382 protein-coding genes, 6 tRNA genes, 1 pseudogene and 2 riboswitches are annotated in these 443,077 nt (G+C 71.8%); of the genes and pseudogenes, 133 read left to right on the forward strand and 256 right to left on the reverse strand.

The window, feature by feature from the left end; genetic code table 11:
• Positions 1–64: 64 nt before the first annotated feature.
• From truB to rimP, 7 genes are all read right to left on the reverse strand, one after another.
• Positions 65–961, reverse strand: a complete 897-nt coding sequence (truB, locus tag M5362_RS13160) for a tRNA pseudouridine(55) synthase TruB (protein ID WP_260227680.1) — start codon at positions 959–961, stop codon at positions 65–67.
• Entirely contained in the window at positions 961–1,410 is a 450-nt protein-coding gene (gene rbfA / locus M5362_RS13165) for a 30S ribosome-binding factor RbfA (protein ID WP_260227681.1), read from the reverse strand. Before rbfA ends, truB begins: the two co-directional genes overlap by 1 nt.
• A 29-nt stretch (positions 1,411–1,439) precedes the next feature.
• Positions 1,440–1,733: a DUF503 domain-containing protein gene (locus M5362_RS13170; protein WP_125746257.1), complete on the reverse strand. Its 294-nt coding sequence runs from the start codon at positions 1,731–1,733 to the stop codon at positions 1,440–1,442.
• Between the two features lie 140 nt (positions 1,734–1,873).
• Complete coding sequence (gene infB / locus M5362_RS33135; protein ID WP_260227682.1) at positions 1,874–4,978, reverse strand: translation initiation factor IF-2; 3,105 nt, start codon at positions 4,976–4,978, stop codon at positions 1,874–1,876.
• Between the two features lie 147 nt (positions 4,979–5,125).
• A complete protein-coding gene (locus tag M5362_RS13180; RefSeq protein ID WP_260228041.1) occupies positions 5,126–5,395 on the reverse strand; it encodes a YlxR family protein in 270 nt (89 codons plus the stop codon).
• A gap of 129 nt (positions 5,396–5,524) precedes the next feature.
• Positions 5,525–6,532, reverse strand: coding sequence for a transcription termination factor NusA (nusA, locus tag M5362_RS13185; protein WP_260227683.1), 1,008 nt, complete (start codon positions 6,530–6,532; stop codon positions 5,525–5,527).
• A gap of 2 nt (positions 6,533–6,534) precedes the next feature.
• Entirely contained in the window at positions 6,535–7,032 is a 498-nt protein-coding gene (gene rimP, locus M5362_RS13190; protein ID WP_260227684.1) for a ribosome maturation factor RimP, read from the reverse strand.
• A 152-nt stretch (positions 7,033–7,184) separates the two neighbouring features.
• Here rimP and M5362_RS13195 point away from each other — a divergent pair, with 152 nt between their 5' ends.
• The 4 genes from M5362_RS13195 to M5362_RS13210 are packed head-to-tail and all read left to right on the forward strand — an operon-like array spanning position 7,185 to position 10,198.
• Positions 7,185–7,787: a hypothetical protein gene (locus M5362_RS13195; RefSeq protein ID WP_260227685.1), complete on the forward strand. Its 603-nt coding sequence runs from the start codon at positions 7,185–7,187 to the stop codon at positions 7,785–7,787.
• A complete protein-coding gene (locus tag M5362_RS13200; RefSeq protein WP_260227686.1) occupies positions 7,784–8,200 on the forward strand; it encodes a ferritin-like domain-containing protein in 417 nt (138 codons plus the stop codon). The genes M5362_RS13195 and M5362_RS13200 overlap by 4 nt, the downstream gene beginning before the upstream one ends.
• A 55-nt stretch (positions 8,201–8,255) precedes the next feature.
• Complete coding sequence (locus M5362_RS13205; protein WP_260227687.1) at positions 8,256–9,155, forward strand: aminoglycoside phosphotransferase family protein; 900 nt, start codon at positions 8,256–8,258, stop codon at positions 9,153–9,155.
• A gap of 47 nt (positions 9,156–9,202) precedes the next feature.
• Positions 9,203–10,198 (forward strand): slipin family protein, encoded by a 996-nt coding sequence (locus M5362_RS13210; protein ID WP_260227688.1) that lies wholly within the window; start codon positions 9,203–9,205, stop codon positions 10,196–10,198.
• A 228-nt stretch (positions 10,199–10,426) separates the two neighbouring features.
• On the opposite strand, the gene M5362_RS13215 is transcribed toward M5362_RS13210, so the two are convergent.
• From M5362_RS13215 to M5362_RS13270, 12 genes are all read right to left on the reverse strand, one after another.
• Positions 10,427–12,127 (reverse strand): proline--tRNA ligase, encoded by a 1,701-nt coding sequence (locus M5362_RS13215; RefSeq protein WP_260227689.1) that lies wholly within the window; start codon positions 12,125–12,127, stop codon positions 10,427–10,429.
• Positions 12,128–12,361: 234 nt separating this feature from the next.
• Positions 12,362–12,907 (reverse strand): GNAT family N-acetyltransferase, encoded by a 546-nt coding sequence (locus tag M5362_RS13220; protein WP_260227690.1) that lies wholly within the window; start codon positions 12,905–12,907, stop codon positions 12,362–12,364.
• 21 nt (positions 12,908–12,928) lie between these two features.
• On the reverse strand, positions 12,929–13,774 hold the full coding sequence (locus M5362_RS13225) for a GNAT family N-acetyltransferase (RefSeq protein ID WP_260227691.1): 846 nt from the start codon (positions 13,772–13,774) through the stop codon (positions 12,929–12,931).
• 314 nt (positions 13,775–14,088) lie between these two features.
• Positions 14,089–15,246, reverse strand: coding sequence for a flavodoxin-dependent (E)-4-hydroxy-3-methylbut-2-enyl-diphosphate synthase (gene ispG, locus M5362_RS13230; RefSeq protein WP_260227692.1), 1,158 nt, complete (start codon positions 15,244–15,246; stop codon positions 14,089–14,091).
• Positions 15,247–15,348: 102 nt separating this feature from the next.
• On the reverse strand, positions 15,349–16,653 hold the full coding sequence (locus M5362_RS13235; RefSeq protein ID WP_260227693.1) for an RIP metalloprotease: 1,305 nt from the start codon (positions 16,651–16,653) through the stop codon (positions 15,349–15,351).
• Positions 16,650–17,912, reverse strand: a complete 1,263-nt coding sequence (dxr, locus tag M5362_RS13240; RefSeq protein WP_260227694.1) for a 1-deoxy-D-xylulose-5-phosphate reductoisomerase — start codon at positions 17,910–17,912, stop codon at positions 16,650–16,652. Before dxr ends, M5362_RS13235 begins: the two co-directional genes overlap by 4 nt.
• A 33-nt stretch (positions 17,913–17,945) precedes the next feature.
• Positions 17,946–19,181: a 3-phosphoshikimate 1-carboxyvinyltransferase gene (aroA, locus tag M5362_RS13245; protein ID WP_260227695.1), complete on the reverse strand. Its 1,236-nt coding sequence runs from the start codon at positions 19,179–19,181 to the stop codon at positions 17,946–17,948.
• Between the two features lie 214 nt (positions 19,182–19,395).
• Complete coding sequence (locus tag M5362_RS13250; RefSeq protein WP_260227696.1) at positions 19,396–21,321, reverse strand: acyl-CoA dehydrogenase family protein; 1,926 nt, start codon at positions 21,319–21,321, stop codon at positions 19,396–19,398.
• Between the two features lie 176 nt (positions 21,322–21,497).
• Positions 21,498–22,943: an aldehyde dehydrogenase family protein gene (locus M5362_RS13255; RefSeq protein ID WP_260227697.1), complete on the reverse strand. Its 1,446-nt coding sequence runs from the start codon at positions 22,941–22,943 to the stop codon at positions 21,498–21,500.
• Between the two features lie 137 nt (positions 22,944–23,080).
• Positions 23,081–24,040 (reverse strand): EamA family transporter, encoded by a 960-nt coding sequence (locus tag M5362_RS13260; RefSeq protein WP_260227698.1) that lies wholly within the window; start codon positions 24,038–24,040, stop codon positions 23,081–23,083.
• A gap of 235 nt (positions 24,041–24,275) precedes the next feature.
• Positions 24,276–25,835 (reverse strand): PucR family transcriptional regulator, encoded by a 1,560-nt coding sequence (locus tag M5362_RS13265; protein WP_260227699.1) that lies wholly within the window; start codon positions 25,833–25,835, stop codon positions 24,276–24,278.
• Between the two features lie 295 nt (positions 25,836–26,130).
• The gene (locus tag M5362_RS13270) at positions 26,131–28,515 is read right to left on the reverse strand and encodes an ATP/GTP-binding protein (RefSeq protein WP_260227700.1); all 2,385 of its coding nucleotides are present in this window, start codon (positions 28,513–28,515) and stop codon (positions 26,131–26,133) included.
• 216 nt (positions 28,516–28,731) lie between these two features.
• On the opposite strand from M5362_RS13270, the gene gabT reads away from it, so the two are divergent.
• From gabT to M5362_RS13285, 3 genes are all read left to right on the forward strand, one after another.
• Positions 28,732–30,066, forward strand: coding sequence for a 4-aminobutyrate--2-oxoglutarate transaminase (gene gabT / locus M5362_RS13275; RefSeq protein WP_260227701.1), 1,335 nt, complete (start codon positions 28,732–28,734; stop codon positions 30,064–30,066).
• Between the two features lie 97 nt (positions 30,067–30,163).
• Positions 30,164–31,000 (forward strand): phosphatase PAP2 family protein, encoded by an 837-nt coding sequence (locus tag M5362_RS13280; RefSeq protein ID WP_260227702.1) that lies wholly within the window; start codon positions 30,164–30,166, stop codon positions 30,998–31,000.
• A complete protein-coding gene (locus M5362_RS13285) occupies positions 30,954–31,607 on the forward strand; it encodes a hypothetical protein (protein WP_260227703.1) in 654 nt (217 codons plus the stop codon). Before M5362_RS13280 ends, M5362_RS13285 begins: the two co-directional genes overlap by 47 nt.
• A 73-nt stretch (positions 31,608–31,680) precedes the next feature.
• Here the strand turns inward: M5362_RS13285 and M5362_RS13290 are convergent, their stop codons facing one another.
• Positions 31,681–33,486 carry a chitinase gene (locus M5362_RS13290; RefSeq protein WP_260227704.1) on the reverse strand — a complete coding sequence of 602 codons (1,806 nt, stop codon included), beginning with the start codon at positions 33,484–33,486 and terminating at the stop codon, positions 31,681–31,683.
• Positions 33,487–33,553: 67 nt separating this feature from the next.
• Positions 33,554–34,024, reverse strand: coding sequence for a bifunctional DNA primase/polymerase (locus M5362_RS13295; RefSeq protein WP_260227705.1), 471 nt, complete (start codon positions 34,022–34,024; stop codon positions 33,554–33,556).
• Positions 34,025–34,306: 282 nt separating this feature from the next.
• Between M5362_RS13295 and M5362_RS13300 the strand changes: the two genes are divergently transcribed.
• Complete coding sequence (locus M5362_RS13300; RefSeq protein WP_260227706.1) at positions 34,307–36,580, forward strand: MMPL family transporter; 2,274 nt, start codon at positions 34,307–34,309, stop codon at positions 36,578–36,580.
• A gap of 71 nt (positions 36,581–36,651) precedes the next feature.
• Here M5362_RS13300 and M5362_RS13305 read toward each other — a convergent pair whose 3' ends face one another.
• From M5362_RS13305 to M5362_RS13330, 6 genes are read right to left on the reverse strand one after another with little or no spacing between them, the layout of a single operon-like run.
• The gene (locus M5362_RS13305) at positions 36,652–38,070 is read right to left on the reverse strand and encodes an FAD-binding oxidoreductase (protein WP_260227707.1); all 1,419 of its coding nucleotides are present in this window, start codon (positions 38,068–38,070) and stop codon (positions 36,652–36,654) included.
• A 36-nt stretch (positions 38,071–38,106) separates the two neighbouring features.
• On the reverse strand, positions 38,107–38,901 hold the full coding sequence (locus M5362_RS13310) for an ABC transporter permease (RefSeq protein WP_260227708.1): 795 nt from the start codon (positions 38,899–38,901) through the stop codon (positions 38,107–38,109).
• Positions 38,901–39,833 (reverse strand): ABC transporter permease, encoded by a 933-nt coding sequence (locus tag M5362_RS13315; protein ID WP_260227709.1) that lies wholly within the window; start codon positions 39,831–39,833, stop codon positions 38,901–38,903. The genes M5362_RS13310 and M5362_RS13315 overlap by 1 nt, the downstream gene beginning before the upstream one ends.
• The gene (locus M5362_RS13320; protein ID WP_260227710.1) at positions 39,830–40,981 is read right to left on the reverse strand and encodes an ABC transporter ATP-binding protein; all 1,152 of its coding nucleotides are present in this window, start codon (positions 40,979–40,981) and stop codon (positions 39,830–39,832) included. Before M5362_RS13320 ends, M5362_RS13315 begins: the two co-directional genes overlap by 4 nt.
• A 43-nt stretch (positions 40,982–41,024) precedes the next feature.
• The gene (locus tag M5362_RS13325) at positions 41,025–42,275 is read right to left on the reverse strand and encodes a spermidine/putrescine ABC transporter substrate-binding protein (RefSeq protein WP_260227711.1); all 1,251 of its coding nucleotides are present in this window, start codon (positions 42,273–42,275) and stop codon (positions 41,025–41,027) included.
• A 29-nt stretch (positions 42,276–42,304) separates the two neighbouring features.
• Complete coding sequence (locus M5362_RS13330) at positions 42,305–43,819, reverse strand: gamma-aminobutyraldehyde dehydrogenase (RefSeq protein WP_260227712.1); 1,515 nt, start codon at positions 43,817–43,819, stop codon at positions 42,305–42,307.
• Positions 43,820–43,994: 175 nt separating this feature from the next.
• On the opposite strand from M5362_RS13330, the gene M5362_RS13335 reads away from it, so the two are divergent.
• The gene (locus M5362_RS13335) at positions 43,995–44,546 is read left to right on the forward strand and encodes an NADAR family protein (protein WP_260227713.1); all 552 of its coding nucleotides are present in this window, start codon (positions 43,995–43,997) and stop codon (positions 44,544–44,546) included.
• A gap of 50 nt (positions 44,547–44,596) precedes the next feature.
• Here M5362_RS13335 and M5362_RS13340 read toward each other — a convergent pair whose 3' ends face one another.
• Positions 44,597–45,247: a DUF4190 domain-containing protein gene (locus tag M5362_RS13340; RefSeq protein ID WP_260227714.1), complete on the reverse strand. Its 651-nt coding sequence runs from the start codon at positions 45,245–45,247 to the stop codon at positions 44,597–44,599.
• A gap of 75 nt (positions 45,248–45,322) precedes the next feature.
• On the opposite strand from M5362_RS13340, the gene M5362_RS13345 reads away from it, so the two are divergent.
• From M5362_RS13345 to M5362_RS13370, 6 genes are all read left to right on the forward strand, one after another.
• Positions 45,323–46,348: an adenosine deaminase gene (locus M5362_RS13345; protein ID WP_260227715.1), complete on the forward strand. Its 1,026-nt coding sequence runs from the start codon at positions 45,323–45,325 to the stop codon at positions 46,346–46,348.
• A 21-nt stretch (positions 46,349–46,369) separates the two neighbouring features.
• A complete protein-coding gene (locus M5362_RS13350; protein WP_260227716.1) occupies positions 46,370–47,062 on the forward strand; it encodes a glycerophosphodiester phosphodiesterase in 693 nt (230 codons plus the stop codon).
• Positions 47,059–47,844: an SAM-dependent methyltransferase gene (locus M5362_RS13355; RefSeq protein ID WP_260227717.1), complete on the forward strand. Its 786-nt coding sequence runs from the start codon at positions 47,059–47,061 to the stop codon at positions 47,842–47,844. Before M5362_RS13350 ends, M5362_RS13355 begins: the two co-directional genes overlap by 4 nt.
• The gene (locus M5362_RS13360) at positions 47,844–49,088 is read left to right on the forward strand and encodes a sensor histidine kinase (RefSeq protein ID WP_260227718.1); all 1,245 of its coding nucleotides are present in this window, start codon (positions 47,844–47,846) and stop codon (positions 49,086–49,088) included. The genes M5362_RS13355 and M5362_RS13360 overlap by 1 nt, the downstream gene beginning before the upstream one ends.
• Entirely contained in the window at positions 49,085–49,756 is a 672-nt protein-coding gene (locus tag M5362_RS13365) for a response regulator transcription factor (RefSeq protein WP_260227719.1), read from the forward strand. The genes M5362_RS13360 and M5362_RS13365 overlap by 4 nt, the downstream gene beginning before the upstream one ends.
• Before the next feature lie 102 nt (positions 49,757–49,858).
• On the forward strand, positions 49,859–51,025 hold the full coding sequence (locus M5362_RS13370) for a serine hydrolase (RefSeq protein ID WP_260227720.1): 1,167 nt from the start codon (positions 49,859–49,861) through the stop codon (positions 51,023–51,025).
• Here M5362_RS13370 and M5362_RS13375 read toward each other — a convergent pair.
• From M5362_RS13375 to M5362_RS13385, 3 genes are all read right to left on the reverse strand, one after another.
• The gene (locus M5362_RS13375; protein ID WP_260227721.1) at positions 51,004–51,549 is read right to left on the reverse strand and encodes a hypothetical protein; all 546 of its coding nucleotides are present in this window, start codon (positions 51,547–51,549) and stop codon (positions 51,004–51,006) included. The two genes, M5362_RS13370 and M5362_RS13375, sit on opposite strands and share 22 nt — an antisense overlap.
• A 76-nt stretch (positions 51,550–51,625) precedes the next feature.
• Positions 51,626–52,789, reverse strand: coding sequence for a PotD/PotF family extracellular solute-binding protein (locus M5362_RS13380; protein ID WP_260228042.1), 1,164 nt, complete (start codon positions 52,787–52,789; stop codon positions 51,626–51,628).
• Positions 52,790–52,929: 140 nt separating this feature from the next.
• Positions 52,930–54,366, reverse strand: a complete 1,437-nt coding sequence (locus tag M5362_RS13385) for a gamma-aminobutyraldehyde dehydrogenase (protein WP_260227722.1) — start codon at positions 54,364–54,366, stop codon at positions 52,930–52,932.
• Positions 54,367–54,572: 206 nt separating this feature from the next.
• On the opposite strand from M5362_RS13385, the gene M5362_RS13390 reads away from it, so the two are divergent.
• From M5362_RS13390 to M5362_RS13410, 5 genes are all read left to right on the forward strand, one after another.
• Positions 54,573–55,064, forward strand: coding sequence for an Lrp/AsnC family transcriptional regulator (locus tag M5362_RS13390; RefSeq protein WP_260227723.1), 492 nt, complete (start codon positions 54,573–54,575; stop codon positions 55,062–55,064).
• Complete coding sequence (locus tag M5362_RS13395) at positions 55,049–56,428, forward strand: aspartate aminotransferase family protein (protein WP_260227724.1); 1,380 nt, start codon at positions 55,049–55,051, stop codon at positions 56,426–56,428. The genes M5362_RS13390 and M5362_RS13395 overlap by 16 nt, the downstream gene beginning before the upstream one ends.
• A gap of 229 nt (positions 56,429–56,657) precedes the next feature.
• Positions 56,658–57,386: an ABC transporter ATP-binding protein gene (locus M5362_RS13400; RefSeq protein ID WP_260227725.1), complete on the forward strand. Its 729-nt coding sequence runs from the start codon at positions 56,658–56,660 to the stop codon at positions 57,384–57,386.
• The gene (locus M5362_RS13405; RefSeq protein ID WP_260227726.1) at positions 57,368–58,513 is read left to right on the forward strand and encodes a hypothetical protein; all 1,146 of its coding nucleotides are present in this window, start codon (positions 57,368–57,370) and stop codon (positions 58,511–58,513) included. Before M5362_RS13400 ends, M5362_RS13405 begins: the two co-directional genes overlap by 19 nt.
• 46 nt (positions 58,514–58,559) lie before the next feature.
• Entirely contained in the window at positions 58,560–59,669 is a 1,110-nt protein-coding gene (locus M5362_RS13410) for an LOG family protein (RefSeq protein ID WP_260227727.1), read from the forward strand.
• 34 nt (positions 59,670–59,703) lie between these two features.
• Here the strand turns inward: M5362_RS13410 and M5362_RS13415 are convergent, their stop codons facing one another.
• The 12 genes from M5362_RS13415 to rpsB form a co-directional block, all read right to left on the reverse strand.
• Positions 59,704–60,747: an ABC transporter ATP-binding protein gene (locus tag M5362_RS13415; protein ID WP_260227728.1), complete on the reverse strand. Its 1,044-nt coding sequence runs from the start codon at positions 60,745–60,747 to the stop codon at positions 59,704–59,706.
• The gene (locus M5362_RS13420; RefSeq protein ID WP_260228043.1) at positions 60,747–62,363 is read right to left on the reverse strand and encodes an iron ABC transporter permease; all 1,617 of its coding nucleotides are present in this window, start codon (positions 62,361–62,363) and stop codon (positions 60,747–60,749) included. The genes M5362_RS13415 and M5362_RS13420 overlap by 1 nt, the downstream gene beginning before the upstream one ends.
• 98 nt (positions 62,364–62,461) lie before the next feature.
• Entirely contained in the window at positions 62,462–63,541 is a 1,080-nt protein-coding gene (locus M5362_RS13425; protein ID WP_260228044.1) for a thiamine ABC transporter substrate binding subunit, read from the reverse strand.
• Between the two features lie 87 nt (positions 63,542–63,628).
• Positions 63,629–63,736, reverse strand: a riboswitch (TPP riboswitch).
• A gap of 29 nt (positions 63,737–63,765) precedes the next feature.
• Positions 63,766–64,872, reverse strand: coding sequence for a 23S rRNA (adenine(2503)-C(2))-methyltransferase RlmN (rlmN, locus tag M5362_RS13430; protein WP_260227729.1), 1,107 nt, complete (start codon positions 64,870–64,872; stop codon positions 63,766–63,768).
• A gap of 127 nt (positions 64,873–64,999) precedes the next feature.
• Positions 65,000–65,662, reverse strand: a complete 663-nt coding sequence (locus M5362_RS13435; protein WP_260227730.1) for a hypothetical protein — start codon at positions 65,660–65,662, stop codon at positions 65,000–65,002.
• On the reverse strand, positions 65,655–66,428 hold the full coding sequence (locus tag M5362_RS13440) for a TetR/AcrR family transcriptional regulator (protein ID WP_260227731.1): 774 nt from the start codon (positions 66,426–66,428) through the stop codon (positions 65,655–65,657). Before M5362_RS13440 ends, M5362_RS13435 begins: the two co-directional genes overlap by 8 nt.
• Positions 66,429–66,528: 100 nt before the next feature.
• Positions 66,529–68,145, reverse strand: coding sequence for an MFS transporter (locus tag M5362_RS13445; protein ID WP_260227732.1), 1,617 nt, complete (start codon positions 68,143–68,145; stop codon positions 66,529–66,531).
• A gap of 144 nt (positions 68,146–68,289) precedes the next feature.
• Complete coding sequence (locus M5362_RS13450; RefSeq protein ID WP_260227733.1) at positions 68,290–69,375, reverse strand: phosphatidate cytidylyltransferase; 1,086 nt, start codon at positions 69,373–69,375, stop codon at positions 68,290–68,292.
• On the reverse strand, positions 69,375–69,932 hold the full coding sequence (gene frr / locus M5362_RS13455) for a ribosome recycling factor (RefSeq protein ID WP_158990977.1): 558 nt from the start codon (positions 69,930–69,932) through the stop codon (positions 69,375–69,377). The genes M5362_RS13450 and frr overlap by 1 nt, the downstream gene beginning before the upstream one ends.
• 101 nt (positions 69,933–70,033) lie before the next feature.
• Positions 70,034–70,798 carry a UMP kinase gene (pyrH, locus tag M5362_RS13460; RefSeq protein ID WP_260227734.1) on the reverse strand — a complete coding sequence of 255 codons (765 nt, stop codon included), beginning with the start codon at positions 70,796–70,798 and terminating at the stop codon, positions 70,034–70,036.
• Positions 70,799–70,956: 158 nt separating this feature from the next.
• Positions 70,957–71,793, reverse strand: a complete 837-nt coding sequence (gene tsf, locus M5362_RS13465) for a translation elongation factor Ts (protein WP_260227735.1) — start codon at positions 71,791–71,793, stop codon at positions 70,957–70,959.
• A 123-nt stretch (positions 71,794–71,916) separates the two neighbouring features.
• On the reverse strand, positions 71,917–72,846 hold the full coding sequence (gene rpsB, locus M5362_RS13470; RefSeq protein WP_260227736.1) for a 30S ribosomal protein S2: 930 nt from the start codon (positions 72,844–72,846) through the stop codon (positions 71,917–71,919).
• A 255-nt stretch (positions 72,847–73,101) separates the two neighbouring features.
• Between rpsB and M5362_RS13475 the strand changes: the two genes are divergently transcribed.
• Positions 73,102–73,572 (forward strand): M23 family metallopeptidase, encoded by a 471-nt coding sequence (locus tag M5362_RS13475; protein ID WP_260227737.1) that lies wholly within the window; start codon positions 73,102–73,104, stop codon positions 73,570–73,572.
• Positions 73,573–73,635: 63 nt separating this feature from the next.
• Here M5362_RS13475 and M5362_RS13480 read toward each other — a convergent pair whose 3' ends face one another.
• The 17 genes from M5362_RS13480 to M5362_RS13560 form a co-directional block, all read right to left on the reverse strand.
• The gene (locus M5362_RS13480; protein WP_260228045.1) at positions 73,636–74,193 is read right to left on the reverse strand and encodes a TetR/AcrR family transcriptional regulator; all 558 of its coding nucleotides are present in this window, start codon (positions 74,191–74,193) and stop codon (positions 73,636–73,638) included.
• A 53-nt stretch (positions 74,194–74,246) separates the two neighbouring features.
• The gene (gene whiG / locus M5362_RS13485; protein ID WP_260227738.1) at positions 74,247–75,083 is read right to left on the reverse strand and encodes an RNA polymerase sigma factor WhiG; all 837 of its coding nucleotides are present in this window, start codon (positions 75,081–75,083) and stop codon (positions 74,247–74,249) included.
• A 239-nt stretch (positions 75,084–75,322) separates the two neighbouring features.
• Positions 75,323–76,489, reverse strand: coding sequence for a DNA-processing protein DprA (dprA, locus tag M5362_RS13490; RefSeq protein WP_260227739.1), 1,167 nt, complete (start codon positions 76,487–76,489; stop codon positions 75,323–75,325).
• Positions 76,486–78,099, reverse strand: coding sequence for a YifB family Mg chelatase-like AAA ATPase (locus M5362_RS13495; RefSeq protein WP_260227740.1), 1,614 nt, complete (start codon positions 78,097–78,099; stop codon positions 76,486–76,488). Before M5362_RS13495 ends, dprA begins: the two co-directional genes overlap by 4 nt.
• Entirely contained in the window at positions 78,099–78,554 is a 456-nt protein-coding gene (locus M5362_RS13500; protein WP_260227741.1) for a YraN family protein, read from the reverse strand. Before M5362_RS13500 ends, M5362_RS13495 begins: the two co-directional genes overlap by 1 nt.
• Before the next feature lie 122 nt (positions 78,555–78,676).
• Positions 78,677–78,985 carry a DUF2469 domain-containing protein gene (locus M5362_RS13505; RefSeq protein WP_005311352.1) on the reverse strand — a complete coding sequence of 103 codons (309 nt, stop codon included), beginning with the start codon at positions 78,983–78,985 and terminating at the stop codon, positions 78,677–78,679.
• 55 nt (positions 78,986–79,040) lie between these two features.
• Positions 79,041–79,571, reverse strand: a complete 531-nt coding sequence (locus M5362_RS13510; protein WP_260227742.1) for an NUDIX hydrolase — start codon at positions 79,569–79,571, stop codon at positions 79,041–79,043.
• Positions 79,572–79,585: 14 nt separating this feature from the next.
• Complete coding sequence (gene lepB, locus M5362_RS13515) at positions 79,586–80,371, reverse strand: signal peptidase I (protein ID WP_260227743.1); 786 nt, start codon at positions 80,369–80,371, stop codon at positions 79,586–79,588.
• A gap of 63 nt (positions 80,372–80,434) precedes the next feature.
• Complete coding sequence (gene lepB, locus M5362_RS13520) at positions 80,435–81,370, reverse strand: signal peptidase I (protein WP_260228046.1); 936 nt, start codon at positions 81,368–81,370, stop codon at positions 80,435–80,437.
• Positions 81,285–82,343, reverse strand: coding sequence for a signal peptidase I (lepB, locus tag M5362_RS13525; RefSeq protein WP_260227744.1), 1,059 nt, complete (start codon positions 82,341–82,343; stop codon positions 81,285–81,287). The genes lepB (M5362_RS13520) and lepB (M5362_RS13525) overlap by 86 nt, the downstream gene beginning before the upstream one ends.
• Positions 82,336–83,208, reverse strand: coding sequence for a signal peptidase I (gene lepB, locus M5362_RS13530; RefSeq protein ID WP_260227745.1), 873 nt, complete (start codon positions 83,206–83,208; stop codon positions 82,336–82,338). The genes lepB (M5362_RS13525) and lepB (M5362_RS13530) overlap by 8 nt, the downstream gene beginning before the upstream one ends.
• Before the next feature lie 71 nt (positions 83,209–83,279).
• Complete coding sequence (gene rplS / locus M5362_RS13535) at positions 83,280–83,630, reverse strand: 50S ribosomal protein L19 (RefSeq protein WP_260227746.1); 351 nt, start codon at positions 83,628–83,630, stop codon at positions 83,280–83,282.
• A gap of 129 nt (positions 83,631–83,759) precedes the next feature.
• Positions 83,760–84,581 carry a tRNA (guanosine(37)-N1)-methyltransferase TrmD gene (gene trmD, locus M5362_RS13540; protein WP_260227747.1) on the reverse strand — a complete coding sequence of 274 codons (822 nt, stop codon included), beginning with the start codon at positions 84,579–84,581 and terminating at the stop codon, positions 83,760–83,762.
• On the reverse strand, positions 84,578–85,147 hold the full coding sequence (gene rimM, locus M5362_RS13545; protein ID WP_260227748.1) for a ribosome maturation factor RimM: 570 nt from the start codon (positions 85,145–85,147) through the stop codon (positions 84,578–84,580). The genes trmD and rimM overlap by 4 nt, the downstream gene beginning before the upstream one ends.
• 85 nt (positions 85,148–85,232) lie before the next feature.
• Entirely contained in the window at positions 85,233–85,472 is a 240-nt protein-coding gene (locus M5362_RS13550; RefSeq protein ID WP_005311361.1) for an RNA-binding protein, read from the reverse strand.
• A 2-nt stretch (positions 85,473–85,474) separates the two neighbouring features.
• Positions 85,475–85,915 carry a 30S ribosomal protein S16 gene (rpsP, locus tag M5362_RS13555; protein WP_260227749.1) on the reverse strand — a complete coding sequence of 147 codons (441 nt, stop codon included), beginning with the start codon at positions 85,913–85,915 and terminating at the stop codon, positions 85,475–85,477.
• A 179-nt stretch (positions 85,916–86,094) separates the two neighbouring features.
• Positions 86,095–86,688: a hypothetical protein gene (locus tag M5362_RS13560; RefSeq protein WP_260227750.1), complete on the reverse strand. Its 594-nt coding sequence runs from the start codon at positions 86,686–86,688 to the stop codon at positions 86,095–86,097.
• A 381-nt stretch (positions 86,689–87,069) separates the two neighbouring features.
• Between M5362_RS13560 and M5362_RS13565 the strand changes: the two genes are divergently transcribed.
• The gene (locus M5362_RS13565) at positions 87,070–87,831 is read left to right on the forward strand and encodes a class I SAM-dependent methyltransferase (RefSeq protein ID WP_260227751.1); all 762 of its coding nucleotides are present in this window, start codon (positions 87,070–87,072) and stop codon (positions 87,829–87,831) included.
• A gap of 134 nt (positions 87,832–87,965) precedes the next feature.
• On the opposite strand, the gene ftsH is transcribed toward M5362_RS13565, so the two are convergent.
• The 6 genes from ftsH to M5362_RS13595 form a co-directional block, all read right to left on the reverse strand.
• Positions 87,966–89,891: an ATP-dependent zinc metalloprotease FtsH gene (gene ftsH, locus M5362_RS13570; protein WP_260227752.1), complete on the reverse strand. Its 1,926-nt coding sequence runs from the start codon at positions 89,889–89,891 to the stop codon at positions 87,966–87,968.
• Positions 89,892–90,037: 146 nt separating this feature from the next.
• Positions 90,038–91,591: a signal recognition particle protein gene (ffh, locus tag M5362_RS13575; RefSeq protein ID WP_260227753.1), complete on the reverse strand. Its 1,554-nt coding sequence runs from the start codon at positions 91,589–91,591 to the stop codon at positions 90,038–90,040.
• Between the two features lie 109 nt (positions 91,592–91,700).
• A complete protein-coding gene (locus M5362_RS13580; protein WP_260227754.1) occupies positions 91,701–94,157 on the reverse strand; it encodes a [protein-PII] uridylyltransferase in 2,457 nt (818 codons plus the stop codon).
• Positions 94,158–94,184: 27 nt separating this feature from the next.
• A complete protein-coding gene (locus M5362_RS13585) occupies positions 94,185–94,523 on the reverse strand; it encodes a P-II family nitrogen regulator (RefSeq protein WP_101390346.1) in 339 nt (112 codons plus the stop codon).
• Entirely contained in the window at positions 94,520–95,866 is a 1,347-nt protein-coding gene (locus M5362_RS13590; protein WP_260227755.1) for an ammonium transporter, read from the reverse strand. Before M5362_RS13590 ends, M5362_RS13585 begins: the two co-directional genes overlap by 4 nt.
• Positions 95,867–96,216: 350 nt before the next feature.
• Positions 96,217–97,692, reverse strand: coding sequence for a hypothetical protein (locus M5362_RS13595; RefSeq protein ID WP_260228047.1), 1,476 nt, complete (start codon positions 97,690–97,692; stop codon positions 96,217–96,219).
• Positions 97,693–98,111: 419 nt separating this feature from the next.
• On the opposite strand from M5362_RS13595, the gene M5362_RS13600 reads away from it, so the two are divergent.
• A complete protein-coding gene (locus M5362_RS13600; RefSeq protein ID WP_260227756.1) occupies positions 98,112–98,765 on the forward strand; it encodes a bifunctional DNA primase/polymerase in 654 nt (217 codons plus the stop codon).
• Positions 98,766–98,819: 54 nt separating this feature from the next.
• On the opposite strand, the gene ftsY is transcribed toward M5362_RS13600, so the two are convergent.
• Positions 98,820–100,046, reverse strand: coding sequence for a signal recognition particle-docking protein FtsY (gene ftsY, locus M5362_RS13605; RefSeq protein WP_260227757.1), 1,227 nt, complete (start codon positions 100,044–100,046; stop codon positions 98,820–98,822).
• An 85-nt stretch (positions 100,047–100,131) separates the two neighbouring features.
• On the opposite strand from ftsY, the gene M5362_RS13610 reads away from it, so the two are divergent.
• Both M5362_RS13610 and M5362_RS13615 read left to right on the forward strand, forming a co-directional pair.
• Positions 100,132–101,616 (forward strand): cytosine permease, encoded by a 1,485-nt coding sequence (locus tag M5362_RS13610; protein ID WP_260227758.1) that lies wholly within the window; start codon positions 100,132–100,134, stop codon positions 101,614–101,616.
• 59 nt (positions 101,617–101,675) lie between these two features.
• Positions 101,676–102,653, forward strand: a complete 978-nt coding sequence (locus M5362_RS13615) for an LLM class flavin-dependent oxidoreductase (RefSeq protein WP_260227759.1) — start codon at positions 101,676–101,678, stop codon at positions 102,651–102,653.
• Between the two features lie 48 nt (positions 102,654–102,701).
• Here M5362_RS13615 and M5362_RS13620 read toward each other — a convergent pair whose 3' ends face one another.
• From M5362_RS13620 to M5362_RS13635, 4 genes are all read right to left on the reverse strand, one after another.
• Positions 102,702–104,135 (reverse strand): sugar porter family MFS transporter, encoded by a 1,434-nt coding sequence (locus M5362_RS13620; RefSeq protein WP_260227760.1) that lies wholly within the window; start codon positions 104,133–104,135, stop codon positions 102,702–102,704.
• 216 nt (positions 104,136–104,351) lie between these two features.
• A complete protein-coding gene (smc, locus tag M5362_RS13625) occupies positions 104,352–107,912 on the reverse strand; it encodes a chromosome segregation protein SMC (protein WP_260227761.1) in 3,561 nt (1,186 codons plus the stop codon).
• A gap of 195 nt (positions 107,913–108,107) precedes the next feature.
• Entirely contained in the window at positions 108,108–108,323 is a 216-nt protein-coding gene (locus M5362_RS13630) for a hypothetical protein (protein WP_260227762.1), read from the reverse strand.
• 395 nt (positions 108,324–108,718) lie between these two features.
• Positions 108,719–109,000: an acylphosphatase gene (locus tag M5362_RS13635; protein WP_260227763.1), complete on the reverse strand. Its 282-nt coding sequence runs from the start codon at positions 108,998–109,000 to the stop codon at positions 108,719–108,721.
• Between the two features lie 203 nt (positions 109,001–109,203).
• Between M5362_RS13635 and M5362_RS13640 the strand changes: the two genes are divergently transcribed.
• The gene (locus M5362_RS13640) at positions 109,204–110,130 is read left to right on the forward strand and encodes a CAP domain-containing protein (protein ID WP_260227764.1); all 927 of its coding nucleotides are present in this window, start codon (positions 109,204–109,206) and stop codon (positions 110,128–110,130) included.
• A gap of 80 nt (positions 110,131–110,210) precedes the next feature.
• Positions 110,211–110,594, forward strand: coding sequence for a helix-turn-helix domain-containing protein (locus M5362_RS13645; RefSeq protein WP_260227765.1), 384 nt, complete (start codon positions 110,211–110,213; stop codon positions 110,592–110,594).
• Here the strand turns inward: M5362_RS13645 and mutM are convergent.
• From mutM to recG, 8 genes are all read right to left on the reverse strand, one after another.
• Positions 110,584–111,444 (reverse strand): bifunctional DNA-formamidopyrimidine glycosylase/DNA-(apurinic or apyrimidinic site) lyase, encoded by an 861-nt coding sequence (gene mutM, locus M5362_RS13650; RefSeq protein WP_260227766.1) that lies wholly within the window; start codon positions 111,442–111,444, stop codon positions 110,584–110,586. The two genes, M5362_RS13645 and mutM, sit on opposite strands and share 11 nt — an antisense overlap.
• 178 nt (positions 111,445–111,622) lie before the next feature.
• Positions 111,623–112,450: a ribonuclease III gene (gene rnc, locus M5362_RS13655; protein ID WP_260227767.1), complete on the reverse strand. Its 828-nt coding sequence runs from the start codon at positions 112,448–112,450 to the stop codon at positions 111,623–111,625.
• 19 nt (positions 112,451–112,469) lie between these two features.
• Positions 112,470–112,643 carry a 50S ribosomal protein L32 gene (gene rpmF / locus M5362_RS13660; protein WP_030496967.1) on the reverse strand — a complete coding sequence of 58 codons (174 nt, stop codon included), beginning with the start codon at positions 112,641–112,643 and terminating at the stop codon, positions 112,470–112,472.
• 2 nt (positions 112,644–112,645) lie between these two features.
• A complete protein-coding gene (locus tag M5362_RS13665; protein ID WP_260227768.1) occupies positions 112,646–113,251 on the reverse strand; it encodes a DUF177 domain-containing protein in 606 nt (201 codons plus the stop codon).
• A 184-nt stretch (positions 113,252–113,435) separates the two neighbouring features.
• Positions 113,436–114,518 (reverse strand): ATP synthase F0 subunit B, encoded by a 1,083-nt coding sequence (locus M5362_RS13670; protein WP_260227769.1) that lies wholly within the window; start codon positions 114,516–114,518, stop codon positions 113,436–113,438.
• A gap of 110 nt (positions 114,519–114,628) precedes the next feature.
• Positions 114,629–115,120 carry a pantetheine-phosphate adenylyltransferase gene (coaD, locus tag M5362_RS13675; protein ID WP_260228048.1) on the reverse strand — a complete coding sequence of 164 codons (492 nt, stop codon included), beginning with the start codon at positions 115,118–115,120 and terminating at the stop codon, positions 114,629–114,631.
• Positions 115,121–115,146: 26 nt separating this feature from the next.
• Positions 115,147–115,731 carry a 16S rRNA (guanine(966)-N(2))-methyltransferase RsmD gene (rsmD, locus tag M5362_RS13680; protein ID WP_260227770.1) on the reverse strand — a complete coding sequence of 195 codons (585 nt, stop codon included), beginning with the start codon at positions 115,729–115,731 and terminating at the stop codon, positions 115,147–115,149.
• A 72-nt stretch (positions 115,732–115,803) separates the two neighbouring features.
• Positions 115,804–118,017, reverse strand: coding sequence for an ATP-dependent DNA helicase RecG (gene recG / locus M5362_RS13685; RefSeq protein ID WP_260227771.1), 2,214 nt, complete (start codon positions 118,015–118,017; stop codon positions 115,804–115,806).
• A 168-nt stretch (positions 118,018–118,185) separates the two neighbouring features.
• Between recG and M5362_RS13690 the strand changes: the two genes are divergently transcribed.
• Complete coding sequence (locus M5362_RS13690) at positions 118,186–119,997, forward strand: HSP90 family protein (RefSeq protein WP_260227772.1); 1,812 nt, start codon at positions 118,186–118,188, stop codon at positions 119,995–119,997.
• Positions 119,994–122,819, forward strand: a complete 2,826-nt coding sequence (locus M5362_RS13695; protein WP_260227773.1) for a tetratricopeptide repeat protein — start codon at positions 119,994–119,996, stop codon at positions 122,817–122,819. The genes M5362_RS13690 and M5362_RS13695 overlap by 4 nt, the downstream gene beginning before the upstream one ends.
• Positions 122,820–123,129: 310 nt before the next feature.
• Here the strand turns inward: M5362_RS13695 and M5362_RS13700 are convergent, their stop codons facing one another.
• Positions 123,130–124,710: a DAK2 domain-containing protein gene (locus M5362_RS13700; RefSeq protein ID WP_260227774.1), complete on the reverse strand. Its 1,581-nt coding sequence runs from the start codon at positions 124,708–124,710 to the stop codon at positions 123,130–123,132.
• A 238-nt stretch (positions 124,711–124,948) separates the two neighbouring features.
• On the opposite strand from M5362_RS13700, the gene rpmB reads away from it, so the two are divergent.
• Positions 124,949–125,134 carry a 50S ribosomal protein L28 gene (rpmB, locus tag M5362_RS13705; RefSeq protein WP_003957616.1) on the forward strand — a complete coding sequence of 62 codons (186 nt, stop codon included), beginning with the start codon at positions 124,949–124,951 and terminating at the stop codon, positions 125,132–125,134.
• 151 nt (positions 125,135–125,285) lie between these two features.
• Here rpmB and thiD read toward each other — a convergent pair whose 3' ends face one another.
• Positions 125,286–126,089: a bifunctional hydroxymethylpyrimidine kinase/phosphomethylpyrimidine kinase gene (thiD, locus tag M5362_RS13710; RefSeq protein WP_260227775.1), complete on the reverse strand. Its 804-nt coding sequence runs from the start codon at positions 126,087–126,089 to the stop codon at positions 125,286–125,288.
• Positions 126,086–127,048 (reverse strand): thiamine-phosphate kinase, encoded by a 963-nt coding sequence (locus M5362_RS13715; protein WP_260227776.1) that lies wholly within the window; start codon positions 127,046–127,048, stop codon positions 126,086–126,088. The genes thiD and M5362_RS13715 overlap by 4 nt, the downstream gene beginning before the upstream one ends.
• Before the next feature lie 176 nt (positions 127,049–127,224).
• Here M5362_RS13715 and M5362_RS13720 point away from each other — a divergent pair, with 176 nt between their 5' ends.
• Positions 127,225–127,458 (forward strand): Lrp/AsnC family transcriptional regulator, encoded by a 234-nt coding sequence (locus M5362_RS13720; RefSeq protein ID WP_028802415.1) that lies wholly within the window; start codon positions 127,225–127,227, stop codon positions 127,456–127,458.
• Between the two features lie 20 nt (positions 127,459–127,478).
• Positions 127,479–127,976 (forward strand): DUF3515 domain-containing protein, encoded by a 498-nt coding sequence (locus tag M5362_RS13725; protein ID WP_260227777.1) that lies wholly within the window; start codon positions 127,479–127,481, stop codon positions 127,974–127,976.
• A gap of 24 nt (positions 127,977–128,000) precedes the next feature.
• On the opposite strand, the gene M5362_RS13730 is transcribed toward M5362_RS13725, so the two are convergent.
• The 3 genes from M5362_RS13730 to M5362_RS13740 form a co-directional block, all read right to left on the reverse strand.
• Positions 128,001–129,140: a D-alanine--D-alanine ligase family protein gene (locus M5362_RS13730; RefSeq protein ID WP_260227778.1), complete on the reverse strand. Its 1,140-nt coding sequence runs from the start codon at positions 129,138–129,140 to the stop codon at positions 128,001–128,003.
• Positions 129,141–129,230: 90 nt separating this feature from the next.
• On the reverse strand, positions 129,231–130,232 hold the full coding sequence (locus tag M5362_RS13735; RefSeq protein WP_374214460.1) for an NAD(P)H-dependent glycerol-3-phosphate dehydrogenase: 1,002 nt from the start codon (positions 130,230–130,232) through the stop codon (positions 129,231–129,233).
• Entirely contained in the window at positions 130,229–130,981 is a 753-nt protein-coding gene (locus tag M5362_RS13740; RefSeq protein ID WP_260227779.1) for a 1-acyl-sn-glycerol-3-phosphate acyltransferase, read from the reverse strand. Before M5362_RS13740 ends, M5362_RS13735 begins: the two co-directional genes overlap by 4 nt.
• A gap of 161 nt (positions 130,982–131,142) precedes the next feature.
• On the opposite strand from M5362_RS13740, the gene cofC reads away from it, so the two are divergent.
• Together cofC and M5362_RS13750 are read left to right on the forward strand one after the other, a co-directional pair.
• Complete coding sequence (gene cofC / locus M5362_RS13745) at positions 131,143–131,805, forward strand: 2-phospho-L-lactate guanylyltransferase (protein WP_260227780.1); 663 nt, start codon at positions 131,143–131,145, stop codon at positions 131,803–131,805.
• Positions 131,806–131,815: 10 nt separating this feature from the next.
• Positions 131,816–132,025: a hypothetical protein gene (locus M5362_RS13750; protein WP_260227781.1), complete on the forward strand. Its 210-nt coding sequence runs from the start codon at positions 131,816–131,818 to the stop codon at positions 132,023–132,025.
• Positions 132,026–132,209: 184 nt separating this feature from the next.
• Here M5362_RS13750 and M5362_RS13755 read toward each other — a convergent pair whose 3' ends face one another.
• The 4 genes from M5362_RS13755 to leuC all read right to left on the reverse strand — a co-directional run bounded on the left by M5362_RS13755 (position 132,210) and on the right by leuC (position 135,372).
• On the reverse strand, positions 132,210–132,872 hold the full coding sequence (locus M5362_RS13755; protein WP_260227782.1) for an HU family DNA-binding protein: 663 nt from the start codon (positions 132,870–132,872) through the stop codon (positions 132,210–132,212).
• Positions 132,873–133,015: 143 nt separating this feature from the next.
• The gene (locus M5362_RS13760; protein WP_260227783.1) at positions 133,016–133,243 is read right to left on the reverse strand and encodes a hypothetical protein; all 228 of its coding nucleotides are present in this window, start codon (positions 133,241–133,243) and stop codon (positions 133,016–133,018) included.
• A 104-nt stretch (positions 133,244–133,347) separates the two neighbouring features.
• Complete coding sequence (gene leuD, locus M5362_RS13765; protein WP_260227784.1) at positions 133,348–133,941, reverse strand: 3-isopropylmalate dehydratase small subunit; 594 nt, start codon at positions 133,939–133,941, stop codon at positions 133,348–133,350.
• Positions 133,942–133,947: 6 nt separating this feature from the next.
• Entirely contained in the window at positions 133,948–135,372 is a 1,425-nt protein-coding gene (gene leuC / locus M5362_RS13770) for a 3-isopropylmalate dehydratase large subunit (protein ID WP_260227785.1), read from the reverse strand.
• A gap of 140 nt (positions 135,373–135,512) precedes the next feature.
• Here leuC and ndgR point away from each other — a divergent pair, with 140 nt between their 5' ends.
• Entirely contained in the window at positions 135,513–136,229 is a 717-nt protein-coding gene (ndgR, locus tag M5362_RS13775; protein ID WP_005311436.1) for an IclR family transcriptional regulator NdgR, read from the forward strand.
• A 129-nt stretch (positions 136,230–136,358) separates the two neighbouring features.
• Here the strand turns inward: ndgR and M5362_RS13780 are convergent.
• The 9 genes from M5362_RS13780 to M5362_RS13820 all read right to left on the reverse strand — a co-directional run bounded on the left by M5362_RS13780 (position 136,359) and on the right by M5362_RS13820 (position 140,371).
• A tRNA-Glu gene (locus tag M5362_RS13780) sits at positions 136,359–136,431 on the reverse strand.
• 43 nt (positions 136,432–136,474) lie between these two features.
• Positions 136,475–136,546 (reverse strand) — tRNA-Gln (locus tag M5362_RS13785).
• A 29-nt stretch (positions 136,547–136,575) separates the two neighbouring features.
• A tRNA-Glu gene (locus tag M5362_RS13790) sits at positions 136,576–136,648 on the reverse strand.
• A gap of 61 nt (positions 136,649–136,709) precedes the next feature.
• Positions 136,710–136,782, reverse strand: a tRNA-Glu gene (locus M5362_RS13795).
• Positions 136,783–136,824: 42 nt separating this feature from the next.
• A tRNA-Gln gene (locus M5362_RS13800) sits at positions 136,825–136,896 on the reverse strand.
• A 94-nt stretch (positions 136,897–136,990) separates the two neighbouring features.
• Positions 136,991–137,713, reverse strand: a complete 723-nt coding sequence (locus tag M5362_RS13805; protein WP_260227786.1) for an HAD family hydrolase — start codon at positions 137,711–137,713, stop codon at positions 136,991–136,993.
• A 133-nt stretch (positions 137,714–137,846) separates the two neighbouring features.
• Entirely contained in the window at positions 137,847–139,319 is a 1,473-nt protein-coding gene (gene gltX / locus M5362_RS13810) for a glutamate--tRNA ligase (RefSeq protein WP_260227787.1), read from the reverse strand.
• The gene (locus M5362_RS13815) at positions 139,312–140,097 is read right to left on the reverse strand and encodes a fumarylacetoacetate hydrolase family protein (RefSeq protein WP_260227788.1); all 786 of its coding nucleotides are present in this window, start codon (positions 140,095–140,097) and stop codon (positions 139,312–139,314) included. The genes gltX and M5362_RS13815 overlap by 8 nt, the downstream gene beginning before the upstream one ends.
• A gap of 79 nt (positions 140,098–140,176) precedes the next feature.
• Complete coding sequence (locus M5362_RS13820; RefSeq protein ID WP_260227789.1) at positions 140,177–140,371, reverse strand: hypothetical protein; 195 nt, start codon at positions 140,369–140,371, stop codon at positions 140,177–140,179.
• A gap of 545 nt (positions 140,372–140,916) precedes the next feature.
• Here M5362_RS13820 and M5362_RS13825 point away from each other — a divergent pair.
• The 8 genes from M5362_RS13825 to M5362_RS13860 all read left to right on the forward strand — a co-directional run bounded on the left by M5362_RS13825 (position 140,917) and on the right by M5362_RS13860 (position 151,330).
• Positions 140,917–144,597, forward strand: a complete 3,681-nt coding sequence (locus M5362_RS13825) for a nitrate- and nitrite sensing domain-containing protein (protein ID WP_260227790.1) — start codon at positions 140,917–140,919, stop codon at positions 144,595–144,597.
• Between the two features lie 9 nt (positions 144,598–144,606).
• Positions 144,607–145,020: a roadblock/LC7 domain-containing protein gene (locus M5362_RS13830; protein WP_260228050.1), complete on the forward strand. Its 414-nt coding sequence runs from the start codon at positions 144,607–144,609 to the stop codon at positions 145,018–145,020.
• 132 nt (positions 145,021–145,152) lie between these two features.
• The gene (locus M5362_RS13835) at positions 145,153–145,560 is read left to right on the forward strand and encodes a DUF742 domain-containing protein (protein WP_260227791.1); all 408 of its coding nucleotides are present in this window, start codon (positions 145,153–145,155) and stop codon (positions 145,558–145,560) included.
• Entirely contained in the window at positions 145,541–146,134 is a 594-nt protein-coding gene (locus M5362_RS13840) for an ATP/GTP-binding protein (protein WP_260227792.1), read from the forward strand. The genes M5362_RS13835 and M5362_RS13840 overlap by 20 nt, the downstream gene beginning before the upstream one ends.
• 340 nt (positions 146,135–146,474) lie before the next feature.
• The gene (locus M5362_RS13845; protein ID WP_260227793.1) at positions 146,475–149,699 is read left to right on the forward strand and encodes a nitrate- and nitrite sensing domain-containing protein; all 3,225 of its coding nucleotides are present in this window, start codon (positions 146,475–146,477) and stop codon (positions 149,697–149,699) included.
• Between the two features lie 7 nt (positions 149,700–149,706).
• Entirely contained in the window at positions 149,707–150,120 is a 414-nt protein-coding gene (locus M5362_RS13850; protein ID WP_147980024.1) for a roadblock/LC7 domain-containing protein, read from the forward strand.
• Between the two features lie 93 nt (positions 150,121–150,213).
• Complete coding sequence (locus tag M5362_RS13855; protein WP_260227794.1) at positions 150,214–150,768, forward strand: DUF742 domain-containing protein; 555 nt, start codon at positions 150,214–150,216, stop codon at positions 150,766–150,768.
• Positions 150,749–151,330 carry an ATP/GTP-binding protein gene (locus tag M5362_RS13860; protein WP_050791473.1) on the forward strand — a complete coding sequence of 194 codons (582 nt, stop codon included), beginning with the start codon at positions 150,749–150,751 and terminating at the stop codon, positions 151,328–151,330. The genes M5362_RS13855 and M5362_RS13860 overlap by 20 nt, the downstream gene beginning before the upstream one ends.
• Before the next feature lie 312 nt (positions 151,331–151,642).
• Here M5362_RS13860 and M5362_RS13865 read toward each other — a convergent pair whose 3' ends face one another.
• The 3 genes from M5362_RS13865 to M5362_RS13875 all read right to left on the reverse strand — a co-directional run bounded on the left by M5362_RS13865 (position 151,643) and on the right by M5362_RS13875 (position 157,534).
• Positions 151,643–151,855 carry an acyl-CoA carboxylase subunit epsilon gene (locus tag M5362_RS13865; RefSeq protein ID WP_260227795.1) on the reverse strand — a complete coding sequence of 71 codons (213 nt, stop codon included), beginning with the start codon at positions 151,853–151,855 and terminating at the stop codon, positions 151,643–151,645.
• Between the two features lie 15 nt (positions 151,856–151,870).
• Positions 151,871–153,472 (reverse strand): acyl-CoA carboxylase subunit beta, encoded by a 1,602-nt coding sequence (locus M5362_RS13870; RefSeq protein ID WP_260227796.1) that lies wholly within the window; start codon positions 153,470–153,472, stop codon positions 151,871–151,873.
• A 219-nt stretch (positions 153,473–153,691) separates the two neighbouring features.
• Positions 153,692–157,534: an endo-alpha-N-acetylgalactosaminidase family protein gene (locus tag M5362_RS13875; protein WP_260227797.1), complete on the reverse strand. Its 3,843-nt coding sequence runs from the start codon at positions 157,532–157,534 to the stop codon at positions 153,692–153,694.
• 221 nt (positions 157,535–157,755) lie between these two features.
• On the opposite strand from M5362_RS13875, the gene M5362_RS13880 reads away from it, so the two are divergent.
• The gene (locus M5362_RS13880) at positions 157,756–158,367 is read left to right on the forward strand and encodes a YceI family protein (protein WP_260227798.1); all 612 of its coding nucleotides are present in this window, start codon (positions 157,756–157,758) and stop codon (positions 158,365–158,367) included.
• 161 nt (positions 158,368–158,528) lie between these two features.
• The gene (gene dnaN / locus M5362_RS13885; RefSeq protein ID WP_260227799.1) at positions 158,529–159,647 is read left to right on the forward strand and encodes a DNA polymerase III subunit beta; all 1,119 of its coding nucleotides are present in this window, start codon (positions 158,529–158,531) and stop codon (positions 159,645–159,647) included.
• On the opposite strand, the gene M5362_RS13890 is transcribed toward dnaN, so the two are convergent.
• The 7 genes from M5362_RS13890 to ureA all read right to left on the reverse strand — a co-directional run bounded on the left by M5362_RS13890 (position 159,644) and on the right by ureA (position 167,528).
• Entirely contained in the window at positions 159,644–160,993 is a 1,350-nt protein-coding gene (locus tag M5362_RS13890) for a hypothetical protein (protein WP_260227800.1), read from the reverse strand. The two genes, dnaN and M5362_RS13890, sit on opposite strands and share 4 nt — an antisense overlap.
• A gap of 68 nt (positions 160,994–161,061) precedes the next feature.
• Positions 161,062–162,678, reverse strand: a complete 1,617-nt coding sequence (cimA, locus tag M5362_RS13895; protein ID WP_260227801.1) for a citramalate synthase — start codon at positions 162,676–162,678, stop codon at positions 161,062–161,064.
• Positions 162,679–163,010: 332 nt separating this feature from the next.
• Positions 163,011–163,556, reverse strand: coding sequence for a TetR/AcrR family transcriptional regulator (locus tag M5362_RS13900; protein WP_374214469.1), 546 nt, complete (start codon positions 163,554–163,556; stop codon positions 163,011–163,013).
• A gap of 87 nt (positions 163,557–163,643) precedes the next feature.
• Positions 163,644–164,084, reverse strand: coding sequence for a hypothetical protein (locus tag M5362_RS13905; RefSeq protein ID WP_260227802.1), 441 nt, complete (start codon positions 164,082–164,084; stop codon positions 163,644–163,646).
• A 43-nt stretch (positions 164,085–164,127) separates the two neighbouring features.
• The gene (locus M5362_RS13910; RefSeq protein WP_260228052.1) at positions 164,128–165,144 is read right to left on the reverse strand and encodes an agmatine/peptidylarginine deiminase; all 1,017 of its coding nucleotides are present in this window, start codon (positions 165,142–165,144) and stop codon (positions 164,128–164,130) included.
• Positions 165,145–165,162: 18 nt separating this feature from the next.
• The gene (locus M5362_RS13915) at positions 165,163–166,845 is read right to left on the reverse strand and encodes an urease subunit alpha (protein ID WP_260228053.1); all 1,683 of its coding nucleotides are present in this window, start codon (positions 166,843–166,845) and stop codon (positions 165,163–165,165) included.
• Positions 166,845–167,528, reverse strand: a complete 684-nt coding sequence (gene ureA, locus M5362_RS13920) for an urease subunit gamma (protein ID WP_260227803.1) — start codon at positions 167,526–167,528, stop codon at positions 166,845–166,847. Before ureA ends, M5362_RS13915 begins: the two co-directional genes overlap by 1 nt.
• Positions 167,529–167,665: 137 nt before the next feature.
• Here ureA and M5362_RS13925 point away from each other — a divergent pair, with 137 nt between their 5' ends.
• A complete protein-coding gene (locus M5362_RS13925) occupies positions 167,666–169,087 on the forward strand; it encodes a cytosine permease (RefSeq protein ID WP_260227804.1) in 1,422 nt (473 codons plus the stop codon).
• A 215-nt stretch (positions 169,088–169,302) separates the two neighbouring features.
• Here M5362_RS13925 and M5362_RS13930 read toward each other — a convergent pair whose 3' ends face one another.
• From M5362_RS13930 to M5362_RS13940, 3 genes are all read right to left on the reverse strand, one after another.
• Positions 169,303–170,409, reverse strand: coding sequence for a branched-chain amino acid aminotransferase (locus M5362_RS13930; protein WP_260227805.1), 1,107 nt, complete (start codon positions 170,407–170,409; stop codon positions 169,303–169,305).
• A 242-nt stretch (positions 170,410–170,651) separates the two neighbouring features.
• Positions 170,652–171,692: a 3-isopropylmalate dehydrogenase gene (locus tag M5362_RS13935; protein ID WP_260227806.1), complete on the reverse strand. Its 1,041-nt coding sequence runs from the start codon at positions 171,690–171,692 to the stop codon at positions 170,652–170,654.
• A 100-nt stretch (positions 171,693–171,792) separates the two neighbouring features.
• Positions 171,793–171,927 (reverse strand): hypothetical protein, encoded by a 135-nt coding sequence (locus M5362_RS13940; RefSeq protein WP_260227807.1) that lies wholly within the window; start codon positions 171,925–171,927, stop codon positions 171,793–171,795.
• 326 nt (positions 171,928–172,253) lie between these two features.
• Between M5362_RS13940 and M5362_RS13945 the strand changes: the two genes are divergently transcribed.
• The gene (locus tag M5362_RS13945; protein ID WP_260227808.1) at positions 172,254–172,595 is read left to right on the forward strand and encodes a PadR family transcriptional regulator; all 342 of its coding nucleotides are present in this window, start codon (positions 172,254–172,256) and stop codon (positions 172,593–172,595) included.
• On the forward strand, positions 172,592–173,305 hold the full coding sequence (locus M5362_RS13950) for a hypothetical protein (protein ID WP_260227809.1): 714 nt from the start codon (positions 172,592–172,594) through the stop codon (positions 173,303–173,305). The genes M5362_RS13945 and M5362_RS13950 overlap by 4 nt, the downstream gene beginning before the upstream one ends.
• A gap of 31 nt (positions 173,306–173,336) precedes the next feature.
• On the opposite strand, the gene M5362_RS13955 is transcribed toward M5362_RS13950, so the two are convergent.
• The 4 genes from M5362_RS13955 to M5362_RS13970 form a co-directional block, all read right to left on the reverse strand.
• Positions 173,337–173,879, reverse strand: coding sequence for a GNAT family N-acetyltransferase (locus tag M5362_RS13955; RefSeq protein WP_260227810.1), 543 nt, complete (start codon positions 173,877–173,879; stop codon positions 173,337–173,339).
• Between the two features lie 33 nt (positions 173,880–173,912).
• Entirely contained in the window at positions 173,913–174,149 is a 237-nt protein-coding gene (locus M5362_RS13960; protein ID WP_260227811.1) for a hypothetical protein, read from the reverse strand.
• Positions 174,150–174,264: 115 nt separating this feature from the next.
• Positions 174,265–175,896, reverse strand: coding sequence for an L-glutamate gamma-semialdehyde dehydrogenase (gene pruA / locus M5362_RS13965; RefSeq protein ID WP_260227812.1), 1,632 nt, complete (start codon positions 175,894–175,896; stop codon positions 174,265–174,267).
• A 30-nt stretch (positions 175,897–175,926) separates the two neighbouring features.
• A complete protein-coding gene (locus tag M5362_RS13970) occupies positions 175,927–176,853 on the reverse strand; it encodes a proline dehydrogenase family protein (RefSeq protein WP_260227813.1) in 927 nt (308 codons plus the stop codon).
• Between the two features lie 183 nt (positions 176,854–177,036).
• Between M5362_RS13970 and M5362_RS13975 the strand changes: the two genes are divergently transcribed.
• The 3 genes from M5362_RS13975 to M5362_RS13985 are packed head-to-tail and all read left to right on the forward strand — an operon-like array spanning position 177,037 to position 180,505.
• Positions 177,037–178,149 (forward strand): CdaR family transcriptional regulator, encoded by a 1,113-nt coding sequence (locus M5362_RS13975; RefSeq protein ID WP_260227814.1) that lies wholly within the window; start codon positions 177,037–177,039, stop codon positions 178,147–178,149.
• Between the two features lie 35 nt (positions 178,150–178,184).
• Positions 178,185–179,336, forward strand: a complete 1,152-nt coding sequence (locus M5362_RS13980) for a DUF1266 domain-containing protein (RefSeq protein ID WP_260227815.1) — start codon at positions 178,185–178,187, stop codon at positions 179,334–179,336.
• Positions 179,333–180,505, forward strand: coding sequence for a DUF1266 domain-containing protein (locus M5362_RS13985; protein WP_260227816.1), 1,173 nt, complete (start codon positions 179,333–179,335; stop codon positions 180,503–180,505). Before M5362_RS13980 ends, M5362_RS13985 begins: the two co-directional genes overlap by 4 nt.
• A gap of 22 nt (positions 180,506–180,527) precedes the next feature.
• Here the strand turns inward: M5362_RS13985 and M5362_RS13990 are convergent, their stop codons facing one another.
• The 7 genes from M5362_RS13990 to M5362_RS14020 form a co-directional block, all read right to left on the reverse strand.
• Complete coding sequence (locus M5362_RS13990; RefSeq protein ID WP_260227817.1) at positions 180,528–181,106, reverse strand: TetR/AcrR family transcriptional regulator; 579 nt, start codon at positions 181,104–181,106, stop codon at positions 180,528–180,530.
• A gap of 88 nt (positions 181,107–181,194) precedes the next feature.
• A complete protein-coding gene (serA, locus tag M5362_RS13995; protein WP_260227818.1) occupies positions 181,195–182,784 on the reverse strand; it encodes a phosphoglycerate dehydrogenase in 1,590 nt (529 codons plus the stop codon).
• Between the two features lie 238 nt (positions 182,785–183,022).
• Positions 183,023–184,024, reverse strand: a complete 1,002-nt coding sequence (ilvC, locus tag M5362_RS14000) for a ketol-acid reductoisomerase (RefSeq protein ID WP_260227819.1) — start codon at positions 184,022–184,024, stop codon at positions 183,023–183,025.
• Between the two features lie 99 nt (positions 184,025–184,123).
• Complete coding sequence (gene ilvN / locus M5362_RS14005) at positions 184,124–184,648, reverse strand: acetolactate synthase small subunit (RefSeq protein ID WP_215065241.1); 525 nt, start codon at positions 184,646–184,648, stop codon at positions 184,124–184,126.
• A 32-nt stretch (positions 184,649–184,680) separates the two neighbouring features.
• Positions 184,681–186,558 carry an acetolactate synthase large subunit gene (locus M5362_RS14010; RefSeq protein ID WP_260227820.1) on the reverse strand — a complete coding sequence of 626 codons (1,878 nt, stop codon included), beginning with the start codon at positions 186,556–186,558 and terminating at the stop codon, positions 184,681–184,683.
• A gap of 211 nt (positions 186,559–186,769) precedes the next feature.
• Positions 186,770–189,625 (reverse strand): bifunctional diguanylate cyclase/phosphodiesterase, encoded by a 2,856-nt coding sequence (locus M5362_RS14015; RefSeq protein ID WP_260227821.1) that lies wholly within the window; start codon positions 189,623–189,625, stop codon positions 186,770–186,772.
• 698 nt (positions 189,626–190,323) lie between these two features.
• Positions 190,324–191,286, reverse strand: coding sequence for a 2-hydroxyacid dehydrogenase (locus tag M5362_RS14020; RefSeq protein ID WP_260227822.1), 963 nt, complete (start codon positions 191,284–191,286; stop codon positions 190,324–190,326).
• A 75-nt stretch (positions 191,287–191,361) separates the two neighbouring features.
• Here M5362_RS14020 and M5362_RS14025 point away from each other — a divergent pair, with 75 nt between their 5' ends.
• From M5362_RS14025 to M5362_RS14035, 3 genes are all read left to right on the forward strand, one after another.
• Entirely contained in the window at positions 191,362–192,360 is a 999-nt protein-coding gene (locus tag M5362_RS14025) for an aldo/keto reductase (protein WP_260227823.1), read from the forward strand.
• 68 nt (positions 192,361–192,428) lie between these two features.
• On the forward strand, positions 192,429–193,553 hold the full coding sequence (locus tag M5362_RS14030) for a sorbosone dehydrogenase family protein (protein WP_374214461.1): 1,125 nt from the start codon (positions 192,429–192,431) through the stop codon (positions 193,551–193,553).
• A 7-nt stretch (positions 193,554–193,560) separates the two neighbouring features.
• A complete protein-coding gene (locus M5362_RS14035; protein ID WP_260227824.1) occupies positions 193,561–193,791 on the forward strand; it encodes a DUF6191 domain-containing protein in 231 nt (76 codons plus the stop codon).
• On the opposite strand, the gene M5362_RS14040 is transcribed toward M5362_RS14035, so the two are convergent.
• The 6 genes from M5362_RS14040 to M5362_RS14065 form a co-directional block, all read right to left on the reverse strand.
• A complete protein-coding gene (locus M5362_RS14040; RefSeq protein WP_374214470.1) occupies positions 193,788–196,820 on the reverse strand; it encodes an AAA family ATPase in 3,033 nt (1,010 codons plus the stop codon). The two genes, M5362_RS14035 and M5362_RS14040, sit on opposite strands and share 4 nt — an antisense overlap.
• A 34-nt stretch (positions 196,821–196,854) precedes the next feature.
• The gene (locus tag M5362_RS14045) at positions 196,855–197,031 is read right to left on the reverse strand and encodes a hypothetical protein (RefSeq protein WP_260227826.1); all 177 of its coding nucleotides are present in this window, start codon (positions 197,029–197,031) and stop codon (positions 196,855–196,857) included.
• 128 nt (positions 197,032–197,159) lie between these two features.
• A complete protein-coding gene (locus tag M5362_RS14050; RefSeq protein WP_260227827.1) occupies positions 197,160–197,744 on the reverse strand; it encodes a hypothetical protein in 585 nt (194 codons plus the stop codon).
• A 35-nt stretch (positions 197,745–197,779) separates the two neighbouring features.
• Positions 197,780–198,346: a GNAT family N-acetyltransferase gene (locus M5362_RS14055; RefSeq protein WP_260227828.1), complete on the reverse strand. Its 567-nt coding sequence runs from the start codon at positions 198,344–198,346 to the stop codon at positions 197,780–197,782.
• Entirely contained in the window at positions 198,324–200,570 is a 2,247-nt protein-coding gene (locus tag M5362_RS14060; RefSeq protein WP_260227829.1) for an MMPL family transporter, read from the reverse strand. Before M5362_RS14060 ends, M5362_RS14055 begins: the two co-directional genes overlap by 23 nt.
• Before the next feature lie 220 nt (positions 200,571–200,790).
• The gene (locus M5362_RS14065) at positions 200,791–202,869 is read right to left on the reverse strand and encodes a phosphocholine-specific phospholipase C (RefSeq protein ID WP_260227830.1); all 2,079 of its coding nucleotides are present in this window, start codon (positions 202,867–202,869) and stop codon (positions 200,791–200,793) included.
• Between the two features lie 214 nt (positions 202,870–203,083).
• On the opposite strand from M5362_RS14065, the gene M5362_RS14070 reads away from it, so the two are divergent.
• Positions 203,084–203,701, forward strand: coding sequence for a TOPRIM nucleotidyl transferase/hydrolase domain-containing protein (locus M5362_RS14070; protein WP_260227831.1), 618 nt, complete (start codon positions 203,084–203,086; stop codon positions 203,699–203,701).
• Here M5362_RS14070 and M5362_RS14075 read toward each other — a convergent pair.
• Entirely contained in the window at positions 203,688–204,107 is a 420-nt protein-coding gene (locus M5362_RS14075; RefSeq protein WP_260227832.1) for an ATP-binding protein, read from the reverse strand. The genes M5362_RS14070 and M5362_RS14075 overlap by 14 nt on opposite strands.
• Before the next feature lie 114 nt (positions 204,108–204,221).
• Here M5362_RS14075 and M5362_RS14080 point away from each other — a divergent pair, with 114 nt between their 5' ends.
• The 4 genes from M5362_RS14080 to M5362_RS33140 are packed head-to-tail and all read left to right on the forward strand — an operon-like array spanning position 204,222 to position 208,460.
• A complete protein-coding gene (locus tag M5362_RS14080; protein WP_260227833.1) occupies positions 204,222–205,049 on the forward strand; it encodes a helix-turn-helix transcriptional regulator in 828 nt (275 codons plus the stop codon).
• Entirely contained in the window at positions 205,046–205,291 is a 246-nt protein-coding gene (locus tag M5362_RS14085; protein WP_260227834.1) for a DUF397 domain-containing protein, read from the forward strand. The genes M5362_RS14080 and M5362_RS14085 overlap by 4 nt, the downstream gene beginning before the upstream one ends.
• Entirely contained in the window at positions 205,285–205,689 is a 405-nt protein-coding gene (locus tag M5362_RS14090) for a hypothetical protein (protein ID WP_260227835.1), read from the forward strand. The genes M5362_RS14085 and M5362_RS14090 overlap by 7 nt, the downstream gene beginning before the upstream one ends.
• The gene (locus tag M5362_RS33140) at positions 205,686–208,460 is read left to right on the forward strand and encodes a tetratricopeptide repeat protein (protein WP_260227836.1); all 2,775 of its coding nucleotides are present in this window, start codon (positions 205,686–205,688) and stop codon (positions 208,458–208,460) included. The genes M5362_RS14090 and M5362_RS33140 overlap by 4 nt, the downstream gene beginning before the upstream one ends.
• A gap of 39 nt (positions 208,461–208,499) precedes the next feature.
• On the opposite strand, the gene gatB is transcribed toward M5362_RS33140, so the two are convergent.
• The 9 genes from gatB to M5362_RS14140 form a co-directional block, all read right to left on the reverse strand.
• Positions 208,500–210,011, reverse strand: coding sequence for an Asp-tRNA(Asn)/Glu-tRNA(Gln) amidotransferase subunit GatB (gatB, locus tag M5362_RS14100; protein WP_260227837.1), 1,512 nt, complete (start codon positions 210,009–210,011; stop codon positions 208,500–208,502).
• A gap of 16 nt (positions 210,012–210,027) precedes the next feature.
• Positions 210,028–210,261, reverse strand: a complete 234-nt coding sequence (locus M5362_RS14105) for a hypothetical protein (protein ID WP_189513203.1) — start codon at positions 210,259–210,261, stop codon at positions 210,028–210,030.
• A gap of 5 nt (positions 210,262–210,266) precedes the next feature.
• Positions 210,267–211,766, reverse strand: a complete 1,500-nt coding sequence (gene gatA / locus M5362_RS14110) for an Asp-tRNA(Asn)/Glu-tRNA(Gln) amidotransferase subunit GatA (protein WP_260227838.1) — start codon at positions 211,764–211,766, stop codon at positions 210,267–210,269.
• A gap of 4 nt (positions 211,767–211,770) precedes the next feature.
• Positions 211,771–212,067 carry an Asp-tRNA(Asn)/Glu-tRNA(Gln) amidotransferase subunit GatC gene (gatC, locus tag M5362_RS14115; protein WP_015036350.1) on the reverse strand — a complete coding sequence of 99 codons (297 nt, stop codon included), beginning with the start codon at positions 212,065–212,067 and terminating at the stop codon, positions 211,771–211,773.
• A 117-nt stretch (positions 212,068–212,184) separates the two neighbouring features.
• Complete coding sequence (locus M5362_RS14120) at positions 212,185–214,326, reverse strand: bifunctional diguanylate cyclase/phosphodiesterase (RefSeq protein ID WP_260227839.1); 2,142 nt, start codon at positions 214,324–214,326, stop codon at positions 212,185–212,187.
• A 250-nt stretch (positions 214,327–214,576) separates the two neighbouring features.
• Positions 214,577–216,757: an NAD-dependent DNA ligase LigA gene (ligA, locus tag M5362_RS14125; protein WP_260227840.1), complete on the reverse strand. Its 2,181-nt coding sequence runs from the start codon at positions 216,755–216,757 to the stop codon at positions 214,577–214,579.
• 33 nt (positions 216,758–216,790) lie between these two features.
• Complete coding sequence (locus M5362_RS14130; protein ID WP_260227841.1) at positions 216,791–217,804, reverse strand: methionine synthase; 1,014 nt, start codon at positions 217,802–217,804, stop codon at positions 216,791–216,793.
• A gap of 5 nt (positions 217,805–217,809) precedes the next feature.
• Positions 217,810–218,508 carry an SDR family oxidoreductase gene (locus M5362_RS14135; protein ID WP_260227842.1) on the reverse strand — a complete coding sequence of 233 codons (699 nt, stop codon included), beginning with the start codon at positions 218,506–218,508 and terminating at the stop codon, positions 217,810–217,812.
• Between the two features lie 7 nt (positions 218,509–218,515).
• Positions 218,516–219,079: a TIGR00730 family Rossman fold protein gene (locus M5362_RS14140; RefSeq protein WP_260227843.1), complete on the reverse strand. Its 564-nt coding sequence runs from the start codon at positions 219,077–219,079 to the stop codon at positions 218,516–218,518.
• Between the two features lie 106 nt (positions 219,080–219,185).
• Here M5362_RS14140 and M5362_RS14145 point away from each other — a divergent pair, with 106 nt between their 5' ends.
• Positions 219,186–219,971: an alpha/beta fold hydrolase gene (locus M5362_RS14145; RefSeq protein ID WP_260227844.1), complete on the forward strand. Its 786-nt coding sequence runs from the start codon at positions 219,186–219,188 to the stop codon at positions 219,969–219,971.
• A gap of 100 nt (positions 219,972–220,071) precedes the next feature.
• On the opposite strand, the gene mnmA is transcribed toward M5362_RS14145, so the two are convergent.
• On the reverse strand, positions 220,072–221,202 hold the full coding sequence (mnmA, locus tag M5362_RS14150) for a tRNA 2-thiouridine(34) synthase MnmA (protein WP_260227845.1): 1,131 nt from the start codon (positions 221,200–221,202) through the stop codon (positions 220,072–220,074).
• A gap of 61 nt (positions 221,203–221,263) precedes the next feature.
• Here mnmA and M5362_RS14155 point away from each other — a divergent pair, with 61 nt between their 5' ends.
• Positions 221,264–221,914, forward strand: coding sequence for an N-acetylmuramoyl-L-alanine amidase (locus tag M5362_RS14155; protein WP_260227846.1), 651 nt, complete (start codon positions 221,264–221,266; stop codon positions 221,912–221,914).
• A gap of 19 nt (positions 221,915–221,933) precedes the next feature.
• On the opposite strand, the gene M5362_RS14160 is transcribed toward M5362_RS14155, so the two are convergent.
• From M5362_RS14160 to M5362_RS14215, 12 genes are all read right to left on the reverse strand, one after another.
• Positions 221,934–223,097 carry a cysteine desulfurase family protein gene (locus M5362_RS14160; RefSeq protein ID WP_260227847.1) on the reverse strand — a complete coding sequence of 388 codons (1,164 nt, stop codon included), beginning with the start codon at positions 223,095–223,097 and terminating at the stop codon, positions 221,934–221,936.
• A gap of 217 nt (positions 223,098–223,314) precedes the next feature.
• Positions 223,315–224,289: a YafY family protein gene (locus M5362_RS14165; RefSeq protein WP_260227848.1), complete on the reverse strand. Its 975-nt coding sequence runs from the start codon at positions 224,287–224,289 to the stop codon at positions 223,315–223,317.
• Between the two features lie 83 nt (positions 224,290–224,372).
• Positions 224,373–225,221, reverse strand: a complete 849-nt coding sequence (locus tag M5362_RS14170) for a thioesterase family protein (RefSeq protein WP_260227849.1) — start codon at positions 225,219–225,221, stop codon at positions 224,373–224,375.
• Between the two features lie 23 nt (positions 225,222–225,244).
• The gene (locus M5362_RS14175) at positions 225,245–225,922 is read right to left on the reverse strand and encodes a trimeric intracellular cation channel family protein (protein WP_260227850.1); all 678 of its coding nucleotides are present in this window, start codon (positions 225,920–225,922) and stop codon (positions 225,245–225,247) included.
• A 192-nt stretch (positions 225,923–226,114) separates the two neighbouring features.
• On the reverse strand, positions 226,115–227,290 hold the full coding sequence (locus M5362_RS14180) for an ABC transporter ATP-binding protein (RefSeq protein ID WP_261365981.1): 1,176 nt from the start codon (positions 227,288–227,290) through the stop codon (positions 226,115–226,117).
• On the reverse strand, positions 227,260–228,381 hold the full coding sequence (locus tag M5362_RS14185; protein WP_260227852.1) for an ABC transporter ATP-binding protein: 1,122 nt from the start codon (positions 228,379–228,381) through the stop codon (positions 227,260–227,262). The genes M5362_RS14180 and M5362_RS14185 overlap by 31 nt, the downstream gene beginning before the upstream one ends.
• Positions 228,378–229,376 (reverse strand): ABC transporter permease, encoded by a 999-nt coding sequence (locus M5362_RS14190; RefSeq protein ID WP_260227853.1) that lies wholly within the window; start codon positions 229,374–229,376, stop codon positions 228,378–228,380. The genes M5362_RS14185 and M5362_RS14190 overlap by 4 nt, the downstream gene beginning before the upstream one ends.
• A 125-nt stretch (positions 229,377–229,501) precedes the next feature.
• Entirely contained in the window at positions 229,502–231,271 is a 1,770-nt protein-coding gene (locus tag M5362_RS14195) for an ABC transporter substrate-binding protein (RefSeq protein ID WP_260227854.1), read from the reverse strand.
• Positions 231,272–231,387: 116 nt separating this feature from the next.
• Positions 231,388–232,392 (reverse strand): ABC transporter permease, encoded by a 1,005-nt coding sequence (locus M5362_RS14200; RefSeq protein ID WP_260227855.1) that lies wholly within the window; start codon positions 232,390–232,392, stop codon positions 231,388–231,390.
• Between the two features lie 310 nt (positions 232,393–232,702).
• The gene (locus M5362_RS14205) at positions 232,703–233,491 is read right to left on the reverse strand and encodes an enhanced serine sensitivity protein SseB C-terminal domain-containing protein (RefSeq protein ID WP_260227856.1); all 789 of its coding nucleotides are present in this window, start codon (positions 233,489–233,491) and stop codon (positions 232,703–232,705) included.
• 40 nt (positions 233,492–233,531) lie between these two features.
• Complete coding sequence (locus tag M5362_RS14210) at positions 233,532–234,272, reverse strand: enhanced serine sensitivity protein SseB (protein ID WP_260227857.1); 741 nt, start codon at positions 234,270–234,272, stop codon at positions 233,532–233,534.
• A gap of 133 nt (positions 234,273–234,405) precedes the next feature.
• Complete coding sequence (locus M5362_RS14215; RefSeq protein WP_260227858.1) at positions 234,406–235,074, reverse strand: ATP-binding protein; 669 nt, start codon at positions 235,072–235,074, stop codon at positions 234,406–234,408.
• Positions 235,075–235,214: 140 nt separating this feature from the next.
• A riboswitch (glycine riboswitch) is annotated at positions 235,215–235,317 on the forward strand.
• A 162-nt stretch (positions 235,318–235,479) separates the two neighbouring features.
• Here M5362_RS14215 and gcvT point away from each other — a divergent pair.
• The 5 genes from gcvT (at position 235,480) to M5362_RS14240 (ending at position 240,121) form a co-directional block, all read left to right on the forward strand.
• Positions 235,480–236,607 (forward strand): glycine cleavage system aminomethyltransferase GcvT, encoded by a 1,128-nt coding sequence (gene gcvT, locus M5362_RS14220; protein WP_260227859.1) that lies wholly within the window; start codon positions 235,480–235,482, stop codon positions 236,605–236,607.
• Positions 236,608–236,684: 77 nt separating this feature from the next.
• Positions 236,685–237,065, forward strand: coding sequence for a glycine cleavage system protein GcvH (gene gcvH / locus M5362_RS14225; protein WP_260227860.1), 381 nt, complete (start codon positions 236,685–236,687; stop codon positions 237,063–237,065).
• A 20-nt stretch (positions 237,066–237,085) separates the two neighbouring features.
• Positions 237,086–238,345: a serine hydroxymethyltransferase gene (gene glyA / locus M5362_RS14230; RefSeq protein WP_260227861.1), complete on the forward strand. Its 1,260-nt coding sequence runs from the start codon at positions 237,086–237,088 to the stop codon at positions 238,343–238,345.
• A 153-nt stretch (positions 238,346–238,498) separates the two neighbouring features.
• The gene (locus M5362_RS14235; protein ID WP_260227862.1) at positions 238,499–239,869 is read left to right on the forward strand and encodes an L-serine ammonia-lyase; all 1,371 of its coding nucleotides are present in this window, start codon (positions 238,499–238,501) and stop codon (positions 239,867–239,869) included.
• Between the two features lie 93 nt (positions 239,870–239,962).
• Positions 239,963–240,121: a hydrophobic protein gene (locus M5362_RS14240; protein ID WP_260227863.1), complete on the forward strand. Its 159-nt coding sequence runs from the start codon at positions 239,963–239,965 to the stop codon at positions 240,119–240,121.
• A gap of 57 nt (positions 240,122–240,178) precedes the next feature.
• On the opposite strand, the gene M5362_RS14245 is transcribed toward M5362_RS14240, so the two are convergent.
• Positions 240,179–240,394, reverse strand: a complete 216-nt coding sequence (locus tag M5362_RS14245; RefSeq protein WP_260227864.1) for an EF-hand domain-containing protein — start codon at positions 240,392–240,394, stop codon at positions 240,179–240,181.
• Between the two features lie 120 nt (positions 240,395–240,514).
• Here M5362_RS14245 and M5362_RS14250 point away from each other — a divergent pair, with 120 nt between their 5' ends.
• Complete coding sequence (locus M5362_RS14250) at positions 240,515–241,153, forward strand: GNAT family N-acetyltransferase (protein WP_260227865.1); 639 nt, start codon at positions 240,515–240,517, stop codon at positions 241,151–241,153.
• Between the two features lie 83 nt (positions 241,154–241,236).
• On the opposite strand, the gene M5362_RS14255 is transcribed toward M5362_RS14250, so the two are convergent.
• The 6 genes from M5362_RS14255 to M5362_RS14280 all read right to left on the reverse strand — a co-directional run bounded on the left by M5362_RS14255 (position 241,237) and on the right by M5362_RS14280 (position 247,760).
• Complete coding sequence (locus M5362_RS14255) at positions 241,237–242,424, reverse strand: YncE family protein (protein ID WP_260227866.1); 1,188 nt, start codon at positions 242,422–242,424, stop codon at positions 241,237–241,239.
• Positions 242,424–243,182 (reverse strand): polysaccharide deacetylase family protein, encoded by a 759-nt coding sequence (locus M5362_RS14260; protein ID WP_260227868.1) that lies wholly within the window; start codon positions 243,180–243,182, stop codon positions 242,424–242,426. The genes M5362_RS14255 and M5362_RS14260 overlap by 1 nt, the downstream gene beginning before the upstream one ends.
• Positions 243,183–243,572: 390 nt before the next feature.
• Positions 243,573–244,088 (reverse strand): ATP-binding protein, encoded by a 516-nt coding sequence (locus M5362_RS14265; RefSeq protein WP_260227869.1) that lies wholly within the window; start codon positions 244,086–244,088, stop codon positions 243,573–243,575.
• 168 nt (positions 244,089–244,256) lie between these two features.
• Positions 244,257–245,024: an enoyl-CoA hydratase/isomerase family protein gene (locus M5362_RS14270; protein ID WP_260227870.1), complete on the reverse strand. Its 768-nt coding sequence runs from the start codon at positions 245,022–245,024 to the stop codon at positions 244,257–244,259.
• A gap of 86 nt (positions 245,025–245,110) precedes the next feature.
• Positions 245,111–246,349, reverse strand: a complete 1,239-nt coding sequence (locus tag M5362_RS14275) for an Ig-like domain-containing protein (protein ID WP_260227871.1) — start codon at positions 246,347–246,349, stop codon at positions 245,111–245,113.
• Between the two features lie 184 nt (positions 246,350–246,533).
• Positions 246,534–247,760 (reverse strand): Ig-like domain-containing protein, encoded by a 1,227-nt coding sequence (locus M5362_RS14280; protein WP_374214462.1) that lies wholly within the window; start codon positions 247,758–247,760, stop codon positions 246,534–246,536.
• A 166-nt stretch (positions 247,761–247,926) separates the two neighbouring features.
• Between M5362_RS14280 and glgX the strand changes: the two genes are divergently transcribed.
• Positions 247,927–250,143, forward strand: coding sequence for a glycogen debranching protein GlgX (gene glgX / locus M5362_RS14285; protein WP_374214463.1), 2,217 nt, complete (start codon positions 247,927–247,929; stop codon positions 250,141–250,143).
• 44 nt (positions 250,144–250,187) lie between these two features.
• Here glgX and M5362_RS14290 read toward each other — a convergent pair whose 3' ends face one another.
• Genes M5362_RS14290 through M5362_RS14310 form a run of 5 tightly spaced genes read right to left on the reverse strand, consistent with a single transcriptional unit; the run spans position 250,188 to position 254,807 of the window.
• On the reverse strand, positions 250,188–250,856 hold the full coding sequence (locus M5362_RS14290) for a response regulator transcription factor (protein WP_260227872.1): 669 nt from the start codon (positions 250,854–250,856) through the stop codon (positions 250,188–250,190).
• Entirely contained in the window at positions 250,849–252,198 is a 1,350-nt protein-coding gene (locus M5362_RS14295; protein ID WP_260227873.1) for a sensor histidine kinase, read from the reverse strand. The genes M5362_RS14290 and M5362_RS14295 overlap by 8 nt, the downstream gene beginning before the upstream one ends.
• Before the next feature lie 19 nt (positions 252,199–252,217).
• Positions 252,218–252,973, reverse strand: a complete 756-nt coding sequence (locus M5362_RS14300) for an ABC transporter permease (protein ID WP_260227874.1) — start codon at positions 252,971–252,973, stop codon at positions 252,218–252,220.
• Positions 252,970–253,875 carry an ABC transporter ATP-binding protein gene (locus M5362_RS14305; protein WP_260227875.1) on the reverse strand — a complete coding sequence of 302 codons (906 nt, stop codon included), beginning with the start codon at positions 253,873–253,875 and terminating at the stop codon, positions 252,970–252,972. The genes M5362_RS14300 and M5362_RS14305 overlap by 4 nt, the downstream gene beginning before the upstream one ends.
• A gap of 59 nt (positions 253,876–253,934) precedes the next feature.
• Positions 253,935–254,807 carry a hypothetical protein gene (locus M5362_RS14310; RefSeq protein ID WP_260227876.1) on the reverse strand — a complete coding sequence of 291 codons (873 nt, stop codon included), beginning with the start codon at positions 254,805–254,807 and terminating at the stop codon, positions 253,935–253,937.
• 154 nt (positions 254,808–254,961) lie between these two features.
• Between M5362_RS14310 and M5362_RS14315 the strand changes: the two genes are divergently transcribed.
• Complete coding sequence (locus M5362_RS14315; RefSeq protein WP_260227877.1) at positions 254,962–256,809, forward strand: ABC transporter ATP-binding protein; 1,848 nt, start codon at positions 254,962–254,964, stop codon at positions 256,807–256,809.
• Complete coding sequence (locus M5362_RS14320) at positions 256,806–258,740, forward strand: ABC transporter ATP-binding protein (RefSeq protein ID WP_260227878.1); 1,935 nt, start codon at positions 256,806–256,808, stop codon at positions 258,738–258,740. The genes M5362_RS14315 and M5362_RS14320 overlap by 4 nt, the downstream gene beginning before the upstream one ends.
• A 102-nt stretch (positions 258,741–258,842) precedes the next feature.
• Here M5362_RS14320 and M5362_RS14325 read toward each other — a convergent pair whose 3' ends face one another.
• Complete coding sequence (locus tag M5362_RS14325; protein ID WP_260227879.1) at positions 258,843–260,321, reverse strand: MFS transporter; 1,479 nt, start codon at positions 260,319–260,321, stop codon at positions 258,843–258,845.
• Positions 260,322–260,444: 123 nt separating this feature from the next.
• Here M5362_RS14325 and M5362_RS14330 point away from each other — a divergent pair, with 123 nt between their 5' ends.
• The 4 genes from M5362_RS14330 (at position 260,445) to M5362_RS14345 (ending at position 266,111) form a co-directional block, all read left to right on the forward strand.
• A complete protein-coding gene (locus tag M5362_RS14330; protein ID WP_260227880.1) occupies positions 260,445–261,344 on the forward strand; it encodes a TetR/AcrR family transcriptional regulator C-terminal domain-containing protein in 900 nt (299 codons plus the stop codon).
• A gap of 183 nt (positions 261,345–261,527) precedes the next feature.
• On the forward strand, positions 261,528–263,558 hold the full coding sequence (locus tag M5362_RS14335) for a M4 family metallopeptidase (protein ID WP_260227881.1): 2,031 nt from the start codon (positions 261,528–261,530) through the stop codon (positions 263,556–263,558).
• 105 nt (positions 263,559–263,663) lie between these two features.
• Positions 263,664–264,317: a response regulator transcription factor gene (locus tag M5362_RS14340; protein ID WP_260227882.1), complete on the forward strand. Its 654-nt coding sequence runs from the start codon at positions 263,664–263,666 to the stop codon at positions 264,315–264,317.
• A gap of 123 nt (positions 264,318–264,440) precedes the next feature.
• Positions 264,441–266,111: a sensor histidine kinase gene (locus M5362_RS14345; protein ID WP_260227883.1), complete on the forward strand. Its 1,671-nt coding sequence runs from the start codon at positions 264,441–264,443 to the stop codon at positions 266,109–266,111.
• A 7-nt stretch (positions 266,112–266,118) separates the two neighbouring features.
• On the opposite strand, the gene M5362_RS14350 is transcribed toward M5362_RS14345, so the two are convergent.
• The 7 genes from M5362_RS14350 to M5362_RS14380 form a co-directional block, all read right to left on the reverse strand.
• Positions 266,119–267,345: an alginate lyase family protein gene (locus tag M5362_RS14350; RefSeq protein WP_260227884.1), complete on the reverse strand. Its 1,227-nt coding sequence runs from the start codon at positions 267,343–267,345 to the stop codon at positions 266,119–266,121.
• Between the two features lie 113 nt (positions 267,346–267,458).
• On the reverse strand, positions 267,459–270,044 hold the full coding sequence (gene glgP / locus M5362_RS14355) for an alpha-glucan family phosphorylase (protein WP_260227885.1): 2,586 nt from the start codon (positions 270,042–270,044) through the stop codon (positions 267,459–267,461).
• 140 nt (positions 270,045–270,184) lie between these two features.
• A complete protein-coding gene (locus M5362_RS14360) occupies positions 270,185–271,552 on the reverse strand; it encodes an FAD-dependent monooxygenase (protein ID WP_308354872.1) in 1,368 nt (455 codons plus the stop codon).
• Positions 271,549–272,703: a monodechloroaminopyrrolnitrin synthase PrnB family protein gene (locus M5362_RS14365; RefSeq protein WP_260227886.1), complete on the reverse strand. Its 1,155-nt coding sequence runs from the start codon at positions 272,701–272,703 to the stop codon at positions 271,549–271,551. The genes M5362_RS14360 and M5362_RS14365 overlap by 4 nt, the downstream gene beginning before the upstream one ends.
• A 176-nt stretch (positions 272,704–272,879) precedes the next feature.
• Complete coding sequence (locus tag M5362_RS14370) at positions 272,880–274,307, reverse strand: MFS transporter (RefSeq protein WP_260227887.1); 1,428 nt, start codon at positions 274,305–274,307, stop codon at positions 272,880–272,882.
• A 331-nt stretch (positions 274,308–274,638) separates the two neighbouring features.
• Complete coding sequence (locus M5362_RS14375; protein WP_260227888.1) at positions 274,639–276,051, reverse strand: 4-hydroxyphenylacetate 3-hydroxylase family protein; 1,413 nt, start codon at positions 276,049–276,051, stop codon at positions 274,639–274,641.
• A 143-nt stretch (positions 276,052–276,194) separates the two neighbouring features.
• Positions 276,195–277,175, reverse strand: coding sequence for an AraC family transcriptional regulator (locus tag M5362_RS14380; protein WP_260227889.1), 981 nt, complete (start codon positions 277,173–277,175; stop codon positions 276,195–276,197).
• 115 nt (positions 277,176–277,290) lie between these two features.
• On the opposite strand from M5362_RS14380, the gene M5362_RS14385 reads away from it, so the two are divergent.
• The 5 genes from M5362_RS14385 to glgB all read left to right on the forward strand — a co-directional run bounded on the left by M5362_RS14385 (position 277,291) and on the right by glgB (position 286,274).
• Positions 277,291–278,232: an SDR family oxidoreductase gene (locus M5362_RS14385; protein WP_260227890.1), complete on the forward strand. Its 942-nt coding sequence runs from the start codon at positions 277,291–277,293 to the stop codon at positions 278,230–278,232.
• Positions 278,233–278,584: 352 nt separating this feature from the next.
• A complete protein-coding gene (locus tag M5362_RS14390; RefSeq protein WP_260227891.1) occupies positions 278,585–280,570 on the forward strand; it encodes an alpha-1,4-glucan--maltose-1-phosphate maltosyltransferase in 1,986 nt (661 codons plus the stop codon).
• Complete coding sequence (treS, locus tag M5362_RS14395) at positions 280,567–282,276, forward strand: maltose alpha-D-glucosyltransferase (protein ID WP_260227892.1); 1,710 nt, start codon at positions 280,567–280,569, stop codon at positions 282,274–282,276. The genes M5362_RS14390 and treS overlap by 4 nt, the downstream gene beginning before the upstream one ends.
• 241 nt (positions 282,277–282,517) lie before the next feature.
• Complete coding sequence (locus M5362_RS14400; protein ID WP_260227893.1) at positions 282,518–283,867, forward strand: maltokinase; 1,350 nt, start codon at positions 282,518–282,520, stop codon at positions 283,865–283,867.
• Between the two features lie 136 nt (positions 283,868–284,003).
• Positions 284,004–286,274: a 1,4-alpha-glucan branching enzyme gene (glgB, locus tag M5362_RS14405; protein ID WP_260227894.1), complete on the forward strand. Its 2,271-nt coding sequence runs from the start codon at positions 284,004–284,006 to the stop codon at positions 286,272–286,274.
• 31 nt (positions 286,275–286,305) lie between these two features.
• Here the strand turns inward: glgB and M5362_RS14410 are convergent, their stop codons facing one another.
• Positions 286,306–288,537 carry a UvrD-helicase domain-containing protein gene (locus tag M5362_RS14410; RefSeq protein WP_260227895.1) on the reverse strand — a complete coding sequence of 744 codons (2,232 nt, stop codon included), beginning with the start codon at positions 288,535–288,537 and terminating at the stop codon, positions 286,306–286,308.
• Between the two features lie 132 nt (positions 288,538–288,669).
• Between M5362_RS14410 and M5362_RS33145 the strand changes: the two genes are divergently transcribed.
• On the forward strand, positions 288,670–289,701 hold the full coding sequence (locus M5362_RS33145; RefSeq protein ID WP_308354873.1) for a DUF6817 domain-containing protein: 1,032 nt from the start codon (positions 288,670–288,672) through the stop codon (positions 289,699–289,701).
• Between the two features lie 188 nt (positions 289,702–289,889).
• Positions 289,890–291,110, forward strand: a complete 1,221-nt coding sequence (thrS, locus tag M5362_RS14425) for a threonine--tRNA ligase (RefSeq protein ID WP_260227896.1) — start codon at positions 289,890–289,892, stop codon at positions 291,108–291,110.
• Positions 291,111–291,129: 19 nt separating this feature from the next.
• Here the strand turns inward: thrS and M5362_RS14430 are convergent, their stop codons facing one another.
• The 4 genes from M5362_RS14430 to M5362_RS14445 form a co-directional block, all read right to left on the reverse strand.
• On the reverse strand, positions 291,130–291,483 hold the full coding sequence (locus M5362_RS14430; protein WP_261365935.1) for a co-chaperone YbbN: 354 nt from the start codon (positions 291,481–291,483) through the stop codon (positions 291,130–291,132).
• A 4-nt stretch (positions 291,484–291,487) separates the two neighbouring features.
• The gene (locus tag M5362_RS14435) at positions 291,488–291,880 is read right to left on the reverse strand and encodes a MerR family transcriptional regulator (protein ID WP_260227897.1); all 393 of its coding nucleotides are present in this window, start codon (positions 291,878–291,880) and stop codon (positions 291,488–291,490) included.
• Positions 291,881–291,923: 43 nt separating this feature from the next.
• Positions 291,924–292,784, reverse strand: coding sequence for a nitroreductase/quinone reductase family protein (locus M5362_RS14440; protein WP_260227898.1), 861 nt, complete (start codon positions 292,782–292,784; stop codon positions 291,924–291,926).
• 100 nt (positions 292,785–292,884) lie between these two features.
• Positions 292,885–293,418: an Lrp/AsnC family transcriptional regulator gene (locus tag M5362_RS14445; protein ID WP_260227899.1), complete on the reverse strand. Its 534-nt coding sequence runs from the start codon at positions 293,416–293,418 to the stop codon at positions 292,885–292,887.
• A 44-nt stretch (positions 293,419–293,462) separates the two neighbouring features.
• Between M5362_RS14445 and M5362_RS14450 the strand changes: the two genes are divergently transcribed.
• The 3 genes from M5362_RS14450 to M5362_RS14460 are packed head-to-tail and all read left to right on the forward strand — an operon-like array spanning position 293,463 to position 296,802.
• Positions 293,463–294,356, forward strand: a complete 894-nt coding sequence (locus M5362_RS14450) for an NAD-dependent epimerase/dehydratase family protein (protein ID WP_260227900.1) — start codon at positions 293,463–293,465, stop codon at positions 294,354–294,356.
• On the forward strand, positions 294,356–295,315 hold the full coding sequence (locus M5362_RS14455; RefSeq protein WP_260227901.1) for an aldo/keto reductase: 960 nt from the start codon (positions 294,356–294,358) through the stop codon (positions 295,313–295,315). Before M5362_RS14450 ends, M5362_RS14455 begins: the two co-directional genes overlap by 1 nt.
• A 41-nt stretch (positions 295,316–295,356) precedes the next feature.
• On the forward strand, positions 295,357–296,802 hold the full coding sequence (locus M5362_RS14460; RefSeq protein ID WP_260227902.1) for a glycoside hydrolase family 16 protein: 1,446 nt from the start codon (positions 295,357–295,359) through the stop codon (positions 296,800–296,802).
• A gap of 255 nt (positions 296,803–297,057) precedes the next feature.
• Here M5362_RS14460 and M5362_RS14465 read toward each other — a convergent pair whose 3' ends face one another.
• Entirely contained in the window at positions 297,058–298,446 is a 1,389-nt protein-coding gene (locus tag M5362_RS14465) for a cation:dicarboxylate symporter family transporter (RefSeq protein WP_260227903.1), read from the reverse strand.
• Between the two features lie 123 nt (positions 298,447–298,569).
• Here M5362_RS14465 and M5362_RS14470 point away from each other — a divergent pair, with 123 nt between their 5' ends.
• From M5362_RS14470 to M5362_RS14485, 4 genes are all read left to right on the forward strand, one after another.
• On the forward strand, positions 298,570–300,234 hold the full coding sequence (locus M5362_RS14470) for a sensor histidine kinase (RefSeq protein WP_260227904.1): 1,665 nt from the start codon (positions 298,570–298,572) through the stop codon (positions 300,232–300,234).
• A complete protein-coding gene (locus M5362_RS14475) occupies positions 300,231–300,917 on the forward strand; it encodes a response regulator (protein WP_260227905.1) in 687 nt (228 codons plus the stop codon). Before M5362_RS14470 ends, M5362_RS14475 begins: the two co-directional genes overlap by 4 nt.
• A 109-nt stretch (positions 300,918–301,026) precedes the next feature.
• On the forward strand, positions 301,027–301,734 hold the full coding sequence (locus tag M5362_RS14480) for a helix-turn-helix transcriptional regulator (protein ID WP_374214464.1): 708 nt from the start codon (positions 301,027–301,029) through the stop codon (positions 301,732–301,734).
• A gap of 31 nt (positions 301,735–301,765) precedes the next feature.
• Positions 301,766–302,515 (forward strand): tyrosine-protein phosphatase, encoded by a 750-nt coding sequence (locus M5362_RS14485; RefSeq protein WP_260227906.1) that lies wholly within the window; start codon positions 301,766–301,768, stop codon positions 302,513–302,515.
• A 9-nt stretch (positions 302,516–302,524) separates the two neighbouring features.
• On the opposite strand, the gene M5362_RS14490 is transcribed toward M5362_RS14485, so the two are convergent.
• Both M5362_RS14490 and M5362_RS14495 read right to left on the reverse strand, forming a co-directional pair.
• The gene (locus M5362_RS14490; protein ID WP_260227907.1) at positions 302,525–303,298 is read right to left on the reverse strand and encodes an RICIN domain-containing protein; all 774 of its coding nucleotides are present in this window, start codon (positions 303,296–303,298) and stop codon (positions 302,525–302,527) included.
• A gap of 301 nt (positions 303,299–303,599) precedes the next feature.
• On the reverse strand, positions 303,600–304,625 hold the full coding sequence (locus M5362_RS14495) for an ATP-dependent 6-phosphofructokinase (protein WP_260227908.1): 1,026 nt from the start codon (positions 304,623–304,625) through the stop codon (positions 303,600–303,602).
• Between the two features lie 259 nt (positions 304,626–304,884).
• On the opposite strand from M5362_RS14495, the gene pta reads away from it, so the two are divergent.
• The 3 genes from pta to pyk all read left to right on the forward strand — a co-directional run bounded on the left by pta (position 304,885) and on the right by pyk (position 309,718).
• Positions 304,885–306,984 carry a phosphate acetyltransferase gene (gene pta / locus M5362_RS14500; protein ID WP_260227909.1) on the forward strand — a complete coding sequence of 700 codons (2,100 nt, stop codon included), beginning with the start codon at positions 304,885–304,887 and terminating at the stop codon, positions 306,982–306,984.
• Positions 306,981–308,213 carry an acetate kinase gene (locus tag M5362_RS14505; RefSeq protein ID WP_260227910.1) on the forward strand — a complete coding sequence of 411 codons (1,233 nt, stop codon included), beginning with the start codon at positions 306,981–306,983 and terminating at the stop codon, positions 308,211–308,213. The genes pta and M5362_RS14505 overlap by 4 nt, the downstream gene beginning before the upstream one ends.
• Positions 308,214–308,287: 74 nt before the next feature.
• Positions 308,288–309,718, forward strand: a complete 1,431-nt coding sequence (gene pyk / locus M5362_RS14510) for a pyruvate kinase (protein ID WP_260227911.1) — start codon at positions 308,288–308,290, stop codon at positions 309,716–309,718.
• A gap of 81 nt (positions 309,719–309,799) precedes the next feature.
• Here pyk and M5362_RS14515 read toward each other — a convergent pair whose 3' ends face one another.
• The 4 genes from M5362_RS14515 to M5362_RS33015 form a co-directional block, all read right to left on the reverse strand.
• Positions 309,800–311,083 (reverse strand): hypothetical protein, encoded by a 1,284-nt coding sequence (locus M5362_RS14515; RefSeq protein WP_260227912.1) that lies wholly within the window; start codon positions 311,081–311,083, stop codon positions 309,800–309,802.
• Entirely contained in the window at positions 311,073–311,705 is a 633-nt protein-coding gene (locus M5362_RS14520) for a DUF6114 domain-containing protein (RefSeq protein ID WP_260227913.1), read from the reverse strand. The genes M5362_RS14515 and M5362_RS14520 overlap by 11 nt, the downstream gene beginning before the upstream one ends.
• Before the next feature lie 135 nt (positions 311,706–311,840).
• Positions 311,841–312,491, reverse strand: a complete 651-nt coding sequence (locus tag M5362_RS14525) for a DUF6230 family protein (RefSeq protein ID WP_260227914.1) — start codon at positions 312,489–312,491, stop codon at positions 311,841–311,843.
• 583 nt (positions 312,492–313,074) lie between these two features.
• Complete coding sequence (locus tag M5362_RS33015) at positions 313,075–314,049, reverse strand: tetratricopeptide repeat protein (protein ID WP_261365936.1); 975 nt, start codon at positions 314,047–314,049, stop codon at positions 313,075–313,077.
• A 251-nt stretch (positions 314,050–314,300) separates the two neighbouring features.
• On the opposite strand from M5362_RS33015, the gene M5362_RS14540 reads away from it, so the two are divergent.
• Both M5362_RS14540 and M5362_RS14545 read left to right on the forward strand, forming a co-directional pair.
• The gene (locus M5362_RS14540) at positions 314,301–314,930 is read left to right on the forward strand and encodes a TetR/AcrR family transcriptional regulator (RefSeq protein WP_260227915.1); all 630 of its coding nucleotides are present in this window, start codon (positions 314,301–314,303) and stop codon (positions 314,928–314,930) included.
• Between the two features lie 44 nt (positions 314,931–314,974).
• The gene (locus M5362_RS14545; protein WP_260227916.1) at positions 314,975–315,385 is read left to right on the forward strand and encodes a PPOX class F420-dependent oxidoreductase; all 411 of its coding nucleotides are present in this window, start codon (positions 314,975–314,977) and stop codon (positions 315,383–315,385) included.
• A gap of 66 nt (positions 315,386–315,451) precedes the next feature.
• Here the strand turns inward: M5362_RS14545 and M5362_RS14550 are convergent, their stop codons facing one another.
• The 4 genes from M5362_RS14550 to M5362_RS14565 form a co-directional block, all read right to left on the reverse strand.
• Positions 315,452–317,152 (reverse strand): methylmalonyl-CoA mutase, encoded by a 1,701-nt coding sequence (locus M5362_RS14550; RefSeq protein ID WP_260227917.1) that lies wholly within the window; start codon positions 317,150–317,152, stop codon positions 315,452–315,454.
• 71 nt (positions 317,153–317,223) lie between these two features.
• Positions 317,224–317,556 carry a DUF3817 domain-containing protein gene (locus M5362_RS14555; RefSeq protein WP_260227918.1) on the reverse strand — a complete coding sequence of 111 codons (333 nt, stop codon included), beginning with the start codon at positions 317,554–317,556 and terminating at the stop codon, positions 317,224–317,226.
• A 65-nt stretch (positions 317,557–317,621) separates the two neighbouring features.
• Complete coding sequence (locus M5362_RS14560; RefSeq protein ID WP_260227919.1) at positions 317,622–318,131, reverse strand: MarR family winged helix-turn-helix transcriptional regulator; 510 nt, start codon at positions 318,129–318,131, stop codon at positions 317,622–317,624.
• Positions 318,132–318,151: 20 nt separating this feature from the next.
• A complete protein-coding gene (locus tag M5362_RS14565) occupies positions 318,152–319,552 on the reverse strand; it encodes an MFS transporter (protein WP_260227920.1) in 1,401 nt (466 codons plus the stop codon).
• Between the two features lie 71 nt (positions 319,553–319,623).
• Here M5362_RS14565 and M5362_RS14570 point away from each other — a divergent pair, with 71 nt between their 5' ends.
• Positions 319,624–320,616 carry a winged helix-turn-helix domain-containing protein gene (locus M5362_RS14570; protein ID WP_260227921.1) on the forward strand — a complete coding sequence of 331 codons (993 nt, stop codon included), beginning with the start codon at positions 319,624–319,626 and terminating at the stop codon, positions 320,614–320,616.
• 51 nt (positions 320,617–320,667) lie between these two features.
• Here the strand turns inward: M5362_RS14570 and M5362_RS14575 are convergent, their stop codons facing one another.
• On the reverse strand, positions 320,668–320,961 hold the full coding sequence (locus M5362_RS14575; RefSeq protein ID WP_260227922.1) for an MTH1187 family thiamine-binding protein: 294 nt from the start codon (positions 320,959–320,961) through the stop codon (positions 320,668–320,670).
• Positions 320,958–321,302 (reverse strand): DUF3817 domain-containing protein, encoded by a 345-nt coding sequence (locus tag M5362_RS14580; protein ID WP_260227923.1) that lies wholly within the window; start codon positions 321,300–321,302, stop codon positions 320,958–320,960. Before M5362_RS14580 ends, M5362_RS14575 begins: the two co-directional genes overlap by 4 nt.
• A gap of 112 nt (positions 321,303–321,414) precedes the next feature.
• Between M5362_RS14580 and M5362_RS14585 the strand changes: the two genes are divergently transcribed.
• From M5362_RS14585 to M5362_RS14600, 4 genes are all read left to right on the forward strand, one after another.
• A complete protein-coding gene (locus tag M5362_RS14585) occupies positions 321,415–322,053 on the forward strand; it encodes an AIM24 family protein (RefSeq protein ID WP_260227924.1) in 639 nt (212 codons plus the stop codon).
• Positions 322,053–322,703: an AIM24 family protein gene (locus tag M5362_RS14590; RefSeq protein WP_260227925.1), complete on the forward strand. Its 651-nt coding sequence runs from the start codon at positions 322,053–322,055 to the stop codon at positions 322,701–322,703. The genes M5362_RS14585 and M5362_RS14590 overlap by 1 nt, the downstream gene beginning before the upstream one ends.
• Complete coding sequence (locus tag M5362_RS14595; RefSeq protein ID WP_260227926.1) at positions 322,700–323,488, forward strand: AIM24 family protein; 789 nt, start codon at positions 322,700–322,702, stop codon at positions 323,486–323,488. Before M5362_RS14590 ends, M5362_RS14595 begins: the two co-directional genes overlap by 4 nt.
• Positions 323,489–323,604: 116 nt before the next feature.
• Positions 323,605–324,081, forward strand: a complete 477-nt coding sequence (locus M5362_RS14600; RefSeq protein WP_260227927.1) for a MarR family winged helix-turn-helix transcriptional regulator — start codon at positions 323,605–323,607, stop codon at positions 324,079–324,081.
• Between the two features lie 12 nt (positions 324,082–324,093).
• On the opposite strand, the gene M5362_RS14605 is transcribed toward M5362_RS14600, so the two are convergent.
• Both M5362_RS14605 and M5362_RS14610 read right to left on the reverse strand, forming a co-directional pair.
• A complete protein-coding gene (locus M5362_RS14605; protein WP_260227928.1) occupies positions 324,094–325,536 on the reverse strand; it encodes a cell wall metabolism sensor histidine kinase WalK in 1,443 nt (480 codons plus the stop codon).
• Positions 325,533–326,225 carry a response regulator transcription factor gene (locus M5362_RS14610; protein WP_260227929.1) on the reverse strand — a complete coding sequence of 231 codons (693 nt, stop codon included), beginning with the start codon at positions 326,223–326,225 and terminating at the stop codon, positions 325,533–325,535. The genes M5362_RS14605 and M5362_RS14610 overlap by 4 nt, the downstream gene beginning before the upstream one ends.
• A 116-nt stretch (positions 326,226–326,341) precedes the next feature.
• On the opposite strand from M5362_RS14610, the gene M5362_RS14615 reads away from it, so the two are divergent.
• Positions 326,342–326,971, forward strand: coding sequence for a PepSY domain-containing protein (locus M5362_RS14615; RefSeq protein WP_260227930.1), 630 nt, complete (start codon positions 326,342–326,344; stop codon positions 326,969–326,971).
• A 79-nt stretch (positions 326,972–327,050) separates the two neighbouring features.
• On the opposite strand, the gene meaB is transcribed toward M5362_RS14615, so the two are convergent.
• Complete coding sequence (gene meaB / locus M5362_RS14620) at positions 327,051–328,007, reverse strand: methylmalonyl Co-A mutase-associated GTPase MeaB (RefSeq protein ID WP_260227931.1); 957 nt, start codon at positions 328,005–328,007, stop codon at positions 327,051–327,053.
• A gap of 25 nt (positions 328,008–328,032) precedes the next feature.
• Positions 328,033–329,235, reverse strand: coding sequence for an acetyl-CoA C-acetyltransferase (locus M5362_RS14625; protein WP_260227932.1), 1,203 nt, complete (start codon positions 329,233–329,235; stop codon positions 328,033–328,035).
• Between the two features lie 137 nt (positions 329,236–329,372).
• Between M5362_RS14625 and mce the strand changes: the two genes are divergently transcribed.
• The 7 genes from mce to M5362_RS14660 all read left to right on the forward strand — a co-directional run bounded on the left by mce (position 329,373) and on the right by M5362_RS14660 (position 339,215).
• A complete protein-coding gene (mce, locus tag M5362_RS14630; RefSeq protein ID WP_260227933.1) occupies positions 329,373–329,813 on the forward strand; it encodes a methylmalonyl-CoA epimerase in 441 nt (146 codons plus the stop codon).
• A 174-nt stretch (positions 329,814–329,987) separates the two neighbouring features.
• Positions 329,988–334,268 (forward strand): polarized growth protein Scy, encoded by a 4,281-nt coding sequence (gene scy, locus M5362_RS14635; protein WP_260227934.1) that lies wholly within the window; start codon positions 329,988–329,990, stop codon positions 334,266–334,268.
• A gap of 114 nt (positions 334,269–334,382) precedes the next feature.
• Positions 334,383–335,321 carry a cellulose-binding protein gene (locus M5362_RS14640; RefSeq protein ID WP_260227935.1) on the forward strand — a complete coding sequence of 313 codons (939 nt, stop codon included), beginning with the start codon at positions 334,383–334,385 and terminating at the stop codon, positions 335,319–335,321.
• Positions 335,322–335,421: 100 nt separating this feature from the next.
• Positions 335,422–336,387, forward strand: a complete 966-nt coding sequence (locus M5362_RS14645; RefSeq protein WP_260227936.1) for an ABC transporter ATP-binding protein — start codon at positions 335,422–335,424, stop codon at positions 336,385–336,387.
• 3 nt (positions 336,388–336,390) lie between these two features.
• Positions 336,391–337,170 (forward strand): ABC transporter permease, encoded by a 780-nt coding sequence (locus tag M5362_RS14650; RefSeq protein WP_260227937.1) that lies wholly within the window; start codon positions 336,391–336,393, stop codon positions 337,168–337,170.
• Between the two features lie 123 nt (positions 337,171–337,293).
• Positions 337,294–338,382: an ABC transporter ATP-binding protein gene (locus M5362_RS14655; protein ID WP_260227938.1), complete on the forward strand. Its 1,089-nt coding sequence runs from the start codon at positions 337,294–337,296 to the stop codon at positions 338,380–338,382.
• Positions 338,379–339,215 carry an ABC transporter permease subunit gene (locus tag M5362_RS14660; RefSeq protein ID WP_260227939.1) on the forward strand — a complete coding sequence of 279 codons (837 nt, stop codon included), beginning with the start codon at positions 338,379–338,381 and terminating at the stop codon, positions 339,213–339,215. The genes M5362_RS14655 and M5362_RS14660 overlap by 4 nt, the downstream gene beginning before the upstream one ends.
• Positions 339,216–339,240: 25 nt before the next feature.
• Here the strand turns inward: M5362_RS14660 and M5362_RS14665 are convergent, their stop codons facing one another.
• The gene (locus M5362_RS14665) at positions 339,241–339,567 is read right to left on the reverse strand and encodes an ATP/GTP-binding protein (RefSeq protein WP_260227940.1); all 327 of its coding nucleotides are present in this window, start codon (positions 339,565–339,567) and stop codon (positions 339,241–339,243) included.
• A gap of 198 nt (positions 339,568–339,765) precedes the next feature.
• On the opposite strand from M5362_RS14665, the gene M5362_RS14670 reads away from it, so the two are divergent.
• The gene (locus M5362_RS14670) at positions 339,766–340,800 is read left to right on the forward strand and encodes an LLM class flavin-dependent oxidoreductase (protein ID WP_260227941.1); all 1,035 of its coding nucleotides are present in this window, start codon (positions 339,766–339,768) and stop codon (positions 340,798–340,800) included.
• 100 nt (positions 340,801–340,900) lie between these two features.
• Here M5362_RS14670 and M5362_RS14675 read toward each other — a convergent pair whose 3' ends face one another.
• Positions 340,901–341,293, reverse strand: a complete 393-nt coding sequence (locus tag M5362_RS14675) for an SCO5389 family protein (RefSeq protein ID WP_017236120.1) — start codon at positions 341,291–341,293, stop codon at positions 340,901–340,903.
• Positions 341,294–341,521: 228 nt separating this feature from the next.
• On the opposite strand from M5362_RS14675, the gene nucS reads away from it, so the two are divergent.
• Positions 341,522–342,193: an endonuclease NucS gene (gene nucS / locus M5362_RS14680; RefSeq protein WP_260227942.1), complete on the forward strand. Its 672-nt coding sequence runs from the start codon at positions 341,522–341,524 to the stop codon at positions 342,191–342,193.
• 61 nt (positions 342,194–342,254) lie between these two features.
• Here nucS and M5362_RS14685 read toward each other — a convergent pair whose 3' ends face one another.
• The 3 genes from M5362_RS14685 to M5362_RS14695 all read right to left on the reverse strand — a co-directional run bounded on the left by M5362_RS14685 (position 342,255) and on the right by M5362_RS14695 (position 346,387).
• Positions 342,255–344,807: an ATP-binding protein gene (locus M5362_RS14685; protein WP_260227943.1), complete on the reverse strand. Its 2,553-nt coding sequence runs from the start codon at positions 344,805–344,807 to the stop codon at positions 342,255–342,257.
• 281 nt (positions 344,808–345,088) lie between these two features.
• Entirely contained in the window at positions 345,089–345,412 is a 324-nt protein-coding gene (locus M5362_RS14690; protein ID WP_024761898.1) for an STAS domain-containing protein, read from the reverse strand.
• Positions 345,413–345,538: 126 nt separating this feature from the next.
• Complete coding sequence (locus tag M5362_RS14695) at positions 345,539–346,387, reverse strand: 3-hydroxyacyl-CoA dehydrogenase family protein (RefSeq protein WP_260227944.1); 849 nt, start codon at positions 346,385–346,387, stop codon at positions 345,539–345,541.
• 260 nt (positions 346,388–346,647) lie between these two features.
• On the opposite strand from M5362_RS14695, the gene M5362_RS14700 reads away from it, so the two are divergent.
• Entirely contained in the window at positions 346,648–347,220 is a 573-nt protein-coding gene (locus tag M5362_RS14700; protein ID WP_260227945.1) for a cob(I)yrinic acid a,c-diamide adenosyltransferase, read from the forward strand.
• Here M5362_RS14700 and M5362_RS14705 read toward each other — a convergent pair.
• Positions 347,140–347,793, reverse strand: a complete 654-nt coding sequence (locus tag M5362_RS14705) for a hypothetical protein (protein ID WP_260227946.1) — start codon at positions 347,791–347,793, stop codon at positions 347,140–347,142. The two genes, M5362_RS14700 and M5362_RS14705, sit on opposite strands and share 81 nt — an antisense overlap.
• Positions 347,794–347,947: 154 nt before the next feature.
• On the opposite strand from M5362_RS14705, the gene M5362_RS14710 reads away from it, so the two are divergent.
• From M5362_RS14710 to M5362_RS14720, 3 genes are all read left to right on the forward strand, one after another.
• Positions 347,948–349,165 carry a sensor histidine kinase gene (locus M5362_RS14710; protein ID WP_260227947.1) on the forward strand — a complete coding sequence of 406 codons (1,218 nt, stop codon included), beginning with the start codon at positions 347,948–347,950 and terminating at the stop codon, positions 349,163–349,165.
• Complete coding sequence (locus tag M5362_RS14715; protein WP_260227948.1) at positions 349,153–349,803, forward strand: response regulator transcription factor; 651 nt, start codon at positions 349,153–349,155, stop codon at positions 349,801–349,803. The genes M5362_RS14710 and M5362_RS14715 overlap by 13 nt, the downstream gene beginning before the upstream one ends.
• Positions 349,804–349,933: 130 nt before the next feature.
• Complete coding sequence (locus tag M5362_RS14720) at positions 349,934–351,781, forward strand: glycosyl hydrolase family 18 protein (protein WP_374214465.1); 1,848 nt, start codon at positions 349,934–349,936, stop codon at positions 351,779–351,781.
• 130 nt (positions 351,782–351,911) lie between these two features.
• Here M5362_RS14720 and M5362_RS14725 read toward each other — a convergent pair whose 3' ends face one another.
• The 25 genes from M5362_RS14725 to M5362_RS14845 form a co-directional block, all read right to left on the reverse strand.
• A complete protein-coding gene (locus M5362_RS14725; protein ID WP_260227949.1) occupies positions 351,912–352,358 on the reverse strand; it encodes a DUF2550 domain-containing protein in 447 nt (148 codons plus the stop codon).
• 144 nt (positions 352,359–352,502) lie between these two features.
• Positions 352,503–352,877, reverse strand: coding sequence for a F0F1 ATP synthase subunit epsilon (locus M5362_RS14730; protein WP_260227950.1), 375 nt, complete (start codon positions 352,875–352,877; stop codon positions 352,503–352,505).
• A 111-nt stretch (positions 352,878–352,988) separates the two neighbouring features.
• Positions 352,989–354,431, reverse strand: a complete 1,443-nt coding sequence (atpD, locus tag M5362_RS14735; protein WP_260227951.1) for a F0F1 ATP synthase subunit beta — start codon at positions 354,429–354,431, stop codon at positions 352,989–352,991.
• On the reverse strand, positions 354,431–355,348 hold the full coding sequence (locus tag M5362_RS14740) for a F0F1 ATP synthase subunit gamma (RefSeq protein WP_260227952.1): 918 nt from the start codon (positions 355,346–355,348) through the stop codon (positions 354,431–354,433). The genes atpD and M5362_RS14740 overlap by 1 nt, the downstream gene beginning before the upstream one ends.
• 20 nt (positions 355,349–355,368) lie before the next feature.
• A complete protein-coding gene (gene atpA, locus M5362_RS14745) occupies positions 355,369–356,967 on the reverse strand; it encodes a F0F1 ATP synthase subunit alpha (RefSeq protein ID WP_260227953.1) in 1,599 nt (532 codons plus the stop codon).
• A 133-nt stretch (positions 356,968–357,100) separates the two neighbouring features.
• Complete coding sequence (locus M5362_RS14750; RefSeq protein ID WP_260227954.1) at positions 357,101–357,916, reverse strand: F0F1 ATP synthase subunit delta; 816 nt, start codon at positions 357,914–357,916, stop codon at positions 357,101–357,103.
• Positions 357,913–358,455: a F0F1 ATP synthase subunit B gene (locus tag M5362_RS14755; RefSeq protein ID WP_260227955.1), complete on the reverse strand. Its 543-nt coding sequence runs from the start codon at positions 358,453–358,455 to the stop codon at positions 357,913–357,915. The genes M5362_RS14750 and M5362_RS14755 overlap by 4 nt, the downstream gene beginning before the upstream one ends.
• Before the next feature lie 41 nt (positions 358,456–358,496).
• Entirely contained in the window at positions 358,497–358,754 is a 258-nt protein-coding gene (gene atpE / locus M5362_RS14760; protein WP_158990502.1) for an ATP synthase F0 subunit C, read from the reverse strand.
• A 93-nt stretch (positions 358,755–358,847) separates the two neighbouring features.
• The gene (gene atpB, locus M5362_RS14765) at positions 358,848–359,657 is read right to left on the reverse strand and encodes a F0F1 ATP synthase subunit A (protein WP_260227956.1); all 810 of its coding nucleotides are present in this window, start codon (positions 359,655–359,657) and stop codon (positions 358,848–358,850) included.
• Between the two features lie 225 nt (positions 359,658–359,882).
• Positions 359,883–360,299 (reverse strand): hypothetical protein, encoded by a 417-nt coding sequence (locus M5362_RS14770; RefSeq protein WP_260227957.1) that lies wholly within the window; start codon positions 360,297–360,299, stop codon positions 359,883–359,885.
• 264 nt (positions 360,300–360,563) lie between these two features.
• A complete protein-coding gene (locus M5362_RS14775) occupies positions 360,564–361,907 on the reverse strand; it encodes an MraY family glycosyltransferase (RefSeq protein WP_260227958.1) in 1,344 nt (447 codons plus the stop codon).
• 107 nt (positions 361,908–362,014) lie between these two features.
• The gene (gene glyA / locus M5362_RS14780) at positions 362,015–363,262 is read right to left on the reverse strand and encodes a serine hydroxymethyltransferase (protein ID WP_260227959.1); all 1,248 of its coding nucleotides are present in this window, start codon (positions 363,260–363,262) and stop codon (positions 362,015–362,017) included.
• A gap of 370 nt (positions 363,263–363,632) precedes the next feature.
• Complete coding sequence (locus M5362_RS14785; RefSeq protein WP_260227960.1) at positions 363,633–364,277, reverse strand: protein-tyrosine-phosphatase; 645 nt, start codon at positions 364,275–364,277, stop codon at positions 363,633–363,635.
• Complete coding sequence (locus M5362_RS14790; protein ID WP_260227961.1) at positions 364,274–364,921, reverse strand: L-threonylcarbamoyladenylate synthase; 648 nt, start codon at positions 364,919–364,921, stop codon at positions 364,274–364,276. The genes M5362_RS14785 and M5362_RS14790 overlap by 4 nt, the downstream gene beginning before the upstream one ends.
• A 44-nt stretch (positions 364,922–364,965) precedes the next feature.
• Positions 364,966–365,811 (reverse strand): peptide chain release factor N(5)-glutamine methyltransferase, encoded by an 846-nt coding sequence (gene prmC / locus M5362_RS14795; protein WP_260227962.1) that lies wholly within the window; start codon positions 365,809–365,811, stop codon positions 364,966–364,968.
• Positions 365,812–365,849: 38 nt separating this feature from the next.
• On the reverse strand, positions 365,850–366,926 hold the full coding sequence (prfA, locus tag M5362_RS14800; protein WP_260227963.1) for a peptide chain release factor 1: 1,077 nt from the start codon (positions 366,924–366,926) through the stop codon (positions 365,850–365,852).
• A 98-nt stretch (positions 366,927–367,024) separates the two neighbouring features.
• Positions 367,025–367,243 carry a 50S ribosomal protein L31 gene (gene rpmE, locus M5362_RS14805; RefSeq protein ID WP_260227964.1) on the reverse strand — a complete coding sequence of 73 codons (219 nt, stop codon included), beginning with the start codon at positions 367,241–367,243 and terminating at the stop codon, positions 367,025–367,027.
• 143 nt (positions 367,244–367,386) lie between these two features.
• A complete protein-coding gene (locus M5362_RS14810; RefSeq protein ID WP_260227965.1) occupies positions 367,387–368,478 on the reverse strand; it encodes an LCP family protein in 1,092 nt (363 codons plus the stop codon).
• 235 nt (positions 368,479–368,713) lie between these two features.
• Entirely contained in the window at positions 368,714–370,780 is a 2,067-nt protein-coding gene (rho, locus tag M5362_RS14815; protein WP_308354874.1) for a transcription termination factor Rho, read from the reverse strand.
• 383 nt (positions 370,781–371,163) lie between these two features.
• A complete protein-coding gene (gene thrB / locus M5362_RS14820) occupies positions 371,164–372,081 on the reverse strand; it encodes a homoserine kinase (protein WP_260227967.1) in 918 nt (305 codons plus the stop codon).
• A gap of 294 nt (positions 372,082–372,375) precedes the next feature.
• Positions 372,376–373,446 carry a threonine synthase gene (gene thrC / locus M5362_RS14825; protein ID WP_260227968.1) on the reverse strand — a complete coding sequence of 357 codons (1,071 nt, stop codon included), beginning with the start codon at positions 373,444–373,446 and terminating at the stop codon, positions 372,376–372,378.
• Positions 373,447–373,452: 6 nt separating this feature from the next.
• Positions 373,453–374,751 (reverse strand): homoserine dehydrogenase, encoded by a 1,299-nt coding sequence (locus M5362_RS14830; RefSeq protein WP_260228063.1) that lies wholly within the window; start codon positions 374,749–374,751, stop codon positions 373,453–373,455.
• 107 nt (positions 374,752–374,858) lie between these two features.
• Complete coding sequence (gene lysA / locus M5362_RS14835) at positions 374,859–376,250, reverse strand: diaminopimelate decarboxylase (protein WP_260227969.1); 1,392 nt, start codon at positions 376,248–376,250, stop codon at positions 374,859–374,861.
• A gap of 11 nt (positions 376,251–376,261) precedes the next feature.
• Positions 376,262–377,515, reverse strand: coding sequence for an ArgS-related anticodon-binding protein NrtL (gene nrtL, locus M5362_RS14840; protein ID WP_260227970.1), 1,254 nt, complete (start codon positions 377,513–377,515; stop codon positions 376,262–376,264).
• A gap of 95 nt (positions 377,516–377,610) precedes the next feature.
• Positions 377,611–378,318, reverse strand: coding sequence for a response regulator (locus tag M5362_RS14845; protein WP_374214466.1), 708 nt, complete (start codon positions 378,316–378,318; stop codon positions 377,611–377,613).
• 49 nt (positions 378,319–378,367) lie between these two features.
• Here M5362_RS14845 and M5362_RS14850 point away from each other — a divergent pair.
• Positions 378,368–378,439: transfer RNA gene (locus tag M5362_RS14850), tRNA-Arg, on the forward strand.
• Positions 378,440–378,745: 306 nt separating this feature from the next.
• Here M5362_RS14850 and M5362_RS14855 read toward each other — a convergent pair.
• The 19 genes and pseudogenes from M5362_RS14855 to M5362_RS14945 form a co-directional block, all read right to left on the reverse strand.
• Positions 378,746–380,920 carry a hypothetical protein gene (locus M5362_RS14855; RefSeq protein ID WP_260227971.1) on the reverse strand — a complete coding sequence of 725 codons (2,175 nt, stop codon included), beginning with the start codon at positions 380,918–380,920 and terminating at the stop codon, positions 378,746–378,748.
• 179 nt (positions 380,921–381,099) lie between these two features.
• Positions 381,100–382,452, reverse strand: a complete 1,353-nt coding sequence (locus M5362_RS14860; RefSeq protein ID WP_260227972.1) for a DUF4157 domain-containing protein — start codon at positions 382,450–382,452, stop codon at positions 381,100–381,102.
• A gap of 135 nt (positions 382,453–382,587) precedes the next feature.
• Positions 382,588–383,355: a zinc ribbon domain-containing protein gene (locus M5362_RS14865; protein WP_308354875.1), complete on the reverse strand. Its 768-nt coding sequence runs from the start codon at positions 383,353–383,355 to the stop codon at positions 382,588–382,590.
• Between the two features lie 268 nt (positions 383,356–383,623).
• On the reverse strand, positions 383,624–384,196 hold the full coding sequence (locus M5362_RS14870; protein WP_260227974.1) for a phage tail protein: 573 nt from the start codon (positions 384,194–384,196) through the stop codon (positions 383,624–383,626).
• The gene (locus M5362_RS14875) at positions 384,193–386,157 is read right to left on the reverse strand and encodes a putative baseplate assembly protein (protein ID WP_260227975.1); all 1,965 of its coding nucleotides are present in this window, start codon (positions 386,155–386,157) and stop codon (positions 384,193–384,195) included. The genes M5362_RS14870 and M5362_RS14875 overlap by 4 nt, the downstream gene beginning before the upstream one ends.
• Positions 386,157–386,579, reverse strand: a complete 423-nt coding sequence (locus M5362_RS14880) for a GPW/gp25 family protein (RefSeq protein ID WP_260227976.1) — start codon at positions 386,577–386,579, stop codon at positions 386,157–386,159. Before M5362_RS14880 ends, M5362_RS14875 begins: the two co-directional genes overlap by 1 nt.
• Positions 386,576–386,887 carry a PAAR domain-containing protein gene (locus M5362_RS14885; RefSeq protein WP_260227977.1) on the reverse strand — a complete coding sequence of 104 codons (312 nt, stop codon included), beginning with the start codon at positions 386,885–386,887 and terminating at the stop codon, positions 386,576–386,578. The genes M5362_RS14880 and M5362_RS14885 overlap by 4 nt, the downstream gene beginning before the upstream one ends.
• Before the next feature lie 128 nt (positions 386,888–387,015).
• On the reverse strand, positions 387,016–388,794 hold the full coding sequence (locus tag M5362_RS14890; RefSeq protein ID WP_260227978.1) for a VgrG-related protein: 1,779 nt from the start codon (positions 388,792–388,794) through the stop codon (positions 387,016–387,018).
• Positions 388,791–389,510 (reverse strand): LysM peptidoglycan-binding domain-containing protein, encoded by a 720-nt coding sequence (locus M5362_RS14895; RefSeq protein WP_260227979.1) that lies wholly within the window; start codon positions 389,508–389,510, stop codon positions 388,791–388,793. Before M5362_RS14895 ends, M5362_RS14890 begins: the two co-directional genes overlap by 4 nt.
• Before the next feature lie 58 nt (positions 389,511–389,568).
• Positions 389,569–389,994 (reverse strand): phage tail protein, encoded by a 426-nt coding sequence (locus tag M5362_RS14900; protein ID WP_260227980.1) that lies wholly within the window; start codon positions 389,992–389,994, stop codon positions 389,569–389,571.
• A gap of 73 nt (positions 389,995–390,067) precedes the next feature.
• Positions 390,068–391,513 (reverse strand): hypothetical protein, encoded by a 1,446-nt coding sequence (locus tag M5362_RS14905; protein ID WP_260227981.1) that lies wholly within the window; start codon positions 391,511–391,513, stop codon positions 390,068–390,070.
• 1,609 nt (positions 391,514–393,122) lie between these two features.
• A complete protein-coding gene (locus M5362_RS14910) occupies positions 393,123–393,281 on the reverse strand; it encodes a DUF6760 family protein (RefSeq protein WP_260227982.1) in 159 nt (52 codons plus the stop codon).
• On the reverse strand, positions 393,278–393,775 hold the full coding sequence (locus tag M5362_RS14915; protein WP_260227983.1) for a hypothetical protein: 498 nt from the start codon (positions 393,773–393,775) through the stop codon (positions 393,278–393,280). Before M5362_RS14915 ends, M5362_RS14910 begins: the two co-directional genes overlap by 4 nt.
• Positions 393,772–394,212: a phage tail protein gene (locus M5362_RS14920; RefSeq protein ID WP_260227984.1), complete on the reverse strand. Its 441-nt coding sequence runs from the start codon at positions 394,210–394,212 to the stop codon at positions 393,772–393,774. Before M5362_RS14920 ends, M5362_RS14915 begins: the two co-directional genes overlap by 4 nt.
• Before the next feature lie 39 nt (positions 394,213–394,251).
• Complete coding sequence (locus tag M5362_RS14925; RefSeq protein ID WP_260227985.1) at positions 394,252–395,814, reverse strand: phage tail sheath family protein; 1,563 nt, start codon at positions 395,812–395,814, stop codon at positions 394,252–394,254.
• A 191-nt stretch (positions 395,815–396,005) separates the two neighbouring features.
• The gene (locus M5362_RS14930; protein WP_374214471.1) at positions 396,006–398,186 is read right to left on the reverse strand and encodes an ATP-binding protein; all 2,181 of its coding nucleotides are present in this window, start codon (positions 398,184–398,186) and stop codon (positions 396,006–396,008) included.
• 248 nt (positions 398,187–398,434) lie between these two features.
• Positions 398,435–399,073: pseudogene (locus M5362_RS14935) on the reverse strand (DUF4255 domain-containing protein); the annotation flags it as partial.
• On the reverse strand, positions 399,070–402,240 hold the full coding sequence (locus tag M5362_RS14940) for a hypothetical protein (RefSeq protein WP_260227987.1): 3,171 nt from the start codon (positions 402,238–402,240) through the stop codon (positions 399,070–399,072). The pseudogene M5362_RS14935 and the gene M5362_RS14940, both read right to left, overlap by 4 nt.
• 115 nt (positions 402,241–402,355) lie before the next feature.
• On the reverse strand, positions 402,356–403,027 hold the full coding sequence (locus M5362_RS14945; RefSeq protein ID WP_374214472.1) for a response regulator transcription factor: 672 nt from the start codon (positions 403,025–403,027) through the stop codon (positions 402,356–402,358).
• Between the two features lie 167 nt (positions 403,028–403,194).
• Here M5362_RS14945 and M5362_RS14950 point away from each other — a divergent pair, with 167 nt between their 5' ends.
• Positions 403,195–404,481: a hydrolytic protein gene (locus M5362_RS14950; protein WP_260228065.1), complete on the forward strand. Its 1,287-nt coding sequence runs from the start codon at positions 403,195–403,197 to the stop codon at positions 404,479–404,481.
• Between the two features lie 240 nt (positions 404,482–404,721).
• Here the strand turns inward: M5362_RS14950 and M5362_RS14955 are convergent, their stop codons facing one another.
• Positions 404,722–407,709 carry a tetratricopeptide repeat protein gene (locus tag M5362_RS14955; protein ID WP_260227989.1) on the reverse strand — a complete coding sequence of 996 codons (2,988 nt, stop codon included), beginning with the start codon at positions 407,707–407,709 and terminating at the stop codon, positions 404,722–404,724.
• Positions 407,710–407,992: 283 nt separating this feature from the next.
• On the opposite strand from M5362_RS14955, the gene M5362_RS14960 reads away from it, so the two are divergent.
• Positions 407,993–408,808, forward strand: coding sequence for a hypothetical protein (locus M5362_RS14960; protein WP_260227990.1), 816 nt, complete (start codon positions 407,993–407,995; stop codon positions 408,806–408,808).
• A 124-nt stretch (positions 408,809–408,932) separates the two neighbouring features.
• On the opposite strand, the gene M5362_RS14965 is transcribed toward M5362_RS14960, so the two are convergent.
• Complete coding sequence (locus M5362_RS14965; RefSeq protein ID WP_260227991.1) at positions 408,933–410,018, reverse strand: Ku protein; 1,086 nt, start codon at positions 410,016–410,018, stop codon at positions 408,933–408,935.
• 49 nt (positions 410,019–410,067) lie between these two features.
• Here M5362_RS14965 and ligD point away from each other — a divergent pair, with 49 nt between their 5' ends.
• From ligD to M5362_RS15000, 7 genes are all read left to right on the forward strand, one after another.
• Complete coding sequence (gene ligD, locus M5362_RS14970; RefSeq protein ID WP_260227992.1) at positions 410,068–410,952, forward strand: non-homologous end-joining DNA ligase; 885 nt, start codon at positions 410,068–410,070, stop codon at positions 410,950–410,952.
• Complete coding sequence (locus tag M5362_RS14975; RefSeq protein ID WP_260227993.1) at positions 410,949–411,854, forward strand: DNA ligase; 906 nt, start codon at positions 410,949–410,951, stop codon at positions 411,852–411,854. The genes ligD and M5362_RS14975 overlap by 4 nt, the downstream gene beginning before the upstream one ends.
• 276 nt (positions 411,855–412,130) lie before the next feature.
• On the forward strand, positions 412,131–414,236 hold the full coding sequence (locus tag M5362_RS14980; RefSeq protein WP_260227994.1) for a HEAT repeat domain-containing protein: 2,106 nt from the start codon (positions 412,131–412,133) through the stop codon (positions 414,234–414,236).
• A 137-nt stretch (positions 414,237–414,373) separates the two neighbouring features.
• Positions 414,374–415,159: a hypothetical protein gene (locus tag M5362_RS14985; RefSeq protein ID WP_260227995.1), complete on the forward strand. Its 786-nt coding sequence runs from the start codon at positions 414,374–414,376 to the stop codon at positions 415,157–415,159.
• The gene (locus M5362_RS14990; protein ID WP_260227996.1) at positions 415,156–416,439 is read left to right on the forward strand and encodes a HAMP domain-containing sensor histidine kinase; all 1,284 of its coding nucleotides are present in this window, start codon (positions 415,156–415,158) and stop codon (positions 416,437–416,439) included. The genes M5362_RS14985 and M5362_RS14990 overlap by 4 nt, the downstream gene beginning before the upstream one ends.
• Before the next feature lie 62 nt (positions 416,440–416,501).
• Positions 416,502–417,881 (forward strand): FtsW/RodA/SpoVE family cell cycle protein, encoded by a 1,380-nt coding sequence (locus tag M5362_RS14995; protein ID WP_260227997.1) that lies wholly within the window; start codon positions 416,502–416,504, stop codon positions 417,879–417,881.
• Positions 417,878–419,347 carry a penicillin-binding transpeptidase domain-containing protein gene (locus M5362_RS15000; protein WP_260227998.1) on the forward strand — a complete coding sequence of 490 codons (1,470 nt, stop codon included), beginning with the start codon at positions 417,878–417,880 and terminating at the stop codon, positions 419,345–419,347. The genes M5362_RS14995 and M5362_RS15000 overlap by 4 nt, the downstream gene beginning before the upstream one ends.
• 42 nt (positions 419,348–419,389) lie before the next feature.
• Here the strand turns inward: M5362_RS15000 and M5362_RS15005 are convergent, their stop codons facing one another.
• Positions 419,390–420,259, reverse strand: a complete 870-nt coding sequence (locus M5362_RS15005; protein ID WP_260227999.1) for a proline-rich domain-containing protein — start codon at positions 420,257–420,259, stop codon at positions 419,390–419,392.
• A 56-nt stretch (positions 420,260–420,315) separates the two neighbouring features.
• Positions 420,316–421,425: a ferritin-like domain-containing protein gene (locus M5362_RS15010; protein ID WP_260228000.1), complete on the reverse strand. Its 1,110-nt coding sequence runs from the start codon at positions 421,423–421,425 to the stop codon at positions 420,316–420,318.
• A gap of 176 nt (positions 421,426–421,601) precedes the next feature.
• Between M5362_RS15010 and M5362_RS15015 the strand changes: the two genes are divergently transcribed.
• The 5 genes from M5362_RS15015 to M5362_RS15035 all read left to right on the forward strand — a co-directional run bounded on the left by M5362_RS15015 (position 421,602) and on the right by M5362_RS15035 (position 425,684).
• Positions 421,602–422,537: a diiron oxygenase gene (locus M5362_RS15015; RefSeq protein ID WP_260228001.1), complete on the forward strand. Its 936-nt coding sequence runs from the start codon at positions 421,602–421,604 to the stop codon at positions 422,535–422,537.
• 30 nt (positions 422,538–422,567) lie between these two features.
• The gene (locus tag M5362_RS15020) at positions 422,568–423,290 is read left to right on the forward strand and encodes a TetR/AcrR family transcriptional regulator (RefSeq protein ID WP_260228002.1); all 723 of its coding nucleotides are present in this window, start codon (positions 422,568–422,570) and stop codon (positions 423,288–423,290) included.
• A gap of 10 nt (positions 423,291–423,300) precedes the next feature.
• Positions 423,301–423,570, forward strand: a complete 270-nt coding sequence (locus tag M5362_RS15025) for a hypothetical protein (RefSeq protein ID WP_260228003.1) — start codon at positions 423,301–423,303, stop codon at positions 423,568–423,570.
• 77 nt (positions 423,571–423,647) lie between these two features.
• Positions 423,648–424,928 carry a C40 family peptidase gene (locus tag M5362_RS15030; RefSeq protein ID WP_260228004.1) on the forward strand — a complete coding sequence of 427 codons (1,281 nt, stop codon included), beginning with the start codon at positions 423,648–423,650 and terminating at the stop codon, positions 424,926–424,928.
• A gap of 87 nt (positions 424,929–425,015) precedes the next feature.
• Positions 425,016–425,684, forward strand: coding sequence for a histone deacetylase (locus M5362_RS15035; RefSeq protein ID WP_374214467.1), 669 nt, complete (start codon positions 425,016–425,018; stop codon positions 425,682–425,684).
• 33 nt (positions 425,685–425,717) lie between these two features.
• On the opposite strand, the gene M5362_RS15040 is transcribed toward M5362_RS15035, so the two are convergent.
• From M5362_RS15040 to M5362_RS15060, 5 genes are read right to left on the reverse strand one after another with little or no spacing between them, the layout of a single operon-like run.
• Entirely contained in the window at positions 425,718–426,953 is a 1,236-nt protein-coding gene (locus M5362_RS15040; RefSeq protein ID WP_260228005.1) for a styrene monooxygenase/indole monooxygenase family protein, read from the reverse strand.
• A 19-nt stretch (positions 426,954–426,972) separates the two neighbouring features.
• Complete coding sequence (locus M5362_RS15045; RefSeq protein WP_374214468.1) at positions 426,973–427,647, reverse strand: ATP/GTP-binding protein; 675 nt, start codon at positions 427,645–427,647, stop codon at positions 426,973–426,975.
• Positions 427,628–428,047 carry a DUF742 domain-containing protein gene (locus M5362_RS15050; RefSeq protein ID WP_260228006.1) on the reverse strand — a complete coding sequence of 140 codons (420 nt, stop codon included), beginning with the start codon at positions 428,045–428,047 and terminating at the stop codon, positions 427,628–427,630. The genes M5362_RS15045 and M5362_RS15050 overlap by 20 nt, the downstream gene beginning before the upstream one ends.
• Positions 428,044–428,526, reverse strand: coding sequence for a roadblock/LC7 domain-containing protein (locus tag M5362_RS15055; protein ID WP_260228007.1), 483 nt, complete (start codon positions 428,524–428,526; stop codon positions 428,044–428,046). Before M5362_RS15055 ends, M5362_RS15050 begins: the two co-directional genes overlap by 4 nt.
• The gene (locus M5362_RS15060; protein WP_260228008.1) at positions 428,523–431,474 is read right to left on the reverse strand and encodes a nitrate- and nitrite sensing domain-containing protein; all 2,952 of its coding nucleotides are present in this window, start codon (positions 431,472–431,474) and stop codon (positions 428,523–428,525) included. The genes M5362_RS15055 and M5362_RS15060 overlap by 4 nt, the downstream gene beginning before the upstream one ends.
• Before the next feature lie 375 nt (positions 431,475–431,849).
• Between M5362_RS15060 and M5362_RS15065 the strand changes: the two genes are divergently transcribed.
• The gene (locus M5362_RS15065) at positions 431,850–432,725 is read left to right on the forward strand and encodes a hypothetical protein (protein ID WP_260228009.1); all 876 of its coding nucleotides are present in this window, start codon (positions 431,850–431,852) and stop codon (positions 432,723–432,725) included.
• 118 nt (positions 432,726–432,843) lie between these two features.
• Here the strand turns inward: M5362_RS15065 and M5362_RS15070 are convergent, their stop codons facing one another.
• Positions 432,844–433,326 (reverse strand): MarR family transcriptional regulator, encoded by a 483-nt coding sequence (locus tag M5362_RS15070; RefSeq protein WP_260228010.1) that lies wholly within the window; start codon positions 433,324–433,326, stop codon positions 432,844–432,846.
• A gap of 210 nt (positions 433,327–433,536) precedes the next feature.
• Between M5362_RS15070 and M5362_RS15075 the strand changes: the two genes are divergently transcribed.
• Together M5362_RS15075 and M5362_RS15080 are read left to right on the forward strand one after the other, a co-directional pair.
• Complete coding sequence (locus tag M5362_RS15075; RefSeq protein ID WP_260228011.1) at positions 433,537–434,358, forward strand: lysozyme; 822 nt, start codon at positions 433,537–433,539, stop codon at positions 434,356–434,358.
• 201 nt (positions 434,359–434,559) lie between these two features.
• On the forward strand, positions 434,560–435,417 hold the full coding sequence (locus M5362_RS15080) for a lytic polysaccharide monooxygenase (protein ID WP_260228012.1): 858 nt from the start codon (positions 434,560–434,562) through the stop codon (positions 435,415–435,417).
• A 139-nt stretch (positions 435,418–435,556) separates the two neighbouring features.
• Here the strand turns inward: M5362_RS15080 and M5362_RS15085 are convergent, their stop codons facing one another.
• Both M5362_RS15085 and lon read right to left on the reverse strand, forming a co-directional pair.
• On the reverse strand, positions 435,557–436,225 hold the full coding sequence (locus M5362_RS15085) for a DUF5701 family protein (RefSeq protein WP_260228013.1): 669 nt from the start codon (positions 436,223–436,225) through the stop codon (positions 435,557–435,559).
• Between the two features lie 232 nt (positions 436,226–436,457).
• Entirely contained in the window at positions 436,458–438,860 is a 2,403-nt protein-coding gene (lon, locus tag M5362_RS15090; RefSeq protein WP_260228014.1) for an endopeptidase La, read from the reverse strand.
• Positions 438,861–438,991: 131 nt separating this feature from the next.
• On the opposite strand from lon, the gene M5362_RS15095 reads away from it, so the two are divergent.
• Positions 438,992–439,627, forward strand: a complete 636-nt coding sequence (locus M5362_RS15095; RefSeq protein ID WP_260228015.1) for a GNAT family N-acetyltransferase — start codon at positions 438,992–438,994, stop codon at positions 439,625–439,627.
• 112 nt (positions 439,628–439,739) lie between these two features.
• Complete coding sequence (locus M5362_RS15100; RefSeq protein WP_260228016.1) at positions 439,740–440,324, forward strand: hypothetical protein; 585 nt, start codon at positions 439,740–439,742, stop codon at positions 440,322–440,324.
• Between the two features lie 117 nt (positions 440,325–440,441).
• On the opposite strand, the gene M5362_RS15105 is transcribed toward M5362_RS15100, so the two are convergent.
• Complete coding sequence (locus M5362_RS15105) at positions 440,442–441,101, reverse strand: TetR/AcrR family transcriptional regulator (protein WP_260228017.1); 660 nt, start codon at positions 441,099–441,101, stop codon at positions 440,442–440,444.
• A 159-nt stretch (positions 441,102–441,260) separates the two neighbouring features.
• On the opposite strand from M5362_RS15105, the gene M5362_RS15110 reads away from it, so the two are divergent.
• A complete protein-coding gene (locus tag M5362_RS15110; protein ID WP_260228018.1) occupies positions 441,261–443,006 on the forward strand; it encodes a glycoside hydrolase family 3 protein in 1,746 nt (581 codons plus the stop codon).
• Positions 443,007–443,077 lie beyond the last annotated feature (71 nt).

Below are 443,077 nucleotides of genomic sequence, written 5' to 3' on the forward strand. Positions count from 1 at the left end.
CCCCCGGGGGGTGTCGGTGGAGCGCGCGGGGGCGCCCCCCCCCCACGACGAATCGCCCGGCGGGTCAGCCGAAGACGGCGAGGCTCTTGGCCTTGCCCTTCTGCTCCTCCACGAGGGCAAGCAGCCGGTCCCCGGGTCCGAAGACGGCGACCGGCCCGGTCGGGTGGGACGGCATCTCCAGACGGACGCCGTTCAGCAGCAGCCGGCCCCGCTTCTCGTCGACGTCCCAGCGGGGGAACGCCGCCGCGGCCGCCTCGGCGACCGGCATCACGGTCAGCTCCTCCTGGAGCTGGTCGAGCGTCCGGGCCGAGTCGAGCCTGTACGGGCCGACCCGGGTCCGCCGCAGCGCGGTCAGATGACCGCCCACGCCGAGCCCGGCGCCCAGGTCACGGGCGAGCGCCCGGATGTACGTACCGGAGGAGCAGACCACCGAGACGACGAGGTCCACCACGGGCGTGCCGTCCTCGGCGACGGCCTCCCGGACGTCGTACACCTGGAAGGACGAGACGGTGACCGGACGCGCCGGGATCTCGAACTCCTCGCCGCCGCGCACCCGCGCGTACGACCGCTTGCCGTCGATCTTGATGGCCGAGACCTTCGACGGCACCTGCATGATGGCGCCGGTCAGCTCCGCCACGCCCGCGTCGATCCCCTCGCGGGTCACCTTGGACGCGTCCACGGAGGCCGTGATCTCACCCTCGGCGTCGTCGGTGATCGTCGTCTGGCCGAGGCGGATGGTGCCGAGGTACTCCTTCTCGGTCAGCGCCAGATGACCGAGCAGCTTGGTCGCCCGCTCCACGCCGAGGACGAGGACGCCCGTCGCCATGGGGTCGAGCGTTCCCGCGTGGCCGACCCGGCGGGTCCTGGCGATCCCGCGCATCTTGGCCACGACGTCGTGCGAAGTGAAGCCCGACGGCTTGTCGACAATGACAAGCCCGTCGGGCGTCTTTGCGGTGCTCATCAGGCGGTGGTGCCCTCTTCGTCCTCGTCCTCGGGCTTCTTGTACGGGTCGGCCTCGCCGGCGTACTTCGCGCCCGAGGACGCCTCGCGCACGGCCGCGTCGGAGGCCCGCGCCTTGTCGAGGAGGTCCTCGATCGTCTTGGCGGTCTCCGGGAGGGCGTCCGCCACGAAGGTCAGCGTCGGGGTGAACTTCGTCCCCGCCGCGGCACCCACGGCGGACCGCAGGATGCCCTTGGCGCTCTCCAGGCCGGCCGCCGCGCTGGCCCGCTCCTCGTCGTCGCCGTAGACCGTGTAGAAGACCGTGGCCTCCCGCAGGTCGCCGGTGACGCGGGTGTCCGTGATGGTCACGTGCGTACCCAGGCGCGGGTCCTTGATGCCGCGCTGCAGCTTCTCGGCGACCACCTCCCGGATGAGGTCCGCCAGCTTCTTCGCCCGCGCGTTGTCGGCCACTGGTCCTTCTCCTTCTTTGCCTTGCTCATTCAGTCTTCATCAGTGTGGAGCCTGCGTCGCACCGACAGCAGCTCCACCTCGGGCCTGGCCGCGACCAGCCGCTCGCAGCGGTCCAGTACGTCCGACACGAACCCCGGGTCCCCGGACACCAGCGCGACGCCCAGGAGGGCCCTGCGATGGAGGTCCTGGTCGCCCACCTCGGCCGCGCTCACGGAGAACTTGCGCTGGAGCTCGGCGACGATGGGCCGGACGACGGAGCGTTTCTCCTTCAACGAATGAACATCGCCGAGGAGCAGATCGAAGGACAGAGTCCCCACGTACATGTGGTGCCGGATGTCCCGCCGGTTCGGGTTCGGTGGCCTGCCACGCCGTCGCTTGGCAGGAACACCAGAACCGTACACGCAACGGCCGGGGCCGATCGACGGAATAACTCCCGCCGACCGGCCCCGTCCTACCGCTGCGCTCAGGCGCGCGGCTTCTCGCGCATCTCGTACGTCGCGATGACGTCGTCGATCTTGATGTCGTTGAAGTTTCCGAGGTTGATACCGCCCTCGAAGCCTTCGCGGATCTCGGTGACGTCGTCCTTGAAGCGGCGCAGACCGTGGATCGTGAGGTCCTCGGCGATGACCTTGCCGTCGCGGACGAGGCGCGCCTTGGTGTTGCGCCTGACCTCGCCGGAGCGGATGAGGACACCGGCGATGTTGCCCAGCTTGGACGAGCGGAAGACCTCGCGGATCTCCGCCGTACCGAGCTCGACCTCTTCGTACTCCGGCTTGAGGAGGCCCTTCAGAGCCGCCTCGATCTCCTCGATGGCCTGGTAGATCACCGAGTAGTACCGGACGTCGACGCCTTCGCGCTCCGCCATCTGGGCCGCACGGCCGGCAGCCCGGACGTTGTAGCCGATGACGATGGCGTCGGAGCCCATGGCCAGGTCGATGTCGGACTCGGTGACCGCACCCACACCGCGGTGCAGGACACGGATGTCGACCTCTTCACCGACGTCGAGCTGGAGCAGCGAGGACTCGAGAGCCTCGACCGCACCGGACGCGTCGCCCTTGATGATGAGGTTGAGTTCCTGGACCAGACCGGCCTTGAGCACCTTGTCGAGGTCCTCGAGGGACACCCGGCGGACGCGCTTGGCGAAGGCGGCGTTGCGCTCACGCGCAGCACGCTTCTCGGCGATCTGACGGGCCGTACGGTCCTCGTCGACGACCAGGAGGTTGTCGCCGGCACCCGGCACGTTGGTGAGACCGAGCACCAGGACGGGAGTCGACGGGGTCGCCTCCTCGACGTTGTTGCCCTTGTCGTCGAGCATCGCCCGGACGCGGCCGTACGCGTCGCCGACCACCACGGTGTCGCCGATGCGCAGCGTTCCGCGCTGGACCAGGACGGTCGAGACGGCACCACGACCACGGTCGAGGTGGGACTCGATCGCAATACCCTGCGCGTCCTGGTTCGGGTTGGCCCGCAGGTCGAGCGAGGCGTCGGCGGTGAGGACGACGGCCTCCAGCAGGGAGTCGATGTGCAGACCCTGCTTGGCGGAGATGTCGACGAACATCGTGTCGCCGCCGTACTCCTCGGCCACCAGACCGAACTCGGTCAGCTGACCACGGACCTTGGTCGGGTCCGCGCCCTCGACGTCGATCTTGTTGACCGCGACGACGATCGGGACGCCGGCGGCCTTGGCGTGGTTGAGCGCCTCGATCGTCTGCGGCATGACGCCGTCGTTGGCCGCGACCACGAGGATCGCGATGTCGGTCGACTTCGCACCACGGGCACGCATGGCGGTGAACGCCTCGTGACCCGGGGTGTCGATGAAGGTGATGCGGCGCTCTTCGCCGTTGACCTCGGTACCCACCTGGTAGGCACCGATGTGCTGGGTGATGCCACCGGCCTCGCCCGCGATGACGTTCGTCTTGCGGATCGCGTCGAGAAGTCGGGTCTTACCGTGGTCGACGTGACCCATGACGGTGACGACCGGCGGACGGGAGACCAGAGCCTCTTCGCCGCCCTCGTCCTCGCCGAACTCGATGTCGAAGGACTCGAGGAGCTCGCGGTCCTCCTCCTCCGGCGAGACGATCTGAACCGTGTAGTTCATCTCCTCGCCGAGCATCGTCAGCGTGTCGTCGGAGACGGACTGCGTGGCCGTCACCATCTCACCGAGGTTCATCATCACCGCGACGAGCGACGCCGGGTTGGCGCCGATCTTCTCGGCGAAGTCGGTGAGGGAGGCACCGCGCGACAGGCGAATGGTCTCGCCGCCGCCGCGGGGCAGCATCACGCCGCCGACCGACGGGGCCTGCATGGCCTCGTACTCCTGGCGCCTCTGACGCTTCGACTTGCGACCACGACGCGCGGGACCGCCGGGGCGACCGAAGGCGCCCTGCGTGCCACCACGGCCACCGGGGCCACCGGGACGGCCACCGAAGCCGCCGGGACGACCGCCGAAGCCGCCGCCACCGCCGCCGGGACCACCCGGACGACCGCCGCCGCCACCGGGACCACCGGGACGACCGGCGAAGCCGCCGCCGCCACCGCCGGGACCGGCCGGACGGCCGGCGAAGCCGCCGCCACCACCGGGACGACCGCCGCCGCCACCCGGACGGCCACCGGGGCCACCGGGACCGCGACCGCCGCCGCCGGGGCCACCACCGGGACGCGGGCCGGCAGCGGGACGCTGCGGCATCATGCCCGGGTTCGGACGGTTACCGCCGGGCGCGCCGCCCGGACGGGGAGCCTGCGGACGAGGCATGCCACCGGGGGTCGGACGGGCGCCGCCCTGACCCTGGGGACGCGGGGCGCCACCGGGGCCGCCCTGCGGACGCGGGGCACCCGGAACGGCACCGCCGCCGGGACGGGGGGCACCGCCACCCGGACGGGGCGCCTGCGGGCGCGCCATTCCGGTGGAGCCACCCGAGGTGAAGGGGTTGTTGCCCGGACGCGGACCGGCCGGACGGGCACCGCCCGGACGCGGAGCGCCCTGGCCCTGCGGACGCGGGGCACCCTGGCCCTGCGGACGCGGCGCGCCCTGACCCGGACGGGCGGGACGCTCGCCGGTGGGACGGGATCCCTGGGCCGCGCCACCGGGACGCTGACCGGCGGCGGGAGCCGACGGAGGCGCGGTGAACTCGGGCGCGGCCGGAGCCGGCGTGACCGGCTTGGGCGCGGGCTTCGGGCCCGGGCGGGGGCCCGAGGCGGCCGGAGCCGGAGAGGGGGTGCTGCTCGCCGGAGCCGCCGGGGTGACCGGGGCCGGGGCCGCAGGCGCGGCGGGGGCCGGCTTGGGGGCCGGGGCGCCGGGCTTCGGGGCAGCGGGACGTGCCGCGGCGGCCGGAGACGGCGCCGCGGGCTTCGAGGGGGCGGCCTTGCGAGGCGCGCCAGGCTTCGCAGCGGTCTTGCCGGCGCCACCGCCGGGACCCTGCAACGCATCAGTCAACTTGCGCACGACCGGCGCCTCGATCGTCGAGGACGCCGAACGGACGAATTCACCGAGTTCTTGGAGCTTGGCCATGACGACCTTGCTCTCTACGCCGAACTCCTTGGCGAGTTCGTATACCCGGACCTTAGCCACTTCGCTCCTTTTAGGTCCGGTTACCGCCGGACCGTCGCTACTTCATGGGCGTACTCATCGCGTACTCATCGAGTGCTCATCGCAATCTCGACCTACTTCCAACTCGCGAGGTACCTGACCGCACGGTTCTCCGTGCCGTACTTCTTCTTACAGGGTGAGCTGCTCTGCCAGCACCGCCGTTTCGAGCGGGCCCTGGACCTTGAAGGCCCTCGGGAACGCCCGGCGGCGGACCGCCAGGTCGAGACAGACCGAGGCGGGGTGCAGATACGCACCCCGGCCGGGCAGCGTACCGCGATGATCGGGGACACATTCGCCCTCGACCGCCACGATGCGCAGCAGATCGCTCTTGGCCGCTCGCTCCCGGCACCCCACACAGGTTCGCTCAGGGCACGCTCGGGCATGCGTCCGGCCAGACACGCTCAAGTCTACCTCCCCGTAACGACCCCACCCGTTTGGGGCAGAGATCGAACGGTCGTCTGTCGTGATCTCGCCGTCGCACAACGTGACGATGGCGGGATTCATTCCTCGGGTGGGACGGGGATCCGCTCAGTCCCGGTCGCGCTCGTCCTCGGACGGGTGCTCGGTGTCCGGGCGGATGTCGATGCGCCAGCCGGTGAGACGGGCGGCGAGGCGGGCGTTCTGGCCCTCCTTGCCGATCGCCAGCGAGAGCTGGTAGTCCGGCACGGTCACCCGGGCGGAACGGGCGGCCAGGTCGACGATCTCGACCTTGGAGACCCGGGCCGGGGAGAGCGCGCTGGCGACCATCTCGGCCGGGTCGTCGGACCAGTCGACGATGTCGATCTTCTCGCCGAGCAGCTCCGCCATGACGTTGCGCACCCGGCTGCCCATGGGGCCGATGCAGGCACCCTTGGCGTTCAGGCCCGAACGGGTGGACCGTACGGCGATCTTGGTGCGGTGGCCGGCCTCACGGGCGATCGCCGCGATCTCGACGGAGCCGTCGGCGATCTCGGGGACCTCCAGCGCGAACAACTTCTTCACCAGATTGGGATGCGTACGCGAAAGGGTGACGGACGGACCCCGGACACCCTTGGCGACCCGCACCACGTACGTCCGCAGCCGCAGACCGTGGGTGTAGTCCTCGCCCGGCACCTGCTCCTGTACCGGAAGGATGGCCTCCAGCTTGTCGTCCAGTTTGACGAGGACGTTCTTCGGGTCCTTGCCCTGCTGCACCATTCCGGCGACGATGTCGCCCTCGCGGCGGGCGTACTCGCCGAAGGTGACGTCGTTCTCGGCGTCACGCAGCCGCTGCTGGATGACCTGGCGGGCGGTGCTCGCCGCGATCCGGCCGAAGTCCGACGGGGTGTCGTCGAAGTCCTTGGGCTCCTGGCCCTCCTCCAGCTCGGAGGGGTCCTCCTTGGCCCACACCGTCACGTGACCGGTCTGCCGGTTCAGCTCCACGCGCGCGTGGCGACGGGCGTCGGGGGTGCGGTGGTAGGCGATGAGGAGGGCCGACTCGATCGCCTCGACCAACAGTTCGAAGGAGATCTCCTTCTCTTGTGCCAAGCCCTTCAGGAGCTTCACGTCGATGTCCACGGCTACGCCTCCTCTTCCTTCTTGTCCTTGCGGTTGAACTCGATCTCGACACGCGCCTTGGCGACGTCCGCGAACTCGACCCGGCGGGCGGTCGGCTTACGCCCCTTCACGCCCGGCACCTCGAGGTCGAGGCCGTCGTCGTCCACGGCGAGGATCCGCGCGACGACCTCCGCGTCGTCGTTCAGCTGGAGCTTGACCAGGCGGCCGGTGGCGCGCACGTAGTGGCGGTGCTCGGTGAGCGGGCGCTCCGCGCCCGGGGTGCCGACCTCGAGGGTGTACTCCCCCTCGCCCATCGCGTCGGTCTCGTCCAGCGTCGCCGAGAGCGCGCGGCTCACATCGGCGACCTGGTCCAGGTCGGCGCCTTCGTCGGAGTCGACGACCACACGCAGCACCCGCTTGCGTCCCACGGAAGCCACCTCGATCTCCTCGAGGTCGAGTCCCTGCGCGGCGATGAGCGGCTCAAGGAGTGCTCGCAGCCTGTCGCTCTGGGTGGTGCTCATCCGGGTGACTCCTCGGCCGCGTGTGCTGTTGTGGGTTCGTCGCGTGTCAGACCAAAGGGTATCCGGTCGCGGGGGGTGTTGCCGTCCATGGGCCCGGGGGCCGCGGGTACGCTCGCCTGCGGTGATCTTCGATCCGGGCCGAGGGAGTGAATGTGGGGCGCACGGAGACCGTAGGCAGGCGCGCGCTCCTGGTGGCCGGGGCGGTGACGCTGGCGGGCTGCACCACCGACGGCGGCGGCGCGCGGCCTCGGAAGCCGAGCGCGGCCGAACGGGCGGCCTTGGCCGAGGCGGCGCTGCGCCGCAGGTCGGCGTCGACGAGCCGGACCCTGCTGGAACGTTACGACGCGGTGCTCGCCGCGCATCCCTCGCTGACGGCGCGGCTCTCCCCGCTGCGGACGGCGGTGGCCGCGCACACCGCGGCGCTGGCGGAGGGCGCGGAGGCGAAGGCCGCCCCTTCGGCGGACACCGCCCCTTCGGCGGGCACCCGGACGGCGGACACCGTCGAAGGGCGGGCCGCCGGCCCTTCGGCCCAGGCCCCTTCGGCGGGCGCCTCGGCCTCCTCGCCCCCGGCCCCTGCCGTGCCGGCCGATCCGGCCGCCGCGCTGAAGGAGCTGGCGGCCGCGGTCCGGTCGACCGCCGACACGCACACGGCGACGCTGCTCGACGCGCCGCCCGAGTACGCCCGGCTGCTCGCCTCCGTGGCGGCGGCCGGCGCGGTCCACGCGTATCTCTTGACCGAGGGAGGCCGGGGATGAGCGCCCTGGAGGCGGCGCGGGCCGCGCTCGCCGCCGAGCACGCGGCCGTGTACGGGTACGGGGTCGTCGGCGGCCGGATCGGGGCCGAGCGGCGCGGGGAGGCCACCGCGGCGTACGAGGCGCACCGCGCCCGGCGCGACGGGCTGCGCAGGACCGTGCGGGACCTGGGCGGCGAGCCGGTCGCCGCGGCGGCCGGCTACGAGCTGCCGTTCCCGGTGCCGGACACGGCCGCCGCGGTGCGTCTCGCCGCCGTCCTGGAGGACCGGGTGGCCGGGGTGTACTCCGATCTCGTACGGGCCGCCGAGGGGCCGCTGCGGCGGGACGCGGCCGCCGCGTTGCGCGAGGCGGCGGTACGGGCCGTTCGCTGGCGCGGCACCGACGTAACCTTTCCTGGGCTCGCCGAGCGGGTGTGAGCCCGTCCCCGACGGCCCCGTCCAGGCTCCGTACTGCAGAAGGAACAACGCGCGCATGGGTTTCGAACCGCCACAGCGACTGGTGCGGACGCTCGGCGAGACGTACGGGGACGCTGTCGCGGCCGAGTGGCTCGGGAAGCTGCCCGAGCTCGCGCGGAGCACCGTGGAGCATGCCTCCCTGGACGTCGAACGGGTGATGGCGCCCGGCGGGCGCAGCAGCCTGGTGGTGCTCGTACGCCGGGCCGACGGCTCCTCCGCCGCGCTGAAGATCGCCCCGGCGGCCGCCCGGCCGGATCTGGAGCGGGACGCGCTGGCGCACTGGAACGGCTGGGGAGCGGCGCGGCTCCTCGACGCGCCCGGGGACGGTTCGCTGGTCCTGGAGCGGCTGCACCCGGAGGTGTCGCTGCGGTCCCTGCCGGAGGCGAAGGCGCTGCTGGAGGCGGCGGGCACGGTACGGAAGCTGTGGGTCGAGCCGCCCGCGGCGCACGGCTTCGCGTCGGTCGCCGAGCGCACGGCGCGGCAGGCGACGGCGATGGAGCCCTACCGCGGTGACGCCGAGGTTGGGGCGCTGACCGCGGCCGCCCTCGAGGTACGCGAGGAGCTCGCCTCCGGCTCCCCCGAGACGCTGCTGCTGCACGGCAACTTCCGCCAGGGCAAGGTGCTCGCAGGCGACCGCGCCCCGTGGCTGGCCGTCGGTCCCGAGCCGCTGGTCGGCGAGCGCGCGTACGACCTGGCGCGGCTGGTACGGGACCGGGTCGAGGACCTGGTGGCGGCCTCGGCCGGGGCGTCGGCGGCCCGTCGGCGGGTCAACAGGCTGGCGGACTCGCTGGAGCTGGACCGGGACCGGCTGCGCGGCTGGACGCTGTTCCGGGCGGTCGAGTCGGGCACGCGGGCGCTGACGGCGGGCCGGCGGCAGGACGCGGAGCTGCTGATCGAGTTCGCGGGCTGGCTGTAGGGGAATAACCTTGCTGTAACGCTCGGCTCGGAGCTCAGGGGGCCGTCATGGTCGAGGAGCTGTTGGCAGCGGCGGCGGCGACCGGTGCAGCCGTCGTGGTCTACGTGGGTGCCGCCGCACGCGTGGTGAAGCAGTACGAACGGGGCGTGGTGTTCCGCTTCGGCCGGCTGGTGAACGATGTCCGGCAGCCGGGCTTCACGATGATCGTTCCGGTCGTCGACCGGCTCCACAAGGTGAACCTCCAGATCGTGACGCTGCCCGTGCCGGCGCAGGAGGGCATCACCCGGGACAACGTGACGGTGCGGGTGGACGCGGTCGTCTACTTCAAGGTGGTCGACGCCGCGGACGCGCTGGTGCGCGTGGAGGACTACAGGTTCGCGGTCTCGCAGATGGCGCAGACGTCACTGCGGTCGATCATCGGCAAGAGCGATCTGGACGACCTGCTGTCGAACCGGGAGAAGCTCAACCAGGGGCTGGAGCTGATGCTCGACAGTCCGGCGATGGGCTGGGGCGTCGCGATCGACCGGGTCGAGATCAAGGACGTCTCGCTGCCGGAGACGATGAAGCGCTCGATGGCACGGCAGGCGGAGGCGGACCGGGAGCGGCGGGCGCGGCTGATCAACGCGGACGCGGAGCTGCAGGCGTCTAAGAAGCTGGCGCAGGCGGCCGGGGTGATGTCGGAGCAGCCGGCGGCGCTGCAGCTGAGGCTGTTGCAGACGGTGATGGCGGTGTCGGCGGAGAAGAACTCGACGCTGGTGCTGCCGATCCCGGTGGAGCTGCTGCGGTTCCTGGAGCGTGCGGCGACGCCGCAGGGCACGTCCGAGCGCCCCGCCGAGGTGGTCACGTCCCAGGCGCCTGAGGCGCCCGCGGTGCCGGTGGCGCCGCCGGAGACCTTCCAGGACCCCTTGCCGAGCCTGCCGCTCGAAACGCCTCGGCCGACGACGGACCTGCCGGACCTGGCGGATCTCCCGCCCCTGCCGGACGACACGGTGGCGGGCCCCCCGGCGGACCCGGCCCCGGGCGCCCACGACGAGGCGGCCTGAGCCGGCATCCCGTCGTGGGCCTCCGGTCCGCCTCGGCGGAACGAAGGCCCACGACGGAGCGGAGCCGCTAGGCGCTGTCGTCACAATGGCCCCCGGCTCCCGGCGTCTGGCGCGGTGCATCGCAAGGCGGAGGATCGCCCTCGTACTGGACGTACTCGGGCGACTCCGACAACGCAGCGAGGTGCCGTGCCAGGCGTCGGGAGCAGGGGGCCATGGTGACGACAGGGCCTAGGCGCTCAGGCGGGCGATCGCCTCGTCGACCGTCAGCTCCTCGCGCTCGCCCGTGCGGCGGTCCTTCAGCTCCAGGACGCCCTCCGCCGAGCGGCGGCCGGCGACCAGGATCTTCGGGACGCCGATCAGCTCCGCGTCGGTGAACTTCACGCCCGGAGAGACGCCCGCGCGGTCGTCCACGAGGACGCGCAGGCCGGCCGCGCGCAGCTTCTCGGAGACCTCCAGGGCCAGCTCGGTCTGGAGCGCCTTGCCGGCGGCGACCACGTGGACGTCGGCCGGGGCGATCTCGGCCGGCCAGCACAGGCCCCTGTCGTCGGCGCTCTGCTCGGCGAGGGCGGCCACGGCACGCGAGACGCCGATACCGTACGAGCCCATGGTGACGCGGACCGGCTTGCCGTTCTGGCCGAGGACGTCGAGCTTGAGCGCGTCGGCGTACTTGCGGCCGAGCTGGAAGATGTGGCCGATCTCGATGGCGCGGTCCAGCGTCAGGCCGGTGCCGCACTTCGGGCACGGGTCGCCCTCCTGGACGACGACGACGTCGACGTACTCGGAGACCTCGAAGTCACGCCCCGCGACGACGTTCTTCGCGTGCATGCCCTCCTTGTTGGCGCCCGTGATCCACGCGGTGCCGGGGGCCACGCGCGGGTCGGCGATGTACGTGACCTTCTCCAGGCCCTGCGGGCCGACGTAGCCGCGGACGAGGTCCGCGCGCTCGGCGAAGTCGGCCTCGGTGACCATCTCGACGGTCGCGGGGGCGAAGTGCTCCTCGACCTTGCCCATGTCGACCTCGCGGTCGCCGGGTACGCCCACGGCGACGATCTCGCCGTCGACCTTCACGAGGAGGTTCTTGAGCGTGGCGGAGGCCGGGACGCCGAGGGAGGCGGCGAGGGTCTCGATGGTCGGGGTGTCGGGGGTGGGGATCTCCTCGGCGGCCGGGACGTCGGAGCCGTCCACCGTCTTGAGCTCGTAGGAGATCGCCTCGGTGTTGGCCGCGAAGTCGCAGTTCGGGCAGTCGGCAAAGGTGTCCTCGCCGGCCTCGGCCGGGGCGAGGAACTCCTCGGACTTCGAGCCGCCCATGGCGCCGGCGGTGGCGGCCACGATGCGGTAGTCGAGGCCGAGGCGCTCGAAGACGCGCCGGTAGGCCTCGCGGTGCAGGGCGTAGGACCGGGCGAGGCCCTCGTCCTCCGTGTCGAAGGAGTACGAGTCCTTCATCAGGAACTCGCGGCCGCGCAGGATGCCGGCCCGCGGACGGGCCTCGTCGCGGAACTTCGTCTGGATCTGGTACAGGATGACCGGCAGGTCCTTGTAGGACGAGCACTGGTCCTTGACCAGGAGGGTGAAGATCTCCTCGTGGGTCGGGCCGAGCAGATAGTCACCGCCCTTGCGGTCCTGGAGGCGGAAGAGCTCGGCGCCGTACTCGTCCCAGCGGCCGGTCGCCTCGTAGGGCTCACGGGGCAGCAGGGCGGGGAGGGAGACCTCCTGCGCGCCGATGGCGTCCATCTCCTCGCGGACGACGCGCTCGACGTTGGCGAGGACCTTCTTGCCGAGGGGCAGCCAGCTCCAGATGCCGGCGGCGGTACGGCGGACGTAGCCGGCCCGGACGAGGAGCTTGTGGCTGAGGACCTCGGCGTCCGCCGGGTCGTCGCGCAGCGTCTTCGCCATCAACTGGGACATGCGCTGGACCGGTGCGTTGGCCATGGTTCTCGTACTCCTGGCGGGTAAGGGTGGTGGCTAGGGGGTGTCCGGCGGACCGGGGCCGGATGGGCCGCGGCCTCCGGTGCGGTGCGTCGCAAGGCGCCGGAGCGCCTCAACAGCGGAGCTGTTCAGGCGTTTCGGCAACGCGGCGAGGTGCCGTGCCGGGCGTCGTGGCCCCGGCCATGGTCCGCCGGACACCCCCTAGGAGGTTAGCCGGGTCGCCTGTGCGGGCGGAAATCAGTTCCGGCGCGGGAGCGGCAGCGGGGCGCCCATCACGGCGTACGGGCGGGGCGCGCTGGGGAAGTGGACCTGCCGGGCCAGGTCGACGTAGCCGAGCGACCGGTACAGTCCGCGGGCCGGGCTCTCGGTGTCGATCGCGGAGAGGATCGAGCGCGGCAGGTCCGACCGGTCGGTGATGGTGGTGATCAGCTCCCGGCCCACGCCACGCCCCTGATGGTCCGGGTGCACGTGGAGTTCGGTGATCACGAAGGACTCGTCCAGCCACTCCACGGTGCCGTTGGAGCGGAGGTACGGCTCCACGACGCCGGACCACCAGTGGGTGCGGTCGTTGGGCATGCCGTACACGAAGCCGACGAGCGCGCCGGACGCGGTGGTCGCGCCGTACGCGCGGGCGCCGGGGTTGAGCAGATGGCGCAGCACGATGTGGCGGCGCACGACGATCTCGTCCTCGCTCAGCCCGAAGGCGATCGCCTGTACGGCGAGGGCGTCGTCGACGCGCGCGGCGAGGTCGACCGGTCCGATCGTGACGTCAGCGTCATCCATGCGCCGCACCTTACAAGTGCCTCAGAAGAGCACGCTCATGAAGGCGCCGACCTCGCGGAAGCCGACGCGGCGGTACGCGGCCCTGGCCGGGGTGTTGTAGTCGTTGACGTACAGGCTGACGACGGGGGCGATGTCGGCCAGCGCGAAGTTCAGGACGGCGGCCATGCCGGTCTCGGAGAGGCCGCGGCCGCGGTACTCGGGGGCGACCCAGACGCCCTGGATCTGGCAGGCCTGGCGGGTGGCGGCGCCGATCTCCGCCTTGAAGACGACCTTGCCGTCCTCGATCCGTGCGAAGGAGCGACCCGTTCCGACGAGTTCGGCGACGCGGGCCTGGTAGAGCAGTCCGCCGTCGCCGGCCATCGGCGAGACCCCGACCTCCTCGGTGAACATGGCCACGCACGCAGGCATGATCACCTCCATCTCGTCCTTGCGGATGCGGCGGACGAGCGGGTCGGGCAGGACGGTGGCGGAGGGCGCTTCCGTGATCATCAGCGGCTGGTGGGCGCGGACGTCGCGGGCGGGGCCCCAGCTGGGCTCCAGGAGGCTCCAGAGCAGGGAGGTGGGCTCGGAGGGGCCGACGATGGAGGAGCAGCGGCGGCCGGTCCTGCGGGCGCGGTCGGCGAAGGCCCGGACGGCGTCGGGGGTGGCGCAGATGGGGACGAGGTTGGCGCCGGAGTAGCACAGGGAGCGCAGTCGTCCGTCGGTGTACCAGCCCCACATCTCGCCGCCGAGGCGCCAGGGGTCGAGACCGGCTGCCTGGACCCGTGCGGCCACGAAGGCGTTCTCCACGGGAGCGCTCTCGAGGACGGCGAGCGCGGCGCCGAGGTCGGCGGGTTCGAGGACCCGGGTGGTGGTCTGCGTCAACACGAGGGGGCCTCACCATGCGGTCTGCTTGATTCTCCGCACTGTACCTGGCGCGTCGCGGAGGTGGCGGATGAGCGTGCGGAAGCCCCGTCGCACCGGGTGCGACGGGGCTTCTGACGTGCGCGGGGGCCGTTTCCGGCCACCTTCAGGCGCGGGCCGGCGGCGTCGGCCGGGGGCCGTACCCGGGGCTGCCCGGCGCGTGCGGGCCTGCGTCGCCCGGCTCCGTACCGGGGGCTGCCGTGGCGCGTGCGGGGTGGCCTCGGCCGGGTGCGTACCGGGGCCTGCCCGGCGCACCGGCCGGCCCTCCGTACGAGCCGTCAGACGCCGATGGCGACCGTCGGCTCGCCCGACATCACGCCGTCCTTCTCCATCTGCTCGGCGATCTTCATCGCCTCTTCGATGAGGGTCTCGACGATCTTCGACTCGGGGACGGTCTTGATGACCTCGCCCTTGACGAAGATCTGGCCCTTGCCGTTGCCGGAGGCGACGCCCAGGTCGGCCTCGCGGGCCTCGCCGGGGCCGTTGACGACGCAGCCCATGACGGCGACGCGCAGCGGGACCTCCATGCCCTCCAGGCCGGCGGTGACCTCCTCGGCCAGCTTGTAGACGTCCACCTGGGCCCGCCCGCAGGACGGGCAGGAGACGATCTCCAGGCGGCGCGGCTTGAGGTTCAGCGACTCCAGGATCTGGTTGCCGACCTTGACCTCCTCGACCGGCGGCGCGGAGAGCGAGACGCGGATGGTGTCGCCGATGCCCTCGGAGAGCAGCGCGCCGAAGGCCACGGCGGACTTGATGGTGCCCTGGAAGGCGGGGCCGGCCTCGGTGACGCCGAGGTGCAGCGGGTAGTCGCACTGGGCGGCCAGCTGGCGGTAGGCGTTGACCATCACGACCGGGTCGTTGTGCTTGACCGAGATCTTGATGTCGCCGAAGCCGTGCTCCTCGAAGAGGGAGGCCTCCCACAGCGCGGACTCGACCAGCGCCTCGGGGGTGGCCTTGCCGTACTTCTTCAGCAGCCGGGCGTCGAGCGAGCCCGCGTTGACGCCGATCCGGATCGGGGTGCCCGCCGCCTTGGCGGCGTGCGCGATCTCCTTGACCTTGTCGTCGAACTGCTTGATGTTGCCGGGGTTGACGCGGACGGCGGCGCAGCCGGCGTCGATGGCGGCGAAGACGTACTTCGGCTGGAAGTGGATGTCGGCGATCACGGGGATCTGCGACTTCTTCGCGATCGTCGCGAGCGCGTCGGCGTCGTCCTGCGTGGGGCAGGCGACGCGGACGATCTGGCAGCCGGAGGCGGTCAGCTCGGCGATCTGCTGGAGCGTGGCGCCGATGTCGGACGTACGGGTCGTCGTCATCGACTGCACCGAGACGGGCGCGTCCCCGCCCACCGCGACCGACCCGACCTGGATCTGGCGGCTCTTGCGCCGCTCGGCGAGCCGGGTCGGAACGGACGGGATACCGAGAGAAATCGCGGTCATCAGCTGTACAACCCCAAGGTGTGGTTCATCGGGCTCAGGTCTTCGAGATTACCGCCCCGGGCGCGGGCGGCCGGACACCACGGGGGTCCGGCCACCCTCCGGTCACGTGAGCTTCACCGGGTTGACGATGTCCGCGGCGAGGACGAGCAGGGTGAAGCAGACGAACACGCCCGCCACCACATAGGCGGCCGGCATCAGCTTGGCCACGTCGAACGGGCCGGGGTCGGGACGCCGGAAGATCCGCGCGGTGTGACGGCGTACGGACTCCCACAGGGCGCCCGCGATGTGGCCGCCGTCGAGCGGGAGCAGCGGCAGCATGTTGAAGAGGAACAGCGACACGTTGAACATGACGAGCAGCTGGAGGAAGAAGACCAGCCTGGTCTCCGCCGGGGCTTCGATGCTCATCAGCTCGCCGCTGATCCGTGCCGCGCCGACGACGCCTACGGGTGAGTCCTGCTTGCGCTCGCCGTCGCCGAAGGTGGCGTCCCAGAGGTCCGGGATCTTGCCGGGCAGGGCGAGGACGGACTCGAAGCCGGCCTGGAGCTGGTCGGTCATCCGGGAGGCGGACTCGCCGAAGGTGAGCGGGACGACCTCGCGGCCGGACTCGAAGCCCAGGTAGCCGGCGGAGACGTACTGCAGGGGCTGGACGACGTTGCCGTCCGCGTCCTTCTTCAGGACCTTGTTCTCCAGGAGCGTCGCCCGGAGGTCCATCTCCTTGCCGTCGCGCTCGACGGTGACGGTGGCGGCGCCGGTGGTGGCGCGGATGCGGTCGGAGAGGGTGTTCCAGTCCGTGACGCGTTCGCCGTTGAAGGCGACGATCCGGTCGCCCTTGAGCAGGCCGGCGGCCTTGGCGGGCGACGGGCGGTCGCCGGCCTGGCAGGTGTCGCGCTTCTCGCTCTGGTCGATGACGCAGTTGGTGACGCCGGCGACCTTGGTGGTCTGGGCCTCGAAGCCGACGGCCATGGCGCTGCCGAAGAAGAGCAGGACGGCGAGGATCAGGTTCATGAACGGGCCGGCGAACATGACGATGACGCGCTTCCACGGCTTGCGCGTGTAGAAGAGCCGCTTGTCGTCGCCGGGCTGGAGCTCCTCGAAGGAGGCCTCGCGGGCGTCCTCGATCATGGCGCGCCAGGGGGAGGTGGAGCGGGCCTCGATCCGGCCGTCGTTGCCGGGCGGGAACATGCCGATCATCCGGATGTAGCCGCCGGCCGGGATGGCCTTGATGCCGTACTCCGTCTCGCCCTTCTTCCGCGACCAGATGGTGGGGCCGAAGCCGACCATGTACTGGGGCACGCGGATGCCGAAGAGCTTGGCGGTGGAGAGGTGCCCCAGCTCGTGCCAGGCGATGGAGACGAGCAGGCCCAGCGCGAACAGCGCGATGCCGAGGAGCGTGAGTAGTACGGTCATGCGCGCGCCTCCGCGGTTGCCTTCGCTGCGAGTTCTGCCAGTTCGCGGGCCCGGGCGCGGGCCCAGGTCTCTGCTTCCAGGACGTCAGGCACCGTCAGTCGGGTTCCCCGCTCGGGGGTGCCGTGCTCGGTGACGACTGCCGTGACGGTATCCATGATTCCGTTGAACGGCAGCCTTCCGGCGAGAAACGCCTCGACGCACTCCTCGTTCGCCGCGTTGAAGACGGCGGGCGCGGTGCCGCCCAGCTCGCCGACGTGGCGGGCGAGGCCGACGGACGGGAACGCCTCCGTGTCGAGGGGGAAGAACTCCCAGCTGGAGGCCTTGGTCCAGTCGAAGGCGGGGGCGGCGTCCGGGATCCGCTCGGGCCAGCCGATGCCGATGGCGATCGGGCCGCGCATGTCCGGCGGGGTGGCCTGGGCGAGCGTGGAGCCGTCGGTGAACTCGACCATCGAGTGGACGTACGACTGGGGGTGGACGACGACCTCGATCCGGTCGAAGGGGATGTCGTAGAGGAGGTGCGCCTCGATCACCTCCAGGCCCTTGTTCACGAGCGTGGCGCTGTTGACCGTGATGACGGGGCCCATGGCCCAGGTCGGGTGGGCGAGTGCGTCCTCACGGGTGACGTGCGCCAGCTCCGCCCTCGTACGGCCGCGGAAGGGGCCTCCGGAGGCGGTGACGACCAGCTTGCGGACGTCGGCGCGGGTGCCGGCGGCCAGCGCCTGGAAGAGGGCGGCGTGCTCGGAGTCGACCGGGATGATCTGGCCGGGTTCGGCCAGCGCCTTGACCAGGGGGCCGCCGACGATCAGCGACTCCTTGTTGGCGAGGGCGAGGGTGCGGTCGGCTTCGAGGGCGGCGAGCGTGGGCGCCAGGCCGATGGAGCCGGTGATGCCGTTGAGGACCGTGTGGCAGGGCGAGGCGGCGAGCGCGGTGGCGGCGTCGGGCCCGGCGAGGATCTCGGGGAGCGCGGCACCGGGGCCGTACAGCCGGGTCAGCGCCTCCCGCAGCTCGGGGGCCTTGTCCTCGCGGGCGACGGCGACGGCCCCGACCCTGAGCCGGTGCGCCTGCTCGGCGAGCAGCTCCACCCGGCCTCCGGAGGCGGCGAGGGCGGTGACGCGGAAGCGGTCGGGGTTGCGCAGGACCAGGTCGATGGCCTGGGTGCCGATGGACCCGGTGGAGCCCAGGACGACGATGTCCCGGCGGCCTTCGGTGGGATCGAAGGCGATGTGCGGGTCGGCGAGAGGAGAGGGGCGGTCGCTCATGCCCCCATTCTTGCCGCAAAGACCGCGCGCCCTTCACGGGGTGCGGCTGAACGCTCCGAAGACGTGGTGGAAGTCGGGGAACGTCTTCCGTACGCAGCCGGGGTCGTCGAAGGTGATGCCGGGGGTGCGCAGGGCGGTGACGGCGAACGACATGACGATCCGGTGGTCGCCGTGGGTGGCGATCTCGACGGGGCCGGCCGGGGTGCCGGGCCGGATCTCGATCCAGTCGGGGCCGGTGGCGACGGTGATGCCGAGGCGGAGCAGGTTCTCGGCGCAGGCGTCGAGGCGGTCGCACTCCTTGACGCGGGTGTTGGCGACGTCCTCGATGCGGACGGGTCCGTCGGCGAAGGGTGCGAGGGCGGCGAGGGTCGGCATGGTGTCGGAGATGTCACGCATGTTGACGGTGAGGCCGCGCAGGGTTCCCGTGCCGCGGACGGTGGTGGCGGTGTCGGTGATCTCGACGTCCGCGCCCATCCTCCGCAGGACGTCGACGAAGCCGAGGTCGCCCTGGAGGGCGCCGCTGCCGAGGCCGGGGACGGTGACGGAGCGGCCGGGTTCGAGCGCGGCGGCGGCGAAGAAGTACGAGGAGGTGGAGGCGTCGGGCTCGACGGCGTAGCGCGTGGGCCTGTACCCGGTGGGGGCGACGGTGTACGTGCGGCCCTCCTGGGTGACCTGGGCCCCGAAGGCCCGCATCATCGCGAGGGTGATCTCGACGTACGGCTCCGAGACCAGGTCGGTGACGGTGATGGTGAGGCCCTCGGCGGTGAGCGGGCCGAGCATGAGGAGCGCGGTCAGGTACTGGGAGGACTGGCCCGCGTCGAGGGTGAGAGCGCCGCCCTTGATGCCGGCGGCGTGGACGGTGAGGGGGTGGTGGCCCTCGTTCTCCTCGTGGCGGAGGTCGACGCCGAGGGTGCGCAGGGCGGTGGTGAGGGGGCCGAGGGGGCGGCGGCGCATCTGCGGGGAGGCGTCGAAGCGGAAGGTGCCGTGGCCGGCGGCGGCGAGGGTGGGGAGGAAGCGTGCGGTGGTGGCGCCGTCGCGGCAGTAGACGTCGGCGGTGTCGACGGCGGGCCCGGCGGGCCGCCCCTCGATGTGCCAGGCGCCCGGCTCCTGCCGTACCTGGTGGCCGAGGGCCCCCAGCCCTGCGGCGAAGCCCTCGGTGTCGTCGGAGAGGAGGGGCCGCAGGAGGGTGCTGGTCCCGTCCGCGGCGGCGGCGAGGAAGAGCGCGCGGGCGGTGACGGACTTGGAGCCGGGAATGTCGATGACGGTCACGGGGCCATGGTGCCGTGGGCTCGGGGCGCCCGGCGGTGGGCGTCCGCACCGTGGACGGGTACGGGGCCTCCGCCGAGGTCGTGGGCATCTGATCCGTCGGGCGGTGGGCCCCGGAAGGAGCGCGGGCCCCCGCCGCCCCGGCGGGACGGTTGCCCACGCCGGGAGCGGTCGGGGCGGGCACCGCCCGGCGGGACGGGTGGGCCCACGACAGTCGTCAGGGGATCGTGCGGTGGACGTTCTCCTGGGCCGACGGGCCCGGTGTCGCGTCGGCGATCCAGGGGCCGTCGTCGCTCGGGTCGACGACGCCCGCCTCCAGCCAGTCGAAGCGGCCCGCCAGGACCCCGTCGACCACCCGCCGGTCCACGTCGTCCGTGTTGGCCCAGAGGCGGCCGAAGAGCTCCTCCACCCGCAGCCGGGACTGCCGGCAGAACGCGTCCGCCAGCGCGTGCGCCTCCCGCCCGTGGTCTCCCGTGGACCGCATCAGTTCGGCCCGCACGCACGCCGCGCTCATCGCGAAGAGCTCCGCGCCGATGTCCACGATCCGCCCGAGGAACGCCTGCTTGAGCTCCATCCGGCCCTGCCACCGCGACATCGCGTAGAACGTCGAGCGGGCCAGCTTCCTGGACGTCCGCTCCACGTACCGCAGATGGGTCGCGAGCGCGCCGAACTCCGCGTACGCGTTCGGGAGTTGCCCCGGGCCCGCGACCAGCTTCGGCAGCCAGCGGGCGTAGAAGCCGCCGGCCCGCGCCCCCGCCTTCGCCTTGTCGCCCAGGGACTTCTCCGGATCGATGATGTCGCCGGCCACGGCGAGGTGGGCGTCGACCGCCTCGCGGGCGATCAGCAGGTGCATGATCTCGGTCGAGCCCTCGAAGATCCGGTTGATCCGCAGGTCGCGCAGGAGCTGTTCGGCCGGGACGGCCCGCTCCCCGCGTGCCGCCAGCGAGTCGGCCGTCTCGTAGCCGCGTCCGCCGCGGATCTGGACCAGTTCGTCGGCGATGAGGCAGCCCATCTCGGAGCCGTAGAGCTTGGCGAGGGCCGCCTCGATCCGGATGTCGTTGCGGTCCTCGTCGGCCATCTGGGAGGAGAGGTCGACGACCGCCTCCAGGGCGAACGTGGTCGCCGCGATGAAGGAGATCTTCGTGCCGACGGCCTCGTGCAGGGCGACCGGCTTGCCCCACTGCTCCCGTACGGCCGACCACTCGCGGGCGATCTTCAGCGCCCACTTCCCCGCGCCGACGCACATCGCGGGGAGGGAGAGCCGTCCGGTGTTCAGGGTGGTGAGGGCGATCTTGAGGCCGGCGCCCTCGGGGCCGATGCGGTTGGCCGCGGGCACCCGGACGCCGTGGAAGCGGGTGAGGCCGTTCTCGAGTCCGCGCAGGCCCATGAAGGCGTTGCGGTGCTCGACGGTGATGCCGGGCGAGTCGGCCTCGACGACGAACGCGGTGATGCCGCCGCGATGGCCCTCGGACTTCGGTACCCGCGCCATGACGACGAGCAGGTCGGCGACGACGCCGTTGGTCGTCCAGAGCTTGACGCCGTCGATGACGTAGGTGTCGTCGCCGTCCGGTACGGCGGTGGTGGCGAGCCGCGCCGGGTCGGAGCCCACGTCCGGCTCGGTGAGGAGGAAGGCGGAGATGTCGGTGCGGGCGAGGCGCGGCAGATAGGTGTCGCGCTGTTCCTGCGTGCCGAAGATCTTCAGGGGCTGCGGTACGCCGATGGACTGGTGCGCCGAGAGCAGCGCGCCGATCGCGGGGCTCGCGGAGCCGACGAGGGCGAGGGCCCGGTTGTAGTACACCTGGGTGAGGCCGAGGCCCCCGTACTTGGTGTCGATCTTCATCCCGAAGGCGCCGAGCTCCTTGAGGCCGGTGACGACCTCGTCGGGGATCCGGGCCTCGCGTTCGATCAGCCGGCCGTCGATCCGCGTCTCGCAGAAGGCGCGGAGCTTGGCGAGGAAGGCCTCGCCGCGCCGCACGTCCTCCTCGGACGGGAGCGGATGGGGATGGATGAGGTCCAGCCGGAAACGGCCGAGGAACAGCTCCTTGGCGAAGCTGGGTCTGCGCCAGTCCTGCTCGCGCGCTGCCTCGGCGACCTGCCGGGCCTCGCGTTCGGTGACCTTGGGCCGCTGGGTGGGTGCGGACATGAGGAGCTCACCTCGCCGCTCGTCGGGGTGCCTTGTGGCTACTCGTCCGTAGTACCCGATTTCACGGCGCCCCGAAAGACGAGGGAACACGAGAAGACGGCCGGAGCCCCCGCACAGTGGGCTCCGGCCGCCGGTCTCCGGGTCCGTACGCGTTCGTACGGATGGCTGACCGCGCCTTACAGGGCGAGGCCCGTGAGGACCAGGACGCGCTCGTAGGTGTAGTCGTCCATCGCGTACTTGACGCCTTCGCGGCCGACGCCGGACTTCTTGGCGCCGCCGTACGGCATCTGGTCGGCGCGGTAGGACGGGACGTCGCCGATGATCACGCCGCCGACCTCCAGCGCGCGGTGGGCGCGGAAGGCGGTCTGCAGGTCGTGGGTGAAGACGCCGGCCTGGAGGCCGAAGTCCGAGTCGTTGACGGCGGCGAAGGCCTCGGCCTCGCCGTCGACCTTGGCGATGGTCAGGACCGGGCCGAAGACCTCGGCACGGGCCAGGGTGACGTCCGCCGGGAGGTCGGTCAGGACGGTCGGGGCGTAGGTCGCGCCCTCGCGCTTGCCGCCCGCGAGCAGCTTCGCGCCGGCCGCGACGGCCTCGTCCACCCAGGTCTCGACGCGCTTGGCGGCCTTCTCGTCGACGAGCGGGCCGACGTCGGTGGCGTCGTCCGCCGGGTCACCGGTGACCTGTGCCTCGACGGCGGCGACGACCTTCGGGACGAGCCGGTCGTAGACGGAGGCGTCGGCGATCACCCGCTGCACGGAGATGCAGGACTGGCCGCCCTGGTAGTTGGAGAAGGTGGCGATACGGCTCGCCGCCCAGTCCAGGTCCTGCTCGGACGCCCAGTCGCCGAGGACGACGGCGGCGGCGTTGCCGCCGAGCTCCAGGGTGCAGTGCTTGTGCGGCACGGACTCCTGGATCGCGAAGCCCACCGTGTCGGAGCCGGTGAAGGAGATGACCGGGAGGCGCTCGTCCTGGACGAGGGCCGGCATCCGGTCGTTCGGCACGGTCAGGACGGACCAGGAGCCGGCCGGCAGGTCGGTCTCGGCCAGCAGCTCGCCCAGGATCAGGGAGGAGATGGGGGTGGACGGGGCCGGCTTGAGGATGATCGGGGCGCCGACGGCGATGGCCGGGGCGACCTTGTGGGCGCTGAGGTTCAGCGGGAAGTTGAACGGCGCGATGCCGAGGACGACGCCCTTGGGGATCCGGCGGGTGATCGCCAGGCGGCCGACGCCCCCGGCCTCGGTGTCGAGACGCTGGGCCTCGCCGCCGTTGAAGCGGCGGGCTTCCTCGGCGGCGAAGCGGAACACGGAGACGGCGCGGCCGACCTCGCCGCGGGCCCACTTGACGGGCTTGCCGTTCTCGGCGGAGATCACCTGGGCGATCTCCTCGGTGCGCTCGGCGAGACGCTTCGATACGTGGTCGAGGGCGGCGGCGCGGACGTGCGCCGGGGTCGCGGCGAACTCGTCGACGACGGCGTGCGCGGCGGCGACGGCCTCCTCGACCTGGGCCTCGGTGGGAACGCTCACCTTGCCGACGAGACGTCCGTCGAAGGAGTTCGTGACGTCGAAGGTGGCCTCGCCGGTGGCCTCGCGGCCGGCGAGCCAGAAGGCGTGGGTGGTCGTCATTGCGTCCCGGCCCTTTCCGTATCGGGGTGCGAGCGATCGCTCTCCTGACACGGTAGGGCCGAGAAGACCCTCGGTCGTTTGTCCGGTGTGGAGTGGTGGGGGTGGGACGCTGTCCGCTTTGGCGGAACGAGACCCGGTCAGCCTCTGCGCTCGGTGGAGACGATGAGCCACACCCCGCCGACGACGATCGCGCCGCCGACCGCGATGGGCCAGGTCAGGGCCTCGCCGAGGACGAGCGCGCCGAGCAGGACCGCGACGACCGGGTTGACGTACGCGTAGGTGGCGACGAGCGAGAGCGGGGCCGTCTGGAGGAGCCAGGCGTACGCGGTGAAGGCGATCAGCGAGCCGAAGACGACGAGGTAGACGAGGGCGATCCACGAGCGGGTGGACACCTCGGCGAACGTGAAGCCCTGGTGCTCGCCGCGGACCAGCGCGACGCCGAGGCCCCCGAGGCCGCCGGCGAGCATCTCGTACGCACTGGCGGTGAAGGGGTTGGCGGGCATCGGGAGCCGGCCGGAGGAGAACGAGCCGATCGACCACAGGAGCGCGGCGACGACGACGAGGACGACGCCGCCGATCCTGACCTCGCCGCTGAGGCCGGGGAGGGTGAGGACGCCGAGCCCGACGAGACCGAGGGCCACTCCCGCGAAGGCGCCGCGGCCGGGGCGCTCTCCGGCGCAGGCGCGCAGGAGGACGACCCAGGCGGGCACGCTCGCGACGAGCAGCGCGGCGAGGCCGGAGGGGATGGCGGTCTCGGCCAGGACGACGAGCGCGTTCCCGCCGACGAGGAGCAGCAGGCCGACCACGACGGCGGAGCCGAGCCGGCGCGGGGACACCTTCAGCGCGGCGGGGCCCTGGCGCCAGGCGATGACCGCGGCGAGCAGCAGTCCGGCGACGACGTACCGCATACCCGCGGAGAGGAACGGCGGCATCGTCTCGACGACGATCCGGATCCCGAGGTAGGTGGACCCCCAGACGACGTACACGATCCCGAGCGCGAGCCAGACGGCGCCGGAGATACGGCGGGACGCCCGCCCGGGGACGCCGGGACGGGAGGTGCGTTGCTCGGAGGCGGGATCGGCCGCAGGGCTTGTCATGCCCAGGAGAGTAAGGAGTGCGGGGCCGGATGATCAATGATTCTGCCCGCGATCGGGCAGAAATGACGCCTTGGGGCGACGGATCGGGCTGGATGGGGTGAGGGCCAGGGATCGTGCGAGACGGCCGGGCGCGGGGGGCGCGCGGGACGGGCGGGCGCCCGGGGGCGCGCGGGCGCCCCGGGGGGCGTGCCGGACGGGTCGGGCGCGAGGGGCGTGCGGGACGGGTCGGCGAGGGCTACCGCTCGTTCGTGTCTGCGCCCGTCGCCTTGAGGGCCAGCCACAGCTCCATACGGACGTCCGGGTCGTCCAGGGAGCGGCCCAGGATCTCCTCCACGCGCCGCATCCGGTACCGCAGGGTGTGGCGGTGGACCCCCAGGTCCGCCGCCGCCGCGTCCCACTGGCCGTGCCGGGAGAGCCAGGCCCGCAGCGAGGCGACCAGGTCGCCCCGGCCCGTGGCGTCGTGCTCGTACAGCGCCCGGAGCATGCCGTCGGCGAAGGCGCGGACCGCGTCGTCGGCCAGCAGCGGCAGTACGGAGCCGGCCGCCAGGTCCTCGTGCTCGACCAGCGCCCGGCCGCGCCGCCGCGCCACCGACAGGGCCTGCTCGGCCTGCTTGTACGCGGCCGCCGCCGCGATCGGCCCCGCCGGGGCGGAGAGCCCCACGACGACACCGGCCTCCTCCGCGTCCCGTTCGGTGTACGCCTCGCAGGCCGTGACGACCGCGCCGCCGTCCCCCGCCAGGACCAGGAGCCGTTCCTCGCCCTCGGGGACGGTCAGGACCGTCTCGCCCGCGCGGGCGGCGGCCGAGTCCAGCTCCTCGGCCAGCGCCGGCAGCGGCTGCTCGCCCTCCCGCTCCCCCGCCACCGTCTCGGCGATCAGCAGCCGGAACGGCGCGTCGAGGAGCCCGCCGTACAGGTCACCCGCCACCGCCCGGGCGTGGTCGGGCTGGCCGGACAGCATCATCCGCAGCACCGCCGCGCCGAGCCGGTCCTCGGCCGCCTGGAGCGAGCGCGAGCGCTCGGTGGTCAGCGTGAGCAGGGCGATCGCGGAGTGCACGGCGTACCGCTCCGCCGTCCCGAGCGGCGCGCCCGTGCCGACGGCGAGGGCTCCCCTGACCCGCCGGCCGGTGCCCAGGGACTGGAGCTCGACCCGGTCCTCCGTACCGCCGACGACCGCACTCGCGGGCGCGGGCCGCTCCCGGAGCCGTTCGACGTCGGGTGTCAGCCGGGCGGCCCGGCGCGCCGCCCACTCGGGGGAGGCGGCGAGGACGCTGCCGGAGGTGTCGTACAGCGCCGCCCAGCCGTCCACATGGGCGGCGAGCCGCGCCACCACCGCGTCCGGCCCCTCGGCGAGGGCGGCCCGGGTCATCTCCCGCTGGGCCTCGAAGCCGGCCGTGACCGCGCGGTACTGGTCGGCCGAGATGGCCGCGGACACCGCCTTGCTGATGGCCAGGAACGGTGTGCGCCGGGGTACTTCGAGGAGCGGCAGCCCCTCGGCCCCCGCGGCTTCGAGGAGGGCCGGCGGGATGCTCTCGTAGTTGACGCCGACGGCGAAGCCGAGACCGACCACGCCCGCGCCGAGCAGCCGCCGCACGTAGCGGCGCATCGCCTCGGGGTCCTCGGCGTCCAGGGTGAGCGCGGTGGTGAGCAGCAGCTCGCCACCCTCCATGTAGGGGACGGGGTCGGCGAGCTCGCTGACGTGGGCCCAGCGGACGGGGGTGTCGAGGCGGTCCTCACCCGCGCGGACGGTGAGCTTGAGCGCCGAGTGCTGGACGAGTGAGGCGAGGGTGGGCGGCATTGGAGACCGTCGGACCTTTGGGGAGGGGGCGCCGCTCAGCCGAGCGGCGCCCTCGATTGTGCCAGGGCGTGCCGGTGCCCGCTCCGGCTCGGCCGCGGCGTGGCCGGAGCGGGTCGCACGGGGCGCGGCGGCCGGCCCGGCCCCGGCCCCGTCCCGGCGGGGCCGCCCCAGATCGGCCCGAGCCCGGCCAAGGCACGGCCCCGGCGCGGCCCTCGGCTCGACCCCGGCTCCGGCTCCGGCTCCGTCCCGGCCCCAGCCCGCCCGAGCTCGGCCCGGCTCCGGCCCTGGCCCCGCCTCAGCTCCGCAGATCCACCAGCAGGGGCGGTGTGTGCTCGCCCCGCACATGGGTCAGGGACAGCACGGCGTGTCCGGCGGGGACGGCGTGGGCGAGGTCGGAGGCCGACCAGCGCTCGCGCTCCACCTCCCGTACGGTCACGGCCTCAGCCGTCGTCGCCTTGCCGGTCACGAGGCGGCGCATGAAGTGCAGGGCCTTGGTGAGGGGCTCGTCGGAGATGATCTGCCGGTTGGTGACGTCCCGGGTCTGCACCCATTCGGTGCCCCAGGTCTCGGCGAACCGTCCGCCGTCCCATGGCGCGATCCCGGCGAACGCCATCCGGCACCCGACCGCCCCGAGCAGCGGACCGCGCAGCGCGTCGGGCACGTCCTCCAGGCTGCGCAGGGCGAGGACGACGCCCGCGTTGGCGGAGCGCAGACGCTGGACGGCCCGTACGGATTCGCCGGTGACGGTGTACGTGGCGTCGTCGAGGACCAGGCAGGCGAAGAGGGAGCGGTCGCGACGGGCGAGGGCGGCCTCGGCGAACTGGGCGAGCAGCAGCCGGGAGACGATCCGGGAGGCTTCGGCGTGGCCGCGTTCGGGCAGGTCGACGCGGACGCGGAGCGGGTGCTCGACGGCGCGGAGGGAGAACTGCGGCTTCGTGCCGTCGGATCCCCCGGTGCGGAAGAAGCGGGCGAAGGCGGGCCTGTCGAGGAAGGCGATGCGCTCGGCGAGGAGGACGCCGACCTCGTCGCCGCGCTCGGCCTGGCGCTGCCGGGCGTCGAGCTCGCGCAGCTGGGCGGCGTCGCCCGCGACGGCCTCGCGCAGCGCGGCGAGCGCCTCGGGCGCCCCGCCGAGCAGCTCGCGCAGCTCGGGCACGCCCGGGAAGCGGCCGTACGCGGCGAGGAACGGACCGATCAGCTGGGCGAGCGCGGTGGCGGCCCGGCGGCTGTCGGCGACGAGGTCCCCGACGAGGGCCTCGGCGAGGATGCGGGCGGCTTCGTCGGGGTCGTCGGCGCCGCCGTACAGGTCGAGGTCGTGGGTGGACTCGGCCCGCCCGACGGAGACGACGACGTCGAAGCCCTCGTCGGGGCCGAGGGCGGCGCCGTGGGAGGTGACGGCGACGACGGCGGCGCGATTGGCGAGCGCCTGCAGACAGAGCGCCTCGACGACGGGCCGCACGAGCCGCACGGTCTTCCCGGCCCCGGCGGGCCCGACGGCGAGCAGGGATGTCCCGAGCACACCGGGCTCCAGGGCGACGCCGGTGGTGCGGCGGGCGTAGGGGTTGCGCGGGTGGTCGGCTGCGGTGCCGATGAGGACCTGGTCGGTGGCGAGGTCGTGGGTGGCGACGCGGACGGGCAGGTCGCGCAGGCCGGAGGGGTGGCCACAGGCGGCGGCGCCACGGGTGCGCACGGCGTCGGTGAAGGCGGCGAGCCGCTCGGGCCGGGTCCGTACGCCCTGCCAGGCACGGCGGATCCGGGCGTAGTCGACATCCCCGAGCACGCCTTGCCGGGTGGCCTCGGCGAGCTGGGCGGCGGCCTCGGGCAGCCCGGCGTCCCGCAGCTCGGGCCACGCGGCGGGGTCGGCGGCCGGGTCGGCCGGGGGCGGCGGCGCGGCGGCGGTGGGGCCGCCGGTTCCCAGGCGCCGCCGTACGGGGGGCCAGGCGCCGGCCCGCCCGACGGCCGCCACGAGGGCGGCGATCAGGAGGACGTAGTAGAGGTTGGAGACCCAGGTGAGCCAGGTGACCGTGCGGGGCATCTCGCGCCAGACGCCCGGCAGGAGCACGAAGAGGGGCCAGACGGGCACGCCGTAGCGATGCCAGACGTCCCGCCAGTTGCCGACGCGGCCGAAACCGACGGCGAAGAGGCTCAGGAGGACGGCGTACCAGAGGTACGTCGCTCCGACGTACATCTCGAAGTCGGGGCTCGCGGGGGTCCGCCACTCGGCGGGGACGAGCCACAGCATCGGCAGCAGCCACCAGTCGTCGACGAAGATCCACCACCCCTCCAGATAGCCGTTCCAGAGCAGCGACCAGAGGAGCCAGCCGCAGAGGTACGCGACGAAGGCTCCGGTGATCAGCTGGCGGCCGGGCACGAGGTCCGGCTCCTGCTCGGGCCGCTCGCGGTGGCCGAGCCGCCAGACGCCCGGCGCGGCGGCGGGCCTGGGGATGCGGAGCCATTCGGCGACCCCGATGCGGGTGGGCGCGTGGGACGGGGGCGGCGGTACGGAGGGGGCGGCGGGCGGACGGCCCTGGGGCGCGGCCTGCTCGATGTGCGGCACGGCCGGCACGCCCGGCTGCGTCTCAGGTCCCCTGTCCGGTCCCCCCGCCGGCATGGGCGGCCCCGCTGGGCGGGGGACCGCGCCGCCTCGGGTGTCGCGTGACTCGTACGTGCCTTCGGTCTCCATGAACCCCTGCCCCCTGACCAGCCAGGTCGCCGCATCTGTGCCACCGTCAATCTAGTGGGCACGGCCCGGCACGGAGCGGTTTCCCCACCGCCATGTCCACACCGGACAACGAGATACCCCCCAACACTCCCGATCGGCGCATGCCCGCGCCCCTCCCCCGCGCCTAGCCTGCGGAAGAAACCCACAAGAGCGTCCAGAACACCCCAGGAGCCTCGCATGAACGCTGTCCCGCAGGAGCGGCGCGTCGTCACCGCCATCCCCGGTCCGAAGTCGCAGGAGCTGCAGGCCCGCCGCCTCGACGCCGTGGCCGGCGGCGTGGGCTCCGTGCTGCCCGTCTTCACCGCGAAGGCCGGCGGCGGCATCATCGAGGACGTCGACGGCAACCGCCTGATCGACTTCGGCTCCGGCATCGCCGTGACCTCCGTCGGCGCCTCCGCCGAGGCCGTCGTCCGCCGCGCCGCCGCGCAGCTGGCCGACTTCACGCACACCTGTTTCATGGTCACGCCGTACGAGGGCTACGTCGAGGTCTGCGAGGCGCTGTCCGAGCTGACCCCGGGCGACCACGCCAAGAAGTCCGCGCTCTTCAACTCGGGCGCCGAGGCGGTCGAGAACGCGGTCAAGATCGCCCGTTCGTACACCAAGCGCCAGGCCGTCGTCGTCTTCGACCACGGCTACCACGGCCGCACCAACCTCACGATGGCGCTGACGGCGAAGAACATGCCGTACAAGCAGGGCTTCGGCCCGTTCGCGCCCGAGGTCTACCGCGTGCCGGTCGCCTACGGCTACCGCTGGCCCACCGGTGCCGAGAACTGCGGCCCCGAGGCCGCCGCCCAGGCGATCGACCAGATCTCCAAGCAGATCGGCGCCGAGAACGTCGCCGCGATCATCATCGAGCCGGTCCTCGGCGAGGGCGGCTTCATCGAGCCGGCCAAGGGCTTCCTGCCGGCGCTCGTGAAGTTCGCCAACGACAACGGCATCGTCTTCGTCGCCGACGAGATCCAGTCCGGCTTCTGCCGCACCGGCCAGTGGTTCGCCTGCGAGGACGAGGGCATCGTCCCCGACCTGATCACGACCGCCAAGGGCATCGCGGGCGGCCTGCCGCTCGCCGCCGTCACCGGCCGCGCCGAGATCATGGACTCCGTGCACGGCGGCGGCCTGGGCGGCACCTACGGCGGCAACCCGGTGGCCTGCGCCGGCGCGCTCGGCTCCATCGAGACCATGAAGGAGCTCGACCTCAACGCCAGGGCGAAGCACATCGAGTCCGTCATGAAGACCCGCCTGTCGGCGATGGCCGAGAAGCACGACGCCATCGGCGACATCCGCGGCCGCGGCGCCATGATCGCCATCGAGCTGGTCAAGGACCGCGCGACCAAGGAGCCGAACCCGGAGGCCGCGGGCGCGCTCGCGAAGGCCTGCCACGCCGAGGGCCTGCTGGTCCTGACCTGTGGCACCTACGGAAACGTGCTCCGCTTCCTCCCGCCGCTGGTCATCGGTGACGATCTCCTGAACGAAGGACTCGACATCATCGAGAACGCGTTCGGGCAGATCTGACCCCTGGGACGCGGCGTGTGAAGAGAGTGTGGGGGGCCGATGGCGGGATGGGAATCCGGCTGTCGGTCCCCTTCTCTCTGCCGTACGGTTTCTGCAGATGAGAGAAACACCCCGCTCGCAGAGCACCGCGAGCGACAACAGGGCGGAGCCTCCCCAGCCTCGCCCTGCCCGCGCCCTGGCGCACACCACTGGAGCCTCGCGCTCCGGAACTCCTCACCGATCGGATGGCCGCCCGCCCCACACCCCCCGGGGCGCGCGGCAGCCCGGTCACCTCGGACGCCCCGGAACCACCCCCCCTGTTCCGGGGCGTCCGGCTGTCTTCTCGGCGGTCGTGCTGTTCGCTGTCATCACCTGGCAGGTCGTCGTGGCGGGCCCGCTCGCCCGCCTCGACGAGCGCCTCTCGCGCTCCCTCGTCGACAGCGTCCCCCGCGGGCTCTCCGAACTCGGCGCCGACCTCGGCAACATGCCGGTCGCCCTCCCGGTCCTCGGCTGCGCGATGGCGTACGCGGTGTGGCGCGGCCGGCGTTCCCAGGCCCTCGCCGCGGGCCTCGCCATGGCTCTCGTACCGCTGCTGGTCGTCCCTCTGAAGGAGTGGACGGCCCGCCCGGGCCCGCTGGAGCCGTGGGCGGCGGGCTACTACCCCTCGGGACACACGGCGACGGCGATGGTGGCGTACTTCGGGGCGGCCTTCCTGGTCTCCCGTCGACTGATCCCCCTGGCCGCCGTCCTGACGGCGGCGACGGCAGCGGGCCTGATCCTGCGCGGCTTCCACTGGCCCCTGGACGTCCTGGCCTCGGTGGCCCTCTGTGTCCCCCTGCTCCGCTGGCCCGTCCTCGCCGAACGGTACGGTCGCCGGACGTCCGTGACCGACGATCCGGAGAGCAGAGATGACGATGCAAAGGCCGGGACTGCCGGGGGACCTGCCGGCCCCTGAGGTGCTGTGGGCGCGCTGGGCCCTGGTCGCCGTGGTGGAGGCGACCACCGCGGCGGAGAGCGCGCGCTACCGCACCGGCACCTGGATCGACGAGGAGGGGCTCCACCTCGACGACTGCGGCTGCACCTGGTGGACGTTCTCGCGCGTTGCCGACGGCCGGTACGTGCTCTTCGGCGAGGACGAGTCGAGCGGCGTCAAGTGGCACCGGCCGCCGGTCGACATGCTGGCGGGGGCCCCGGACTGGCTGCCCCACGAGGAGCTGCGCGACCGCCTCGAAGGCGACGAACTGGGCTGCGTGTACTGGTATGAGAACGGCGCCTGGGCCCGCGCCCCGTACCCCGACGACCTGGGTGACGACGGGCTCGACTGCGGGATGAGCCGCTTCGTGGTCCGCGCCGAGGCCCTGCGCCTGCTGGACGAGCATGTCCGCCGCGACGGCGGGAGCTCCGCCGCGGCCCTGCTGGAGCACGCCGAGGACCGGCGTCTGACGCAGGAGCTGCTGGAGTCCCTCGTCGCCCCCGCCGACGGGTCGGCCCCGGACCTCCCTGCCATGACCCGGGCCCTGCACCGCGCGGGTCTGGCGCCCCGTACGGCTGCGGCGGGCTGATCGTCCGTCCCACGGACGGCCGGGCCGGAGCGCATGGCGGCTCCGGACCGGCCGTCCGGCGTGGGGCGGGGCATCAGCTCCAGGTGTACGCGTCGAAGTTCCGGCTGAACTCCCAGGCGTTGAAGCGGTCCCAGTTGATCGACCACGTCATCAGGCCGCGCAGCGTGGGCCAGGTGCCGTGGGTCTGGTACGAGCCGCAGTTCGCCTTCCTCGTCAGGCAGTCCAGGGCCTTGTTCACCTCGGACGGCGTCGTGTGGCCGTTGCCCGCCTGGGTGGAGGCGGGGAGGCCGATGGCGACCTGCTCCGGGCGGAGCGCCGGGAAGACGCGGTCGGTGCTGCCCGCGACCGGGAAGCCGGTGAGGAGCATGTCGGTCATGGCGATGTGGAAGTCCGCGCCGCCCATGGAGTGGTACTGGTTGTCGAGCCCCATGATCGGGCCGGAGTTGTAGTCCTGGACGTGGAGCAGGGTGAGGTCGTCGCGCAGGGCGTGGATGACCGGGAGGTAGGCACCGGCGCGCGGGTCCTGGCCGCCCCACTGACCGGAGCCGTAGAACTGGTAGCCGAGCTGGACGAAGAAGGTCTCCGGGGCCATCGTCAGGACGAAGTCGGAACCGTACCTGGCCTTCAGGGACTTGACCGCCGAGATCAGGTTGACGATGACGGGGCTGGTGGGGTTGCGGAAGTCGGTGTCGCCGGTCTGGAGCGACAGGGAGTGGCCCTCGAAGTCGATGTCGAGGCCGTCGAGGCCGTACTCGTCGATGATCTTCGAGACGGAGGAGACGAAGGTGTCGCGTGCGGCCGTGGTGGAGAGCTGGACCTGGCCGTTCTGGCCGCCGATGGAGATCAGGACCTTCTTGCCGGCGGCCTGCTTGGCCTTGATCGCCGCCTTGAACTCGGCGACGGACTCCACGTTCGGGCACTCGGTGGCCGGGCAGAGGGAGAAGCGGATGTCGCCGGAGGTCACCGAGGTCGGCTCGCCGAAGGCGAGGTTGACGACGTCCCAGGAGTCGGGGACGTCGGCCATCCGGGTGTAGCCGGAGCCGTTGGCGAAGCTGGCGTGGAGGTAGCCGACGAGGGCGTGGGCGGGGAGGTCCCCGCCCGGGTTTCCGCCGCCGCCGGACGTCGTGGTCGCCGTGACCGCCGTGGACTTCGCCGACTCGCCCGCGCTGTTCACGGCCGCGACCTGGAACGTGTACGAGGTGGAGGGCGCGAGGCCGGTCGCGGTGTACGAGGTGCCGGTGACCGTCCCCGACAGGGTTCCGCCGCGGTAGACCTTGTAGGAGGTGGCTCCGGAGACCGCGGGCCAGGTCAGCGGTATGGACGTGGAGGTCGGGGAGCCCGCGGTGAGACCGGTGGGGACGGCCGGTATCTGAACGGGGTCACCGCCCGGGCCGACGAGGGAGAGGTCGTCGGCCAGGTAGGCGCCGGTGCCGTACCAGCCGTGGGTGTAGAGGGTCACGGAGGTCGTCGAGGCGCCGGTCGTGAAGCCGGTGGTGAGCTTCTGCCAGTCGGGGGCGGACTGGGTCCAGGTCGAGACGTCACTGGTGCCGGTGCCGGACGCGCCGAGGTAGACGTAGCTGCCGCGCACCCAACCGCTGAGCGTGTAGGCCGAGTTCGGCTTCACGGTGACGGTCTGGGAGCACCTGGCCTGGTCGTTGCCGACCGGGGTCGCCCGCAGCGCCTTCGTACCGCCGTGCACGGGTGAGGAGACGACGGCTCCGCTGCCCGCCGTACAACTCCAGCCGTCGAGGCCGGATTCGAAGCCGCCGTTGCGCGCCAGTTCGGAGTCGGCGGCCTGGGCCGTGGGTGTGAGGGAGACGAGTCCGCCGGTGGCGAGCACGCCCGCCAGCAGAAGCGTGAGAGGTCTGGTGCGGTCCACAACTGCCTCCGGGGGTGGGGGAATCGAGGTGGAGCGCGCCACAGCATGGTCCAGACCAATCAAGTGGTCAAGACCTCTGCTCCCCTTCGCCGCGCGCCAGCTGCCCCGCCGCCTCGTGCATCGCCAGTTCGAGCAGCGAGGCGTCGTTGAGGGTGCCGCTGCCGTCGGGGGTCACCAGCCAGCGCACTACCCCGGCCGCCCGGCCCGGGTAGGGGACGACGATCCAGGTGCCGCGCCCCGCGCTGCGCACCCCCGTGCCGAGCCAGCGCGAGGCGGTGCCCGGCGGCACGAAGAAGCCCATGCGCGCCTCCCCGAAGTCGGCGAGGACCGGACCCGGCCGGTCCACCAGCCGGCTCAGTACATCGAGCGTCGGATACCCGAGCTCCCCCGGGAGGATCAGCACGTCCCACCGCTTCCCGGCGGGCAGCAGCGCGACGCCGAGCGGATTGCGCTCCCACTCCCACCGGCAGGCGTCGGGATCCGGTGCCACCGACGTCAGCCACTCCACCGCGGTCCTGGCCGCCCCCGAACCCGTCATGACCAACGGCCTCCCTTCCGTGTGCGGACACGTTGTCCACAGGCAGAGAGCCGAGTGGGTGACGATCATTACGCGGGTTCGGCCCACGAGTCGGCAGTGAACTGGGTCACATCGCGAGCAAGTGGGGTGCGTCAGGGGCGTGCACCCGGCGCAGTGACACCCGTCCGGCGCGCCCGATCGGGTGGACGGCGGCCGACCGGGTCGGCGGCCTCCCTTGCCCGCCCGCCGCCGCGTGTTCGTATGACCCTTCGTACGCGCGCCGCACTCGCCCCGGGAGCTCCCATGCCGAACCCCACGTCGCCGGGCAAGAAGGGGCTGCTGCGGCGGATGGGCGAGTGGTCGGCCCGCCACTTCGTCGTCGTGCTGGTCGCCTGGGTCGTGGCCCTGGGCGCCCTGGTGGCGCTGAACCACGCGTACGGCGGCGAGTACTCCGACAACTACTCGCTGCCCGGCACCCAGTCCCAGGAGGGGCTCGACGTACTGCGTGCGCACGAGCCCGCCGCCGGCGGCTACAGCGCCCAGGTGGTGCTGTACGACGGCGCGAAGCCGCTCACCGACGTCGGCGACCAGATCTCGTCCGCCGTGGACGCGCTGGAGAAGCTTCCGCACGTCCTGAACGCCACGAGCCCGCTGCCCGCGCCCGGCACGCAGCCGCCCTCCCCTCCACCGGGCACCCCCAACGTCGGCCCGCTGTCCAGCGACGGGAAGACCGGGTACATCACCGTCCGCTTCGGCGTCCAGCCCAGCACCCTCGGCGACGCCTACCTGACCGGAGTCGACAGCGCCGTGGCACCCCTGCGCTCCGCCGGGGTCCAGGTCGAGTACGGCGGTTCCCTGGGCGAACTGGCCCGGCCCGAGGCGAACGACCGGACGAGCGAGGCGATCGGGTTCGGCGTCGCGATCGTCGTGCTGATCATCGGCTTCGGCAGCCTGATCGCCGCCGTCCTGCCTCTGGTCACCGCCCTGGTGGCAGCCCTCTGCGGCCTCTCGATCCTCGGCCTCCTCGCCGCGGTGTGGACGTTCGCGACCGTCTCCCCCACCCTTGCCACGATGATCGGCATCGGCGTCGGCATCGACTACGCGCTCTTCCTGATCACCCGGCACCGGCAGCTGCTGATGAACGGCCAGGACCCGGTCACGGCGGCCGGGATCGCCACCGCGACCAGCGGACGGGCCGTCCTCGTCTCGGGCTGCACCGTCATCATCGCCCTCGGCGGGCTGTGGGTCTCCGGACTGAGCTTCATCGGACTGCTCGGCCTGGCCGCGACCTCCACCGTGGTCACGGCCGTCGCCGGAGCCCTCACGCTCGTCCCGGCGATGCTGGGGCTCGTCGGCCGCCACATCGACCGGCTGCATCTGCGCACCCCGGTCGCCGAGACCGACGAGGCGACCGGCGAGGCGCACGGCACCTGGCACCGCTACGCCCTGCGGGTGGAGCGCCGCCCCTGGTGGTTCCTGACCTCGGGCGTCGTCGTCCTGGTCGTGCTCGCGATCCCCCTGTTCTCCATCCAGCTCGGGCACATCGGCGACGGCGCGGACCCGAAGTCCTTCACCGACCGGCGCGCGTTCGACCTGATGTCCTCGGCCTTCGGGCCCGGTTCCAACGGGCCGCTGACGCTGGTCGTCGACCAGACCTCGGTCCCGGCGTCCGACCGCTCCGCCCTGGCGAGCCAGGCCCAGAAGGCCCTCACAGGCGTCCCCGACGCCCTCCTGATCACCCCGCTCACGCCGACCTCGGACGGCGACGTCCTGCTCGCCACGGCCTACTCGGTCGCCGCCCCGCAGGACGAGAGGACGACCACCCTGACCAACCACCTGTCCGACGACGTCCTGCCGCAGGCGGTCAGCGGCACCACAGCCAGTACGTACGTCACCGGAACCACCGCCGCCCAGGTGGACTTCCTCGACATCGTCTCCAGCCGGCTGCTGCTGATCATCGCCGTGGTCGTCGCGCTGGCGTTCCTCGTCATCCTGGTCGTCTTCCGCGGCCCGCTCGTCGCCCTCAAGGCGGCGGTGCTCAACCTGCTCTCCATCGCCGCCTCGTACGGCGTCGTCGTCGCCGTCTTCCAGTGGGGCTGGGGCGGCCCGTCGCTCGGTGTCTCCGGCGACGTGCCCATCGAGAGCTACGTGCCGATGATGATGTTCGCCATCGTCTTCGGCCTGTCCATGGACTACGAGATCTTCCTGCTGTCCCGGGTCCACGAGGCGTGGCTGCGCACCGGCGACGCGAAGGCGAGCGTGGCGCACGCCCTGGAGATCACGGCCCGTGTCATCACCTGCGCGGCGCTCATCATGGTGAGCGTCTTCGCGGCCTTCATCCTCAACGACAGCATCGTGGTGAAGATGATGGGGCTCGGCCTGGCCGCGAGCGTCCTCATCGACGCGACGGTCGCGCGGCTGCTGCTGGTGCCCGCGGTGATGACCCTGCTCGGGAAGTGGGCCTGGTGGACCCCGCGCTGGCTGGACAGGATCCTGCCGCACGTCGACACGGAGGGCGAGGGCGAACTGGCGCAGGCCGGCGGGAACGGCGCGGCGGGGCCACGGAAGGCTCCGTGACCCCGCCGCCGGACGCGCCGCCGGCCCGGGCCCCGCCCTTCGGGCGGACGACGCTACTTTCGAAACACGCCCTAGCTGTCGAAGCCCAGGCCCAGCCGGTCCATGGCCTTCAGCCACAGGTTGCGGCGGCCGCCGTGCTCGTCGGCGCGCGCCAGCGACCACTTGGTGATGCCGATGCCGGCCCAGGCGATCGGCTCGGGCGGGAAGGGCAGCGGCTTGGAGCGCACCATCTCCAGCTCCGTCCGCTCGGTGCGCTCCCCCGCCAGCAGGTCGAGCATCACGTCGCCGCCGAAGCGGGTGGCGCCGACACCGAGGCCGGTGAAGCCCGCCGCGTACGCGACCTTGCCCTGGTACGCCGTACCGAAGAAGGCGGAGAAGCGCGAGCAGGTGTCGATGGCGCCGCCCCAGGCGTGGCTGAAGCGGAGCCCCTCCAGCTGCGGGAAGCAGCGGAAGAAGTGCTCGGCGAGCTTCAGATACGTCTCCGGACGGTGGTCCATCTCGGCGCTGACCTTGCCGCCGAAGCGGTAGATCGCGTCGTAGCCGCCCCACAGGATCCGGTTGTCGGCCGTGATCCGGAAGTAGTGGAACTGGTTGGCGCTGTCGCCCAGCCCCTGGCGGTTCTTCCAGCCGACGGCGGCGAGCTGCTCGGGCGAGAGCGGCTCGGTCATCAGCGCGTAGTCGTAGACCGGGACGGTGTAGGCCCGGACCCGCTTGACCAGCGAGGGGAAGACGTTGGTGCCGAGGGCGACCCGGCGGGCGAGGACCCTGCCGTACGGGGTGCGTACGCCCATGCCCGCGCCGACGGAGACGAGATCGAGGCCGGGGGTGTTCTCGTAGATCCGTACGCCCAGGTCCTGGCAGGCGCGCTTGAGGCCCCAGGCCAGCTTGGCGGGGTTGAGCATGGCGACCCCGCGGCGGTCCCACAGGCCGCCGAGGAAGGTCGGGGAGTCGACCTCCGCGCGGACCGCGTCGCCGTCGAGGAGTTCGAGCCCGTCGGCGAGACCGAGCCGCTCGATCTCCGCGTACACCTCGTGCAGTTCCTCGACCTGGTGCGGCTCGGTGGCGACGTCGATCTCGCCGGTCCGCTCGAAGTCGCAGTCGAGGGAGTAGCGGGCGACGGCCGCCTCGATGGAGTCGAGGTTGCGCTCGCCGAGCTCCTCCAGCTTCGGCAGCTCGCCCGGCCAGCGGGCGAGTCCGTTGCCGAAGCCGTGCGTGAGGGAGGCGGCACAGAAGCCTCCGTTGCGGCCCGAGGCGGCCCAGCCCACCTCGCGGCCTTCGATCAGTACGACGTCCCTGGAGGGGTCGCGCTCCTTGGCGAGGAGCGCGGTCCACAGTCCGCTGTAGCCGCCGCCGACGACGAGGAGATCGCACTTCTCGGTCCGGGTGAGGGCGGGCAGGGCTCCGGGCTTGCCGGGATCTTCCAGCCAGAAGGGGACGGGCTGGGCGTCGGAGAGAGATTGTGCAGCGAGACGCATGGCGACTGGGGCCATGGGTTCCAACTCCTTCAGGTGTTGCTCAGGATGTACTCAGCTTGTCGCTGATTTCTTGCGCCGGTTGGTGATGATCTGTCCGGCTACCACCACCAGTACGGCAATGATGAACATGGCCGTGCCGATGACGTTGATCTGGACGGGCGTGCCGCGCTGCGCCGAGCCCCAGACGAACATGGGGAAGGTGACGGTCGAGCCGGCGTTGAAGTTGGTGATGATGAAGTCGTCGAACGAGAGCGCGAAGGCGAGCAGCGCTCCGGCGGCGATTCCGGGGGCGGCGATCGGCAGCGTGACCCGTACGAAGGTCTGCACCGGTCCGGCGTAGAGGTCGCGTGCGGCCTCCTCCAGACGCGGGTCCATGGACATGACGCGCGCCTTCACCGCCGTCACCACGAACGACAGACAGAACATGATGTGGGCGATCAGGACCGTCCAGAAGCCCAGCTCGATCCCCATGTTGAGGAAGAGCGTGAGCAGCGAGGCGGCCATGACGACCTCGGGCATCGCCATCGGCAGGAAGATGAGCGAGTTGATCGCGCCGCGCGCCCGGAAGCGGTAGCGGACGAGCGCGAAGGCGATCATCGTGCCGAGGGCGACGGCGCCCAGGGTGGCCCAGGTGGCGAGCTGGAGCGAGAGCGAGAGCGACTCGCACATGTCGGCGACGCCGCAGGGGTCCTTCCAGGCGTCCAGGGAGAAGCGCTGCCAGGCGTAGTTGAACCGCCCGTTCGGCTTGTTGAACGAGAACACCATGACGACGATGTTCGGCAGGATCATGTACGCGAGCGTCAGCAGGCCCGCGACGACGACGAGGTTCCGGCGGATCCAACGCATCAGACCAGGTCCTCCGTTCCCGCTCGGCGGATGTAGACGGTGACCATGAGGAGCACGATCGCCATGAGGATGAAGGACAGCGCGGCGGCCGTCGGGTAGTCGAGCACGCGCAGGAACTGCGACTGGATGACGTTGCCGACCATCTTGGTGTCGGTCGAGCCGAGCAGCTCCGCGTTGACGTAGTCGCCGCTCGCCGGGATGAAGGTGAGCAGCGTGCCCGAGACCACGCCCGGCATCGAGAGCGGGAACGTCACCTTGCGGAAGGTGGTGGCCGGGGAGGCGTACAGGTCCTTCGCCGCCTCGTGCAGCCGGCCGTCGATCCGCTCCAGCGAGGTGTAGAGCGGCAGGATCATGAACGGCAGGAAGTTGTACGTCAGACCGCAGACGACCGCCATCGGGGTGGCGAGGACGCGGTCGCCCTCGGTCCACCCGAGCCAGCTGGTCACGTCCAGGACGTGCAGGGCGTTCAGCGCGTCGACCACGACGCTGTCGTCCGCGAGGATCGTCTTCCACGCCAGCGTCCGGATGAGGAAGCTGGTGAAGAAGGGCGCGATGACGAGGACGAGGACGAGGTTGCGCCAGCGGCCGGCCTTGAAGGCGATCATGTACGCCAGCGGGTAGCCGAGGAGCAGGCACAGGAGCGTGGCGGTCCCGGCGTACAGCAGGGAGCGGACGAACTGCGGCCAGTACTCCTGGAAGGCGTCCCAGTAGGTCCGGAAGTGCCAGGTGACCTCGAAGCCCTGCTCCAGGGAGCCGGTCTGCACGGAGGTCGAGGCCTGGTAGACCATCGGCAGCGCGAAGAAGACGAGCAGCCAGACGATGCCGGGCAGCAGCAGCCAGTAGGGGACGAGCCGCTTGCGGGTGGAGGGCTTGCGCGTCACCGGTTCCTCGACCGGCGCCGCTTCCTCCTTCGTCAGGGTGGAAGTGCTCATCCGGCGTCCTCCACCGTCTCCACGCCCGCGTCGATGTCCTGGTCCGCGTCGAGCCCGAACGTGTGCGCCGGGTTCCAGTGCAGGACGACCTCGGCGCCGGGGAGGAGGCGCGCGTCCCGCTCGATGTTCTGCTCGTACACCTGGAGCTCCGCGCCCGCCGGGCTGTTCACCACGTACTGCGTGGAGACGCCGATGAAGGAGGAGTCGACGATCCGTCCGGTGACCTTGTTGCGGCCCTCGGCGATCTTCCCGGCGTCGTCGGCGTGGGCCAGGGATATCTTCTCGGGGCGCACGCCCACGAGGACCTTGCCGCCGGTGCGTACGGTCGCCGTACAGCGGTCCGCGGGCACCCGGAGCTTGCCGCCGCCGGCCGTGACGACCAGGTCGGAGCCGCCGGTCTCGGCGACCTCGGCCTCGATGAGGTTCGAGGTGCCGAGGAAGTTCGCGACGAACGTGGTCCGCGGGTTCTCGTACAGGTCGGCGGGGGCGCCGAGCTGCTCGACCCGGCCGCCGTTCATCACCGCGACCTGGTCGGCCATGGTCATGGCCTCCTCCTGGTCGTGGGTGACGTGGACGAAGGTGATGCCGACCTCGGTCTGGATCCGCTTGAGCTCCAGCTGCATCTGGCGGCGCAGCTTGAGGTCGAGGGCGCCGAGCGGCTCGTCGAGGAGCAGCACCCGCGGGTGGTTGATGAGCGCGCGGGCCACGGCGACGCGCTGCTGCTGGCCGCCGGAGAGCTGGTGCGGCTTGTGGCGGGCCTTGTCGCCGAGCTGGACCAGCTCCAGCATGTCGTCGACCTGCTTCTTCACCGACTTGATGCCGCGCCGGCGCAGACCGAAGGCGATGTTCTCGGTGATGTCCATGTGCGGGAAGAGCGCGTAGGACTGGAAGACGGTGTTGACCGGCCGCTTGTACGGCGGGAGGGCGGTGACGTCGGTGTCGCCGAGGAAGACCGAGCCGGTGGTGGGGTCCTCCAGGCCGGCGATCATCCGCAGCGTGGTCGTCTTGCCGCAGCCGGAGGCGCCGAGGAGGGCGAAGAACGAGCCCTGCGGGACGGTCAGGTCGAGCGGGTGGACGGCGGTGAAGGAGCCGTACGTCTTGCTGATGCCGGTGAGACGGACGTCGCCGCCGGTGTTCTTGTCAGTCATGGGTTGCGATCCCAGGGGTTCGTAAGAGGTGGACGGCGATTACTCAGGCACCGATGAGCTTGGCGAACTTCTCCTCGTACGCCGTCTCTTCCTCGCCGGTCAGGGAGCGGAAGGCGCGCGACTTCGCGGCCATGGCCTTGTCCGGCAGGATCAGCGTGTTGCTCGCCAGCTCGGGGTCGATCCTGGCGAGTTCGTCCTTCACCCCGTCGACCGGGCAGACGTAGTTGATGTACGCGGCCAGCTGGGCGGCGACAGGGAGCTCGTAGTAGTAGTCGATGAGCTTCTCGGCGTTGGCCTTGTGGCGCGCCTGGGCCGGGACCAGCAGGTTGTCGCTGGAGGTGATGTAACCGGCGGACGGTATCGCGAACTTGATGTCCGGGTTGTCGGCCTGGAGCTGGATGATGTCACCGGCCCAGGCGAGGCAGGCCGCCAGGTCGCCCTTGTCGAGGTCGCTGGTGTAGTCGTTGCCCGTGAAGCGCCGGATCTGCTTCTTGTCGACGCCCTTCTGGAGCCGGCCGATCGCCGCGTCGTACTCGGCGTCGGTGAACTTCCCCGGGTCCTTGCCCATGTCGAGCAGGGTCATGCCGACCGAGTCGCGCATCTCGGTGAGGAAGCCGACCCGGCCCTTGAGGGACGGGTCGTCCAGGAGCTGGGTGACCGAGTCGACCTTCTTGCCGCCGGTCGCCTTGGAGTTGTAGGCGATCACGGTGGAGATGCCGGTCCACGGGTACGAGTAGGCACGGCCCGGGTCCCAGTCGGGGCGGCGAAACTGCGCGGAGAGGTTCGCGTAGGCGTTGGGGAGGTTCGTCGGGTCGAGCTTCTGCGCCCAGCCGAGCCGGATGATGCGGGCGGCGAGCCAGTCGGTGACGCAGATCAGGTCGCGGCCGGTGTCCTGGCCGGCCGCGAGCTGCGGCTTGATCTTGCCGAAGAACTCGACGTTGTCGTTGATGTCCTCGGTGTACTTGACCTTGATCCCGGTGCGCCTGGTGAACGCCTCCAGGGTCGGGCGGGACTTCTCGTCCTCGCTGACGTCCATGTACTCGGTCCAGTTGGAGAAGCCGAGTTGCTTCTCCTTGGCCGAGAAGTCCGAGGACGCGGGGCCGCCCTGCCCCTCCCGCTTGGCCGGCGGGATCCCACAGGCGCTCAGGGTCGCGAGGCCGCCGACCGTGAGCGCGCCGACGCCACCGGCGCGCAGCATCGAACGGCGGGTGAGGGCGCCCCGGCCGCTCGTCAGACTGCGTCGCATCGCCGCGAGTTGTGCGGCGGACAGGCTGTCGGGCTCGTACTGCTCCATGCGCTGTGCCTCTCGGGGGTTGGGGAGGACTACCGGTCTCCGAAGATCGTGCGGTGCCAGTCCTTCGTGGCCACCGCGGTGTTTTCGTACATCACATGCTTGACCTGCGTGTACTCCTCGAAGGAATACGCCGACATGTCCTTGCCGAACCCGGACGCCTTGTAGCCGCCGTGCGGCATCTCGCTGATGATCGGGATGTGGTCGTTGACCCAGACGCACCCCGCCTTGATCTCGCGGGTGGAGCGGTTGGCGCGGAACACGTCGTGGGTCCAGGCGGAGGCGGCCAGGCCGTAGGGGGTGTCGTTGGCGAGCCGGATGCCGTCGTCGTCGCTGTCGAAGGGCAGGGCCACCAGGACCGGTCCGAAGATCTCCGACTGCACGACCTCGCTGTCCTGCGCGGCGCCGGTGATCAGGGTCGGACGGTAGTACGCGCCGTTCTTCAGCTCCCCGCCCGGGGCCTCGCCGCCGGTGACGACGGTGGCGTAGCCGCGGGCGCGGTCGACGAAGGCGGCGACACGGTCGCGCTGGGCGTGGCTGATGAGCGGACCGAGGTCGGTGGAGGGGTCGAACGGGTCGCCGAGGCGGACGGTCTCCATGAGCTCGGCGACGCGGGCCACGAAGGCGTCGAAGAGCGGGCGCTGGACGTACGCGCGGGTGGCGGCTGTGCAGTCCTGGCCGGAGTTGATGAGGGAGGCGGCGACGGCGCCGTGGGCGGCGGCCTCCAGGTCGGCGTCGTCGAAGACGACGAACGGGGCCTTGCCGCCGAGTTCGAGGTGGAGCCGCTTCACGGTGGCGGTGGCGATCTCGGCGACGCGCTTGCCGACCGGGGTGGAGCCGGTGAAGGAGGTCATGACGACGTCGGGGTGGCCGACGAGGTGCTCGCCGACGGTCCGGCCGGCGCCGTTGACGATGTTGACGACCCCGTCCGGGATGCCGGCCTCCGTGGCGGCCTGCGCGAACATCAGCGAGGTGAGCGGGGTGAGTTCGGCCGGCTTCAGGACGATCGTGTTGCCGGCGGCGATCGCCGGGAGGATCTTCCAGGCGGCCATCTGGAGCGGGTAGTTCCAGGGGGCGATGGAGCCGACGACACCGATGGGCTCGCGCCGTACGTACGAGGTGTGGTCGCCGCTGTACTCGCCGGCCGACTGGCCCTGGAGGTGCCGGGCGGCCCCGGCGAAGAAGGCCGCGTTGTCGACCGTGCCCGGGACGTCGAACTCGGTGGACAGCTTGATCGGCTTGCCGCACTGGAGGGACTCGACGTGGGCGATGTCCTCGGCCCACTCGGCGAGGACGCCCGCGAACCGGTGGAGGGCGTCGGAGCGCTCGCCCGGGGTCGCGCCCGCCCACGCGGGGAAGGCCTCCTTCGCGGCGGCGACGGCGTCGTCGACGTCGGCGATGGAGGCGAGGGTGTAGCTGTACACGCTCTCGCCCGTGGCCGGATCGACGACGCTGTGCTCCTCGCCCGAGGTTCCGGGGCGCAGCCGCCCGCCGATGTACTGTGCGCCGTCCGCGAAGCGGTCCGTCAGCTGGAAGCGGTTGCCCATGACGCTCTCCGTTGTTCCAGTTCGAATTGAGTGCCGATCCTGACAGAGGCCGATCGGTCCAACAAGTGATTCCGTCGTTGCCTTTTGGTTACGCGACGGAATCGGTCGACCATGTGTCGAGGCCTCCTCTTAATGACCGTACGGAATGTCCGTGGCGGCTGCCAGAATCCCGTGCATGGGGACGATCGAGGAGTTGACAGAGCAGGTCAGCCGGGGTGAGCGGGTTCGCTGGCTGCATTTCTGGGGGCACCGTCCGCGACCGGACGGGCAGCTCTCGGCGAGCTGTCTGAGCCAGTGGTGGGAGTCACCGTTCGAGGTCGACGGGGTGCGGTACGCGACCGCCGAGCACTGGATGATGGCGGCCAAGGCGCGGCTCTTCGGGGATGCCGAGGCGGAGCGGGCGGCGCTGTCGTCCCGTACGCCCGCGGAGGCGAAGAAGGCGGGGCGGCTGGTGCGGGGCTTCGACGACACGGTGTGGGAGCGGGAGCGCTTCGGGATCGTCGTCGAGGGCAGCGTCCACAAGTTCACGTCGGACCACGCGCTGCGGGCGTTCCTGCTCGGCACCGGGGGGCGCGTCCTGGTGGAGGCGAGCCCGCTGGACCGCGTGTGGGGCATCGGTCTGGCCGCCGACGACCAGCGGGCGAAGGACCCCTCCCGGTGGCGGGGCCTGAACCTGCTGGGGTTCGCCCTGATGGAGGCACGGGAACGGCTCCGCTCGGGCGCATGAGGAGGGGCCCCGGCGCGCGGCGCGGGGCCCCTGCTCCGTGACGGCTCGCGTCAGCGGTTCTCGACGACCAGGCTCGTCGCGAACGGGTCGTCCGAGCTGTCCTCGTACTTCTCGCCCTGGACGACGGCCCAGACGACGAAGGCCAGGAAGACGGCGCTGACCAGGATGCCGATGGAGCCGAGCACGATGCCCGCCGTCGCCATGCCGCCGTTGTTCGCCTCGCCCCGCTGGACCTTCTTGCGGCCGATGATGCCGAAGACCAGGGCCAGGATGCCGAGGACGACACCGAGCCCGTACATGCAGAAGCCGACCACGGCGATGATGCCGAGCACCATCGCCGCCGTCCCCATCCCGTTGGACGGGGGCTGCTGCCAGCCCGGCTGGCCGTAGCCGCCGCCTCCCGGATAGCCCGGGTACCCGGGGTATCCGTATCCCGACGTCACCGGCGCGCTGACCGGCGGGGGCGTCGGGTAGCCGTACGAGCCGGTCGCGGCGGGGCCGCCGGGGGCGACCGGCGGCGGCGGAACGTCCCCGGCCGAGGGCATGGCGGTCATCGTCGGCTGGTCGTGCACCGGCGGGCGGTCCTGCGGCGTGGGCGCGGGCGTCGCCGGCTTGCTCAGTTCCACCCCGTCGCGGTTCGGCGGAGCCCACGGGTCCGCCGGGTCGTACCCGCCCCGCGGCTGGTCGCTGTTGTCAGACATGGGCCTCCCCCATCGTGGTCACGCCATGCTACGACCTCGCTCCGACACGGGCCCTGCCCGGCCTACGATGATCCGATGACCGATCTGCACGCCTTCATCGCGGGGCTCCCCAAGGCCGAGTTGCACGTCCACCACGTCGGCTCGGCATCCCCCCGGATCGTCGCCGAGCTGGCCGCCCGGCACCCGGACTCCAAGGTCCCCACCGACCCGGAGGCGCTCGTCGACTACTTCGTCTTCACCGACTTCGCCCACTTCATCGAGGTCTACCTCTCCGTCGTGGACCTCATCCGCACCCCCGAGGACGTCCGGCTGCTGACCTACGAGGTCGCCCGCGACATGGCCCGGCAGAACATCCGGTACGCCGAGCTGACCGTCACCCCGTACAGCTCGACCCGCCGCGGCATCGACGAGCAGGCCTTCATGGCCGCGATCGAGGACGCCCGGGTGGCGGCCGAGGCCGAGCTCGGCGTCGTGCTGCGCTGGTGCTTCGACATCCCCGGCGAGGCCGGCCTGGAGGCCGCCGAGGAGACCGCCCGGCTCGCGGTCGACCTGCGCCCCGAGGGCCTGGTGGCGTTCGGGCTCGGCGGCCCGGAGATCGGTGTGCCGCGCCCGCAGTTCAAGCCGTACTTCGACCGGGCGATCGCGGCCGGCCTGCACTCCGTCCCGCACGCGGGTGAGACGACGGGTCCGGAGACGATCTGGGACGCCCTGAACGACCTGGGCGCCGAGCGCATCGGCCACGGCACCAGCGCCGTGAAGGACCCGGCGCTCCTGGCCCACCTGGCGGAGCACCGGATCGCCCTGGAGGTCTGCCCGACCTCGAACATCGCGACCCGGGCCGTCGTCGACCTGGACCAGCACCCCCTCAAGGAGATGGTGGCGGCGGGTGTCCTGGTGACGATCAACAGCGACGACCCGCCGATGTTCGGCACCGACCTCAACAACGAGTACGCGGTCGCCGCCCGCCTCCTCGACCTCGACGAGCGCGGTCTCGCCGCCCTGGCCAGGAACGCGGTCGAGGCATCCTTCCTCGACGAGGCCGGGAAGGCCCGCATCGCCGCGGAGATCGACAGCTACACGGAGAAGTGGCTGGCGCGCTGACACACTCGCGACAATGGCCCCATGGACCACGTCACTGTCGTAGGCCACCGCGGCGACCCGTACCGCGTCCGAGAGAACACCCTCCCCTCGATCGTCTCGGCGATCGAGGGAGGCGCGGACGCCGTCGAGGTCGATGTGCGGCTCACCGCGGACGGCGTTCCCGTCCTGCTCCACGACGACACCCTCAAGCGGCTGTGGGGCCATGACCGGCCCCTGTCCGCGCTCACGCACGCTCAGCTCCGCGAGCTGACCCACGACGGCGTCCCCACCCTGCGCGAGGCGCTGATCGCGGCCGGGCCGTACCGGCTGATGCTCGATCTGCCCGGCGGGAACGAGGCGTCGGTCCGCCGCATCGTCGGCACGGTCCGCGAGTGCGGCGCCGCCGAGCGCGTCTACTACTGCGCGGGGGGCGTCGCCATGCTCCAGGTGCGGGCCGCCGACCCGTCCGCCGAGATCGCGCTGACCTGGACGTCGCTCGCCCCGCCCCGCCCGACGCTGCTGGACGCGGTGCGGCCGCGCTGGCTCAACTACCGTTTCGGGCTGGTGAGTCGGGCGCTCGTGGAGCGGGTGCACCAGGACGGCTTCCTCCTCTCCGCCTGGACCGCGGACACCCGGCGGACCATGCGTAAGCTCCTGTCCCACGGGGTGGATTCGATCACCACCAACCGTGTGGACGCGCTCGCCGCCGAACTGCGAAGGGGTACTCCGAGGTGACCGGGACCGAGAGGATCCGTACCGACATCGCGCACAACGCGCGGGTGTGGAACTACTGGCTGGGCGGCAAGGACAACTACCCGGTGGACCGGGAGGTCGGCGACACGGTCACCGGCTTCTACCCGAGCATCGGGGAAGTGGCGCGCGCGGACCGGGCCTTCCTCGGCCGCGTGGTGACGCATCTGGCGGCCGAGTCGGGGGTGCGCCAGTTCCTCGACATCGGTACGGGCCTGCCGACCGCCGACAACACGCACGAGGTCGCACAGCGCCTGGCCCCCGAGGCCCGGATCGTCTACGTCGACAACGACCCGATCGTGCTGACCCACGCCCGCGCGCTGCTGACCAGCGCGCCGGAGGGCCGCACCGAGTACGTCGACGCGGACGCGCGGGAGCCGCAGCGGATCCTGGAGGCGGCGGCGCGGACGCTGGACCTGTCCCGGCCCGTCGCGGTGATGATGCTCGGCATCCTCAACTTCGTCCTGGACACCGACGAGGCCCGGTCCGTCGTCCGTACGCTGATGGACGCGGTGCCCTCCGGCTCGTATCTCGTGCTGACCCATCCGACGCTGGAGCCGGAGCTCGGCGGCGAGGGGAACGTGGCGGCGATGGCGTTCTGGAACGAGAACGCGACCCCGCCGATCACGGCCCGCACCCGCGCCGAGTTCACCTCCTTCCTGGACGGTCTCGACGTCCTGGAGCCGGGGATCGTGTCCTGTGCGAGCTGGCGGTTCTCCCCCGCGGGCGAGGTGGCGCAGTTCGGCGCGGTGGGCCGGAAGCCGTAGTGGGCATACGGGGGGACGTACGGGGGTGGTGGGAGCGGGCGCGGGAGTTCGGGGCCTCCCGTCCGCAGGCCGTCGACGTCGGGATCGCCCTGCTCGTCCAGGCGGCCATGACGATGCCGTTCGTGGTGCCCCGCCCGCCCGAGCTGGAGCCGGCGACCTGGCCGGCGTACGGGCTGACCACGCTCACCGTGCTGCCGCTGGTCTGGCGGCGGCGCGCGCCCTTCGCCGTGCTGCTCGCGGTGGTGGCGGCCAGTGCGCTGTACCGGCTGGCCGTGGAGGGGCCGGGCCAGCCCCTGCCGTACACCGGGCTCGTCGTGGTCTACACGATCGCCGCGATCGCGCCGCCGTGGCAGCGGATCGCGACGCTGCCGCTGCTCGTGGTGGCGGTGCCGGTGTCGGTGTGGCTCAACACCCGCTCGCTCCGTGAACTGACCTTCTCCCTCTTCGTGTTCGCGGCGGCGTACGTCTTCGGGCGGCTGACCGACGCCCGGCAGCGGGCCCACCGCGTCGAGGCCGAGCAGGCCGCGGCGCGTGAGCGGGCCCGGATCGCCCGGGAGATGCACGACATCCTCTCCCATGCGGTGAGCCTGATGATCGTGCAGGCGGAGGCCGGTCCGGTGGCGGTGCGGGCGGCTCCGGAGCGGGCGGAGGCCGCGTTCGACGCGATCTCCGCGACCGGCCGGGACGCCATGGCGCAGCTGCGCCGGATGCTGGGGGTGCTGCGCGACGGGACGGAGGGCGACGGGACGGGGGGCGACGCGCCCCGGGAGCCGCAGCCCGATCTCGGCGGGCTGCCGGAGCTGGTGGAGCGGGTCCGGGCCAGTGGCCTCGACGTCTCGTACGCGACGACGGGCGGGGTGCGGGCCCTGCCCGCGGCCACCGGGGCGACGGTCTTCCGGATCGTCCAGGAGGCGCTGACGAACGTGGTGAAGCACGCGGGGGCGCGTACGGCCTCCGTGCGACTGGCGTACGGGGACGGGGTGCTGGAGGTGGTGGTGACGGACGACGGGCGAGGGCCACGGCGCGGCACGCGACCGGGGAGCGGCGGGCACGGGCTCCTCGGGATCCGGGAGCGGGCGGCCGCGCACGGCGGGACGGCGGCGACGGGCCCGGGCCCCGGCGGCCGCGGCTTCGAGGTGCGGGTGGCCCTCCCGGTGCCCTTACCGGCGGCTTCTCCCGTGCCTTCTCCGGCGTCTTCTCCGGCGTCCTCCCCGGTGTCTTCTCCGGCGGAGGTGGCGCGTTGACGATCCGAGTGGTGGTGGCCGACGACCAGGAGCTGGTCCGCAGCGGTTTCGCGATGATTCTCGACGTCCAGCCGGACATCGAGGTCGTGGCGGAGGCCGGTGACGGCGCGGCGGCGGTGGAGGCGGTGCGCCGCCACTCCCCCGAGGTGGCCCTGCTGGACATCCGGATGCCGCGGATGGACGGCATCGAGGCCTGCCGGGCGATCAGCGCGGAGAGCGGCTGCCGGAGCGTGATGCTGACGACCTTCGACTCCGACGCGTACGTCTACGAGGCGCTGCACGCGGGGGCGAGCGGCTTCCTGCTGAAGGACGTGCGCCGGGACGATCTGGTGCACGCGGTACGGGTGGTGGCGCGGGGCGACTCGCTGCTCGCCCCGTCGGTGGCGCGGCGGCTGGTCGAGGAGTACACCCGGCCGACCCCCCGCGCGCCCCTGCCCGACGCGCGGCTCGACGCGCTGACGGCCCGCGAGCGGGAGACGCTGCTGCTCCTCGCGCGAGGCATGTCGAACGCGGAGATCGCGGCGGAGCTGGTCGTCAGCGACCACACGGTGAAGACGCACGTGGGGAACGTGCTCGCGAAGCTGGGGCTGCGCGACCGGATCCAGGCGGTGATCTGCGCGTACGAGACCGGTCTGGTCACGGCCGGTTCTCCCCCGCCCGGGGGATGAACGGGGCGGGGGAAGATCCCCCGCTCCGGCGATCCGGTGATCGCCGCAGGTCAGCAGGATGGGAACCGTCGAGAACAACGGCTCACACCCACGGAGTTGACCATGAAGAGCACCACGCGCACGCTGTTGGCCGCCGCCCTCGTCCTGGGGGTCGCGGCGGGCCCGGCGGTTCTCCCGGCCGCCGCCACGGGCGCGCCGGCCGCCGTCTCCGTACGGACCGCGGACCCGCTCGAAGCGGCGATCGCCGGACTCCCCTCGAAGGACGCGACGGCCGCGCTGGTACGGGTCGGGGGCAGCGAGGGCGTCTGGCGCGGCACCTCGGGCGTGCACGACCTGGAGACGATGCGGCCCGCGGATCCGGACGCCCGGTTCCGCACGGGTTCGGTGACCAAGGTCTTCACGGCGGCGGTCGTCCTCCAGCTGGCCGCCGAGGGGCGGGTCGACCTGGACCGGCCGGCCCGCTCGTACCTGCCCGAGCTGATCCCGGGCCGGTACGGGAAGGTGACGGTCCGGCAGCTGCTGAACCACACCCACGGGATCCCGGCGCCCGACTTCGCCGGTTCGACGGTCGAGGAGTGGTACGCGAACCGCTTCGAGATCCACGACCCGCGCGCGATGGTCCGCTCGGCGACGGCGAAGCGGCCCGAGTTCGCCCCGGGCGAGCAGCAGCACTACCTCAACATCGGATACACGATCGCCGGACTGCTCGTCGAGAGGGTCACCGGCGACACGTACGAGCGCCAGGTCGCCGCGCGGATCATCCGGCCGCTCGGGCTGAGCGGCACGTACCTTCCCGGGACCGACCCGCGCATCAGGGGCCCGCACAACCACGGCTACCAGACGATGCGGCTGGCGGACGGGACGACCGGGCTGCGTGACGTGTCGGTGTGGGGCACGACGGACGGCTGGGCGGCGGGCGACCTCGTCTCGACCACGGCGGATCTGGAGCGCTTCACGAAGGCGCTGTTCCGGGGGCGGGTCGTGCGCGGCCCGCTCCTGGAGGAGATGTTCACGCTGCCGGAGGTGCCGGACTTCAGGAGCGGTGAGCCCGCCGCGTACTCCGTCGGGCTCTCGATGAAGAAGCTCGGCGGGCGGGAGGTGTGGGGCAAGACGGGAGGCCGGTGGGGCTACAACGCGGCGATCGCCTCGACCCGCCGCGGCGAGCGCACCCTGGTCTACAGCGTCAACGCGACGGAGGCGAAGGGCCAGGACATGAACAGGGTCGCCCTGGCCCTGATGGTGGCGGCCTACGGCGCGCCGACGGCCTGAGGCGCCTCGGCCACCGCCCGCACCGCTTCGAGGCGCTTGATCATCCGCCGTACGACGAGCAGCGGGATCACGCCGAAGACGCCGAACGACATGTCGATGACCGACCACCAGAAGGGGATGCCCCGGACGGGGCCGCAGATCAGGGCGAGCGGGATGATCCCGGCGCAGGCGATCATCCCGAACTCGATCACCCAGATGTTCCGTACCGGGTCGCGGTAGGGCCCGTAGAACGCGACGGCGATGACGAGGTGGGCGAAGGCCAGCCAGTCGGTGCCGTACAGCAGGAAGGGGTACTGGGAGTCGGCGGCGTCGAGCCCCTCCCGTACCCGGTGGACCCACTCCAGGAGCCCGGGGAAGAGCTCTGCGACCGGGGCCGCCCAGGACGTCAACGCGTCCTCGGTCAGCCGGAGTTCGGTGACGAGTGGGAAGGCGGTGAGCCCGCTCAGCACCAGACAGACGATGAAGACGACCAGCCACACACGGATACGCCTGAGAAGGGCTCTCGGCCCCTTCGTCTCGCTCATGACAGCACCCTACGCCCGTCATGAACGCGTTCAAAAACGGGGGTGGCCCGCGAACCGCGAGGTCACCCCCGGGGTCTCAGAGGCCGACGATCGAGTTCCACCTCTTCGCGAACTCCGTCCGCTCGCGCGAGGTGATGTCCCGGGCGATCGCGAGCCGCCCCCGCATCTCGTCGTCGGGGAAGATCAGCGGGTCCTCGGCGAGGGCCGCCAGCTCCTCGTCGCCGGAGTCGGCGAGCACGTCACGGGCGGCGGGGACCGGGCAGACGTAGTTGACCCAGGCGGCGAGCTCGGCGGCGACCTCGGGCTGGTAGTAGTGGTCGATCAGCCTCTCGGCGTTTGTCTTGTGCTGCGCGAGGTTGGGGATCATCAGCGACTCGGCCCACAACTCGGCGCCCTCCTCGGGGACGACGAACTCGATGTCGGGGTTGTCGGACTGGAGCTGGATGACGTCGCCGGAGTACGCCTGGCAGGCCAGTACGTCGCCGGTCGACAGGTCCTTGATGTAGTCGTTGCCGGTGAAGCGCCGGATGTGCCGCTGGGCGACGAGCTCCTCGATGTGCTCGCACACGGCGTGGAAGTCGTCGGCGGTCCACCGCGTCACGTCGACCCCGTTGCCCTGCATGAGCAGCGCGAAGGACTCGTCGAGCCCGGACAGCAGGGTGACCTTTCCGCGCAGGTCGGCGTCCCACAGCTCCTTGACCGACCGGATCTCCCGGCCGAGCTTCCTGCGGTTGTACGCGATGCCGGTGATCCCCGACTGCCAGGGGACCGTGTGCAGCCGGCCCTCGTCGAAGCCGGGCGAGCGCAGCTGCGGGTCCAGGTACCGGGTGACGTTCGGCTGGGCGGCCCGGTCCATCTCCTGCACCCAGCCGAGCCGTACGAACCGGGCGGCCATCCAGTCGCTGACGACGATGAGGTCCCGGCCGGTCTCCTGGTGGTTCATCAGCGACGGGCTGATCTTGCCGAAGAACTCGTCGTTGTCGTTGATCTCCTCGGTGTAGCGGACGGAGATCCCGGTGCGCGCGGAGAAGGCGTCCAGCGTGGGCCGCTTCGTGGTGTCGTCGTCATCGGTGTCGATGTAGAGCGGCCAGTTGGCGAAGTCGAGCGTACGGTCCCGTGCGGACAGGTCCCGGCCGGCCCGCTCCCCCGGCTCGACGTAGGCGGCCGGCACCCCGCACCCGGCGAGCACCGCCCCGGCCCCGACGCCCCCCATGCCGCGCAGCAGGGACCGGCGGGACATGTTCTTCCTCGCTGTCGCTCTCATCCGAGCAGCATCGCGGGCGCCTCCCGGCGGGGCAATGGACGGTCCGTCGACGGAACGACCGCGGCCCCGACACCCTGTCGATCAGGGTGCCGGGGCCGCGTGCCGGAAACCGGCGACTAGCCCAGGGACGTCATCACGTGCTTGATGCGCGTGTAGTCCTCGAAGCCGTACGCCGAAAGGTCCTTGCCGTAGCCGGACTTCTTGTAGCCGCCGTGCGGCATCTCCGCGACGAGCGGGATGTGGGTGTTGATCCACACGCAGCCGAAGTCCAGCGCGCGCGACATCCGCATCGCGCGGGCGTGGTCCTTGGTCCAGACCGAGGACGCCAGGGCGAACTCGACGCCGTTGGCGTACGCCAGGGCCTGCTCCTCGTCACGGAACGACTGCACCGTGATGACCGGGCCGAAGACCTCGTTCTGGACGATCTCGTCGTCCTGCTTGAGGCCGGAGACGACGGTCGGGGCGTAGAAGTAGCCCTTCTCGCCGACCTGGTGGCCACCGGCCTCGACCTTGGCGTGGGCCGGGAGACGGTCGATGAAGCCGGAGACCTGCTTCAGCTGGTTGGCGTTGTTCAGCGGGCCGTAGAGCACGTCCTCGTCGTCCGGCTGACCGGTCTTCGTGTCGGCGGCGGCCTTGGCCAGCTGCGTCACGAACTCGTCGTGGATGGACTCGTGCACGAGGACACGGGTCGCGGCCGTACAGTCCTGGCCGGCGTTGAAGAAGCCCGCCACCGAGATGTCCTCGACGGCCTTGGCGATGTCGGTGTCCTCGAAGACCACGACCGGGGCCTTGCCGCCCAGCTCCAGGTGGACGCGCTTGACGTCCTTGGAGGCCGACTCGGCGACCTGCATGCCGGCGCGTACCGAACCGGTGATGGAGGCCATCGCCGGGGTCGGGTGCTCGACCATCGCCCGGCCGGTCTCGCGGTCGCCGCAGATGACGTTGAAGACGCCCTTGGGCACGATCTGGCCGATGATCTCGGCGATCAGGACCGTCGACGCGGGGGTCGTGTCGGACGGCTTGAGGACGACCGTGTTGCCCGCGGCGAGCGCCGGGGCGAACTTCCACACGGCCATCATCATCGGGTAGTTCCACGGCGCGACCTGGGCGCAGACGCCGATGGGCTCGCGGCGGACGATGGAGGTCAGGCCCTCCATGTACTCGCCGGCCGAGCGGCCCTCGAGCATCCGGGCGGCACCCGCGAAGAAGCGGATCTGGTCCACCATGGGGGGAATCTCTTCGCTCGCCGTGAGGGCGAACGGCTTGCCGGTGTTCTCGACCTCGGCGGCGATCAGGTCCTCGGCGCGCTCCTCGAAGGCGTCCGCGATCTTCAGCAGGACCTTCTGGCGCTCGGCGGGCGTGGTGTCACGCCAGGCCGGGAACGCGGCCGCGGCCGCGTCCATGGCGGCGTCGACGTCCGCCTGCCCGGAGAGCGGAGACGTGGCGAAGACCTCGCCCGTGGCCGGGTTGACCACATCGATGGTCCGTCCGTCGGCGGCGTCCCGGAACTCCCCGTTGATGTAGTTACGCAGCCGGCGCAGCTCGGTGGTCACTTTGCCACCCCTCCTGTCACGTTCTTGGTCGCACTTCGTCGTGCGGCGTCCCGTTTGCTGAGACACCTCAGCCTAATCGCTTCCCTGACGCTTTCGACAGGCCCGACATCCGCCAACTTCGGATTCAGTGCGTTCTGGAACCTCAAACAACGAATTTCATCGCTCCGGGCTTGCCAGACCGACGAGTCTCGGTGCAGAGTGAATCCGTGGTCAGTCAAAGCGCGAACTCCAGAACCGGTTCCGGTTCGTCCCCGACGATCGATGCCGTCTCCCTGGCGATCATCGAGCAGCTCCAGGAGGACGGTCGCCGTCCGTACGCCGCCATCGGCAAGGCCGTGGGCCTGTCCGAGGCCGCCGTCCGCCAGCGCGTCCAGAAGCTGCTCGACCAGGGCGTCATGCAGATCGTCGCCGTCACCGACCCGCTCACCGTGGGGCTCCGGCGACAGGCGATGGTCGGCATCAACGTCGAGGGTGACCTCGATCCGGTCGCGGAGGCGCTGACTGCCATGTCCGAATGCGAGTACGTGGTGATGACCGCGGGCTCGTTCGACCTGATGGTGGAGGTCGTCTGCGAGGATGACGACCATCTGCTGGATGTGATCAACAAGCGCATCCGAACCCTCCCCGGCGTGCGCTCCACGGAGAGCTTCGTCTACCTCAAGCTCAAGAAGCAGACCTATATGTGGGGAACTCGATAATCGTGACCCAGGACCTGTCCAAGACCGCGTACGACCACCTGTGGATGCACTTCACCCGCATGTCCTCGTACGAGAACTCCCCCGTCCCCACCATCGTGCGTGGTGAGGGCACCTACATCTTCGACGACAAGGGCAAGCGCTACCTCGACGGTCTCGCGGGTCTCTTCGTGGTCAACGCCGGACACGGCCGCAAGGAACTGGCCGAGGTCGCGTACAAGCAGGCCCAGGAGCTCGCGTTCTTCCCCGTGTGGTCGTACGCGCACCCCAAGGCCGTCGAGCTGGCCGAGCGTCTGGCGCACTACGCCCCGGGCGACCTGAACAAGGTCTTCTTCACCACCGGCGGCGGCGAGGCCGTCGAGACCGCCTGGAAGCTCGCCAAGCAGTACTTCAAGCTGCAGGGCAAGCACACCAAGTACAAGGTCATCTCGCGTGCGGTCGCCTACCACGGCACCCCGCAGGGCGCCCTGTCGATCACCGGCCTGCCGGCCCTGAAGGCCCCCTTCGAGCCGCTGGTCCCCGGCGCGCACAAGGTGCCGAACACCAACATCTACCGCGCGCCGATCCACGGCGACGACCCCGAGGCCTTCGGCCGCTGGGCCGCCGACCAGATCGAGCAGCAGATCCTCTTCGAGGGCCCCGAGACCGTCGCGGCCGTCTTCCTGGAGCCGGTGCAGAACGCCGGCGGCTGCTTCCCGCCGCCGCCCGGGTACTTCCAGCGGGTCCGCGAGATCTGCGACCAGTACGACGTGCTGCTCGTCTCCGACGAGACGATCTGCGCCTTCGGCCGCCTCGGCACGATGTTCGCCTGTGACAAGTTCGGCTACGTGCCGGACATGATCACCTGCGCCAAGGGCATGACCTCGGGCTACTCCCCGATCGGCGCCTGCATCGTCTCGGACCGTCTCGCGGAGCCGTTCTACAAGGGCGACAACACCTTCCTGCACGGCTACACCTTCGGCGGCCACCCGGTGTCGTCGGCGGTCGCCATCGCCAACCTCGACATCTTCGACAAGGAAGGCCTGAACCAGCACGTGCTGGACCAGGAGGGCAACTTCTTCGACACCCTGAAGAAGCTGCACGACCTCCCGATCGTCGGCGACGTCCGCGGCAACGGCTTCTTCTACGGCATCGAGCTCGTGAAGGACAAGGTCACCAAGGAGTCCTTCACGGACGAGGAGACCGAGCGCGTGCTCTACGGCTTCCTCTCGAAGGCGCTCTTCGAGAACGGCCTGTACTGCCGTGCCGACGACCGTGGCGACCCGGTCATCCAGCTGGCCCCGCCGCTCATCGCCGACCAGGGCACCTTCGACGAGATCGAAGGCATCCTGCGCTCGGTGCTCACCGAGGCGTGGACCAAGCTCTGACCCTCCCCGCCGTCCCCGCCCCCCGCGAGGACGCAGGACCTCACGCCGCCCTCACGGCGTGACCCCGGCCCGGGTTGCCGCCATCCGAGTGGATGGCGGCGACCCGGGCCGTGTGCTGTCCGTACAAACGGATCGGAATCCTTACGGTGCCCAGTGACCGACAGGCCCGTCCCTTCGTTCCCCCGGACGGGGGAACGCAAGAATCGGATCCGACATCGAGGTGTACGCGATGGCCCCACCGGACAACGACGTGCTCTGGGCGCGTTCCCTGCACTGCACCCTGGAGGGCTCCGACGTCCTGACCGGCGTCTCCCTGGGGGTGCGCGAGGCCGAGATCCTCGCCCTGGTCGGCCCGCGAGGCAGCGGCAAGACCACCCTGATGCGCTGTCTGTCGGGACAGACGCTCGCCCAGCAGGGCGAGGTCTGGTTCAACAGCAGCCCCGTGCACACCATGAGCCCGGTCCAGCGCGAGCGGCTGCGCCGTGACCGGTTCGGCTGGATCGACCCCGAGCCCGGACTCGTACCGGAGCTGACCGCCTGGGAGAACACGGCCCTGCCGCTCCTGCTGCGCGGGGTCTCGCACCGGACCGCGAAGGCCTCCGCCATCGAGTGGCTGGAACGGCTCGACATCGGCGTCTGCGCCCGCAGACGCCCGCACGCGCTGAACCAGTCGCAGCGGCAGCGGGTCGCCATCGCCCGGGCCCTGGTCACCACCCCGGCCGTGCTCTTCGCCGACGAACCGACCGCCTCCCTGCACCGCGCCGACGGCGCGCAGGTGCTGCGCACGCTCACGGCGGCGGCCCGCTCGCACCGGATCACCGTCCTCCTCGCGACCCATGACACGGAGGTCGCCGCCCTCGCCGACCGCTCGGTCGCCCTGCTCGACGGCCGCCGGGTGGGCACCGCCGCACCGACCACCGGGGCGGAGGGCGTCGCCGCGTGCTCGCTCTCCGTCTAGTCCGCGGGTCCCACCCCCTCGTCCAGCTGCGGCGCCTCCTGGTCGCCACGGCGGCCGCGGGGGTCGGCTTCCTGCTGCTGTGCACGCTGGGCTACGCCGTGGGCCACCCGGACCGGTCGGCCGCCGCGACCCTGCGCCTGCTGTGGTGCCTCATCCCGCTGGCCGCGACCGTGCACTTCGCGGTCGCCGTGGCCCGTACGGATCCCAGCACCCGGCCGCGGCCCGGACTCTCGGCGATCGGGCTCGGCCCGGCCCGGCTCACGGCGATCGCCGCGGCCTCGACGGCCGTCTCCTGCACGCTCGGCTCGATGGTCGCGCTGCTGTTCTATCTGCACCTGCGCGGCGACATCACCGGCCTGCCGTTCGACGGGGCGGCCGCCGAGCTGCTCGCCGCGGGCCGGCCGATCCCGCTGGCCGGCGCGCTCACCCTGCTCGCGATCCTGCCCGTGGCCGCCTCCACGGCCGCCGGGCTCGCCCTGCGGCCCCGGAAGACTGCCCCGGCCCCCGAGGGCATCGAGAAGGCGGCGCCCTCGGGCCTGCCGTGGGGCGTGGCCCTGCTCGCGGTCGGCCTCGCCGTCGAGACGTACGCCGGGCAGGGCGGCCAGGACGGCGGGCTGCCGCTCCCGGGCCGCTTCGACGGCAGCCCGGGGGGAGTCCTCGCGGGCTGGATCCTCACCGCGATCGGCCTGGCGATGGCGGGGCCGGGCCTCACCCACGGGTGCGGCCGGCTGCTCCAGGCGGTCCGCCCCGGCGCGGTCCGGCTCCTCGCCGGCCGCGTCCTGATGGACGAGTCCCGCCGCATCGGGCGCCCGCTGGGCATCGTCTGCGCGGTGGCCTCGGGCGGGGTCGCGGCGGTGACGCTGTACAGCTCGGGCACGGGCGACTTCGGGCCGCTGACCGGCCTCGGGGCGGCGCTGGTGACGGCCTGCACGACGGCGACGCTGCTGACGGCGGCCCTGGAGTCCAAGCAGTGCCGCGCCCACACGTCCGCGGCCCTCGTCCGGCTCGGCGCCCCGCCCACGGTCCTGCGCACGGCGGCGCTGATGCGCGCGGGGGCGCTGCTGGCGGTCTTCCTGCCGCTGACCTGGCTGGTGGGATCCCTGGCAGCGGTCCCGCTGTCGGGCTGACGCCGGGGCACGGCCCCCCGCTCCGCGGGGGCCCTACCCTGTCCCCATGACCCGCCGCCCGCACGAACGCGAGATCCACGACACCGCCGAGTTCGACGCGGTGATCGCCCGCGGGTCGCTCATCGGACACCGGATCCAGTCCGTCGACCTGACCGACCGCACCTTCGCGCTGCTCTCCACCTCCACCGAGGGCGCCGTCTTCCTCGGCTGCGTCCTGCAGCCCGAGGCCGCCGCGAAGGTCCGCGCCGACGGGGCGCTCGTCTTCCCGCCCGTACCGGAGCTGGCGTTCGACCCGTACCGCGCGCGGCTCTACTCCCCCGGTGAACTGTTCGACCGTGTCGAGGACCAGGGGTACGAGGCGACGCCCGACTTCCTCGCGTACGACTGGTTCCGGCGGACGAAGGCCGACGGCGACATCTTCGCGTCGATGCTCCGCTCCATCCACGACGACGCGATCTCCGACGCCCTGGACGAACTGCTCGACGGCGCCCGGGTCGTGGGCGTCATGGGCGGGCACGCGATGGGCCGCGGCGGCGACGCGTACGCGGGAGCGGCCCGGCTCGGCCGGTCGCTGGCCCGCGCCGGGCTCACCGTGGCGACCGGCGGCGGCCCGGGCGCGATGGAGGCGGCGAACCTCGGCGCGTACACCGCGCCGCTCGCCGACGACGTCCTCGACGAGGCGCTCGAACTCCTCGCCAAGGCTCCCTCGTTCACCCCGTCCGTCACCGACTGGGCGCGCGCCGCCTTCGACGTCCGCGCCCGCTGGCCCCAGGGCGGCGACTCGGTCGGTGTCCCCACCTGGTTCTACGGCCACGAGCCGCCGAACGCCTTCGCCGGTCACATCGCCAAGTACTTCGCCAACGCCACCCGGGAGGACGGGCTGCTCGCTCGGTGCAACGCCGGTGTGGTCTTCCTGCCGGGCGCGGCCGGCACGGTGCAGGAGATCTTCGACAACGCGACCCCGAACTTCTACGAGTCGCGTGGCGAGCCCACCCCGATGGTGCTGGTGGACCGCGCCCACTGGACGGACCGGCTGCCCGCCTGGCCCCTGCTCCGGTCCCTCGCCGCGGACCGCCCGATGGCCTCCCGGATCGCCCTGGTCGACTCCGTGGACGAGGCCCCGGAAGCCCTCCGCCGGCTGAGGCTCCCGGGCTGAACCCGCCGCGCCCGTGACGGCGGTTGACGAGCCGTCACTTGACGTCGTCGGCGAGGACCTGGTCGGCGAGGACCACGACGTCCTCGGCGGCGAAGGACACGCCCACCTCCGTGCCTGCCTCCGGGGCGTCGCGGAGGGGGCACTCCGCCTCCAGGGGCGGCCCTTGGGCCGGGCGGAGCAGGACGGCGACGTGGGTGCCGCGGAACGTGCGGGCCTCGACCGTGCAGACCAGGCCGTCCGCCGGGGCCGCGAGACGGACACCTCCCGGGCGTACGAGGATCTCCCTCGCTCCCTGGGGCGATCCGTGCGGCACCGGGATCCTGCCCCACACGGTGTCGGCGGCCGCGCCGCTCACCGTCCCCGGCACGACGTTGTCGAAGCCGAGGAAGCGGGCGACGAACGCGGAGACCGGCCGCTGCCAGACCTCCAGCGGTGTCCCGGACTGAGCGATCCGGCCGTCCCGCATCACCACGACCCGGTCGGCGAGCGCGAACGCCTCCCCCTGGTCGTGGGTGACGGCGAGCACCGTCGTACCCAACCTCGCGAAGAGGCCACGCAGTTCGACCACGAGCCGTTCCCGCAGGCCGCGGTCGAGCTGCCCGAGCGGCTCGTCGAGCATCAGCAGCCGGGGCCGCGGGGCGAGCGCCCGGGCCAGCGCCACGCGCTGCTGCTCGCCGCCGGAGAGCGAGGCGACGGCCCGTCCGGTGGCCCCGGGCAGCCCGACGAGCTCCAGCAGCTCCCGTACGCGCTCGTCCCGTTCGGCCCGCTCCACACCGTGCATCCGCAGCCCGAAGGCGACGTTGCCGCCCACGTCCCGCTGGGGGAAGAGCTGGTGGTCCTGGAACATCAGCCCGACGCCGCGCCGGTGCACCGGCACCCCGGTCTGGTCCGCGCCGCCGAGCAGAACCCGCCCGCCGTCGAGCGCCTGGAGTCCGGCGACGGCCCGCAGCAGCGTCGACTTGCCGCTACCGCTCGGCCCGAGCACGCACACGATCTCGTGGTCGGCCACGCGAAGGCCGACGGAGTCGAGCGCGGGCCGCTGCCCGAACCGTACGGTCGCGTCCTCGATGTGCAGCATCAGAACTCCCCGGAGGCGGTCCGGCCCGCACGAAGCCGTTCGAGCAGCAGCAGGGACACCGCGCACACCACCATCAGAATCGTCGAAAGGGCCATGGCCTGGCCGTAGTTGAGCGCCCCGGGCCGGCCGAGCAGCCGGGCGACGGCGACGGGCAGGGTGGGGCTGTCGGGCCGGGCGATGAAGACGGTCGCACCGAACTCGCCCAGGGACACGGCGAAGGCGAACCCGGCCGCGATGAGCACCGCCCGCCGCACGAGCGGCAGATCGACCTCGCGCCAGGCCCGCAGCGGCGACGCGCCGAGCACGGCCGCCGCCTCCCGCAGCCGCTCGTCGACCGCGCGCAGCACGGGCAGCATCGTCCGTACGACGAAGGGGACGCCGACCAGCGCCTGCGCGAGCGGGACGAGGATCCAGCTCCCCCGCAGGTCGAACGGCGGCTCGTCGAGCGTGATGAGGAACCCGAAGCCGACGGTGACGGCGGAGACGCCGAGCGGCAGCATCAGCAGCGCGTCGAAGCCCCGCACGAGCCGCCCGGCCCGCCGGGTGAGGGCGGCCGCCGCGAGCCCGCCGATGACGAGGGCGAGGGCGGTGGCGACGAGGGCGTACCGGAGCGAGTTGCCGATCGTGTCGACCAGGGGCACGAGGAAGGTGCCGGAGGGGTCGACGGACTGCAGGGCCCGGTAGTAGTCGAGCCCGTAACCGTCCGGGGTGTCGAAGGACCGCTCGACGAGCACGGCGAGCGGCAGCACGAGCAGCAGGGCGATGGAGATCAGGACACCGCCGAAGAGCGCCCGCTGCCCGAGCCCCTTCGGCCGCCGTGCGGTCTGCTCGGGTGCGACGAGCTTCAGGGCCGTCTCCCGTCGCCGTACGGTCCGGGCGTGCACGGCGAGCACGACGCCGACGGCGACGAACTGGACGAGGGTGAGGACGGCGGCCGTCGTCAGGTCGAAGCGGTCGACCGTCTGCCGGTAGATCTCCGTCTCCAGGGTGGAGTACGTCGGCCCGCCGAGGATCTGGACGACGGCGAAGGAGGCGGCGGTGAAGAGGAACACCATCAGCGCGGCCGCGGCGACGGCCGGGGCGAGCGCCGGCAGGGTGACCGTCCGCCAGGCCGTGAACCGGGAGGCGCCGAGGACGCGGGCGGCCTCCTCCTGGCGCGGGTCGAGCTGTGACCAGAGGCCGCCTACGGTCCGGACGACGACGGCGTAGTTGAAGAAGACGTGGGCGAGGAGGATGGCCCAGACGGTGGTGTCCAGACGGACGCCCCACAGTTCGTCGAGGAGCCCGCCGCGCCCGACGAGCGCCAGGAAGGCGGTGCCGACCATGACGGTCGGCATCACGAACGGCACGGTCACGACCGCGCGCAGCAGCCCCTTGCCGGGGAACTCGAAGCGCGCGAAGACGTAGGCGCCGGGCAGGGCGATCAGCAGGGTCAGCGCGGTGGAGGCGAGCGCCTGCCACAGCGTGAACCAGAGGACGTCGAGGATCTCCGGCCGGGTCAGCGTCTCGCCGAGGCGGCCGAACCGCCACACCCCGTCGGGCCGCAGCCCGCGTTCGACGATCGAGGCGACGGGCCAGGCGAAGAAGAGCGCGAAGAAGGCGAGGGGCACGACCATCAGGCCGAGCCGCACCACGCTTCCCCGCACGTCTCCGCGGCGGCGTCCGGGATCCGCGCTCCGCACGCCGCCTTCACCGCCGTCGCGGCTTTCGCGCTCTACTTCAGGACGGTCGAGGACCACGACTGGATCCACTGCTCACGCTTCTCGGCGATCTTCTCGGGGGCCATGGTCTGCGGCTTGTCGATCACCACGCCGTGCTTGGTGAACAGCTCGGGCAGCTGGGCGCCCTCGGTCACCGGGTTGACGAACATCTGCAGCGGCATGTCGTCCTGGAACTTCTTGGAGATCAGGAAGTCGATCAGCGCCTTGCCGCCCTCGGGGTTCTTCGCCCCGTCGAGCAGTCCGGCGAACTCGATCTGCCGGAAGCAGGTGCCGGTGGAGACGCCGGTGGGGGCCTCCTTCGGCTGCGGCTCGGCGTAGAGGACCTCGACCGGCGGGCTGGAGGCGTACGAGACGACCAGCGGGCGGTCGCCCTTGGCCTGCTTACCGCCGGCGGACCCGGAGAACTCCTGGTTGTAGGCGAGCTCCCAGCTGTCGACGGTCTTGACGCCGTTGGCCTTGAGCTTCTTCCAGTAGTCCTGCCAGCCCTCGTCGCCGTACTGCGCGGCCGTGCCGAGGAGGAAACCGAGGCCCGGGGAGGACTTCTCGGGGTTCTCGACGACGAGCAGGTTCTTGTACTCCGGCTTGGCCAGGTCGTCGAAGGTCTGCGGGGGCGCGAGCTTCTTGTCGGCGAAGTACTTCTTGTCGTAGTTGACGCAGATGTCGCCGGTGTCGACCGGGGTGACCCGGTGCTCCTTGTCGACCTTCGTCTCGGGCAGGACGAGGTCCAGGCCCTTCGCCTCGTACGGGACGAAGATCCCGTTGTCGAGGGCGCGGGAGAGCAGGGTGTTGTCGACGCCGAAGAAGACGTCGCCCTGCGGGGAGCCCTTGGTCAGGATCTCCTTGTTGACGGCGACGCCGGCGTCACCGCTCTTGAGGACCTTGACGGTGAAGCCGGTCTGCTTGGTGAACTCCGCCAGCACCTCCTTGGAGGCGTTGAAGGAGTCGTGGCTCACGAGGGTCACGGTCTTCGGCGCGCGCTCGTCGTTCTTGCCCGCCGCGTCTCTGATGTCGTCGGTGCCGCAGGCGGCGAGGGTGGTGACGCCCAGCGCTGCGGCGATCGCCGCAGCGGCCATCTTCTTGGTGCTCACTGAAAATTCCTCCTGGGTGTGACCAGGAAGAGACGCGGCCCTGCCCACCGGAGGGTGGGCAGGGCGCAACAGCTCGAGTTGCGACCGAACTTCCTACCCAGAATGACCTGGGCAAGGTTCAGAGGGTCTGCGGTCCGATGACCGCACTCTCAGCGCTGTGGCGCTCCCCTGTCGGAATATGGAGATGTGTTCGAGCACAGACTACAAGGTCAGCGCTCCGAGGCCGCCAGCTGTCCACAGGCGCCGTCGATCTCCTGACCGCGGGTGTCACGGACGGTGACCGGGACCCCGTGGGCGGCGATGGCCTCGACGAAGGCCTTCTCGTCCTCCGGCCGCGACGCGGTCCACTTCGAGCCGGGCGTCGGGTTCAGCGGAATCAGGTTGACGTGCACCCGCTTCCCCTTGAGCAGTCGCCCGAGGAGGTCTCCGCGCCAGGCCTGGTCGTTGATGTCGCGGATCAGGGCGTACTCGATGGAGATCCGGCGGCCGGACTTCTCGGCGTACTCCCATGCCGCGTCGAGGACCTCGCGGACCTTCCAGCGGGTGTTGACGGGCACGAGGGTGTCGCGCAGCTCGTCGTCGGGGGCGTGCAGCGAGACGGCGAGGCGGCACTTGAAGCCCTCGTCGGCGAAGCGCAGCATCGCGGGCACCAGGCCGACGGTGGAGACGGTGATGCCGCGCTGCGACAGCCCGAGCCCGTCCGGCTCGGGGTCGGTCAGCCGCCGGACGGCGCCCACGACCCGCTTGTAGTTGGCCAGCGGCTCGCCCATGCCCATGAAGACGATGTTGGACAGCCGCGCCGGCCCTCCGGGCACCTCACCGTCGCGCAGGGCTCGCATCCCGTCGACGATCTGGTGCACGATCTCGGCGGTCGACAGGTTCCGGTCGAGCCCGGCCTGTCCGGTGGCGCAGAACGGGCAGTTCATCCCGCACCCGGCCTGGGAGGAGATGCACATGGTGACCCGGTCCGGGTAGCGCATGAGCACGGACTCGACGAGCGTGCCGTCGTGCAGCTTCCACAGGGTCTTACGGGTGGTGTCGTCGTCGCACGAGATGTGCCGGACCACGGACATCAGGTCGGGCAGCAGCTCCCCCTGCAGCTTCTCGCGCGAGGAGGCGGGGATGTCGGTCCACTCGGCGGGGTCGTGGGCGTACCGCGCGAAGTAGTGCGTGGACAGCTGCTTGGCGCGGAACGGCTTCTCGCCGATCGCGGCGACGGCCTCCTTGCGCTCGGCGGGCGTGAGGTCGGCCAGGTGCCGCGGCGGCTTCTTGGCTCCGCGGGGGGCGACGAAAGTGAGTTCTCCGGGCTTGGGCATGGTGGTACCAGTGTCGCAGACGCTCGTGAGTGACCCGGGGCCTCGCGCGACCGGGCGGTGACCGGCGTGGCCGTCGGGGGGCCGCGGCGGCCTCCGACGGCCCGGAGCCCGCCCCGTACCCCTGCCGTCAGGCGAACCGTGCGGGGCGCCGGGAGGAACGCGGCCTGACCACGATGCCGACGGCCAGGGCCCAGTAGACGACGAGGGCGGCGGTCAGGGCGGTGTTGCCCCAGCCGACGGCGCTGTAGAAGTCGGCGGCGTCCGTCCCGAAGAAGAGCGAGGGCACGAAGGCGACGTTGACGATCGCGACGGCGTAGGCGAAGCGTCCGGTCCAGCGGGGCAGGACACCGCTGCGCAGGATCGCGTATCCGGCGGCCGTCAGGAGGATCGCCGTCAGGAGTCTCGCGACCGATCCGTGCAGCAGCATGTTCGCGTGGGCCAGCGTGCCGTCGACGGTGGGGTCCAGGGTCCCTTCGGGGTGTTCGAGCACGGTCCCCGCCTCGATCGACGTGGCGACCAGGGTGACGATGACGTAGGCAAGCCCGGAGCCGAACACCAGGCTCGCCGGCCACTCGTACCCGGCGCCCGCGGTGCGGATCAGATGGCGCAGCCCCGTCAGGAAGACCAGCAGGGCTCCACACGTGAGGATGTTCAGCAGGATCCTGGCGAGCACGTTCGAAGCCGGCGGCGCTCCGGAGTACACGAAGTAGAGCGGAACGCCGACCGCGGCGAACAAGCCGGCGGCGATGCCGCAGACGCTCATCAGCCGTCGTATCACGATCTCATCCACGTGGTTCTTCCTTCCGTCGTACGGGAGTGGACTCCACTCGGGCCTCGATGCCGTCGAGCAGGTAGCGCATCCCGTGGCGGACGATCGGCGTGACGTCGCCGTCCTCCGCCTCGTCGAGACCTTCCTCGCCCGCGAGCGAGCACAGGGTGGGAAAGCGCGCCGGGTCCAGGCGCCGGGCCAGGACCTCGCCGTAGGCGGCGGCACCCGCCGGATCGAGCTCCGTGGCCACCCGCGCCAGATCGCGCACCGCGCTGGAGACGAAGGTGGCGATCGGAATCAGCTCTCCACGGTCGAGACCGCCGCGGTGGAGCGGGCTGAGGAGCGCCTCGAACCAGGCGAGCTCGTTCGGCCCGACCGGTGCGCTCGACGTGGGCGCCCGCAGCATCCACGGGTGGCCGAGATAGAGACCCCACAGCGCCTCCACCCACGCCTCGACCTCGGCGCGCCACGTCGTGGGCGAGGAGGGCGGCGCGGGCGGGCGGCCCGTGGCGGTGTCGACCATGGCCGCGACGAGCTGGTCCTTGCTCGGAACGTGCCGGTAGAGCGCCATCGCGCTGCACCCCAGCTCGGAACCGACCCGCTGCATGGAGAGCGCGTCCAGCCCCTCGGCGTCGGCGAGAGCGACCGCGGTGTCCACGATCAGCCTGACGCCGAGCCGGGGCCGGGGCTCTGCGACGCGCTCGGGATCGGTGCGCCACAGCAGGTCCGCGACCGCGCCGAGGTCGGTCGAGTTGCCGGGGCGGGCGGAACGATCGGCGCGGGACATGGCCCTCTCCCCTTCAGTAGGTTTACGCGATAAACGTAGCGTACGTCATAAACAAGCGCCAGGCCGTGCGGCACCGCCACGCACCCCTGGACGACCCCCGTCAGGGCCGGGGCGAGCCCGGTTGGGTGGAGGGGATGCGTGAGGTGAAGAACAGCGCGACGAGCGAGGAGAGGGCGAGGATCGCCAGGGCCGCCCGCAGGCCGTCCAGGCGGGCGGCGGCGTTCGCGTCCAGCGCGGCCTGGGTCACGTCCGGTGAGGTGCCCGCCTCGTCGAGGGCCGTTCTGAGCTGGGTGTCCGAGAGGAACGGCACGCCACTCTGAAGTTCGACCGCGGCCCGGTTCTTCACGTCGGCCGGGATCGCCGGGCTCTGCTCGACGCTCGCCAGGAAGGACGACGTGAGCGCGCCGATCAGGAGCGACCCGGCCAGCGCCGTACCGATCGACGCTCCGAGGTTGGTGACGGCGTTCTGCACACCGCCGACCTCGGCGCTCCTGCTGTCGGGGACGGCGGACACCGTCACCGAACCGAGCTGCGAGGCCAGCGCACCCATGCCGAGACCGATCAGCAGGAGCGGAACGGTGACGATCTCCGCACCGGCATCGGCGTCGAGCGCCGCCATCAGAGCGACCGCGCCCGCGAGCAGCGCGAGCACCCCGAGCCGTACGACTCGCCGGGGCGAGACGTCCGGGAGGAACCGGGGGATCAGGATCGCCGCCGCCAGCAGTGTCAGGGACAGCGGCAGAATGCGCGCCCCGGTCATGAGCGCGGACAGCCCCAGGGCGATGGACAGATAGAGCGGGACGACGAAGAACACGCCCATCTGAACGAGGTACTGGAAGAAGAACATCGTCAGACCACCGGTGAGCTGCCTGTTCCGCAGCATGGCCGGGTCGAGGAGCGGCTCCCTGCCGCGGGCCGCGAGCCGGGCCTCCCAGCGGAGGAAGAGCCACACCAGGAACAGACCCGCGAGGACCAGCCACACGACCAGCGAGACGCCCAGCCACGAGGGGGCGTCGGGCTTCGGCCGGAACCAGCCCCACTCGCCCGAGCGCAGCACACCGTAGACGAAGATCCCCAGCCCGAGCGCGGACAGCGCGGCGCCCAGGAGGTCGATCCGGGAGCGCTCCTCGCTCTCGGCGTCGGCGATGCGACGGGCGAACACCAGGATGGCGAGCACCACCAGAACCTCACCGGCGAAGACCCAGCGCCAGGAGAAGTACGTCGTGGCGACACCACCGATGAGCGGCCCCAGGGCGATGGCCACCGCCCCGGCCGCCGCCACGATCCCATAGGCCGCGGGGCGGCGCTCCGTGGCGAAGTTGCCCGCCACCAGAGCCACGATCGCGGGCATGATCAGCGCGGCCCCGATCCCCTCCAGGAACGACCAGCCCAACATCAGCACGGGAAGGTTCGGCGCCAGCGCCGTGGTCAGGGAACCGCAGCCGTAGACACCGCAGCCGATCATGAACGCGCGCTTACGGCCGATCAGCGCCCCGACCTTGCCCCCGGGGATCATGAACATCGCCATCACGAGCGTGTACGCCGTGATCGCGCCCTGGATCCCGGTGACCGTCGTCCCCACGTCCTCGGCCACGGTCGCGATCGAGACGTTCATGACGGAGCTGTCGAGCGCCATCAGGAACTGACCGGCCGCGAGCGTCAGCAGAACGAGACGCGCCCCCGCCGGACCTTCCGGACTGCCTCCCCTGGGTGCCATGGCCGCATCGTGCCAACGACGGCGGCCGGCGAACCGCGACCCACCGCGGGCGTCCCCCGCATGGCGGCACGAGATGGCACGGGAAAACACACAGGGCCCGCCGTCCCCGGAAGGACGACGGGCCCCGCGTGACGAACGCTCCCGTCAGGTCGTACCGACGAACAGCACCAGCAGCAGCCACACCACCGGCGCCGTCGGCAACAGGGAGTCAAGACGGTCCATGATGCCGCCGTGGCCCGGCAGCAGGGTGCCCATGTCCTTGATGCCGAGATCGCGCTTGATCATCGACTCGCCGAGGTCACCGAGCGTCGCGCTCGCCGCCACCGCCAGGCCGAGCAGCAGGCCCTGCCACCACGCGCCGCCGTCGATCAGGAACTCCATGCACAGCGCGCCCGCCGCCATCGCGAACGTCACCGCACCGACCAGCCCTTCGCGGGTCTTGCCGGGGCTGATCCGCGGAGCCAGCTTGTGCTTGCCGAAACGCCAGCCGATCGCGTACGCGCCGGTGTCGCTGACGACCGTGAGCAGCAGGAACGTGAGCACCCGCTCCGCGCCGTCGTCGGCCGTGAGCATCAGCGCCACGAACGTCGCCAGGAACGGCACGTAGAACGCCGCGAAGACACCCGCCGTGACATCCTTCAGATAGCCCTCGGGCCGCTCCGTCATACGCCACACCAGCACCGCGAGCGCCGTCAGGGCCATGGCGACCCAGGCGCCCTCCGCGCCGCGGACATAGCCGGCCACGACCATCGCCGCACCGCCGACCGCCAGCGGGACGAGCGGGGCCCTGATGTCCTTGCGTTCCTGGAGGCGGGAGGTGAGCTCCCACAGACCGACCACGACGGCGACCGCTATGACACCGACGAACGCGGCCTTCCAGATGAACAGGGAGGCGACGATGACGGCGCCCAGACCGACACCGACCCCTATGGCCGCACCCAGATCGCGCCCCGCGCTCTTCTTCTGCGGGGCGGCGGGCTGGGACGGGCTGGACATGGGCTCCTGCGGGTGCTCGTTCGGCGTCTCGTCACGGAACAGGGGACCGCTCGGCTGAGCGGCCCCCCGGTCGTGGTCGTCCTGGTGGTCGCCGGCGGGGACGTCGGGCACGATGGGCATGGGCCGAGTCTGCGCCGCCTGCAGCCCATCGTATGCGGGACCCGCCGGGGCAGGCCCCTGGTCGGGCCCCCAGTAGCCGGAACCGGCCGGGGCCCCCCAGGAAGAGTCGTTCATCAGACCTCGAGCAGCTCGGCTTCCTTGTGCTTGAGCAGCTCGTCCACCTGCGCGACGTACTTCGCGGTGGTGTCGTCGAGCTCCTTCTCGCCGCGGCGGCCCTCGTCCTCGCCGACCTCGCCGTCCTTGACCAGCTTGTCGATGGTCTCCTTGGCCTTGCGGCGGACGGAACGGATGGAGATCTTGGAGTCCTCGGCCTTGCCCTTGGCGACCTTGATGTACTCCCGGCGGCGCTCCTCGGTCAGCTCGGGGAACACCACACGGATGATGTTGCCGTCGTTGCTGGGGTTGACGCCCAGGTCCGAGTCACGGATCGCCTGCTCGATGTTGCGCAGCGCGCTCTTGTCGAACGGGGTCACGACCGCCATGCGCGGCTCGGGAACCGAGAACGACGCCAGCTGATTGATCGGCGTGATCGCACCGTAGTAGTCGGCCACGATCTTGTTGAACATCGCCGGGTGCGCACGGCCGGTGCGGATCGCGGCGAAGTCCTCCTTGGCGACCACGACGGCCTTCTCCATCTTCTCCTCGGCCTCGAGGAGGGTCTCTTCGATCACCACTTGCTCCTGCGTGTCGTCGCGTCTTGTCCTGCACGGTGTACGACCGGCAGGGCTCTGTCCGTCCCCTCGCGGGGAGGTACCCGGTTTCGAGCCGAGGCTCAGGCCCGGGTGCCCTGGTCGTTCACGAGAGTGCCGATCTTCTCACCCTTCACCGCGCGCGCGATATTGCCCTCGGCGAGCAGTTCGAAGACGAGGATCGGCAGCTTGTTGTCACGGCACAGGGTGATGGCGGTGGCGTCGGCGACCTTGAGGTCGCGGGAGATGACCTCTCCGTACTCCAGCGCGTCGTACTTCACCGCGTCCGGGTTCTTCTTCGGGTCGGAGTCGTAGACCCCGTCGACGCCGTTCTTGCCCATGAGCAGGGCCTCGGCGTCGATCTCCAGGGCACGCTGGGCGGCCGTGGTGTCGGTGGAGAAGTACGGCATGCCCATACCGGCGCCGAAGATGACCACGCGGCCCTTCTCCAGGTGCCGCACGGCGCGCAGCGGGATGTACGGCTCCGCGACCTGGCCCATGGTGATGGCGGTCTGGACGCGGGAGTCGATGCCCTCCTTCTCCAGGAAGTCCTGGAGGGCGAGGCAGTTCATGACGGTGCCGAGCATGCCCATGTAGTCGGAGCGGGCCCGGTCCATGCCGCGCACCTGCAGCTCGGCTCCGCGGAAGAAGTTGCCGCCGCCGATCACGATCGCGATCTCCGCCCCGTCGCGGACGACTGCGGCGATCTCGCGTGCGATCTTGTGCACGACGTCGGGGTCGACGCCGAGGCCGCCGCCTCCGGCGAATGCCTCGCCGGACAGCTTCAGCATGAAGCGGCCGGCCTTTTTGCCGTGGGTGTCGTCGCCCTGTACGGCGCTCTGGTTCATGGAGATCTCCTCGTGCACATACGACGAAGGCCATTGCCGGTGGGTCCTTGCGGTTTCCCGTACGGCAATGGCCTCCTCGTCAGAACTGCGGTCGTCCTACGCGAGCGCGGACGACTGCTTCAGACCCTACCCGGGCCCGGTGTCCGTTGCGTACGGACTCAGATGCCGACCTTGATGCGCGTGAAGCGCTTCAGGGTGACACCGGCCTCGTCCAGGATCTGCTGGACGGACTTCTTGTTGTCCAGCGCGTACGGCTGGCCGAGCAGCGTGGCGTCCTTGAAGAAGCCGTTGACGCGACCCTCGACGATCTTCGGGAGCGCGGCCTCGGGCTTGCCCTCGGCGCGGGTGGTCTCCTCGGCGACGCGACGCTCGGTCTCGACGACCTCGGCCGGAACGTCCTCACGGGTGAGGTACTTCGGCGCGAAGGCGGCGATGTGCTGCGCGACACCCTTGGCGATCTCGGCGTTCTCCTTGTCGAGCTCGACAAGGACACCGATCTGCGGGGGCAGGTCGGGCATGGTGCGGTGCATGTAGGCCGAGACGAAGCCGTCGGCGTACCGCGCGAAGCGGTCGAGGACGATCTTCTCGCCGAGGTTGGCGTTGGCCTCGTCGACGTACGCCTGGACCGTCTTGCCGGGCTCGATCTCGGAGGCGAGCAGCGCCTCGAGGTCGGCCGGGGCGGTGGCGGCGACGTGGGCGGCGAGCGCGTTGGCGGCGGCCTGGAACTTGTCGCCCTTGGCGACGAAGTCCGTCTCGCACTTCAGCTCGACGAGGACACCGGAGGTGTTGTCGTCGGCGATGACGGAGACGACGGCGCCGTTCTCGGCAGAGCGGCCCTCGCGCTTGGCGACGCCCTTCTGGCCCTTGATGCGCAGGGCCTCGACGGCCTTGTCGACGTTGCCGTCGGCCTCGTCCAGAGCCTTCTTGCAGTCCATCATGCCGGCGCCGGTGAGCTCACGGAGCTTCTTGACGTCAGCGGCGGTGTAGTTCGCCATGAGTCTGAGTTTCTCTCTCGAAGTCTGAAAGATCTACGGGTGGACGGCGGGGGCAACGCGTGCCCCCGCCGTCGACATCCGATACAACCAACCGGACCTGACCTGTGAAGGTCGGGCCGTGGGTCAGGCCTGCTCGGCCTCGGCGGCCGGAGCCTCGGCGGCCGGAGCCTCGACGACCTCGGCGGCGACGGCGTCGGCAGCCTCGGTGGCGGCCTCGGCGTCGGCGACCGGCTCGGTCTCGGCAGAGGTCTGGACCTCGGCCTCGTCAGCCTTCTTCTCGCCCTCGAGGAGGTCGCGCTCCCACTCGGCGAGCGGCTCGCCCGCGGCCTTCTCGCCCGGCTTCGAGTCACCGGTCGCAGCGCCGGAGCGGGCGATGAGGCCCTCGGCGACGGCGTCGGCGATCACGCGGGTGAGCAGGGTGACGGAGCGGATCGCGTCGTCGTTGCCCGGGATCTTGTAGTCGACCTCGTCGGGGTCGCAGTTGGTGTCGAGGATCGCGACGACCGGGATGTGGAGCTTGCGCGCCTCACCGACGGCGATGTGCTCCTTCTTGGTGTCGACGATCCAGACGGCGCTGGGCACCTTCTGCATCTCGCGGATACCACCGAGGGTCTTCTCCAGCTTGGCCTTCTCGCGGGAGAGGACCAGGAGCTCCTTCTTGGTGAGACCCGAGGCGGCGACGTCCTCGAAGTCGATCTGCTCGAGCTCCTTGAGGCGCTGCAGACGCTTGTAGACGGTGGAGAAGTTGGTGAGCATGCCACCGAGCCAACGCTGGTTGACGTACGGCATGCCGACACGCGTCGCCTGCTCGGCGATGGCCTCCTGGGCCTGCTTCTTCGTACCGACGAACATGATGGAGCCGCCGTGGGCGACGGTCTCCTTGACGAACTCGTAGGCGCGGTCGATGTACGACAGCGACTGGAGCAGGTCGATGATGTAGATGCCGTTGCGCTCCGTGAAGATGAAGCGCTTCATCTTCGGGTTCCAACGACGGGTCTGGTGACCGAAGTGGACGCCGCTCTCCAGCAGCTCCCGCATCGTGACGACGGCCATGGCCGTATCTCCTTGTGTTTCTCGGTTATGTCCTGACACCCCGACGCGCCGTGCCGCAAGGGACCGAAAGGCGCTGCCACGGCCGGTGAAGGCTGTGTGGCGGGGCGTGCGAAGTCGACCCGGTGACCCGGATCGCCATAGGAAGTGTACGGGACCCGGGGCGTGCCGGGTGACGGCGCTGTCCACAACCGGCCGGTATTCCACAGATACCGACCATGATCGTCGCGAAACGGACGCCTGCGGGACGGTATCCCCATGCACCTCACGACACACCTGCTGATCGTCCTCACGCTGATGTGGCCCCTCGGCCCACCACGCCCGGAGATCATCCGCGGCTGGGAACCCCCGGCCGGCCCCTACGCCGCCGGCCACCGCGGACTCGACCTGGCGGCCCCCGCGGGCACCCCGGTCCGCGCGGCCGCCTCCGGCGTGGTCACCTTCGCCGGCCGGGTGGCCGGCCGCGGCGTCCTCACGATCACCCTGCCCGGCACCGGACAGCCACCCCTGCGCACCACCTACGAACCGGTGAACCCCCAGGTCACAGCTGGCACCACCGTCACCCGCGGCGACCCCGTGGCCACCCTCGCGCCCCCACCGGCCGATGACCCCCACTGCCCGCGGGCCTGCCTGCACTGGGGACTCCTACGAGGCGACACCTACCTGAACCCCCTGCTCCTCCTGCGCCAGGGACCGTCACGCCTCCTACCGGTAACGGGCGTGCCCTGATCCGGGGGCGGGGAGGGGGTGGGAGGGGGTGGGGGGAGGGGGCGGGGGCGGGGTCACCTGCGTTCAGCCGGAGACGCCTCGGAGGGCCATCGCGACCGCGGCCTCGGCGATGGAGTCCGGGTCCTCGGCGGCTCCCAGCTCGATGCGCCGTACCGCCGCGTCCACGACGCCCTGGAGGAGCATCGCGCCGAGGCGGGGCTGGGCCTGGCCCAGGTCGGCGAGGGCCTCGACGATCATGGCGACGAGACCGCCGTGGGCGGCGCGGATCTTCTCGCGGGCGCCGTCGTCGAGCTCGCTCGCGGAGATCGCGACGACCGCGCGGTGGCGCCGGTCCCCCACGAGCTCCAGCTGCGTGCGGACGTAGGCCTCGACCTTGCCCTCGGCCGTGCCGGCCCGTGCCATCGCCGTCTCGACCTCGGCGGCCCAGACGGGGAAGTCGACGGCGCACAGCTCCTCGACCACGGCCGCGCGGGAGCGGAAGTACTCGTACACCGAGGAGCGGGCAAGGCCCGTGCGCTCGGCGAGGGCGGGGAAGGTCAGCGCCTCCGTACCGCCCTCGGACAGCAGGGATCGCGCGGCGTCCAGCAGGGCGCCGCGCTGCATCGTCCGGTGCTCGGCCACGGAGGCCGCTCGAATCCTGGGCACGGCTCCACCATACGACCGGCCGCGGTGCGTCAGCGCCCTACATCGGCGAGCTTGGCTCGGAGCTGGAGGACGGACTTGGTGTGGATCTGGCTGACGCGGCTCTCGGTGACACCGAGGACCTGGCCGATCTCGGCGAGGGTGAGGCCCTCGTAGTAGTAGAGCGTGACGACGGTCTTCTCCCGCTCGGGGAGGGTGTTGATGGCGCGGGCGAGCAGCCTGCGCAGCTCTCGGTCCTCGGCGACCTCGACCGGGTTGTCGGCGGCGGTGTCCTCCAGCGTGTCCATGAGCGACAGCCGGTCGCCGCCCTCGCCGCCGACGTGCAGCAGTTCCTCGAGCGCGACGACGTTCGCCAGGGACAACTGGCTGAAAACGGCGTGCAGTTCCTCGAGGGTGATGTCCATTTCGGCCGCGACCTCGCCCTCGCTCGGGGTGCGGCGGAGCTTGGCCTCGAGGGTGGCGTAGGCGCGCTCGACGTTGCGCGCCTTCTGCCGTACGGAGCGGGGGATCCAGTCCAGGGCGCGGAGTTCGTCGATCATCGCGCCGCGGATGCGGGTGATCGCGTAGGTCTCGAACTTGATCGAGCGTTCGACGTCGAACTTCTCGATGGCGTCGATCAGCCCGAAGACTCCGGAGGAGACGAAGTCGGCCTGTTCCACGTTGGAGGGCAGCCCCACGCTGACGCGGCCGGCGACGTACTTGACCAGCGGCGAGTAGTGCAGGATCAGCTGTTCCCGCAGCCGCTCGTCGCCCGTGTCCTTGTACGACCGCCACAGCTCGTCGAGCGATGTCGGTGCGGGTGGACGCACGGTGCCCCGGGCTGCTGGGGGCACCGCAGCGCGGTCAGACCCGGAGGTGTGCTGGGGCATGCGTTGCCTTGAGCCGTTCTGCTGGCGGGTTTGTCGGTCTGGGTGTCCGGCTGGGAATCCTGGTGAGCGTAGCGTGACTGGACCGTCGCGGTGTGCGAACCTCTGCGGATCGCGCCGCTGCGGGTGGACGTCCTCGGCCAGGCTTTCGAACCCGGGCCACGGCGCGTTTCGGCCTCTGGGGTGCGGCCGGGAGAACTGGCTGGTTCATCACCATCACCTTTTCACCCGAATGCTCCAGGTCAAGTACCGCCTCGCCGCGCGTTCGCCCCTTCCGTGGCGCTGTTCGTCAACTGCCAGTCATCTCCTTGCCGTTCGACGAACCCCAGGGAGTGCAGTTCGTACAGTCGGGCGAGGGTGTCGTCGGTGGTGGAGCCGGCCCGGTCGGCGATGGCTGTCAGGGGGGTGGGGTGGCCGGCGGGAAGCGCTTCGAGGACGCGGGCGGTGTCCGGGCCGAGGAGGTCTCTGGGCAGGACGGGTCCGCGGCGGGCGGGGGCGAGTTGGCCCATGTCGCCGACGAGCTCGATCACCTCGGCGGCGTCGGTGACGAGGGTGGCCTCGCCGCGCAGGAGTTCGTGGACGCCGGCGGAGAGGCCGCTGGTGACGGGGCCGGGGACGCCCATGGTGTGGCGGCCGAGCCGTGCGGCGCCGCGGGCGGTGACGAGGGAGCCGCTGCGGTACTCGGCCTCGACGACGACGGTGCCGCGGGTGAGGGCGGCGATGACGCGGTTGCGGAGGATGAATCTGCTGGGGGTGGGGTGGCTGCCGGGCGGTAACTCGCCGATGACGAGCCCTTGTTCGGCGATGCGTCCGATGAGTCCGGCGTGGCCGCGGGGGTAGGGGATGTCGACGCCGCAGGCGAGGACGGCGACGGTGGCGCCTTGGGCGGCGAGGGCTCCTCGGTGGGCGGCGCCGTCGATGCCGAAGGCTGCGCCGGAGACGACGACCCAGCCCTGTTCGGCGAGCCCGGTGGCGAGGGTGGTGGCCATGTGGGCGCCGTAGGGGGTGCAGGCGCGGGCGCCGACGACGGCGACTGAGCGGAGTGCCCAGGTCCGGAGGTCGGCGGGGCCGCGGACCCAGAGCCCGAGGGGGCGGGCGTCGCCGAGGTCGTCGAGTTGCCGGGGCCATTCGGGGTCGCCGGGGATGACCAGGCGGCCGCCGTGCCGGTGGGCGGCGTCGAGGTCGCGCCGTGGTTCCACGGTGGCGGCCCGTCGCCGCCATCCGGCGACCCGTTTCTCCCCGGTGCCGGGGAAGGGGCTCGTCTCCGGCCTTGCGGCGGGGTCGGTTCTGAGGTGTCGGAGGAATCCGGTGGCTCCGTACTGCCGGAGCCAGCGGCCCGCGTGGGTGTCGCCGGGTTCGACGATGCGGGTGAGGGCGGCGCGGGCGAGGCGTTCGTCGTCCGGGGTCATGCGCGGTCCCCCGCTCCCACCGGTACGCCGCGGGCGATGCCGGTACGCAGTTCGAGGGCGAGGTCGACGTCCTGGGCGTCGGGCCGGTCGTGTCCGGCGAGGTCGGCGACGGTCCATGCGACGCGGAGGACGCGGTCGAGGCCGCGGGCGGTGAGCAGTCCGCGTTCGATGTCGCGTTCGGCGGCGGCGAGTGCTCCGGGGCCGACGAGGAAGCGGGTGCGCAGTTCGTGGCCGGGGACTTCGCTGTTGACGGTCCAGGGGGTGCCGGCGAGTCGGGTGGCGGCGCGGGCGCGTGCCTCGCGGACGCGGTCGGCGACGGTGGCGCTGGATTCGCCGCGTCCGCCCTGGCCGAGCAGGTCGGAGCGGGTGACGGGTTCGGCTGCGACGCGGAGGTCGATGCGGTCGAGGAGCGGGCCGGAGAGCCGTGCCTGGTAGCGGCGGATGAGGGAGGCGGGGCATTCGCAGCCTGCGCCGTGGAGGGTGTGGCGTCCGCAGGGGCAGGGGTTGGCGGCGAGGGCGAGGAGGAAGCGGGCGGGGAGTCGGACGACTCCGGCGGCGCGGGCGACGACGACGTGTCCGGATTCGAGGGGCTGGCGGAGGGCGTCGAGTGCTTTTCCGGAGAACTCGGGTGCTTCGTCGAGGAAGAGGACTCCTCGGTGGGCGAGGGAGACGGCGCCGGGGCGTGGGAGTCCGTTGCCGCCGCCGACGAGGGACTGCATGGTCGCGGAGTGGTGGGGCGCGCAGTAGGGGGCGCGGCGGACCAGGGGTTCGCCGGGCGGGAGGATGCCGGCGACGGAGTGGACGGCGGTGACTTCGAGTGACTCCTGGCGGGTGAGTGGGGGGAGGATGCCCGGGAGTCGTTCGGCGAGCATGGTTTTTCCGGCTCCGGGAGGTCCGGAGAGCAGCAGGTGGTGGCTTCCGGCGGCGGCGACTTCGAGGGCGCGGCGGGCCCCGTGCTGTCCGGCGACGTCGGCGAGGTCGGGTCCGTCGGCGGGGTCGGCGGCGAGGCCGGTGCCGACGCCCGCGCCGGGGACGAGGAGTCCGGCGAGCATGGCGTCGGGGCGGCCTGCCTCGGCGGGTTCCTCTTCGGGGACGGGTTCGTCGGAGAGTACGGCGATGAGCTGGCGCAGGCTGCGGACGCCGAGGACGGAGACTCCGGGGACGAGGGCGGCTTCGCCGGCTGTCTGTTCGGGGACGACGACCTGCCGGTAGCCGGCTTCGGCGGCGGCGAGGACGGCGGGCAGGACGCCGCGGACGGGCCGGACGCGGCCGTCGAGTCCGAGTTCGCCGATGAGGACGAGGTCGGCGATGCCCCGGGGGTCGATCCGCTCGGCGGCGCCGAGCACGGCGGCGGCGACGGCGAGGTCGAAGCCGGAGCCTCCTTTGGGTACGGAGGCGGGGCTGAGGCCGACGGTGAGTTTCTTCTGGGGCCATTCGGCGTCGGAGTTGACGATGGCGGCCCTGACGCGGTCGCGGCTTTCGGTGAGGCTCTTGTCGGGGAGTCCGACGAGGGTGAAGGCGGCGACTCCGGCTTCGAGGTCGGCCTGGACCTCGACGACGACGCCTTCGACGCCGACGAGGGCGACGGAGCAGGTGCGGGCGAATCCCATCAGGCCACCCCCTGGGCGTGGGTGACGACGGGGGCGCCGCGGCGGGGCAGGACGACTCCGACGAGGTCGATGCGGACGCCTCCGTGGGGTGGCGGTCCGCCGTGGCGGTCGAGCCAGCAGGCGGCGAGGCGTTTGAGCCGGTCGGCCTTGGCGGGGGTGACGGCGGCCATGGGGTGTTCGTAGGCGCCGTCGCGTCGGGTCTTCACCTCGCAGACGACGACGGTGTCCCCGTCGCGGGCGACGATGTCGATCTCTCCGGTCCGTCCGCAGCGCCAGTTCCTGGCGAGGATGTTCATCCCGGCTTCGGTGAGCCGGCGGACGGCCAGCTGTTCTCCGTACCGCCCGAGGGCGTTCTTCGCGTTCGACGTGCCTGCGGTCGCGGGGCGTGTGCTCGGCGTGTGCGCAGTGCTCGGCGTGTGCGCAGTGGTTGGCGTGTGCGCGTTCGATGCGTTCATTCGGTACCACCTCCGGCACCGACTGTGACGCTTCGCCACGTTCCGTGTGCGGGCCGGTGGACAACTCCGCGCCTGTGGAGAACTCCGTCATCCGTTCGGGTGGTTCGCGCCGAGCTGCGGCGTCAGCTGCCGGGGAGCTCCAGGTCGCTCTTGTTGAGCTCCTCGATGTTCACGTCCTTGAACGTGAGGACCCGGACCTGCTTGACGAACCTGGCCGGCCGGTACATGTCCCAGACCCAGGCGTCCGCCATGGACACCTCGAAGAACACCTCGCCCTGGACCGAGTGCACCTGCATCTCGTAGTCGTTGGTGAGGTAGAAACGACGCTCGGTCTCGATCACGTATTTGAACAGCCCGACGACATCGCGGTACTCCCGGTAGAGCTTCAGCTCCATCTCGGTCTCGTACTTCTCGAGGTCCTCGGCGCTCATGGCATGTTCCCCTTCAGCCGTGCGTCCACCTATTGTGCGCCAGCCGCTCGCACCGCTAAGCGATTTCCGTGGCGAGTACCACCGGTGAACTCGGCGGTCCCTCGTCGAGCAGCGTGTGCAGCAGCTCGGCGAGTCTGGTCGGGTACACCGTCTCACGGGCCGCCGACAGTTCGGCGGAGGTCCACCACCTCAGCCCCGCGACACTGCGTTCCTCGAGCTCGGTGAGGCCGCTCGGCGCCGTGGCGGTCTGCGTGGTTCGCGCCAGGTAGTACCACTCGTCCTGGTCCCAGCGCCGCCCGTCGAACGGGAAGGAGCAGGTCCGCCGCCAGAGGACGGGTCCGAGTTCCACGTCGGTGATCCCGGTCTCCTCGGCCAGCTCGCGCAGCGCCGCCTCCTCGCGGGTCTCGTCGCCCTCCAGGCCGCCGCCGGGGGTGAACCACCAGGTCTGGGCCGGGTCGTCGGGCTCGTAGCCGTGCAGGAGAAGGATGCGGTCGTCGGGGTCGAGCAGCACGACCCGCGCCACCCGCCGCAGTTCCCGTGCAGCGACCCCCTCGGCCTCCCCCGGACCCTGAGCCGCACCCGTCATATCCGCCGTACCCGTCACGCGTCCACCGTCTCCCTGCCCGGCGGCCGGCCTCCCGGTCCGCCTCCGGAGCTGCCTGCCGGCCGGTCTCCCGACCGTCGGCCGACGAGCCGCGCCACCGGTCCGTACGCGGCTCCGCCAAGGATCAGTACACACCCGCCGACGATCGCGTAGAAGAGCGGCTCCACGGGTCCGCGGCCGGAGATCCCGCCGGGCAGGGCCGCGAAGCCCGTCGGCCGCTCCACGAGCTCGGCGTCGGGCCAGGCGACGGCGTCGACCCGGGCGGTGACGGCCGAGTTCGGCACGGAGCCCTGGCCGGCCTCTTCGAGGTGGCTGCGGGAGTCCAAAGAGTTGTGGCGCTCATCGCCGAGGAGGAAGAGCTTGCCCTCCGGGACGGTCACGGAGAACTTCTCCCCGGAGGCCGGGGCGCCGGCCAGGGTGTACGGCTCCTCGATCGGCTTGCCGTCGATGGTGAGCCGTCCGTCCTTGTCGCAGCAGGCGACGGTGTCGCCGCCGACGCCGACGACCCGCTTGACCATGGGCATGTCGCCCCACAGCGGGTCGTTGAAGATCACGATGTCACCGCGCCGGACCTCGTCGCCGTCGATCCGCTGGGCGAGGACCTTGGACCCGACGGCCAGGGCAGGCGTCATCGAGTCGCTGGGCACGGTGTACGGCTGGTAGGCCACGGCTCCCCAGGCGAAGCCGCCCAGGAAGAGCACACAGCCGACGGCCACGACCAGCCCCGACAGGACACTGCCGAGGCGGCCGCGGCCGCCTTCCGTACGTATGGTTCCGCTCATCCCAGCGCTCCCCACCTCGAAGGTCGGTTCGACGATCTGGGACGGCACCCTACCCGCGCGTCACTACTCGGCGGTATGCCGAGATGTGAGCCTCTTCCTGCGCCAGAGAACCAGGGGCAGCGCGCCGGCCAGTCCGGCCGCGCCCGGGGCCACGGCCAGCGCCTGGCTCAGGCCCGGCTGGTCGAAGGTCTCCGGCACGGGCAGCGTGGACCAGCGGGTGACCGGCCAGGCGACGAAGACCGCGCGGCCCACGACCTGATCGTTCGGCACGGTGCCGCCGCCCGCGAGGTTCTGGTGGTAGCGGGAGTCCAGCGAGTTCTGCCGGTTGTCACCCATGACCCAGATGCTGCCGTCGGGGATCGTGATCGGCCCGAAGGGCTTGTCACCGCAGGGCGAGGAGCCGGGGGCGATGTACGAGGTCTCGTCCAGCGCCTTGCCGTTGAGGACGACCTTGCCGCCCTCCTTGCAGGAGACCGTGTCGCCGCCCACCGCGATGACGCGCTTGATCAGGTCCTTCTCCTCGGCCGAGGGCATCAGGCCGATGAAGGACAGGAACTCCTGGAGCACGTTCGGGTCCGGGGTGGGCTCGCCCTCCAGCCAGCCGCCCGGGTCGTGGAAGACGACGACCTCGCCGCGCTCCGGCTCGGAGCCGAACCACGGGGTCAGCTTGTCCACCAGCACCCGGTCGCCCCGCTGCAGCGTGTTCATCATCGAGTCCGAGGGGATCGAGAACGCCTGCACCAGGAAGGTCTTGATCAGCAGCGCGAGCAGCAGGGCGATACCGATCAGCAGCGGCAGTTCCTTCCAGAAGGAACGCGGCTTCTTCGGAGCGCCGTCGGCCTCCCCGTTCTCGCCGTCCCGACCGTCTCGGCCGGCGCCGTCCGCGGGGTCGGCGTCCGGCCCGTCGCCGGAGTCATCCCTCATGGCCACCGACGACTCGGCGGGCCGCTCGGGCCTCTCCTCGGGCTCGTCGTGTCCGGATCGTGCGCCGACGGCCACATCCCCCACATCCACTCCTCAGTCCGTGCACATGCCCGCCCCAGAACAGGGACAGGCCCACCACTCCCATAACGAGCGGGAGTTCCGCAGGGGTCGGGAGCCAGGGCAATCCGTTCAGATTCCGCGAAGACACACTATGCGACGCGCCGCCCGCGGACACAGATCCCGAACGACCGTCCGGTACGGCCGCAAACGTGTCCGGCTCCTCCAGGCGTCGCCAGTGGCTGACCGGCCAGACGATGCCGACCGCCCGGCCGACGACGTCGTCCACGGAGATCGTTCCCTGGTCCTTCTCCTCGAGGTGGAAGCGGGAGTCGGCGGAGTCCGAGCGGTGGTCGCCCAGTACGAAGATCCGGCCCTGAGGCACCGTCACCTTGAACTTGATCTTCGAGGGTTCGTTCCCGGGGTGCAGGTACGGCTCGTCCAGCGGTACGCCGTTGACCGTGATCCGCCCGTCCTTGTCGCAGCAGGCGACGGTGTCGCCGCCGACCGCCACGACACGCTTGATGAGGTCCTGTTCGTCGGCCGAGGGCAGCAGCCCGATGAAGGTCAGGGCCTGTTTGACCTGCTTGAGGCCGATCGGGTCGTCGGCCGGCGGCGCGGCGTCCTGGAGCCAGTTGCCGGGATCCTTGAAGACGACGACGTCGCCGCGCTGGGGCGTGGAGCCGAACCAGGGCGTGAGTTTGTCGACCACGACCCGGTCGTCGATCCGGATCGTCTGCTCCATCGAGCCGGACGGGATGACGAACGCCTGGACCAGGAAGGTCTTCAGGACGAGCGCGATCAGTACGGCGACTCCGACGAGGAGCGGGATCTCCTTGACCGCCGAGCGCTGCCGTCGGCGCTTGACCTTGCGGGCGAGCTTGCGGCGCTCAGCCCGGCCGGGCATCGGACGGGCGCCGTCCGTGGGGCGTGTGCCGGTGGGGAGCCGCGTGTCGCCGCCGTGCGCGGACGCCCTGCCCCGGTTACCCATGGCCACCCGCCGCGGGTGCGGGTACGGCGTCGAAGGCACCGGTCTCCGGCACCGTGGCCCAGCGGGCGAAGGGCCAGCCGATCCAGTCCGCGCGGCCGATCACCTGCTCGACGGGCACCATGCCGCCGCCCGGCTGCCCCAGGTGGTCGCGGGAATCGCTCGACTGACTTCTGTGGTCGCCCATGACGAACAGGGTGCCCTGCGGTACGACGATGTCGAAGGGCGCCTTCGAGGGTGCGTCACCCAGCTGGACGTACCACTCCTCGACGGGCACGCCGTTGACGGTGAGTCGGCCGTTCCCGTCGCAGCAGACGACGCGGTCGCCGCCGACGCCCACGACCCGTTTCACGAAGTCGGTCTCGGCGGGCTCGGCGAGGCCGAGGGCCGCGGCGGCGCCGCGCAGCACTCCGGTGACCGGGTTCTCCTCGGGGGCTTCCTGGAGGAAGGAGCCGGTGCCGTCGAAGACGACGACGTCGCCACGGCGCGGCTGTTCGCCGAAGCGGTACGCCAGCTTGTTCACCAGGATCCGGTCCCCGACCTGGAGCGTCGGCTCCATCGAGCGGCTGGGGATCAGGAACGGCTGCAGGACGAAGTGGCTGGGGAGCATCAGGAAGACGACGCAGACGGCGCCGAAGATCCCCGTGCGCCGCCAGGACCACCCGGCCCGCCCGCTGGACGCCGCCGGGCGTCCGGTGGACTCCGCGGGTCTCCCGGTGGACTCCGCGAGTCTCCCGGTGGACTCCGCGAGTCTCTCGGTGACGGCCGGCTCCGTGGTCCGCTCGGACCCGGAAAGACGCGCGGAGCGCGACCGCTCCTCCGTCGTGGAGGAGCGGTCGCGCTCCGTGTGCTGTGCTTCGGTGTCCATCGGGGGCAGAGCCTATCCGGCCGCCCTGTGCGTCAGTGCTCCGAAGCCCCGCGCGATCGGTGAGCCGGAGCTCACCTGTCGCGCTTCTCCTTGATCTTGGCAGCCTTGCCGCGCAGCTCACGCAGGTAGTAGAGCTTGGCGCGACGGACGTCACCGCGGCTGACGAGCTCGATCTTCTCGAAGATCGGGCTGTTGACCGGGAAGGTGCGCTCGACACCGACGGAGAACGAGACCTTGCGGACCGTGAAGGTCTCGCTGACGCCCGAGCCCTGGCGGCGGATGACGACACCCTTGAACTGCTGGATACGCGAGCGATTGCCTTCGATGACGCGCACGTGGACGTTCACGGTGTCACCGGGGCGGAAGGTGGGGAGGTCGGAGCGGAGCGAAGCCGCGTTGACCGAGTCGAGCAGGGAGGCCATGGTGGTCTCTTTCCTCGCTGATGCCACAGGTCATCAGCGGAACGTTCGAAGCAGAGGATGAAGCGCCGTGGCACCGGGCGGGCGTCGTCCCCCTGTGGCAGGGGCGCTCGTCGGACACACAGCAGCGGCCTATTCTTCCACGGCGTCCGGCCTGCGCCAAAATCGGCCGCCGGGCTCGGGGGCCCAGCCGAGGATGGAGAGGGTCTCGCGGTCCTTCTTGTCGAAGGCGGAGGGGTCGCAGCGCTCGATCAGGTCCGGCCGGTTCGCCGCCGTACGCCGGAAGGCCTCGTCGCGGCGCCAGCGTGCGATCTTCCCGTGGTGCCCGCTGAGGAGTACGTCGGGGATGGCGCGGCCCCGCCACTCGGGGGGCTTGGTGTAGACGGGCCCTTCGAGGAGGTTCTCCATGGCCCCGGGCGCGAAGGAGTCGTCGCGGTGGGACTCGGCGTTGCCGAGGACGCCCGGCAGCAGTCGCGCCACGGCCTCGGTGACGACCAGGACGGCGGCCTCGCCGCCGGCCAGGACGTAGTCGCCGATGGAGACCTCGTAGACCGGCATCCGGGTCGCGTACTCGTCCATGACGCGCCGGTCGATGCCTTCGTAGCGGGCCGGCGTGAAGATCAGCCAGGGTCGCTCGGAGAGCTCGACGGCGAGCTCCTGGGTGAAGGGGCGCCCGCTGGGCGTGGGGACGACCAGCGCGGGTCCGTGCGCGCCGGCCTCGAAGCCGTCGGCGAGGGTCTGGTCGAGGGCGTCGCCCCAGGGCTCGGTCTTCATGACCATGCCGGGGCCGCCGCCGTAGGGGGTGTCGTCGACCGTGTTGTGCCGGTCGTAGGTCCACTCCCGCAGGTCGTGGACGTGGACGTCGAGCTGTCCACGCGCGCGTGCCTTGCCGACCAGGGAGACGTTCAGCGGCTCCAGGTACTCGGGGAAGATCGTGACGACGTCGAGCCTCATGCGTCTGAGCCCTCGTCCTCGTCCCCGGCCGCGTCCCGCGAGGAGGCGATCTCGGCGCGGTCGTCGATCAGCCCGGGCGGCGGGGTGATGACGGCGCGCTGCTCCTCCAGGTCGATCTCGGTGACGATCTCCTCGACGAACGGGATCATCAGCTCGGTGCCGTCGGGGCGCTCGACGATGAAGAGGTCCTGGGACGGCAGGTGCGAGATCTCGGTGATCCGGCCGATCTCGGTGCCGTCGGCGAGTACGACGTCCAGGTCCATGAGCTGGTGGTCGTAGTACTCGTCCTCCTCCGCCGGCATCTCGTCGGGGTCGACGTCGGCGATGAGGAGGGTGTTGCGCAGGGCCTCGGCCCCGTTGCGGTCGCGTACGCCCTCGAAGCGGAGCAGCAGGCGACCGCTGTGCACACGGCCGGTCTCGATGGTCAGGGGGCCTGTGGAGGCCGGATCGGTCAGCAGGACCGCTCCGGGGCTGAGCCTCAGTTCGGGCTCGTCCGTCCGTACCTCGACGGTGACCTCGCCCTTGATGCCGTGGGCGCGGCCGACCCGCGCGACTACCAGCTGCACGTCTTCATTCTCTCCTGATCCGACGACGACGGGCCGGGGCGGACCCGAAGGCCCTCCCCGGCCCGTGCCGGTGTGTCCAACTTGCTCAGCGGACCTGGTCCACGTCGACGAGGTCGACGCGGATGCCACGGCCGCCGATGGCGCCCACGACGGTACGCAGCGCACGCGCGGTGCGGCCGTTGCGGCCGATCACCTTGCCGAGGTCGTCGGGGTGGACCCGGACCTCAAGCACGCGGCCACGGCGCAGGTTGCGCGAGGCGACCTGCACATCGTCAGGGTTGTCGACGATGCCCTTCACGAGGTGCTCGAGAGCCTCCTCGAGCATGCTCAGGCCTCGGTCGACTCGGTGGACGCGGCCTCGGCCTCGTCCGCCTTCTTGTCGGCCTTCTTCGCCTTCGGGGTGATGGCCTCACCCTTGGCGTCGTCACCCTCGAGGGTCTTGGCGAACGCGTCGAAGGAGGCGCGCTTGTCCTCCTTCGTCGCCGGCTGCAGCAGCGGCGCGGGGGCCGGCAGGCCCTTGTGCTTCTGCCAGTCGCCGGTGAGCTTCAGGATGGCGAGGACGGGCTCGGTCGGCTGGGCGCCGACGGACAGCCAGTACTGAGCGCGGTCCGAGTCGACCTCGATCTTCGACGGGTTGTACGTCGGGTGGTACAGACCGATCTCCTCGATCGCACGACCGTCCCGGCGGGTGCGGGAGTCGGCGACGACGATGCGGTAGTGCGGCTGGCGAATCTTGCCGAGGCGCTTGAGCTTGATCTTGACTGCCACTGGAGTGGTGTCTCCTGGTCTTGACGTGGTTGGGCACATGAGATGCCACGTGGGGTTGCGGTACTCGGGTGCCCGATGGACGCGTCAGCCGGAGGAGAGAGGGGTCCTGTGCGACTGTCGAGTACAGCTAGCCATTGTGCCACACGCCCGTGGCGCCCCGGACCCGGCAGGGTCCGGGGTCAGCCGGCCGCTCCCACCGATTCCGGGATGCGGAAGGGCTTGCCGCAGCCGCCGCAGACGATGGGGGCCTGGGCGAGCACCGACGGGACGACGCGGACGTTGCGGCCGCAGTCGCAGACGGCCTTCACGCGCACGCCGCCGCCGGAGGAGCCGTGGCGGGCGGCGGGGCCGCGGAAGGAGCGCTTGGTGTCCGCGGCCGTCGCGACGGTATGGGCCTTCAGGGCGCGCTGGAGTCGCTCGATCGTGGGCCTGTACCGGCGCTTCGCCTCGGGGTTGAGCGTGACCAGGGAGAAGCCGCTGCTGGCGTGCGGCTCCTCGGGGTGGTCCAGGCCCATCTCCTCGGCGATCGCCAGGAATCTGCGGTTGTGGTAGCGGCCGGCGCGTGAGGTGTCGCGGACACCTCGGGCGGCGGCGATGCCGTGGACTGCCTCGTGGAGCAGTCGTTCGAAGGAGAGTTCGGCGCCACAGGCGGACGACGACTCTCCGATCAGGGACTCGGGCGCGGCAAGATCCGGCAGTTCGGGGTGGTGCCGCTGAATGTCGGCCCACGCCTGTGCCAGCTCTGCGGCGAGAACAGGTGGTGTCGTGCTCACGTCGCGTACAACGAGCCGACGCGCCCCCGGGTTCCATTCCGGGGCATCCCAAATATTTTGCACGTACCCGTCAGTTGCCGTTGATGTGTCCGGACGAGGGTCAGTGCGCCGATCTGGGGAGAAGTCGCACAGCTCGCGGCAAGGTGGTGCGTAGCGGCGCATACGCCCCGGCGCGTAGAGGTGGTGTACGCGCCCCGGGGGTCGATGCAGGGACAGTACCGGCTGCCGGGTCCCGTCGGCGCATCGGGCCCTCCCCGGAGGGGAAGTGGTCCGGTGCGAGCACTGGACGCGGGCACGGATCGGCAGTTCCCTGACATACGGGGGGATGCGGGCACCTGTTCCACGGGGGCTGTCGACCAGGCACTGATTGGGGCGCTTTCCATGACACCTACGCTCGTCCCGCACCACCCCGCGCGCGACTGGGCCGAGATCCAGGAGCGCATGCTCGTTCCGCTCTACGAGGCGGTGTACGACCGTCTTGAGGTGGGCCCGGGTTCCCGGGTCCTCGGGCTCGGCTGCGGGTCCGGCCTCGCGCTCCTGATGGCGGCTTCGCGGGGCGCGCGGGTCACCGGCGTGGACCGGGACCACGCGCGCGTGGAGCTGGCCCGGGAGCGTGTGCCGGAGGGTGCGGGGCACGTGGTCGTCGAGGGCGGCCCGGAGGATGTGACGGCGGGCGCGGGGGTCGCGCACCGCCCTCCGTACGACGTGATCACGGCCTTCCACGCGTCGACGGGACTCGGCCGGGACCTGGCGGCTGTCACCCGTCTGGCGCAACCGGGCGCGGCGGTCGTCCTGGCGGGCTGGGGGCCGCCCGAGCGGTGCGCGACGGCGTCGGTGCTGAAGGTCGCGGCGCGGCTGGCGGGATGGCGGCCGGCCTTCCGTGACGACCTGGAGGACGTGGTGGCCAGGGCCGGTCTGAAGCCGGACGGCTCGGGGCGGGTGTCCTGCCCGTTCGGGTACGCGGATCCGGACAGCGCGGTACGGGGGCTCGTCTCGACGGGCGACTTCGACGCGGCGATCCGCGCGACGGACCCGGACCAGGTGGAGAAGGAGATCACGGAGGCGCTGCAGCCGTACGTCCGCCATGACGGCACGGTCTGGATGCCGAACGTCTTCCGCTACCTGGTCGCCCGCGTGCCGTAGCAGCCACCGGTCCGGGGCCCGGGGGGCGAGCCGGACCCCCGGGCCCGGGACCGGTGAGCCGAACCCCCAAGCCCGGGACCGAGAGCCGGGCCCGAGGGCTCCGGCACGGGTCCCCGGATCCCGCGCGCGTGGCGTCATGTCTCCTTCGCGAGGCGGGTGATGCCGGCGGCGCGGTAGGCCGCGTCCTCCTCCAGGGTCTCGTCGGCGAGGAGGGCGGTGGCCAGGGCGTCCAGCTTGTCGCGGTTCTCGCGGAGCTGGCGGACCGCGCTCTCGTAGCACTCGTCGACGATCCGGCGCATCTCCTCGGCGACCGTGTCGAGGGTCGCGGGGGCCGCCGAGAGGCCGTACGCCTGCTGGGCGTCGCCGGGGATGGCGGTGAGGCGGCCGACGCGTTCGCTCATGCCCCAGCGGCCGGCCATGCCGCGGGCGATGGTGGTGACCTGCTCCAGGTCGCTCTCGGAGCCCGTGGTGACGACGCCGAAGACGACCTGTTCGGCGGCCATCCCACCGAGCGCGCCGATGATCCGGCCGCGCAGGTACTCCTCGGTGTACGCGTACTTGTCGGCGTCCGGGGTGGAGAGCGTGACGCCGAGGGCCCGGCCGCGGGGCACGATCGTGATCTTGCGGACCGGGTCGGCGCCCGGCTGGAGCATGCCGAGGAGGGCGTGGCCGCTCTCGTGGTAGGCCGTGCGGCGGCGCTCCTCCTCGGGCATGACCAGGGGTCGCTCCGCGCCGAGCTGGACCTTCTCCAGGGCGTCGGAGAGGTCGGACCGGGTGACGGCCTTCTGTTGTCGCTTGACGGCGAGGAGGGCGGCCTCGTTGGCGAGGTTGGCCAGCTCGGCGCCGGTCATTCCGGGGGTGGTGCGGGCGACCTGGACCAGGTCGACGTCCTGGGCGAGGGGGATGTCCCGGGTGTGGATCCTGAGGATGGCCTCGCGGCCGCCTCGGTCGGGCGGGTTCACGTGCACGATCCGGTCGAAGCGGCCGGGGCGGGTCAGCGCGGGGTCGAGGACGTCGGCCCGGTTGGTGGCGGCGAGGACGATGACGCCCTCGGAACCGGTGAAGCCGTCCATCTCGGTCAGGATCTGGTTGAGCGTCTGCTCGCGCTCGTCGTGGCCGCCCATGCCCGAGCCGCCGCCGCGGGCCCGGCCGATGGTGTCGATCTCGTCGATGAAGATGATCGCGGGGGCCACCTTGCGGGCCTCGGCGAAGAGTTCCCGTACGCGTGAGGCGCCGACGCCGACGATCATCTCGATGAACTCGGAGGCCGAGGCGGAGAAGAACGGCACCCCCGCCTCGCCGGCGACCGCCCGCGCGAGGAGGGTCTTGCCGGTGCCGGGCGGTCCGGCGAGCAGGACGCCGCGCGGCATCCTGGCGCCCATCTCGCGGTAGGCGGTCGGGTTCTTCAGGAAGTCGACGACGTCGTTGAGTTCGCCCTCGACCTCGTCGATGCCGGCGACGTCCTGGAAGGTGGTGCGCCGGGTGCCGGGTTCGAGCTCGACGGGTTTGGGCGGGGCCTTGCGGCCGAGCATGCCGCCCGCGCCGCCCATCCCGGAGCTCATCCGGCGGGAGATGAAGATCCACAGCGCGACGAGCAGCAGCATCGGCGCCAGGGAGATCAGCAGGTTGGCGAGGAAGCTGCGCTCCTGGACGACGGGTTCGGCGGTGACCGTGACGCCCTTCGAGGTCAGTTCGTCCCAGAGGTTGTCGTCGGCGAACGCGGGCCGCTGGGTGACGAACTTGGTGTAGTCGCCCTTGTCGCCGTTGGGCAGGGGCTGTTTGTTCTTCAGCTCGCCCTGGATGGCGTCGCCCTTGGAGTAGATCTTGGTGACGTTGCCCGCGGTCACCTGTTTGCTGAACTCGGTGTACGAGATCGTCGGCTCGTCGCCCCGGTTGAAGAACGACAGCACGAGGTTGGCGAGGAGAAAGACGACCAGGGCGGCGAGGATGAGGCCTCCCCAGCCGCCGGGCATCTTCCTCTTCGGTGGCTGGGGTGGCGGTGCCCCTTCCGAGCGCCAGGGCTGGTCGGTCCGGTCGCGCGGGGGTACGGAGTTGGGCACGCTGCTCTCCTCACACCGACGTCGGGCCGGGCCCTCAGTATCGAAAGCACGGGCAGTTCCGGCATGTCAGGCAGGGTGAAGGAGTGAAAAGGGGCCCGGGGCGGTTTCGCACCGCCCCGGGCCCCTTCACGTACGACGTGCGGGTGTCAGCCCATGAACTTCTTGAACTCGTCCGGCAGCTCGAAGTCGCCCTGGCCCTGGCCGGCCGCCGGGAGGCCGAACGCGCCGCCCTGCGTGGCCTGCTCGCGGCGGGCCGCGGCGGCCTCCTCCTCGGCCTTGCGCTTCATCGGGTTACCGCTCTTGCGCTTGCCCTTGGCCTGCTTGATCTGCTTCTTCTGCCGGCCCGGGCCGCCGCCCATGCCCGGCATCCCTGGCATGCCCGGCATGCCGCCGCCCTGGGCCATGCGGGACATCATCTTGCGGGCCTCGAAGAACCGCTCGACGAGCCCCTTGACCGCGCTGACCTCGACGCCGGAACCCTTGGCGATACGGGCGCGGCGCGAGCCGTTGATGATCGTCGGGTCGTGGCGCTCGCCCGGGGTCATCGACTTGATGATCGCGGCCGTGCGGTCGACGTCCCGCTCGTCGATGTTGTTGATCTGCTCCTTCATCTGCGCCATGCCCGGCAGCATGCCGAGCAGCTTGGAGATGGAGCCCATCTTGCGGACCTGTTCCATCTGGGCGAGGAAGTCGTCGAGCGTGAACTCCTGGCCCTTCTTGGACGCCAGCTTGGAGGCCATCTTGGCGGCCTCTTCCTGGCTGAAGGTCTGCTCGGCCTTCTCGATCAGGGAGAGCATGTCGCCCATGCCGAGGATGCGGGACGCCATGCGGTCCGGGTGGAACGCGTCGAACTCGTCCAGCTTCTCGCCGTTGGAGGCGAACATGATCTGGCGGCCGGTGACGTGCGCGATGGAGAGCGCGGCACCGCCTCGGGCGTCGCCGTCGAGCTTGGAGAGCACGACGCCGTCGAAGCCGACGCCGTCGCGGAAGGCCTCGGCGGTGTTGACCGCGTCCTGACCGATCATGGCGTCGACGACGAAGAGGACCTCGTCGGGGCTGACGGCGTCGCGGATGTCCGCGGCCTGCTGCATCAGCTCCTGGTCGATGCCGAGGCGGCCGGCGGTGTCGACGATGACGACGTCGTACATCTTGGTCCGCGCGTACTCGATCGAGTCCTTCGCGACCTGGACCGGGTCACCGACGCCGTTGCCCGGCTGCGGGCCGTAGAACGCCACGCCCGCGCGCTCGGCGACCACGCCGAGCTGGGTGACGGCGTTGGGGCGCTGGAGGTCGCAGGCGACGAGCAGCGGGGAGTGGCCCTGGCCCTTGAGCCAGAGACCGAGCTTTCCGGCGAGGGTGGTCTTACCGGCACCCTGGAGACCGGCGAGCATGATCACGGTGGGCGCGGTCTTGGCGAACCGCAGGCGCCGGGTCTCGCCGCCGAGGATGCCGATGAGCTCCTCGTTGACGATCTTGATGACCTGCTGGGCGGGGTTCAGCGCCTGGGAGACCTCGGCGCCGGCGGCCCGCTCCTTGACCTGCTTGATGAACGCCCGGACGACGGGCAGGGCGACGTCCGCCTCGAGGAGGGCGATACGGATCTCGCGCGCGGTGGCGTCGATGTCCGCCTCGGACAGGCGGCCCTTGCCCCGGAGGTTCTTGAATGTCGCTGCAAGGCGGTCGGAGAGGGTATCGAACACGGCGGTCGCGGATCCTCGGTGTCGGGGGCAGGCGGACGGATTGCCCTCAAGGGTATCTGCCTCGTCGAAGTACGTGCCCCCGCCCGTCGAAACGGGCGGGGCGCGTACGTCACCGGAGCGCTCCCTCCAGGGCCTTCGCCAGGTCGGCGGCCTCCTCGTCGGGGAGGAGGGAGCCGTCGGGCCGGGTCACGTACAGCGTGTCCACCGCGTTCGCGCCCAGGGTCGAGACATGGGCGCTCCTGACCCGGACGTCGGCGCCCTCCAGCGCCCGGCCGATGCGGTGCAGCAGGCCGGGGGCGTCCTGGGCGCGGACCTCGATGACGGTGGCGAGACGGGAGTCGGCGGCGGCGACGGTGACGCGGGGTGGCGGGGCGGTGATGCCGCGTCGCCGCGGGTAGGCGGCGTCGCGTTCGGCGAGGCGGGCGGGGATGTCGAGGCTGCCGTCCAGGGCGCGTACGAGGTCGGCGCGGAGCCGGGCGGCCTGGGGCAGGGAGCCGTATTCGGCGGCGACGCGCCAGTTCAGGACGAGGACGGCCGCGGCGCCGTCGCCGAGGGCGGTGGGGAGCTCGACGGCGCGCAGGTCCGCGGCCCGTACGGTCAGGCGGTGCAGGGCGAGGACGCCGGCGGCGGCGGGCAGGACGCCGGGCTGGTCGGGCAGGGCGATGAGAAGTTCGACACCGACGGGTTCCGGTTCACCGTCCTCGGGGGCGGCTTCCGGCTGCGTGTGCAGGGTGAGGACGGGCTCTCCTGTCCGCAGCGCCTCGATGGCGAGGCGTTCCTGTTCCGCGCTGGGGGCGGTCGGCTCGGGTTCTGCCACGGGCTCCCCGGCGAGGACGGCTCCGGCCCGTTTGACGAGGTCGGCGACGAGGGAGGCGCGCCAGGTGGACCAGGCGGCGGGGCCGGTGGCGAGCGCGTCGGCTTCGGTGAGGGCGTGCAGGAGTTCCAGGGCGCCGACGGTGCCGACGGCCGTGGCGACGGCCTCGACGGTCGCGGGGTCGTCCAGGTCGCGCCGGGTCGCGGTCTCGACGAGCAGCAGGTGGTGGCGGACGACGGTGGCGATGACGGCCACGTCGGCGCGGTCGAAGCCGATGCGGGTGGCGACGTCGCGGGCGATGGTCTCGCCGGCCACGGAGTGGTCGCCGGGCCAGCCCTTGCCGATGTCGTGGAGGAGCGCGGCGACGAGCAGGAGGTCGGGCCGGCCGACGCGGCGGGTCAGCGAGGCGGCGCGGACGGCGGTCTCGACGAGGTGGCGGTCGACGGTCCAGGTGTGGACGGGGTTGCGCTGCGGCCGGCAGCGGACGCGCTCCCAGTCGGGCAGGAGCCGGGTGACGAGGCCTTCGGCCTCCAGGGCCTCCCAGACGGGCACGGTGGACTCCCCCGCGCCGAGCAGGGTGACGAGCTCCTCGCGCGCCTCGGCGGGCCACGGCACCGGCAGCGGTCTGGCGGCGGCCGCGAGGCGGCGTACGGCGTGCAGGGAGAGCGGGAGCCCGGACTGGGCGGCCGCGGCGGCGGCGCGCAGCGGCAGCACGGGGTCGCGTTCGGGTTTGGCGCTGAGGGCGAGGACGACCTCACCGTCCATCTCGACGACGCCTTCGGCGAGCGGGGTGCGTTCGACGGGGGGCCTCGCGCCGCCCGGGCGGCCGCCGAAGAGGCCGCGGAGGCGGGGGCGGCCGGCGCGGGCCTTCAGGACGCGGTTGACCTCGCGCCAGGTGACGTCGGTGGCGTACGAGATGATCCGGGCCGCTTCGTAGACCTCGCGGAGCAGGGTGTCGGCGTCGAGGAGGCCCAGCTCGTCGGCGACGGCGTCCTGTTCCTGGAGGGCGAGCCGGTCGGTGGCGCGTCCGGTGGCGAGGTGCAGGGCGTCGCGGGCGTCGAGGAGGCGGCGGCGGGCGTCGTCGAGGCCTTCCCGGGGGGCGTCGGCGAGCCAGGAGGCGGCGACGGCGCGCAGTACCTGGGCGTCGCGGAGCCCTCCCCTGGCCTCCTTCAGGTCGGGTTCGAGGAGGAACTGCAGCTCCCCCATCCGCTCGGCGCGCTCGCGGCAGAGCGCGTCCAGCTCCGGGAGCCGCTTGGGCGCCTGGTTGCGCCAGTCGGCGAGGACGGCGCTGCGCAGTGCGGAGACGAGTCCGAGGTCGCCGGCGACGGGCCGGGCGTCGAGGAGGCCGAGCTGGACCTTGAGGTCGTCACCGGCGGTCTTGCGGGCCTCGGCGGGGGTGCGTACGGAGTGGTCCAGGGCGAGGCCCAGGTCCCAGACCGGGTACCAGATCCGGTCGGCGAGGGTGGCGACGGTGGAGGCGTCGGCGGTGCCGTCGTGCAGCAGCAGCAGGTCGAGGTCGCTGCGGGGGGAGAGTTCGCCGCGTCCGTATCCGCCGACGGCGACGAGCGCCACCCCTCGTGGCGGCGTCGCGGCGGTGAACAGTCCGGTCAGCCAGTCGTCGGTGAGCCGGGCCAGGGCGGCACGGCGCGGCGGCCCGGACTGCTCCTTCTCGGTGAGAAGGCGCAGCCGGGCCGCCGCGTAGCCGCTGGGTCCCGAGTCTTCCGCTCGTGCACTCGTGTCGACGCTCGTCACCCAGCAGCTCCTTAACGTGCTCCGTGCTTACAGTGCGTCCGGGCCGCGTTCGCCGGTGCGGACCCGTACGGCGGTCTCGACCGGAACGCTCCACACCTTGCCGTCACCGATCTTGCCTGTCCGGGCGGCCTTGACCACGACATCGATGAGCTGTTCGGCGTCGTCGTCCTCGACGAGGACCTCGATGCGGATCTTGGGGACGAGGTCGACGGTGTACTCGGCACCGCGGTAGACCTCGGTGTGGCCGCGCTGGCGGCCGTATCCGCTGGCCTCGGTGACCGTGAGGCCCTGGACTCCGAAGGCCTGGAGGGCCTCCTTGATCTCGTCCAGCCGGTGCGGCTTCACGACTGCGGTGATGAGCTTCATGCGTCCACCTTCTTGGTCTCCGTAGCTGCCGGGGCGGGCGCGGCGGTGGAGCGCGAGGAGGCGCCGCCGCCGGCTCCGCTGAAGTCGTACGCGGTCTCGGCGTGCTCGACCTGGTCGATGCCGGAGACCTCGTCGTCCTCGCTGACCCGCATGCCCATCGTCTTGTCGATGATCAGCGCGAGGATCGCGGAGGCGATCAGAGAGTAGGCGAGAACCGCGAAGACGCCGATGGCCTGCTTGCCGAGCTGCTCCAGGCCGCCGCCGTAGAAGAGGCCCTTGGCGTCGGACTGGACGCCGCCGGTGGCGAAGAAGCCGACGAGCAGGGAGCCGATGACACCGCCGACGAGGTGGACGCCGATGACGTCGAGGGAGTCGTCGTAGCCGAACTTGTACTTCAGGCCGACGGCCATGGCGCAGAGCAGACCGGCGATGGCGCCGATGGCGATCGCGCCGAGCGGGGAGCAGGAGCCGCCGGAGGGGGTGATGGCGACGAGGCCCGCGACCGCGCCGGAGGCGGCGCCGAGGGTGGTGAAGGAGCCGTGGCGGATCTTCTCGTAGAGCAGCCAGGCGAGCATGGCGGCGGCGGTGGCGACCTGGGTGTTGACGAACATGACGGCGCCGACGCCGTCGTCGTTGCCGAGCCAGGAGCCGGCGTTGAAGCCGAACCAGCCGAACCAGAGGAGACCGGCGCCGAGCATGACCAGCGGGAGGCTGTGGGGGCGCATCGGGTCCTTCTTGAAGCCGACGCGCTTGCCGATGACGAGGATCACGCCGAGGGCCGCGGCACCGGCGTTGATGTGGACCGCCGTACCGCCGGCGAAGTCGATGACGCCCATCTCGAAGAGCCAGCCGCCCGCGCCCCAGACCCAGTGGGCGACGGGGAAGTAGACGACGGTGACCCACAGGGCGATGAAGAGGGCCCAGGCGGTGAACTTCACGCGGTCGGCGAGGGCGCCGCTGATCAGGGCCGGGGTGAGGATGGCGAACATCAGCTGGAAGACGGCGAAGACGTACACCGGGATGGTGTAGCCGTCCCAGAGTTCGGTGACGCCGATGCCGCTGAGGCCGACGTACTCGGAGGACCAGCCGATGAGCGATCCGGAGTCGGTGCCGAAGGCCATGCTGAAGCCGTAGAGCACCCAGAGGATCGTGACGATCCCGAGGCTGATGAAGCTCATCATCAGCATGTTCAGGGTGGACTTGACGCGGACCATGCCTCCGTAGAAGAAGGCGAGTGCCGGGGTCATCAGCATGACCAGGGCGGAGCAGATGAGCATGAACCCGGTGTTGGCGGCAGACAGCTCGGGGGCGTCTGCGGCCAGGGTCGTGATGGCTGGTGCCATCGGCGTCTCCTCGTCGTCGGTACGGCCTGTGCGGGGGCGGGGCCGGTATGCGGCTTGGCCGTGAGGGGTGGCCGGTTATGAGCCAGAGATTCGCGCAGCGCGGTTTCCGTCGATGCCGCACGATGTTTCGCCGCAGTGACGAAGGGGTGGGGCGTGTTACGCCGCCGTGAACGGGAAGGTCACGGGCAGGTAACGCGCGTACCCTGCGCGCAGTGGTGGGGGAGGTCCCGGGGGGCGCCCGTCGGACGCGGACCGGCCGCGACAGGTGTCCCGGTTGTCCTGGCGGCGGGGGAGCCGAGTCGGTCAGTACGGGAACGCGGTCGCGGCCGGAGTGTGAAGGGGCCGGGTGCTCAGACCGCCTCGGCGGTCTCGGGCAGCAGGGCGGTGAGCCGGTCGGTGAGCTGGACGACCTCGGCGACGTCGCGGAAGTCGCGGGCGGCGGTGTCGACAGTCTTGCGGAGCCGGGTGTTGACCCGCTCGGAGCGGACGCTCTTGGCGACGCCGAGCGCCTTCTCGACCAGTGAGGCGGACTGCTCGGGCTCGCGCTTGAGGAGGTGCACGGTGGCCATGCCGATGAGGTTGAGTGCGTACGAACGCTGGTGCTCGGGGTCCTTCTCGAAGAGGGAGACGGCGCGCTCCATGACGGGCTCGGCGAGCGAGGCGTACGTCGGGGAGCGTCCGGCGACATAGGCGAGGTCCCGGTAGGAGTGGGAGTTCTCGCCGTTGAGCTCGGCCTCGGAGAAGAAGCGGATCCAGTCGGGCTCGGGCTCGCCGTCGAGGCCGACGTCGGCGAAGGTGTCCTCGGCCATCCGTACGGCCCGCTTGCACTTGGAGGGGTGGCCCATGTTGGCGTAGGCGCGGGCCTCCATCGCATACAGCATGGCCTGGGTGCGCGCGGTGGCGCAGTCCCGGCTGCCGTACTGGGCGAGGTGGATGAGTTCGAGCGCGTCGTCGGGCCGGCCGAGGTGGATCATCTGGCGGCTCATGGAGGAGAGGATGTACGAGCCCAGCGGCTTGTCCCCGGCCTCCTTCGCGGCGTGCAGGGCGAGGACGAAGTACTTCTGGGCGGTGGGCTGGAGGCCCACGTCGTAGCTCATCCAGCCGGCGAGCTCGGCCAGTTCGGCGGCGCAGGTGAACAGGCGCTGGGCGGTGGCGGCGGGCTGGGGCTCCTGGAGGAGGTCGGTGACCTCGTGGAGCTGGCCGACGACGGCCTTGCGGCGCAGTCCGCCGCCGCACTGGGCGTCCCACTGGCGGAACATCGCCGTGGTGGATTCCAGGAGGTCGAGTTCGATCGCGGAGAGCTTGACCGGGCGGTGGCCGTCGGTGACGGGCGCGGGCGGGGCGGGCTCGCCGGCCGGAGTGGGGACGAGCCAGCGCTGCATGGGCTCGATGAGGGAGGGTCCCGCGGCGAGCGCGAGGGAGGTGCCGAGGAAGCCGCGTCGGGCGAGCATGAGGTCGCTGCGGGAGAACTCGCTGAGCAGGGAGACGGTCTGGGGGCCGGCCCAGGGCAGGTCGACGCCGGAGACGGAGGGCGCCTGGTGGGCCGTGCGCAGCCCGAGGTCCTCGACGGCCACGACCGAGCCGAAGCGCTCGGAGAACAGCTCGGACAGGATCCGCGGGATGGGCTCGCGCGGCTGCTCGCCGTCCAGCCAGCGGCGGACGCGCGAGGTGTCCGTGGAGATGTGGTGCGCGCCCATCTGGCGCGCTCTGCGGTTGACCTGGCGCGCCAGTTCGCCCTTCGACCAGCCGCTCCGCACGAACCACGAGCCCAGCTGCTCGTTCGGGCGCTTGCCGGCAGTCGTACCGTCTGCGCCGTTGCCGCCCACAGGAACGCCCCCATCCACGTCGAGACTCTGTTGCGCGAACCCCTATCAGAATGCCGTGTCTTACGGCTCCCGTCCGGAGCTTCCACTCCTTCGAACAGGAAACCGGGTTGCCTCCGGCATACCCACGCGCGCAAGGAATTCCAGGTTCGAGCACCGAAAGTAATCCTACGATCACCCATCCGGGGAGGCGGATTCAAGAAACGCCACCATTCGCCACCCCTTCGAATGAACTCGCCTGCCACTGAACACGATTCACTTGACATGCGACGAACCCAGGGTCGGCGGACTGTTGCGCCAGGAGGCGCGCGCCAACGGTTCGCACCACCCTCGCCCGCGACGGCACACCATCCGTGGCGACGGAGCGTGACAGTGGAGCTCCGGGTCGTAACCACCGGCGCGCTCGACCCGTTGGAGGGGGCATGGGCTTCACGATCGGCGGCATTCGTGAGATGCGGACCGGCTCGCGCCGCCGCGTACGCACCACTGAGTGCACTGCGGTGGCCGAGTACACCGGGCTGTGGGGCTGGGACGTGGTTCCCGGCGCACGGGCCGTCTCCGGCCGGTGCTCCTGCGGCAACGCGTCCTGTACGGCTCCGGGGGCGCATCCGCTCTCGTTCGCCGAGCCCGTTCCGGCGGGGGCGGGCCTCGACGACGCGACGAAGGCGTGGTCCGAGTACCCGGGCGCGGCGCTGCTGCTGCCCGTGGGGCGGTCCTTCGACGTGATCGAGGTCGCCGAGGCGGCGGGGCGGCGGGCGCTGGTGCGCCTGGAGCGCATGGGTCTGCCGCTGGGGCCGGTGGGCGCGACGCCGACGGGACGGGCGTGGTTCTTCGTGGCGCCGGGGGCGGCGGCGGAGCTGCCGCAGCTGCTGTACCGGATGGGCTGGGACGACGCGGACCTGGACCTCCGGGGTCTCGGTCCCGGCGCCCATGTGACGGCGCCCCCGTCGGACCTGGCGGGTCTGGGCCCGGTCCGCTGGCTGCGGCCCCCGACGCTGGACACCGCGGGCGCGCCGCCGCAGGCGAGGCTGCTGCTGGGCACGCTGGCGTACATCTGCCACCGCACTCACTTCTGACACGCGGAGGGCCCCGCCGGTACCGGCGGGGCCCTCCGATGTCGTGCGCGGGTCTCAGTCCCCGATCAGGGCGTCGACGAAGGCGCCCGGCTCGAACGGCGCCAGGTCGTCCGGCCCCTCGCCGAGGCCGATCAGCTTGACCGGGACGCCCAGCTCGCGCTGGACGGCGACGACGATGCCGCCCTTGGCCGTGCCGTCGAGCTTGGTGAGCACGATGCCCGTGATGTCGACGACCTCGGCGAAGACGCGCGCCTGGACCAGCCCGTTCTGGCCGGTCGTGGCGTCGAGGACCAGCAGGACCTCGTCGAGCGGGCCGTGCTTCTCGACGACCCGCTTGACCTTGCCGAGCTCGTCCATGAGGCCGGTCTTGGTGTGCAGGCGGCCGGCGGTGTCGATGAGGACGACGTCGGCGCCCTCCGCGATGCCCTCCTTGACGGCGTCGAAGGCGATCGACGCCGGGTCGCCGCCCTCGGGGCCGCGGACGGTCCGCGCGCCGACCCGCTCGCCCCAGGTCTGGAGCTGGTCCGCGGCGGCGGCGCGGAAGGTGTCGGCGGCGCCGAGGACGACCGAGCGGCCGTCGGCGACCAGGACGCGGGCGAGCTTGCCCGTGGTCGTGGTCTTTCCGGTGCCGTTGACGCCGACGACCATGACGACGCCCGGGGTGCCCGGGGCGCTCTCGGTCTTCACGGCGCGGTCGAAGTCGGGGCCGAGGAGGGTGATGAGCTCCTCGCGCAGCAGGCCGCGCAGCTCCTCCGGGGTGCGCGTGCCGAGGACGCGGACGCGCTCGCGCAGCCGCTCGACCAGCTCCTGGGTCGGGGCGACGCCGACGTCGGCGGTGAGCAGGGTCTCCTCGATCTCCTCCCAGGTGTCCTCGTCGAGGTTGTCACGCGACAGCAGCGTGAGGAGGCCCTTGCCGAGGGAGTTCTGCGAGCGGGCGAGGCGGGCACGGAGCCGTACGAGACGGCCCGCGGTCGGCTCCGGCACCTCGATGGCGGGCGCGGGCGCCTCGGCGACCACCGGGTCCTCGACGGCGGCCGGGGTCTCGACGGCCTCCTCCGCGGTCGGGAGGTCGACCTCCTCGATGGCGCGGCGTGGTTCTTCCCGCGGTGTCTCCGCCTCTTCGCCGACGTGCGGCTCGGCGGGCGGAGCGGTGATGGTCGGCGTGGTGGGCGGCGCCTCGGGCGGCGGCAGCTGCTTCTTCTTGCGGCCGCTGATCACGAGCCCGCTGGTCACGGCGACGGCGACGACCAGGGCGATGACTACAGCAAGAATGAGTTCCATAACGCGTCCAGTATCGGCCACGACGGGACCGGAGGAGGAGCACGTACGCTGTGCGGGTCCCCCACACCCCGCACGGAGTACCCCCATGCCCCCTGCCGCCGAATCCGCCCCGGAGACCGAAGGCGCGTCGGCCGCGACAGCCGCGGAATCCGAGGGCGCGGTCGAGACGCGAGGTCTCGAACCCGTCCCCGACGCGGAGCGCACCGGCCATGTCCGCGAGCTCTTCCCGACCTGGGTCGCCGCCAACATCAGTGTGCTGTTGCTCACGATGGGCGCGGGCCTGATCGTCTTCAACGGCCTGAACTTCTGGCAGGTGCTCGTCGTCGCGACGGCGGCGCCGGTCCTCTCGTACGGGATCGTCGGGCTGATCTCGATCGCCGGGAAGCGGGGCGGCTCCCCCGGGATGGCCCTGTCGCGGGCCGTCTTCGGTCAGCGCGGCAATCTCTTCCCCGGTTCGCTGATCTGGGTGGCCCGCTGGGGCTGGGAGACCATCAACGCGGTGACCGGCGCCTACGCCGTCCTGACCGTGCTCGATCTGCTCTTCGGCATCGGGTCGAACACCGCGCTGATCGTCGTCACCCTGCTGCTCTTCGTCGCCTGCACCTTCCTCGTGTCCGGGCTCGGCATCAACGCCCTGCGGGTGTGCAGCAAGTGGTCGACCTATCTCTTCGGCGCCTTCTCGGTGCTCGTGCTCGTCTATCTGGTCGCGAACACCGAGTGGTCCGCGGTCTTCGACAAGCCGGCCGGTTCGACGGCGATGATGGTCGCGGGGATCGGCACGATCGCGGCGGGCGGCATCAGCTGGGTCCCCTCCGGTCCGGACTTCACCCGCTATCTGCCGCGTACGGCCTCCTCGAAGGCGATGGTCGGCTCGACGGTCGGGGGCGCCGGGATCGTCGTGCTGCCGATGGTCCTGATGGGCGCGGTCATGGCGGTGGCCACCCCGGGCCTCGCCTCGGCACAGGACCCGGTGTCGTTCATCGGTGAGCTGCTGCCGGCCTGGATCGCCGTGCCGTACCTGCTGATCGCGCTGATCGGGATGCTGCTGATCAACTCGATGTCGATGTACTCGGCCGGGTTCACCGCGCAGACGCTCGGCATCAAGGTCTCGCGCGCCGCGGCGGTGAGCGTGAACGCCGTGATCAGCCTGGTCTTCGGCTTCCTGCTCATGGTGGTGGCGACCAGCTTCATCGGCTCGTTCATCTCGTTCCTGACGCTGCTCGCGGTGGCGTTCTCGGCCTGGATCGGCGTCTTCGGCGTCGACATGCTGCGCCGGCGGTCGTACGACGGCCGGGCTCTGATGGACACCACCCGAACGAGCGCGTACTGGTACCGGGGCGGTTTCGCCTGGCAGGCCATGACGGCGTGGGCGGTGGCGCTCGTGGCGGGGCTGCTGTTCACCAGGGTCGACTGGTTCTCCGGTCCGCTCGCCTCGTCCTGGATCGGCGAGAACGGGCTCGGCTGGGCGGCGACGATCGTGGTCGCGGGCGTGCTGTACGCCGTGCTGCCGCGCTCGTCCGGGCGGGCTCCGGCGGAGTCCGCCGAGGTGCGCGAGACCGTTTCCATCTGACGCTGCGTCAGCTAACGTCCCCCTTCGCCGGTATCCCACTCGCGGAGGGGGACTTCGCCATGCCCTTCACAGTCGTACGGTTCAACCTCGTCGATCCGAACGCCACCCCCGAGTCCCTCTCGGAGCGCTATCGCGCCGCCCTCGCCATGGCCGCCTACGCCGACGAGCACGGCGTCGACACCGTCCAGACCGAGGAGCACCACGGCGCCGCCAACAACTGGCTGCCCTCTCCGTTCGCCTTCGCGGGCGCGGTGTTCGGCGCCACGGAGAGGATCGCGGTCACGGTCTCCGCGATCATCGGCCCGCTGCACGACCCGCTGCGGCTCGCGGAGGAGATCGCCGTTCTCGACCTGCTGAGCGGGGGCCGTCTGGCGACGGTCGCGGGCATCGGCTACCGGCCGGAGGAGTACGAGGAGCGCGGCGTCGACTGGGGCCGCCGCGGCAAGCTCCAGGACCTGCTTCTGGAGACCCTGCTGCAGGCGTGGTCCGGCGAGCCCTTCACGTATCAGGGCCGTACGGTACGGGTCACCCCGCGGCCGCTGAGCCGGCCGCACCCGCTGCTGCTCGTGGGCGGGTCCTCGAAGGCGGCGGCGCGGCGTGCGGCCCGGCTCGGGCTGCCGCTCTTCCCGAGCGCGCATCTGCCGGAGCTGGAGGCGTACTACCGGGAGCGGTGCGAGGAGTACGGCACGGAGGGCTGGACGATGATGCCGGCCGAGCGGACCCCGCTGCTGCACGTCTCGGAGGACCCGGACCGGTCCTGGGAGCTGTACGGGGAGCACTTCCTGCACGAGGCGCGCACCTACGCCTCCTGGCAGTCCAAGGACATCCGCTCGGCGGTGCGCTCGACGGCGACGACGGTGGCCGAGCTACGCGCCGAGGAGGTCTACCGGATCGTCACTCCGGACGCGTGCGTGGCCCTGGGGCGGGAGCTGGAGAGTCTGGTGCTGCACCCGCTCTGCGGCGGGATGCCGGTCGAGGAGGCGTGGCGGAGCCTGCGGCTGCTCGGGGAGACGGTGCTGCCCCGGCTCAGGGCATAGGACCCTGGGCCGGGGCAGTTCCGGGTTCGAGGAGAGGGGCAGCGGGGTTTAGCCCATCTCCTCCAACGCCTTGCCCTTGGTCTCCTTCACGTACCTGAGCACGAAGGGGATGGAGAGCACGGCGAAGACCGTGTAGATGATGTACGTGCCGGAGAGGTTCCAGTCCGCCAGGGACGGGAAGCTGGCGGTGATGGCCCAGTTGGCGATCCACTGCGCGGAGGCGGCGACGCCGAGGGCGGCGGCGCGGATCCTGTTGGGGAACATCTCGCCGAGGAAGACCCAGACCACCACGCCCCACGAGAGGGCGAAGAAGAGCACGAAGACGTGGGCGGCGACGAGCGCCACGACGCCCTGGGTCTCGGGCAGCTTGCCGTCGACGAGGTCGGCGGAGAAGGCCCAGGCCTCGACGGCGAGGGCGATCGCCATGCCGACGGAGCCGACGAGGGCGAGGGGCTTGCGGCCCACCCGGTCGACCAGGACCATCGCGATCACGGTGCCGATGATGTTGATGATCGACGTGGTGAACGAGTAGAAGAACGAGCTCGACGGGTCGATGCCGACCGACTGCCAGAGCGTCGAGGAGTAGTAGAACGCGACGTTGATGCCGACGAGCTGCTGGAAGACCGAGAGCCCGATACCGACCCAGACGATCGGGAGCAGCTTGAAGCGGCTGCCGATGACGAGCAGGTCCCTGAAGGTGGACTTGTGCTCGCGGCGCATGGCCTGCTCGATCTCGGCGACGCGGTGGTCCAGGTTCACCCCGTGGCCCTCGACCTCGGAGAGGACCTCCTTGGCCTTGTCGATCTTGCCGACGGAGATGAGGAAGCGCGGGGACTCCGGGATGGCGAAGGAGAGCAGGCCGTAGAGCATGGCGGGGACGACCATGACGCCGAGCATCCACTGCCAGGCCTCGAGGCCGCCGATCTCACCGCGCTGGTCTCCGTCGGCGATCTGCAGGATGCCGTAGTTGACGAGCTGGGAGATGGCGATGCCGATGACGATCGCGGCCTGCTGGAAGGAGCCGAGCCGGCCGCGGTAGGCGGCGGGGGCGACCTCTGCGATGTACGCCGGGCCGATCACCGAGGCCATGCCGATGGCGAAGCCGCCGACGATCCGCCAGAAGGCGAGGTCCCACAGGGCGAAGGGGAGGGCCGATCCGACGGCGCTGATGGTGAACAGCACGGCGGCGATCTGCATGCAGCGGATGCGGCCGATCTTGTCGGCCATGCGGCCGGCGGTCGCGGCGCCGATGGCGCAGCCGATCAGGGCGATGGCGATGACTTGGGCCAGCGTGCCGGACCCGATGTCGTAGCGGTCCCGGATGGCCTCGACGGCGCCGTTGATGACGGAGCTGTCGTATCCGAAGAGGAAGCCTCCCATCGCGGCTGACGCCGTGATGAAGATGACGTGGCCGAGGTGGTCCGGGTGGGCGGCACGGCCTTCGGACGGCGGTGGCGTGGGCGCCTGCGCGGGGCTGGTCACATGGACTCCTGGGGGCTCCGGCAGCATCGCCGGGGCGTGGGGGGCGAGCCCTTCCAGTGGCGCACAACATCACGCCGCCCACCACGTGAAGGTAAAAGCAACGTTGCAGAGACTATGCCTTCAAGTTTCGAAGTCAAGAGGGGATGTCGTATGACTTGAAACTGGCTTAGAGGCCTGAATCGTTCAAGACTTGAAGTTGATCACTGCGGCTGTCGGCTAGCGCAGGCGTTGGCTGATGACCTTGGATACCCCGTCGCCCTGCATGGAAACGCCGTACAGCGCGTCCGCGACCTCCATCGTCCGCTTCTGGTGCGTGATGACGATCAGCTGCGAGGACTCCTGGAGCTCCTGCATGATCCGGATCAGCCGCTGGAGGTTGGTGTCGTCCAGCGCCGCCTCCACCTCGTCCATCACGTAGAACGGGCTGGGCCTGGCCTTGAAGATGGAGACCAGCATCGCCACGGCGGTCAGCGAGCGCTCGCCGCCGGAGAGCAGCGAGAGCCGCTTGACCTTCTTGCCCGGCGGACGGGCCTCCACGTCGACGCCCGTGGTGAGCATGTTGTCGGGGTCGGTCAGGATCAGCCGCCCCTCGCCACCCGGGAAGAGCCGGGAGAAGACGCCCTCGAACTCGCGGGCGGTGTCCCGGTACGCCTCGCTGAACACCTGCTCCACCCGGATGTCCACCTCCTTCACGACCTGAAGGAGGTCGGCCCGGGTCTTCTTCAGGTCCTCCAGCTGCTCCGAAAGGAACTTGTGGCGTTCCTCCAGCGCCGCGAACTCCTCGAGTGCCAGCGGATTCACCTTGCCGAGCTGCTGGTACGCCCGCTCGGCGGCCCTGAGCCGTTTCTCCTGCTCCGAACGGACGAACGGGCGGGGCTGGTTGCGGGGATGCTCCGGGTCCTCGGGCAGCTCCTCGCCCTCGGCGGGCGGCGAAGGCGCTACGAGCTGGTGGGGTCCGTACTCGGAGACCAGGCCGGCCGGCTCGACGCCCAGCTCCTCCAGGGCCTTGGTCTCCAGCTGCTCGATCCGCATCCGCTTCTCGGCGCCGAGGACCTCGCCGCGGTGGACGGAGTCGGTGAGCTTGTCCAGCTCCGCCTTCAGGTCGCGGCCACGGGCGCGGGCGGCGGACAGGCCCTGCTCACGCGCGCCCTTGGCCGCCTCGGCGAGCGCGCGCTCCTGCTCGGCCCGGACCAGGGAGACCTCGACATGGGCCAGGAGCTGCCGTGCGCCGGCGGCGACGGCGCTGGCGACCTCGGCCTCGTTGCGCAGCCGGGCGCGCCGCTGTTCCGCACGCGCGCGTGCCTCGCGTTCGGCGCGGGCGCCCCGGTCCAGGGAGTCGGCGCGCCCGGCGAGGCCCTTGACCCGTTCCTCGTGCGTACGGAGCTGGAGCCGGGCCTCCATCTCGGTCTGGCGGGCGTTGGCGCCGTCGGCGGCGAGCCGGTCGCGGACGGAGGTGTCGGGCTCCTCCTCGCCCGGCGCCTCCTCGGCGACGAGCAGCCGTTCGGCGAGTTCCTCGGCCTCGTGGAGCGCCTTCTCCAGGGCCTCTTCGGCGCGGGCCGCGGCGGCCGCGGTCCGCTCGGCCTCGCCCGCGGCGCCCCTGGCCTGTCCTGCGAGCCGGCCGAGCTGCTGCGCGACCTGGGACTTCTCGCGGTCGGCGGCGCGGCGGCGTTCGGCCAGCTCCTCGACGAGCACGGCGGTGTCCCGCCGCGCCTCGGTCGCCGTCCGCTGGGCCTGGGCCAGCTCCTCGCAGCGCGTCTCCAGCCGCTCCAGCTCGGCGGCCGCCTCGTCGACGGAGGCCTGTACTTCGAGGAGGCTCGGCGCCCCGGCGGAGCCGCCGTGGGCGAAGTGCGCCCCGAGCAGGTCTCCCTCGGCGGTGACGGCGGTGAGCCCGGGGTGCGCGTGGACGAGCGCCTCGGCCTCGTCCAGCGAGCCGACCACCACGATCCCGTCGAGCAACCGTCGCACCGCGCCCATGAGTTCTTCGGGGCCCCGGACGAGGTCGGCGGCGCGGGGGTGGCCGGCGGCGCCGGTCCCACGCCCGGTGTCCGCCGGCTCCTGGGCGCCGCTCATCAGCAGCGCCGCGCGGCCCGCGTCCTGCTTGCGCAGGAGGCGCAGGGCCTCGACCGCGGCGGTGGGGCCCGAGACGGCGACGGCGTCCGCCGCCGCGCCCAGGGCGGCCGCGAGCGCGACCTCGTGGCCGGGGGTGACGGTGAGCAGTTCGGCGGCGGGGCCCAGCAGACCGGTCAGGCTGTCGCGGGCGCCGAGCAGCGCTCCGGTCCCGTCCTTGCGGCGCAGCCCGAGGGAGAGCGCCTCGTGGCGGGCCCGGGTCGCGGCGCGGCGGCGGTCGGCGGCGGTGGCGGCCTCGCGGGCGGCCGTCAGGGCGGACTCCGCCTCGGCGAGGTCGCGGCGCGCGGTGTCGTACCGCTCCCCCAGCTCGCTGTCGTCCGCGTCGAGCCCGTCGACCTCGGCCTTGAGCTGCTCGTACTCCTCCTGGGCCGCGACGGCCCGCTCCTGGGCCTCGTCCCGGGCGGCGGCGAGCCGGTCGATCTCGGCCTGGGCGGACGCGGCGCGCGAGCGGGCGGCGTTGACCTGGCCGTGCAGCCGGGCGAGGCCCTCGCGCCGGTCGGCGATCGCGCGCGCCACGTCCTTGAGCCGGCGCTCCTCGGCCGCGAGTTCGCGCTCCAGGTCGGCGCGGTGGGCGACGGTGTCCTCCAGCGCCCGTTCGGCCGCCTCCCGGGCGGCCTCCAGTTCGGCCTCCTGTTCGCGGATGCGGGCGGCCTCGCGTTCCATGTCCTCCGGGTCGCGGCCCCTGCGCTCCTCCGGCGGCTGGGCGGTGGCGCTCTTCACGCGCGCGTCGGCGAGCGAGACGGTGCCCCTGACCCGCTCGGCGAGCTGGGAGAGTTCGTACCAGGTCTGCTGGGCGCGCTGGAGCCGCGGGGCGAGCCGGCGGACCTCGTCCTCGAGGTCCGCCTCCTTCGCGAGCGCCGCCCGCAGCTCGCTCTCGGCGCTGTCCTTGCGCTCCTTGAGCTCGGCCTCGTCGGCGACTTCGGCCTTCAGCGCCTCCTGGAGGCGTACGAGGTCGTCGGAGAGGAGCCGCAGCCGGGCGTCGCGCAGATCGGCCTGGATGACGGCGGCCCGGCGGGCGACCGCCGCCTGCCGGCCGAGCGGCTTGAGCTGGCGCCGCAGTTCGTCGGTCAGATCCTGCACGCGCGCGAGGTTGGCCTGCATCGCGTCGAGCTTCCGCAGCGCCTTCTCCTTGCGCTTGCGGTGCTTGAGGACGCCGGCGGCCTCCTCGATGAAGGCGCGGCGGCCCATCGGGTCGGCGTGCAGGACGGAGTCGAGCTGGCCCTGGCCCACGATGACGTGCATCTCGCGGCCGATGCCGGAGTCGGAGAGCAGGTCCTGGATGTCGAGCAGCCGGCAGGTGTCGCCGTTGATCTGGTACTCGCTGCTGCCGCCCCGGAACATGATCCGGGTGATCGTGACCTCGGCGTAGTCGATGGGCAGCGCGCCGTCGGAGTTGTCGATGGTCAGCGAGACCTCGGCGCGGCCGAGCGGGGGCCGCCCGGTCGTGCCGGCGAAGATGACGTCCTCCATCTTGCCGCCGCGCAACGACTTGGCGCCCTGCTCGCCCATGACCCAGGACAGCGCGTCCACGACATTGGACTTCCCGGATCCGTTCGGCCCGACGACACACGTGATTCCGGGTTCGAACCGCAGCGTGGTGGCGGATGCGAACGACTTGAAACCGCGGAGTGTCAGGGCCTTGAGATGCACGCCCCCGGACTCTACCTGGGGTTGCGCGTTTCACCCATGAAGGTGCAGGGCACACCCTCGGGTGAGGAGGGGTGTGACGTGGGGGGCTCAAGAAAGAAGGGACGCCGGAGCGTCCCTTGCATGTCTAGCTGAGCTAGCGAGAGTGTTTCTCACCCTGCCCCGGCACGGGGCTGACCGTCGCGCGAGGGCGGCGGGTCAGGTGAGCGCAGGCTCCGCCTTGGGAACGTCGAGGTCGATGCTGTCGAGCAGCGACTCGCCATGATGTGCGGCGGCAGCGTTGAGCGCGTCGTTCTCGGACTGAATCCGTACAAGCTCGGACTCGAGGTCCTGGACGCGCTGCTGAAGCCGTCGCATCTCGGCGAGGAGTCGCGGGTCGGAGCCGCCGACGTAACCGAGAAGCGCCTTTGCCATGATGGATGGTCCTCCACACTGAGTGACCGACCGAAGTGGTGTGGGTCGTGAGGGATTTCGCACCCGCGGTGCTCGGCAGTGCTTGATGTCGTGCCGGTTCTTTACTGCCAAACAGCTAAGGTGCGCGGGGATTCCAGCGTCTCACCAAAAAGTTTGACGGTCAACACGATCACGCCCCGTATCAAGGGGCATCCGGGGGGTCTGCGGCCGCACAACAGGCGACGGCGCCTCGCAACTCGGTGCCTCAGGGGCGTAGCGATCATCCTTCCGCGCGCAGCCTGCCATCGCAAGCCCTTCTCGGCAACCATCAGGCCATTTCCTCTTCGGCGGCCCGTCGCCGAACGTCCGCCCGAGGGCCGAGCGGGCCATCGGACGGAGCACAGCCGAGGTGATCGTCAGCGGATCGCGAAGCTGTCGTAGCCGCCGCGCGGGGTGGCCCAGATCTCAGTGACTCCGTCCACACGCCCGGGTGTGTCGCCGGAGCGCAGCCACTCCAGCAGACGGTGGCAATTCTCACTCGGCCCCTCGGCCACGACCTGCACCCGTCCGTCGTCGAGGTTGAGGGCGAAGCCGACGAGCCCGCCGATCTCCAGTGCGTTTGCCCTGGTGAACCAGCGGAAGCCCACTCCCTGTACTCGGCCGCGCACCCAGGCGGTGAGCCGTACGTCTTCGTTCATGGCTGAACGCTAGCGGGCCAATTGTTGAAGGGGCACGTCACCCCCACGCCTCATGGCGTACAGTCCCGACCGAATGAGGCTCACCCGTTCGGGCGTCTCTGTTCGACGGGCCTTTCGCAGGTCCGCGGAAGCAAAGATCAGCAAAGACCGATCAGCGAAGATCCAGAGCACAGTCAGCACAGGACGTCAGGAAGGCAGAGCAGATGGGACGCCATCGTCGCTCCGGCGCCGCGCCCGCCGCAGAAGATTACGCGGCCGGTACGGACCGCCGGCACCGGGGTATCCGCCGCAAGAAGCGGGGAGCGCCCGTGCGCACCGGACTGCTCGGTGCCTCCGCAGCCGTGGCGGTCGGCGCGGTCGTCGTCGCCTCGGGCCTGCTGCCCGGCGGTGACACGGACATCGTCGGCAGTGCCGGCTCCGGCAAGGAGCAGAGCCAGTCCCGGCAGGCCCCGAAGCTGACGACGCAGGGCGGCTCGTCCGCGACGCCGTCGTCCACTCCCTCCCGCTCCGCCGCGGCGACGGGCACGGGCAAGAGCTCTCCTTCCGCGACGCCCTCGGTCAAGGCGAAGCCGACGAAGACGACCGCTTCCGCGAAGCCCTCGGTCAAGCCGAAGCCGACGAAGACGGCCGCCAAGCCGGCGCAGACGGCGACACCGGCGAAGACCGCCAAGCCGCAGCCGAAGCCGGCTCCGGCGACCAAGAAGCCCGCGGCCCCCACCACCCGGCCGCCGGCGGCGCCGACCCTGAGCCGCGCCGCCGCCGCCGAGGCGGAGGTCGTGCGGCTGGTCAACCAGGAGCGGGCGAAGGTGGGCTGCAGCGCGGTGCGCTCGGACGCCGCCCTCGCCGCGCTGGCGGGCGACTTCAGCGCGGACATGGCGGCCCGCGGCTTCTTCGACCACACGGACCCGGACGGCGACACCCCCTGGGACCGCGCGGCCCAGGCGGGCGTGAACGGCATGGGCGGCGAGAACATCGCCCGCGGCCAGGCGGACGCGGCGGCGGTGATGGAGTCCTGGATGAACAGCGACGGCCACCGCGCGAACATCCTGAACTGCGACTACACGACGCTCGGCGTCGGCGTCCACTTCGCGGACGGCGGCCCGTGGTGGACGCAGGACTTCGGCTTCTGACCCCTCCCCGCACCCCCGGGTCGCGCTCCCCTGGTGAGCGCGACCCGGGGGTGAGCGCTGTGGCGGAGTACCGTGAGGGCATGAGTGACGATCTCGCCTTCGACGTGTTCGCCCGGGCCTGTCAGTCGCGCGTCACGCTGGAGCATGTGACCGGGCGGTGGGGCAGTCTGACCCTCGGCGCTCTCCACGACGGGACGTTCCGCTTCAACGAGCTGCGGCGACGGGTCGACGGCGTCAGCGAGAAGATGCTGTCGCAGACCCTGCACGCCCTGGAGCGCGACGGGCTCGTGCACCGGGAGGCGCAGCCGACCAATCCGCCGCGTGTGGACTACACACTCACCCCGCTGGGGCGCGAGATCGCGGAGCGGCTCGTCGGGCTCATCGAGCTGGTGGAGGGCCGGATGCCGCAGGTCATCACAGCGCGCGAGCGGTACGACGCGGCCCGCGAGGCCGTCACGCCGTAGCGCGGGGCGGGCGCTGGCAGCGGGGGCAGAAGTAGCTCGACCGGTTCATCCACGGACGGCGGCGCATCGGTGTGCCGCAGCGGCGGCACGGTTGGCCCTCGCGTCCGTACGCGTCGAGCGACCGGTCGAAGTAGCCCGACTCGCCGTTCACGTTGACGTACAGGCTGTCGAAGCTGGTCCCGCCCGCGGCCAGGGCCGCGTTCATCACGTCCCGTACATGGCCGAGGAGTTCGGCCGAGCGGGGGCGGGTGAGCGTGGCGGTCGGGCGCTCGTAGTGCAGCCTGGCGCGCCAGAGCGCCTCGTCCGCGTAGATGTTGCCGACCCCGCTGAGCAGCGTCTGGTCGAGCAGCGCGCGCTTGACCGTCGTACGGCGCAGGCGCAGCGCCGTCTGGAAGGCGAGGTCGTCGAACTCCGGGTCCAGCGGATCGCGGGCGATGTGCGCGATGACGTCGGGCAGCCCCTCGGGGGTGTTGTCGTGGAGCGAGAGCCCGCCGAAGGTGCGCTGGTCGACGAAGCGCAGCTCGGTGCCGAGCCCGTCCTCGAACCGGACGCGGATGCGCAGGTGCTTCTCGTCCGGGGCGTCCTCGGGCTGGACCAGCAGCTGCCCGCTCATGCCGAGGTGGCCGAGGACCGAGGCGTCGGAGTCCGCCAGCGGGATCCAGAGGTACTTGCCGCGGCGGCGCGCGATCCCGAACCGGTGGCCCTTGAGGCGGGCGGCGAAGTCCGTGCCGCCGGCCAGGTGCCTGCGTACGGCCCTCGGATGCAGGACCTCGACCTCGCCCACGGTCCGCCCGCCGACCCAGCGCTCAAGACCGCGCCGTACGACCTCGACCTCGGGCAACTCGGGCACGGACTCCTCCGGAAGGGATTGACGGGCGATGGCCGCAGCCTACCGCCGGGGGCTCCGTCGTCCCCGGGGCGGGTGCCGCACCGGCGTCCGTGCGCGGAACGGCGCGAGGTGCGGAAAGGGGTCCGCCCGCCCTCCGGAGTCGGAGGGCGGGCGGGTGGTTCCTGCTCGAAAGGAGCGGTCAGTCCGACGGAAGCCCGGCGGGCGCCGGCGCCCCGCCGCTCTCCGGCTGCTCGTCGGCGCTGGCCGGGTGGGCGTCGCCCGCCTCGGCCGCGGCCTTCGCCGCCGCCGCGCGCTCGTCCGCCGCCGCGCGAATCGCGCGCCATGCGGACTCCGCCGCCTGCTGTTCCGCTTCCTTCTTGCTGCGGCCGGTGCCGGTGCCGTACGAGACACCACCGACGCGGGCGGCAGCAGTGAAGGTCTTCTCGTGGTCCGGACCCGTCTCCGTGACGAGGTACTCCGGGACACCCAGACCCTCGGCCGCGGTCAGCTCCTGGAGGCTGGTCTTCCAGTCCAGTCCTGCACCGAGGTTCGAGGACTTCTCGATCAGCGGATCGAAGAGCCGGTGCACCAGCTCCGAAGCCACGTCGAGGCCCTGGTCGAGATAGACCGCGCCGATCACCGCTTCAAGGGTGTCGGCGAGGATGGACGCCTTGTCCCGGCCGCCCGTGCCCTCTTCGCCCCGGCCGAGCCGGATGAAGGAGCCGAGTTCGAGGCCGCGACCGACCTCCGCCAGCGCACGCGAGTTGACCACCGCGGCCCGCAACTTGGCCAGCTGGCCTTCGGGCAGGTCGGGGTGGGTGCGGTACAGCGTGTCGGTGACCACCAGGCCGAGCACCGAGTCCCCGAGGAACTCGAGACGCTCGTTGGTGGGCAGACCGCCGTTCTCGTACGCGTACGAGCGATGCGTCAGCGCACGCACCAGAAGGGCGGACTCGAGCTGATACCCGAGCCGCCCTTCCAGAAGCGTGTGGGACGAGGCATTGTCCGTCTTGTTGGACTCAGACATTGCGCCTCTCACCAGCCACTCAGACCGAGAGGACCTGGCGCTTGTTGTAGGTGCCGCAGCTCGGGCACGCGATGTGCTGCTGCTTCGGCTCCTGGCAACGCTCACACGAAACCAGGGTGGGGACCGCAGCCTTCCACTGCGACCGGCGGTGGCGCGTGTTGCTGCGCGACATCTTCCGCTTCGGAACAGCCACGGCTACTTCTCCTGCTTCTCGTCGACGCCAGCTTCGGCGCCGCTCATGTTGTCCTTCTCATCGGTTCCCAGCGAACCGGCGAGTCCCTGCAGTGCCGCCCAACGCATGTCGACGGCATCGTGGTGGTGGTCCGGGTTCTCGTTCAGGTTGGTTCCGCACTCGGAACACAGACCCGCACAGTCCTCCCGGCACACCGGCTGCATCGGCAGTGCGAGCACCACCGCATCACGCAGCACGGGTTCGAGGTCGAACATGCCGTCCTCGAGGGGGATCATGTCCTCGTCAGCCTCGGCTTCGTCGTCCGCGACCGCCTTGGAGCGGCCCCGGTCGTCGGAGTCGGGGTACGAGAACATCTCCTGGAAGTCCACGTCGAGCTCGAGCTCGACGGGCTCCAGACACCTTACGCACTCCCCCTCGGCCGATGCACGGGCGGTGCCTGTGACAAGCACCCCTTCCATGACCGACTCGAGGCGGAGGTCGATTTCCACAGGCGCGCCTTCCGGCACACCGATGACCCCTTCGACACCGAAGTTCTTGGGGGCCTCGACCGAGCGGGAGATCCTCTGGAGGGCACCAGGACGCCGCCCCAGCTCGTGCGTGTCGAACACGAGGGGGTTGCGGTGGTCAAGGCGCGTGCTCAGGGCTCTTCCTGCTTTCGGTTCGTGAGGGGGCTGCCGTGTTCGAATCGAGAGACGAAGCGGGCAGCAGGGATCGCAGGCATACGCGCGACCGAAGAGCCAGGATACTGGACGCTTCGCTCAGGGCCCAATCCGGCCCTGTGGAGCCGGTCCGTCAGTGGCCCTGACCGTGGCCGTGGCCCTGCTCGTACTGCCGCAGCTGCTCCAGGTCGATCATGCTCGTGTCGAAGAAGCTGGTCTCGTCGAGCGCGGCGGCCTGCGGCTGGGGCTGGTGCTGCGGCTGCTGGTCGTAGGCGTACTGCTGCTCGTAGGAGGCGGCGTAGGCCGCTCCGGCGGAGCCGGTGCCTGCGACGGAGTAGGGGTCCGGCTGCTGCTGGTACGCGTAGGGGTCGGCCTGCTGGTAGGCGTAGGCGTCCTGGTGCTGGGGCTGCTGGTAGCCGTACGGATCGGGCTGCTGCGCCGGGATCTGCGGGGCCTGCTGGTGGGCGGGCTGCTGGGCCGGCTCCGGGTCGGCCAGCTCGGCGAGCCCGGCCAGGTAGTCCGCGTCGCTGGTGTGGACGGTGCCGCCGGCCGCGTCCTGGGCGGCCATGTGGGCGCCGAGGTCGTCCGTGGCGATCCGCCCGTGCAGCTTCTGCCGGCCGCGTCCGACGGCCTCCAGGGTCTTGGACAGGACGGCCTCGAAGGCGCCGAGCTTGGCGTCGACGTACTCGTCGGCCCGGTGGATGAGGGTCTGCGGGTCCGCGCTGTACTCGGGGGCGTCCTCGTCGGCGTAGCCCTGGGCGTCCAGACCGGGCCCGCGGCCGAGCAGCTTCTCGCGGCCGCGGTCGACGGAGCCGATGGTCTTGTTGAGCACGACCTCGAAGTTGGCGAGCTTGGAGTCCACGTAGTCGTCGGCCTCGGCGCGGATCTCCTCGGCCTCCCGGCGGGCCTCGGAGAGGATCCGGTCCGCCTCGTCCTGGGACTGGCGGGCGACCTGGGTGTCGGAGATCAGCGAGCCGCGCTCGGCGTGGGCGGCGGAGATGATCCGCTCGGCCTCCTGGCGGGCCTGCTCGACCATCTGCGCGCGTCCGCCGATGAGCTCCTGGGCCTGGGCGAGGGAGCCGGGCAGGGCCTCCCGCACCTCTTCGAGCATGGCGAGCAGCTCGGCGCGGTTGACCACGCAGGATGCCGACATGGGCATGGAGCGGGCGTTTGTGATCGAGGAAACGATCTCGTCGAGCTTCTTCTGCACGTCCACCGGGTGCTCGCCACTCTCTACAGCTGGATGGAGACGGACGGGACGACTGTAAGGGCAGTCGTCCCCCGTACGACACCAGGTGACGGACCGTCAGGGACGGTCGCTCGCGGTCACTGCTGGGTGCGCCGCTCGGCGAGGCGCTCGGTGAGCCGGCCGAGGACGGCCGGCGGGACCAGGTGGGAGACGTCGCCGCCCCAGGCGGCGACCTCCTTGACCAGGGAGGACGACAGGAAGCTGTACGTCGGGTTGGTGGGGACGAACAGGGTCTCGACGCCCGAGAGCCCGTTGTTCATCTGCGCCATCTGCAGCTCGTAGTCGAAGTCGCTGACCGCGCGCAGGCCCTTGACGATCGCGGGGATGTCGCGCTGCTTGCAGAAGTCGACGAGGAGGCCGTGGAACGACTCGACCTCGACGTTCCCGAAGTCCGCCGTGACCTCGCGGATCAGTTCGATCCGCTCGTCGACGGTGAACAGTCCCTGCTTGGACTGGTTGATCATCACCGCGACGTGTACGACGTCGTACAGCTTGGAGGCGCGGGCGATGATGTCGAGATGTCCGTTGGTGATGGGGTCGAATGACCCCGGACAGACGGCGCGGCGCAACTTGGGTCCCTCGCTCTCCGGTCCGGTCATCGTGCGTCTTCGCACGTAGAGGCGGCGCGACCGTACCAAAACGTTCCCTCGCCGTAGCGACGGGCCCGCAGTGGCTCGAAGCCGGCCGGCCAGCCGAACTCCCCGCCTCGGGTGCTGCGCTCCACGGTGACGAGGGCGTCGTCGGCGATCCAGCCCCCGGAGCGGAGTGTGAGGAGGATCTCCCGAAGATCGTCGTCCGAGACGGCGTAGGGCGGATCGAGGAAGACCAGGTCATAAGGGGCGGCGGGCGCCGGTCCCGTCACGATCTGTTCCGCTTTGCCGGTCCGGAGCTCGGCGCCGGGGAGGCCGAGCGTGCGGATGTTCTCGCGGACGGTCCGGGCGGCGCGGGTGTCGGCCTCGACGAGGAGGGCGTGGGAGGCGCCCCGGGAGAGCGCCTCCAGGCCCACGGCGCCCGAGCCCGCGTACAGATCGGCGACACGGGTCCCGTCGAGGGTGCCGAGGAGCGACTCCCAGGTGGAGAAGAGGCCCTCACGCGCCCGGTCGGAGGTCGGGCGGGTGCCGGTGCCTGGCGGCACGGCCAGTCGGCGTCCGCCGGCGGTTCCGGCGATCACGCGGGTCATCTGAGGTCCTTGTCCTTGTGCTTCAGGGGGCTCCTGTGTCTCCACGATATGGCCGGTCGGCGGGGTGTGACGTCACCCCTTCTCCAGGAACTCCTCCCGCTCCTTGTCCAGGAGCGCGTCCAGGGCGGTGCGCAGCTCGGGGTGGTCGTCGAGGTCGGGGTCGGCGAGGACGACGGCGGTGGCCTCCTCGCGGGCGGCGGCGATGACCTCCTCGTCGTCGATGACGGTGAGCATCCGGAGCGAGGAGCGGACGCCGGACTGGGCCTGGCCGAGGACGTCGCCCTCGCGGCGCTGTTCGAGGTCGATACGGGAGAGTTCGAAGCCGTCCAGGGTGGAGGCGACGGCGCCGAGGCGCTGGCGCGCGGGGCTCGCCTCGGGCATCTCGGTGACGAGGAGGCAGAGGCCGGGGGCGGAGCCTCGGCCGACGCGGCCCCGGAGCTGGTGGAGCTGGGAGACGCCGAAGCGATCGGCATCCATGATCACCATGGCGGTGGCGTTGGGGACGTTGACGCCGACTTCGATGACGGTGGTGGCGACCAGGACGTCCGCCTCGCCGGCGGCGAAGCGGCGCATCACGGCGTCCTTGTCGTCGGGGTGCATGCGGCCGTGCAGGACCTCGACGCGGAGTCCGGCCAGGGGGCCCGAGCGGAGCTTCTCGGCGACCTCCAGGACGGCGAGCGGCGGCCGCTTCTCGGCCTCGTCCTCGGCGGACGCCTTCCGCTTCTGCTTCTCGTCCTCGTCGTCGCCGATGCGCGGGCAGACCACGTACGCCTGGTGTCCGTTCTCCACCTCCTCGCGCACGCGCTCCCACGCGCGCGTGAGGAAGTGCGGTTTGTCGGCGGCCGGGACGACATGGCTGGCGATCGGCGAGCGTCCGGCGGGCAGCTGGTCCAGGACGGAGGTCTCCAGGTCGCCGAAGACGGTCATGGCGACCGTGCGCGGGATCGGCGTGGCGGTCATGACCAGCAGGTGGGGCGGTTGCCTGCCCTTGCCCCGCAGGGCGTCGCGCTGCTCGACGCCGAAGCGGTGCTGCTCGTCGACGACGACGAGGCCGAGGTCGTGGAACTGCACCTTGTCCTCGATCAGCGCGTGCGTGCCGATGACGATCCCGGCCTCGCCGGTGACCAGGTCGAGCAGGGCCTGCCGCCGGCCGGCGGCGCCCATGGAGCCGGTGAGCAGGACGACCTTGGTGGCGTGCTCGGACCCGCCGAGCATGCCGCCCTCGGCGAGCTCGCCCATCATCTCGGTGATCGAACGGTGGTGCTGCTGGGCGAGGACCTCGGTGGGGGCGAGCATCGCGGCCTGCCCCCCGGCGTCGACGACGGCGAGCATGGCGCGCAGAGCCACCATCGTCTTCCCCGACCCCACTTCTCCCTGGAGGAGGCGGTGCATCGGGTGCTCGGTGGCGAGGTCGTCGAAGATCTCCTTGGAGACCTTCTTCTGGCCGTCGGTGAGGGTGAACGGCAGCTTGGCGTCGAAGGCGTCGAGGAGCCCGGCGGGGGTGGGCCTGCGGGCGACGGCGGGCAGCTGGGTGTCGGCGAACCGGCGGCGGGCGAGGGCGACCTGGAGGACGAAGGCCTCGTCCCACTTGAGCCGCTGCCGGGCGTCCTCGATGTCGGCCTTCGTACGGGGCCGGTGGACCTTCTGGAGGGCTTCGGGCAGGTCGGTGAGGCCGCGGTCCTCGCGCAGGGCGGGCGGCAGCGGGTCGGCGAGGCCGGCCCAGCCGGTGGCGGCCAGGGAGTCCAGGGCGATGGCGACGGACTGCTCGATGGTCCAGGACTCCAGCTGCTTGCAGGCCGGGTAGATCGGCAGCAGTTCGTTCGCGAACGCCTTGACCGTCTCGTCGCTGCTCTCCGCGTCGAGGAGCTTGTACTCGGGGTGGGTGAGCTGGAGCTTGCGGTTGAAGACCCCGACCTTGCCGGCGAACATCCCGCGCCGGCCCGGCAGCAGCTCCTTCTGGTGGAAGTGGACGGCCCGGCCGAAGAAGACGAGCTGCATCCGGCCGCTGCCGTCGGTGATGGTCACCTCAAGGCGCTGGCCCTTGCCCCGGCCGCCCTTGTTGAAGGTCATCACGCGGGCGTCGGCGACCTGCGCGACCACGGTGACGTGCTCGTCGAGCGGCAGGTCGGCGAGGGCGGTGAGCTCGCCGCGCTCGGCGTACCGCCGTGGGTAGCGGTGGAGGAGATCCCCGACCGTACGCAGGTCGAGGTGGTCGGCCATCACCTTCGCGGTGGCGGCGCCGAGGAGGTTCTTGAGGGGTTCGTCGAGCACTGGCACGCGTTCCATTGCACACCACGGCACCGACAACCGTCCCGCAGGCTGTGGATATCTCCTGGTCACGTCGGCGCCGCGCCCCCTAGGATGACGCGTCTCCCCCCGTACCGCTCCGCGATCACCGCCTGCCGGGATCGCCCGACCCGCGCCGGCGCCTGTCCCCCCACCGGCGCAGCGACGATGACTGCTGATCAGACACCGCACACCTTCCAGGTCGATCTGCGCGGACTCGTGGATCTTCTCTCCCACCATCTCTATTCGAGCCCCCGGGTCTATCTGCGCGAGCTGCTGCAGAACGCCGTGGACGCGATCACCGCTCGCCGTGCCGAGGAGCCGGAGGCCCCCGCGCGGGTCCGGCTGTACGCGGACGGCGACGGTCTGCGCGTCGAGGACAGCGGAATCGGGCTGACCGAGCGGGACGTGCACAGCCTGCTGGCCACGATCGGCCGCAGTTCGAAGCGGGCCGACGCCGCCGGCATCGCGAGCGCGCGGGCCGAGTTCCTGGGCCAGTTCGGCATCGGGCTGCTCGCCTGCTTCGTGGTCGCCGCCGAGATCCGGGTGGTCAGCCGCAGCGCGCGTACGCCCGCCGCGCCACCGGTGGAGTGGACGGCCCGCGACGACGGTTCGTACACCGTCCGGACGCTCGCGGACGGCGCCCGTACGGAGCCGGGCACGACCGTGTACCTGACCGCCCGCCCGGGTTCCGGCGAGTGGCTGACCGAGGAGCGGGTGCTCGCGCTGGCCCGCGAGTACGGCTCCCTCCTCCCGTACGAAGTACGGGTCGGGGACAGGCGGGTCACCGATCTGCCCGCCCCCTGGGACCGGCCGTATCCGAGCCCGGCGGCCCGGCGGGTCGCGCTCGCGGGCCACTGCCGGGAGACGTTCGGCTTCACCCCGCTCGACTCGATCGACCTGGATCTTCCGCTGGCCGGGATCCGGGGCGTGGCGTACGTCCTTCCGTCGGCCGTCAGCCCCGCCCAGCGCGCCGGTCACCGGGTCCACCTCAAGGGCATGCTGCTCACCGAGCGGGCCGACGGGCTGCTGCCCGACTGGGCGTTCTTCGTGCGCTGCGTCCTCGACACGGACAGCCTGCGGCCGACCGCGTCGCGCGAGTCGCTGTACGAGGACGAGACGCTGGCCGGCGTACGGGACGCGCTGGGCGGGGCCGTGCGGGACTGGCTCGGCGAGCTGGCGGCGGGGGCTCCGGAGCGTCTGGAGGAGTTCCTGGCCGTGCACCACCTCGGGGTGAAGTCGCTGGCCCGGCACGACGGCGAGATGCTGCGGACGATGCTGCCGTGGCTGCCGTTCGAGACGACGGACGGCCGGCTCTCGCTGGAGGAGTTCGCCCGCCGTCACCCGGTCGTGCACTACACCCGTACCGTCGAGGAGTACCGGCAGGTCGCCGCGATCGCGACCGCGCAGGGCATCGGCGTCGTCAACGGCGGCTACACGTACGACACGGATCTGGTCGAACGCCTCCCCGAGGTCCGTCCCGGTACGGCCGTCGCGGAGCTCGACGCCGACACCGTGACCGCCCATCTCGACCCCGTGGACCCGGCGCAGGAGCTGGCGCTCTCGGCGTTCCTCTCGGTGGCGCGCGCCACGCTGGACCCTCTGGGCTGCGACGTGTCGCTGCGCTCCTTCCACCCGCTGACCGTGCCCGCGCTGCACCTGGACGACCGGGCGGCCCGTCACGAACAGGCCCGGGCGGACGCCGAGGAGCGGGCGGACGACCTGTGGGCCGGCATCCTCGGCTCGCTGCGCGGGAGCGCGCCGCGGGCCCGGCTGGTCCTCAACCACCTGAATCCGACGATCCGCCGGATCGGTTCGCTCGACGATCCGGAGCTCGCGGGGACGGCCGTCGAGGCGCTGTACGGGCAGGCCCTGCTGATGGCGCAGCGGCCGCTGCGTCCGGCGGACTCGGCGCTGCTCAACCGGGCGTTCACGGGGCTGCTCGCCTGGGCCACCCACCACGGGGAGAACACGGCATGACCCTGACCTTCCAGGCCCTCCGCGAGGCGATGCGGGACAACGCCCAGCAGCCGGAGGGGCCGGCGCGCAACGCGCGCGCCGAGCAGCTTCTCGCCGAGGCGGAGCTGATCGGTGAACCGCCGGCCGTCATCGAGGCGCTGGGGCACCAGCTCCAGGCGTACAACTACAGCTCCGAGAAGGCGAAGATGTTCGTGCCCTTCTCGCGGCTGCTGCGGATGTGGGACGACGATCCGTCGGCCTTCGACGCGTACGAGACGCACTCACTGCACTGGGTGTTCAAGTGGGTCTCCAGCGGCATGCTCGACCAGCCGCACATCCCGCTCGCCTCGATCGAGAAGTGGCTCGGCGAGATGGAGCACCGCTACCGGCTGGCGGGCCACTCGGAACGGGCCGTGCGGCAGGGTGAGTTCCGGGTGGCGCGGCACATCGGTGACCGGGAGAGGGCCGAGCGGGCGTACGCGGCCTGGCTGGCGGCCGAGCGGGACCGGATGGCCGACTGTCACGCCTGCGAACTGCACGGGCAGGGTGCGTGGTCGGCGGAGCTCGGCGACGACGAGCAGGCTCTGCGGACCTGGGCTCCGGTCCTCGCGGGCGAGCACAGCTGCGCGCACGAGCCGCACGCGATCCTCGCCTCCTCGTTGCTGCCGCTGGTGCGGCTGGGCCGGGTGGACGAGGCCCGCGCGCACCATCTGCGCGGCTACCGGCTGGTGCGGCCGATGGAGAGCATGCGGGGCTCGGTGGCGCAGCACATCGAGTTCTGCGCGCTGACCGGGAACGAGGCGCGGGGTCTGGAGATCCTGGCGGAGCGTCCCGCGTACTTCACCGACGGCGGCGATCCGGACAGCCTGGCGGACTTCCTGGCCGTGACGGCGCTGCTCATGGACCGGATGGTGGCGCTCGGCCTCGGCGGACAGTCGGTGCCGGGGCCGGCGGGTTCGTCGTGGACCGCCGCCGAACTGGCCGGCCACGCGCGCGTGGAGGCGCTGGCGATCGCGCGACGCTTCGACGAGCGGAACGGCACGGGGCGGGTCGGCGAGCTCGTACGGGACCGGATGGACTCCCGGCCGCTCCTGGACCGGCTGCCGCTGGGGGTACGGGCGGCGGGCCCGGTGCCCGCGCGGGCGCGCGTGCCGGAGCCGGTGGCGGAGCCGCGCGACCTGCTCGCGGAGGCGCGCCTGCTGTCTGCGGCACGGAACCCGGCGGCGCGCGAGGCATGGGCGGCGGTGGGAGCCGCCGGCCTCGAACTGGACGCGCTGGCGCGGGCCGAGGTGGACGACCACCGGGCCATGGCGATGGAGGACGGTCCGGCGGAGTCGGTCCGGCTGTTCCATCGGGCCGCGGAGGGGTACGAGGCTGCCGGCGACCGGGGTGAGGCGGAGGCCGCCAGGGCCAGGGCGGCGTACGCCCACGCGTCCGACGGGCGGCTTGCGGAGGCGACGAGTGCCGTCGAGGAGTCGGTCGCCCGCCTGCTCGCCCTCCACGCGGAGGGAGCGGCGACCCCCCGCCAGACGGCGGGCGGGCTGCTGAGCCGGGTCCGGGTGGGGCTGCTGCGGCTGCACGACGAGGAGGGCGGGGCCGCGGGGGACGGTGGACCGGGAGCCGGTGGACCGGCGCGCGGGGAGCCGGCGGACGGGGCCGACCCGGCCGACCGGCTCGCGCGGGCCGTGGACGAGCTGGTCGCCTTCGCCGTTCCGTACGGTGACGATCCGGCGGTCGCCGACCGGGTCGCCGAGGCCGAGGCCACCCGGGGCGATCTGGCCGCGCACCGGGGGGACGCCGAGGAGGCGGCCCGTCGGTACGCGTACGCCGCGGAGCTCTACCACCGGGCCGGGATGCCCTGGTACGCGGTGGAGCCGGAGGCGCGGCTCGCGCGGATCGCCCTGCACCAGGGCGACCTGGAGACCGCCGAGCGGGCGGCCCGGGCCGCACTCGACCACGGCGTGGAGCACGCCGGGGCCGGCGGGCAGACCCGGCTCAGGCTCCGGCTCGCCGAAGTCCTCGGCGCGGCGGGGCGGTTCGACGAGGCCGCGGCGCACGCCCTGGAGGCGGCGCACTGGGCCGACGAGGCGGGCGAGAGCCAGGGCATCGGCGCGTACGCCCGGCACCAGCTGGGCGGTTGGCTGCTGCGGGAGTCGCGGGTCGCGGAGGCGGCGGCGATCCTGGAGTCGGTGCTGCCGGACCTGTCCGTGGAGGAGCACGGGGACGGGATGGTCGTCCAGACCCTGTGGTGGCTCGGCGACTGCCTCGCGGCGCTGGACGAGCCCCGGTCGGCGGCGGAGCAGTGGCTGCGGGCGGCGGAGCTCGCCATGGCGTGGCCCGAGCAGCACGACCACGCGATGCTCGCCAACCTGGCGGCGCAGGCGCTGCTCCGGGCGGAGCTGCGGCCGGAGGCCGCGGCGGCGTACGAGCGTGCGGGCGAGCTGTGGAGCGCGCTGGGCGACACCGCGGCGTACGTGCGGACCCTGCGGGTCCGGGCGTGGATCGCGGGCGCGGACGGCGACGGCCGGGCGCTGATGGACGCGGCGGCGGAGGCCTGCGGCGCGGACCTGGCGGAGCGCGGGGAGACGTACGTCCAGGCGGCGGAGCTGCTCGGGGACACGGACGCGGCGGTCGCCCTGTCGTACGCGACGCGGGCGGCCGCGGCGTTCACCGAGGCGGGACCCGACCTGCGGGACCGCCGGACGGCGGCGGAGCTGCTGACGGGCTGGCTCCACCTCCGGCTGGAGGACAGGACGGCGGCGGCCGCGGCGGCCCGCGCGGTGCTCGCGGAGCACGCCGACTCGGAGGAGGCGGCGGAGCTGCTCTCCCGCGCGACGGCCTGAGCCCAGGCCCGAGCACAGGCCCGAGCAAAAGCCTGCGCAACGGCCTGAGCCCAGGCCCGCGCGACGGCCTGAGCGCCCGTGGTGGGCGATCGTCCCGTTGGTCGGGGTCGATCGCCCACGTCCCCGAGGCTGAGGCCCCGGCCGCCCCGAGGCTGAGGCCCCGGCACCCCCGAGCGTGAGGCCCGGCCGCCCCGGAGGCTGAGGCTCCGGCGCCCCCGAGCGTGAGGCTCCGGCCGCCCCCGAGGGTGCGGCGCCGCGCCCTCGGGGCCAAGAGCGTGAGGCCCGGCCGCCCCCGCGGGTGCGGCCCCGGCTACTCCACGCCGATGAGCAGCGCCGGTGCCCCCGCCCCCGCGTGGTACGTCGTCGTGTCCACCGCCAGGTACGTCTCCCGGACGTGCCGTTCCAGGGAGTCCGCGAGCGTCGGCGGGGTCTCGTCGGAGACGATCAGGGTCACCAGCTCGCCCCCCGCCGAGAGCATCCGGTCCAGGACCGTGCGGGCCGTCTCCGTCAGGTCCTGGCCGATGACCGCGACGTCGCCCTCGATCAGGCCGAGGACGTCCCCGGCCTGGCAGACGCCCGCCGAGGTGAAGGACTGGTGCTCGGCGACGGCGAGTTCCGCGTACCGGGTCGCCCCCGCCGCGGCCGTCATCGCCACCACGTCCTCGTCGAAGCGCCGGTCCGGCTCGTGGACGGCCAGCGCCGCGATGCCCTGGACGGCCGCCCGGGTGGGGATCAGCGCGACCCGGATGCCCTCCGCGCGGGCCTGCTCGGCCGCCGCGCCCGCCGTGTGCCGCAGGCCGGTGTCGTTGGGCAGCAGCACGACCTCGACCGCGTGGGCCCGTCGGATCGCGTCGACGAGCTCGCCGCTGGCGGGCGGCTCGCCCGGCCCGGCCAGCACGGTCGTCGCGCCCGCCTCGGCGCACAGGCCCGCGAGCCCCTCTCCCGGTACGACCGCCACGACGGCGCGCTGCAGCCGTTCCCGCGTCTCCGAGACGCCCGCGAAGTGCGTGATGCGGATCCGGTACGGCCGCCCGGCCTCCACGCCCGCCTCCACCGCGGCGCCCGCGTCGTCGACATGGACGTGCACGTTCCACAGCCCGTCCCCGCCGACGACGACGAGGGATTCGCCGAGCGCGTCCAGCCGGGCGCGCAGCCGTTCCACGGCCGCGTCCTGTGCCTCAAGGAGGTAGATCACCTCGAAGGCGGGTCCGCCCTCCGGGGCGCAGTCCGCCGACGAGGGCACGGGCACGGCCCGGTTCGGGGGGCGTACCTGCGCCTCGCCGGACACCACCTCCACCAGCGCCCCGAGGACCGCCACCAGACCCCGTCCGCCCGCGTCCACGACGCCGGCGCGTTCCAGGACGGCCAGCTGCCCGGGAGTCGCCTCCAGGGCCGTCCTGGCCCCTTCGTACGCCCCTCTGGCGACCGCCACCAGGCTTCCGCCGCCCCCGCAGGCGTCGGCCGCCGCGGTCGCCACGGTCAGGATCGTTCCCTCGACCGGGTGCGCCACGGCCTCGCGGGCCGCGCGGGCCGCCGCCGCCAGGGAGCGGGCGAGGTGATCGCCGTCACGCCCGTCGGCGAGCACGGACGCCATGCCGCGCAGCAGCTGCGAGAGGATCGTCCCCGAGTTGCCCCGGGCGCCGATCAAGGCCCCGTGCGCCATGGCGCGTACCGCGTCACCCGCGTCGGGGTCGTCCGCCGCGAAGAGCGCCTCGACCGCCTGGGCGGCGGACTCCACCGTCAGATAGAGATTGGTCCCGGTGTCCCCGTCGGCGATCGGATAGACGTTGATCGCGTCGATCTCCTCGCGCTCCCGGCCGAGCGCCTCCAGCGCCCGTACGCACCAGGATCGGACCGCCGCTGCGTCGAGGGTCTGCGCGGTCTGCGGCAACGGGTGATCCTCCTGCTAGGCGGCGTCTGCGGTGAGCTCACCGCAGGGTAGACCCGCTCGTGACCAGGGGCCGGGGCGGGGGCGGCGGTGTCCGTGGTAGTTTCGTTCTACGGGAGCAGCCGTTGTATGCTGCTCCGGTTGCCCGGCGAGAGTCGGGCCATTCCCCCGGCAAGCCACTTCAGAACTCTGATTCCGGTGCGCCGGTTTCACTGTAAATCTGAAGTCTTTGGAGTGACCCGTGGCTGCCAACTGCGACGTCTGCGGCAAGGGGCCGGGCTTCGGCAACAACATTTCGCACTCGCACCGCCGTACGTCTCGTCGCTGGAACCCGAACATCCAGCGTGTGCGTGCCGTGGTCGGTCGGACGCCGAAGCGGCTCAACGTCTGCACCTCGTGCATCAAGGCCGGCAAGGTCTCGCGCTAACGCCGACGTTTCGTCGTAGCGCAGCCCCTGCGGTTGCCTTGAAAGGCCGGTTCACCTCGGTGAACCGGCCTTTTGCCATGCCCGAAAACCGGACCGGGACCGAGACCGGCACCGGCACCGGCCCCAGGACCGGAGCCGGTACCCGGCCCCGCTAGGCCCTGTCGTCGGCGCGGGTCCGCCAGCCGTGGTCCACCGGGCCGATTCCCGTGCCGAGCGCGAACCCTGCGGCGATCGCCCCGGTCACGTACGCCTTCGCCTCCCGTACCGCCTCCGGCACGCCCAGCCCCTTCGCGAGACCCGAGGCGACCGCCGAGGCGAGCGTGCAGCCCGTGCCGTGCGTGTGCCGGTTGTCGTGGCGCGGCGCGCGCAGCCAGTGCTCCTCGTCGCCGTCGGTCAGCAGGTCCACGGCGTCCCCGTCGAGATGACCGCCCTTGATGAGCGCCCAGCGCGGCCCGTACGACAGGATCGCCGCGGCGGCCTCCCGGAGATCCGCCTCCGAGCCGACCCGAACGCCCGTGAGCTGCGTCACCTCGTCCAGGTTGGGCGTGGCGACCGTGGCGACCGGCAGCAGCTTCGTCCGTACGGAGTCCAGCGCCGAGGCCGCGAGCAGCGGGTCGCCGTGCTTGGAGACGCCGACCGGGTCCACGACGACGGGCGCGTCCGTCCCCGCGAGGAGCTCCGCGACCGTCTCCACCAGCGCGGCGGAGGCCAGCATGCCGGTCTTGACGGCCTGGACGCCGATGTCGTCGACGACGGCGCGGTACTGGGCCCGTACGGCCTCCTCGGGCAGCTCCCACGCCCCGTGGACGCCCCGCGAGTTCTGCGCGGTGACGGCCGTGATCACGCTCATGCCGTGGACGCCGAGGGCGAGCATCGTCTTCAGGTCGGCCTGGATGCCCGCCCCGCCGCCGGAGTCGGATCCGGCGACCGTGAGGACGAGCGGCGGCGGCGTCACTCGTGGCCTCCGAAGTGGTCCCAGCCGCCCTTGGTGTGCCAGGGCGCCCCGTCCACAGTCACCTGCGGCAGCGCGGACGGGTTGAGGACCTCGCCGATGACCTTCCAGCGGGCCGGCAGCTTCACGTCCGGCGGGAAGGTGGCCACGATGGCGTGGTCCTCTCCCCCGGTGAGCACCCACTGCAGCGGGTCGACGCCGACGGCCTGGCCGATGTCGTTCATCTGGGTGGGGATGTCGATGAGCCCCGAGCGCAGGTCGATGCGGACCTTGCTGGCCTCGGCGATGTGACCGAGGTCGGCGATGAGTCCGTCGCTGACGTCGCACATGGCGGTGGCGCCGAGTCCGGCGGCAGCCGGGCCCGCGTGGTACGGCGGCTCGGGCCGCCGGTGGGCCTCGACGAAGGCCCGCGGGGACCGGAAGCCGCGGGAGAGCACCGCGTAACCGGCCGCGGACCAGCCGAGCCAGCCCGTGTAGGCGACGACGTCGCCGGGCTGGGCCCCGCCCCGGGTCACGGGGTCGTGGTTGCGCAGATCGCCGAGGGCGGTGATGGCGACGGTGATGGTGTCGCCGCGGACGACGTCACCGCCGACGACGGCCGCGCCCGCGACCTGGCACTCGTCCCGCAGGCCGTCCATGAGCTCGGCGGGCCAGGTGACCGGCAGTTCGGCCGGGACGACCAGACCGAGGAGGAGCGCGGTGGGGACGGCGCCCATCGCGGCGATGTCGGCGAGGTTCTGCGCGGCGGCCTTGCGGCCGACGTCGTACGCCGTCGACCAGTCGCGGCGGAAGTGACGTCCTTCGAGCAGGATGTCCGTACTGGCCACCACGCGCCGGTCGGGTGCGGAGACGACCGCGGCGTCGTCGCCGGGTCCGATCCGCACCGCCGGGGTGGAGGTGAGCCGGGAGGTCAGCTCTCTGATGAGCCCGAACTCCCCCAACTCTCCTACTGTGCCCTTCACCGCGTCTCACCTCGTGTTGTCGTGCGGTAACGTCAATGAGAAACCGTCAACTGCTGTCTTGCCTACGCCACACTGTGGGCGCCTCGGAACACGCAGGTCTCCCCGTGGCCCGCGGCGACGCGGTACCGTGGCGTCCCTTTCTCCCACAAGATCCTCGTGGCCGCCCTGGAGGTTCCGTGGTACAGGCGTACATCCTCATCCAGACCGAGGTGGGCAAGGCGTCGACCGTCGCCGAGACCATCTCCAAGATTCCGGGAGTGATCCAGGCGGAAGACGTGACGGGCCCGTACGACGTGATCGTCCGCGCCCAGGCCGACACGGTCGACGAACTGGGCCGCATGGTGGTCGCCAAGGTCCAGCAAGTGGACGGCATCACGCGGACCCTCACCTGCCCGGTCGTGCATCTGTAGCCCCCGTCTACCCTTGGCCGGTGAAGTCTTCCCACCGGCCTTTCGGCCTGCCCGCCGCCGTCGCGGCCGTGTCGCTGCTGCTGACCGGCGCGGGCTGCTCCTCCACGGACGAGAAGGCGTCGGTCCCGGTTCCCAGCCCGCCGGCCGCGGAAGCCGCCCTCTGCCAGGCTCTGGCGAAGGAGCTTCCCGACACCGTGGCGGGCCTGGAACGGAACGATCCTGAGCCGGGTTCCGATCTGACCGCCGGGTGGGGGGATGGGGCGATCGTACTGCGCTGCGGGGTCCCCCGGCCCGAAAAGATGACCGATCCGCAGTCGCAGGGCATCTCGGCGGACGGCGTGCGCTGGATGCTGGAACAGCGGGAGGGCGACGGACCCCGGTTCACCTCGGTGTACCGGGAGACCTACGTCGAGGTGAGCCTCGACGAGCGGTACGCCCAAGACGCCGGTCCGCTCGTCGATCTCGCCGCCCCCGTGGAGAAGGCCGTGCCGTGCGCGCTGGAGCCCGAGTGCGACTGAGGGGACGACTCGGGGCGACCCCCGCTAGCGCAGGCCCGTGGAGCGGGTCAGCGCGGCCTGGATCAGCCGGTCGACCAGCTCGGGGTAGCTGACGCCGCTCTCCTGCCACATGCGCGGGTACATGGAGATCGGGGTGAAGCCCGGCATGGTGTTGATCTCGTTGATCACGAACTCGCCGTCCTCGGTGAGGAAGAAGTCGGCGCGGACCAGGCCCTCGCAGGAGACGGCCTCGTACGCGGCGACGGCGAGCCGCTGGACCTCGGCGGTGGCCTCGTCGCCGATCGGCGCGGGGACGAGCCCGGACGCCGAGTCGATGTACTTGGCCTCGAAGTCGTAGAAGTCGTGGTCGGTGACGGGCGGGATCTCGGCCGGCACGCTGGCGCGCGGGCCGTCCTCGAACTCCAGGACGCCGCACTCGATCTCACGGCCGCGGAGCAGCGACTCGACGAGGATCTTGGGGTCGTGGCGCCGGGCCTCCTCGATGGCCTCGTCGAGGCCGGAGAGGTCGTCGACCTTGGTGATGCCCATCGAGGAGCCGCCGCGGGCGGGCTTCACGAAGAGCGGCCAGCCGTGCTCGGCGGCGAACTCGACGATCTTCTTGCGGGCGGCCGCGGGGCTCTGCTCCCACTCGCGCGGCCGGATGACCTCGTACGGGCCGACGGGCAGCCCGAAGGAGGTGAACACCCGCTTCATGTACTCCTTGTCCTGGCCGACGGCGGAGGCGAGGACGCCCGCGCCGACGTAGGGGACGCCGGAGAGTTCGAGGAGGCCCTGGAGGGTGCCGTCCTCGCCGTACGGGCCGTGCAGCATCGGGAAGACGACGTCGACCTCGCCGAGGGCCTTGGGCACGGAGCCGGGCTCGGTGTACACGACCTCGCGGTTGGCCGGGTCGACGGAGAGGACGACGCCGCCCTGCTCGGACTCGGCGAGGTCGGCGACGTTCGGCAGGGAGCGCTCGGCGATCGCCATCCGCTCGGGGGCGTCGGCGGTCAGCGCCCAGCGCCCGTCCGTCGTGATGCCGATGGGCAGCACGTCGTACTTGGTCCGGTCGATGGCGCGCAGGACGGCGCCGGCCGTGACGACGGAGATGGCGTGCTCGGAGCTGCGTCCGCCGAAGACGACGGCCACGCGCGGCTTGCGGGGGCTCTGGGTGTTCTCGCTCATAACGCGTTGAGCGTACCTTGCGTGTTCGATCCGCTTAAGAGCCCCGGCCCGCCGCGCGCGTCCGGCGTAGTACGTGTCCCCCGGAGGGCGTCAGCGGCGCTCGGACTTGGCGCTGCGCGACATCAGTTCCTTGAGGGCGACGATCGGCGGCTTGCCCTCGTGGACGATCGACACGACCGTCTCGGTGATCGGCATGTCGACCCCGTGACGGCGGCCCAGATCGAGCACGGACTCGCAGGACTTGACGCCCTCCGCGGTCTGCTTGGTCGCCGCGATGGTCTCCTCCAGGGTCATCCCGCGGCCCAGGTTGGTGCCGAAGGTGTGGTTCCGGGAGAGCGGCGAGCAGCAGGTGGCGACCAGGTCGCCGAGGCCGGCGAGGCCGGAGAAGGTGAGCGGGTCGGCGCCCATGGCGAGGCCGAGCCGGGTGGTCTCGGCGAGGCCGCGGGTGATGAGCGTGGCCTTGGAGTTGTCGCCGAGCCCCATGCCGTCGGCGATGCCGACGGCGAGCCCGATGACGTTCTTGACCGCGCCGCCGAGCTCGCAGCCGACGACGTCGGTGTTGGTGTACGGGCGGAAGTACGGGGTCATGCAGGCGGTCTGGAGCCGCTGGGCGACCGATTCGTCGGCGCAGGCGACGACGGCGGCCGCGGGCTGCCGGGCGGCGATCTCCTTGGCCAGGTTGGGGCCGGTGAGGACGGCGACGCGCTCCGCGGGCACGTCGGCGACCTCGGTGATGACCTCGCTCATGCGCTTGGCGGTGCCGAGTTCGACGCCCTTCATCAGGGAGACGAGGACGGTGTCGGGGGCCAGCTTGGGGGCCCACTCGGCAAGGTTGGCGCGGAGCGTCTGCGAGGGCACGACGAGGACGGTGAAGTCGGCGTCGTGGGCGGCCTCGGCGGGGTCCGTGGTGGCGCGGACGCTCGCGGGGAGTTCGACCCCGGGAAGGTAGTCGGGGTTGGTACGGGTGGTGTTGATGGCCTCGGCGAGTTCGGCGCGGCGGCCCCAGAGGGTCACCTCGCACCCCGCGTCGGCGAGCACCATGCCGAAGGCGGTGCCCCAGGACCCGGTTCCGAAGACGGCTGCCTTGGTCACTTCGTACCCTCCCCGGCGGCCTTGCGCCGCTGTTCCAGCCGGGCCCTGCGGTGGTCGTACGGCTCGGCAGGCGCCTGCTCGCCGCGGACGTCCTCCAGGAGCGCGGTGATCGCGGCCATGATGACCTCGGTCGCCTCACGCAGCACCTCGGGCGTGGGCTCCTGGCCGTAGAAGCGCGAGAGGTCGACGGGCGGGCCGGCCTGCACGATCAGCCTCTTGCGGGGGAACAGGCTGAGCTTGTTCTCCTTGGCGTACGGCGGCATCGCGAGGTTGGCGCCCCACTGGGCGACCGGGATGACCGGGGCCTTGGTGAGCAGCGCGACGCGGGCGGCGCCGGTCTTGCCGGCCATGGGCCACATGTCGGGGTCGCGGGTGAGGGTGCCCTCGGGATAGAAGGCGACGCACTCGCCGCGCTCGATGGCGTCGACGGCGGCCCGGAAGGCGTCCAGGGCGTTGGTCGTCTCGCGGTAGACGGGGATCTGGCCGGTGCCGCGCAGCATGGTGCCGACGAACGAGCCCTTGAAGAGAGCGGCCTTGGCGAGAAAGCGCGGGACGCGTCCGGTGTTGTACTGGAAATGCGCGTACGACAGCGGGTCCAGATACGAGTTGTGATTGACGGCGGTGATGAATCCGCCGTCGGCCGGAATGTGTTCCGTTCCGCGCCAGTCCCTCTTGAACAGAACCACCAGTGGGGGTTTGGCGATGACCGCCGCCAGGCGGTACCAGAAGCCGATTCTGCGGCGGGACACTCGTGCACCTTCCTCTGGGACTGGCGTGCAGAGGGCCAAGTGTCGCCCCATGCTCCTGGTCTGTCGAGAACACCGTACGCCCCGGGCTCGCGCCGCCGCCGGGCGCCGGGCCCTGTGGCCCGTCGGACGCGGAGCCGGGTCCCGGGCCACAATGGGCCGCGATGAACATCGATCCGGACGACGGCTGGTCCCTGGTCGTACCCCTGAAGCCCCTTGCGCGGGCGAAGAGCAGGCTCGCCGCGGCCGCCGGGCCCGGCCTGCGTCCGCGGCTCGCGCTGGCGTTCGCGCAGGACACGGTGGCAGCGGCGCTCCGATGCGGGCGTGTACGGGATGTGGCGGTCGTCACGGACGATCCGGTGGCGGCCGCGGCCCTGGCGGCGCTCGGCGCGCGGATCGTGCCGGACTCCCCGGCCGCCGGGCTCAACGCGGCGCTGGCGCACGGGGCGCGGACGGTACGCGGAGCCCGGCCCCACGCGCGCGTGGCGGCGCTCAACGCGGACCTGCCGGCGCTCCGGCCGGGCGAACTGGCCAGGGTCCTCGAAGCGGCCGGAGAATTCCCCCGGACATTTCTCGCGGATGCCGCCGAAATAGGTACGACATTCCTCTCGGCGCGGTCCGGAGTGGAATTGGCACCTGCTTTCGGGGGCGCTTCGCGGCTCAGGCATTTGTCGTCGGGTGCGGTGGAAATCCGGCTGGCCGGGGTGGATTCCGTACGCCGGGACGTGGACACCGGCGAGGATCTGGCGGCGGCGCTGGCGTTGGGGATCGGACGGCGGACGGCCGCCCACTGGGACCGTACGGCCGGTGATCGCGCGGCCGGATAGGCTGCGGCCCATGCAGGCGACCGCGTACACGTACGACTCCGAGACCCGCAGCGGCAGTGTGCTGCTCGACGACGGCACCCCGGTGGAGTTCGGGGCCGAGGCCTTCGACGCGGGCGGGCTGCGGCTACTGCGTCCGGGGCAGCGGGTGCGGATCGAGACGGAGCCCCGCGCCGACGGCGCGGGGCTGCGGATCACGCTGGTGACGCTGCAGACCCTCTGAACGGTTCCGGCCGGTCACGGGCCGGCGATTCCCCGGCCCTGACGAGCGGTTCGAGGGGCCCGGCGGACGATTGCGCGGGCCCCGCTGGGCCGAACAGGGTGTGGACGCGCCGCGGGCCGGGCTCCCCGAGGGGAGCCCGGCCCGGCGCGTGAGTGGCTCTTCGACCTTGTGCCGCTTACTTCTACTACTTCGCGGCGGTCTTCTTGGCGGTGGTCTTGCGCGCCGTCGTCTTCTTGGCGGGCGCCTTCTTCGCCGTGGCCTTCTTCGCCGGCGCGGTCTTCTTGGCGACGGTCTTCTTGGCCGTGGCCGTGGTCTTCTTGGCCGGGGAGGCCTTCTTGGCCGCCGCCGTGGTCTTCTTGGCCGCGGCGGTGGTCTTCTTGACCGTGGCCTTCTTCGCGGCGGTGGTCTTCTTCACCGCGGTCTTCTTGGCAGGGGTGGCCTTCTTGGCCGCCGCCTTCTTGGCGGTGGTGGCCTTCTTGGCCGCGGCCTTCTTCACGGTCGCGGAAGCGCCGCCCGTGAGGCTGCCCTTGGGCGCCTTCTTGACGGCGACCTCGCCGCCCTTGGGGAGCTTCTTCGAGCCGCTGACCAGATCCTTGAAGCCCTGACCGGCACGGAAGCGCGGCACCGAGGTCTTCTTGACCCGCACGCGCTCACCCGTCTGCGGGTTGCGGGCGTACCGAGCCGGGCGGTCGACCTTCTCGAACGAACCGAAGCCGGTGACCGAGACACGGTCCCCGCCGACCACGGCACGCACGACGGCGTCCAGGACCGCGTCGACGGCGTCAGCGGCCTGCTGACGCCCGCCGAGCTTGTCGGCAATCGCTTCTACGAGCTGCGCCTTGTTCACGTCTTCCCCTTCGGAGACATTGCCAGAACGAAAGTGTTCAAGCTTTTTCGCACGTTAGGCATGTATATACCGCAAATCAAACACGAAACGGGCTAATCACCCTAGTGCCGCAACGCGGAAGTCCCGTTGCGGAGTTCCTGGTGTCAGTCGTCTTCAGGGAATCGGCCCTCGTCGAGGTCCTTCATCAACCGGTCGAGACGCGTTGCCGCGTCCGCGAGATCGTGCTTCGCCGCTGCCGTGACGACCAGCAGCTTCCGGGACAGCGCCATCCTTACGCCCTCCGGGACTTGCAGTTCGCGCACTCTTGTGTGCGCTTCCTTCAATCGGGCGGCGACTGCCTCATAGAGCTCGAGTTGGCTGTCGCGTTCCATGCACCGATTGTGCCATCTAGGGCGAGTTGTCGCCCGACGGGGTCTCAACAAGCGACTGCGCCCCCCACCGGACGGTGGGGGGCGCAGTCGTGGAAAAGCGCTGCTCAGACAGTAATTGTACGGGGTTTGAAGGCCGGCCTGGCCGCCTCGTAGGCCGCGATGTCGGCTTCGTTCTGAAGGGTGAGGCTGATGTCGTCCAGACCGTTCAGCAGACGCCAGCGGGCGTTCTCGTCGAGCTCGAAGTCGGCGTCGATCCCGGGCGCCAGCACCTTGCGGCGCTCCAAGTCAACGGTGATTTCGGCCGTCGGGTCGGCCTCGGTCAGCTCCCAGAGGGCGTCCACGGTCGACTGGTCGAGGACGACGGTCAGCAGGCCGTTCTTCAGCGAGTTGCCGCGGAAGATGTCGGCGAACCGGGAGGAGATGACGGTCTTGAAGCCGTAGTTCTGCAGCGCCCAGACGGCGTGCTCACGGGAGGAGCCGGTGCCGAAGTCGGGGCCGGCCACCAGGACGGAGGCGCCCTGCCGCTCGGGGCGGTTGAGCACGAACTCGGAGTCCTTGCGCCAGGCCTCGAAGAGCCCGTCCTCGAAGCCGTCGCGGGTGACCTTCTTCAGCCAGTGCGCGGGGATGATCTGGTCGGTGTCGACGTTGCTGCGGCGCAGCGGGACGGCCCGGCCGGTGTGCGTGGTGAAAGCTTCCATGGTTCCTCAGACCCCCGCGGGCGTAGCGACGTCGGACAGATCGGCCGGGGAGGCCAGGTGGCCCAGTACGGCGGTGGCGGCGGCGACCTGGGGCGAGACCAGGTGGGTGCGGCCGCCCTTGCCCTGCCGGCCCTCGAAGTTGCGGTTGGAGGTGGACGCGGAGCGCTCACCGGGCGCCAGTTGGTCGGGGTTCATGCCCAGGCACATCGAGCAGCCCGCGTGCCGCCATTCGGCGCCGGACTCCTTGAAGACCTTGTCCAGACCCTCCTCGACGGCCTGCAGGGCGACACGCACCGAGCCGGGGACGACCAGCATCCGGACGCCGTCGGCGACCTTGCGGCCTTCCAGCAGGGCGGCGGCGTTGCGCAGGTCCTCGATACGGCCGTTGGTGCAGGAGCCTACGAAGACGGTGTCGACCTTGATGTCGCGCAGCGCCTGTCCCGCGGTCAACCCCATGTACTCCAGGGCCTTTTCGGCGGCCAGGCGCTCCGAAGCGTCTTCGTACGAAGCCGGGTCGGGGACGTTCGCCGAAAGCGGCGCACCCTGGCCGGGGTTGGTGCCCCAGGTGACGAACGGCGCCAGGGAGGCGGCGTCGATGACGACCTCGGCGTCGAAGACCGCGTCCTCGTCCGACTTCAGGGTCTTCCAGTAGGCGACGGCGGCGTCCCAGTCCTCGCCCTCGGGGGCGTGGGCGCGGCCCTCCAGATAGGCGAAGGTGGTCTCGTCGGGGGCGATCATGCCCGCGCGGGCGCCGGCCTCGATCGACATGTTGCAGATGGTCATCCGGGCCTCCATCGAGAGCTTCTCGATGGAGGAGCCGCGGTACTCCAGGATGTAGCCCTGGCCGCCGCCGGTGCCGATCTTGGCGATGATCGCCAGGATCAGGTCCTTGGCGGTGACGTCCTCGGGCAGCTCGCCGTCGACGGTGATCGCCATCGTCTTGGGGCGGGCCAGGGGCAGCGTCTGGGTCGCCAGGACGTGCTCGACCTGGCTGGTGCCGATGCCGAACGCCAGCGCGCCGAAGGCTCCGTGCGTGGAGGTGTGCGAGTCGCCGCAGACCACGGTGGTGCCGGGCTGGGTCAGGCCCAGCTGCGGGCCGACGACGTGGACGACGCCCTGCTCGACGTCGCCCAGCGGGTGCAGCCGTACGCCGAACTCGGCGCAGTTCTTGCGCAGCGTCTCCAACTGGGCGCGCGAGACCGGGTCGGCGATGGGCTTGTCGATGTCGAGGGTCGGGGTGTTGTGGTCCTCGGTGGCGATGGTGAGGTCGAGGCGCCGCACCGGCCGGGCGTTCTGGCGCAGGCCGTCGAACGCCTGGGGGCTGGTCACCTCGTGCAGCAGGTGCAGATCGATGAAGAGGAGGTCGGGCTCGCCCTCGGCGCGCCGGACGACGTGGTCGTCCCAGACCTTCTCCGCGAGTGTCCTACCCATCGCTTTCCCTCCGGCCGACGTCTGCGTCGGCGCAACTAGAGACCCGTTTCGCGAGCCGTTGTGCGGCCGCCTCACCAGGGTCGCAAGATCCCTGGAAAATTGAACTTGCGTTTCACAGAGTGAGACGTGAATATCGTTGCATGGACAACTCTAGCGGCGTGGGCGTTCTCGACAAGGCAGCCCTTGTCCTGAGCGCCCTGGAGTCCGGTCCGGCCACCCTCGCAGGTCTGGTCGCGGCGACGGGACTCGCACGACCCACGGCACATCGCCTCGCCGTGGCACTGGAACACCACCGGATGGTGGCGCGCGACATGCAGGGCCGGTTCATTCTCGGACCGCGCCTGGCGGAGCTCGCCGCCGCGGCCGGTGAGGACCGCCTGCTCGCCACGGCGGGCCCGGTACTGACGCATCTGCGCGACGTCACCGGCGAGAGCGCGCAGCTCTACCGCCGGCAGGGCGACATGCGCATCTGCGTGGCGGCGGCCGAGCGGCTGTCCGGCCTGCGGGACACGGTCCCGGTCGGTTCCACGCTGACGATGAAGGCCGGCTCCTCGGCGCAGATCCTGATGGCCTGGGAGGAGCCCGAGCGGCTCCACCGCGGCCTCCAGGGCGCCCGCTTCACGGCGACGGCGCTCTCGGGCGTACGGCGCCGCGGCTGGGCGCAGTCGATCGGCGAGCGCGAGCCGGGCGTCGCGTCCGTCTCGGCGCCCGTGCGCGGCCCCTCGAACCGCGTGGTGGCCGCCGTGTCGGTCTCCGGGCCGATCGAGCGCCTGACGCGCCACCCGGGCCGCATGCACGCCCAGGCGGTCATCGACGCGGCCGCCCGTCTCTCCGAGGCGCTCCGCCGCAACGGCTGACGCGCTTCACGTCCCTCCTGCCGAACACCGGCCCACCGCTTCAACGCCGCAGCGGTGGGCCGGAGTTGTCCGCACAGGGACCAGAACGGCGAAGAAGCCCTCCCCCGAAGGGAAGGGCTTCCTCGTCTGTACCCCCGACCGGATTCGAACCGGCGCTACCGCCTTGAGAGGGCGGCGTGCTAGGCCGCTACACAACGGGGGCCTTGCGGATGAGATCCGCGTACGGTGCAGATGAGCTCTGCGAGCTGGCCTACCAGGACTCGAACCTAGAATGACGGTACCAGAAACCGTAGTGTTGCCAATTACACCATAGGCCATTGTGGTCTAGACCAAAGGTTCAGACCAGTACCCCCGACCGGATTCGAACCGGCGCTACCGCCTTGAGAGGGCGGCGTGCTAGGCCGCTACACAACGGGGGCCCTAGCGATCCTGCATCGGGTTCACCGGGTGCGACCCAGGTGATCCCGCGGGAAGGATCTGTACCCCCGACCGGATTCGAACCGGCGCTACTGCCTTGAGAGGGCAGCGTGCTAGGCCGCTACACAACGGGGGCTTTGCGGATGAGATCCGCGTACGTGCAGATAAGCTCTGCGAGCTGGCCTACCAGGACTCGAACCTAGACTAACGGAACCAGAAACCGTCGTGCTGCCAATTACACCATAGGCCATCAAAACGCGATCCCCCGCGAAGGGGACCTTGTTCGGGTGGTGCTCCGGAGGGTTTCTGCCTTTCGGCTTGCTCCCCTCGGCGCAGGAAGAACATTACCCGAAGGTGTCCGGCGCTCCAAAACGGGTATCGCCGCGCAGCAGTGCGGGCAGCTGGTGGAGGTCGGTGATCCGCGTGAGTTCCGGCCTTCCGCCGGTGCCGGCCCGGTCCAGCCAGATGCCGACGAGCCCCGCCTCGACCGCCCCGCGGGCGTCGATGTCCGGCTGGTCTCCGACGTACGCCACCTCCTCCGGGACCAGGGCGAGGGCCGCGCAGGCGGCGTGGAAGGCCTCGGCGGCGGGCTTGGCGAATCCGAGTTCCGCGGCGCACACGACGGCCTCGAAGCGGTCCCGGACCCCCAGCACGCGCAGCTTGCGGTCCTGGTTGTGGATCGAGGAGTTCGACAGGACGGCGTGACGGTAGTCACCCGCCAGGAGGTCGAGCACGGGGACGGTGTCGGGGAAGAGCTCCCAGGCCGCTTCGTAGTGCGTGATGTACCGCTCGAACCAGGCGTCGGCCTCGGGGGCGGTCAGGGCGGGCGCCGCGAGGAAGTCCCGGACCCGCTCGCGCCGCTGCTCCTGGAAGTCCACCCCGCCTGCCTCGAAGCGCCGCCAGTGGACGACGGTGAGCTCCTGCCAACGGCGCAGGGCCTGGTCGACGGAGCCGAATCCGTCCACCAGGCCCTCGGCCGTGAGATGGCCGCGCATGCCAGCCAGATCGGCGCGGGCGTAGTCGAAGATCGTGTCGTCGATGTCCCACAGGACCGCGCGGATGGCCATGGTCCGAACGTACTCCAGCGAGGTTCGCGGGACGGGCCGTCCGGGAGATCAGCCACAGGCCGCCGAGGCCGCCCGGCATACCGAAGGGGCGCCGGCCCTGCGGCCGGCGCCCCTTCTCGTCCGTCTCGGACCCCTACGCGGCCAGCTTCGCCAGGGCCGCGTCGATCCGGGTCAGGGCCTTCTCCTTGCCCAGGATCTCCAGGGACTCGAAGAGCGGCAGGCCGATCGTGCGGCCGGTGACCGCGACGCGGACCGGTGCCTGGGCCTTGCCGAGCTTCAGGCCGTGCTCCTCGCCTGCGGCCAGGACGGCGCTCTTGAGGGACTCGGGGTCGCTCCAGTCGGCCGACTCCAGCTTTGCGCGGGCGGTGGTCAGGAGGGCCGCGGGCTCACCCTTCATGGCCTTGTCCCACGAGGGCTGGTCGAAGACCGGCTCGGGCAGGAAGAGGAAGTCCACGTTGGCCGTGATGTCGGAGAGGACCGTGACGCGGGTCTGGGCGTACGGGGCGATCCGCTCCCAGGCCGACGCGTCGAAGTCCTCGGGCGCCCAGTTGGCGTGCGGGGCCGCGAGCCAGGGCTCGCAGGCCGCGGCGAAGGCCTTCACGTCCAGCATGCGGATGTGGTCGGCGTTGATCGACTCGGCCTTCTTCAGGTCGAAGCGCGCCGGGTTGGCGTTGACGTCCGCGATGTCGAACTTCTCCACCATCTGCTCGATGGTGAAGATGTCCTCGTCCGCCGAGAACGACCAGCCCAGCAGGGAGAGGTAGTTCAGGAGGCCCTCGCGCAGGAAGCCGCGCTCCCGGTAGAGGTTGAGGGAAGCCTGCGGGTCGCGCTTGGAGAGCTTCTTGTTGCCCTCGCCCATCACGTACGGCAGGTGGCCGAAGGCGGGGATCTCCTTGGCGACGCCCAGCTCGATCAGCGCCTTGTAGAGCGCGATCTGGCGCGGGGTGGAGGAGAGCAGGTCCTCGCCGCGCAGGACGTGGGTGATCTCCATCAGCGCGTCGTCGACCGGGTTGACCAGGGTGTACAGCGGGGCGCCGTTGGCGCGCACGATGCCGTAGTCCGGGACGTTGTCCGGCGTGAAGGTGAGCTCGCCGCGGACCAGGTCGGTGAAGGTGATCGGCTCGTCCGGCATCTTGAAGCGGACGATCGACTCGCGGCCCTCGGCGCGGTAGCGCTCGATGCGCTCGTCGCTCAGGTTGCGGCAGGTGCCGTCGTAGCCCGAGGGCTTGCCGGCCAGACGGGCCGCGTCACGGCGGGCCTCCAGCTCCACGGCGGTGCAGAAGCAGTGGTAGGCGTACCCGCCGGCGAGCAGCTTCTCCGCGACGTCCCGGTAGATGTCCATCCGCTGCGACTGACGGTACGGCTCGTGGGGGCCACCGATCTCGGGGCCCTCGTCCCAGTCGAGACCCAGCCAGCGCATCGAGTCGAGCAGCTGGTTGTACGACTCCTCGGAGTCGCGCGCCGCGTCGGTGTCCTCGATACGGAAGACCATGGTGCCCTGGTTGTGCCGGGCGAAGGCCCAGTTGAAGAGGGCGGTGCGGACCAATCCCACGTGGGGGTTGCCGGTCGGGGAGGGACAGAAACGTACGCGGATCGCGTTAGCCACGCTTGATCACCTTGTTGGTGAGAGTGCCGATGCCTTCGATGGTGACGGCGACCTCGTCGCCGACGTTGAGGGGGCCGACCCCGGCCGGAGTGCCGGTGAGGATGACATCGCCCGGGAGCAGCGTCATGGCCTCGGTGATATGGACGACCAGGTCCTCGATGGAGCGGATCATGTCGCTCGTACGACCGAGCTGGCGCTGTTCGCCGTTGACCGTGGCCTGGATGGTGAGGTCGCTCGGGTCGAGGTCCGTCTCCACCCAGGGGCCCAGCGGGCAGCTGGTGTCGAAGCCCTTGGCCCGGGCCCACTGCTTCTCGCGCTGCTGGGCGTCACGGGCGGTCACGTCGTTGGCGCAGGTGTAGCCGAAGACGACGTCCTTGACCCGCTCGCGCGGAACCTCGCGGCACATGCGGCCGATGACCACGGCCAGTTCGGCCTCGTGGTGCAGTTCGTTCGAGAAGGAGGGGTACTCGATGGCGTCGCCGGGGCCGATCACGGAGGTGGTCGGCTTGAAGAAGGCGACGGGGACCTCCGGGACCTCGTTGCCGAGTTCGGCGGCGTGCTCCGCGTAGTTGCGGCCGATGGCCACGACCTTGTTGGGGAGCACGGGCGGCAGGAGCCGTACCTTGCTGAGCGGGACCTTGGTGCCGCTCAGCTCGAAGTCGGTGTACGGGATGCCCTTGATGATGTCGAGGACAAGGCCGCCGGACTCGACGGTTCCCTCGCCCTCGACGGCGCCGAAGGCGACATTGCCGTCGATGGAGAATCTGGCGATGCGCACGAGTGCTGTCGCCCCTCACTTGGTACTGGCTGGAGTCTGACGCTCCAGGCTAACGCGGCAAGGGGCGCCCGCCGCCGTATTACTGTGCGGGCAGCGCCGCCACGGGGGCGGTCATGAGAACCGTGCGGCGGGGGTTGGCCGTCTGGGTGGGGAGTTCGAGCGCGTGCTCCGGCTGCGCGCCCCGGCCGAGCAGCTCGGCGTCCTCGAGGTGGGCGAGCGTCGTCCGGCGCGGGTTCGCCGTGGAGCGGAGCAGCATCGTCGTCTTCGTCGTCATCGCGGAGGGCCTCTACAGAGCGGGGGTATTTGTAAAGCGTCAGGCTAAACGTGTCATTCCCTTCGAATGCATGGGGAAGACAACGATCTAGGTGTGAGTTTGCTCACCAATCGACAGACAATCCCGACATTACGGTCCGTCCACAGGGGGAGACCAAGCGGACATTCCACCACTGAATGCTTCATTCCGCTCCTGATCATGGCGACTGGGACACTCGGACTCCATGAACCTTTGGGGGCAATAAGTCCGATTCATCCATGATCATCTTCTACATGGGGTGACATGATGTGCACGGGTTGTCATGCAGTCCGGCGCCCGACACGCGGCCCTTGTTGGAGGTCCGGCACTGTGCTGGAATTCCACGCACCGCCGCGGGTTTCAAGCCGGTGCGCAGGGGGCGCAACGCAGCGCCGGGTGAGCGGCGGGGAAGGGGGAACTGCGCCGGTCATCGACGACCACCACTGGGGCGCATTCGCGTCCCGAGACGCCGACACCGTCCACTCCGTTCACGCGGAAGGACGCCTGGTCCAGAGGTTGCGACGCTAGTGCAGGGACGATTCAAGAGGGATGGCAGCAACGCTGCCGCAGAGCAGGAGCCTCGCGCCGGAACCGATCGCGGTTCCTCGGCCCAGCACGCCCAGAACCCTGGTCAGGGGCCGGCAGGCGGTGACAGCGGCACGGCCGCCGCCGCCGATTCCAGCGCCCCGGCCGGCAAGAAGCCCAAGGGCGAGAACGAGGTCGGACCTCGAATAGCCCTGCGCAACTGGCGCATCTCGACGCGTCTGGTCGCCCTGCTGACCCTCCCCGTGGTCGCGGCCACCAGCCTCGGCGGCATCCGCATCAGCGAGTCGCTCCAGGACATCGAGCAGCTCGACCACATGCAGCTGCTCACCAAGCTGACCGAAGAGGCGACCGACCTCGCCAAGGCCCTCCAGGCCGAGCGCGACCTGTCCGCCGGTCCGCTCGCCAACGGCAAGTCGGCCGGTGACTACCAGGTCGCCAACCCGCGCAAGAACACGGACCGGGCCCAGAAGGCGTTCATGGACGCCACCGCGGAGATCCCGGCCACCGAGGGCGACGAGGCGCTGCAGAGCATCCGCCAGAACGTAAGCCAGATCGCGTCCCAGGTCGTCCAGATCGGCGGCATCCGCCAGGAGGCGTACAAGGACGGCGTCGCGCACTCGGTGACCGTCGAGGCGTACAGCCGCCTCATCCGCTCGCTGCTCAGCCTCTCCCAGGACATGGCGCAGGCGACCAGCAACCCCGAGATGATCAAGCGGACCCGGGCGCTGGCGGCCTTCTCCTCCGCCAAGGAGTACGCCTCCGTCCAGCAGGCGATCATCGCCGCCGCGCTCCCTTCGAGCGACAACCGGCGCGGCAAGCTGGAGCCGGGCGACCGTCTCTACGGCTACGCGGCCCAGCAGGGCGAGAAGGTCCAGCTCAAGCAGTTCCAGACCATCTTCGAGTCGGCGGGCGGCGACGCCGACGCGCTGACCAGCACGCTGACCAGCGGCAACCCGTCCATCGACGCCGCGGACAAGTACGCGGACCGGGTGCTGAGCATCGACTCCGGCATGACCGACCGCGTCCCGCGTGGTCACCTGAACTTCACCGACGAGTACGGCACCAAGATGCAGGCCATGGCCGTCATCGAGGCCGACCTGCTCGACAAGATGGAGACCAAGGCCCGTGAGCTGCGGGCCGAGTCGCAGCGCGAAGCGATCATCAACGGTGCGCTGATCCTGCTCGTCCTCGGTGTCTCCCTCGTCGGCGCCTTCGTCGTGGCCCGGTCCATGATCCGGTCGCTGCGCCGGCTCCAGGACACCGCCACCAAGGTCGCCCAGGACCGTCTGCCCGAGCTCGTCAAGCAGCTCTCCGAGTCCGACCCGCAGGACGTCGACACCTCCGTCGAGTCCGTCGGTGTGCACTCCCGGGACGAGATCGGCCAGGTGGCCGCGGCCTTCGACGACGTGCACCGCGAGGCGGTCCGCCTCGCCGCCGAGCAGGCCCTTCTGCGGGGCAACGTCAACGCGATGTTCACCAACCTCTCGCGCCGCTCCCAGGGCCTCATCCAGCGTCAGCTCTCGCTCATCTCCGAGCTGGAGTCCCGCGAGGCCGACCCGGACCAGCTCTCCTCCCTCTTCAAGCTCGACCACCTCGCCACCCGAATGCGGCGTAACGGTGAGAACCTCCTCGTCCTCGCCGGCGAGGAGCCGGGCCGCCGGTGGACCCGTCCGGTCCCGCTGGTCGACGTGCTCCGTGCCGCCGCCTCCGAGGTGGAGCAGTACGAGCGCATCGAACTGGCCGCCGTCCCGGCGACCGAGGTCGCCGGCCGCGTCGTCAACGACCTCGTGCACCTCCTCGCCGAGCTGCTGGAGAACGCCACGTCGTTCTCCTCGCCGCAGACGAAGGTCCGCGTCACCGGCCACGCGCTCCCCGACGGACGGGTGCTCGTCGAGATCCACGACACCGGCATCGGCCTCTCCCCCGAGGACCTCGCCGCGATCAACGAGCGGCTCGCCTCGCCGCCGACCGTGGACGTCTCCGTCTCCCGCCGCATGGGTCTGTTCGTGGTCGGCCGCCTGTCCCTGCGACACGGCATCCGTATCCAGCTGCGCCCGTCGGACTCCGGCGGCACCACCGCGCTCGTCATGCTCCCGGTCGACGTCGCCCAGGGCGGCAAGAAGCCGGCGCCCAAGCCGGGCGCCGGTGGCCAGGGCGCGATGCCGCAGGGTCCGTCCGCTCCCGGTGGCCGTCTGACCGGCGGCCCCGGTGCTCCCGCGGCCGGTGGCCGTCCGGGCCTCGGCGGGGCGCCGTCGTCGTCCGCCGGGCTCCTGGGTGCCGGTGCGGGTGCCCCCCGCGGTCAGGTCGGCGCGGGCAGCGGTCCGCGTGCGGCGCTCCCCGGCCGGGACGGCGCCCCGCGCCAGAACGGTCCGCAGGGCCAGGCACCGCAGCAGCCGCAGTCCCAGGGGCAGCCGACCGCGCAGATGCCGCAGGTCTCCCCCGACGCGCAGCGCCCGGGCGGCTTCGGCGGCGGCGCGCAGAGCGCGATCCCGTCCCGTACGGACGTCTGGGGCGGCCAGGGCCAGCAGGGCAACCAGGGCCAGGGCCAGAACAATCAGGGCCAGGCCCAAAGCCGGCAGCCGCAGCAGGGCCAGGGCAACCAGGCCGCGCAGGGCGGCCGTCCCGGCCAGGGCGGGTTCCCGCGTGCCGAGCTGCCCGGCGGCAACCCCCAGCAGACGCAGCGCGCGCAGTCCACCAGCTGGGGCAACGACCAGGCGCAGCCGGTCCGCCGCCCGCAGCAGGACATGTCGCCGCTGGACGCCCCGCGCGGCCACGAGGACCCGGAGAACACGGGCCAGTACGCCCGTCCGGCTTCGCCTCAGGGACCGGGCTCCACGGGCCAGTTCCCGCGCCCGGACCTCGGCCGGCAGCAGCAGGCCCCGCAGGCGTACCAGCCCGGACCGCAGGACGCGGCGTCCACTTCGCAGTTCCCGCGCCCGGACTTCGGACAGCAGCAGGCGCCCCAGCAGCAGGCTCCGCAGGGCTACCAGCAGCAGGCGCCGCAGGCTCCGGCCCCGCGCCAGCGCGGCGGCAACGACTACGGTGCGCCCCGCCCGGCCGGGAACCTGCCCCAGCAGCCCCAGCAGCCCCAGCTTCAGCAGCCGCGCCAGCCCGAGGCCCTGCCTCCGGCCGGCAGCTCCGCCGACGCGCGTACCCCGCTGTACGACACGCTGGAGACCAACTGGTTCCACCAGAGCCAGGGCGGTCAGCAGCAGGAGCAGGGCGGCGACCAGGGTCAGCAGCGCCCCGACGCCCGGCAGACGCCGCAGGCTCCGGCGGCACAGCCCACTCCCCCGGCCCAGCGGCGCCCCGCCGCCCCGGCCGGCGGCGACGGCGGCAACGCCGGTCAGCAGCAGGGCGGTCCCGCCTCCTGGCGGACCTCGCCCAACGACGAGCTGGTGCGCCAGGCCGAGCGGGTCCGCAAGCCGGCGGCCGGCGGCATCACCACCTCCGGGCTGCCGAAGCGTGTGCCGCGCGCCAACCTCGTACCCGGGACCGCGCAGGAGCAGGCCCACACGGCCGGCCCTCAGGTCTCGCGTGCACCCGATGACGTCCGCGGCCGGCTCACCAATCTGCGCCGCGGCATCCAGCAGGGCCGCCAGGCGGGCAACTCCACAACGGGCAGTTTCCACGTCGGCCCCACCCACCAGCAGGAGCGATAGTTGAGCGCGATGAGCCAGGCGGCGCAGAATCTGAACTGGTTGATCACCAACTTCGTGGACAACACCCCAGGGGTGTCCCACACGGTGGTGGTCTCCGCCGACGGTCTGCTCCTTGCCATGTCGGAAGGATTTCCCCGTGACCGCGCCGACCAGCTGGCGGCGGTCGCGTCCGGACTGACCTCGCTGACCGCGGGGGCGTCCCGGATCTTCGAGGGCGGCTCCGTCGCCCAGACGGTCGTGGAGATGGAGCGCGGCTTCCTCTTCCTGATGTCCGTCTCCGACGGATCCTCCCTGGCCGTGCTGGCGCACCCGGAGTGCGACATCGGCCTCGTGGGCTACGAGATGACGCTGCTGGTCGACCGGGCCGGCAGTGTCCTGACCCCGGACCTCCGTGCAGAGCTCCAGGGGAGCCTGCTGCACTAGACCCGTACCGATACAGGGCGGTACGCCCCTCCGTACCGCCCTGGGCATCAAGAAACCGTCCGGCCGCCCCACCCGGCCCCCCACCGGCCCCATCAGACGGCATGACCACGTGTCGTCACGCCCGGAGGATTCATGACCCCGCCCCCCGCCTCTCACGATCCGTACGGCGGCTCGCTCGACGAGTCGTACGGACATGAGGGCGACCAGCCGCTGGTCCGGCCCTACGCGATGACCGGCGGCCGGACCCGGCCGCGGTACCAACTCGCCATAGAGGCCCTGGTCAGCACCACGGCCGACCCGGCGCACCTCGCCACCCTGCTCCCGGAGCACCAGCGGATCTGCCACCTCTGCCGTGAGGTCAAGTCGGTGGCAGAGGTCTCGGCGCTGCTGTCGATGCCGCTCGGTGTGGCCCGGATCCTCGTCGCCGACCTGGCGGAGGCGGGCATGGTGGCGATCCACCAGCCGGGCAACGGAGAGGCCGGCGGCACGCCGGACGTGACACTGCTCGAAAGGGTGCTCAGTGGACTTCGGAAGATCTAGCGGCGGCTCCGCCCCTCAGGCGGCCCGCTCGACCACCAGCGCGAAGATCGTGGTGGCGGGTGGCTTCGGCGTGGGCAAGACCACGTTCGTCGGCGCCGTCTCGGAGATCAACCCGCTGCGTACCGAGGCCGTCATGACCTCGGCCTCGGCCGGGATCGACGACCTCACGCACACCGGGGACAAGACCACCACGACGGTGGCGATGGACTTCGGCCGTATCACCCTGGACCAGGACCTGATCCTGTACCTCTTCGGTACGCCCGGTCAGGACCGCTTCTGGTTCATGTGGGACGACCTGGTCCGCGGCGCCATCGGCGCCGTCGTGCTCGTGGACACCCGCCGTCTCGCCGACTGCTTCCCCGCGGTCGACTACTTCGAGAACAGCGGCCTGCCGTTCGTCATCGCCCTGAACGGGTTCGAGGGGCATCAGCCCTACACGCCGGAGGAGGTCCGCGAGGCCCTCCAGATCGGTCCCGGCACCCCGATCATCACCACCGACGCCCGCCACCGCGCGGACGCCAAGAGCGCGTTGATCACGCTCGTGGAGCATGCGCTGATGGCACGACTCAAGTAGGAGAACGCGTACGGAAGTTGTCGTACGCCTTTTGTGGAGGCGGCCTGTGTCCTATGCCACGGTCCGCCCCCGTGTTCATAACGTTTCGAAAGAGAATTGCGGCGCCACGGACACCCGACGCATCCGATCGGTACCACTGCGCTCACATGAGCCCCGTCATTTGGCGGGGCTCGTTCTTTATGCCCGTTTTATCTGGGGCCCGGAGCGACGAAAACCGAAGCTCAGGGCTGTTTGGAGGGGACCCCCTTCACGTGCTGCAATTCATGAACTCCCGAGTAGTACGGCCCTGAACGAAACACCGGCACAACGTAGGTGCCGACGCCGAGAGGTTGTTGGTCGAGTGAGGCGAAGCAAGGAAAGCTCCGCGGAGCAGCAGGCGCGAGGCAACTTCACGCCGCCGGCGCGCATGGTGGCGCCGCCCGCGGAGGTGCCCGCGACGCCCCAGGCCGTCAGCGGCAAGGGGAGCTCCAGCAAGCTGTCCCCGCGCAACTGGCGGGTACCGACCAGGCTGAACGCGATCCTGCTCGTACCCGTGCTGGTCGGCCTCGTCATGGGCGGCTTCCAGGTGAACGGGGCGATCAACACCTGGCAGGAGGCGCAGAACGCCGAGAAGACGGCGCTCATCGTGCGCGCCGCCTCGGAGTACAGCCAGGCCCTGCTCAACGAGCGTGACCTGACCGCGGCTCCCCTGCTGACCGCCAAGTCCGCCGAGGACCGCAAGAGCGACGAGGTGGCCCAGGCGTACGCCGCCACCGACGCCGCCAAGGTCAAGTTCGACGAGGCCGTCAAGGACATGCCGGAGGGCGAGGGCCTCGAGCGCCGCCTGCGGCTGTTCCAGGACGAGATACCCAAGCTCGAGAAGCTCCGCCAGGCCGCGTACACGCGGGCCCTGGACCCCGTGAACACCCAGCTCGGGTACACCGGCGTCCAGCACTACCTGATGGAGTTCTCCAACGAGCTCGGGCTCGGCACCGGCAACGTCACCGCCTACGGCCGCACGCTCTACGCCGTCCAGCTCGCCAAGGGCGCCGAGTCGCTCCAGCGCTCGATCGGCACCCAGCTCCTGGTCCGCCCCAGCCAGAAGGGCGATGTCTTCGCCCAGCAGTCGGTGGCGTTCAACTCGTACAACTACCTGGAGCAGATCGCCCTCGGCGAGTACAACTCCGGTGGTACCCAGGCCGACGTGGACCGGCTCAAGGAAGTCATGTCCGGCAAGGCCGTCGAGGGCGCCAAGAAGATGGAGGCGGCCGGGATCACGCTGCCCAAGGGCGCCGACGGCTCCGTCTTCACCGGGGTGGCCAAGGAGATCGGTTCCGCCAAGGACGCCGACGCGATCAAGGACCTCCAGAAGAAGGGCATCACGCCCGAGACCTGGATGGCCGTCGCCACCGGCAAGTTCGACGGCTACACCGAGGTCGAGAAGGAGCTCGTCGACAAGGCCGTGACCGAGGCGGCCGCGATCTCCTCCGACGCCAAGACCGACGCCTTCGTCACCGGTGGCATCGTCGTGATCGCGCTCCTGGCCGCCTTCATCCTCGCCGGGATGATGGCCCGCCAGATGAGCCGCTCGATGCGCGAGCTGCGCACCGCCGCCTTCGCCATCGCCGAGCAGCGCCTGCCGATGCTCGTCGACCAGCTCTCCCGGACCGAGCCGGGCCGGGTGGACACCCGTGTCCAGCCGATCCCGATCGACTCCCAGGACGAGATCGGCGAGGTCGCCCGCGCCTTCGACCAGGTCCACCGCGAGGCCGTCCGGCTCGCCGCCGAGCAGGCCATGCTGCGGGGCAACGTCAACGCGATCTTCACCAACCTCTCGCGCCGCAACCAGTCGCTCATCGAGGGCCAGCTGACCCTCATCACCGACCTGGAGAACAACGAGGCCGACCCGGACCAGCTGGAGAACCTCTTCAAGCTGGACCACCTGGCCACCCGTATGCGGCGTAACGGCGAGAACCTCCTCGTCCTCGCCGGCGAGGAGCCGGGCCGCCGCTGGGACCAGCCGGTGCCGCTGGTCGACGTGATGCGCGCCGCCTCCTCCGAGGTGGAGCAGTACGAGCGCATCGAGCTGGCCGGTGTCCCCGAGGCCGAGATCCACGGCCAGGCCGTGACCGACCTCGTGCACCTGCTCGCCGAGCTCCTGGAGAACGCCACCACGTTCTCCTCCCCGCAGACCAAGGTCCGCGTCACCGCGACCCGACTGCCCGACGGCCGCGTGATGGTCGAGATCCACGACAAGGGCATCGGCCTGACCGCCGAGGACTTCGCGGACATCAACCACAAGCTGGCCAACCCGCCGACGGTGGACGCCGCCGTCTCGCAGCGCATGGGCCTGTTCGTGGTCGGCCGGCTGGCCGACCGGCACGGCGTCCGTGTCCAGCTGCGCCCCTCGGGCGAGCAGGCCGGTACGACCTCGCTGGTCATGCTGCCCGACGCGATCACCCACGGTGGTGGTGGCGAGCAGCTGCCCGAGAACGACTTCACGGTCTCGCAGATCATCCCGCAACAGCAGCAGCACGCCTTCGAGCCGGTGCAGCCGCAGATGCGGACCGCGGCGGAGCTCGGCTTCGACGACTCCCGCTACGAGCAGCCCGCGGACGACCGCCAGCTCGACCCGGTGAACCGTTCGCTGATGCGCGAGGAGCGCCGGGCGGCCCTGGAGTCGCAGACGCAGGGCGGCGAGCGTCCGCTCTTCCGTGACGAGGTCGACCCCTCCCAGCAGGGGTACGCCCAGCACGAGCGCGAGCAGGAGTACGCGCAGGAGCAGTACGGGCAGGAGTACGCCGACTACGGCCAGCAGCAGCAGGCCGGCGGGCACGAGGGCTACGCGTACCCCGAGCAGAGCTACGACGGCTATGCGCAGGCCACCGACGGCTACGCCGAGCAGCCCTATGCGGAACCGGCCTACCAGGGCCAGGACAACGGTCAGGCGTCGTACGGCAATGGCTACGAGCCCCAGGCCCAGCAGGGCGAGTGGCAGAACCAGGGCACGTACCAGGGCGGCTACGAGCAGCCGTACGGAGCGGAATCGGAATCTGCCCCCGGCGCTCCCGAAGCGGCTCCCGACCGCGTAGGCTTCGACCGTCCGGGTTCGCCTGCGAACCCCACCCCGGACGCCGGCCACGCGCTGACCGATGCCGGTCTGCCGCGTCGTGGCAGCAGCGCTCCGCAGGCCTCGCAGCCCGCGCAGCAGCCCCTGCCGACGCGGACGGCCCAGCAGCCGGCCCAGCGCCAGGCGTCCGCGCCGGCGCGGCAGAACGAAGCCGACGGTTCCGAGGACTGGCGCTCGACGAACGACGAGCGCTGGCAGCGGGCCGAGAAGCTCCGCGACCCGAAGGCGGGCGGGGTCACCTCGTCCGGTCTTCCGAAGCGGGTCCCCAAGGCCAATCTGGTCGAGGGAACGGCGGAGCAGACGCCGCAGGGCGGCCCCCAGGTCTCCCGCGCGCCTGAGGACGTCCGGGGCAGGTTGAGCAACCTGCGCCGCGGTGTCCAGCAGGGACGCAGCGCGGGAACGGACACGAACGGATCGGGCCTCGGCCCGGGCAGTACCTACAACCAGGAGCGTTAGTGTGAGCATGAGCCAGGCGGCGCAGAATCTGAACTGGTTGATCACCAACTTCGTGGACAACACCCCTGGGGTGTCCCACACGGTGGTGGTCTCCGCCGACGGACTCCTGCTGGCGATGTCCGAGGGTTTCCCCCGGGACCGAGCCGACCAGCTGGCGGCCGTCGCCTCCGGACTGACCTCGCTGACCGCGGGCGCGTCCCGCATCTTCGAGGGTGGTGCGGTCAACCAGACCGTCGTGGAGATGGAGCGCGGCTTCCTCTTCATCATGTCGATCTCGGACGGCTCCTCGCTGGCCGTGCTCTCCCACCCCGAGGCCGACATCGGTCTCGTGGGCTACGAGATGGCCCTGCTCGTCGATCGCGCGGGCAGTGTCCTGACGCCTGACCTCCGCGCGGAACTGCAGGGAAGTCTTCTCAACTAACAGACAGACAGTGCGTTTCACGCCACCGCACCGTAAGGTGCGGTGGCGCGGCTCCACAGGGACATGGACCGCGAGGCAGTCGGAGGAGGAGACGTGGGGACACCCCCGGGCGGACACCCGTACAACGGTTTTGACGCGCACGCGCAGGGAGAAACCGCGCAGAACCGGTTCAACTTCCCCTCTGCCCCGAGCAGACAGGGCATGCAGCAGCCCTACCAGCAGCAGCCCCCGCAGGCGCCTTCGGCGTCCGCGGGCGGGCCCGGCGCCCAGCGGAACGCGGGCGGCTCGGGCCGGCAGGGCGGGAACCACAACCCGCTCGTGCGCCCGTACGCCATGACCGGCGGCCGTACCCGGCCGCGTTACCAGCTCGCCATCGAGGCGCTGGTCAGCACGACGGCCGATCCCGCCCGGCTGCAGGGGCAGTTGCCCGAGCACCAGCGGATCTGCCACCTGTGCTTCGAGATCAAGTCGGTGGCCGAGATCTCGGCACTTCTCTCCATCCCCCTCGGCGTTGCCCGTATCCTCGTCGCCGACCTGGCGGAGGCCGGACTTGTCGCCATCCACCAGCCCGGCGGCGACGAGGCCGCCGGCGGTCAGCCAGACGTGACACTGCTCGAAAGGGTGCTCAGTGGACTTCGCAAGCTCTAGCGGCGGCGCGGCCCGTTCAACCACCAGCGCGAAGATCGTGGTGGCGGGTGGCTTCGGCGTGGGCAAGACCACGTTCGTCGGCGCCGTCTCGGAGATCAACCCGCTGCGTACCGAGGCCGTCATGACGTCTGCGTCCGCGGGCATCGACGACCTCACTCACACCGGCGACAAGACGACGACGACTGTCGCGATGGACTTCGGCCGTATCACCCTGGACCAGGACCTGATCCTGTACCTCTTCGGTACGCCCGGTCAGGACCGCTTCTGGTTCATGTGGGACGACCTGGTCCGCGGCGCCATCGGCGCCGTCGTGCTCGTGGACACCCGCCGTCTCGCCGACTGCTTCCCCGCGGTCGACTACTTCGAGAACAGCGGCCTGCCGTTCGTCATCGCCCTGAACGGGTTCGACGGCCACCAGCCGTACAACCCGGAGGAGGTCCGCGAGGCCCTCCAGATCGGCCCGGACACGCCGATCATCACGACCGACGCCCGCCACCGCGCGGACGCCAAGAGCGCGCTCATCACCCTGGTCGAGCACGCCCTCATGGCCCGCCTGCGGTAGCCGTCCCCACGGCAGTACGGCGAAGGCCCCGCGCACCGGTCCGGTGCGCGGGGCCTTCGCCGTGCCCGCCCGCCGTTCTCGGGCCTGGGGGTGTTCTCGGGCCCGCACCCGTTCTCGGGCCCGCACGCCGTTCTCGGGCCTGCGGGGCGTTCTCCGTACCAGGACGGCGTTCTCCGGCCCGCGAGGGCCGTCCGGTGGCCGCGGGAGCCTTGCCCGTCGGCCGGCTGCGGCCCGGGTATGGGCCCCGGGTACGGCCCCCGGCATGGCGAAGGCCCCGTCTCCGGCGGAGACGGGGCCTTCGGTGCGGCGGGGTCAGCCCTGCCAGGAGTGGGAGGGGCGGAAGCCCGACTGACGCTCCAGGCGGCGCCAGCCGGCCGTGGAGCGGCCGTGGGCGGACGCCACCGCGTCGTGGGCGGGCTGGGCGGCGGCGCGGGCCAGGAGGACCGCGGTGATGGCGGCCAGCTCCTCGGGATCGGCGTGGCCCTTCTCGACTCGGAGAAGGTTGGCTGTGGCAGGCGTGGTCACGTGGATGCGCTCCTCTTACTGAGGCGGGTTGCCGTGCTTGCGGGACGGCAGGTCGGCGTGCTTGGTGCGCAGCATGGCGAGGGACCTGATGAGGACCTCCCGCGTCTCTGCGGGGTCGATCACGTCGTCGACCAGACCGCGTTCCGCGGCGTAGTACGGGTGCATCAGCTCGGCCTTGTACTCCTTGACCATGCGGGCCCGCATGGCTTCGGAGTCCTCGGCTTCCGCGATCTGCTTGCGGAAGATGACGTTGGCGGCACCTTCGGCGCCCATCACCGCGATCTCGTTGGTGGGCCAGGCGTACGTCAGGTCGGCGCCGATGGACTGGGAGTCCATGACGATGTATGCGCCGCCGTACGCCTTGCGCAGGATCAGGCTGATCCGGGGCACGGTCGCGTTGCAGTACGCGTACAGCAGCTTCGCGCCGTGGCGGATGATTCCACCGTGCTCCTGGTCAACGCCCGGCAGGAAGCCAGGTACGTCCAAAAGGGTGACGATGGGGATATTGAAAGCATCGCACATCTGAACGAAACGGGCGGCCTTCTCCGAGGCCTCGATGTCCAGGACGCCGGCCAGCGACTGCGGCTGGTTGGCGACGATGCCCACGACCTGGCCGTCCAGGCGGGCCAGCGCACAGATGATGTTGCGGGCCCAGCGCTCGTGGATCTCCAGGTAGTCGCCCTCGTCGACGAGCTCCTCGATCACCTTGTGCATGTCGTACGGACGGTTGCCGTCCGCCGGCACCAGGTCGAGCAGGACGTCCGAGCGGCGGTCCGCCGGGTCTCCGGAGGCCGCAGTCGGCGGGTTCTCACGGTTGTTCTGCGGCAGCATCGACAGGAGGTAGCGCACCTCCGCGATGCAGGTCTCCTCGTCGTCGTACGCGAAGTGCGCCACGCCGCTGGTCTCGGCGTGCACGTCCGCGCCGCCGAGGCCGTTCTGGGTGATCTCCTCGCCGGTGACCGCCTTGACGACGTCCGGGCCGGTGATGAACATCTGCGAGGTCTCGCGGACCATGAAGACGAAGTCTGTCAGGGCCGGCGAGTAGGCCGCGCCGCCCGCGCACGGACCGAGCATCACGGAGATCTGCGGGATGACACCCGAGGCCCGGGTGTTGCGCTGGAAGATGCCGCCGTAGCCGGCGAGGGCGGAGACGCCCTCCTGGATACGGGCGCCGGCGCCGTCGTTCAGCGAGACCAGCGGCGCGCCGGCCGCGATGGCCATGTCCATGATCTTATGGATCTTGGTGGCGTGGGCCTCGCCCAGCGCGCCGCCGAAGATCCGGAAGTCGTGCGCGTAGACGAAGACCGTACGGCCCTCGACCGTGCCCCAGCCGGTGATGACACCGTCGGTGTAGGGCTTCTTGGCCTCCAGGCCGAAGCCGGTGGCGCGGTGCCGGCGCAGCTGCTCGACCTCGTTGAAGGAACCGGGGTCGACCAGCAGCTCGATGCGCTCACGAGCGGTGAGCTTGCCCTTGGCGTGCTGGGCCTCGGTCGCGCGGTCGCTCGGTCCGCGCCGCGCCTCCTCGCGCAGGGCGTGCAGCTCGGCCACACGGCCTCGGGCGTCGGTCGGCGCGCTGGCCTCGGTCGGCTCGCTCGGGATCTGGTCCACAACGGTCATGTACCGACCCTACGAAGCCGAGCAAGGAAATCCCGCCGTTGACTCCGTACAGTCTCCCGAGTCGAATCCTGGTGGAGTAAGACAGAACCGTGTCCGGCACCGGCCGAGTCGACAGCCAGACACCCCTCGCTCTTGTGGGGTTCCCACAGAGACCCCTGCGCGGCCACCTCGCCGCGGATCCCGCCCCGGCGGAACCGGGGCGGGATCCGCGGCCGGATTCTAGTGGGATCCTCCGCAGTGGAACCTGACGTTCCCCCAGTCCGCGTGGTCGTTGCCGTTGCCGTCCCCGCCGTCCCCGGTCACGAGGTCGACGTAGGTGGCTCCGGACACGTCGGCGGTGAGCGGCCAGGCGGCGTCCGTCGCCTTGAGGACCGGCGACTTCACCTTCTCCGTACCGTTGGCGAGGACGCCGAACGTGACGGTGCCGCGGCTGGTCTGGACGTCGTCCACGCCGACCTCGGCGGTCACGGTGGTGCACTTCCCGCCCAGGTAGTAGCGGACCTTGGAGGGGGCGTGGGCGCCGAGGCCCTTCTCGTACGTCACTCCCCCGATCCGCAGCGGGCCGCCGTCGCCGGTGCCCGTCTCGCCGTTGGACCCGTCGCGCTCGACCGGTCCCCAGCCGTTGGTGGCCGAGGTCCAGTCCAGGTCGCTCGCCCAGCTGTCCGTGGTGGGAGGCGGAGGCAGGGTGCGGGCGGTGGTGGCGGCGGTCAGCTTCCGGGCCTCTCCCCCGACGGTGTACGTAAGCGTCGAGCCGAGTCCGTACGACTGGTAGGCCGCGTCCACCGGGGGCGTCACCTGCCAGGTGGCGGTGGCCCTGGCTCCTGCCTCGACCGTCCCGAGCGCGACGGGGGCGGCCGGCACGGCGGTCCAGCCCTCGGGGAGTTCCAGGGTCGCCGTGGCCCCGGCGACGGCGGCCGCCTCGTCGTTGGTGAAGGTGGCCGTGACCTGGTTCGGGCGGCCCGGCTCCAGCGTCTCGGGGGCGGCGAGCGCGAGCGTGCCGCAGGCGGCCTTCTCGGGCGCCGGGCCGAGGTCGGTGACGGTGAAGGAGTCGAGGACGAAGTCGGCTCCCTCGGGGGCGTCGGCGCGCTTGCGCAGTCCGGTCCAGGTGTCGCCGCAGCCGGCCGTGACGGTCTCGGAGAAGTGCCCGGTGGTCCGCTGCTGCCCGACGGGCGTACGGCGGGTCTCCACCGGGGTCCCGTCGTGACGGTCGTAGCCGGTGACCCACTCGTAGGCGCCCGCGTGGCTGGACTGGTAGTCGTACGCGACGCGGTAGGCGCGGCCGTCCTTCATGGGGACGGTCCAGGGCGCGGTGCGGTAGACCAGGCCGCTGTTCTCGTCGTGGGACTTCAGCGACTCGGCGCCGCCGATGACGTCGTCGATCAGCTTTCCGTTCCAGCCGGACTGGGTGTACGGCGCGTGGAGCTGGGCGATGTGGGTGCGCGGGTCGGTCGTCCCCCCGGAGTCGCCCTTGAGGAAGGGGCCCCAGCCCTGGTCGACGGCCTCGAAGTCCTCGTACGCGAGCGCGCCGGCCTTGGTCGCCGGGTCGTTGGCGACGACCCGGACGTCGTCGATCCGGACGGTGGCCGTGGAGCCGCCCGCCGCCTCGACCTTGAGGGTGGTGGCGCCGGCGGGGGCGGTGAAGGTGACCTTGGCGCGCTGGAGGCGGGTGCCGTTCCAGTCGGAGGCGGCGACCTGGTCCGGGAGCGCCGAACGCTCGACGGTGACGGACTTCCCGCCGACGGAGAGCGTGGTGGGGCGGGTCTTCCCGGGCTCGACCTCGATCAGGGCGGAGGCGGTGTAGCGCCCGCCGGGGGTGAGGCCGGTGATCCGCTGTTGTACGGACGCGGTGGCGGAGCCGGTGAGCTCGGCGCTGTTGCGGCCCTGGCCGTCGGTGTCACGGGCGACCGTGCCCGCCTTGGACCAGCTTGCGAGCGCGGTGTCGTTGAAGCCGGGGTCCTCGACCGGGGTGCCCTGGCCCCAGCGCGGGTCGCGGGGCGCGGGGGCGCGGTCGGGGTAGAGGACGTAGGGCTGTCCCGCGGCGGCGTCGAGCGTGATCGTGCCGCCGCTCGGCCGTACCGTCGCGGTCTTGACGCGGCCGTTGTCGGTGAGCTTGTAGACGCTGTACGAGCGGTTGCCGGGCACCGCCCAACTCGTCTTTCCGCCCGCCTTGTTGTAGTGGTACAGCTTCTTCCCGCCGTCCCAGGGCAGCAGGTAGTTCTCGCCGTCGAGGACCTTGCGGCCGTTCTCGTAGAACGTGCGCCGGCCGTCCTCGACGGTGCCGCGGACGCCGCCGGTGAAGGTGAGGTCGTTGCCGTTCCAGCGGGTGATCCGCTGCTGCTGGAGGTACTTGGCGGGCAGGTTCTTCTGCCAGATGTTGGCGTAGAAGTGGTTCCAGTCGGTCTCGCCGGTCCAGCCCTCGAAGTCCTCAAGGGCGGTCTGGCCGAGGACCGGGTGGTTGTTCCAGACGTCCTTCTCGCCGTTGCGGATGAAGCGGACGATCTGGGAGTTGAGGCCCTTGTTGGTGGCGCCGCCGTAGTTCAGGTCGTTGGCCCAGTGGGACCAGAGCGAGGCCCGCTCGAACTTCTCGGACCACTCGGTGGCGACGTTCCAGCCCTGGGACTGCACGGCCTGGAGCGTCTTGTCGGCGATCCACCCGTGGGTGTAGTAGACGTCGATGTAGAGCATCGACAGGTTGGGGTCGGTCTCGTCGCGGAGCTGCTGGAAGCGGCGGGCGAGGTCGCCGCTGTTGATGTCCCGGCGCTGGTCGATGTAGTAGCTCTGGTTGAGCCAGTTCCAGCCGGGCTTCGCCTTGTCGACGAGGGTCTCGCTGAAGTTCTTCGCCTCGGGGTACGACTCGGTGGCGTTGACGTGGACGCCGAAGCCCGCGCCCCACTTCCTGCCCTCCTTGAGGAGGGTGTTGAGGTCGGCGAGACCGCCGGCGCGCTTGTTGTAGTTGCCGCCGTAGTCCGGGTGGGCGGAGTCGTGGCCCTCGGAGCCGTACCCCTTGAGCAGCGCGAACTGGCCGAGTCCGTCGGTGGCGAGGGAGATCCGCTTGACGTCGTCGAGGGTGCGCAGGAAGGGGTGGGTGGCGTGGGACGCGAAGTTGAACGGGATGTGGGCGACCACCCGGTCGGGGGTCTCGTCGCCGCCGGGCGTCCTGATCCCGATGGCGGGGAAGGCGAGGGCGCCGTCCTGCCAGTCCGTCCTCCCGTCGCCGTTGGCGTCGGGGGTGACGACCACCTTCGCCCAGGGGAGGTTCTTGCCGCTCTCGGGGGCGGGGGCGCCCTCGCCGCGGTAGGTCCACTGGCCGGACCAGACACCGACGCGGGTCTCGGTGCCGTTCTTGCGGGCCTGGTGCCAGAAGCGGGCGCCGTCGCGCGCGCTCGCGCCGGAGGGCTTGTCGTAGCTGGAGTTGGACTCGACGGCGGCGGCGAGGGCGCCGGTGTTGACAAGTGCGTAGCTCGCCCCGGTGGCGGTGGGCTCGGCCGGGGTGGCGTCGGTGATGTCGGCGAAGACGTCCGCGGTACGGGTGGAGTCGGGGTCGAGCCGGGTGAAGGCGGTCTCGGCGCCGGCGTCCGAGGAGCCGACGGACACCAGGTCGTGGCCGGGTATGTCGATCGTGCCGACCCGGAAGGCGGCGGTGTCCCGCACGGCGGTGACCTTGAAGGTGGTGGCGCGGCCGCTGACACCGATGCTCGCGTCGATCTCGACCCCGGGCAGGGCGGGAAAGGCCAGGGTGTACGCGGCGGAGGAGTCCTTCAGGACGGGGGCGCCGGTGGCCCGGACGTCGTACGCGGTGCCGTTGAGGACGACCTGTGCGACCGGCGCCGTACTGCCGAGGAGCCGGGCACCGGTGGCGCGGTCCGTGTACGAGAGGACGCGCGGGAAGTCCTCGGCGACGCTGACGGAGAGCTGCGCGGAGCGGATCCGGGCCTCGGCGGCGTCGGCCCCGGCGGGCGTCCTCGGCTCGGCGAGGGCGGGTCCCGACAGGGCGAACACGGCGGACGACGCGGCGGCGAGCGCGCAGGCGGCACGGATTCTTGGCGACTTGGGGAGGGGCATGGGGACTAGTTGGGCCCCCCGGCGGGACACCGTCAACGGCATGGCGGCCCGGAGCCCCCGGCAGTCCAAGAACCCCCTTCGGTTAGTCCAAGCGGGTGGACATCGGACCAGGATGTTGAATGTTGAACGGAATAGGGTTATCGTCGTTCTCGTTGAAGGTTCAACGAAACGCATCACAAGCCTCCGCGCCACCCCCGCGCACCGTCCCCAAGGAGCACGTCATGGGCATCTTCGGCCGCAAGAGCAACGACACCGACACCGCCGTCGCCACCCTCACCGTCGACCCGGCGCTCGCCGCGCTGACCGGCGAGTACACCATCGACCCGGCCCACAGCAGCATCGGCTTCACTGTCCGTCACGCGATGGTCACCAACGTCCGCGGCACCTTCGCCGAGCACGAGGGCACCCTGAACCTCGACGGCGCGAACCCGGGCGCCTCCGCCGCCTCGATCGAGGTCAGGATCGCCTCCGTCGACACCGGCATCGGCGACCGCGACAACCACCTGCGCAGCGGTGACTTCTTCGACGCCGAGCAGTTCCCGCTGATGACCTTCCGTTCCACGGAGGCGGAGCAGCTGGGCGGCGACAAGTACCGCGTGACCGGTGACCTCACGATCAAGGACGTCACGAAGCCGCTCTCCATCGACCTGGAGTTCAACGGCTCGGCCACGGACGTCTACGGCAACGAGCGCGTCGGCTTCGAGGGTTCGGCCGAGATCCTCCGCTCCGCCTGGGGCCTCACCTGGAACGCGGCGCTGGAGACCGGCGGTGTGATGGTCAGCGACAAGGTGAAGCTGAACTTCGACATCTCCGCGATCAAGACCGCTGCCTGAGCCTGAGACCCGCCATCGGGGCACACACGAGCGCGCCCGCCTCTCCGTGACGACGGAGGGCGGGCGCTCGGCGTTCCCGGGAGGCCGCGCTTCCCGGAGGTCGCGCTTCCCGGAGGTCGCGCGAGGGGGCTCTGTCAGTGCGGGCCGCTAGCGTCGGCGCCATGGAATTCCGTATCGACAGCAGTGAGTTGACCGACGCCGTGGCCTGGGCGGCCCGCGTCCTCCCCGCCCGCTCCCCCGTGCCCGTGCTCGGGGGACTGCTCCTGGAGGCGGGGGACGGCCGGCTCCGCGTCTCCGGCCTCGACTACGAGGCGTCGGCGCGTATCGAGGTCGAGGCGGAGACCGTACGGGAGGGCCGGGCGCTCGTGCTCGGACGCAGGCTGCTCGACATCTGCAAGGTGCTGCCCAAGGGGCCGGTCGCGTGCGGGATCGAGGGGGCGCGGCTCTCGGTGAGGGGCGGGGACGCCCGTTTCGGGCTCTCCCTGCTGCCGCTGGACGACTATCCGGCGCAGCCCGGGCTGCCGGCGTTCCGGGGCGTCGTGGACGCCGCGGCGTTCGCGGCGGCGGTCGGGCAGGTGGCGGTGGCGGCCGGGCGGGACGACTCGCTGCCGGTCCTGACGGGGGTACGTCTTGCCCTGGACGGTACGACGATGACGCTGGCCGCGACCGACCGCTACCGATACGCGGTCCGCACGCTGGAGTGGAAGCCGGAGGACGGCGCTGACGCGGTCTCCGAGGGGGCCGGGGGCGCGGACGTGGTGGTGCCGGCCCGCCGGCTGACCGAGATCGCCCGCTCGCTGGGCTCGGCGGGGCCGGTCCGGCTCGCCCTCGACGGCGGTTCGATCGGCTTCGAGAGCGAGGGGACGCGGACGACGACCCGGCTGCTCGACGGCCGTCTCCCCCGCCACGACAAGCTCTTCGCCCTGGGCGAGCACGCCGTCGCCGTGACCGGGCGGGCACCGTTGGTCGAGGCCGTGAAGCGGGTCGCGGTGGTCGCGGAGGGCGACAGCCCGGTCCAGCTCGCCTTCGGTGCGGACACCGTGCACCTTCAGGCGGGTTACGAGGACGACATCGCCTCCCAGCGGCTCGCGGCGGACCTCCAGGGGGCCGAGACGATGACCGTGGCGTTCAACCCGGGGTATCTGCTGGACGCGCTCGGCTCCTTCGACACCGACTCGGTCCGCTTCCACCTGCTGGGGCCGGGGCAGCGCGCCCTGATCACGGACCGGGCGGACGGGGTCCACCAGCACCTGCTGATGTCGGTGAAGCCCCTGGTCTAGAACCCGCCGCCGCCGAAGTCGCCGCCACCGCCGAAGTCACCGAAGCCCCCACCGCCACCACCGCCGAAATCGCCCGATCCGAAGTCGCCGGAGCTGAAGTCGGCCCCGGAGACGTCGCCGCCCCCGAACTCACCGCCGCCGTACTCGCCGGCGTAGGCGGGGGTGGCCAGCATCGAGCCGAGCAGGGTGCCCGCGAGGAGACCCGGGAGCATGCCGCCGCCGAAGTAGCCGCCGGCCCAGGGGCCGTACGCCGGTCCCGCCTCCCAGTACGGGCGGCGGCCGGTCTCGGTCTCGACGGTGCGGGCCAAGGGGTCCTGCCCGTCGTCGAGCCGGGTGGCGTCGGCGGCGCACACCGGGACCTCGCGGGCGGCTCCGCCGGCCGGGGTCCAGGTCCGGTCCTCGACGGAGGGGCCGTGGCGCGGGTCGAAGAAGCAGGGCGGGCGCCGCTCGGGCAGCGGCCGGGACTCGCGGCGGGCGGCCAGGGCGGCGAGCGAGAAGCGGCCGTCCTCCAGCTCCTTGGTCACGGCCCGGACGTCGTGCGGGTGCGTGGCCGAGCCCATCAGGGATTTCGCCTTGTCGTACGCGTCGAGCGAGCGTTCGTAGTCGCCGCGCATCGCGTCGTCGGCGCCGGGTTCGCCCGGGTGGAAGTCGAGGCGTTCGAGCTCCTCGCCGAAGGCCGTGATGTCCTCGTCGACGACGACCCGGAGCTTGTCGAGGGCCTCACGCTCCTCGGCCTGCTTGCGGAGCCGGTTGCGGCGGACGATCGCGTAGGCAGCCGCGCCACCTGCGGCGACGACCGCGCCGAGGGTGATCAGTCCGCCGACCGGGACGCCGTCGTCGGCGCCGACCGAGCCCCAGGAGGCGGGGGCGCTGCCGCGCAGGGTCGGCAGGGCCTGGTCGACGAAGTTGTTCAGCTCGGTGGCCGCGTCCACCCCGGGCTGGCGTACGGAGGTGACCAGGTTGTCCACGGCGTTCGCGGACATCACCGTACGGTCGGCGGCGGCGTCGAACCCGTCACCGAGCCGGACGGCGTACAGCCCCGTCACCCCGGTCTGGGTGCGCAGATTCCGCAGGAGGTTCTCGGACGGGTACTCGTCGGTCGCGGGCAGCACGGCGATGAAGAGCGGTTTGTCCGCGTCCTCGATCTTCTGGGCGAGGGCGGCCGCCTCGGACGACGAGAGCTGGTCGGCGGCGCCCGGGTCGACGTACACCGGACCCTGCTTCAGGGCCGCGCCGACGTCCGGAATCCCGGTGGTCCCGGCCCCCGCGGAGGGGGCCAGGACCAGGAGCAGCAGCAGCGCCAGCCCGGCGAGGGCCGACAGAAGGTGGAACGGCCTGGTCCTCATACCATCGAAACTACCCCGATTGGGTCATTACGAGACATTGAGGACGCCAGGTAATGGCAGTAATGGCCCTATTCCGCGGGATCGATCCCCACGCGCAGCAGTCCGTACGTGTACGCGTCCTCCAGCGCCTGCCAGGACGCGGCGATCACGTTCTCACCGACGCCGACCGTCGACCACTCGGCGTTGCCGTCGCTGGTGGTGATCAGGACACGGGTCGTGGACTCGGTGCCGTGGCGGCCCTCCAGGATGCGGACCTTGTAGTCCACCAGCTCGAACTTGGCGAGCTGCGGGTAGATCCGCTCCAGACCGACCCGCATCGCCCGGTCGAGGGCGTTGACGGGGCCGTTGCCCTCGGCGGTGGCGACGATCCGTTCGCCCTTGGCCCAGAGCTTCACGGTCGCCTCGTTGGCGTGGGTGCCGTCGGGCCGGTCCTCGACGATCGCGCGCCAGGACTCGGTACGGAAGTAACGACGGGCCCGGCCCTCCGCCTCCTCGCGCAGCAGCAGCTCGAAGGAGGCGTCGGCGGCCTCGTACGTGTAGCCCTTGAGCTCGCGCTCCTTGACCCGCTCGACGACCCGGGCGACCAGGGCGCGGTCGCCGCCGAGGTCGACACCGAGCTCCTTGCCCTTCAGCTCGATGGAGGCGCGGCCCGCCATGTCGGAGACGAGCATCCGCATGGTGTTGCCGACCAGCTCGGGGTCGATGTGCTGGTAGAGGTCGGGGTCGACCTTGATCGCGGAGGCGTGCAGCCCTGCCTTGTGGGCGAAGGCGGAGACACCCACGTACGGCTGATGCGTGGAGGGCGTCAGGTTCACGACCTCGGCGATGGCGTGCGAGATCCGGGTCATCTCGGCGAGCGCGCCCTCGGGGAGCACCCGCTTGTCGTACTTGAGCTCCAGGGCCGCGACCACCGGGAAGAGGTTGGCGTTGCCGACGCGCTCGCCGTAGCCGTTGGCGGTGCACTGGACATGCGTGGCGCCCGCGTCGACGGCGGCCAGGGTGTTGGCGACGGCGCAGCCGGTGTCGTCCTGGGCGTGGATGCCGAGCCGGGCGCCGGTGTCGGCGAGGACGGTGGCGACGACGGCCTGGACCTGGGCGGGGAGCATGCCGCCGTTGGTGTCGCAGAGGATCACGACATCGGCGCCTGCCTCGGAGGCGGCGCGGACGACGTCCTTGGCGTACTGCGGGTTCGCCTTGTAGCCGTCGAAGAAGTGCTCGCAGTCGACGAAGACGCGGCGGCCCTGGGAGCACAGGTAGGAGACGGTGTCGCGGACCATCTCCAGGTTCTCGTCCAGGGTGGTGCGAAGGGCCAGCTCGACGTGCCGGTCGTGCGACTTGGCGACCAGGGTGATCACGGGGGCTCCGGAGTCCAGGAGCGCCTTGACCTGCGGGTCCTCGGCGGCACGGCCGCCGGCCCTGCGGGTCGCGCCGAACGCGACGAGCCGCGCGTTCTTGAACGTGATCTCCTGCTGGGCACGGGCGAAGAACTCCGTGTCGCGCGGGTTGGCGCCGGGCCAGCCGCCCTCGATGAAGCCGACGCCGAAGTCGTCCAGGTGCCGCGCGATGGTCAGCTTGTCCGCGACGGTGAGGTTGATGCCTTCACGCTGCGCGCCGTCGCGCAGCGTCGTGTCGAAGACATGGAAGCTGTCGTCGAGGCGCGAGCTCTCGTCGGTCTCCGTGGTCATGGCTCTGATGGCTCCTGTCGGATGTGGCTCCGGAAGGTCTGGATCCACTTGCCCCCATTCTCACGCGCTGTCCGTTTCCGGCGTCGGTGGGGCCGGAAAACGAAAAAACCTCTCGCGGGTGCGAGAGGTCTGCGCGCGGGTCTGGGGCACGGTGTCCACTGCCGCGGGGGTCGAGTCGCGGTTCAGCGGCCACTGCGGACCGGCGCGCTGCTGCCCATAATCATCGTGGTAGCGAGCACGTCGGCAGTCTGCCACATACCGACGGAACCCGGGACGCCGGTCTCAGGATGCGGGCACCCCGTCGGAGCCCTCGCCGAACAGGAGTGCGTGCGTCACGTGCGCAGCAACAAGGTCTCGGCGACGAACTCCCGTACGTGCGCGCGGACCTGCTCGCGGCCGGTGCCGGGGATGCCGACCGCGACATGGACGCTGAACCCGTCCAGCAGGGCGCGCATCCGGGTCGCGTAGCGGTCGGGGTCGACCGGCCGGAACTCCCCGCGCGAGACGCCCTCGGCGATCAGGGCGACGAGGTCGCGGTGCCAGGCGCCCTCGATCGCGGCCTGCCGGGCGCGTGCGTCGTCGTCGGCGTTCTGGGACCGGTTCCAGACCTCCAGCCAGAGGGTCCAGTGGGGGTCGCGGGGGCCGTCCGGGACATAGACGCCGACGTAGCCGTCGAGCCGCTCACGGGCGGTCCCGGGCCGCGAGAGCAGCGCGCTGCGCTCGGCGCCGAGCCGTCCCTCGCTCCACTCCAGGGTCTGCAGCAGCAGCTCGTCCTTGGTGCGGAAGTAGTAGAGGAGGTGCCCGCTGCTCATCCCGACCTCGCGCCCGAGCCCGGCCATGGTCAGCCCGTCGAGCCCGCGCTCGGCGATGGTGTCCATGGCGGCGGCGAGCAGCTCCTCCCGGGGAGGAGCGGCGTTGTTGCGTCGCCGGGGGGCGGCGGGATCGATACGGGTCACTCGTCTGTTCTACCTCACGCTCCCGTCGGCGCTACGGCCGAAGGCGGCTTCCAGGACGGCGGGGAGATCGCCGGCGGGCACGGTCGCCCGCAGTTCCGCCAGGACGGGCCCGAACCGCTCGTCGTCGATGACGCCGAGGTACTCCTCGCGCAACGCGCGGATGATGTCGACGAGGTCGGGCCTCAGCCGCATCCACCCCCGTGACGTGCGGATCTCCTCGGCCACCTGCTCCATGAACCAGCGCATGACGTCGTACGGGATCCGGTGGTGCCCCGACACGGGGTCGACGCAGACCGTGGGCTCCCGCGACGGGTCCTCGTCCGGGACGACGGCCGTCAGCACGGTCGTGTTCCCGGCGAGGTGGTCCAGCTCCAGGTACCAGGCGTCGTCGGGTACGGAGTACAGAATCTGGAGGGCGTAGGAGCCGCCCTCGTGCGGGATCAGGGGCATGGCCGCAGGCTGTCACAGAGCCCGCGGCCCGTACCAGGCGGTTTCAGACCTTCGGCTGCTGCTGCGTGATGCAGTGGATGCCGCCCCCACCCGCGAAGATGGCGCGCGCGTCGACCAGCGTCACGATCCGCTCCGGGAAGAGCCGGCGGAAGATGCCCGCCGCGATCTCGTCGTGGGGGTCGTCGAAGCCGCACAGGACCACACCGCCGTTGCAGAGGTAGTGGTTGATGTACGAGTAGTCGACCCAGTCGCCCTCCTCGTCCTTCAGGACGGTCGGGGCGGGGATCTCCACGACCTCCAGCTGCCGGCCCTTCGCGTCCGTCTGGCGGCTGAGGATGTCGACGTACATCCGGGAGCGCTCGTGATCCGGGTGGGCCGGGTCCTGCTGGCTGTGGACGACCACGACGCCGGGCTTCGCGAAGGCGGCGACGATGTCGACGTGGCCCTGGGTGCCGTACATGCCGTAGTCGCCGGACAGACCGTGCGGGAGCCAGATCGCCTTCGTCGTGCCGAGCTTCGCGTGGATCTCCGCCTCGACCTCCGCCCGGGTCCACTCGGGGTTGCGGCCGGAGCCGAGCTGGACGGTGTCGGTCAGCAGGACCGTTCCTTCGCCGTCGACGTGGATCGCGCCGCCCTCGTTCACAAGTGCGCTGCTCAGCACCGGCACGTCGACGAGGTCGGCCACGTGACGGGCGATCTTGGAGTCGTGCTCCCAGCGGGCCCAGTCCTGCGCTCCCCAGCCGTTGAAGACCCAGTCGACGGCGGCCAGCTCGGTGCCGTTCGTGACGAAGGTGGGGCCGATGTCGCGCATCCAGGCGTCGTCGAGCTCGCGCTCCACCAGGTCGACCGAGTCGCCGAGCAGGGCCCGCGCGGAGTCCGCCTGGCCGGGGCCGACCACCATCGTGACCGGCTCGAAGCGGCGTACCGCGCGGGCCACGGAGGCCCAGGCGGTGCGGGCTTCGGCCAGCTCCTCGTCGTTGGTGAAGGTGGGGTTGGGGCCGGGCCAGGCCATCCACGTGCGCTCGTGCGGGGCCCACTCGGGCGGCATACGGAAGGTCACGGAGGTCATGGTCGGGTCCTAGAGGAAGTAGAGGCGGTTGAGGGAGACGGAGTCGGCCGGTTCGGAGCGGAGCGGGTCGCCGTCCAGCGACACCAGGCCCGTCCTGTCGTCGACCTGGACGTCTCCGACACGGGAGTTGAGGAGCAGGTCGCCCGGGCCGATGCCACGGGTGCCGCGGACGGCGACCCGGCGGCGCCGGGTCGGCATCCGGTCGGATCCGAGGTCGACGGCCGCCTGGGCGACGAAGGCGACCGAGAGGTCGGCCGGCGTCGCTCCGTGGGCTCCGAACAGCGGCCCGAGGACGAGCGGTTCACAGGTGTCGGTGGCGGCGTTCGGATCGCCCACGACCCCCCACGCGGGGAAGCCGGACTTCAGCACCAGCTGCGGCTTGGCGCCGAAGAACTCCGGCCGCCACAGCACGATGTCGGCCATCTTGCCGACCTCGATCGAGCCGATCTCGTGCGCGAGGCCGTGGGCGATCGCCGGGTTGATGGTCAGCTTGGCCATGTAGCGCAGCACACGCGCGTTGTCGTCGTGCGCGCCGTCGCCCGCGAGGGGACCCAGCTCGGCCTTCATCTTCCCGGCCATGGCGAAGGTCCGGCGTACGGTCTCGCCGGCCCTTCCCATCCCCTGGGCGTCGGAGGAGGTGATCCCGATCGCGCCCAGGTCGTGCAGGACGTCCTCCGCCCCCATCGTCCCGGCCCGGATCCGGTCCCGTGCCATCGCGGCGTCACCGGGCAGATCCGTCTTCAGGTCGTGGACGGAGACGATCATGCCGTAGTGCTCGGCGACCGCGTCCCGCCCGAAGGGCAGCGTGGGATTGGTGGACGAGCCGATGACGTTCGGCACGCCCGCCATCTTCAGGACGTTGGGAACATGACCGCCACCGCAGCCCTCGATGTGGAAGGCGTGGATGGTCCGGCCGTCGAGGACCCGCAGGGTGTCCTCCACCGACAGGCACTCGTTCAGCCCGTCGCTGTGCAGCGCGACCTGCACGTCGTACTCGTCGGCCACCCGCAGCGCCGTGTCGAGGGCACGGGTGTGCGCGCCCATGTCCTCATGCACCTTGAAACCGGACGCCCCACCCTCCGCCAAGGCCTCCACCAGCGGCGCCGGGTCCGAGGACGAACCCCGCGCCAGGAAGCCGATGTTGACCGGCCAGGCGTCGAAGGCGCTGAAGGCGTGCTTGAGGGCCCATGGCGAGTTGACGCCAACCCCCCAGACAGGACCGAACTCCTGTCCGATGATGGTGGTGACACCAGAGGCGAGGGAGGCCTCCATGATGCGTGGGGACAGCAGGTGGACATGGGTGTCCACGGCACCGGCGGTGGCGATGAGGCCCTCGCCGGAGACGATCGACGTGCCGGTGCCGACGACGACGTCGACACCGTCGAGGGTGTCCGGATTGCCGGCGCGCCCGATGGCGTGGATCCGGCCCTCGCGAATACCGACCGACACCTTGCGGATGCCCTGGACGGCGTCGATCACGAGGACGTTGCTGATCACGACGTCGCAGGTCTCGCGGACGGCGGCGGCCTTGAGGTGAAGGCCGTCCCGGGCGGTCTTGCCGAAGCCGGCGAGGAACTCGTCGCCGGGCTTCTGCGAGTCGGACTCGACCCGGACGACGAGCCCGGAGTCACCCAGGACGACCCGGTCGCCCGCCCGCGGGCCGTGCACCGATGCGTACTCGTACGGGTCCATCACGCCTCAACTCCAAGGTAGCCGCAGGCCGCGGCGCGCCGCAGGGCCTCTTCCTTCGCGCCGGGCGCGTCCAGCGGGCCGTCGACCAGGCCCGCGAAGCCGATGGCGACACGCGCGCCGCCGATGGGCACGAGGCCGACGTCGGCCCCGCCGCCCGGATCGAAGCGGAAGGAGGCTCCGGCGGGGATCGCGAGCCGCATGCCGTAGGCGGCGGCCCGGTCGAAGTCGAGGCGCGGGTTGGCCTCGAAGAAGTGGAAGTGCGAGGTCACGCTGACCGGGACCGTCGCCGTGTTGCGGACGCTCAGGGTCAGCGCGGGCGGATCCTCCGCCGCCGTGGGGGCCGGAAGCAGCGCGCCCGGCGCGTTCTCACCCAGCGAAGGACCGCCGATCGGGTCGGAGACGACCGCGAGCCGCGAGCCGTCGTCGAAAACGGCCTCCACATGCACTTCGGTGACGACATCGGCCACGCCCGGCAGCACGTCGTCCGGGCCGAGCACGGACCGGGCGGCGGCGATCGCCTCGGCGAGTCGTCTGCCGTCGCGGGCCGCCTCGCAGACGGTGTCCGCGATGAGCGCGGTCGCCTCCGGCACATTGAGCCGCAGGCCCCGCGCCCGGCGGGCCCGGGCGAGCTCGGCGGCACCGAAGAGCAGCAGCCGGTCCCGTTCCGTGGGGGTCAGTCGCACGTCCACACACCTCCTGTTTGAGCGACACTCTAAACGTTCAGCGCGATGTATCCAAGGATTGACGTACGCGCCGGTAGTGGGTCACATTGAGCGCCACTCTAAATCCTTGTCCGCCCGCTTGCCCCGCAGGGAGCCCCATGCCGATCGAACAGCGCGGAGTCGACACCATCCCCGAAGCGGAACGCACCAGCGGTCCGCGCGACCTCCTGTCGATCCTCCTCGGCTCGAACCTCTGCCTCGGAGTGATCGTCTTCGGCTGGCTGCCCGTCTCCTTCGGCCTCGGCCTGTGGGCATCGGTGACCTCCGTCGTCACCGGCACGCTCGTCGGCGTCGCCGTGACCGCCCCGCTCGCCCTGGTCTCACTGCGCACCGCGACGAACCTCTCGACCTCAAGCGGCGCCTTCTTCGGCGTCCGGGGCCGGCTCGTCGGCTCGGTGGTGGGGCTGCTGCTCTCCCTCGGCTACACGGCGCTGACCCTGTGGATCGGCGGCGACGTGGTGGTCGGGACGCTCGCCCGGCTGACCGGTCTGCCGGCCGGCGACACGACCCACGCGGTGGTGTACGCGGTGCTCGCCGCCTGCACGGCCGTCTTCGCGGTGTTCGGCTACGGCCTGCTGCTCCGGCTCAGCAAGGGCCTCGCGATCGGCATGACCCTGCTGCTCGGGCTCGGCCTGGCCGCCTACGCGGGCGACGTCACCGCCGCCCCGGTGCCCGACACCCCGTATCTGCTCGGCTCCTTCTGGCCGACGTGGGTGCTCGCGGCCGTGGCGGCCGGACTCAGCGGCCCGGTCGCCTTCATCACGCTCCTGGGCGACTACACCCGCTACATCTCCCCCGAGCGGCACAGCCCGAGGACCGTGTGGAGGACGACCTGTACCGGCCTGGTCGCCGGCCTGCTGATCCCTCAGCTCTTCGGTACGTACACGGCCCTGGCCGCCCGGGGCGCCCTGGACTACGCGGGCCCGCTCGTCGCGGCCTCCCCCGCCTGGTACGTGGTGCCGCTGCTGCTCGCGGCGACCGCCGGCACGGTCGGCAACGCGGGCCTGATGCTGTACTCGATGGGCCTGGACCTGGACGCGATCCTGCCACGGGCGACCCGGGCGCGCGCGACGCTGGTCGTGGCGGCGGTGGCGACTGCCTTCGTCTTCCTCGGCCACTTCGCCTCGGACGCGCAGTCGGCGATGACGTCGTTCGTGCTGCTGCTGACGGCGATCGGTACGCCGTGGGCGGTGATCACGCTGATCGGCCACGCGCGCTGCCGTGGTGTGTACGACCCTGAGGCGCTCCAGGTGTACAACCGTCGGGCGCGGGGCGGCGCGTACTGGTTCTCGGCCGGCTGGCACCCGCGGGCGACGGCGTGCTGGGCGCTGGGGGCGGCGGTGGGCCTGGCCTCGGTGTCGACCCCGCTCTACGAGGGGCCGCTGCTCTCCCTGACCGGCGGGATCGACTGCAGCTTCGTGCTGTCGGGGCTGGTGGGCGGCGCGCTGTACGCCGTACTGACGCCGTCCCCCGGGGCCGCGCGCGTCGCGCGGACGGCCCCGGAGGTCCTGGTCGACTAGGCCCTGTCGTCGAAATGGCTCCCGGCCGCGAGCGGCGTCTGGCGCGGTGCATCGCAAGGCGGAGGATCGCCCTCGTACTGGACGTACTCGGGCGACTGACGACAACGCAGCGAGGTGCCGTGCCAGGCGTCGGGAGCAGGGGGCCATTTCGACGACAGGGCCTGGCCTGCCGGGCAGGCCCCGATCGGCCTGCCCGGATGCGACCCGGCGGTCGACTAGCCCAGCTGGTGCGTCCAGCCGTGGACGTCCTCGGACTTGCCCGTCTGGATGGCGAGCAGCGCGTCGCGGAGCCTCATCGTGACCTCGCCCGGCTCCCCGCCCGACTGCTGCCAATCGCCGCGCCCCGACTTCACCGTGCCGACGGGCGTGATGACCGCGGCCGTGCCACAGGCGAAGACCTCGGTGAGGGTGCCGTTCTCGGTGTCGGCCTTCCACTGGTCGATGGAGACGCGGCCCTCCTCCGACGCGTAGCCGAGGTCCTTGGCGAGCTGGAGGAGCGAGTCACGGGTGATGCCCGCGAGCAGGGAGCCGGTGAGGGTCGGCGTGACGATCTTCGGCTTCCCGCCGGCCTCGCCCCCGTACACGAAGTACAGGTTCATGCCGCCCAGCTCCTCGACCCACCTGTGCTCGACGGCGTCGAGGTAGGCGACCTGGTCGCAGCCCCTCGCGGCCGCCTCGGCCTGGGCGAGCAGGGAGGCCGCGTAGTTGCCGCCGGTCTTGGCGTCGCCCATGCCGCCCGGGACCGCGCGGACGCGGTCCTCGGAGAGCCAGATCGAGACGGGCTTCACGCCACCGGGGAAGTACGGTCCGGCGGGCGAGGCGATGACGACGAAGAGGTACTCGTTCGCCGGCCGCACGCCGAGACCGATCTCGGTCGCGATCATGAACGGGCGCAGGTAGAGGGAGTCCTCGCCGCCGTGCGCCGGAACCCACGCCTTGTCCTGCTGGACGAGGACGTCGCAGGCCTCGATGAAGGTCTCGACGGGCAGCTCCGGCATGGCCAGCCGGCGCGCGGAGGCCTGGAAGCGCCGGGCGTTGGCGTCCGGGCGGAAGGTGGCGACGGTGCCGTCGGGACGGCGGTACGCCTTCAGGCCCTCGAAGATCTCCTGGGCGTAGTGCAGGACGTTCGTGGCCGGGTCGAGGGAGAGCGGGCCGTACGGGACGAGCTGGCCGTCGTGCCAGCCGCGCCCTTCGGTCCAGCGGATGGTCACCATGTGGTCGGTGAAGTGGCGGCCGAATCCGGGGTTGGCCAGGATCGCCTCGCGCTCCGCGTCGGACAGCGGGCTGGAGGAGGGCTTGAGCTCGATCGTGGGCGTCGTCATGAGTGCTAGTCCTTCACCGGTTGTGTGTGACGGACCGCGCTCACGCCGCTATCAGTGCCCTGCTAGGACGTCCGAGCTTTCCCGCATGCCGCGGCCCCACGTTCGATTATCGCCCGTGGGGACCGGTGCACGAAAACGGTGTGTGGTGCGGTCCAGGGTTTGATGGTGGCACCCTGCGACCGCATAGGTACAGCCGCCGGGTGCTGGAGAGCGACCCGGCGGCTGTGACGTCAGTCGGCGGGTCAGCTCGCTACGCGTACGGCGAGCGCGTCGCCGATCTCGTCCGTCGTGCGGACGGAGTCGCCGCGCTCGGTCAGGTCGGCGGCGACGGCGGCCTCGATGCGGTCGGCCTCGGCCTCGTGGCCGAGGTGGCGCAGGAGGAGGGCGACGGAGAGCACGGTGGCCGTGGGGTCGGCCTTGCCCTGGCCCGCGATGTCCGGAGCCGAGCCGTGGACGGGCTCGAACATGGACGGGAACTCGCCGCTCGGGTTGATGTTGCCGGAGGCGGCGACGCCGATGCCGCCGGAGACGGCAGCGGCGAGGTCGGTGATGATGTCGCCGAAGAGGTTGTCGGTGACGATCACGTCGAAGCGCTCGGGCTGCGTGACGAGGAAGATCGTCGCCGCGTCCACGTGCAGGTAGTCGGTGGTGACCTCGGGGAACTCCTCGGCCACCTTGTTGAAGATGTTGGTCCAGAGGTGACCCGCGTACGCCAGGACGTTGTTCTTGTGGACCAGCGTCAGCTTCTTGCGCGGGCGGGCCTGGGCGCGGGCGAAGGCGTCACGGACGACGCGCTCCACGCCGAAGGCGGTGTTGACGGAGACCTCGGTGGCGACCTCGTGCGGGGTGCCGGTGCGGATCGAGCCGCCGTTGCCGGTGTACGGGCCCTCGGTGCCCTCGCGGACCACGACGAAGTCGATCTCGGGCTGGCCCTTGAGCGGGGTCGACACGCCGGGGAGCAGCTTCGAGGGACGCAGGTTGACGTGGTGGTCGAAGAGGAAGCGGAGCTTCAGCAGAAAGCCGCGCTCCAGTACGCCGGACGGGACCGACGGGTCGCCGATCGCACCGAGCAGGATCGCGTCGTGCTGCTTGAGGGCCTCGACGTCGGCGTCGGTGAGGGTCTCACCCGTCGCGTGGTAGCGCTTGGCGCCGAAATCGAACTCCTTGGTCTCCAGCTTCACGTCCTGCGGGAGCGCGGCAGCGAGGACCTTGAGGCCCTGGGCCACGACTTCCTGACCGATGCCGTCGCCGGGAATGACTGCGAGATTGATGCTGTGAGACATGTCGGCACCCTACTCCTCGTCCCAGCGACTGACACTCGATGTCCACGATACGGACGAGTCGGCGCGGGACCCGGGAGGCCCTGCGCCGCGTCGGGCGCCCTCAGTGGCCGGTCGAGCCGCCGTTGTCACGGCGGTCGAGGGCGCGCTGGAGGGCGGCGGCGGCGTTCTTGCGGACGTCGTCGCCGCTCGGGCGGGCGACGGAGTGGCGGACACGACGGGCGGTCTCAGCGGCCATGGGGGATCGACTCCTTGAGATCAGTGATGATCCGAGATCAGTGGTGATCGAAGGCGCCGGAAGGGGCGGGGAGCGGGCCCGCAGGGGTTGCCTGCACAGGGGCGTCGCGCTCTCGACCGCCATTCGCTGATGGAGCGAGACGTTCGGCTCCTACAAAGCTAGGACAGGCAGCCGCATCTGTCTCCACAATTACTCGGACTTCCTACTATCTGAGACGGCAGGTGGCTCAGAGCGGCTGCCGGACCGCCCGCAGTTCCCGGAGAGACCGTCAAGGCAGCTGAGCCACCTAGGTTGTATTCCTACCTAGGTGGTGGTGGAATACAGCCATGGCCGCAGACCGCAGATCCAGCTGGCTCAAGGGAGTCCTCGACCTGCTCGTCCTCTCCTGCCTGACCGACGGTGAGAGTTACGGGTACGAGATCGCCAAGGCCCTCGGCCGGGCGGGGCTCGGCGAGATCAAGGGCGGGACGCTCTATCCCGTACTGAACCGGCTGGAGGAAGCCGGTCTGCTGGAGGCCGAGTTCCGTGCCGCCGAGCGCGGGCCGGGGCGCCGCTACTACCGGCTCACCGACCAGGGCCGCGAGGAACTCGCGACCGAGAGCGGAGCCTGGCTGGAATTCCACCGCGCCGTACAGACCATGCTGCACCCAGGGGGAACGAGACCATGACGACGGACACGTACTTCGAGGAGCTCGCCGCCGCGCTGCGCACCGCGGGCGTGCCGGAGGACCAGATCACCTCGACCGTCACCGACCTGCGCGGGCACCTGGCGGAGACCGGGACGGGCGCGGAGGAGGAGTTCGGTCCGGCCGCCTCGTTCGCGGCACAGCTCGGCGGCGTCGCCCCGCGGCCCGGCGACCCCGGGGCGGAGGCGGAGAGCTGGACGTGGACGGCCGACCTCTTCAACGACCGGCGGATGCTGGCGGTCCACGGCGACCAGGGTTGGGAGGTGGAGTCGCTGGACTCCCTCGGCCGGTTCGTCTGCCGCCGCACCCCGGGACCGGCGCTGCGCTGGGAGTACCGGCGCGAGGTGATCAGGGGCCGCCGCCGCGACCAGATGCTCGCCGAACTCTCCCCCGAGGGCTGGGAGTTGTGCGGCGAGTGGCTGGTGTACGGGTACTTCAAGCGGCCCAAGGCGGCGAGCGCGGGCCCGGCGGGCGCGCTGGACACCGTGCCGGAGACGCCCGAGAAGTGGCTGTTCCTGAGCCGGCGCGGCAAGGCGCTCCTCGGGGTCTGGGTGCTGATCGTGGCCGCTGCCTATCTGACCCTCGGGCTGCCGGGGTACGCGGTGGTCCTGATGGGCGTGGGCGGCGCCGTCTCCGCCGTCGTCACGGCGAAGCTGGAGACGGCGAAGGGCCGGACGACGCCCGAGGGCTGAGCCCCGGCCGGGACGGGCCAGGGCCCACCGCTCACAGGACGTCGCCGTCGCGCCAGTCGAAGACGAGCGCGGCGGCCGGGGCCGGGAGGGTCCGGCCGCCCGCCGGGCGGAGGTGGAGCGAGCCCTCCTCCTCGGGCAGGTGGACGATCCCCTCGGGCGCGAGCGCCTCGATCCGGCCCGACCAGGGGAGCCAGCCGCGCGCGGTGTAGAGCGCGGCGCCGTCCTCGGAGGCGGACAGCGCCCCGAACAGGTACGCCCCGTCGATCACCCGCTCCAGCTCGGCCATGACGAGCCCGCCGAGCCCCTGCCGGCGCCGGTCAGCGCGTACGCCGACGCCCTCGACGTACCCGACGCGGTACGACCGTCCGCCGTGCAGCACCCGTCGCATCACGACGCTGCCGTGCGCGGCCACCCCCCGCTCGTCCTCGACCCAGGCGTGCACGCCCCCGAGGGCGTGGTCCCAGTCCTCGTCGGAGAAGCCGCCCTCGAAGGCGTCGTCGAGCATCTCCCGTACGACACGCAGGCGTCGCGGCCCGAGCAGGTGGGTGGGGTCGGTGTGGAGGGAGTCCGCCATGCCGCCCAGCCTGCCGCACTCACCTCACGGTTCTCAGGCCGTGGCCCGCTCCAGATCGCGGGCGAGCCGCTCCACCCACTCGGTGAACTCCTCCCGGCGCGGGGCCTCGCCCCCGCACAGGGCCGCGGCCTGCGCCTCGGTGATCCGGTCGGGGCCCGGCTCGGTCAGCAGTCGGTGCAGCTCCTTCATCAGGGCCGTCATCCGCACCGCGTCGAGGTGCTCGATCGGGTCGGTCCCGTGCCCGGGGCGGATCGTCGTCGAACCCGGCATGTCGCGCCTCCTCGTCGAGCCCCCTCCCAGCAGCGTAAGCCCCCCGCATGAGAACCGCCCCCGTCCTCAGTTGGGGGACCGAGGAGGGGGGCGGTGTTCAGGGGGAGCTACGGCATCAGCCCATGTGGGGGTAGCCGTACTCGGTCGGCGGGACCAGCGTCTCCTTGATCGCGCGGGTCAGCGTCCAGCGCATCAGGTTCTGCGGGGCGCCGGCCTTGTCGTTGGTGCCGGACGCGCGGCCGCCGCCGAAGGGCTGCTGGCCGACGACGGCGCCGGTCGACTTGTCGTTGATGTAGAAGTTGCCCGCGGCGAAGCGGAGCTTCTCCATCGCGTCGGCCGCGGCCGCACGGTCACCGGCGATGATCGAGCCGGTCAGCGCGTACGCCGACACCGACTCCATCTGGGCCAGCATCTCCTCGTACTTCTCGTCCTCGTAGACGTGGACCGCGAGGATCGGGCCGAAGTACTCGGTCGTGAAGACCTCGTTCTCCGGGTCCGTGCACGCGATGACGGTCGGACGGACGAAGTAGCCCTCCGAGTCGTCGTAGGTGCCACCGGCGACGATCGTGCAGGTCTCGTCGGCCTTCGCACGGTCGATCGCGGCCTTGTTCTTGGCGAACGAACGCTCGTCGATCACGGCGCCGATGAAGTTCGTCAGGTCGGTGACGTCACCCATCTTGATGCCGTCGACCTCGGCCGCGAACTCCTCCTTGAAGCCCGAGTTCCAGATCGAGGCCGGGACGTACGCACGCGAGGACGCGGAGCACTTCTGGCCCTGGAACTCGAAGGAGCCGCGGGTCAGCGCGGTCTTCAGGACGGCGCGGTCGGCGCTCGGGTGGGCGACGACGAAGTCCTTGCCGCCGGTCTCGCCGACGATCCGCGGGTACGAGCGGTAGTTCTCGATGTTGTTGCCGACCGTCTTCCACAGGTGCTGGAAGGTCTTGGTCGAGCCGGTGAAGTGGATGCCGGCCAGGTCCGGGTGGTTCAGGGCCACCTCGGAGACGGCGATGCCGTCGCCCGTCACCAGGTTGATGACGCCCTTCGGCAGACCGGCCTCCTCCAGGAGCTCCATGAGGAGCACGGCGGAGTGGGTCTGGGTCGGGGACGGCTTCCAGATCACCACGTTGCCCATGAGGGCGGGGGCGGTGGGCAGGTTGCCCGCGATGGCCGTGAAGTTGAACGGCGTGATCGCGTAGACGAAGCCCTCCAGCGGGCGGTGGTCCATGCGGTTCCACACGCCCGGGGAGTTCGCCGGCGGCTGCTCGGCGAGGATCTGGCGGGCGTACGACACGTTGAAGCGCCAGAAGTCGACGAGCTCGCACGGGGTGTCGATCTCGGCCTGCTGCGCGGTCTTGGACTGGCCCAGCATCGTGGAGGCGGCCAGCGTCTCGCGCCAGGGGCCGGCCAGCAGCTCGGCGGCGCGCAGGATGATCGCGGCGCGGTCGTCGAAGGACATCGCGCGCCAGGCGGGGGCGGCGGCCAGGGCGGCGTCGATGGCGTCCTGGGCGTCCTGCCGGGTGGCGCCCGCGAAGGTGCCGAGGACGGACTTGTGGTTGTGCGGCTGCACGACGTCGACGCGCTCGCCGCCGCCCATGCGCTTGACGCCGCCGATGGTCATCGGCAGGTCGCGCGGGTTGTCGGCCAGCTCCTTGAGCTTGGCCTCCAGACGGGCGCGCTCGGCGGAACCGGGGGCGTAGCTGTGCACCGGCTCGTTGACCGGAGCGGGGACCTGGGTCACAGCGTCCATGAGTCTCGTAACTCCTTTTGAGGGGTGGGCTCAGCCCTTGGTGAGGATGGAGCGGACGAAGAAGAGGAGGTTGGCCGGCTTCTCCGCGAGGCGGCGCATGAAGTAGCCGTACCAGTCGGTGCCGTACGCGGTGTAGACACGCATGCGGTGTCCCTCCGCGGCGAGACGGTTCTGCTCCTCGCTGCGGATGCCGTACAGCATCTGGAACTCGTACTCGTCCAGCTTGCGCCCCGCACGGCGGGCGAGCTCCTGGCCGATGGAGATCAGACGGGGATCGTGGGAGCCGATCATCGGGTAGCCCTCGCCCTCCATCAGGATCTTCATGATCCGGACGTAGGCCTTGTCGATCTCGGACTTGTCCTGGACGGCGACGGAGGCGGGCTCCTTGTAGGCGCCCTTCACGATCCGGACGCGGGAGCCGTTCGCGGCGAGGCGGCGGGCGTCCTCCTCGGTGCGGAAGAGGTACGCCTGGATGACACAGCCGGTCTGCGGGAAGTCCTTCCGCAGCTCCTCGTGGATCGCGAACATCGAGTCGAGGGTGGTGTGGTCCTCGGCGTCCAGGGTGACCGTGGTGCCGATCTCGGCGGCGGCCTCGACGACCGGGCGGACGTTGGCGAGGGCGAGCTCGTGGCCGCCGTCCAGCGCCTGGCCGAACATCGAGAGCTTCACGGACATCTCGGCGCGCTCGCCGAGGCCCAGCTCCTTGAGGCGGCCGATCAGCTCCAGGTAGGCGTCACGGGCGGCGTGGGACTGCTCGACGGTGGTGATGTCCTCGCCGACGACGTCGAGGGTGACCTCCAGGCCGCGCCCGGTGATGTCCTGGACGATCGGGATGACGTGGTCGACCGTCTCGCCGGCGATGAACCGGTCGACGACCTGCTTGGTCCCGGGCGCTGCCGACACGAAACGGCGCATCTTGTCGCTGCGGGACGCGGCGAGGATCACGGGACCCAGCACGGGGACCTCCAGAAGGGCAGGGTGACGAAGGGTGCCGTACCCGGTCTTTCGTAAGCAATCGGGAACAGCACGGAGAACCACCGTGAAACCTAAGGATCGCTCCGATCCTCTGCCATCGACAGCTGTCACGCATCCGTGCGCGGCATCTCATACAAATGTCTGAAGGGGTGCGAGAATGGCGCCGTGAACGGCGATTACCAGGAACTGGTGGACGAGATCTCCGCGCTTCTCGGAGCGCCGGCGACGCTGGAGAACCGTGACTTCGGGCTGATCGCCTTCGGTGCCCACGACAGCGACGACGACGCCGCCATGGATCCCGTCCGGACGCGGTCGATCCTGACGCGGAAGTCGACCCCGGCGGTCCGCGCCTGGTTCGAGGGCTTCGGCATCACCCGGGCCACGGGTCCCGTCCGTATCCCGGCCGCCCCGGACGCCGGGGTGTTCCGGGACCGCATCTGTCTGCCCGTACGGCATCGGGGCGTCGTCCTCGGGTACGTCTGGCTGCTCGACGCCGAGCCGCATCCCACGGACGCCCAGCTCTCGGCGGCCATGGAGGTCGCCACCCGGATCGGCGGCCTGCTCGCGGACGAGGAGCGCGCGGGCTCCGATCTCTCGCGCGAGCTGCGGACCGCCCTGACGGCGGAGCGCGGCTGGCAGTACGACATGGCCCTGGCGGCGCTCCGGGCGGCTCTGGGGCCGAGTGCGGACGGTCTGCACACCGTGGTCTGCGTGACGCCCTGGCGGGGGGAGGCCCCCTCGATCCGGGGGGTCCCCGGCGCGGCGGCCGTCACCACGCTCCCGGAAGGCGAGACCCTCGCGGTCCTCGTACGCCTGCGCACGGCCGAGGACCTCTCCCCCGCCCATACGGCGGCGGAGCGGCTGCGCGCGAACACCCCGGCCGGTATCGCCACCCCCCGGCGGGGTCTCACGGAGCTCCCGGCGGCCTGGCGGGAAGCCAGCACCTCGGCCCGTGCGGCCGCGGCGCAGCCGAAGCTCGTCCCGGTCGCCGAATGGACCGGGATCGGCCCGTACCGCCTCCTCGCCGCGCTGTACCACCCCGAGATCGACCCCGCCGTCGCGCCGCTGCTCGCACCCGCGCACGCCGAGCTGGCGCGCACAGCCGAGGTGTTCCTCGACCACGCCGGCCAGGCGGGTCGTACGGCAGCCGCTCTCGGCGTCCACCGCCAGACCCTCTACTACCGGCTGTCCCGGGTCGAAGAGCTCACGGGTCTGGACCTGGACGACGGCGAGGACCGCCTTCTGCTCCACATGTCCCTGAAGTCGGCCCGCCTCTAGTCGGGGCCGCCGGCGCCGGTTCATAGGATCTCCCCATGACCACGGGGAGTTGGGCTGCGCCGCCGACGTACACCGAGCAGCTGCTGTACGAGGCAGGGGCGCGCGGGGACCGGACGGCCGTCCTGGACGTACTCGGGCAGGCCCGCCTCTACGTGCTCCTCCCGCGGCTGCACGCCGACGCGCCCGGCTACACCCCGCCCCTCCCCAGCCGCCGCGACAAGGCCGCCCGGCGCACCGTCGTACCGGTGCTCACCGAGGGCATGCTGCCGCCGTGGCACCCGGACTGGGTGTTCAAGCAGACCACCCTGGACAAGCTCGCCGCCGCCTGGCCGCAGGACCGATGGTGGCTCGCGGTCAACCCGGACACCCCGTTCGCGGCCGCCGTGCCGGCCAAGGCCGCCGACCGGCGGGCCTGGCAGGAGTCGACCTCGCAGGGCGGTGGGCCGGCGCGGCTACGCCTGCTCACCCACGCCGGTGAGCCGCTGCACGGCCCGGTCGCCCACGCCCTCGCGCTCGGCGCGCACCTCGCCGTGCTCAACGGCCTGGTGTGGAACCGGCTCGGCGCCCAGTACGAGGACTACGCCACGGATGCCGCCCGGCTGCGGTCGCCCTGGGCCGTCCACCACCGCGCGGACTTCCGGGACCGGCTGCGGACGCTGATCGCCACCCGGCTCGTCGGCCGGGTCCCGGAGGCCGTCCTGGGGATGCGGCGCCGTCTCACCGCACGCCTTGGCCACCCGCCGTCCGACGCGCAGTGGGCCTCGATGGTCACCGTGAACTTCGAGCGGGACGATCCCTACGGCGGGGACCTGGCCGAGGCCACCGAGTTCCTGCGCCGGATCACGCACTACGAGGGGCGGTTCCGCGTCGACGGCGTCCTCCCGCCGGGCGGCCGGGTCGACACCCTCGCCGCCTTCGACCACGGCCGCGCGGTGAACGTCGTACGCCTGGCGCTCGGCGCCCGCTATTGCGATCCGCAGGAGGCGGAGCAGTCCCTGCTCCAGGTCCTCGAACCCGCCCGGCGGGCGTACGGCTCCTGGGCCGAGTTCTCGGCCGGCTACCTGCTGGCCCGGCTCATCCACTTCGACGAAGGGGACCCCGAACCGAAGTACCAGGAGTCCCTGACCATCCATCGCGCGCTCGCTGACGACCCGTCGAGCCCCTACCGGAACATCCCGTGGTCATGAACTTCCCCCGCAAGCCCGCGCCGCAGGGCGCCCCGTGGATCCCGCCGTCCGAGACCGAGCAGTTGCTGCACGAGGCGGGGCAACGCGGCGACGTCGCCGAACAGATCAGCGTCCTCGCCGGGGCCGAGCTCTTCATCGGCGCCGCCAAGGCCGACGTGGACGCCCGGCCCGACAACGTCTACTGGCCACCCCAGCAGGCGCCGAAAGGGCTCCTCGTCCGGCCGGTCCTCACGCGCGGGATGCTGCCGCCCTGGCACCCGGAGTGGGTGTTCCACGCGGTCACCCTGCGGTGGGCCGCCGAGTTCAGCTGGCGTGATCCCCGCCTGCTCCTCGCGGTCAACGGCGGCACCCCCGCTCAGCTCCTGCTGCCCGCGACGCCCGCGCACCGCGCGGGGTGGCTGCGCGCGTCCGCCGAGAAGGAGCGGGGTTCGGGCAACCGCTTCGTCGCCCTGCGGGGCGGCCCCCTGCACGGGCCGCTCGCCTTCGGCCTCGCCTGCGGCGTCCATCTGGCGTTCGGCAACGGCGTCCCGTGGAACGACGTCGGCTCGGTCTACATGGGGTACACCCACGAGCTCGACACACTCCGCGACGGATGGGGCGTCACCGACCGCGAGGGCTGGCGGAAGCAGCTGGACGCGCTGCTGGACGGGCGCAACAGCCCGCCGGAGCCGGACTTCGCCCTCCGGGTCCGCGAGGAACTGCGGGCCGCCCGTGGCGCGGTCCCCTCGCCCGACGAGTGGCGCGAGACGGCCGCCGGGCACGCCCAGGACCTGGGCGCGAGCCCGGTCACGGTGCGGCACATCGAGGAACTGGTGCGCCGCATCCTCCGGTACGAGGCCAGGTTCCGCGCCGAGGGGCTGCTGCCGCCGGACGGACGGGTACGGAAGACGGTCGCGTACGACTGCGGCCGGGCGGTGAACCTGACGCGCTGGGGCCTGACGGCCCGCTTCTGCGCGCCCCCGGAGGCCGAACAGGCGATCGTCCACGCGGGGGCGCTGGCCCGGTCGGCGTACGGGTCGTGGGAGGAGTACTCGGCCGGCTACGCGCTCGGGCGGGTGCTGCGTTTCGACGGGGAGGAGTACGGCCGGTACCACGAGGAGAACGTGTCCGCGCACCGCGTCCTGACGGAGCACCAGGGCAGCCCCTGGCGCAACGTCCCCTGGCGCTGAGCCTCGAGGGCGGCGGGACCGGCTACCCCTCCCCCATCAGGACCTTGAGCCCCGCCGTCAGATCGTCGGCGGTCGGGGCGGTCTCCGGGTCCACCATCCACTGGATCATCACGCCCGTCGCGAGCGCCTGGCAGAGCAGCCCCGCCACCCGGGCCCTCTCCGGGTCCGCCTCCGGGTCGAGGCCCAGGAACACCTCGGCCATCCCCAGCCGGCCCTCCCGCTGGGGCTCCTTGATCGCCTCGCGGAGCTTCTCGTCGTCGTCGAGGCGGGTGACGACCTCCGTCTGGAGCTTCCAGACCGGGCGGCTGGCGCCGGCGGCAGCGATGACCTGATCCCAGACCGTGTGGAAGCGCTCGTACGGGTCGGCCGGCAGCGCCTTCCTGTCCTCGCCGCTCCCCGCCGGGCCCACCCGGTCTCCCCACTCCTCGGTCAGCGCGAGGAACGCCTGCTGGAGCAGGGCCTCCTTGGAGCCGTAGTGGTAGCCGATGGAGGCCAGGTTGGTACCCGAGGCGGCGACGATGTCGCGGGCCGTGGTGCGGGCGTAGCCCTTCTCCAGGAGGCAGCTCTTGGCGCCTTCCAGCAGGTCTTCCTTGTGTCCCATGACAGCACCGTACCCGGCGGCTAGACAATCGTGTAAGACGATCGTCCAGCGCACCGGGTACGGGTACCTGCGTGCGATCGGGCGGTGATCAGACCAGGTTGACGGAGCGGGCCGAGGCCGCGCCGATCTCGGCGGAGATCTCCGTGAGCACCGCCGCCGGGACGGTGTCGTCCACGGTGAGGACGACGAGCGCCTCGCCGCCCTCCTCCGCGCGCGCCACCTGCATGCCCGCGATGTTCAGCCCGGCCTCGCCGAGGATCCGGCCGACCGTGCCGACGACGCCCGGGCGGTCCTCGTAGCGCAGCACCACCATGTGGTCGGCGAGCGCCACGTCCACGTCGTAGTCGCCGACCGCGACGATCTTCTGGAGGTGCTTGGGGCCGGCCAGCGTGCCGGAGACCGCGACCTCCTCGCCGCTGGAGAGCGTGCCGCGCACCGTGACCACGTTGCGGTGGTCGGGGGACTCGCTGGAGGTGGTCAGCCGGACCTCGACACCGCGCTCCTGCGCGAACAGCGGGGCGTTGACGTACGACACGGTCTCGTCGACCACGTCCTCGAACACGCCCTTGAGCGCGGAGAGTTCGAGCACCTTCACGTCGTGCTGGGTGATCTCGCCGTACACCTCGACGTCGAGCCGCGCCGCGACCTCGCCCGCCAGCGCGGTGAAGATCCGGCCGAGCTTCTCGGCGAGCGGCAGACCCGGCTTGACGTCCTCGGCGATGACACCGCCCTGGACGTTGACCGCGTCCGGGACCAGCTCGCCGGCGAGCGCGAGGCGCACCGAGCGGGCGACCGCGATACCGGCCTTCTCCTGGGCCTCGTCCGTGGACGCGCCGAGGTGCGGGGTGCAGACGACCTGGTCGAGCTCGAAGAGCGGGGAGTCCGTGCAGGGCTCCTTCGCGTACACGTCGAGGCCCGCGCCGGCGACCCGGCCCTCCTTGAGGGCGGTGAACAGCGCCGCCTCGTCGACGATCCCGCCGCGCGCGGCGTTGACGATCCGGACGGACGGCTTGACCTTGTGCAGCGCCTCGTCGCCGATGAGACCGAGGGTCTCGGGGGTCTTCGGCAGGTGGACGGTGATGAAGTCGGCGACCTCCAGGAGCTCGTCCAGGGCCAGCAGCTTCACCCCCATCTGGGCGGCGCGGGCCGGCTGCACGTAGGGGTCGTACGCGACGATCTTCATGCCGAACGCGGACATCCGCTGGGCGACCAGGACGCCGATACGGCCGAGGCCGACGACACCGAGGGTCTTCTCGCTGAGCTCGACGCCGGTGTACTTCGACCGCTGCCACTCGCCGTTCTTCAGAGCGGTGTTGGCCTGCGGGATGTTGCGGGCGGTGGCGACGAGGAGGCCGCAGGCCAGCTCGGCGGCGGTGACGATGTTGGAGGTCGGGGCGTTGACGACCATCACGCCGGCCTTGGTGGCGGCGGAGACGTCGACGTTGTCCAGACCGACACCGGCACGGGCGACGACGCGCAGCTTCTTGGCGGCGGCGATGGCCTCCGCGTCGACCTTGGTCGCGGAACGGACCAGGATCGCGTCCACGTCGGCGATGGCGGGGATCAGCTCGGCGCGGTCCGCGCCGTTGCAGTGCCGGATCTCGAAGTCCGGGCCCAGGGCGTCGACGGTGGCGGGCGACAGCTCTTCAGCGATGAGTACGACGGGTTTCGAGCTCACGTGAGTCCTCACAGATCCAGTGCGGACGGCCGTCCCGACGGCCGCAGGCGGTGGAGGGGGCTTGCCGCGTGAAAGCGCACGACGCTGTGGGCCTGAACGCGAATGTTGTTGAGCAGTGTAGTGGTGCATCGGCGCAGTTCATGCGCCTCGTTGGAAGGATCACCCGTCCGTGGTTGGACGGCCTGTCCAACGATGTGGCGCGGGGCCGGGCCGGGTGTCCGCCCCCGCGCCCGGAGGCTTACGCCTCCTCGTCGTTCACCCAGCTCATGAGCTTGCGCAGCTCCTTGCCGGTGGTCTCCAGGAGGTGCTTCTCGTCCTGGGTCTTGTACTCGTTGTACTTCTTCAGACCGCCGTGGTACTCGTCCATCCAGTTCTGGGCGAAGGTGCCGTCCTGGATCTCGGTGAGGACCTTCTTCATCTCGGCCTTGGTGGCGTCGGTGATGATCCGCGGGCCGGTGATGTAGTCGCCCCACTCGGCGGTCTCGGAGACGGACCAGCGCATCTTCTCCAGGCCGCCCTCGTACATGAGGTCGACGATGAGCTTCAGCTCGTGCAGGCACTCGAAGTAGGCGATCTCCGGCTGGTAGCCGGCCTCGACCAGGGTCTCGAAGCCCGCCTTCACCAGCGCGCTGGCGCCACCGCACAGGACGGCCTGCTCACCGAAGAGGTCGGTCTCGGTCTCCTCGGTGAAGGTCGTCTTGATGACGCCGGCACGCGTGCCGCCGATGGCCTTGGCGTACGAGAGCGCCAGGGCGAAGGCGTTGCCCGTCGCGTCCTGCTCGACCGCGGCGATCGCGGGGACGCCACGACCCTCCTCGTACTGGCGGCGGACCAGGTGGCCCGGGCCCTTCGGGGCGACGAGCGCGACGTCGACGCCGGCCGGGGGCTTGATGAAGCCGAAGCGGACGTTGAAGCCGTGCGCGAAGAAGAGCGCGTCGCCGTCCTTCAGGTGAGGAGCGATGGACTCCTCGTAGACCTTGGCCTGGATCGGGTCCGGGATCAGGATCATGATGACGTCGGCCTCGGCGGAAGCCTCGGCGGGCGTCACGACGCGCAGGCCCTGCTCCTCGGCCTTGGCCTTGGACTTGGAGCCCTCGTGCAGACCGACGCGGACGTCGACACCCGAGTCACGGAGCGACAGCGCGTGGGCGTGGCCCTGGCTGCCGTAACCGATCACCGCGACCTTGCGGCCCTGGATGATGGACAGGTCGGCGTCGTCGTCGTAGAACAGCTCGGCCACTGGGATTCTCCTTGGTGTGCTGGTGTTGCGTCCCACCGTACGGCGGGAGGGGGAAGGGAAGTCTTCCGGTCTCGTCAGGCGGACCGGTCGCGGAACCGGTCAGGCGCTGCGGTCGAGGGCCCGCAGGGAGCGGTCCGTGATGGACCGCGCACCACGCCCTATGGCGATCGTGCCGGACTGCACGAGCTCCTTGATGCCGAACTGCTCCAGCATCTTGAGCATCGCGTCGAGCTTGTCACTCGAACCGGTGGCCTCGATGGTGACCGCCTCGGGCGAGACGTCCACGGTCTTGGCACGGAACAGCTGGACGATCTCGACGATCTGGGAGCGGGTCTCGTTGTCGGCGCGGACCTTCACCAGGACGAGCTCGCGCTGGATCGCAGCGGAGGGCTCGAGTTCGACGATCTTCAGGACGTTGACCAGCTTGTTGAGCTGCTTGGTCACCTGCTCCAGCGGCAGGTCCTCGACATTGACCACGATGGTGATGCGGGAGATGTCGGGGTGTTCGGTGACACCGACGGCGAGCGAGTCGATGTTGAAGCCGCGGCGGGAGAACAGCGCGGCGATCCGGGCGAGGATGCCGGGGGTGTTCTCCACCAGGACGGAGAGCGTGTGCCTAGTCATGTGCGTCGTACCTCTTCCTACGGCTCTCGGTCTCAGTCGTCTTCGTTGTCGCCGAAGTCGGGGCGGACGCCCCGGGCGGCCATGACCTCGTCGTTGGAGGTGCCGGCGGCGACCATGGGCCAGACCTGGGCGTCCTCGTGGACGATGAAGTCGATCACGACCGGACGGTCGTTGATGGCGTTGGCCTCTTCGATGACCTTGTCCAGGTCGGCCGGGTCCTCGCAGCGCAGGGCGACACAGCCCATGGCCTCGGACAGCTTGACGAAGTCCGGGACGCGGGTGCCCTTGCGGGGCGCGGTGCTCGCGCCGACCTGGGAGCCGGCGGCCTGGTGGCCCGTCTCGTCGGCGTGCAGGACCGTGCTCGAGTAGCGCTGGTTGTAGAAGAGGGTCTGCCACTGGCGGACCATCCCGAGGGCGCCGTTGTTGATGATGGCGACCTTGATCGGGATGTTGTTGAGCGCGCAGGTGACGAGTTCCTGGTTGGTCATCTGGAAGCAGCCGTCGCCGTCGATCGCCCAGACCGGGCGGTCCGGCATGCCGGCCTTGGCTCCCATGGCGGCGGGGACCGCGTAGCCCATCGTTCCGGCGCCGCCGGAGTTCAGCCAGGTGGCCGGCTTCTCGTAGTCGATGAAGTGCGCCGCCCACATCTGGTGCTGGCCGACGCCGGCCGCGTAGATGGTGTCCGCGGGGGCGAGCTGGCCGATGCGCTGGATGACCTGCTGCGGGGAGAGGCTGCCGTCCTCCGGCAGGTCGTAGCCGAGCGGGTAGGTCTCGCGCCAGCGGTTCAGGTCGCTCCACCAGGCGGTGTAGTCGCCCTGGTTGCCCTCGCTGTGCTCGGCCTGGACGGCCTGGACCAGGTCGGCGATGACCTCGCGGGCGTCACCGACGATCGGGACGTCGGCGGCGCGGTTCTTGCCGATCTCGGCCGGGTCGATGTCGGCGTGGACGATCTTGGCGAAGGGCGCGAAGCTGTCCAGCTTGCCGGTGACGCGGTCGTCGAAACGGGCTCCGAGGGCGACGATCAGGTCGGCCTTCTGCAGCGCGGTGACGGCGGTGACCGCACCGTGCATGCCCGGCATTCCCACGTGCAGCGGGTGGCTGTCGGGGAACGCGCCCAGCGCCATCAGGGTGGTGGTGACGGGGGCTCCGGTGAGCTCGGCGAGAACCTTCAGCTCGGCGGTGGCGCCGGCCTTCAGGACGCCGCCGCCGACGTACAGGACGGGGCGCCTGGCGGCGGTGATGAGCTTGGCGGCCTCGCGGATCTGCTTGGCGTGCGGCTTGGTCACCGGGCGGTAGCCGGGCAGGTCGGTCTGCGGCGGCCAGCTGAAGGTGGTCTTCGCCTGCAGGGCGTCCTTGGCGATGTCGACCAGGACCGGGCCGGGACGGCCGGTGGAGGCGATGTGGAAGGCCTCGGCGATCGTCCTCGGGATGTCCTCGGCCTTGGTGACCAGGAAGTTGTGCTTGGTGATCGGCATCGTGATGCCGCAGATGTCCGCCTCCTGGAAGGCGTCCGTGCCGATGGCCTTGGAGGCGACCTGGCCGGTGATCGCGACCAGCGGGACGGAGTCCATGTGGGCGTCTGCGATCGGGGTGACCAGGTTGGTGGCGCCGGGACCGGAGGTCGCCATGCAGACGCCGACCTTGCCGGTCGCCTGGGCGTAGCCGGTGGCGGCGTGACCGGCGCCCTGCTCGTGGCGGACCAGGATGTGGCGGACCTTCTGGGAGTCCATCATCGGGTCGTACGCGGGGAGGATGGCGCCGCCCGGAATACCGAAGACGGTGTCGGCCCCCACTTCCTCGAGAGAACGGATGAGGGACTGCGCACCCGTGACGTGCTCGACGGTGGTGGCGGTCTGTCCGCCGCTACGGGCCCGCGGCTGCGGATGGTGCCCGGTGGCCTGCTCGGTCATCAGCATTCTCTTCTCGAAGCAGAGGGTTTTTGCGAGGGTTTGGGAGGAGCCGGTGCAACAAAAAACCCCTCGTGCCGGGAGGCAAGCGAGGGGAGCGCGTCGGTAGCGTTTCAAGCCGGGCCGTCATGGCCCTGCTTCAGCCGACGCGCTTTCCAAGTACGAGAATTCGGGTGCGCATGGCACTGACCCTCCCCCCGACGCACTGTCAGTGTCAAGTGGGTGGGACAGGCGTCTCATTATTTGAGCGGAACGGGGGATGGTTTCCGACCGTGACGGCCGCTCCACCAGGGACGGGGTACTCGCCCCTGACCAGCGCACGGCGCAGCCGGTACTCGTCGAGGGGGCCCGAGAACGCCATGCCCTGGCCGTGGGTGCAGCCCATGGCGCGCAGGGCGAGCACCTGCTCCGGGACGTCCACGCCGTCGGCGACGGACTGCAACCCCAGGTCGGAGGCGATCCGGAGCAGCCCGCTGGTGATCTTGCGGAGCCGGGCGGACTCGACCACGCCCTCGACGAGCCCTCTGTCCAGTTTCAGTACGTCGACGGGGAGGCGGCGCAGCGCGTTGATCGCCGCGTAGCCGCTGCCGAAGCCGTCGAGCGCGATCCGTACGCCGAGCCGGCGCAGGGCGACCAGGCGGTGCTCCAGGTCGTCGAAGGAGACCCGGGGGTCGCTGTCGGCCAGCTCGATCATCAGGGAGCCCGAGGGGAGCTCGTAGCGGGTCAGCAGCGCCTCGACGGAGCCGAGCGGCAGCGAGCGGTCGAGCAGCCGACGGGCGGAGAGCCGGACGGAGACCGGGGCCCGGTGGCCGATTCCGGCCCGCTCGGCGGCCTGCTCGACGGCCTGCTCAAGAAGCCAGCGGCCGAGTTCGGCGACGCGCTCGCCGTCCTCGGCGACCCGCAGGAACTCGGCGGGGGTGAAGAGGATGCCCTGGGCGGAGCGCCAGCGGGCCTGGGCGGCGACGGCGGTGATCCGGCCGGTGGCGAGGTCCACCACCGGCTGGTGGAGCAGGGCGAACTCGCCGTCGTCCAGGGCGGTGCGCAGCCGGGTGGCCAGTTCGGCCCTGCGGACGATCTCGGCCTGCATCTGCGGCGCGTACAGCTCGACGCGGTCCTTGCCGGCGGCCTTGGCCCGGTACATGGCCAGGTCGGCGTTGCGCAGCAGCTCCCCGGCGCCGATGCCGGGCTCGGCGAAGGCGACGCCGATGGAGGCGGCGACCCGCACCTCGGTCCCGCCCTCGACGCGGTACGGCTGGGAGAGCGTGAGACGCAGCCGGTCGGCGATCTCGTGGACCTGGTACTCGCGGGCGGCGCGGTCCCGTGTGCCGTCGCCGAGGATGAGTGCGGCGAACTCGTCGCCGCCGAGCCGGGCGGCGGTGTCCCCGGCCCGTACGGAGTCCTGGAGGCGGCGCGCGGCCTGGACGAGCAGCTCGTCGCCCGCCTGGTGGCCGAGCCGGTCGTTGACGCCCTTGAAACCGTCGAGGTCGATGAAGAGCACGGCGGTGCCGGGGTCGGAGGAGCGCCGGCCGGCGAGCGCCTTGCGCACGCGCCGGGTGAACAGCGCCCGGTTGGGCAGGTCGGTGAGCGGGTCGTGCTCGGCGTTGTGCTGCAACTGGGCCTGGAGGCGTACCCGTTCGGTGACGTCCCGGCTGTTGAAGATCAGCCCGCCCTGGTGGCGGTTGACGGTGGACTCGACGTTGAGCCAGTCGCCGCGGCCGGAGCGGAAGCGGCACTCGATCCGCGTGGTCGGCTCCTCCGAGGGAGGGGCGGCAAGGAAGCGGCGGACCTCGTGCACGACCCCGCCGAGGTCTTCGGGATGGATGAGCGAGGCCAGTTCGGAGCCGATCAGCTCCTCGGCCTCCCGTCCGTAGACCCCGGAGGCGGCGGGGCTGACGTAGCGGAGTATGCCGGTGGGCGCGGCGATCATGATGACGTCGCTGGAGCCCTGCACCAGGGACCTGAAGTGGTTCTCCTTCTGGGCCAGTTCGTGGGTGAGGGCGATGTTGTCGAGGAGCATGATGCCCTGGCGTACGACCAGGGCGAGCACGACCGTACAGCCGGTGAGGACGACCACGCGGTCCACTCTGCGTCCCTCGACGACGTTGTACAGGATGCCGAGCGTGCAGACCGCCGCGGCGAGATACGGGGTGAGGGCGGCCAGCGAGCCCGCGACGGGGCGGCTGTGGTGGCGCTGGGCGCGCGGGGCGGGCACCCCCTCGGTACTCCGGCGCACTCCCCAGGGGGCGTACGCCAGGAGCAGCGAGCCGGCGAACCAGCCGGCGTCGAGGAGCTGGCCGGAGGTGTAGTTCTCGCGGAGCAGCGGGGAGGTGAACAGCGCGTCGCACAGCACGGTGAGGGCGAGGGCGGCGATGGCGGTGTTGGTCGCCGAGCGGTTCACCTGCGAGCGCCGGAAGTGCAGGGCGAGGACCATGCTGACGAGGACGATGTCCAGCAGGGGGTACGCCAGGGTGAGCGCGGCGCGGGCGACGCTCTCGCCCTGGAAGTGCGCGGTGTGCGCGAGGGCGAGGCTCCAGGAGAGGGTGAGCAGCGAGCCGCCGATCAGCCAGGCGTCGAGGGACAGGCAGACCCAGCCGGCCCGGGTGACGGGCTTCTTGGCGAGCACGAGCAGCCCGACGATCGCGGGCGGGGCGAAGAGCAGGAAGAAGACGTCGGCGACGGAGGGGCTGGGCACCTCCACCTGGAGCACGACCTCGTACCACCCCCAGACGGCGTTCCCCGCGGCGGCCATCACGGAGGAGAAGGCGAAGAGCAGCCAGGCGGGGCGGAAGCGGTTCTCGTGGACGCGGGCGTAGAGGAAGCAGGAGACGGCGGCGGCGAGGGCGGCGGCGCTGAGGCCGAAGTCACCCATGACGAGGGCCAGTTTCTCGGAGCCCCAGCCGAGGGCGGCGCCGGTCGCGTATCCCGCGCAGATCAGCCCGAGGACGATCTGGGTGAGGGCCACGGAGGATCCGGCGCGCGCCGGACGGCCGGGCCGGTCCTGCCCTGCCCCCGGGGCCGGCGCGGCGGCCGCGGCGCGGCCGCGCTCGACGAGCGCGCCGGGGGCGCTCATCGAGACCGCCGGGGCGTCGTGGGTGCCGGAACACGGGGGTGCGGTAAGGCGCCCGGTGCCGGGGCGTGCGGGGTCCGCGGCCGGGCCTGGGAGGGCTGGACGTGACGCGGTGTCCGGGTCCGCGGTGTCCGCACGGCGGCCTTGGAGGCCTGGTCCAGGGACGCCCGCATCCGGGACGCCATGGTCCTGGGCGCCCGGGTCCTGAACACCGGATCCCTGGGCGCCGGATCCCTGGACGCCCGGACCCCGGACACCTGGGTCCCGGACACCAGGCCCCTGGACGTCCAGGTCCTGGACACCGGATCCCTGGACACCGGATCCCTGGGCGCCCGGGTCCTGGGCGGTGTCCGGGTCGGCGGTGCGCCGGTCGGACTGGGCGGGGAGGCCGGCGGCGCCGGCCTGCGTGCGGAGGCGGGCGCCCTGGGTGGGCGGCCCGGCTTCGTCGCACGCGAGGGTCGTCGACGGCGGTCCCGTCGCGTCGGATCGTCGGTCCATCGGCCGTACATCACCCGTCGCCCCCCTCGGAATCTGATGTCCCGTCACTTCGCTCCCCGGCGTCAGCTCGTACTCGACGCAGCCCCCCGCTCCGGGACGATACACCAGGACCGTCACTCAGGGACAGGGCTGCTGTACTCTCCGTGACGGCCCGGGGGCTCGCGGCAGGCGCATTGAGGGGGCGCGCTGCACGACCTCGCGGCTCAGGTGGTCAGGACCACGTTCGCCAGCGGCTCCCCCGCCGCGAACCGGGTCAGCTGGGCGGCGATCAGCCGCTTGGCCCGGGGCATGAACGCGGAAGTGGAACCGCCGACATGGGGACTCACCAGAACACCGGGAGCGTGCCACAACGGGTGGCCCGGCGGCAGCGGTTCGGGATCGGTGACGTCCAGCGCCGCCGTGATCCGGCCGCTCTCGACCTCCTTGAGCAGCGCCGCGGTGTCCACCACCGGGCCGCGGGCCACGTTCACCAGAAGGGCGCCGTCCTTCATCCGTGCGAGGAACCCCGCGTCGGCGAGGTGCCTGGTCGCGGGCGTGAGCGGAGTCGAGAGAACGACCACGTCCGCCTGCGGCAGAAGGGCGGGAAGCTCCGTGAGGGGCTGCACGGGACCGCGCTCGGTGGTGCGGGCGGAGCGCGCGACGCGCACCACCCGCGCGCACTCGAAGGGCGCGAGCCGGTCCTCGATGGCGGCGCCGATCGATCCGTACCCCACGATGAGCACGGACTTGTCGGCGAGGGCCGGATAGAAGCCGGCCCGCCACTCCTCCCTGTCCTGGCCGCGGACGAAGCCCGGGATTCCGCGCAGCGAGGCGAGGATCAGGGCGAGCGTGAGCTCGGCGGTGCTCGCCTCGTGCACGCCCCTGGCGTTGCACAGTTCGACCCCGGGCGGCAGGGATCCGAGGCCGGGCGTGACGTGGTCCGTACCCGCCGAGAGCGTCTGCACGGCGCGGACGGAGGTCATCCCGGCCAGTGGCCGGACGGCGATCTCCGAGCCCTTCATGTACGGGACCACGTAGAACGCGCAGCGCGCCGGATCGGCGGGGAAGTCGGGGCCGCCGTCCCACAGACGGTAGTTCAGCCCCGACGCGCCCGGTTCGGGAAGCCCCGCGATCTCGTCCGCGGGAATCGGAAGCCACACGTCAGCGGTCGTGTCATGGAGTGTCATGACCGGGAGGCTATGCGAAGAATCCCGGCCGCCATTGGTTACTTTGGGGGACGGCACAGGGAGGGGTACCGGCAGGTGGAGCGCAGGACTATCGGGGCGGCGGCGCTCGACGTGGGCGCGGTCGGCCTGGGCTGCATGCCGATGAACTGGGCCTACAGCGCGTCGCAACAGCGCGGCGACCGCTCGCTGCGTACGGTGCACGCGGCCCTGGACGCCGGGGTGAGCCTGCTCGACACCGCCGACATGTACGGGCCCTTCACCAACGAGCTGCTGGTGGGGCGGGCGTTGAAGGAACGCCGGGCCGAGGCGTTCGTGTCGACCAAGTGCGGTCTGCTCGTGGGCGATCAGCACGTCGTGGCCAACGGCCGGCCCGGATATGTACGGCGGGCCTGCGACGCCTCGCTGCGACGGCTGCAGACGGATGTGATCGACCTCTACCAGCTGCACCGGGCGGACCCGGAGGTGCCGGTCGAGGAGACCTGGGGCGCGATGGCCGAGCTGGTGTCGGCGGGCAAGGTGCGGGCGCTCGGGTTCTGCGCGGTCGGGGCGCGGGCGGCGCGGCGCGGCGGGGCACACCTGCACGAGGGAACGATCCGGCAGTTGGAGCGGGTCCAGCAGGTCTTCCCGGTGAGCGCGGTGGAGGCCGAGCTGTCGGTGTGGTCCCCGGAGGCGCTGGAGCGGCTGCTGCCGTGGTGCGAGGCGCGGGGTGTGGGGTTCCTGGCCGCGATGCCGCTGGGGAACGGGTTCCTGACCGGGACGCTGACGCCGGGCGGCGGGTTCGAGCCGGACGACCCGCGGGCCCGGCATCCCCGGTTCACCGCGGAGATGATGGCGGCGAACCAGCCGCTGGTGGCGGGATTGCGGCGGGTGGCGGCGCGCCACGGGGAGGGCGTCACTCCGGCGCAGGTGGCGCTGGCGTGGGCGCTGGCCCAGGGGCCGCACGTGGTGCCGATCCCGGGGGCGAAGCGGGAGTGCTGGGCGGTGGAGAACGCGGGGGCGGCGGAGCTGCTGCTCACGGCCGGGGATCTCGCGGAGATCGCGCGTCTGCCGGGGCCGCGGGGATCGTGGGACTGAGAGCGGGAACCTGATCGGGCCGAGCGGTGTATCAAGGATAGTGATCGCCGCTTGAAGGGATCGGGACCGTGGGCCGAGCTTTTGTGGGAGCTGTCGGGGCCGCCGCCGTGCTGGGGCTGCTGTCGGGGTGTGCGTCGGGCGAGGGCGGGGAGGGGGCCGGGTCGCCTTCCGGATCCCCGTCCGTGTCCGTGTCCGCCACGGAATCGGGGACGGGGAGCTCCCCCGGCTCCGTGCGCGTGGCCGGGACGCTGACCGAGGATCTGGAGTCGCCGTGGGGTGTCGCCGCACTGCCGGACGGTGATCTCCTCGTCGCCTCGCGCGACGAGCGCACGGTCACCCGGGTCGATGCGGAGTCCGGGAGAAAGACGCGGGCCGGAGAGGTGCCGGGAGTGGCTCCCGGCGGTGAGGGCGGGCTGCTCGGCCTGGCCGTGCGGGACGGCTGGGTGTACGCGTACTTCACCGGGGAGACGGACAACCGCATCGTCCGCATGCCGTACGGCGGCGGGGCGATGGACCGGCTGGGAGCGCCCGAGGTGGTGCTCTCGGGCATCCCGAAGGGGAATGTGCACAACGGCGGGCGGATCGCGTTCGGCCCGGACGGGATGCTGTACGCGGGGACGGGCGAGCGGGGCGAGACGGGGCTCGCTCAGGACGTGGAGTCGCTGGGCGGCAAGATCCTCCGGATGACACCGGAGGGGAAGCCGGCGCCGGGCAATCCGTTCCCCGGCTCGGTGGTCTATTCGTACGGTCACCGCAATGTGCAGGGTCTGGCCTGGGACCCGGACGGTCGGCTGTGGGCGGCCGAGTTCGGCCAGAACACCTGGGACGAGCTGAATCTGATCCGGGCGGGGAAGAACTACGGCTGGCCGAAGGCGGAGGGCACGGCGAACGTCTCCGGCCTCGTGGACCCGGTGGCCGAGTGGAGGACGGACGAGGCCTCGCCGAGCGGGATCGCGTACGCCGACGGCGCGATCTGGATGGCGGGCCTGAGAGGCGAGCGGCTGTGGCGGATCCCGGTCTCCGGAGCGGAACGCTCGGGAGAGCCCGAGGCGTTCCTCGTGGAGGAGTACGGCCGTCTGCGCACGGTCCTGGCGGCGGGTGACGGCCGGCTCTGGCTGACCACGAGCGAGACGGACACCCGGGGCACGCCGGGTCCCGGTGACGACAAGATCCTCCGCCTGGAGGTCGGATAGGGGCGCGATGTTCAACCTGATGGAAGAGCTGTTCGCACCGGGCCGCAAGCACACCGACGACGAGCGGCAGCGGCTGGAGCTGACCCGGGAGGACCTGGGTGACGGGGACCCCGGGCGGGGGCCGATAGACCTCGGCTCGGGCGCGGTGACGATACGCGTGCCGGCTCCGCCGGCCCGCGACGACGAGGACGGCCGCGGAGGCGGCGAGGACGGCGAGGACGGGGGCCGGGCTGATTAGGGAGCCGGCTCCAGGAGGCGGAGGCGGTGGGTCAGGGCGGCGGCTTCGCCGCGGCCCGAGACGCCCAGCTTGGCGAGGATGTTCGAGACGTGGACGCTCGCCGTCTTCGGGGAGATGAAGAGCTCCTCGGCGATCTGGCGGTTGGTGCGGCCCGCCGCGACCAGGCGCAGGACGTCCTGTTCGCGGGGGGTCAGGCCGAAGGCGTCGTCACCCGGGTCCGGGTCCGGGGCGCGGTCCGGAGCGGTCAGCGGGAGGCGGGCGCGGGCGGCCAGGAGTTCGACGTCCTCGCGGAGCGGGTGCGCGCGGAGGCGGACGGCCGTGGCGTGGGCCTCGCGGAGCAGCGCGGCGGCCTCGTCACGCCGGCCGCCCTCGGCGAGGAGGGCGTCGGCGAGGCGGTGCCGGACGAGGGCCAGCGGGTAGGGCCGCTCCAGCGGCTCGTGGGCGGCGACGGTCTCCGTCCAGCGGTCGACGGGGTGGCGGCCCTCGGCGCGTTCGAGCTCGGCCGAGGTGTGCAGGGCGTACGCCTCCCAGACGGGTGCCGGGGTCGCCATGGTCCGGGCGCAGCGGCGGAGCAGGGCGAGTGTCTCGGCCCGGCCCTCCTCGGCGGCGGGCAGGCCGAGGGCGTCCGCCTCGGCGGTGGCGGCGGCGAGGAGCAGCGGCCAGGCTTCGCGGTGGGTGCCGGGTGGGAAGCCGGACTCCACGGCGGCGCCGAGCACGGTCCGTACGTCCTGGATCCGTCCGCAGGCGGCGGCGAGGATCAGCTCGACCATGCGCAGGGGGATGGTGTACTGCGGCATCGGGTCGGCCTCGCCGAAGTGCTCGCGGGCGGCGGCGAGCTGGGTGGCGGCGGTGGCCGGTTCGCCCCGGGCGACGGCCAGTTGGGCCAGCCGTAGCGCGGCGGAGCCGCGCGGCTTGGACCGGGTTCCGGCCTGCTCCAGCCACTCGCAGTTGCGCTGTGCCTCGCACCAGAGCCCGAGCGAGAACTGCGAATCCGCCAGGTTGGCGCGGATCCAGCCCTGGCTGTCGAGGAGTCCGTGGTCGCGGGCGAGCCGGATGCCGTCCTCGGCGACGGCGACGGCCTCCCGGGAGCGGCCGAGGTTCTCCAGGGAGTGGGAGAGGTTGATGTGGGCGCGGGAGGACTCGTGGTGGAGGCCGAGGGCGCGGGTGCGGTCGCGGACCTCGTACATGGTGGCGAGTCCGGTCTCGCGGTCGCCCGCACCGACCTGCAGGGTGCCGAGGTTGAGGCGGGCGGCGAGTTCGATGGACTCGTTCTTGACGAGACGGGCGTATTCGACGGCCCGTTCGGCGGCGGCGAGGCTCTCGGGGCCGGGCTTGTGGAGCATGCCCCAGCCGGCGGCCACGACGAGGACGCGGGCGTGCACGCCGGACGGGGGCAGGCCCTTGACGAGCTCCTGGGCGGTGGCGATCTCGGCCCAGCCGTCGGAGCGGCCGAGTCCGGAGACGAGGCGGGAGCGTTCGGTCCAGAACCAGGCGGACCGCAGCGGGTCGCGCTCCTCGGCCTCGTCCCCTTCGAGGAGCCGCAGCGCCATCTTGCCTATCTTCAGAGCGCGTTCGCGCTCCCCGCAGAGCCGGGCGGCGTACGCGGCCTCGGCGAGGAGGTCGAGATAGCGCAGGGGCGTGGTCTCGGGGTCGCAGCCGCACGGCGGGTACGCCTCGGCGTAGTCCATCGGCCGCAGCGAGCGCCGCACCTGCTCGGGGGCCTCGTCCCAGAGCTCCATGGCCCGTTCGAGGAGCCGGAGTTGTTCGGCGTGCGCGTAGCGCTTGCGGGTCTCGACGGAGGCGCGGAGCACGGCCGGCAGCGCTTTGGCGGGGTCGTGGGCGTGGTACCAGTAGGTGGCGGTGCGGGTCGTTCGCTCGTCGGCGCGGACGAGGGAGGGATCGGCCTCCAGGGCCTCGGCGTAGCGGCGGTTGAGGCGGGAGCGCTCGCCGGGCAGCAGGTCGTCGCTGACGGCCTCGCGGACCAGGGAGTGCCGGAAGCGGTAGCCGTCGCCGTCGGGGGCGGCGAGCAGGATGTTGGCGCCGACGGCGGCCCGGAGCGCTTCGAAGAGGTCGTCCTCGGAGAGCCGGGCGACGGCGGCGAGCAGCGGATACTCGACGGTGGAGCCGCCCTCGGCGACGATCCGGGCGACGCGCTGGGCGTCCTCGGGGAGCGCCTCGACCCGTACGAGCAGCAGGTCGCGCAGGGAGTCGCTGAGGGAGCCGGTGGCACAGCCGGCCTCGTGGGAGACGACGAGCTCCTCGACGAAGAAGGCGTTGCCGTCGGAGCGTTCGAAGACGCCGTCGACGAGGGCGGCGTCGGGTTCGGCGGCGAGGATACCGGTGAGCTGGCGGCGCACCTCGGCGCGGGTGAACCGGGCGAGTTCGATGCGGCGGATGGTCCGGAGCCGGTCCAGTTCGGCCAGGAGGGGGCGCATGGGGTGGCGGCGGTGGATGTCGTCGGAGCGGTAGGTGGCGACGACGACGATCCGGCCCCGGCGCAGGGTCCGGAAGAGGTAGGCGAGGAGGTGCCGGGTGGAGGCGTCGGCCCAGTGCAGGTCCTCCAGGACGAGCACGATCGTCCGGTCGGCGGCGAGGCGTTCCAGGAGCCGTACGGTCAGTTCGAAGAGGCGGGCGGTGGAGTCCTCGTGGGAGGGCTCGTGGCTGCCGACGTCGCCGAGTTCGGGGAGGAGCCGGGCGAGTTCGCCCTCCTGGCCGGCCGCGGCGGCGGCCAGTTCGTCCGGGAGCCGGCGGCTCAGGGCGCGCAGGGCCGTGGAGAACGGCGCGAACGGGAGCCCGTCCGCGCCGATCTCGACACAGCCCCCGACGGCGACGTACGCGCCGCGCTCGCAGGCCGCGGCGACGAACTCCTCGATGAGCCGCGTCTTGCCGACGCCTGCCTCACCGCCGACGAGCAGGGCCTGGGGCTCCCCCTCGCCGGCGCGGGCGAGGGCCTCGGTGAGGGCGGTGATCTCACCGGCCCGGCCGACGAACACGGGGCTGACTGACCTGGTCTCCACGGCGCCGAGCATCGCACAGAGGTGCGGAGTCCGGGGCATGAAGGGCTCACGCGGCCCGGACGAAGCGATGTCTGGTTCCCACCTGCCCCTCTGTGTCCTGGCCGCCGGACCGGTCGGCCTTCGCGGCCCGCCGCGTCCTGACGGCCTGACGGACCAGGCGCCGGGCGGCGGCCTCACGGAGGAGCTCGGAGTGGTGCATGCGGTGCAGTTCGTACGCGAACATCTCGTTCTCCCTGGTGTCGGAATCGCTCGTTGCGATGCCTCGACTCTCGTCGCCCAGGGGGTGCTGCCACATCGGGAGAGTGCCGCATGTTCGGCGTACGGAGGGCCTTAGGCGGACCCCGGGGGGCCTTAGGGGGCGGCCGGGAGACTCAGGAAGAGGTCGAAGTACATGCCTGCCGAGAGGAACATGCCGATCCCGCCCAGGACGGCTCCGGCGACGGCCACGGCGCGCACCCAGACGGGCGGCCGCGGGCGGGTGAGGACGATCACGGCGGTGATCAGGGCGAGGAACGCGAAGACGCCGTTGACGAGCGCGGTGGTGTGCCAGGCGTCGCCGTAGATCTCGGAGATCTGCTGGGCGGCGGTGCCGCTCTGGGCCTTGATCTGACCGACGAGTGTCTCGCGCTCGCTGGCGACCTTCCCGACCCAGGTCCCGGTCAGGGCGGCGACGCCGAGGGCGGCGGAGACGACGGCCGCGGCGCCCGCGCCCACTCCGTCGCCGGCCGCGGGAGCCGCGCCGGTCTCGGCGTCGGTCAGGTCGTCGTCCGGCTCCTCGTCCAGGTCATCCCGCTCGTCGGCGGGCTCGACGGCGTCGGCGGGCTCGACGGCATCGGCGGGCTCGACGGCGTCGGCCGTGCCGCCGGACACCTTCGCCGTCTTCACCCCGTCCGCCGTCTCTTCGGACGCGTTCGTCTCGTCAGTCTTGATAGTCATGAACCGCACGCTAGGTGCCGCTCATGAGAAGTGTCTTAAGACGCCCGCGCGGCCCTGAGCGCCTTCCACTCCGGCGCGAGCACCGACCAGACCTCCATGTCGAGGCGCTCGCCGCGGTACGGGTAACTCTCCCGGAGCACGCCGTCCTTGGTCATGCCGAGGCGCCGGGCCACGGCGATGCTGGCCTCGTTCTTCGAGGACACCAGCCACTCGACGCGGTGGATGGAGCGTTCCGTGATCGCCCAGTCGATGATCGTCCGCGCGGCCCGGGTGACCAGGCCCTTGCCGACCGCGGAGGGCTCCAGCCAGCAGCCGGCCTCGGCCGTCCCCAGGCTCACGTCCATGGCGCGGAAGAGCACGCCGCCGACGAGGGTGCCCTCGGTCCAGATGCCGTAGATCCGGCCAGCGTCGTTCGCTGCCTTCTCGGCGTACGCCTGGAGGAAGGAGCGGGCCGAGGCGGGGTCGGAGACCACGTCGGCGAGGGCGATGTGTTGGCCGACGTACTCCCGGCCGCGGTTCATGTGGGTGAGGAACTCCTCGGCGTACGAGGGCTCCAGCGGCCTCAGTTCGGCGCCGTCGTCACCCAGTGATATCGCGAACACCGTCGTTGTCCTCCGCCTTCGTCACCGTCACGCGCTGCACGGGGATCATCGCACGGGCGTCGGCGGCGGCGCGGGACTCCGGCGGTTCGATGCTGATCCGGGGCATGCGGCGGTCGAGCCACCTGGGCAGCCACCAGTTCGCCCCGCCGAGCATGTGCATGAGGGCCGGTACGAGCAGGGTCCGCAGGACGAAGGCGTCCAGGGCGACGGCCGCCGCCAGCGCGATGCCGAACATCGCGACGACCCGGTCGCCGGAGAGCACGAAGGCGAGGAAGACGGAGATCATGATGACCGCCGCGGAGTTGATCACACGGCTGGTCTCGGCGAGGCCGACCCGGACCGCGCGACGGTTGTCGCCGGTCTCCAGCCACTCCTCGTACATCCGGCTGACCAGGAAGACCTGGTAGTCCATGGAGAGCCCGAAGAGCACCGACACCATGATGACCGGCAGGAAGGGTTCGATCGGGCCCGCGCTGCCGAGCCCGAGCAGCTCGCTGCCCCAGCCCCACTGGAAGACCGCGACGACGATCCCGAAGGCCGAGGCGACGGCGGCGATGTTCATGAGCGCGGCCTTCAGCGGGATGCCGAGGGACCGGAAGGCGACCAGGAGCAGCAGACAGCCGAGGGCGATCACGACGCCCACGAAGAGCGGCAGCTTGCCGACGATGATCTCGGCGAAGTCGTCGTACGAGGCGGTGACGCCACCGACGTGCACATCGAGCGAGGTGCCCTGTTCGGCCGCGGGCAGCACGTCCGCGCGCAGCCGGTCCACGAGCTCGCTCGTCGCCTTCGACTGCGGCGAGGAGTCCGGTACGACGGTGAGGACGGCGGTGTCCCCCGCGCTGTTGTACGTGACCGGGGAGACGGCCTCGACACCGCGGGTGTGCGCCAGCTCGGACGGCAGCTCGCCGATCGCGACGCGGTCGTCGGCGCCGTCGATCTCGGCGACGAGGGTGAGCGGCCCGTTGACACCGGGCCCGAAGCCTTCGGCGAGCAGGTCGTACGCCTGCCGGGTCGTCGACGTGGCGGGGCCGTTGCCCTGGTCGGAGGTGCCGAGGTGGAGCGAGAGGGTCGGCAGCGCCAGGACCAGCATGACGACGGCGGCGACGGCGCCGAGCAGCTTGGGGTGGCGCTCGACGAAGGCGGACCAGCGGGCCGCGAAGCCGGTCGGCAGCTCGGGCTGCGGTCCGTGCTCGGCGAGGTGCCGTCGCTCGCGGCGCGACAGCGCCCGCGCCCCGATGAGGGAGAGCAGCGCGGGCAGCAGGGTGACGGAGGCGGCGACCGTGAGGACCACGGTGAGCGAGGCGGCGATGGCGACGCCGTTGAGGAAGCTGAGCCGCAGGATGAGCATGCCGAGGAGCGCGATGCAGACGGTCGCGCCGGCGAAGACGACGGCACGGCCCGTGGTCGCGACGGCGATCTCCGCGGATTCGGCGACCGAGAGCCCGCGTGTGAGGCCCTTGCGGTGGCGGGTGACGATGAAGAGCGCGTAGTCGATGCCGACGCCGAGGCCGATGAGCATGCCCAGCATGGGCGCGAAGTCGGCGACCGTCATGACGTGGCCGAGGAGCACGATCCCGGAGTACGCGATGCCGACGCTGACGAGCGCGGTGGCGATGGGGAGCGCGGAGGCGGCGAGCGAGCCGAACGCGAGGAAGAGGACCACGGCCGCGACGACGACGCCGACGGCCTCGGCGACATGGCCGCCGGAGGCCTCGGTGAGGGCGACGGCGCTGCCGCCGAGCTCGACCTGCACCTGGTCGCCGCCGGCTCCGCGGGCCGTGTCGACCAGGGCCTGGGCCTGGGACTCCGGGATGTCGTCGGCCTGCTCGTGGAAGACCACGGAGGCGTAGGCGGTGTGCCCGTCCGCGCTGATCTGTGCCTGGGCGGCGGCGCTGTCCTCGTACGGCGAGGTCACGGACGCGATGCCGGGCAGGCCGGCGACCTCGTCGAGCATCTCGGTCATGCGCTGCTCGACGCCGGTGGCGCGGACGCTGCCCCGGTCGGTGTGCCAGACGATGGTGTTGCCGTCACCGCCGGAGCCCGGGAAGCCCTTCTCCAGAAGGGCGGTCGCACGGCCGGACTCGGTGCCGGGGGCCTCGTAGTCGTTGGAGTACGCGGAGCCCGCGACCGACGCTCCGGCGACGGAGCCGCCGAGGGCGACGAGCCAGAGCAGAACGGCTACGAGGCGGTGCTTGATGCACCACCGTGCGATGGCTGCCAAAGGACGGGCTCCCTGGTGGGTGGTTCGTGGATCTTTACCGGGGAAGCCCGCAAAGAACGCATGACCTACGTGAGGCCACTCTTGCAGCCTTAAGAGATCCTTTGCCCGTTTCGTGTCGTTACTCACAGCGGTGCACGGAAGGTCGGTCCCTTGGTCCCGGCCTTCCGCCGCGGCCAGGCCGGGCCCTTGGTCCCGGCCTCCCGCGCACCGCGGCCGGGGCTCAGCCGGAGACGCTCGCCCGCCCGTTCTCGATGTGCCCCATGAGCCGTCGGCGAAAGCCGCCGGGGGCGGTCACCTCGATGTCGTACCAGCCGTGCGCGTCGGCCGCGGAGTGCACGAGGGTGCGGCTCCGGCCGGGCTTGACCGTGACCGTACGGGACCAGTCGCGCAGGTCGTCCTCGTCGACGTAGCCGACCGGCCGGACCGTGAAGGAGACCGACGCGTTCCCGGTGTTACGGACGGTGAGATGCAGGTCACGGTCGTGGTGGTCGATGCGCGAGGCCAGTTCGGCACCGCCCGTCGCCGGGCCCTCGAACTCGCGGCGGAAGCCGTTCGGGCCCGTGATCGTGAACCGGTAACGATCACGCGTAAGGGGTACCGCCCACTGGGCCCTGCCCCTTACGTCCCGGTGCTGGGGGACGGTGAACTCACCGGCGTACGGGTACAGCGCGAAGTGCGTGGAGGCCTTCCCGGTGTTCTGGAGGTCGACGGTGATCGCTCCGCCGTCGACGCGGGCCTGGGCGTCCGGCTGGTACGGCAGCGGGCGGGCCGGGCGGGCGCCCGGCTCCTGGACCGGCATCCGCTGGACGGCCGGGGGCTGCGGCCGCCAGCGGCCGGAGAACGGCGGGATCGGGCCGGGCTCCTCGACGTCGGGCTGCCGGTGGGCGCGCCGGAAGTCGAAGGCGGAGGTCAGGTCGCCGGTGACGGCGCGCCGCCAGGGGGTGATGTTGGGCTCCCGGATGCCGGTGAGCCGCTCCAGGAACCGGATCACGGAGGTGTGGTCGAAGGTCTCGGAGCAGACGTAGCCGCCGACCGACCAGGGTGAGACGACGAGCAGCGGTACGCGGATGCCGAGGCCGGTGGGCAGGCCCTTCCAGCGCTCGTCGGTGTTCTCGGCGGGCGGGACGGGCGGCGGCACGTGGTCGAAGAAGCCGTCGTTCTCGTCGTAGTTGATCAGGACGACGGTGTGCCGCCAGACGTCCGGGTGCGAGCCGAGGGCGTCGAGCACCTTGTAGACGAGCGAGGCGGAGGCGATCGGCGAGGAGGAGCCGGGGTGCTCGGAGTCGATCGCGGACGGGACGAGGTACGAGACCTCGGGCAGCGTCCCGGCGGCCACGTCGGCGCGGAAGGCGTCGGCGAGCTTCCCGGTCTCGACACGGCGCAGTCCTCGCTCGAAGAGCGAGCGCTCGGCGGCGGTGAGGGTGGCGACACCGTCCTCCAGGGCGGCGAGCAGCCGGGCCCGCTCGGCGGTGTCGTCGGTGTCGCGGACGGCGGCGTAGAGGGACTCCATGAAGGTGTGCCCGCCGGTGGGGGCGAGGGCCTTGCGGGCGATCTTCTTGAAGGAGGTGAAGAACTCGATGTTGTTGTCGGTGAAGTTCTCCCACTCGGTGTACGTCTTCCAGCTCCGCCCGGCCGCTTCGAGACGCTCGGCGTAGGTGGGCCAGGGGTAGCCGGGGTGGGTGCCCTCGGCGTACGCGGCGTTGGTGACGGCGCGGCTGCCGTCGGCCTCGTAGCCGGTCCAGCCGGACCAGAGGTGGTTGCGGTTGGGGCTCGTCGAGGTGTGGGTGGACGAGTGGTAGGCGTCGCAGATCGTGAAGGTGTCGGCGAGCTCGTAGTGGAGCGGGATGTCCTGGCGGTCGTAGTACGCCATGGTCGCGGCGGTCTTGGCCGAGACCCAGCCGTCCATCCAGCCGTCGCGCCAGGCCTTGGCGCCGCCGCTCCAGGAGTGGTCGAGGTCGCCGATGTACTGGAGGTCCTTCTGCTGGGTCTCGGCGGCGCCCCGGACCGGGAACGGCAGCACGGTCCGGCCGAGCGCGGCCGGCTGCTCGAAGACGGGTGTGCCGGAGGGGAGCTCGATCGCGTTCCGGTCGCCGAAGCCGCGGACTCCGCGGAGGGTACCGAAGTAGTGGTCGAAGGAACGGTTCTCCTGCATGAGGATCACCACGTGGCGAACGGCCGACAGGCCTCCCGCCGGCGGTCCCGCGGCGATCGCCTGCTGGAGCGAGGGCGGGAGCAGCGAGCCCGCGGCGGCGGCGCCGAGCGCGCCTCCGCCCAGCGCGAGGACCCTGCGGCGGGACATCCGGGACTTCTCGGGGGACAAGACCGACCTCCAGTCGACGGCCAATGGTTCGCCTTCGAGCCATTGGGTGGTACGCCGGGGACGGTAGTGAGGCCGGGTGACGCGCGGAAGGCCCGGCGCGGACCGGGTGGTGAACGTCCAACACTCGATGGCAGGAGTCCAAGCGCGCGATAAATCCGTACCGCGCCGGTCGGCGGGCGGGCAGACTCGGTCCATGGTGGACATGGGGGCGTTCCGGGACGTGGTCGGCAACTGGGCGTCCGGCGGGCCCGGCGGGCCGGCGGGCGAGCTGGCGGAGCGGCTGGGGCTGCGGACGGCGGTGCTCCTCGAAGGGGCGAGCGACTTCGAGGCCGTGGAGGCGCTGGCCGAACGGCGCGGCCGGGACCTCGCCGCCGAGGGGGTGTGCGTGGTGCCGATGGGCGGGGCGATGAACGTGGCCCGCTACGCCGGCCTCCTCGGACCGCCCGGGCTCGGCCTGCGCCTGACGGGACTGTGCGACGAGGGCGAGCGGGACTTCTACGCGCGCGGGCTGAAGCGGGCCGGGGCGCCGAGCGGCGGCTTCTTCGTGTGCGCGGCGGACCTGGAGGACGAGCTCATCCGCGCGCTCGGCACGGCGAGGGTCGAGGAGATCGTCCGGGACGCGGGCGACCTGAGACCGTGGCAGACCTTCCTCAGCCAGCCGGCGCAGCACGGCCGGCCACGGGAGCGGCAGTTGCGGCGCTTCCTCGGCACGAAGAAGGGCCGCAAGATCCGCTACGGCCGCCTCCTGGTGGAGGCCCTCGGCCCCGGCCAGGTACCGGCCCCGCTCGACGGCCTCTTCACGAGCCTGTGACCGCCAGGCCGCCGCCCCGGTGGAACTCGCACCAGACGACCTTGCCGGGGTTCCGCTCCCCCACGCCCCAGCGGTCGGCCAGCGCCGCGACGAGGAACAGCCCGCGCCCGGACTCCCCGCACGAGGGCTCCCGAGCGGCCGGGACACCGTCGCCGCTGTCGTGGACCTCGACACGCAGGGGCCCGGGGCGCTCCAGATAGAGATGGAGCCGGTAGCCCCGGCCCGGCGGGACGCCGTGGAGCAGGGCGTTGGTGGCGAGCTCGCTCACGCACAGGAGTACGTCGTCCGCACACTCGTCCAGGCCCCAGTCGGCGAGAGCCTTGCGCGTGAAGTCGCGGGCGAGGGGGACGGATCGGCGTTCACGACGGTAGAACGCCTCCCTGAACAGGGGCAGTCGGTCGGTCATGGCGACGACTGTGGCGGGTGGGGCAGGAAGCGCCCCAGGTCCGCCACCCGTACAAATCTTTTGTACGGGTCCGAAGAGGTATCGCGCGCGCACGGTACGGGGATGTCACCGCACATGCCACGGCGAGCGAACTCCAGGAAAAAGACGCCCACATGGGAAGTGATCGGCGCCCTCGTGGCGCTCTACCGCCAGCAGGCGGGGATAACGCAACCCCAGCTCGCGACCCAGGTCTGCGTGGGCCTGGAGACGCTGGGCTCGATCGAACAGGGCCGGCGGGCGCTGCGGCTGAAGCTGGCGACGGAGCTGGACGAACTGCTCGACACGAGGGGCGCGTTGGCGGCGGCGGTGCGGAAGGTGCCGGAGCGGGAGCGGTATCCGGCGTTCGCGCAGGACTTCATCGAACTGGAGGCGGAGGCACTGAGCCTCTGCTCCTATCAGAACCAAGTGGTGCCGGGCCTGCTCCAGGCCGAGGAGTACGCCCGGGGGGTCTTCGACTGCCTCTATCCCCCGATCACCGCGCAGGAGGCGGAGGACCGACTCCTTGCACGCATCGACCGGCACCGGATCTTCGAACAGAAGCCCTGGCCGCCGATGATGTGCTTCCTCCTCGACGAGTCCATCCTGGAGCGGCCGATCGGCGGCCGTGACGTGCTGCGGGGGCAGATCCTCCATCTGCGGGAGATGGCCGAACTCCCCTTCCTCGCCCTCCAGATCATCCCGAAGAGCCGGACGAAGCACGCGGGACTCGACGGCCCCATGGTGCTCGTCGAAACCCCCGACCACGACCACGTCGCCTACATCGAGGGGCAGCGGGTCAGCTTCCTCATCGACGACCCCGACGAGGTCGGCATCCTCCAGGCCAAGTATGGAATGCTGCGGTCACAGGCCCTGACGCCCGAGGACACCATGGGCCTGCTGGAACGTCTGGCGGGAGAGACATGAACGCAAGCGCACTTTCGTGGTTCAAGTCCAGCTACAGCGGTGACGAGGGCGGCGCCTGCCTCGAAGTCGCCTACGACTGGCGCAAGTCGAGCTACAGCGGCAGCGAGGGCGGCGACTGCGTCGAGGTGGCCGCGCACCCCGCCGCCGTCCACGTCCGCGACTCCAAGCTCGCCGACGGCAGCCCGGTCTTCACCGTGTCGCCCGCCGCGTGGGCCGCCTTCGTCGCGGAGGCCGGGTGTTAGAGGAGTCGCTGACCGCCCTGGCCGCCGCCGGCGGCGGGGCCGTCGTCGCCGCGATGGCCACGGACGCCTGGCAGGTCACCCGGGACGGCGTCGTCCGGCTGTTCCGGGGGCGGGCGGAGGTCGAGGGGCGGCTCGAGGAGGACGCCGCCCTCGTCGCCGGCGCCGAGAACGCCGGCGAGGCGCGGCAGGCGCTCGTACCCGCCTGGGCGCTGCGGCTGGGCGCCCTCCTCGCCGAGCACCCGGAGTACGCCGACGAGCTGCGCGCGCTGATACGGGACACCCCGGGGGCCCAGCACTCCGTGCAGCACAACACCGCCCACGGCAACGGACGTGTCTTCGGGGTCCAGCACGGGAACATCGTCTTCCACCAGGGCCCCGAACCCCGCCCGGACGCGTGAGCGCCGAGCAGCACGTCACCGCTTACGCCGGGTACGCGTACGGCGTCATCGGCGCCGACATCCATGTGTTCGGCGACGGGTCGCCCGTCTACCTCCTCCAGAACTGGCGCCCCGCGTCGCCGCCCGATCCGGAGTGGCTGCGGGAGTTACCGAGCCGGATGCTCAACTCTCGTTTCGAGGTGGTGCCGTTCACCGGGCGGGAGCCCGAGCTCGCCGATCTGCGCGCGTGGCGCGACCAGACGTCGCCCCGGCTCGCCGTCCGCTGGATGCACGCGCCCGGTGGGCAGGGCAAGACCCGCCTCGCGGCGCGGTTCGCCGACGAGACCCAGCAGGCGGGCTGGCGGGTCGTCGCCGCCACCAACGGCCCGGGGTCGGTCCAGCCGCCGCCCGGCAGTCAGGACCTGACGATCGACGGGCATCCCGGCGTCCTGCTGGTCGTCGACTACGCGGACCGGTGGCCGCTCACCCACCTCACGTGGCTGTTCAGCAACGCCCTGCTCCACCGGCCCGGGCTGCCCACCAGGATCCTGCTGCTCGCCCGTACGGCCGACGCCTGGCCCGCCGTACGCGCCTCCCTCGCCAACCACCGGGCCTCCACATCGAGTCTTCTCCTCGACGAGCTGCCCGACGGCTCCGAGGCCCACGCCGAGATGTACCGAACCGCCCACGACAGCTTCGCCGTACGGTACGGAGTGCGGCCGCGGGGCGAGGGCCCGGACCCTCCCCCGTACGGGCTGACGCTCGCCCTCCACATGGCCGCCCTCGTCACCGTCGACGCGCTCGCGACCGGTCGCCGGCCGCCCACCGACATGGCCGGACTCACCGTCTACCTCCTGGACCGTGAGCAGCTGCACTGGGCGACGCTCTTCGCTCGCGGCGGGTCCTACGCCACCCCGCCGCAGGCCATGAACCGGACCGTCTTCGCCGCCACCCTCACCGGCGCCGTCGACGCCTCGCCGGGCGCGGCCGTCGTCCGTGACCTGGGCTTCGAACACGCCGACGTCCGCCGTGTCCTGGACGACCACGCGTACTGCTACCCGCCCGCCGAACCCGGCCTCGGCACCGTCCTCGAACCGCTCTATCCCGACCGGCTCGCCGAGGACTTCCTCGCCCTCACCCTGCCGGGCCACCGGGCCGACTACCCCGCCACGCCCTGGGCCGGGGCCGTCGTCGCCGACCTGCTCGGGCGACACCAAGGCCGTGCCGTGACCTTCCTCACCGCCGCCGCGCAGCGCTGGCCGCACGTCGGGTCCGGGTCTCTGTACCCGCTGCTCGAAGCCGATCCCGGCCTGGCGCTCGCGGGCGGGAGCGCCGCACTGAGCGGACTCGCGGCGCTGGACGACATACCGCCGCCGCTGCTCTCCGCCATCGTCGGCCGATTCCCCATCCGCCGCCATGTCGACCTCGACGCGGGAATGGCGGTCCTCACCCAGCGGCTCGCCGACCATCTGTTGACACTCGACGACGGCCCGGCCGCACGCGGGGTGGCGTACGCCGAGCTGAGCAACCGGCTCTCGAACTCCGGTCGCCTCGACGAAGCCCTGGATGCGGCCCGGAGGGCCGTCGACGCGTACGACGAGACCGACGACATCCTCGCGTTGACCCACGCCCTGAGCGGTCTCTCCACCTGCCTGGGCCTCCTCGGGCGGCCCGAGGAGGCCCAGGCGGTGGCCGTGGAGGCCGCAGTCCTGATGGCGCGGCTCGCCCCGGCCGAACCCGTGCTGTACGGAGGAATACATGCCGGGCTCATCGGCAACGTGGCCATCTGGCTCGCCGCGCTGGGTCGTCTCGAGGAGGCCCTCGCCATGGGCGAGCGGGCGGTGGCGGCCTGGCGCAGGATGGCCGCGCTCGATCCCGTACACGAGGAGTTCCTGGCGAACGCCTTGCACGGCCTCGGTAACTGTCTCTCCGGCCTCGGCCGCCAGCCGGAGGCAGCCGAGACGGCGCGGGAGACGGTGGCGATCCGTCGGCGGCTCGCCGAACAGGACCCCGCGGCCCACGAGCCAGACCTTGCGAAGTCGCTCATCAATCTGGCCAACCACCTCGCTCTCCAGGGGCTCAGGGCGGAAGCCCTGGTCCTCTCCCAGGAGGCGGCCTCCCTCCTACGCCGCCTCGCGAAAGTCAACGCGGCCGCGCACGAACCGGACTTCGCCAACGCCCTCCTGAGTCTGGGCGCCGACCTCGGCGAGGCGGGCCGGACGGCCGAGGCCGTCGACGTCACCGCCGAGTCCACCGCGATCCGGCGCCGGCTCGCTGCGGCGAACCTGGCAGCCCACGAGATCGACCTGGCGAGGTCGCTGACGAACCTGAGCAGGTTCCTCATGGAGGCGGAGCGTCAGGCTGAGGCCCTGGGCCCGGTGGGGGAGGCCGTCGCCATCCTTGAGCGGCTGTACGCCGGGAATCCGGACCTCCACCGGACCGACCTCGCGATGGCGCTCTCCAACCTGGGCATGTGCCTGGAGACGGCCGGGCGACGCCCCGAGGGGCTCGCCGTCACCCGTCGCGCCGTCGAGCTGTACCGCACGGCCGTGACCCGCACCCCCGCCGCGTACACCTTCGACCTGGCCCGGACCCTCAACAACCTGGGTCGCTTCCTCGCCCTCGACACACGGTGGGCGGAGGCGCTGGTGCCCCTCGACGAGGCGATCGACCTCGCCGAACGGTCCTCGCCCACCAATCCGCCCGCCTACACCGAGCTCCTCACCCGGCTGAGGAAGACCCGGTCCGGCTGCCTCACGATGCTACGAAGAGGGCGTCGCCCCGGATCGTGAGACCCGGGGCGACGCCCTTCACGCGCACAAGCCGGACGCTCAGCCCTCGCTGACGCCCAGCTTCTCCAGGATCAGGTCCTTCACGCGCGCCGCGTCCGCCTGGCCGCGGGTGGCCTTCATGACCGCGCCGACCAGGGCGCCGACCGCGGCCACCTTGCCGCCGCGGATCTTGTCGGCGATGCCCGCGTTGGCCGCGATGGCCTCGTCGACCGCCGTGGAGAGCGCGCCCTCGTCGGAGACGACCTTCAGGCCGCGCTTCTCGACGACCTCGTCCGGACCGCCCTCGCCGGCCAGCACGCCCTCGATGACCTGGCGCGCCAGCTTGTCGGTGAGGTCGCCGGAGGCCACCAGCTCGGTCACCCGGGCGACCTGCGCCGGGGTGATCGGCAGCTCGTCCAGGGCGGTGCCCGACTCGTTGGCGGAGCGGGCCAGCTCGCCCATCCACCACTTGCGGGCCTGGTCCGACGGAGCGCCCGCGTCCGTGGTCGCGACGATCAGGTCGACCGCGCCCGCGTTGAGGATCGACTGCATGTCGTGCTCGGAGACGCCCCACTCCTCGCGGAGCCGGTTGCGGCGCACGCGCGGCAGCTCGGGCAGTCCGGCACGCAGCTCCTCGACCCACGCACGGGCCGGGGCGACGGGGACGAGGTCGGGCTCCGGGAAGTACCGGTAGTCCTCGGCGTTGTCCTTGATCCGGCCGGAGGTGGTGGAGCCGTCGTCCTCGTGGAAGTGACGGGTCTCCTGCACGATCGTGCCGCCGGAGGTCAGCACGGCCGCGTGGCGCATGATCTCGTAGCGCGCCGCGCGCTCCACCGAACGGAGCGAGTTGACGTTCTTCGTCTCCGAGCGGGTGCCGAAGGTCTTGGTGCCGTGCGGGCGCAGCGACAGGTTCACGTCGCAGCGCATCTGGCCCTTGTCCATCCGCGCCTCGGAGACGTCCAGCGCGCGGATCAGCTCGCGCAGCTCGGCGACGTACGCCTTGGCGACCTCGGGGGCACGCTCGCCGGCGCCCTCGATCGGCTTGGTGACGATCTCGATGAGGGGGATGCCGGCCCGGTTGTAGTCGAGCAGCGAGTGCGAGGCGCCGTGGATCCGGCCCGTCGCGCCGCCGATGTGCGTCGACTTGCCGGTGTCCTCCTCCATGTGGGCGCGCTCGATCTCCACGCGGAAGATCTCCCCGTCCTCCAGCTGGACGTCCAGATAGCCGTTGAAGGCGATCGGCTCGTCGTACTGCGAGGTCTGGAAGTTCTTCGGCATGTCCGGATAGAAGTAGTTCTTCCGGGCGAAGCGGCACCACTCGGCGATCTCGCAGTTCAGCGCGAGACCGATCTTGACGGCGGACTCGACGCCGATCGCGTTGACGACCGGGAGCGAGCCCGGCAGACCGAGACAGGTGGGGCAGGTCTGCGAGTTGGGCTCGGCGCCCAGCTCGGTCGAGCAGCCGCAGAACATCTTGGTCTTCGTGCCGAGCTCGACATGGACCTCCAGGCCCATGACGGGGTCGTACGCAGCGAGCGCCGCGTCGTACGACAGCAGTTCAGTGACGGTCACAGTGAGACTTTCCCTCTCAGCCCAGCAGGACGTCGTCGTCGCCCAGGCGCTTCAGCTCCCGGTAGAGGATCGCCAGGCCGGTAACGATGGCGGCGGCGGACACGGCGGAGTCGATCAGCCGCAGCATGTCGTTGTCGTTGCGGGCCATCTTGGCCTGCTTCGCGACGCTGATCGCACCGAACGCGGTGGTCGCCAGCGAGACGTAGACGCCGGTCTTCGACTTCTTGAAGTTCTTGGCCTTCTTTGCCATGGCACTCACAGCGACGGAGCCTCCTCAAGCAGCGGGTGACCCCACTTTTCCACGAAGGCGGCCTCGACGGCGGCGCCGACCTTGTACAGCCGGTCGTCCTTCATGGCGGGGGCGATGATCTGCAGGCCGACCGGCAGGCCGTCCTCCGGCGCGAGACCGCAGGGCAGCGACATGGCGGCGTTGCCGGCCAGGTTGGTCGGGATGGTGCACAGGTCCGCGAGGTACATCGCCATCGGGTCGTCGGCGCGCTCGCCGATCGGGAAGGCGGTGGTGGGCGTCGTCGGGGAGACGATGACGTCCACCTGCTCGAAGGCCTGCTCGAACTCGCGGGTGATGAGCGTACGGACCTTCTGCGCCGAGCCGTAGTACGCGTCGTAGTAGCCGGAGCTCAGGGCGTACGTACCGAGGATGACGCGGCGCTTGACCTCGTCGCCGAAGCCGGCCTCACGGGTGAGGGCGGTGACGTCCTCGGCCGAACGGGTGCCGTCGTCGCCGACGCGCAGGCCGTAGCGCATGGCGTCGAAGCGGGCCAGGTTGGAGGAGCACTCCGACGGCGCGATCAGGTAGTACGCCGAAAGGGCGAGGTCGAAGGTCGGGCAGTCCAGCTCGACGATCTCGGCGCCCAGCTCCTTGAGGAGCTCGACGGACTCGTCGAAGCGCTGCACGACACCGGCCTGGTAGCCCTCGCCGCGGAACTGCTTGACGACACCGACGCGCATGCCGGCCACCGAGCCGTTGCGGGCGGCCTCGACGACCTGCGGCACCGGGGCGTCGATGGAGGTCGAGTCCAGCGGGTCGTGCCCGGCGATGGCCTCGTGCAGGAGCGCCGCGTCCAGGACCGTACGGGCGCAGGGCCCGCCCTGGTCGAGGGAGGAGGAGAAGGCCACCATGCCGAAGCGGGAGACCCCGCCGTAGGTCGGCTTGACGCCGACGGTGCCGGTGACGGCGGCGGGCTGGCGGATCGAACCGCCGGTGTCGGTGCCGATCGCGAGGGGGGCCTCGTAGGCGGCGAGGGCGGCGGAGGAGCCACCGCCGGAGCCGCCGGGGATCCGGGTCAGGTCCCAGGGGTTGCCCGTGGGGCCGTAGGCGCTGTTCTCGGTGGAGGACCCCATGGCGAACTCGTCCATGTTGGTCTTGCCGAGGATGACGACGTCGGCGGCCTTGAGGTTCTTCACCAGGGTCGCGTCGTACGGCGGGATCCAGCCTTCGAGGATCTTCGAACCGACGGTCGTCGGCATGCCGGAGGTGGTGAAGATGTCCTTGAGCGCCAGGGGGACGCCGGCCAGCGGGCCGAGCTTCTCGCCCTTGGCGCGCTTCTCGTCCACGGCGCGGGCCTGGGCGAGGGCGCCCTCGCGGTCGACGTGCAGGAAGGCGTGGACCTTCTCGTCGACGGCCTCGATCCGGGCGAGGTGGGCCTCGGTCACCTCGACCGCGGTGAGTTCGCCCGAGGCGATCTTCGCGGCGATCTCGGCGGCCGTGAGCTTGATGATGGTGCTGTCCGTCATGTGATTAGTCCTCCCCCAGGATCTGCGGCACCTTGAAACGCTGCTGCTCCTGGGCCGGGGCGCCGGAGAGCGCCTGCTCGGGGGTGAGCGACGGACGGACCTCGTCCGCGCGCATGACGTTCGTCAGCGGCAGCGGGTGGGAGGTCGGCGGTACGTCTTGGTCGGCGACCTCGGAGACGCGGGCGACCGCGCCGATGATGTCGTCGAGCTGACCGGCGAAGTGATCGAGCTCTTCGCCCTTCAGCTCCAGACGCGCCAGCCGTGCGAGGTGGGCGACCTCCTCGCGCGTGATGCCAGGCATGCGATCCTCACGGGGTGAGTCTGATGGTGTGGGCCCAATCCTATGGGGCCCGCGCCGCAACCCGTGAAACGGTCGCCCGCCGCCCGCCGCGGGCCGCCGCGCCGGGCGGCCCCGCGGCTACTGCACCACCTGGCCCGAGGGGTGGTCGAGGTCGACGGCCGCGGTCGCCTCCGCGGCGTCCAGCGCGGCCTGCTCCGAGGGGCGGCGCCAGCCGTGCTCGCCGCGGGCGAGCAGCCAGGCCGTGGCCTCGGCCGGGGGCATCGCGGCGGCCACCAGCCAGCCCTGGACGGCGTCACAGCCCAGGTCCCGCAGGCGCTCCCAGGTCTCGTCGTCCTCGACGCCCTCGGCGACCACGAGCAGCCCCAGCGAGTGCGCCAGGTCGAGCGTGCAGCGGACGATCTCGGCGTCCTCCGCGTCCACGGCGAGCCGGGCGACGAAGGAGCGGTCGATCTTCAGCTCGCTCACCGGGAGGCGCCGCAGGTGCACCAGGGAGGAGTAGCCGGTGCCGAAGTCGTCCAGGGACATCTTCACGCCGTGGCCGGTGAGCCCGGCCATGGTGTCGGCGGCGCGCTGCGGGTCCTCCAGGAGCACGTGCTCCGTTATCTCCAGCTGGAGGGCACCGGCCGGGACGCCGTGCCGGGCGAGGCGGGCGGCGACCGCGCCGGCGAAACCGGGGGTGTGGACGTCCCGGGGCGAGACGTTGACCGCCACAGGAACGTTCAACCCCTGGGCGCGCCACCGGGCGACCTGCGCGAGCGCGGTCTCCAGGACGTACTCGGTGAGGTGGGGCATCAGGCCCGAGGACTCGGCGATGGCGATGAACTCGTCGGGAGGGACCCGCCCGCGCTCCGGGTGCACCCAGCGCACCAGGGCCTCCAGGCCGGCGACCTGTCCGTCGAAGCGGACCTTGGGCTGGTAGTGGAGCTCGACCTCGCCGGCGTCCAGGGCGCGTCGCAGGTCGCCGAGGAGACCGAGCCGGTCGGGGGTGTTGGAGTCGCGCTTCGACTCGTACACCTCCACACCCGTACGGTCCCGCTTCGCCTGGTACATCGCGACGTCGGCCCGGCGCAGCAGCCCCTCGGCGTCGAGCGCGTGGTCGGGGAAGACCGCGACGCCCGCGCTCGCCTCCAGGACGAGGGTGAGGCCGTCCAGGTCGAGCGGCGAGGAGAGCTCGGCCACCAGGTGGCGGGCGACCCGCTGGGCGCTGGTGGTGGAGTCGGCGATGGGCAGGAGGACGGCGAACTCGTCACCGCCGAGCCGCGCGGCCTCCGCCCCGCGCGGCAGGGCGAGCTTGAGCCGCTCGGCGATCTGGAGGAGGAGCCGGTCCCCGGCGAGGTGCCCGAGGGTGTCGTTGACCGATCGGAAACGGTCGAGGTCGATCAGGACGAGGGCGGAGCGGGCGCCCTCCCCCTCGGCCTCCTCCAGGGCGGTCCAGGCCCGCTCCAGGAGCCACTGGCGGTTGGGCAGCCCGGTGAGCGGGTCGCGCAGCTGCTCCTCGGCGCGGGCGCGGGCGATCCAGAGGGTGGAGTCGAGGGCGATGAGCGGGACGGCGAAGAGCGGGAGCAGCACCGGCTGGGCGACGGCGACGACGCAGATCAGCGGGGCGATGCCGAGCAGGGCGACGGCGACGAGCCCCTGCCGGAGCAGGGCCGTGCGGGCGACGGTCGGCAGTCCGCCGGTCCGGGGCGACAGGGCGTACCACAGGAGCAGCCGGGTCGCCACGAGGTAGGTGGCGGCGGCGAGCACGACCTCCGGCACGTCGGTGATCCCCCAGTCGGGGGGCTGCCAGGGCTGTTCGACGGTCGGTACGTCTCCGAAGGCGGCGAGGACCAGGGCGGCCGCGCCGACGCCGAGGACGTCCACGGCCCCGTGCAGCAGGCCCTGGCGCCAGCGGTGCCGGCGGGCCGCGCCGACGAGGAGGACGACGGCCATGGAGACGAGACCGGCGGGGACCCAGCCGTAGAGGAGCAGGACGGCGAGGGTGAGGGCGGCGCCGGAGCCGGTGCCGCCCCACCAGCGGTCGCGGCCGAGGGCGACCAGGTGTCCGACGATGAGTCCGGTGAGGACGGCGAGGGACCAGCCCTCCACGCCGCCGGGGAAGAGTCCGTGGCCGGTGCTCAGCACCCGGTAGAGCCCGGTGACGAGCACGGCGGCGGCGAGGGCCACCACGGCTCCGGGCAGCCCGGAGGTGATGCCCACGAAGGCCGCGCGACGACGCGGCCGTGCGACCGGGGCGGCGGCACTCTCGGTCGGTTTCATTCCGTCCCTCTCACAGCCGGCGGTGCCGTTGCAACGCGATGGGCCGTTGTCGTGCCGCCACGGCCGGCAGAGCCTCGCGCGGCCGTGCGCGACAGACGCACGGTCACAACAGTAGGCCGCGTAAGGCTGCGACGGGCAGCGCTCTCCATGTCTTGCCCGAATGCGACCTGGCCACCCCTCACGATCTGGTATGCGCCAAACGGGTGACATGCGCGCGGCTGTCCCAGGGCTCTCCTTCCGCCCCTCCCGGCTATCCCTCGACCGGAACCGCGGCCTCCCGAGCAGCTTCGGGTCCCTGTTCGAGCAGGACGGCGAAGCCGGCCTCGTCCAGAACCGGAACCTTCAGCTGCATCGCTTTGTCGTACTTGGATCCGGGGTTCTCGCCGACGACGACGAAGTCGGTCTTCTTCGAAACGGAACCGGTCACCTTCGCGCCGCGGCTCTGGAGGGACTCTTTTGCGCCATCCCTGGTGAATTTCTGCAGCGTGCCGGTGACGACGACGGTCAGGCCCTCCAGCGGACGCGGCCCCTGGTCCTCGCCGGCGCCCTCCTCCTCGAGCAGCACACCGGCCGCCCGCCACTTGCGGACGATCTCGCGGTGCCACTCCTCGGAGAACCAGTCCTTCACGGCGGCGGCGATGATCCCGCCCACCCCGTCGACGGCCGCCAGCTCCTCCTCGCTCGCCTGCTCGATCCGCTCCAGGGAGCGGAACTCGCGGGCCAGCGCCTGGGCCGCGACGGGCCCCACATGACGGATCGAGAGCCCGTTGACGAAGCGGGCGAGCGGGCGCGTCCTGGCGTCCTCGATGTTCTTCAGCATGGCAAGCGCGTTCTTCTTCGGCTCGCCCTTCTGGTTGGCGAAGACCGTGACGACCTTCTCCTCGCCGGTCTTCGGATCCCGCTTGGGCAGCCCGCTGTCCGCGTCGAGGACGTACGCCTTGATCGGGAGCAGCTGCTCGATCGTGAGGTCGAAGAGGTCGCCCTCGTCGACGAGCGGGGATGCGGAGGGCTCCAGCGGGCGGGTCAGCGCCGCCGCGGCGACCGCGCCGAAGTTCTCGATGTCCAGGCACTCACGGCCTGCCAGGTAGAAGAGACGCTCACGCAGCTGGGCGGGGCAGGTCCGCGCGTTGGGGCAGCGCAGATCGATGTCGCCCTCCTTCATGGCCCGCAGCGCCGTCCCGCACTCGGGGCACTCGGCGGGCATCACGAACTCCCGCTCCGTGCCGTCCCGCAGATCGGCGACGGGGCCGAGGATCTCCGGGATGACGTCACCGGCCTTGCGCAGCACGACCGTGTCGCCGATCAGCACGCCCTTGGCCTTCACGACCTCCTGGTTGTGGAGCGTCGCGAACTCGACCTCGGAGCCGGCGACCGTGACCGGCTCGACCTGGGCGTACGGAGTGACCCGGCCCGTCCGGCCGACACCGACCTTGATGTCGACCAGCTTGGTGTTTACCTCCTCCGGCGCGTACTTCCAGGCGATCGCCCAGCGCGGGGCGCGCGCGGTGGAGCCCAGCCGGCCCTGGAGGCGGATCTCGTCCAGCTTGACGACGACCCCGTCGATCTCGTGCTCCACGGAGTGCCGGTTCTCGCCGAAGTACGCGATGAACTCCCGTACCTCGTCGAGGGAACCGACCACCTTGTTGTGCTGGGCGGTCGGCAGCCCCCACTCGCGCAGCAGCCCGTAGGCCTCGCTGAGGCGGTCGATGTCGAAGCCCTCGCGGGCGCCGATGCCGTGGACGACCATGCGGAGCGGGCGGCCCGCGGTGACCTTCGGGTCCTTCTGGCGCAGCGAACCGGCCGCCGCGTTCCGCGGGTTGGCGAAGGGCTTGTCGCCCGCCTCCACCAGCCGTGCGTTCAGCCCTTCGAAGGCCTCCATCGGGAAGTAGACCTCGCCGCGGACCTCGACGAGCTCCGGGACGCGGTCGCCGTGCAGCCGTTCCGGGATGTCCGCGATCGTACGGACATTGGGCGTGATGTCCTCGCCGGTCCGGCCGTCGCCGCGGGTGGCCGCCCGGGTCAGCCGGCCGTGCTCGTACGTCAGGTTGACCGCGAGGCCGTCGACCTTGAGCTCGCACAGCAGGTGGTGGTCGGGGGTGCCGACGTCACGGGCGACCCGCTCGGCCCACGCGGCCAGTTCCAGGTCGTCGAAGGCGTTGTCGAGGGAGAGCATGCGCTCCCGGTGCTCGACGGAGGTGAACTCCGTCGCGTACTGCCCGGCGACCTTCTGCGTCGGCGAGTCCGGCGTGCGCAGCTCGGGGTACTCCTCCTCCAGCGCCTCCAAGGCGCGCAGGAGCTTGTCGAACTCGCCGTCGCTGATGACCGGCTGGTCCTTCACGTAGTACCGGAAGCGGTGCTCCTCGACCCGCTCGGCCAGGTCCGCGTGCTTCTCCCGTGCCTCGGCGGGCGGAGCCCCCTGTTCGACTGCCACCGTTCCTCGTCCTCCCGTTGCCTCTGACCGAAGTCACTCAGGGTTGTCCGCGAGCGATCTCGCCGCCCGGGCGCAGTGGGCGAGCGCCGCGCGGGCGTACGCGGGCGAAGCGCCCGCGAGACCGCACGTCGGGGTGACCACCACGGACTCGGCGAGAGTCCCCGGATCCAGCCCCAGCCTGCGCCACAGCGTCCTGACACCCATGACGCTACCGCCCGGGTCCGACAATGCCGTGTCGGTGGACGGCACCACGCCCACGAAGAGCCTGGTGCCGGACTCCACGGCCTCACCGATCTGCTCCTCGTCACGTTCGGTGAGGAGACCGAAGTCGAACGAGACCCCGGAGACACCGGCCCGGCGCAGCAGCCCGAACGGCACGTCGGGGGCGCAGGAGTGGACGACGACCGGGCCGTCGTGGACCGCGATCACCTGGCGCAGCGCGCTCTCGACGACCTGCCGGTCGACGGCCCGGTAGGTGCGGTAGCCGCTGGCGGTACGGACGTGGCCGCGCAGGACGGCCGTGAGGGAGGGCTCGTCGAGCTGGAGGACGAGCCGGGCGCCGGGGATCCGCTTGCGGAGCTCGGCGAGGTGGGCGCCGAGGCCCTCGGCGAGGGAGCCCGTGAGGTCCCGGCAGGCGCCGGGGTCGCCGAGCGCGGCCTCGCCGCCGCGCCGCTCCAGGGCCGCGGCCAGGGTCCAGGGGCCCACCGCCTGGACCTTGAGCGGACCCTCGTAGCCCTGGGTGAACTCCTCCAGGGCGTCGAGGTCCTCGCCGAGCCAGGAGCGGGCGCGCCGGGTGTCGCGGCCGGGCCGGTCGCTGACCCGCCATCCGCTGGGCTCGACGTGCGCGTACATCTCGACGAGCAGCCCGATGGTCCGCCCGATCATGTCGGCACCGGGGCCCCGTGCGGGCAGCTCGGCGAGGAAGGGGAAGTCCTCGAAGGAACCGGTGACGGTCCTTGCGGCCTCCCGGGCGTCACCGCCGGGCAGGGAGCCGACGCCGGTGGCGGGCCCCCAGAGGAACTCTTTCTGCTCGCTGGTCTCGCTCACGGTTCCTACCGTCCCGGACGGACTGTCAGGTCGTTGATCTCCGCGTCGCGCGGGAGGTCGACGGCGGTGAGGATGGCGGTCGCTACCGACTCGGGGTCGATCCACTTCGAGGGGTCGTACTCCTTGCCCTCCTGGGCGTGGACCTTCGCCTGCATCGGGCTGGCGGTGCGGCCGGGGTAGACCGAGGTCACCCGCACTCCGTTGCCGTGCTCCTCGTGGCGCAGGGAGTCGGCGAGCGCCTTCAGACCGTGCTTGGAGGCGGCGTAGGCGCTCCAGTCGGCGTGGGCGTTGAGCCCGGCGCCGGAGTTGACGAAGACCACGTGGCCCTGGGAGACGCGCAGCTGGGGCAGGAGGTGCCGGGTCAGCTCGGCGGGGGCGACGAGGTTGACGTTGAGCTGGTGGCGCCAGGTCTTGGGGGTGAGCTCGCCGACCGGGCCGAGGTCGACCACGCCCGCGATGTGGAGGAGCGTGTCGACCCGCTCGGGCAGGGTCTGGTGCGAGAACGCCCAGGAGAGCCGGTCGGGGTCGGCGAGATCACCGACGAGGGTCCTGGCGCCGGGGAACTCGGCGGCGAGCTCCTTGGCCCGGCCGGCGTCGCGCGCGTGGAGCACGAGTTCGTCCCCGCGCGCGTGGAGCCGGCGGGCGACCGCCGCGCCGATGCCGGAGCCTGCCCCGGTGATCACATGAGTAGCCATGGGGCCCATGGTCCCATCACCGCGCGGCGATGCCCGCGGCGGCGGCCGCTGAGGTCACAGCCTCCAGGTGGGCGAGGGCCGACGCGCCGTCCTCGGCGAAGAAGACCAGGTCGGCGAGGGGCAGGGGCAGGAAGCCCTCGTCCTCCATGCGGCGGAACTGGGCCTTCAGACCGTCGTAGAAGCCGGCCGTGTTCAGCAGGACCACCGGCTTGGTGTGCTTGCCGTGCTTCCGCAGCTCCAGGACCTCGGTGGCCTCGTCGAGGGTTCCGGTGCCGCCGACCATGACGACGACCGCGTCGGACCTGGCCAGAAGCAGCGCCTTCCGCTCGGCGAGGTCTCGGGCGACGAGCATCTCGTCCGCGCCCTGCCTGGCCTTGGCCGCGAGGAAGTCGACCGAGACGCCGACGAGCCGGCCGCCCGCCTCCTCCACACCGTCCGCGACGACCTTCATCAGACCGACGTCGGAGCCTCCCCACACCAGGGTGTGGCCCGCCTTGCCGAGGCGTTCGGCGAAGTCGCGGGCGGGGGCGGTGTAGCGCTCGTCGAGCTCGGCGGCGGAGAGGAAGACGCAGATGTTCATGGACCCCACCGTATCCCCGCCGCCCCTGACCTCGGCCTTCAGGATTCTTCGGGGAATTTCCTTGCCCCGCCGATGAGTTCCGGGGGCGCGTCCGGTCAGCACTGGCATGGACGAGATGAGCGGCACCCTGAACAGGGTCCGGGGGCGGGTCGGGTCGGCGGACGGGACGCGGATCGCGTACGAGCGGCGCGGAGAGGGGGCGCCGGTGGTCCTGGTGAGCGGGGCCCTGTGCACGGCCGAGACGGAACGGCCGCTGGCGGACCTGCTCGCCCCGCGCTTCTCCGTCGTCACCTACGACCGGCGGGGGCGCGGCGGGAGCGGCGACACCGGGCCGTACGACGTGCGGCGGGAGATCGACGATCTGGCGGCGCTGATCGGCGAGGTGGGCGGCCGGGCCTTCGTGCACGGGATCTCGTCGGGCGGGGCGCTGGCCCTCGCCGCGGCCGCCGACGGGCTGCCGATCGAGCGGTTGTCGGTCTTCGAGCCGCCGTTCTCGACGGAGGCCGGGGCCCGTGAGACGTTCGCCGCGCACCGGCGGCGGCTGACCGGGCTCCTCGGTCTCGGGCAGCGGGGCGCCGCCGTCGAGCTGTTCCTGAGCGGGGCGGCGGGGCCGGTGAGGGCCCTGCCGCAGCTGGAGGCCGTCGCGCACACCCTCGCGTACGACCACGCGGTCCTCGGCGACGGGACCGTACCGGCCGCGCGGCTGGGGCGGGTCCACACGCGGGTGCTCGTGGTCGACGGCGGTTCGAGCCCGGCCCGGACGCGACGCGCGGCCCTGGCGGTCGCCACGGCCCTCCCCCGGGGCCGCCACCGCACCCTGACGGGCCAGACGCACCAGGTGGCGCCGCACGTCCTGGCCCCGGTCCTGGAGGACTTCTTCGAGGAGGAGTGAGCCGGTCCGCGGCCGAGCGCCGCCCCGGCCGTCGCCGAACGCCGCCCCGGTGGTCGCCGAACGCCGCCCCGGTGGTCGCCGCGCGCCGCCCCGGTGGGGCTCAGGCGGTCGCCGCCGCCGTGCTCCGTACCGTCGTCGCGATCGTCGCCGAGCCCACCACGCGCGTGCCGTCGTACAGCACGATCGCCTGGCCGGGGGCCACGCCCCGGACCGGCTCGTCGAAGGTGACCGTCAGCTCGCCGTCCACGAGCGCCGCCGTCACCGCCGTCTCGCCGCCGTGGGCCCGCAGCTGGGCCGTGTAGCGGCCGGAGCCCTCCGGAGCGGTGCCGCACCAGCGGGGCTTGATCGCCGTCAGGCCGGTGACGTCGAGCGCCTCGACGGGGCCGACCGTGACCGTGTTGTTCACGGGCGAGATGTCCAGGACGTAGCGCGGCTTGCCGTCGGGCGCCGGGTGGCCGATCCGCAGGCCCTTGCGCTGGCCGATGGTGAAGCCGTACGCACCCTCGTGGGTGCCCACCTTCTCCCCCGACTCGTCGACGATGTCGCCCTCGGCCCGGCCGAGGCGGGAGGCCAGGAAGCCCTGGGTGTCGCCGTCGGCGATGAAGCAGATGTCGTGGCTGTCGGGCTTCTTCGCCACCGCGAGGCCGCGCCCCTCCGCCTCCGCCCGGATCTCGTCCTTGGTGGTGAGCGTGTCGCCCAGCGGGAACATCGCGTGGGCGAGCTGCTTCTCGTCCAGGACACCGAGGACGTACGACTGGTCCTTGGCCATGTCGGAGGCGCGGTGGAGCTCGCGCGAGCCGTCCTCGTTGAGCACGACGGTGGCGTAGTGACCGGTGCAGACGGCGTCGAAGCCGAGCGCGAGCGCCTTGTCCAGCAGCGCCGCGAACTTGATCTTCTCGTTGCAGCGCAGACACGGGTTGGGGGTGCGGCCGGCCTCGTACTCGGTGACGAAGTCGTCGACGACGTCCTCGCGGAAGCGCTCGGCGAGGTCCCAGACGTAGAAGGGGATGCCGATGACGTCGGCCGCCCGGCGGGCGTCGCGGGAGTCCTCGATGGTGCAGCAGCCTCGCGCACCGGTACGGAAGGACTGCGGGTTCGCGGAGAGCGCCAGGTGGACGCCGGTGACGTCGTGGCCGGCTTCGGCGGCGCGGGCGGCGGCGACGGCGGAGTCCACACCGCCGGACATGGCGGCGAGGACGCGGAGGGGGCGCTGCGGCGGAGTCTGAGTCATAGCGCTACCAGGGTACGGGGCTCCGGGAACCACGGTCGCGTGAGTAAGCGTTGTCCTGCACATGGGGAGCGAGAAGAAGCGGGGGGTGGGGCGCAGAGCCGTCCTGCTCGGCGGCGGCGCGGCCGTCCTGGGAACGGCGGCACTGGCCCGCGACGAGCTGGCGCGCGCGTGGTGGCGGCTGCCCGGCACGGAGAGGGACCGGGTGGAGGGCGAGCTCGACCACAAGGGCGCGGACTGGTCGGCCGCGTCCCGGGCGAACTGGCGGCGGGCGGACCGCCCGGCCGACTTCACGATCGACCGGGTGGTGATCCATGTCGTCCAGGGCAGCTACGCGAGCGCGCTGAAGGTCTTCAAGAACCCGGGCCACGGCGCGGCCACGCACTACGTCGTCCGTAAGGACGGCCATGTGGCGCAGATGATCCGCGAGCTCGACGTCGCGTTCCACGCCGGGAACCGGGACATGAACGAGCGGAGCGTCGGCATCGAGCACGAGGGGTTCGTGGACCGCCCGCAGGACTTCACGGCGGCGATGTACGCGTCGTCGGCGCGGCTGACGGCCGGGATATGCGCCCGGTACGGCATCGCCGTGGACCGGGAGCACATCATCGGGCACGTCGAGGTGCCGGGGACGGACCACACGGATCCCGGTCCGCACTGGGACTGGGAGCGCTACATGAAGCTCGTGCGGGAGGCGTCGAAGAAGCCCGTCTGACCCCTCCGGGGCGCGCGGCTCAGACGAGGCCGGCGGTACGCGCGCGTTCCACCGCCGGGCCGATGGCCCCGGCGACCGCCGCCACGTCCTCCTTGGTGGAGGTGTGGCCGAGGGTGAAGCGCAGGGTGCCCCGGGCGAGGTCCGGGTCGGTGCCGGTGGCGAGCAGGACGTGGCTGGGCTGGGCGACGCCGGCGGTGCAGGCGGAGCCGGTGGAGCACTCGATCCCCTGGGCGTCGAGGAGCAGGAGCAGGGAGTCGCCCTCGCAGCCGGGGAAGGTGAAGTGGGCGTTGGCGGGGAGCCGGTCGACCGGGTCCCCGCCGAGGATCGCGTCGGGGACGGCCGCGAGGACGGCCGCCACGAGCTCGTCGCGCAGGGCGCCGATCTCGCGGGCGAACTTCTCGCGCCGCTCGGCGGCGAGCTGCCCGGCGACGGCGAACGCGGCGATCGCGGGGGCGTCCAGGGTGCCGGAGCGCACGTGGCGCTCCTGGCCTCCGCCGTGCAGGACGGGTACGGGACTGTACTCGCGGCCCAGGAGCAGCGCGCCGATGCCGTAGGGGCCGCCGATCTTGTGGCCGGAGACGGTCAGGGCGGCGAGGCCGGAGGCGCCGAAGTCGACGGGGAGCTGGCCGAAGGCCTGGACCGCGTCGGCGTGCAGGGGGACGTCGAACTCGCGGGCGACGTCGGCCAGTTCGCGTACGGGCATGACCGTGCCGATCTCGTTGTTCGCCCACATGACGGTGGCGAGCGCGACGGTCCCGGGCTCGCGGGCGATCGCCTCGCGCAGGTCGTCGGGGTGGACGCGGCCGTAGCGGTCGACGGGGAGGTACTCGACGGTGGCGCCCTCGTGCGTGGCGAGCCAGTCGACGGCGTCGAGGACGGCGTGGTGCTCGACGGGGCTCGCGAGGACGCGGGTGCGGGCGGGGTCGGCGGCACGGCGGGCCCAGTACAGGCCCTTGACGGCGAGGTTGTCGGCCTCGGTGCCGCCGGAGGTGAAGACGACCTCGCTGGGCCGCGCCCCCAGGGCGGCGGCGAGGGTCTCGCGCGCCTCCTCGACGGCCCGCCGGGCGCGCCGGCCGGCCGCGTGCAGGGAGGAGGCGTTGCCCGTGACGGCGAGCTGGGCGGTCATCGCCTCGATCGCCTCGGGAAGCATGGGCGTGGTCGCGGCGTGGTCGAGGTAAGCCATGGTGCCTCGATTCTACGAGGGCGCACACGGCCGTCCGGTCACGCCCCCGTGGCAGGGGGCGGCCACGAGGGACGCGGCCCTCCGGTCGCGCCCCGTGGCGGGGGGGGCGGCCGCGAGACCCGTCCGCCGGGCCGGCGGTCTCGCCCGGTCGGTGCGGCCGCCAGGCGGGCGGGGCGTCCGAGTCGGTGTGGCGCGTCTCGCCCGGTCCGTGCGGCCGTCAGGCGGGCGGGGCGTCCGGGTCGGTGTGGCGGGCGAGGATCTCGGCCGCTGCCCGGGCCAGCAGGGTGCGGATCTCCGGCGGGGAGAGGACCTCCACGCTGCCGCCCAGGGCCAGGAGCGGGCGGGCGTCGCCCGCTTCGGGGAAGGCCAGTTCGACCTCCGTCCACTCCCCCTCGGGCTCCGGCGGCGGTGACGTCAGCCGGTCGCCGTGGAGGCGCAGGAAGCGGTCCAGGCGGTCGCGCCGGATCCTGGCCCGCACCAGGACGCCGGCCGGGCGGGTCTCGACGCGGCGGCGCAGCTCCTCCCAGACCTCGGCGAGCTCCACGCCGTCCCGGCGCCGCACGGGGTCGTCGAGCTGTTCGGCCCGGTGCACCCGGTCGGCGCGGAAGAGCCGCGGCCGCGCGCGATGGTCCGCGACGAGGTACCAGACGCCTGCCTTCACGACGAGGCCGTACGGGTCCACCGTGTACGTCTTCGGGGCCGGCGCCCCGCTGCCGCGGTACCGCAGCCGTACGCGCCGGTCCACGAGGACCGCCCGGTCGAGGACGTCCAGGTCGACGGCGGGACGGGGCACGCGCATCCAGCGGTCCGGGTCGACGAGGATCCGGCGGCTCGTCAGTTCGGCGGCGGGCCGGTGGGGTTCGGGGAGGGCGGCCATGACCTTGCGGAGGGCGGAGCCGAGGGCCCGGTCGAGGCCCAGGGCGGCGTGGGCGCCCTGGGAGGCGAGGACGAAGAGGGCCCGGGACTCGTCCGCCGTCAGCCCCGTGACGTCCGTACGGAAGCCGGGCAGCAGCCTGACGCCGCCGTACCGGCCGCGCTCCGCGTAGACCGGCACCCCGGACGCGGAGAGCGCCTCGACGTCCCGGTACACGGTGCGTACGGAGACTTCGAGGCGCTCGGCGAGCTCCGAGGCGGGGACCAGGCCCCGCGTCTGGAGGAGCAGGAGGAGGGAGAGGAGCCGGTCGGACTTCACCGGCTCACGCTAACCGCGCATGCGACGGACCCGGCCGCCCGGGGCGCACGTCCTCGTCGCCCTGGTCGTCCCGGTCGTCCTGGTCAGTCGCGTGGGGCGCGGGCGAGCTGGCGGGACTGGGCGACGAGGCGGTCCGCGCTGTCCCAGACCTCGGCGTCCTCCTCCAGGAAGCCGCCGGCGAGGTTCCGGGTGGTGATCGAGACCCGCAGCGGGCCCGGGGCCGGGCGGCAGCGGATGTGCGTGGTGAGCTCGACCGTCGGCGTCCAGCCCTTCAGGCCCAGCTCGAACGAGGTCGGCGGCAGCGCGTCGACGGTGAGGAGCAGGGAGAGCGCGTCAGGCTCGCGGCCGTCGGCGAGGCCGAACCAGCCGCGCATCTCGCCCTTGCCCGAGGGCGCGCCGATCGCCCAGCCGACGGTCGACGGGTCGAGCTTGATGGCGAGGCGGTCGGTGATGGCGCTGGAGCCGGGGATCGGAGGCCGCGGGCCGTCGGACGGGCCGAAGCACTGGTCGATCGGCGCGATGGCCGGGGGCGTCGCGGAGGTGCGGACGTCGTCGCTGAGCGCGTCCAGGTCGCCGTAGGAGGCGATGACCCGGATGCGCTCGACCTCGGTGCCGTCCTCGGCGTACTGGAAGAGGGACGCCTGGCCCGTGGAGAGCGTACGGCCGGTGCGGACGGTCTCCGTGCGGATCACCGCGGGGCCGGGAACGGACGGCGTGAGGTAGTGCGCCGAGATCGTGAACGGGTCCGGATGCGGAAGGTGGTCGCCGAGAGCGCGGCCGAGCAGGGCGAGGAGGTAGCCGCCGTTGACGGCGTGGATGATCGTCCAGCCTGCGGAGAGGTCGGCGTCGTAGACGCCGGGGACGCGGAGGGTGACGGCGGTGTCGCGGTCGAACTCGCTCGTCCCCGCGATCGTCTCGATGCTCGTGCTCATATCTCCGACGGTACAACAGGATGCTACTGAGCGGTAGCTTTTTCCGGCTCCTCGCGCGCGGAGGACCGGCGGTTCCAGGCGCGGGGCGCGCGCCAGTGGAAGCGCATGGCGAGCAGACGGAGCACGAAGGCCAGCAGCACGGCGACGCCGCTGGTGAACGCGTTGAGGGCGTCGAAGCGGATGCAGAGGACGACCATCGTGGCGCCGACGATCGCGGGCACGGCGTAGAGGTCGCGGTCCCAGCGGAGGAGGGAGGGGATCTCGTTGGCGAGCACGTCACGCAGGACGCCGCCGCCGACGGCGGTCGCGAGACCGAGCGCGGCGGAGGAGGTGAGGCCGAGCCCGTACTCGTACGCCTTGATGGTGCCGGTGACGGCGAAGAGGCCGAGGCCCGCGGCGTCGAAGACGTTGACGGCGGTCTGGGTGCGCTCGACCTCGGGGTGGAGGAAGAAGACGAGGGCCGTGGCGACGAGCGGCGTGAGGAAGTAGCCGAGATCGGTGAAGGCGGCGGGGGGTACGGCGCCGATGATGATGTCGCGCAGGAGCCCGCCGCCGAGCGCGGTGACCTCGGCCAGGACCGCGATGCCGAAGACGTCGAAGTTCTTGCGGACGGCGAGGAGGGCGCCCGAGATGGCGAAGACGAAGATGCCCACGAGGTCGAGGGCGTGTTGAACGGAGGGACTGAACAGATCGTGGAACACGGCGACCATTGTGACGGGTCCCCGCGGGGGCGACGGCAACGGACGGCGCTCTCCGCCGGTCCCGGCCCCGTCCCGGCCCCGTCCCGGCCCCGTCCCGGCCCCGTCCCGGGCCCTCCGCGACGGCGGCCCGGGCGCGCATCGCGCACGGCAAGGCCCCCGCTGCCGTGGGGCGGCGGGGGCCTTGTCATGGGGTCACGCCTTCGGAGCGTCGCCCTCGGTGTTCCCGGCGCTCTCAGCGTCCTCGGCGTCCTTGGCCGACGCCTCCGGAGCCTCCGGAGCCTGCGCCTGCGGCTTCGCGACCGACACCTCCACCGACTCCCGCGCCGCCGGCACCGTCAGGCCGTCCGCGTTCTCCGGGTGGTGGCAGGCCACGCGCTGGCCCGGGCGGAGCTCGATCAGCGGGGGCTCCACCGTCTTGCAGACCTCCGTCGCCTTCCAGCAGCGCGTGTGGAAGCGGCAGCCCGGCGGCGGCGCGATCGGCGAGGGGACGTCGCCCTTCAGCAGGATGCGCTCGCTCTTCGCGCCCTTGCGGCGGGGGTCCGGGATCGGGACCGCCGACATCAGCGCGCGGGTGTACGGGTGCATCGGCGACTCGTACAGGGACTTGCGGTCCGCGAGCTCCACGATCTTGCCGAGGTACATCACCGCGATCCGGTCCGAGACGTGCCGGATCACCGACAGGTCGTGGGCGATGATCACGTAGGTCAGACCCAGCTCCTCCTGGAGGTCGTCCAGGAGGTTCACCACCTGCGCCTGGATCGAGACGTCCAGGGCCGAGACCGGCTCGTCGGCGACGACCAGCTTCGGCTTCAGGGCGAGCGCCCGCGCGATGCCGATGCGCTGGCGCTGACCGCCCGAGAACTCGTGCGGGTAGCGGTTGTAGTGCTCCGGGTTCAGGCCGACCAGGCCCAGCAGCCGCTGGACCTCCTTCCTGACCCCGCCCTCGGGCTCCACGCCCTGGAGCTTGAACGGCGCCGAGACGATCGTGCCGACCGTGTGGCGCGGGTTCAGCGAGCCGTACGGGTCCTGGAAGATCATCTGGATGTCGCGGCGCAGCGGACGCATCTTGGCCACACCGAGGTGCGAGACGTCCACGCCCTCGAACTCGACCGTGCCGCCCGTCGGTTCGAGCAGCCGCGTGATCAGCCGGCCCATCGTCGACTTGCCGCAGCCCGACTCGCCGACGACGCCGAGGGTCTCCCCGGGGAGTACCTCGAAGTCGATCCCGTCGACCGCCTTGACCGCCCCGACCTGGCGCTGCAGCAGCCCCTTCTTGATCGGGAAGTGCTTCACCAGGCCGTTGACCTTGAGCAGGGGCTCAGTGCTCTTGTTGTCGCTCACAGCTTCGGCGCAATCTCTTCGGTCCAGATCCGGGTCCGCTCCTCCGACGACATGTGGCACGCGGAGTAGTGGCGGTCGGCGCCCTCGCCGCCCGTCGGCGCGAGCCGCAGCTCCGGGCGCTCGGTGCGCGTGATGCCGTTCTTGGGCACGTCCGCGTACGGGCATCGCGGGTTGAAGGCACAGCCGCTGGGCACGTTGATCAGGCTGGGCGGGTTGCCCTTCACCGGGATGAGCCGGTCGGTCTGGTCGCGGTCGATCCGCGGCATCGAGCCGAGCAGGCCCCAGGTGTAGGGGTGCTGCGGCTCGTAGAAGACCGCCTCGGCCGGCCCGCGCTCCACGCACCGGCCGCCGTACATCACGAGGATGTCGTCGGCGACCTCGGCGACGACGCCGAGGTCGTGCGTGATGATGACGACCGCGGAGCCGAACTCCTTCTGCAGGTCCCGGATCAGGTCCAGGATCTGCGCCTGTACGGTCACGTCGAGCGCGGTGGTCGGCTCGTCCGCGATGAGCAGCTCGGGGTTGTTGACCAGCGCCATCGCGATCATCGCGCGCTGGCGCATGCCGCCGGAGAACTCGTGCGGGTAGTTGGAGAACCGCTTTGCCGGCTCGGGGATGCCGACCCGGTCGAGGAGTTCGACGGCCCGCTTGCGCGCGGTCTTCTTGTCGACCGGGTGGTGGACCCGGTACGCCTCCACGATCTGCGCGCCGACGGAGTAGTACGGGTGCATCGCGGACAGCGGGTCCTGGAAGATCATCGCCATGTCGCGGCCGCGCAGCCTGCGCACCTCTTCGGGGTCGGCCGAGAGCAGCTCACGGCCGTTCAGCCAGATCTCGCCGGAGATCCGCGCCTTCTGCCGCCCGTACTGCCCGACGGTGTGCAGCCCCATGATGCCGAGCGAGGTCACCGACTTGCCGGAGCCGGACTCGCCCACGATGCCGAGGGTCTTGCCCTTCTCCAGCTGGAAGGAGAGCCCGTCGACGGACTTGACCAGGCCGTCGTCGGTCGGGAAGTGGATCTTCAGGTCGCGGACGTCGAGGAATGCCTCGGACGGGGCGTTCCCGGACGCGACCGGTTCTCCCAGGGCCGCGCCGGTCTTGGTCAGCTTGTCCGTCATGCGAGCCTCACTCGGGGGTCGATCACCGCGTACAGAAGGTCCACCACGAGGTTGGCGATGACGACACAGGTCGCTGTGATGAGCGTGACCGCCAGGATCAGCGGCAGGTCGCGCTCGGTCACTCCCTTGATGGCCATCCAGCCGAGGCCCTGAAGGTTGAACGTGCTCTCGGTCAGGATCGCGCCGCCGACGAGGGCGCCGATGTCCATGCCGAAGATGGTCAGGATGGGGGTCATCGTGGAGCGCATGGCGTGCTTGCCGAGCACGACCCGCTCCGGCAGACCCTTGGCCCGTGCCGTACGGATGTAGTCCTCGCCGAGGACCTCCAGCATCGTGGCGCGGGTGAGTCGCGCGTACATCGCCGCGTACAGGAACGCGAGGGTCACCCAGGGCAGCAGCAGTCCGCCGAACCAGCTGCCGAAGGACTCGCTGATCGGCACGTACGAGGCGTTGAGCCAGCCCAGTTGGGTGCGGAAGACGAACATCGACAGCATGCCGGTGAAGAAGATGGGGAGCGAGACACCGGCGAGCGCGGTGAACATCGCGGCCCGGTCCACTGCCGTGCCCCGCTTGAGCGCGGAGACCACACCGGTGGAGACGCCCATGAGCAGCCACAGCACGGCGGCGCCGACGACCATGGAGAGGGTGATGGGGAAGGCGTCGACCAGCATCGTGGAGACGTCCTGCTCGGTACGGAACGAGTAGCCGAAGCAGGGTGCCGCGCAGTGGATGGTGCTGCCCCCGCCGGTGTAGTCGCGGCCGACGAAGATTCCGGAGACGAAGTGCCAGAACTGCACCAGGATCGGCTCGTCCAGGCCCAGCTTCTGCCGGATGGCCTCGATGGAAGCCGGATCCGCCTGCTTGCCGACGAACATCGCGGCAGGGTCGCTGCCGGTCATCTTGGGGATGAGGAAGAAGATGCTGAGCGTCACCAGGGTGACGACCATCAGCATCACTGCGACGGCGAACAGCCGTCGGACGATATATGCAAGCATGCGGTCGGCCGACCGGCGGCCGGGGAACCCGATCAGGATCCCCGGCCGCCGTGAGCGGCCATCACCTGCCCTTCGGACCTAGCGGCGGGTGGTGCGCCGTTGGAGCGGGTGGATGGAGACTCGACTTACTTCATGACGCCGAGCGACGCGTAGTCGTAGCGGCCGTTGTAGGCGTCGGCCGTGTAGACGTTGGTCAGTCGCGAGGAGCGCCAGATGATGTTCTTCTCGTGGGTGAAGGGCAGGTAGACCGCGGCCTCGGAGACCTTGGTGTTGATCTGCTTGTAGAGCTCGCCGGCCTTGACCGGGTCGGTCTCCTTCAACGCCGAGTCGAACAGGCCGTTGATGGCCGGGTCGTTCAGCTCGGAGAAGTTGTTGTTACCGCTCTGGAGGATGAACCGGCCGTCGACCAGCGGCTGCAGGAAGCCCTGGCCGGAGGGGAAGTCCGCACCCCAGCCCATGATGATGATGCCGTAGCCCTTGTCCTTGACCACCTTCGGCGAACCGATGATGCCGGAGGTCTGGGCGCCGTCGAACAGGTCGATCTGGGCGTCGATGCCGACGGCCTTGAGCGACTGCTGGAGGGACTCGGCGGTGGCGATCTCGATCTTCTTGTTGTTGCGGACCGCGATGGTGGTCTTGAAGCCGTTCGGCTTACCGCACTTCTTCAGCGCCTCCTTCGCCTTGGCGAGGTCCGGCTTGCCCCCCAGCTTGCCGTACGGGTCGGCCTTCGGGTCGGCACCCTTGATCGCCGGCGGCAGCATGTTGGAGGCGATGTCGCCACCGGCCTGCGGGCCGCCACGGGCGGTCTGGAGGGACTTGGAGTCGGCCGCGTAGATGATCGCCTTGCGGCACTCGACGTTGTCGATGACCGTCTGCGGGAAGACCGCGTAGCGGATGAAGCCGGTCTGCGGGTTGTCCGCGTTCCCCTTGTGCTGCTGGAGCACCTTGGCACGGGCCGCCGCGCCGACACCGGTGGCGTTGATGTCGAGGTCGTACTCGCCCTCGACCAGACGGTTGTCCATGTCGTCGGCGTTGGTGGTGAACTTGACGCTGATCTTGTCCGGCAGCGCCTTGCGAATGGTGTCCGTCTTGGCGTCCCACTTGTCGTTGCGGACGAGCAGCATCGACTTGTTGGGCGTGTAGGACTGCCACTTGTACGGGCCGGAGGAGAAGGGCTTCAGGCCGTACTGGGCCTTGGTGTCCTTGTCCTGGCGGACCGGGGAGGCGGCGGGCATGGCCAGCATCTGCAGGAAGTCACCGTTGGCGACCGGCAGCTTGAAGATGATGGTCTTGTCGTCCGGGGTCTCGATCGCCTTCAGGCCGAGCTTGTCCGCGGAGGTGTCCTTGTAGGGACCCTTGTACTCGCCCTTGGGGTCGAGGACCTGCTGGAGGTAGATCGGGCCGCCGGAGATGACGTCCTGGGCCCAGATGCGCTCGATGCCGTACTTGATGTCCTTGGAGGTGATCGGCTTGCCGTCCTCCCAGGTCACCCCGTCCTTCAGCGTGAAGGTGTAGGTGAGACCGTCGGGCGAGACCTTGCCGGCGTCGGTCGCGAGGTCGGGGACCAGCTCGGTGGAGGCGGCGCCCGGCTCGGCCTTGAAGGTGACCAGCTGACGCGTGTAGTAGCGGGCGAAGTCCCACACGAAGCCGTAGTAGCCGCGCTGCGGGTCCCACGAGTCGGCCTCCTGCGAGCCGATGAACTTCAGCTCGCCGCCCTTCTTGTCGGAGGGGTTGGCGACCTTGTTCACGGCGGCGTTGAAGCCGGCCGCGCCGGTCTTGCCCTTGTCGCCACCGTCACCGCTGCCGCCACCACAGGCGGTGGTGACGACCATCGTGGCCGCCGCGAGCAGCGCGCCCGCGGCGATTCTGCGCCGCTGAGAGCTGTTCAGAGTCATGGTCTCGCAACCTCCGGTTCAGTGGCGGCCGTCACGACGGTCCGCCGGTGTTGATTGCCTCCTGTCACCAGCGGCAGGGGCGGGTCTGTACGAGCGTGCGGGCGGTCAGCAGGTGCTCAGCGAGCGGCCTTCGGGTCGAGCGCGTCACGCACGCCGTCGCCGAAGAGGTTGAACGCCAGAACGGTGATGAAGATCGCGAGGCCGGGAATCACCATGAACAGGGGGTCCGATTCATAGGTGGATATGGCCGTCGACAACATCTGGCCCCAGGAAGCGGTGGGCGGCTTGACACCCGCGCCGAGGAAGCTGAGGGCCGCTTCGGTGAGGATGTTGGTGGGGATCATGAGGGTCGCGTAGACCATGATCGGGGCGATCAGGTTGGGCAGCAGCTCCCGGCGCAGGATGTACAGGCGGCCGGCGCCCAGGCTGCGGGCGGCGTCCACGTACTCGCGCTCGCGCAGGGACAGGGTCTGGCCGCGCACGATCCGGCCGACGTACGGCCAGCCGAAGAAGCCGATCACGACCACCAGCGCACCGATGCGGACTCCCGAACCGGAGAAGCCGAGCAGCTCGTTGGGGAGCACGGAGACCAGGGCGATGGTGAAGAGAAGCTGCGGGAACGCGAGCATGACGTCCATGACGCGGCTGAGCGCCGCGTCGACCCAGCCGCCGAAGTAGCCGGCGACGACGCCGAGGACCGTGCCGAGCACGACCGCGAACATGGCCGCGAGGAAGGCGACGAGCAGCGAGATGCGGGCGCCGTAGATGATCCGGCTGAAGACGTCACGGCCGTTCACCGGCTCGACACCGAGGAGGAAGTCGGAGCTGATGCCGCCGTACGCGCCGATCGGGGTGCCGAAGAGCGGGTCGATCTGGTCCTCGTGGAACTCGTCCGGCGGGTGGCCGAGCAGACCCACGATGACGGGCGCGAGGACGGCGACGATGACCAGGAAGACCACGATCGCGCCGCCGGCCAGCGCGAGCTTGTCCCGCTTCAGTCGCATCCAGGCGATCTGCCAGGGGGAACGTCCCTCGATCGTCTTGCCCGGCGGCGCGTCGGGCACGGCGTCGACGGCGGTGGTCGAATCGACCACGTTCGTCTCGTGCAGTGGTGCCGTCATCGTGGTGAGGACCCCTCTCGGCCGCCGGTAGCCGGCCCTTGCCCGCCGCGGGTAGCGGCTTGGTGGAACAACTGCGGGGCACCGGCCAGGAGGCCGAACGCCCGGTGTTCCGGGGAGTCTTCAATGTGTTCGCGATCACCCGCCAGACCTCACGGTGAATGTTTGCTCAACCGTGATGCGGTGCGTTGCCTTCCGTTATCCGGACGCTGCGATCGCGTCAGCGGACCATCTCACCCGCTATTCGACCAGAACGGACATGTGCCCCAACTCCTCTGGTGAGGGAGTGAATTGGGGTGACGGAAGGGGCGTATCAGTACGTGCGGGGCACGGCCGGCGGGTAGCCGTAGCCAGGGGCCGGCGGCGGGGGTGCGGCGTGGGCGTCGCGGTCGTAGAAGGGCCGTGCGTTGGCCCGCAGCCACGACGCGACCGGGTCGTGCGCGTCGGACATCGCGACCGTCGAGACGGGCAGGCCGTCCGGCACGGCGGCGATCGACTGCCGCATCATCGCCCGCACCGTCTCGACCGAGGCGGCGGAGCTGTCGTACAGGTCGAGACCGATGGCGAGGTACGGGGATCCCAGTGCGGGCTGCACCCAGGCTCGGCGCAGGGTCCTCACGGACGGGGTGCGATGGGCGTTCTGGGTCAGAAGGGCATAGAACTGGGGGATTTCCAGTGCGGGTTCGGAGAGCTTCAGCGGTCCGGCCGGCATGCGGTCGAGACCGGTGGCGATCCGGCGGAGGTCGGCCCAGGGGATGCCCACGCCGCCGTTCGTGTCGTGCGGATTGAGCCAGATGCCCCAGCGGTCGGGGTAGAGCGCGCGGGCGATCTCGATTCCGGTGACGACCTCGTGGGCGCGGTTCCAGCCGGAGGCGGAGAGCTCCTGGGCGGAGGTGACGCACGGGGCGTACCCGAAGCCCTCGACCTCCATGTTCCCGTACTGGGCGTCGGGCGAGCCGGGCGTGCCCTGCCAGAGCAGCATCCAGACGCTGCCGTCGGCGAGGGCGGCCAGCAGCTGCTCGTACGCGTCGTAGCGTCCTGGTGCCACTTGGCGCAGCATGTGCTCGACCTTGCCGGCCGCAGCGGTGCCTGACGCGCTCACCCTGTTTCCCGCCCCTCTTCCGTCCACCGAACCAGCTTAATTACAGGGAGGCCCGCTGATAGAAGGGGCGCACCCGCTCCAGCATCCAGTCGCCGACCGGATCCTGTGCGACGTCGAGCAGGATGAGATTGACGGGCCAGGCCACCTCGACCCGGCCGAGCGCACGGCCGAGGGCGTCGAGCGGCGCGTTCCGGTCGACGCCGTCCCAGGTGGCGAGCTCGACGCCGACGAACAGGGCCGGCTCGGTGCCCTCGACACTGGCCAGGGCACGGCGGGCGGAGACCACGACGCCGGTGGCCTCGAACTCGGCGGCCGCGGCGGAGAGGAAGTCGACCGGGTCGTCCTGCCAGTCGGGCTCGAAGAGCCGGACCCGGCCGCCGCTCGCGGGACCGTCCAGCGGGGTGCGGCCGACACGGCACAGCTCGGCGACGGCGGGCGGCGGCAACGGGGCGCCGACGGTGCCGCCGGGGTTCAGGGCGATGCCGAGCTGCGGGGGCAGACCACGGGCGAAGTCACGGGCGGGCGCGACGGTGAAGGACATATGGCTGCCGACACAGGCCAGGAACTGCTGCTCGGAGCTGAAGACGGGGACGTACGGGAGTCCGTCGATCTCCATCGTGGGCAGATCGAGGTCCCGGCTCTCGGGGCTGCCGCCGTTGGGCAGCGGCACCCAGACGGCGCTCCGGCCGAGCACCTCGACGAGCCGGCCCCCGGCGGAGGCGTTGCCGAGCGAGGCCGCGAGGACCTCTTCGAGCTCGTTGCCCGGCCACGTAACGTCCACGGTTCCCGTTTCCCCTTCTCGCGCGCCCTGGTCACGACGCCCTGGTCGCGACGCCCTGGTCGCGACGCCCTGATCACGACGCCCTCGGGGCAGAACCCTAACGCCGCCCTGATGGCGTCGTGGCCAAAAGTACTCAGTGGGCGGCGCGGAAGGCGATCGACCGCAGGGCCCCCGCGGCGTCCCGGTCGAGCAGGGTCGCCGAGGCGCAGCCGCGGGGAAGACGGCCGGACTCGACGGAGCCGATCATCCGCCCGACGGCCCGGCGGTGGCGGGCGAAGGCGTAGCCGGAGACGCCGCGCCCCCGCTCGCGCTGCCCCTCACGGGCCGCGTCGGGGGTGACGTCGAGCAGGATCAGGTGCAGGGCGCGGCCCCGGCGGCGGGCCTCGCGGGCCAGCCAGTTCCGCACCCAGGACTGGGTGCCGCAGTCGTGGACGACCACGCTCCGCCCGGAGCGCAGCGCGCGGCGCAGCCCGGCGTAGTGGGCGGCCCGGGCCAGCGGCCGGTAGACCGCGTACGGCACGAAGCCGGGCAGTCGGGTCTCCCAGCGCTCGCGGGCGTCCTGCGAGTCGATGCCCAGCCCCCCGGCCGCGCGCCGCATCAGCGTCGACTTGCCGCTGCCGGGCAGCCCGGAGACCACCACGAGGTCCCCCGCGGCGAAGGCGAGCGTCCGCGGTCCCCGACCGCCGCGCTCGCGCAGGTCGCGCAGCAGCGGCGCCGTGCGGCGCCTTCGCGTCCTGGCGCGGGCGCGCGGAGCCGGTATGCCCGTCCCCGTCGCGTAAGCGCCGGTGTGCTGGAACGTCATCGTCTCTCCCCCTGTCGGGTCCCGGAGACCCCCTGCCCACAAAGTGTAAAGAAGGGGTAATCAGGCACAAGCGATTTGCCGATCGGACACCGCGTGCAATGATGTGCGCGCCAAGCGCACACAACCTCATACCGGCCGCTCGAATCCGCGCGGGAGAGTCCCGGAACCACCACGGTGGGCCCCGGGCGCCGAAGGAGCAAGACCCTCCCTTGAATCTCTCAGGCCCCGTACCGCGTGGATGAGGCAGATCTGAAAAGCGGGACGCCACCGGCGTTCCCACCCAAGGTGCAAGCCGAACCTCTCGCCAGACGAGATGCCCTCGGTGAACCTCTCAGGTTCCATGACAGATGGGGAGGACGTCCTCGCCCGTCATGTTTTCCGCCCTTGGGACCCGGGAGCCACCCCATGAGCACGTCTGCCCCCCGTCTGACCGCCCTCGATGCGCTGCATCGCTCCCTGGGCGCGACCATGACCGACTTCGCGGGCTGGGACATGCCGCTGCGCTACGCCAGCGAGCGCGACGAGCACAACGCCGTCCGCACGAAGGCGGGCCTCTTCGACCTCTCCCACATGGGTGAGATCACCGTCACCGGTCCGCAGGCCGTCGAGCTGCTCGACCACGCGCTGGTCGGCAACATCTCCACGGTCGGCGTGGGCCGCGCCCGCTACACGATGATCTGCCAGGAGGACGGCGGCATCCTCGACGACCTGATCGTGTACCGCCTCGGTGACACCGAGTACATGGTGGTCGCCAACGCCTCCAACGCGCAGATCGTCCTCGACGCGCTGACCGGGCGCGCGGCCGGCTTCGACGCCGAGGTGCGCGACGACCGTGACGCGTACGCCCTGATCGCCGTCCAGGGCCCGGAGTCCCCCGGCATCCTGAAGTCGCTCACCGACGCCGACCTGGACGGTCTGAAGTACTACGCCGGCCTCCCGGGCACGGTCGCCGGGGTCCCCGCGCTGATCGCCCGTACCGGCTACACCGGCGAGGACGGCTTCGAGCTGTTCCTGAAGCCCGAGCACGCCGAGGGCGTCTGGAAGGCGCTGACCGAGGCGGGCGCCCCCGTCGGCCTGATCCCCTGCGGCCTGTCCTGCCGTGACACGCTGCGCCTGGAGGCGGGCATGCCGCTGTACGGGCACGAGCTGACGACCTCCCTCACCCCGTTCGACGCGGGCCTCGGCCGGGTCGTGAAGTTCGAGAAGACGACCAACGAGGGCCGCTTCGTCGGCCGTGAGGCGCTGGAGAAGGCCGCCGCGCGCGCCGAGACGGCCCCGCCCCGCAAGCTCGTCGGCCTGATCGCCGAGGGCCGCCGCGTCCCGCGCGCCGGCATGGCGGTCGTCTCGGGCGGCGAGGTCATCGGCGAGATCACCTCCGGCGCCCCCTCCCCCACGCTCGGAAAGCCGATCGCCATGGCGTACGTGGACGCGGCGCACGCCGCGCCCGGGACGCAGGGTGTAGGTGTGGACATCCGCGGCACGCACGAGCCGTACGAGGTCGTGGCGCTGCCGTTCTACAAGCGCCAGAAGTGACGCATCCGTCCCGCTCCGCGTCTCACCCCGCAAGACCCACGTTCATCAGCACTCTTCCGATCCAGGAGAATCAGGTCATGAGCAACCCCCAGCAGCTGCGCTACACCAAGGAGCACGAGTGGCTGTCGGCCGCCGAGGACGGCGTCGCGACGGTCGGCATCACGGAGTTCGCGGCCAACGCGCTCGGTGACGTCGTCTACGCCCAGCTCCCGGAGGTCGGCGACACGGTGACCGCGGGCGAGACCTGCGGTGAGCTGGAGTCGACCAAGTCCGTCAGCGACCTGTACTCCCCGGTCACCGGAGAGGTCGTGGCGGCCAACCAGGACGTCGTCGACGACCCGTCGCTGGTGAACACCGCTCCGTTCGAGGGTGGCTGGCTGTTCAAGGTGCGCGTCACCGGAGAGCCGGACGACCTGCTCACCGCCGACGCGTACGCCGAGTTCTCCGCCGGGAACTGAGACCCCCTAGGGATCGATTCATGTCTGTGCTGAACACCCCTCTCCACGAGCTGGACCCGGACGTCGCCGCCGCCGTCGACGCCGAGCTCCACCGTCAGCAGTCCACCCTCGAGATGATCGCCTCGGAGAACTTCGCTCCGGTCGCGGTCATGGAGGCCCAGGGCTCGGTCCTCACCAACAAGTACGCCGAGGGCTACCCGGGCCGCCGCTACTACGGCGGCTGTGAGCACGTCGACGTGGCCGAGCAGATCGCCATCGACCGGATCAAGGACCTGTTCGGCGCCGAGTACGCCAACGTCCAGCCCCACTCCGGTGCCTCGGCGAACCAGGCCGCGCTCTTCGCGATCGCCAAGCCCGGCGACACGATCCTGGGCCTGGACCTGGCCCACGGCGGTCACCTGACCCACGGCATGCGCCTGAACTTCTCGGGCAAGCAGTTCAACGTGGTCGCGTACCACGTGGACGACGCCGGTCTGGTGGACATGGCCGAGGTCGAGCGCCTCGCCAAGGAGCACCGCCCCAAGGTGATCATCGCGGGCTGGTCCGCCTACCCGCGCCAGCTGGACTTCGCCGAGTTCCGCCGGATCGCCGACGAGGTCGAGGCGTACCTGTGGGTCGACATGGCCCACTTCGCGGGTCTGGTCGCGGCCGGTCTGCACCCGAACCCGGTCGAGTACGCGGACGTGGTGACCTCCACCACGCACAAGACGCTCGGCGGCCCGCGCGGCGGCATCATCCTCGCGAAGAAGGAGTTCGCGAAGAAGCTGAACTCCTCGGTCTTCCCCGGTTTCCAGGGCGGCCCGCTGGAGCACGTGATCGCGGCCAAGGCCGTCTCCTTCAAGGTCGCGGCCTCGGAGGAGTTCAAGGAGCGCCAGCAGCGCACGCTGGACGGCGCCCGGATCCTCGCCGAGCGTCTGGTCCAGGACGACGTCACCGCGCACGGTGTCTCGGTCCTGTCCGGCGGCACGGACGTGCACCTGGTCCTGGTCGACCTGCGCAACTCCGAGCTGGACGGCCAGCAGGCCGAGGACCGCCTCCACGAGGTCGGCATCACGGTCAACCGGAACGCGATCCCGAACGACCCGCGTCCGCCGATGGTCACCTCGGGGCTGCGCATCGGTACGCCGGCGCTCGCGACCCGCGGTTTCGGTGACGAGGACTTCCGTGAGGTGGCCGACGTCATCGCGGAGACCCTGAAGCCCGGCTTCGACGCCGAGGCGCTGAAGGCCCGGGTGACCGCTCTCGCGGAGAAGCACCCGCTGTACCCCGGCCTGAAGTGATTTCGTACGCTTTAGTTCCATAGTTCGTTCGTACGAAAGCTCCGGGGCATCGCGCACACTGGACAGTGAGCGCGATGCCCCACCCCCTTTTCCTGCTCTGTTCTGCACCACCCCGGCAGACAACGGCGTCTAGCCCCCCACAAGGAGTTCCCCGTGGCCATCTCGGTCTTCGACCTGTTCTCGATCGGCATCGGCCCGTCCAGCTCTCACACGGTGGGCCCGATGCGCGCGGCGCGGATGTTCGCCCGCCGGCTGAAGAACGAGGGGCTCCTCGCCCACACCGCGTCGATACGGGCCGAGCTGTACGGCTCGCTCGGGGCCACCGGCCACGGCCACGGCACGCCGAAGGCGGTCCTGCTGGGCCTGGAGGGCAGCTCCCCGCGCACGGTCGACGTCGAGACGGCGGACGCCGAGGTGGAGCGGATCAAGTCGAGCGGCCGGATCAACCTCCTCGGCGCGCACGAGATCCCCTTCGACTTCGACGAGGACCTGATCCTGCACCGCCGCAAGGCGCTGCCGTACCACGCCAACGGCATGACGATCTTCGCGTACGACGCGGAGGGCGCACTCGTCCTGGAGAAGACGTACTACTCGGTCGGCGGCGGCTTCGTCGTGGACGAGGACGCCGTCCAGGGCGAGAACCCGATCGTCCCGGACGACACGGTCCTGAAGTACCCCTTCCGTACGGGCGACGAGCTGCTGCGCCTGGCGAAGGAGACGGGCCTGTCGATCTCCGCGATGATGCTGGAGAACGAGAAGGCCTGGCGTACCGAGGACGAGATCCGCGCGGGTCTGCTGGAGATCTGGCGGGTCATGCAGGCCTGTGTCTCGCGCGGCATGTCCCGCGAGGGCATCCTGCCCGGCGGCCTGAAGGTCCGCCGCCGCGCCGCGAACACGGCACGCAAGCTGCGCTCCGAGGGCGACCCGGCGTCGCTGGCGATGGAGTGGATCACCCTCTACGCGATGGCCGTGAACGAGGAGAACGCGGCGGGCGGCCGGGTGGTCACCGCCCCGACGAACGGCGCGGCGGGCATCATCCCGGCGGTGCTGCACTACTACATGAACTTCGTACCCGGCGCGGACGAGGACGGCGTGGTCCGCTTCATGCTGGCGGCGGGCGCGGTCGGCATGCTCTTCAAGGAGAACGCCTCGATCTCCGGCGCCGAGGTCGGCTGCCAGGGCGAGGTCGGCTCCGCCTGCTCGATGGCGGCCGGCGCGCTCGCGGAGGTCATGGGCGGGAGCCCGGAGCAGGTCGAGAACGCGGCGGAGATCGGCATGGAGCACAACCTGGGCCTGACGTGCGACCCGGTCGGCGGCCTGGTCCAGATCCCCTGCATCGAGCGCAACGGCATGGCGGCGGTCAAGGCGGTCACGGCGGCGAAGATGGCCCTGCGGGGCGACGGCAGCCACATGGTCTCGCTCGACAAGGTCATCAAGACGATGAAGGAGACCGGCGCGGACATGTCGGTCAAGTACAAGGAGACGGCGCGCGGCGGCCTCGCGGTGAACATCATCGAGTGCTGAGCCCTGCGCGGGAGGAGGAGCGGGCGGAAGCCGCGCATGCGACGCGCCATCGCGGGCACTCGTACGGCGAGTCCCTATCGTGGAGGTGCGGCCATGGTCCCGCTGCTTCTCGTCCTGCTCGTCATCCTGGTGCTCTTCGGAGCAGGTTTCGCGCTCGACGTCCTCTGGTGGATCGCGATCGCGGTCCTGGTTCTCTGGCTGCTCGGCTTCTTCATGCGCAGCGGCAGCGGCGCGCGCTGGTACCGCTGGTGAGCCACGCCGGTGCCCGGACGGGCGGTGGATGAGGCCGCCCGTCCCGCTCCGGTGGGGTCAGGCCTTGTTGAGGTGAGCCCAGAACTCGTCCCAGGACAGCTTGCCGTCGCCGTTGGCGTCGCGCTGCTTGATGAGGGCCTCGGCGACCGTCTCGGTGACGTTGAAGTCACCCAGCTGGGCCATGACGCTCTTGTACTCGGCCGCCGTGATGAGCCCGTCGCCGTCCACGTCGAACCGCTCGAACGCCGTGCGCGCCGAATCGATGTCCGCCACTGTTTCCGCCCCTTCTCGATGCTTCGATGACGGGGGAAAGATTATCGGGCGGCTCACCGGGTCCCGGCGTCGGGCATGGGGCCCCACGCCCGCAGGGCGTAGGGGGAGGATCATGGTGGTATGAGCGACGACGTGGCACGGATTCTCGCGGCGGCGGCCCAGGGCCGGTTTCCGCCGCCGGACGGTTCGACCGTCGTCGTCCCGCCGCCGAACGCCCGGGACGCCGGCGTTCTCGCCTTCACCGCCCACTCGGTGGTCTTCACGGACGCGGATCCCGCGTGGGTGCGGGCGGAGCTGGCGGCCGCCTCCAGCGATCCGCTGGCCGCCTCGATGAATCCGGGGTTTCTCCTCGCCCTGATGCGGCACACCCGCCGGCGCATGAACACCATCGACCTGCTGACGGTCGCCGGGGCTCTGCCCGGGGGTCCTGAGCTGCCGCTGCGGGAGATCGACGATCCGGAGCATCCCCGGGTGGCGCGGGCGAGGAAGTACCGCGACGACGTACGGGTGTGGGCGGCCGACGGCGGCGTGGTGATCCTGGGCCGCGGTGTGGCGGGCCGCTGGGAGGCCGCGATCGAGGTCGACGAGGAGGTCAGACACCGCGGGATCGGCCGGGCGCTGGCCCTCGCCGCCCGGCATCTGACACCGGGCGACGTGGTCTGGGCGCAGCAGTCCCCGGGCAACGCGCGCAGCGTGCGCGTCTTTCAGACGGCCGGGTACCGCCCCGTGGCCTCCGAGGCCCTGCTGACGGCCGGCTGACCGCCCGCGGCCGCCCGGAGGCCCCCGGCCCGGTGTCAGCGGAAGACGCCCGTGTGCCCCGGAGGCGCCCCCCGGGCCCGGTGTCAGCGGAAGACGCCCGTGTGCCCGAGGGAGTAGCGGCCGGGCTGGGGGTAGACGGCGAGGCCGTGGGGGCCGCCGCCGACCGGGATGCGGGCCAGCTGCTCACCGGTCCCGGTGTCGATCGCGTAGACCTCGGCGTCGTAACGGCCGGACAGCCACAGCACCTTGCCGTCGGCGGAGACGCCGCCCATGTCCGGGGAGCCGCCGTCCGGCAGCCGCCACTTCTTCGTCAGCTTGTCCTGCCCGAAGTCGAAGACCGAGATGGAGCCCTCGCCGCGGTTGGGGATGTACATCTCCTTGGAGTCGCGGGCGACGTAGAGGCCGTGGGCGCCCTTGCCGGTCGGCATCAGCCGCGGGGTGGTGAACTTCTCGCCGTCCAGGACCCACACGCCGTGGGCCATCATGTCGGCGACGTAGAAGGTCTTTCCGTCCGGGGAGATCTTCACGTCCTGCGGCATGGCGCCCTGGAAGGGCAGCTTCTGCTGGCCGATGACCTCCATCTTCGCGGTGTCGACCTTCAGGAGTTCGCCGGAGAACTCGCAGGAGACGACGAAGTACCGCCCGTCCGCGGAGAAGTCGGCGTGGTTGACGCCGTAGCAGGAGACCGGGACCGTCTTCTTCCGCTCCATGGTGTGCGGGTCGCGGAAGACCAGTTCGCGGTCGAGGGAGGCCATGACGACCGCGTACTTCCCGTCGGGCGTGAAGTACAGGTTGTACGGGTCGTGGACCTCGACGGGCTTGCCCGCGGCGCCGGTGGCCGGGTCGATCGGGGTGAGCGTGTGGCCGCGGTTGTTGTTGACCCAGAGGGTCTTCAGGTCCCAGGAGGGCACGACGTGCTGCGGCTGGATGCCGACCGGGATCGTCTCGACGACCTTGTACGTGGCCGGGTCGATGACCGAGACCGTGTTGGAGTTGGTGTTGGGCACGTAGACGCGGGACGGGAAGCCCTTGACGACGGGCGAGAGCATGCCCGGCCGGTCGGCCGCGTAGACGTCGTCGGGGTCGAGGACCGGCGGCATGCCGGGCAGTCCGGCCGGCGCGGCCTTCTTCGGCGCGGCGGGGAGTGCGGCGGCCTCCTTCTTGGCGCCGCCACGGGGCTCGGGCGCCTCGTCGGCGAGGCCGCAGCCCGCCAGCGCGGTGAGCAGGGCGGCCGCGAGGAGACTCTTCGTACGCAGGGTGAGAGGCAGCATCAGGTCAGCAGCTCCGTGGTCGTCACCGCGCGCAGGCCGCGGCGGTCGAGGTCGGCGAGGAGGGGCGGCAGCGCGGCGAGGGTGTCCGCGTAGCCGAGGTGCAGGCTCACCACGGATCCGTTCCGGATCTGTCCGGTGACGTTGCGGACGACGGCCAGGGCGCCGGGCGAGGTGTGGTCGAGGGAGTCGACGTCGTACGAGAGGACGTGCGGGTAGCCGGCGCGGCCGGCCGCGCGCAGGACGGCCGCGGAGGCGTGCCGGGTCCTGGAGGGCCGGAACCAGGTACCGATGGAGCCGGTGAGCCGGCGCAGCCGGGTGGCGCAGGCGGCGATCTCGGCGTACGCCTCCTCCTCGGTCATGGCGTTGACGTCGATGTGGCGCTGGGTGTGGTTGCCGAGGTCGTGGCCGCCGTCGAGGATCCGGCGGGCGATCCCGGGGTGGCGGTCGAGCCACTCCCCGACGGCGAGGACGGTGACCCGGGCCCCGCCCTTCTCGGCCTCCGCGAGCACGGAGCGGGCGAGCGCGGGGTCGCCGTGGCCGTGGAAGGTGAGGGCGATCCGGGGGTGGTCGGGCGGGCCGCTCTCGATCTCGGCGGGGCGTCCGGGGTAGCGGCGGGGGGCCGGGGCGGCGGGCTTCGCGGCGGGGGCGGGGCCGCGCGGCGGGGGCTCGGCCTCCGTACCGCAGGCGGTGCCGAGGGCCCCCGCGAGGGCGGCCGCCGCACCTGCCCGGAGTGCGCCGCGGCGGTCGGTGAGGGTCACGCGCCCATTAAAGGCGTGGTATGCCCGAAAAATAACGATTGAGCCAATTCAGGACGTTTGCGAGCCACGCCCTGGCGTCCGACATGCGGACGAGGCAAAGAAACACACGATGAACACCATACTTATTCACCATTTACAAGGTGGGTGCTCTAGGTCACCAACGATTCATTGATGAAGTGTGGCGGTTTGACCGAATTTGACCCGCTAGGGACTTTTGGCGGCACGGCCGCCTCTCTGCCATAGTCGGATCCACGACCCCCATTGACCCGGGCCAGGTCGTCTTCACGGCCGTGGATTACACCCCCCCGATCCACGGCCGTCTTCACGGAAGCCCCCAGGCGCCGCACAGCGGCGAACGGGGGCTTCTGTGCGTACGGGGTCGGCGAGCGGTCAGCGGTCGGAGACGCGCATCTCGAACCAGGTCGTCTTGCCGCGCGGCTGGAGATCGACGCCCCAGCGGTCGGAGAGCTTGTCGACGAGGAAGAGTCCCCGGCCGCTGATGTCCATCTCCTGGACGGGCATCAGACAGGGCAGACCGCGGGACGGGTCGCGGACCTCCACGCGGATCCAGCCGCGCCGGCGCATCAGCCGCAGGGCGAAGACGCGGGCTCCCGTATGCCGGACCGCGTTGCCGACGAGTTCCGAGACGAGTAAGACGGCGTGCTCCGCGATCAGCGGTGTCAGCGCCCACTGCCGCAGCACGACGCACTGGGTGAGCCTGCGGGCGACGGCGGCGGACTCGGGACGGGACGGCAGCCGGACGTCGTCCTCGGCCGGATTTCCGTACAACTCCAGGGCCTTGAGGGCCTGTTCGTCCTCGACCGTCGGCACCCACCGTGCGGCGGTCGCACCGCCGTGCTGTCGCGGTTGCTCGACACCCTCCAGGCCCGCCATGCCCACCATCATGGCCGGACGGACGGGGCCGCGTGGGCGTTCCGGAGGAATCGGCCCCCCCGGAATCGACATTCCAAGAGATTCCTCCGGCATATGCCAGAGGCGCACGACCGTACTCGCGAGTACGTGAGCACGGTCGCCCGCCACCGAGTCGCCCGCCACCGGGTCGCCCGCCACCGGTCAGACGAACTTGGCCTTGCCCGGGCCCTCCTCGACGAAGCTCCGCATCCCGCGCTCCCGGTCCTCGGTCGCGAACAGGCCCGCGAACCAGTTCCGCTCGATCGCGAGGCCGGTGTCGATGTCGGCCTCCAGGCCCTGGTCGACCGCCTCCTTCGCGGCGCGCAGGGCGATGGCGGGGCCCTGGGCGAGCTTCGCGGCCCAGGCGTGCGCCTGCTCGTACACCTCGGCCGCCGGGACGACCCGGTCGACCAGACCGAGCGTCAGGGCCTCGTCGGCCTTGACCATCCGGCCGGTGAAGATGAGGTCCTTGGCCTTGGACGGGCCGATCAGCCGGGAGAGCCGCTGGGTGCCGCCGGCGCCCGGGATCAGACCGAGCAGGATCTCCGGCTGACCGAGCTTGGCGTTGTCGGCGGCGATCCGGTAGTCGGCGCACAGCGCCAGTTCGCAGCCGCCGCCCAGGGCGTAGCCGGTGATCGCGGCGACGACGGGCTTGGGGATCCGGGCGACCGCGGTGAAGGAGTCCTGGAGCGCGCGCGACCGCTTGACCATGGCCGCGTGGTCCATGGCCTGCATCTCCTTGATGTCCGCGCCGGCCGCGAACACCTTCTCGCCGCCGTACAGGATCACGGCCCGCACGTCGTCGCGGTCGGTCGCCTCCTGGGCCAGCTCGCGCAGCCGGTCCTGGATGGCGATGTCGAGGGCGTTCATCGGAGGGCGGTCGAGGCGGATCGTGCCGACGCCTTCGGCGACTTCGAGGTTCACAGTCATGGAAGGCAGGTTAGTGGGCGTTAACGACGTCGGACCCGGTGCCGTTGGTCACAGCACCGGGTCCGGCGTACGAGAGCTTCCTGGAGCTACTTGATCCACTCCGACCAGGACATGTTCCAGCCGTTCAGGCCGTTGTCCGGAGCGATCTGCTTGTCCTTCGAGTTCTTCACGACCACCACGTCACCGATGAGCGAGCGGTCGTAGAACCAGGCCGCCGGGGTGGAGCTGTCGCCCGCGCCGCGCGTGTCGCGCAGACCGACACAGCCGTGGCTGACGTTGGCGGAGCCGAAGGTCCCGGCCGAGGCCCAGTAGTTGCCGTGGACGAAGGTGCCCGAGGTGGACAGCCGCATCGCGTGCGGCACGTCCTTGATGTCGTACTCACCGCCGAAGCCGACCGTCGCGCCGTTCATCCGGGTCACCTTGTACTTCTCGCTGATGACCATCTGACCGTTGTACGTGGTCGTGGACGGGGCGCCCGCGGTGATCGGGAGCGTCTTGATGATCTTGCCGTCGCGCTCGATCTTCATGGTCTTGGCGCTCGCGTCGACCGTGGAGACCTGGCGGCGGCCGATGGTGAAGGTGACCTTCTTCTTCTGCTTGCCGTAGACGCCCGGGCGGCCCTCGACGCCGTCCAGGTTGAGCTCGACGGTCACCTTGGTGCCGGCGGCCCAGTACTTCTCCGGGCGGAAGTCGAGGCGGTCGTTGCCGAACCAGTGGCCCTCGACCTGCACCGCGGGCTGCGCGGTCACCTTGATGGCCTTCTCCACGGCCTCGGGGTCGGTGATGCCCCGGGTGAAGCGGATGGAGACCGGCATGCCGACGCCGACGGTCGAGCCGTCCTCGGGCGTGTAGTGGCCGATGAAGGTGTTCTTCGGGACCAGGGTGGTGAAGGTCGTGTCCTTGGCGGACTCACGTCCCTCGGCGTCCTGGGCCACCGCGTGGACCTTGTACTCCGTACCGGCGGCGAGGTGGCCGACGGGCTGCCAGCTGGCGCCGTCCGCCGCCATCTTGCCCTCGACCTCGGCGCCCTTGGTGTCGGCGACCGTGACCGTGGTCAGCTTGCCCTGCTCGGCCGTCACCTTCAGCGCGCCGCTGGTGGCGACCGAGTCGGCGCCGTCCTTCGGAGCGATCGTGACGACCGCCTTCGACGCGGCGATCTCCTGCTTGCCGCCCTGCGCCGGATCCTTCTTGCTCCCGTCGGCCGGGTCCCCGCCCCCGCACGCCGTCAGTACCAGGAGCAACGCCCCCGCAGCCAGAGCCTGCAGACGTACGCCCCCGCGACGCCGTCCACGCCCCACCCCGGCCGATATCGGCTGCCCGTTCACTTCGGTCGTCTCCCCTCGCACGGCCTGGTCTCGCCATGGCCCGCACCCCCGCGCACATCAATCGCACGCACGGCGTTAGATAATCACACCGCAGGACACGAAAGTTCCACGCGAATGTCACCGTTCAGTCCCAGTTGCACCAGGAACCGTGCACCTGACCCAGGTCGGCGAGGGGTCGACCGGCTCAACGCAGAGCGGAACCTTCCTTCCATTCGTTCCACTCCATGTTCCAGCCTCCGAGGCCGTTGTCGGGAGCGACCTTTCGGTCACGGGAGTTGACGACCTCGACCACGTCGCCGATGAGCGTCCGCTCGAAGAACCAGCCGGCCGGGGAGTCCGGGCTTCCGCCCTTCTCGTCCCGCAGGCCGACGCAGCCGTGGCTGACGTTGGCCGAGCCGAAGGTGGAGGGATCGGCCCAGTAGTTGCCGTGCAGGAACGTCCCGGAACTCGTCAGCCGCATCGCGTGCGGCACGTCCTTGATGTCGTACTCGCCGCCGAAGCCGACCGTCCGGCCGTCCATCCGCGTCACGTCGTAGAGCTCCGTGACGACCATCTTCCCGTTGTACGTCGTGGTCTTGGGCGCCCCGGCGGTGACGGGCACCGTCGCGAGCAGCTCGCCGTTCCGGCGGACCTCCATGGTGTGCGCGGCCGCGTCGACCAGGGACACCTGCGAGCGCCCGACCGTGAACCCGACCCGCTTGCTCTGGATGCCGTACACGCCCGGCGCGCCCTCGACGTCGCGCAGCGCGAGGTCGACGGTCACCTTGGTGCCGGGCCGCCAGTACTCGGCGGGGCGGAAGTCGAGCCGCTCCTTGCCGAACCAGTGGCCGACGACCTCCACGGGCGGGTCGGAGGTGACCCTGATGGCCCGTTCGACGGCCTCGCGGTTCTCGATCGCCCGGTTGAAACCGAAGGACACGATCATGCCGGTGCCGACCGTGGAGCGGTTCTCCGGCTTGAAGTAGCCGATGAAGCGCCGCTCGGGCACGACGGTGGTGAAGGTGGTGTGCCGGGCGGAGCGCCGGCCGTGCGCGTCGAGCGCCACGGCGTCCACGCTGTACTTCGCGGCGAGCGCCAGCCGGGAGTCCGGCCTGGGCCGCCAGCGAAGACCGTCCTCGCTGATCTCGCCGGGCACCTCCGCCCGCTGGGCGTCCTCGACCTGGACGACGGTGACCCGCTCCAGGCGTCCGCTGGCGATCCTCACCTCGATCGGCCCCTCGGCCGGCACGCCCTTGCTGCCGTCCTCCGGGCTGATCCGGATGACGTCGCCCGGTGCCCGCGCCTTCCCGGGCAGCGAGATGTCGATCCCCCCACCACCCCCGCCGTCGCCCTTGCCGGTGCAGCCCGCCAGGCCCGCCATCAGTGCCGCCACCGCGAGGGCGTGGCCCGCCCGCTTCCATACAAGTGTCACGCCCAACCCAACGACAGCCACCCTCCAGGGGAAACGTGCGTGCGGGTCATGTTGGGAGTACGACGGTTCGGGCAGAACAGGTGGGAGACCACGTGCGGGGACCCGCGGCCGGGACGCCGCGGGGTCGGTGCCGTGCGAGGCCCGACGAGCCGCGGGAGGCCGACAGGTGTCGAGCGCAGCCGAGCAGGAGGCGGTACGGGACGGAGTGGGGCTTCCCCCTGCCCCGGAGCGGCCCCGGCCCGTGGTGTGGCCGGGGGCGCCGACGCCGTTGGGGGCCCGCTGCCGGACCGGGCCGGACGGGGTGGCGGGCACGAACTTCGCGCTGTGGGCCGGCGGGGCGGAGGCCGTCGAGCTCTGCCTCTTCGACGCCGACGGGATGGAGAGACGGCTCCCGCTGACCGAGCTGACCCATGAGATCTGGCACGGCTTCGTGCCCGGGGTGGGGGCCGGACAGCGGTACGGATTTCGCGTGCACGGCCGCTGGGACCCCTGGACGGGCGCCCGCTGGAACCCGGCGAAGCTGCTCCTGGACCCGTACGCCCGGGCGGTCGACGGGGACTTCGCGCTGCCGCCGGAGGTGTACGGGCACGTCCGGGACTGGCCGCAGCAGCATGTGGCCGACACCGTGCGGGACGACCGGGACTCCGCTCCGCACGTGCCGAAGGGTGTCGTCGTCCTGGACGACGACGACTGGTCGGACGACCGCAGGCCCAAGACGCCCTGGCCGGACTCGGTCATCTACGAGCTGCATGTGAAGGGCTTCACCCAGCTCCATCCGGGCATCCCCGAGGAGCTGCGCGGCACCTACGCGGGCCTCGCCCACCCGGCGGCCGTCGAGCATCTCGTACGGCTCGGGGTGACGGCCGTGGAGCTGCTGCCCGTGCACCAGTTCGCGCACGAGGACCATCTGCTGCGACGCGGGCTGCGGAACTACTGGGGCTACAACTCCATCGGGTACTTCGCCCCGCACGCCGGCTACTCCTCCTCGGGGACGACGGGTCAGCAGGTCGGCGAGTTCAAGCGGATGGTGCGGGCGCTGCACGCGGCGGGGATCGAGGTCATCCTCGATGTCGTCTACAACCACACGGCCGAGGCGGGCGAGCTGGGGCCGACGCTGTCGCTGAAGGGCATCGACAACCGGGGCTACTACCGGCTGCAGTCCGACGCCCGCCGGTACGCCGACTACACCGGCTGCGGCAACACCCTGCACGTCGTCCAGCCACAGGTGCTGCGGCTGATCACCGACTCGCTGCGGTACTGGGTGACCGAGATGGGCGTCGACGGCTTCCGCTTCGACCTGGCGGCGGCGCTCGCCCGCTCGATGCACGACGTCGACATGCTCTCGCCCTTCCTCGCGGTCATCGCCCAGGACCCGGTGCTGCGGCGGGTCAAGCTGATCGCCGAACCGTGGGACGTCGGCAACGGCGGCTACCAGGTCGGCGCGTTCCCGCCGCTGTGGACGGAGTGGAACGACCGCTACCGCGACGCGGTGCGGGACTTCTGGCGCGGCGCGCTGCCGGACGTACGGGATCTCGGCTACCGCCTCTCCGGATCGAGCGACCTGTACGCCTGGGGCGGCCGGCGGCCGTACGCCTCGGTCAACTTCGTCACCGCCCACGACGGCTTCACGCTGCGGGACCTCGTCACGTACGAGCGCAAGCACAACGAGGACAACGGGGAGGGCAACCGGGACGGCACGAACGACAACCGGGCCTGGAACTGCGGGGCCGAGGGCGAGAGCGAGGACCCCGAGGTGGGTGCGCTGCGGCTGCGGCAGCTGCGCAACCTGCTGACGACGCTGCTGCTGTCGACGGGGGTGCCGATGCTGGTCGCGGGCGACGAGATGGGGCGCACGCAGGGCGGCAACAACAACGCGTACTGCCAGGACAACGAGATCAGCTGGCTGGACTGGTCGCTGCCCGAGGACCCGGGGCGGGCGGAGCTGCTCGCCCTGACCCGGCGGCTGCTCGCCCTGCGCCACCGCCACCCGGTGCTGCGCCGCCGCGCGTTCTTCTCCGGCCGCCCGCAGGGCGCTGACGGGCTGCGGGACCTGGCGTGGTTCACGGCGGACGGCAGGGAGATGACCGAGGGCGACTGGTACGCGCCGGCGGCCACGCTGGGCCTCTACCTCTCGGGCCGGGACATCCCGGGACGTGACGAGCGCGGCGAGCAGGTCACCGACGACAGCTTCCTGGCGATCCTTCACGCGGGTCCCCGCCCGCTGGAGTACCGGCTGCCGGGCCCGCCGTGGGCGGAGTCGTACGAACTGGTCCTGGACACCGCCCTGGAGGACCAGAGCCGGGCCCCGGGGACGGTCCACCCGGGCGGATCGACGGTGACGGTGGGCGCGCGGTCGGTGTGGCTGCTGCGGGTCGGGGGGTGAGACGGGCCGGCGGGAGCGGTGGCGGGGCGGGCGGCGGGCGGCGGTCAGCCTCGGCCCAGGATGCCGCGGTCGTATCCCACCGCCACCGCGGCGGCCCGGTCCTTGACGCCCAGCTTGGCGTAGATGTGCGTCAGGTGGGTCTTCACCGTCGCCTCGCTGATGAAGAGTTCGGCGGCGACGGCGCGGTTGGAGGTGCCCTTGGCGACGAGTTCGAGGACCTCGCGTTCGCGGGCGGAGAGCGACTCGTCGGCGGGGGCGGCCGGGGTGCGGACGCGGGAGACCAGGCGGCTCGCGACGGCGGGTGACAGGACCGTACGGCCCTCCGCGGCGGCGCGGACCGCGGCGAACAGCTCCTCGCGGGGCGCGTCCTTGAGGAGGTAGCCGGTGGCGCCCGCCTCGATCGCGGGGAGGGTGTCGGTGTCGGTGTCGTACGTGGTGAGGACGAGGACCCGGGAGCGGGCTCCGCGGCGGGCCAGTTCGGCGATGGCGTCGACGCCGTTGCCCCCGGGCATCCGCAGGTCCATGAGGACGACGTCCGGGTCGAGCCGCAGGGCGAGTTCGACGGCCTCGACGCCGTCGGACGCCTCGCCGAGGACGGCGAAGCCGGGCTCCCCGGCGGCGGGCGCGCCGGCGGTGAACATGCCGCGCAGGCCGTCGCGTACGACGGGATGGTCGTCGACGATCAGCAGGGTGATGTCCGTACGGTCAGCCATGGTGCACCAACGGTACGCGGGCGGAGATCGCGGTGCCCTCGCCGGGTGCCGCCTCCACCGTGACGCAGCCGGCGAGGCGTTCGGCCCGGGCCCGCATGCCGTCGAGGCCGAACCCGCCACCGTCGGCGGCCGTGCGGGCGGGCACGGTCCGGGGGTCGAAGCCGTGCCCGTCGTCCCGTACGTCGAGGGTGATCTCGTCGCCCATGTACGAGAGGGTCACCCCGGCCCGGGAGGCGCCGGAGTGGCGCTCGGCGTTGGCGAGGGCCTCCTGGGCGATCCGCAGGAGGGTGGCGGCGACCTCGTCGTGGAGCGGCTCCTCCGTGCCGGTGACGGTGAAGCGGGTGGTGATGCCGGTCCGTTCGGACCAGGTGGCGACGGTGTTCTTGAGCGCCTCGGGGAGTGTGTCGTGCTCCAGGGCGACCGGGCTCAGGTTCTGCACGGAGCGACGGGCCTCGCCGAGGCTGTGGCGGGCGAGGCCGGCGGCGCGCTGGACGTGGACGCGGGCGAGGGCGGGGTCGGGGGTGGCGGTGACGACCTGGAGCTGGGCGATGATCCCGGTCAGACCCTGCGCGATGGTGTCGTGGATCTCGGCGGCCAGCCGGCGCCGCTCGTGGGCGACCCCCGCCTCGCGGGCCTGGAGGAGGAGTTGGGCCTGCAGGGCGGCGTTCTCGGCGAGGGCCTGTTCCAGCCGGGCGTTGGTGCGGGCGAGTTCGGTGATGGTGGCGGCGCGCTCGGCGGCCTTCTCGGCCTCCTTCGTACCGAGGTGGGAGAAGACCACGGCCAGGCAGGCGTTGAGGGCGAAGAGGCCGACGAAGGCGAACCAGTTGACGAGCGAGGCGGGCGGCAGACCGCCGGACTGGGAGCCCGCCATGGTGACGGCGGTGCACAGGAGCCCGGCGCGGGCGAGCCGAGGGGGCAGGAGGTGTACGGCGTCGAAGAATCCGATGCAGGCGTACACGGCGAAGAACGGGTTGAGCCAGGTGAGCGCGAACGCGAGCGCGGTGCGCAGGACGAAGTAGCAGACGGACGCGGTGCCCGGGGCGCCGGGGACGAGGCAGAGCGTGGTGTCGCCGGCGTCGGCGGCCGGGTCCGGGTGGGCGGCTTCCGTGCGCCGGGCCGGGGACGTCCGTGCCCGGTGCGCGACCGTGCGGCGCCGCCGCGCATCCCATCCGGCCTGGAGGGCGAGCGCGACGAGGACGAGGACCGCCGCCGTGGTCCTCTCCGTGGCGTCCATGATCAGGTCGGCGGCCGCGGCCGCGAGGACGGTGGCCAGGACCAGCAGGCCGTACGGCCCCCAGCGGAAGAACTGCTGCCAGCGTTCCTCGACCGTCATCGCCCTCATCGCCCTCTCCCCCGTGCCGTCACTCCCAGCGGAACCAGCGGGCCGCCGTGGCGGTCAGCAGCACCGTCCACAGGGCCATGATCCCGAGCGCAGCCCCCGCGGGCCACCCTCCGGACGTCGCGGTGTCGAGGGCCCGGGAGGCCGCGCCGTACGGCGTGAACTGGACGATGGTGCGCAGGGTGTCCGGCATGGCCTGGACCGGGACCCAGACGCCGGCCGTGAACATCGTCGGGAAGAACACGGCCGACCCGACCGCGGTGGCGATCTTCTGGGTGCGCGAGACGGCGCAGACGGCGGCGCCGAGGGCGAGGCCGCCGGCGATCGCGAGCAGCAGCGCGAGGAGGTAGCCGGGGAGGTTCTGCGGCAGCCGGACGCCGAAGGCGAGCCGGCCGACCGTGACGACGAGCAGGGAGGAGACGAGCGCCGCGACGCCGTGGAGCACGATCTGGGCGGTGAGGAGCGAGGCGGGGCGGACCGGGGTGGTCGACATCCGGCGCAGGATGCCGCGTTCGCGGTAGCCGGCGAGGACGGGGGGCATGGCCTGGAGGCCGGACATGATCAGGGCGAAGAGGACGGAGACGGGGACGTAGAGGTCGATGACGCGGCGTCCGCCGAGGTCCGCGGAGACCTCGCGGAAGGAGGGGATCAGGCCGAGGATCACCAGGAGGACGGTCGGCGAGACCATCACCCAGAACAGGGAGCCGGGTTCGCGGGTGAAGAGCCGGGCCTCGGTCTTCAGGACCATGGTGGTGGCGGTACTGGTGGCGGTACTCATCGGTGGTCGGCTCCCGTGAGGTCGAGGAAGGCGTCGTCGAGCGTGGCGTCGACGACCCGCAGCTGCTCGGCGGTGACGGCGCGCCGGGCGAGGAGCTGGATGAACGCGTTGACGGTCGTGTCGGTGCCGGTGACGACGGTCCGGCCGTCCTTCGTCTCCACGGAGGCGGCCTGCGGCAGGGCGCGGAGCTCGACCGAGTCCAGCGGGCTCTCGGCGGCGAAGGAGATCACCTTGGAGGCGGCGGCGCGGCCGATCAGCCCGTCGGGGGTGTCGAGCGCGGCGAGGCGGCCCTTGTCGATGACGGCGATCTGGTCGCAGAGGCGCTGGGCCTCCTCCATGAAGTGGGTGACGAGCAGGACGGTCACGCCGCCGGCCCTGATGTCCTCGATGAGGGCCCAGGTGTCGCGCCGGGCGCGCGGGTCGAGTCCGGTGGTGAGCTCGTCGAGGACGACGGCGCGCGGGTTGCCGACCAGGGCGAGGGCGATGAACAGCCGCTGTTTCTGCCCGCCGGACAGCTTCCCGAACCGCGCCTTCAGATGGGCGTCGAGCCCGAGGCGCTCGGCGAGGGTCCGCCAGTCGGCGGGCCGCTCGTAGAAGGAGGAGTACAGCTCCAGCGCCTCCCGTACGGTCAGTTTGGCCTGGAGCTCGCTCTCCTGGAGCTGCACCCCGAGGATCCGGGTGACGTCGGCGTGCCGGGTGACGGGGTCGTACCCCCCGACCCGTACGGTCCCGGCGTCCGGGGTCCGCAGCCCCTCGACGCACTCGACGGTCGTGGTCTTGCCGGCCCCGTTGGGCCCGAGGATCCCGAAGATCTCCCCCTCGGCGACCTCGAACGAGACGCCGTCGACGACCACCTTGTCGCCGTAGGCCTTGCGCAGGCCCTGAACTTCGATCATTGGCATGCCCCCAGACTGGCCGCCGCGGGCGTCCGGGGGCATCGGCCATCACGCTCGAAGCGCGGTCAACCGATCGGTTGACCGCCGGTACGACCCGGGGTCTCTCCCGCGGCCGAGAGCCCGGCTTCGAGCCGGGCCACCACGCGCTCCTCGCCGGCGCGCCGGGCCGCCGCGAACCGGCGGTCGACGAGCGCCATCGGCAGCAGCCAGAGCCAGCCCCAGAGGCTGAAGGAGTCCACGACGCCGGTCTCCCGGAGCACGAGGTTGGTGGCGTAGGACAGCACGACGGAGACCACCCAGGCCGCGGTCCGGTAGCGGGCGAGGAGGCGTACGGGTGCGTTCCAGGGGCCCGACAGCGCGTCGAGCGTCGCCGCGAGCACGGCGGCGCGGCGGTCCGTCGGCCGGGCGGTCTCGTGCGCCCGCACCGCCGCGCGCACGTCCTGGTCGCCGTGGTGGCGCAGCGCGTACGTGAGGTCGGCGCTCTGCTCCTCGACGGTCCGGCTGGTCACGGCGGCCCGCGCGGCCTGGAGCCGGATGTCCTCCCAGTAGCCCCTGCGGTGCAGGCGTTCGGCGGACTCGACCCGTTCGGCCTCCGGGGAATCCGGGGCCAGCTCCTTGATCCTCGCGGTGAGGGCGACCGCGCGGGCTGACCGGCCGGGGTGCTCGAACCCGTCGGCCCGGAGACAGAGTTCCGTATACCCGGCGAGCAGCCCGAGATGGTCGGGGTCGAGCTTCAGCCCGGCCCGGAACGCCTCCTCGGCGGCGTCGTCGTGGTCGTCCTCGTCCGCGGCCATATGCCCGACGGCGAGCCAGCAGTACAGATCGGCGCTCGGGCCGAGCGCGTCGAGGCCCTCCCGCGCCGCGCGGCGTACGGCGGCGTGCCCGCCCGCCAGGTAGAGCTGCTCGCAGCGCGCGAAGTACGCCTCGGCCGTCGTCATCCGTCTCCCGCCCCTGTGCTCGTACCCCGGATGGTCCACGGGGTCGGGAAAGTCTCCGGCCTGCGGATACGCCGGTCAAGGGGCGGACCGGGAGGGCCCGGTGGGGGGAAATTCGGGTGAGGGATGTCAGTGGTGAACCCTAGTCTCGGACCTGATGCCCGGAGAACATGTAGTTGACAAGGATTCCCCCGACCCGCGCCACTCCGCCGTGCGCTCGCTGGCGCGGCTGTGGCCCTATGTGCGACCGGTGCGGGGGCGGTTGGCGACGGCCGCCGTCGTCGCGATCGTCGCCTCCTGTCTGTCGCTCGTCATCCCGCTCGTCCTGAAGTGGATGGTGGACGGGCCCGTCGCCGCCGGTGATCCGGGCGGGGTGTGGCTCGGGGCGCTGTACCTGCTGCTCCTCGGCATCGCGGAGGCCGTGCTCTTCGGGTTCCGGCGGTGGCTGGTGGCCCGGCCGCTGGCCGGGGTCGAGGCGGGCATGCGCGCCGCTCTCTACCGGCGGCTGCAACGGCTGCCGATCGCCTTCCACGACCGGTGGGCCTCGGGTCAGCTGCTCTCGCGCGGCACGACCGATCTGATGCTGGTGCGGATGTTCCTCGCCTTTCCGCTGACGTTCCTTCTGGTCAACGCCGTGACGATCCTGGCCGGCTTCGTCCTGCTGCTCGGCCAGGACTGGACGCTCGGGCTCGTGCTGCTCACGCCCGTCGTCCCGCTGGTCATCGTCTGCTCGCTCTTCGAGACGAAGTACTCGGTGGTCGCGCGGCGCGCCCAGGACCAGGTCGGCGATCTGACGACCGTGGTCGAGGAGAGCGTCCTCGGCATCCGGATCGTGAAGGGGTTCGGACGCCACCGCAGTCAGGCCCTGGCCTTCCGCGCGCTGGCCGAGCGGCTGCGCGGCACGGAGCTGGTCAAGGCGCGGCTGCTCGCCGGGATCTGGGCGCTCATCACGATCATTCCGGAGCTGGCGATCGGCGCGGCGCTGGTGCTCGGCACGGTGCGGGTCGCCGACGGGACGCTGTCGGCGGGCACGCTCGTCGCGTTCCTGTCGACGGCGCTCGCGCTGCGCTGGCCGGTGGAGTCGATCGGCTTCCTGCTCGCGATGAGCCAGGAGGCGGCGACGGCGACGGAGCGGTACTTCGAGGTGATGGACGCGCCGGAGGAGACGCCGGGCCCGGCGCCGGCCGCGAACTCCGCGAGCGCTGCGGGCCCTGCGAGCGCGGCGAGCGCGGCGTCCGCGTCCTCGCCCTCGCCCTCGGACGGGGTGCGGTTCGAGAACGTCTCCTTCCGCTACCCGGACGCGCCCCCCGACGCCCGACCCGTGCTCGACCGCGTCGATCTGCACATCCGCCCCGGCGAGACGCTGGCCCTGGTCGGCGGGACCGGTTCCGGGAAGACGACGCTCACGGCTCTCGTCCCCCGGCTGCACGAGGCGACCGGCGGCCGGATCCTGCTGGACGGCGAGGACATCACGCTCATGGAGCGCGAACGGCTGCGCGCCCTCGTGGCGGTGGCCTTCGAGGAGCCGACCCTGTTCTCGGCGAGCGTCGGCGAGAACGTCCTGATGGGCGGTACGGAAGGGGCGGGCGAGCCCGAGCTCCTGCGCGCGCTCGGCGTCGCCCAGGCGGAAGGCTTCGTGGCGGCCCTGCCCGCGGGCGCGGCGACCCAGGTCGGCGAGCAGGGGCTGAGCCTCTCCGGCGGCCAGCGCCAGCGCCTCGCCCTGGCCCGCGCGGTCGTCGGCCGGCCCCGCTTCCTGGTCCTCGACGACCCGCTCTCCGCGCTCGACGTCCACACGGAGGCCCTGGTCGAGGCCGCCCTGCGCGAGGTCCTGCGCGACACGACCGCCCTGGTCGTGGCCCACCGGCCGTCCACCGTGCTGCTCGCGGACCGGGTGGCGCTCCTGTCCGAGGGCCGCATCGCGGCGGTGGGCACCCACCACGAACTGCTGCGCGGCAACGCCGAGTACGCCTGGCTGATGTCGGGCGAAGGGGCTGAGGAACGATGACGGATCCGACGACGGTGACGGCGACAGGGACCGCGCCGGCCGCGGGGGCCTCGGGGGCCTCGGACCGGGCCGAGTCCGGCGCGGACCCGGCGGCCGCCCCTGCCGGGCACGGTCCGAAGGGCGGCCCCTCCGGGGGTGGGGACCCCTTCGACCGGGACGATCTTCCCACCGCGCCCGGGGCCACCGGCGCCCTGCTGCGGTCGCTGCTCGCCGCGCACCGCGTGCGGGTGGGCGTCGCCGCGCTCGTCCTCCTCCTCCAGCAGGCCGCCGTGCAGGCCGGACCGCTGCTCGTGGCGTACGCCATCGACCGCGGCGTACCCGCCTTCCGGGGCGGGGACTACGGGCCGGTCGTGGCCGTCGCCGTCGGGTACCTGCTCTGCGCGGTGGCCGGCGGCCTCCTCCAGTACGCCTTCGTGCGCGGCGCCGCCCGCGTCAACCAGGACGTACTGCTCGATCTGCGTGGGCGGATCTTCCGCCACGCCCAGGTGCTCAGCGTCGACTTCCACGAGCGGTACACCTCCGGCCGGCTCATCTCCCGGTCCACCACCGACGTGGAATCCCTCCGCGAACTGCTCGCCGAAGGTCTCCAGGAGCTGATCGGCGTCGTCCTCGCGTTCGTCTCCATCTCGGCCATGCTGCTCTGGCTCGACCTGGGCATCGGCGCGGTGGCCGTCGCCTCCTTCGTACCGCTGTACCTGCTCGTACGGGTCTACCAACGGCGCGCGGGCGTCGTCTTCGACGAGCGTTCCACCGCGATCGCGGGCGTGATCGTGAAGTTCGCGGAGACGATGAACGGGATCCGGCCGGTGCGGGCGTTCCGCCGCGAGCGGGCCAACGACGCCGATTTCGCCGTGCTCAACCGGCGCCACGAGCGCTCCAACGGCGACGCGCTCCTGGAGATGGCCCGCTATGTCGTCGGCTCGCGGCTCGTCGCGAACACCGCCGTGGCCGGCATGTGTCTGTGGGGCGCGTACCGGGTGGCCGACGGGACGCTGGCGCTGGGCGTGCTCGCCGCGGCGGTGCTCTACATGCGGCGGCTCTACGACCCGATCGACCGGCTCGGCATGTTCCTCAACTCGTACCAGTCCGCCGCCTCCTCCCTCGGCAAGATCGCGGGTCTGCTTGCGCAGGAGCCCGGGGTCCCGGAGGCCACCGTGCCCCGGAGGCTTCCGGCGCGGCCGGACGGGCACCCCGGCCGGGAGGTGGTCTTCGACGGGGTGCGGTTCGCCTACCGGACGGGCGGCGAGGTGCTGCCCCGCTTCGACCTGACGATCCCGGCGGGCCAGACGGTCGCCGTCGTCGGCTCCACGGGCGCGGGCAAGTCGACGCTCGCCAAGCTGCTGGCCCGTTTCTACGACCCCACGGAGGGACGGGTGCTGCTCGACGGCGTCGACGTCCGCGAACTGGAGACGGCCGAACTGCGGCGGGGCGTGGTGATGGTGACCCAGGAGGCGTTCCTGTTCTCCGGGACCGTCGCCGAGAACATCGCGATCGGGCGGCCGGACGCGACCCGGGAGGAGATCGAGCGGGCGGCGAAGGAGATCGGCGCGCACGACTTCATCGCGGGGCTGCCGGACGGGTACGACACGGACGTACGCAAGCGCGGCGGCCGGATCTCGGCGGGCCAGCGGCAGTTGGTGGCCTTCGCCCGCGCCCTGCTCGCGGACCCGGCGGTCCTGATCCTGGACGAGGCGACCAGTTCGCTGGACGTGCCGGGCGAGCGGGCGGTGCAGCGGGCGATGGACACGGTGCTCGCGGGCCGGACGGCGGTGGTGATCGCCCACCGTCTCTCGACGGTGGAGATCGCGGACCGGGTGCTCGTGATGGAGTCCGGCCGGATCGTGGAGGACGGCAGCCCGGCGGAGCTGGTGGGCGGCGAGGGCCGCTTCGCGACCCTCCACCGCGCCTGGCGGGACAGCCTGGTGGGGTGACCCCGCGTGGACCTCGGCTGCGTGGACCTCGGCCGTGCGTGGTGACGTCGGGCCGGACCTCTCCGGCCCTGCGGGGTGACGCCGGGAGGCGTCACCCCGGGGTCATGTGCTCCGGCGTCGGAGCAGGCCCACGCAGAGCGCCGCGGCCAGGAGCATCACCAGGGCCGCGCCGCCCGCCGCCCCGTTCAGGGCGTCGGTGAAGGCGGCGCGGGCCGCGTCCAGGACCGGGCCGGGGGACGTGAGCGCCCCGCCCAGGGTCTCGCGGGCCGCCGCCGGGGCCGAGGCGGGCACGGCGGAGGTGTAGACGGCGGCGCCGATCGAGCCGAGGACCGCCATGCCGAGCGCCCCGCCGAGTTCAGAGCCCGATTCGAGGACGGCCGCCGCGGCGCCCGCCCGCTCGGGCGGGGCCGCCCCCAGGGCGCTCTCGTTGGCCAGGGTCATGGCGGAGACGAGGCCCGAGGCGTAGACGGTGGCGCCGGTGAGGACCGCCCAGAGCGGGGTGCCCTGGCCGACGAGGGTCAGCGAAGCGAAGCCGCCCGCGGAGAGCAGGAAGCCGCCCGCCATCACGTACGCGCGGTCGGTCCGCCGGGCGAGCGCGGCGCCGGCGGGGGCGGCGACCATGACGCCCGCCGAGGGGACCAGGCTCCACAGCGCCGCCTCGAACGGGCTCTGGCCGAGGACGGACTGGAGGTACTGGGTCAGGAAGACGGCGAAGCCGACGGTGGCGAGCATCGCGAGCAGGTTGGCCAGGACCGGGCCTCCGTAGGCCCGCTCGCGCAGCAGCGTGAGGTCGACCATCGGTTCCGCGAGCCGGGTCTGGCGGCGCAGGAAGACCAGGCCGAGGAGCAGGCCCGCCACGATCGTGAACAGGGGCAGGGTCCGCCCGCCGTCCTCGGCGAGCTCCTTGATGCCGTGGATCAGCGGCAGCAGGGCGGCCAGGGAGAGGAACGCGCTCGGCCAGTCGAAGCGGCCGCGCGATCGGGGGCCCTTGGACTCCGGCAGGAGGACCGGGCCGAGCAGCAGGAGCAGGACCATCGCGGGCAGGTTGACCAGGAACACCGAGCCCCACCAGAAGTGTTCGACGAGCGCGCCGCTGACCACCGGGCCGAGGGAGATCCCGCCGGCCATGACGGCCGTCCAGGTGGTGACGGCCTTGGCCCGCTGGGCCTCGTCACGGAAGAGCGTGCGGATCAGGGCCAGCGTGGACGGCATCAGGCACGCGCCGGCGACGCCGAGGAGCGCGCGGGCGGCGATCAGTTGCCCGGGGCTGTGGGCGTAGGCGGCGGCGAGGGAGGCGGCCCCGAAGAGTCCGGCGCCGAGGAGCAGGAGCCTGCGGCGGCCGACGCGGTCCCCCAGCGCGCCCATGGTGATGAGGAGTCCGGCGAGCACGAAGCCGTACATGTCGAGGATCCACAGCTGTTCGGTGGCTCCGGGGCGCAGGTCGGCGCTGATGGAGGGGATGGCGAAGTACAGGACGGAGACGTCCATGGAGACGAGGAGCAGCGGCAGCATCAGCACGCCGAGCGCGGTCCATTCGCGACGGCCGGCGAGGGCCGTTTCCGGTGGTGTCGTGAGCGTCATGCGGGGAGCGAAGCAGCCCCGTGCGTACGGTGCCACCGCCGTCCTAGTACACCCTCGGACCGGCGGTGAACCACCAGGTCGTCCCCGCGTACGGGGGTCAGGTGCACTAGTACACTGCCCGCCGTGACGACCCCGCCGCCCTACCTCGCCATCGCCGCCGAGATCCGTCGGAGGGTCCAGGCGGGGGAGCTCTCTCCCGGCGACCGTGTCCCCTCCACCCGGGCGATCACCCGCGAGTGGGGCGTGGCGATGGCGACCGCCACCAAGGCCCTGGCCGCGCTGCGCCAGGAAGGGCTCGTCAGGGTCGAGCCGGGCGTGGGGACGGTGGTGGCCCGGTCGGCCAGCGCTCCGGCGGCGGAGCCGCTGAGCCGTGACCGGATCGTCCGTGCCGCGCTCGAACTCGCCGACGCCGAGGGCCTTTCGGCGCTGTCGATGCGCCGGATCGCCACGGGTCTGGGCACGTCGACGATGGCGCTGTACCGGCATGTGTCGGGCAAGGGCGAGCTGGTGCGGCTGATGACGGACGCGGTCTGCGGGGAGGTGCCGTTGGGGCCGGTGCCTCCCCACTGGCGTACGGGTCTCGAGCACGCGGCCCGCTGGCTGCGGGCGGTCTACGCCCGGCACCGCTGGATGGCGCACGCGATGGCCTCGTTCACCCGGCCGATCGCCTCACCGAACGCGATGGCGTACACGGAGTGGGTGCTGGGGGCGCTGCGGGGAACGCCCCTGACGCCGTTCGAGAAGATCCACACCCATCTGGTGATCTTCGCCTATGTCCAAGGGGTGGCCATGGCGGACGACCTGGAGGAGCAGGCCCGGCAGGACTCGGGGATCTCGGACGGCGAGTGGATGGAGCGGAACGAGCCACGGTACGACGCGATCTCGGGCGGGGGCGCGTACCCGCTGCTCAGCTCGCTGAGCGAGGGCGAGGAGTTCGAGCTCGACCTCGGCACGCTCTTCGAATTCGGGCTCAGGAGAACGCTGGACGGCGTCGCGGCCATGATCGACGAAACGTCCGGTTAACGAACACGACCTTTCGGGCACCGGACGATTTCCGGCCAACTTGTTGACGCGCTCCTGACAGATGCCCGTCACGGCTGCCACTCTCTCCCCGACTCGTAAGTGAGTTCGCGCTCCACAGCTCTGTTTGCACTGCCCGGACGACCCACCCAGCCGTCCGGTACCCCCCTCGCAAAAGGAGTCTGCGTGAGATCCACGCCCAGCCGTCGCGCCACCGCGACCGGCGCTCTGATCGCTGCCGCCGCCATGATCGCCGTGACCGTCCAGTCGGGTGCCGCCACCGCGGCGGACACCCCGTGGTCGGCCGCTCCGAAGTCCCAGGCCGGCACCCAGGCGAACCCCGGCAAGCTGCCGGCCGACCTGTCCCCCGCGCAGCGCACCGCGCTGATACGCGCGGCGGACGCCGACAAGGCGGCGACCGCCAAGTCCCTCGGCCTCGGCGCGCAGGAGAAGCTCGTCGTCCGCGACGTCGTCCAGGACCGTGACGGCACGACCCACACGCGGTACGAGCGCACCTATGCCGGACTCCCGGTCCTCGGCGGCGACCTGGTCGTCCAGGAGACCAAGGCCGGAGTGGCCCAGGGGGTCACCAAGGCCTCCCGCGCGGAGCTGAAGAACGTCGACCTGACCGCCGACGTCGCCCCGGCCGCCGCCGAGAAGCAGGCGCTCGGCGCCGCCGCCGCGGAGGGCTCGAAGAAGACCTCCGCCGAGCGCGCCCCGCGCAAGGTCGTCTGGATGGCGCAGGGTTCGCCCGTCCTCGCGTACGAGACCGTCGTCGGCGGCCTCCAGCACGACGGCACCCCGAACGAGCTGCACGTCGTCACCGACGCCACCTCCGGCGCCAAGCTGTACGAGTGGCAGGCCGTCCACACCGGTACCGGCAACACGCAGTACAGCGGCCAGGTGACGCTGGGCACCGCGCCCTCGTACACGCTGACCGACACCGGCCGCGGCAACCACAAGACGTACAACCTCAACCGGGGTACGTCCGGCACCGGAACGCTCTTCTCCGGCTCGGACGACGTCTGGGGCGACGGCACCCCGCAGAACGCGGAGACCGCGGGCGCGGACGCGCACTTCGGCGCCGGGGTCACCTGGGACTACTACAAGAACGTGCACGGCCGTTCCGGCATCCGCGGTGACGGCGTCGGCGCGTACTCCCGGGTCCACTACGGCAACGCGTACGTCAACGCCTTCTGGCAGGACTCCTGCTTCTGCATGACGTACGGCGACGGCGCGGGCAACACCAAGCCGCTCACCTCGATCGACGTGGCCGCGCACGAGATGACGCACGGCGTCACCTCGAACACGGCCGGTCTGGTCTACAGCGGGGAGTCCGGCGGCCTGAACGAGGCCACCTCCGACATCTTCGCGGCGGCCGTCGAGTTCTACGCCAACAACGCCTCGGACAAGGGCGACTACCTCGTCGGCGAGAAGATCGACATCCGCGGCAACGGCACCCCGCTGCGGTACATGGACAAGCCGAGCAAGGACGGCTCGTCCAAGGACGCCTGGTACTCGGGCATCGGCGGCATCGACGTCCACTACTCCTCGGGCCCGGCGAACCACTGGTTCTACCTGCTCTCCGAGGGCAGCGGCGCCAAGACCGTCAACGGCGTCAACTACGACTCGCCGACCTCCGACGGCCTGCCCGTCACCGGCATCGGCCGGGACAAGGCCGCGCTGATCTGGTTCAAGGCGCTCACCACCAAGTTCAGCTCGAACACGAACTACGCCGGTGCCCGCACCGGTACGGTCGCGGTCGCCACCGAGCTGTACGGCGCCGGCAGCCCCGAGGTCCTGGCCGTCGAGCACGCCTGGGCCGGCATCAACGTGGGCGCGCGCCCCGGCGGCGGCAACCCCGACCCGGGCAAGGTCTTCGAGAACACGGCCGACGTGTCCGTCCCGGACAACGGCGCCGCGGTGACCTCCACGGTCAACGTCACCGGCGTCACGGGCAACGCCCCCTCGGCCCTCAAGGTCGACGTGAACATCGTCCACACCTACCGCGGTGACCTCGTCGTCGACCTCGTCGCCCCGGACGGCTCGGTCTACAACCTGCACAACCGGTCCGGCGGCAGCGCCGACAACATCGTCCAGACCTACACCGTGAACGCCTCCTCGGAGGTCGCCAACGGCGCCTGGAAACTCCGCGTCCAGGACAAGGCCTCGATCGACACCGGGTACATCAACAGCGTCAAGCTGACCTTCCCGTAACCCCCTGGTGGGGTAGGCGGAAGACAGCCGGCGGACGCCCGGAGGGAACCTTCCCTCCGGGCGTCCGCGCGTCTGCGCGTCCCTGCGTCTGCGTAGGGTGGCCGGATGATCAGGCTGCTGCTCGCGGACGACGAGACGATGATCCGGGCGGGGGTACGGGCGATCCTCGCCGCCGATCCGGGGATCGAGGTGGTCGCGGAGGCCGGGGACGGCCGGGAGGCCGTCGAGCTCACGCGCCGTCATCACCCGGACGTGGTCCTGCTCGACATCCGCATGCCGCGGCTCGACGGGCTCGGGGCGGCGCGGGAGCTGCGCCGCGTGGCCCCGGACACGGCGGTCCTGATGCTGACGACGTTCTCGGAGGACGAGTACATCGCCCGCGCCCTCGGCTCGGGCGCCGCCGGGTTCCTGCTCAAGTCCGGCGATCCCCGGGAGCTGCTCGCGGGGGTGCGCGCGGTGGCCGGCGGGGCCGCGTTCCTCTCCCCCGAGGTCACCCGCCGGGTCATCGCGCACCTTCCGACGGGCCGGCTCTCCCGCGCGGCGGAGGCGCGGGAGCGGCTGGAGCCGTTGACGGCCCGGGAGCGCGAGGTCGTGGGCCTCGTCGGCGCGGGCCTGTCGAACGGCGAGATCGCCGCCCGGCTGTACGTCGTGGAGGGCACCGTGAAGGCCCATGTGAGCGCCGTCCTCGCCCGCCTCGGCCTGAAGAACCGGGTGCAGCTGGCGATCCTGGCGTACGAGGCGGGGCTGGTGGAGGACTGACCACCCCGCCGCCGGGACGGGCCGGGCCGGGAGCCGTGAGGACTGACCGCCCCGCCGGGGCGGGAGCCGTGAGGGCTACTTTCGTCAGGGGTGCCTGGCCCGCGCGTCCGGCAAGCTGGGCGGATGCGCCGTGAACGACTCCGGGACCTGCTGCTCGACCTGGGCCTGTGGGGCCTGCTCGCCACCCCCGTGCTGCTGCGCCTCGACCCCCACGACGGCGGCTCCTGGGGTCAGGTCGCCGTGGGGGTCGTCGCGCTCGGTGCGGCCGTGGCCTGCTGCCGGTCCCTGCCGCTGCTCTCGCTCGCCGTCGCCGTCGCGCTGAGCCTCGCCACCTCCCCGGAGCTGTTCACCCCCGCGTACGCGCTCGCGCTCGTCGCCTTCGGGTATCTCGCCGGGCGTCGGCAGCGGCGGACGCGGGCCGCCCTGGCCCTGTTCGCCGCGGTCGCGGCGCTCGGCTTCGCGCTCGTCCCGCTCTCGGAAGGGAACGTCTCCCAGGGGTTCACCGTCGTCCTGGTCCTCGCCCTGGCGATCGTCGCGCCCTGGCTGACGGGCCGGTACGTGCGCCAGTACGCGCGGCTCGTCCGGGCGGGCTGGGAGCTGGCCGCGCGCATGGAGCACGAGCAGGCCGCCGTCGCCGACCGGGAGCGGCTGCGCGAACGCTCCCGTATCGCGGGCGACATGCACGACTCGCTCGGTCACGACCTCGCCCTGATCGCGCTGCGTGCCGCCGCGCTGGAGGTCGATCCGGGGCTCGGCGCCCGGCAGCAGGCCGCGGCCGGGGAGCTGCGCGTGGCGGCCGCCGACGCGACGGCCCGGCTGCGGGACATCATCGGTGTCCTCAGGCCGGACGAGGAGGAGGGGCGGGGCGGCGGCGCCCCGACGGCCCCGGCCGGGGAGACGGTCGAGGAGGTCGTGGAGCGGGCGGGCGCCTCCGGGCTGCGGGTGGAGCTGACGGTGACCGGGCCGGAGGGCGGCACACCGCCGATGGTCGACCGGGCGGTCCACCGGCTGGTGGTGGAGGCCCTCACGAACGCGGCCAAGCACGCGCCGGGCGCCCCGGTCCGGGTCGCACTGGAGCGCGCGGGCTCCACGCTGACCGTGGCGGTGTCCAACGGCCCCGGGACCGGACGGTCCGCCGGCGGCCCGGACCGTACGGCCCCGGCGCGGACCGGTGACGCCGGTGACGCCGGTGGCGCCGGGGACCGCCCGGCCGGCCCGGTCTCCGGCGGCACCGGGCTCGTCGGCCTCGACGAGCGCGTGCGGCTGGCCGGCGGGCGGCTGACCCATGGGGCCCGCGCGGACGGCGGGTTCGCCGTCCGCGCGGTGCTGCCGCTGGAGCCGGGTGCCGCGGCGCGGGCCGCCGTCGCGAGCACCGGCGCCACCGGGGCGGCCGCCGCCGCGCGGCGCGCGGGGCCGATCGCGGCGCCCACCTCCGTACGGGAACGGGAGCGGGCGCGGCGGGAGGTGCGGCGGGGGCTCGCGCAGGCGATCTGGATCCCGCTCGCGCTGGTCGCCGCGCTCGGTCTCGTGATGCTGCTCTTCGGTCTGTGGACGCAGTCCCGGTCGTTCCTGGACCGGGACGACTACGTCTCGCTGCGTGTCGGCGATCCGCTCTCCGCCGACGCCGAACGCCTCCCCCCGCACCCGCTGGACGGGCCGCCCGCCGCGGTCCCGCCGGAGCCGCCCGGCATGGACAGCTGTCTGTACTACCGGGCGGCGATGACCGCCACGGTGCCCGTCTACCGGCTCTGTCTCGTCGACGGCCGGCTGGCCGAGAAGGCGGTCGTGGGGTGAGACGGCGTCAGTTCGGGTTCCCCGCGTGCGTCAGGGTCTCCCAGGAGACGAAGTAGTTGTCCGTGCCGGAGGGCCGGTGTCCCTCGGTGTAGATCCGCGTGTTGGTCATGGAGATCCCCATGCGCCCGTTGAGGGCGTTGTAGCCGACCTCCGTCACCCGCCCGAGGCCCCGCTTCACCGTGCCGCCGCACAGCCAGGACGGGACCGCCGTGCCGTTCTCGTACGTGGTGTGGAAGCCGAGCGCGTGCCGCAGCCGCTCGGAGACCTGGGGGTACAGGTCCGCGCCCTGGATGCGGCTGGTCTCGGCGGTGTGGACGGCGGCGGCGAGGCCCCAGCCGGTGTGGCCGAAGTCCCGGCAGGTCTCCTGGGAGAGGCCGTCGGCGAAGGTGGACTGGCCCTGCCAGTACGTCACGATCTCGTCGCGGGTGTCGATGGAGCTGTTCGGCGGCGGCTTGGGCGTGGCGCCGTCGGTGGACAGGTAGATGTACGCGGGGACCCGTCCGAGGTAGGTCCTCACGGCCTTGTCGTAGGCCGCGCGGTCCTCCAGGTGGACGGCGATGCCGAGCGCGGCCTCGGTCATGATGAGTTCCCAGTTGCCGTTCTTCGTCGCGGCCCCGTTGATGATCTCGGGGAGGTAGACGGTGCGCAGCATGGTCGCGAAGCGGCCGGAGTTCGGCCAGCCGCCGGTGTAGGTGTGCTTGATGATCTCGGCGGCCCGGGGCCAGGAGGAGCCCGCCCAGCCGGTCTGGAGCGGGGCGTTGGAGTTGGTGTGGTCCTTGATCACGGCCGACCAGGCGTCCATGATCTCGATCGCCTTGCGGGCGTGGCGGTCGTCGCGGGTGAGGTACCAGGCCAGCGCCTGGGTGTAGGCGGCGACGGCGTCCTGACGTTCGTCCGTGCAGCCGTTGTTCGGGTTGGAGGAGGAGCCGCATTCGACGATCGCGCGCGGCTTGGGGGCCCGGGTGAGGGAGGCGTAGGAGCTCGCCATCATCTGGTCGTGGGCGGCCTTCCAGGGCTGCGCGCCGGCCTGCACCTTCGCCCGTACGAAGTCGAGTTGCGGCCGGGACACGACGACGCCGGGGTGGGTGAAGGCCGCCGGGGCGGCCATCTGGGCGGGCAGGGCGGGGGTCGCCGCGGCCCGTTCGGGTCCGGCGGCGGCCGTCGGGGCGAGCGTGACCGCGACGGCCGCCGCGAGGGCGGTGGCGAGGGTGGGGACCAGGGCTTTGAGGCGCATGTGGGGGTGCCTTCCGTTCCTGTATGTGAACGTCGAGCGGGTGAATGAACTCCGCGTCGAGCGTGGAACGTAGAGGGCACTCATGGACACGTCAATACCCTGGTCCATACTAGTCAGCGCAGCAGGACACCCGCCCCCTCCCGCGTCGTCTCCGTCGGCAGGGTCACCAGGCCCAGCTCCGCCGGGGACGCGAGCAGCCGGTGGGCGGGCAGCACCCGGACCGTGCAGCCGAAGGAGCCCGTGCGGTCCAGGACGAGGGAGCCCTCGTAGGGCAGCCCGCCCTCCAGGTCGGGACCGCCCGCGGGCTTCAGCACGCACACCCGGGTGTCCACGAGGGCGTCGTCGGGGGTGACCCGGCCGGCCACGGCCTGCACCTCGACGTCCTCCGGCCGCAGGTCGCCGAGGGCCACCCGCACCCGTACCGCCGTGGTCGCGCCGAGCTCCGCGTCGGCCAGGTCCTCGCCGATCTCGCCGACCTCGATGTGGTCGACGCCGACCTTCGGCCAGCCGCCCCGCACCCGGGACTTCCACTCCGCCAGCTCCCGCGCGGCCGCCGGGGCCAGCGCCCGGTGGGCCCGGGCCGCCGGAGCGTAGAGCCGCTCCACGTACTCCCGCACCATGCGGTCCGCGAGCACCTTCGGACCGAGGTCACGGAGCGTCCTGCGGACCATCTCCGTCCAGCGGACCGGCACCCCGTCCGCGCCCCGGTCGTAGAAGCGGGGGGCGACCCGGCGCTCGATCAGCTCGTAGAGCGCGGCCGCCTCCAGGTCGTCGCGGCGCTCCTCGTCGGTCGCCGACGCACCGTCGGCCGTGGGGATGGCCCAGCCGAAGTCGGACTCGTACCACTCGTCCCACCAGCCGTCCAGGACGGAGAGGTTGAGACAGCCGTTCAGGGCCGCCTTCATCCCGCTCGTCCCGCAGGCCTCCAGCGGGCGCAGCGGGTTGTTCAGCCAGACGTCGCAGCCGGGGTAGAGCCGGCGCGCCATGGCCATGCCGTAGTCGGGCAGGAAGACGATCCGGTGCCGCACCCGCGGGTCGTCCGCGAACCGCACCAGCTCCTGCACCAGCCGCTTCCCGCCGTGGTCGGCGGGGTGCGCCTTGCCCGCCACGACGAGCTGCACCGGCCGCTCGGGGTGCAGCAGCAGCGCCCGCAGCCGGTCGGGGTCGCGCAGCATCAGCGTGAGCCGCTTGTACGAGGGGACCCGGCGCGCGAACCCGATGGTGAGCACGTCCGGGTCGAGGACGGTGTCGGTCCAGCCGAGTTCGGCGGTCCCGGCGCCCCGCTGCCGCCAGGAGTGCCGCACCCGCTCCCGTACCTCGGTCACGAGCTGTTCGCGCAGGGTGCGGCGCAGCTCCCACAGCTCCCGGTCGTCGGCCTCCTCGCCGCGGCGGCCGACCTCGGGCGCCGTCCAGGTCGGCGCGTGGACGCCGTTGGTGATCGAGCCGATGGGCACCTCCTCCGGGTCGAAGCCCGGCCACAGACCCGCGAACATCCCTCGGCTGACGGACCCGTGGAGGGTGGAGACGCCGTTGGCCCGCTGGGCGAGGCGCAGACCCATGGCGGCCATGTTGAAGAGACCGGCCTCGCCGCCGAGCGGGGTCTCGTCGCCCAGGGCGAGGATCCGGCCGACGTCGACGCCGGGGAGTTCGCCGTCCTCGCCCAGGTGGCGGGCGACGATGCCGCGTTCGAAGCGGTCGATGCCGGCGGGGACGGGCGTGTGGGTGGTGAAGACCGTCCCGGCGCGGACGGTCTCCAGGGCCGCGTCGAAGTCGAGGCCCTTCTCGGCCAGTTCCCGGATGCGTTCGAGGCCGAGGAAACCGGCGTGGCCCTCGTTGGTGTGGAAGACCTCGGGCGCGGGGGTGCCGGTGAGCCGGCAGAAGGTGCGGACGGCGCGGACCCCGCCGATGCCGAGCAGCATCTCCTGGAGCAGCCGGTGTTCGCTGCCGCCGCCGTAGAGCCGGTCGGTCACCTCGCGTTCGGCGGGCGCGTTCCCCTCGACGTCGGAGTCGAGCATCAGCAGCGGTACGCGGCCCACCTGGGCGGTCCAGATGTGGGCGTGCAGACTGCGGCCGCCGGGCAGGGCGAGGGTGACCCGGGCGGGGCTGCCGTCGCTCTCGCGCAGCAGGGTGACGGGCAGCTCGCCCGGGTCGAGGACGGGGTACTGCTCCTGCTGCCAGCCCTCGCGGGAGAGCGACTGGCGGAAGTAGCCGTGCCGGTAGAGCAGACCGACGCCGACGAGCGGGACGCCGAGGTCGCTGGCGGCCTTCAGATGGTCGCCGGCCAGGATGCCGAGTCCGCCGGAGTACTGGGGCAGGGCCGCGGCGACCCCGAACTCGGGTGAGAAGTAGGCGATGCAGGCGGGCATGTTCCCGTGCTGCTCCGCCTGTTCCTGGTACCAGCGGGGGGCGTGCAGATAGTGGTCGAGGTCCTCGGCCGCGGCGCGCAGCCGGGCCTGGAAGTCCTCGTCGCCGGCGAGGGCGGCGAGACGGGCGGCGGAGACGGAGCCGAGCAGCCGGACCGGGTCGAGGTCGTCGGCGCGGCGGGACCCCGCCCGGCCGGCGTGGTCGGGGTCGACGGAGCCGAAGAGCTCACGGGTCGGGTCGTGCCAGGACCAGCGCAGGTTCCGCGCGAGGTCGGTGAGGGGTCGAAGGGTGTCGGGGAGGACGGGACGCACGGTGAATCGACGGATTGCCTTCACGCGTTCCACCTTCGCAGGCGAGTACGGAGCGGAGCCGACGCACCACGCTGTGCAGTCGGTTGTCCATCCATCGAAGGTAGGTCACCGCGGGCTCCCGGGCCACGGCGCGCGGGGGTCGTGCCGTGGCCCGGGAGGGGCGGTCAGCGCGGCGCGCCGGCGGTCAGGTCGCCGGGTCGCACCTCGTAGGGCGAGCCCTGGTTGACGGTGGCCGGGTCCGCGGCACCGGTCGCGGCATAGCGGGCGGCGACGGCGGCCAGCTCGGCGGCGGGTATCACCTGGTGGATGTCGGTGAAGCCGTGCGGGGCCCGCTCGTGCGCCAGATTGATGACGACCTCGGGGCCGAGCCTCCGGTTGGCGCGCTGGAGTTCGGTGGTGACGGGCCTGCGGGCCGCTTCGTAGGCGGCGAGGGCCTCGGCCGGGTCGTGGTGCAGCGCGAGGGAGTGGGCGAGGGCGCGCGCGTCGAGGATGGACTGCGAGGCGCCGTTGGACCCGATCGGGTACATGGCGTGGGCCGCGTCGCCGATGAGGGTGGTCCGTCCGTGGCTCCACCGCGCCAGGGGCTCGCGGTCGACCATCGGGTACTCGTGGGCGGTGTCGGCGGCGCGGAGCACCTCGGGGACGCTGACGCCGTCGAACTCCCAGCCCTCGTAATGGTGCAGGAACGTTTCGACGGGGACGGGACGGTTCCAGTCGCCGAGGTAGCGCTCGTCCGCGGCGTCCGACGGCCGGGCGAGGGCCCAGTTCACCAGGACCTCGCGGGAGGGGCCCGAAGGCAGGCTCATCGGGTAGACCACGGCCTTCTGCCGGTCGTCGCCCGCGATGAGCATGAAGGTGCCGACGGAGCGTGACGGCATCCGGGAGACTCCCCGCCACACCAGGGTGCCGTTCCACGGCGGGGCGCCCTCGCCGGGGTTGAGCGCCGCCCGGACGGCCGAGCGGATGCCGTCCGCGCCGACGAGCACGTCCGGTTCGAGGGAGGCCCGGCCCCGGACGGCGCCGTCGCGGTGCATCAGCTGGATGCGGGGACGGCCGTCGGGCAGCGGCTCCACACCGGTCACCCGGACGCCGGTCACCAGGGCGGCGGCGCCGAGCCGTTCCCGTACCGCGTCGGCCAGGACCTGCTGGAGGTGGGCGCGGTGGACGGAGAGCTGGGGCCAGCGGTAGCCGGCGCCCACGCCTCGGGGCTCACGGGCGATCAGGCCGCCGGAACGGTGGTAGTAGCGCAGCTCGCGGGTGCGCAGGGCCCCGGCTTCGAGGCGCGGGAGCAGGCCGAGCGCGTCCAGTTCGCGGACGGCGGGGGGCATCAGGTTGAGACCGGCGCCGACCGGGCGGCTCTCGCGGACGGACTCGACGACGGTGACGCGGTCGAATCCGGCGGCGTGCAGGGCGAGGGCCGCGGTGAGGCCCGCGATGCCGCCGCCCGCCACGACGATGTGGAGCAGCCCGCCGCCGGGCAGGTCACGCCCGCCGTCCGGGGTACTGCGGGGATGCGGGGCGGGGTACGTCATCGGACTCCCCCTCGGTGCGCCGCGGCCGCGGACGGGGCGGCCCCCGGCACGCCCTTGGCCGCGCGGCGCACCAGCGTCTCGTTGTCCCTGGTCAGGTCGAGTATCGAGCGCAGCAGCGCGACCGGGGCGCCGCCGCTGCCCTCGTCGTAGAGCCGTACGTCGTCGGCGTAGGCCTTGCGGGCGATACCGATGTGGCGGGCGCGGAAGGTCTTGAGGATCTTCAGGACCCGGCCGAGCGCGTGGGCGGAGGCGGCCAGGTGCGGGGGCAGCCGGTCGCCGCTCTCCCAGCTGACGGCGGCCGAGAGCTTGCTGACGGCGGAGATCCCGCCGGCGTGCCGGGCGTGGAAGTCACGCCAGGCCGGCAGGCTGTACGGGATGGACTCGGCCAGGAACGCGTCGTACGCCGGGTCGGAGCGGTCGCACTGCCAGAGCGTCAGATCGACCAGCCAGAGGGGGACCTGCGCGGCGGCCGGGCCCAGGTAGTCGCGTCCGGCGACGTCGATCTCCTCGAAGTACGGGCGCAGGGTGAGCGCGAAGTACTCCGGGCTGACATGGGCGACGGTGAAGTCGATGGCGTCGACCATGGACTGGACGTGGTGGGCCGTGCGGTCGAGCGCGACCGCGAAGCCGGGGTCGTACGGTTCGAGCGTGGCGAGCCGCGCGCAGCTGTCCAGGGCGGCGACGAGGCCGGGGAAGGACATCCGGACGGCCTCCTGGAGCCGGCCCTCCATGGGGTCGCCGGTGTACATGCGCCGGCGCGGGCCGAGCGGGTTCCAGGTCGTGTAGTGGTGGACGGTGTCACGGGGCACCATGTCGGTGCGGTGGCCGAGGAGTTCGAGGACCGGGAGCACCTCGGGGACGGCGGCCGTGGGCTGGACGCCGTGGCGTTTCAGGGAGCCGAGCAGGATGCCGAGGTCGCGCATGGCGGCGAGCGCGTCGACCACGCTCCACTCGGCGGCCAGCTCGCGGTCCGGAAGCAGGGCCCGCAACGCGACGGTGAGCGCGGGCACATCGGCGCGGGCGTTCATCGCGGGCACCGCGGCGAGCAGGGCGTCGGCGCCGAGCGGGTCGGCGTCGCGTATGTCGGCTATGCGATAGCGCGGGTCGCCGCGTTCCTCTAGTCGGGGCGCGACAAGGTCGTACAGGGCCAACGGAATGCCCCCTCTTTTTCGGGGCTCGTTCACCTCAGGGCGCCTCGCGCGCGCGTCGCAGGCCGCTCGCACCCGGTCCCGCGTTCCTCGGAACCTTCGCGCGAACTCCCCTGTCGACCCCCGCGGCACCCTTCGGCTCACTCGCCGGGTCTACGTGGTCACCGCGGTCACCGAGGTCACCGGGGTTCGGCCACGCGCCCCTGGCGTGACGGCGCCGGGGTGGGCGTGGGCAGGCGCAAGCGTAAAGAGGTCACCGCGGCGACGGCGGCGAAGGCCCCGCCGACGAGCAGAGCGGCCCGGAATCCGGCGGTCTGGGCGGCCGCGGTGGCCGAATCGGTACGGGTGGTGGCGACGGCCACGAGGACGGCGAGGCCGAGCACCGAGCCGAACTGCTGGGCGGTGTTGACGAGTCCGGAGGCGAGCCCGGTCTCCTCGGGGGCGGCGTCGGCGGTGGCGGCCACGTTCGTCGCCACCATGACCAGCGGCAGGGCGGCGCCCAGGAGCAGGCTGGGCGCGAGGACGGTGGTGAAGAACGTGCCGTCGGGTCGCAGTGCGAGGGCGAGCCACACGGTGCCGGCGCACAGCAGCGCGAAGCCGAGGGTCATGGTCCGTGGCAGGCCGAGGCGGAAGATGAGCCGGCCGGTCTGCGGGGCGACCGCGACGACGACGAGGGAGAGCGGGAGGAGCCCGAGGCCGCCGCCGAGCGGGGTGTGTCCGAGGACGCTCTGCAGATAGAGGCTGACCAGGAAGAACATCGGGAACAGCGCCATCTGGGCGAGAGCGCTGAGGAGGTTGGCGAGACGGAGTGCGGGGCGCGCGAGGACGGCGGGCGGCACGAGGGGCCGGGCGCTGCGGGTCTCGACGAAGGCGAACACGGCGAGGAGGGCGAGTCCGGCGCCGCCCGCGCCGAGGGTCGGGGCGGACACCCAACCGTGGGCGCCCGCCCCGACGAGCGCGTACGCGACGAGTGCCAGCCCCGCGGTGACGGTGAAGGCGCCGGCGAGGTCGAAGCCGGCCGGATGGGCCTGGGGGCTCCTGACGGCGCCTCGCAGGACGGCCGAGCCCCAGAGGAGCAGGACGGCCGCGGCGAGGACGTTGAGCCAGAGGGTGGAGCGCCAGCCGAGGAGGTCGGTGAGGACCCCGCCGAGTACGGTGCCGAGGACGCCGCCCAGGCCGCCCATCGCGGCGAACGCGCCGAGCGCCTTGTGCCGGGCGGGCCCGTCGGGGAAGAGGACGAGCAGCAGGGCGAAGGCGGCGGCCGCGGCGAACGCGGCGCCGACGCCCTGTGCGGCCCGGGCGGCGACCAGGGCACCCGCGTTCGGCGCGAGCCCCCCGAACGCGGAGGCGGCGGCGAGCAGCACGAGCCCGGCGAGGAACACGCGCCGATGTCCGAGCAGGTCGGCGGCGCGCCCGGCGAGGAGCAACAGCCCGCCGAAGGCGATCAGATAGGCGTTGGCCACCCACGAGAGACCGGCGGAGCCCGCCCCGAGGTCCGCCCCGACGGAGGGCAGCGCGACGTTGACGATCGCGGTGTCGAGGATCAGCAGCAGCTGTGTGGCGGCGAGCAGCGCGAGAGCGCCCCGGGGGACGCGACCGGCCTTCACGGGGCGCCCCCGGTACCGGAGACGCCGCGCGAGGCCGCCCGCCGCCGGCCCCAACCGGGATCCAGCCCGCGCCGCCCGACCGACCAGCCACCGTCCCTGCACCGGCCCCAGCCGGGATCCAGCCCGCGCCGCCCGACCGACCAGCCACCGTCCCGGCACCGGCCCCAGCCGGGATCCAGCCGCCTCCGGCCTCCCGGCAGACCACCACCACGGCCCCGAACCACCCGCCGGTCGGGCGCGGGCGCGTTCCGCCTGCCCCCCGGCAGGCGGAAAGCCCCGCGTCGGCCGACCGGCCCGCACGTTCCCGGCGCGCCCGCCACCCCCCGCGCCGTCACTTCGTCGTGCCCAGGTCGTAGCTGTCCAGGCACGTCCGTGCCAGGCTCTCGCAGGCGTCCGCCGCCCCCGCCCAGGTCTGCATCGTGAGGTAGACGTGCGGGGCGCCCTGGTAGAAGCGTTCGTACTGTTCGTGGCGGCCGGCGAACTCCGAACCGAGCGCGTCCCAGGCGAGTTTGAGGAGCTTGAGCCGGTCCTCGGCCGGGTCGCCGGGCGTGCGGACGTACCGCTGGATCAGCGGTCCGAGCTCGGGGTGGAGCAGATCGCGGCCGCTCGCCGGGGTCTGGATGATCGCGCCGCCCGCGAGCAGCTTGATGTCCGCCACCGCCCGCGGGTACAGCTCGCCGGCCATGATGCGCTGCGCGAAGGAGATCTCCTGCCCGGGCCGTACCCCGCCCCGCCCGCCGGCGACCGGCTCCCACGACGCCTCCGCGCCGAGGACGAACGCCTTGGCCTGGGCGACCATGCCGAGGAGCCGGCCGATGGCCTGGGTGACCTGCGGTATCGCGTCGGTGCCGTGGGACCGGGCGATGAGGATCGCGAGGCCGGTGAGGAACTCCAGCTTGGTCCAGAAGCGGGTCGCCGACTGGTGGGTGAAGTTCAGATAGGCGGGCGTCCGCCACCACATCGCGGCCGTGGCGTCGACGTCCCGGTAGGTCAGTACGCGGTCCCACGGGACGAACACGTCGTCGCAGACGAGCAGCGCGTCGTTCTCGTCGTACCGCGAGGAGAGCGGGTGGTCGAAGACGGACCGCGCCTGCGCCTCGTAGGAGGTCCGGGAGACGAGCTTGAGACCGGGGGTGTCGAGCGGTACGGAGAAGGTCACCGCCCGCTCGACGTGGTCCGGGGCGAGCGGCTCGATCGTGCCGACCAGGATCTCGTCGGCGAAGACGGCGGCGGTGCCGATGGTCTTGGCCCCGCGCACGACGATCCCGCCGTCACGCTCCTCGACGACCCGCACGCCGTCGGTGGCCGGATCGGTGATGGTGAACGCGCCGTACAGCCCGCCCTCGGCGAGCCTGCGGTGGTACGCGAGCGCGTTCTCGCCCCCGGCGAAGGCCCCGCCGTCGAACACCTCGGGCGCGGCGGCGAACCCGGCCGCGCCGGACGCCATGTAGTCGGGGGTACGGCCGAGGAAGCCGTAACTGGCCTCCGCCCACACCTTGTACGCCCGGCGGCGCGCGATCAGCTCCTCGTAGGAGCGGGGCACGGCGTACGCGCGGTGGACCCCGCCGGACACGAGGTCCGGTGTGTGCGGGGAGTCGTGGGCGAGGTCGAAGAGCCCGGCGAAGGAGGCCGCGGTCGCCCGGAAGGCGGGGTGCGCGGTGACATCCTTGATCCGCTCCCCGTCGAGCCAGATCTCGCGCCCGTCGCGCAGCGCCTCCAGATACTCCTGCCCGGACCTCGTCACGGTGATATCGCCTCTCCTCGTGTGTCACGGCTGGTCGCCGGTCCCGAGCCTCCACGGCCCGGGACGCACGAGGCAATGAACGTCCGTCCAGCGGTCCTTAAGAACCGGCCAGTCTTCGGCCGTTCACGGGGCTTTTGTCCGGATCAGGCCGCGTGGCATATCCCGGATCGGTACTCCCCCGGCGTCATCCCGAACCATTTGCGGAACGCCAGGTGGAAGCCGACGGCGCTCTGGTAGCCGACGCGGGAGGGGACCGCGGACTGCGGGAGCGAGGTCTCGGCGAGCAGCCGGGCGGCCTCCTGCATCCGGCGGGAGGTGAGGTGCCGGGCCGGGGACTCGCCGACGAGTTCACGGAAGGCGGCGGTGAAGGCCGATCGGGACATGCCGACCTCGCGGGCGAGGGAGTCGATCGTCCAGGGCTGGGCGAAGCGGGTGGCGATCATCACCAGGGCCTGGCTGATGCCGGGATGACGCAGCAGGGGCAGCGAGGCCGGGTTGTCGGCGAGGTCGCGCAGCAGCGGTCGGAGCGCGAGGACGAGGGCCATCTCGAAGGCGCGCAGGGTGATGAGGCGGTCGCCGGGGCCCACGGGCCGGTCGGGCGAGGCGAGCAGCCGGAGGGTGTCGCGGAGCAGGGGTTCGCGGTCGACCTGGGCGCCGTCGAGGACGAGCGCCCAGGGCAGCGCGGTGTAGAGCCCGCTGGCGGCGCTGGCGTCGTAGTGGAGTCCGGCGCACAGCAGCCGGCTCTCGGCGCCGGTGCCGTCGATGCGGATCTCCCCGGAGGTGCCGGGTTTGCGCTCGGGGAGCACGGCCCTGAGAGGCACGCCCTGGCGGTCGGGCCGGTCGGAGAGCCGGTGGGCGGTGCCGGTGGGGAAGACGATCAGGTCGCCGGCGCGCAGCTCCAGCGGGGGCCGGCCGTCGCCGGTGATCCAGCAGCCGCCCTCGACGATGTAGTGGAGCACGGCACAGCTCTGCTCGGCGTCGCCCTCGATGGCCCAGGGCGCGCGGACGTGCCAGCGACTGTCGAAGACGCCCGTCAGGCGCAGCGGTTTGAGCAGTTCGCTCAGGAGGTCGTCGGCCTCGTCGTCCTCACGCCGGTCGTCACGGTCGGTTGCCACGGTGTCCATGGACGATCCTTCAACTTCCGCCCCGGTTTGTTAATTGAACGGTGTGAGCCGCCGCCGCCAGCCTGAGGAGACGTCACGGCAGCAGCCACACCCTATCGAAGGGCCTCTACGACACATGTCCAGTCAGATTCCGATGCGGGTCGCGGTCGTGGGCGCGACCGGTTTCCAGGGGGGCGCGATCGCGCGTCTGCTGGTCGAGCGCCACCACCGTGTGCGGACGCTCACCCGGCGGCCGGAGGGCGACCGTCCGCCGCTGCCCGGCGCCTCCTTCGTCGCGGGTGACCTGGCGAGACCCGCGAACGTACGGCGGCTCTTCGAGGGGACCACGCACGCCGTGGTGACGATGCCGCTGGTGTACGACCCGGAGCGGATACGCCGCTACGCGCGGAACGTGGCGCTCTCGGCCCTCGCGGCCGGAACCGTGCGCCTGGTCTTCAACGCCAACACCCGTGTTCCGCAGGGCCCGAACGCGGTGGCCGCGTTCGAGACCCGGCGGATCGCCGAGGAGGAGCTGCGGGGCAGCGGCGTCCCGCTGGTCGTCGTACGGCCGCCGGTCTACCTGGACAACCTGTTCTCTCCGTGGAACGGCCCCGCGCTGGTCAACGAGGGGATCCTGGCCTATCCGCTGCCGGCGTCCACGCCGACGGCCTGGCTGTCGCACCGGGATCTGGCGGAGGCGGTGCACGCGGCCCTGACCGGTGAGGGTCTGGAGGGCCGTGTCCTCGACATCGGCGGGGCGCGGTCCCTGACGGGCGACGAGCTGGCGGCAGCGTTCAGCCGCGGTCTCGGCCGTACGGTGCGGTATCTGCAGCTGCCGCCGGAGGTCTTCGAGCGCGGGCTCGCCCAGTTGCTCGGCCCGGAGACGGCGGCCGGTGTCGCGGGGATCTACCACCACATGGCGAGGGGGGCGGACCCGCTGCTCCTGGCGGCCGACGACGGGGCCTCGGCCCAGGCGCTCGGGGTGCGGGCGGCTCCGGTGGAGGAGTGGGTGACGCGCCAGCCGTGGCAGATGTGGTCCGGCGACGCGGAGGAACAGTCACCTTCCCCCCAAGGTTGACGCAACGTCACCACCGCCCGAAAGGCGCACCGGTCCCGTCGAGAACGGATCCGGCCCCGGAAAAGAGCCCTGACCGGCCCCGTCCTCCAAGGACGGGGCCGGTTCGCCGTGGGTACGGCCTCTTGCCTCCGCGCTTACGCCCGAGTAGTTAACAGAGCGCCGGATTGCTCACCGTGAGTGGGTGGAAGGCTCACCCGGTACACCCCCGTACGTACATCCCGTAGACCCGCCATCCGAGTGAACGCGGACAGGAGCGGCCATGCCCGCAACCCGCAAGCCGTCGACGGAGCTACAAAGAGCGCACCACCACCCGCACCCCCGTACCCCCTCAGGTGATGCTGTGAATCCGCTCATGGGACGCATTCCCGTTCTGGACGTCCGCCCGCTGGTCGACTGCGGTCGCCGCCCAGCGAAGGCGGTGGCAGGTGAGACCTTCGAGGTCACCGCCACCGTCTTCCGCGAGGGCCATGACGCCGTCGCCGCCAATGTCGTGCTGCGCGGCCCGTCCGGCCGTCCCGGCCCCTGGATCCCGATGCGTGAACTGGCCCCCGGTACCGACCGGTGGGGCGCCGAGGTCACGCCGGACGCCGAGGGCCTGTGGACGTACACCGTCGAGGCGTGGAGCGACCCGCTGGCGACCTGGCGGCATGCCGCGAAGATCAAGATCCCGGCCGGGATCGACTCCGAGCTCGTCCTCGCCGAGGGCGCGGAGCTGCACGAACGCGCCGCGAAGGGCGTCCCGAAGAAGGGCGGCGGGCGCGAGCGGATCCTGGCCGCCGCGGACGCGCTGCGCGACGACTCCCGGTCGGCCGCGGCCCGGCTCGCGGCGGCGCTCGCCCCGCAGGTGACCGCGACCCTGGAGCGGCACCCGCTGCGCGAACTGGTCAGCTCCTCCCCCGCGTTGCCGCTCCAGGTGGAGCGCGAACGGGCGCTGTTCGGCTCCTGGTACGAGTTCTTCCCGCGCTCGGAGGGCGTGAAGAAGGTCCGGGGCAGGACGGTCCCGGGCACCTTCCGTACCGCGGCGGAGCGACTTCCGGCCATTGCGGCGATGGGCTTCGACGTCGTCTATCTCCCGCCCATCCACCCCATCGGCACCACCCACCGCAAGGGCCCCAACAACGCGCTCTCGGCGAGCCCGAACGATGTCGGCGTGCCGTGGGCGATCGGCTCCCCGGAGGGCGGCCACGACGCGGTCCACCCGGATCTGGGCACGATCGAGGACTTCGACGCCTTCGTCGCCCGGGCCCGTGAACTGCGGCTGGAGATCGCGCTGGACTTCGCGCTGCAGTGCTCGCCGGACCACCCCTGGGTGGAGAAGCACCCCGAGTGGTTCCACCACCGCCCGGACGGCTCGATCGCCTACGCGGAGAACCCGCCGAAGAAGTACCAGGACATCTATCCGATCGCGTTCGACACGGACATGGACGGCCTCGTGGCCGAGACGGTCCGGGTGCTGCGGCACTGGATGGACCACGGCGTACGGATCTTCCGCGTCGACAACCCGCACACCAAGCCGGTCGTGTTCTGGGAGCGGGTCATCGGCGAGATCAACCGGGCCGACCCGGACGTGATCTTCCTGGCGGAGGCCTTCACCCGGCCCGCGATGATGCGCACGCTCGGCGCGATCGGCTTCCAGCAGTCGTACACGTACTTCACCTGGCGCAACACCAAGGCGGAGCTCACGGAGTACCTGACGGAGCTGTCCGGGGACGTGGCGGCGCAGATGCGCCCGAACTTCTTCGTGAACACCCCCGACATCCTGCACGCCTACCTCCAGCAGGGCGGACGGCCCGCCTTCGAGGTGCGCGCGGTGCTCGCCGCCACGCTCTCGCCGACCTGGGGCGTGTACGCCGGGTACGAGCTGTGCGAGGGCACCGCGCTCCGCCCGGGCAGCGAGGAGTACGCCGACTCGGAGAAGTACCAACTGCGGCCCCGCGACTGGGAGTCGGCGGAGCGCACGGGCGCCACGATCGCGCCCCTGATCACCACGCTCAACCGGGTCAGGCGCCGCCACCCGGCCCTGCGCCGGCTGCGGAACCTGCGTTTCCACACCACGGACAACGACGCGGTGATCGCGTACAGCAAGCGGTCGGGCTCGAACACCGTTCTGGTGGTCGCCAACCTCGATCCTCACCACACCCAGGAGGCCACGGTCTCGTTGGACATGCCGGAGCTCGGCCTCGACTGGCACGAGACCGTACCGGTGCGCGACGAGCTCACCGGCGAGACCTATCACTGGGGCAGGGCCAACTATGTGCGCCTCGAGCCGGGCGTCACGCCCGCGCACGTCTTCGCCCTGCGACCGTCCCCGTCGACCGGAGGGTCACCCACACCATGACTGTCAACGAACCCGTCCCCGACACCTTCGAGGACACGCCCGCAAAGGACCGTGACCCGGACTGGTTCAAGAGGGCCGTCTTCTACGAAGTGCTCGTGCGGTCCTTCCAGGACAGCAACGGGGACGGCGTAGGCGACCTCAAGGGCATCACGTCCCGGCTGGACTACCTGCAGTGGCTGGGCGTCGACTGCCTCTGGCTGCCGCCGTTCTTCAAGTCACCGCTGCGGGACGGCGGCTACGACGTCGCCGACTACACCTCGGTGCTGCCGGAGTTCGGCGACCTCGCCGACTTCGTGGAGTTCGTGGACGCGGCGCACCAGCGCGGCATGCGCGTGATCATCGACTTCGTCATGAACCACACGAGCGACGCGCACCCGTGGTTCCAGGAGTCGCGCGCCCACCCCGACGGGCCGTACGGCGACTACTACGTCTGGGCCGACGACGACAAGCAGTACCAGGACGCCCGGATCATCTTCGTCGACACGGAGACGTCGAACTGGACCTTCGACCCGGTGCGCAAGCAGTACTACTGGCACCGGTTCTTCTCCCACCAGCCGGATCTCAACTACGAGAACCCGGCGGTGCAGGAGGAGATCCTCTCCGCGCTGAAGTTCTGGCTGGACCTCGGCATCGACGGCTTCCGGCTGGACGCCGTGCCGTACCTGTACCAGCAGGAGGGGACCAACTGCGAGAACCTCCCGGCGACCCACACCTTCCTGAAGCGGGTCCGCAAGGAGATCGACGACCACTACCCGGACACGGTGCTGCTCGCCGAGGCGAACCAGTGGCCCGAGGACGTGGTCGACTACTTCGGGGACTTCCCCTCGGGCGGCGACGAGTGCCACATGGCGTTCCACTTCCCGGTGATGCCGCGGATCTTCATGGCGGTACGGCGGGAGTCGCGCACCCCGGTCTCGGAGATCCTGGCCAAGACCCCGGCGATCCCGGACGGCTGCCAGTGGGGCATCTTCCTGCGCAACCACGACGAGCTGACGCTCGAGATGGTCACGGACGAAGAGCGCGACTACATGTACGCCGAGTACGCCAAGGATCCCCGGATGCGGGCGAACATCGGCATCCGGCGGCGGCTCGCCCCGCTGCTCGACAACGACCGCAAGCAGATGGAGCTGTTCACCGCGCTGCTGTTCTCGCTGCCCGGTTCGCCGGTGCTGTACTACGGCGACGAGATCGGGATGGGCGACAACATCTGGCTCGGTGACCGGGACGGCGTGCGGACGCCGATGCAGTGGACGCCGGACAGGAACGCGGGTTTCTCGTCCTGCGATCCGGGCCGACTGACACTTCCGGCCATCATGGACCCGGTCCACGGCTACCAGGTGACCAATGTGGAGTCGGGGATGGCCTCGCCGTCTTCGCTGCTCCACTGGACGAAGCGGATGATCGAGATCCGTAAGCAGAACCACGCCTTCGGGCTCGGTTCGTACGCGGAGCTGCCCTCGTCCAACCCGGCCGTGCTCGCCTTCCTGCGGGAGTACGAGGACGATCTCGTGCTCTGCGTGAACAACTTCTCGCGGTTCGCGCAGCCCACGGAGCTGGACCTGCGGCAGTTCGACGGGGTCAGCCCTGTGGAGCTGATCGGCCAGGTGCGGTTCCCGGCGATCGGGCAGTGGCCGTATCTGCTGACCCTGGCGGGTCACGGCTTCTACTGGTTCCGCCTGAAGAAGCCCCGCTCGGCCAAGAGCTGACGCAAAATCGCCCAACTGCCCGGGGTGGGGCGGGTTTCCCCCGCGTCACCCTGGGCACTGTGTCCCACACACGGTCGATTCAGGTCCATACGGGCCTTCTTGTCGGGCCCATACGGATCTTCCCCTCCCGACACGTCCCGCACATCCGGACAGTCGAAGCCGCCATCCGGGACACTCTGCGCATTTGAACTCGATTCACGCGAACTCGAATCTGCGCCCCCCGGGGAAAGGACGCGATGCCATGCCGGAGACCGCATCCACCACCCGGGCCCCGGCCGCCCTCCTCCCGTCACTCGCTCCCCTGCTCCATGAATGGCTGCCCCGGCAGCGCTGGTTCGCGGGCAAGGGGCGCCGGGTCATCGGATTCACGCTGGAAGCGGCCACCGAGCTGCTGCCACTGGACGGTACGGGACCCGGGCTGCTGCATCTGCTGGTACGGGTCGAACAGCCGGGACGCCCGGCCGGGACACCCGCCGACTGCTACCAAGTGCTGCTGGGCGTACGGACCCAGCTGCCACCCCGCCTCGCCCCCGCCCTGATCGGGCGGATCAGGCAGGGGCCCCTGGCCGGCCGGGCGGTCTACGAAGGGCTGCGGGACCCGCGGCTCGCCGGGCTGCTCTACGAACGGCTGCGCACGCCGGGCCGGATCGGCCCGCTGACCTTCCACGGCTCAACCCCGCTGCCGCCCTCGCTGGCGCCCCGGATGCTGGACGCGGAGCAGTCCAACTCCTCGCTCGTGTACGGCGATACGTACATTCTGAAGATCTTCCGCAGGGTCAGCCCCGGGGTGAACCCGGATCTGGAGCTGCCGCTCGCGCTGGCCGGGGCCGGCTGCGCGCGGGTGCCGGCGCCGGTGGCCTGGTTCGAGTCGGGCGCGAGCACGCTCGGCGTCCTCCAGCCGTATCTGCGGGACTCGCGCGACGGATGGCGCCTCGCCCTCGACGCGCTGGCGGAGGGCCGGGAGTTCACGGACGAGGCGCACGCGCTCGGCCGGGCGACCGCCGAGGTGCACCTCGCGCTCGCGACGGCGCTGCCGACGGAGCGGCTGCGGCGGACGCAGACGGAGCACCTGGCCACGGAGATGGACCAGCGGCTGCACGCGGCCGCGCAGGCCGTACCGGCGCTGCTGCCGTACGTACCGGGGCTGCGGGCGGTCTTCGCGGCGGCGGGCGACGCGATGGGCGCGGGGCGGCTGCAGCGGATCCACGGCGATCTCCACCTGGGGCAGACCCTGCGGGCGACGGACGGCGGCTGGGCGGTGATCGACTTCGAGGGCGAGCCCGCGAAGCCGCTCGCCGAGCGCTGCCGGCCGCAGCCGGCGGTCCGCGACGTCGCGGGCATGCTCCGCTCCTTCGACTACGCGGCGCGCACGCACCGCCCGTGGAACCCGGAGTGGGCGTCCCGCTGCCGGGAGGCCTACTGCGCGGGCTACGCGGAGGCCTCCGGCAGGGACCCCCGCACGGACCCGGCTCTGCTGCGCGCCTACGAGACGGACAAGGCGGTCTACGAGGTCCTCTACGAGGCCCGCAACCGCCCGGACTGGCTCCCGGTCCCGATGGCGGCGATCGAACGCCTCGCGGGAGCGGAATGACCCCGGACCCCCGCCGTGGGCGCGCGCAGCCCGTTCGGCGGAGTGTCCTGTGCGGGACCCGCGCCGTTGCGGTTGCGTGGGAACCGGTGCATCTTCCTCGGCCCATCCTTCCGACACCCTCGCAGGAGGCATCCCCGTGACCGCCCGATCCGCTCGCAAGACGGCAGCGCCCCCGGCCAAGACGCCCGCACCCCGGGCCGCCCAGGAGGCCGTACGCAAGGCGCCGCCGCTCGATCCCGGGGACCGGGCGAGGCTGCTCGCCGGGGAGCACCACGATCCGCACGCGGTGCTCGGCGCGCACCCGGTCCGCGGCGGCGTCGCGATCCGGGTGCTGCGCCCGTACGCCCGCGAGGTCGCCGTCCTCGCCAAGGGCAAGCGCGTCGTCCTGCAGGACGACGGCGACGGCTTCTTCTCCGGGCTCCTGCCCCTGCTGCGCAAGATCCCCCCGTACGAGCTGCGCGTCCGCTACGACGGCGACGAGCTGCCCGTGGAGGACCCGTACCGCTTCCTGCCCGCCCTCGGCGAGCTGGACCTGCACCTCATCGGCGAGGGCCGGCACGAGGAGCTGTGGAAGGCGCTCGGCGCGCGGCCCATGGTCCACCAGGGCGTGGCCGGCACCCGCTTCACGGTCTGGGCTCCGAACGCGCGCGGCGTCCGCGTCACCGGCGACTTCACCCACTGGGACGGCACCGCGCTGCCGATGCGCTCCCTGGGCGCGACCGGTGTCTGGGAGCTGTTCGTGCCCGGGATCGGCGAGGGCGCGGTCTACAAGTTCGACATCGCCCGCCCCGACGGCTCCCACACGCTGCGCGCCGACCCGATGGCCCGCCGCACGGAGTGCCCGCCGAACACCGCCTCGATCGTCACCGACTCGTACCACGAGTGGTCCGACGCCTCGTGGATGGCGAGCCGCGGCGCCCGTCCGCACCACGAGGCCCCGCTCTCCGTCTACGAGCTCCACCTCCCGTCCTGGCGGCCGGGTCTGACGTACCGGCAGCTCGCCGAGCAGCTGCCCGGCTACGTCCGCGATCTCGGCTTCACGCACGTGGAGTTCATGGCCGTCGCCGAGCACCCCTTCAGCGGCTCCTGGGGCTACCAGGTCACCGGCTTCTACGCCCCGACCTCCCGCATGGGGACCCCCGACGACTTCAAGTACCTCGTCGACGCCCTGCACCGGGCCGGGATCGGCGTCCTGATGGACTGGGTGCCCGCGCACTTCCCGCGCGACGACTGGGCGCTCGCGGAGTTCGACGGCCGGCCGCTGTACGAGCACGAGGACCCGCGGCGCTCCGCCCACCCGGACTGGGGGACGCTGGAGTTCGACTACGGCCGCAAGGAGGTCCGGAACTTCCTGGTCGCCAACGCGGTCTACTGGTGCGAGGAGTTCCACCTCGACGGGCTGCGGGTGGACGCCGTCGCCTCGATGCTCTACCTCGACTACTCGCGCGAGAACGGCGAGTGGCTGCCGAACGAGTTCGGCGGGCGGGAGAACCTGGACGCGGTCGCCTTCCTCCAGGAGATGAACGCGACGGTGTACCGGCGCTGCCCGGGGGTCATCACCTTCGCCGAGGAGTCGACGGCCTGGGACGGCGTCACCCGGGCGACGGACCAGGTGGGCCCCGGCGGCTTCGGCGGTCTCGGCTTCGGCATGAAGTGGAACATGGGCTGGATGCACGACTCCCTCGGCTACGTCGCGAAGGAGCCGGTGCACCGGAAGTACCACCACAACGAGATGACGTTCTCGATGGTGTACGCGTACAGCGAGAACTACATCCTGCCGATCTCCCACGACGAGGTCGTGCACGGCAAGCAGGCCCTGGTCTCGAAGATGCCCGGCGACTGGTGGCAGCAGCGCGCCAACCACCGGGCGTACCTCGGATTCATGTGGGCGCACCCCGGCAAGCAACTCCTCTTCATGGGGCAGGAGTTCGCCCAGGGCGCGGAGTGGTCGGCCGAGCACGGCCCGGACTGGTGGCTGCTCGACCCGTCGTACGGCGCGGAGCCGGACCACCGGGGCGTGCGGGACCTGGTGCGCGATCTGAACACGGTGTACGGGCAGACCCCGGCGCTGTGGGAGCGGGACACCTCCCCCGAGGGCTTCCAGTGGGTGGTGGGGGACGCAGCGGAGGACAACGTCTTCGCCTTCCTCCGCTACGACGCCGAGGGGTCGCCGCTGCTCGCGGTCTGCAACTTCTCGCCCGTCGTGCGCCACGACTTCCGGCTCGGGGTCCCGGACGCGTTCGCGGCCTGGGCGGAGGTCCTGAACACGGACGCGGCCCGGTACGGCGGCGGCGACGTGGTGGGCACCGATCCGGTGAAGACCGAGTCGGTGCCGTCCCACGGCCGTACGTCGAGCGTACGGATGACGCTGCCGCCGCTGGCGACCGTGTGGCTCAGGCCCGCCTGACTCAGGCCTGCGTGATTCAGGCCTGCGTGATTCAGGCCTGCCTGATGACCCCCAGCCGCTGAGTGGCCCGGGTCAGCGCCACGTACAGGTCGTTGACGCCGTGCGTGGCGCCGGCCCGGATGCCGTCCGGGTCGACGACGAGGACCGTGTCGAACTCCAGGCCCTTGGCCTGGCGGGGGTCGAGGAGGACCACCGGCCGGGTCAGGTCGGGGGCCGGGCCGTACGAGGCCTCCGGGAGCGCCGCCGTCAGGGCCGGGTGGAGCTCCGGCGGGGCGATCACGGCGAGGCGGCCCTCCCGGTGCGCCTCGGCGGCGACCGCGTCGGCGGTCTCCTTCACGGGGTTCTCGACGGTCCGCTCCCAGGGCTCGACGCCCGTCGAGCGGACCGAGCGGGGCGGCTCGAAGCCCGGGTCGGTCGCGCGCCGGACGTCGGCGGCGACGGCCATGATCTCGGCGGGAGTGCGGTAGTTGACGCCCAGCCGTACGAGCTCCCAGCGGTCCTCCACGTACGGCGCGAGGATCTTCTCCCACGCCCCGACGCCCGCCGCGTCACCGGTCTGCGCGGGATCGCCGACCAGGGTCATCGACCGGTTCGGGCTGCGGCGCATCAGCAGCCGCCAGGCCATCGCCGAGAGCTCCTGCGCCTCGTCGACGATGATGTGGCCGAAGGCCCAGGTGCGGTCGGCGGCGGCGCGTTCGGCGGCGCTGCGGTGGTCGGCCTCCTCGTGCCGCTCGGCGAACCGCTCGGCGTCGATGATGTCGTGCGCGGCGAGGACCTCGGCGGCGTCCTTGTCCTGCTCCTCCTTGTCCTCGAACTCGTAGGTGCGCGAGGCGTAGGAGACGTCGAGGACGCCCTGCGCGTACTGGATCTGCTTCTCCCGCTCGGCCTCGGCCGCGGCACGGGCGGCGGAGTCGTCCACGCCGAGGAGTTCGGCGGCCTCGTCGAGCAGCGGTACGTCGGCGGGGGTCCAGGGGCCGTCCTCGCGCCGGATCGCGGCGGCGTCCTCCTCGGCGAGGTGCGTCGGCTCGGCGAGGTAGTCGGCGAGGAAGGACTCGGGAGTGAGGGGCGGCCACAGGGTGTCGACGGCCGCGTGGACGTCGGCGCTGCCCGCGATGCCCTTGGCGAGCAGGGCGAGGTCGTCGGGGCCGAGGAAGTTGGGGCCCCCGTAGGGGTCGGCACCGATGCGGTCGGCGAGCTGCTCGGCGAGGGCGTCGAGGATGTTGAAGACGAAGTAGGGGCGGGCGAGGTTGTGCGGCAGGGCCGTCTCGCGGGCCTTGTGGCGGGCTTCGAGGGCCATGTCCCAGTCGATCACCAGGTCGCCGTCGTCGTGCGGGACGATCAGCGGCTCACCGCGTTCGGGGACCTGCTGCCGGTCGCGTACCGCGTGGGCGAGCGCCTCGGCCATCGCGGCGGCGCCCTTGACGGCGGCGGCGCGCGGGGTGTCCGTACCGGTGGCGCGGACGCCGGGGAAGAGTTCGGCGGGGGTGGCGAGCAGGACGCCGGTCTCGCCGAGGGAGGGCAGGACGTTGCCGATGTAGCCGAGGAAGGCCGGGTTGGGGCCGACGATGAGGACGGCGCGCTTGGCGAGCTGCTCGCGGTGGGCGTAGAGGAGGTACGCGGCGCGGTGCAGGGCCACGGCGGTCTTGCCGGTGCCGGGGCCGCCCTCGACGACGAGCACGCCGCGGTGCGGCGAGCGGATGATGCGGTCCTGCTCGGCCTGGATGGTCTGCACGATGTCGTGCATGCGCCCGGTGCGGGCGGCGTCGAGCGAGGCGAGGAGCACCTCGTCGGCGTCCCGGTTCTCGTGCCCGGTGCGGGTCCCGTCGGCGAGGTCGAGGACCTCGTCGTGGAGTGCGGTCACCTCGCGGCCCTGGGTGGTGATGTGCCGGCGGCGGCTGAGGCCCATCGGCTCGTACCCGGTGGCGAGGTAGAACGGGCGGGCGACGTCGGCGCGCCAGTCGACCACGAGCGGGGTGCGGTTCGGGTCGTCCTCCCTGATGCCGATCCGGCCGATGTGGTGGTCGCGCCCGTCCCGGAAGACGAGCCGGCCGAAACAGAGCCCGGACTCCCCCGCGTTGAGGGCGCCGAGCAGCCCGGACTGTTCGGCGACCAGCACGTCCCGCTCGAGACGTCCCTGATTGCCGACCCAGGGCGTCTTGAGGGCCTGGCCGACGGCCGCCTCGGCCTGGTCCCTCAGGTCGTCGAGTCGTGCGTAGAGCTCGGTGATGAATTGCTGCTCTTTCCGAAATTCCTCGGTTGACAATTCGACTCCCGGCGCGATACAGTGCGTTTATTGAACTTCTCCGCGTCTTCTGCTGTGCGTGGACACGGAATCCAAGAATATACGCGAGAGACAACCCCGACTGCAATTCTAGTCGGGGTATTTTCATGTCTCATGGGGAGAGACACGGGGAATGACGCGGCACGCGATCTGCTGATCGCGCGGGGAGCGGACGGTCTGGAGCACCCGGGCGGCACGCTGCTCGCCCACCTGGACCGGGTCGAGGCCCGGCTGGCCGACTGGGACGCGCGGGACGAGCTCCGGCTCGCCGGCCTGTGCCACGCCTTCTACGGTACGGACGGCTTCGCCGGGCACCTGCTGCCGCTGGAGGAGCGGGGCGTCCTGGCGGCGGCGATCGGCGAGGAGGCCGAGGCGCTGGTGTACTTCTACGCGAGCTGCGACCGGGAATTCTCGTACGAGGGAGTCGGGAACGAGAACGGTCTCTTCCGGGACCGGTTCACGGGCGGGACGTTCACACCGACGGAGCGGCGGCGGAGGGATTTCGCCGAGCTGACGGCGGCGAACGAACTGGATGTGCTGCGGGAGAACCGGGAGCTGTGGTCCCGGCACGGTGGCGGGCTGCTGAAGCTGTTCACCCGGTGGCGGTCGCTGCTGAGCGAGCCGGCGTTCGAGGCCGCCCGCGAGCTGCTGACACTGCGGGGCGCGGAGCGTGAGGCGTTCCTACGGGGGCTGGAGCGGGGCGAGGTCCGCGCGGGTGTCGTCTCGCAGATCGAACGATTCGGCGCCTTCGTCGAACTGGGCGGCCTGGACGGCATGGTCAGTGTCGCCGAGCTGTCCTGGAGCCACGTCGACGCCATCTCGGACGTGGTGGGGGAAGGCCAGGAGGTCACCGTCGAGGTCCTGGACGTCGACATGGACCGGGAGAGGATCGCGCTCTCGCTCAAGGCCCTGGAGCCCGATCCGATGGCCGCGTTCGCCCGCGCCGGGTTCGCCGGGATCCGGGCCGGGACGGTCACCAGGGTCCTGCCCTTCGGGGTCTGCGTGAAGGTGGCCCCGGGCGTCGAGGGGCTCGTCCACGAGAAGGACCTCGGGGGCCTCGCCCCGCGTGAGGGGGACGAGCTCTCCGTCGAGGTCACCTCGGTCAACCTCGTCACGCGTCGCGTCGCACTCCGGCTCCGCGGATAACCCCGTGCGGCCCGGGGGCGGACCCGCTACCGTCGTCCGTATGAAGCGTGCCGCGGTCATCACGACGACGCCGGAGAGTGTCCCGGCGCGCTGACCGCTGTCTTTACGTCACGAAGCCCCGGGGCCGAGCGCCCCGGGGCTTCGTCGTTCCTCCGGTCGCTCGTCCCGGGCGACACCAGGAGGGCGACATGCACCACGACCACCGCAGGCTCGGCCGCGAGCTGGACCTGTTCGACACCGACCCGCTGATCGGGGCCGGACTGCCGTACTGGCTGCCCGACGGGGCCGCCGTACGGCACGCGCTCGAGGAGTACGTCCGCGAGGTCGAGCGGCGGGCCGGGTACCGGCACGTGTACTCGCCCGTCCTCGGGAAACGGGAGCTGTACGAGATCTCCGGGCACTGGGAGCACTACAGCGACGACATGTTCCCGCCCATGGAACTCGGCGGCGAGCAGGTCGTCCTGCGCCCCAGCCTCTGCCCCCACCACGCGGTGATCTACCGCTCCCGCCCCCACAGCTACCGCGACCTCCCGCTGCGCATGGCCGAGCTCGGGCCCATGTACCGGTCCGAACTCTCCGGTGTCCTCGGCGGGTTGACCCGGGTCCGGGCCATCCAGCTCAACGACGCACACATCTTCTGCGCCCTGGAGCAGGTCCGGGAGGAGGCAGCCGGGGCGCTGGAGCTGATCCGGAGGGCGTACGAGGCGATGGGCATCGTCCCCGCGCGGTACCGGCTCTCGCTCCCCGGGCCGGGCGGGAAGTACGTCGACGCCCCCGAGCTGTGGGAGCGCTCGGTCGCGCTCCTGGAGGAGGTTCTGGACGCCTCCGGGCTGCCGTACGAGTCCGCCGAGGGCGAGGCCGCGTTCTACGGGCCGAAGATCGACGTCCAGGTCGCGGACCGGGCCGGGCGTGAGTCCACCCTGTCCACCGTGCAGATCGACTTCCACCAGCCCGAGCGGTTCGACCTGCACCACATCGGCCCGGACGGCGCCAGGCACCGGCCGGTCATGATCCACCGCAGTGTCGTCGGCAGTGTGGAGCGGGCCGTCGCCCACCTCCTCGAACAGCACGGCGGCGCCTTCCCCGGCTGGCTCGCCCCCGTCCAGCTGGTCGTCCTTCCGGTCTCGGAGTCCGAGCGGGCCGTCGCCGAGGCGCTGGCCGCCCGATGCGTCGGACGCGGGCTGCGGGCCGAGGTGGCCGGGCCGGACCGGGGCAGCCTCGGTGCCCGCGTCCGGGCGGCCCGGCTCGTCCCGTACCAGGCGGTCGTGGGCGCGAAGGAGGCCGCGGACGGCCTGGTGGCGCTGCGGCTCCGCGACGGCCGCAGGCTCGACCCGCGGCCGGCCGACGAGGTCCTGCGACGGATCGAGGACCTGGTCGGCGCGTACAGCACCGCGCTGTGGGAGAGCTAGGACCTGTCGTCGAAACGGCCTAGACGACCGGGGCCGTCACGTCCTCCAGCTCCTGGCGGAGCCGTCGCTTCGGGCGGGCGCCCACCAGCGACTTCACGGGTTCGCCCGCCCGGAAGACCATCAGTGTGGGCGTCGCCAGGACGCCGTACCGGACCGTCGTCCCGGGATTGCGGTCCACGTCGATCCGGACGATCTTCAGCCGGCCGCGCTCCTCCTCCGCCAGCGCCTTCAGCACGGGCTCCAGCTGGCGGCAGGGGCCGCACCAGTCCGCCGTGAACTTCACCAGGACCGGGAGGTCCGCCTCCAGGACCTCGCTGTCGAACAGCGCGTCCGTCACGTCGGTCACCTCGGCCACATCAGTAACGTCGGTCATTCCGTCATCCTCCGAGTTCGCAGGTGGGTTCCGGGCCGCCCGGCAGCTCCGCCTCGGCCCGCAGCAGCTGGGCGGCGACCTGTGCGCGTACCGCCTGGAGCTGCTCGACGAGGCCGTCCAGCTCCGCGAGCTTGCGGCGGTACACGTCGAGCGAGGCGGGACACGCGTCCCCCGCCGGGTGGCCCGCCCGCAGGCACTCGACGAACGGCCTGGTCTCCTCCAGCTCGAACCCGAAGTCCTGCAGGGTCCTGATCTGCTGGAGGAGACGCAGGTCGTCCTCGTCGTACGTGCGGTAGCCGTTCTCCGTGCGCCGGGCTGCCAGAAGGCCACGGGACTCGTAGTAGCGCAGAGTCCGCGTGGTCGTTCCGGCCCGCCCGGCCAGCTCGCCGATTCGCATGTCCCCGAACGTACGCCTTGACGTCGGCGTCAAGGCAAAGGCCTCAGGTGGCGAGGGTGCGCAGGAGCGGGACGACCTGTTCCTCCTCGTACGCGAAGTGCTCCACCAGCTCCGTGTGGAGCCGGTCGAACTCCGCGCGCACCTGCTCGGGAGCGATCTCGTCGAGACGGGCCAGGAGGCCCGTCAGCTCGTCCAGGATCCGGGCGACCGTGCCGTGTTCGGCGTGCAGGCGCTCGAACGTCCCGGCCTTCTCCGGGAACTCCCGGGCCAGGTACGGGAAGAGGCCGGCGTCCTCGCCGCCGTGGTGGACGGCCATCGCCGAGCAGAAGGTCAGGCAGTGGCGCCGGAGCTCCACGGTGAGGTCGGGGGCGCCCGTGGCGGTGCGGGCGCCGATGCCCTCGCGGAGCGAGACGAGTTCGGCCCGGAGCCAGTCGTGGATCTTCACGAGCTCGTCGGCGAGCGCGTCGAGGCGGTCGGGCGGGGTGTAGGTGTCCTCGGGGATCCGGTGGAGGGCGACGACCGGGAGGATCCGGTCGGTGGCCCGCTGGTAGTCGGCGTAGCCGGGGGCGTCGGCGACGACCTTGGCGAAGAGTTCGTCGCGCTCGGCGCCGGTGGCGGCGACGGCCGTCGCCTGCCAGGTGTCCGTGCCCGTCTCGACGGTGACGGTGGGGTTCACCAGGATGTTGCGGTACCAGTCCGGGTGCCGGTCGGAGCCACCGGCGGAGCCGACGACCAGGATCCGTTCGCCGTCCGGCACGAAGCCGAGCGGGGTGGTGTGGGGTGCCCCGGACCGGGCGCCGGTGGTGGTGAGGAGAAGGAGCACCCATCCCTCGAAGGGGCCGCCGAGCCGGCCGGCGGTGGTGCGGAATTCGTCGATGATCCGAGCGTTGAAGTGGAGAGGCAAAGCCGTCCCTGCTGTCCTCTTGCCTCCATGCCTCCGCTTTCCAGCGCGGACCGGCACGCGACGCGAGTTCCTTCATCTCAACGGGACGGCGGGAGGGTTGTCAAGACCCGTTTCCGGCGCCGGGAGGAAGGAGGGGTCTGCGCTCGACCGGGGACGACAGGACGATCGAGGTGGTCGTCCGGCCGAGTGCGGAGGTCTGCTCCAGGACGTCTTCGAGGTGGACGGTGTCGGTGACGGCGACCTTGAGGATCCAGCAGTCCTCGCCGACGACGTGATGGACCTCCAGGACCTCCGGACGCGCCGTCAGCTCCAGCGTCCTGGGGTGCTTGAGCGTGTAGCCGCCGTGCGGGTCGACCCGGATGAAGGCCTGGATGCCGTAGCCGAGGCGGGCCGGGGAGACATGGGCGCCGTAGCCGGTGATCGCTCCGCAGGCCTCCAGTCTGCGCACCCGCTCGGTGACGGCCGCGGGGCTCAGCCGGACGCGTCGGCCGAGCTCGCTGAGCTTGATCCGTCCGTCGTCCTGGAGGAGCCGCAGAATCTGCCGGTCGATGGGGTCGAAGGCCCCCGCCGAGGTTTCGTCGGCGGCAGGGCGCAGATGCCGTGGTTCCTTCGGTGCGGCGGCCTGGACTCCCATGTTTCCCCCTTCAGCTGGCGAGCGCCCAACGTAACACTTGTGGCATGGACATTCTGATCATCGGCGGGAACCGCTATTTCGGAAAGCGACTGACGTCCCGTCTCCTGGAATCCGGGCATGCCGTGACGATTCTCAACCGGGGTTCTTCGGGTGTTCCGGAGGGCGTGGAACATCTTCTCGCCGACCGGAACGACGAGGCGGCTCTGGAAAGCGCGCTGGGCGGCCGGACTTTCGATGTCGTCATCGACCAGGTCTGCTACACCCCGCGCCAGGCGGCGACGGCGCGACGGGTTCTCGGACCGCGCACACGTCGCTATGTGATGACGTCGACGGTGGAGGTGTACGAGTACGAGGACAGGGCCGAGCCCGTACGGGAGGAGGCGGTGGACCCGCGTACCGTCGCCGTCGACCACGGCCTTCCCTGGGACGACCCGGAGTTCCTGGAGGCGCACTACGGAGAGGGAAAGCGGCAGGCGGAGGCGGTCTTCGCGGTCGAGCCGGCGTTCCCCTTCACGGCGGTGCGGGTCGCCCACGTACTGGGCGGCGAGGACGACTTCACCGGCCGGGTCGAGCACTACGCGCGCCGTGTCCGGGCGGGCGAGCCGATCGCCGTACCCCCGGTGAACCACCCGGCCACCTATGTGTATGTGGAGGAGATAGCCCGATTCCTGGCGTGGGCGGCGGAATCCTCCTTCACCGGTCCGGTCAACGCGCATTCCCACGGCCCGCTCACCACCGCCGAGATATGCGCGGAGATCGAGCGGCAGGTGGGTGGGCGGACCGTTTTCCAGGAGGTGGAGGTCGGCGAGGTGTCGCCGTTCTCCTTCGCCCGCTCGTACGGAATGGACAACTCCCGGGCGACGGCCCTCGGATTCACTTTCCGGCATTCCACGGAGTGGCTGTCACAGGCCCTTTCCGAGACGCTGGAGGCGCGCTGATGCGGTACCGCATGCTCGGAGACGTACGGGTCGGCGCGGTCGGCCTCGGGGCCATGCCGCTCTCCATCGAGGGGCACCCCGACGAGGCGCGCGCCCTGGCCACCGTCCACGCGGCGCTGGACGCGGGCGTGACGCTGCTCGACACGGCGGACTCCTACCACCCGCCGGGCGGTGAGCCCGGCGCGGGCGAGCTGCTGGTGGCGCGGGCGCTGGCCACGTACGGGGGTCGTGGCCGGGGCAGCGGCGGCGGGGCGGACGAGGTGCTGGTCGCGACGAAGGGCGGGCGCGGGCGGACCGCGGACGGCGGCTGGACGGTGGACGGGCGGCCGGAACATCTGCGGCGGGCGGCGCGGGCGTCGGCGCGGCGGCTCGGCGTGGAGGCGATCGGGCTGTACCACCTCCACAAGCCCGATCCTTCCGTCCCTTACGCCGAATCGCTGGGCGCGATACGGGAGTTGCTGGACGCGGGAACGATCCGGCTGGCGGGGATCTCGAACGTGGACGTCGACGGGATCCGGTTGGCTCGGGAGATCCTCGGCGAGCGGCTCGTCTCCGTGCAGAACCGGTACTCCCCGGCCGAGCGGGCGTCCGAGCCGGAGCTGCGGCTCTGCGCGGAGCTCGGTCTCGCGTTCCTGCCGTGGAGCCCGCTGGGCGGGATCTCGCGCAGCTCGCTGGACGGGGCGTCGGCCCTGGAGGCCGACCCGGAGTTCGGGGCCTTCCACCGGGTGGCGCGGGCGCGCGGGGTGAGCCCGCAGCGGGTGGCGCTCGCCTGGCTGCTCTCCCGTTCGGAGACGGTTCTCCCGATCCCGGGGGCGAGCCGGCCGGAGACCGTGCGGGATTCGGCGGCGGCTTCCGAACTCGTGCTGAATACACAGGAGTTGGCCGAGCTGGGGGTTCGAGAGACGAAGGCACCGCACCCATTGACGGGGTCGGTGTCTCCAACTACAAAAGCCTCCTGAGAGCGCTCTCAGGCGCTCAGCCCCCACCGGAGGTGTTCTCCTTGAGCCGCGTCCGACGCACCCCCCTCCTCGCCTCACTCCTCGCCGCCGGTCTCGCCGCCGGGGCTCTGATCGGCCTCGGCGGGGCCGGCACCGCCAGCGGCGCCGTCCCTCCGGCGCCCGGCTGGTCGCTCCAGTGGAGCGACGACTTCAACGGCCCCGACCGCGCCCTGCCGAACGCCGCCGACTGGCAGATCGACACCGGTCACGGCTATCCGGGCGGCCCCGGCAACTGGGGCACCGGAGAGATCCAGAACTACACGTCGAGCCCCGACAACCTGCGCCTCGACGGCACAGGGAACCTCCGCATCACCCCGCTCAAGGACGGCGCGGGCAATTGGACCTCCGGCCGGATCGAGACGAAGCGGGCCGACTTCAAGGCCCCCGCGGGCGGGACCCTGCGCATCGAGGGCCGGATTCAGATGCCGAACGTGACGGGCGACGCCGCCAAGGGCTACTGGCCCGCCTTCTGGGCGCTCGGCGCGCCCTATCGGGGCAACTACTGGAACTGGCCGGCCATCGGCGAGTTCGACATCATGGAGAACGTCAACGGGATCAACTCGGTCTGGGGCGTGCTGCACTGCGGGGTGAACCCGGGCGGGCCGTGCGGCGAGACCACCGGCATCGGCGCCAGCCGGGTCTGCCCGGGCGCGAGCTGCCAGTCGGACTTCCACACGTACCGCTTCGAGTGGGACCGCTCGGTCTCCCCCAACGCGCTGCGCTGGTACGTGGACGACCAGCTCTTCCACAGCGTCGACGAGAACCGGGTCGGCGCCCAGGCGTGGGCCGACATGACCAGCCACGCGGGGTACTTCCTCCTGCTCAACGTGGCGATGGGCGGCGCCTTCCCGGACGCCCTGGGCGGCCCGACCCCGACCGCCGCGACGGTGTCCGGCCGGCCGATGCTGGTCGACTACGTGGCGGTGTGGACGAAGGGCGGCGGGACGACGACCCCGCCGACCACTCCCCCGCCCTCGGGCTCCTCCCAGCTGTATCTGCGGACGGGCGCGGGTGCGGGCGACGCCCAGGCGGCGGCCTCGGCCGTGACCCTGGCCTCGGCGGGCGGCGGCAACCACGACGGCGCTCCGGCAGGTGCGCAGGTCTTCACCTCGGGTCCGATCACGCGGACGTACAACGGCGGTTCGACGCAGTTCGACCTGTTCGTGGACGCGGGGTCGGTGGTCGCCAACGGGCAGCAGGTGAGGGTCAGTTACGACCGCACGGGCGACGGGAGCTGGGAGCGCGTGGAGACGTACCAGTACTTCGCGACCGATCCCGTGCCGGGGTACGAGCACTACACCCAGGCGCGCGGCCTGAAGTCGGCGACCGGCAGCCACGGGAACCTGTCGAACGGACGGGTCCGGGTCGAGGTGTGGAACGCGATCGGCAACGGGCCGAGCACGGTCGGCGTGGGGAACCAGTCGGTGGTCCGGATCCCCTTCGCGTGACCGGAGTCGTACGGGGCTGACGTGCGGCGGTCGACCCGGCCGCCGGCGTCGGCCGCCGGCCTACGGGAAAGGCGCCCCCGGCCGCGTGTGCGACCGGGGGCGTCCCGTACCCCGGAGCCCGGATCCGGCTCAAGGCCCGGGAGCCGGGGTGGTCTTCGGATCCAATGTCCTGGATCCAATGTCCAGAATCCAGCCTCCGGAATCATGGATCCAGGACATCGGATACTGGACATCGGATCCAGGATCCGATGCGGCTCAGACGCCCGCGCGGGCCTTCTCCCCGCCCTCGTCGGCCCGCTGGTCCGGCACGTCCGACGCGTCGTCCGCGTCCGGCACGTCCGACGCGGGCAGCGGCGCGTGGTCGTCGACGAGGGTCTTCTCGTCGAAGGGGACCCGCCCGGCGAGCACCTCCGCCACCCGCTCCTTGTCGATCTCCTTGGTCCAGGTGCCGACGAGGACGGTGGCGACCGCGTTGCCCGCGAAGTTCGTCAGGGCACGGGCCTCGCTCATGAAGCGGTCGATGCCGACGATGAGGCCGACGCCGTCGACGAGTTCGGGCCGGTGCGACTGCAGACCGCCGGCGAGGGTGGCCAGGCCCGCGCCGGTGACACCGGCCGCGCCCTTCGAGGCGATGATCATGAAGACCAGCAGGCTGATCTGCTCGGCCAGGGAGAGCGGGTTGCCCATCGCCTCGGCGACGAAGAGCGAGGCCATCGTCAGATAGATCGCCGTGCCGTCCAGGTTGAAGGAGTAGCCGGTCGGGACGGTGATGCCGACGACGGGCTTGCTGACACCCAGGTGCTCCATCTTCGCGATCAGCCGCGGCAGCGCGGACTCGGAGGACGAGGTGGAGAGGATCAGCAGGAACTCACGGCCCAGGTACTTCAGCAGCGTCATGATGTTGACGCCCGCGACGATCCGCAGCAGCGCGCCGAGCACCACGAAGACGAACAGGGCGCAGGTCACGTAGAAGCCGATCATGATGACCGCGAGCGACTTCAGCGCGTCGATGCCGGTCGCGCCGACGACCGCCGCCATGGCGCCGAACGCGCCGACCGGCGCGACCCACATGATCATGGCGAGGATGCGGAAGACCAGCCGCTGGATGTGCCCGATCCCGCGCAGCACGGGCTCCCCGGCCCGCCCCATGGCCTGGAGCGCGAAGCCCGCGAGGAGGGCGACGAGGAGGGTCTGGAGGACCTCGCCCTCGGTGAAGGCGGAGACCAGCGTCTTGGGGATGATCCCGAGGAGGAAGTCCGCCGTGGACTCGCTCGCCCCGTCGGCCTGCTGGGCGCCCGCCTCGGCGACCTCCTTGGTGAGGTGGAGGCTGGAGCCCGGCTCCAGGATGTTGCCGACGACCAGGCCGATGGCGAGGGCGACGGTCGACATCACGAGGAAGTACCCGAGGGCGAGTCCGCCGACGGCGCCGACCTTCGCCGCCTTGCGGACCGAGCCGACGCCGAGAACGATCGTGCAGAAGATGATCGGCGAGATCATCATCTTGATCAGGTTGACGAAGCCGGTGCCCAGCGGCTTGAGCTCGACGGCGAAGTCCGGCGCCACGAAGCCGACCGTGACGCCGAGGATCACGGCTCCGATGACGGCCAGATACAGATAATGGGTGCGGTCCCGCTGTGCGGCCACGGGGTCCTCCTCGTGCTGATGGATGTCCACGTCCCGGTGGATCCCAGCGAATATCCATCAGCCTGTGACCGGGGTCACGCTTGCGTTCGTTTCGTTCACGGCCGAACTGTCACACTTGCCGGCATGCGCATACCCGTCCCCCGGCCCCGGAGCCTCGCCGGCCAGCTCTTCGCGATGCAGGTCGTGCTGGTGGCGGCGATCGTGGCCGGGTGCGCGGTCTTCGCGTATCTCACCGACCGGGCCCAGGCCGAGGAGACCGCGACCCGCCAGGTCACGGCGCTCGCGACGGCCGTCGCCGAGTCCCCCTCCGTGGTGGAGGCCGCGGGCTCCCCGGACCCGAGCGCGCGGCTCCAGCCGTACGCGGAGTCGCTGCGGAAGCACTCCGGGGTCGCCTTCGTGGTGATCATGGCGCCCGACGGCACGCGCTGGACGCATCCCGAGCCGGACCAGATCGGCCGCACGTACCTCGGCCACATCGAGCCGGCGCTGAAGGGGACGACCTTCTCCGAGACGCACATGGGCACGCTCGGCCGCTCGGTCCGCGCGGTCGCGCCGGTCCTCGACGACGGCCGGGTCGTCGGCCTCGTCAGCTCGGGCATCACCATCGAGAAGATCAGCGAGCAGGTACGCGAGCAGGTCGTGGCGCTCCTGGGCATGGCGGGGGCGGCGCTCGCGCTCGGCGGCGCCGGTACGTACGTCATCAACGCCCGGCTGCGGCGGCACACGCACGGGATGAACGCGACCGAGCTGAGCCGGATGCACGACTACCACGAGGCGGCGCTGCACGCGGTGAGCGAGGGCCTTGTGATGCTGGACGGGCAGCGGCGGATCGCGCTCATCAACGACGGGGCGCGGGAGCTGCTCGGTCTGGACGCGGAGGTCGTGGGCCGGTCGGCGGCGGAGCTGGGGCTTCCGGTCTCGCTCACCAGTGCGTTGCTCGCCTCCGAGCCACGGGTGGACGAGCTGCATCTGACGGCGGAGCGGGTGCTCGTGGTCAACACCCGGCCGGTGGTCGGCGGGGAGCGCCGCGGGACGGTGGTGACACTCCGGGACCGCACCGAACTGCTGGCGTTGTCGGGCGAGTTGACGTCGGAGCGTGGGTTCACGCAGGCGCTCCGCTCGCAGGCGCACGAGGCGGCGAACCGGCTGCACACCGTGGTCTCGCTGATCGAGCTCGGCCGGGTGGACGAGGCGGTGGGCTTCGCGACGGCGGAGCTGGAGCTGGCCCAGGCGCTGACCGACCGGGTCGTCGACGCGGTCGGCGAACCGGTCCTGGCGGCGCTGCTCCTCGGCAAGGCGGCGCAGGCCAACGAGCGGGGTGTGGAGCTGGTCCTGACCGAGGACAGCCGGATCGACGACGGGCTCCTGCCGCCGGAGATCCCGTCGCGGGACCTGGTGACGGTCCTCGGCAATCTGATCGACAACGCGGTGGAGGCGGCGAGCGGCACCCCGCACGCCCGGGTCACGGTCACGGCCCGTTCGCGCGACGGCGAACTCCTGCTGCGGGTCTCCGACACCGGGCCCGGGATCGCCGAGGCCGACCGCGAGGCCGTCTTCGACCGCGGCTGGTCCAGCAACGGCCCGGGCCGGGGCCTCGGTCTCGCCCTGGTCCGCCAGGCGACGACCCGCGCCTCGGGCACGGTGGACCTGGCGGACACCCCGGAGGGCGGCGCGGAGTTCACCGTACGGCTGCCGCTGGTACGGGAGCGGGCGGACGCCGACGGGACCGGGCCGCCGGCGCCCCGGCGGGGCGCCGGGGACGAGACGAGTTCGGAGGTTCCCGTATGAGCCAGGAGATCCGCGTGCTGGTCGTCGAGGACGACCCCGTCGCCGCCGACGCGCACGCGCTCTACGCGGGGCGGGTGCGGGGGTTCACGGTCGTCGGGGTGGCCCACTCGCGGGCCGCGGCCGTGCGCGTGCTCGACCGCACGCCCGTCGACCTGATCCTCCTGGATCTCTACCTGCCGGACGGGCACGGGCTCCAGCTGCTCCGCTCCCTGCGCGCGGGCGGCCACTCCGCGGACGTCATCGCGGTCACGTCCGCCCGCGATCTCGCGATCGTGCGCGAGGGGGTGTCGCTCGGCGTCGTGCAGTACGTCCTGAAGCCGTTCACCTTCGCGACCCTGCGGGACCGGCTCGGCCGGTACGCCGAGTTCCGGGCCAGCGCCGGTGAGGCGTCCGGCCAGGACGAGGTGGACCGCGCCCTGGCCACGCTGCGCGCGCCGCAGCCGGCCTCGCTCCCCAAGGGCCTGAGCGCCCCCACCCTGGAGGCCGTCACGCGTACGCTGAGGGACGCGCCGGACGGTCTGACCGCCACCGAGGCCGCGGCGGCCGTCGGCATCTCCCGGATCACCGCCCGTCGCTACCTGGAGCACCTGGTCACGGACGGCCGGGCGGCGCGGGCGCCGCAGTACGGTCAGATCGGCCGGCCCGAGCTCCAGTACCGCTGGATCACGACGATCGTCCGCTGACCGGACCGTGACTTCCGGTTACCGAACTCCTAGGTGATCACTACGGATGGTTACCGCCGGGTTCCGACGTTTCTACGACTTCTGGCCTTGGGTGAACGCACCGTAGCCAATGGTCACGTTCCGCATCTACGGTGTGGGCGTGCACCACTCCCCTCCCTCCCCTCCCTTCAACGCGCTCGCCGCGCGCCAGTTGCGCGAAGGTCTCGGCATGGCTCCGGGCCATGTCGCCTACGGGCTCCGCGCCCAGTACGGCCTCGCCGTCACCCCCGACACCGTCATCGCCTGGGAACGCGGGCGCCTCGCGCCCACCGCACAGGAGCTCACCGCGCTCGCGGGTGTCCTGTGGTGTGCCCCCGGCGAGCTCATCGCCGCCGCCACCACCCTGCGCGAGCACCGGATCGCCCGCGGTCTCGCGGCCGACGACCTGGCCCGGCGGGTGGGGCTCGACCTCCCCGGCTACCTGCGGATGGAGGAGTCGGGCCGCTGGCGCGGCAACGAACGCCAGACCGCGGCGCTCGCCGAGACCCTCGGCCTCGGGGCGCGCGAGCTGCTCCGCGCGACCGGCCGTGACGACGACCTGGCGACGCTGCTGCGGGACGCGGCCACGACGCGCTGGCAGGCGTACGTCCGGCCCGTGGTGAAGCTGCTGCCGCTGCCGAAGCGGTCCGTGGAGGCCGCGCTCCAGCGCCTGTACACCGACTACCACGCCAGGATGGCGGCCACCAGCAGCTGGGGTGCCTCCGGCGACAGCGGGGCCGCGGGCCGCGAGTACCTGGACGGCATCGTGCAGCACTTCTGGGAAGCCGTCGGCCCGTAGCCTGGCCGGAGACGGCCTCTAAGGTGTCGGCGTGAGACGACACATAGCCTTCGACGGCCTCCACAACTTCCGTGATCTGGGCGGCTATCGGACCGCCGGCGGCGGAACGGTCCGCTGGAACGTCCTCTACCGTTCCGACTCCCTCGCCAAGCTGCGCGGCTCCGACCTGGAGCGCTTTCGCGCTCTGGACGTGGCGACGGTGATCGACCTGCGCTACCCGTGGGAGATCGCGGCCAAGGGCCGTATGCCCGAGGCACCGGAGACCGCCGGCGTCGCCTGGCACAACCTGAGCATCGAGCACCGCCCGTACGACCAGGCGGAGATCGACCCGGACCTCGACCCGTGGCGCTACCTCGCCGACCGGTTCGCCGAGGTCGCCGCCGACGGCGCCGTGGAGCTGCGCGAGGCCCTGGAGGTCATCGCGTCCACGGACGGTCCGCTCGTCTTCCACTGCGCCTCGGGCAAGGACCGCACGGGGCTGCTCGCCGCCGTCCTGCTGGGCCTGCTCGACGTCTCCGACGAGCAGATCCTCGACGACTTCGCCCTGACCGAGCTCGCCACCGAGCGCCTGATCGCCGACTGGCGCGCCGCCCACCCGGGCCGCGAGCTGCGCTGGCCGGGCTACGGCCGGGCACCGGCGGAGATCATGCGGCTCTTCCTCGCCGATCTGCGCGCCACGTACGGCTCGGTGCACGCCTACGTCACCGGACACGTGGGACTCGACCCGTCCGTGGTGAAGGCGCTGCGCGGGCGGCTGGTGGAGCCCCTGGGCACGCCCTAGGAGGGACCCCTACCGGCGGTCGAAGCCGAACAGCTGGCCCACGGCGTCCGTACGGCAGGGCGCCTGGGCCAGCTTCGCCCAGACGGCGCCGCGGTCGCCGACGACGGTCACGCAGGAGTCCGCGGTCGCGGAGCCCAAGGGGACGATGCGGTAGCCGGTGACGGGGCTGCCGAAGGGCTCCAGGCGAAACCTTTCGACACGGGACGGATCGCCGCACTCGGAGTCCTCGAAGGCGGCGTCGGGGACCCGGCCGCCGGAGGGGATGCCGGAGCAGCCCGGGCCGTGGTCCGGATGGTCGGAGACGATCCGCCACTCGCCGGAGCCGAGATTCTTGAGGGCGTACCGGGGGACGTCGGCGCCCTCGCACTCGCGCTGGTGGATCTGGCCGCTGCGGCCGCCGCGCCGCTCGTTCAGGCAGAGGCCCGAGCCGATCACCCGTATCTGTACGTCCCCGGCGGCGGGCGCGGTGACGGGCGCGTTCTCCGGCCGGCCGGGCCTGTCGTCCCGGACGACGGCGACGACCACGCTGACGGCGGCGAGGACGAGGCCGGTGACGGCGACGAGCGACACGAGCGTGCGGCGTATGCGGAAGTGGGTGCCGGGGCGGTCGGGGGGCGAGGGCTCGGATCCCGGTTCGGACGCGGCCACGGCCACCGACGGCCACGCGGTGTCGGTGACCGTGTCCGTCTCCTCACCGTCGCCGGAGGACAGGTCCGCGCCCGCGTACACCCCTGCCTCGCGCGGGTCGGGTGCGCCGCCCCCCGCGGCGTGTCCCTCGGTCATGCGTACTCCCCCGCCCCTCCTCCGGACAGGGTTGGGACATGTCCGGGACAGGGCCAAGCCTTGTTGATCCGGCGTTTCAACTCAAGAGTGGAATCCGGCGATTCCGGTCGGAGGCCGGGGACGCACGCCACGGGGTAGGCACGGGGGACGACAAGGGCCCCGATCTCCACGGGGGACGATCGGGGCCCTTACGGGAGGCCCGTCGGGCGGGCGCGCCTGCGGCTCGAACGGGGCGCCCGTCGGGCGGGCGCGCGGGCTCGAAGTCGGGACGTCGCCGGGACGGAGATCCCGGACGGGCGGGTCAGAAGACCGACTCGGCCTCGGACATCCGGCTCGCCGGGACGGTCTTCAGCCGGGTCACGGCCTCGGCCAGCGGGACCATGTGGATGTCGGTGCCGCGCAGCGCCGTCATCCGTCCGAAGTCGCCCCGGTGCGCGGCCTCGACGGCGTGCCAGCCGAAGCGGGTCGCGAGCACCCGGTCGTACGCCGTCGGCGTGCCGCCGCGCTGGACGTGCCCGAGAATGACGGGCCGCGCCTCCTTGCCGAGGCGCCGCTCCAGTTCGACCGCGAGCCGGTTGCCGATGCCCTGGAAGCGCTCGTGGCCGTACTGGTCGATCGCGCCCTTCTCGTACTCCATGGAGCCCTCGGCGGGGTGCGCGCCCTCGGCGACGCAGACGACCGCGAACTTCTTGCCGCGCGCGAAGCGCTCCTCGACCATCTTGACGAGGTCGTCGACCTGGAAGGGCCGCTCGGGCAGGCAGATGCCGTGGGCGCCGCCGGCCATGCCGGACTCCAGCGCGATCCAGCCGGCGTGCCGGCCCATCACCTCGACGACCATCACGCGCTGGTGGGACTCGGCGGTGGTCTTGAGACGGTCTATGGCCTCCGTCGCCACGCCCACGGCGGTGTCGAAGCCGAAGGTGCGGTCGGTGGAGGAGATGTCGTTGTCGATCGTCTTGGGGACGCCGACGACCGGCATGCCGGCGTCGGAGAGCATCCGGGCGGCGGTCAGGGTGCCCTCGCCGCCGATCGGGATGAGCACGTCGATGCCGTACTCCTTCGCCAACTCCGGTGCGGACTCGGCAGCTTCGGCCAGTCGGTTGCGCTCCAGGCGGGCGGAGCCGAGGATGGTTCCGCCGCGGGCGAGGATGCCGCTGACCGCGTTGAGGTCGAGGGGCCGGTAGTGCCCGTCGAGGAGACCCTTGAACCCGTCCTCGAAGCCGATGACTTCGTCGTTGTGGCCGGTGAGCGCCCGGTGCACGACCGACCGGATCACTGCGTTCAGGCCAGGACAGTCGCCGCCTGCGGTGAGAACTCCGATGCGCATCGTGCTGTGTCTCCTGCTCGGTAGTGGTACATGTGAGCTCTTTCGATTCTCACACGCCCGGCACGGCCGGGGCGCTCCCGGCTACTCCGCGCGTCCGGCCCCGGGGGCCCTTCGTCCCCCTCTGCCAGGCCCTTCGTCCGGCGGGCGTCCTATCCACCCCCGGAGGTATTGTCAAGAGGGCTATGCCACCCTATCGGGGTTTTTTGAACACACTCGGTTGACGAGACCGGGCTGACAGGACTGGACAGGAGACCACGGCGTGACGCGCAGCGTGTACGTGACCGGGATCGACCGCGGGGACGGCCGGCAGGTCGTCGAGCTGGGAGTCATGGAGCTCCTGACCCGCCAAGTGGACCGGGTGGGGGTGTTCCGGCCCCTGGTGCACGACGGCCCCGACCGCCTCTTCGATCTTCTGCGGGCCCGCTACCGGCTCTCCCAGGACGCGGCGAGCGTCTACGGCATGGACTACTACGAGGCCTCCGCGCTCCAGGCCGAGCAGGGCACCGACGAGCTGGTCTCCCGGCTCGTCGAACGCTTCCTCGCGGTGGCCCGCGACTACGAGGTCGTACTCGTCCTCGGTACGGACTTCGCCGCCACCCAGCTCCCCGACGAGCTGGCGCTCAACGCGCGCCTCGCCAACGAGTTCGGCGCCTCGGTCATACCGGTGGTCGGCGGCAAGGACCAGCCCGCCGAGTCCGTACGGGCGGAGGCCCGCAACGCCTTCCGGGCGTACGACGGGCTGGGCTGCGACGTCCTCGCGATGGTCGTCAACCGGGTGGCCGGGGACGACCGGGCGGCCATCGCCGAACGGCTCGCGGCCCGGCTGCCGGTGCCCTGTTACGTCCTGCCGGACGAGCCCGCCCTGGCCGCCCCCACGGTCGCCCAGATCACCCACCACCTGGGCGCCTCGGTCGTGCTCGGCGACGACGCGGGCCTCGCGCGCGACGCTCTGGACTTCGTCTTCGGCGGCGCGATGCTGCCGAACTTCCTGAACGCGCTGACCCCCGGCTGTCTGGTGGTCACCCCCGGAGACCGCGCCGACCTCGTCGTGGGCGCGCTGGCGGCCCACTCGGCCGGAACCCCGCCCATCGCCGGCGTGCTGCTCACCCTGAACGAGCGCCCCAGCGAGGAGATCCTGACCCTGGCCGCCCGGCTCGCGCCCGGCACCCCGGTCATCTCCGTCCCGGGCAACAGCTTCCCCACGGCGGCCGAACTCTTCTCCCTCGAAGGCAAGTTGAACGCGGCCACGCCCCGCAAGGCGGAGACCGCGCTGGGGCTCTTCGAGCGGCACGTCGACACCGCCGATCTGCTGAAGCGGATCTCGGTGGCCCGCAGCGGCCGGGTCACCCCGATGATGTTCGAGCACGAGCTCCTGGAGCAGGCCCGCGCCGACCGCCGCCGTGTGGTCCTGCCGGAGGGCACCGAGGAGCGCGTACTGCGCGCCGCCGACGTGCTGCTGCGCCGGGACGTCTGCGACCTGACGCTGCTCGGCGACGTCGAGGTCATCCGCAAGAAGGCGGCCGACCTCGGCATCGACCTGTCCTCGCCGTCCACCCAGCTGATCGACCCCCAGACCTCCGAGCTGCGCGACTCCTTCGCCACGAAGTACGCCGAGCTGCGCGCCCACAAGGGCGTGACGGTGGAGCTGGCGTACGACGTCGTCTCGGACGTCAACTACTTCGGGACGCTGATGGTCCAGGAGGGTCTGGCCGACGGCATGGTCTCCGGTTCGGTGCACTCCACGGCCGCGACGATCCGTCCCGCGTTCGAGATCATCAAGACCAAGCCGGAGGCCTCGATCGTCTCCTCCGTCTTCTTCATGTGCCTGGCCGACAAGGTGCTGGTGTACGGGGACTGCGCGGTCAACCCGGACCCGGACGCGGCTCAGCTCGCGGACATCGCCGTGCAGTCGGCGGCCACCGCGGCCCGGTTCGGTGTGGAGCCGCGGATCGCGATGCTGTCGTACTCCACCGGCACCTCGGGCTCCGGCGCGGACGTCGACAAGGTCCGCGAGGCGACGAAGCTGGTACGGGAGTCCCACCCCGAGCTGCGGATCGAGGGGCCCATCCAGTACGACGCGGCGGTCGAGCCGTCCGTCGCCGCGACCAAGCTGCCGGGGTCGGAGGTGGCCGGGCAGGCGACCGTGCTGATCTTCCCCGACCTCAACACCGGCAACAACACCTACAAGGCCGTGCAGCGTTCGGCCGGCGCCGTGGCCGTCGGCCCGGTCCTCCAGGGGTTGCGCAAGCCGGTCAACGACCTCTCGCGCGGCGCGCTCGTCAGCGACATCGTCAACACGGTCGCCATCACGGCGATCCAGTCCCAGGTCCCCCAGGCCTCCCAGGAGCTCCCCGCATGACAGCCACGCGTGTTCTCGTCCTCAACTCCGGCTCGTCGTCGGTGAAGTACCAGCTGCTCGACATGAGCGACCAGAGCCGGCTCGCGGTCGGTCTGGTGGAGCGGATCGGCGAGGAGACCTCGCGCCTGGTCCACACCCCCCTCCAGGGCGGCGGGGGCGCCAAGCGGGAGCGGAGCGGGGCGATCGCCGACCACGCGGCCGCGCTGAAGGCGGTGGCCGAGGAGCTGTCGGCGGACGGTCTCGGCCTCGACTCCCCCGAACTGGCCGCGATCGGGCACCGGGTGGTGCACGGCGGGCTGCGGTTCACCGCGCCGACCGTGATCGACGAGGAGGTGCTCGCCGAGATCGAGCGGCTCGTCCCGGTGGCGCCGCTGCACAACCCGGCCAACCTCACCGGCATCCGTACGGCGATGGCGCTCCGCCCCGACCTGCCGCAGGTCGCGGTCTTCGACACCGCCTTCCACACGACGATGCCGGAGTCCGCGGCCCGGTACGCGATCGACGTGGAGACCGCGGACGCGCACCGCATCCGGCGGTACGGCTTCCACGGCACCTCGCACGCCTATGTGTCGCGCGAGACGGCGAGGCTGCTCGGCAAGGAGCCGGAGGAGGTCAACGTGATCGTGCTGCACCTGGGCAACGGGGCCTCCGCCTCGGCGGTCCGGGGCGGGCGGTGCGTGGACACCTCGATGGGGCTCACCCCGCTGGAGGGTCTGGTCATGGGCACCCGCTCGGGCGACATCGACCCGGCGGTCACCTTCCACCTGAAGCGGGTGGCGGGGATGGACGAGAACGAGATCGACGTCCTGCTCAACAAGAAGTCCGGGCTCGTCGGGCTCTGCGGCGACAACGACATGCGGGAGATCCGCCGCCGGATCGACGAGGGCGACGGGCGGGCGGCGCTCGCCTTCGACATCTACATCCACCGGCTGAAGAAGTACATCGGGGCGTACTACGCGGTACTCGGGCGGGTGGACGCCGTCGCGTTCACGGCGGGTGTCGGGGAGAACGCGGCTCCGGTGCGGGAAGCTGCGATCACGGGTCTGGAGGAGCTGGGCCTGGCGGTGGACGCCGATCTCAACGCCGTACGGTCCGACGAGGCACGGATCGTCTCGCCGGCGTACGCGCGGGTGGCGGTCGCCGTCGTGCCGACGGACGAGGAGCTGGAGATCGCGCGCCAGAGCTACGAACTGGTGGCCGTTTCGGGCGCTCCGGAAGTGAACGCCTGAGCGACCCCGCGCCCATTTGTACTTTCCACCAGACGGAATATTCCGCAGTGAAACAAACCGATAGGATCCGCCTCATGCGCCGTTCCAAAATCGTCTGCACGCTGGGCCCCGCCGTCGACTCGTACGAGCAGCTGAAAGCGCTCATCGAGGCCGGTATGAACGTGGCCCGATTCAACATGAGCCACGGGACCCAGGCAGAGCACCAGGAGCGGTACGACCGCCTCCGCAGGGCGGTGGCGGACACCGGCCGCGCCGTCGGTGTGCTCGCCGACCTCCAGGGCCCCAAGATCCGTCTGGAGACCTTCGCGGAGGGTCCCGTCGAGCTGGTGCGCGGTGACGAGTTCACCATCACCACCGAGGACGTCCCCGGTGACAAGTCCATCTGCGGCACCACGTACAAGGGTCTGCCGGGTGACGTCTCCAAGGGCGACCAGGTTCTGATCAACGACGGCAACGTCGAGCTGCGGGTCGTCGAGGTCGAGGGCCCGCGGGTCAAGACCGTGGTCATCGAGGGCGGTGTCATCTCGGACCACAAGGGCATCAACCTGCCGGGTGCCGCGGTCAACGTCCCGGCCCTGTCCGAGAAGGACGTCGAGGACCTCCGCTTCGCGCTCCGCATGGGCTGCGACATGGTCGCCCTCTCCTTCGTCCGCAACGCCGACGACGTCAAGGACGTCCACAAGGTGATGGACGAGGAGGGCCGCCGGGTCCCGGTCATCGCCAAGGTGGAGAAGCCGCAGGCGGTCGAGAACATGGCCGACGTGGTCGCCGCCTTCGACGCCGTCATGGTGGCCCGTGGCGACCTCGCCGTGGAGTACCCGCTGGAGAAGGTCCCGATGGTGCAGAAGCGCCTCGTGGAGATGTGCCGCCGCAACGCCAAGCCCGTCATCGTCGCCACCCAGATGATGGAGTCGATGATCACCAACTCCCGCCCCACGCGCGCCGAGGCCTCCGACGTGGCCAACGCGATCCTGGACGGCGCGGACGCGGTCATGCTCTCGGCGGAGTCCTCCGTCGGCGCCTACCCGATCGAGACCGTGAAGACGATGTCGAAGATCGTCGTCGCGGCCGAGGAGGAGCTGCTCTCCAAGGGCCTGCAGCCGCTCGTACCCGGCAAGAAGCCGCGTACGCAGGGCGGTTCGGTCGCCCGCGCGGCCTGCGAGATCGCGGACTTCCTGGACGGCAAGGCGCTGATCGCCTTCACCCAGTCCGGCGACACCGCGCGCCGCCTCTCGCGCTACCGCACGATCCAGCCGATCCTGGCCTTCACCACGGACGAGTCCACCCGCAACCAGCTCACGCTGAGCTGGGGCGTGGAGTCCTTCCTCGTGCCGTTCGTGGAGACCACGGACGCGATGGTCGACATCGTCGACGGGGAGCTGCTGAAGCTCCAGCGCTACAACGAGGGCGACACCATGGTCATCACGGCCGGCTCGCCCCCCGGCGTCCCGGGCACCACGAACATGGTCCGGGTGCACCACCTCGGTGGCGAGAAGCGCGACTGACGCGCCCCGCCCGCCCCTGGCACATGACGAGGGCCCCCGTCCGGATCGGACGGGGGCCCTCGTCGCACGCGGTCGGGCCGGTCAGCTCGGCTCGACCGTGTTGCGCAGGCCCGGGACCCTGAGCGTGCCGCCGAACTGGCCCGCCTGAATGACCTCCACGTTGGTGAAGAAGGCGAACGGGACGTCGAGCGGCGGTGGTGTCTGCGGGTTGAAGGTGATCGGGATCAGACCGAAGAGGTTGCCCTTCAGCTGCTCCGTGTACATGGTCACCGTGCCGTTGCGGATGGTCGAGGTCGAGCCCCGGTCCGAGCGGACGTGGCCCGTGTTGCCCTCCGAGTGCACCGTGAGCTGGTGCAGGTCCTTGATGTCGACCTCGCTCGCGGTGAACTTCAGCGCCTTCTTGATCTTGCCGCTGCCGGTCTTCACCTCGACGATGCCGTGGTACTTCAGACCCTTCAGCGTGAGCAGGGAGCTCTCCAGCTTCCACGGCTCGTCCGGAAGCAGGGGGAGGCCCGGCTCCAGTTCGGCCGCCGCGAGCGCCTCGGGGTCGGGCTCGGGGCACGGGAAGCGCGGCTTGGCGCCGTCGGGTATCTCCTCGTCCTTCTTGGCGTCGAGGCCTTTGGCGTCCTCGGGCAGCTCCTTGACCTTGGCGCCGACCTTGCCCGCGGCCTTCTCGATCGCGTCCTTGGTCGTGTCGACCGGGTCGTCGCCCGTGGTGGTCTTGCCCGCATCGGGTGCCGTGGTCGACGGCTTGTCCGCGGGCTCGGTGGCCGGGGGCTTCTCGGCGGGCTTCTCGGTCGCCGGCTTCGTCGCGGAAGCGGTCGGCGTCGGCGTGGCCGTCGGGGTGGCGTCCGGCCCGTCGAAGATGTCCTTGATCTTGTCGCCGATGCCCAGCGGGTCGAGCGGGTTGGTGCTCTTCGTCGGCGTGGGCGTGGAGGTCGGCGCCGGCGCCTGCTGCTCACCGGCGTCCGGCCCGGCCGTGGCCGTCGTCGAGGGGCTGGCCGTCGGCTTGGGCGACTCCTCCTCGGTGGCCTCCGGCTTCGGCGACTCGGTCGCGCTCGCGCTGGCCGTGGGCTTGGGCGTCTCGGCGGGCTTCGTCGACTCCTCGGCCACCGGCTCGTCCGAGCGGGTCACGCACGGACCGGGCGCGAAGGGGATGTCCTTCTCGTCGGCGAGGGCGAGCCTGGGTGCCATACCCATGCCCATCAGGACCGCGGTCGGCATGGCGGCCAGGGCCATCGCCTTGCCCGCGGGTCCCTGGATCTTGTTCAGCAGCGACTTGCGCGGAGCCGCGTGCCGCGGACCCCTGCGAGCCACAGCGGCGCCGTCCGCAGCCGTCGCCGACTGTGTTTCGTCACCCCGCACTGTTCCTCCCGCCGTTGGCGTCGATCGTCGTTTCGGTCGCCTGCGCACCGGGACCCGCCTGCGGGTCCGGCTCCTCACCGGCGCGCTGCTCCGGAACCGGGGCCTTCCCGAAGTCGACCGCCCGGGTCTCCTCCGGCGCCTCGGATCCCAGCGGCTGACCGTCGTACTCGTGCTCGCCCCGCGGGGTCCCCGTGTGCTCGGCCGTCTGCTGCGCGGTCTCCTCCACCGCAGCGCCCGGGACCCACGCGACGGAGAGCCCGCCGCCTACCAGGGCCAGCAGGAAGCCCATGAAGAAGCCGCCGAGGTTGGAGACCGGGATGGAGACGAGCGCCAGCACGATCGCGGCGACGCCTGCGAAGACCCGCACGATGGGCTGGAACCACATCGTCAGTCCGAGCGTCACCAGAAGCACGCCGATGATCAGCGCTCCGGCGCCGCCCGTCGTCGCCATGGCGATCGTCATGTTGCCGAGTCGCAGGTCGGCGTACGGGAAGTAGGCGATCGGTACGCCGCCGATCATGGTGAACAGACCGGCCCAGAAGGGCCGACTGCCTCGCCAGTCGTGGAAGCGGCGCTCGCGCTGGTTCGGGACTCCGCGGGAAGCAGTGGACTCGGCGCTCATGGAAAACAGCTCCCTGGAAGCGGTGTTGCTGAGAAGTAGAGATGGTGGCGCGGTGGCCGGGAACGGGCGGGGCCGTACGGAACGAACGACGGCCCTCGCCCGCCGGGCGGTTGTGCCAGATGCCGCACCGAGTGACTACTCGGTGAAGCACTCCTTGGTGCCCTTGTGCAGCTTCAGGCTCAGGTTGCTGAGCTTGAACGTTCCGGCCGTGGTCGCCCACGCCTTCTGCTCCACGTTGGTGAGCTTCGCCGTCTCGGCGCGCTGCGAGAAGCCGTAGGGGTTGGCCTTCGTGCCGGGCTGGATGCCCGGCTTGCCCTCGGACTTCGGGAGCGAGCCCGCGGCCACACCGATGTCGATGTTGCCGAACTCGGCGTCGGCCTTCAGCGAGGAGACATCCAGGTAGATGTCCTTCGCGTAGACCGGCTTGTTCTTCTCCGTACCGGCGCGCAGCTCGAGCGACACGTTGCCGATGAACGGAACGTCCGGCGTCACGACGGACTGGCACATGTTGGTGATCCAGGCCTCGGAGAAGCCCGAGACGCCGACCGGCTCCGCGAACGGCTTGCCGTGCAGGTCCTTGCCGGACGCCACGCTGCCGTACTGGACGAAGTCATTGCCGACAAGGCTGTCGGCCTTCACCTTGAACTCCTGGCCGGAGATGCTGAAGGACGCTGCGAGCGCGCCCTGAGCCAGGCCGACACCGATCGCGGCCGTCGCGGCCACACTCGGCACCATGACGACGGCGAACCGCTTCCATCTGGTCCCGCCACGAACCTGGGACTTCATGAGAATCCTCCTTCTCGGACGTACATCTCCGGATGGGCCCAGGGGCCCGTCCTGGGATGGGAGAAGTGCTACGTCCTCGGGAAGGAGCGCCGAAATCCGGGCGCGAGGAGCGTCCGACTTCACCGGCGTTCACCCCCGAGCGACAACCACTGGCCACGCCTTGCGCGCAACCTCTTGGACAGGCCCTGCCGGTGAGAGCAGGAACCCCCCTGTCCACGGCCGGCGCCACTGTCGCCGGCCCGCTCGGTGGGGACCCTCTCCGCGGACCCGGATGGTTGCCGGGGGTGCGGTGGAGGACCGAGCGTCGCCGATCGTGGTCCATTCCGGGCCGGGGCACAAGGGGGTTCGTTACTGACTAGTAACGGCTGGATAACCGCGCCACGACGGGGCGATGTCGCCCGGCCACACAGGGTGCAGCCATGACAGGCGACATAGGAGGAGGATGACGGTGAAACACGGACAGAAATCGGGGTTCGATTTACTGCAAGTAACAGCGGCCGCGATTACCAAGTTTTGGTAAAGCGCGGCCGCGTTATGTCACTGTGTCGCCAAATCGGCGCTGTCCCGGGCGGGATGGAACGGGTCAGAACAGCACGCGAGCGAGGGCCTGACGGGCCGCCGTGACCCGCGGGTCGTCCGAACCGATGACCTCGAAGAGCTCCAGGAGACGCAGCCGTGCCGCGTCCCGGTCCTCACCCGCCGTGCGCCGTACGGCGTCCACCAGACGGCCGAAAGCGTCCTCGACATGGCCGCCCACCAGATCGAGGTCGGCGGCGGCGATCTGGGCGGTGACGTCGGCCGGGTTGTCGGCCGCGTTCTTCCGCACCTGCTGCGGGTCCATGTCCTGCACCCGGGCGAGCAGTTCCGCCTGGGCGAGGCCCAGCTTGGCCTCCGGGTGGGCGGGGTCGTCGGCGAGCACGTTCTTGTACGCCTGGACGGCACCGGCCATGTCACCGGCGTCCAGCGCCGACATGGCCGCTTCGAGCAGCGCGTCGTACGGACCCGCCGGCACGGTGTCGGCGGCGGAGGGGGCGTCGGAGTCGGCGTCCGGGTCGACGGTGATGCCGGTGAGGCCGAAGCGCTCCTCGCCGACCTGGATGAGCTGGTCCAGGGTCTCCCGGATCTGGGCCTCGGGCGCCGCGCCCTGGAAGAGCGGGAGCGCCTGGCCGGCGACCACCGCGAAGACGGCCGGGATCCCCTGGATACCGAACTGCTGCATCAGCATCTGGTTGGCGTCGACGTCGATCTTGGCCAGGAGGAAGCGGCCGCTGTACTCGACGGCGAGCCGCTCCAGGAGGGGGCCGAGCTGCTTGCACGGCTCGCACCACTCGGCCCAGAAGTCGATGACGACCGGGACCTCGGCGGAGCGCTGGAGGACATCGCGCTCGAAGCCGGCCTCGTCGACATCGATCACCAGGGCAGAGGGGGCGACGGCTGCCGCGCCACCCTGCCGGGCGGCAGCGGCACGCGCCTGCTCCGCCTTCGCCTTGGCCTCTCCGGCCGCCTTCACCGCGGCAAGGTCGACGACGCCGCTCATGGACATGTTTCTGGGCTGCATGAGTACATCCTCCCCCTTCCGCGCGCGTAACCGGTAAGTCATGACTGAACCGCGCACCACGGCACGCGGTCCCCTACGGTCGCGCCGGGTCCCCACCCGGCGCATGTGGTTGTCGCTCAGGCCGGTCACAGCCTTTCGCTACGGGTCGTAGCGTAACTGTCCGCGTCCCCTCACGGGAAGGACTCCTCGGTGAACTGGCTCACATCACACGCCTCTGGCGCAATACCTACCGGCGGGTATGGTCGGTCCCCATGTGTAGCCGCACCAGTTCCCGAAGCCGTACCGGACGCCCCCGCAGTGTCGAGGCCGATGCCGCGATCCTCGAGGCGACCCGTGCCGCGCTGGTCGAACTGGGCTGGTCCAAGCTGACGATGGGTGACGTGGCCGGCCGTGCGGGGGTCGCCAAGACCACCCTCTACCGGCGCTGGGCGAGCAAGAACGAACTGGTCGTCGACGCGGTCGCCGTCCTCTTCGACGAACTCGAACTCCCCGATCTGGGTTCCCTCCAGGCCGACATCGAGAACGTGGTCCTCCAGTTCGCCGCGCTGCTCCAGCGGCCGGAGACCAAGACGGCGCTGATGGCCGTGGTGGCGGAGTCCACTCGGGACGAGCCGCTGCGCGAACGCATCCGTGCCTCCATCGTCGACCGGCAGAAGCGGCTGGTCCTCGAAGGCCGCCAGCGCGCCCAGGAGCGCGGCGAACTCCCCTCGGACCGGGACCCGGAGTCGGTCGGCAGCACCGACGACCTGATCTTCGACGTGATCGCGGGTGCGGTGGTCCACCGTGCCCTGGTGAGCGCGGAGCCGGTCGACGCGGCGTGGGTCCAGCGCTTCACGGCCCTCCTCCTCGGCGGCCTCGGCGCGGCGGCGGCCCAGGGCTGAAACCGCCTGTCCCCGCGCGGAGTCCGCGGGCTAGGGTCGCGGCCGTGACAACGACTCTGAACAGCGCCGTACGGGCGCTTCTGGACGACACCAACCCGGCGATCCTGGGCACCGTCCACCCCGACGGATCCCCGCAGAGCTCCGTGGTCTGGGTGGCGAGGGACGGCGACGACCTCCTGATCTCCAGCCAGGCCGGCCGCCGCAAGATCCGGAACATCGAGGCCGATCCGCGCGTCAGCCTGATCGTGTACGACCGCGAGGACCCGCAGCTGTACGCCGAGATCCGCGGCACGGCCACCGTCACCGAGGACGCCGGGCGCGCGCTCGCCGTGGCGATCGAGGAGCAGTACGAGGGTCCGGGCTCCGGCCAGGGGTACCTCGAACTTCCGCCCGAGGTGGTACGCGTGGTCGTGCGGGTCACCCCGACGAAGGTGCTCGGCACCGCCGCGACGTAGGCATCGCGCGGGCTTCGGGCGAAAGGGGCGGTACGGGAGGTCCCGTACCGCCCCTTTCCACACGCCCTAGAAGCCCGGGGGCTCCGTGTAGATCCCCCACTCCTCGCGGAGCACGTCGCAGATCTCGCCGAGCGTGGCCTCCGCCCGTACCGCGTCGAGCATCGGGCCGATCATGTTCGAGCCGTCCCGGGCCGCCGCCAGCATCGAGTCGAGCGCGGCGCGGACGCGGGCGTCGTCGCGACGGCCCTTGCGCTCGCCGAGCACGCGGACCTGCTCCCACTCGACCTCGTGGCTGACCCGCAGGATCTCCAGGTCGCCGGTGACCGAGCCGTGGTGGACGTTGACGCCGACGACGCGCTTGTCGCCCTTCTCCAGGGACTGCTGGTACTGGAAGGCGGACTCGGCGATCTCGCCGGTGAACCAGCCGTCCTCGATGCCCCGCAGGATGCCGGAGGTGATCGGCCCGATCGGGTGCTGCCCGTCCGGGTGGGCCCGGCGGCCGCGCTCCTTGATCTGGTCGAAGATCTTCTCGGCGTCGGCCTCGATGCGGTCGGTGAGCTGTTCGACGTACCAGGAACCGCCGAGCGGGTCGGCCACGTTGGCCACGCCCGTCTCCTCCATCAGCACCTGCTGCGTGCGCAGCGCGATCTCGGCGGCCTGCGCGCTGGGCAGCGCGAGGGTCTCGTCGAGGGCGTTGGTGTGCAGCGAGTTGGTGCCGCCGAGGACCGCGGAGAGCGCCTCCACGGCGGTCCGTACGACGTTGTTGTACGGCTGCTGGGCGGTGAGCGAGACACCGGCGGTCTGGGTGTGGAAGCGGAGCCACTGCGCCTTGTCGGTCTTGGCGCCGTACACCTCCTTCATCCAGCGCGCCCAGATCCGGCGGGCGGCGCGGAACTTGGCGATCTCCTCGAAGAAGTCGAGGTGCGCGTCGAAGAAGAAGGAGAGACCGGGGGCGAAGACGTCGACGTCCAGGCCGCGGGAGAGGCCGAGCTCCACGTAGCCGAAGCCGTCGGCGAGGGTGTACGCGAGCTCCTGCGCGGCCGTCGCCCCGGCCTCGCGGATGTGGTAGCCGGAGACGGAGAGCGGCTTGTAGGCGGGGATGCCCTGCGCGCAGTGCTCCATCAGGTCGCCGATGAGGCGCAGGTGCGGCTCGGGCTGGAAGAGCCACTCCTTCTGCGCGATGTACTCCTTGAAGATGTCGGTCTGGAGCGTCCCGTTGAGTACGCCCGGGTCGACGCCCTGGCGCTCGGCGGCGACCAGGTACATGCAGAAGACGGGCACGGCGGGCCCGGAGATGGTCATCGAGGTGGTGACGTCGCCGAGCGGGATGTCCTTGAAGAGGACCTCCATGTCGGCGGCGGAGTCGATGGCCACACCGCAGTGGCCGACCTCGCCGAGCGAGCGCGGGTCGTCGGAGTCGCGGCCCATGAGGGTGGGCATGTCGAAGGCGACCGAGAGCCCGCCGCCGCCGGCGGCCAGGATCATCTTGTACCGCTCGTTGGTCTGCTCGGCGTTGCCGAAGCCGGCGAACTGGCGGATGGTCCAGGTCCGGCCGCGGTAGCCGGTGGGGTGCAGGCCACGGGTGAAGGGGTACTCACCGGGCCAGCCGATGCGCTCGAAGCCCTCGTAGGTGTCTCCGGGCCGCGGCCCGTAGACGGGCTCGACCGGATCACCGGAGAGCGTGGTGAAGTCGGCGTCGCGCTTGCGGGCCTTGTCGTAACGGGCCTGCCAGCGTCGGCGGCCTTCCTCGATCGCGTCAGCGTCCATGCTTCGAATTTACTAGGACGTCCTAGTAAATGTCGATGGGAAACCCCCGCACATCTGTGCGGGGGCTTGCCTCAGGCCTTGGCCGGGGCCGGCTGCGCGCCGCTGACCAGCGGAAGCGTCTCGCGGACGACCGTGCGCTCGACGAAGAACGCGGCGAAGGGAATCGTCCCGGACAGCAGCACCCACAGGAGCTTGCCGAACGGCCACTTCGCCTTGGAGCCCAGGTCGAACGCGAAGATCAGGTAGATGATGTAGAGGACGCCGTGGGCCTGGGAGACCGCGAAGGTCACGTCCTCGCCCATGTCGAACCCGTACTTGAAGACCATGCACGTGCAGAGCACGAGCAGCATGACGGCGGTGATGTACGCCATGACGCGGTAACGGGTCAGCACGCTGGATTTCATGCCGTCGAGCGTAACGGCACGTTCCGGGCGATCTTCGCCCGGGTCCCGGCCCCCGTTCTCCGGGCTCAGGACTCGTCGAAGTCCTCCGCCGAGACGCGCAGGGGGCGGAGCATCGCGAAGATCTCGGCGCACTCCTCGGCGTCGTAGGCCCCGAGCCCGAAGTCCATCGCCATCAGGTCGCGGGTGGCGGCCTCGACGACCTCGCGGCCCTTCTCCGTGATCGAGGCGAGGGTGCCGCGGCCGTCGTTGGGGTTGGGCCGCTTGTCGACCAGACCGGACTTCACCAGCCGGTCCACCGTGTTCGTCACGGACGTGGGGTGGACCATCAGCCGCTCGCCGATCTTGGACATGGGCAGCTCACCGGCCTTGGAGAAGGTGAGCAGCACCAGGGCCTCGTAGCGCGCGAACGTCAGTCCGTACGGCTTGACGACGGCGTCGACCTCCGCGAGGAGGATCTGGTGGGCGCGCATGATCGAGGTGATCGCGGCCATCGAGGGGACCGGGCCCCAGCGCTTCTGCCAGAGTTCGTCGGCGCGGGCGATGGGGTCGAAGGGGAGACTGAGCGGCTTCGGCACGCGTCGACCTTACCCACTGGTCACATGGTGGTCAGCCCTGTCTCGCCCTTCGGTCCTCGCCCTTCGGTCGCCCGCGCTTCCGTCGCCCGCACTTCGAGGACGGCCGCGAGGACGCAGAGCGTCCCGAGGACTCCCGTGCCGGCGACCACGGCGTGGACGGGGAGGAACTCGGCGGCGAGACCGGCGCCGGCCATGCCGACGCCCTGCGCGGTCATCATGCCCGCGGTCATCAGGGTCATGGCCCTCCCCCGCCGCTCCTCGGGGACGGCGGCGACGAACCAGGCGTCGAGGCCGAGCGTGTACGCGCCGGTCGCACCGGCCAGGAGGAGGGCGAGGCCCGCCAGGGCGGCGCCGGGCTCCACGACGTAGAGGAGATAGGGCAGGACGCCGGCCAGGGCCAGCGGGTACACGATCCGGGAGCGGGTCGTGGCGCTCAGCCTGGACCCGGCGAACAGCTCGCCCGCGATGGTACCGACGGGCAGGGCGCACATCAGCAGCCCGAGCGCGGCGGTGGAGACGCCCGCCTGGTCGGCGTAGGGGGCGGCGAGGGCCTCGGGGACGACGGCGAACAGCGGCGGCAGCCAGAACATCAGCATGAGGGCGCGGACGCGGCGGTCGCGGAGGACGGCGAGGTTGCCGCGCTCGCGCGGGGCGGCGGAGCCCCGGGCGGGCCGCTTCCGGGTGCCGAGGCGCAGGAGGAGGGCGGAGGCGAGGAAGGTCACGGCGGTGATGGCGATGGCACCGCGAGCAGGCACGACGGTGAGGAGCACGCCGCCGATGCCGAACCCGGCGAGCAGGGCGCTCTGGGAGACGATCCGCAGGAGGGAGCGGCCGAGGACGAAGAGGTCGCCCTCGCCGAGGATGTCGGTGAGGGTCGCCATCCGGGTCCCGTTGAAGACGGGCGCGACGGCGGCGACGGCGCACCGCAGCACGAGCAGCCCGGCGACGGGGGTGGCGGGCACGACCATGAGCGCGACGCAGCCGGCGCAGACGAGGTCGCAGACGACGAGGACCCGGCGGGGCGGGTAGCGGTCGGCGACGCCGGCGAGGAGGGTGCCGCCGAGGAGGTAGGGGAGGAAGCCGAGGGCGAAGGTGAGGGAGGAGAGGAGCGGGGAGCGGGTGAGGTCGTAGACGAGGACGGTGAGGGCGATCTCGCTGACGACGACCCCGAGGAGGGAGAGCAGGTGGGCGACGAAGACGGTCCGGAACTCCCGCACGGCGAAGACAGCGCGATATCCGGGCCCGCGCCCCTCTCCGGGAGGGCTCCCCGTAGCCACCGCATCGGCATCCACGCGCGCGGGCACGTCGACTTCCGCGAGCGCGGGCGCGTCGGCCTTCGCGAGCGCGGGCCGTGCGCCGGGGGTGTCGGACTCGGGTGTGGTCCCGGGGTTCCGGGAAGGGGCGGCGTCGTGCTGCGGCATGCGGGCAGCGTGCCCGCCGGGCCCGGCGCGACCTAGACTTTCGGCTCCAGCCGAATCTCCCACGAGGCCCCATGCCCTACCACTTCCGCTTCGGCGAGGCCGACTCCCTCAGAATCCGGTTCGCGCTCTCCCCTCTCTGGGAGACGCACTCCGCCGTCCGCGTGCTGGCGCGGCCCCGCCAGCAGGGGTACCACCTGCCGTGGCTGCGGCGGATCCGGGAGGCGGCGGCGGGGCTTGATCTCGGCCCGCTCCAGCTGCTGATGCCCCTGCACGGGCACAGCCCCGACTTCCTGTACCCGCCGCCCGTGGGCCCCGCCGCCGCGTTCGCGGAGGAGATCGCGGCGGTCCGGGAGACCGACCCGGCCCTCGCCCGGGACGACTTCGTGCGGGCGCTCGCCGACACCCCGGGGGCCGCGGCGACCCCGGAGGGGCGGAGGATGCTGGCCGACCCGGCGGGCGCCGTGCAGCGGCTCGCCGATGTGCTCCAGGAGACGTGGGAGGCCCTGATCGCCCCCGAGTGGCCCCGGCTGCGCGCCGTCCTGGAGGCCGACGTGGCGTACCACTCGCGGCGGCTCGCCGAGGGCGGCCTGGAGCGCCTCTTCGGCGAACTCCTGCCGGGCGTCGCCTGGTCCTCGCAGAGCGCGACCCTCACCGTCGCCTACCGCGGCGAACACGTGCGCGCCCTCGACGGCCAGGGCCTGGTCCTGATGCCCTCGGTCTTCACCTGGCCGGACGTGGTGAGCGGCTTCGACCCGCCGTGGCAGCCGACCGTGGTCTACCCCGCGCGCGGGATCGGCGGGCTGTGGACCGAGGCCGGCGACCGTACGCCCGAGGCGCTCGCCCGGCTCCTGGGCCGGGCACGCGCGGACGTGCTGTGCGCGCTGGACGAGCCGGCCGGCACCACCGCGCTGGCCCACCGGCTCGGGCTCGCGCCCTCCTCCGTCTCGGCCCATCTGTCGGTCCTGAGGGAGGCCGGCCTGCTGACCTCCCGCCGCTACGGCCATCAGGTGCTGTACGAACGCACGCCGATCGGGATCGCCCTGACCGGCAGCGCGCGCGAGTGAGCCCCCGGCCCGGAAGGGAGGGGTCGGGGGCTCGGGAACTCGGGACGGCGGTCAGGCCTCCAGGTGGCGTTCCACCGTGGCGACCTTCGAGCTGAGGCCGTCGGTCACGCCCGGCCGGATGTCGGCCTTGAGGACCACGGAGACCCGGGGCGCACGCGCCTCCACGGCGGCGACGGCGCGCTTGACGACGTCCATCACCTCGTCCCACTCACCTTCGATCGAGGTGAACATCGCGTCGGTGCGGTTCGGCAGTCCCGACTCCCGCACGACGCGGACGGCGTCGGCGACGTACTCGCCGACCTCCTCGCCGACACCGAGCGGGGTGACCGAGAAGGCGACGATCACGCTTCCACCGCGCTCTCGCGGCGGGCACGGGAGGCGATGACGGCGTCCGCGGCCTCGCGCTTGAGCTTGCGCTCCGCGTAGAAGCCGCCGAGCGGCAGCACCGAGAGCACGAAGTAGAGGGCGGCGGTCTTGAACTGCCACTTGGTGCGGTTCCAGGCGTCCAGCCAGAACAGCACGTAGAGGATGAACAGGACGCCGTGGATCGCGCCCATCACGGGCACGGCGTTGAACTCGGTCGTGCGCTTGAGCACCGAGCAGACCAGCAGCAGCAGGAAGGAGACGGCCTCCGGGGCGGAGACGAGTCGGAGGCGGTGGAGGGAGGAGGCGGTCTTGATGTCCACGGGAGGGGGTCACCTTCGTTCGATCTTGTGAACGGATGCACAAGGGTGGGCGGCTCCATTGTGCACGCCGACTTTGCTGTCTCTTTAGCCGGGGGGCCCGTAATCTCCCTCCGTGGCAACGTTCCGACTCCAGGGCAGCAAAGTGCTCGCCGTGTCCATGACCGGCGATTCCGTCAAGGCGAAAAACGGCTCCATGGTCGCCTACGACGGCCAGATGGCCTTCAAGAAGATGTCCGGCGGAGGCGAAGGCCTGCGCGGCATGGTCACCCGCCGGCTCACCGGTGAGCAGATGGAGGTGATGGAGGTGAAGGGCCAGGGGACCTGCTGGTTCGCCGACCGCGCCTCCGAGATCAACCTCGTCCAGCTCCACGGCGACAAGCTCTACGTCGAGGCGAGCAATCTGCTCTGCACGGACGCGGGGCTGCGTACCGGCACGACCTTCACCGGCCTGCGCGGCGGGGCGACCGGCAACGGGCTCTTCACCACGACGGTCGAGGGAACCGGTCAGGCGGCGATCATGTCCGACGGCCCGGCGGTGGTGCTGCGCGTCACCCCGCAGTACCCGCTCTCCGTCGACCCCGGCGCGTACATAGCCCACCAGGGCAACCTCCAGCAGAGCTTCCAGTCCGGTGTGACGTTCCGCACCTTCCTCGGCGAGGGTGGCGGCGAGGCGTTCCAGATCCGCTTCGAGGGCGACGGCGTCGTGTACGTCCAGCCGAGCGAGCGGAACACGATCGGGGGCGAGGTCTGATGCCGTTCCGTGAGATCAACTCCAAGATGGTCGAGGCGACCGTCGTCCCCGGACAGCGCATGTTCAGCCAACGCGGCGCGATGCTTGCGTACCGCGGTGACGTCACTTTCACGCCGAACATCGCCGGCGGCCAGGGCGGCGTGATGTCGATGATCGGGCGCCGGGTGGCGGGCGAGGCGACGCCGCTGATGACCGTCGACGGCAGCGGCACGGTGATGTTCGGGCACGGCGGCCACCACATCCAGGTGATCCGGCTGACCGGCGAGACCCTCTACGTCGAGGCCGACCGCCTGCTCGCCTTCGACGGCACCCTGGAGCAGGGCACGATGTTCATGGGCTCCCAGGGCGGGGTCATGGGCATGGTGCGCGGCCAGGTGACCGGCCAGGGGCTCTTCACCACGACGCTCAAGGGGCACGGCGCGGTCGCCGTCATGGCCCACGGCGGCGTGATCGAGCTGCCGATCACCCCGGGACGCGCGGTCCACGTGGACCCGCAGGCGTATGTCGCCCACCACGGCGACGTACGGAACAAGCTCTCCACCGCGCTGGGCTGGCGCGACATGGTGGGCCGGGGCTCCGGGGAGGCGTTCCAGCTGGAGCTGACCGGCAGTGGTGCGGTGTACGTGCAGGCCTCGGAGGAGAAGCTGTGACCGGTCCCGTCGTTCTCGACCCGCAGTCCCTCCCGTCCGACGACAACGTCAATCCGTACACCTTCTGCGTGGAGCTCAAGGGCTCCCAGTGGTTCCTGCAGAAGGGCAAGATGATCGCCTACTACGGGCGGATCGACTTCAACGGCATCGGCCACGGGCGCCTGGACCGCCTGGTCCGTACGTCGTTCCACTCGCCGCTGCACGCGAGCGACTGGGTGGTGGCGGAGGGCAGCGGCAAGATGCTCCTCGCCGACCGGGCCTTCGACGTGAACTCGTTCGACCTGGACGAGGGCAATCTGACGATCCGTTCCGGCAATCTGCTGGCGTACCAGCCGACGCTGGCGCTCAAGCAGTCGATCGTGCCGGGTTTCGTGACGCTGATCGGCACGGGCAAGTTCGTGGCCGCGTCGAACGGGCCGGTGGTCTTCATGGAGCCGCCCATGCGGGTGGACCCGCAGGCCCTGGTCGGGTGGGCGGACTGCCCGTCCCCGTGCCACCACTACGACCACGGCTACATGACGGGCGTGATGGGCGGCGTCCGGGCGCTGACGGGGATCGGCGGGACCTCGGGCGAGGAGCACCAGTTCGAGTTCGTGGGGGCGGGTACGGTACTGCTCCAGTCGACGGAGATGCTGATGGCCGACCGGGCGATCGGTCAGGTCGGCGGGCAGCCGGGTGTCCCGGGCGGCGCTCCCGGGGCGCACGGTTCCGGCCAGGGGGCGCACGGCTCGGTACCGCGCCTTCCCGGACAGCTCGGGGACCTCCAGCGGCGCTTCGGGCTGTAGCCGGTAGTCTGCGGAGTGTGACGCCCTCGAACGTCTGCGCCCGTCGGGGCCCTGGGTGCCCGGCGTCACATTCCCTTACTTCGTCCAGTATTCAACTTCTTAGGTAGAATCCATACATGGAGACCGAGACGGCCACCCCCTGGCTCACCGACGCCGAGCAGTGCGCCTGGCGCACCTATCTGGACGTCAATCGAATGCTGACGTACCAGCTGGAGAAGGACCTCCAGCCCTTCGGCCTGACCATGAACGACTACGAGATCCTGGTGAACCTCTCGGAGTCGGCCGACCGTCGGCTGCGCATGAGCGACCTCGCCACGGCCACCCTCCAGTCCAAGAGCCGGCTCTCCCACCAGATCACCCGCATGGAGAACGCGGGGCTCGTGCGCCGCGCCAACTGCGAGTCGGACCGGCGCGGGCTGTACGCGGTCCTGACCGACCAGGGCATGGAGACCATGCGCAAGGTGGCGCCCCACCACGTGGAGTCCGTGCGCAAGCACTTCATCGACCAGCTGACGACGGAGGCGCTCGGCGACCTCCACGAGTCCCTGAAGCCCGTCGCGGAGCAGCTCCGGGGCCGTCGGGGGAAGCCCTAGGCTCCGACGTCCCTAGGCTCCGTCGTCCAGCGGCTTTTCCGCGAGCGGGCTTTCCGCGAGCGGCAGACGGAGTTCGAACAGGGCCCCGCCCGTGGGTGCTTCACGGACGGTGAGCCTGCCACCGTGCCGTACGGCGACGTCCCGGGCGATGGCCAGCCCGAGCCCCGCGCCGCCCTCGTCGCGGCCGCGCGCGTCGTCGAGCCGCACGAACCGCTCGAAGATCCGTTCACGGTCGGCCTCCGGCACCCCCTGCCCGTCGTCGGCCACGTCGAGCACGGCCCGGTCCCCCGACCTCCGTACGGTGACCGTCACCTCCGCACGGGCGTGCCGCCGCGCGTTGTCGAGCAGATTGGCGAGCACCCGCCCCAGCTGCCCCCGGGAGCCGGTCACCTCGACCGGCTCCGCGGCCTCCACCGTCACGCCCGGCCGCCCTGCCGCCTCCTCCGTCGCCAGCGCGGCGAGGTCGACCGGGGCGCCGGCGAGCCGCTCCCCCGCGTCGAGCCGGGCGAGCAGCAGCAGGTCGGCGGCGAGGTGCTGGAGCCGTACGGTGTCCTCGACCGCGCCCGGGACGTCAAGCAGCTCCGGATGCGCGGCGCCCACCTCCAGCTGGGTGCGCAGGCTCGCGATGGGGCTGCGCAACTCGTGCGAGGCGTCGGCGACGAACCGCCGCTGCCGCTCCACGGACGACTCCAGGGCCGTCAGCGTCTCGTTCGTGGTCCGGGCGAGCCGGGCCACCTCGTCGTGCGTGGCGGGTTCGGGGACCCGCCGCGACAGATCCTGCGAGGCGGTGATCTCCGCCATCTCACGGCGGATCGACTCGACGGGCCGCAGCGCCCGCCGGGTCACCAGCCAGGTCACCGCGGCCACCACCGCGAGCAGCAGCGGCAGTCCGACGAGCATGGCGGTGGCCGCGGTCCCCACCGCGTCCCGCCGCGCCCCCAGCGACGCTCCCGCGAACACCAGGACCGTCTCGTCCCGGCGGTCGGTGACCTCCACCTGGGTGAACCGGTAGTCGTCGCTCTCCCCGTCGACGGTGGCGCTGCCCTGCCCGTGCCAGGTCACGTCACCGATCTCGCCCGTGCCGGGGTCGTCCGCGTCGTCATCGTCGTCCCGCCCGGCCCCGGGGCTCGCCTCCGGAGTGACGTCGGGCACGCCGGTCCCGCTGATCGCCGTGAGCCCCTCGCTGACCGCGAGGACCCGGCCGTCGCGGTCGACCACCTGCACCGGGTTCTCGTCGCCGTCCGGCAGGTCGAGCGCCGGGTACGGGGTGCCGGCGGCGATCCGGCCGGCGACCTCGCGGGCGACGCCGTCCGCCTCCCCTTCCGCCTGGCTCGTGAGGTTGCCCCGCAGGGACAGCAGGACGGCGATACCGGCGGCGACCAGGGCGACGGCCACCACCGCGGTCGCGCCGAGGGTGGCCCTGGCGCGGACCGAGGAGAACCACCGGCCGCTCACCGCGCCTCCAGCCGGTACCCGGCGCCGCGCACCGTGTGGATCAGGGCGGCGCCCAGCTTGCGGCGGAGCGTGCTGACGTACACCTCGACGATGTTCGGGTCGCCCTCGTAGGCGAAGTCCCAGACGTGCTCCAGGATCTCGGCCTTCGAGACAACCTCGCCGGAGCGCAGCGCGAGCTGTTCCAGGACCGCGAACTCCTTGGCGGTGAGCGTGACCTCGTCCTCGCCGCGGTGCACGCGGCGGGCCGCGGTGTCCACGCGCAGCTCGCCGAGGTCGAGGAGCGGGGAGGCGCCCGCCCCGCGCCGACGCAGCAGCGCCCGGATCCTGGCCACCAGGACGACGTAGGAGAACGGCTTGGTGAGGTAGTCGTCGGCGCCCGTGTCGAGGCCCTCGGCCTCGTCGTACTCGCCGTCCTTGGCGGTCAGCATCAGGATCGGCACGTCGTCGCCCGCGGCGCGCAGCGCGGAGCAGACCCGGTACCCGTTCATTCCGGGCAGCATCACGTCGAGCACGATCAGGTCGTACGGCGATCCGCCCGCCCGGTGCAGTCCCTCCAGGCCGTCGTGGACGACGTCGACGACGTACCCCTCGGCGGTCAGGCCCTTGGCGAGGGAGAGGGCGAGCCGCTTCTCGTCCTCCACGATCAGCAGTCGGGAGGGACGAGGCGAGGCGTGGTGGGCGAAGCTCATGGGGCCAGGTTCGCAAACGGAAGCTGAAGGCGCCTTCAGGTGGCTTCAGGCTGCGTTCAGGTCGCGTTGCGCACAGTGGGGTCCGTCGAACGAACCACGCCGGGTTGGAGGACCCCATGAAGCGCAACATCGTCATCGCCACCGTCGCCGCGGCCGCCGTGGTCTGCGGAGGAACCGCGGTCGCCTTCGCGGACGACGACGGGAGCCGGGACGACCGGACCGCCGTGCGGAGCGCGAAGGTGACCGCCGTACAGGCGATCGGCACCGCGCTGAAGGCTCAGCCGGGCACGGCCGTCTCGGCCGACCTGGACGACGACGGACGCGGTTGGGAGGTCGACGTCCTGGGCGCGGGCACGACCTCGTACACGGTCCAGGTGGATGCCGGCACCGGCAAGGTGCTCGGCAAGGAGACCGACCGCGACGACGACCGGGACGACGCCGACGACCGCCGCGCCCTGAAGGGCGCCTCCGTCGACGCCCGGAAGGCGGCCGAGGCGGCCTCCGCGAAGGGCGCCGTCACCTCCGTGAGCCTGGACGACGACGACCGCGCCGCGGCCGCCTGGGACATGGACACCGTGAACGGCGACTGGCGGGTCGACCTGAAGACGGGCCAGGTCACGGCGGACGACGACGGCCAGGACGGCCGGGACGAGGACGACCGGGACGACCGCGCCGAGGCGGCCGGCCACGCGGACGACACCGCCGACGACGACGGCAACAACGCCGACGCCGACGACAACGACTGACCGACGCGAGGCGCCGCCGGCCGGGCATGGGCCCGGTCGGCGGCGCGTTCGTCTTCTCGGTCTGCCGGCCTTCGGTCCGTCAGGCCTCGGTCAGGCCCGCCACCAGCTCGTCCGCCGCGCGGTACGGGTCGAGCTCGCCCGCCACGATGCGTTCCGCCAGCGCGTCCAGCCGGCGGTCGCCGTGGAGGTCGCCGATGCGTTCGCGCAGCGCCGTGACCGCGATCGTCTCGACCTCGCGCGCCGAGCGCGACCGGCGGCGCTCCGCCAGGACCCCGTGCTCCTCCATCCAGGCGCGGTGCTTCTCCAGCGCCTCGACGACCTCGTCGATGCCCTCGCCGCGCGCCGCGACCGTCTTCACGATCGGCGGCCGCCAGTCGCCGGGGCCGCGCGCCTCGCCCAGGCCCAGCATGTGGTTCAGCTCGCGGGCCGTCGCGTCCGCGCCGTCCCGGTCCGCCTTGTTCACCACGTACACGTCGCCGATCTCCAGGATGCCCGCCTTCGCGGCCTGGATCCCGTCGCCCATTCCGGGAGCGAGGAGCACCACCGACGTGTCGGCCTGGGAGGCGATCTCCACCTCCGACTGACCGACACCGACGGTCTCGACGAGCACCACGTCACAGCCGGCCGCGTCCAGGACGCGGATCGCCTGCGGCGCCGACCAGGCGAGCCCGCCCAGGTGGCCGCGGGTCGCCATGGAGCGGATGTAGACGCCCGGGTCGGAGGCGTGCTCCGACATCCGGACCCGGTCGCCGAGCAGCGCTCCCCCGCTGAAGGGGGACGAGGGGTCGACGGCCAGGACGCCGACCCGCTTGCCGGCCCGCCGGTACGCGGAGACCAGCGCCGACGTCGACGTGGACTTGCCCACGCCGGGCGAGCCGGTCAGGCCCACCACGTACGCGCCGCCCGTCAGCGGCGCGAGCGCCGCCATCACCTCACGCAGCTGCGGGGACGCCCCCTCCACGAGTGAGATCAGCCGGGCCACGGCGCGCGGCCTGCCCTCCCTCGCCTGGGCGACCAGTTCGGGGACGTCCACCATGTTCAACCGCTCCTTGGTTCCGGTGCTACTTGCCGGGTACGCGAACGATCAGAGCGTCGCCCTGACCGCCGCCGCCGCACAGCGCCGCCGCGCCGACACCGCCGCCGCGCCGCTTGAGCTCCAGGGCCAGGTGCAGCACCACACGGGCGCCGGACATGCCGATGGGGTGGCCCAGGGCGATCGCGCCACCGTTGACGTTCACCTTTTCCGGGGTGACGCCGAGGTCCTTCATTGACTGGACGGCGACCGCCGCGAACGCCTCGTTGATCTCGATCAGGTCGAGGTCCTCGACGCCCAGGCCCTCCTTCTTCAGGGCGTGCCGGATGGCGTTGGACGGCTGCGACTGCAGCGAGTTGTCCGGGCCGGCCACGTTGCCGTGGGCGCCGATCTCGGCGATCCACTCCAGGCCCAGCTCCTCGGCCTTCGCCTTGCTCATCACGACGACGGCGGCGGCGCCGTCGGAGATCTGCGAGGAGGTTCCGGCGGTGATGGTGCCGTCCTTGGTGAAGGCCGGGCGCAGCTTGCCGAGCGACTCGACGGTCGTCTCGGCGCGGATGCCCTCGTCCTTCGAGAAGATCACCGGGTCGCCCTTGCGCTGCGGGATCTCGACCGGGGTGATCTCGGCCTCGAAGATGCCGTTCTTCTGCGCGGCGGCGGCGCGCTGGTGCGACAGCGCGGCGATCTCGTCCTGCTCGGGGCGCTTGAGGCCGAGGTGGGTGTTGTGCTTCTCCGTGGACTCGCCCATGGCGACGTTCTCGAAGGCGTCGGTGAGACCGTCGTACGCCATCGCGTCGAGCATCTCGACGGCGCCGTACTTGAAGCCCTCGCGGGACTTCGGCAGCAGGTGCGGGGCGTTGGTCATCGACTCCTGGCCGCCGGCGACGACCACGTCGAACTCACCCGCGCGGATGAGCTGGTCGGCGAGCGCGATGGCGTCCAGGCCGGAGAGGCACACCTTGTTGATGGTGAGCGCCGGGACGTTCATCGGGATGCCGGCCTTCACGGCGGCCTGGCGCGCGGGGATCTGGCCGGCGCCCGCCTGGAGCACCTGCCCCATGATCACGTACTGCACCTGGTCGCCGCCGATGCCGGCCCGGTCGAGCGCGGCCTTGATGGCGAAGCCGCCCAGGTCGGCGCCGGAGAAGGACTTGAGGGAGCCGAGCAGACGGCCCATGGGCGTGCGGGCGCCCGCGACGATCACTGAGGTGGTACCGGTCGTTCCAGACATGAGGCACAGCCCCTAGGGATGAGGAGTGAACGAGGGTTTACCGCCAATGTACTGAGCGGTGCCGTACGCGGTCACCGGCCTGCCGGTGTGACGGCGCGCACGTTGCGTAACCATCCCCCTGGCGCTGCACTGGAGGCATGCTGACGCGAATCGACCACATCGGGATCGCCTGTTTCGACCTCGACAAGACCGTCGAGTTCTACCGTGCGACCTACGGTTTCGAGGTGTTCCACTCCGAGCTGAACGAGGAGCAGGGCGTCCGCGAGGCCATGCTCAAGATCAACGACACCTCCGACGGCGGAGCCTCGTACCTCCAGCTCCTGGAGCCCACCCGGGAGGACTCCGCGGTGGGCAAGTGGCTGGCCAAGAACGGCGAGGGTGTCCATCACATCGCCTTCGGCACGGCCGACGTCGACGGGGACGCCGAGGCCATCCGTTCCAAGGGCGTCCGGGTCCTCTACGACGAGCCGCGGACCGGCTCCATGGGCTCCCGGATCACCTTCCTCCACCCCAAGGACTGCCATGGTGTGCTGACCGAACTGGTCACGTCGGCTGATCCCTCCTCAGCGGAGCACTGACCTCCGGATTCCTGGCCCGGTAGAGTGGGCGGCTCCGGGCCGGGGCCGGTCGGTGCCGCATGCCATGCGGCGTCGAAGTCGGGGTATCCGATCTGCCACGATTCCCGGGGGGCCGTTCTCCGGGGAACGGTGCTCGTTGGAGTGTTGCGACCAGGGGACGGATGGGACCGCGCAGTGCGGGGCTACGAACGCCAGGAGAGCCACCGAGCTGAAGACGACCATCTTTCGCGGTTCGAAGCCGAGATGGACCGGCTGAAGACCGAGCGGGAGAAGGCCGTCCAGCACGCCGAGGACCTCGGTTACCAGGTCGAGGTGTTGCGCGCCAAGCTCCACGAGGCGCGTCGCACCATCGCGTCCCGCCCCGCGTACGACAGCGCGGACATCGGCTACCAGGCCGAACAGATGCTGCGCAACGCGCAGATCCAGGCCGACCAGCTGCGCCAGGACGCCGAGCGCGAGCTGCGCGACGCCCGGGCCCAGACCCAGCGCATCCTCCAGGAGCACGCCGAGCACCAGGCGCGGCTCCAGGCCGAGCTGCACGCCGAGGCCGTCCAGCGCCGGCAGCGCCTGGACCAGGAGCTGGCGGAGCGCCGCCAGACCGTCGAGGCGCACGTCAACGAGAACGTCGCCTGGGCCGAGCAGCTGCGCGCCCGTACGGAGTCCCAGGCCCGTCGCCTGCTGGAGGAGTCCCGCGCCGAGGCCGAGCAGTCGCTCGCCGGCGCCCGCGCCGAGGCCACCCGGCTCGCCGAGGAGACCCGTCAGCGGGTCGGCTCGGAGGCGGAGGCGGCCCGAGCCGAGGCCGAAGCGATTCTGCTGCGCGCCCGCAAGGACGCCGAGCGGCTTCTGAACGCCGCGTCCACGCAGGCGCAGGAGGCCACCAGCCACGCCGAGCAGCTGCGCTCCTCCACCAGCGCCGAGACCGAGCAGGCCCGACAGCAGGCCACCGAGCTGTCCCGCGCCGCCGAGCAGCGGATGCAGGAGGCCGAGGTCCGGCTGCGCGAGGCCCGCGCGGAGGCCGAGAAGGCGCTCTCCGAGGCCAAGGAGGCGGCCGCCAGGCAGCTGTCCTCCGCGGAGTCCGTCAACGAGCAGCGCACCCGTACCGCGAAGGCGGAGATCGCCCGGCTCGTCGCCGAGGCGACGAAGGAGGCCGAGACCCTCAAGGGTGAGGCCGAGGAGAAGCTGCGGGAGGCCTCCGCGGAGGCCGAGAAGCTGGTCTCGGAGGCCTCCGACAAGGCCCGTACGGTCGCGGCCGAGGACTCGGCCGCCGCCCTGGCCAAGGCCGCCCGTACCGCCGAGGAGGTCCTCACCAAGGCGTCCGAGGACGCCCAGGAGACCACCCGCAAGGCCTCCGAGGAGGCCGAGCGCATCCGCCGCGAGGCGGAGGCGGAGGCCGACCGGCTGCGCAACCAGGCCGAGGAGCAGGCCGGCGAGCTGCTCGGCTCGGCGAAGGACGACACCAAGGAGTACCGCGCCAAGACGGTCGAGCTGCAGGAGGAGGCGCGCAGGCTGCGCGGCGAGGCGGAGCAGCTGCGGGCCGAGGCGATCGCCGAGGGCGAGAAGATCCGGGGCGAGGCCCGGCGCGAGGCCGTCCAGCAGATCGAGGAGGCGGCCAGGACCGCCGAGGAGCTGCTGACCAAGGCCCGTACCGACGGCGACGAGCTGCGCGCGCACGCGGGCGCCGAGGGCGAGCGGGTCCGCTCGGAGGCCATGGAGCGCGCCCAGACGCTGCGCACCCAGGCCGAGGAGACGCTGGAGCGCACCCGCGCCGAGGCCGAGCGGATGCGGGCCGAGGCCGAGGAGCAGGCCGAGTCGGTGAAGGAGGCGGCCGAGCGGACCGCCGCCGAGCTGCGCGAGGACGCCGAGCGCGCGGCCCGGGCCCGGCACGCGGAGGCGGCCGAGGAGCTGACCCGCCTGCACACCGAGGCGGAGACCCGGGTCGAGACCGCCGAGCAGGCGCTGACCGACGCCCGGGCCGAGAGCGAGCGGCTCCGGCGCGAGGCCGCCGAGGAGACCGAGCGGCTGCGCACGGAGGCCGCCGAGCGGATCCGTACGCTCCAGGCGCAGGCCGAGCAGGAGGCCGAGCGGCTGCGGACGGAGGCGGCGTCGGACGCGTCCACGTCGCGCGCCGAGGCGGAGGCCGCGGCCGTACGGCTGCGGACGGAGGCGTCGACGGAGGCCGAGCGGCTGAAGTCGGAGGCCCAGGAGACCGCCGACCGGGTGCGCGCCGAGGCCGGGGCCGCCGCCGAGCGGGTGGCCGCCGAGGCCGCCGAGGCGCTGGCCGCCGCGCAGGAGGAGGCCAACCGGCGCCGCCGGGAGGCCGAGGAGACGCTGGAGTCGGCCCGTTCCGAGGCGGGGCGCGAGCGCGAGCACGCCCGTCAGCAGTCCGAGGAGCTGCTCGCCTCCGCCCGCAAGCGGGTGGAGGAGGCGCAGACCGAGGCGCAGCGCCTGGTCGAGGAGGCGGACCGGCGGGCCACGGAGATGGTGTCCGCGGCCGAGCAGACCGCCAAGGAGGTACGGGACTCCGTCGCCGGGCTCCAGGAGCAGGCCGAGGAGGAGATCGCCGGGCTGCGGAGCGCGGCCGAGCACTCCGCGGAGCGCACCCGGAGCGAGGCGCAGGAGGAGGCGGACCGCGTCCGCGCCGACGCGTACGAGGAGCGGGAGCGGGCCGCGGAGGACGCGAGCCGGGTCCGGGCGCGCGCCCAGGAGGAGACCGAGGCCGCGAAGTCGCTCGCCGAGCGGACGGTCGCGGACGCGATCGCCGAGTCGGAGAAGCTGCGCACGGACACGGCCGAGTACGCCCAGCGGGTACGGACGGAGGCGTCGGACGCGCTGGCGTCGGCCGAGCAGGACGCGGCCCGTACCCGTGCGGACGCCCGTGAGGACGCCAACCGGATCCGTTCCGAGGCGGCGGCGGAGTCCGAGCGGCTGACGAACGAGGCCGAGGAGCTGGTCGCGCTCGCCCGCACGGAGGGCGAGCAGATCCTCGACGAGGCGCGCAAGGCCGCCGACAAGCGGCGCACCGACGCCGCCGAGCAGGCGGACACCCTCATCACGGAGGCGACCGGCGAGGCCGAGCGGCTCACCGCCGAGGCGGAGGCGCTGCGGGCCGAGGCCGCGCAGCTGAAGACGGACGGCGAGGCGCACGCCCAGGCGCTGCGGGTCGCCGCGCTGGCCGACGGCGAGCAGATCCTCGACGAGGCCCGCAAGGCCGCCGACAAGCGGCGCACCGACGCCGCCGGGCAGGCCGACGCGATCACCGCGGAGGCGGTGGCTCTCCTGGAGTCGACCGAGCAGGACGCGCTGCGGCTGCGGGCCGAGGCCGAGCAGGTCAAGGAGGAGGGCGAGGCGCAGGCCGAGGCGTTGCGGGCCGCCGCGCGCGCGGACGGCGAGCAGATCCTCGACGAGGCCCGCAAGGCCGCCGACAAGCGGCGCGCCGACGCCGCCGAGCAGGCGGACACGCTCATCACCGAGGCCAGGAGCGAGGCCGAGCGGATCACGGCCGAGGCGGCCGACGAGGCGGAGCGGCTGCGGGCCGAGGGTGCCGAGAACGTGGGGCAGGCCCAGCAGGCCGCCGAGCGGATCCGGGCCGAGGCCGAGCGGGTCAAGGAGGCCGCCGAGGCCGCGGCGGAGCAGATGCGTTCCGAGGCGCGCGAGGAGGCCGACCGTACGCTCGACGAGGCGCGCGAGGCCGGTGCCAAGCGCCGTTCGGACGCCGCCGAGCAGGCCGACCAGCTGATGGCGAAGGCCCAGGAGGAGGCGCTGCGCGCGACCACCGAGGCCGAGTCGCAGGCGGACACGATGGTCGGCGCGGCCCGTCAGGAGGCCGAGCGGATCACGGCCGAGGCGACGGTCGAGGGCAACTCGCTGGTGGAGAAGGCCCGTACGGACGCGGACGAGCTCCTGGTGGGCGCGCGCAGCGACGCGACGGCCATAAGGGAGCGGGCGGACGAGCTGCGCGCCCGGATCGAGGGCGAGATCGAGGAGCTGCACGAGCGGGCGCGGCGCGAGACGGCCGAGCAGATGAAGACGGCCGGCGAGCGTGTCGACAAGCTGGTGAAGGCCGCCGAGGAGCAGCGGGCCGAGGCCGAGGCGAAGGCCAAGGAGATGGTCTCCGACGCGAGTTCGGAGGCGAGCAAGGTCCGGATCGCCGCGGTGCGCAAGGCCGAGGCGCTGCTGAAGGAGGCCGAGCAGAAGAAGGCCTCGCTGGTCGCGGAGGCGGAGAAGGTCAAGGGGGAGGCCGAGCGCGAGGCCGAGGAGATGATCTCCGAGGGCAAGCGCGAGCTCGATGTGCTGGTGCGCCGGCGCGAGGACATCAATGCCGAGATCTCCCGTGTCCAGGACGTCCTCGAAGCGTTGGAGTCTTTCGAGGCGCCGAACGCGGGGACGAAGGATGGGGTCAAGGCAGGTGTTCCAGCGGGGGCGACCCGTTCGAGTGGCAAGTCCTCTGACGGCTAGCCACTCAAAAGGCTGGACATTCTCCAGATCAAACGGGCATCCGCTCGATGACACGCCGCTTCGGCCCCTAGGATTCCCCCTAACACCTCACCGGTCTCATTCGACAGGAACCCCATGAGCGACACTTCCTCCCCCTTCGGCTTCGAGCTCGTGCGGCGTGGTTACGACCGCGGTCAGGTGGACGACCGCATTACCAAGCTCGTCGCCGACCGTGACAGTGCTCTGGCCCGAATCACCTCTCTGGAAAAGCGCATCGAGGAACTCCACCTCGAGACGCAGAACGCCCAGGCCCAGGTCACCGACGCCGAGCCGTCGTACGCCGGGCTCGGTGCGCGCGTCGAGAAGATCCTCCGCCTCGCCGAGGAGGAGGCGAAGGACCTGCGCGAGGAGGCCCGTCGCGCCGCCGAGCAGCACCGCGAGCTGGCCGAGTCGGCCGCCCAGCAGGTGCGCAACGACGCCGAGTCGTTCGCCTCGGAGCGCAAGGCGAAGGCCGAGGACGAGGGCGTTCGGATCGTCGAGAAGGCGCAGGGTGAGGCCAACTCGCTGCGTGCCGAGGCCCAGAAGGACGCGCAGTCCAAGCGCGAGGAGGCGGACGCCCTCTTCGAGGAGACCCGCGCCAAGGCCGCCCAGGCCGCCGCGGACTTCGAGACGAACCTGGCGAAGCGCCGGGAGCAGTCGGAGCGCGACCTGGCCTCGCGTCAGGCCAAGGCCGAGAAGCGCCTCGCCGAGATCGAGCACCGCGCCGAGCAGCTCCGCCTGGAGGCCGAGAAGCTGCGTACGGACGCGGAGCGCCGGGCCCGCCAGACGGTGGAGACGGCGCAGCGTCAGGCCGAGGACATCGTGGCCGACGCGAACGCCAAGGCCGACCGGATCCGCTCGGAATCGGAGCGCGAGCTGGCGGCGCTGACGAACCGCCGCGACTCGATCAACGCCCAGCTGACCAACGTCCGCGAGATGCTGGCGACGCTGACCGGTGCCGCCGTGGCGGCCGCCGGTTCCCCGATCGACGACGAGCCGGCCACCCGTGGTGTCCCGGCCCAGCAGACCCGCTGATCCGTCCGGTACCGCGGTCCCGGTAACCGGAACGCGAACACCCACAAAACCCTCCGTCATTCCGGTGGCGGAGGGTTTTTCGCGCCCGTAGCGTGGTCGCATGATCGAGCTCGAGGCGCTGACGAAACGGTTCGGAACGAAGACGGCGGTCGACCATCTCTCCTTCCAGGTACGGCCCGGCGTGGTGACCGGCTTCCTGGGACCCAACGGCGCGGGCAAGTCGACGACGATGCGCATGATGCTCGATCTGGACAACCCGACCAGCGGTACGGTCCGGATCGACGGCAGGCACTACCGCGAGCTCCAGGAGCCGTTGAAGTACATCGGCGCGCTCCTGGACGCCAAGGCGATGCACGGCGGCCGGACCGCGTACAACAATCTGCTCTGCCTCGCGCAGTCGAACCGCATCCCGGAGCAGCGGGTCGGCGAGGTCCTCGACCTGGTCGGGCTGACCGCGGTCGCGCGGAAGAAGTCGAAGGGCTTCTCCCTCGGTATGGGCCAGCGGCTGGGAATCGCGTCGGCGCTGCTCGGCGATCCCGAGATCCTGATGTTCGACGAACCCGTCAATGGTCTGGACCCCGAGGGAATTCACTGGATCCGCAATCTGATGAAGGCGCTCGCCGCAGAGGGCCGGACGATCTTCGTTTCCAGCCATCTGATGAGTGAAATGGCTCTGACGGCGGATCATCTGATCGTGATCGGGCAGGGAAAGCTGCTGGCCGACACGTCGATGGCGGATTTCATCCATGAGAATTCGCGGAGCTATGTACGGCTGCGCTCGCCGCAGCAGGAGACGCTGCGCGACGTCCTCCACGCGAACGGCTACACGGCCGTCGAGGCGGGCAACGGCACGCTGGAGGTGGACGGCGCCACGACCGAGAAGCTCGGTGAGCTGGCGGCCGGGCACGGGCTCGTCCTGCACGAGCTGAGCTCCCAGCGCGCCTCCCTGGAGGAGGCGTTCATGCAGATGACCGCCGGCGCGGTGGAGTACCACGCACACGGCACGGACGTACACGGGGCGGACGCGCCCGGACCCCGCTGGGGCGACACCACCAAGGGAGCCTGAACGATGGCAGCGGTATCGGCGGTCCTCCAGTCGGAGTGGACCAAGATCCGGACGGTCTCGTCGACGGTCTGGACCCTGGCGAGCGCGCTCCTGGTGACGGTGGCGATGAGCGCGGCGCTGTGCGCCCTCCTGAAGTCGACGTTCTCCGATCTCTCGGAGGCCGAGCAGGCGACCTTCGACCCGACCTTCGTCAGCTTCTCCGGGATGGTGCTCGGTCAGCTGGCGATGGTGGTCTTCGGCGTCCTCGTGGTCGGCACGGAGTACAGCTCGGGCATGATCCGCACGTCCCTGGCGGCGGTCCCGCAGCGGGCGACGTTCCTCTTCTCCAAGATCGCGGTGGCCGGGGTGCTCGCCCTGGTGGTGGGCCTGGCGACCAGCTTCCTGTCGTTCTTCCTCGGGCAGGCGCTGCTGGGCGAGCACCGCACCTCGCTGGGCGCGGACAACGTCCTGCGGGCCGTCGTCGGCGGCGGGCTCTACATGGGGCTGATCGCGCTCTTCTCGATGGGTGTGGCGGCGATGCTGCGCTCCTCGATGCTCTCGCTCGGCATCCTGGTGCCGTTCTTCTTCCTGGTCTCGCAGATCCTCTCCGCGGTCCCGAAGGCCAAGGAGGTGGCGCTCTACTTCCCCGACCAGGCCGGATCCAAGATCATGCAGGTCGTCCCGGACGCCATGAACACCGAGGAGGCGCCGTACGGCCCCTGGGGCGGGCTGGGGATCATGCTGATCTGGGTGGCCGCGGCGCTGCTCGGCGGCTATCTGGTGCTGAAGAAGCGCGACGCGTAGCGCGTACATGACGATCCGGGCTTCGCCGGAACCGTCAATGGCTGGATAAGCTCCTAGCTCATACGGGGGTTCCGGCCGAGCGGCCACGACCCCGACGACCTGAACTGTCGATGGGGCTGGAGAATGATCGAGGCAGTCGGCCTGACGAAGCGCTACGGCGCCAAGACGGCCGTGTACAACCTTTCCTTCCAAGTGCGGCCGGGCACCGTCACCGGCTTCCTCGGTCCCAACGGTTCCGGCAAGTCGACGACGATGCGCATGATCCTGGGGCTCGACCGGCCGACGTCCGGGCATGTCACGATCGGCGGTCATCCGTTCCGGCAGCTGCCGAACGCGCCCCGCCAGGTGGGCGCGCTGCTCGACGCGAAGGCCGTCCACGGCGGACGGAGCGCGCGCAGCCATCTCCTGTCGCTCGCCCAGCTCGCCGGGATCCCGGCGCAGCGGGTCGACGAGGTCCTCGGCGTCGTCGGCCTCCAGGACGTCGCCAAGCGGCGCTCCAAGGGCTTCTCGCTGGGCATGGGGCAGCGGCTGGGCATCGCCGCCGCGCTGCTCGGGGACCCGCAGGTGCTGCTCTTCGACGAGCCGGTCAACGGCCTCGACCCGGAGGGCATCCTCTGGGTCCGGAACCTGATGAAGAAGCTGGCCTCCGAGGGCCGGACGGTCTTCGTCTCCAGCCACCTCATGAGCGAGATGGCGCTGACCGCGGACCACCTGATCGTGATCGGCCGCGGGCAGCTGCTCGCGGACATGAGCGTCAAGGACTTCATCTCGGCGAACTCCGCGGACTTCGCCCGGGTGCGGACGCCGCAGACCGAGCCGCAGCAGCGGGAGAAGCTGACGGCCGCGCTCACCGAGGCCGGCGGCCAGGTGATGTCCGAGCCGGACGGGGCGCTGCGCGTGACCGGTCTGGCGCTGCCGCGGATCAGCGACCTGGCGCACGACGCGGACGTACGGCTCTGGGAGCTGTCCCCGCACCAGGCCTCGCTGGAGGAGGCGTACATGCGGATGACGCAGGGCGCCGTGGACTACCGCTCCACCGAGGACCAGCTGGCGCACCTCCAGCAGCCGATGCCGCCCCACCTCCAGCCGCAGCCCGCCGCCGCCGTGGTGCCCGACGTGCCGCAGCAGGGCTGGTACGCCCCGCCGCCGCCCGGGCAGAACCCTTACGCCACGCCGAGCGCGCCCGCCAAGAACGCCGAGGATGCCCAGTGACCGCCCCCGCCCCTCACCACGCCCCCGCCCCCTACTCGTACGTCTCCCCCATCCCGGTGCGCCGGGCGCACCTCGGGGACGCGCTCGCCTCGGAGTGGACGAAGATCCGTTCCGTGCGCTCCACGATGTGGACGCTCGGCGTGATGGTGCTGCTGATGCTGGTCGTCGGTCTCGGGGTCGCCGCGATCGTGTCCAACGCCGAGGTACCGACCGACGGCGAGTCTGCGCTCGGCCTCGGCTTCTTCGGTGTGCTGCTCGGTTCGATCTGTGTGATCACGCTCGGCGTGCTGACCATCGCCTCGGAGTACGGCACCGGCATGATCCGCACCACGCTGACCGCCTGCCCGAGCCGCGGCCGGGTGCTGACGGCCAAGGCGATCGTCTTCTTCCTGCTGGTCTTCACGATCACCACGGTCACGGCGGCGGTGGTCGCCATGGCGCAGGTGGCGATCGTGAACGCCGGAGCCGAGCCCACCGGAGCCGAGTGGCTGCGGGCGACGGTCGGCGTCGGTCTGTTCCTGGCGCTGCTCGGCCTGTTCTCGCTCGCGATCGGCGCGATCATCCGGCACTCGGCGGGCGCGATCACGATCATGATCGGCGTCCTTCTGCTGCCGCTGGTCGCCGCCATGTTCATGTTCTCGGAGTCGCTGGCCTCGGTGCAGGAGTGGCTGCTGGACTACGCGATTCCGAGCCAGCTCATCGCGCTGTACTCGGGGCGGGCCACGAACGGCGCGACCGGGCCCGCGGGCTGGGAGCCGGTGTGGATCCTGCTGGGCATCACGGCGGCGGCGATGGCCGGCGCGTACGCCCTGCTGCACAAGCGGGACGTCTGACCGACGGGACGTCCGGACGCCGGGCTCAGTACTTCGGCGCGTTACGGGACCGCTGCACCCGCGTGGTGCGGCGGTCCTTCGCGTTCCAGCAGGCCTTGTGCCAGTGGCGGCGGTCGTCCACTCCCCCGTACTCCGGCCACGCCACCACGTGCGGCGCGCCCCCGGGGATCTCCTGGTCGCAGCCGGGGCAGCGGTAGCGCTTGCCGGGTGAGCTCGCGCCGGCCACGTGCCGGACGAGCCACTCCTCGCCCTGCCAGCTCTCGCTGCGCTGCGAACCGCCGTACCGGTCGCCCGAATCGCCCGAACGGTCCGGATTCTCGCCGCCATGGGGGCGGTTGCGACGGGGGGACACGTATTCACCTCACGGGGCCGGGTACACGGAACGTTCCGTCCAGCGTACGGGCCGCCACGGAGTCACCCTTCCACCCTCCGAGCCGAATCAGCGGAAAATCGCAAGAACTTCATGAGAGGCCGTTGCCTTTGGCACGTGTCAGACGTTGTTGCCAGTACGAGGGGGAGAACCGCGTCGGCCGCAAGGAGGCAGAAGGCGATGCGCGTGGGTACGTTTGTTCTGGCCGCCCAGTTCCCGGGCCAGGGCCAGGGCGAGGCGCTGCACCGGGCGGTGCGGACCGCCGAGGTCGCCGAGGAGTCGGGGCTCGACTCCGTCTGGCTGGCCGAGCACCACTTCGTTCCGTACGGCGTCTGCCCGTCGGCCGTGACCCTGGCGGCGCTGCTCCTGGGACGGACGCGCCGGATCCGGGTCGGCACGGCGGTGAGCGTGCTGCCGACGGTCCATCCGGTCGCCCTGGGCGAGCAGGCCGCGCTGCTCCATCTCACGTCCGGCGGGCGGTTCACGCTCGGCGTCGGCAGAGGCGGGCCCTGGGTCGACCTGGAGGTCTTCGGCGCGGGCCTGCGGGCGTACGAACAGGGGTTCCCCGAATCGCTCGACCTGCTGCTGCGCTGGTTGACCGGGTCCCGGGTGTCGGCCGAGGGAGAACGATTCGCCTTCCGCGAGGTGGACGTCGTCCCGCGCCCCGGCGAGCTCATCGGCGGGGACGCGGCGCCCGAGGTGGTCGTCGCCTGCACCTCCCCCACGAGCGTCGAGCTGGCCGCCAGGCGCGGGCTGCCGATGCTGCTCGGGATGCACTGCGGCGACGCGGAGAAGGCCGACATGGTCGCCGCGTGGGAACGTTTCTCCCGGGACGCGGGCCGCACCCCCGACGAGATCGCGCGGATCGGCGCCGGCCATGTCTCGGCGGGCGTCGCCCAGATCGCGGACGATCCGCGGGACGCGGCCGAGTCGTTGGTGAAGGCGATGCCCGGCTGGCTGAAGCAGGGGCTCGACGCCCATGTGACCGTGGACGGCCGGCACCGCGCGATGCGGGACCCCGTCGCGTACACGGAGCTGCTGTGCGGGCTGCACCCCGTGGGCACCCCACGGATCGCGGCGGACCGGCTGGCGGCGACCGCGGAGCGTACGGGCATCACGCGCTTCGCCCTGCTCGCCGAGGGCACGGGCGATCTCGCGGCCACCGAGGAGAACGTACGGCGCCTCGGGGGCGAGGTACTCCCCCTGCTGGTCTGAGTCCATGGGCCACGTGCGGTGTGCGGGTCTGCGACGCTGCCGCTCCGGCATCTCTCGCATCGTTCGCGTCTCCCGCGATGCGGAGCGGCAGCACCGTGCCTCAGCAGTCGCGCAGCTCCGGCGACTGGTTGAGCAGCTGACCCCGTACGGAGGTGAAGCGGGCGAGCCGCTCGTCGACCGCGGGGTCGAGGGGGAACACCGCCACACGGTGGCAGTTCTGGAAGGCCAGACGCACCCCGAAGTGCCGCTGCAGCGCACCACGGATGGCGTCACTCGCGAGTGCACGCAACAGCTGACCACGTGCCTGCTCGTTCGGCGGCGGCGTCTGGTTGTCGGCGAACTCGCCGCCGTCGACCTTCAGCTGAGCCACCAGAGAACTGATCATCTCCCATGCGTAGGGCAGGGAGGTCCGGACGCAGTCGACGAAGTCGGCTTCGTCGACCTCGCCTCGCTCGGCCTGTTCCAACAGCGCCGGTGAGACGTCGAGCGACATGGGTTCTCCTCTCGCGACCCCGACGGACGGGGTCTTACGGGCAGGGATGAAGGCCCCCCGTACGACACGCAGCGTGTACGGACGGCGACCTCCTGCTTCCACGGTAAGCGTGCTGTCCGGAGCGCACCAGGAGAATGGGAGCACAACCGGCCAATAAGTGACCGTCGTCCAGCGGGCGTTAAGAGCCGAATCGCGCGGAAGAGCGTGTGTCTTGTAGCGTTGCCGACCATGCGTCTCGTCATCGCCCGCTGCTCCGTGGACTACGCCGGCCGGCTCACCGCCCACCTGCCCTCCGCTCCCCGTCTGATCCTGGTCAAGGCAGACGGCAGCGTCTCCATCCACGCGGACGACCGGGCGTACAAACCGCTCAACTGGATGTCGCCGCCGTGCACCCTCAAGGAGGGTGTCGACGGGGAGGCCGGCATCTGGACGGTGGTGAACAAAGCGGGCGAGAAATTGATCATCACGATGGAGGAGATCCTCCACGACTCCTCGCACGAACTGGGCGTGGACCCGGGGCTCATCAAGGACGGCGTGGAAGCGCACCTCCAGGAGCTGCTGGCGGACCGCATCGAGACGCTCGGCGAGGGCCACACCCTGATCCGCCGCGAGTACCCGACCGCGATCGGTCCGGTGGACATCCTGTGCCGGGACGCCGACGGGGCGACGGTCGCGGTGGAGATCAAGCGGCGCGGCGAGATCGACGGCGTGGAGCAGCTGACGCGCTATCTGGAGCTGCTGAACCGCGACCCGCACCTCGCCCCGGTGAAGGGCGTGTTCGCGGCCCAGGAGATCAAGCCGCAGGCGCGGGTGCTCGCGACGGACCGCGGCATCGACTGCGTGGTGCTCGACTACAACGCGATGCGCGGCATCGAGGACGACAAGCTGCGGCTGTTCTGACCCTTCCCTCTGTACACGTACGGCCCCGGGTGCGGTGATCGCACCCGGGGCCGTCGCGGTGTCAGGCCGGTGTGCCGGTCGGGCCGGCGGAGTCGCCCGAGGCGGTGTTGCTGGGGCTGCCCTGACCCTGGGTGGTCGTCGGCGGCTCCACGGGGGGTGTCGTCGGCGGCGTGGTGGGGGGCGTCGTCGGCGGCGTGGTGGACGGCGTCGGCGGCGTGGTGGACGGCGTCGGCTTGGGCGAGGTCGTCCTCGTCGGGCTCGTCGTCGGCCTCGGAGACGTCGGCGGCGGGGTCCCCTGCGTCGGCGTCGCGCTCGGCGTACCGGACGGCCGGGTGGACGGGGTGCCCGAGGTGCCAGGGGTGCCCGAGCTCGCCGAGCCGGACGGCGTGGGCGAGGCGCTGTCCGAGGGGCGGCCCGTCTCGCCGTCGGCCGGCGGCTCCTCCGCGTCGAGGATCTCGTCGCCGCTGTCCTCGGTGGCCGTACGGTCGGAGGTGACCCGGCCGGTGCCGGGGTCGTCGGCGTCGCCCGAGGTGGCGCCGATGGTGACGACGGTGCCGAGCACGGCCACCAGGAGCGCTCCCGTACCGACCGCGACGAGGTTGCGGCGGGCCCCGGCGATGACGGCGAAGGGGCCGCCCCGCTTCGTACCGCTCTCGCCCGGGTGCGTGTCCGGGCGGGTGATCAGCGTCGGGCCCTCGTCGGCGAAGTCGGGGAAGGCCGGGATCGGCGAGGTCGGGGCGGTGGCGGCGGGGCGGGGGGCGGCCGGGGCGAGGGCCTTGGGGATGCCGCGCGGCGGGGAGACGGACTCCTCGTGGCGCGCGGCGGGCGGCTCGTCGTCGCCGTGCAGCGGCCCGCCGCTGCGGTCGGCGACCAGGGCGAGCGCCCGGCGGCCGGCGACCGTGCCGCGCTTGTCGGCGAGCACGCCGCGCATGCCGACGGACGCCTCCAGTTCGGCGCGGGCCCGCTCCAGGTTTCCGGCGCAGAGCGCGAGGACGCCCAACTCGTGGTGGAAGTACGCCTCTTCGGCGACCTCGCCGGCCAGCCGGGCGGCCTCCTGGCCGGCGCGCAGCACCCGCTCCCAGGCGCCCCAGTGCAGCCCGGCGGCGAAGGCGGGGGCCGCGCTGCGGGCGAGCAGGACGGCGGTGGCGGGGTGTTCGGGGTCCGAGCCGGGGACGAGCGCGGCCAGGGCGGCGAGTACGGCGTCGGCCTCGGCGACCGCTCGGGCGGGGGTGACGGACGGGTGTCCGGCCCACCAGGCGTAGTGCTGGGCGACGGTGTGGGCGCGGCCGGAGGCGTCCTCGTCGTAGCCGTGGGCGACGAGCTGGGTGAGGATCCCGGCGGCGAGCCGGTAGCGGGTGCCGACCGGGGTGAGCAGTCCGCAGGCCATGAGCTCGCCGAGGGCGGCGTCCGCGTGGGTGTCGCCGACGAGGGCGGGGAGGTGGGCCTGGTGCGGCATCTCGCCGCCGAGCGCGACCGCGAACCGCAGGGTGTCCTGGGCCGAACGGCTGAGCCGGGAGGCGAGGAGGGCGGCGGGAGCCGCGCCCTCGCCGAGGCTGGGCAGCGGTATCTCGCGCAGCTCGACGTCGGCCGGGTCCGCCGGGTCCGGGGGTGTCACCGCGGCCGGGCCGAAGGCGTCGTCGACGGCTCCGAAGGCGTCGAACTCCGCGGGGACGGTGTCCTCCTGGGCTCCGAACGCGTCGAACTCGGCCGGGGTGACCCGGAGCCGGTCGCGCTGCCGGAGGAGGGCGCCGGCCTGGACGAAGCGCAGCGGCAGGCCCTCGGACTCGAACCAGAGGTCGCCTGCCCAGTTCGCCTCGTCGTCGGTGAGCGGCCGGTCGACGGCGCGCTCCAGGAGGTCGAGGGAGGCGGCGCGGCCGAGGCCGGTGAGCGGAACCTCTTCGAGGTGGGCGTCGGCCGAGGGGGCCGGGACGTCGGGGGTGGCGGCGAGCAGGAAGGCGCATTCGGGCGCCGCGGCGAGGAGCTCGTCGAGCGTCGTGCCGCCGAACTCCAGGTCGTCGACGACGACGACGGCGCCGATGTCGTGGACCAGTGCGAGCAGGGCCGGGCGGTCCGGGCGGTGGTCGGGGGCGTGCTGGACGGCGGTGAGGAGTTCGTACAGCAGCTCGGTGGGGGCCCGGTGGTGGCCGGAGAGGCGTACGACACCGTCGGGCGCGAGGTCGGCGCAGTCGTCGGCGACGGCGTCGAGGAGGGCGGTGCGGCCGGAGCCGGCGGGGCCGGTGACCCGGACGGAGCGGCCGCGGGCGAGGAGCTGGACGAGCCGCTCGTGCTCCTCCTGGCGTTCGAGCAGCGGAAGCCGGGGGGCGGCGGGGCCGGGCGGTACGGGCGGGGTGGCCGCGCGGGCCGCCTCGGCGCGCTCCTGGGCGGTGCGGCGGCGCGACGGCGCGGGCTGCTCCCCGGGCGGGCAGGTCTCGATCTCGCTGCCGTCGACGGGGTTGACGGTGAGCAGCAGGTCGCCCGCGACGACGCGGGCGGTGCGGACGCGGGCGGGCGTGGCCGGTCCGCGTTCGGACGCGGGGCCGCCGCGTCCGTCCCGGACGTCGTCGCCGTCGGTGTCGTGGCCGTAGTCTTCCGGCCCCCGGTTCATCGGGTCCATGGTAAAAGCCCCCCAAAAGCGGTGCGTGCGGAAGCCCCTCCGGCCGATCTGCACGCTCGCTGTCGCTTCTGGTCCGGTGCCCGCCGGGTGGGTCCGTCAATGGGCGGGCGACCGAACCCTAGACCTTCTTGGAGTATCCCGGAACAGTCGGGGTGCTGACCCGACCAAGACGTCATGGTCCGTCGAGGATTGGGGCGGGACGCCGGTTTCGCACAGCAGCTTCACAACCGCCGGGCGCCGGTGCCCGCCCCCGCTCGCGCGGGGCCGGTCCTCGCCGAGGGTCAGACGCGCGGCAGGGACTCCGCGGCGAGGCCGCCCTCGATGGCGAGGATGCGGTGCAGCCGGGTCGCCACGAGCAGGCGCTGCATCTGGGGCGGCACACCGCGCAGGACGAGCCGCCGCCCGCAGCGGCCGGCCCGGCGGTGCGCGCCCATGATGACCCCGAGGCCGGTCGCGTCCCAGGAGTCGAGACCGGTCAGGTCGAGCACGAGGTCGCCGACGCCGTCGTCGACGGCCGAGTGCAGGACCGTACGGGCGTCCGCCGCGCTCCGGACGTCGAGGCGGCCCCCGACGACCAGCTCGACATGGTCGCCCCTGATGTGCATATGCGCTCCCCGGGAGTGCTCCGTCTTTGCATCAACTGACTGTCGTTGGCGCAGAAGCGTTGCGCCTTGTAAGCGAACTGATACCGAATTCACCCCATGGGGTGATAGCCGATCGGCTTCCGGAAATCAGTGCTCGTAGAAGCCCTGCCCGCTCTTGCGGCCGATGTCACCGGCGTCCACCATCCGGCGCATCAGCTCCGGCGGTGCGAACTTCTCGTCCTGGGACTCCGTGTAGATGTTGCTCGTGGCGTTCACCAGGATGTCGATGCCGGTGAGGTCCGCGGTGGCGAGGGGGCCCATGGCGTGGCCGAAGCCCAGCTTGCAGGCGATGTCGATGTCCTCGGCGGTGGCGACGCCCGACTCGTAGAGCTTGGCGGCCTCGACGACCAGCGCGGAGATGAGGCGGGTCGTGACGAAGCCCGCCACGTCGCGGTTGACGACGATGCAGGTCTTGCCGACCGACTCGGCGAACTCCCGCGCGGCGGCGAGGGTGGCGTCGCTGGTCTTGTAGCCGCGGACGAGCTCGCAGAGCTGCATCATCGGGACCGGCGAGAAGAAGTGGGTGCCGACGACGGCCTCAGGTCGCTCCGTCACCGCGGCGATCTTGGTGATCGGGATGGCGGAGGTGTTGGAGGCGAGGACCGCGCCGTCCTTGGCGACCTTGTCGAGGGAGCGGAAGATCTCGTGCTTGACCTCGAGCTTCTCGAAGACGGCCTCGACGACGATGTCGGCGTCGGCGACGGCTTCGAGCTCGGTGGTGGCGGTGATCCGGCCGAGGGCGGCCTCGGCGTCGGCGGCGTCCAGCTTGCCCTTGGCGACGAAACGGTCGTACGACGCCTTGATGCCATCGGTGCCGCGGGTCAGTGCGGCGTCGGTGACGTCGCGCAGGACGACGTCCCAGCCCGCCTGGGCAGAGACCTGCGCGATTCCGGACCCCATGAGTCCGGCTCCGATGACGGCGAGCTTCCTGGCCACGTCTTCCACCCCTCAACACCTGTTCACTTCTGACTCTCCGGCGGAGATTAGCGGGCGTGAGGCGTGATGTGACCGTGAAGTAATGCGCGTCACGCCCGGTTTGACGGACGTCACACTCACGACAGGCCGGCTACGCCCGCACGGCGTACGCCGACGGGGGCGGCGATGGTGGCGTACACGCCGAAGAGCTCCTGGTGGCCGCGCCGTGACGGTCGGCACACGGACGTTCCGGAAGGCCGGAGCGTAACTACGCTGGGCTCATGGTCAATCTGACGCGCATCTACACCCGTACCGGCGACCAGGGCACCACCGCACTGGGCGACATGAGCCGGACCGCCAAGACCGATCTGCGGATCTCGGCGTACGCCGACACCAACGAGGCCAATGCCGTCATCGGTACGGCCATCGCCCTCGGCCAGCTCGACGAGGAGGTCGTGAAGGTCCTCGTCCGCGTCCAGAACGACCTGTTCGACGTGGGCGCGGACCTCTGCACCCCGGTGGTCGAGGACCCGAAGTACCCGCCGCTGCGGGTCGAGCAGTCGTACATCGACAAGCTGGAGGCGGACTGCGACCGCTTCCTGGAGGAGCTGGAGAAGCTGCGCTCCTTCATCCTCCCGGGCGGCACGCCCGGTGCGGCCCTGCTGCACCAGGCGTGCACGGTGGTCCGCCGGGCGGAGCGCTCCACGTGGGCGGCGCTGGAGGCCCACGCGGAGTCGATGAACCCCCTGACGGCGGCCTACCTCAACCGCCTCTCAGACCTGCTCTTCATTCTGGCGAGGACGGCGAACAAGGCCGTCGGGGACGTGCTCTGGGTCCCGGGCGGAGAGCGCTGACGCGCGGTCGGCGCCGTCGGAGGTCTCGGTCGTTTCGGGGGCCGGGGCCTTCTTCGGCCAGATCGCGTAGCTGAGCGCGATCAGGCCGTGGATGCCCGCCGCCCGCCAGGCGACGGTGATCCAGCCCCGCAGGGACTCCGTGTTCCCGTCGTCGCCCACGTACCAGATCGCGAGCAGCAGCAGTCCGGACGCGACGGCCGCCGCCGTCAGCGAGCCCAGCCAGACCCTGCCCTCGTGGCGGGCGCGCGCCATGCCGTAGGCCGGCGGCTTCGCGGGCGGCGGCGCGCCGCCGAAGCGGTGGGCGGCATGGCCGTCGAGCCACTTCACCGTGCGGTGGCCGTGGCCGACGGTGTAGCCGATGTACACCGCCGCGAGGCCGTGCCGCCAGCTCGGTTCCGCCCCGTTCTTGAGGTCGATCGCCGTGACGACGAGCAGCAGGACCTCCAGGAGCGGCTCGCACAGCAGCAGCGCGAGACCCGTCCGAGGCATCTTCAGCAGATAGCGGGCGGCGAGACCGGCGGCCAGCAGCACCCAGAATCCGACTTCGCAGATCACGATCAGCAGGACGATCACGGCGGTACTCCCCTCTCGGTTCCCCTCCAGCCTCCCGTGGCGTTCCGCCCGGAACGTCGTCGCCGATGACGAAGTACGACTACATCCTTCGACGGAGGGACGGATCGGCCCGCACGGCGAGGCCCGGAGTCCGCCCGCCGTGTTGGATGGGGACGTGACACTCCCCCGACCGCACCGCGACGACCTGCTCATCGCCGTCGGCGGCCTCGCCATCGGCCTGCTGATGTGGTCCTTCGGGCTGCACACCCAGACCGACCGGCTGATCACCGCGCGGTGGGCGACCCTGATCCCGCTCGTCGTGATGGCCTCGATGGAGGCCCTGCGGCGCACCATGCCGCAGACCGCCCTGGCCGTCGGCACGGTCGCCCTCGTGGCCGACCAGTTCACCTACGGCAGCCTCGTGACCGCGCTGATGTTCACGGACCTGGTCTACTCGGCCGTGGTCTACGGGAAGCCCGCCGCTGCACGGCGCATCCCGTACACGACCGGGCTGATCACGATCGGTGTCACGATCGGCTTCCTCGTCTGGTGGCAGAACGCGATCGCCCTGGTGGTCGGCCTGATCACCGGCATGGTCTCGTTCCTGCCCGCCGTCACCGGAGCCGTCGTCCGCAATCACCGCCAGGCCGCCGACGCCGCGCGCCTGCGCGCGGAGCAGACCGCGCTGCTCGCCGAGATGGACCGCAGTCAGGCCGTCGTGGCCGAGCGCGCCCGGATGGCGCGGGAGCTGCACGACATGGTCGCCAACCACCTCTCCGCCATCGCGATCCACTCCACCGCCGCGCTCTCGCTCGACGATCCGGGAACGACCCGGCAGGCGCTGACCGTGATCCGGGAGAACAGCGTGGAGGGCCTCGCGGAGATGCGGCGGCTGATCGGGCTGCTGCGGGACAGCAGCGGGGACGCGGAGCCGGCGGCCGCACCCACCCTGGACGGCCTGGACGCGCTGGTCGCCCAGGCGGCGACGAACGGGGAGACGAGCGGGCTGACGTTCACGCTCGACGACAGCCGGGCACCGGGCGCGGGCGCCCTGCCGGCTCCGGTCGAGCTCGCCGCGTACCGGATCGTGCAGGAGTCGCTGACCAACGCCCTCAAGCACGCGGGCCCCGGCGAGGTGCGGGTGGAGCTCCGCCTGCGCCGCGAGGACGGCGCCCTCGCCGTCGGCGTGACCAGTCCGCTCGGCGGGCAGCCCGGTCCGCGCGCCCCGGGTTCGGGTGCGGGTCTGGTCGGGATGCGGGAGCGGGTGGCACTGCTGGACGGGGAGTTCGAGTCCGGTCCGGTGACGGCGGACGACGGGCGGAAAGAATGGCGGGTGCGGGCTGTCCTGCCCGTCGGTACGAGCGACAAGGAGCCGCCGGCATGGTACGCGTGATCGTGGCCGAGGATCAGAGCGCGGTCCGGGCGGGGCTGGTCCTGATCCTGGGCAGCGCGCCGGACATCGAGGTGGTCGCCGAGGCGGCCGACGGCGAGCGCGCGGTGGAACTGGCCCGGGAACTGCGCCCGGACGTGGTGCTGATGGACGTCCAGATGCCGCGGATGGACGGGGTGACGGCGACCGGTCACGTGGTGTCCGAGGGGCTGGCCGATGTGCTGGTGCTGACCACCTTCGATCTGGACGAGTACGTCTTCGGGGCGCTGCGCGCCGGGGCGGCGGGCTTCCTGCTGAAGAACGCCGACGCGAAGGACCTCATCGAGGCCGTTCGGACAGTGGCGCGCGGGGAGGGCCTGATCGCGCCGGCCGTGACACGGCGGCTGATCGCCGAGTTCGCCTCCCCGCGCGGCCCGGTGCGTTCTCCGGGCGCGACGGATCCGTCCGTACTGGACGCGTTGACGCCGCGGGAGCGCGAGGTGCTCTCGGCGCTGGCCCAGGGGCTGTCGAACGCGGAGGTGGCGGGCCGGCTCGACATGGCGGAGGCGACGGTGAAGACGCACGTCAGCAAGGTCCTGGGCAAGCTGGGTGTACGCAGCAGGGCTCAAGCGGCCGTACTGGCACGGGAGTTGGGGGTCTGAGCGACCGCCACCGACGTTGGTCTGGACCTCTTGACGATTGGTCCAGACCTTCCTACGCTCGCGGGGCGCGCGCATCTTCACGGACCACCCCCATCTCTCGTTCGTCCGTCCGCACACTTGAGGAGCACCGTTGAGCACTCAAGCACCGACGCGCAGAACAGGGTTCAGACACCGGGCCGCCGCCGGTCTGACCGCCCTGATCCTGCCCCTGGCCGCCATGGTCGGCCTCGCAGCCCCCGCCGAAGCCGCCACGGCGGCCACCGCCACCTACACCAAGGTCTCCGACTGGGGCTCCGGCTTCGAGGGCAAGTGGACGGTGAAGAACACCGGCACCACCACGCTCTCCTCCTGGACCGTCGAGTGGGACTACCCCACCGGCACCGCCGTCACCTCCGCCTGGGACGCGACCGTCACCAGCTCAGGCACCCACTGGACCGCCAAGAACGTCGGCTGGAACGGGACCCTCGCCCCCGGCGCCACCGTCTCCTTCGGCTTCAACGGCTCCGGCGCCGGCGCCCCCAGCGGCTGCAAGATCAACGGCGCCTCCTGCGACGGCACCACCCAGCCCGGTGACAACGCGCCCTCCGCCCCCGGCACGCCCGTCGCCTCCGACATCACCAACACCTCGGTGAAGCTGACCTGGACCGCCGCGACGGACGACAAGGGCGTCAAGAACTACGACGTCAAGCGCGACGGCGCCACGATCGCCACGGTCACCGGACTGACGTACACGAACAGCGGTCTGACCGCCGGCACCGACTACAGCTACACGGTCGTCGCCCGCGACACCGTCGACCAGACCGGCCCCGCCAGCGGCGCCGCGAGCGTCCGCACCACGGGCGGTGGCGGCGGCCCCCAGCCGGGCTCGACCGTGAAGCTCGGCTACTTCACCAACTGGGGCGTCTACGGCCGCAACTACCACGTCAAGAACCTCGTGACGTCGGGCTCCGCGGCCAAGATCACGCACATCAACTACGCCTTCGGCAACGTCCAGGGCGGCAAGTGCACCATCGGCGACGCCTACGCCGACTACGACAAGGCCTACACCGCCGACCAGTCCGTCGACGGCAAGGCCGACACCTGGGACCAGCCGCTGCGCGGCAACTTCAACCAGCTGCGCAAGCTCAAGGCCCAGTACCCGCACATCAAGGTGCTCTGGTCGTTCGGCGGCTGGACCTGGTCCGGCGGCTTCGGCCAGGCCGTGCAGAACCCGACCGCCTTCGCGCAGTCCTGCTACGACCTGGTGGAGGACCCGCGCTGGGCCGACGTCTTCGACGGCATCGACCTGGACTGGGAGTACCCGAACGCCTGTGGTCTGTCCTGCGACACCAGCGGCCCGGCCTCCTTCAAGAACATGATGCAGGCCATGCGCGCCAAGTTCGGCAGCAACAACCTGGTCACCGCGGCCGTCACGGCCGACGCGTCCTCCGGCGGCAAGATCGACGCCGCCGACTACGCGGGCGCCGCGCAGTACATGAACTGGTTCAACGTGATGACGTACGACTTCTTCGGCGCCTGGGCGGCACAGGGCCCGACGGCCCCGCACTCCCCGCTCACCTCTTACGCCGGCATCCCGCAGGCGGGCTTCAACTCCGCCGAGGCGATCGCCAAGTTCAAGGCGAAGGGCGTCCCGGCGAGCAAGCTGCTGCTCGGCATCGGCTTCTACGGCCGCGGCTGGACCGGCGTCACCCAGTCCGCCCCCGGCGGCACGGCGACGGGCCCGGCGGCCGGCACGTACGAGCAGGGCATCGAGGACTACAAGGTCCTGAAGAACTCCTGCCCGGCCACAGGCACCATCGCCGGTACGGCGTACGCGCACTGCGGCTCCAACTGGTGGAGCTACGACACCCCGGCCACGGTCACGTCCAAGATGAGCTGGGCGAAGAACCAGGGCCTGGGCGGCGCGTTCTTCTGGGAGTTCAGCGGTGACACCAGCAACGGCGAGCTGGTCGGCGCCATCAACAGCGGCCTGAACTGACAGCGGGCCCGGAAAACGCGGCGGGGACGGTGCAGCACACCGTCCCCGCCGTTATTCGTTCCGTATATCAGGCCACATTCACCCTCCCCCAGACTTCGTCCGGGGGGACCCCCATCCAGCGAGGGGCCAATCAGGCCACATTCACTCGCTGGCCGGGCGGTGCCGCCTCCAGCCAGGCGAGGAAACCGGTCAGCGCGTCCTGGCTCATCGCCAGCTCCAGCCGGGTCCCCCGGTGCATACAGCCCTGGATCACGGCGTCGGAGAGCAGCGCGAGCTCCTCCTCGCCCTCGGGCATCCGGCGCTCCAGGACCTCGATGGCCGAGCGCTCCAGGACACGGCGGGGGCGGGGCGCGTACGAGAAGACGCGGAACCAGGCGATCTCGTCACCGCTGTACCGCGCGACGCCGTACACCCAGCCCTTGCCGGAAAGGTCCGGCTCCTCGGGGACGTCCCAGCGCAGCGAACAGTCGAAGGTGCCGCCGGCACGCTGGATCAGCCTGCGGCGCAAGCCGAAGACGAAGAGCCCGATCACCACCAGTGCGACGACCAGGCCGCTCAGGAGCAGAGCGAGGAACATCTTCACCGACCTCCTCGCTGCGTCCCGTGACCGGCGTCGCCGGCGTAACCGAATACAACCTGCATCTGCATCGCCTCAGCCGCGACACGGTCTGGATAGTTCCAGCCGTGCCGCGGCTGAGGGCACAACTCTCGGCGCGGTCCGCTAGCGGACCGCTACCGCACGCAACCGGACATCGGCGCGACGCTCGGCGGCGGCGTCCGACTCCGACTTGGCGCGCTCCAGCGCGCGCCCGGCGCGCTGGGCGTCGATCTCGTCCGCCAGCTCGGCGATCTCCGCGAGCAGAGACAGCTTGTCGTCGGCGAACGAGATGAATCCACCGTGCACAGCGGCGACGACGGTCTCGCCCTCGCTGGTACGGATGGTCACCGGGCCCGACTCCAGCACACCGAGCAGCGGCTGGTGGCCGGGCATGACGCCGATGTCGCCGGAGGTGGTACGTGCGATGACCAGGGTGGCCTCGCCGGACCAGACACTCCGGTCCGCGGCGACCAGCTCGACGTGCAGCTCAGCAGCCAAGGGTGGCTCCTCGGGTCACCACCCGGCGGTCGTGCCGGGTGTTGGGGTCAATTCTAATGGGCGTGACGAGGGGGGCGGGACATGCCCGCCCCCCTCACGAGAGCACGGGGCTCAGGAGACGCCAAGCTCCTTGGCGTTCTTCCTGAGGTCCTCGACGCCACCGCACATGAAGAAGGCCTGCTCGGGGAAGTGGTCGTACTCACCGTCGCAGATCGCGTTGAACGCGGCGATCGACTCGTCGAGCGGAACGTCCGAACCGTCCACACCGGTGAACTGCTTCGCCGCGTGGGTGTTCTGGGACAGGAATCGCTCGACACGGCGGGCGCGGTGGACAACGAGCTTGTCCTCCTCGCTCAGCTCGTCGATACCGAGAATCGCGATGATGTCCTGGAGGTCCTTGTACTTCTGCAGGATGCCCTTGACGCGCATGGCGGCGTCGTAGTGGTCCTGCGCGATGTAGCGCGGGTCCAGGATCCGGGACGTGGAGTCCAGCGGGTCCACGGCCGGGTAGATGCCCTTCTCGGAGATCGGACGGGAGAGAACCGTCGTCGCGTCGAGGTGGGCGAAGGTGGTGGCCGGAGCCGGGTCGGTCAGGTCGTCCGCGGGGACGTAGATCGCCTGCATCGAGGTGATCGAGTGACCACGGGTCGAGGTGATGCGCTCCTGGAGGAGACCCATCTCGTCGGCCAGGTTCGGCTGGTAACCCACGGCGGAGGGCATACGGCCGAGCAGGGTCGAGACCTCGGAGCCGGCCTGCGTGAAGCGGAAGATGTTGTCGATGAAGAACAGCACGTCCTGCTTCTGCACATCGCGGAAGTACTCCGCCATGGTCAGACCGGCGAGGGCCACGCGCAGACGGGTGCCCGGGGGCTCGTCCATCTGGCCGAAGACCAGCGCGGTCTTGTCCAGAACGCCGGCCTCCTCCATCTCCACCATGAGGTCGTTGCCCTCACGGGTGCGCTCGCCGACGCCCGCGAAGACCGACACACCGTCGTGCAGCTTGGCCACACGGACGATCATTTCCTGGATCAGAACGGTCTTGCCGACACCGGCACCACCGAACAGACCGATCTTTCCACCCTTGACGTACGGGGTGAGAAGGTCGACGACCTTCAGGCCGGTCTCGAACATCTCGGTCTTCGACTCGAGCTGGTCGAACGCCGGGGCCTTGCGGTGGATCGTCCAGCGCGGGGCGTCGGCGACGGTGGAGGCGTCGTCGTTCAGCACCTGACCGAGCGTGTTGAACACGCGGCCCTTGGTGACATCGCCGACCGGCACCGTGATGCCGGCGCCGGTGTCCACCACGGGGGCCTGGCGGACCAGGCCGTCGGTGGGCTGCATGGAGATGGTGCGGACGATGCCGTCACCGAGGTGCTGGGCGACCTCGAGGGTCAGCGTCTTGGTCGCGCCCTCCTCGGCCGGGTCCGGAACCTCGACGTTCAGCGCGTTGTAGATCTCCGGCATCGCGTCGACGGGGAACTCCACGTCGACGACCGGGCCGATGACCCGGGCGACGCGGCCCGTGGCGGCGGCCGTCTCAACAGTGGTCGTCATTACTTGTCACTCCCCGCGGTCGCGTCGGCCAGGGCTGCGGTGCCACCGACGATCTCGCTGATTTCCTGGGTGATTTCGGCCTGGCGGGCCGCGTTGGCAAGTCGGGAGAGGTTGTTGATCAAGTCTCCCGCGTTGTCGGTCGCCGACTTCATCGCACGGCGCGTGGCGGCGTGCTTGGAGGCAGCCGACTGGAGCAGCGCGTTGTAGATACGGCTTTCGACGTAGCGCGGCAGAAGGGCGTCGAGGACGTCCTCCGCCGACGGCTCGAAGTCGTACAGCGGACGGAGCGTGTCCTGCTCGCCCGCCTCCTTCGCCACCTCGTCGAGGCTGAGGGGCAGCAGCCGGGCCTCGACCGCCGTCTGCGTCATCATCGAGATGAACTCGGTGTAGACGATGTGGAGCTCGTCCACACCACCCTCGGCCGTGTCCTTCTCGATCGCCTCGATCAGCGGAGCCGCGATCTTCTTGGCGTCCGCGTACTCCGGCTGATCCGTGAAGCCGGTCCACGAGTCGGCCAGCTTGCGCTCACGGAAGTTGTAGTGCGAGATACCACGGCGGCCGACGACGTAGATGTCGACCTCGCGCCCCTCGCTCTCCAGCTTCCTCGTCAGAGCCTCCGCCGCCTTGATGGCGTTGGAGTTGAAGGCGCCGGCCAGACCGCGGTCGCTCGAAAGGAGCAGGACCGCGGCACGGGTCGGGTTCTCCACCTCGGTGGTCAGCGGGTGCTTGTCGTTGGCACCCGTGGCGACCGCGGTGACCGCGCGGGTCAGCTCGATCGCGTACGGGGTCGACGACTGCACCTTGCGCTGCGCCTTGACGACGCGCGAGGCGGCGATCATCTCCATCGCCTTGGTGATCTTCTTCGTCGCGGTGACGGATTTGATGCGACGCTTGTAGACCCGGAGCTGCGCTCCCATGAGTCAGGTCCCTTCCGTCGTCACTTCGAGACGTTGACGGCAGCGGAAGCGTCGTCGCCCAGCAGCTTCCCGTCAGAGGTCTCGAACTGCTTCTTGAACTCCGCGATGGCGTCGGCCACGGACTGCAGGGTGTCGTCCGACATCTTGCCGCCCTCACGGATGGAGGTCATGAGACCCGAGTGGCTCTGGCGCAGGTACGCCAGCATCTCGGCCTCGAAGCGGCGGATGTCTGCGACCGGGACATCGTCCATCTTGCCGGTGGTGCCGGCCCAGACGGAGACGACCTGGTTCTCGGTGGGCATCGGCTGGTACTGAGCCTGCTTGAGCAGCTCGACCATGCGCTGACCGCGCTCCAGCTGCGCCTTCGAGGCCGCGTCCAGGTCGGAACCGAAGGCGGCGAACGCCTCCAGCTCACGGAACTGGGCGAGGTCGACACGGAGGCGACCGGAGATCTGCTTCATCGCCTTGTGCTGGGCGGAGCCACCGACACGGGAGACCGAGATACCGACGTTCAGGGCCGGGCGCTGGCCGGCGTTGAACAGGTCGGACTCCAGGAAGCACTGGCCGTCGGTAATGGAGATGACGTTGGTCGGGATGAACGCCGAGACGTCGTTGGCCTTCGTCTCGACGATCGGCAGACCGGTCATCGAGCCGGCACCCAGCTCGTCCGAGAGCTTGGCGCAGCGCTCGAGCAGACGCGAGTGCAGGTAGAAGACGTCACCCGGGTAGGCCTCACGGCCCGGCGGGCGGCGCAGCAGCAGCGACACGGCGCGGTAGGCATCGGCCTGCTTCGACAGGTCGTCGAAGACGATCAGGACGTGCTTGCCCTGGTACATCCAGTGCTGACCGATGGCGGAGCCGGTGTACGGCGCCAGGTACTTGAAGCCGGCCGGGTCGGACGCCGGGGCGGCGACGATCGTCGTGTACTCGAGCGCGCCGGCCTCTTCCAGGGCGCCGCGAACGGACGCGATGGTCGAGCCCTTCTGGCCGACGGCGACGTAGATGCAGCGGACCTGCTTGTTCACGTCGCCCGAGCGCCAGTTGTCACGCTGGTTGATGATCGTGTCGACACACAGCGCGGTCTTGCCGGTCTGACGGTCGCCGATGATCAGCTGACGCTGGCCACGGCCGACCGGCGTCATGGCGTCGACGGCCTTGTAGCCGGTCTCCATCGGCTCGTGCACCGACTTACGGGCCATGACGCCCGGGGCCTGCAGCTCGAGGGCGCGGCGGCCCTCGGTCGCGATCTCGCCGAGGCCGTCGATCGGGTTGCCGAGCGGGTCGACGACGCGGCCGAGGTAGCCCTCGCCGACACCTACGGAGAGAACCTCACCGGTGCGCTGCACCGGCTGGCCCTCCTCGATACCGCTGAACTCGCCGAGGACGATCGCACCGATCTCGCGCTCCTCGAGGTTGAGGGCGAGACCGAGGGTGCCGTCCTCGAACTTCAGCAGCTCGTTCGCCATGGCCGAGGGAAGACCCTCCACCTTGGCGATGCCGTCGCCGGCCAGGCTGACCGTTCCGACCTCCTCGCGCGAGGCCGCGTCCGGCTGGTACGACTGGACAAAGGTCTCCAGCGCATCCCGGATCTCCTCCGGCCGGATCGTGAGCTCCGCCATCTGGGTTCCCTGCTCTCCTTGTTGGGCCCGAAGTTTTCTTGGGGGTCTGGGGGCCGACCCCCAGGAATCTTCTGCAATCTCTGCACGGCCCAACCGGGCCGCTGGTGATGCTGTGTTCAGTTGATGGCTGACGTCAGCCGGCCAGTCGCCGGGACGCCTCGCCGAGGCGCTCGGCGATGGTCCCGTTGATGACCTCGTCGCCGACCTGCACCGAGATCCCGCCGAGGACCGCCGGGTCCACGTCCAGGTTCAGGTGCATCTGGCGGCCGTACAGCTTGGCCAGGACGGCACCGAGGCGCTGCTTCTGCTGATCGGTCAGCGGCACCGCCGTGGTCACGACGGCGACCATCCGGTCCCGGCGCGCCGCGGCGAGCTTGGAGAGGGACTCGAGTCCCGCTTCCAGGCTACGTCCCCGGGGCTGGGTCACGAGACGGACGACCAGACGCTCGGTGACCGCGTTGGCCTTGCCGCCGAGCAGGCTGCGCAGCAGCTCGCTCTTGGCGGAGGTCGTGGCGGCCTTGTCCGTCAGCGCCGAGCGCAGCTCGGTGCTGGAGGAGACGATCCGGGCGAACCGGAACAGCTCGTCCTCGACGTCGTCCAGTGCGCCGGCCTGCTGCGCCGCGGTGAGGTCGGCGGTGTTCGCCAGCTCCTCGGCCGAGTCGACCAGGTCACGCGACTGCGACCAGCGGGAACGCACCATGCCGGACACCAGGTCGACGGTCTCCCCGCCCACCTGACCGCCGAGCAGTCGCCCGGCGAGCTCGGCCTTGGCCTCGCCCGCCTGCGCCGGGTCGGTCAGGACCCGACGCAGCGACACCTCGCGGTCGAGCAGCGCGGTGACTGCGGCCAGCTCGCCCGCGAGCTTCGCGGCGTCGACCGAGGTGTTGTCGGTCAGCGCGTCGAGGGACTCACGTGCGGCGGCCAGTGCCTCGCGGCTCGCTCCGTTCATCGGACGGCCTCGGCCTTCTCCTCGAGCTCATCGAGGAAGCGGTCGATCGTGCGGCTCTGGCGGGCGTGGTCCTCGAGGGACTCGCCGACCAGCTTGCCGGCCAGGTCGGTGGCGAGCTTGCCCACGTCCTGGCGCAGCGAGGTCGCCGCGGCCTTGCGGTCGGCCTCGATCTGCGTGTGGCCGGCCGCGATGATCTCCTCGCGCTGGCGCTGGCCTTCCGCCTTCATCTCCTGGATGATCGCGGTGCCCTGCTCCGTCGCCTCCTGGCGAAGACGCGCGGCCTCATGGCGGGCCTCGGCGAGCTGGGCCTTGTACTGCTCCAGCACACTCTGGGCCTCGATCTGGGCCGACTCGGCCTTCTCGATGCCACCCTCGATGGCCTGCCGGCGCTCGTCCAGAACCTTGTTGATGTTCGGGAGGAGCTTCTTGGCGAGGAAGCCGAAGACGATGACGAAGGCGATCAGGCCGATGACGAGCTCGTCAAGATGCGGGATCAGAGGAGGCTGGGGCTCCTCCGCCGCAAGAAGCAGAGCGTTCACATCAGTGCCTTCCGTAAAAAGGTGTGGGCTGTCGGTCCGATTTACTGGTAGACGAAGCCCATGACGATGCCGATGAGGGCGAGCGCCTCACAGAAGGCGAAGCCCATGATCTGGTTGGTGCGGATCAGACCGGCGGCCTCGGGCTGGCGGGCGAGCGCCTGCGTACCGTTACCGAAGATGATGCCGACGCCGACGCCGGGGCCGATCGCGGCGAGGCCGTAGCCGATCGAGGCGACGTTGCCGACGACGTTCTCCTTGGCGGAGGCCGCGAGGTTGACCATGTCGAGAGCAGCGGACATGCCGTTACTTCCTTCTCTTTCAATGACCCGGTGGGGGTTGGCCACCGGACGACTGTTGGATTGGGGGTGTAGCTAATCCCGGGCGGGAGTGGCTCAGTGGTGCTCGGCGAGCGCGCCCTGGACGTAGCTGCAGGCCAGGAGGACGAAGACGTACGCCTGGACGGCCTGGATGAAGAGCTCGAAGGCCGTCATCACGAGGACCATCACGAACGAGGCGCCGGCGTAGACGAAGCCCAGGCCGTTCATGAGGTACCAGGTGGCCAGCGAGAACATCACGATCAGCAGGTGACCGGCGAACATGTTCGCGAACAGTCGGACCGCGTGCGTGAAGGGCCGGATGATGAGGTTCGAGAAGAACTCGAGGACGACGACCATCGGGAGGATCGCGCCGAGGGACTTGTCGTAACCGACGATGTTCTTCCAGCCGCCGACGAAGCCGTGCTTCTTGAAGGTCAGCGAGATCCACATGACGTACACGATCAGCGCGAGACCGGCCGGGAAGGCGATCAGCGAGGTGACCGGGAACTGGGCGAGCGGAATGATCGACCAGAGGTTCATGATCCAGACGAAGAAGAACAGCGACACCATGAAGGGGACGTACTTCTCGCCGTCCTTCTTGCCGATGATCTCGTAGACGATGCCGCGGCGGACGAAGTCGTAACCGGCCTCGCCGACCATCTGCATCTTGCCGGGGATCAGCTTGGGCTTGTTGAAGGCGGCCCAGAAGAACCCGACGACCACGATGGAGCCCAGGAGGGCGAGCAGCATCGGCTTGGTGATGTCGATGCCTCCCACCGTGGTGATGGGCTCGTACATGAACGTGTGCAGGCCCGGCGCCGGGAAGCCGCATCCACTGAAGATGTGGCAATCCGGGTCGAAGGCAAGCGTCTGGTCAGCACTCACCGCGGGCTCCTTCAGCGTGGCGCATAGGTACGGCAACCTCGTTGTGTCGGCGCGGCACGCAGCCGCGGGTCGGCACTGGACTGGTCTTACGGATAAGGGGGCGGCGGTTCGGCTTCGAGCCTCGCGCTGGGACAGGCGTCAGCTCGGATGCCCGCGCCCGCAGTGCCGCAGTTGGCACCGGACGATAGCAGGAAGCCGAATGCGCCTTTATCCCGGCCCTACCCCTCACGTCGACGACCCCGGCTTCTTGGGGTCGTCGATGTACATGATCTTGGCCTTCATGTAAGCGCGTGCCTGCGCGGCGATCCAGACGAGGGTCGACGCGAGCAGGGTGAAGGCGAAGGCCTTGAAGTCGAAGAACGTCGTGTTCTTCAGCAACAGCATCAGGACGAAGAGAAGCAGCAGCTGGGTGGTGTAGAGCAGGAGACCCATCGCCTGGAACAGGTGCGGGTACGACTTGGCCGTCCGCTGGAGCACCACGAGCCCGATCCCCATGAAGGCGATCACGACCGCGCAGCCGATGACAGCGCCGATCGCGCCCTTGCCGCCGGCGACCACGCCACTGATGACCGCGGCGATCGCGCCGGTGGCAGCAGTCGGAATGGCAGCTGACAGAAGGATGCGTGCGTCGTTGGACGGCATGGCGGTGTCTCCGCTGTTGCTGGTGGGGGCGATGGTGTCGTCAGGGACGAGCGTAAGCCCGGTCCGAGGTGTGTCTCGGGGCCAACGGACCGTCGCACTACGGTCTTTCGGCTCTGTCGCCGGGTCTCGTGAACGGTATCACAAACTATTTGAATAGGTCTTTACCCTCACGGTGTGCTGACTGTCACACATGAGAGTTACCGCGCGCGTGTGTGCAGGACACGGGGTGGTTTTGTCTGGTAGTGCGGCCGAATATGACATTCGTCAACTCGGCGTTCCGGCCTTCCGCCGGTCGGTGAAGCGCGAACGGTGGCCGATGGCGGTGGCGCCGTTGACCCCCGCCGGCACCGGAACGCGCTCCTCCGCGGGCTCTCCGACGGCTGTGGCGACCGCGACGGCATCCGGACCGGCGTCCGCCCGGGCCGCGGACCGCCCGGCCCTGCGCCGCCGGTAGCGCGGCGGCACGAAGGACTCGGCCCAGCGCGGGGTGCGCGGCGTGAAGCGCGGCAGCAGGAGCAGCACCAGACCGATCGCGCTCAGGAAGACCACCACGAGGACGATCCACATCGACGTCGAGTGCACCGAGTACGCGAGCGTCCCGAAGGCGATCAGCGCCGACCAGAAGTACATGATCAGGACGGCCCGGCTGTGCGAGTGTCCGATCTCCAGGAGCCGGTGGTGCAGATGCCCGCGGTCGGCGGCGAACGGCGACTGACCGTTCCAGGTACGGCGCACGATGGCCAGGACGAGGTCGGCCATGGGGATCGCGATGATCGTCAGCGGCAGGACGAGCGGGATGAAGACCGGCAGGGCGGCGTGGGTGGCCTCACGGGTCGAGCCCTCGAAGAGCTTCAGGACGTCCGGGTCGACCTGGCCGGTGATCGAGATCGCCGAGGCGGCCAGGATCAGACCGATCAGCATCGAGCCCGAGTCGCCCATGAAGATCCTGGCCGGATGCATGTTGTGCGGCAGGAAGCCCAGGCACATGCCCATGAGGATCGCGGCGAAGAGCGTCGCGGGAGCGGCGGCCTCGATCGTGTAGCCGTACCAGAGGCGGTACCCGTACAGGAAGAAGGCCGCGGCGGCGATGCAGACCATGCCGGCGGCCAGTCCGTCGAGGCCGTCGACGAAGTTCACCGCGTTGATGGTCAGGACCACCAGGGCCACGGTCAGCAGCGTGCCCTGCCCCTTGGTCAGCGCGACCGTCCCGACACCGGGGATCGGCAGCCACAGGATCGTCAGACCCTGCATCACCATCACACCGGCGGAGATCATCTGCGCGCCGAGCTTGATCAGCGCGTCCAGCTCGAACTTGTCGTCGAGGACACCGATCAGCCAGATCAGCGCGGCACCGGAGAGCAGCGCGCGCGGCTCGTTGGAGAGCTCGAAGACGCTGTTGAGGTTCTGCAGGTGGTCGGCGACGAGCAGACCGGTGCACAGCCCGAAGAACATGGCGATGCCACCGAGCCGCGGAGTCGGTTCTCGGTGTACGTCTCGGGCACGGATCTCCGGCATCGCCCCGGTCGCGATGGCGAACTTCCGCACCGGACCGGTGAGCAGATAGGTCACCGCAGCCGTGACACAGAGCGTCAGCAGGTAATCACGCACGGGCTGCCCCACAGGAATCGCTGGCCATCTCAGCCCCACACCCTAGCCGTGCTGTCCATGTGCTTGAGGACATCCGGCCCCGCCGGATGGTTGCGCTCGGCGCCCGATCACCTGCCATACGGGGGAAATCGCCCGGCCAGCTCCCGTACTTCCGCGCGTACCCGGGCCGTCTCCTCCGGTTCGTCCCGTAGCGCGATCGTGAACAACGCGGCGATCCGGGCCATCTCCCGGGAGCCCATCCCCTGGGTGGTGAGGGCGGCGGTTCCGAGACGAATGCCACGTCCGTCGCCGTACGGAAGGGCACAGGTGTCGAGGACCATCCCGGCGGCGGCGAGGCGCGAGCGCGCGGTGCGGCCGTCGACGCCGAGGGGCGCGGGGTCGACGGTGATGAGGTGGGTGTCGGTGCCGCCGGTGGTGAGCGCGAAGCCCTCCGCGGAGAGCGCGTCGGCGAGGACCCGGGCGTGCGCGACGACCTGATGCGCGTACGTGGTGAAGGCGGGGGTCGACGCCTCGCCGAAGGCGACGGCCTTGGCGGCGATGGTGTGCATCTGCGCGCCGCCCTGGCTGAACGGGAAGACTGCCCGGTCGACGCGGTCGGCGAGTTCGGCGCCGCAGAGGATCATCCCGCCGCGGGGGCCCCGGAGGACCTTGTGGGTGGTGGCGCAGACCACATCGGCGTACGGGACGGGGCTGGGGGCCGCTCCCCCGGCGACGAGGCCGATGGGGTGGGCGGCGTCGGCGATGAGATAGGCGCCGACCTCGTCGGCGATCTCGCGGAAGATCGCGTAGTCGATGTGGCGCGGGTAGGAGATGGAGCCGCAGACGATCGCCTTGGGGCGGTGGTGGCGGGCGAGGGCGGCGACCTGCTCGTAGTCGACGAGCCCGGTCTCGGCGTCGACGCCGTACGGGACGAAGTCGAACCAGCGGCCGGAGAAGTTGGCGGGCGAGCCGTGCGTGAGGTGGCCGCCGTGGGCGAGGCCCATGGCCAGGACGGTGTCCCCGGGCCTCAGGAGGGCCGCGTAGGCCGCCAGGACGGCCGAGGAGCCCGAGTGGGACTGCACGTTCGCGTGCTCGGCTCCGAAGAGCGCGGTGGCCCGCTCGACGGCGATCCGCTCGGCGGCGTCGGCGAACTCGCAGCCGCCGTGATGGCGGGCGCCGGGGTACCCCTCGGCGTACTTGTTGGCGAGCGGGGAGCCGAGGGCGGCGAGGACGGCGGGCGAGGTGAAGTTCTCGGCGGCGATCAGCTGCAGACTGTCGGCCTGCCTGCGCGCCTCTCCGAGCAGCACGTCGGCGATCTCAGGGTCCTGCCGGCGCAGGACGTCGAGATCCTCTTCTGGTGGAGCGGTGACCGGCATCTCTGGCTCCAGGCGGCGCGTGGGCTGGCCTTCAGCTCCAATGTAGGCGCGTGGAGGCCGCTGTGCCCGATGTTCACCTGGTTCTGAGCCGTCTGGCCCTACGACCCCCCGAACCGGCGGCCGTAAGGCACCCTCGCCGGCGCGCGGACACCCCGGCCAGATCCGTCAACGCCGCGCGGACACCCGAGGCCAGCGCCCTCAACGGCGCGCGGACACCCCCGTCAGCGCCGTCACCATGGGGGTCGAGTGCCGTGCCGAGCCCCGCTCCCGACGCGCCCCTCGCACTGCTCGGCCCCCGGGGGCCTCTCAGGCATCGCGCCGCTGCGCCGGCCTCCGGCCGACGGTCGTGGCCGCGCCGCAACCTCGCACCTCAACGGCGCGCGGACACCCCCGTCAGCGCCGTCACCACGGGGTCGAGTGCCGTGTTGATCTCCTCGCCGATCGAGCGGAAGAACGTGATCGGGGCGCCGTACGGGTCGTTGACCTCGTCCGCCTCCGCGCTCGGGGCCAGGAGCCACCCGCGTAGAGCCGCCGCCGCACGTACCAGCGCACGCGCGCGTTCGACCATGCCCTCGTCCAGGGGGTCCGGCAGGGTCGCGGGGTCTATGGCGCGGACGAGGCGGGTGAACTCCTTCAGCGTGAAGGTGCGCAGCCCCGCCGAGTGGCCCATCGAGATGACCTGCGCACGGTGGTCGCGGGTCGCCGTCAGGACCAGGTCCGCGCGGATGACGTGCTCGTCGAGGAGCTCGCGGCCCACGAAGCCGCTGGCGTCCGCGCCGAAGTCGGCGAGGACCAGCTCCGCGTTGGCCTCCATCGGGGCGCCCTCGTGGCCCCACGTGCCCGCGCTCTCCACGATCAGACCGCCGCCCCGGGGGTCGCCCAGGCGGTCGCACAGGGCATGCCGGGTCAGCCGCTCGGTGATCGGCGAGCGGCAGACGTTGCCGGTGCTGACGTGGAGGATGCGGAAGGAAGTGCTCTCGTGCCCCGCTATGCCACGCCCCTCAGGGGCGGTCAATTGGCCACCTCGAGGTCGGGTACGACCTTGCGGAGCTCCTCCGGGGAGAGCGCGCCCTGGCGCAGCAGGACCGGCACCTTGCCCGTGACGTCCACGATCGAGGACGGGACGATCCCCGGGGTCGGACCCCCGTCGAGGTACACGGAGACGGAGTCGCCGAGCATGCCCTGCGCCGCGTCGCAGTCCTCCGGCGACGGGTGTCCCGTGAGGTTCGCCGAGGAGACGGCCATCGGGCCGACCTCGGTCAGCAGCTCGATGGCGACCGGGTGCAGCGGCATCCGGATGGCGACGGTGCCCCGGGTGTCGCCCAGGTCCCACTGGAGCGACGGCTGGTGCTTCGCGACGAGGGTGAGCGCGCCCGGCCAGAAGGCGTCGACGAGCTCCCACGCCTGCTCGGAGAAGTCCGTGACGAGCCCGTGCAGCGTGTTCGGGGAGCCGATGAGGACGGGCGTGGGCATGTTACGGCCCCGGCCCTTGGCGTCCAGCAGGTCCGCGACCGCCTCCGAGCTGAAGGCGTCCGCGCCGATCCCGTACACGGTGTCGGTGGGCAGCACGACCAGCTCGCCGCGGCGCACGGCGGACGCGGCCTCGCGCAGACCCGTCACTCGGTCCGTCGCCTCGTTGCAGTCGTATCGCCGAGCCATTTAGCGGGCCTCCTCATACACAAGCGTGGTCATGACAGCGCGGATCACGGCATGGCCTTGCGGGCGGTCGCGAAGCGCGGGCGGTTGTTCAGGTCCGGGTGGTCGGCGGCATCCGCCCAGCCGGCCTCCTCGTTGAAGATCCACGGCACCTGGCCGCCCTGGGTGTCCGCGTGCTCGATCACGACGAGACCCCCCGGGCGCAGCAGGCGGTGCGCGGTGCGCTCGATCCCGCGGATCGTGTCGAGGCCGTCCTCGCCGGAGAACAACGCCATCTCCGGGTCGTGGTCACGCGCCTCGGGCGCCACGTACTCCCACTCGGTGAGCGGGATGTAGGGCGGGTTGGAGATGACCAGGTCGACCTGGCCGTCGAGCTCCGGCAGCGCGGACAACGCGTCGCCCTGGTGGACCGTGACGCGCGAGCTCTCCGCGTTCTTCCGGGTCCACACCAGCGCGTCGTCGGAGAGCTCCACGGCGTGCACGCGCGAGCGCGGCACCTCCTGCGCCATCGCGAGCGCGATCGCGCCCGAACCCGTGCACAGGTCGACGATCAGCGGCTCGACGACGTCCATGGCCCGTACGGCGTCTATGGCCCAGCCGACCACGGACTCCGTCTCGGGCCGGGGCACGAAGACGCCCGGCCCGACCTGGAGCTCCAGATAGCGGAAGAACGCCCGGCCGGTGATGTGCTGGAGCGGCTCGCGCGCCTCCCGGCGGGCCACCGTCTCCCAGTAGCGGGCGTCGAAGTCCGCGTCCTTGACGTTGTGCAGCTCCCCCCGCTTGACGCCGTGCACGAACGCGGCGAGCTCCTCCGCGTCGAAACGCGGTGAGGGAACGCCGGCGTCGGCCAGCCGCTGGGTGGCCTGGGCCACCTCGGCAAGCAGCAGGTTCACGCTGGTCCTCCGTGGTGCGGGTGGGGCTGACAAGAGTCCTACGCTGCCGCGAGCTTGGCCGCAGAGTCGGCGTCGACGCAGGCCTGGATCATCGCGTCCAGGTCGCCGTCGAGCACCTGGTCCAAGTTGTACGCCTTGAAGCCGACGCGGTGGTCCGAGATCCGGTTTTCCGGGAAGTTGTACGTACGGATCTTCTCGGACCGGTCGACGGTGCGGACCTGGCTGCGACGGGCGTCGGCGGCCTTCGACTCGGCCTCCTCCTGCGCCGCGGCGAGCAGCCGGGACCGCAGGATACGCATGGCCTGCTCCTTGTTCTGGAGCTGGCTCTTCTCGTTCTGGCAGGAGGCGACGATGCCGGTCGGCAGGTGGGTGATGCGGACCGCGGAGTCGGTGGTGTTGACGGACTGCCCGCCGGGGCCGGAGGAGCGGTACACGTCGATGCGCAGGTCGTTGGCGTGGATCTCGACGTCGATCTCCTCGGCCTCGGGGGTCACGAGGACGCCCGCGGCGGAGGTGTGGATCCGGCCGGCCGACTCGGTGGCGGGCACGCGCTGCACGCGGTGCACCCCGCCCTCGTACTTCAGCCGCGCCCAGACGCCCTGGCCGGGCTCGGTCGCGCCGTTGCCGCCCTTGGTCTTCACGGCGACCTGGACGTCCTTGTAGCCGCCGAGCTCGGACTCGGTGGCGTCGATGATCTCGGTCTTCCAGCCGACGCGCTCGGCGTAGCGCAGGTACATCCGCAGCAGATCGCCGGCGAACAGGGCGGACTCGTCGCCGCCCGCGCCCGCCTTGATCTCCAGGATGACGTCCTTGTCGTCGCTGGGGTCGCGCGGGACGAGCAGCAGCCGCAGCCTGTCGGTCAGCTCCTCGCGCTGCTTCTCCAGCTCCTTGACCTCGGCCGCGAAGTCGGGCTCGTCGTGCATCAGCTCGCGGGCGGTCTGGATGTCGTCACCGTTCTGCTTCCAGGAACGGTAGACGGCGACGATCGGGGTCAGCTCGGCGTAACGCTTGTTCAGCTTGCGCGCGTTGGCCTGGTCCGTGTGGACCGAAGGGTCAGCGAGCTTCTTCTCGAGATCGGCGTGCTCGCCGATCAGTTCCTCGACCGCCTCGAACATCGGGGGCTCCTGGTTTTCGTACGTACGGGCTGCGGGGACGGCAAAGCGCCGGTCCGGTACTCCCAGCGGGAGCGACCAAGGACCGGCGCAGTGACGTGCTACTTCTTGGCCGCAGCCTTGCCGAAGCGGGCCTCGAAGCGGGCGACGCGGCCGCCGGTGTCGAGGATCTTCTGCTTGCCCGTGTAGAACGGGTGGCACTCGGAGCAGACCTCGGCACGGATGTTGCCGTCGGTCAGGGTGCTACGGGTGGTGAACGACGCGCCACAGGTGCAGCTGACCTGGGTCTCGACGTACTCGGGGTGGATCTCGCGCTTCAAGGTGTCTCCTAGTTTCGGGAGGGCTCCGGGTCGCCGTGCGGATTGCACCTGCGTGAACCGGGACCGACGTACCAGTCTGCCAGGACCGGCCGTATCTCCCAAAACCGGGTCCCTGGTGAATCTATTCCTGGGCGGTCGCGGGGCTACTTCACGACGCCGTCGGCCTTGCCCGTGGCCGTGTCCCGGGTCGCGGAGGCGGGGATGGGCCGGTCGTTCCCGAGCGCCTGCCAGACCTGCCTGCCCTGTGCTTCCAGGGGTATGACCCGGTTCGGGTCGGCGGGGTCGTACTCGACCGGCATCGTGACCATGTGGACGTCCTCGGCGCCGAGCCCGGAGAGCCCCTTGGCGAAGCCCATCAGCTCGTTGACGGAGTCGAGCTCCGAGTCGGGGGTGATGGCCTTGGTGGCGGTGTCGGCGACGTCCAGGAGCTTCTTCGGGTCGGAGAAGACGCCGACGTCCTTCACCTGGTCGATGAAGGCCTTCATGAAGGCCTGCTGGAGCTGGATGCGGCCGAGGTCGCTGCCGTCGCCGACGCTCTTGCGGGTGCGGACCAGCCCGAGGGACTGCTCGCCGTCGAGGGTGTGCGGACCCGGCGCGAGGTCGAGGTGGCTCTTGGAGTCCTTGATGGCCTTCGTCGTGGTGATCTCGACCCCGCCGAGCTTGTCGATCAGCTTCTTGAAGCCGGTGAAGTCGACCTCGATGTAGTGGTCCATGCGGATGCCGGACATCGACTCGACGGTCTTCACGGCGCACGCCGGGCCGCCGACCTCGTACGCGGTGTTGAACATGGCCCGCCGCTCGCCGGGGACGGCGGTGCCCCGTTCGTCGGTGCAGGCGGGGCGTTCGACGAGGGTGTCGCGGGGGACGGAGACGACACTGGCCTTCTTGTGGCCCTCGTAGACGTGGACGACCAGCGCGGTGTCGGAGCGGGCTCCGCCCTCGTCCTTGCCGTAGGCGCCGTTGTCGCCGGAGCGGGAGTCGGAGCCGAGGACCAGGATGTCCATCGATCCGTTGTCGACGTTCTCGGGGCGGTCGGTGCCCAGTTGGGCGTTGATGTCGACGCTCTTGAGGTTGCCGTCGAGCTTGAAGTAGACGTACCCGAGCCCGGAGCCTCCGACCACGACGAGCGCGGCGGTGCCCCAGGCGGCGACGGTCACCGCGCGGCGGCCCTTGCTGGGCGCCTTGCGGCGGCGGCCGCCGGCCCGTATTCGGCCGCCCTTGCTCTGCTCACTCATCTCATACCTCAGGTCCTAGGTTCACCTTGTGTGACGACGAAGCGCCCAAAAGGGTTGCACAGGAACCTGTGGGGTTTCGCAGAGCGACGGACCGCAACGCACCGCGCCCACCGTGCGAGGCACGGTGGGCGCGGTGTTCGTCCAGGTCACGGCGGGGTCACGGCCCGAAGGCCGGCCCCCGCCGTGTGACCGAGGTCTCGCCCCGATCGCGACGCGCGACCGGGGCTTCGGACTCTCAGTCGTTGTTCCCGCCAGGAGTCGTCTTCTGGATCTGGAGCAGGAACTCGCCGTTCGACTTCGTCTGCTTGAGCTTGTCGAGCAGCAGCTCGATCGCCTGCTGCTGGTCGAGCGCGTGGAGCACGCGACGCAGCTTCCAGGTGACCGCGAGCTCGTCGCTGCCGAGCAGGATCTCTTCCTTACGCGTACCCGAGGCGTCGACGTCGACGGCCGGGAAGATGCGCTTGTCGGCGAGCTTCCGGTCGAGCTTGAGCTCCATGTTGCCGGTGCCCTTGAACTCCTCGAAGATCACCTCGTCCATGCGGGAGCCGGTGTCGACGAGCGCGGTGGCCAGGATGGTCAGCGAGCCGCCGTCCTCGATGTTCCGCGCGGCACCGAAGAAGCGCTTCGGCGGGTAGAGCGCGGTCGAGTCGACACCACCGGACAGGATGCGGCCGGAAGCCGGGGCGGCGAGGTTGTACGCACGGCCCAGACGGGTGATCGAGTCGAGCAGGACGACCACGTCGTGACCCAGCTCCACGAGACGCTTGGCGCGCTCGATGGCCAGCTCGGCGACGGTGGTGTGGTCCTCGGCCGGGCGGTCGAAGGTCGAGGAGATGACCTCGCCCTTGACCGACCGCTGCATGTCGGTGACCTCTTCCGGACGCTCGTCGACCAGGACGACCATCAGGTGGCACTCGGGGTTGTTGTGGGTGATCGCGTTGGCGATCGCCTGCATGATCATGGTCTTGCCGGTCTTCGGCGGGGCCACGATCAGGCCTCGCTGACCCTTGCCGATCGGCGACACGAGGTCGATGATCCGCGTGGTCACCACACCCGGGTCGGTCTCCAGACGGAGCCGGTCCTGCGGGTAGAGCGGGGTCAGCTTGTTGAACTCCGGGCGGCCGCGGCCGGAGTCGGCGGCCATGCCGTTCGAGGAGTCCAGACGGACCAGCGCGTTGAACTTCTCGCGGCGCTCGCCCTCCTTCGGCTGACGCACGGCGCCGGTGACGTGGTCACCCTTGCGCAGGCCGTTCTTGCGGACCTGGGCGAGGGAGACGTACACGTCGTTCGGGCCGGGCAGGTAGCCGGAGGTCCGGATGAACGCGTAGTTGTCGAGGATGTCCAGGATGCCCGCGACGGGGATCAGGACGTCGTCGTCGGAGACCTGCGGCTCGCCGGTGGTCGCGAAGTCCTCACGGCCACGACGGCCACGACGGTCGCGGTAGCGCCCGCGACGGCCACGACGGCCGCCCTCGTCGTCGAAGTCGTCCTGCGGGCCGGTGGTCTGCTGCTGGCCGCCCTGACGCTGCTGACGCTGACCGCCCTGGCCACCGCCCTGCTGGTCGTCGCCCTTGCCACCACGGTCGCGGCGGTCGCGCTGACGGTCGCCGCGGTCACGGCGCTCCCCGCGCTCGCCCCGCTCGCCGCGGTCACGGCGGCCGCGGCCCTCGGCGGTGTCGACGGCGTTCTCGGCCTTGCCCTCGCCGGAGGCGTCCGTACGGGACTCGGTTCGGGAGTCCGTCCGGGTCTCGGCCTTGGTCTCGGTCTTCACGGCCTGGGCGGACTCGGTCTTGACCTCGCCCTCCGGGCTGCCGGCCGGGGCCGTGGCGCGACGGCGGCGGCGCTCGCCGGCCGGCTGGTCGTCGGCCTGGTCGAGCGAGGCCGAGACCTTGGGGGAGGGCTGCCCGGGGATGTCGATCTGCTGCTGGGCGACGGCCTTCTCGGCCTTCTCCGCCTTGGGGGCAGCGGTCTCGGCGGCGCCCTCGGCCGCGCGGGCCTTGGAGGTGGCGCGGCGCTTCGGCTTGGTCTCAGCCGTGTCGGCGGCCTTGGCGGGGGCGGACGTGCCGCCACCGGCCTGCGCCTCCTTGATGACCTCGATCAGCTGGCTCTTGCGCATCCGCGCGGTGCCCCTGATGCCGAGGCCGGACGCGACCTGCTGCAGCTCGGCCAGGACCATGCCCTCGAGGCCGGTGCCGGAGCGGCGGCGCCGTGCGGTGGTGCCAGTGGCAGCACCTGCGGCGGGCGCGGAAGTGTCGACGGGGTTGTCGGCAGTCACGCCCATCAGATCGGTGGTGTCGCTCACGAAGGGTCCTTCCCTGGAGCGGACGTCGGCCATCTGGCTCGGCGACCGGTTGTGCTGTCCGACGACGGTCCTGGCTTGTGGACCGGGTCGGGGCGGTGGTCCCGCCGGTACGGCGGAAGAGAAAAGACGTGCTGTGGGTCCGGCCCGAGGCCCCCTGCTCGGCCCTCACATGGAAAGAGCGAGGGGTGTCGTGCCGGTTCCGGAGCGTGCTCGAAACTGCTCAGGCAGGCTGCTCAGGCAGTTGGGGAGGCTCCCGGAAGAATGGGTGGTCCCTGATGGGGACACTCCGCACCGCGCCACAAAAACGTCGGGTGCAGACTTGAGGTTAACACTACCGGCTCCAACAAACATTCCCCCTCTCCATCACCGGCAATCACGTGTCGCTAGGGCGCGAGCGGCAGAACACTCGCTCCGGACACGTCGAGATCGAGCCGGTTCGCGGCCCATCCCTCGCCCGCCAGCCGGGCGACCTTGTCGGCCGATCCCTTCTCCGTCAGCGCGAGCACCGTGGGGCCCGCGCCGGAGATGACCGCGGGGACTCCGTCCGCCCGCAGCCGGCTCACCAGCGCGATGCTCTCCGGCATCGCGGGGGCCCGGTACTCCTGGTGCAGCCGGTCCTCGGTGGCCGCGAGCAGCAGCTCGGGGCGGCGGGTGAGCGCCTCCACGAGGAGCGCGGCGCGACCGGCGTTGGCCGCGGCGTCGACGTGCGGGACGGTGCGCGGCAGAAGACCACGGGCGGTCTCGGTCAGTACGGGCTTACCGGGGACGAAAACCACCGGAACGATGGAATCGGAGGGATCCATCCTGATCGCTCGCGCGGCACCGGACTCGGTCCAGGCGAGCGTGAATCCGCCGAGCAGACAGGCGGCGACGTTGTCGGGGTGACCCTCGATCTCGGTGGCCAGTTCGAGGAGTGCGGCCTCGTCGAGGCGGGTGTCGCCGCCTATGGTCACGGCGCGGGCGGCGACGATACCGGCGCAGATGGCGGCCGAGGAGGAGCCGAGGCCGCGGCCGTGCGGGATGCGGTTGGCGCAGACGACCTCGAGGCCGCGCGGCTGCCCGCCGAGCAGGTCGAACGCGGTACGCAGGGAGCGTACGAGCAGGTGGCTCTCGTCGCGCGGGAGCGTGTCGGCGCCCTCACCGGCGATGTCGATGTGCAGCCCGGAGTCGGCGACCCGGACGACGACATCGTCGTAGAGACCCAGCGACAGGCCGAAGGCGTCGAAGCCCGGGCCGAGGTTGGCGCTGGTGGCGGGAACGCGCACCCGTACGGCGGCGGCGCGGAACGCGGGACCGGCCATCGCTCGATGACTCTCCTTGACTTGCGACAACGGGATTTCAAGAGAAGTGCAGGAAACCCGGGGGCCGTGTCTGCCTCGGGGGCGACAACGGCAACGACACCGCGCATATGCGACGGGGCGGGTTCGGTACAGCCTATCGAAGGAAGGTTCTGTGGCGACATAGGGCGCACAGGAGGCGCACGATGCGTGTCGCAAGCCTTCCTGTGCGCCTATGTACGTTCCTGATCGGGTATGCCTCCCCGGGGATTCCCCGGGGAGGCCCTTTTCGTCAGGGATCTACCCGAACCGAGCGAGTTACGCGAGGCCGAGACGCTCGGCGGCGGCGGCCGCGTCGACCGGGACGGTGACCGGCTGCGGCGCGCCGGCGACGGCCCAGTCGGGGTCCTTCAGGCCGTTGCCGGTGACCGTGCAGACGATCCGCTGGCCCGGGTCGACCTTGCCCTGCTCGGCGGCCTTCAGCAGACCGGCGACGGACGCGGCGGAGGCGGGCTCGACGAAGACGCCCTCCTGGGAGGCCAACAGCCGGTAGGCGCGCAGGATCTCACGGTCCGTCACCTCGTCGATGAAGCCGCCCGACTCGTCCCGCGCGGCGATCGCGTAGTCCCACGAGGCCGGGTTGCCGATACGGATCGCGGTGGCGATGGTCGACGGGTCCTTGACGACCTCACCGCGCACCAGCGGCGCGGAGCCGGAGGCCTGGAAGCCCCACATGCGCGGGCGGTGGGTGGAGAGGCCGTCGGCGGCGTACTCCCGGTACCCCTTCCAGTAGGCCGTGATGTTGCCGGCGTTGCCCACGGGCAGGACGTGGATGTCGGGGGCGTCGCCCAGCATGTCCACGATCTCGAACGCGGCGGTCTTCTGACCCTCGATACGGACCGGGTTCACCGAATTGACCAGCGCCACCGGGTAGTTCTCGGAGAGGGCGCGGGCCAGGGTGAGACAGTCGTCGAAGTTGCCGTCGACCTGGAGGATCTTCGCGCCGTGCACGAGGGCCTGGCCCATCTTGCCGAGCGCGATCTTGCCCTGCGGCACGAGGACGGCGGAGACCATCCCGGCGCGGACGGCGTAAGCCGCCGCGGAGGCCGAGGTGTTGCCGGTGGAGGCGCAGATGACGGCCTGCGCGCCCTCCTCCTTGGCCTTGGAGATGGCCATGGTCATGCCGCGGTCCTTGAAGGACCCGGTGGGGTTGGCGCCCTCGACCTTGAGGTGCACCTCGCAGCCCGTGCGCTCGGAGAGGACCTGAGCGGGGACGAGCGGCGTGCCGCCCTCACGGAGCGTGACGACCGGCGTCGTGTCCGTGACCGGAAGGCGGTCCCGGTACTCCTCGATGATGCCGCGCCACTGGTGGGTGCCCTTGCTGGTCATGGGTCCTTACTCCCCTTCAACACGCATGATGCTGGCGACACCGCGCACGGTGTCGAGCTTGCGCAGCGCCTCGACGGTCCCGGAGAGGGCGGCGTCGGGCGCGCGGTGGGTGACGACGACGAGGGAGGCCTCGCCGAATCCGTCCTGTCGACCTTGCTGGCGGACCGTATCGATCGATACGCCGTGCTCGGCGAAGACCGTCGCGACCTGGGCGAGGACGCCCGGCTTGTCGGCCACGTCGAGGCTGATGTGGTACCGCGTCACCACGTCGCCCATGGGGCTCACGGGCAGCTGGGTGTACGCGGACTCGCCGGGGCCGGTGGCCTCGTTGAGCTTGTTGCGGCACACGGCGACCAGGTCGCCGAGGACGGCCGAGGCGGTCGGAGAACCGCCGGCGCCGGGGCCGTAGAACATGAGCCGGCCGGCGGCCTCGGCCTCGACGAAGACCGCGTTGTAGGCCTCGCGGACGGAGGCGAGCGGGTGGCTCAGCGGGATCATCGCGGGGTGCACGCGCGCGGTGACGGACGCGCCGTCGGCGGCCCGCTCGCAGATCGCGAGCAGCTTGATGGTGCAGCCCATCTGCTTGGCGGAGGCGAAGTCGGCGGCGGTGACCTCGGTCATGCCCTCGCGGTAGACGTCGTCGAGGCGTACGCGGGTGTGGAAGGCGATGCCGGCGAGGATGGCGGCCTTGGCGGCGGCGTCGAAGCCCTCGACGTCGGCGGTCGGGTCGGCCTCGGCGTATCCGAGGGCGGTGGCCTCGTCGAGGGCCTCGCTGTACCCGGCGCCGTTCGTGTCCATCCGGTCGAGGATGAAGTTCGTCGTCCCGTTGACGATGCCCATCACACGGTTGATCTTGTCGCCGGCGAGGGACTCGCGCAGCGGCCGGATGAGCGGGATGGCGCCCGCGACGGCGGCCTCGTAGTACAGGTCCTGCCCGTGCTGGTCGGCGGAGGCGTAGAGCGTCGTGCCGTCCTGCGCGAGGAGCGCCTTGTTGGCCGAGACGACGGAGGCGCCGTGCTCGAAGGCGGTGGTGATGAGGGTGCGGGCCGGCTCGACACCGCCGATGACCTCGACGACGACGTCGATGTCGCCCCGTTTGACCAGGGCGGTGGCGTCGGTGGTGATCAGTTCGGCGGGGATGCCCTCCCGGACCTTGTCCGGGCGGCGGACCGCGACGCCGGCGAGCTCGACCGGGGCGCCGATGCGCGCGGCGAGGTCGTCGGCGTGCGTCGTCATGATGCGCGCCACCTCTGAGCCGACCACACCACAGCCCAGCAGCGCCACCTTCAGCGGACGCGTACGCATCATCCGACCTCGTTTCTCGTACTACTTCGTATCTCTACGGTTGGACCAGTCTCACTCACCGGACGAGGGTTTCTGTCCCTCGTCCGGATCCTGAGACGTCTATTTCATCAGCCGACATCGAGACGCAGGAGATCTTCCTCCGTCTCACGCCGGACGATCACGCGCGCCTCGCCGTCGCGGACCGCGACGACGGGCGGGCGGAGGGCATGGTTGTAGTTGCTGGCCATCGAGCGGCAGTACGCACCGGTGGCCGGCACGGCGATCAGGTCGCCGGGCGCGATGTCGGCGGGCAGGAACGCGTCCCGTACGACGATGTCGCCACTCTCACAGTGCTTGCCGACGACACGGCTGAGTATCGGCTCGGCCTCACTCGTCCGCGACACGAGCGCCACGCTGTACTCGGCGTCGTACAGCGCGGTGCGGATGTTGTCGGACATGCCGCCGTCGACCGAGACGTACGTCCGGAGGCCTTCGAGGGGCTTGACGGTGCCGACCTCGTACAGGGTGAAGGCGGTGGGTCCGACGATGGCGCGGCCCGGCTCGACGGAGATCCGGGGCGTGGCGAGCCCGGCGGACTCGCACTCACGGGTGACGATCTCGTTGAGGGCCTTGGCGATGTGGTGGGGCTCGCGCGGGTCGTCGTCGGAGGTGTAGGCGATGCCGAGGCCGCCGCCGAGGTCGATCTCGGGGAGCTCGATGCCGTGCTCGTCGCGTACCTCGGCGAGGAGCTGGACGACGCGGCGGGCGGACACCTCGAAGCCGGCCATGTCGAAGATCTGCGAGCCGATGTGCGAGTGGATCCCGATGAGCTCGAGACCGTCCAGCTTCAGCGCACGCCGGACGGCCTCGGCGGCCTGACCCCCGGCGAGGGCGATACCGAACTTCTGGTCCTCGTGGGCGGTGGCGATGAACTCGTGGGTGTGGGCCTCGACGCCGACGGTGACGCGGATCTGGACGCGCTGCCGCTTGCCGAGCGACTCGGCGATGTGGGCGACGCGGGCGATCTCCTGGAAGGAGTCGAGGACGATGCGCCCGACACCGACCTCGACGGCCCTCCGGATCTCTTCGTGCGACTTGTTGTTCCCGTGGTACGCGATGCGCTCGGGAGGCATGCCGGCGGAGAGGGCGGTGCTGAGCTCGCCGGCGGAGCAGACGTCGAGGTTGAGCCCCTCTTCCTTGAGCCAGCGCACGACGGCGCGCGAGAGGAAGGCCTTGCCGGCGTAGAAGACGTCGGCCTCCTGGCCGAAGGCGTCTGCCCAGGCGCGGCAGCGGGCGCGGAAGTCGGCCTCGTCGAGGAAGTAGGCGGGGGTCCCGAACTCCTCGGCGAGCTCGGTCACGCTGAGGCCGCCGACGGTGGCCTGCCCCTCGTCGTTACGGCCGACGGTCCGCGCCCACACCTTGGGGTCGAGCCGGTTGAGGTCGGCGGGCGGGGCGGAGTAGTGCCCTTCGGGGAGGACGTCGGCGTGACGGGGCCCGGCGGGATGGGCGGAACGGCTCATGTCTGCATCTTTCACATCTGGTCGGGTGCGCTGATACCGAGCAAGGAGAGGCCACCGGCGAGCACCACCCCGGCGGCTTCGGCGAGCGCGAGCCGGGATCGGTGGGCGGCCGAGGGTTTCTCGTCGCCGAGGGGCAGGACGGTGTGCTGGAAGTCGAGCAGCGCGTCGGCGACGACCTCGAGATGCCGAGCGACCCGATCGGGGGCGCGGAGGCGGGCGGCGGAGGCGAGAACGGAGGGATGGTCGCCGAGGGCGCGGATCAGGCGGTCAGGGCTCTCGGCCCGGTCGGCCCGGTGGGGACGGTCGGGGCGGCCGAGGGGGTCGGGCTGGCCGAGGCGGTCGGGCTGGCCGAGGCGGTCGGGGCGATCGGACTGCTCGTGCCGGCCGGTCCGGTCGGTTCGGTCGGTCCGGTCGATCCGGCTGTCGAACTGGAGCTGCTCGTTCCGGTCGATCCGGCTGTCGAACTGAAGCTGCTCGTTCCGGTCGGTCCGGTCGATCCGGCTGCCGAACTGGAGCTGCTCGGCGTTACGGAGGAGGGCGCGGGTACGGCAGTGGGCGTACCGGACGCGGAAGAGGGGATTGTCCTCGTGCTGGCGGAGCAGCTCGTCGCCGAGCCGGGCCCGGTCGTGGGCGGCGGAGGCGAGGAGCCCCCAGCGGGCGGCGTCGGCACCGAGACGGTGGTGGAGCTCACGGGCGGTGGGGGCCACGGGAAGGGGGGCGAGGCGGGAGCCCTCCGCTCCGCTGCTTCCCCGCACTCGCCCCGGCTCCACACCGAGGAGGGCCCAGTCGGAGGGGGCGGGCCCGTCGCACTCGGTCCGTACGGCGAACCCCTGGGAGTGGAGGATGCGCCGGAGGGCGTCGGCGGTGACGGCGGCGCGGACGTCGGCGCGGTGCCGGAGGTGGGCGGTGTCGCCGGTGGGTTCGCGCCACCCGTAGCGGGGACCGCGGTGGAGGATCTCGCCCACGAGGTCCTGTTGGGCTTCGCGGCGGAGGGTGAAGTTGAGGAACCCGGGCCCGGTGATGTCGACGGCGGCGATCCCGGGGCTGGTGCGGAGCCGCTCACGGAGGATCGCCGCGACGTCGAGGGGCGGGCGCTGGGCGGCGCGGGCGAGGGTGAGGGCGACGTTGCTGGCGTAGTCCCCACGCCCGCCGGGCCGGGGCCGCTCGACGGCGACGCGCCGGGGGACCTCCACGTGGAGCGCACCGTCATCGACCGCGCTGCGCACGGCGTGCAGCACGGTGAGGGAGAGGTCCGCGGGGGTCACGGGACAAGCGTATGGGAGAAGGGGGGTGGGAACGCGAACCGGTTTCGCGATGCGGTCACCGGGGGCAGGGTGGGCGCGGCGAGGCTCGGGCCCACTTAGGGACGCGTACCGGCGTGCCCGACCCCGCGCCTTCCGTCGTGGGTGCCGTCACGGGGGCCTTCGGGCGGGCTGTCATGGGCGGCGTCGGGTCCGCCGCCACCGCCGCCAGCGCTGTCGCCAGGTCTGTGGCCGGGCCTGTCGCCATGTCTGTCGTCGCGTCTGCCGTCGGCCCCCGACGGCCCCTCCTGTCCGCCACGCCGCTGCCCGGGCTCCCGCCCGTCGCGGTGCATGAGCTGGCGTACGACGCGTACGAGCTCGGCGGGTTCGAAGGGCTTGGCGAGGAACGCGTCGACACCGACGGCGACGCCGCTGTCCATCTCGTGCTGCGTGCAGCCGCTGACGATGGCGACGGGCAGATGGCTGGTCCGCGGATCGGACCGCAGTCTCTCGGCGGTACGCAATCCGTCCAACCGGGGCATGACGACGTCAAGGGTGACGACATCAGGCCGGACCTGATGCACGACATCCAGACACTCGGCACCATCGGCCGCGGTCACGACCTCGAAGCCCTCAAGCTCGAGATTGACCCTGATCAACTGCCGGATCACCCGGTTGTCATCGACAACGAGCACCCGACCGGACATGCCTGACACACGAACGAGAGTAGGTCGCCGGAAGTGGCTGCGTCCGGGTTTTGCCCACTTCCGACCCGTGAGGGGGAACGCGGGGTCGGTGACTCGACGGAAATACCTGTTCACAGGCATGGCTCGGATGCTGGTAGGGTTCTACCCGTCGCCGCTGAACGCGGCGGACGCCCCCGTAGCTCAGGGGATAGAGCAACGGCCTCCGGAGCCGTGTGCGCAGGTTCGAATCCTGCCGGGGGCACTTCGCAGGAAGTGCCCAAAGACCCCGCCACCAGCGTTGACGCTGAGGACGGGGTCTTTTGCGTTGTGCAGGTGTGTGCCGCTCGGAGGCGGCCTATGTCATGTCTCACTGATCAGGCGCGTACCGACGGAGAGTTGAGGTCCGCTCGCCACGGGGCAGCACGCGGTGATCCGGGTGTCCGGCCACCAGCTCCGTGTCCCGTGTCGCGCTCGACTGCCTGCAGTTTCGCTGGGCGCCGCGAGCGCAGGCCCCGACGGGAGCGGAGCCGGACCCAGCCTTCCTGGGTCCGGCTCCTTGGGGTTGTCCCTAGAAGACGGTCTTGAACGTGGAGTCGCTGCGCAGGGGTAGTGCGTAGGCCCGGGCGAAGGGGCGGGTGGGGTCGCCTGTGGAGCTGTACTGGGCCGAGCCGGAGGGGCCGATTGCGTAGAGGTCGGCCCTGCCCGAGAGGTCCGTGCCGGCCGGGGCTATGTGGGTGTACTTCTGCCAGCCGCCGCCGATCTTGCGGCGCGCGGTGAAGGTGCCGTCGCCCTTGCCCAGGTAGAGCCAGAGCGTGCCGGACGTGTCCCTCGCCAGGAGGTCGCCGCCGGGGGCTCCGGCGATGTCGCCGGGGGCGGTGAGGAGGTTGTAGACGCCCCAGCCGCCGCCGATCTTCTTGCGGGCGTTGAAGGGGGACTTGGCGTTGCCGGTGGAGGTGTAGAGCCAGAGGGTGCCGGCGGTGTCGGTGGCGAGGAGGTCACCACGGCCGTCGCCGTTGAGGTCGGAACCGCCGACGAGCTTGTTGTAGATGTTCCAGCCGCCGCCGATCCTCATGCGGGGCAGGAGCTTCTGCTTGTCGCTCTGGTGCAGCCAGAGCACGCCGTCACGGTCGCGGCCGACCACGTCGTGCGCGACCGTGCCTGCCAGGTTCCCCGGGGACGCCATCAGGGTGTACGTGTTCCAGCCGGTGCCGAGGACGTCCGCGTCCGGCGTGCGGACGACCGGGTCGCAGAACTCCTCGTGGCAACCGGTGTCGACCATGCCCCGCAGCTGGCGGACGTCGTACGCGGCGAGCTTGCCGGCGCTGTCACGGACGAGCACGTCGGGCGATTCGTTGTCGGTGAAGTCGCGCGGCGCGGTGCCGCGGTCCACGGTGAGGGTGCCGGTCCTGACGACGTCCGGACCGACGCCGTACTTCGACTTCGCGGTCAGCTTCCAGGTGTAGTCGCCGTTGTAGGCGCGGAGCACATTGGCAAGGTCTCCCTTCCAATGGACCCACTCGTACATGTGGTCGTAGACGATCCCCTTACGGCCGGTGGCGGTGTGGGTCACCTCCATGCTCACGCTCGCCGAGCCGTGGTTGGGCGCGTAGGTCACCAGCTCCGCGGCGCCGTCGCCGTAGCCGGGGAAGCGGTACACGCTCGGTACGGACAGCGACTCCAGAGTGAGCTCCAGGCGCTGGTCGCTGTCCCCGACCATGGCCGCCACCGGAGTGCCCTTCGCGTCCAAGGAGAGGCGGAAGAGTCCCAGGCCCTTCGCGAACGTGCCGCCGCCCACGAGCAGTGAGCCGTCGGGAGTCGGTGTCACACCGTCCGCGTAGTCGAGCAGCGGGACCGTACGGCCGTCCTTGAGCGATCGGAGGAGGACCGGCTTGTCGGGGTACGTGACGCCGTCGAGCTTGGTGGTGCCCGTGATCGCCAGCCAGTCGCCGCCCAGGGCGAGCTGCCCGGTGTACGGGAGGGACTGCTTCTTCTGGGTCTTCCGGTCCACCAGCTCGGACCTGCCGTGGTCGACCGACCAGACGAGGTGATCCGGCGAGACCTGCACGCTGCGGGCGTAGTCGGGGAGGGCGTACGTCTCGACGACGGTGGCCGTGGCGACGTCGACCAGGGCGAGGCGGTAGGTGAGCGGGTTGTGTGTCAACGTCTGGACGGCGAGCGTGCCCGGCGCGGTGGGGAAGACGGTGGTGTACTCCGTCGGGGTGAGACCGGTCACCTTGCGGTCGACGACCTCGCCGCCCGGTGCCCTGCTGACGAGGTGGAGCTCCTTGGTGGCCTTGTCGCGCATCACGAGCGTCGAACCGTTGGCGCGGAGGAGGGTGTAAGGGCTGTCGATGACGACCGGATCGCCGCCCTTCGCCATGTCGCGAACGAGATGGCGGGTTCCCTCGGTCGCCACGACGATGTCGCTCTCGGCGGCCCCCGAATAGTTCGTCGAGTCGTTCGTCGGCAGCTCGGTGACTGCGCCGTCGGCGTACCGCGTCCAGGTGTGGGACGACGGCCAGACGTGCGTGAGATAGCCGGTGGGACCGGCGCTGACGACCGTCGCGTCCAGGGGAAACGGGGCGACCACGTCGGCGGCGGACTGCTGCACGGCGGCGGGCGGGAGCGCGGCGGGGGACGCCAGCGCCGTCGGTGCCGCGAGGAGCGTGCCGGTGACGGCCGTGACGGTGGTGACGGCGAGGGCCGTGGCGGTCAGACGGCGCCTGGAGGTGCGGTGGGTCACGCTTCCTCTTCCTTCGAGGGACGGATCACGCGGAGGGACTGACGGGGCGGGTGCGGCGGAGAACGCCACACCCGACAGACCCGTGCGGCGATCGAATGGTTGTACGCCGAGGCGTACGCGGACCGTCGCCTCTTCCTCCACACCTGGCCCGGCTGCTCGAGGTCCCTCAGCGGTCTGTGTTACGCCACGTTGGGGTTCGCCGGTTGTTCCGAGCCGGGGGCCACTCGGCGGCCCTTGCCGCGTTTGACCAGGACCACCGTCTTCATCGTGACCCCGGGGTAGTTCGGGGTGTAGTACGCGCCCGTCCAGTAGTCGTGGAAGGAGGCCACCGTGCCGATCGTGTACGTCATCGGGTTCGCGGCCTGCTGGCCGCTGCCGGCGAAGGCTTCCATCGTCACCGTGTCCTGGCCGTCCATGCCCACCACCGCGGCCGCGTGGTACTGCGACATGATCTGCTCCCCCGGGTTCATGGCGAGCATGAGGTAGGACTGGCCGACCACCGGGCTGGCATCGCGGTCCGTCGCGCCCTGGAAGTCGCCCGCCCGTTCGCGGTTCTGCTCGTCCGACATGCCGAAGGCCTTGAGCCCGGCGCTCGTGCGTACGTTGCTGTTCGCCCCGTCGGCCAGTTCTCCCACGGCGTTGTGCATGATCTCCTCCGCCGTGTGGAGGCAGTCGTCCAGGATGTTCCGCGCCAGTTCGTACTCCTGGTACATCTCCGTGCCGCCGAAGAGGGCCTGCTGTGCCGTGCTCGTCGCCCGCAGGGCCGGGGAGAAGGAGCCGGAGGGGGCGCTGACACGGATCCAGATCGACGAGGCGTCGTCGCTCGGGACGGCGAAGACGCCGTTCGCCGAGACCGTCATGTGCTGCTGGTTCTGGTCGGCCTGCGCGGCCCAGCGCTGGATCGACTGCTGGACGGTCCCCTGGTCCGCTCGACCCGCCGCCTCCGCGTGTTCGGTCTTCGGCGCCGCTCCGCTCATGGCCCGGCGCGCGTTGCTCTCCGCCTCCCGCTCGAAGCGGTCCGACGGGTCGGAGACCCTCAGACCGGCACCGTTGTCCGTGCCCGCCACCGGGCCCTGGCGTTGCTGGATCACGTGGGTGAGTTCATGGGCCAGCGTGTGCCTGTCGGCTCCGCCCTCCCCGATCACCACGTGGTTCCCGCTCGTGTACGCGCGAGCGCCCACCTCGGCCGCCGATGCCTTCGCCGCGCTGTCGTCGTGGATGCGGACGTCGGAGAAGTCGGCGCCCAGCCGGCTCTCCATGTCCGCCCGCGTACTGCCGTCCAGCGGCCTGCCGTTGGCCCGCAGCACGTCGTGGACCGCCGAGCGCTGAACCGGCGCCTCCTCCGCCTCGTGGCCGCACCCCGCCCCGTGCCGGTGCGTCTCCCGGATCCGCTGCACGACCGCCGCGTTCCCCACCGTGGCCTGCAGCGCGAGGAGCCCCGAGGCCTGCGCCGGTGGCGCGGACACCGGTCTGCGGACCGTCGCCCGGGTGTCCTCGGTGGCGTTCGACCTGACCTTCGCGTGGTCCTGCACAGGCGCTTCCTTCGTCGGAGAATCGGAGCCGTACGTCCTACGTACGTCCTACCTACGTCCTCGTCCTGCATACGCCGGGCGACCGCGCCGACGCCAGGTACACGAGGGCAGAGTCGACCGGCCGCGAGGGCACTCTCAGCTCCTCCTGAAGAACTCGACCTCCGCCAGCGCCACATGACGGCCCGGCGTCAGGCCCGCCGCCTCACGGATCACCAGCCGCACGGACACCACGTCGCTGTAGCCCGTCTGGATCGTCTGCGGGCCCGGTTTGTCGGCCAGGGTGAGCGCCTTCGTGCGTACGGTTCCGTCCTCCGCCGTCACCACGAGGTCCATGCGCACCGGCCGGGCCTGCCCGCGGAAGTCCTCCGCCTTCTTGGAGACCCCGGTGTGCACCACGACGTCCACCAGCCGGAACGGCCGGCGGAACGTGAACGACACCGAATCGCCGACCTCCGGCGTCCCCCAGTACGTGTTGCTCAGACCGTCCGTGACCAGGGCCGGCTGATGGCGCGGCACCTCGGTACCGGCCGCCACGGACACCGGGCTGATCGGCGACGCCTTGCCGAGCTTGTCCCTCACGTCCTCGTAGACGAAACGTCCCGCCGGCAGGAGGAGGAAGCCCGCCGCCACCAGCGACAGTAGGAGGACGGTCAGTACCGTGCGGCGCAGCCATCGGCCCGAGCCCCCTCCCCTCACTCTGCGGCGGAACGGCCACACCGTGCGCCACCACGGCAGCGCCGCCACCGGCTCGGCCGCCTGGAGCCGCGCCGCGCAGCGACGGCAGAAGCGGCGCTCCGGGGCGTTCGGTGTCCCGCAGGACGGGCAGGGCGGGCCTTCCTGCGGCTCGTCCCTCGCGGCAGGTCGTACCGTCGGCCGCCGCGCCACCGGTTTCGCCGGTTGCACCGCTCCTACCAGTTCCGGTGGAGTTGCCGGTTCCGGTGGAGTTACGGGGGGAGTTGCTGGTGGGGCCGGCGGCGGTTCCGTCGGCGCCGTCGTCCGTGCCGGGTTCGCCCTCGGGGGCGGTTCCTGTTCCTGTTCCTGTTCCTGTTCCTGTTCCGCGGGCGGCGGCGCCTCCGGCTCCTGTGACCAGCCCAGGTACGCCCCGCAGTTCCCGCAGAAGTCGTCCGTCCCGCCGTTCGCCGCCCCGCAGTCCGGGCATGAGCGCATCACGTCAGCTGCCTCCGTCTTCCGGCGGCCCCGGTGGGCCCGTGAGTATCTCCACCCGGCAGGTGAGGTGGGCCGGGCAGCACGCCCTGACGACGTCGAGCACCTGCCGCGCGTCCACCGCCGCCGTCCGCAGCGGCCAGACCCGTACCAGCAGTTCTCCCGTCGGTGCCCCGGGCAGTTCCGAGCCCGGCGTCGCCGACCAGGCCGCTCCCCCGCCGTCGACGATCTCCGCCTCCACCCCGAGGCAGAGCCGCAGGCGTTCGGCGAGACCGTGGCGGGTGCCGCGCCATCGGTGCAGTTCCATCGCCCGTACGACGACGGTCCTGCTCAACTCCTCGGGCCAGCCCGGGTCCAGGTCGACGCCGAGCCAGGAGGAGAGCCAGCGCAGGAAGTCCGGCGGCGTGAGCGCCGGGTCGAAGTACGCCGGGAGGTTGTCCAGGGTGGACAGCACCGGGGCCAGTACCGTGTCCAGGCCCGCCGTGAACCGCTGCGCGAGGTCGTCGTCCGCGTAGAGGGCCGGGAGCAGGCCGCCGATCGGATGGCGGCTCGGGAGTCCGGGGACCGCGGCTCTGGTCACGACGCGCCTCCCAGGTCCCCGGCGGTGACCACCACCTGGTGCTGGTAGGAGAAGACCAGGGCGCCCCGCGCGACGTCGATCCGCTCGGCGGGAGCGCCCCGGCGCCCGGTGACCGGGTCGGCCGGGAACAGCCGGAGTTCCTCCACCAGCGCGGTCCGGGCCGCGCGTTGGAGGACGGCGAAGACCTCTCCGTACTGGACGGGCCGGCCGAACGCCCAGCCGGTGCCGTCGGTTCCGCCGTGCAGCGGGTTGAGGTGGCGGAACAGCGCGGCCAGCGCCGCCTCCCGTACCCGGTCCACGTCCTGGGCGTCGGCGACCAGCCGGGCGACCACCGTGACGCCTTGGTACGCGGGCGGTTCCACCACGAGACGGGTGCCGACCAGCCGTCGCTCGTCCAGCCGTTCGGTGATCGCGGAGAGCACCTGGCCGGAGGGGATCAGCTGCTCGAACCGGAGCCGGTCGTCCCCCTCGTCCGCGACCGCGTCCGGCACGATCAGGACCCGTACCGCGCCCCCCTCGCCCGCGACCGCGGGCAGGCAGCGCACGCGCTTCACCGAGGGGGCCGCCTGGCGGGCGATGATCTCGTAGTCCTCCGCGGTGACGGCCCGGTCCCGCACCCGCAGCACGTGCGGGGCCCTCGCCTTGGCGTTCTCCACGCTCTCGCCGTCGACCCCGCCGCGCGCCGCCTCGCGGTTCTCGACGCGGGCGATGTACGGGACGGAGCTGCGCAGGACCGAGATCGCGCCGCGTGCCACGTTGCCCGCGGCTCCGCCGCCCGTGCGGTGGCGCGGGACCCGCACCTGAGCGCCCTTGTCGGGCACCGCACCGTACGTGCGCAGGGTGCCGTCCGGCTCCCGCAGCGCGGGCGGGAAGGCGAACTCGCCGGAGGTGGCGTCCACGACGACGTGCCGGTCGCCCGGCGACGAGTCGCCGAAGTGCTCCACGGCCGTCCAGGTCTGCCAGCCCTCGGCGGAGGAGACCTCCACCACCGGCGGTTCGCCGTCGAGCAGCAGCGGCGGCCGGGGAAGACGGAAGCGCTGGCCCGCCACGCCGTCGGAGACGCCCAGCAGGGTGTCGTACACGGCTTCCGCGTGCTCGACCGTCACCGTGCCGCCGACGGTGAACACCTCGGCCTCGCGGACGGTCGGCGACTCGGAGTAGAAGGGCTGGCCTGCCTCCGGGGCGGTGACACGGCAGCGCAGCCAGCCGGCCCGCGTGCCCGCGACCACCGACGCCGTGTGCCCCGCCGGTACGTACAGGATGATCTCGCCGGGCCTGTTGAGCCCTCCCGTGGTGTCGGAACCGGTCTCGCAGACGACCCACCTCGCGCCGTCCCAGGCCTCCCACACGAGCGGCGGCTGGCGCGGGTCGACCCCGACCCCCTCGACACGGCTGTCGAGCCGTACAGCGACGATGCAGCGCGGCACGGCGGTCGGCAGACCGAAGAGCATCGCGTCGCCGGGCGCCGGATCGGCCTGGAAGCAGGGGATGTCCCGGCCCTCGCCGAGCGCGGTCGTGCGGTCCGTCTGTTCGCCACCGGCCGGCGCGGTGACCAGCCGCGTCAGGGAGCTGGGCACGATCGGCAGGTCCACGGCGGTGCCGAACACCACCGCCTCCTCCGTCTCGCTGCGTACGGTGGCCACTTCGACGCCGGCCCGCAGCGTCACGGTGTCGGGCTGGGGGGCGGAGAGCCAGAAGTCGACGTCGGCGGTCGCGGCGGCGGGCGGGAAGAGCTGGACGCCCAGCAGGTCGAGGAAGGCGGAGTAGTTCTTGTCCGGCACCCGGTTCAGCCGGTAGAGCAGCTGGTCGACCATGTAGGCGAAGGTCTCGATGAGGGTGACCCCGGGGTCCGACACGTTGTGGTCGGTCCATTCCGGGGAGCGCTGCTGCACATAGCGCTTCGCCTCGTCGACGAGCTGCTGGAAGCGCCGGTCGTCCAGGTTGGGTGAGGGCAGCGCCATCAGCGCACTCCTGCCTCGTCGGTGCCCTCGGTGGAGGGGATGGAGTAGAACGGGAAGACGAGGTTGCGCAGGTCGTTGGTGGACCGCACGGTGTAGCGGACGTCGATGTAGAGGGTGCCGTCGTCCACGGAGTCGAAGGCGACCACGACATCGTCGACCTGGATGCGCGGCTCCCAGCGTTCCAGTGCCGTACGCACCTCGTGGGCGACGCGTCCCGCGGTGGCGCCGTCACCGGGCGCGAAGACGTAGTCGTGGATCCCGCAGCCGAACTCGGGGCGCATCGGGCGCTCGCCCGGCGCCGTGCCGAGGACCAGCCGGATCGCCTCCTCGATCTCCCGGTCGCGCTCCACCATCCCGATGCCCCCGGTGGGGCCGACCCGGAGCGGGAAGCCCCAGCCCCGGCCGATGAACCGCTCGCTCACACCGGCCCTCCGATCAGGACGTTCGGAGCGCCGGCCACGATCTGCGCCCCGCAGGCCGTCTGGTCCCGTACGCAGGCGGCGGGCAGCCCGCCGATCAGTACGGCCCCGGTCACGGCGGCGCGCGGGTTCGGCATGATCACGTTGGCCGGGCCGAGGTAAGCGTGTGCCGCGCAGGTGTGCAGACTCCCGGTCACGGCGGCCGGCTTGCCGCCGATGAGCACGGTGGGGACCATGACGGCGCCGGGCGGCGGGGTGGCGACGAGACCGCCGTGGGCCGTGGGGTCTCCGACGCGTGCTGCGGGGGGCATGGGGGTTCTCCTTGCTGCGGTGGTGGGGTGGGTGGGGCCGGGGGCGGTTCCGCCCCGTGCTGGGGTGGGTGGGCCCGGGGGTGGTTCCGCCCGTGCTGGGGTGGGTGGGCCCGGAGAGGGTGGTCCGGTCAGTTGAGGCGGATCATCCTTGCCTTGATCGTCGCCAGCAGCCCGCCGTCGACCGTGACCCCCGTCTTGCCGTTGATGTTCACCGACCGGCCGTTGAGGTCGATCGTCCCCGTCCCCGCGTCGAGCGTGATGCCCCTCGGAGTCAGCGTCACGGAGCTCAGCGGGCGTCTCCCACCCGGCCCGAGGACCGTGAGCTCGATCTGGTTGCGGCGCTCGTCGAGCCTCACCTCCAGCCGCTTGTTGCCACTGGCGAGCCGCACCCCCGACGGGCCGCGCGCGGTGTCGAGCAGTTCGATCCGGTTGCCCGAACGGGACACCAGGGAACGGCGGTTGACCTTGCCGCTGGTCGCGTCGACGAGCGGCACGTCGTGCGGTGAGGGCTTGTCGACCCCGTTGTAGAGGCCGCCGAGCACGTACGGACTGTCCAGCAGACCCTGCTCGAACCCGACGAGCACCTCGTCGTTGACCTCCGGGCTGAAGACGCCTCCGCCGCCCTGACCGCCCCACTGGACGGTCCGTACCCAGTCCGTCACGTACGCGGCGTCGAGCCAGGGGAACTTCAGCCGTACCCAGCCGCGCTGGCCGCCCCCCGTCTCGCGGATGTCGGTGACCACGCCGATCGCGAGGCCCGGCATCCGGGGCCCGCGCGAGGGCGCGTTGGCGCCCGTGGCAAGGCCGGTGAGGGAGCGGTCGGGCGAGGAGCTGACGAGCACGGTGGTGCGGTAGCCGAGCTGCGGCTCCAGGACGTGGTGGACGGCGGTCGCCGTGTAGCGCCCGGAGAACGCCGGACCGACGTTGCCGAGGGCGATGGGCCGGCCCGCCCGCAGCTTGGGGTTGCCCTCGGCGACGGCCTCGATCTCGCCGAACCCGGCGCTCACCGACGCGGCGACCGAACCGGCCACGGCCGTCGTCTCCGCCTGGGTGCGGTACGGGGTGTCGGCCACGGTCACCCGCGCCGACGCGCCGAAGGCGCCGGCCACCGACGGGCTCATGCCCGGTGTCACCGTGGTGCTGCGGACGGACGGCCGACGCGCCACCAAGGGGGTCTTGGTGGTCACGTTCCAGCCGCGCACCTCCACGCTGCCCGCCCCGTCGGCCCCCGTCAGCACGGCGCGCAGGGCCAGCAGGTTACGGCCGTACTCCAGGACCATCGGGCTGCGGGTGGACGGGGTGGAGGGCGCCGGAGCCGACGCGGCGGGCGTCGGCCGGACGAACTGGAGCAGGCCCTTCTCGTCGATCCGCACCTGGGCACCGCTCTCTCCCGCGAGGTACTGCAGGAACTCCCAGTCCGAGACGTTGGCCTGGGACAGCTGCTGGTGCGTCACGGGCGCGGCGTCGATCTTCCCGCAGGCCAGGCCGGCGCCGGCGGCGACCTTGCGGACGATGTCCGCGGTGGTCATGTTGCGGTACGCGACGACCTTGCGCCCCCGCTGGAGCCGGTGCGCCTTGGAGTACGCCCGTACGACCGTGAACGACCCGGTGGTGTCGGTGTCCAGCTCCACGGCCGTTACCTCGCCGGTGAACAGCCGCTCCCTGCCGCGCCCCTGGGCCGTCATCACCGAGATCTTCAGCGGAGTGCCGATGGTGATGCCGGTGGCGGTGAGCAGTTCGTGGTTCGGGTCGCGGTAGGTCAGCAGGGCGGTGTCGGGCAGGCCGACGTTCTCGTCGACCTCGCAGCTCACCAGCTGCGCGACCCAGGCGGGTGGCAGCTCGGCGGGGGCCTCGACGATCGGGTCCGCCGCGAACGAGCGGCCGCCTCTCTCCTCGGTGGAGTTCATGGTCCTTCCTCCGGTGTCCCGTCCTCGGTGCCCGGGACGACCAGTTCGGTACCGGGGACGAGCACCATGGGATCGTCGATGCCGTTCGCCTCGGCGATGGCGCGCCAGGCGGTGGCGTCGCCGTACTCCCGCCAGGCCAGGAGCGGCAGGCTGTCGCCCGCGACCACGCGGTGCGTCCGGCGTGCCTCGCGCGAGCCCGACGTCGGGTTCTGCCCCGGCGGATCGACGCTCGCCTCCTCGATCGAGAGCGAGCAGGTGGCGCGCAGCGGCTTCCCGTCGACGTCGAACAGGCTGTAGTTGACGGACAGGTTGGAGAGCACGCCGTCGAACGAGGTCGTCTTCGACGTGCCCCACTCGAAGCGCACCCACGGGCTGGCGGGTGTCTTGCGGGCCAGGCTGGCGCTGGTGGGCACGCAGGCCACCATCAGCTGCTGCACCGCCTGCTCCACGGAGTTGTCGTGGGTGGCGGTCGCGTCCAGGAAGACCTCCAGGGAGAGCGAGCGCGGGCCGCTGCCGACGAACTCGGGCAGGGCGGACTGCCCGGCCATCCGCGAGGGCGTGCGCCGCCACTCGGTGGTCTTGCCCAGGGTCAGCGTCGCCGGGTTGAACTGGAGCTTCAACCGGGCGAGGGTGCCGCCCGGCTTGGCGCCGACCTTCGCGGGCGGCTCCATGATGGTCAGTTGGGCTCGGGCGCGGCTCGCGCGTGCCGGTGCCATGTCGTACCTCCGTCCTGTCGTTGCTGTTGTTCGTCGCCGGCCGGGGCGTGTCCGGTCCTCAGGACGGGCGGAGGCCCTCGTGGGCGATCTCCAGCGTCTCGATCGCGGCCTGGGAGTTCGCCGGATCGAAGGACGGCCCCTGCCAGCGCACGGGGACGATGCCGAGGACCTGCCAGCTGACGATGCGGCTGAGGTCTGGCCTGAGCGCGACGATCTCGCCGTCCTTGGGCTCGACGCGCTGGACGATCTCGTCGAGCCAGCGCGCGATCTTGGCCGTGTCCTCGGTCACCGGCCTGGTCAGGGTGATGTTCGACCACGTGATGCGCCCCGGGAGCTGCCAGGCGAAGCCGTTGTTGCCGCCCTCGGCGTACTGCTGGATCTCCACCTCGGCCCCCAGCCCCGAGCACGTGTGGAACGCACCCAGGTCGTTGCCGCCGATCGCGAGCCGGAAGAACACGCTCGTCGCGACGATGCTGTCCGTCATCTCTCTCCTTGCCCAGGGGGCGGGTTCTGCGGGGTTCGGTTACGTGTGGGGCGGGGCGGGGGCGGGGCGGGAGTCAGCGGCGGCCGTCGTGGGGGCGCCCGGTGCGTTCCCGGCCTCTGCGCATCTCGGCCCGTAGCAGGCGGGCGACCGGGTCCAGCAGATGCCGGGCCAGCTCTTCGAGTTCGGCCCCGCGTGGCGTGGGCCCGGGTGGGGCGGCGGCCGACGCCGGTCTCGACGCGGATCCGGGGGCGTGGGCGGAGGTCGGGCCGGGCGCCGGGGTGTCTGCTGAGGTGCCTGCTGGGGTGCGGGCGACGACCGGGGTGACCGGAACACCGTGAAGCCCCGCGTCAGCCATCCGCTGCACGGCCTTGGCCTGGAGCCGACTGCCGGGCGTCGTCCGCGGTGCGGGCGGAGAGGGGGGCTGAGGCGCGAGCCCGGTGCCAGTGGCGGTGCCGGTGGTGAGGGGCATGGGCAGGGGGGTCGGCACCGACAGACGCTGTACGGGAGCCATGGCCCCGGGACCGCCACCCGCCGGTCGCGCGGGCGACGGATCCGGACGTACGACGGGGGTGGCCGGGGACGGAACCGATCGCCGTGCCACGGCCGACGACGAGGCCCGGACTACCGATCGCTGTGCCAAGGCCGACGACGAGGCCTGGGCCTGGGCCTGGAACGAGGCCGCACCCGGAGCCTGGGCCTGGGCCTGGGCCTGGGACGAGGCTGGAGCCGTGGGCGGCTGGGGTGTGGGCGGGGCGGACCCGGACCTCCCGGGGGGCGCGGAACGCACGGTACCGCTGTCGTCCAGGGCCGCGCGGGCGAGGGTCGGGGCGGGGTCCGCGGGCGCGGAGCCGTACGTCGCCGGGCGCATGCGGGCGAGCAGCCCCCTACGGGGAGGCGGCGTCGGGTCCGGGGTCGAGTGCGGTGCCCGGGCGCGCTGGACGGCGGGGGTGGACGTGCCGACCGACGGGGGGTCGCGGCGCCAGGTGGCGGCCACCACGGGGCGGGAGTTCCCGGCGGCCGGCCCGGCGGGCGCGGAGAACCCTTCGGCGGCTCCGGTGCTGACGCCGAGCGGACGTTCGGCGAGCAGGCCGCGCGAACGCTGGTCGGGGGTGGCCCGGAACGGCCCACCGGCCGGGCCGGAACCGGCGTCGGCGCGGCCCTCGGACGCGCCGGGGCCCGTCATCGCGCCCGCCGCACGCGCCACCGTGACGAGCGGCTGCGGCTGTGCCGGGGGCTGCGGCTGCCGGGGGGCGGTCTGCCGTGGCGAGGGGGTGCCTGCGTCCGTGGTCGCGGAGGTGGACGGCCGCGGTGACGGTATCCGGTCCGCCGCCGGGGGAACGGCGCCGCGCTGTACGGACGGAGCCGCGCCGAGCAGCGGCGTGGCCGACGCCGGGGTCGAGGTCGCGGTCGGGGTCCGGGGCGGGGTCGGGGTCGGAGTCCGGGGCGGGGTCGGGGTCGCCGTGGGGGGCAGGGCTCGCAGCGGGGCCCCGAGACCGGTGCGTGCGGTGGGCTTCGTCACCTCCGGCGGCCCTTCGGAGCCCGTCGCGCGCCGCATGACGGGGAGGGGTTCTCCGCCTGCCGCGTTGAGGGGAGCCGGCGCGGGGGCCGCCTGCCGTGCGGTGGAGGGCAGTTCACCTAGGGGTGCGCCCAGACCGGGGCGTACTCCGGTGCGCGGGCGAGCCGACGGGCGGTCGGCGCGGTCCGTTGCCGACTCGTCCCGTACGGGTGTCCCGCCCGGGGGCGGCGGTGTCGCCCGGTCGGCGGCCGCGGCCGGTGCTCGCGGCGGTACCGCGGCGACCACACGCGGTGGCATCGCCGGGCGCCTGGCCACGACCAACGGGGCGCCGACCGGGCGCGGCCGGACCGGAGCCGGCCGCGTCCGCCGGGGGGTGGCGGACGATTCGGGGGTGGGGGCGGTGGGGGACGCGTCGGGGGCCTGGGGGCGCGCTCCCACGACGGGCAGCACGGCGGGCCCGCTCGTAGCGGGCGCCCCGGCCTCCGTCTCCGTACGGCGAAGGACGGTGGAATCGGGCGTCGCCGGGGGCAGGTCCGTGGCCGGCCGGGGAGCGGTGGGTCCGGTTCCCAACAGGGGGTGTGCTGTGGAGGGATCGGCTGCCGCACGCGTGACGGCGGTGGTGGAAGGGGGCGTCGTGGCGGGCTTCTGCGGTCCCGTCGGCACCGCGCGCTGCACGGCGGGTGCGTTCCGCGTCCCGTCGGCGGGCCGCCGGTCGGGGGCGGACGGCAGGGACGGTTCGGGTTCCGTTGCCCGCGTCCGCCGGGACACCACCAACGGGTCGGAGCTCTCGGGCCCCGAGGCCGCCTCGGGCGCGACGGCGGGCGCGCCGCCGTCGGACCGACCGGCAAACGCCGCCGGGTCCGTGGACCGGGGCACGGTCGACGGATCGGTTGCGGGTGCGGGTGCGGGTGCGGGTGCGGGTGCGGCGGTGGAATCGCTGCCGCCCGCTCCGGGGACCGGGTCCGGTTCGGGCACCGAAGGCGCCTTGGGCCCTGCGGCGGTACTCCGGGGCACCACCCGCGAACCCGAGGTCCCTGGCCCTGGTGCCTCCCCCGGCGCCACCACCGTCGAGTCCGTACGCCGGGACACCACCAGCGGATCCGAGGCGTCCGGCCCGGCCGGGGGACCCGGGAGGCGGCTCGTGCCGGTGCGTGCGGGCGTCGACGCCGTACGGCGCCCTGCCCGCTGGACCGTGTGCCCGGCCCCCGCGGACTCCCCCGCGGGCTGTTCCGGCTCGGGGTCGGGCTCCGGGCGTACCGCTCGGAGCAGCAGGGGGCCGCCGCCCCCGGGCGTCTCCGTGGCGCGGCCTGACGGGCGGGCGACTCCGTGGATCAGGCCCGCGGGTGCCGACGGCAGGAGGCCGTGGCCCAACCCTGCCGTGAGCGTCGGGTTCTGCCACGCGGCGAGACCCGAGCGGAACCGCAGCCCGTCGCTCACGGCGAGAGCCGAACGCGCGACGGTGAGGGGCGGCTGCGGCGCGGCCTCGCGCCAGCCTCCGTCCCACTCGGGAAGCGCGGGGGCTGCCGGATCGGGTCCCCGCACGCCCTCCCGCTCGGGCGCGGCGGACCCCGGTGCGCCGTCCCGCCGGAACCTCTCCCAGAACACCATGCCGTCACCCGCCTTCGTTCACCCGTGTGTTGATCCGTGCTATCTCCCTCACCCACTGCTGCCGCTCGGCGTGGGTGAGGTCGAGGATCTCCTCACGCTGCCAGTGGAAGTGGTAGGCGACGTACGCGATCTCCTCCCGCAGCCGGGGAAGGGCGTACGTCACGATTCCCCCAGGCGCCCGCCGGAGAGGTCCACCTCGAAGGAGTCGTGGCAGTGCGGGCAGGTCACCGCGGCGTGCGTGTGGCCCTCGCTGTTGATCCGCCGGTAGAAGTCCTGGAGGAAGGCGACGTCGGTGGCGTACATGCGCTCGACGACCCCGGCGTGGATGTCGGTGATCGTGCCCAGCTGGGTGATCACCTGGCTGAGCAGCACCACGCTCAGGTACGCCGGGTTCTCCTTCACGCGCAGGTCGATCTGGGGGCGCAGTTCGTCCCGGGCGGTGGCCAGCCGCATGGAGCCGGTGCGGTGGACCGTGCCGTCGTCGTCGACGTACCCGCGGGGCAGCTCGAACTCGAACTCCGTCCGCAGTTCGTCGCGTCGGCCCGCCCGGGCCGCCGCCGGGGCCGGCGTGGCAGCCGTCCCCGGAGCCGGTGCCGACGGCGCGGCCGTGTCGAGGAGTTCCTCCAGGCCGCCCGAAGTGACCGTCCTGCGCCTCATTCGACCACGATCTCCTCGAAGGTGATGGTCACCGTCTCGGTGGCGGCGCTGGACTCGCCCGCCTTGAGCGCGGGGCCTTCCCACTTGCTCGCCCAGCCCTGCATCAGCTGGATGCGGCGGACCGTCTCGCCGGTCGAGTCCTTGATCTCGATGGTGAGGTTCTGGCGTGCGGTGTCGACCGCTCCGTTGTTGAGCGTCTCCTTGATCCAGTTGGTGAACTCGCTGCTCTTGTCCAGGCCGCGGGTGATCGTCACCTCGCCGGCCTGCCGCGCGCCGGGCTGCTTCCGGATGATCTGCTTGCCCTCGGCGGTCACCTGACGGACCTCGACGACCTCCTCCTCGACGGTCATGCCACTGACCTCTTGGATGGACTCGACGAGATAGCCGCCCAGCTGGACGCCGAAGACGTGGGTGGAAAGAGCGTCGCCCTCTGCCATGACTGCTTGTCACCTTTTCCCGGTATGTGAACTGCTCGTTTACTCGTTGACGAGGCTGGTGCTGTCGGAGAACTGGGCCAGCCGGAAGACCACGAACTCGGCGGGCTTGACCGGCGCCACGCCGATCTCGCAGACCACCTGGCCGAGGTCGATCGACTCCTGCGGGTTGTTCTCCCGGTCGCACTTGACGTAGAACGCCTCCGCCGCCGTACGGCCGAAGAGGGCGCCCCTGCGCCACTCCTCGGTGAGGAAGGCGGTGACGTTGCGCCGGATGCTGGACCACAGCCGGTCGTCGTTCGGCTCGAAGACCACCCACTGGGTGCCCAGCAGGATCGACTCCTCCAGGTAGTTGAAGAGCCGGCGGACGTTGAGGTAGCGCCAGGCCGGGTCCGACGACAGGGTGCGTGCGCCCCAGATGCGGATGCCGCGGCCGGGGAAGGCCCGTACGCAGTTCACGCCGATCGGGTTGAGCAGGTCCTGCTCCCCCTTGCTGAGCCGGATGTCCAGGTCGACGGCGCCGCGGATGACCTCGTTCGCCGGGGCCTTGTGCACACCGCGCTCGTTGTCGCTGCGCGCCCACACGCCCGCGACGTGGCCACTGGGCGGCACCGTCGTGTTGCGGCCGCCGGCCGGGTCGAAGACCGAGATCCACGGGTAGTAGAGCGTCGCGTGGCGGGAGTCGTAGCCGGCCTCGTCGTTGCGCCAGGTGCGGACCCGCTGGGCGTTCATGCCGGGCGGGGTGTCCAGGATCGCGACCCGGTCGCCCATCTGCTCGCAGTGGGAGATGACCGCGAGCTGGACGGTCCTGACACCCTCGGCGTCGATGTCGCCGCGCTGGTGCGCGCTCATCAGGTCCGGCACGGCGACCATCGTGATCTCGTCGATGGCCTCCAGACCGGCGAAGCCGGTACGGGCGGAGGCGTCGCCCACGTACTCGTTGGGGTCGAGCCGCGCGACGCCGCCCGCGGTCCGGCCGGCCGGCGCGGGGGCCGGCGGCGCCGCCAGGGTGAAGGTCTGCTTCTCGGGCCGGGTCTGCGCCGCGCCGGGCTGCTCGGCGACCGCGACGAGCTTGGAGTCGCGGACCTGGTTGACCAGGTAGCCCTTGACGTTCTTGCGTACGGAGACGTCGTACGTCTCCACCACCTTGCCGTTCTGGCGGACCAGCAGCTTGAAGCGGTCCTCCGGCGGGTTCTCGCCGTCCGCGTCGGCGACCTCCACCGAGACGTCGGGTCCGGCGCCGGGGAGGGCCGAGACGAGGAAGCCGCCGATCGCGGTGGGCGCGGGCGCCTGGCTGACGGCGGCGGGCCCCGCGCCGTCGGCCTGCTCGGCGTCCTCGGCCGGGCCTCCGACCCGTACGACGTACGCCGTGCCGCCGCCGTTGGCGAAGTAGCCGTAGACCGCGTGGGCGAGGTAGGTACCGGCGGTGAAGCCGCCGAAGGTCTGCACGTACTGGTCCCAGTTGGTCACCAGCGTCGGCCGGTGGAAGGGCCCCGTCTCGGCGAAACCGACGAAGGCGGCGACCGCGGTGCCCACTCCTTCGATCGGCCGCGCACCGGACTGCACCTCTTCCACATAGACGCCCGGGGTGAGGTACGACGGCATACTCGCTCCTTCAGGTGGCCACTGGTTCTCCGCCGAGTCTCACCGCCGGGACGTGCCTGGTCATAGGTCCGCGGGTCCTCGGCGCAGGGCAACACCGCTGCCTGAACGGGCAGGCTTCGCAGGCCGGTCCGGCACCCTCGGAAGGGGACCTCGGGCCGTACGTCAGCCGGCGGTCAGGGCCTCTTCGCTCTTCAGCCAGGGACCGAAGCGGCCAGGCTCTCTTCGCTCTTCAACCAGGGGCCGAACTCGCTCTCCAGCACCAGCCGGCCGAGCTTGCGGTACTCCCGCAGGACGGCGGAGACGACCTGCGCCATCCCGAGCGGCCGCCCCGCCTCGGCCGCGAGGTAGGCCGCGGTGACCGCGCAGGCGCGGATCGAGCCGCCCGCCAGCTCGAAGCGGTCCGCGCAGAACGCCAGGTCGAGGCTGTCGTCACGCGGCAGTTCGGAGCCCAGGCAGCGGTCCCAGAGGGCGAGCCGCTGTCGGGCGTCGGGCATCGGGAACTCCGCGATCACGTCGAGCCGCCGGGTGAACGCCTCGTCCAGGTTGGCCCGGAGGTTGGTGGTGAGGATCGCGATGCCGTCGAAGGACTCCATGCGTTGCAGGAGGTACGCCGACTCGACGTTGGCGTGGCGGTCGTGGGCGTCCTTCACCTCGGAGCGCTTCCCGAAGATCGCGTCGGCCTCGTCGAAGAGGAGGACGCCGTTCACCTCCGAGGCCTCGACGAAGATCCGCTCCAGGTTCTTCTCCGTCTCACCGATGTACTTGTCCACGACGGTGGAGAGGTCCACCACGTAGAGCTCCATGCCCAGTTCGGCGGCGACCACCTCCGCCGACATCGTCTTGCCGGTGCCGGACTCGCCCGCGAACAGGGCGATCACTCCGCGCCCCCGTCCGCCGCCGGGCCGCATCCGCCACTGTCCGAGAACCTGGTCGCGGTGGCGTGCGCGCAGGGCGAGTTCGCCGAGCTGGCGGTGGGTGGGGCCGGGCAGGACGAGGTCGTCCCAGCCGACGGCGGGTTCGATGCGCCGGGCGAGCCGTTCGAGGCCGGCGCCGTTCTGTGCGCGCACGGCGGCCCGCAGATCCTGCGGGCCGACGGGGCGCCGCTCCGCCGCCGCGGTCCGGACGGCGACCGCGGCGGCCTTGCGCACCTGCTCGGCGTCGAGCCGGTACGTGGCGACGGCCGCGCCGAGCTCGTCGTCGGCGGGCGCCCCTGCGCCCGGCCCTGTCACCGCGGTCCCTGTCGCCGTGGTCACCGCGCCTGCGTTCGGCACTGTCACCGTGGGCACCGCGCCCGTCGCCTCGGTGAGGGCCCGGTGCCACTGGGCGGCCCTGCGCCCGGTGGTGGGCGGGCCGACGGTGAACGGGACCGGGCTGTGCCGGGACCACAGCGGGTCCCAGTTCTTCGTGCCGTACGTGATCAGCGGGACACCGGCCGCCACGCCGCACAGGTCGCGCAACCAGCGGGCGCGCTCCGGGCGTTCGGGTTCGAGCGCTTCGAGCGGGCCGACGACGATGCCGCCCCCGCACAGCCTGGCCTCGGTCGCCAGGACGGACGGCACCCCCGCCATGCCGGAGTCCGTGGTGAGCGCCGCGACGTCGACGACCAGGGGGCGTCGGCCCACGGCCGTGAGGGCGTCGACGGCGACCCGGGCCGCATCGCCTCCCCTGTCCCGGAGATGGACCGGTCCGCTGCCGGTGGTGGCCGCCGCCGCGACGCGCAGCACCGTGCCCTCGTACGGCATCGGGCTGCCCGCGCCCTTCCCGACCAGGCCGGCCAGCCGGGCGTCCGGCTCGTCGTCGCCGAGGAGATGGGCGCCGACCCGGTCGGGGACGCGCAGGGTGCGCGAGAGCAGGGGGCGTTCGGGTTCCGTGATCTCCAGAAGTCCGCCGCTCACCAGGGGGGCGGTGGTGGCGAGGCGGAACCGTCCGGGGCCCGCCACGGGCACCCCGCACAGGCCGAGCGCCAGACCGGTCGTCGGGCGGCGCCGGGTGAGGTCGTCGTTGAGGTAGCCGTAGAGCGCCTCGAAGCGGGCGTCGACGTCGGGGGCCAGGGCGACGAGCAGCAACTCGACGTCCAGCGGCAGGAGTCCGAAGTCGTCGGCGAGCCGCCGCAGCCGGGATCCGGGCGCCGGCAGGTCGCCGTCCTCCCCGTCCACGGGGCCGGGGAAGAAGGCTGCGGGGGCCCGCAGGATCAGCTCCGCGCCTTCCGGGGTGAGGTACTGGCCCCGGTACGGGTCGCCGGGGTCCGGATCGGTCGCGCGCCGCGCCGCCACCGCGTCGCGTACCCGCAGCTCGACACGGGCCAGGCGCTCCCAGAGGTGGGTGAGCCCGGCCGGGTCGGCGTCGGGCGGTGTACGTACGTCGTCCTGGATCACCGGGCGGGCCCCCGGCGTCGGCGGCCCGGCTCGGGCCGCTCGCGCGGAGCGGCGAAGCCGTCGGGTTCCGGGCGAGTCGCAGCGCCCCCACGACCGCCCTGCCCCGCGCCGGTCGCACCGTCGTCGCGGCCATCCTGGCCGGCGCCGGTCGCACCGCCCCCACGACCGCCCTGGCCCGCGCCGGTCGCGGTGTCGTAGCGGCCGCCCTGCCCCGTACCGCTCGTACCGTCCCCCCGACCACCCTCCCCCGCGCCGCTCGCACCGGTCGCGGTGTCGTAGCGCAGGCGACGGCCGGGGTCCGTCGGTGTGCCGGCCGCGGACGGGACGGTTCGTACCACCAGGCCGTCGGTGACCGGCGGCCCTGTCGCGACGCGCTCACCGGCCAGCGGTGCCAGGACCTTCAGGCCGATCGAGGCCTTGAGTTCGCCGCCGAGGGCGGACCACACGTCGGAGGCCGACGGGCCGCTCGCCGCACCGCCCGCGGCGTCGATGCTCACCGTGAGTCCCAGTTCGGCGAGGGTGCCGGTGTGCAGGCGGGCGGGGAGCACGTCCGAGCGGACCAGGCACCGGAGCACTTCGGAGAGCAGCCGGTGCTCGTCCTGGGGCCGGTTGGTCCAGGCGGTGACGAGATAGGTGAGTTCGAACCAGCGGGGCGGGGTGCGGCGGGCGACGGTGATGCCGGCGTCGTCGTACTCCTCCGACGTTCCCGACCGCCGCCGGGCGATGTCCTCCCTGATGTCGTAGAGGAAGACGCTGATCGTCGGGGCGTTCCGCCGGGCCGCCCAGTCACGGGTGGGGGCGTCGAAGACGAGGTCGACGCCGCTCTCGGGCAGGCCGGACTCGGTGAGCAGCAGGCGCAGTCCTTCGTCGACTTCGTGGATCACCGGCGTGCCACCTCGTCGGGCGGGCCGATGCTGCCGCCGACCACCAGGAAGGGCGTGGTGACCGGGGAGAAGCCGGCGCCCGAGGCGGTGATGGTGCGCGGTCCCGTCTGGTCCTTGGCGAGGATCAGCAGCTGGGCGATGAACCGCCCGTCGGTGCCGGGCACGGTCGGCGCGGCGGCCGCGGTGATGCCGGGCTTCCAGCGGAGCGTCACGGGGGTGCCGGGCGGGAAGTCCTTGCCGCGTACGGAGGTCACGAAGCCCGGTTTGCCCACGGCGGGTACGGCCAGGATCGTCGGCTGGAGGATCCGTATCCGCTCGCGGGCCGTGTTGTCGGCCCGGTCTGCGTCGGTGCCTGACGTGGTGAGCCGGCCGGTGACGGTGGCCGTCAGCGCCTTGTCCGGCGAGAGGACGATCGTGACCACGGTGGAGGCTCCGGGCGCGAGGTCGCCCAGGGCGCACACTCCGGCGGTGCACCCGGCGGGGGCCTGGCCGGCCGGGATGCCGCGCGGCAGTCCGAGCCGCAGGGTCAGGCCGGTGGCGAGCGCGTTCCGGCCGTTGCGCACGGTGTAGGTGACCACCACGCGGCCGCCGACGTAGCCCGGTTCGGGCTGTGCGTCGATGGTCAGCCCCGGCCCGGCCTCGGGGGCGGGGGGCGGCGCGGGCGCGGGCGGCGGGGTCGGCGAGGGCGAGGGAGGCGGCGGGGTCGGCGTCGGGGGTTCCGGGATGTCCTCCTGGACGGGGACGACGGTCCGTGCCGTGTTGTCCGCGGGGTTGGGGTCGACCACGGCTCCGGCGACGGACCAGTCGACGGGCCGGTCGCCCGGGGTCACGCCGGTCAGCCGCGCGGTGACGGTGACGCTCGCGCCGGGGGCGAGGACGCCCAGGTCGCACTGCGGGGACCCGGGCTCGCACCGCCCCGCCGACGGGGTCAGCGAGTCGAGACGTACGCCGGGCGGTACGGCGGCGGTGAGGGTGGTGCCGGGTGCGGCGGACGGGCCGCGGTTGGTGACGGTCACGGTCACCGAGCCGGTCTCGCCCTCCGTGACGGGGTCGGCGGTGGGCGGCGCGGTCACCGTCAGGTCCACGGACTGCTGGTAGGCGGGCTCCTTCTGACGGCCCGGCAGGGCGGCGGTCAGGGGGGTGACGGCACCGGTCGCGAGCTCGACGGTGGACAGGGCCTCCGGGGAGTTGGCCGGCAGCGCCCGGCGGGAGCTGAACAGGAGCCGGCTCGCGTCCGGGGACCAGGCCACGTCGCGCGGCTGGAAGGGGCCGGTGGCCGACGTGTCGGGGACGTCCCGTCGGCAGGCGTCCGGGTCGCCGCCCCGGCCGGCCGGCAGGACGACCTGGCAGGCGCCGTCGGTCAGGGAGGTCAGGAGGACGGCGTTGCGTTCGTTGACCCGGCCGCCGCCGTCCTTGCGGTTGAAGGCGAGCCGCTGTCCGTCGGGCGAGAACGCGGGGCTGTCGTCGATCACCTGGCAGCTGCCGGGGCAGAGCTGCGCGCTCAGGTCCCGCTGCCGGTCGAGCGCCTTCACGGGGACGGTCCAGATGTGCTTGTTGCCGCCCACGCCGTCGACGACGTGGGCGCGGGTGAAGGCCAGGGTCGTGCCGTCGGAGGACCAGGTCGGCTGGGCGTCGCCGCCGGACCGCCCCTGGGGCGGGCGCACCTCGTCGACGAGGGCGCCTGTCACCGCGTCGGCGATGAGGATGCGGCCGGGGCCCGAGGCCCCGCCGACGCCGCCGGGCGAGGTGCGGGTGAAGGCGAGGAGCTTTCCGTCGGGCGAGAAGGTGGGGTCGGTGTCCCAGTCGCGGGGTCCGCGTCCGGCGAGCGGCATGGGCGCGTCGTTCGATCCGTCGGCGTCGGCGAGCCAGATCCGCTCGATCCGGCCGGTCTCGGGGTCGCCGTCGAAGCGGGTGAAGACGATCCGCCGGCCGTCGGGGGTGTAGTTCTGCCGTTCGGTCCACGGGTCGAAGCCCTTGGCCGGGTTGAAGAGCGGGTCGGCCGCCGGGTCGGTGTTCGTGGTGGCGGCGGGGTCCTCCAGGAGCACCTTGCGGCCGAGGTCGCGGGGGTCGGAACCGTCGGGCCGCACGTCCTGGAGGGTCGCGTGGTTGCGGGCCTGGGCGGTGGTGCGGGTGACGACGACGGAGCCGCCGGCCGGGGGCCCGAGCCAGGTCGGGGAGTCGACGGCGCGGTCCTCGGCGAGGACGACCTCGGCCGTCTTCGTGGCGTGGGCGACGGCGCGGTAGACGCTCTCGTACGGGTTGGTGCAGCCGCAGGGCCCGTTGACACTGAGGAAGAGGACGGTGTCGCCGTCCGGCTGCCAGGCGGCGGAACGGGTCTTCCAGCCGGCCTGCTCCCCGGAGAGGAGCGGTCCGTCGGCGCCCTGGCCGGACGTCACGCGCAGCCGGGGGCCGCTCTGCTCGCCGCCGGGCGCGCCGGTGAGGGTGTAGGCGACGAGGTCGCGGTTGACGCTGTCGTCGACGGGGTTCCAGGCCGGTTCGTCCGCGTTCCCGGCCGGACCGTCGCTGATCCGGACGGCCGCGCCGCCGTCCAGCCGCCGGGCGTGGATCTGGCGGCCGCGGAGCGGGTCGGCGTCGCTGACGTACGCGATCCTGGCGCCGTCCGGCGAGACGGTGGGCGCGGTCTCGTTCGCGGGGGTCTCGGTGAGGGCGCGGGCCCCGGTCCCGTCGGTGCGGACGATCCACAGGTCGCGCTGGGTGCCGCCGGGGCCCGGCTCGGCGGAGTCGAACACCACGGCCTTGCCGTCCGGGGTGAGTTCGGGGTTGGCCGCGTCGCGGCCGGTGGTCAGCCGGCGGATGCCGCCGGCGCCGTCCCGCAGGTAGACCTGGGGACGGACACCGTCACGGAGGCTGGTGAACACCAGCTGGTCACCGCGGGCGGAGGACTGCCGGTCGTAGTGGGCCGGTCCTGGGCCGAGCAGTGGTTCGCTCTCGTCGGTCGCCGTGACCCGGCCCATGGAGCGGTGTTCGGTGCCCGCGAAGGCGATGCGGCCGGTGCCGTCCGCGGCGGCCGCCGCCGCGCGGAGCGGCGCGGCGGCGGGTGGAGCGGCGGGCTGCGGGCCCACCCCGAGCAGGGGGACCGTGAGCGCCACGGCGACGGCCAGTCTGCCCAGCCGGGTACGGCCTGCCGGGCCGGGGGTGCCGGTCACGTCCACCTCGCAGTCAGGGAGCGGTTCGCCGTGGACGAGCGTCACAGCCCCGGGCGGGAGACGACAGGCCTGGAGTACCCGTCCCGGGGGAAGCGGTCGCTGCTCTTTCGGGCACTCAGATGAGTCCGTGCCGCATCGCGTAGCCCACGGCGTGGGCGCGGTTGCGCAGTTGCAGCCGGGTGTTCACCTCGTGCAGGACGTTCTTGACGGTGCGTTCGGAGTACGAGGTCTTCTGCGCGATCTCCACGGTGTCGAAGCCCTCGGAGACGAGCCGGAGCATGTCGGCCTCGCGCGTCGTCAGGGTGGACAGGGTCAGCCCCCGGGGGTCGAGCACCGTCCGCTGGAGGCTGCTGACATGCGCGAGGAGCTTGCCCAGCAGGTCGCCGGGGAGGACGCCCTCGCCCTTCGCCAGCGCGGTGACCAGGTGCACGAGGCGGTCCTGGTCGGCCTCGGCGCGGCGCAGTACGGCGGCGACGGAGCATTCGATCATCGTCTGTAAGGCTCCGGACTCGAAGCGGCCCACGACGAGCCCGGTGCTCGTGGCGGTGTTGCGCTGGAGGCGGCGCAGCAGTTGCACGGTGGAGTCGTCGACGGTGTCCACCACCACCAGGGTGGCCCTTGCCCGGTCGGCGTCGGCCTCGTCGAGCAGCTCCACCTCCGGCCGCCGGCGCAGTTGCTGGACGATTCCCGTGTGCAGGATGAGGTCCTCGGCGTACACCGTGACCGACACCCTGGCGTCGCACTGCTCGCTGGTCGTCATGGTCTCTTTCCACCCGTTTCTCGTGATCCGCCGCCCGGAAGGAGTGGGGCCGGCGGGTGTCGCTCGTCCGGCGCGACGCTGCGCCGATGGTCCGTGGGGGCACGCGGGCTGCCCGGTCATTGGCCCCCGCGTCCCTCGTTCGGGGCCGGCTCGCGGCCTAGGTTCACGGCGTGACCACTTCTGCCGAACTCGACATGCCGGCCGTGACCGTGCCGCCCGGCGGCGAGGCGACGACCACCCTGAACGTGCGTAACGACAGCGACATCGTCGAGGCGTACACGTTCACGGTGGTCGGCGACTGCGCCGCCTGGGCCACGGTCGAACCGGCCCGTGTCTCGCTGTATCCCGGCACCTCCGAGACGGTGACGGTCCGGCTGGCCCCGCCCCGCTCCCCCGAGGTCCGTGCCGGGGAGGTGCCGCTGGGTGTCCGGGTGCTGCCCGCGGAGCACCCGGACCGCGTGGTGGTGGCCGAGACCACGGTGCGTGTGGAGGAGTTCCGGGAGATCCGCCAGGAGCTGACGCCCCGGCGGCGGCGCGGCTGGCTGGGCGCGCGCTACCGGATCGCCCTGCGGAACCAGGGGAACGCGGCCGTGTCCCTCGCGCTCGCCGGCCGGCAGGCCGGGGAGGAGCTGGGCCTGCGCACCGACCGGCAGCAGCAGCGTCTCGAGCCCGGCGAGTCCGTCGAGATCGGGCTGAAGGCGAAGGCCCGCGCCCTGATGTGGTTCGGTGAGCCGGTGAGCCGGCCCTTCGAGATCGAGGTCGCCGAGGCGGCCGAGGAGGGGCAGGACGGCGAGCGGGAGCCGGCCGAACCGGGTGTTCTGGAGGGCGAGTTCGTCCAGCTGCCCCTGCTGCCGAAGTGGCTGCTGATCCTGCTCGCGCTGATCATGGCGCTGCTGGTCGCCTGGTTCGCGCTGGTCCGGCCCGCGGTGCGCAGCACCGCGAAGGACGCCGCCGCGGCCGCGCAGCGGGAGGAGGCTCAGAAGCAGCAGCAGGAGCAGGGCAGGGCCGACGGGCAGACCCAGAAGCCGCCCGGCCGGCAGGGCGAGGGTTCCGGCGGCGGGCAGGGCGACGGCGGGAGCGGCTCCGGGGGCGGTTCGGGGCCGGGCACGGCGGCCGGGAACGGCCAGCAGAGTTCGGCGACGATCGACGTCGAGACGGGCGGCGGGGCCAGGAAGACGGGCACGTACCAGGTGCCGGCCGGCAAGGTCTTCGGGATCACCGACATCGTCGTGGCGAACTTCCAGGGCGACGAGGGCGTCATCACGATCTCGTTCGGAGAACGGAAGATCACCACGATCGCGCTGGAGACGTTCCGCAATCAGGACTACCACTGGGTCACCCCCATCGAAATCCCCGAGAACTCGACCGTCACCGCGGAAGTGAGCTGTGCGAAGCCGGGTACTCCGGCCACCGGCCGGCAGGCGTCGGGCTGCCACGAAGTACTGAACGTCAGCGGCGTTCTCCGTGACCTCAGGCCGTGAGAACAGAACGTGAGAACGGAACGCGAGAACGGACGCGAGAACATCTTTGTTCTCGGCTTCGCCGGCGGGAAGACCGGGACGATGGATTCGTCCTGAAACCATCGTCCGTATCGGCCTTCCCGCATTCGCACCGGAGAACGGCCTGGCCGCTTCTCTCCGCCGGCCACGGCACGCCTCTCCCGGATCGTTCCGGGGCAGCAGCGTAGGCAGGGTCCAGTGCCGAAAAAGTGACGCCCCGGGTTACCCCCGGTCCGGCGGCGCCGGCCTCGCGAGACGCTCCCTGACCTGGCGGGCGTCCGGATGGCCCAGGTGCTCGAAGAGCTCCAGGGCCTCCCGCCAGGCGACGGCCGCCGCCGAGGTGCCGCCCGCGGCCTCGTGACTGTCGCCGAGGTGCGTCAGGGTGTCGGCCTGGAGGCTGAGATCGCCGATGTCGCGGTAGAGGGCCATCGCCTTTTCGTAGGCGGCGAGCGCCTCGCGGTATTCGCCGCGGTGGTGCCTGGCGTAGCCGACGCTGTCCCAGGCGGCGGCCTCGCCGTTGCGGTTTCCGTTCTCCTGGTGCAGGAGCACGGCTTTGCCGCAGTCGCTCAGGGCCTGTTCGTAGGAGCCGGTGAGGATATGGGTCCAGCCGATCTCGTTGAGTACGGCCGCCGCGCCCGTGCGGTGTCCGGAAAGGTCGTAGAGGGCTGACGCCAGCCGGTAGTGGTCGAGTGCCCGCGCGTGATCTCCCCTCGAATTGCAGAGAAACGCCAGATTGCGGTGGGCCGTCGCCTGTCCGTCCGCGTCGCCGGCGGCGGTGAAGCGGTCGAGCGCCGCCGACAGCGCGGCGCGGGACTCCTCGTGCCGGCCGAGCCGGCAGTACGCGAATCCCAGGGCGCGCAGCGCGTACGCCTGGCCGGTGGTGTCGCCGGCCATGCGGGCGGCGCGCAGGGCCCGTTCCTGGACGTCCCGCTGTTCGTCCCAGCGGCCGGCCCGGTCGAGGAAGAGTTCCAGGGTCGCGGCCAGCCGCCAGGAGAGGCCGTCGTCGCCGTCGGCGGCGGCCCGTTCCACCGCCGCCAGCAGCACCTGGCGCTGCCGGTGCAGCCACTGCGCGGCGTGCACCTCACCGGCCGGCTCCTCCGGCACCACCCCGTCGCTCGGGGGCGGCAGGGGGACCCGGTCCCGGTACGGGGCGAGAAGGGCGTCGGCCGCCTGCGCGCTGTGCAGATAGTGCTCGCCGAGACGGTGCCGGGCCCGGGCCCGCACCACGTCGGCGTCCCGGTCCTGGCTCAGCTCCTTGGCGTACGCGCGCAGCAGTTCGTGACAGGAGAAGCGGCCCGGCGAGTCCTCCAGGAGCAGATGGCTCTCCAGGAGTTCGCCGATCTGGCGGCGGGCGTCCCGTAACGGCACCCCGGCCAGGCTCGCGGCGGCGGGAACGGAGAGTTCCGGCCCCGAGTGCGCACCCCCGAGCAGCCGGAAGAGGCGGGCGGCGGCCGGGCTGAGGGCCCGGTAGGACCAGGAGAAGACGCTGCGGACGTCGGCGCTCGCGTCGCTGCTGGTGAAGGAGTCCAGGCTGCCCCGGGTGGCGCGCAGTTCGGTGGCGACCTCGTCCAGGGCGAACCGGGGGTTGACCTGGGCGCGCGCGCAGACGATGGCGAGGGCGAGCGGCAGGTGCCCGCACAGCTCGACGATCTCCTCGGCGGCCCCGGGCTCGGCCGCGATCCGGTCCTCGCCCAGCCGCCGCGTCAGGAACTCGATCCCCTCGTCCCGTGAGAGGACGTCCAGGCCGAGGAAGCGGACGGCGTGGGTGATGACGAGTCCGTCGAGCCGGTGCCGGCTCGTGATGAGCGTCAGACAGCCGGGGGTACCGGGCAGCAGGGACCGGACCTGTTCGGAGTCGCGCGCGTTGTCCAGCAGGATCAGCAGCCGTCGGGGCGCGAGGAGGCTGCGGTAGAAGGCGGGGAGGGCCTCGGGGTTCTCGGGGACGCGCTGCGGCGGGACCCCGACCGCGGATAAGACCTCGCGCATGACGTCGGGTGCGCGGAGCGGGGCCATGGTGGGGTGGAAGCCCCGGAGGTTCACATAGAGCTGGCCGTCGGGGAAGCGGTGCGCCACGCGGTGCGCCCAGTGCACGGCGAGCGTGGTCTTGCCCACGCCGGCCATGCCGCTGATCGCCACGACGGGGGTGCCGGTGTCTGCGGCTGGTGAGCCCGCGGCGGGAGTACCGATGGCGGAGGTGGCCCGCCCGTCCCCCGGGCGGCCTCCCGGCACGTCCCCCATCCCGTCCCCCGGCGCGTCCCCCCGGCCGTCCCCCGCCGCGTCCAGCAGCTCCCGCGACAGGGCCAGTTCCGCCCGCCGTCCGGCGAAGCCGGCGATGTCGGAGGGGAGCTGGGCGGGGAGGAGCGACGGAGCGGGCCGGGTCTCCGGTTCCCGCCCGGCCCCGACGACGGTGGTGTCCTCGCCGGCGATCACGGCCGGAGCGGGGACGACCACGGGGAGGGCCTGGCGCAGGACCCGCTCGTGAGCGGCGCGCAGCTCCGGCCCCGGGTCGACGCCGAGTTCCCCCGCCAGCCGGGAGCGTACGGACTCGTGGACGGCCAGAGCCTCGGCCTGCCGGCCGAGCGCGGCGAGCACGGTGACGAGCCTGGCGTGCAGGGCCTCGTCGAAGGGGTAGTGGTGGGTGGCCTGTTCGAGCAGCGTCAACACACGCTCGACGTGGGCGTGCTCCGTCGCCAGGGCCGCCTCGGCGGCCTCCTTGACGGTGGCCAGGTACTCGTGGTTCAGGGCGGTGAAGAGCGGGTGCGCGGCGACCCTCGGGGCGAGGCCGGTACCGGCGGGACCGCCCCACATCCCGAGTGCGTCGAGGAGGAGCGCCACGCCCCGCGCGCGGTCGCCGCCCGCCGCGGCCCGGCCGGCGTCCTGGCGCAGGGCCCGGAAGCGCAGCAGGTCCAGTTCGCCGGGGTCGACCCGGAGCCGGTAGCCGCCGGCGCCCCGCAGCAGGCGCCGGGCGGCCGCCCGGCTGGGCAGTTCGGGCTCCAGGAGCCTGCGCAGCGCCCCGACGTGGCGGTGGACCACGTTGACGGCGCTGCCGGGCGGCTCCTCCCACAGGGCGTCGATCACCTCCTGGGGCGTCAGGAGCTGCCCGGCCCTCGCCAGCAGCAGGGCCAGCAGGGCCTGTTGCTTCGGGGGGCCCAGAGCCAGTTCGGTCTCCCCCCGCCAAACCCGCACCGGCCCCAGGATCCGGTAGTGCATGATGCCGTCTCACCTCTCAGCGGTGCCGACGGGGGCGTGCGGGCCCGGCCGGCACCGGTCGTGCCGCCTGTCGGCTCCGGTCGCGCATGCGTTCCTCGCACCGCTGTTCGCCCACGCTATGCGCCGGAGTGGCCAGGTCCGCATCTGCGCACCCACGGCGTTTCAGTCATGTCGCCGCTCCGGCGTCCGGGGGGTGCGGGCTGGTCAGGGGCCTCGCCGACCTGCGAGGAGGGCGCTCGGAGGCGGCTGGAGGGCGGCCGGTCCCGGCTGATTGGATGCACGCATGGGAACGCTTCTTTACGTCACGGACCTCGGCTATCAGGCGCGCGGGCGGCGGTACTGCGACGAGGACATCTGGCTCTCCGGACGGTTGCGCGAGGAGTTCGGGATCGCGCTCTGCCATCCGCTCGACGCGGCCGCGCTGATGGACCGCTTCGACGGCGTCGTCGTACGCAACAGCGGGCCCGTCCTCCACTACCAGGAGGCGTACGACGCCTTCACCCGCGCCGCGCGCGAGGGCGGGGTGCGGGTGTTCAACTCGCTCAGCGGGAAGGGAGACATGGCCGGAAAGGACTATCTCCTCCAGCTGTCGAGGGAGGGATTTCCGGTCATTCCCACGGCCGGCCGGCGCGAGGAGTTCGCGGGACTGCCGGAGGCCGACGAATACGTCGTGAAACCGCTGCTCGGCGCGGACTCGGTCGGCCTGCGGTTCGTGGAGCGGGCGGCCCTCGGCGACGTGGACCCGGCCGGGATGCTCGTACAGCCGCGGATCCCGTTCGCGTACGAGGTCTCGTTCTACTTCGTGGGGCGCGCCTTCCAGTACGCGCTGTACGCGCCCGACCCGGAGGCCCGCTGGAAGCTGGAACGGTACGAGCCGACCACCGCGGACCTCGACTTCGCGCGGCGGTTCGTGGACTGGAACGGCCTGGAGTACGGCATCCAGCGCGTGGACGCCTGCCGGGCGCCGGGCGGGGAGCTGCTGCTCGTGGAGCTGGAGGACCTCAATCCGTACCTCTCGCTCGACCTGGTGGGAGAGAAGGAACGGGAGGCGTTCGTGACCGCGATGAAGGGTTCGCTCCGGGAGACGCTGGCCGGCTGACGGAGCCGGGCCGACCCTCGCGCCCGACTGCCGGAAACGCCGCGCGCCCGAAGGCCGGACGCCACACCCGGACGCCGCGCCCGGACGCCCGCGCCCAGGTCGCCGGCCTGTCCCGGGCGGCTGCCTATGCCGAGCGCTTGCGCGGTGTCGCCTTCTTCGAGGACGCCGTCGTCTTCTTCGCCGCCGTCTTCTTCGCGGTCGTCGTCTTCGCGGTCGACTTCGCGGTCGTCTTCGCCGTGCTCTTCTTCGCCGCCGCCTTGCCGCCCGTCCCGGACCCCGACGCCGTCCTCGACGTCGACTTGCGGGCCGGGGCCGCCTTCTTCGCCGCCGTCTTCGACGTGGACTTACGGGCGCCCGTCTCCTTCGGTGTGCGGGAGGAGGAGGTCTTACGGGGGGACAGCGCGGTCACCTCGGCGACCCCGCCCTCCCCGCGCGCCTCCTTCGCCGCGCGGACGCTGCTCTCCAGGGCCGCCATCAGGTCGATGACCTGGCCGCCGCCCTCCGCCTCGGGCTCCGGGGGTGCCACGGCGGCGCCGCCCTCCGCCTTGGCGGCGATCATCTGCTCGACAGCCTCGCGGTAGTCGTCGTGCAGGGTGCTGATGTCCACCTCGCCGAGCGTCGCCATCAGGGCGTCCGCCAGGTCGAGCTCGGCCTCCCGCACCGAGACGGGGCTCTCCGGGGCCACCCCCTCCGGCGCCCGGATCTCGTCCGGCCAGAGCAGTCCGTGCATCGCGATCACGTCGTCCACGACCCGGAGCATCCCGAGCCGTTCCCGCCCTCGCAGGGCGTACTTCGCGACCGCCACCTTGTCGCTCCGCTTGAGCGCCTCCCGCAGCAGGGTGTACGGCTTGGCGGCCGGCGCCCCGCTCGCCGAGAGGTAGTACGCGGCGTCCATCTGGAGCGGGTCGATCTCCCCGGCCGGTACGAAGGCCACGATCTCGATCGTCTTCGCCGTCGGCAGCGGCAGCCCCGCCAGATCCTCGTCCGTGATCGGGATCATGGTCCCGTCGGACTCCTCGTACGCCTTGCCGATCTCCGCCTGGGAGACCTCCTCGCCGTCCAGCTCGCACACCTTGCGGTAGCGGATGCGGCCGCCGTCGGCGGCGTGGATCTGGCGGAAGGACACGGACCGGCTCTCGGTGGCGTTCACCAGCTTGATCGGGATGCTCACCAGACCGAAGGAAATGGCGCCGTTCCAAATGGATCGCACGTTTCATCCCTTTCGCACGATACTTCCGGATTCGTGGGATTCTCATCGTATGACGCCGATCACGGAGGTGGAGGGGCGGCGCCTCCCGCTGAGCAATCTGGACAAGGTCCTCCACCCCGCCACCGGCACCACCAAGGGCGAGCTGCTGCACTACTACGCCACCGTCGGCGCCGCGCTCCTCCCCCATCTGCGCGACCGCCCGGTCTCCTTCCTGCGCTATCCCGACGGCCCCGAGGGGCAGCTCTTCTTCACCAAGAACCCGCCGCCCGGCACGCCCGCCTGGGTGAAGACCACCCCGGTCCCCCGCTCCGACGACCCGCGCGCACGGCAGGTCATGATCCAGGACCTCCCCTCGCTGATGTGGGCGGCCAACCTGGTCGTGGAGTTCCACACCCCGCAGTGGCGGGCCGGCTCCCAGGCCGTCGCCGACCGCCTGGTCCTGGACCTCGACCCCGGCCCGCCCGCGACCGTCGTGGAGTGCTGCCGGGTGGCCCTCCGGCTGCGCGAACGGCTGGCGGCGGACGGCCTGGAGGCCTTCGCCAAGACCTCCGGCGCCAAGGGCCTCCACCTGCTCGTACCGCTGGAGCCGACCCCGTCCGACCAGGTCTCCGCGTACGCGAAGCAGCTCGCCGTCCGGGCCGAGGCGGACCACCCCGACCTGGTCGTCCACCGGATGACGCGGTCGCTGCGACCGGGGAAGGTCTTCGTCGACTTCAGCCAGAACGCCGCCGCCAAGACCACCGCCACCCCCTACACCCTGCGCGCCCGCCCCCGGCCCGCCGTCTCCGCTCCCGTGACCTGGGAGGAGGTCGAGGCGTGCGGGTCGCCCGAGGAGCTCGTGCTTCTGATGGACGACATCGCGCCACGTCTGGAGCGGTACGGGGATCTGCTCGCGCCGCTCTTCGACCCGGACCGGGCCGGGGCCCTGCCATGACACCGGCCCCCGCGACGGGCCCCGTCCTGCGGCCGCCGGTCGACGTCATGCGCCCTCGCCCGGCCGACGAGATCCCGGAGCAGGGCAGCACGGCGGGGGGTCTGCAGTACTCCCTCAAGCTCGACGGCTTCCGCGCGCTCGCCTTCGTCCTGGAGGACCGCAGGGTCTACCTCCAGTCGCGCTCCCACCGGGACCTCTCCCGGGAGTTTCCCGAGATCGCGGCGCATCTGGGCGCCCACCTGCCGGTCGGCGTCGTCCTGGACGGGGAGCTGTGCGCGTACCGCGACGGGCGGCTGAGCTTCACCGATCTGCTCCGCTCGCACGCCGACCGCAGGCAGGCCGGTGTCCCCGTCTCGTACATCGTCTTCGACGTCCTCGCCCTCCCGGGCCGGGACGTTCGCCCGCTGCCGCTCGTCGAGCGCTGGAAGCTCCTGGGCACCGCGCTGCGGGAGATCGGGCCGCCCGTGCAGCCCGTGCTCGCGACGCTGGACGAGGAGACGGCGCGCGGCTGGTTCCGCGATCTGCGCGCGGTGGGCGTCGAGGGGATCGTGGCGAAGGCGCTGCGCTCGCCGTACCGGGCGGGCGCGACGTGGTCCTGGCGGAAGGTACGGCACGCGGACACGCTGGACGGCACGCTCCTGGGCCTGGTCGGTCCGGTGGACCGGCCGCGGGCGCTGCTCGTCCGCCTCCCCGACGACCGTACGGTGACGACCTCGCCCAAGCTGACCCCGGCGCAGGCCAGGGAGGTCGGCGCGCTGGCCGCGGGGCGGCTCGGGGAGCCGGCGGAGGACCCCGAGCACGGTCCGGTGACCCCGCTGGCCGACCCGCTGCCGGTGGAACTGCGCCAGCAGGCCGGACGGCACGAGACCGCCCGCTTCGTGCGCGTACGCGCCGACGGCTAGGGGGCGCCGGTCCGCCGGCTCCGACGTCTGTACGTACGGGCTCGCGGTGTCCGGAACGAGCGGCTGCGCGCGTTCGCCGGCCGGCAGGCCCGCCTACCGGTGCGCGCGACTCGGCGTACCGGTGTGCGCAACTCGGCGTACCGCTCCCGCAGATGGCGCAAAGCGAGCGGCCCGCGGGCCCTTCGGGGACCGCGTCCGGTCAGCGGGTCCTGGTTGCCGGTGTGGTGGTGCACACTTGCTGCCTGGTACAGCGCTCACGGGGAAGGCGGCGGCCGCATGCTGACGGGGATCGAGGAGGTCGACTGGGCCTCGCTGGGGCATGCCTACGGCCCGGCCGACGATGTACCGGGGATGCTGCGCGGACTCGCCTCGCACGACCCCGCTGAGCGGGAACTCGCCCTCGACGGGATGTACGGCGCGGTGCACCACCAGGGCGACGTGTACGACTCGACGCTCGCCTGCATCCCCTTCCTTCTCGAACTCGTCGCCGATCCGGAGGTCCAGGACCGGGGCGGCATCGTCGAGTTGCTCACCAGCGTCGGCGGGATCGACCTGAGCGGCGAGGACGAGCTCGACGAACTCGACCCGGAAGACGAGGACTTCATCCCCGCCGCGAACTACGCGATGGCCGCCGCGGCGGTCGCCGCGGGCGCCGACGTCTTCCTCGGGCTCGTCGGCGACCCGGACGCCGAGGTGCGGCTCGCCGCGCCGTGCGCGCTCGCCTCGCTGCACCCCGACCCCGCCCGTGTCCTGACCCTGCTGCGGGAGCGGCTGACCGTCGAGCGCGACACGGAGGTACGGCTCGCCCTGGTGGAGGCCGTCGGGCGGATCGCGCGGCGGCACGAATCGCTGCGGGACGAGACCGTCGACTGGCTCGGCTGGCTCACCCGCGCCGCCCAGGCCCCCGGGCTCCGGCTCGCGGCCCTCGCCCAGCTGGCCCGGTGCGCGCCGGGCGAGGTCCCCGACGACGTGGTCGAGCGGGTGACGCGGCTGCTCGACGAGGTGCGGACCGCGCCGCCCGAGCCGGCCGCCCCCGAGAACAGCCGGCCGTCCACGCCCACCCTCGCCGGGCAGGTACGCGATCTCTTCGAGGAGCGCTCCACCGGCCGCCCGACCCCGTGGACCGACGAGCTGATGCGCACCCTGCACACCGCGCTCGACGACCGCGTCGAGGACCGGATCGCGCTGATCCTCGCCCAGCTGCGCAGCCCCGACCGCTGCCAGCGCGCGGACGCGATCTGGCTGTGCGGGGGGCTGATACGGGTCTGGCGCGGGGGGTACGAGGAGGTGGTGCGGCTGATCGGGACACAGCTCGCCGACCCCGAGCCGCGGCTGCGTGAGGCAGCCACCTCGTTTCTGGAGGGGCTCTTCGAACTCACCGGTCCCGCGGCCGACGCGCTCGCGGCGCGGCTCGCCACGCGCCCCGGCCGGCCCGAGCGCCCCGAGTGGGCGGAGCGGCCGGAGGGAACGCCGGGGGCGCCGGACGCGCGCGCGAGAGCGCTGCTCGCCCTCGCCCGCTCCGGGGACGCCCGGGCCGTGCCGATGCTGGCCCGCGCCCTGGTGGAGCCGGACGTCCGGCGCGATCTGCTGTACGCCGTCCCCACCCTGGGGCCGGCCGCGGCACCGCTCGCGCCCCTGCTGCGGCGCCGGCTGGCCCGCGTGGAGCTGGACGACCGGCTCTACGAGCACGCGGCGCCGCTCCTGTTCGCCCTGGCCTCGGTCCGGGGCGTGCAGGCCCTGCCCGAAGTGCTGCGGGTCCTGCGCGGGGCGCCGTCGAACCGGCGGGACTGGGTGCAGGAGGCGGCGCTGCGGGCGCTGGCCGCCTTCGGGCCCGCCGCGCGGGCGGCGGTCCCGGACGCGCGGGCCCTGCTGAACAGCGAGGCGGCCGCGGTCTCCGCGCAGGCGGCGCTCACGCTGTGGTCGGTCGAGGGCGACCGCGACGCCGTGCTGCCCACCCTGGCGGCCTGGCTGGGACCGGACGCCACGGCTCCGGACCGGTGTGCGGCGGCCCGCGCCCTGGGCGCGATCGGCCCGGCCGCGAAGAGCAGCGCGCCCGCCCTGCTCCCCGGCCTCGCGGCACGTGACCTGTGGGTGCGGGTGCGCAGCGCCGCGGCCCTGTGGCGGGTGTCCGGCGACGCGTCGTCGGCGCTGCCGGTGCTGCTGACCGCATGGGAGGAGAACCGGCACGCGCGCGTGGACATCGCGGAGTGCCTGGCGGAGATGGGGCCGGAGGCGGTGGAGGCGCGGTGGGTGATCGACAGGGAGCTGTCCCGGCGTCGGCGCCACAACGTGCGCGAGAGCGGCTACAGCACGCATGACATCCACGAGGACGAGAAGCTGCTGACCTTCTGCCGTGCCGCGATCGACCGGATGGAGCGCTAGAGAACCAGACCGCCTTCGGGGTCCGGTGCGCTTCGACGGGTCGACAAAAAGGACTTCCCTACGAATAAGGTCTATGGGAAGGCTTCCCCTCGCCGACCCGGCGGGGAGGTGAGGACCCCGCACCCCGGAGGAGCAGCGTGAGACCGCGCGGACGGCCGCTCGTCGCCGCCGTGGCCCTGGCCGCGGCGGCGCCGCTCGTGCTCTCCGGCTGCGGTGCGGAGGGCGGGCTGAAGAGCGCCGGCCCCACGCCCACCGCCGTCGGCCCCGTCCGCCTCTGGCCTTCCCTGCCGCCCGCGACGGCGCCGCCCCTCGACTACGGCGAGACCGACACCGAGTCCGTCCCCGGCATCGGGGTCCCTGACAACGACGTCCACCGGGTGGACGCCGTCGCCGTGGTCCGGGCCGAGGTGAAGGCCCACCCCGACACGTACTCCGGCCCCGACGGCATGTACCAGGAGACGGCCCGGCAGATCGGCCGGTGCACCACGGAGCCCGCGAAGTGCCCGGTCATGCGGCCGTACTACCGCGATCTGACCGGCAACGGCCGGGACGAGCTGATCGTCGGCATCCGGATGCCCGACCAGCAGGTGGCCGTGCGGGTCTACCTCGCCGAGAACGACGGGCTCACCCGGATCATGTCCACCGTCGACCAGGTGATCAGCGTGGAGCTGGCGGGCCGGGACATCGTCGTACGGGCCTCGTCGGCCGGGATCCCGGGGTACGAGTACCGCACCGCCTGGTCCTGGGACGAGCAGCAGGGCGCGATGCTGCCGGCCCGGGACGAGATCGTCCGCGTCAAGCCGCCGGGGCCGACCGCCTCGCCGGCCCCGCAGCCGCGTCTCGTCGAGCCGACGCCCACGCCCGGACCGGCCTCCTCCCCCACGCCCTCCGACACCGACGACGTCTTCGGAGAGGCCCCGTGACCGCGCGCCGCCGGCTGCCCCGGCTGCCCGCCTGGACCGCGTCGCTCACCTGGAAGTCCGCGGTCTTCATCACCGTCATGTGCTGCGCCCTGGCGGCGCTGCTCGGCGCCCTGGTCCATGTGTCCGTGTCCCGGCAGACCGTCGACGACTTCCGCGAGCGGGCGCTGACCCGGCTCACCACCGCCTCCCGGGAGTACGAGGCGGGCGAGCCGCTCCCCCGGGCCGCGGGGATCGACCCCGAGGAGCTGCCGGACGAACTGCGCGCGCTCGCCCTCCGGGGTGAGCGCGGCACGGTGGTCGGGGACCACGACGGCCGGCCGGTGATGTGGGCGGCGGGACCGGCCGACGGCCGCGCCCTCGCGGTGCGGGTCGACTACTCCACCGGCGCGGAGATCATCGACGGCCTCGACCGGTCGATCCTGGGCTCCTCGGTCCTCGCGATCGGGGCGACGCTGCTCGTGGGCGCGTTCGCGGTCACCCGGGTCACACGGCGGCTGCATCAGACGGCCCAGGTCGCCCGGCGGATCAGCGCGGGCGACCTCGACGCGCGCGTCGACGACCCCCGTACGAAGGACCCGGCGCGACCGCAGGACGAGGTGGCCACGGTCTCCGGGGCGCTGGACACGATGGCCTCCTCGCTCCAGCGCAAGCTGGAGACCGAGCAGCGCTTCACGGCGGACGTGGCCCATGAGCTGCGCACCCCGCTGACGGGCCTGTCGGCCGCCGCCGAACTGCTGCCGGAGGGGCGGCCGTCGGAGCTGGTGCGGGACCGGGTGAAGGCGATGCGGGGGCTGACGGAGGACCTGCTGGAGATCTCCCGGCTCGACGCCCGCAACGAGACCGTCGACCTCGCGGTGCACGATCTCGCCCCGCTCGCCCGGGGGGTGGTACGGGCGTCCGGGACCGGGACGGAGGTGCGGGTCGTCCGGGACGCGACGGTCGAGACGGACCGGCGGCGCCTGGAGCGGGTGCTCGGCAACCTCGTCGCCAACGCGCACCGGCACGGCGCCCCGCCGGTCGTCCTGACCGTGGACGGCGCCGTCGTCACGGTGCGGGACCACGGCCCGGGATATCCGGAGTACCTGCTCGCTTCCGGGCCGCAGCGGTTCCGTACCGAGAGCGGCGGCAAGGGGCACGGGCTCGGGCTGACGATCGCGGTCGGGCAGGCCGAAGTGATCGGTGCGGAGCTGGTCTTCGCCGCCGCGCCGGACGGCGGCGCCGAGGCGCGGCTCACGCTGCCGGAGTACGTGCGGTTCACGGGCGGAACGCTCGCGCCCTGACGGCAACGGCACACCGCCACACATAAGGGATATAAGCCATATAGCTTGCTACGTTGCGCACCATGACCGCAACGACGGCGGACGCTCCCCCGCCCGGGCTACGCATCCCGAAGCGCCGCGGCGTGGAACTCTCCCTCCTCGTCTGCGCCGTCCTCATCTCCGTCCTCGGCTACGCCGGTGTGGGCCTGGCCAGATCCGGCGCCGTGCCGCCGGACGCGCTGCGTCACGGGGCCGGTCTCGGCGGCCTCGCGCTCCTCGCCCATCTCGCCGTACGGTTCCGCGCGCCGTACGCGGATCCGCTGCTGCTGCCGATCGCGGTCCTGCTCAACGGCCTCGGCCTGGTGCTGATCCACCGGCTGGACCTGGAGACGCCGAGGGACCAGGCGGCCTTCACCCAGCTGGTCTGGTCGGCGCTCGGGGTGGCCCTCTTCAGCGCGGCCGTCGTGCTGCTGCGCGACCACCGGGTGCTCCAGCGGTACGCGTACCTCTCGATGGCCAGCGCCCTGTTCCTGATGCTCGTACCGATCTTCTTCCCGGCGGTGAACGGGGCCAAGATCTGGATCCGGATCGGCGGACTCTCCTTCCAGCCGGGCGAGTTCGCCAAGATCCTGCTCGCGGTCTTCTTCGCCGCGTACCTGGCCGCCAACCGCAACGCGCTGGCGTACACCGGCCGCAGGATCTGGCGGCTCCAGCTGCCGACCGGGCGGGTGCTCGGGCCGATCGTGGCGATCTGGGTGCTGAGCGTGGGCGTGCTGGTCCTGGAGCGGGACCTCGGCACCTCACTGCTCTTCTTCGGACTCTTCGTGATCATGCTGTACGTGGCGACGGGCCGTACCGGCTGGATCGCGGTCGGGCTGGTCCTGGCCGGCGTCGGGGCGTTCGCGGTCGGCTCGCTCGAACCGCACGTCCACAGCCGCGTCGAGGACTGGCTGAACCCGTACGCCTCCATCGAGGCGGGCGACGGGCCGAGCCAGCTCGCGCAGTCGCTGTTCTCCTTCGCCGCGGGCGGGATGCTCGGCACGGGGCTCGGCCTCGGGCACTCGATCCTCATCGGCTTCGCCGCCAAGTCCGACTTCATCCTCGCGACGGCGGGCGAGGAGCTCGGCCTGGTCGGACTCACCGCCCTGTTCCTGCTGTACGCGCTGCTCGTCGCGCGCGGCTACCGGGCCGGGCTCGCCCTGCGCGACCCCTTCGGGCGGCTGCTCGCGACCGGCCTCGCCTCGATCCTGGCGCTCCAGGTCTTCGTCATCGCCGGAGGGGTGATGGGGCTGATCCCGCTGACCGGCATGGCGATGCCGTTCCTGGCGCAGGGCGGCTCGTCCGTCGTCACCAACTGGGTGATCGTGGCCCTGCTGATCCGCGTCAGCGACTCGGCCCGGGCGCCGCGCCCGGAGACGGTCGAGCCCGGCGTCATCGCACCCGTCGTGGAGGACGTCCGGTGATCCCGTACATCCGGCGGGCGGCCGGGCTCTGTCTCGTCCTGCTCGTGGCGCTGCTCGTCAACGCGGCGCGGGTGATGGTCTTCGAGTCCGGGTCGCTGGACGAGAACCCGGCCAACCGGCGGGTGGCGATCACCCGCTGGGGCGAGCCGCGCGGCGAGATCGTGGTCGACGGGCGGCCGGTGACCGGCTCGCGGGACAGCGGCCAGCAGCTGCGCTACGAACGGACCTACAAGCAGGGTCCGTTGTACGCGCCGGTGACCGGCTACGCCTCGCAGACGTACGGCACGACCCTCGTCGAGCACGCCGAGGACTCCATCCTGGCCGGCACGGACCCGATGCTGGCGCCGCTGCCGTTCTGGAACGACGTCGGCCGGGGGCCGCTGCCCGGCGGCGACGTGGTGACGACGATCCGGGCGTCCATGCAGGAGGCCGCCTACCGGGGACTCGGCGGGAAGCGGGGTGCGGTGGCGGCGATCGAGCCGTCCAGCGGGCGGATCCTCGCGCTGGTCTCCTCGCCCTCGTACGATCCGGCGCTGCTGTCCGGGACGGGGCCCGCGGTCAAGGGCGACTGGGCCCGGCTGAACTCCTCGCCGAACCAGCCGATGCTGAACCGGGCGATCCGCCAGACGTATCCGCCCGGCTCCACGTTCAAGATCGTGACGGCGGCGGCCGCGCTGGACGCGGGCGTGGTGACGGACGTCGGGCGGCCGACGGACACCCCGGACCCGTTCGTGCTGCCGGGGACACGGCAGGTGCTGCCGAACGCGGCCACGGGGTGCGGCGACGCGTCCCTCGCGTACGCGATCCAGTGGTCGTGCAACACGGTGATGGCGGGGCTCGGGGTGGAGGTGGGGCTCTCCGGGATGGTGGACGCGGTGGAGCGGTTCGGCTTCAACGACACGGGGCTCTCGATCCCGTCCTGGGTCGCGAAGTCCAACTTCGACCGGGAGATGAGCGACGACCAGCTGGCCCTGTCGTCCATCGGCCAGTTCGACACGACGGCGACCCCCTTGCAGATGGCGCTGGTGGCGGCGGCGGTCGCCAACAACGGGGAGATCGCCCACCCGTACCTGGTGGAGCGGACGACGACCGCGGGCGGTACGACGGTGGACGTGACGGGCCGGCGCAGCTACCGCCAGGCGATGCGCCCCTCGACCGCGACCCAGCTCCAGCGGCTGATGGTCAGGGCGGTCGAGGAGGGCACGGGCACCAACGCGGCGATCCCGGGGGCGACGGTCGGTGGCAAGACCGGCACGGCGCAGCACGGCCTGGGCAACGTGGGAACGCCGTACGCCTGGTTCATCGCCTGGGCGCAGGCGGCGGACGCGGCCCAGCCTGCGGTGGCGGTCGCGGTCGTCGTCGAGGACGCGGAGGCCAGGCGTACGGAGATCAGCGGCGGCGGCAGCGCGGCGCCGATCGCCCGCGCCGTGATGGAGGAGGCGCTGCGGCTCCGGGACGCCGGCTGAGCGGCCGGCCGATCGGCTCGCGGATCTCGGCGCGCTGAGGGGCTAGCCGATCGGCTTGCGGATCTCGGCGCGGATCTTGGCCGTGGTCTCGGCGAGTTCGACCAGGTCGATGTCCTTCGGGTCGGCGGTCGCCGACTCGGGGGTGACGAGGGCGACGGCGGCCGCGGTGTTGTCGTCGCCCCAGGCGCACATGGGGAGCGTCGTCGTGGCGAGGCCGTCCTTCGACGTGGTGACCTGACAGCTGACGGTCACCCCGTACCCGGCGGGGGTGAACTCCCTGGGCCGGACGACGAGCGTGGAGCCCTTCTCCGTGGCGGCGCCCCTGAGGATGGACGAACGGGTGGACTCGGCGTTCTTGATGCGCCCGTGCATACCGGAGACGACGAGGGCGGACCCGTCCTTGCCGCTGTACTGCCCGACGGCCGCCTCGGCGTCCTTCACGGTGAGATCGGGAGCGTCCTCGATCTCCTTGCCCTCGGTCTCGGAGAGGTCGGAGACCAGCGTGTACTCGCCGGCGAGGAGCGTCTTGGGGACGACGAGCTTGTGCGTCGCGTCGGGGAAGGAGCCGGTGGCGCCGGAGAGCCCGGCCTTCGCCGCGTACCCGAGACCGCCGACCAGGACCAGGGACCCGAGGACGATGGCGACGATCGCCCCCGCCGAGAGCCCCTTCTTCGGCGGCGGCCCCATGGGCGGCTGCCCCCAGGCCCCGGCGCCCGGCCCCTGGTACTGCGGCGGAACACCCTGCGGAGGAACACCGTGCGGAGGGAAGCCCTGCGGGGGAACGCCCTGCGGGGGGACGCCCTGCGCGGGATACCCCTGCGGAGCGCCGAACGCGCCGGGCTGCTGCGGGGGCGGCACGGGCCCGCCGTACGGGTGGTGGGGTGGCTGGCTCGGCGATGGCGGCATGGTCATGCCGGGCACGCTACGTGACGCGTATGGACTCCCGTGGCCCGGGGCCGCCCCGACGCCTACCGCTCGGCACCGCCCTGCGCGATCGCCTCCTCCACCTCGGCCACCCGCTCCCGCTCCTCCCTCGCGAACCGCTCGCGGTCCAGCGCCTCCGCGATCTCCTCGTCCTGGGTCATCAGAAGGTCCAGGTTGGAGTCGCCGAGGTCGAAGACGCCCATGTCCAGATAGGCCTTCTGGAGGCGTTCGCCCCAGAGGCCGATGTCCTTCACGCACGGGACGATCCGGCTGAACAGCAGCTTGCGGAAGAGATGCAGGAACTCGCTCTGCTCGCTGAGCTCCTCCGCCTCCTTGCGGCCGATGCCGAAGTTCTCCAGGACCTCCACCCCGCGCAGCCGGTCCCGCATCAGATAGCAGCCCTCGATCACGAACTCCTCGCGCTCGCGCAGTTCCGCGTCCGACAGCTGCCGGTAGTAGTCGCGCAGCGCCATCCGCCCGAAGGCCACGTGCCGGGCCTCGTCCTGCATCACGTACGCCAGGATCTGCTTCGGCAGCGGCTTGTCGGTCGTGTCGCGGATCATGCCGAACGCGGCCAGCGCCAGCCCTTCGATCAGTACCTGCATGCCGAGGTACGGCATGTCCCAGCGCGCGTCGCGCAGGGTGTCGCCGAGGAGGCCCTGGAGGTTGTCGTTGATCGGGTAGAGCATCCCGATCTTCTCGTGCAGGAAGCGGCCGTAGACCTCCGCGTGCCGCGCCTCGTCCATCGTCTGCGTCGCCGAGTAGAACTTGGCGTCCAGGTCGGGGACGGACTCGACGATCCGCGCGGCGCAGACCATCGCGCCCTGCTCGCCGTGGAGGAACTGGCTGAACTGCCAGGAGGCGTAGTGCCGGCGCAGCTCCGCCTTGTCCTTCTCCGTCATCTTCGCCCAGTGGCGCGTGCCGTGGAGCGTCAGGACGTCGTCGGGGGTGCCGAGCGGGTCGTACGGGTCGACCTCCAGCTCCCAGTCGATGCGCCTGGAGCTGTCCCACTGCTTGTCCTTGCCCTTCTGGTAGAGGGCGAGGAGCCGCTCGCGCCCGTCCTCGTACTCCCAGGAGAAACGGGCCGAACCGGTCGCCGGGACCTGCCAGATGCGGTCTCCCGGGGCTTTCGTGTAGAGGTCGTGCGTCGACATTGACGACTCCTTGCTCTCACGGGACGTGGTCCTCCGGGCAGGCTGACAGCTTGGTAGACACCGGGTCAACAAGTCGTGCGCAAGGGATTGACGGGCTTACTGACGGGCAGTCTCATAAGAGGCGACCGCCGGTAACCGGTAACCCGACCGCGAGCACAGCGAGGTGTCTCACCGTCATGACCACCCGTACCGAGCAGGACCTCACCCTCCTCCGGGACGCCCTCGGCCCCCTCCGCGACCGGGAACAGGTCGCGGCGCGACTCCTCGAGTCCTCCCTCAAGCACTCCTTCGACCCCGAGACCGAACTCGACTGGGCCGCACCCGTCGAGGACGGCAAGTGGTTCTGGCCGCCGGAGCTGGTCTCCCTCTACGACACCCCGATGTGGCGGCGGATGTCCGAGGAGCAGCGGATGGACCTCGCCCGCCACGAGGCCGCCTCGCTCGCCTCGCTCGGCATCTGGTTCGAGATCATCCTGATGCAGCTGCTCGTCCGGCACATCTACGACAAGTCCCTCACCAGCGACCACGTGCGCTACGCGCTCACGGAGATCGCGGACGAGTGCCGGCACTCGATGATGTTCGCGCGGATGATCCAGAAGGGCGGGGCGCCCGCCTACCCCGTGCCGCGGATCTACCACAACCTGGCCCGCGTCCTGAAGACCGTCTCCACCACCCCCGGCTCCTTCGCCGCCACCCTGCTCGGCGAGGAGATCCTGGACTGGATGCAGCGGCTGACCTTCCCGGACGAGCGGGTCCAGACGCTGGTGCGCGGCGTGACCCGCATCCATGTCGTCGAGGAGGCACGGCACGTGCGCTACGCCCGCGAGGAGCTGCGCCGCCAGATGGTGACCGCGCCGCGCTGGGAACAGGAGTTCACCCGGCTCAGCTGCGGGCAGGCCGCGAAGGTCTTCTCCACCTGCTTCATCAACCCCCAGGTGTACGACAACGTGGGCCTGGACCGCCGCGAGGCCGTCGCCCAGGTCAAGGACAGCGGCCACCGCCGGGAGGTCATGCAGTCGGGCGCCAGGCGGCTGACCGACTTCCTCGACGACATCGGCGTGCTCCGGGGGCCGGGCCGCCGGCTCTGGAAGTCGTCCGGGCTGCTGGCCTGAGTGCCGCCGCACGGAGCTACCCTGCGAGGCATGACCAGTGCCGCCTCGCCCGCGTACCGCCGGCTCAGCGTCGAGGAACGCCGGGTGCAGCTGCTCGCCGCCGCCCTGACGCTCTTCGCGCACCGGGCGCCCGACGAGGTCTCCCTCGACGACGTCGCCGAGGCGGCGGGCGTCTCGCGGCCGCTCGTCTACCGCTACTTCCCCGGCGGCAAGCAGCAGCTGTACGAGGCGGCCCTGCGTTCCTCCGCCGACGAGCTGGAGCTCTGCTTCGCCGAGCCGCCGGTCGGTCCGCCGACCGAGCGGCTCGCCCGGGTCCTCGACCGCTATCTGGCCTTCGTCGACGAGCACGACGCCGGGTTCAGCGCCCTTCTCCAGGGCGGCAGCGTCGCCGAGACCTCCCGGACCACCGCCATCGTCGACGAGGTGCGGCGCGCGGCGGCGGAGCAGATCCTCGTCCACCTGGGGGTGGACCGGCCCGGGCCCCGGCTGCGGATGATGGTCCGCACCTGGATCGCGGCGGTGGAGGCGGCCTCGCTGATCTGGCTCGACGAGGACAAGCAGCCGCCGGCCGCCGAGCTGCGGGACTGGCTGGTCGACCATCTGGTGGCGCTGCTGGCGGCCACGGCCGCGAGCGACGGGGAGACGGCGTCGGTCGTCACCCTGCTCCTCGCGCAGGAGACCGCGGAGGGCCCGGTCGGAAAGCTGGCGCGGCGCGTGGCCCCCGTGGTGAGCGACGCCGCACACCTCATATGAGACTGGTCCCGTGAGAAGCGAGAACACCCTATTCCGCGGCGGCCCCCTCGACGGCGAGGTCCTGCCCATCATGCTCGGACCGACCGGGCATCCACCGAAGTGGTACGAGGTACCGGTACCGGACGACACCGGCGGGCCGCCCACGGTCCACGCCTACCGCCGCGAACCCGCCGGGCACACCAAGCGGCTCGGCATCCAGCGCGGCTGGGTCTACGAGTACGTTCCCGAGGGCCGCGAGCGGACCGCGCCGAAGTGGCCGTGGACCAAGCCCAACGGGTGAGGCGGTTGGGCCGAATCGCCCCTTTGTGAGCTCATCCGACCGGACGGACCCGCCATCATCTCCCTGGAGGTGATGACGTGTCAGGAAGGCTGCTGCGCACGGTCTGCACGGGGGTGCTCGCCGCGACGACGGCGCTGGCGGGGATCCCGGCGGCGACGGCGGACGACCCGGCGGAACCGCAGGTGGAGACGGTGGCGGAGGCACCCGCGGAACCGTCGGCGGAGGCACAGGGGGACCCACAGGCGGACCCCTCGGCGGACGCACAGGGGGACCCCTCGGATGCCGACGGCACCCCCGCCGACGACGCCGCGGAACTCCCTCCCCCCGGCGGCGACTCCGTCGCCTCGCTCCTCGGCCGGCTCCAGAGCCTCTACCGCCGGGCCGAGCAGGCCACCGAGGCCTTCAACGCCACCGGCGAGGCCCTGCGCCTCCAGGCCGCCGACACCAAGAAGGTCACCGCCGCGCTCACCGCCGCCCGCGAGCGCCTCGCCCAGGGGCGGAACGCGGCAGGGCGGCTCGCCAGGGAGCAGTACCAGGGGCGGGTCACGACGTCGGCCTTCTCCTCGTACCTACGGCTGCTGCTCGCCGACGATCCCCAGCACGCCCTGGACCAGGGCCGTCTGATGGACCGTGCGGTCCGTGACCGGGCCACCACCGTCTCCCGGCTGACCCGGGACGAGAAGCGGGCCGACGCTCTCGCGAGCGCCTCCCGCAAGGCCCTGGACCGGCAGCAGACGCTCGCCGCGCGGCGGACGAAGCAGCGCGACGACGTCCGCGAGAGGCTCGCGGAGGTGCAGAAGCTGCTCGCCACGCTCCCCGCCGAGCAGCTCGCCCGCCTGACCGAGCTGGAGCGGACCCAGACCGCGGGGGCGCAGCGCGAGCTCCTCGGCACCGGTGTCCTGGACGGCGACCGGGCCCCCTCGCGGGAGGGCGGCGAGGCGCTGCGGTACGCGGTGCGGCAGATCGGCAAGCCGTACGTGTGGGGCGCCGAGGGGCCGGAGTCGTACGACTGCTCGGGGCTGACCTCGCAGGCCTGGGCGAGCGCAGGCCGGGAGATCCCGCGCACCAGCCAGGAGCAGTGGCGGACCCTCCCGCGGGTGCCGCTGCGCGACCTGCGCCCCGGCGATCTGGTGGTCTACTTCCCCGAGGCCACGCACGTGGCGATCTACCTGGGCCGCGGCCTGGTCGTGCAGGCCCCGCGTCCCGGTGCCAAGGTGAAGGTCTCCCCGATCGCCGCCAACCCGCTCCTCGGGGCCGTCCGCCCCGACCCGGGCGGCGAGGCCCTGGAGTCGTACACGCCGCCCGAGCTCCCGGCGGGGGCGACGGACGGCTCGGACGAGGGGTACGACCGGCCCTGAGGCGGCCCGGGCGGGTCGGCGCCGCCCGATGGTTCCATGACGGCGGGACGCCGTCGTCGTCCTGTCCGCCCCTGTCCCGGAGGGACCGTGCCCGCACCCCGTAAGCCAGCCGCCCGGCCGCCCGGGCCGGCGGCGCCGCCCTCGCACGTCTGGTACGCCTCGTACGGCTCCAACATGCACATCGCGAGGCTGCTCCACTACGTCACCGGCGGGCGGCCCCCGGGAGGTGCCCGGTCCCACCCCGGCTGCCGGGACCGGACGCCGCCCGAGCGGTCGGTGCCGGTGGTCCTCCCGGGCGCGGTGTACTTCGCCACGGAGTCGGTGGTGTGGACGGGCGGCCGCGGCTTCTACGATCCGGCGGTACCGGGCCCGGCGTTCGCGCGCGCCCATCTGATCACCGCGGGCCAGTTCTCCGACATCGCGGCCCAGGAGATGTACCGGGAGCCCGGTGAGGACCTGGACCTGACCGGGGCGATCACCGTCGGCCGCGCGGAACTGGGCCCGGGACGGTACGAGACGCTGGTGTGCCCCGGCACGCTCGACGGCGTGCCGGTGCTCACGTTCACCGCGCCGTGGCGGATGACCGACGTACCGCCGCGGAAGCCGTCCGCCCCGTACGTCCAGCACCTGGCGGCCGGCCTGGCCGAGACGGGCGCGTGGGAGCCCGCCGAGATCGCCGCCTACCTGGGCAGGTGCCCGGGGGCGGCGGGCGAATGGACGGCCGAGGAGGTACTGGCCCTGATCGACCCCGACTGACGCCCGCCCACCACCGCGCCCCTCGACGCCCTATCAGCCCCCGGTGACCTCGGCGAGGTACGCGGACGTCTTCTCCGGGTCGAAGAAGAAGTTCTCGAAGTCGGCCGGGTTGTCGAAGCCGTTCGCGAAGCGGTCGGCGACCGGCTGGAGCTGGCCCGCCGCGCCGATCAGGTTGAGGACGTGCTCCGGCGGGACGCCGAGCATCGCGTTCGTCCACTTGGTGACGTGCTGCGCCGTGTCCCAGTACCGGTCGAAGGTGGCCTGCATCCATGCCTCGTCGAAGGGCTTGTCGCCGTTCTCGACGATCGACGTGAGGTAGGCGGCCGCGCACTTGGAGGCCGAGTTCGAGCCCTGGCCCGTGATCGGGTCGTTGGCGACGACGACGTCCGCGACGCCCAGGACCAGACCGCCGCCGGGGAGGCGGCCGATCGGGTTGCGGACGGTCGGGGCGTATCGGCCCGCCAGGGTGCCGTTGGCGTCGGTCAGTTCGACCTTGGTCGCCCGCGCGTACTCCCAGGGCGTGAACTTCTCCATCAGCTCCAGCGTGAGCGAGAGGTGCTCGGAGGGGTCCTTGACGCCCTGGAAGACGTCGAGCGGGCCGCCGGGGACGCCTTCCCAGAAGAGGATGTCGGCACGGCCCGAGGTGGTCAGGGTCGGCATGACGAAGAGCTCGCCGACGCCCGGGACCAGGTTGCAGCGCACGGCGTCGAAGTCCGGGTGCTCGGGGCGCGGGCCCAGGCCGTGGACGTAGGCGACGGCCAGCGCGCGCTGCGGCTCGCTGTACGGGGAACGGGCGGCGTCCCGGCCGAACATGGAGACCAGCTCGCCCTTGCCCGCGGAGACCAGCACCAGGTCGTACGTACGGGAGAAGAAGTCCAGGTCCGAGACGGCCGCGCCGTGGATGACGAGCTGGCCGCCGCGCTGGGCGAAGGTCTCCATCCAGCCGGCCATCTTCACGCGCTGGTCGACGGACTGCGCGAAGCCGTCGAGCCTGCCGACCCAGTCGATGGCGCGGCTCGCGTCCGGGGCGGCGACGGAGACGCCGAGGCCCTCGATCCGCGGGGCCTGGGACTCCCAGAAGTTGATGCCGAGGTCCCGCTCGTGCTGGAGCGCCGTGTCGAACATGCACTGGGTGGACATGACCCGGCCGGACCGGATCTCGTCCGCCGTGCGGTTGGACATGAGGGTGACTTCGTACCCCTGCGACTGGAGTCCGAGGGCGAGCTGCAGACCGGACTGGCCGGCTCCGACGATGAGTATCTTCCGCATGGCGGGTGTTCCTATCGAATCAATCGGACTGTTCAGGGGTGCATTCGAGCGCGTGCGCGACCATCGCAAGCAGCGATTCGACGACGCTGTACCGCTTGCGCGCGTCCATGATCACGACCGGTACGTGCGGGGGCACGGTGAGCGCCTCCCGGACGTCCTCGGGCTCGAACCGCTCGGTGCCCTCGAAGTGGTTGACGGCGACGATGTACGGCAGCCCGCAGCTCTCGAAGTAGTCGAGCGCGGCGAAGCAGTCGGTCAGCCGGCGGGTGTCGGCGAGGACGATCGCGCCGATCGCGCCGCGCACCAGGTCGTCCCACATGAACCAGAAGCGCTGCTGGCCGGGCGTACCGAAGACGTACAGCACAAGGTCGTCGTCGAGGGTGATCCGGCCGAAGTCCATCGCCACGGTCGTGGTGAGCTTCTCGGGCGTCGCGGAGAGATCGTCGGTCTCCTCGCTCGCCTGCGTCATCAGGGCCTCGGTCTGCAGCGGAGTGATCTCCGAGACGGCCCTGACGAAGGTCGTCTTGCCGACACCGAAGCCGCCGGCGACGACGACCTTGGTCGCTATGGGGGCACGCGTGTGGTCCAGCTGCCAGTCCTGGGCGCCGTCCTCGGTGATCGCACCGGGTGCCTCGGCCTGGGCGGGGATTCCGGCGGCGGCCGGGGCAACGGCTTCAGAGACGGCGGAGTCCACTCAGCACCCTTTCGAGCAGCGCGCGGTCGGGCTGGCCGGTGCCGTGACCGGTCCCGTACACACGGATCTTTCCCTGGTCGGCCAAGTCGCTGAGCAGCACTCGGACGACACCCAACGGCATCTTGAGGAGCGCCGAGATCTCCGCGACGGTACGCATCCGGCGGCAGATCTCGACGATGGCCCGCATCTCCGGCATGAGCCCGCGGCCGGGCCCGCCGTCCGTCAGCACCTTCCGGGCCGGCGCGGCCTCCAGGGCCGCGACGAAGGTCTCGACGAGCAGCACGTGGCCGAAGCGGGTGCGGCCGCCGGTGAGCGAGTACGGGCGCACGCGCGCGGGGCGGCGGCTCTCCCCCCGTACCGGCAGCTTGTGGGCGTGGTAGACCGACGGCACAGACGTCACTGGGTGCTCTCCATCGATTTGCGCAGCTCGCTGCGGAGTTCGGGGGTGAGTACATGTCCGGCACGGCCGACGAAGAGGGCCATGTGGTACGCGACGACGCTCATGTCGCTGTCGGGCTCGGCGTGCACGCCGAGCAGCGAACCGTCGCTGATGGACATGACGAAGACGCTGCCCTCGTCCATGGCCACCATCGTCTGCTTGACCCCGCCGCCGTCCATCAGCCGGGCGGCTCCGATGGTCAGGCTGCCGATGCCGGAGACGATCGTGGCGAGGTCGGCGCTGGACCCCCGTGGACCGGTCGGGCGGTCCGCGGTGGGCGCGGCGTTCTGGGCCGCCGGGTCGGACGAGAGCAGGAGCAGTCCGTCGGAGGAGACGACGGCGACCGAGCGGACCCCGGGCACCTCCTCGACGAGGTTGCCCAGCAGCCAGTGCAGATTGCGGGCTTCCTTGCTCAGTCCGAATGTTCCGGTCGCAGTCAACTGCGTGCCTCCTCGACTGTGTCCCCCGTCTTCTCCTCGGTACGTGCGGTGTCCACGGCCGCGGTCTCGGCTCCGGTCTCGCCTCCGGTCCCGATTCCGGCCTCGATCTCCGCCTCCACGTCGCGGCGGCCCTCCTTGGCCCCCTGGTGGAAGCCACCGAGCCGCCGGCGCAGCGCCTCGGCGTCCACCCCGCCCGTCCGAGGGGCGGGCGAGGAGGCGGGCTGCTGGACGATCTTCGGCGTGCGCTTGGGCAGACCCTTGTCGGTGACGCGCTGGACGCCCGGCCCGCTCTCCTCGGGAGCGCGCTCGTGGGCGTCGGGCTCCGGAGCCGGGTCGGGGAGGCGGACCTGGAGGGTGGTCTCGGCGAGCGCCGGTCCGGTCTGCTGGGACTCCTGGGACTCAGCAGGGCCCTGGGACTCCGGGGACGCCGGTGATTCCTGGGGCTCCTGAGACTCGGGTGAGTCCTGGGGCTCTCGGGACTGCACGGGCTCCGGGGACTCAGGGGACTCCGGGGGCGCTTGGGGTTCCACGGGCGCCGGGGGCTCCTGCGGCTGCTGGGGCTCCGCAAGGGCCTCCGTCGCAGGCTCCTGCGCGGCCTGCGCGGCCTCCTGTTCGGCCTGGGCGGACCCGGCCGGCGTCTTCTGCTCCGCCGCCTCGACGGCGCGCTCCGCGGCCTCCACGAGCGGGTCCCTGGTACGGGACGGCAGGGCGTTGGAGTTCGCCTCGGCGACCGAGCCCGGCAGGTTCAGCGTGGGCGCCGCGCCCGCGACCGGGACTGCCGGCGGGCCCGCGGTCGGCGGGGCCGTCGGGAGGAGCGGCAGCGGCAGGACGACGACCGCCGCGATGCCGCCCTGCTTCTGCTCGCGCAGCTGCACCCGTACGCCGTGGCGGGCGGCGAGCAGGGCGGTGACGCGGATGCCGAGCCCCTCCCCCTGGACGTCGGCCGGACCGGCCTCGGCGAGCCGCGCGTTGAGCTCGGCGAGCCGGGAGTCGGTCATACCGATGCCCTCGTCCTGGACGGAGAGCATCACCTCGCCGGACTCGAGCAGCCAGCCGGAGAGCTGGACCTGGGCGTCGGGCGGCGAGAAGGAGGTGGCGTTCTCCAGGAGTTCGGCGATCAGATGGCTCAGGTCGTCCGCGGCGAAGCCGGCGATCTGGGCGTGCGGCGGCAGGGACTGGATGGCGACCCGCTCGTACCGCTCGATCTCGCTGACGGCGGCACGCAGCACGTCCACGAGCGGGACGGGCCCGGGGTGACCGTGGACGTGCTCGTGGCCGGCGAGGACGAGGAGGTTCTCGCTGTGGCGGCGCATGACGGTCGCCATGTGGTCGAGCTTGAAGAGGGTGGCGAGCCGGTCCGGGTCCTGCTCGCGCTCCTCCAGCTTCTCGATGACGCCGAGCTGCCGCTCCACGAGGCCGAGGCTGCGCAGCGAGAGGTTCACGAAGGTGTGCTGAACGCTCTGCCGGAGCCGTTCGAGCTCCGCGGTCAGGAGCGCGGTGTGGCCCTGGAGCTCGGCGCGCTGGGCGGCGAGTTCGGCGGCGAGGGCCTCGCGGGCGCCGGCCAGGTCGGCGCGCTCGCTGTCGAGCTGCGCGGTGCGCCTGCCGAGGTCGGCCAGCTTGCCCTGGAGGGTGTTGAGGGACCGTACGACCTGGGCGAACTCGTCGTTGCGGCCGGTGAAGCGGACCGGCTCCTCGGCCTCCGGCTCCGGGGCGGCGGCGAGGCGCGCGGCGCCGATGCGCAGGACGGCGAGGGGGCGGGTGAGGGTGCGGGCGACGTAGGTGGAGATGCCGATCGCGACCAGGAGACAGCCGCCGAGGAAGGCGATGCGCACTTCGAGGGCGGTGACGTCGTCGTCGCGGAGCTGGGCGAGGCGGTCCACCCGGGAGGCGGCGAGGGCCGATTCGACGCCGCGCATCTGCTCGACACGGGCGGAGAGGGCGGCTTCCAGCTTCTCCGGGTCGGTCTTGCGCTCGGACTTGGTGAGTTCCGGCTGGTCGGTGAGGCGGGCGAGGAGCCGCTCGGCGTTCTTGACGTCGGGGCCGCTGACCGTGGTGGCGAAGGAGTCGCGTCCGGTGGAGGTGGCGGCCTGGTCGAAGTCGGCGAGGGTGGCCAGTTCACGGACGCGGGCCTGCTGGGCGGCGGCCGTGAGGGCGTTGCGGGTCCGCTCCGCCTCGTCGGCGCCCTCCGCCTTGATGGGGACGTAGGTGCCGGTGACCGGGTCGTAGGTGACGCCGCTGGACTCGGGCTGGGGTACGGCGAGGGCGGCGAGGAGCAGCCCGCGGGTGGCGGAGGCCTGCTCGACGGCGCGGCCGAGGGCGGCGGGCGCGCGGGTGTCCTGGGCGGCGCGGGCGGGGGTCTGCTCGGCGAGCTCGTCGGCGAGGGCCTGGAGCTTGGCGATGACGTCCGTGTACGCCTTGTGGGCCTCCAGGGCGGTGCCCTTGCCGGTGAGCGCGGTACGGCGGATGGAGGGCAGGCCCGCGAGGTCGCGGCGCAGCTCGGTGGGGGCCGCGGGCCGGATCTCGTCGATCTGGCGGTCGACGCGGGTGGACCGCGCGCTGTTGACCTGCCGCTTCTTCTCGCTGTCGCCCTGCTGCTCGTCACGGCCCGCGGCGATGTACGCGACGACCTCGTCGCGTTCGTCGGCGAGGGAGTGGGCGAGGGTGACGGCCTGGCGGTCGAGCTCGGCGAGGGTGACCAGGCGCTGGGAGTCGGTCAGTTCGCCGGAGGCGGTGAGGACCGCGGGGGCGCCGGCGGCGAGGACGGTGACGCCGACGAGGGCGACACCGGCGACGAGGCGGTTGCGGACGCGCTTGGGGCGGCCGGGCTTCGCCGGTGCGGGCACGACGCCGGGACCCGTGGCGTCGCCCGTGGTCAGCGGCTCACCGGGGGCCTGACTCCGCGTGCCGTTGTTGCTCCGAGGCCGCTTCTTCTGCACCGGTGCTCGCATTCTCGACTCGTCCGCCCATGAAGCAGAGGTGACGACCGGTCACGTTTTGTAGAGCGCCCCCACCCCTGGTACGGCTTCCGACCATTCCAGCGCTTCTGGGAAGGGGACGCGCATCGGCCGCTCCGCCACCCGAACGAGTGAACAACACTCATGAGTTGGCGAACAACTCCGCGCGGGGCTCTCCACGCGCTCGCACGGGGCGTCGGTTGGATCTTCCGCGCGGGCTTTGGCAGGATGCCCGCCCGCAGCTTGCCGGAGGTTCCGCTTCCGCCTCCCGTACGGCCCTCGAAGGGCCGCTACAGGCGGCATTCGGCCATTTGAAGGCCGTGTGAAGGAGCGATGCAGGACCCCTCGGCCGGAGGCAGACTGGGGATCATGCGCACCGAAGTCGTCACCCTCCCCGGCCTCCCCGAACGCCCCAACGAGGACTGGGCGGCCGCAGCTCTGCCCGCGTCCGGCGGGGGCGGGACGGTCGTCGTGCTCGACGGCGTGACACCGCCGGCGGGGGATGACGGTTGTGTGCACGACGTGCCCTGGTTCACCGCCCGGCTGGGTGGCGCCCTGACCGAACTGTCCGCTTCGCGAAGCGACATGACGTTGCCCGAGGTCCTGGCGGAGGCAATCCGGCGCACCGCGGACGCCCACCGCGACACCTGTGACCTTTCTCACGTACGTACGCCTCAGGCGACCGTGGCGATGGCGCGTTGGGACGCGGTGACCGTCGAGTTCCTGGTGCTGTCGGACGCCGTGCTCCTCCTGGAGTCGCCGGACGGGTCCGTACGGGCCGTGCTCGACGACCGTCTCGACCGCGTCCCGGACGAGGTCCTGCGTTCGCACGAGGCGACGGACCGGCTGCGGAACAGGGAGGGCGGCTTCTTCACGGCCGCGGCGGACCCGGAGGTGGCCCGGCGGGCGGTGACCGGGGCGGCGCCCCGGGCTGCGGTACGGGCGCTGGCGGCGCTCACGGACGGGGCGGCGCGCTGGGTGGAGCTGTTCGGGGCGGGCGACTGGGCGGACTGCTTCGGGGTGCTCGGTAAGGAGGGCGCGCACGGGCTGCTGGCGCGGGTCCGGTCGCTGGAGGCGCGGAGCGACGGGGGTGCGCACGGGCTGCTGGCGCGGGTCCGGTCGCTGGAGGCGCGGAGCGACGGGGGTGCCCCCTGGCCGAAGGTTCAGGGGGAGGGCGAGGCGGCGTCGGGCGTTCGGCGCTGGAAGCTCCACGACGACGCGACGGCGGTGTACGCCGTCCTCTGAAGGACCCGGTTCCCCTCCGGGGGCACGCCGAGGGCCACGGGCCGGCACGGCGCCCCCGGGGGCAGGCGAGGCCCCGGCGCACTCTCCGCGCGGGGCACGCGGGACGCCGGGGCCCGCGTCAGCCCTCCGCGCGGGTGTTCAGCTGGTGGAGCAGGCGGGCCAGTTCGGCGACCTCGCCGCGGTCCCAGTCCGCGAGCTTGCGGACGTACCGCCCGCGCCGTGCGTCCCGTACCCGCCGGAAGCGGAGCCGGCCCTCCTCCGTCAGCCGGACGAGCGAGGCGCGCCCGTCGGCCGGGTCGGGGTCGCGGGCGACGAGTCCGAGCTCCTCCAGGGCGCGGAGCTGACGGCTCAGGGTCGCCTTGCCGACGCCGAAGTAGCCCGCGAGTTCGGTGGCGCGCTGGGGGCCGGTGTCCTCCAACCGTACGAAGAGGCCGTACGCGGCGGGTTCGAGCTCCGGGTGGACCTCGCGGGCCATCTCGCCGGACTGGGCGCGGGCGCGACGCAGAAAGACCGCCAGTTCCCGCTCCAGGGCGAGGAATTCCTGGTCCACACCACTCCTCGTCGTGGGATCGCCTTCACTCCCCGTACCGCTTCCGTGCACGTCAGCACCCCTCGCACGCTTTCCGGTCGCTGAAAGTTTCTTCCGGCCGCGGCCATCGCCGCAGCTCCTTCAGTATTTCGCAGGCGTAGACCAACGGCAGCACCCGGACCCCCTTCCGCCGGGCCGGTCTACGTGCGTAGCTTCATCCGTGACATGTCCATACCAGGACTGTCAGGCACGCTCCCCCACCGAGCCTTTCGGAGGCACGCAATGCCCGTGCACAGATCCGGAAAGACCTTCGCCGGCGCCGCGCTCGCGGCCCTGGCACTCCTCCTGCCCCTCACCCTCTCCGGTCCGGCGAACGCGGCCGGCACCGAGGCCGCTCCCCCACGCGGCTCCGCCCACATGGGCATGGGCGTCGTCGAGCACGACGGCCGGAGCGGCACGCCCGGAACACCTCGGGCCGCCCAGACCGAAGGCGTGGACGTCTCCAGCCACCAGGGGAACGTGGCCTGGTCGACCCTGTGGAACAGCGGGGTGAAGTGGGCCTACGTCAAGGCGACGGAGGGCACCTACTACAAGAACCCCTACTTCGCGCAGCAGTACAACGGCTCGTACAACGTGGGCATGATCCGCGGCGCGTACCACTTCGCCACCCCGGACACCACGACCGGCACCGCCCAGGCCGACTACTTCGTCGACAACGGCGGCGGCTGGTCCCGGGACGGCAGGACGCTGCCGGGCGCGCTGGACATCGAGTGGAACCCGTACGGGGCGACCTGTTACGGCAAGTCGCAGTCCGCGATGGTCACGTGGATCCGGGACTTCCTCAACCGCTACAAGGCGCGGACCGGCCGTGACGCGGTGATCTACACGGCGACGAGCTGGTGGACGCAGTGCACGGGCAACTACGCGGGCTTCGGCGCGAGCAACCCGCTCTGGGTCGCGCGGTACGCGGCGGCGGTCGGCACGCTCCCGGCCGGCTGGCCCTACTACACGATGTGGCAGTACACCTCGACCGGCCCGACGGTCGGCGACCACAACCGCTTCAACGGCGACCTCTCGCGGGTGCAGGCACTGGCCAACGGCTGAGCCGGCCCGCCACGTACGGCGGTCTCCCGGGTGCGCGGCGGCGCGCCCGGGAGGCCGCCTCCGTCTTTCTGCGCCCACCCTCTTGCCGATTGGTATGGACCAATGCGACTCTCGTGGGCGGCGGCGTACGGCTTTCAACTTCCGTACGTCTCCCGCTCATTGCTCGTTCCGTCCTCCCCCACGCACGAGAGAGAGCCCCGCATGCCGTCCTCGTACCGCCGCACCGCCGCAGCCGTCACCCTCTCCGCCGCCGCGTTGATCCCCCTCACCCCGTCCGTCGCGGGCGCGCACGGCGCCGTCTTCAACCCGGTGAGCCGGGTCGCGGCCTGTTACGCGGAGGGCCCCGAGACGCCGAAGTCGCAGGTCTGCAAGGACCTCGTCGCCGACTCCGGCACCCAGCCGCTCTACGACTGGAACGAGGTGAACATCGCCAACGCGAACGGTCAGCACCAGGTGGTGATCCCCGACGGCAAGCTCTGCTCGGCCAACCGCGAGAAGTACCGCGCGCTGGACTGGGCCCGGACCGACTGGCCCGCCACGGCGGTCGGGGCCGGCTCCTTCGACTTCAAGGTCCGGGTCACGGCGGCCCACCAGGGCACGATGACGGTCTACATCACCAAGCAGGGCTTCGACCCGACCCAGCCGCTGAAGTGGTCGGACCTGGACGCGACCCCGGTGGCCACCTACGCCACGTCCCGCACCGCGACCGACGGCTACTACAACTTCACCGGCAACCTGCCCGCGCGCACGGGCCGCCACATCGTCTACAAGGTCTGGCAGCGCAGCGACAGCCCGGAGGCGTTCTACAGCTGCTCGGACGTCACCTTCGGCGGTACGGCGGCGGCCTCGGCGCCGAGCGAGGCGAAGATCGCCGCGGGCGCCGAGCGCTCGACGGTGAGCCACGCGGGCCACGGCGGCGACGAGCAGGCCCCTGCCCTCTCGGCCGAGACCGCGCAGGACTCCCCGTCCCCGCTCCCCCTGGCCCTCGCGGGCGCCGGCGCCCTGACGGCCTTCGGCGCGGGCAGCCTGCTCCTGACGCGACGACGGAACGCGTCATGACGGCCTGACGCCTGACGGCCTCACGGCCTGACGGCCTCACGGCCTGACGGCCTGACGGACGAGCCGGCACCAGACGCTTGACCTCAAGCGAGATCGAGGTTCTACGGTGGTGCCGGTCCCGTCCGAACGGGGCTGAGCGTTAGACGCTCCGTCCCGTGGTGGAGGCGAAGCCCAGCCAGGTGTGGCGGTTGTTCCACCAGCACCAGCCGACCTTGGGCGCGTTCTTCCGCTCGCGGCCGTCCCGCCCGGTGCCGTTGCTGATCCAGATGGCGGGGGTGCGGGCGTCGAAGGTGCCGTTCGCCTTGCGCAGCCGGGAGCCGATGGTCATGAAGCAGCGGTTGCGCTCCAGGGCCGTCGGCTGCTGGAGCACCCAGTGGATGCCCTCGGTGAGCAGCAGCGGGGTGCGGTCGTCCTTGGCGAGGGCCGGAAGCGCCTCGTCCGGGCTCCAGTTGGACATGTGGTCGCCGCGGTCGAGGCCGGTGACGAGGTAGAGCGGCGCTTCGGGCACCTCGACGGTGTCGAGCGGCGCGAACGCGTCGACGTCGGGCATGTCGACGACGACGAAGCCGGGCTTCTCCTCGCGGCGGAGCAGCGGCGCGAGGGCGGAGGCGGGCGCGCGGTCCGGGTGGACGGCGAGCAGGACGTCGTCGCGTCCGCCGCCGGCCCCCTCCGTGAAGGCGCGCAGCTCGGCGGCCGGAATCCCGGCGAGCTCGTGCACGCCGAGCCGGATCAGGCGCTCGGCCTGGTCGGCGAGCGGCGGGAGCGGGGGAAGCTCGTGCACGGTCGGGTTCGACGACGTATCGGTCAAGGCACTCCTCGGTTCGCGGGTCGAGCGTCAGCCAGAGGGTCAACGGGGCACCCCACCGCTGTGTTCCCGACGGGGCACTCCGGCCGCCGGCGTACGCGAACGGGCACCAACCAAGAGGCTCTCCGGCTGTCGGCGTACGCGAACGGGCGCCCCCCAAGGGGCACTCCGGCCGCCGGCATACGCGAACGAGGCGCCTCTTCAAGAGGCGCCCCGTTCGCGTGGCCGGGTCGGCTCAGGCCGCCGCGGAGACCGTCACCTCCGCCGGGGCGAGGGCGATCTCCAGGACCTGCCGGACGTCCGTCACCGGGTGGACCTCCAGCTTCTCCAGGATCTCCGCCGGGACGTCGTCCAGATCGGCCTCGTTGCGCTTCGGGATCACGACCGTCGTGATGCCCGCGCGGTGGGCCGCGAGGAGCTTCTGCTTCACGCCGCCGATCGGGAGGACCCGCCCGGTCAGCGACACCTCGCCGGTCATCGCCACATCCGTCCGGACGAGCCGGCCGGAGAGCAGCGAGGCCAGGGCCGTCGTCATCGTGATGCCCGCGCTCGGCCCGTCCTTGGGGACCGCGCCCGCCGGGAAGTGGATGTGCACGCCCCGGTCCTTCAGACCGGTCACGGACAGCTCCAGCTCCGCGCCGTGCGACCGCAGGAAGGAGAGCGCGATCTGTGCGGACTCCTTCATCACGTCGCCCAGCTGGCCCGTCAGGGTCAGCCCCGCCGCGCCCGTCTCCGGGTCCGCGAGCGACGCCTCCACGAAGAGGACGTCACCGCCCGCGCCCGTGACGGCGAGACCGGTCGCCACGCCCGGTACGGACGTACGCCGCTCGGCCGGGTCCTGCGCGGACTCCGGGATGTGGTGCGGCCGCCCGATCAGCCCACGCAGATCGTGGACGCCGACCGTGAACGGCAGCTCCCGGTCGCCCAGTTCGTGCTGCGCCGCGATCTTCCGCAGCAGCCGCGCGATGGACCGCTCCAGGTTCCGTACGCCCGCCTCGCGGGTGTACTCGCCCGCCAGCCTGCGCAGCGACGCGTCCTCCAGGACCACCTCGCCGGACTCCAGGCCCGCGCGCTCCAGCTGCCGGGGCAGCAGGTGGTCACGGGCGATGACGACCTTCTCGTCCTCCGTGTACCCGTCGAGCCTGACCAGCTCCATCCGGTCGAGCAGGGCCTCGGGGATGGCCTCCAGGACGTTCGCCGTCGCCAGGAAGACGACGTCGGAGAGGTCGAGTTCGACCTCCAGGTAGTGGTCGCGGAAGGTGTGGTTCTGTGCCGGGTCGAGGACTTCGAGCAGCGCGGCCGCCGGGTCGCCCCGGTAGTCCGAGCCGACCTTGTCGATCTCGTCGAGGAGCACCACCGGGTTCATCGACCCGGCCTCCTTGATCGCCCGGACGATCCGGCCGGGCAGGGCGCCGACGTACGTACGGCGGTGGCCGCGGATCTCCGCCTCGTCCCGTACGCCGCCGAGCGCGACCCGGACGAACTTCCGTCCCATCGCGTGCGCGACGGACTCGCCGAGCGAGGTCTTGCCGACGCCGGGCGGGCCGACGAGGGCCAGGACCGCGCCGCCGCGGCGGCCGCCGACCACGCCGAGACCGCGCTCGGCGCGCCGCTTGCGGACCGCCAGGTACTCGGTGATCCGCTCCTTCACGTCCTCCAGGCCCGCGTGCTCGGCGTCGAGGACGGCCTTGGCGCCCTGGATGTCGTACCGGTCCTCCGACCGCTCGTTCCACGGCAGTTCGAGGACGGTGTCGAGCCAGGTGCGGATCCAGGAACCCTCCGGGGACTGGTCGCTGGACCGCTCCAGCTTCTCGACCTCCTTGAGGGCGGCCTCGCGCACGTTCTCGGGCAGGTCGGCGGCCTCGACGCGCGCCCGGTAGTCGTCGGACTCGTCGCCCTCCGTCTCGCCGTTGAGGTCGCGCAGCTCCTTGCGTACGGCATCCAGCTGGCGCCGCAGCAGGAACTCGCGCTGCTGCTTGTCGACGCCCTCCTGGACGTCCTTCGCGATGGACTCGGCCACGTCCTGCTCGGCCAGGTGCTCGCGGAGCCGCGCGGTGGCGAGCCTGAGGCGGGCGACCGGGTCGGCGGTCTCCAGGAGTTCGACCTTCTGCTCGACGGTGAGGAAGGGCGAGTAGCCGGAGTTGTCGGCGAGCGCGGAGACGCCGTCGATCTGCTGGACGCGGTCCACGACCTGCCAGGCGCCACGCTTCTTCAGCCAGCTGGTGGCCAGCGCCTTGTACTCCTTGACGAGTTCGGCCACGGAGCCGGGCAGCGGGTCGGGCACGGTCTCCTCGACGACGGTGCCCTCGACCCAGAGCGCGGCACCGGGGCCGGTCGTGCCCGCGCCGATCCTGACGCGGCCGAGGCCGCGGATGAGTGCGCCGGGGTCGCCGTCGGACAGCCGGCCGACCTGCTCGACGGTGCCGAGGACGCCGGTCCCTGCGTACGTGCCGTCGACGCGGGGCACCAGAAGCACCTTGGGCTTGCCGCTCCCGGAGCGGGCGGCGGCCTGGGCGGCCTCGACCGCGGCGCGTACGTCGTTGTCGGACAGGTCGAGCGGCACCACCATTCCGGGCAGCACGACCTCGTCGTCGAGCGGCAGCACAGGCAGAGTGAGCGGTGAGGACGTCGAAGCCATGATCTCCCCTTCGGCAGTCAAGTTGAGCTATGTGGACTCAATGCACGGGGGCCGCCCGATGTTCCCCGGCGGCTGTTCGCCCTGAGCGATCACTCTGGCGCGCAGCGGAGCGCCGCACTTGTAATACCTCCATGGACACCATGACCATTACCTCCGCCTGGGTGGCGGGCTGGACCGTCTCGCGGGGCACCCCGCCCGCCGTCGTCGAGCCCTGGGGCTGGCGGATCGACGTCGGGCTGCCGACGCACGTCTTCCGGCACGTCCTGCCGGCGCCGGACGCGGTGTCCGTGGGCAAGCTCTGCCGGGAGATCACCGAGCCGCACGCGTGGCTGAAGGTGATGGCCGGGCCGGAGGAGGCCGCGGAGTGGATCACCCCGGGGTGGACCGTCCCCGACGACCCGGGCTACATGATGAGCAAGGCCCTGGACGCGGAGGCACGGCCGCCCGCTCCCGCGGGGTACGCGCGGACGACGGAGACCAGGGACGGCGTGATCCGGGTCCGGATCGTGGCGCCGGACGGCACGCTCGCGGCCCGCGGCCAGATCGCCCCCACGGGGGAGACGGCGGTCGCCGACCAGATCGAGACCCACCCCGGCCACCGCCGCCGCGGCCTCGGCGCGAACGTCATGCGCACGCTGGAGGCGGCGGCCGCGCAGTCGGGCGCGGCGACGGGCGTCCTCTCGGCGACACGGGACGGCCTGGCCCTGTACGACACGCTGGGCTGGCGTTACGAGTGCCCGCTGACGGGGATCGTGCGCGACGCGTAGGAACCGCCCCGGGCGGTGCACCGAGGGCGGGGCCGACGACGGGCGGTCCGTCCGGGACGGCGCCTGCCCGCGGCTCTGGTCAACGGGATCGGGTGAGGGGATGATCGGGCGCATGACGCTCAGGGGTGGAACGGCCGGGACGGGCAGGCGGCGGCAGGCGGGGCTGTGGGCCGCGGCGGTACTGCTGTCGGCGGCGGCGCTGGCCGGCTGCGGCGACCAGGGCACCCCGCCTCCGGTCGCGACCCAGGAGGGGACCGCGAAGCCGACGCCCGCCGGAACCGGGGGCGTCTCCGTGCCGCCGGTCCCGACCGGGGCGGACGGGACCGTGAAGAACGGCCACGAGCCGGGTCCGCGCGAGGTCCTCGTCGAGGTGAACGTCAGCGGCGGTCTCGCCGGCGTCCGGAACCAGCTGATCGTCCGCTACGACGGCAGCTACACCACCCGCTCCGGCACGAAGCCGCCGCGCACCGGCCGGATGACCGCCGCCGAAGTGGCCGAGCTGCGCGCCGCGCTGGAGGACCCGGCGTACGCGAAGGTCCCCACGCGGCCGACCGGCAAGCCGGTCCAGGACGGCTTCCAGTACGTCTTCACGCACCGGTACCGGGTGGTCGTCGCCGCGGATGGGGAGCGCCCGCCCGCCCTGCGGCGCGTCTTCGAGGCGCTGCCCGAGGGCGGCCCCCCGACCGACCCGCGCTGACCGTACGCCCTTCTGCCGACCGGCCCCGAACGGCGAACCCGAACCCCGAACCCGAACCGCGAACGCGAACCACTGCCGAGCAGCCGCGTCGACCGGCCGCGTCGAAGAGCCGCCCTCTCAGCGAGTCCCCTCCAGCCCCTCCCCCGTCGCGGAGATCCCTCTCAACTGGCGGTCCAGGTAGGCCCGTACGCGCTCCGGCATGTCCATCGACCCCGGGTCCAGCGCCCACTGGATCTGCAGGCCGTCCATCACGGCCAGCTGCTCCTGCCCGACGGCCCGGCAGTCGATGCCCTCCCGCAGCTCCCCCCGCCGCACGGCCGCCTCCATCAGGTCGACGGTGTGGCGCAGCACGCGCGCGTAGCGCTCCTTGAAGTACTGGTGCGCGGGGTGGCCGACGTTCCCGGACTCACCGGCCAGGACGTTGAACATCCGCACGATGCCGGGTCGCCCGGTGTTGTCCTCGACGAGAGCGACGACGGTCTCCAGATAGGCGGCATAGGACACCGGTTCGTCGGCGAAGAGGCGCTCGACGTCGTGCCGCTCGCTCTGCGCGAGGACCGAGAGCAGGAGGTCCTCCTTGCTGCGGAAGTGGTGCAGCAGTCCGCCCTGGGTGATGCCGCAGTCGTGGGCGATGCGGGCGAGCGAGGAGGCGTGGAAGCCCCACTGCCCGAAGTGTTCGACGGCGGTGTCGAGGATCTTCCGGCGGCGCTCGTCACCTACCGCGTAGCCGCCCCTGCCTGCGCTTCTGCGGCTTGTTCGGCCCTTGTTCTCCGGCATGGGACCACCTTAGAGGCTGCCCGGAACACCCCTTACGTTCCGTGATCCAGGTCACACCACAGAAACCTAGTACCTACTCGGTTTTCGAGCTTAGCCTGAGGCCGCCAAGGCCGGCACGGTCGTCGTCCGCTCGGTCCCGCACCCCCGAGGAGCCCCGCCATGCACCCGTACCAGGACGCCACGCGCCCCGTCGCCGAGCGCGTCGAGGACCTGCTCTCCCGGATGTCGCTGGAGGAGAAGGCGGGCCAGCTCTTCCACTCGATGCTGATGATGAACGCGGACGGCACCCCGGTGACCGAGACGGACGGCTCGATGCTGCCGTTCTCCACGCCGGAGCTCGTCGAGGCCCGCCACCTCACCCACTTCAACCTGCTCGGCACCTACGGCGCCCGCGAGATGGCCCTCTGGCACAACGCGGTCCAGGAGATGGCCGCGAACACCCGGCTCGGCATCCCGGTCTCGCTCTCCACCGACCCACGCCACGCCTTCACCGACAACGTCGGCGCCTCCTTCAACGCCGGCGCCTTCTCCGCCTGGCCGGAGGCGCTGGGGCTCGCCGCGATCGGCGACCCGGAGCTCGTGTTCCACTTCGCCGACACCGTGCGCCGCGAGTACCTCGCCGTCGGCTTCCGTACGGCTCTGCACCCGCAGATCGACCTCGCCACCGAACCGCGCTGGGCCCGCCAGACCGGCACCTTCGGCTCGGACGCGAAGCTCACCGGCGAGCTGGTCCGGGCGTACGTCCGCGGCCTGCAGGGCGAGGAGCTGGGGCCGGACTCGGTGGCGGCCATGGTCAAGCACTTCCCCGGCGGCGGGCCGCAGAAGGACGGCGAGGACCCGCACTTCGCGCACGGCAAGGAGCAGGTCTACCCGGGAGGGATGCGCGAGCACCACCTGGAGCCGTTCAGGGCCGCCGTCGCCGCCGGCTGCTCGCAGATGATGCCGTACTACGGCCAGCCGGTCGGCACCGACTGGGAGGAGGTCGGCTTCGGCTTCAACAAGGGCGTGGTCACCGGGCTGCTCCGGGAGGAGCTGGGCTTCACGGGGATCGTCTGCACCGACTGGGGGCTGCTGACGGACTCGGTGATCTTCGGCGAGAAGCACGTGGCGCGGGCGTGGGGCGTGGAGCACCTGAGCGTCGCCGAGCGCACGGCGAAGTCGCTGGACGCGGGCGCGGACCAGTTCGGCGGCGAGCAGTGCCCCGAGGTGATCGTGGAGCTGGTGGGGTCGGGCCGGATCTCCGAGGAGCGGATCGACGAGTCCGTACGGCGGCTGCTGCGCGAGAAGTTCGTCCTCGGGCTCTTCGACGAGCGGCGGTACGTGGACCCGGACGAGGCCGCCGAGACGGTCGGCCGCGCCGACTTCAAGGCCGCGGGCGCGGCGGCCCAGCGCCGCTCGCTCACGGTCCTCACCGACGGGCCGCTGCCGCTCTCCGGCCGCCCGAAGCTGTACGTCGAGAACGTCGACCCGGCCGTCGCGGCGGCGTACGGGGAGGTCGTGGCCGCCCCGGCCGAGGCGGAGCTGGCGGTGGTGCGGCTGCGCACGCCGTACGAGGACCGTCCGAACCGCTTCGAGTCCTTCTTCCACTCCGGCTCGCTCGCCTTCGCCGAGCCCGAGCTGACCAGGATCCTCTCGCTGCTCGGCACGGTCCCGACGGTGGTCTGCGTCAACCTGGAGCGCCCGGCCGTCCTGCCGGAGATCGCCGAGCAGGCGGCGGCGCTGATCGCCGACTACGGGGCGAGCGACGACGCGCTGCTCGACGTGGCCTTCGGCCGGGCGGCGGCGGAGGGGCGCCTCCCCTTCGAGCTGCCGCGCTCGATGGCCGCGGTGGAGGCGGCCCGCCCGGACGTCCCGAACGACACGGTGGACCCGGTCTTCGCCCATGGCCACGGACTGGCGATCTGACCGTCCCGGACCCGCGGGGCTCCTGACCGGCCCCGCGCCGCGGTGCCGGGGCCGGCCCGAGGGGGGCCCGG

This window comes from Streptomyces sp. Je 1-79, from assembly GCF_025195125.1.
Lineage (GTDB): Bacteria > Actinomycetota > Actinomycetes > Streptomycetales > Streptomycetaceae > Streptomyces.

Bases quoted from the DNA above. Each gene is read 5' to 3' on its own strand.
- M5362_RS14345 (WP_260227883.1), top strand. From the start codon at position 264,441: ATGCGCCGTGAACGACTCCGGGACCTGCTGCTCGACCTGGGCCTGTGG.
- M5362_RS14200 (WP_260227855.1), bottom strand. From the start codon at position 232,392: ATGACGGCACCACTGCACGAGACGAACGTGGTCGATTCGACCACCGCC.
- M5362_RS14315 (WP_260227877.1), top strand. From the start codon at position 254,962: ATGCCCGGAGAACATGTAGTTGACAAGGATTCCCCCGACCCGCGCCAC.
- thrS (WP_260227896.1), top strand. From the start codon at position 289,890: ATGCACCACGACCACCGCAGGCTCGGCCGCGAGCTGGACCTGTTCGAC.
- M5362_RS15020 (WP_260228002.1), top strand. From the start codon at position 422,568: ATGACCAGTGCCGCCTCGCCCGCGTACCGCCGGCTCAGCGTCGAGGAA.
- M5362_RS13270 (WP_260227700.1), bottom strand. From the start codon at position 28,515: ATGGAGACCGAAGGCACGTACGAGTCACGCGACACCCGAGGCGGCGCG.
- pruA (WP_260227812.1), bottom strand. From the start codon at position 175,896: ATGGACGCTGTGACCCAGGTCCCCGCTCCGGTCAACGAGCCGGTGCAC.
- M5362_RS14145 (WP_260227844.1), top strand. From the start codon at position 219,186: ATGGACGAGATGAGCGGCACCCTGAACAGGGTCCGGGGGCGGGTCGGG.
- M5362_RS14675 (WP_017236120.1), bottom strand. From the start codon at position 341,293: ATGTCGCTCGACGTCTCACCGGCGCTGTTGGAACAGGCCGAGCGAGGC.
- M5362_RS13835 (WP_260227791.1), top strand. From the start codon at position 145,153: ATGACCCCGCCCCCCGCCTCTCACGATCCGTACGGCGGCTCGCTCGAC.
- M5362_RS14640 (WP_260227935.1), top strand. From the start codon at position 334,383: ATGAGCGACACTTCCTCCCCCTTCGGCTTCGAGCTCGTGCGGCGTGGT.
- M5362_RS13350 (WP_260227716.1), top strand. From the start codon at position 46,370: ATGGACCACGTCACTGTCGTAGGCCACCGCGGCGACCCGTACCGCGTC.
- M5362_RS13610 (WP_260227758.1), top strand. From the start codon at position 100,132: ATGCCCCCTGCCGCCGAATCCGCCCCGGAGACCGAAGGCGCGTCGGCC.
- leuC (WP_260227785.1), bottom strand. From the start codon at position 135,372: ATGGGTAGGACACTCGCGGAGAAGGTCTGGGACGACCACGTCGTCCGG.
- M5362_RS13585 (WP_101390346.1), bottom strand. From the start codon at position 94,523: ATGAAGCTCATCACCGCAGTCGTGAAGCCGCACCGGCTGGACGAGATC.
- M5362_RS14385 (WP_260227890.1), top strand. From the start codon at position 277,291: ATGTCCAGTCAGATTCCGATGCGGGTCGCGGTCGTGGGCGCGACCGGT.
- M5362_RS14020 (WP_260227822.1), bottom strand. From the start codon at position 191,286: ATGACACTCCATGACACGACCGCTGACGTGTGGCTTCCGATTCCCGCG.
- M5362_RS14550 (WP_260227917.1), bottom strand. From the start codon at position 317,152: ATGGACGCTGACGCGATCGAGGAAGGCCGCCGACGCTGGCAGGCCCGT.
- M5362_RS13600 (WP_260227756.1), top strand. From the start codon at position 98,112: ATGGGCTTCACGATCGGCGGCATTCGTGAGATGCGGACCGGCTCGCGC.
- M5362_RS13315 (WP_260227709.1), bottom strand. From the start codon at position 39,833: ATGAGCACTTCCACCCTGACGAAGGAGGAAGCGGCGCCGGTCGAGGAA.
- M5362_RS14310 (WP_260227876.1), bottom strand. From the start codon at position 254,807: ATGACGACGGCCGAGGCGTACTTCGCGCGCTGCGAGCAGCTCTACCTG.
- atpD (WP_260227951.1), bottom strand. From the start codon at position 354,431: ATGACGACCACTGTTGAGACGGCCGCCGCCACGGGCCGCGTCGCCCGG.
- M5362_RS14900 (WP_260227980.1), bottom strand. From the start codon at position 389,994: ATGACGGACAGCATCGTCGCGACGAGCGTGTTCTTCCGGCTCGCGATC.
- tsf (WP_260227735.1), bottom strand. From the start codon at position 71,793: ATGGCGAACTACACCGCCGCTGACGTCAAGAAGCTCCGTGAGCTCACC.
- M5362_RS13300 (WP_260227706.1), top strand. From the start codon at position 34,307: ATGCCGAACCCCACGTCGCCGGGCAAGAAGGGGCTGCTGCGGCGGATG.
- M5362_RS14645 (WP_260227936.1), top strand. From the start codon at position 335,422: ATGATCGAGCTCGAGGCGCTGACGAAACGGTTCGGAACGAAGACGGCG.
- M5362_RS13260 (WP_260227698.1), bottom strand. From the start codon at position 24,040: ATGACAAGCCCTGCGGCCGATCCCGCCTCCGAGCAACGCACCTCCCGT.
- glyA (WP_260227959.1), bottom strand. From the start codon at position 363,262: ATGCCGGTCACCGCTCCACCAGAAGAGGATCTCGACGTCCTGCGCCGG.
- M5362_RS14490 (WP_260227907.1), bottom strand. From the start codon at position 303,298: ATGACCGAGGGACACGCCGCGGGGGGCGGCGCACCCGACCCGCGCGAG.
- M5362_RS13440 (WP_260227731.1), bottom strand. From the start codon at position 66,428: ATGTCCCGCGCCGATCGTTCCGCCCGCCCCGGCAACTCGACCGACCTC.
- nucS (WP_260227942.1), top strand. From the start codon at position 341,522: ATGCGTCTCGTCATCGCCCGCTGCTCCGTGGACTACGCCGGCCGGCTC.
- M5362_RS14845 (WP_374214466.1), bottom strand. From the start codon at position 378,318: ATGCCTGTGAACAGGTATTTCCGTCGAGTCACCGACCCCGCGTTCCCC.
- M5362_RS14290 (WP_260227872.1), bottom strand. From the start codon at position 250,856: ATGGCTGACCGTACGGACATCACCCTGCTGATCGTCGACGACCATCCC.
- lepB (WP_260227743.1), bottom strand. From the start codon at position 80,371: ATGAGCGGAACCATACGTACGGAAGGCGGCCGCGGCCGCCTCGGCAGT.
- M5362_RS14700 (WP_260227945.1), top strand. From the start codon at position 346,648: ATGGTCAATCTGACGCGCATCTACACCCGTACCGGCGACCAGGGCACC.
- M5362_RS14015 (WP_260227821.1), bottom strand. From the start codon at position 189,625: ATGAGCGCCCCCGGCGCGCTCGTCGAGCGCGGCCGCGCCGCGGCCGCC.
- M5362_RS13305 (WP_260227707.1), bottom strand. From the start codon at position 38,070: ATGGCCCCAGTCGCCATGCGTCTCGCTGCACAATCTCTCTCCGACGCC.
- M5362_RS13450 (WP_260227733.1), bottom strand. From the start codon at position 69,375: ATGAACGACTCTTCCTGGGGGGCCCCGGCCGGTTCCGGCTACTGGGGG.
- M5362_RS14050 (WP_260227827.1), bottom strand. From the start codon at position 197,744: ATGACTATCAAGACTGACGAGACGAACGCGTCCGAAGAGACGGCGGAC.
- M5362_RS13310 (WP_260227708.1), bottom strand. From the start codon at position 38,901: ATGCGTTGGATCCGCCGGAACCTCGTCGTCGTCGCGGGCCTGCTGACG.
- M5362_RS13990 (WP_260227817.1), bottom strand. From the start codon at position 181,106: ATGGGACACAAGGAAGACCTGCTGGAAGGCGCCAAGAGCTGCCTCCTG.
- treS (WP_260227892.1), top strand. From the start codon at position 280,567: ATGACTGTCAACGAACCCGTCCCCGACACCTTCGAGGACACGCCCGCA.
- M5362_RS13415 (WP_260227728.1), bottom strand. From the start codon at position 60,747: ATGCTGCACATCGAGGACGCGACCGTACGGTTCGGGCAGCGGCCCGCG.
- M5362_RS14525 (WP_260227914.1), bottom strand. From the start codon at position 312,491: ATGAAGTCCCAGGTTCGTGGCGGGACCAGATGGAAGCGGTTCGCCGTC.
- M5362_RS13950 (WP_260227809.1), top strand. From the start codon at position 172,592: ATGACGACGGACACGTACTTCGAGGAGCTCGCCGCCGCGCTGCGCACC.
- prfA (WP_260227963.1), bottom strand. From the start codon at position 366,926: ATGTTCGAGGCGGTCGAGGAACTGATCGGCGAGCACGCCGATCTCGAG.
- M5362_RS13220 (WP_260227690.1), bottom strand. From the start codon at position 12,907: ATGGATGACGCTGACGTCACGATCGGACCGGTCGACCTCGCCGCGCGC.
- M5362_RS14010 (WP_260227820.1), bottom strand. From the start codon at position 186,558: ATGACCGAGCAGGCCACCGGGCACCATCCGCAGCCGCGGGCCCGTAGC.
- M5362_RS14475 (WP_260227905.1), top strand. From the start codon at position 300,231: ATGAGCCAGGAGATCCGCGTGCTGGTCGTCGAGGACGACCCCGTCGCC.
- M5362_RS14140 (WP_260227843.1), bottom strand. From the start codon at position 219,079: ATGAACATCTGCGTCTTCCTCTCCGCCGCCGAGCTCGACGAGCGCTAC.
- M5362_RS14040 (WP_374214470.1), bottom strand. From the start codon at position 196,820: ATGCTCGGCGCCGTGGAGACCAGGTCAGTCAGCCCCGTGTTCGTCGGC.
- M5362_RS14105 (WP_189513203.1), bottom strand. From the start codon at position 210,261: ATGGCAAAGAAGGCCAAGAACTTCAAGAAGTCGAAGACCGGCGTCTAC.
- M5362_RS13265 (WP_260227699.1), bottom strand. From the start codon at position 25,835: ATGCCGCCCACCCTCGCCTCACTCGTCCAGCACTCGGCGCTCAAGCTC.
- M5362_RS14135 (WP_260227842.1), bottom strand. From the start codon at position 218,508: ATGGGCCCCATGGCTACTCATGTGATCACCGGGGCAGGCTCCGGCATC.
- rplS (WP_260227746.1), bottom strand. From the start codon at position 83,630: ATGGCCTCCCTGCTCGACTCGGTCAACGCGGCTTCGCTCCGCTCCGAC.
- M5362_RS13820 (WP_260227789.1), bottom strand. From the start codon at position 140,371: ATGACGACGAAGACGACGATGCTGCTCCGCTCCACGGCGAACCCGCGC.
- M5362_RS13925 (WP_260227804.1), top strand. From the start codon at position 167,666: ATGCCGATCGAACAGCGCGGAGTCGACACCATCCCCGAAGCGGAACGC.
- M5362_RS13425 (WP_260228044.1), bottom strand. From the start codon at position 63,541: ATGGCCGCTGCGGCGATCGCCGCAGCGCTGGGCGTCACCACCCTCGCC.
- mnmA (WP_260227845.1), bottom strand. From the start codon at position 221,202: ATGACTCAGACTCCGCCGCAGCGCCCCCTCCGCGTCCTCGCCGCCATG.
- cimA (WP_260227801.1), bottom strand. From the start codon at position 162,678: ATGACCACGGAGACCGACGAGAGCTCGCGCCTCGACGACAGCTTCCAT.
- M5362_RS14540 (WP_260227915.1), top strand. From the start codon at position 314,301: ATGTGTAGCCGCACCAGTTCCCGAAGCCGTACCGGACGCCCCCGCAGT.
- M5362_RS15060 (WP_260228008.1), bottom strand. From the start codon at position 431,474: ATGCGAGCACCGGTGCAGAAGAAGCGGCCTCGGAGCAACAACGGCACG.
- M5362_RS14455 (WP_260227901.1), top strand. From the start codon at position 294,356: ATGCGGTACCGCATGCTCGGAGACGTACGGGTCGGCGCGGTCGGCCTC.
- M5362_RS13345 (WP_260227715.1), top strand. From the start codon at position 45,323: ATGACCGATCTGCACGCCTTCATCGCGGGGCTCCCCAAGGCCGAGTTG.
- M5362_RS14505 (WP_260227910.1), top strand. From the start codon at position 306,981: ATGACAGCCACGCGTGTTCTCGTCCTCAACTCCGGCTCGTCGTCGGTG.
- gatA (WP_260227838.1), bottom strand. From the start codon at position 211,766: ATGACGGACAGCACCATCATCAAGCTCACGGCCGCCGAGATCGCCGCG.
- M5362_RS13170 (WP_125746257.1), bottom strand. From the start codon at position 1,733: ATGTACGTGGGGACTCTGTCCTTCGATCTGCTCCTCGGCGATGTTCAT.
- lon (WP_260228014.1), bottom strand. From the start codon at position 438,860: ATGGCTTCGACGTCCTCACCGCTCACTCTGCCTGTGCTGCCGCTCGAC.
- M5362_RS14190 (WP_260227853.1), bottom strand. From the start codon at position 229,376: ATGCTTGCATATATCGTCCGACGGCTGTTCGCCGTCGCAGTGATGCTG.
- M5362_RS13985 (WP_260227816.1), top strand. From the start codon at position 179,333: ATGAACTTCCCCCGCAAGCCCGCGCCGCAGGGCGCCCCGTGGATCCCG.
- trmD (WP_260227747.1), bottom strand. From the start codon at position 84,581: ATGAGGCTCGACGTCGTCACGATCTTCCCCGAGTACCTGGAGCCGCTG.
- M5362_RS14995 (WP_260227997.1), top strand. From the start codon at position 416,502: ATGACCGCAACGACGGCGGACGCTCCCCCGCCCGGGCTACGCATCCCG.
- M5362_RS15040 (WP_260228005.1), bottom strand. From the start codon at position 426,953: ATGCGGAAGATACTCATCGTCGGAGCCGGCCAGTCCGGTCTGCAGCTC.
- M5362_RS13900 (WP_374214469.1), bottom strand. From the start codon at position 163,556: ATGGACACCATCGCCGAGCGCGGGCTCGACGGGCTGACCATGGCCGGG.
- M5362_RS14980 (WP_260227994.1), top strand. From the start codon at position 412,131: ATGCTGACGGGGATCGAGGAGGTCGACTGGGCCTCGCTGGGGCATGCC.
- M5362_RS14975 (WP_260227993.1), top strand. From the start codon at position 410,949: ATGACACCGGCCCCCGCGACGGGCCCCGTCCTGCGGCCGCCGGTCGAC.
- M5362_RS13980 (WP_260227815.1), top strand. From the start codon at position 178,185: ATGACCACGGGGAGTTGGGCTGCGCCGCCGACGTACACCGAGCAGCTG.
- M5362_RS14520 (WP_260227913.1), bottom strand. From the start codon at position 311,705: ATGAGCGCCGAGTCCACTGCTTCCCGCGGAGTCCCGAACCAGCGCGAG.
- M5362_RS13235 (WP_260227693.1), bottom strand. From the start codon at position 16,653: ATGACCGTACTACTCACGCTCCTCGGCATCGCGCTGTTCGCGCTGGGC.
- gcvT (WP_260227859.1), top strand. From the start codon at position 235,480: ATGAGCACGTCTGCCCCCCGTCTGACCGCCCTCGATGCGCTGCATCGC.
- M5362_RS13960 (WP_260227811.1), bottom strand. From the start codon at position 174,149: ATGCCGGGTTCGACGACGATCCGCCCCGGGCACGGGACCGACCCGATC.
- M5362_RS14875 (WP_260227975.1), bottom strand. From the start codon at position 386,157: ATGGCGCTGCCCTCACCCAACCTGGACGACCGGCGCTTCCAGCAGCTC.
- M5362_RS14300 (WP_260227874.1), bottom strand. From the start codon at position 252,973: ATGAGTACCGCCACCAGTACCGCCACCACCATGGTCCTGAAGACCGAG.
- cofC (WP_260227780.1), top strand. From the start codon at position 131,143: ATGAACATCGATCCGGACGACGGCTGGTCCCTGGTCGTACCCCTGAAG.
- M5362_RS13875 (WP_260227797.1), bottom strand. From the start codon at position 157,534: ATGCCCCTCCCCAAGTCGCCAAGAATCCGTGCCGCCTGCGCGCTCGCC.
- atpA (WP_260227953.1), bottom strand. From the start codon at position 356,967: ATGGCGGAGCTCACGATCCGGCCGGAGGAGATCCGGGATGCGCTGGAG.
- M5362_RS13955 (WP_260227810.1), bottom strand. From the start codon at position 173,879: ATGGCGGACTCCCTCCACACCGACCCCACCCACCTGCTCGGGCCGCGA.
- M5362_RS14445 (WP_260227899.1), bottom strand. From the start codon at position 293,418: ATGGGAGTCCAGGCCGCCGCACCGAAGGAACCACGGCATCTGCGCCCT.
- M5362_RS14195 (WP_260227854.1), bottom strand. From the start codon at position 231,271: ATGACTCTGAACAGCTCTCAGCGGCGCAGAATCGCCGCGGGCGCGCTG.
- rsmD (WP_260227770.1), bottom strand. From the start codon at position 115,731: ATGACCCGCGTGATCGCCGGAACCGCCGGCGGACGCCGACTGGCCGTG.
- M5362_RS14185 (WP_260227852.1), bottom strand. From the start codon at position 228,381: ATGACGGACAAGCTGACCAAGACCGGCGCGGCCCTGGGAGAACCGGTC.
- M5362_RS13280 (WP_260227702.1), top strand. From the start codon at position 30,164: ATGAGAGAAACACCCCGCTCGCAGAGCACCGCGAGCGACAACAGGGCG.
- M5362_RS14080 (WP_260227833.1), top strand. From the start codon at position 204,222: ATGCCACGGCGAGCGAACTCCAGGAAAAAGACGCCCACATGGGAAGTG.
- M5362_RS14070 (WP_260227831.1), top strand. From the start codon at position 203,084: ATGGTGGACATGGGGGCGTTCCGGGACGTGGTCGGCAACTGGGCGTCC.
- M5362_RS14770 (WP_260227957.1), bottom strand. From the start codon at position 360,299: ATGCCGTCCAACGACGCACGCATCCTTCTGTCAGCTGCCATTCCGACT.
- M5362_RS14320 (WP_260227878.1), top strand. From the start codon at position 256,806: ATGACGGATCCGACGACGGTGACGGCGACAGGGACCGCGCCGGCCGCG.
- meaB (WP_260227931.1), bottom strand. From the start codon at position 328,007: ATGGTGGACGTCCCCGAACTGGTCGCCCAGGCGAGGGAGGGCAGGCCG.
- M5362_RS14305 (WP_260227875.1), bottom strand. From the start codon at position 253,875: ATGCCAATGATCGAAGTTCAGGGCCTGCGCAAGGCCTACGGCGACAAG.
- M5362_RS13330 (WP_260227712.1), bottom strand. From the start codon at position 43,819: ATGGGCAACCGCTTCCAGCTGACGGACCGCTTCGCGGACGGCGCACAG.
- M5362_RS15010 (WP_260228000.1), bottom strand. From the start codon at position 421,425: ATGTCGACGCACGACCTCTACACGAAAGCCCCGGGAGACCGCATCTGG.
- M5362_RS13400 (WP_260227725.1), top strand. From the start codon at position 56,658: ATGGCCCCACCGGACAACGACGTGCTCTGGGCGCGTTCCCTGCACTGC.
- M5362_RS14925 (WP_260227985.1), bottom strand. From the start codon at position 395,814: ATGCCGTCGTACCTCACCCCGGGCGTCTATGTGGAAGAGGTGCAGTCC.
- M5362_RS14590 (WP_260227925.1), top strand. From the start codon at position 322,053: ATGCCGTTCCGTGAGATCAACTCCAAGATGGTCGAGGCGACCGTCGTC.
- M5362_RS14895 (WP_260227979.1), bottom strand. From the start codon at position 389,510: ATGGCACCGGCACGCGCGAGCCGCGCCCGAGCCCAACTGACCATCATG.
- M5362_RS14830 (WP_260228063.1), bottom strand. From the start codon at position 374,751: ATGCGTACGCGTCCGCTGAAGGTGGCGCTGCTGGGCTGTGGTGTGGTC.
- M5362_RS14325 (WP_260227879.1), bottom strand. From the start codon at position 260,321: ATGACGCTCACGACACCACCGGAAACGGCCCTCGCCGGCCGTCGCGAA.
- M5362_RS13615 (WP_260227759.1), top strand. From the start codon at position 101,676: ATGCCCTTCACAGTCGTACGGTTCAACCTCGTCGATCCGAACGCCACC.
- M5362_RS13565 (WP_260227751.1), top strand. From the start codon at position 87,070: ATGACACCTACGCTCGTCCCGCACCACCCCGCGCGCGACTGGGCCGAG.
- M5362_RS13375 (WP_260227721.1), bottom strand. From the start codon at position 51,549: ATGAGCGAGACGAAGGGGCCGAGAGCCCTTCTCAGGCGTATCCGTGTG.
- M5362_RS13255 (WP_260227697.1), bottom strand. From the start codon at position 22,943: ATGACGACCACCCACGCCTTCTGGCTCGCCGGCCGCGAGGCCACCGGC.
- M5362_RS14615 (WP_260227930.1), top strand. From the start codon at position 326,342: ATGAAGCGCAACATCGTCATCGCCACCGTCGCCGCGGCCGCCGTGGTC.
- M5362_RS14610 (WP_260227929.1), bottom strand. From the start codon at position 326,225: ATGAGCTTCGCCCACCACGCCTCGCCTCGTCCCTCCCGACTGCTGATC.
- M5362_RS13640 (WP_260227764.1), top strand. From the start codon at position 109,204: ATGGGACGCCATCGTCGCTCCGGCGCCGCGCCCGCCGCAGAAGATTAC.
- M5362_RS14670 (WP_260227941.1), top strand. From the start codon at position 339,766: ATGCGCGTGGGTACGTTTGTTCTGGCCGCCCAGTTCCCGGGCCAGGGC.
- ligD (WP_260227992.1), top strand. From the start codon at position 410,068: ATGACGCCGATCACGGAGGTGGAGGGGCGGCGCCTCCCGCTGAGCAAT.
- M5362_RS14435 (WP_260227897.1), bottom strand. From the start codon at position 291,880: ATGCGAATCGGCGAGCTGGCCGGGCGGGCCGGAACGACCACGCGGACT.
- M5362_RS14160 (WP_260227847.1), bottom strand. From the start codon at position 223,097: ATGGCTTACCTCGACCACGCCGCGACCACGCCCATGCTTCCCGAGGCG.
- atpE (WP_158990502.1), bottom strand. From the start codon at position 358,754: ATGTCCGCTGCTCTCGACATGGTCAACCTCGCGGCCTCCGCCAAGGAG.
- M5362_RS14950 (WP_260228065.1), top strand. From the start codon at position 403,195: ATGCCGGCCGTGACCGTGCCGCCCGGCGGCGAGGCGACGACCACCCTG.
- M5362_RS13380 (WP_260228042.1), bottom strand. From the start codon at position 52,789: ATGTCCCGCCGGTCCCTGCTGCGCGGCATGGGGGGCGTCGGGGCCGGG.
- M5362_RS13940 (WP_260227807.1), bottom strand. From the start codon at position 171,927: ATGGCCGCTGAGACCGCCCGTCGTGTCCGCCACTCCGTCGCCCGCCCG.
- thrC (WP_260227968.1), bottom strand. From the start codon at position 373,446: ATGACCAGCAAGGGCACCCACCAGTGGCGCGGCATCATCGAGGAGTAC.
- M5362_RS14120 (WP_260227839.1), bottom strand. From the start codon at position 214,326: ATGAAACCGACCGAGAGTGCCGCCGCCCCGGTCGCACGGCCGCGTCGT.
- M5362_RS13935 (WP_260227806.1), bottom strand. From the start codon at position 171,692: ATGTCTCACAGCATCAATCTCGCAGTCATTCCCGGCGACGGCATCGGT.
- M5362_RS13495 (WP_260227740.1), bottom strand. From the start codon at position 78,099: ATGGGATTCGCCCGCACCTGCTCCGTCGCCCTCGTCGGCGTCGAAGGC.
- M5362_RS13805 (WP_260227786.1), bottom strand. From the start codon at position 137,713: ATGGCCATCCGCGCGGTCCTGTGGGACATCGACGACACGATCTTCGAC.
- M5362_RS14155 (WP_260227846.1), top strand. From the start codon at position 221,264: ATGGGGAGCGAGAAGAAGCGGGGGGTGGGGCGCAGAGCCGTCCTGCTC.
- M5362_RS13340 (WP_260227714.1), bottom strand. From the start codon at position 45,247: ATGTCTGACAACAGCGACCAGCCGCGGGGCGGGTACGACCCGGCGGAC.
- pyrH (WP_260227734.1), bottom strand. From the start codon at position 70,798: ATGAACCAGAGCGCCGTACAGGGCGACGACACCCACGGCAAAAAGGCC.
- M5362_RS13905 (WP_260227802.1), bottom strand. From the start codon at position 164,084: ATGCCCCTGATCCCGCACGAGGGCGGCTCCTACGCCCTCCAGATTCTG.
- dxr (WP_260227694.1), bottom strand. From the start codon at position 17,912: ATGAGCGACCGCCCCTCTCCTCTCGCCGACCCGCACATCGCCTTCGAT.
- M5362_RS14685 (WP_260227943.1), bottom strand. From the start codon at position 344,807: ATGGACCCGATGAACCGGGGGCCGGAAGACTACGGCCACGACACCGAC.
- M5362_RS13445 (WP_260227732.1), bottom strand. From the start codon at position 68,145: ATGGCACCCAGGGGAGGCAGTCCGGAAGGTCCGGCGGGGGCGCGTCTC.
- M5362_RS13690 (WP_260227772.1), top strand. From the start codon at position 118,186: ATGACTGCTGATCAGACACCGCACACCTTCCAGGTCGATCTGCGCGGA.
- M5362_RS14625 (WP_260227932.1), bottom strand. From the start codon at position 329,235: ATGTCTGGAACGACCGGTACCACCTCAGTGATCGTCGCGGGCGCCCGC.
- M5362_RS14450 (WP_260227900.1), top strand. From the start codon at position 293,463: ATGGACATTCTGATCATCGGCGGGAACCGCTATTTCGGAAAGCGACTG.
- M5362_RS14920 (WP_260227984.1), bottom strand. From the start codon at position 394,212: ATGGCAGAGGGCGACGCTCTTTCCACCCACGTCTTCGGCGTCCAGCTG.
- M5362_RS13550 (WP_005311361.1), bottom strand. From the start codon at position 85,472: ATGCTCGAGGAGGCTCTCGAGCACCTCGTGAAGGGCATCGTCGACAAC.
- M5362_RS13645 (WP_260227765.1), top strand. From the start codon at position 110,211: ATGAGTGACGATCTCGCCTTCGACGTGTTCGCCCGGGCCTGTCAGTCG.
- M5362_RS15005 (WP_260227999.1), bottom strand. From the start codon at position 420,259: ATGACCATGCCGCCATCGCCGAGCCAGCCACCCCACCACCCGTACGGC.
- M5362_RS13200 (WP_260227686.1), top strand. From the start codon at position 7,784: ATGAGCGCCCTGGAGGCGGCGCGGGCCGCGCTCGCCGCCGAGCACGCG.
- M5362_RS14915 (WP_260227983.1), bottom strand. From the start codon at position 393,775: ATGAGGCGCAGGACGGTCACTTCGGGCGGCCTGGAGGAACTCCTCGAC.
- M5362_RS13760 (WP_260227783.1), bottom strand. From the start codon at position 133,243: ATGGAACGCGACAGCCAACTCGAGCTCTATGAGGCAGTCGCCGCCCGA.
- M5362_RS15075 (WP_260228011.1), top strand. From the start codon at position 433,537: ATGCCCGTGCACAGATCCGGAAAGACCTTCGCCGGCGCCGCGCTCGCG.
- M5362_RS13205 (WP_260227687.1), top strand. From the start codon at position 8,256: ATGGGTTTCGAACCGCCACAGCGACTGGTGCGGACGCTCGGCGAGACG.
- M5362_RS14170 (WP_260227849.1), bottom strand. From the start codon at position 225,221: ATGAGCACGAGCATCGAGACGATCGCGGGGACGAGCGAGTTCGACCGC.
- M5362_RS13285 (WP_260227703.1), top strand. From the start codon at position 30,954: ATGACGATGCAAAGGCCGGGACTGCCGGGGGACCTGCCGGCCCCTGAG.
- M5362_RS13215 (WP_260227689.1), bottom strand. From the start codon at position 12,127: ATGGCCAACGCACCGGTCCAGCGCATGTCCCAGTTGATGGCGAAGACG.
- M5362_RS13750 (WP_260227781.1), top strand. From the start codon at position 131,816: ATGCAGGCGACCGCGTACACGTACGACTCCGAGACCCGCAGCGGCAGT.
- M5362_RS13295 (WP_260227705.1), bottom strand. From the start codon at position 34,024: ATGACGGGTTCGGGGGCGGCCAGGACCGCGGTGGAGTGGCTGACGTCG.
- M5362_RS14215 (WP_260227858.1), bottom strand. From the start codon at position 235,074: ATGACGTTCCAGCACACCGGCGCTTACGCGACGGGGACGGGCATACCG.
- M5362_RS14600 (WP_260227927.1), top strand. From the start codon at position 323,605: ATGGAGACCGAGACGGCCACCCCCTGGCTCACCGACGCCGAGCAGTGC.
- M5362_RS33145 (WP_308354873.1), top strand. From the start codon at position 288,670: ATGGGGAGAGACACGGGGAATGACGCGGCACGCGATCTGCTGATCGCG.
- M5362_RS14255 (WP_260227866.1), bottom strand. From the start codon at position 242,424: ATGCTGCCTCTCACCCTGCGTACGAAGAGTCTCCTCGCGGCCGCCCTG.
- M5362_RS15100 (WP_260228016.1), top strand. From the start codon at position 439,740: ATGACGCTCAGGGGTGGAACGGCCGGGACGGGCAGGCGGCGGCAGGCG.
- M5362_RS14085 (WP_260227834.1), top strand. From the start codon at position 205,046: ATGAACGCAAGCGCACTTTCGTGGTTCAAGTCCAGCTACAGCGGTGAC.
- M5362_RS14725 (WP_260227949.1), bottom strand. From the start codon at position 352,358: ATGTTCCTCGCTCTGCTCCTGAGCGGCCTGGTCGTCGCACTGGTGGTG.
- M5362_RS13510 (WP_260227742.1), bottom strand. From the start codon at position 79,571: ATGACGGGTGCGGCTCAGGGTCCGGGGGAGGCCGAGGGGGTCGCTGCA.
- M5362_RS14360 (WP_308354872.1), bottom strand. From the start codon at position 271,552: ATGACGTACCCCGCCCCGCATCCCCGCAGTACCCCGGACGGCGGGCGT.
- M5362_RS13870 (WP_260227796.1), bottom strand. From the start codon at position 153,472: ATGACCGTTGTGGACCAGATCCCGAGCGAGCCGACCGAGGCCAGCGCG.
- M5362_RS14655 (WP_260227938.1), top strand. From the start codon at position 337,294: ATGATCGAGGCAGTCGGCCTGACGAAGCGCTACGGCGCCAAGACGGCC.
- M5362_RS14035 (WP_260227824.1), top strand. From the start codon at position 193,561: ATGTTCAACCTGATGGAAGAGCTGTTCGCACCGGGCCGCAAGCACACC.
- rpsB (WP_260227736.1), bottom strand. From the start codon at position 72,846: ATGGCCGTCGTCACGATGCGGGAGCTGCTGGAGAGCGGCGTCCACTTC.
- thrB (WP_260227967.1), bottom strand. From the start codon at position 372,081: ATGGCCGGTCCCGCGTTCCGCGCCGCCGCCGTACGGGTGCGCGTTCCC.
- M5362_RS14790 (WP_260227961.1), bottom strand. From the start codon at position 364,921: ATGGCTCGGCGATACGACTGCAACGAGGCGACGGACCGAGTGACGGGT.
- M5362_RS13505 (WP_005311352.1), bottom strand. From the start codon at position 78,985: ATGAGCGCCGAGGACCTCGAGAAGTACGAGACCGAGATGGAGCTGAAG.
- ispG (WP_260227692.1), bottom strand. From the start codon at position 15,246: ATGACCGCGATTTCTCTCGGTATCCCGTCCGTTCCGACCCGGCTCGCC.
- M5362_RS14240 (WP_260227863.1), top strand. From the start codon at position 239,963: ATGGTCCCGCTGCTTCTCGTCCTGCTCGTCATCCTGGTGCTCTTCGGA.
- rimP (WP_260227684.1), bottom strand. From the start codon at position 7,032: ATGAGCACCACCCAGAGCGACAGGCTGCGAGCACTCCTTGAGCCGCTC.
- M5362_RS14690 (WP_024761898.1), bottom strand. From the start codon at position 345,412: ATGCACATCAGGGGCGACCATGTCGAGCTGGTCGTCGGGGGCCGCCTC.
- M5362_RS14250 (WP_260227865.1), top strand. From the start codon at position 240,515: ATGAGCGACGACGTGGCACGGATTCTCGCGGCGGCGGCCCAGGGCCGG.
- M5362_RS13210 (WP_260227688.1), top strand. From the start codon at position 9,203: ATGGTCGAGGAGCTGTTGGCAGCGGCGGCGGCGACCGGTGCAGCCGTC.
- gatC (WP_015036350.1), bottom strand. From the start codon at position 212,067: ATGCCTGGCATCACGCGCGAGGAGGTCGCCCACCTCGCACGGCTGGCG.
- M5362_RS13410 (WP_260227727.1), top strand. From the start codon at position 58,560: ATGACCCGCCGCCCGCACGAACGCGAGATCCACGACACCGCCGAGTTC.
- M5362_RS14955 (WP_260227989.1), bottom strand. From the start codon at position 407,709: ATGCACTACCGGATCCTGGGGCCGGTGCGGGTTTGGCGGGGGGAGACC.
- M5362_RS14270 (WP_260227870.1), bottom strand. From the start codon at position 245,024: ATGACTGTGAACCTCGAAGTCGCCGAAGGCGTCGGCACGATCCGCCTC.
- M5362_RS14470 (WP_260227904.1), top strand. From the start codon at position 298,570: ATGCGCATACCCGTCCCCCGGCCCCGGAGCCTCGCCGGCCAGCTCTTC.
- rnc (WP_260227767.1), bottom strand. From the start codon at position 112,450: ATGTCTGAGTCCAACAAGACGGACAATGCCTCGTCCCACACGCTTCTG.
- lepB (WP_260227744.1), bottom strand. From the start codon at position 82,343: ATGGGTAACCGGGGCAGGGCGTCCGCGCACGGCGGCGACACGCGGCTC.
- M5362_RS13945 (WP_260227808.1), top strand. From the start codon at position 172,254: ATGGCCGCAGACCGCAGATCCAGCTGGCTCAAGGGAGTCCTCGACCTG.
- M5362_RS13590 (WP_260227755.1), bottom strand. From the start codon at position 95,866: ATGGCACCAGCCATCACGACCCTGGCCGCAGACGCCCCCGAGCTGTCT.
- M5362_RS14885 (WP_260227977.1), bottom strand. From the start codon at position 386,887: ATGCCCCCCGCAGCACGCGTCGGAGACCCCACGGCCCACGGCGGTCTC.
- M5362_RS13635 (WP_260227763.1), bottom strand. From the start codon at position 109,000: ATGAACGAAGACGTACGGCTCACCGCCTGGGTGCGCGGCCGAGTACAG.
- M5362_RS15110 (WP_260228018.1), top strand. From the start codon at position 441,261: ATGCACCCGTACCAGGACGCCACGCGCCCCGTCGCCGAGCGCGTCGAG.
- M5362_RS14495 (WP_260227908.1), bottom strand. From the start codon at position 304,625: ATGCGCATCGGAGTTCTCACCGCAGGCGGCGACTGTCCTGGCCTGAAC.
- M5362_RS14265 (WP_260227869.1), bottom strand. From the start codon at position 244,088: ATGATGGTGGGCATGGCGGGCCTGGAGGGTGTCGAGCAACCGCGACAG.
- M5362_RS14295 (WP_260227873.1), bottom strand. From the start codon at position 252,198: ATGAGGGCGATGACGGTCGAGGAACGCTGGCAGCAGTTCTTCCGCTGG.
- M5362_RS15095 (WP_260228015.1), top strand. From the start codon at position 438,992: ATGGACACCATGACCATTACCTCCGCCTGGGTGGCGGGCTGGACCGTC.
- M5362_RS14400 (WP_260227893.1), top strand. From the start codon at position 282,518: ATGCCGGAGACCGCATCCACCACCCGGGCCCCGGCCGCCCTCCTCCCG.
- M5362_RS14065 (WP_260227830.1), bottom strand. From the start codon at position 202,869: ATGTCCCGCCGCAGGGTCCTCGCGCTGGGCGGAGGCGCGCTCGGCGCC.
- ndgR (WP_005311436.1), top strand. From the start codon at position 135,513: ATGGACAACTCTAGCGGCGTGGGCGTTCTCGACAAGGCAGCCCTTGTC.
- M5362_RS14340 (WP_260227882.1), top strand. From the start codon at position 263,664: ATGATCAGGCTGCTGCTCGCGGACGACGAGACGATGATCCGGGCGGGG.
- M5362_RS13475 (WP_260227737.1), top strand. From the start codon at position 73,102: ATGCACCTCACGACACACCTGCTGATCGTCCTCACGCTGATGTGGCCC.
- mce (WP_260227933.1), top strand. From the start codon at position 329,373: ATGCTGACGCGAATCGACCACATCGGGATCGCCTGTTTCGACCTCGAC.
- M5362_RS13880 (WP_260227798.1), top strand. From the start codon at position 157,756: ATGGGCATCTTCGGCCGCAAGAGCAACGACACCGACACCGCCGTCGCC.
- M5362_RS14750 (WP_260227954.1), bottom strand. From the start codon at position 357,916: ATGAACGGAGCGAGCCGCGAGGCACTGGCCGCCGCACGTGAGTCCCTC.
- leuD (WP_260227784.1), bottom strand. From the start codon at position 133,941: ATGGAAGCTTTCACCACGCACACCGGCCGGGCCGTCCCGCTGCGCCGC.
- M5362_RS14890 (WP_260227978.1), bottom strand. From the start codon at position 388,794: ATGAACTCCACCGAGGAGAGAGGCGGCCGCTCGTTCGCGGCGGACCCG.
- recG (WP_260227771.1), bottom strand. From the start codon at position 118,017: ATGGAACGCGTGCCAGTGCTCGACGAACCCCTCAAGAACCTCCTCGGC.
- M5362_RS14565 (WP_260227920.1), bottom strand. From the start codon at position 319,552: ATGCCGCAGCACGACGCCGCCCCTTCCCGGAACCCCGGGACCACACCC.
- M5362_RS13730 (WP_260227778.1), bottom strand. From the start codon at position 129,140: ATGAGCGAGAACACCCAGAGCCCCCGCAAGCCGCGCGTGGCCGTCGTC.
- rlmN (WP_260227729.1), bottom strand. From the start codon at position 64,872: ATGCCCAAGCCCGGAGAACTCACTTTCGTCGCCCCCCGCGGAGCCAAG.
- lepB (WP_260227745.1), bottom strand. From the start codon at position 83,208: ATGGACACCGAAGCACAGCACACGGAGCGCGACCGCTCCTCCACGACG.
- truB (WP_260227680.1), bottom strand. From the start codon at position 961: ATGAGCACCGCAAAGACGCCCGACGGGCTTGTCATTGTCGACAAGCCG.
- dprA (WP_260227739.1), bottom strand. From the start codon at position 76,489: ATGACCCCGGACGACGAACGCCTCGCCCGCGCCGCCCTCACCCGCATC.
- M5362_RS13630 (WP_260227762.1), bottom strand. From the start codon at position 108,323: ATGGCAAAGGCGCTTCTCGGTTACGTCGGCGGCTCCGACCCGCGACTC.
- M5362_RS13850 (WP_147980024.1), top strand. From the start codon at position 149,707: ATGAGCCAGGCGGCGCAGAATCTGAACTGGTTGATCACCAACTTCGTG.
- M5362_RS13915 (WP_260228053.1), bottom strand. From the start codon at position 166,845: ATGGACCCGTACGAGTACGCATCGGTGCACGGCCCGCGGGCGGGCGAC.
- M5362_RS14430 (WP_261365935.1), bottom strand. From the start codon at position 291,483: ATGACCGACGTTACTGATGTGGCCGAGGTGACCGACGTGACGGACGCG.
- M5362_RS14075 (WP_260227832.1), bottom strand. From the start codon at position 204,107: ATGACCGACCGACTGCCCCTGTTCAGGGAGGCGTTCTACCGTCGTGAA.
- M5362_RS14555 (WP_260227918.1), bottom strand. From the start codon at position 317,556: ATGAAATCCAGCGTGCTGACCCGTTACCGCGTCATGGCGTACATCACC.
- M5362_RS14480 (WP_374214464.1), top strand. From the start codon at position 301,027: ATGGTCACGTTCCGCATCTACGGTGTGGGCGTGCACCACTCCCCTCCC.
- M5362_RS13830 (WP_260228050.1), top strand. From the start codon at position 144,607: ATGAGCCAGGCGGCGCAGAATCTGAACTGGTTGATCACCAACTTCGTG.
- pyk (WP_260227911.1), top strand. From the start codon at position 308,288: ATGCGCCGTTCCAAAATCGTCTGCACGCTGGGCCCCGCCGTCGACTCG.
- ilvN (WP_215065241.1), bottom strand. From the start codon at position 184,648: ATGACTAGGCACACGCTCTCCGTCCTGGTGGAGAACACCCCCGGCATC.
- M5362_RS14715 (WP_260227948.1), top strand. From the start codon at position 349,153: ATGGTACGCGTGATCGTGGCCGAGGATCAGAGCGCGGTCCGGGCGGGG.
- glyA (WP_260227861.1), top strand. From the start codon at position 237,086: ATGTCTGTGCTGAACACCCCTCTCCACGAGCTGGACCCGGACGTCGCC.
- lysA (WP_260227969.1), bottom strand. From the start codon at position 376,250: ATGAGCCGTTCCGCCCATCCCGCCGGGCCCCGTCACGCCGACGTCCTC.
- M5362_RS14960 (WP_260227990.1), top strand. From the start codon at position 407,993: ATGGGAACGCTTCTTTACGTCACGGACCTCGGCTATCAGGCGCGCGGG.
- M5362_RS15065 (WP_260228009.1), top strand. From the start codon at position 431,850: ATGCGCACCGAAGTCGTCACCCTCCCCGGCCTCCCCGAACGCCCCAAC.
- M5362_RS14045 (WP_260227826.1), bottom strand. From the start codon at position 197,031: ATGTTCGCGTACGAACTGCACCGCATGCACCACTCCGAGCTCCTCCGT.
- M5362_RS33015 (WP_261365936.1), bottom strand. From the start codon at position 314,049: ATGCAGCCCAGAAACATGTCCATGAGCGGCGTCGTCGACCTTGCCGCG.
- M5362_RS15080 (WP_260228012.1), top strand. From the start codon at position 434,560: ATGCCGTCCTCGTACCGCCGCACCGCCGCAGCCGTCACCCTCTCCGCC.
- M5362_RS14650 (WP_260227937.1), top strand. From the start codon at position 336,391: ATGGCAGCGGTATCGGCGGTCCTCCAGTCGGAGTGGACCAAGATCCGG.
- M5362_RS14810 (WP_260227965.1), bottom strand. From the start codon at position 368,478: ATGAGTGAGCAGAGCAAGGGCGGCCGAATACGGGCCGGCGGCCGCCGC.
- gcvH (WP_260227860.1), top strand. From the start codon at position 236,685: ATGAGCAACCCCCAGCAGCTGCGCTACACCAAGGAGCACGAGTGGCTG.
- M5362_RS13335 (WP_260227713.1), top strand. From the start codon at position 43,995: ATGGGGACGATCGAGGAGTTGACAGAGCAGGTCAGCCGGGGTGAGCGG.
- M5362_RS14350 (WP_260227884.1), bottom strand. From the start codon at position 267,345: ATGCGCCTCAAAGCCCTGGTCCCCACCCTCGCCACCGCCCTCGCGGCG.
- M5362_RS14740 (WP_260227952.1), bottom strand. From the start codon at position 355,348: ATGGGAGCGCAGCTCCGGGTCTACAAGCGTCGCATCAAATCCGTCACC.
- M5362_RS13890 (WP_260227800.1), bottom strand. From the start codon at position 160,993: ATGAGGACCAGGCCGTTCCACCTTCTGTCGGCCCTCGCCGGGCTGGCG.
- M5362_RS13420 (WP_260228043.1), bottom strand. From the start codon at position 62,363: ATGGTCGTGCCCCTCGCCTTCTTCGCGCTCTTCTTCGCCTGGCCCGTC.
- M5362_RS13250 (WP_260227696.1), bottom strand. From the start codon at position 21,321: ATGTCCGCACCCACCCAGCGGCCCAAGGTCACCGAACGCGAGGCCCGG.
- M5362_RS15105 (WP_260228017.1), bottom strand. From the start codon at position 441,101: ATGCCGGAGAACAAGGGCCGAACAAGCCGCAGAAGCGCAGGCAGGGGC.
- M5362_RS13930 (WP_260227805.1), bottom strand. From the start codon at position 170,409: ATGACGACGCCCACGATCGAGCTCAAGCCCTCCTCCAGCCCGCTGTCC.
- dnaN (WP_260227799.1), top strand. From the start codon at position 158,529: ATGGAATTCCGTATCGACAGCAGTGAGTTGACCGACGCCGTGGCCTGG.
- M5362_RS13695 (WP_260227773.1), top strand. From the start codon at position 119,994: ATGACCCTGACCTTCCAGGCCCTCCGCGAGGCGATGCGGGACAACGCC.
- M5362_RS13370 (WP_260227720.1), top strand. From the start codon at position 49,859: ATGAAGAGCACCACGCGCACGCTGTTGGCCGCCGCCCTCGTCCTGGGG.
- gabT (WP_260227701.1), top strand. From the start codon at position 28,732: ATGAACGCTGTCCCGCAGGAGCGGCGCGTCGTCACCGCCATCCCCGGT.
- M5362_RS13500 (WP_260227741.1), bottom strand. From the start codon at position 78,554: ATGAACGCATCGAACGCGCACACGCCAACCACTGCGCACACGCCGAGC.
- M5362_RS14380 (WP_260227889.1), bottom strand. From the start codon at position 277,175: ATGGACACCGTGGCAACCGACCGTGACGACCGGCGTGAGGACGACGAG.
- M5362_RS13320 (WP_260227710.1), bottom strand. From the start codon at position 40,981: ATGACTGACAAGAACACCGGCGGCGACGTCCGTCTCACCGGCATCAGC.
- ftsY (WP_260227757.1), bottom strand. From the start codon at position 100,046: ATGGAACTCATTCTTGCTGTAGTCATCGCCCTGGTCGTCGCCGTCGCC.
- M5362_RS14570 (WP_260227921.1), top strand. From the start codon at position 319,624: ATGCCCTACCACTTCCGCTTCGGCGAGGCCGACTCCCTCAGAATCCGG.
- M5362_RS15015 (WP_260228001.1), top strand. From the start codon at position 421,602: ATGACCACCCGTACCGAGCAGGACCTCACCCTCCTCCGGGACGCCCTC.
- whiG (WP_260227738.1), bottom strand. From the start codon at position 75,083: ATGCCCCAGCACACCTCCGGGTCTGACCGCGCTGCGGTGCCCCCAGCA.
- M5362_RS13325 (WP_260227711.1), bottom strand. From the start codon at position 42,275: ATGGAGCAGTACGAGCCCGACAGCCTGTCCGCCGCACAACTCGCGGCG.
- M5362_RS14390 (WP_260227891.1), top strand. From the start codon at position 278,585: ATGGGACGCATTCCCGTTCTGGACGTCCGCCCGCTGGTCGACTGCGGT.